The following is a 451,308-nucleotide window of genomic DNA, read 5'->3' on the forward strand; positions in this document are numbered from 1 at the left end:
GATAGCGACTCCATTTACATCATGGAGCAAACCACGCCGATGTATAGTTTTCTGCGGAATCGCTATCCAAATTTGATTGGATCGGAGTATTTGGGTGATGTCGTTCCATTAGGTGCGTTGGACGATCGCGGATTGCGGAATGAGGATGCCACGAGACTGACGTTTAGTGATAATTCACTGAGTACGATATTGAGCTTCGATGTACTAGAACACATCTATGACTACAAAAGTGCGCTCAAAGAGTGTTTGCGAGCTTTGAAACCGGGAGGGAGCTTTTTTTTCACAGCTCCATTTAATCCCTATTCCGTTGAAAATATTGAGCGCGCTGTTTTTGACGAACAAGGTCAATTGAAACATTTACTCGCCCCCGAATATCACGGAAACCCACTTTCAAGTGAGGGTGTATTGTGTTTCCGACACTACGGATGGAGTCTCTTGCGGGAGTTGCGCCAAATCGGATTCGCAGAGGCGAAAGCCTTGGTCTTTTTCTCCTCTGCAATGGGATACTGCACTCGCCAATTGATCTTTCATTGCCGCAAGGCATCATAGCGCCGTAACTTGCCTGGCGTGGATTTCGCATACTTTCCTCTATCTATTTCACTCTTGAACTTGTTCTCGCTGGTGGCAAACTTGGACAGGTTTGTAAAGCCGAAAATGTATGGCAGCCGAAGACAGCGACGCAGAACGAACAGAACCAGCGTCACAAAAGCGACTCGAACAGGCGCGCGAGGAAGGGGACGTTCCCCGCTCGCGTGAGCTGGCCACGTTCACGGTGCTGATGGCGGCCGGGGCGGGCCTGTGGTTCGCCGGCGGCGGGGTGCTGGAAGCGCTCAACACCATGCTGGTCGACGCGCTGTCGCTCACGCGCGAACAGGTGTTTGTGCCGGAGGCGCTGCTGGAACGCGTCGCGCGCGATCTGGTCCAGGTGCTGATCGCTTGCCTGCCGCTCGGCGTGGCGGTCATGTTCGTGGCGCTGATTTCGCCTGTGCTCATCGGCGGCTGGCTGTTCACTCCGAAGGCGTTTCTGCCCAATTTCGGCAAGCTCGATCCGATGCGCGGCTTGGGGAATATGTTCTCGTCCAATGCGCTGGTGGAGCTGCTCAAGGCCATCGCGAAGACGATTCTCGTCGGGACCATCGCCTGGGTGGTCGTCATCAATGAAATGGACGCGGTCATCGGCCTGATTTATGAGCCGGTCGAGAAGGGCAGCGCGCACATGGTGCAGTTGCTGGGGTCTACTTTTCTGTTCATCGTTGGCGGTCTGGGGATTATCGCGGCGATCGATGGACCTTATCAGCTCTGGCACTATGCCAATAAGCTGAAGATGACGCGCCAGGAGGTCATTCAGGAGGCCAAGGAATCGGAGGGTAACCCGCAGATCAAGGCCAAGATCCGCCAGCTGCAGCGTGAAATGGCGCGCAAGCGCATGATGGCGAATGTGCCGACGGCGGATGTGGTCGTGACTAACCCGACGCATTATGCTGTCGCCCTGCAGTACAAGGAGGGCTCGCGTGGCGCACCGCGTGTGGTCGCCATGGGGGTGGATGCGACGGCCTTGCGGATTCGCGAAATCGCGCTGGAGCATAAGGTGGCGATTCTGGAGGCGCCGCCATTGGCGCGCGCGCTCTATACGCACTCGGAATTGGAGCAGGAGATTCCGGAAAAGCTCTATGCGGCGGTGGCGGAGGTGCTGGCTTATGTCTATCAACTGCGCATGTATAAGTCGGGCGCGGGGCGCTATCCGGATCGGCCGACCAGGATTGCTGTGCCGGCGGAACTGGATCCATTGAATCCGCAGGCGCAGAAGGGTGGGGCGGCGCCGCAGTGAGGGGGGCCGGGCGGCACGGATAGCGCGGGCAGCGCGGGTCTGAAGACCCGCCCTACGACCCGCCCTACGACCCGCCCCACGACCCGCCCTACGACCCACCCCACGACCCGCCCGACGACCCGCCCTACGAACCGCCATTCGACGCGCCCGACGACCCGCCCTTCGATTCACCTTACGACCTGAGTTGAGGGTGAAACCGCCGCTTATTTGAGGGATCACTTCTTCATTGCCCGTGAGACACTTCTTGCATCATCAAAGGAGTGTCGCTATGAACAACCTGCCGCCGTGGCTGCGTGACCTGCTCGCTGGCATGAACACCAAGGGCCTGGCCGCCCCGATTCTGATCATCTTGCTGCTGGCAATGATGGTGCTGCCGCTGCCGGCTTTTGTTCTCGACCTCTTCTTTACCTTCAATATCGCGCTGTCCGTGATCGTGCTGCTCACCAGCCTGTACACGGTCAAGCCGCTCGACTTCATGGCCTTCCCCAGCATCCTGCTGGTGTCCACCATGCTGCGTCTGTCGCTTAACGTGGCGTCCACCCGTGTCGTGCTGACCGAGGGCCACACCGGCGCGGATGCGGCCGGCAAGGTGATCGAGGCGTTCGGCCACTTCCTGATCGGCGGTAACTACACGGTCGGTATCGTGGTCTTCATCATCCTGACCATCATTAACTTCACCGTCGTCACCAAGGGCGCGGGCCGTATCGCCGAAGTCGGCGCGCGCTTCGCCCTCGATGCAATGCCGGGTAAGCAGATGGCGATCGACGCCGACCTGAACGCTGGCCTGATCGGCGAGGCCGAAGCCCGCGCGCGCCGCCAGGAAGTGGCGCAGGAAGCGGAATTCTATGGCGCCATGGACGGTGCCTCGAAATATGTGCGCGGCGACGCGGTGGCCGGCATTCTGGTCACGGTCATCAACATCGTCGGCGGCTTCATCGTTGGCATGGTCCAGCACGATATGGCCTTCACCGCCGCCATCCAGAACTACACGCTGCTGGCCATCGGTGACGGTCTGGTCGCGCAGATTCCCTCGCTGGTGATCTCGACCGCCGCCGGTATCATCGTCTCGCGCGTGGCCAGCGAACATGACATCGGTTCGCAGCTGGTCAATCAGCTGTTCATGCGCCCGCAGGTGCTGTACATCACCGGCGGCATCCTCGGTGGCATGGGCATCATTCCGGGCATGCCGCACATCGTCTTCCTGCTGCTGTCTAGCATGCTGATCGCGGCTGCCTACCTGCTGTCGCAAAAGGCCAAGCAGCCGCAGGCCGCCGAGGAGACCAAGCAGCAGGCGGCTCCGGCCGAAAACGAGGAAGCGACCTGGCAGGACATCATGCCGGTCGATACCCTGGGCCTGGAAGTCGGCTACCGCCTGATTCCGCTGGTCGACAAGCAGCAAAGCGGCGAGCTGCTCAAGCGTATCAAGGGCATCCGCAAGAAATTCGCCCAGGAAGTCGGCTTCCTGTGCCCGCCCGTGCACATCCGCGACAATCTGGAACTCAAGCCCTCGGCCTACCGCATCACGCTCAAAGGCGTGGAAGTGGGGCAGGGCGAGGCGCTCAACGGCCAGTACCTGGCCATCAATCCGGGCATGGCCAGCGGCTCGCTGCCGGGCCTGGTGACGACCGATCCGGCCTTCGGTCTGCCGGCCGTCTGGATCGACGCCGGCCTGCGCGACGAGGCGCAGTCGATGGGCTATACCGTGGTCGACGCGGGCACGGTCGTGGCCACGCATCTGAACCACCTGATCACCACGCACGCCGCCGAACTGCTCGGCCGCACCGAAGTGCAGGCCCTGCTCGACCATCTGGCCAAGGAAGCGCCCAAACTGGTGGAAGACTTTGTGCCGAAGGTCGTGTCTCTGACCACGCTGCAGAAAGTGCTGCAGAACCTGCTCAGCGAAGGCGTGCACATCCGCGACATGCGCTCGATCATCGAGGCCCTGTCCGAGCATGCCACCGCCACCCAGGACCCGAACGAGCTGACCGCGCTGGTGCGCGTGGCCCTGGGCCGCGCCATCGTCCAGCAGATTTTCCCGGGCACCAATGAGCTGACCGTGATGACCCTGGACAACCGCCTCGAGCGTCTGCTGATGCAGGCCCTGGCCGCCGGCGGCGGCGATGGCTCGGGCATCGAACCGGGCGTGGCCGACACCCTGGCCCAGCAGGCCGGCGCTGCCGCCGCCCAGCAGGAGCAGATGGGCCTGACGCCGGTGCTGCTGGTGCCGGGACCGCTGCGCCCGCTGATCTCGCGCTTCCTGCGCCGCGCGCTGCCGAATCTGAAAGTGCTCTCGCACTCGGAGATTCCGGATACTAAGACGATTCGCGTCACCAGCCTGGTTGGCGCACCCACCTGATCCGGCCTTTCCCGTATCATGGCGCATCGATACGGGAGAGGACGATCATGCACACGGTGGACATCGCGGCGCTCGAACCAGCGCTGCTGGAGCTGGTTGACGCGGCAGGCCAGGCCATCATGGCCGTCTATACGCGCGCCGACGGGGCGGTGCAGGTCAGCCACAAGGCCGATGCCAGTCCGCTCACCGAGGCCGACCTGGCGGCCCATCAGATCCTGGCCACGGGCCTGGCAAGGCTGACGCCTGCTATCCCTGTCGTGTCCGAGGAAGGCGCAGACGACGAAGCGCTGCGCACCGGCAGCCCGGTCTTCTGGCTGATCGATCCGCTCGACGGCACCAAGGAATTCCTGGCCAGGAATGGCGAAATGACGGTCAATCTGGCCCTGGTCGTGCAGGGCCGCCCGGTCTGGGGCATCGTACAGGCGCCGGCGCTGGGCCTGAGCTATGGCGGCGGCCGCGGCCTGGGCGCCTGGCGGCTGGCCGGCGGGCAGCGCAGCGCGATTGCGGTGCAGCCGCTGGCGGCGGGCCCGCTGCGCGTGGTGGCGAGCAAAAGCCACCTGAACGACGCGACGCGCGCGTTTATCGCCGCGCTGGGCGAAGTCAGCCTGGTGCAGGCCGGCAGCTCACTGAAACTGTGCCGCGTGGCCGAGGGCAGCGCCGACGTGTATCCGCGCCTGGGCCCCACTTGCGAATGGGATACTGCGGCCGCCCAGGCGGTGCTGGAAGGAGCGGGCGGGGTGGTGGTCGACCTGCAGGACCAGCCGCTTTCCTATGGCAAGCCCGACGTACTGAATCCGCATTTCGTCGCCTCTGCCGTGCCGCTGCGCCAGTTGCTGCGCGGCTGAAGCCTGGCACAGGCAGGCCTGCAGGCAGCGCTGCTGGGCGCGCAGCTGACCGTTTTCGCGCACCAGGGCCAGCGCACCGATCAGGTAGGCAATATACAGTGCAGGCGGCCCCAGCAGGAGGAGCACGGCCCAGCTGGCGCCGCCGAGCGCGCCGATTGCGACGAGATGTTTGAACGCGCTGCCTATGGCCGGCCTCCTTGTCCGGCTTGGACGCGCGCAGCCGGCGGCGAGTTCCGCCGGCTCAGGGCAGCAGATGCAGACGGCGCCAGGCGGGCAGCGACTGGTTGAGCACGTCGGCAACGGCGCTCTGCACCAGCGCCTGGTGCTCGCCGGCCACACCTGCACCGGGGATCTGCGCGCGCAGCTCGCCCAGGCGCTGGCCGACCCAGGGGGCGATGGCGGCGGCGCTCGGCGCCATGCCTTGCAGCAGCGCATGCAGGACCAGGCGCTCAATCAGATGGCTGTGCACACCGCTGCCGTAAGGCGAGGCCAGGTATTGCCATTCGTCGCTGGTCTGGGCGCGTGCGGCGACCGCGCGGTTCAGACGCCAGGCCGCACTGCCATCGGCCACCCAGCCCGGCAGCACCGGCAGCACATGCCCGCCCTCGATCATCAGATTCATGACCTGCAGCGGCACCACATGGGCGCTGTGGGCGAAGGCGGGCAGGCTGCACAGGGCCGCCAGGGTTTGCGGTCCCGTCGCCAGGGCCTGGTAGACGGCGTCGAAGTGCTCGCGCTTGCCCTGCATCTCGCGGCCCAGCACCCGCGTCGTGTAGCGCTGCTCGGGTTTGACCTCGCGCGCCACCACAGCAAAGGACTTCAGCCAGGCCAGGTGGGCGGCCGGCGCCATGCGCACGGCGCCGCGCATGTACACGTCGCCGCGAAAGCCGATATTGAGCACATAGTCGCGCACGGTCTCGCGCAGGATCGGGTCGGCAATGCCCGCCAGCATGGCCAGCTGGGGCGGCGTGAACAGCAGATTTTCATAGATCGTGGCGGCCGAGGCGCGCGTCACGAATTGCAGCTTGGCCGATCCGAGCGCGGCCGCCACTTGGTCGAAATAGAAGGCGCGCCAGTGCGGATGCAGGTATTCGTGCACCAGATAATTGACCGAGGTCTGGTTGAAGCTGGCGAGACGCCGGGCCGCGCCGGGCTGGTCTTTGAAATAGGCGCTGTCGTGCTCGGCCAGCGCTTCCAGCAGCTGGCGCGCGCCGGCCACCTGGCGTTCGGCCGGGCCGGGGTTGGCTTCGGCATAGCGCGCAAACAAGTGCTGCAGCGGGGCCATGCCGCTCCAGCCGGGCAAGGCGTTGTAGCTGATGTAGACGATGCCGCCCGGCTTCAGAAAGCGCTGGATGAAACGCTGCAAATGCTGGCGGTTCTCCGCATTCACCCAGCTGTAGATGCCGTGCAGGGTGATGAAATCGAATTGCGGCAGGCCGAGCTCGGCCTGGGCCATGGTCGCGAAGTCGTGCTCGAACAGGTGCACATTGTCGAGCTGGGCGGCGCGCGCGAGCTGCTGCGCCTCGGCGACGTGGCCGGGGTTGAAATCATTGCCGTAGAACTGGGCATGCGGGTGGGCCGCGGCTTGCACCAGCAGGGTCAGGCCGCGCCCAAAGCCCAGTTCGCAATAGCTAAACGGCGCGCTGGCGTCGGGCGGCGTGTAGCCGTGCAGTGCGCACAGATAGGCCAGAAAGCTCGGCGATTGTTCGCGGTAGTGGCCGCTGGTGTACGGTGTGCCGCTGGCATAGCCCTGGGTCCAGTCCATGGTGGCCTCGTCAGAGAGATTGAAGCAGTTTGATCTGTGCGTTCAGGCAGTGTTTCAGTTCCAGACGCTTGATTTTCGGCGGCGGGCGGCGCATCGGCTGGGGCGCGGCCAGGTGGGCGATCATGGTGTCGGCAAAGGCATCGGCATCGTAGAACGGCAGCGTCGGCACGCCGAGCTCGGGCGCGAATTCCTCCACCGGCGCGGTGGCCGAGCCGACCAGTGGCGCGCCGCTCATGCCGGCCTCGAGGAAGGACCAGGACAGCACGAACGGCGTGGTCCAGTAGCTGTGCAGGCGCGTCACGCTGAGCATGTCGGCAAACACCGGATAGGGCACCTTGCCGAGGAAGTGCACGCGGCGCAGGTCGAGATCGGCGCCGACTTCTGCCAGCATGTGCTCGCGCCAGGTCTTGCCGCCCGGGGCCGGCCGGCCATAGCCGGCGCCATCGCCGCCGACCACCAGCACCTGGGCCTTGGGGCGGCGCGCCAGCACGCGCGGCAGCGCGCGCATGAAGACCTGGAAGCCGCGCACCGGGTCGAGTTCGCGCGCCATGAAGCTCAGCACTTCGTCGCCCGGCTGGAAGCGGTGGGTCACGCGGCCATTGCGCTCGCCGAGTTCGACCTTGGCGTCCGGGCGGTAGGCCACGGCGGCGCTGTCGATGCCCTCGTGAATGACATGCAGCTTGCGCTGCCATTCGGCCGGATAGGTCGACTGCTGCCAGCGCGTGGGCGTCAGGCCGAGGTCGGCCGCCTCCAGGCTCACCAGCTCGCTGGCATTGCGCAGGCGCAGGCGGCACTGCTGGCGGAAATTCAGCGGCGGGTCTTCCGGGTCGAAGCCGACGTCCTGGCCGTGCTCGCGGTAGAAGTATTCGCAGTAGACGGCGATTTTCGCCTGCGGGAACACGTCGCGCAGAAACAGGGCTTCGCCCCAGCCGGAGTGGGCCACGATCACGTCCGGCACGAAGCCTTCGTGCTTCAGGCGCAGGGCGGCGGCGGCGCAGCCTTCGCCGCGCAGGATCTTGCTTTCCTGTTCGGTCATCAGCAGGTCGAGGCCCGGCACCGGCTGGCGCAGAATCTTGTAGTCGCGCTTCTCCACGCCGGGCGGGGCCGGCACGCCTTCGATGGCCAGGGCCACCACCCGGTTGCGTGGCGACTTCGCCAGTTCCGCCGACAGGCGCAGGAACTGGCCCGGGAAGTTCTGGTGGACGAACAGGATGTTCACGCGATCACGCTGGCCATCTCGTTGAGGATGGAGGCCGGCGTGTCCGGCATCGTCGCCAGGGCCCACAGGTCGTAGCGGCTGCCTTCATGCACCATCACTTCCTCGAACCCGGCCTCGACCAGTGCGGCGCCGAGCGAACTGGCCGTGAAGCCGGTGCGGTGGGCCATGTAGGGCTGGCCGCGCTGAATCGAGTCCTGGTGCCCGAACAGGATGTCGAGCGGGCGGATCGGTCCGGCCGAGGATTCGTACAGGGTGTCGGTCAGGCGGTCCTCGACCACCAGGCGCGCAATCGCGCGCAGGTCGGGCAGGGTGATCAGGGCAAAGCCGTCGGGCCGCAGAATGCGGCGAAACTCAGCCAGTGCGCGCGGCACGTCAAAGCTGTCCAGATGCTCCAGGTTGTGCGAGGACCAGATCGCGTCGATGCAGGCATCGCGGATCTGGTCGATCTGCGTGATCGAACCGATCAGATCGGGCTGATAGGCCGGTTCGATGTCGTAGCGAACCTCGCGCCAGCCGGGCGTGCGGAACACTGGCGGCAGGCGGTCGTTCATCGGGTCGCCGCAGCCGACGTTGAGGACAATCCGGGCGGCGGTGGAGGTGGGGTCGTTCATGCTTCGCTCGTCGATGAGGGCAGGCCGGGACGGCGCGGGTGGCGCGCGCGCGGCGGCAGGGCCAGGCCGCCAAAGGCCTGGCTGTGGGAATCAAGATTCAGGCTCGGATGGTAGGCCGGGTCCTGCAGCAGCACATGGCCCCAGCGCGTGCGCAGTTGCTGCAGCTCGCGCGTGGCGCGCGCGCGCTTGGCCGGATCGTCCTCGCGCCCGCGGCTGGCCGACTCGGCGTGGCGCAGGCGCGCGAACGGGGTCCAGACGATGGTCTGGCCGCGCGCGCGCAGCTTCAGGCACAGGTCGACGTCGTTGAAGGCGACCGGGAAGGCCTGTTCGTCCAGCCCGCCGACGGCCAGGTAATCGCGCTTGCGCATCAGCAGGCAGGCGGCGGTGACGGCGCTGAGCTGCTGCACCACCTGATTGCGCCCGTGGTCGCCTTCGTCGGCATCGCTCAGGCAATTGCCGAAGTGGGCGGCGGCATTGCCCATGCCGAGCACCACGCCGCCATGCTGGACCATGTCGTTCGGCCACAGCAGCTTGGCGCCGACGGCGCCGGTATCCGGGCCCAGCTGGCTCAGCATTTCCTCGAGCCAGCCCGGGTGCAGGGCCTCGATGTCATTGTTCATCAGGACGATGAAGTCGCCGCTGGCCGCGTCGACGGCCAGGTTATTGAGGCGCGAGAAATTGAAGGGGCCGGGCGCGGACAGGATGCGGGTGCCGCGCTTGGCCTCCTGGCGGAACAGGGCCTTGGTGGCGGCTTCGCTCGAGCCATTGTCGACCACGATGATTTCCAGCGCCGGCCAGGCTGTGTGGGCGCGCACCGAATCCAGGCAGGTGCGCAGCAGGTCGGCGCGGTCGCGTGTCGGGATGATAATGCTGACTGTCTTGCCCTGGGTGGCGCGGGCCGGCTTGCGCTGCAGCCGGCGCGAGGCATACGCGGCCGGCGCATCGGCGCGCGGCAGCAGGTGCGCCTGCTTGTCGATCTGCTTTAACGCGGCCTGGGCGGCGGCCAGGCGCGCGGCCTGTTCGTCGGCCGCCAGCGCCTGCAGGCGCTGATAGAGCACGCGCGGCACATGCGCGACCGCCGTGCCGGCGGCCAGCAGGGCCTGCCAGGCGAGGCTGGCGGCATCGGCCGGTAGGGCCTTGGGGTCGAGCAGGCTGGCGCGCAGGCACAGGCCGTCGAGCGGGTAATCGCTGGCCAGCGCGTAGTCGCGGTCCCAGGCCGGCTTGAACCAGGGGCCGGCGCTGTCTTCGCTGTCGCAGTAGGCGACCTGGACCTCGGGGTCGGCAAACGCGGCGTCGAAACTGGCAGCGCTGTGCGGGCGCAGGCAGTCGCCGGCGCGCAGGCACAGAATCAGCTCGGCCTTGCTGGCGCGGGCGGCGCGCAGGCGTGCGCTGAAGTCCTGGCGCGCATTGGCGAACAGGGTCGCGCCGGGCAGGGCGGCGACACTGGCAGCGCTGGCGGCGCGGGCGTCGGCGTCGGCGCCGGTCTCGGCCAGGACAACGGCCAGCCTGTGCTTGCCGGCGGCCGGCGCATCGGCTTCGAAGCTGGCGCACCAGGCACGGTAATGCTGCCAGCCGAGGCTGCGCGGCAGGAAACGTTCATAGCTGCTGGCCAGGGCCCGCAGGGCCGGCGTGGCGGCCTCGCTGAGCAGGGCGCGTGCGCCGGCAGCGTGCGCACAGACGGTCAGCGGGCTGCCGTTCACGGCGCGGCCTTCGCCGTCGACGACATGGATCACATGCTCCTGGCCGTCGGCCAGGCTGAGCGGCAGATCGAGCACGAAGCTATGCGGGCCGCTGTGGTGTTCGCGCGTGGTCGGATGGTCGAGATTGGCCACGGTCTCGGCCAGGACGGTCTGCTTGTCGAGCGCGCGGATGCGCAGCTGCAGCTGCGGGCGCAGGCTGTCCACGGCCCAGCCGTGCAGGCGCAGGCCGCCGTCGTGAAACACCATGCTGGTTGCGGCCAGCGGCGGTTTGACGTCGGCATGCAGTTCGACTGCGCCCTCGAGCGTGCTGTCGGTGTTGGCCACGCGCGCCGTCAGCACGGCCCGCTGGCCGGGGCGCAGCAGGCCGATGTCGGCCACAAAGCCGTGGCAGTGGTCGGGCAGCTCCGGCCAGTGCGGCGCCAGATCGCTGCGCAGCACGTCGGCAGTGGCCGTGCACAGGGCGGTGCCATCGAGGCAGATTTCGACGACGACGCGGGCGTCCGGCTGGCTGGCGTCGATGGCCCAGCCGTACACCAGGCCGCGGTGCTCGCCCTCGATCCGGCCTTGCCAGCGCTGGCGCTGGGTCTTGCTGCTCTTACGTGAATTCATGCGTTCTGCAGGTCCGGTGCGGTTTGGGTTCGGCGTTTGCTTGCCTTGGGCACCGGTCCCAGCAAGGACTGCAGCAAACGTTGGGGATCGAAATCGGCATCCAGGCGCAGGCAGCGGACGCCGGCCGGCACCGGGACATCCGGTTCGGCCAGGATCAGCTCGCAGCCGGCCAGACCGACCAGGGTGGTGTCGCTGATCAGCGGCTGGCTTTCGGGGGCGGCTGCGGGCAGGGCGTCGAGCACGCCGGTGTGCACCAGCGCCTCGTTGGCCTCGCCGATCAGCAGCAGGCGCCAGCGGCCATCGGCGGCGCTGGCCAGGCCGCGCGCCAGCTGCAATATGGCCGGCGTATGCGCGCCCAGGCGGTGCTGCCAGATGGCGATGCGGCGCGTGCGCGTGGCCAGCGGCGGCGGCAGTGTGCGCGCCACCTCGTGGCTGCGGGCGAAGGTCGCCAGGCAGTCGGCGGTCCAGTCGCAGCCTTGCGCCTGCAGGGCCGCCAGCAGGGCCGCGCGCGGCGCGCGCGCGCCATCGTCGACCAGGAAGCCCTGGTATTCGACCGCATGCTGCGGGTAGCGGCCATACAGCACGCTGAGGTTCTCGTGGACGCGCACAGTCTTTTCAAAACGGAAGGAGACCGTGCCCGCATGGGCGACGAACACGCCGCTGGCGAGCCGGTGCCGATACCCGGCCGCGCGCGCGCGCAGGCACCAGTCGACTTCCTCGTTATAGCCGCGGTTAAGGGTGGCGCCATCGAAGCCGCCGATCGCGTCGATCGCTTCACGCCTGAGCAGGACGGCAAAGCCGCAGCAGGTCGGCAGATCGATGTCGGCGATGCTGCCGGCCGCGTGCAGGGCGGCGGCGGTGCTGTCGATGCGCGCCAGCTGGGCTGCAGTCGGCATGCGCGCCGGCGCGACGATGCGCGGGAAGCTGCAGATCTCGCCATTATTCGACCACGGGGCGGCGCTGGCGATGTCGGGCGCCGCATGCAGGGCGGCGCGCAGACGGTCGATCCAGTCGCCATGCACGAGGGTGTCGGCATTGAGCAGCAGGACGTCGAAATCGGGCAGGGCGCGCATGGCGCGGTTGCAGGTCTCGATGAAGCCGAGGTTGTAGGGATTGCGCAGCAGATTGATGCGGCCGGCCGCGGCCTGGGCATCGAGCCAGGCGCGCAGTTCGCTCTCCGGGCTGGCATCATCGACCACCAGCACGGCCGTCGGCGTGCGGTTGTGGGCCAGGCTGGCCAATACGCTGTCGATGCAGGCGCGCGTCATCGCGGCCGAGCGGTAGACCGGAATCACCACGCCGACCGGACGGCCTTCGGGCGGCGCCGGCCGCGGGTCGGCTGCCGGCGCCGGTGTGGCGAACACCAGCGGCGAGCCGGCGAACAGGGCGCCGCCATCGGCCTCGCTGAAGGCCAGCGACCAGACCTGGCCGGGCGTGGGGCAGGGAATCTGGAAAACGCGGCCGTCGGCCGGTACGCGCAGCGGATAGCGCCGGGTCTCGCAGGCCAGCACGATGTCGACCTGGGCGGCCCCGGCCTGGGGCGCGCGCAGCACGCGCGCGGCGATGCCATCGGCCGTCTTCCAGCAGGCGCCAAGGGCAGCGCTGCCTCCGGCGATGGCCAGCAGGCTGTCGGCCGTGCCGGCCCGGGCGCGCGCCGGCAGCAGGGCAGGCAGCAGCTCGCGCACGCTGCGCGTGGCGCCGGCCTGCTGCCAGGCCTTGAGCAGCAGATCCTGCAATTGCGGGTCGTGCGGGCGACGTATCCAGGGCTGGAACCAGGCCTTGGCGTTCAGGGCCGGGCGCACCTGCTCGAGGATCTTGGCGCGCAGCAGATGCGGCGGAATCTGGCGCGGATAAGAACGGCACAGGGTTTCAACGCCGATCAGGGCCTCGGCCAGCTGGCCGGCCTGGAACGCGCCAAGGGCGGCCTGCAGCTGGGCTTCGGCGCGCGTGCGCGGGGCCTGCAGAGCCAGTTCTTCCAGGAAGCGGGGTGGGGTCGTCATGCGTGAAGGCGCGCCTGCCGGCACGGGCCGGCAGGCTGGGCAGGCTTACTTGGCCTTGCTGCCCGGTTTGCTCTTGAACACCTTGGTGCGGCTGTCCGACTTCCAGGGATTGGCCGCCTTGGGCAGGGCAATGCGCGTCCCGAGCTCGAGCGCGACCAGATGCTCCAGGCCGCTGGGACCGCTCAGGGGCATGCCGGACATGACCGGCACGGTGAAGCCGCCCGAGAAATAGGCGTTGCCCGTCAGTTCGAACTTGGCCGCATCCTTGCCGATCAGGCTGAAGCTGACTTCGGTCAGGCGGCGCGCTTCGCCGCGGGTGCCGCAGAAATCGCCGCACTTCATCAGCGCGGTCGGGCCGTGGTCTTCGATCACGGCGCTGTAGGTCAGGTCGATCGACTTCGGCTTGTCCGGCCATTCGAGCTGGAAGCCTTCGAGGCGGGCCGCGCTGGCCGGGTCGCCCAGGGTGGCGCCCGGCGCCGCCACGCAGTCGCCGCGCCGTTCAATATGCCCAACCAGGGACAGGCCTTGGGGCGGAATTTCCAGCACATCGGCCTCAGCGGCAGGCAGGGCGGCGGCCGCACCGTCGTCGAGCCCGATCTCGTCGATGCGCAGGGCCGGGGCCGGCTGGCCGGCTTCGACAAACGCACTGACCAGCAGATGGACCTCGGCATCCTTGATATGCATGACGATGCAGTCGGCGCCATTGCGCAGGATGGCGCCCTGGGTGCCATCGGTCCACAAGGCCTGAATATTGCCGCGGCCGCCAGGGGCGCGCGAGATGCTGATCGGCACTGCGGAATCGGCCGGGTGGCGCAGGATGAAGATGCCGGGTTTCAGAGCGACGACGGAGTTCTTGATTTCCATAGGCTGTCTGTCAGATGGGGTTTGGGGCCTGATGATTATAGGGGCAATCAGCGAGCGGAAGTAAGGCTTTTGAGGTCAAAAAAAACCCGGCGCGGGGCCGGGTTTTGCCAAGGCGGCAGACTGCCCGCCAAATGTACGATCAGATGATGCCGCTGACGATGGTGACGTTGCCGATCACCTGAGCTTCGGTGTGGACATTGCCAGCGATATTCGCGGCGCCAACCTGGGCGAACTGATAGATCAGGTCGGCACGGGTGGCGCCGTGGCTCAGTGCATCGGTCCAGAAAGCGACACCGGACGCTTCGCCAGCGCGGCCGAAGGTGTGCTGGTACAGGCCCTGCACGAAGTCGGCGTCGGACAGCGCAGCCTGAGCAGCGAACTCGGACACGTGGGTGAAGGCGTTGGCGATCTGCTTGAGGCTGACGCCGGCGCGGCCCAGGTCGAACCAGTAGTCCAGGCCGCCGGCATCGGCGGTGCGGCCAAATGCGGTCTGGTACAGCGTGGTGATGGCCGCTTCGACCGAGTCCTTGGCGAAGACCAGGGCCTTGCCCTGATCCAGCTGCACGTACTGGATCTTGCTGATGTCGGTGACTTTGTGCGTGGTGTTGTCGGTGATGACGGCATGGCCGTTGCTCGCAGACACCAGGTAGTTGGTGGCCGTACCGCTCAGCTTGACGACGGAGTAGTTGCCAGAGCCGCCGACGATGGTCGAATTGCCCAGGCCAGCTTGGACAGTGTCCACACCGAGGCCGGTCGTCACGGTGCTGTCGCCGCTGCCCAGAACGACCTGGGTATTGCGCGCGTCGGCCACAATGATCTTGTCGCCGCCAGCGGAGCCGACCACCACGCGGTCCACGGTGCCAGGCGCCGAGGACGGTACGGTGACGCCGTCGTTCAGGGTGGCGACCACGCCGCCCTTGCCCTGGAAGATCACCACCGGCACGTTTTTCGGCGGGGCGATGACGGTCGGGACATTGGTATTGCCCGGATCGATCATCACAACCTCGGAGCCGCTCGGCACCGTCACGTTGCCGCTGGTGTCAGGTGCAGCCGTCTGAATCGTGACCACGGTATCGCTACCCTTGGTGGTCAGGTTCAGGATTTTATTGATCGTGTCATCCGTGAAGACGACGGGACTCGCTGTTTTCAGCGCGTCTTTGACTGTCGAAGTATTTGATTCGTACATATTAGCCCCCGCTTATACGGCATTGGAGTTATTAATTGCCGCCACCCCAGGCGTGTTTTGGACCTGAGGTGGATCACTTGTTGGGTGTGATGAAGATCAGGCATATCACACAATGCATCAGGGCGGATTATAACCTGCTGCAACGCAAGAATTCTCTCCGAAACACACATTCTTGTATCGGAATGTTGCAACTTCGCGTATGTACATAATGGGAATTATTTGCGAACGGAAACGATCGAAAGCCGCATGTTTCCATATGGAATTGAAAAACCGGTTTGGGCGTCAATACATCGAATTGTTGCCGCAAGAATGCAAAAAATTGAACGTCGCCGGTTCAAAATCTCTGATCAAAGTGATGATTGAAGTTATGCCGATGTAAATACATTCCCCTGCAGATGCTGCGTCGCAGCATTTACGCCTGAAACCATGTTTGAGGGAAATAACCGGCTTTTCCCGCACTATTCGGCCGATGGTCGGGCAGGGCGTTTCGGAATAATGGCAGCTATCAGAAGAGCACTGCTCCCCGAGGTTGACCATGAATGTCCAGAAATTTACCGCCCCCACTTCCCGCGACGCCCTGCGCAAGGTGCGCGACGCGCTCGGCCCCGACGCCGTGATCCTGTCGAACCGTCCGGTGGACGGCGTGATCGAGATCCTGGCCCTGGCCAATGAGGATGTGGCCGCTGTGGCCGCACCGCCGGCGCATTCCGAGATGGCCCAGCCGAAACCGGCGCTGCAGATGCCGGCCGAACCGCCGCGCGCTGGCGCCGCCGGTCCCGACTTGCAAGCCGTGGTCCAGGCCGCTGTGGCCCAGGCCAAGGCCACGGCCGCCGCCGAAATGCAGGGCATGATGGGCGAACTGCGCGCCATGCGCGGGCTGATGGAAACCCAGCTGGCCGAATTGTCCTGGGGTAACACGCAGCAGCGCGAGCCGCACAAGGCCGCCGTCCTGCGCGAGATGCTGGCGGCCGGTTTCTCGGCCAGCCTGGCGCGCTATCTGATTGAACGCCTGCCGGCCGGCAAGGACGCGGCCGAGAGCCAGCGCTGGATCCGTAACGTGCTGGCCCGGAATCTTTCCGTGATGAGTAATGAGGACGCCATCCTCGACCGCGGCGGCGTGTTCGCCCTGGTTGGCCCGACCGGCGTCGGCAAGACCACCAGCACGGCCAAGCTGGCCGCGCGCTGCGTGATGCGCAATGGCGCCGACAAGCTGGCCCTGATCACCACCGACGCCTACCGGATCGGCGCCCACGAACAGCTGCGCATCTACGGCAAGATCCTCGGCGTGATGGTCCACTCCGTCAAGGATGAGGCCGATCTGCGCATCGCCCTCAAGGAACTGCGCAACAAGCACACGGTGCTGATCGATACGGTCGGCGTGTCGCAGCGCGACCAGATGGTCAGCGAACAGGTGGCCATGCTCAGCGGCGCCGGCGCCCATGTGCAGCGCCTGCTCTGCCTGAATGCGACCTCGACCAACGAGACCCTGAACGAAGTCGTGCGCGCCTACCAGGGCCACGGCCTGGCCGGCTGCATCATGACCAAGCTCGACGAAGCGGCCTCGATCGGCAATGTGCTCGACGTCGTGATCCGCCAGAAGCTGATGCTGTACTACATCTCGAACGGCCAGCGCGTGCCCGAAGACCTGCACCTGGCCGACCGCAATCTGCTGGTCGAGCGCGCTTTCGCCCTGCAGGCCGACAGTGCCGCCGCCCTGTTCAATGATGCCGAGCTGCCGGCCGTGATGGCCGCCGCCCAGTCCGACCGCAGCCTGGGCGAGGTGTATCTTGGCTAATTTCGATTTCGATCAGGCAGAAGGCCTGCGCCGCATGCTGGCGGGGCCCAAGCCCCGCATCATCAGCTTCCTGTCGGCCACGCCCGAAGACGACAAGGGCGCCATGCTGGTCAATCTGGCCGCCTCGCTGGCGCGCACCGGCCATGAAGTGGTGGCCGTGGACGCCTGCGAAGACGACTATGGCATCGCCGCCCGCCTCGGCGCCGACTACGGCAGCAGCCTGCTCGATGTGGCGCGCCAGGAATGCGGGCTGAACCAGGTGATCCACGCGGTGCCGCAGGGCTTCGGTGTGGCCCAGCTGTCGGGCGGCCGCCTGGGGTTCGCCAACAAGGACGATACGCGCCGCCTGGCCAAGACCTTCGATGTGCTGGCCCAGCAGACCGGGATCGTGCTGGTCGACGCCAGCTTCGGGGTGCGCGACCAGTTCCCGCTGCCCGTGCTGGCCACGGCCGACATCGTCGTCCAGGTGTCGAGCAAGGCCAATTCGATCACCAATGCCTACGGTCTCATCAAACGGATGAGCCAGCATCTGGGCAAGCGGCCTTTTGGCATTTTGGTCACGGGTGCTTCCGAAGTGGAAGCAAAAGTGGTGTACGATAATATGGCTGCCGCGTGCAGCAAGTATTTGGCCGTGCAACTGACGTCCCTGGGCTCGGTGCCGGCCGACGAATATCTGCAGCGCGCCGCGCGCCTCGGGCGGGCGGTGGTCGACGCGTTTCCGCTGGCCGGCGCCTCGGTCGCCTTCCGCCGCTTGGCGGGACGCTTCGCCCTGAATACAATACCGGACTTCGGCCGCACGGGAGGGGCCACCCATCTTGGCTCTTAAACAAGACAAATAATGTACACGGTCAAAGGCAAAGCGGACAAAGACTACTTGCTGACGGAGCATATGCCCCTAGTCAAGCGTCTGGCCCACCATATGAAAGCCAAGCTTCCGCCCAGCGTGGAAGTGGACGATCTGGTCCAGGCTGGCATGATGGGCCTGCTCGATGCCATCAACCGTTACGAAGAGCACCACGGCGCCCAGTTCGAAACTTATGCCGTGCTGCGCATCCGTGGCGCCATGCTCGACGAGCTGCGCAATTCCGACTGGTTGCCGCGCTCGATGCGTCAGAACATGCGCAAGATCGAGACGGCCATGCAGGCCCTGCAGCAAAAGCTCGGCCATCCGCCGTCCGAATCCGAAGTCGCCAAGATGCTCAAGCTGTCGCTGGCCGAATACCAGGACATGCTGTCCGACGGCGGCGGCCACCAGCTCGTCTACTACGAAGATTTTCACGATCCCGATGGCAATGACAGCTTCCTCGACCGCTATGCCGTCGACGATGCCGATCCTCTGCGCAGCCTGCTCGAAGGCGACTTCCGCCAGGCCGTGATCGAAGCCATCGATTCCCTGCCGCCGCGCGAAAAGATCTTGATGGGCCTCTACTATGAGGAAGAGCTGAACCTGAAGGAGATCGGCGCCGTCATGGGCGTGTCCGAATCGCGCGTGTCGCAATTGCATACCCAGGCCGTGGCCCGACTGCGTGCCGCCTTACGGGAGAGGGCGTGGACTGGACCAGCGTAGCCGGACTCTTGCTCGCGCTGGCCGGCCTGCTGACCGGCCAGTACCTCGAAGGCGGTAAATTCCAGTCTCTGGTACAGCCCGCCGCGTTTGCCATTGTGGTGGTCGGCACGCTCGGCGCCGTCCTGCTCCAGACCGAACTGAAGACCCTGCGCCGCAGCCTGCGCATGCTGCGCTGGGTGTTTCGTCCGCCCGCCAACCGGCGCCAGGAGCTGGCGCGCGACATCGCCGCCTGGAGCCTGTCGGCGCGCCGCGACGGCCTGCTGAGCCTGGAACGCGCGATGAAGGACGCGCGCGACCCCTTCATCCAGAAGGGCCTGCGCCTGGTGGTCGACGGCATCCATCCCGACAAGCTGCGCGCGATTCTCGAAGTCGACGTCGCCGCCCACGAATTCGCCGAACGCCAGGCTGTGCGCACCTGGGAGGCCGCGGCCGGCTATTCGCCCACGGTTGGCATCATCGGCGCCGTGCTCGGCCTGATCCACGTGATGGAAAACCTGGGCGAACCGGCCAAGCTGGGCGGCGGCATCGCGGTCGCCTTCGTCTCGACCGTGTACGGGGTCGGCCTCGCCAATCTGTTCTACTACCCGGTGGCCAACAAGCTCAAGGCCATCGTCAACGAGCAGGTGACCCAGTACGACATCCTGACCGAAGTGTTCTACGACATTGCCAGTGGCGACCATTCGCGCGTGATTGAAGAGCGTGTCGGCAGTCTGCTCAACCGGCCTTGAGACCATGCCACGCCGCCGCTACGACGAAGAGCACGAGAACCACGAGCGCTGGCTGATTTCCTACGCCGATTTCATCACCCTGCTGTTCGCCTTCTTCGTCGTGATGTACGCGATCTCGAGCATCAACACCGGCAAATACCGCGTGCTGACCGATGCCCTCGGTTCGGCCTTTGGCAGCGTGCAGGTGACCAAGCCGCTCAATGTGGTCGAGCAGTCGCCGCTGATCGAGACCCTGGCCCAGCGCAAGAAGATCGAGGCGATCAAGCGCGAGCGCGAGCGCATGACGCGCATCGCGGGCGAGCTGACCAGCAAGTTGTCGGCCCTGATCAAGCAGGGCAAGGTGCGCGTCAGCCAGACCGGGCGCGGCGTGACGGTCGAGATCAATGCCAGCATCCTGTTCGATCCCGGCCAGGCCGTGCTGATTGGCGATTCGCCCGAGACCCTGCGCACCGTGGCCGAGCTGCTGAAGGACGACAGCCACAAGATCGAGGTCGAAGGGCATACCGACACGACCCCGATCCGCAATGCCCAGTTCCCCTCGAACTGGGAGTTATCGGCGACCCGGGCCGGCACCGTGGTGCGCCTGTTCGTCGATGCCGGCGTCGACGAAGCGCGCCTGACGGCGGTCGGCCAGGCGGCCAACAAGCCGGTGGCCGACAACGCCAGTCCCGAAGGCCGCGCGCGCAACCGCCGCGTCGCCGTGACCCTGCTCTCGACCCTGCCCGACGTCGACCTCCCGCGCTAACCCAATCCTGAACGGTGTCAATCCTGAACGGTGTCAGGTCCGGCAATCGGACATTTCAGAACTTTTGCCTTCGGCGGATGTCGGAGCGGCAGTGCGACCAAAACCACGCGCGAAAGTTCTGCAATGTCCGATTGCCGGACCTGACACCGTTTGGTATTTCAGGCGGTGGCGTGGGCTTTCATGGCGTCGCTCAGGTAGTCGCTCAGGCCGGGGGCTAGCTGCTCGTAGCGGGCGACGAAGTCGGGCGTGGCCTGGTACAGGTCGGCCAGGCCGGCATAGGCTTCGGGCGGACAGGGGCGGCGCCACATGCTGGCCACCCAGGCGCGGTGGCGGGCAATCCAGGGCGCGAGACTGGCGTCGTCGGCCGCGACGCCGGCCCGCAGGCTGTCGGCAATCGCGCCTTCGATGTGCGCCAGCTCGGCCATCGCGCTGGCTTGGCCGGCGGCGCCCAGCTCGGCCTGGCGCGCGCGGCTGGCGTCGATGCTGGCCTGGCCGTAGCGGCCGGCAATCTCGGTTTCGTAGGTGGCTTGCTGCTCTGCGCTGAAGCCTTGGTATAGCTGTTGGCTGGCCATGTCGGGTTCTCCTGTGTCGGTCAGGGCGGCGATCGTGCGGTCGAGCGTCGCCATCAGTTGCTGGTAGCGGACGGCTTGTGCGGCCAGGCGTGCGCGCTGCGCACGTAGCTGGCCCACGCGGTCGCGCTCGGCCTGGGCCAGCAGCGCGCCGATCTCTTTGAGGGGGATGCCGAACTCGCGGTGCAGCAGGATTTGTTGCAATTGCAACAATTCGCGCTCGCCGTAGTAGCGGTAGCCGTTCGCGCCGACGGTGGCGGGCACCAGCAGGCCCAGCGTGTCGTAGTGGTGCAGGGTGCGCACCGACACGCCGGACAGGGCGGCCAGCTGGCTGACCGTGTAGCGTTTGACTGGTTTCATCTTGCCTCCGTTGACCCGCAGTATCGGGCCTCACGTGGCGTCAGAGTCAAGCGCGCGGAGGAATTTTTTTTCAGCCGACCACGAAACGGCGCGAGGCGCCGAAGCCGCTCGACTGGCCGCCGGGACCGTACAGGCCGGGATCGGGCACCGGGCTGTTGGTCGGGCGCATGGCCGCCAGGATCTGCTGGGTCTGGGACAGTTGCTTGCCGATCAGCATGCCGTTCACGCGGTTGAGCTCCTTGGCTTCGCGCGTCAGCGCGAGCAGGGCGGCCCACTGGGCTTCGGCATCGGGATCGGGGGTCTGGCTGAACAGCGTGGCCATGGCGGCATCGCTGGCGGGTAGACCGGCCCCGGCCAGCGCGCGGTGGCGCTGCTTGGCGAGGTCGGACATCTGGAGCACGTACTGGGTCTTTTGCGGGGTGATCGCTTCCAGGCCGTCGGCGTCTGCGTGGATCAGGCATTGCTGTTCCTGTTTTAACAGGTCCAGCAGGGTATGCATGCTTGTGAGTTCTTCGCTGAGTGTCGTCGTCGGGCTGGGCATGATGTTTATCGTTTGCGCGAATGCAGCAGGTCGCGCACTGTTTCCAGTAGCCCGTCTGCCACTTTTTCCGAATTGACCTGGAATTGGCCATCGGCAATCGCACTCTTGATCCGTTCGACTTTCTTCGAATCAAACACTGCGTTGTTGCTTCCGACGGCGCTCGCCAGGGCCTGGCCTTGGGCAGACAGGCGCACGCTGTCGGAGGACGACGGCACGTTGGCTGCTTTTTCGGCGCTCTTGGCTGTCGATGTCGTCGTATTCGACACCGGCAGGCCAGGGGTACTCTTGAGTGTATCGTTAATTTTCACAGCATTTTCCTCGATCGGCTGGAGCTAACTTCTCCGGGTTACACGCCTTTTACGGTCAAGAACTTGGAAACTTTAGCCCGTCCTTCAAGGAATTCCATCTCGCGTCAGATCGCCACTTCGACCCGGCCGCCGGCGCGCGCGATGCCGCTCACGACAGCGCCGTTGGCCGTGCGCACCTGCACCACCTGGCCGTCGCCGGCCGTGCCGATGGCGCGCGCCTCGGCCGAGACATGGAAGCCGCGGCCGCCGGCCACCACCTGCACCAGCTGTCCCTGCTGGACGACGGGCGCGCTTTTGAGCACGTCGGCGCGCAGCGGCAGGCCGGAGGCGAGGGCGTTGGCGGGCATCTTGCCGACGGCCTGGGCCGGATCGGTGAGGATGCCCGGAGGCAGTTGGGTGAGATCTCCCTTGACCGTGACCAGCTGTTCGGCGCGAATCGGCTGGCCGGCGGCGAGCGGCATGGCGGCCGCCACGTAGTCGGCCTGCACGCTCACCTGGGCCTGAATATACAGGGTCCAGCTGGGCGCGGCGCAGCGTACGCCGACCACGGTCTTGCCCCAGGCCTTCTGGCCGGGGCCGAGGAAGGCTTGCGGGGCCGGACAGGCGCCCAGGTTCAGGCGCGCATCCGGCTCGCGCACGCTGATGCTGACCGTGCCGGGCAGGGCGGCCGTCTGGCTTTCGAGGAAAGCCTGGACCAGGCTGCTCAGGGCGGCCGCTTCCTGGCGCGCCGGGGCGGCCACCTGGGCGGCGGCCGGCAGGGCGCTGGCGAACATCAGGGCGATCAGGGTCGATTTCATGGCAGTTATCCTTGCGAATGGCTCCATCTTAGGCCGCGGCCGGGGCCGGCAAAGGCGCGATAAACGGGGGCTTCCTGGCCTTTATTGTCCGATTGGATTGGACCGCGCCGCACTAACATGGCTCCTGTCACCGAAAGGTTTTCACACGGAGCCCGACATGATTGGGAAACTCGACAACTACCTGCGCTTCCAGGAAGCCGCCCTGAGCCTGCGTTCGCAGCGCCAGGAGGTATTGGCGTCGAATATCGCGAACGCGGACACCCCGAACTTCAAGGCCCGTGATATCGACTTCGCCAGTGCCCTGCAGGGCGTGCTGGCGCGCAACCCGGCGCCGCCGGCCGCGCTCAGCACGACCGATCCGGCCCACCAGCCGGGCGGCGCGGGCAATCCTGAGGTCTTAAGTAATGGCACGCCGCTGCTCTACCGCCAGCCGACCCAGCCGAGCGCCGACGGCAATACGGTCGACATGGACGTGGAGCGCTCGGCCTTTGCCGACAATGCGCTGCGCTATGAGGCCAGCATCACGCTGATCAATGCCCAGATCAAGAGCATGATGGCGGCCATCCAAGGAGGTCAGTAATCATGTCCCTGTTTAAAGTCTTCGATGTGGCCGGTTCGGCCATGAGTGCCCAGGCCCAGCGCCTGAACGTGGTGGCCTCGAATCTGGCCAATGCCGACTCGGCCACGAGCGCGACGGGCCAGGCCTACCGCGCCAAGCAGGTGGTGTTCGAATCGGTTCAGGCCGGCGATGGCGCGACCGGGGTCAAGGTTCAGCAGGTGGTGGAAGACGCCGCGCCGATGAAGCAGGTGTATGACCCGAAGAACCCGCTGGCCGACGACAAGGGCTATGTGACCATGCCGAATGTGAATGTGGTCGATGAGATGGTGAATATGCTGGCCGCCTCGCGCGCCTACCAGACCAATGTCGAAACCATGAATGCGGCCAAGACGATGCTGCTCAAAACCCTGACCCTCGGTCAATAAAGGACTTCCCGATGGCTACCATTACCTCCAGTTCCTCCACCGGCGCCGTCGATCCGGCGCTGCTGGCGACGATGAATCCGCAGAAGCAGGCGGCCACCGACAGCGTCCAGGCCGACACCGACAAGTTCATGACCCTGCTGGTCACGCAGCTGAAAAACCAGGACCCGCTGAACCCGCTCGACAACGCCCAGGTGACCAGCCAGCTGGCCCAGCTGTCGACGGTGACCGGCATCAACAAGCTGAACGAGACGCTGAACACCCTCAAGTCGAGCTACCAGTCGAGCGAGGCGCTGCAGGCCACCAGCATGATCGGGCACGGTGTGCTGACCCCGGGCGATGGCGTCAAACTCAAGGACAGCCAGGCGATCTTCGGGGTCGATCTGGCCACGGCCGCCGACGACGTCAAGGTGACGGTGTTCAGCCCGGCCGGCCAGGCTCTGTACAGCATGGACCTGGGCGCCAAGCCGGCCGGCACCATGGCCCTGACCTGGGACGGCACCACCGATGGCGTCGATGGCGCCAAGGGGCCGCTGGCCAAGGATGGCAATTATTACTTCAAGGTGGAAGCCGTGCGCGGCCAGACCACCCTGAAAGATGCGACCGCGCTCAGCTTCGGGCAGGTCCAGAGCGTCACCACCAATGCGACCGATGGGGTGAAGCTGACGGTGCCCGGCGTGGGCGTGATCAAGATGAGCGACGTGAAACAGATTCTGTAACCCGGACCGCTTCGAACATTTCTTCAGGAGAGCAACATGTCATTTCAACAGGGTCTTTCTGGCTTGAATGGCGCCGCGAAATCGCTGGACGTTATCGGCAATAACATCGCCAACGCGAGCACGGTCGGCTTCAAGGGCTCCCAGGCCCAGTTCGCGGACGTCTATGCGAACTCGCTCAATGGCGCCGGCGGCAACCAGGCCGGTATCGGTTCCAAGGTGTCCAATATCGCCCAGCAGTTCACGCAGGGGAATATCGAATCCTCGAACAATCCGCTCGACATCGCCATCAACGGCGCCGGTTTCTTCCGTACCGTGCTGTCGGGCGCGGTCCAGTATTCGCGCAATGGCCAGTTCTCGCTCGACAAGGACGGCTATATGGTCAATGCCCAGGGCGCCAAGCTGACGGGCTTCCTGGCCAATAATGATGGGGTGATCCTGGCCGGTTCGCCGGTCGCGATCCGGATCGACACCTCGGACCTGAAGCCGGTCGCCACCACCCGCGTCGACACCCAGATCAATCTGGACTCGCGCTCGGAAGTGCCGACCACGATTCCGTTCTCGGCGATCGATCCGACTTCGTACAACAAGCAGACCACGCTCGACGTCTATGACTCGCTCGGTAACCCGCACGTGATGTCGACCTTCTATGTGAAGACGGGTCCGGCCCACTGGGATGTGTATGTGGCCAATGACGGCACCGAGATCACGAATATGAAGGTGGCTGCGGCCGCTCAGTTCGACGAGGCGGCGACTGCCGCGCGCGCCGACTACGAGGCCTCGGCCGCCGTGGTGCCGCGTACGCCGGATGCGATTGCCGATACGGCGATCAAGGCCCAGGCCTATTCGCAGGCGGCCGGTGCGGCCGTGTATCAGGCGGCGCTCGACGCCGGCGCCTCGGAGACCCAGCTGGCGACGATCGCCGCGACCTTTGACGTGGCTGCGGGGACTGACGTCGGTTCGGTCGTGGGCGCCACGCCGGCCTCGATCGATGCGGCCATCGCGGCCGCCGTGCACGTGCCGCCGAAGAAGGTCGGTACTTTGGTGTTCGATAATAATGGTGCGCTGAGTATCCCGGAAATGAACAAGATCGGGGTCTCGCTGCCGTTGACGGTCAATCTGCCGATCTTCCCCCTGACCGGCTCGCAGCCGGTGCTGACCGTGCAGGCTGGCTTCTCGGGCTCGACCCAGTATGGCGCTGCCACCAGTGAGAAGAGCTCGACCCAGGACGGCTTTACGGCCGGTCACTTGTCGCGCTTCTCGGCGGGCTCGGACGGGGTGGTGCTGGGCCAGTATTCGAATGGCCAGTCGCGCCCGCTGGCGCAGGTGGTGCTGGCCAACTTCGCGAATCCGAATGGTCTGTCGCCGCTGGGGAATAACGCCTGGTCGGAAACCTCGATCTCGGGCGTGCCCTTGATCGGTACGCCGAACTCGGGCTCGCTCGGGGTGCTGCAGTCCTCGGCGGTGGAGAACTCGAACGTCGACTTGACGGCGGAGCTGGTGAATATGATTACGGCCCAGCGCGTGTATCAGGCGAATGCGCAGACGATTAAGACGCAGGACTCGGTGCTGCAGACGCTGGTGAATCTGCGTTGATGGGGGATGTGGGGGAGGCGTGCGTTACGCGGGGCACGCGGGTCTAAAGACCCGCCCTACGACCCGCCCTACGACCCGGCCTACGACCCGGCCTACGACCCGACCCGCAGGACGACCCGTCCTGCGACCCGCCGGGCGACTTGCTCGACGATTGGCCGTTTGGCTTTTTTATTGGACTTCGATTATGGACCGTCTTGTCTACACCGCCGCCAGCGGCGCCAAGCAGATCATGGACCGCCAGGCTACGGTGGCGCACAACCTGGCCAACGTCTCGACCTCGGGCTTCAAGGCCCAGCTCGACACGTTCCGGGCTGTCCCGATCCAGGGCGAGGGGCTGCCTACGCGCACCTTGGTGGTGGCCAATACGGTCGGCGCCGATCTGCGCGAGGGGCCGACCCAGACCACCGGGCGCGACCTGGACGTGGCCGTGCGCGGCCAGGGCTGGATCGCGGTGCAGACGGCCGACGGCAGCGAAGCCTATACGCGCGCCGGCGGTCTCAAGATTTCCGACGCCGGCATCCTGCAGACGGCCAATGGCCTGAATGTGGTCGGCGACGGCGGCCCGATCGCGATTCCGCCCGAAGTGACGGTGCAGATCGGCGGCGATGGCACGGTGGCCTCGATCGCCACCACGACCAAGCCGGGCGCCTCGACCGTGCTGGGCCGCATCAAGCTGGTCAACCCGCCCGGCCAGGACATGGTGCGCGGCGACGATGGCCTGTTCCGCGTGAAGGACGGCCAGCCGGCCGCCCTCGACCCCAATGTCCAGCTGGCCAGCGGGGTGCTGGAGGGCAGTAATGTCAACCCGGTCGACGCCATGGTCGACATGATCGGCCTGGCCCGGGCCTTCGACATGCAAATGAGCATGCTCAAAAACGCCGAGAACAACGAGGCAAAAGCCACGCAGCTCCTCGCTTTGACTTGAAGCCCTCCGACGCATAATGGATGCGTCGAATAGCGGCTGTCTGGCCGCTGAAGGAGGAAATCATGATCCGATCGCTGTACATCGCCAAGACCGGTCTGGAAGCCCAGCAGACCAGTATGGACGTGGTCACCAACAACCTGGCCAACGTCAGCACCAATGGCTACAAGCGGGCCCGCGCCGTATTTGAGGACCTGCTGTACCAGAACGTGCGCCAGCCGGGCGCCCAGTCTTCGCAGCAGACCAATCTGCCGTCCGGCATGCAGATCGGTACCGGTGTGCGCACGGTCGCGACCGAGAAAATCCATACCCAGGGCAATCCCCAGCACACGGGCAATGACAAGGACCTGATGATCAATGGCTCGGGTTTCTTCTCCGTGCTGCTGCCTGACGGCACCACCGCCTACACGCGCGACGGCTCTTTTCAGCGCGATAACAATGGCCAGCTGGTGACCTCGAGCGGCTATGTGGTGCAGCCGGCCATCACGATTCCGGCGAATGCCACGTCGCTGACGGTCGGGCGCGACGGCACCGTGTCGGTGACGCTGGCCGGGCAGACGGCGGCCTCGCAGATCGGCTCGCTGCAGGTGGCGACCTTCATCAATCCGGCCGGGCTCGAGTCGAAGGGCGAGAACCTGTACGTCGAGACGAGCGCCTCCGGCAATCCGAACACGAATACCCCGGGCACGAATGGGGCCGGGGTGCTGATGCAGGGCTATGTCGAATCCTCGAACGTGAATGTGGTCGAGGAGATGGTGGCCATGATCCAGACCCAGCGCGCCTATGAGATCAATTCCAAGGCCGTGACCACGTCTGACCAGATGCTGCAGAAAATCTCGCAGCTGTAATCGGGAGAGCCTAGCATGAAGCGCATCGTTTTTCCCTGCCTGCTGGCGCTGCTGACGGCCTGTTCGGCGGTGCCGACCACGATCACCAAGGGCCCGCTGACGGCGCGTCCGCAGCTCCAGGAGTCGGCGGCGCCGGCCAATGGGGCGATCTACCAGGTGGCCAATTACCGGCCGATGTTCGAGGACCGGCGTGCGCGCCATGTGGGCGACACCCTGATCATCTCGATCGTCGAAAAGACCTCGGCCGTGACGGCCGGCGCGAATTCGGGCAGCAAGTCCGGTTCGGCCAGCTTCAATGTGGCCGGTCCGCTGCAGGGCCGGCTCGGTGGCACGGTGTCGACCTCGACTTCGAACAAGTTCGCCGACGCCGACAACCAGAGCGCCTCCAACACCTTCACCGGCACGATCGGGGTGACGGTGACGGAAGTGCTGCCCAACGGGAATCTGATCGTGGCCGGCGAAAAGCAGGTGGCCATGAACAAGGGTGTGGAATTCATCCGCTTCTCGGGCATGGTCAGCCCCGACAACATCGGCGCCGGCAACACGGTGCTGTCGACCAATGTGGCCGACGCGCGCGCCGAATACCGCACCAATGCCCAGATCGACCGGGCCGAGATGGCGTCGATGTTCTCGCGCTTTTTCCAAAGCCTGCTGCCGTTCTAAGGAGGAAGCATGCGCCGCTTTTACATTCTGCTGCTCGCCGCCGTGCTGGCCCTGCCGGCCCAGGCCGAGCGCATCAAGGACCTGGCGAGCATCGCCGGGGTACGCCAGAACCAGCTGGTCGGCTACGGCATCGTGGTCGGCCTCGACGGCACCGGCGACCAGACCACCCAGACTCCGTTTACCGTGCAGTCGTTCACGGCCATGTTGCAGCAGATGGGCGTGAACCTGCCGGCCGGCACCAGCCTGCAGCTGAAAAACGTGGCGGCCGTGATGGTCACGGCCTCGCTGCCGCCGTTTGCCCAGCCGGGCCAGACGATCGACATCACCGTGTCCTCGATGGGCAATGCGAAGAGCCTGCGCGGCGGCACCTTGCTGATGGCCCCGCTCAAGGGCGCGGACGGCCAGGTGTACGCCATGGCCCAGGGCAATGTGCTGGTCGGCGGGGTCGGCGCCACGGCGCCCGGCGCCGTGGCCGTGGTCAACCATCTGTCGGTGGGCAAGATTCCGGCCGGGGCCACGGTGGAGCGCGCCGTGGCGACGAATCTGGGCGAGAACAACCAGATCCGCCTCGAGCTCGTGCAGACCGATTTCGGCATGGCGGCCAAGCTGGCCCAGACCATCAATGAGCATTTCGGCCCCGATGTCGCCACCGCCCTCGACGGCCGCGTGGTGCGCGTGCGCACGCCCGCGGGCAGCGACCAGCGCGTGGCCTTCCTCGGCATTCTCGAGAACCTCGACGTCGAGCGCAGCACCGGGCTGGCGGCGAAGATCATCATGAATGCGCGCACCGGCTCGGTGGTGATGAACAAGGAAGTGCGGCTTGACGAGTGCGCGATCTCGCACGGCAATCTGTCGGTGAATATCTCGACCGACCCCGTGGTCAGCCAGCCGGCCCCGTTCTCGACCGGGCAGACAGTGGTGACCAACCAGACCAATATCGAGATCAAGAAGGATCCGGGCAAGATCGTTCAGCTCGGCAAAGGCGCGAACCTGGCCGATGTGGTCAAGGCCCTCAATGCGATCGGCGCCTCGCCCCAGGATCTGCTGTCGATCCTGCAGGCGATGAAGGCGGCCGGCTCGCTGCGCGCCGAACTGGAAATCATCTGAGTCCATCATGGTCGCGCCCGCCTCTACCGATCTGTCAAGCCGCTTTGCCCTGGACACCCAGGGCCTGAGCGATTTGAAGCGCGGCGCGCGCACCCAGTCGCCCGAAGCGCTCAAGCAGGCGGCCACCCAGTTCGAGGCGATGTTCTTGAACATGATGATGAAGTCGATGCGCCAGGCCAGCGCCAGCCAGGACGGCATGTTCGATTCGGAGCAGACCAAGACCTATACCCAGATGCTCGACCAGCAGCTGACGCAGAAGCTGGCCAAGCGCGGCGTCGGTCTGGCCGACATGCTGGTGCGCCAGATGAGCAAGCAGCAGGGCCCGGCCGCGGCCACGGCCGAGCCGATTCCGGGGGCGGCCGCGTTCGAGGCGGCGCGCGCCCAGCGCAGCCGCAGCGCGCTGCAGCCGGCGCTGACGGCGACCCCGCCCGGCAGCCGGGCGGCCGGTGCGGCCGGGGTGGCCAGCGGCGGCGGCAGCGGCGGCGGCGCGCGCAGCGAGCATGTGCAGGCCTTCCAGGACAAGCTGAGCGCGGCGGCCGAGCAGGTGGCGCGCGCGAGCGGGATTCCGGCCAAGTTCATGATCGGCCAGGCGGCCCTGGAGACGGGCTGGGGCCGGCATGAAATCAAGGGCGCCGACGGCAGCAATAGTTTCAATCTGTTTGGCATCAAGGCCGGCCCGAACTGGAAGGGCCGGACCGTGACGGCGGTGACGACCGAGTATGTGAACGGGGTGCCGCAGACGCGCCTGGAGAAGTTCCGCGCGTATGACTCGTATGCGGCCAGTCTGCAGGATTACGCCAATCTGCTGCAGACCAATCCGCGCTACGAGAAGGTGCTGGCCAGCGCCGGCGACGCCAGCGCGTTCGCGCGCGGCCTGCAGCAGGCCGGGTATGCGACCGATCCGCTGTACGCGCAGAAGCTCGAGCGCATCATCAAGCGTTCTTTAGGTTAATGGCATTGAACAGCGGCGCCGCGGCGCCGCGCTAGCCGGGGTAAGGTGGGAGTATGGGAAGCGATATTCTGAGTATTGGCCGCAGTGGCCTGTTTGCCGCGCAGGTGGGCCTGTCCACGACGGGCCACAACATTGCGAATGCGAACGTGCCCGGCTACAGCCGTCAGCGCATTGTGCAGACGGCCTCGCAGGCGCTCGACTTCGGGTATGGCTTCACCGGCACCGGCACCCAGATCGACTCGATCCAGCGCTATTCGAACAGCTTCCTGGCCGGCCAGGTCAATTCGGCCCAGGCCACCAAGTCCTCGCTCGATGCCTTCCTGTCCCAGGTCAGCCAGATCGACAATCTGCTGGCCGATACCACGTCCGGCCTGTCGCCGGCGCTGCAGGACTTCTTCAAGGGCGTGCAGGACGTCAGCTCGAACCCGGCCTCGCCGGCCTCGCGCCAGGCGCTGCTGTCGGCGGCCGACTCGCTGGCCGCGCGCTTCCAGGGCATCAATGGGCGGATCGACGAGATCCGGGCCGGCGTGAATGACCGCATCGAAGCGAACGTCACCCTGATCAACTCGTATGCGAGCCAGATCGCCAGCCTGAACGACCAGATTTCGGCCTTTGCCAACAACCGCAACAACACGCCGAACGACCTGCTCGACCAGCGCGACGCCCTGATCACCGAGCTCAACAAGCACATCAAGGCGACCGTCACCCCGGGCGACAACAACAGCTACACGGTGTCGGTTGGCACCGGCCAGCCGGTGGTGGTGGGCAGCAAGTCCTACGAGCTGGCGACGACGCCCTCGGCCACCGATCCGCTGCGCACCGAGGTGGGTTTCCGCACCGGCAAGGTGGTGACCGTGATGGACGAGCGGGTGCTGGCCGGCGGCGAGCTCGGCGGCCTGTTCGAGTTCCGCACCAGCACCCTCGATCCGGCCCAGAATTCGCTCGGGCGCGTGGCCCTGAGCCTCGCCTACACCTTCAATGCCCAGCACCGGCTGGGGCAGGACCAGAGCGGCGAGATGGGCGGGGATTTCTTCAATGCCTCGAGCGCCCTGGTGGGCAAGAACGCGAATAACAGCCCGATCGCGACGACCCAGGTGACGGCCACGCTGAGCGACCCGAGCCAGCTGACGACGAGCGACTACAAGCTGCAGTTCGATGGCGTGAACTGGAGCGTGACGCGGCTGGACGACAATAAGACGACCCTGATTTCGCCGTTCCCGCAGCCGAAGCCGCAGACGATCGACGGGCTTGATTTCGCCGTCAGCGGCAGCGGCGTCACGGGCGACAATTTCCTGATCCGGCCGACCATCAATGGCGCGGCCGAGTTCAAGGTCGTGCTCAACGACCGCAACAAGATCGCCGCCGCGGCCCCGGTCTCGACCGGCACCGTGCTCGGCAACTCGGGCACGGCCAAGATCAGCGAAGGCACGATCGACAAGACCTATCTGAACGCCGGCAACAAGCTGACCAGTGCCAGCACGATCGGCTATGACAAGGCAACCGACACGCTCAGCGGCTTCCCGGTCGGCAAGCAGGTGACCGTGACCCAGAACGGGGTCAGCACCAATTACCCGGCCAATACCCCGGTCCCGTATGTCGAGGACGCCACCTACAGCGTGGGCGGGATCAGCTTCAGCTTCACCGGCAAGCCCGCCGACGGCGACAGCTTCACGATCGGGCCGAACACGAATGGCGTCGGCGACAACCGCAATATGCGCATCCTCGGCACCCTGCAGACGCGCAATATCCTCGACAGCGGCACCGCCACCTTGCAGGGCGCGTATGCGCAGATGGTCAGCTTCGTGGGTAATAAAACGCGCGAAGTGGACGTTAACTCCCAGGCGGCCGGCAGTCTGCTCGAGCAGTCCACCAAGTCGCAGCAGGACGTGGTCGGCGTCAACCTCGATGAGGAAGCCACCCAATTGCTGAAGTACCAACAGGCTTACCAGGCCGCCGGCAAGGTCATCAAGCTGGCCGCCGATTTGTTCCAGACCCTGCTCTCCGTCGGAGCTTGATCATGCGTATCAGTACCAACACCCTGTATGACACCGGCACCAGCCAGCTGGGCAACTTGCAGACCAGCCTGGCCAAGACCCAGATGCTGCTGTCGACCGGCCGCAAGAACCTCACGGCCGCCGACGATCCGATCTCGGCCGCGCGCACGCTCGAAGTGACGCAGTCGCAGTCGATCAACAGCCAGCTGGTGACCAACCGCCAGAATGCGCGCAGTTCGCTGTCCCAGGTCGAGCTGGCGCTGTCGGGCGTGACCTCGCTGATCCAGGACGTGCAGACCCTGGCCGTGAATGCCGGCAGCGGCGCGATGACCGAATCGGACCGCAAGTCGGTGGCGATCGAACTCGAAGGGCGCCTGAACGACCTGCTGGGCCTGGCCAATACCTCGGACGGGGCGGGCGGCTATCTGTTTTCCGGCTACCGTTCGACGACCCAGCCGTTCACCCAGACCGCGACCGGCGCCCAGTACCACGGCGACCAGGGCCAGCGCACGCTGCAGGTCGGCTCGACACGCCAGATGCCGGTGTCCGACTCGGGCACCTCGGTGTTTGAGAACATCACCACCGGCAACGGCACCTTCACCACCTCGGCCGATCCGGCCAATACGGCGCGCGGCGGCTCGGGCATCATTTCCTCGGGCGCCGTGGCCGATGCGGCCGCGCTGACCGGGCATGACTACAGCATCAATTTCACCGTCGCCAATGGCGTGACCAGCTACACGATCAAAGACGAGACCCTGGGCGCCGTCGTGGTCGGGGCCGAAGACCCGGTGCCGTTCCAGCCGGGCCAGCAGATCGCCGTGGACGGCATGGCCTTCACGATCAAGGGCAATCCGGCCGATGGCGACAGCTTCGCCGTCAAGCCCAGCGCGAAAGAGTCGATCTTCACGACGCTGACGAATATGATCAACACGCTCAAGCAGAGCGCGAACGGGGCGGCCGGCCAGGCGGCCCTGACCAATGGCCTGAACACGGCGCAGGACAACCTGTCCTCGGCGCTCGACAATGTGCTGTCGGTGCGGGCCTCGATCGGGGCGCGCCTGAAGGAGCTCGACTACCTCGACAGCGCCGGCGAAGATCTGAACCTCCAGTATTCGCAGACCCTGTCCGATCTGAACGATCTGGACAATGTGAAGGCGATCTCGCAGTTCTCCCAGCAGCAGTTCACGCTGGAAGCGGCGCAGAAATCCTTCAAGACCCTGACCGGGCTGTCGCTGTTTAACTTCATCTCCTGAACGGGCGCACCGGCAGCGAGGCCCAGCCGAGGCCGGCTTGGCGGCGGTCGGGCGGACCGGCGTCGCGGACGCTGGCGCGCCGCTCCGGCGGCCCCGGGCGGCCCGGCACGTGGCGGCGCGGGTGCGCGGGCACGACGCTCAGGTCGGGCTGGTCCTCCCGTAGCAGATCATTGCGCTTTAAGTAGGGATGGCGGTTGATGCCCTCGCGCGCTTCGCGCACGGCCGCGATCTGGCGCAGCGCGCGCCGCAGCGGCGCCAGGTAGGAGCGGCCCGAGGGCTTGCCCGCGTAGCGCGGCGGCGCCTCCAGCTTGCCGGGCGAGGCGTCGTCCGGATCGGGCGTGGCACCCGGCAGCGTCAGGCGCGGATAGCGGCGCAGCAGACGGCGGCGCGCATCGGCCAAATGCCAGCGCCCATCGCCCGGACAGCGTAACCACACCTCGTGCCAGGCATTGCGCACACTGTGCATGACGGCGATGACGAACTGGCGCGGCGAGACTTTGCGGCCGTTGTAGACGATGGCATCCCCCTCCACCTGGGCCACATAAAACTGGCTGGCGTAGCAGACGCGCAGCTGGGTACCTTCCGGCAGAAACAGGCTTTTCCACTGGTAGCCGCGCAGGGTGTCGCCCTGAAAATCCAGCCAGAAGCGGATGGCTTGCTCGACCACGCGCTCGAGCGGCTGCGGGTTGCCGGTACGCTGCAGAAACGCGGCGAGGGCGGCCACGGCGGGGGAAGTTAAAGTCACGCCTGCTGTTTCAAACATGCTCGCTGCTCCCGAGGTTAAGGCAGATACAAGATTAGATCGCGGTGGGCCGTGCAGGTTCCCGTGCGGGCCAGCCGAAAACGAGCATGTTTGAAGTAGGAAGCCAGCGCGAGGTATCGCCCCCGGCGCTGTTCAAGAACGTGGGTCGGCGTGGCGGTGGGGCACGCTGGCGTTGCCTCTGCGTAGTGCGCAAGGTGTCAGAGCGCGGGATGACGTCGCGCGGCAAAACGAGCATGTTTGAAGTAGGAAGCGGCAGCGGCATATCGGCCGCGGCGCTGTTCAAAAACGTGGGCGGGTTGACCCGACAAAAAACGAGCATGTTTGAAGTAGGGCGCCGGCGCGGCGTAATGCTCGCGGCGCTGTTCAAAAACTGGACCGGGGTGGCGGCGTGGCGCGTCGGACTTTTGCCCGCGGAGTCGACGGCGCGCGGTCTACGTGATCCGCGCAAAACGAGCACGTTTGAAGTACGGAGCCGGCGCGGCGTAACGCCCCTGGCGCTGTTCAAAAACTGTGCCGGGGTGGCGGCGTGGCGCGTCGGACTTTTGCCCGCGGAGTCGACGGCGCGCGGTCTACGTGATCCGCGCAAAACGAGCGCGTTTGAAGTAAGGAGCCAGCGCGGCGTATCGCTCCCAGCGCTGTTCAAGAACGTGTGCCAGGATGGCGGCGCGACTCGCTGAATTGCCTGCTTCGCGGTGATCAAATTTTCTGGGAGCAGGGTGACGTTGCGCGTCGATTGGCCCGACCAAAACGAGCATGTTTGAAGTAAGGGGCCGGCGCGGGGTATCACGCCCGGCGCTGTTCAATAGCGTGGGCGCGGCTCGCCGCACCGGCCCGCGCGCTGTTCCGAAACAGCCGGGGCAGGCGCGTGTGCGCGAGAACCGCCGGATCAGCGCGGCTTGGCGATGGCCAGGGTGGCCTGCTGCAGCCGGTCGTCGAGGCGGGGTTCGAGCGGGCTGGCGGCCGCCTCGCTCAGCGGTTTGAGCTGGCCGGCCTCGTAGTCGCGCAGGGCCTGGGCCAGTTGACCGGCCTGACCGCTCAGGCCCGGCAGCGGTGCATTCGCGCTGGTGCCGGTGGGGGCGGCCGGCGTGCTGCTCTGGGCCGCGTACTCGGCCAGAGCGGCGGCCATGGCCTGCACCTGCTCAGCCACCGGGCTGCGCTGGGCCACGAACCAGACGTCGGCCACCTGGGCCGTGCTGCCGTCGGTGCGCGTGAAGTTGGCCTGCAGGCCGATCCAGTTCGACTCGTCGAGCGCATTGGTGCGCGTGGCCTGGACGTTGATACTGGCCACGCCGGCCTCGGCCAGGGTGAGCAGTTCGCCGGCCTCGCTGCGGCCGTCGCTGTTGGCATCGACCCAGACCCGCAGCTGGCTGTAGGCGGCGTCGTGCTGGTCGATGCGGCCGTCGCCATTGCTGTCGAGGGCGGCCAGGGCGGCAAAGCCGTCCGGGGCGCGGCTGCCGTCGGGCAGCACGCTGGCGGTGCCGAACAGTTCGGAGCCGTCGTCGATCTGGCCATTGCCGTTGCGGTCGAGGGCCAGCAGGCCGTCATGCCGGTCGACCCAGCCGGTCGGCACGGCGGCGCCGTCGGCGAACAGGTCGAAGTTGACGCCGGCCGTGATCGACAGCGTGTGCACGCCGTCGCCATTCAGATCGAGCACCAGCGGGCTGCCGACTGGCAGCGCGGCCAGCTGGGCGTCGCTGAGGGCGGCGCGCTGGGTGGTGGTGATCACGCACACCTGGTTGGTGGTGAAGGCCTTGAGGTCGGCGATCGGCAGCGCGGCCAGCTGGTCGCTGGTGATGGCGGCCACCAGGGTGGTCTTCAGGCTGCGCACCTGCAGCGAGCTCAGGTCGGCGATCTGGTCGGTGGTCAGATTGCCGATCTGGCTGCCGTTCAAGGCGTTCAGCTGGAGCGTGCTCAGGGCCGACATGTCGGCCGCCCGCAGCGCGCGCAGCTGGTCGGTGTTGAGCACGCTGATGGCGCGCGTATCGATCGCGGCCATCTGGTTGGCGGCGAACTGGCTGATCTGGTCGGTGCTGAGTGCGCCGATCAGCTGGTAGCTCAGGCCCGGCACCTGGCGCGTGCTCAGGCTGGCGACGATCTGGGTCGTCAGGCTGGCGATCTGGGCGGTGGTGAGGCTGCTGATCTGGCCACTGGTCAGCACGAAGCCATTGAGCGCATTCAGCTGGTCGGCGCTGAGCGCGCGCAGCTGGCCCGTCACCAGGCTGGTCACGGCGCTCGAATGCAGGGCCGCCACCTGGTCGGTGGACAGCAGGCCGATCTGGCTGGCCTTGAGCACCTTGGCCTGGGACGCGTTGAACACGCTGATGGCCTCGGGCGTGAGCGCGGCCAGCTGGTCGCTGCCCAGACCCGGCAGCGCCTGGGTCGAGATCGCGCGCACCTGGCCGAGCGACAGGCTGGCCACCTGGTAGGTGCTCAGGTAGTTCAGCATGCGGCTCGACAGATTGGCGAACTGGGTCGAGCGGATGCTGGCGATATGGTCGGTGTCGAGCGCGCCGATCTGGTCGGAATTGAGCGCCTCCAGCTGGTTGCTGTCGAACGCGGACAGGCTGGTCAGGGCGGCCAGCTGGTCGGTCGTCAGCACCCGCATCTGCTGGGTGGTCAGGGCGCGCAGGCCGGCCGTCGACAGGCCCTGGATCTGCTCGGTCGTCAGCAGCGTCAGCTGGCCGGTCTTCAGGGCCGCCAGCTGCACGCTGCTCAGGGCCGCCATCTCGCTCTGGGTCAGGGCATTGAGCTGCTCCTGGGCCAGGATGTTGAGGTCGGCGGCGGTCAGGGCGCGCACCTGGCTGGTGCTCAGATTGGCCAGCTGCTCGGTGGTCAGGGCCAGCACCTGGCGCGTGCTCAGCACGGCGATCTGTTCGCTCTTCAGGCTGGCAATGTGGCTGAGGTCGATCAGCGGCAGCTGGTCGGTCGACAGGGCCATCACCTGGGTCGTCAGCAACACGCCGAGCGAGGGCAGGGCGCTGATCTGTTCACTCGTGAGCGCGCGGATCTGCACGCTGGTCAGCGCGCGCACGGCCAGCGAATGCAGATTGGCCACCTGGTCGCTCGTCAGCAGCGGCACCTGGTCGCTGCGCAGCGCCGCCGCCTGGTCCGAGCGCAGCGCATAGATGGCGCCCAGGTTGATGGCGCCGAGCTGCTCGCCGCTCAGGGCCGGAATCAGATTGCTGCCGATGCCGCGCAGCTGGGACGAGGTCAGGGCCGCGATCTGCTCGGTCGTCAGGCTGGCCACCTGCACCGTCGTGAAGGCCACCAGCTGGCTCGAACGCAGGGTCGAGAACTGGTTCAGGTCGATCAGCGGAATCTGCTCGCTGCTGAAGGCCGGCACCTGCACACTGGTGAAGGCGCCCAGCGTGGCCAGGGCGGCGATTTGTTCGGGCCCGAGCGCGCGCAGCTGGGCCGTCGTGAGCGCCTTCAGGGTGCTGGTCGAGAGGGCATTGAGCTGGCTGGTCGAGAAGCTGTTGAGCTGGTCGGTGGTGAGCGCCGCGATCTGGCCGGTGCGCAGGGCCGAGGCGCTGTCGGCGCCAAAACCGAGCAGCTGCTCGGCGCTCAGGGCGCGCAGGGCGTCGCTGGCCAGGGCGCGCACCTGGTCATAGGTGAGGCCGGCGATCTGGAAGGTCGAGAAGGCCGCCATCTGGGCCGTGGCCAGGGCGCCCACCTGGGCGGTGCCGAGGCTGTTCAGGTGGCTGAGGTCGAGCGAGGCCAGCTGGTCGGTCGTGAAGGCCCGCACCTGGGCCGTGCTGAAGCTGGCCAGGCTGCTCATGCCGGCCAGCTGCTCGGGCGTGAGCACGCCCACCTGGCGCGTCGTCAAGGCGCGCAGGGCCTGGCTGTTGAAGGCGCCCACCTGGTCGGTCGTCAGGGCCAGCAGCTGGTCGCTCGACAGGGCCGGCGTCTGCGCCGACGACAGGGCGGCGATGTCGACCAGCTCGATCGCGGCGATCTGGTCGGCGCGCAGCGCGCGCAGCGCGGCCGTGTTGAGGGCGCGCACCTGGGCCGTGCTCAGCGCCACCACCTGGTCGGTGCTCAGGGCCAGCACCTGGTCGGTCGTCAGGCTGTACACCTGGTTGGTGCGCAGCATGGCCAGATGCTCTTCGTCGAGCGCGGCCAGCTGGTCGCTCGTCAGCGCGGCGATCTGGGCCGAATTCAGGAAGCGCAGCTGGCTCATGTGCATCAGCTGGTCGCCGGTCAGCACCTGGATCTGGCGCGTGCTGAGCGCGCGCAGGGCGGCGCTGTTCAGATAGCCGATCTGGTCGGTCGTGAGCGCCAGCAGCTGGTCCGAATTGAGCAGCGGCGTCTGCTGCGAACTGAGGGCGCTGACCCCGTCCACACTGAGCAGCGGGAGCTGGTTGCTGTTCAGGCCCAGCACGGCATTCGTGCCCAGCGAACGCACCTGCAGCGTCGTCAAGGCCGCGATCTGGTCGGTCGTGAAGGCCCCGCTCTGGTCCGAGCGCAGCGCCAGCATCTGCGACGAGCGCAGGGTCTGGATGTGGGCCGTGTCGAGCACCATGATCTGGTCGCTCGACAGGGCCTGCACCTGCAGCGAGGACAGGGTGGCCAGGGTCGAGAAGGCGGCCAGCTGGTCGACCGTCAGGGCGCGGATGTGCTGGGTCGTCAGGGCCCCCAGCGCCAGGCTGTTCAGGGCCGCGATCTGCACCGTTGCCAGCGCCGCCACCTGGTCCGAGCCGAGCGCGGCGACCTGCTCGGCGCGCAGGGCGCCGAAGTCCTCGAGCTCGATCAGGGGCAGCTGGCCGGCCGTCAGCCCGCGCAGCGCGGCCGTCGACAGGGCCGCCATCTGGCGCGTGGTGAAGGCGGCCAGCTGGATGTCGAGCAGACTGCCCAGCTGGGCGCTGGTGAGCGCCGCCACCTGGGCCGTCGCCAGCGTCTGCACATGGGCCGAATCGAGCCCCTGCAGCTGGTCGCTGGTCAGGTAGGCGATGTCGCCCACATTCAGCGCCACCAGCGAGGCCAGGGCCAGCAGCTGGGCCGGGCTCAGGAAGCCGATCTGGTCGCTGGTGAGCGCGTTCAGGGCGCTGCTGCTGAGCACCGTCATCTGCAGCGTCGTCAGGCTGCTCAGCTGCAGGCTCTGCAGGGCCTGGGCCTGGGCCGTGCGCAGCTGGCTCAGGTCGTCCGTTTCGATGGCCGCCACCTGCTCGGCCGTCAGGCCGCGCAGGGCGAGCGGATTGAGGGCGCGGAACTGGGCGCTCGACAGGGCCGCCACCTGGTCGCTGGTCAGAATCTGGATCTGCTGCGAGTTCAGGCTGGCCATCTGGGCGGTCGAGAACAGGCTGACCCGGGTCGGGTCGATCTGCGCGAACTGGTCGGTCGACATGGCGCCGATCTGGGCGCTGCTGAGCACGGCGTAGTTCGGGATCACCGCCACCTGGTAGGGCAGCAGGGCCGCCATCTGGCCCGTGCTCAGGGCCTGCAGCTGGCGCGAGCCGAGGTTGGCGATCTGGAAGGTGGTCAGGGCCTGCAGCTGGTCGCTGTGCAGGGCCTTGATCTGCAGCGTGCTCAGGGCCGCCAGGTCGTCGGTGTCGATCAGCGGAATCTGGGCCAGGCTGAAGCCGGGCAGGGTGGCCGTGGTGAAGGCCTGCCACTGGGCCGTGCTCATCGCCGACAGCTGGGTCGGATCGAACACCGCCACCTGCAGGCTGGTCAGGGCGGCGATCTGGCGCGTCGTCAGCGTCAACAGGCTGCTGGTGGTCAGGGCCGCCAGCCGGTCGGTGCCGAGCGTGGCGATCTGGCGCGTGCCCATCGCCCCGAGCGAACCGAATACCATGAACTGGTCGGGCGAGAGCGCGGCCAGCTGGGCGCTGTTGAGTACGGCCAGGCTGGCGCTCGTGAACGCGGCGATCTGGTCGGTGCTGAGCGTGGCCAGCTGGTCCGAATTGAGCACCGCCACCTGGTTCGTGCGCAGGGCCGCGAAAATCTCCGTCGGCAGCAGGCCGATCTGGTCGCTGCGGATCGCCGCCACCGCCGTCGTCGTGAGCGCGCGGAAATTGGCCGTGCCGAGCGCGGCCAGCTGCGGCCCGCTCAGATTGCTGATCGCCAGGGTCGGCAGGGCCGCCGCCATCGCCGCATTCATGGCCGCGATCTTGTCCGTGCCCAGCACCGCGTACTGGTCCGAGCGCAGCGCCGCCACCTGCAGCGCGCGCAGGGCGGCAAAATCCTGGCTCTCCATGGCGATGATCTGCTGCCCGCTCAGCAGCTGGATGCCATTCGTGCCCAGCGCCACCACCTGGGCCGTGTTCAGGGCCGCGATCTGCGGGTCGCCCAGGGCCGCCAGCTGGGCCGAACTCAGGGCCATGATCTGCAGCGAGCGCAGATCCTGCAGCTGCAGCGTGTTGATGCTGGCCACCTGGTCGGTCGTCAGCGCCCGCACCTGGGCCGTGTTGAAGGGCTTGAGCGTCGTCAGCGCGGCCAGCTGGGCGGCCGACAGCGCCGCCACCTGGGCCGTGCGCAGATTTGCGATCTGGTTGGTGTTGAAGGCCGCCAGCTGGCTCGGGTCGAGCGCCGCCAGCTGGCTGGTGTTCAGGGCCATGATCTGCAGCGAGCGCAGGGCCGCCACATCATTCGTTTCGATCGACACCAGCTGGGCCGTGTCGAGCGCGGCCACGGCCTGGGTGCTGAGCGCGGCCAGCTGGTTGCTGGTCATCGCCTGCAGCTGGCTGCCGAGCAGGGCGGCCGCCTGCACACTGGTCAGGGCCGCCACCTGCAGGGCCGAGAACAGCACCAGGTCGTCGGTCGGAATGGCCACGATGCGGCTGGTCGGCAGGGCCGCGATCTGGGCCACGCTATAGCTCGAGATCGAGCCCAGTTCGAGCTGCTGGGCCGGCGACAGGGCGCCCACCTGGGTCCCGCTCAGAGCGGCGATTTCGGCCGTCGTGAAGGCGCGCAGCTGGGTGTTCGACAGGGCCGTCAGCTGGTCGGTCGTGAGCGCCCGGATCTGGGCCGTGGTCAGGCCCGCGATGCCATACGTGGTCAGGGCCTGCACCTGGTCGATCGCCAGCGCGCTGATCGCCGCCGGGCTCAAGGCGCGCAGCTGCAGGGTGTTGAGCACGGCCAGCGCGTCCGCATACAGGCCGCCGATCTGGTCGCTGCCGAGCGCGGCCAGGTGATTCGTCTTCAGCGTGGCCAGCTCGGTCGTCGTCAGATACGCGAGCTGGTCGCTGCGCACGGCCGTGAACTGGCGCGAGCTCATCTGCAGCATGAAGCTCAGGGCGTCGAACTGGGCCGGGCTCAGGGCCGCCACCTGCTGGGTCGCCAGGCCCGGCACCTGGACCGAGGTCAGGGCCGCGATCTGCAGCGTGCTCATGGCCGCGATCTGGTCGCTCGTCAGGCCGAGCAGCTGGTTCGAGCGCATCAGCTGCAGGTCCTGGGTCTCGAGCGCGCCGGCGCCGGCGGCCGACAGGGCCGCCACCTGCTGGCTCGAGAGGAAACGCACCTGCAGCGTGGTCAGCGCTGCCACTTCGTCGGTGCGCAGGGCGGCCAGCTGCTCGGTGCCGAGCGCCGCCACCTGGGTCGAGCGCAGGGCCGGAATATTGTCCGAGCCGAGCTGGTTGATCTGGTCGGTCGACAGGGCCGCCACCTGGCGCGTGGTGAAGTAGCCGAGGCTGCCGATGGCGTCGAGCTGGGCCACGGTCAGGGCGCGCACCTGCTGGGTCTCCATGGCCGCGATCACATTCGAGGCCAGGCCGGCCAGCTGGAGCGTCGTCAGGGCCTGGATCTGGTCGCTGTTGAAGGCCTGCACCTGCAGCGCGCGCAGGGCGCTGAGCTGGCTGGTGGCCATGCCGGCCAGCTGATAGGCCTGCAGCCCGGCCAGGGCGCTGCTGGTCAGCGCCTGGATCTGGGTGGTCAGCATGGCGTTCAGCTGCAGCGTCGTCAGGGCGCTGGCCTGGACGCTGGTCAGGCCGGCGATCTGGCTGGTCTTCAGGCTGGCCAGCGACAGGGTCGACAAGGTCGCCACCTGGTCCGAGCCGAGCGCCGCGATCTGGTCGGTCGTAAATGGCGCGAGCGAGGCCAGCACCGAAATCTGGGCCGAGGACAGGGCCGCCTTCTGGCTCGCCGACAGGGCCGCGATCTCGCTCGTGTTCAGGGCCGCCACCTGCAGCGTCGACAGCGCCGCGATCTGGTCGGTCGTGAAGGCCATCACCTGGGTCGAGCGCAGATTGGCGATGTCGTCGGTCTCGAACACGGCCAGCTGGACCAGCGACAGATTGGCCACGGCGGCCGTGCTCAGGGCCGCCAGCAGGTTCGTCCCCATGGCCTGGATCTGGGCCGTGTTGAGGCCGGCCACCTGCAGGCTGCCGAGCGCCCCGACCTGGGTGCTGCCCAGGGTATTGAAGTCGAGCGTCGTGATCAGGGCGATCTGGTCGCTGCTGAGCGCGCGCACCTGGGGCAGACTCAGCGCGCTGAGGCTGGCCAGGGCATCGATCTGGGCCGAGTCGAGCTGGGCCAGTGTGGCCGTGGCCAGGTCCTTGATCCGGGTCGAGCCGATCGCGGCCAGCTGGTCGGTCGTCAGGGCCGCCGCCTGGCTGCTGCCGATCGCCGTCAGCTGGCCGCCCTGCAGCTTGCTGAAGTCGAGCGTCTCGATCGCCGCCAGCAGCGCCCCGCTCAGCTGGGCCAGCTGGGCGGTCGTGAAGGCCGCCACCTGGGCCGTGCTGAAGGCGGCCATCTGGTCGCTCGTCAGGCTGTTGAGCTGGCTCGAACGCAGGGCCGCCACCTGCGGCGTCGTCAGGCTGCTCAGGGCCGTGCTGCCCAGCAGCGGCAGGGCGTCCGAACTGAGGAAGGAAATCTGGCGCGTGTTCAGGTACTGGAGGCCGGCCAGGTGCAGAATTTCGGCCGTGCCCAGCGCCTGCATCTGGGCCGTCGTCAGGGCGCGCAGGCCGGCCGTGCTGATGGCCGCGATCTGGTCGCTCGTCAGGGCCGTGATCAGCACGCTGCCCAGGGCCGCCACCTGGGGCGAGCGCAGGGCCGCGATGTCGACCGTCTCGATGCTGGCCGCCACCGTCGGATCGAGCGCCGACAGGGCCGCCGTCGACAGCGCCTGGAACTGGCTGGTCGACAGGGCGATCACCTGGTCGCTGGTCAGGGCATTGACCTGGGCGCTGGTCATCGCCGCCACCAGGCTGGTGCGCAGGCCGCTGATATTCGCCGTCGACAGCGAGGCGATCTGGGTGGCCGTCATCACCGCCATCTGGGCCGTCGTCAGCCCCGCCAGCGAGCGCAGGGCCGTCAGGTCGGCCACCGTCAGCACCCGGATCTGGTGGGTGCGCAGGGCGCTCACGCCCTGGCTCGACAGGGCCGCATACTGGTCGGTGCCAAGCGCCAGCAGCTGGGCCGTCGTCAGCGCCGCGATCTGTTCGGTGCGCAGATTGGCCACCACCAGGGTGCTCAGGGCCGGCACCACGTCCGAGGCCAGGGCCGCGATCGCCTCGGTGGCCAGGACGCGCAGCTGGCTCGAGCCGAGCACGGCCACCTGGTCGCTGGTGAAGGCGTTGAGCTGGGCCGTCGTCAGGGCCTGCAGGTGGTGGCTGCGCAGGGTCGCCACGTGCTGGGTCGCCAGGGTCGCGATCTGCAGCGTCGAGAAGGCCGCTACCTGGCCCGTCGACAGCCCGGCCAGGGTGCGGAAGGCGGCGATCTGGTCGCTCGTCAGGGCCGGAATCTGGTCGGTCGACAGGGCCCCGAGGGCGTCGCTGGTCAGGGCATTGAGCTGGTCGGTGCGCAGCGCCGCCACCTGATTGGTGTTGAGCACCGCCACCTGGTCGGTATTGAGCACCGCCACATCGGCCGTGGTCAGGGCCGCCACCTGGTCCGAGCTGAGGATCGCCACATTGCTGGTGGCCAGGCCGCGCACCTGCTGGGTCGTCAGCGCAGCGAACTGGTCGCTGGTGAGGGCGCGGATCTGGTCCGAGCTGAACGCGCCCAGCTGGATCACGGTCAGGGCCGCCACATCGGCCGTCACCAGCCCGGCCACCTGGTCGGTCGTCAGCGCCGCCACCTGGCTGGCCGCCCACGGCAGCAGCGAGCGCAGCGCCTCGATCTGGTCGGTCGACAGGGCCACGATCTGGTGCGTGCGCAGGGCCGCGATCTGGTTGCTGCTCAGGGCCGCCAGCGCGCGCGTGTCGAGCTGGGTCAGCTGGAGCGTCGTCAGGGCGCGCACCTGCAGCGTGTTCAGGGCCGCATAGTCCTGGGTCTCGAAGGCGGCCAGCTGGCTGCTGCTCATCACGGCCACCAGGCGCGCGCCCAGGGCCGTCACCTGGTTGGTGCCGATGGCGATGATCTGGTCGCTGTTCCAGACGGCGAACTGCTCGCTGCCGAGGTTGCCGATCTGGGCCGTGCCGAGCGCGGCCACCTTGTCGGTGGTCAGGCTGGCCACCTGGTCGGTCGTCAGCGCGCGCAGCTGCACGGTGTTCATCCCGGCCAGGCTGGCAAACGCGCCCAGCTGGTCGGTCGTCAGCACCCGCACCTGGTCGGTGCGCAGGGCCGGCAGGCCGACCGAGGTCAGGGCCGTGATCTGGTCGGTGGTCAGGAAGGGCAGCTGGTCGGTCGTCAGCGCGCGCATCTGGCGCGAGCTGAAGGCGCGCAGGTCGCGCGTCTCGATCGCCTGCAGCTGGTCGCTGTTGAGCAGACTCAGGGCCGTCGAGCCGAGCGCGCCGACCTGGCTGCTGCCCAGGGCGACGATCTGGTCGGTCGACAGGTTCATCACCTGGTCCGAGGTCAGCACGGCGATCGCGTCCGAACTGAGCGAGGCGATGTCGAAGCTGTTCAGGGTCACCAGCTGGTCGGTCAGCAGGGCCAGCATCTGCACTGTCGTCAGGCCCGACAGGTCGCGCAGGGCGGCCAGCTGTTCCGAGCGCAGATTGACGATGCGGTCGGTGCGCAGGGCCGCCAGGTCTTCGCTGCCGAGCGCGCGCAGCTGGTCGGTGCGGAAATTGGCCAGCTGGTCGCTCGTCAGGGCCCCGACCTGGGTGCTGCTGAAGGCGGCCACATCGGCCGTTTCCATCACGGCGATGCTGTTCGGGTCGATCGCCGCCACCGCCGCGCTGTTGAGGAAATAGGCCTGCTGGGTGGTCAGGGCGATCAGCTGGTCGGTGTTCAGGCCGGCCGTCTGGCGCGCCAGCAGCGAGGCCACCTGGGCCGCGCTCAGCTGGCTGATGGTGCTGGTGGTCAGGCTGCCCAGGGTCACGCTATTGAGCGCGCGCAGGGCCGCCGTGGTCAGGTCGCGCAGCTGGGTGCTGCTCAGCACATCGAGCTGGTCCGAGTGCACCAGGCTCAGCTGGCTGCTCTGCAGATTGAGCAGCTGGCGCGTCGACAGGGCGCGGAAGGCGTCCGTGCTGAGCGCGCCCAGCTGCTGGGAATTGAGCACGGCCGCGCCGACCGAACCGAGCACGGGGATATCGGCCGATTCGAAGCCGGCCACGGCGGCCGAGGGCAGGGCCGCCCACTGGTCCGAGCTGAGCTTGGCGATCTGGTAGGTCGACATCGCCTGCAGCTGATCGCTGCTCAGGCCGGCCAGGGCGGCCGTGGTGATCGCGCGCAGCTGGGCCGTATTGAGCAGGGCAATCTGTTCCGTCGTCGCCGGCGCCAGATCACTGCTGGACATGCTGGCGAACCCGACAGTAGTCAGGAACGGCAGTTGGTCCGTGGTGAAAGAGGCCAGAGAGAAGGACATGGGGTTTCCAGATTGCAGTCTTACAGGTTTATCTTACGCTAAAAAGTTTCCGCACAGAAATCACTATTTTGTATCGCCGGGCCGCGCCGGGACTTTCCCGACCTGGCCCGGCAGCCACTGCCCGGCCTTGACCGGCAGCAGGCGGCTTTCTTCGATGCCGCGCGCGAACAGGTTCTGGAAGGGCTGGCTCAGGTAGGGCAGCAGCAGATGCATGACCACCAGCCCGACCCCGAGCGTGACCGGAAAACCGATCCCGAAAATATTCAGCTGCGGCGCCGCGCGCGTCAGGATCCCGAGCGCGACGTTGGTAATCAACAGGGCCGCCACCAGCGGCAGCGACAGCTGGACCCCGGTGCGGAACAATTCCCCGCCCCAGCGCGCCAACTCGAAGCCGAAGCCGGCCGCGAACGGCTGGCCCGACACGGGCAGGCGGTAAAAACTCTCGGCCAGCACCTCGAGCACGGCCAGATGGGCATTCACGGCCAGAAACGCCATGGTCGCGAGCAGGGCCAGAAACTGGCTGATCGCGCCCGAGCGCCCCTGCGTCTGCGGATCGAAAAAGGTGGCGAAGCCGAAACCCATGGTCAAACTGCTCACTTCCCCCGCCATTTCCACGGCGGCAAATACGATCCGCATCGCAAAACCCATGCCAAGGCCGATCAACATTTCCTTGGCGACAATCAACAGCCCCTGCCACGAGAACGGATCACTCGCAGGCAAGGCCGGCACGGCCGGCGCGATCACCAGGGTCAGGGCCAGGCCGAGGCTGACCTTGACAGAAACTGGCACACTCGCATTGCCAAAAAGTGGCGCTGCCGCAACCAGGCCGAGCATGCGCGACAGCGGCCACAGGATCGCGGCGATCCAGGCATACAGGTCGGCACTCGTCAAACTGATCATGATTACGGCAGCCTTGCGTGATTACTTAGTACCTACAGGAAATCTTTTTCAGCCGATCAGACGCGGAATGCTGGTCAGCACATTGCGCATATAGTCGGTCATGATGGCCAGCATCCACGGCCCGGCCACGACCAGGGCGACGAAAATCCCGACCAGCTTGGGAATGAAGGACAGGGTCGCCTCGTTGATCTGGGTGGCCGCCTGGAAGATCGACACCACCAGGCCGATCACCAGCGCCACCAGCAGCAGCGGGGCGGCCACCAGCAAGGTCACCTCCATCGCCTGGCGGCCCATCGTCATCACCATTTCCGGGGTCATCGCCTACTCCTAATAAAAACTCTGGGCCAGGCTGCCGATCATCAGCTGCCAGCCGTCGACCAGCACGAACAGCATCAGCTTGAACGGCAGCGAAATCACGGCCGGGGACATCATCATCATGCCCATCGACATCAGCACCGAGGCCACCACCATGTCGATGATCAAAAACGGAATGAAGATCGCGAAGCCGATCTGGAAGGCCGTCTTCAGCTCGCTCGTGACGAAGGCCGGGATCAGGATCTTCAGCGGCACATCCTCGGGCCCCTGCAGGGCCGGGCTGCGCGAAATCTTGACGAACAGGGCCAGGTCCGACTGGCGCGTCTGGCGCAGCATGAAGGTCTTGAGCGGCGCCGCCGCCTTGTCCATCGCCTCGCCCATGGTGATGCGGTTGTCCTGCAGCGGCACATAGGCCTCGTTGTAGATCTTGTCGAACACCGGGCTCATCACGAACAGGGTGAGGAACAGCGACAGCCCGACCAGCACCTGGTTGGGCGGGGCCGACTGCGTGCCCAGAGCCTGGCGCAGCAGCGACAGCACGATGATGATGCGGGTGAAGCTGGTCATCATCAGCAGCGCGGCCGGCAGGAAGGACAGGGCCGTCAGCAGCAGGAAGGTCTGGATCGGCAGCGTATAGGTGGTGCCGCCGCCCGGGCCCGGGCTGGTGGTCAGGGCGGGAATGCCGGGCGCGGCCTGGGCCAGCAGCGGCAGGCAGAGCAGGGCGAAGGCCGCCAGGCGCGGCAGGAAACGGTCAGGACGCATCGCGTTTTTTCAAAGTCTGTTGCAGCCAGTCGGAAAAGCTCGGGGCGGGCGCGCTCGGCTCGCCCGTGTCGGCCTGGGGCGGACGCGCCAGCGTGGCCAGGGTGTTCACGCGCCCGGGCGCGCTGCCGACCACGATCCAGGTCTCGCCGACCTCGAGCACGGCGACGCGTTCGCGTCCGCCGAGCGAGACGGCGCCGACCAGCTTGATGTTTTTGGGCGCATGCAGGGCCTGCGGCCCGAAGCGCTTGAGGGCCCAGGCCAGGCCGAGCAGCACACCGAGCACCAGCAGCAGGCCGAACACGGACTGGAACAGGCTCGAGGCCGGCACGGCCGAGCCGGTCACGGGCGGCGGCACATAGTAGGGCGGCGCGCTGGCGCCCGGCGCGGCAGGGGCCGCAGCGGGCGGCGCGGCGCTGACACTGGCGGCGCTGACGCTGGCAGCGGCGCTGGCGGCCGGTGCGTCCACGGGGGCGGCCCCGGCCACTCCCGCGGCCAGCGACCAGGCCAGGAGTCCGGGGGCAAGCAGGCGGCGCATCATTTGTTCAGTTTGCGGATGCGCTCGGACGGCGTGATGATGTCGGTGAGGCGGATACCGAACTTGTCGTTCACCACCACCACCTCGCCCTGGGCGATCAGACAGCCATTGACCAGCACGTCCATCGGCTCGCCGGCCAGGCCGTCGAGTTCCACCACCGAGCCCTGCGCCAGTTGCAGCAGGTTCTTGATGGCGATCTTGGTGCGCCCCAGTTCCACCGTCAGCTGGACCGGGATGTCGAGAATGAAATCGATGTCGTTCGGGGTGTCCGACTTCACGCCCTGGTTCGAGAAGTCCTTGAACACGGCGGCGCTGGCCGCCTGGTTCTGCAAGGCTTCCGCTTCGGCGCGCGCCTGTTCGGCGATGGCGGCACCCCAATCGTCTTCGAGGCTTTGATCGTCTTGGGTATCAGACATGGTGTGCTCCTTTTACTTCTTGCCCATGGTGTCGGCGTTGGCCAGCAGTTTTTCCACCTTGAGGGCGTAGTTGCCATTCATGGTGCCGTAGGTGCATTCCATCACCGGGACCCCGTCCACGGTGGCTTCAATCATCTCCGGCACCTGGATCGGGATCACGTCCCCGACCTTGAAATTCAAGAGTTCGTCGAAGGTCGCGCGCGCCGTGCCCAGCGCCGCCACCAGTTCCACTTCGGCGATCTGGATCTGCTGGGTCATCAGGCGGATCCAGCGCTTGTCCACTTCGAGCGCCTCGCCCTGCAGACTCGAGGTCAGGGCGTCGCGGATCGGTTCGATCATCGAGTAGGGCATGCAGAAGTGGATCTGGCCCGACACGGAACCGAGTTCGACCGTGAAGGTCGAGGACACCACGACCTCGTTCGGCGTCGCGATGTTGGCGAACTGGGTGTTCATCTCGGAACGGATGTATTCGAACTCGACCGGGAAGACCGGCTCCCAGCTCTTCGTATAGGCCTCGAACACGATGTCGAGAATGCGCAGGATGATGCGCTGCTCGGTCTGGGTGAAGTCGCGCCCCTCGACGCGCGTATGGAAACGCCCGTCGCCGCCGAACAGATTGTCCACCAGCAGGAACACCAGGCCCGGGTCGAACACCATCAGCGAGGTGCCGCGCAGCGGCTTCATGTGCACCAGATTGAGGTTGGTCGGCACCACCAGGTTACGGATGAATTCGCTGTACTTGGACACCCGCACCGAGCCGACCGAAACCTCGGCCGAACGCCGCAGGAAGTTGAACAGGCCCACGCGCAACAGGCGCGCGAAACGCTCGTTGATGATCTCGAGCGTGGGCATGCGGCCGCGGACGATCCGCTCCTGGGTCGCCAGGTTATAAGTTCTTACCCCCGAAGTTTCCTCAGGCGCGACGGTGTCGTCCTGATCGCCGTTGACGCCCTTGAGCAGGGCATCAACTTCTTCTTGGGAAAGGAAATTATCGGCCATGATCCTGCGTCAAACTTCGTTTATTGGATGATGAAAGAGGTGTACAGCACGTCCGACACCTGCTGTTTCGGGCCGCCCTCGGTGAACGGGCGGTTGACGGCCTCGATGATCTCGGACGACAGCTCGCGCTTGCCGTCCACCGTGTTCAGCTCGGACGCCTTCTTGTTCGACAACAGCAGCAGCAGGCGGCTGCGCACCTTCGGCATATTGTTCTTGATCAGATCGGCCTGGGCCTGGGTCGCCACCTGCAGCGAGAACTGCACCTGCAGATACTGGTCGCCGCTCTCGGGCACCAGGTTGACGGTGAAGGGCTCGAGATTCATGAACACCGGCGGCTCCGCATGGGCGGCCACTTCCTCGTGTTTTTCGGCCGCCGGTTTCTTCATCAGAAACATGTAGGCGCCGCCGCCGCCCAGACCGAGGGCGAGCACGGCCGCGATGATCATAATCAACTTTTTCTTACCACCGCCTGCTGGTGCTTCCGCTTTCGGATCAGCTTTCATTTTGTTGTTCGCTTTCAAGTTTCCTCTTTACTGCGATAAACGTGGACCAGCCATCATTATGTCATTATCGGGGGAAACATAGCAGCGCCATCGGGGGAAAAGCGCGGTGTTTACCCTTCAGGCAAAGGTATCGAGCAGACCCTGACGCGCCCCGCCGCGCAGGGGGCGCGCCGCTTCCGCCGCGGCCGCCGTATTCGTCAGTACCGGGCCCGTCTCGCGCGCCAGTGCGGCGCCGCCGCCCTGGCCGCGCCCGCCGCCCGACTGCTGCTGGGCGCTGGCCTGGGCCTGCTGCTGTTGCTGCTGCTGGTCGGGGCTGCCGGCATTGACGCTGGCGCTGTTCAGCGTGACCCCGGCCTCGCTCATCATTTCTTTCAATTTCGGCATCGCCTGTTCGAGCGCGGCGCGCACTTCGGGCTGGGCCGCCGTGAAGCTCACACCGGCCTGGTCATTGTTGACGTTCAGCACCACCTGCAGGGGGCCGAGGTCGGGCGGATTCAGGGTCAGGGTCGCGCTCTGTTCTTCGCCGGCGACCATCCAGACCATCTTCGTGCCCAGCTGTTCATTCCACTGCTCGCTGCCGACCCGGCCCGGCAGGCGGTTCTCGGCCGCGCTGGCCTGGGCGGCGGCGGCCGTCGGCGCGGCGGCTTGCAGGCTCTGGCCGCTGGCCGGGGCCAGCGGAGCCAGCGGGGCCATGGCCTCGCGTGCCTGGGGCAGGGCGGGGGCGGCCTCGCGCGCCCCGGCCTGGGGCTGGGCCGCGGCGAATTGGACGCCCGCGGCCTCGCTGCGCGCGCCGGCCGGCACGGCGGCGCTGCTCTGGGGCGCCTCGGCGCCGCGCAGTTCCTGGGCAAAGCTGCCCGGGGCGGCGGCGGCCGGCTTGTCGCTGGCGGCGCCGCTCACGCCCGTCTGGCTGGCGCGCACGGCGCTGGCGTCCGCACTGGCTGCGCCGGCCTCGGCCGCAAGGGGGGCGGCAGCGGGGCGCGCCGCATCGGGGCGCTCGGCGCCGCTGGCGCTGGCCGCAGTCGCGGCGGCGGCCGGGGCGGCGGCGCTGGCGGCTGCCTCGGCGCTCTGGCCGGCCTGCAGACTGGCCAGCTGGGCGGCGTTCTGCTGCTGGGCCGCGCTCTGGCTGGCAGTGCTCTGGCGTTCGGCGCGCTGGCTGCCCGCGCGGGCGGCCTCGGCCACGGTGTTCTGCAGTTTCAGGTCCTTGGCCGGGGCGCCATTGGCGGCCTTGGCCAGGGTGGCGGCAAAGCCCGCCTGGCCGTCCTGCGCGGCGGCGGCCTGCACGGCGCTGGCGGCGCTCTGGGCGGCCGCATCGGCGGCCAGCGTCTCGCCGGCGTCGGCCGCGGCGGCGGCCGTGCTGCTCAGGGCCGCGCTGGCGCTGGCGGCGCTGCTGTCGGCGCTGCCCTGGCGGGCGCTGCTCTGACGGCCGCTGGCGCTGCCGGGCAGGGCGCTGTTGCTGGCGGCCGCGGCCAGACTGGCCGCCGTCAGCGGGTCGGCGCTGGCCTGCAGCGCCGGCGTGGCGCTGTCGGCGCCGCGCGCGCTGGCGCTGTCCTTGGCGCTGGCGTCGGCGGCCGGCACCGCCGCACCGGGCTGATTGAAATTGATGATCATGGCCAGCATGTCGGCCAGCGGCGAGGCGGCGGCCGGATCGCTGGCCGCGGCGGCGTCGCTCTGGCTGTCGCTGGCGGCCGGCGTGCCGCTGGCCTCGCTCTCGGTCTCGGCCTTGGCGGGTGTGCCGGGCGCCGCGGGCGCACTGGCGCTGGCGGTGGCCGGATCGGCGCTGGCGCTGCTGTCGGCGCTGGCGTCGGCCTGGCTGTCGGTACCCTCGGCCGGACGGGCCGGCGCCGCCGCCGGCGCGCTGCTGGCCTCCGGCCTGGCCGGGGCGCTGGCGGCCTGGCTGGTCTGGGGAGCGGCCGGGCTGTCGGCCGGGCGCGCGGGCGCACTGGCCGGACGCGCGGCCTCGGCCGGCGGCGCGGCCTCGGGCTGGCGCGCCTGCATTTCGCGCTGCAGGGTCTGCTGGAAAGCTTCGGGTGCGGCGCCGAAGCTGACCTGGCTGGTCACGCCGCCGCGCGCGGGCACGGTCGGCGCGCCGCTGTTCACCTGGATCGGTAAGTTCTGAGTCTGCATGATTGCGCCGTCTTCCCCACGTTATCGTCTATCGAAAGCCCGCCGTGCGGCGAACTCGTCCATCATCTTCTGGTCGCGCTTGTTTTCCAGGCGCAGTGCTTCTTCGGCCGCCCGCTGCGACAGCGTGGCGTAGGACAGGCGCTTGCGTTCGCACACCTGCCAGTTTTGCTTCTCCTGCTCGCTGCGCCGGCGCGCGTGGCCGACCACTTCCTGCTGGCCCTTGACGGCGTTATCGAGCTTGCCGAGGAAGGCCAGGAAGTTCTGAAAGGCCATCGGCGCCATGCCTTGCACCTGGGCCGCCTCGAAGCGGATCGCGTAGTCATTCCGGTAGCCCTGCAGCAGCTGCAGCTTTTTTTCCGCATCATCGAGGGCCTTGAGGGCCTGGCCGAGGCGCTTGGCGGCGTTGTCGACGTCGCGCTGGGCCAGTTCAGTCAGGGTCTCGAGAGCGGTTTTGGTGGCCATATGACAGCATTATAGGAAGGCGGCCGGCCCGGCAATCAGGAGAACAGCGAGGATAATTGCCCTAAGCTCTGGCCCATGTTGACCTTTTCGTGGATTTCCTGGCGCAGGAATTCCTCGATCGGCTCGCGCAGCGAGATGGCCTGGTCGAGCACCGGATCGCTGCCGGCCGCATACGCGCCCACGCTGATCAGGTCGCGTGCGCGCTCATAGCGCGAGAACAGCTGCTTGAGGCGGCGCGCGCGCTGCTGGTGCTCGGCGCTGGTGATATTGTGCATGGCGCGGCTGATCGACTGTTCAATATCGATCGCCGGGTAGTGGCCGGCTTCGGCCAGGCGGCGGTTGAGCACGATATGCCCGTCCAGAATCGCGCGCGCCGAGTCGGCGATCGGGTCCTGCTGGTCGTCGCCCTCGGTCAGCACGGTGTAGAAGGCGGTGATCGAGCCGCCGCCCTCGGGCCCGTTGCCGGCCCGTTCGACCAGCACCGGCAGCTTGGCGAACACCGAGGGCGGATAGCCCTTGGTGGCCGGCGGCTCGCCGATCGCCAGCGCGATCTCGCGCTGCGCCATTGCATAGCGCGTCAGCGAGTCCATAATCAGGAGCACATTCTTGCCTTCGTCGCGGAAGTACTCGGCGATCGCCGTCGCATAGGCGGCGCCCTGCAGACGCATCAGGGGCGGGGTGTCGGCCGGGGCCGCCACGACGACCGAGCGGCGCAGGCCTTCCTCGCCCAGAATCTGTTCGATGAATTCCTTGACCTCGCGCCCCCGTTCGCCGATCAGGCCGACCACGATCACATCGGCTTCGGTATAGCGCGCCATCATCCCCAGCAGCACCGACTTGCCGACGCCGGAGCCGGCGAACAGGCCCAGACGCTGGCCGCGACCGACCGTCAGCATGGCATTGATGGCGCGTACGCCGACGTCGAGCGTGTCGACGATCGGCGCGCGTTCGAGCGGGTTGGCGGGGCGCACATTGATCGGCGCCGCGTCGACCGTGTTCAACGGCCCCTTCTCGTCGAGCGGGCGGCCGGCGCCGTCGAGCACGCGTCCGAGCAGCTGCCAGCCGACCGGCAGGTGGCGCGCGCGGTCCTGCGGGCGGCGGCGCGGGTGATTGACCGTGCCCGGCTTCGGGATCGGCATCTCGACCGGATACACGCGGGTGCCGGGCAGCACGCCCTCGACATCGCTCTGCGGCATCAGGAACAGGCGTTCGCCCTCGAAGCCGACCACTTCGGCGTCGATCTTGCCGCCGCTCGGCAGCGGCACATAGCAGGCGCTGCCCACGGCCAGCTTCAGGCCGACGCACTCCATGACCAGCCCGGCCACGCGCGTGATCCGGCCCGACATCTGCATCGGCTCGACGAAGCTGGCGACCGCCGTGCAGTCACGGATGAAGGCCTTCCAGCGCGCCGTGTGGGGATCGAGGGCGGACAGTTTTTCCATCGCTTAGGCCAGCCACTCGAGGTCCTGGCCGAGCGCCTGCATCAGGCGTGCCCAGCGGTGCGAGGCCTGCGCGTCCATCTGGTTGGTGGCGGTGTCGACGCGGCAGCCGCCGCGCTGGATGATCGGGTCCTCGACCACGCGCCAGCCGCCTTGCTCGAGTTCCTCGCCGATCCCGGCGCGCACGATCTCGGCGTCGTCCGGGTGCAGGGTGATGGTGGCCGGCTGGTGCACGATCGGCAGATAGCTGATCGCTTCCTTGACGATCGGGATCACCAGTTCGGGTTTGACCTGCAGGGCCTGGCGCAGCATGCCGCGCGCCAGCTGCAGGGCCAGTTCGAGCACATCGTGGGCCACGGTTTCATCGCTGGCCTTCAAGGCCTGGCTGAAGCCGAGCGCGATCTGCTGCAGGTGGGCCAGTTCCTGGTCGGCTTCGAGCTTGCCGCGCGCCAGACCATCGGCATAGCCGGCCGCATGCCCGGCCTCGTAGCCGGCCACGCGCGCCTCTTCCTTGATCTGGGCGACATCGTCCTCGGTCGGCAGGATCACCGGCGGCGGCTCGTCCTTCTTGGCCGACGGCCGGTTATCGCCGAAGGAGGTCATCTCCCAGCGTTGATAAGCCGTCTGCAATTCTTTCGGCAGATTAGACAAACGAATCCTCGCCCTTTCCGCCTAGCACGATCTGACCCTCGTCCGCCAGGCGGCGCACGATCTGGAGAATCTGTTTCTGCTGGGCTTCCACTTCCGACAGGCGCACCGGGCCTTTCGACTCGAGGTCCTCGCGCATCATCTCGGCCGCACGCTGCGACATATTCTTGAAGATCTTCTCGCGCAGATCGGGACCGGCGCCCTTGAGGGCGATGATCAGCATCTCGGACTGGACCTCGCGCAGCAGCAGCTGGATGCCGCGGTCGTCGATGTCGATGATGTTCTCGAACACGAACATCTCGTCCATGATGCGCTGGGCCATGTCGTTGTCGTAGTTCTTGATATTGTCCATGACCGAGCCTTCCTGCTCGCTCGACATGAAGTTGAGAATCTCGGCCGCCGCGCGCACGCCGCCGAGCGTCGATTTCTTGATGTTCTCGTTACCCGACAGCAGCTTGGTCAGCACGTCGTTGAGTTCGCGCAGGGCGGCCGGCTGCACGCCGTCGAGCGTGGCGATACGCAGCACCACGTCATTGCGCAGGCGGTCCGAGAAGTGGCCGAGGATCTCGCAAGCCTGGTCGCGTTCCAGGTGGACCAGGATGGTGGCGATGATCTGCGGGTGTTCGTTGCGGATCAGTTCGGCGACGGAGGAGGAGTCCATCCACTTCAGGCTTTCGATGCCCGAGGCGTCCTTGCCGCCCAAAATACGCGACAGCAGCACCGAGGCCTTGTCGTCGCCGAGCGCCTTGGTCAGCACCTGGCGGATGTAGGCGTCCGAGTCGAGGCCGACGGTCGAATTGAGTTCCGTCTGGCTGCGGAAATCCTCGAGCACGCCGACCACCTGTTCGTGGGCGATGCCCTTCATCTGGGCCATGGCCGCGCCCAGCTTGAGCACCTCGCGCGGGCCGAGGAACTTCATCACTTCGGCCGCCTCGTGCTCGCCGATGGCCAGCATCAGGATCGCGGCTTTTTCAATCCCGTTGTCATTCATTTGCGCCTACCCATGCTTTCACCACATTGGCCACGACGCGCGGATCTTCCTTCGACAGGTTCTTCGCCATCTGCAGGTTCTCACGATAGCCCTGGGCCTTGTTTGCTTCCATATGTTCGAGTTCCGAGGCCTTGATCAGCTCGGCTTCTTCCTCCTCATCGACGACCGGCGGCGGCGGCGGTTCCGGCACCGTGGTCAGCTCGTCGAGCTTGCGGAAGATCGGCCGCAGCATCGGGCGCAGGATGCGGAAGAACAGATAGCTCATGGCGATCGCGGCGGCCAGGAATTTGGCGCCTTCCTTGGCCAGGGCCAGGTTCTCCGGGTCCTTCCACCAGGGCACGGGCGGCGGGATCTCGACCGGCTTGTCGACGCCGTCGAAGGGCACGTTCGACACGTTCAGGGTGTCGCCGCGCTTGTCATCATAGCCCATGGCCTGCTTGACCAGCTCGGTGATCTGGGCCTTCTCGGCATCCGTCAGCGCCTTGATCGTGACCTTGCCGGTGGCCTTGTCGACCAGGCGCTTGTAGTTGACCACGACCCCGACGCTCATGCGCTTGATCACGCCCTGGCCGCGCTGCTCGTAGCGGATGGTCTTGTCGACTTCAAAATTGGTGGTTGCGTCCTTGCGCGTGGTCACGCCCGGGGCGGCGCCGCTGGCCGTCACCGTGCCCGGCGCGGCCGCCTGGCCATTGGCGCCCGGCGCCTGGACCGGGGCCGCATTGGCGCCCGGCGGCTGGTTCGACAGGGCGCCCGGCACGCCGACCGCCGGCACCGTGTTCGGATTGCCGACGTCGCTCGTCTGCTGGCTGCGGATGGCCTGCGGCTCGGGCGGCGAGTTCGGCTTGAAGCTCTCGGCCGCCGTGTCGACGGTGGCGAAGTCGACGTCGGCGGTGGCCTCGGCGCGCACATTGCCCTGGCCGACGATCGGGATGATCAGGGATTCGACCTGCTTGACGATGTTCTGCTGCAGGGCCTGCACATACTTGAGCTGGTTCGGGTCGAGCTTGTTGGCGCCGGCCTGCTTGCTGGTGTCCGACAGCAGATTGCCGTTCTGGTCGACCAGGGTCACATTGCCGGGCGTGAGGTCGGGCACGCTCGAGGCCACCAGGTGGATGATGGCATTGATCTGGTGCAGTTCGAGCGTGCGGTTGTTCTGCAGGGTCAGCACGACCGAGGCGGTCGGCTTTTGCTGTTCGCGCACGAACACCGATTTGTCGGGCAGGGCCAGGTGCACGCGCGCGGCCGACACCGTCGACACGGTCTGGATCGAGCGCGCCAGCTCGCCTTCGAGCGCGCGCTTGACGTTCAGCTGTTCAAGGTTCTGCGAGATGCCGAGCTTCTGGTTGTCCATCAGCTCGAAGCCGACATTGCCGCCCTTGGGCAGGCCCTGGCTGGCCAGCTTGAAGCGCACATCGTGCACCTGCTCGGACGGCACCAGAATGGTCGAGCCTTCGATGCGGTGCTTGACCTGGAGCTGGTCGAGCGCGGCCGTGATGGCGCCACCGTCGCGGTCGGACAGGCCGGAGAACAAGACCTTGTATTCGGGCGCCGTGTACCACAGCCAGATGGCCGTCATCAGCGCAATGACCACGGAAATGCCAACGCCGAGGGCGATATTCTTGCCCATCGGGGTCTGGAGGAAGGTCGGCGGGGCCGCCGGCGGCCCCGCTTCATCGACCAATTCTGCCACTTCAGCCGCTTCTGCCATGGTGGATTTCCTGCTGCATCTATCTCGTTGCGAACATTCCCGCCGCGGACACGGAGGGAGACTTATCCCGCATTATGCGCCGCCGGCCGGGCATTCAATCGGGAAAATAGAGCGCGCTTTGCCTGCTTCCTCACGGCAAAAACCTGGCGCCGCCCTTGCTATTCTGCGAGCCTGAGTTCGCTTGTAAGCGTATTGTACCCGGAGGAATGATGGGAATTGGAGCGATTGATAATGGCCGCATCGAGGCCATGCTGAACCAGCTGCGCGCGGCCGCCAAGGGCCACGGCGTGGAGCTGCCGTCCGGCGTCGGTCCGGCAGCCGAGGGCGGCGCGCCCAAGGCCAACTTCGCGGACGCCCTCAAGGCTTCGCTCGACCAGGTCAACAGCGCCCAGGTCGCTTCCGAACAGCTCGGTCAGCGCTTCACCCTGGGCGACGACAAGGTCAGCCTGTCGGACGTGATGATCTCGATGCAGAAGGCCAGCATCGGCTTCCAGGCCACGGTTCAGGTGCGCAATAAGCTGGTCTCGGCTTACCACGACATCATGAACATGCAGGTCTGAGGCGTTTAGGACAGGCCGGCGAGGCGCGCATTGCGCTCGCGTTCGAGCTTGGTGATATAGCGTTGGACCAGGGCCAGCATGCCGCGCTGCAGATTGACGAACTCGCAGCCGAGGCGGCGGTTCGGCTTGTTATTCAGCAGCGTCATGTCGATCGAGTTGCGGATCTGCAGGGTGGTGACCACCGTGCCGATTTCGGGCAAGTCGATGCGGCAGTTGGCGTAATTCTTCCCCACCGTATTGTCCAGCAACATTTTATTGTCGAGGATGGCGATGCCGCCGCAGCTGATGTCGGCCAGCGGGAAGGAGTGCGCCTCGGGCCCGTTTTCCGTCTCCACCTGAATCAGGGCGCGCACCGGATTGGTGACCGGGGTCGGCATCCGGTAGTACTCGCGCCGCTGCAGGCGGATCATCGACTCCGGCAGCGGCATGGCGAAGGCCGGCATGCCGCGGTAGGTGGTCTCGCGCAGCGAGCTGGTGTTGAACAGAATGCGGATCTTGTCGAGCGAAGTCTCGAAGTTGATCTTGCGGGCGGCCAGCATGCGGCGATTCTGGTCGGCGTTGATCGAGCAGTCGAGGATCACCTCTTCTGCGTCGGCATCGACGTCCAGCACCGAAGTCACGGCGGCATCCGCGTCGCCTGAAATGACCGCGCGGATCAGCTGATTTTTCTCGCCGATGCTGCGCAGCAGGGAAATGATTTCCCGGCGCGATCCTACCTGGTAGTCGTGCCAGTTTTCATTACCCGAATCATTGAAGGATGCCATTAGGGTCCAGCCGTTGTTTGGGTTGCAAGAGTTTGTGCCAGGTTCGGCGGGGTAGGCACGGGCCTGCCTTCGCGTTGAGCGGCTTCGATATGATATAGCCAGGCCAGGAGTTCCGCAATTGCCCTATACAGACCCGGTGGAATCTGTTTATCGAGGTCGACTTGCATGAGCATCGCCACCAATTCCTTGGACTCGTGCACGAACACGCCGGCGTCCTTGGCGCGCTCGATGATCTGCTCGGCGATCAGGCCCTTGCCCTTGGCCACCACCGTCGGCGCGGACATGCCGGACTTGTAGGCCAGGGCCACGGCGCTCTGGCGTGCGCGGCGCAGCTGTTCCTCATCCATCGGTCTGCCCCTTGACGCTGAAGGCCGTCAGCTGCAGGCCGGCGGCGGCCAGAGCCTGCTGCAGGGCGGGGGCCGCCTGCTGCAAGGTCTGGGCGCTGGCGCCCTCGGCCGCGATCAGGTGCAGATCGAGGCGTTCGCCATGCAGAACCAGGCGCGCTTCGACCTGGCCCAGGGCCGGCAGGCGCAGGCGCAGGCCGCTGCGCCAGGTGTCGGCCGTGTCGGCCGTCTGGCCGCTCTGGGGGCGGCCGCGCGCCTCGCGCTGGATGTCCCATTGCATCGGCGTGCCGGGCCAGATCGGCCCCTGCCAGAGCACCCGCGCCTGTTCCTGGGTATTCAATTGCTGGTTGACGAATTGGGCGCTGTCGCTTGGTCGAACGTCGCCTTTTTGCATCTGTGGCTCTTCGGCCAGCACGGCCAGCGGCCGTTCGCCCTCGGCCCATTCGGCCAGATGGGACTCATAAAACAAACCGCTTTGGCTGATTGTCTGCTCGAGCCGCGTGGCCAGCTGGGGCGGCGGCGGCGGGGCCGTGTCGAGCACGGGCTGGGTCTGGGTGACGGGCTGGTTGGGCGCGGCCGGATTGGCGGCCAGCACCTGGGCCAGCGCGCGCCCGCTGGCGCTGATCGCGGCCGGCGTGCTGGCCGGATCGATGGCGGGCAGGCGGTCGGCCGGAATCAGTGGCGCTTTGCTGAGCAGGGCGGCGGCCTGCAGAATGGCGGCCGCGCGCGCCGTTTGCGGCACACCGTTGCCGGCGGCCAGCTGCAAATTGCTGATGGCGGCGGCCAGACCGGGCGGCAGGGTGGCCGCGGGCGCCGGCGCAGGCGCTGCCGCGGCGGGCAGGGCAGCGCCCGGACTGGCGGCGGCGTTCGTGCTGGGTGCGGTGCCGGTGGGCAGGCTCGCGGGGGCGGCCGTGGCGGGCCGCGCGCCCGCGCTGGCCGGCGCATTCGGTTCAGCCGCGGCCGGCGCCTGCTCGGCCGGGGCCGCGTCGGCGCCACTGGCGGGCGTTGCCGGCGGGCGCGGGCTGGCGGGCGGCGCTGCTGCCGCGGGCGGATTCGGGCTGGCCTCGGCGGGCGCCGGCGCGGCGGCCGGAGTGTCGATCGTCAGGGCGGCGGCCAGCTCCTCGAGCGGCAGCGCGTTTGCACCGGCCTCGTGCTGGATCAGGGCCGGAGCAGGGTGGCCCGGCGTGGCGCGCGCGCCGCTGCCGCTTTGCTGGCCAAATGCGGCCACCGCTTGGGCCGCGACAGAAGCCTTTGCCGCGGTGGCGCCGCTGGGGCCAGCGCTGGCATGGCCGGTCGGACTGGCGTCGCGTGCCGGACTGTTCGCGGGCGCTGCGTTGCTCGGGCCCGGGCGCGGCGCCAGCCGTGCCGGATTGCCGGGCAGCGCGGCCGCGGCCTGGGCATAGGCGGCCGCCACCTGGGCCGCGCTGGCCAGCGGGGCGGCGCTCGGCGCCGCAGCTGCGGCCGGGGCCGGCGCTGTCGGGGCGGCCGGATGCGGGCTTTCGTGATAGACGAGGGCGCCATCGTCGGCCGCGTGGCCGGCCTGGGACAGAATGACCTGATCGGTCTGCTGGAGCTGGAAAGTCGGGTGCGGATCGAGGGCGACCAGGGTCAGCGGCAGCCGGGCCCCGGTTTCGGTCCCGGCCGGCAGCTGCATGCGCGTGGCGGCGTCCTGGATCTTGACGAGGAAGGAGCCATCGGCCAGCTGGGCCGTGACCTCGCCCTCGAGGGTCTGGCCGAGCATGGCGGCCAGTGAGCGGTGAAACTGTTCCTGGCGCGTGTCGCCGACGTTCTCGACGGGCGGCAAACGGTCGCTCTGGGCGACCGGATGCACGCTGACATCGGTACGCGGCAACATGGCCGGCTAGGCCCGGTAGGCCTGGGCGAGGCGGCGCTGGGTGCCGCTGTGGCCGATCAGGGCCGACAGGCGCGCCATCCAGGGCATGGTCAAATCGCGGATCTTGCGGTCATCCTCGAGCATCTGGCGGATCGCCTCCAGCTTGCGCTCGCGCTCGTCCCCGGCCAGGGCCTGCGCCGGTTCATGCGCGCGCAGCTGATCGACATGGGCGGCGCAGCGCTGCTCGAGCTGCACCAGCTGGTCCCAGTCGTTGTCGCTGGCGGCAGCCACCATCTGGCGCGTCAACACGGCCATCGCCTCGTAGGTGGCCAGGACTTCTTGACTCGTCATCATCATGCTTCAGGCGCTCGCATAGGTGGTCGGACGGGCCGGCGCCAGGTCGGCCGCCGGTTTGCTCTGGGTACGCTGCTCGGCCTGACGTGCGGCCGGACTGTCGCCGATCGCATTCCAGGCGTCGCGCAGCTCGGAAAGCAGACGCTGCACTTCCTCGAGGGCCGCCAGATCGTTTTTCAGATTGGCGTGCAGCAGGCGTGCGCCCATGTATTCATAGAGCGCATCGAGGCCCTGGGCGATATCGCCGCCGACTTTTTTATCGAGGCTGGCGCGCAGGCCGCTGTCGATGATCATGATGGCCTTCGAAATCGCGGCCCCTTTTTCCGGAATACTCCCGGCCTGCATGTGACGGATCGCCGATCCGACCGAGACCAGGGCGCCGTCGTAGAGCATGACGATCAGCTTGTGCGGGCTGGCGGCCGTGACCCCGGTCTCGATGCCGACCTTGGCGTAGGCTTGCACACCACTGTGCTTGGATCCAAACATTATGGGTTCTCCTGTTTAACCACTGGATTTGGACAGTGCGGCGAACTGTTGCGTCAAGAAGCTCGCTGTCTTGTTCAGACTGGCAATCGAGGTGTCGAGAGCCGTGTACTGGGCACGATAGCGCTTTTCGATGTCCGCCAACTTATCGTTGAAACTGTCCTTTTGTTTATTGATGTCCTTGATGCTCTTGTTCAGGCCATCGGTCTTGCTATTAATGAAACCATCGGTGCTCAGGAAGCCATCCAGCAGACTGCCGATCTGGTGCGCATACCCTTGCGAAAAATTGATGAAGCCGCGGTCGCCCGTGCTGCCGCCGGTGATCTCGATCTTCAGGCCCTCGGCCCCGCTGCCGGCCGCGCCGGTCAGGAACTGGCCCGAGCCGGTGACGGCGGCGCCGTCGATCGTGCCGGCCACGTCGGTGCCGGCCACCGGGGTGGCGCTTCCGAACAGATCGGACACGGCACTGCCGCTGACGCCCGACAGGGCCAGATTGGTCACCGAGCCGAACTTGCTGGTGGCCAGCACCAGCTTGCCGCTGCTGTCGATCGTGGCCGTGACCGTGGTGCCGCTGCCCGAGAAATTGCTGGCGCCATTGATGGCCGACTGCAGCAGGGTGGCCAGCTGGCTGGCCGTGTAGGTGCCTTGCGGGATCGTCACCTGGGCCGTATTGCTGGCCACCGAGGGCGTGCTGTCATTCAGCGTGACGTTCCAGACCGTGTCGGCCGCAATCGTGGTGCTGGCCGCCAGCGGGTTCTCGCTGGTGATCGAGGCCGCCGTGGCCAGGTGGCTGACATTGATCGCATAGCTGCCGGGCTTGGTCGCCGCGCTCGAGCTCGTGTAATTGACGAGGCTGTCCGTGGCGCTGCCGATGGCCGCGAACAGGCTGGCAATGTCCTTGAAATTCTTGCTGATGGCGGTGTTGAGCTTGCCCGTATCGAGGGTCAGCGAACCGTCCTTCTGGAAACTGACGCCGACCTGGGACAGATTGCTCAGATTGCCGGCGCCGCCCGTGATCGCCGTCGTCAGCGCGCGCCGCACCGAGGACTGCACGCTCTGTACGGTCGAATCGCCGAGCAGCACGCCACCTTTCTTGGTGTCGGCGTCATACCCGGTCAGGTTCTTGATCTGGGCATTGAGGTCGTTATAGGCCTTGACGAAGTTGCCGACGTTCGAGGTGATGCTCTTGGTGTCGACCGCCACGTTCAGGTTGGCGCTGCCGGTCTTGCTGACGTTCAGGGTCACGCCCTGGATGGCGCCGTTGACACTGGTGCTGCTGCTGGTGACCGGAATCCCGTTGACGGTCAGGGCCGTGCTTTGCGCGGCCGTGTTCTGGGTCAGATTCTGGGCGCCGCCCGGATCGTAGGCGAGCAGGCTCTCGATGGCGGGGTCGGCCGGATTGCCGCCCGACCCGCTGACGCTGATCCGGATGGCGGCGTTCGCGCCGGTCTTGTTCGAGGTCAGCACCAGGTGGTTGGGGGTGGCGCTGCCATCCGAAATAATCGTGGCCGTGATGCCGATATTGGCCTTGTTGATGGCGTCGCGGATGCCGGCCAGGTTGTTATTACTGGAGTCGATCGTGATCGAGCCCGAAATCTGGCTGCCGTCCTGGGCATAGCTGGCGCCGATATAGCTGCCCGCCGTGCCGGCCGTAAAGCCGGCCAGGGCCGGGTTACCGCCGCCGATCGTGATCGGGGTGGCGGTGGCCGAGGCCAGGGTGACGGCGCCCATGAACAGGCGGCTGCTGCCCGTGTTGGCGCTGGCCGAGTCGGTGCCGATACCGCCATTGACGCTGCCGCTGACGCTTTCGCTGAGTGTGATATTGCTGCCGTCGGCCGCCGTGAACTGCAGGGTGCCGGCGGCGGCGCTGCCGCTGAAGCTGATGCCGGCGTCGGTCAGGGCCTGGGTGGTGGCATTGCTGCCGGCCAAAATGGCGTCGAGCGAGGCCGCCGTGATGCCGGCCCCGGCCGCCACGCCGCCGGCCTGGCTGGCCAGCTGCACGCCGCCCACGCTCAGGCTGTAGCTGCCGCCGCCGCTGGTGTCGATGTCGCCGAAGCCGCTGAACAGGGTGGCCCCGCTGGTGGCCGCCTGGACCTTGGCCGTGACGCCGCTGCTGACGCTCTTGGCATTGATGGCGTCGGCCAGCAGGCGTGCGCTCTTGGTCGCGGCCGAGGTGTCGATCGTGGTGCCATTGATGCTCAGGGCGCCGGTGGCGATGCCGCTGCTGGCCACGCTATTGGCCAGGGTGGTGCCGGCCTGGCCGAACACGCCGCCGCTGATGCTGCCGAGCTGGAAGGAGACCACCGTGCTGGTGCCGACCCCGATCGCGGCCGAGGTCGAGACGACCCCGCGCGAGGCCAGGGTCTGGGCCTGGGCCAGCTGGGTGACATTGATCGCGTAATTGCCGGCCACGGCCTGGGTGGTGGCCGTGCCGCTCAGGGTGTCGGTATTGCTCGAGGTCGCTGCCACGCTCTGGAAAGCCGCCGGGCTGGCCAGGTTCTGCATGGCAGATTGGAAACTTGAGAGGGCGCCCTTCAGGGTGCCGTAGGCGGACAGCTTGGCCTGGATGTCGGTCGCCTTCTTGTCCAGCTGAGTCAGGGGCTGCGATTCCACCTGCATCAGCTTGGCCACGATGCTATTGACGTCCAGTCCGGAACCAATCCCCGGCGTTGAAATGCCCACTTTTTTCTCCCTGCGAAAATTCCATCATATGGCATTAACGGAAATTTCAAAGGGGACTTGAGAAGGGGATTTCCGGCCCAGTTTTACGGCTGGGCTGGCTGTGGCGCACAAACGACAAAAGCCGCCGAAGCCGGGTGCTTCGTCGGTCAGGACAACAGCCCGCGCGCAGCGCGGGGTTCAGGCGGTTTGTTTGATCAAGAGACCTTGCACAGAATCCAGGGCTTTGGCGATCTCCAGCGCTTCCTGGGAAGGAATCTGGCGGATCACTTCCTTGGTTTTCTGGTCGACCACTTTCACAATCGTGCGGTTGCTGTCGGCATCGACCGAAAACTCGAGGTCCTGGGACAGGGTCTGCAGCGATTTGTTGATGTTCGACACGGCTTGCTTGACCTGCTCCACCGACGGGGCAGCGGCCGACTTTTCGACGGCCGTGGCGGTATCGGTCGCGGCGGCCGGGGCGCGCGCAGGTGCCTGAACCGGCACATCGCCACCACCGAAGCTGCGATCGGCCACCCGGGCGGGTGCGGCGCTGATCGATTGGATGCTCATGATACTTCCTTTGTGAAAAATCCCCGGCTGATCTTGTCAGCCGGGGAACCGGTTTTTCAACCGCCGGTTTCCCCGGCGCCTTGCCCGCGATTAGCCGCGCAGCAGGGTCAGCACGTTGTTCGGCAGCGAGTTCGCCTGCGCCAGGATGGCGGTACCAGCTTGCTGCAGGATCTGGCCGCGGGTCAGGTTGGCCGTTTCCGAAGCGAAGTCGGTGTCCTGGATGCGGCTACGTGCGGCAGACAGGTTTTCCGAGGTCGATTGCAGGTTGCTGATGGTCGAAGCGAAGCGGTTCTGGATTGCACCCAGAGCTGCGCGGTTGTTGCTGATCGAGGTCAGGGCGGCATCGACCGTGGCGATGGCGGCATTGGCGCCGTCCACCGTCGAGATGTCGATGGCCGACACGGCCTGCAGGCTGGAACCGGTCGAAGCGGCCACGATCGAGGTGTTGGCAGCCGAATCCGACACGGTGAAGCCGCTCGAGGACGAGAAGCTCAGCTTGCCGCCGACTGCGACACCGCCGTTGGCGGCGATGGTCACGGCAGCGGTGGTGGTGTCGTAACCCTGGGCGGTGAAGCCGACCAGCGAGTTATTCGCACCAGCGCCGGTGTCGAGCAGTTTGATGTCGTCGCCCGAAGCCGAGCTCAGCACCAGGTTACCGGCTTTGTCCGAGGTCGCGGTCACGCCGGTGGTACCGGATTGGCCGTTGATCGCCTGGGCCACGGCCGACAGGTCGGTGGCGGTCGACACGGTGGCCGAGATCGTCACCGGCGAGGAAGCCGAGTTGGCGCCCACCAGTTTGAAGGTGAAGGTGCCGGTGTTGCTGGTGGCATTGTTCAGGGTCAGCTTGGTGGTCGCGGTGGCGGTCACGCCGGTGGTCGCGGTCACACCGTTGACGGCGGTGGCGATCGCCTTGGCCGAGGAGCCAGCCGTGTAGCTGACGGTGCTGGTGGCGCCGTTACCGGCGATGGTCAGACCGGTCGAGGTGTTGCCGTTGTTGTCGGTCAGGGCAGTGGCGGCCACGGCGGTCGAGATACCGGAGGCGGTGATCTGCGAGTTGACCGTGTTGTTACCGATGTCGCTGGCCTTGGCCGAGGCAATACCGACCGAGATGGTTTGGTTCGAGTTGGCGCCGACCTGGAACTGGGCATTGTTCAGGGTGCCGTCGAGCACGTTTTGGCCGTTGAACTGGGTGGTATTGGCCACGCGGTTCAGTTCCTGGGTCAGTTGCAGAGTTTCACCCTGGAGCGATTGACGGTCGGAAGCGGAGTTCGAACCGTTTGCCGACTGCACAGCCAGTTCACGAACGCGCTGCAGCAGGTCGCCAGCCGTAGCCAGGCCGCCTTCAGCGGTTTGCGCCAGCGAGATACCGTCATTGGCGTTGCGCACAGCTTGGTTCAAACCGCGGATCTGCGAGGTGAAGCGTTCAGAAATTGCCAGACCTGCCGCGTCGTCTTTCGCGCTGTTGATGCGCAGGCCGGACGACAGACGTTGCAGCGAAGTCGCGAGCGAGTTCTGAGACACGTTCAGATTACGTTGCGAATTCAGCGAGGCAATGTTGGTGTTGATATTTGCAGCCATTTTTTTCTCCAGACTTGGTATTCCGAGTTGGACAGCGCGTCCAGTTCACTTTGGTCCGCCCCGTTGCTCTGGGACGATCAAACCGCCGTTGTTGCAGGTTACGGAGGCCGGTGAGAAAAATTTAGGAAGAATTTGGCTTAAATATTTGATTTTTCGGCCTAAAGTCGCTGTGGCGGGCTCCGCTAATCGGCGCTTCCTTGGCAAACTTTAGGCCCAAAAACAAAATTTTTTTCACGTTTTCCGGGCCTGCAGGGGCTCAGGAAATTAACGGATTGGCAGGGAAAAACTGAAGGGCGGGCCGGGCGGCCCGCCGCGTGGGACGCTCAGTCGGCCACGACGACCCGGTTCTTGCCCGTGGTCTTGGCCTTGTACATGGCCTGGTCGGCGCGCTGGACCAGCGAGGCCTGGTCCTCGTTCGGGCGGCGCAGGGCCACCCCGCAGGAGAAGGTGATGACCAGCTTCTCATTGTCGTGCATGAAGAAGTGGCGCGTCAGCTCGCGCTGCACGCGCGTCATCGTCGCCGCGGCCGCCTCGGCCGTCGTCTCCGGCAGCAGGATCAGGAACTCCTCGCCGCCGAAGCGGGCGATCGCGTCCATCGAGCGCACCGTGTCCTTGACGATCTTGACCAGGTGGCGCAGGGCATTGTCGCCGGCCATGTGGCCATAGGTGTCATTGAGCTTCTTGAAATTGTCGAGGTCGAGCATGGCGATGCACAGGGGCGTGCCGCGCCGGTCGGCGCGCGCGATCTCGCGTTCGAACACATCGTCCAGGCCGCGCCGGTTCAGCGAGCCGGTCAGCTGGTCCTCGCGCACCAGCTCGGACAGGTGCTGGAGCTTGGCCTCGAGCTGCTGGACGCGCGCCTCGGCCTCCTCGACCTCGTGGCGCGCCTCGACCATCTTTTCCTTCGACTTCAGGGCTTCGGCCTGGACCACGCGGGTCTCGCGCAGCACATCGTCGAGGATCTGGTTGAGTTCGGTGATGTCGCGCGCCTGGCTGATCTTGCTCGAATAGCCGCCGATCTTCTCGTGGTAGTCGCCGGTCGTGGTGGCCATCTGGCCGAGCCGGTCGATGAAGGTCATCATCATGTTCTTGACGGTGAGCTTCACGTCGCTCAGGCTGTGCTTGAGCTGCGACTGCTTGTAGATCACTTCCTTGAGGCTGCGCGTGGCGTCTTCCAGCATGCGGTGGTCGAGCGGCAGGGTGATGGCGTTCTGGACCACCTCGATCTGGCCGCGCAGCCAGCTGTCGTCGTCGAGCAGATTGCTGACGTTTTCGAGCAGCAGCTTGAACAGGCGCATCAGCAGTTCCTGCTGTTCGGCCAGGTCGCCGCTCTTCAGTTCGATCTGGTAGCACAGCTGCTTGAGGCGCCCGCCGATGCCCTCGAGGGCGGCCTCGCCCTCGGCCGTTTTGACGGCGGCGCCCAGTTCCTCGGCCTCGCGCGCCAGCTCGGGCGCGCCCGACAGCAGGGCCGCGACCGCCATCGTCAGCGTGCGCGAGAGCAGTTCGCGCAGCTGGCGCGCCTCGCTCTGCTCGGCCGGGGCGGCCACTTCGATCGGCGTCAGCGCCGTCTTGCTGGCGACCACGTGTTTTTCGATCAGCTGGGACAGGCTGGTCGAATAGGTGTTCCAGTCGCGCGCCTTGAGCGCGCGGTTGAAGCGGCGGCCGAACTCGGCCAGGTCGCCGGTTTTCAGGCTCAGCTGGCTGGCCATGCTGGCCAGCACGTTTTCGGGACCGGGATCGGCCGCCGCCTCGGCCAGCGGCGCGGCGCCGACGATGCCGGCGATCTCATTGTAGATGTCGCGGTAGGCTTCGGGGGTCGGCGCGATGCGGCGCGTGGCCAGACGGCGGAAGGCCTCGCGCGCGATGTCGGCAGGATTTTTATCGATGGGGCCGGGCGGGTGATTCGCCATGATCCTTGGGTCCTTCTAACCTGTTCAATATTAATCCGCAGACTATACCGCGTGCTTGCCGTTTATTCCACCAGTTGATTCTTGATCGCGTAGTGGGTCAGCTCGGCGCTGTTCTTTAGTTTCATCTTGGAAAGAAGACGGGCGCGGTATTCGCTGATGGTCTTCACCGACAGCGACAGCTCGCGCGCGATGTCGGACACCGTCTTGCCCGAGGCAATCATCGTCAAGGTCTGGAACTCGCGGTCCGACAGCTGCTCGTGCGGGGCCTGGACATGGTCTTCGCCGACCGTGCTGGCCAGTTCCTGGGCCAGGGCCGCGCTCACATACTTTTGCCCGGAGGCAACTTGGCGGATCGCATTCACGAGTTCGCGCGGCGCGCTCTGCTTGTTCAGATAGCCGGCCGCGCCGGCTTTCAGCGCGCGGATCGCATACTGGTCCTCGCGGTACATCGACAGCATCAGCACGGCCGCGTCGGGATGGTCTTTGCGGATATGTTTGAGCACATCGATGCCGCTGCGGTCGGGCAGGGCGATGTCGAGCAGCAGCACCGTGCATTTCGACTTGCGGAACAGCTTCATCGCATCCGATCCCGTCTCGGCCTCGCCGCCGACGACGATGTCGGGCGATTCCGCCAGGATCTGTTTCAGGCCTTCGCGCACGATGGCATGGTCATCCGCAATGAAGACCCGGATGGTGGATTTCTCAGTCATGTTGGCGTTGGCTCAGTTTCAGCTTGATCCCCACTATCGTACCGCCAGCGGCCCCCGTCGCCAAGGACATCTTGCCGCCCAGGGCCTTGGCGCGTTCGGCCATGCCGCGCAGGCCGAAGCTGTGCGGCTTGAGGCGGTCGGCCGGCGCGATGCCGCGCCCGTCGTCGGCGATATCGAGCGACAGCTGCTGGCGCTGGCGCAGCAGGCGCACCTCGACCCGGCTGGCGCGCGCATGCTTGGCGATATTCGTCAGCGCCTCCTGGAAGATGCGGAATAGCGCCGTCGCCTGCTCGGGCGGCAGATCGAGCTCCTTGTCGCTGGTGCTCAGCGTGCACGGGATGCCGACCTGCTTCTCGAATTCGCGGCACTGCCATTCGAGCGCCGCCACCAGGCCCAGGTCGAGCACCGAGGGGCGCAGGTCATGGGTGATGCGGTGGATGGCGTCGATCGTGCGGTCGACCAGGGACTCGACATAGTCGGCCTTGTCGCGCAGGGCGGGCAGCTCGGGCGGCAGGCGGTCGGCCAGCATCGCCAGCGCCATCTTGATGGCTGTCAGGTTGCCGCCGAGGTCGTCGTGGATCTCGCGCGCGATGCGCGTGCGTTCCTCTTCCTTGGCCTGCTCGATGTGGGCGGTCAGCTCGGCCAGGCGGGCGCGCGACTGGCGCGCCTGCTCGGCGGCGATCTTGCTGGCCGTGATATTGGTCATGATCCCTTCCCACTGGATCGTCCAGTGCGGCTGGATCAGCGCATGCGGGGTGGCGCGCAGATTGATCCACTTGACGTCCTGCCAGGATTCGATCCAGATCCGCCCTTCCCAGTTCCAGGTGGTCTTGTTGGCGGCCGAGATTTCCATCGACTGCAGGTAGGAGGCGCGGTCCTCGGGCAGGATCAGTTCGAGGAACAGGGCCGGCTGGCGCTGCATCTCATACTGGGTCAGGCCGAGCAGGGCCTCGCAGGCGTCCGAGACATAAGGAAAAGCGATACTACCGTCGCGATATAAGCGGAACTGATACACGAGGCCCGGCGTATTGCGCACGATCGCATCCAGGCGCGCCTGCGCCTGCTGTAGGGCGGCGGCCAGTTCGGCGTTGCGCAGGCGGCTCATGCGGAATGCTGGGCGCGCCGGCGGGCGCGCCATTGGCTGACGAAGCGGCGCAGGCCGCGCCCCAGGCGCGAGCGGCGCCGCCCCACACGGCGCAGCAGGCGGTCGACGGCGGCGCGCACGGCCTGGCGCAGCTGCAGGCGCAGCGCATGCAGCTCGCGCATCGCGCGGGTGGCGCGCAGGCGCCCGATCCAGCGTTCCTTCAGGGCCATGAAGGCATCGTGCCAGCGGCGGAACCAGGCCAGCGAGAGCAGGGCCGGCTTGGTCAGCAGATACAGGCGCGCGACGGCGGCCGCGCCGACCACCTTGGCCACGATGATCACGCTCAGGCCGAGCAGGGCATGGCCCTGGGTCATCGCCCACAGGGCCAGCAATTTGATGGGGAACAGCGCCAGGCCCGGCGCCAGAAAACAGACCAGGGCGGCCCACGGCGGCAGGCCGGCCAGAAAGCGCTCGAAGGCGCGCAGCGGCGGCCAGCCGGCCAGCCAGCCGAGGAAGGCCGCGCCAAGGTCCCACAGCCAGTCCTCCAGCATGAGCAGGAGGGCAGCCAGATAGACCAGCGGCGCCAGCAGGCGCACGCGCAGGGGACGCTCGCGTTTCATACGGCGGTTACAATACCATACATGAACAAGGCATTCGTAAAAGAGAGCGACGGCGACGAGGACGAGGAGGGCGCGGCCCTGGCCGCGGCGATCCCGGCCGGCGCCAAGAACTACATCACGCCGCAGGGCTACCAGCGCATCAAGGACGAGCTGCTGCAGCTGATCGACGTCGAGCGGCCCGAAGTCGTCAAGGTCGTGCACTGGGCCGCCTCGAATGGCGACCGCTCGGAGAACGGCGACTACATCTATGGCAAGCGGCGCCTGCGCGAGATCGACCGCCGCATCCGCTTCCTGACCAAGCGGCTCGACTCGGCCTTCGTGGTCGACCCCTCGGCCCACCACGGCAACGACCAGATCTTCTTCGGCGCCACCGTTACCTACTGCAATCAGGCGGGCGAAGAACACACGGTGACCATCGTCGGCATCGACGAGCTCGATCCGCTGAAAGGCAAGATCAGCTGGGTCTCGCCGGTGGCGCGCGCGCTGACCAAGGCGCGCGAAGGCGAGCAGATCACCCTGCACACCCCGCTCGGGGTCGATACGCTGGAGATTCTCGCGGTGTCCTACCCGGCCCCGCAGGACTGAGCCGGCTTAGTCGGCCTGGGCGGCGCGCAGGTGCAGCACCAGGCTGATCACGAGCAGCAGGGCGCCGGTGGCCGCGCTGACGATGTAGAACTCGGTCGGCGCGGGCGGCATGTCGACGCTGAAGTTGGGCGTGTGCATGGCCTCGACCATGTGGCTGACGGCGTGCACCACGTACAGGTGGTGCAGCAGGGGCAGGGCGATCAGAAACACGCCCGACAGGAACACAGTCTGGATAAATCCGGAATGGTTGGGCATGCGGTCCTCCTCAGGTGCGTTCACGTTCGACACGGTTGACGCCGGCCACGCGGCGCAGGGCGCGGATCAGCTGGGCCAGATGGACCCGGTCCTTGACCTGGATCGTGAAGCGCAGCGACTTCATCGTGTGCTCCTTGTCCTCGTCCATGCCCACATACGAGATATTCGCATCGTTCTCGCCGATTTCGGCCGCCACGCGCGCCAGCGTGCCCTTTTCGTTCTGGGTCAGCAGGCGGATGCGGCAGTCGAAGCGGCGGTTGATGTCCTCGGCCCAGACCACCGGAATCCAGCGTTCGGGCGGCTCCTTGGCACGCTGGCGCTTGGCCACGGCGCAATCGACCGTGTGCACCAGCAGGCCCTGGTCGCGCCGCAGCTGGCCACGCACATGGTCGCCCGGGATCGGCATGCAGCACGGCGCCAGCTGCACCGACACCCCTTCGCGCCCGTAGATGGTGACGGCCTTCGGTTCGCTCGGGCCCTCGGCCGGGCTCAGGGCCGGCGGCGCGTCCATTAGGCCGACGATGTGGCGCGCCACGATCGGCGCCATGCGCTTGCCGACGCCGATGTCGGCGTAAATCTCTTCCATCGACTTGGCGCTCGACTCCTTGAGCAGCTTCTCGATGGTCACTTCGGACAGGTCCGGATTGACGTTCAGGGCCGTCAGCGCCTGCTGCAGCAGGTCGTGGCCGAGCTCCATCGACTCGGTCAGGTTGACCGTGCGCAGGTGGTGGCGGATGGCCGAGCGCGCCTTACCGGTGCGTACAAAGCTCAGCCAGGTCGGGTCCGGGCGCGAGCCCACATCGGTCTGGATCTCGACGATGTCGCCGTTGCGCAGTTCAGTGCGCAGCTCGGCCGGTTCATGGTTGATGCGGATGCCGACCGTGTGGTCGCCGATGCCGGTGTGGATCGCGTAGGCGAAGTCCAGGGCCGTGGCCCCGCGCGGCAGCGGAATGATCTTCGACTTGGGCGTGAACACATACACCGAGTCGGGGAACAGGTCGACCTTCACATGCTCGAGGAACTCGGCCGAGTCGCCGGTCTGCTGCTGGATGTCGAGCAGGGACTGCAGCCAGAGATGGGTGCGCTGCTGCAGGTCCGACAGGTTCTGGTCGCCCGTCTTATAGAGCCAGTGGGCGGCCACGCCCGACTCGGCCGTGCGATGCATTTCCTGGGTGCGGATCTGGAATTCGACCGGCGTGCCATACGGGCCCGCCAGCGCCGTGTGCAGCGACTGGTAGCCATTGACCTTGCGGATCGCGATGTAGTCCTTGAACTTGCCCGGCACCGGCTTGTACAGCTGGTGCAGATAGCCGAGCGCCAGATAACAGTCGGCGAACGAATCGACAACCACGCGCACCCCGAACACATCCAGCACCTGGGAAAACGACAGCTGCTTGAGGCGCATCTTCTTGTAGATGCCAAACAGCGTCTTTTCGCGCCCATACACCTCGGCCCGGATATTCGCCGCCGCCAGCTGGGCCTTGACCGCTTCCAGAATCTTGTTGACCACTTCACGCCGGTTGCCGCGCGCCGCCTTGACCGCCTTCTGCAGCGTACGGTAGCGCATCGGGTGCAGGTGCGAGAAGCACAGGTCCTGCAGTTCGCGGTAGATGCTGTTCAGGCCGAGGCGGTGGGCGATCGGCACATACACTTCCATCGTCTCGGTAGCGATGCGCGCCTTCTTGGCCGCGCTCATGTGCTCGAGCGTGCGCATATTGTGCAGGCGGTCGGCCAGCTTGATCAGGATGACGCGCACATCGCTGGCCATGGCCAGCAGCATCTTGCGGAAGTTCTCGGCCTGGGCCTCGATCTGGCTCTGGAATTCGATCTTCTCGAGTTTGGACAGGCCATCGACCAGGGCCGCCACCTGCGGGCCGAAGCGCTCGATCAGCTCATCCTTCTTGACGCCCTGGTCCTCCATCACATCGTGCAGCAGGGCAGCCTGGATGGCCTGGACGTCGAGCTTCCAGTCGGCGCAGATTTCGGCCACGGCGATCGGGTGCGAGATATACGGCTCGCCCGACTTGCGCATCTGGCCCAGGTGCATCTCGTCCGAGAAGCGGTAGGCGTCCTTCACCTTTTTCAGCTCGGCCGCATTCATATAGGCCTGCAGCTTTTCCGTCAGCGCCGTGACCGAGGCCACCCCGAGCGCAGCGGCGGGCGGCGCCTCGGGCGCACCCCGCACGGCACGCGGCGGCGCCGATTGTGAAGTTTCGCTACTGGTCAGATTCATAGTTGAAGGATACCAGAAGCATGCGGGCGCCGTGGCAATTCCTGCGGCCGGCGCCGCCGGTTCAGGCCAGACCGGCCAGCTGGCCGCGCAACACCTCGCGCTGCCGCGGATTGCGCGCGTCGCGCAGGGCCACGGCCGCGCTGGCGCGGGCCGCCTCCAGCCAGCCCAGGGCCTGCTGGGCACGCGCCAGAATGGCACGCAGCAGACAGTCTTCCGGCACACAGGCCAGGGCCGGCTGCACCAGGCCCAGGGCCACGGCCGGCTTGTCGAGCTTGAGCATCTGTTCGGCCAGGCAGTAGCGCGCCGTGCGCACGCCCTCGGTTTCGGCCCCCTCGGCGCGTTCGAGTTCGACCGCCAGCGCCTCCTCCAGACACACGCGCGCCTGGTCATGCTGCCCCAGCTGATTGAGCAGCACCGCGCACTCGCCCAGTTTATGGGCGCGCGCCCAGTGATCGGGACCGGCGCAGGCCAGTTCCGCAGCATAGGCAGCGCGGGCCGCATCAAGCTGGCCCGCCTGCCACAGATCCCAGGCAGTCGACATCAGGCGTAGACCATAAAAGGAAATAGTTGCCACGAAGTATGCATGGCAAAAGTAAAAATTTCAAATAAATAAAGGCTGAGGCAACAAATCGGCCTTTTTATAGAGAGGATGGCCGGGCCGGCCCGAGCGCAGGCGTTCGAGGCAATGGGGCGCTTGGAGCCAGGGCAAGACCTCGGCATCGCGGCCGCGCAAGGCGCCGAGATCGCTCCAGGCGCAGACGGTCAGGGCCGCTTCGCGCTGGAGGCGGCGGATCCAGTAATTATTACGCGGCCCGACAGGATCGGCGGCGCTGCGCAGGCCGGCCGGGTCGGTCGAGCGGAAGGCAAACAGGTTCGCGATGAGCAAGCCGCCGAAGCCCCAGCGCTTGGCGTAATTGATGCAGACGCGCGAAGTCTGGTCCTCGTTGCAGGCATCGGCGGTGGACGGATTCAGGCAGACGAACAGCACCAGCGGCCGAGCGGGATCCCAGACCCGGCGCAGCGCATAGCGGTAAGTGCCGCAGCGCGACAGGACAGCCGAGGTTTTCATATCTGGCCAACAAAATCGGGGTCAGACCCCATTTATCTCCGCGGAAAAATCGGGGTCAGACCCCATTTATCCGGGACGAAAAAAAACCGGGGCGGGCCCCGGTTTTTGCTGCGAAATTGCCGAAATTACATCGGCACTTTCTTGAGCATTTCGAGGCCGACTTTGCCGGCGGCGATTTCGCGCAGGGCGACAACGGTCGGCTTGTCCTTGGCTTCGACTTTCGGGGTGTGGCCCTGCAGCAGCTGGCGCGCACGGTAGGTGGCGGCCAGGGTCAGCTGGAAGCGGTTGGGGACGTTCTTCAGGCAATCTTCAATGGTGATGCGGGCCATACGGACTCCAGTTAAAACAGTTAGGACGCATGAATGCCCAGCTGGGCAAAAAGCTCGGCATTGCGAGCGGCCTGCTGGGCAAAGCGGTTGCGTGTCGCACGGACGATCGCACTCAGTTCAGCGAGGGCGATATCGAATTTTTCGTTGATAATAACATACTCGAACTCGGTGGCGTGCGCGATTTCGCCGCCCGCGGCCAGCAGCCGGCGCGTGATCACGTGCGGCTCGTCCTGGCCGCGCTTCTTCAGGCGCTCTTCCAGCGCGGCGATCGAGGGCGGCAGAATGAAGATGCCGGCCGCGCTCGGGAACAGCTTTTTCACCTGGCGCGCACCCTGCCAGTCGATCTCGAGCAGGATGTCGGTGCCCTTGGCCATTTCCGATTCCACCGTCAGGCGCGAGGTGCCGTAGTAATTTCCATGCACTTCGGCCCATTCGAGAAACTCGCCGGCCTCGGCGCGTTTGACGAAGTCCTCGGCCGTCGTGAAGAAGTATTCGCGCCCGTGCTGCTCGCCCGGACGCGGCGGGCGCGTGGTCGTCGAGATCGACAGTTTGATGGCCGGCTCCTGGGCCAGCAGGGCATTGACCAGGGTCGATTTACCGGCCCCCGAGGGCGCGGCAACAATGAACAGGCTGCCCGAAAAGGCGTGGGAATGACTCATGCTTGACTCGCTTATTCCAGGTTTTGCACTTGCTCGCGCATCTGCTCGATCAGCAGCTTCAGCTCCATCGAGGCGTCGGCCAGTTCCTTGACCGAGGCTTTGGCGCCGAGCGTATTGGCTTCGCGGTTGAGCTCCTGCATCATGAAGTCGAGGCGTTTGCCGACCTGGCCGCCTTTCTTCAGGATGTGGCGCGTCTCCGTCAGATGCGCGGACAGGCGGCTCAGTTCCTCGGCGACGTCGATGCGGATGCCGTACAAGGTCACTTCCTGGCGGATGCGCTCGAGCACTTCCTGGCGCGTCAGACTGGCGCCATTACCGTGTCCGGCCAGGCCGAGCGCGTCCTGCATGCGCTCCACGGCCTTTTGCTGGAACTGGGCGATCACCTGCGGAATGACGGGCGTGATGCGCTTGACGATGGCTTCCATCGTGTCGATGCGCGCCAGCAGCATGGCTTCGAGGGCCGCGCCTTCGCGCTTGCGGCTGTCGACGAAGGCGGCGATGGTCTTGGCCGTCAGGGCCGCCACCTCGGCCTGCAGCGATTCCTGGCCGATCTGGGCTTCTTCGATGACGCCGGGCCAGCGCAGCAGTTCGGCCACGCTCATCGCGCTGGCGCCGGGGAAGTGCTGCAGCACTTCGTTTTGCATGCGGGTCAGGTCGGCCAGCAGGCTGGTGTTGAGCTGCTGCGAAGCGCTGGCCGCCTTGCGGCCGAAGGACAGGCGCACTTCCACCTTGCCGCGCGTGATCGCGCCCATGATGGCGGTGCGTAAGTCGGGTTCGAGGGACCTCAGGTCGTCATTGATCCTGAATTGCAGATCCAGAAAGCGCGAATTGACGCTCTTGATTTCGATGGTGAGGGTACCGGCCTCGCTTTCGCTGCTGGCGACAGCATAGCCGGTCATGCTGGAAATGCTCAAAGGTGGCCCCGTTTTTCTCTTTTCTTTACAAAGGTCTGATTTATCCACACAATCGCCGTGTTCAGCAAGGAGTTCTATGGCAGCGCAAAACAACGCTCCTTTGCCCGATGGGCTGGAGATTGCCGGATACCGCATTGTAAAGAAAATTGCGTCCGGTGGGTTCAGTATTGTTTACCTGGCCTACGACGCGGATGGCAATGCAGTGGCGATCAAGGAGTACCTGCCGTCGGCGCTGGCGCTGCGCCAGCCGGGCGAGCTGGCGCCGGCCATTTCCAAGGCCAATCTGCCGATTTTCCGCCTCGGTCTCAAATGCTTTTTCGAGGAAGGGCGCGCGCTGGCCCTGATCGTGCACCCGAACGTGGTGCGCGTGCTGAACTTCTTTCGCGCCAACGAGACCGTCTATATGGTCATGGGCTACGAGTCCGGCCACTCGCTGCAGGAGCATATCGCGCGCCTGGCGGCCAAGGGCAGCCGGCCGAGCGAGAGCTTCATCCGCCAGATCTTCATGCAGGTCTGCGCCGGCATGCGTGAGGTGCACGCGAACAAGCTGCTGCACCTCGACCTGAAGCCGGCCAATATTTACCTGCGCTCGGACGGCACGCCGATCCTGCTCGACTTCGGCGCCGCGCGCCAGACCTTCAATAGCGAGCTGCCCAAGCTGGCGCCGATGTACACGCCCGGCTTCGCGCCGCCCGAGCTGTACAACAAGGCGGCCCAGCTCGGTCCGTGGTGCGATATCTACAGCATCGGCGCCGCGATGTATTGCTGCATGACGGGCAAGCCGCCGCAGCCGGCCGACCAGCGCCGCCAGCAGGACCAGATGCCGGCCCTGTTCGATAAACTCAACGGCCAGTATTCGCCGCAGCTGATTCAGCTGGTGCGCTGGACGCTCGAACTCGATCCGCTGGCGCGTCCGCACAGCCTGTTCCAGTTTCAGAAGGAGCTGGCCGCCGCGCCGCCCGAAGCGCCGCCCCAGGGCGTCGTGCAAAAGCTGTTCGGTCTGTTCAAGGGGAAGTAGATGCAGTTCTCCGTCTATCAGGAGTCCGCGCTCGGCGCGCGCAAGCTCAATCAGGACCGCATGGGCTACAGCTACTCGCGCGAGGCCCTGCTGCTGGTGCTGGCCGACGGCATGGGCGGGCATGCGCGCGGCGAGGTGGCCGCCATGCTGGCCATGCAGACCCTGTCGACCCTGTTTCAGAAGGCGGCCAAGCCCTATGTGAAGCTGCCCGAGCGCTTTCTGGAAGAGGCCCTGCTCGCGACCCATCTCGAGATCCACCGCTACCGCGCCGCCCACCAGCTGCCGGACACGCCGCGCACCACCATCGTGGCCTGCCTGATCCAGCATAACACCGCCATCTGGGCCCACTGCGGCGACTCGCGCCTGTACTGGGTGCGCCAGGGGCAGCTGCTGGCGCGCACGCGCGACCACTCGCATATCGAATTGCTGATCGCGCGCGGCGAGGCCGCACCGGCCGAGCGCCACACCCACCCGGACCGCAATAAACTGTACAACTGCCTGGGCGCTTCGACCCCGCCGCAGATCGAGATCAGCCGCCCCGCGAGCCTGCAGCCGGGCGACGTGCTGATGGTCTGCTCGGACGGCCTGTGGTCGCAGCTCGATGACCGCGACATCGCCGCGCGCCTGGCAAACGACACGATCGCGCGCGCCGTGCCGGATATGATCCGCGTGGCCACCGCCAAGGCCGGGACGAGCGCCGACAACACCACCGCGCTGGCCATCGTCTGGCAGGGCGGCGGCGCCGAGGCGCACAGCGAGATCACGGCCACGGCCCACATGGAGACCCTGGTCTCGACCCGCATGATGGCCGAGGACAGCGTCAGCGACCAGATGGACACCGCGCCGGCCGCCGACGCCGACGCCTTCGACGAAGACGAAATTGAAAGGGCGATCGCGGAGATCCGCGGCGCCATCGACAAATCCAACCAGGTTTTGAAAGGAAAGACATGACTTCCATCCCGCGCCCGAGCGGCCGCCGCGTCGACCAGCTGCGCACGGTGCGCATCACGCGCCAGTACACCAAGCACGCCGAGGGTTCGGTGCTGATCGAATGCGGCGACACCAAAGTGATCTGCACCGCCAGCATCGAAGAAAAAGTACCAAGCTTTCTCAAGGGCCGCGGCGAAGGCTGGCTGACGGCCGAATACGGCATGCTGCCGCGCTCGACCCATTCGCGCATGGACCGCGAGGCCGCCAAGGGCAAGCAGAGCGGCCGCACCCAGGAGATCCAGCGCCTGATCGGCCGTTCGCTGCGCGCCGCCTTCGACCTGAAGGCCTTCGGCGAGCGCACCCTGCACCTGGACTGCGACGTCATCCAGGCCGACGGCGGCACCCGCACCGCCTCGATCACCGGCGCCATGGTGGCGGCCCATGACGCGTTCTCGGTGCTGGTGTCCAAGGGCCTGATTGCGGCCGTGCCGCTCAAGCACTTCGTGGCTGCGATCTCGGTGGGCGTGTATCAGGGCGAGCCGGTGCTGGATCTCGACTACATCGAGGACTCCGGCTGCGACACCGACATGAACGTGGTGATGACCGACAGCGGCCACTTCATCGAGCTGCAGGGCACTGCCGAGGGCGAGGCCTTCGACCGCGCGCGCCTGAACCGCCTGATCGATCTGGCCGAAACCGGCATCCGCGAACTGCACGCGCTGCAGAAGCAGGCGCTCGGCATGTAAGCCACGCGGGCGGCTACAATACGGGTTTCGCTTTCACGGACCGCCCATGACTCAGAAACTCGTGCTCGCATCGAACAACGCCGGCAAGCTGCGTGAATTCGGCCAGATCCTGGCGCCGCTCGGTTTCGAGCTGCACGCCCAGGGCGAATTCAACGTGCCCGAGGCCGAAGAGCCGTTTGCCACCTTTGTCGAAAACGCCCTGGCCAAGGCGCGCCACGCCGCGCGCCTGACCGGCCTGCCGGCGCTGGCCGATGATTCCGGCGTCTGCGTCAATGCCCTGGGCGGCGCGCCCGGAGTGTACTCGGCGCGCTACGCGGGCGAGCCGAAGTCGGACGCGCGCAACAACGCCAAGCTGCTGGCCGATCTGGCCGCGCACGCCGACAAGTCGGCCTACTACTACTGCGTGCTGGTGTTCGTGCGCCATGCCGACGACCCGCAGCCGATCATCGCCGACGGCCGCTGGCAGGGCGAGATCACGAGCGAGGCGCGCGGGGAGGGCGGGTTCGGCTACGATCCGCATTTCTGGATCGCCGCGCTCGGCAAAACCGTGGCCGAACTCGAAGCGGCCCAGAAGAACGCACTGTCGCACCGCGGCCAGGCCCTGCGCGCCCTGGTCGATAAACTCAAATGATCCCGATTACTCCGGTCGGCAGCAGCGCCGGCGTGGCCCTGCGCTACCTCGATCCCGGCGCCCTCAACCTGACGGCGCTGCCGCCGCTGTCGCTGTACGTGCACTTCCCCTGGTGCGTGCGCAAATGCCCCTACTGCGACTTCAATTCGCACGAGGTGCGCGGCAGCTTCCCCGAGCAGGAGTACCTGCAGGCCCTGCGCCTGGACCTCGAACAGTCGCTGCCTCTGATCTGGGGGCGCAAGGTGTACAGCGTGTTCATTGGCGGCGGCACCCCGAGCCTGTTGTCGGCCGATGGCCTGGACCAGCTGATGTCCGACATCCGCACGCTGCTGCCGCTCGATCTGAACGCCGAGGTCACGATGGAGGCCAATCCCGGCACCTTCGAGGCCGAGAAGTTCAAGCGCTTTCGCGCCAGCGGCATCAACCGCCTGTCGATCGGCATCCAGAGCTTCAACACCGATCACCTGAAGGCGCTCGGCCGCATCCATGACGGCGACGAGGCGCGCCGCGCCATCGAGATCGCCCAGGCCAATTTCGACAACTTCAATCTCGATCTGATGTACGCGCTGCCGCAGCAGACCCTGGGCGAGTGCCGGCGCGATCTGGAGACGGCGATGTCCTTCGCGCCGCCGCATCTGTCGCTGTACCACCTGACGATGGAGCCGAACACCGTCTTCGCCAAGTATCCGCCGCAGCTGCCGGACGAAGACGCCAGCGCCGACATGCAGGACCTGATCGCCAGCGAGACGGCGGCCGCCGGCTACCAGCATTACGAGGTGTCGGCCTATGCGCGGCCCGGCCACCAGGCGCGCCACAATCTCAATTACTGGCAGTTCGGCGATTATCTCGGCATCGGCGCGGGCGCACACTCGAAGCTGTCCTTCCCGCACCGGATCGTGCGCCAGACGCGCGCGAAACAGCCGGCTTCCTTCATGCAGGCGGCCCAGGCCGGACGTGCCGTGCACGAGGAAGCCGAGATCGCGCGCGACGAACTGCCTTTCGAGTTCATGCTCAACGCCCTGCGTCTGCAGGAGGGCTTCGATCCGAACCTGTTCGGCGAACGCACCGGCCTGGCCATCACCGCCATCGAAAAGACCCTCGACGCCGCCGAAGCCAAGGGCCTGCTGTACCGCGACCACAAGCTGATTCGCCCGACCGTGCTCGGTCAGCGCTTCCTCAACGACCTGCAGCAGATGTTCCTGTAAGCGGCGCGCCGCCTCACGCGGCCTTCTCCTGCGGCCTTTGCTGGCGGTGGTAGAGGAATTCCAGCACGTGGGTGCGGTACTCGATGTAGAGCGGGTCGTGGGCCAGGGCCACGCGCTCGCGCGGCTTGGGCAGGCGCACGGTCAGCACTTCGCCGATGCTGGCGGCGGGGCCGTTGGACATCATCACGATGCGGTCCGACAGCAGCACCGCTTCGTCCACGTCGTGGGTCACCATCACCACGGTCGAGCCGGTGCGCGCGACGATGCGCATCAGTTCATCCTGCAGGTGGGCGCGGGTCAGCGCGTCGAGCGCGCCGAAGGGTTCGTCCATCAGCAGCACCTTGGGTTCCATCGACAGCGCGCGGGCGATGCCGACGCGCTGCTTCATCCCGCCCGAGATTTCGTGCGGCCGCTTGGTGCTGGCATGGGCCAGGCCGACCATGGCCAGCGCGGCCTCGGTGCGCTCGCGCAGGCGCCGGCTGTTCTCCTTCGGCCCGAACACCTTTTCCACGGCCAGGTAGACGTTTTCGAAGCAGGTCAGCCAGGGCAGCAGCGAGTGGTTTTGAAACACCACGGCGCGTTCCGGCGAAGGGCCGGCGATCTCGCGCCCGGCGCAGATCAGGGCGCCGCTCGTGGCCGTGCTCAGCCCCGCGATCAGATTGAGCAGCGTCGACTTGCCGCAGCCTGAATGGCCGATCAGGGTGATGAACTCGCCCTGGGCCACGGTGAGGTTGATGTCGGCCAGCGCGTGAAAGCGGCCGGCGCGCGTGTGGAAGACCATGTCCGCATGCTGGATCTCGATGAACTTCTGCATCTCAGTCCTCCTGATAGGTAAAGGCGCGCGCCAGCGTGACCAGGACCTGCTCGAGCACCAGGCCGACCAGGCCAATCACGCCGATGGCGATCAGAATGTGGGCCACGTTCAGGTTGTTCCACTCGTCCCAGACCCAGAAGCCGATGCCCACGCCGCCGGTCAGCATCTCGGCCGCGACGATCACCAGCCAGGCGGTCCCGATCGACAGGCGTACGCCGGTCAGCACATACGGCAGCACGGCCGGGAACAGAATCTTGGTCAGCACCTTCCACTCCGACAGCTGGAGCACGCGCGCCACATTCAGATAGTCCTGCGGCACGCGCTCGACGCCGACGGCGGTGTTGATGATCATCGGCCAGATCGAGCAGATGAAGATCGACCAGATCGCGGCCGGATCGGCGGCCTTGAACACCAGCAGGCCAATCGGCAGCCAGGCCAGCGGCGACACTGGTTTCAGCAGGCTGACGATGGGGCGCAGCATGGCGCCGACAAAGGGCACGCGCCCGACCAGAAAGCCGAGCGGGATGCCCACCACGGCGGCCAGGCCGAAGCCGATGCCGACCCGCTTGAGCGAAGCCAGCACGTTCCAGCCGATGCCCTGGTCGTTCGGGCCTTTGCGGTAGAACGGATCGGCGAGCAGGCGCAGCGCTTCGTTCCAGGTGGCGGCCGGCGTGGGGAAGCTCGGGTTCTTCTCTGCGATGATCTGCCAGACCAGCACCAGCAGGGCCAGGCCAAGCAGGGGCGGGACGAGGCGCAGCAGCGCGCGTCCCAGGCTGGCCGCGCGCAGGCGCCAGGCGAACGGCGCGCGCGCCGCGGGCAGGGTGTCGAGAACAGCGCTCATGCTCGCTCCTCAGGCCTTGAGTTTGAAGCTGGCGGCGTAGGCCTTGGGGTCCTTGGCGTCCCACACGGTCCCGTCGATCATCTTCACGCTGCGCAGCGGCGACTTGGGCACGCTGACCTTGGCCAGCGCCGCCGCTTCCTTGTACAGGGCGATCTGGTTGACCGCGCTGGCGGTGGCCAGATAATCGGGCTCGCTCTTGAGCAGGCCCCAGCGCTTATGCTGGGTCATGAACCACATGCCGTCCGACAGATAGGGGAAGTTGACGGCGCCGTCGTTGAAGAACTTCATGTGGTTGGGATCGTCCCAGGTTTTGCCCAGACCGTTCTGGTAGCGTCCGAGGATGCGCTGGTTGATCACGTCGACCGAGGTATTCACATAGGCCTTGTCGGCGATGGTCTCGGCCATCTTGGCCTTGTTCGACAGGCCGGCGTCGATCCAGCGTCCGGCTTCGAGGATGGCCGCAACCAGAGCGCGCGCCGTATTCGGATACTTCTTCACCCATTCGAGGCTGGTGCCTAGGGTCTTCTCGGGATGGTCCTTCCAGATGTCCTGGGTGGTGGCGGCCGTGATGCCGATGCCGTCGACGATGGCGCGGTGGTTCCAGGGTTCGCCCACGCAGAAGCCGTCCATATTCCCGACCCGCATATTGGCCACCATCTGCGGCGGCGGCACGGTGATCGCCTTGGCGTCCTGCAGCGGATGGATGCCATACGTGGCCAGCCAGTAGTAGAGCCACATCGCGTGGGTCCCGGTCGGGAAGGTCTGGGCGAAGGTGTACTCGCGCTTCTCGGTCTTCATCAGCTTCGCCAGCGAGGCGCCATCGACGGCGCCCTTGTCGGCCAGCTTCTTCGACAGGGTGATGGCCTGGCCGTTGTGGTTCAGGTTCATCAGCACGGCCATGTCTTTCTTCGGACCGCCGATGCCCATCTGGACGCCGTAGATCAGGCCATACAGCACATGGGCCGCATCGAGTTCGCCGTTGACCAGTTTGTCGCGCACGGCCGCCCACGACGCCTCTTTCGAGGGAACGATCTTGATGCCGTATTTTTTATCGAAGCCCAGCACCGAGGCCATGACCACGGAGGCGCAGTCGGTCAGCGGAATGAAGCCGACCTTGACTTCTTCTTTCTCGGGCTTGTCGGAGCCGCCGGCATACGCGGCGCCGGACAGCAGTCCGGTGACGGAGGCGGCGCCGGCCTTCAGGATGCGGCGGCGGGAAGGGTGGAATGCACTGTCACTGCTCATGGGGTCCTCGTCTCGGGTGGCTGGGCCGGCTGGCCCTCGGACGAAGACTTTGCAAGTGCCGTGCCAGCTGTCTGGACGGGGAAAAGCGGCGCGCCACCCCCGTTTTCAGCACCGCGCTGGTGCACTGCACAAGCGCGGAGCGTGGGAGCGGCCCGCCGGCGGGCTATTTCAGACCGCCGCCCAGGGCCTTGTACAGGTCGATGGCGCTGCCGCTGCGCTGCAGACGCGCCTGCACCACGGCCTGCTCGGCGCTGAACAGCTCGCGCTCGGCATCGAGGATGTCGAGCGAGCTGGCCACGCCATTGGTCTGGCGCAGCTGGAGCAGCTTGAGGCGCTCGGCCGAGGCGGCGCGCGCCGCTTCCTGGGAGCTGAGCTGGGCGCCGGCCGTGTCGCGCGCGGCCAGGGCGTCGGCCACTTCGCGGAAGGCGACCTGGATCGTCTTCTCGTAGTCGGCCACGGCGATCTGCTTGCGCACCGTGGCCAGATCGGCATTGGCGCTCAGGCGGCCGGCGTCGAAGATCGGCTGGGTCAGCTGGGGCACGAAGCTCCAGCTGCGCGTGCCGGCATCGAACAGGCCGTCCAGGCTGGGGCTGGACGAGCCGAGCGCCGCGGTCAGGCTGATGCGCGGGAAGAAGGCGGCGCGGGCCGCGCCGATATTCGCATTGGCGGCCTTGAGGCGCTGTTCGGCGGCCAGGATGTCGGGGCGCTGGGCCAGCAGGTCGGAGGGCAGGCCGGCGGCCAGGGCCGGCAGCACGTCCTGTACCGGGGCGCTGCCGGCGGCCGGCAGCGGCTGGCCGACCAGCACGGCCAGGGCGTTTTCGGCCTGGGCACGCTGGCGCGTCAGGGTCAGCATGGCGCTGCGCGCCGCTTCCAGCAGCGTCTCCTGCTGGCGCAGCTCGAGGCGCGAGGAGGCGCCGACTTCGAGCCGGCGCTGAACCAGCGCATAGGTCTTGCTGCGCGCTTCGAAGCTGCGCGTGGCCAGGGCCAGCTGCTCGGCGTAGGCGCGTTCCGTGTACCAGGCGCGCGCCACTTCGGCCACCAGACTGATCTGGGCGGCCTTGCGCGCCTCCTCGCTGGCCAGATAGGTGGCCAGGGCGGCCTCGCTCAGACTGCGCACGCGGCCGAAGAAGTCGAGTTCAAACGCGGGTACGGCCAGGCCGGCGTCGTAGCGCTTGCCGACCGTGCTGGCGCCGCTGGCGCTGAGCATCTGCGGCGTGCGGCCGCGCTGCATATCGGCGCTGGCGCTCAGATTCGGGATCTGGTCGGCGCGCTGGATGCGGTACAGGGCGCGCGCCTCCTCGATGCGCAGGGCGGCCGTGCGCAGGTCGCGGTTCTGTTCGAGGGCGGTCGCGATCAGGGTCTGCAGGCGGGCGTCGGTGAAGAAGTCGCGCCAGGCCAGGGCCGCGGCGGCGGCGCCGGCCGCGCTGGCGCCAGCCGGATAGCTGGCCGCCACCGGGGCCGCCGGCCGTTCATAAGTCGGGGCCAGCGAGCAGGCGGCCAGGCCGAGGGCCAGGACGAGCGGAGAGAGTCGGAATGCGGTCATGGTCAATCCAGTTCGTGGGCGGCCAGTTTGCGCTGGCGCTCGCTGCCTTTGAAGATACGGCGGATCACAACGAAGAACACCGGCACCAGGAACACGGCCAGCACGGTGGCCGTGATCATGCCGCCCATGACGCCGGTGCCGATGGCGCGTTGGCTGGCAGACCCGGCCCCGCTGGCGATCACCAGCGGCAGCACGCCGAGGATGAAGGCGAAGGAGGTCATCAGAATCGGGCGGAAGCGCAGGTGCACGGCTTCCAGCGTGGCCTCGATCAGTCCCTTGCCCTGGGCCTGCAGGTCCTTGGCGAATTCGATGATCAGGATCGCGTTCTTGGCCGACAGGCCGATGATGGCGATCAGGCCGACCTTGAAGTAGACGTCATTGGGCAGGCCGCGCAGCGAAGCGCCGAGCAGGGCGCCGAGCACGCCGAGCGGCACCACCAGCAGTACCGCCACCGGAATCGAGGTCGATTCGTACAGGGCCGCCAGCACCAGGAACACGGCCAGCAGCGACAGCGCGAACAGGGCCGGGGCCTGCGAACCCGAGGTGCGTTCCTCGAACGAGGTGCCGGTCCATTCGATGCCGAAGCCCGGCGGCAGCTGGGCCGCCAGCTTCTCCAGTTCCAGCATCGCCTCACCGGTCGAATAGCCAGGGGCGGCGTCGCCCGACAGGCGCACGGCCGGATAGCCGTTGTAGCGCACCAGCTGCACCGGACCCTGGATCCAGCGCACGCTGGCGAAGGAGGCCATCGGCACCATCGCGCCATTGGCGGCGCGCACATGCAGCTGCAGGATGTCGTCCGGCTGCAGGCGGCGGTTCGGCTCGGCCTGGACCATCACGCGCTGCTGGCGTCCGCTGCTGGCGAAGTCGTTGATATACGCCGAACCGAGGGTCGAGCCGAGCGTCGTGCCGATGTCGCTGAAGGCCACGCCGAGGGCGGCGGCTTTGTCGCGGTCGATGTCGAGCTGGATCTGGGGCGTGTCTTCCAGGCCTTCCGGGCGCATGCCCTTCAGGATCGGGCTCTTGCCGGCCATGCCGAGCAGCTGGTTGCGCGCGGCGATCAGGGCGTCGTGACCGAGGCCGGCGCGGTCCTGCAGACGCAGCGACACGCCGGTGGCGTTACCGAGTTCGCGGATCGGCGGCGGCGAGACCGGGAAGATGATCGCATCGGTGATCTTCGACAGCGCGCCGAAGGCCTTGCCGGCCACGGCTTCGGCCGATTCGCCCGGGCCGCGCTCGCTCCAGTCCTTGAGCGGCACGAACACCAGACCGGCGTTCTGGCCGCTGCCGGAGAAGGAGAAGCCGGCCACGGCGATCGTGCGCGCGACCGCCGGCTGGCTGCGGAAATAGTCTTCGACCTGGGCCAGCACGGCGTCGGTGCGGGCCTTGGAGGCGCCCGGCGGCAGCTGCACATTGGTCACGATATAGCCCTGGTCTTCGTTGGGCAGGAAGGACGAGGGCAGGCGCGCGTACAGCCAGCCGACGGCCACCAGCACCACGCCGAAGGCCAGCATGTAGCGGCCGGTGCGTGTGAGGATGCGCGCCACCGTGCTCTGGTAGCGGGTGGCGCCGCGCGCGAAGCCGCGGTTGAACCAGCCGAAGAAGCCGCGCTTTTCCACATGGTGGCCTTTTTCGACGGGCTTGAGGATGGTCGCGCACAGGGCCGGGGTCAGGGTCAGGGCCATCAGGGCCGACAGCAGCATGGCCGAGACCATCGACAGCGAGAACTGGCGGTAGATGGCGCCGACGGCGCCGCCGAAGAAGGCCATCGGAATGAACACGGCCACCAGCACCAGGGTGATGCCGACGATGGCGCCGGTGATCTGGCCCATGGCCTTGCGCGTGGCTTCGCGCGGGGGCAGGCCTTCCTCGCTCATGATGCGCTCGACGTTTTCGACCACCACGATGGCGTCGTCGACCAGGATGCCGATGGCCAGCACCATGCCGAACATGGTCAGCACATTGATCGAGAAGCCGAAGGCCTGCATGGCGGCGAAGGTGCCCATCAGGGCGACCGGCACGACGATGGTCGGGATCAAGGTGTAGCGCATGTTCTGCAGGAACACGTACATCACCAGGAAGACCAGGGCCACGGCCTCGAACAGGGTCTTGACCACTTCCTCGATCGAGATCTTGACGAACAGCGAGGTGTCGTAGGGGATCGTGTAGGTGACGCCGGGCGGGAAGTATTTCTGCAGCTCGTCCATCTTGGCGCGCACGGCGGTGGCCGTGGCCAGGGCATTCCCGGTCAGCGACTGCTGGACCGCCACGGCCGTGAACGGCTGGCCGTTGAGGCGGGCGAAGGTCGCATAGCGCTGGCCGCCGAGGTCGATGCGGGCGACGTCGCCCAGGCGCACGGCCGCGCCGTTCGGATTGGCGCGCAGTACGATGCGGGCGAATTCCTCGGGCGTCGACAGCTGGCCCGTGACCACCACCGGGGCCGTGGTCTGCTGGGTGCCGGGGGCGGGCAGGTCGCCCAGGGTGCCGGAGGCGATATTCAGGTTCTGGGCCCGGATCGCATTGTTCACGTCCGCCATCGACAGCTTGTAGCCGACCAGTTTGGCCGGGTCGACCCAGACGCGCATGGCGCGCTCGGTGCCGAACAGTTCGGCCTGGCCGACGCCGGGGATGCGCTTGAGTTCATTGACGACGTTACGCGACAGGTAGTCGCCGAGGGCGATCGGATCGAGCCGGCCGTCCTTCGAGGTCAGGCCGACGAACATCAGGATGTTCGAGCGCGCCTTGTTGACCTGCACCCCCTGCTGCATGACGGCCTGGGGCAGGCGCGCCTCGACCCGCTTGATGCGGTTCTGCACGTCCACAGCCGCCAGTTCTGGATTGGTGCCCGGCTGGAAGGTGACGGTGATGCTGACATTGCCGGCCGCATCGCTCTGCGACTCGACATACAGCAGGCCTTCGGCCCCGTTCATTTCCTGTTCGATGATACTGGTGACGGCGTCGTCGACCACCTGGGCGGTCGCGCCCGGGTAGGCGGCCGTGACCACGATCGAGGGCGGGGCGATGGTCGGATACTGGGCCACCGGCAGCAGGGTGACGGCGATCGCCCCGCCGAGCAGGATGAACAGCGCGATCACCCAGGCGAAGACGGGGCGGTCGATAAAGAATTTGGCCATGCGTCCTCCCGCTTAGCGTGCGCTGGCGGCCGCAGCGGCGGGAGCGCCGACCGGACCTTTCCAGGGCACCGGCTGCACCGGGGCGCCGGGGCGCAGCTTCTGGAAGCCTTCCACCACGATCCGCTCGCCGGCCTTGAGGCCGCTGGCGATCACCCAGTTATTGCCCTGGGCCTGATCGACCACGACCGGGCGCTGGCCGACCTTGTTGTCGGCGCCGACCACGAACACGCTGGCGCCTTCCGGCCCGCGCTGCACGGCCTGCTGCGGCACCACGATGGCGGCGTCCTTGACGGCCGTGTCGAGGCGGGCGCGCACATACATGCCTGGCAGCAGGGCCATATTCTTGTTGGGGAATTCGGCGCGCACGGTCACGGCGCCCGAGCTCTCGTCGACGCTGATGTCGGAGAACAGCAGCTTGCCCGGCTGGCCATACACCTCGCCATTGTCGAGCACGAGGCTGACCTTGGCCTGGTCCTTGCCCGCGCTCTTGAGCTGGCCGGCGGCCAGGGCGCGCTTGAGCTTGAGCAGGTCGGTGGCCGGCTGGGTGATCGTCACATACACGGGGTCGAGCTGCTGGACCAGGGCCATCGGCGTGGCTTCGTTCTGGCCGACCAGGGCGCCCTCGGTGACCAGGGCGCGGCCGATGCGGCCGGCGATCGGCGCCGTCACCGTCGTGTAGCCGAGGTTGATGCTGGCGCTCTGGCGCGCCGCGCGCGCCGTGGCCAGATCGGCCGCGGCCTGCTTCTGGGCCGTGACGGCGTCGTCGTATTCCTGCTGGCTGACGGCGCTGGCCTCGAGCAGGGGCTTGTAGCGCTTGGCCTTGAGCTCGGCCTGGGCCAGGTTGGCCTCGGCCTTGGCGACGGCCGCGCTGGCGCTGTCGAAGCTGGCCTGGAAGGCGGCCGGGTCGATCTTAAACAGCACCTGGCCGGCCTTCACGTCGCTGCCTTCGGTGAACACGCGCTGCAGCACGATGCCCGGCGCACGCGCGCGCACCTGGGCCACGCGCAGGGCCTCGATCCGTCCCGGCAGTTCCGTGCTCAGCGCCAGCGGCCCTTCGGCGATCGTGATCACCGGAACGGCGGGCGGCGGCGGGGTGCCGCCCGCGCCCTGGGCAGCGGCGTTTTTATCGCCGCAAGCGCTCAGGCTGACCAGCAGGGGCAAAAGCAGGGAAAAGAGACGAAGGCTAGCTCGCATGGTGCTCTTTCAAAAGATTCAGTCGGAACGGCCGCGGACGGCGTCAGGCTGGAGTAAATATGGGATCAGGCTCGACCGCAAGGGGAGCCGCCGCATTGTAGCGTGATCGGCAAGATTGTGTTTGGCTCGCGTTGGTTTCCGCGCGCCCAAAAAGCAAAGGGGCGGTTAGTCCAACCGCCCCTTGTCCGCGTGCTCAGGACTCAGCGCATGGCCGAGATAATCTGGCGCAGTTTGGCCGAATCGGCGCAGAAGGCGCGAATGCCCTCGGCCAGTTTTTCGGTCGCCATCGGGTCTTCGTTGAGCATGAAGCGGAAGCTCTTTTCGTCGACCGAGTTCTTTTCGAGGGCAGTGGCGGGCGCCGTCTCGCCGCCGAGCTTGCGCTCGACCGGGCCGGTGCTGTCCTGCAGCTTCTGCAGCAGATCGGGGCTGATGGTCAGCAGGTCGCAGCCGGCCAGCTCGAGAATCTGGCCGGTGTTGCGGAAGCTCGCGCCCATGACCTCGGTGCCATAGCCGTACTTGCGGTAGTGGTTGTAGATGCGCCGCACCGACTGCACGCCGGGATCGGTGGCGCCTTCGAAGTCGGTGCCGGTCTGCTTCTTGTACCAGTCGTAGATGCGGCCGACGAAGGGCGAAATCAGCTGCACGCCCGCTTCGGCGGCGGCAATCGCCTGGGCCAGCGAGAACAGCAGGGTCAGATTGGTCTTGATGCCTTCGCGCTCGAGCACCTCGGCGGCCTTGATGCCTTCCCAGGTCGAGGCGATCTTGATCAGCACGCGCTCGCGCCCCGCGCCTTCGGCTTCATAGAAGGTGATCAGCTCGCGCGCCTTGTCGACCGTGGCCTGGGTGTCAAACGACAGGCGGGCGTCGACTTCGGTCGAGACGCGGCCCGGGATCACCTTCAGGATCTCCATGCCGAAGGCCACCAGCAGGCGGTCGATGACTTCGCCGGTCGAGATGCCCGGGTGGTCCTTGACGATTTTTTCCAGCAGCGGCTGGTATTCGGGTTTCTGGACTGCCTTCAGGATCAGGGAAGGATTGGTGGTGGCATCGCGCGGCTTGTACTGCTTGATGGACTGGAAGTCCCCCGTGTCGGCGACCACGATCGTATGCTGTTTCAGCTGTTCGAGTTGGTTCATGGTGGTTTATCGTTATGAGTGGTCTGAACCGCCCCGTTGTTTTGGGGGCGAGGAGCTATTATCCGATAAACGAGTCGAACTGCATGTCGAATTCTTGCAACGCCTTTTGTGCATTTTGCATCTTTTTGCGGAACTCGGGCCCGCGCTGCAGGGCCAGGCCCACGGCCAGCACGTCGATCACGACCAGATAGGCCAGGCGCGCCGAAATCGGCGTATAGGGGTCGATGTTGAACACCAGGTCGATCGGAATCAGCACGCTGGCCATGTCGGCCAGCGGCGTGCCCGAGGGCGCCAGCACGATCACGTCGGCGCCGCCCTGGCGCGCCAGCTTGACCGAGCGCACCAGCGCGCTGTTATTGCCGCGCTGCGAGATGGCCACGCAGGCGTCGCCCTTGCGCAGCAGGGAGGCGGCGATCGAGTGGATGTGCGGGTCGGCATAGGCGACCGTCGGCACGCCCGAGCGGAAGAACTTGTGCTGGGCGTCGGCCGCCACGATGCCGCTCGTGCCCTGGCCGTAGAACTCGATCTTGTTGGCACGCGACAGGATGTCGAGCGCCTTCTGCACGGGCTCGGCCTGCAGATTATTGCGCAGGTCGAGCAGGGTATTGATCGAGCGGCTGCAGATCTTGCTGATCAGGTCGACGGCGAGGTCGTCCTGGCTCGGCTGGTCGGAGGCGCCCGGCAGGGCCAGGGCCAGGCCCTGGGCCAGCTTGAGCTTGAACTCGTGCCAGCCGTCGTAGCCGAGGGTGCGGCAAAAACGCACGACGGTCGGCTCCGAGACCTGGGCGGCCTTGGCCAGGGCCGTGATGTTCTGGTTCACGGTCGCGCCCGGATTGGCGAGCACGGCCAGCGCCACCTTCTTCTCGGACTTGGACAGGGTGTCGAGCTGGGTGCGGATGGAATCGAGCAGCATGGCGCCGGCTTAGTCCTCAGGCAGGGCTTCTTCGCGCCACTGCAGGCCGTCGCGGCCGATCAGCGCGCTCGAGGCGGCCGGGCCCCAGGTGCCCGAGGTGTAGGGGATGGGCGCGCTCTCGTCCTGCTCCCAGTGGTGCAGGATCGGCTCGACCCAGTCCCAGGCCGCTTCCAGTTCGTCGCCGCGCATGAACAGGGTCAGCTGGCCGCGCAGCACGTCGAACAGCAGGCGCTCGTAGGCTTCCATGCGCGGGGCCTTGAAGGTCTCGCGGAAGTCGAGTTCGAGTTCGGCCGGCTTCAGGCGCATCGAATCGCCCGGGGTCTTGGCCATCAGGTTCAGCTTCAGGCCCTCGTCCGGCTGCAGGCGGATCACCAGGCAGTTGTTCTGGAAGGTATTGGTCGGCTGCGGGAAGATCGAATGCGGAATCTGCTTGAAGCGCACCACGATCTCGGCCAGCGAGGCCGCCATGCGCTTGCCGGTGCGCAGATAGAAGGGCACGCCGGCCCAGCGCCAGGTGTCGATCTCGGCCTTCATTGCGACGAAGGTCTCGGTGCGCGAATGGGCGGGGGCGTCGGGTTCCTCGCGGTAGCCAGGCACGGCCTGGCCGTCCACATGGCCGGCGCGGTACTGGCCGCGCACGATGTTCTGGGCCAGGGTGGTCGGGGTGAAGCGGCGCAGCGAGCGCAGCACCTGCAGCTTTTCGTCGCGCACGGCGTCCGGCGCGATCGAGGCGGGCGGCTCCATCGCCACGATGCACAGCAGCTGCAGCAGGTGGTTCTGCAGCATGTCGCGCAGGGCGCCCGAGGTGTCGTAGTAGCCGAGGCGGTTGCCGACGCCGAGCTTTTCGGCGATCGTGATCTGCACATCGCTGATGTACTCGCGCCGCCACAGGGGCTCGAACAGGATATTCCCGAAGCGCAGGGCCAGCAGGTTCTGCACGGTTTCCTTGCCCAGGTAGTGGTCGATCCGGTAGATCTGCGATTCGCTGAAGACCTTGCCCACTTCGGCATTGATCTGGCGCGCCGAGGCCAGGTCGCGCCCCAGCGGTTTTTCCAGCACCACGCGCGAATTGGCCGTCGCCAGGCCATTGGCGGCCAGGTTGTCGCAGATCTTGGCGAACAGGTGGGGCGGCGTGGCCAGGTAGTAGACGCGCGTGATGTGCGGGTCGTGGCGCAGGGCCGCCACCAGCGCCTGGTAGCTGGCCGATTCGGTTGCGTTCAGCGGCACGTACACGATGCGCTGGACGAAACGCTGCCAGACCTCGGTCTGGAAATTCTTGACGTGGGGGCGCGCGGTCGCATCGACCGTGGCCAGAAATTCCTCGGTGCTCCATTCGTGCCGGCCGACGCAGACGATGCGCGCCGTGGCGGGCAGGGCGCTGGCCAGCTCGCGCGCGTACATGGCGGGCAGCAGTTTGCGCATGGCGAGGTCGCCGCTACCGCCGAAAAGGACGAGGTCAAAGTCGTTGAGTGCCATAGGGGAAAAGGGCTCCTTGCTAGTCAATGTAAATTTACTACACGAAAATTGATCGCGCAAGAAAATTTACTACGAAATTCTGGCAGACCGGCCCGCGGGCCGTCGATTATGCGCCGCCGCCCGCGCGGCCGGCGCGCGTTCAGGCCTGGTACACGGGCTCCGGGCGGCCGGCGACCTCGACCCGGATGCTCAGCAGGCGGCCATTGAGCGGGTAGCTGGCCGTCTCGGTGGCCGGGCGGCCATGGCTGGCGCTGGTGATATACAGGGTGCGCAGATCGTCGCCGCCGAAGGCCAGCATGGTCGGGCAGCGCACCGGCAGCAGGATCTCGCGCAGCAGCTTGCCGTCGGGGGCGAAGCGCAGCACGCGCGCGCCTTCGAACATGGCGACCCAGTAGCAGCCTTCGCTGTCGATGGTGGCGCCGTCGGGGCGGCCGCCATAGGCCGGGTCGTGCTTGTCGGCCGAGAACAGCTGGAAGGCGCGCGCCTTGCCGACGCGCCCGCTGGCGACGTCGAAGTCATAGCAGTCGATGCGGTGGCTGGCGGTGTCGGCGTGGTACATGGTGCGGCCGTCGGGCGCGAAGGCCAGGCCGTTCGAATTGGTCATGCCGCCGCTCCAGACCTTGCGCAGTTCGCCCTTGTCGAGGCAGAACATCTCGGCGGCCGGGCTGGTGCGCGGCTCATAGATGGTGCCGATCCAGTAGCGCCCGGCCGGATCGACCTTGCCATCGTTAAAGCGCGTGGTGGCCGTGTCGTACAGGGCCGGATACAGCAGGCGGCGGGCGTCGCTGGCCGGGTCGAGGTGGACGATGCCCTGGCGCGTGGCCACCAGCAGGCCGCCGCCGCCGTCGATGGCCAGCGAGGACGGCTCGCTGTCCATGCGCCAGCTGGCGTGCTGGCCGCTGGCCGGGTGCAGGCGGTGCACCAGGCACTGGTTGATGTCGACCCAGTACAGGCTGGATTCGCCGTGGTGCCAGAGGGGGCTTTCGCCGACGCTCATCGCTTCATGCCATGCGACCTGAATACCGCTCATCGTGTTCTCCTTATGGCAGGCCGCGCTTGGCGAGCTGCACCAGACCATTGGTCGAGCTGTCGTGCAGGGCCGGATGGGCGTCGCCGCTCAGTTCGGCCTCGATGGCCTTGGCCAGCACCTTGCCCAGTTCCACGCCCCACTGGTCGAAACTGTTCACATCCCACAGCACGCCCTGGACGAAGGTCTTGTGCTCGTACAGGGCGATCAGGGCGCCCAGGGCCGGCGGGGTCAGGTAGTCCATCAGAATGGTATTGCTTGGACGGTTGCCCGGGAAGACCTTGTGCGGCAGCAGGCGCGCGACCTCGGCCGCGTCGAGCCCGGCCGCTTCGAGTTCGGCGCGCGCCTCGTCGGCCGTTTTGCCCTTCATGAAGGCTTCCGACTGGGCGAAGCAGTTGGCCAGCAGGGCCGTGTGATGGCGCTGGCGCTCATGGGCCGGCTGCAGGCTGGCGATGAAGTCGATCGGAATCAGATCGCTGCCCTGGTGCAGCAGCTGGAAATAAGCATGCTGGCCATTGGTGCCGCACTCGCCCCAGATGACCGGGCAGGTCGGCGTGTCGACCGGGCTGCCGTCGCGCGTGACGCGCTTGCCATTGCTTTCCATGTCGAGCTGCTGCAGGTAGGCGGGGAAGCGGTTCAGGTCCTGGTGGTAGGGCGCGATCGAGAGCGAGCTGCAGCCGAGGAACTGGCGGTTCCAGAAGCCGATCAGGCCGAGCAGCACCGGCATGTTCTGCGCCAGCGGCGCGGTGGCGAAGTGGTGGTCCATCGCATGCGCGCCGGCCAGCAGGTCGCTGAAGTAGGCGAAGCCAACGCTCAGGGCGATCGGCAGGCCGATGGCCGACCACAGCGAATAGCGGCCGCCGACCCAGTCCCAGAACGGGAACATATTGGCCGGATCGATGCCAAAGGCTTTGACGGCCGCGGTATTGGTGGAGACGGCCACGAAATGGCGGCTCAGGTCCGCAAAGGCGCCGCACTGCTGGATGAACCAGGAGCGCGCGGTCTGCGCGTTCATCATCGTCTCGGCCGTGGTGAAGGTTTTCGAGGCGACGATGAACAGCGTCGTTTCCGGGTTCAGCTGCTGCAGCACGGCCTCGATGTCGTGCCCGTCCACATTCGAGACGAAATGCATGCGCAGGCGCGGGTGGGCGTAGTGGCGCAGGGCCAGGCAGGCCATCTTGGGGCCGAGGTCGGAGCCGCCGATGCCGATGTTGACGACGTCCGTGATCTCCTGGTCGGTGTGGCCGCGCCAGGCGCCGTTGCGCACTTCGTCACTGAAGCGCTTCATATGCTCGAGCACGCCATGCACCTGGGCCACCACGTCCTCGCCGTCGACTTCCAGGCGGGTGCCGCGCGGCAGGCGCAGGGCCGTGTGCAGCACGGCGCGCTGCTCGGTATGGTTGATGCGTGCGCCGGTCAGCATGGCATTGCGCCACGATGCCAGATCGCGCGCTTCGGCCAGAGCCAGCAGCAGGCGCAGGGTCTCGGCGTCGAGCCGGTTTTTCGAATAATCGAGGAACAGGCCGGCGGCCTGCAGATGCATATGCTCAAAGCGTTGCGGGTCCTGGGCGAACAAGTCGCGCAGCTGCCAGTGGCGGGCCGTCTCGGCGTGCGCCGCCAGGGCCTGGTAGGCGGGCAGGGAAGTGAGGGCAGGCATGTGGGTCTTTCGCAGATGGGGCGCCCTGCGGGGCGCGGAACATGACAACTATACTCCAAAATTACGTAAATTCACTACAAAAATTTGGCTGCACTGGGCCAAAGCGGGGTGGTTGGGTGCAGAAAAAGTGGGGGATTGACGCCATTTCGGCAAAATACTGTAGTAAAATTTCAGAAATTCACCGTTCATAGGATTCTTTCATGGCACTGCATCCCGAACTCGCGCGCGTCACGCAGCGGATCCTCCAGCGCAGCGCCGCCACCCGCGCGGCCTATCTGCATCACCTCGACGCGGCGCGCCGCCAGGGCGTGCAGCGCGGCGCCCTGTCGTGTACCAACCTGGCGCACGGCTTTGCGGCCTTTCCCGCCAACGACAAGCTGAGCCTGCGCGAGCAGAAGAAGCCCTCGGTGGCGATCGTCTCGGCCTACAACGACATGCTGTCGGCCCACCAGCCCTTCCAGCACTTTCCGGCGATCCTCAAGGAGGCCGTGCGCGCGGCAGGCGGTGTGGCCCAGTTCGCGGGCGGCACGCCGGCCATGTGCGATGGCGTGACCCAGGGCCAGCCCGGCATGGAGCTGTCGCTGTTCTCGCGCGACACGATCGCCCAGGCCACGGCCATCGCGCTGTCACACAATATGTTCGACGCCGCCGTCTACCTCGGCGTGTGCGACAAGATCGTGCCGGGCCTGCTGATCGGCGCCCTGCATTTCGGCCACCTGCCGGCCGTGTTCGTGCCGGCCGGCCCGATGACGAGCGGCCTGTCGAACAAGGAAAAGGCGCGCGTGCGCCAGCTCTACGCGCAGGGCAAGGCCACGCGCGAAGAATTGCTCGAGTGCGAGTCCGCCTCCTACCACAGCGCCGGCACCTGCACCTTCTACGGCACCGCCAACTCGAATCAGCTGCTGATGGAAATCATGGGCCTGCACCTGCCGGGCGCAGCGTTTGTGAATCCCTACACGCCGCTGCGCGACGCCCTGACGGCGGCCGCCGGCGCGCGCGCCGTGGCCCTGACCGAACAGGCCGGCAGCTACACGCCGGTCGGCCACATCGTCGACGAGAAGGCGATCGTCAATGCCGTGGTCGGCTTGCTGGCCACCGGCGGCTCGACCAACCATACGCTGCACCTGATCGCCATCGCCAAGGCGGCCGGCATCGTGATCGACTGGGACGACTTCAATGACCTGTCGGCCGTGGTGCCGATGCTGGCGCGCATCTACCCGAATGGCGAAGCCGATATCAACCACTTCCATGCGGCCGGCGGCACCGGCTTTGTGATCCGCGAGCTGCTCGACGCCGGCCTGCTGCACGAGGACGTGCGCACGATTCTCGGCCACGGCCTGCGCGCCCACTGCGCCGAGGCCTTCCTCGAGGGCGAGCAGCTGGTGTTCCGTCCCGCGCCCGCGGCCGCGGCCGACGAAAACGTCGTGCGTCCGGCCAGCCGGCCGTTCCAGGCCGATGGCGGCATCGTGCTGGTCAAGGGCAATCTGGGGCGCGCCGTGATGAAGGTCTCGGCCGTCAAGCCTGAGCACCGCAGCGTGGAAGCGCCGGCCCTCACTTTCGATTCGCAGGAAGCTTTCATGGCCGCCTACAAGGCCGGCCAGCTCGAGCGCGATTTCGTCGCCGTGATCCGCTTCCAGGGCCCGCGCGCGAACGGCATGCCCGAACTGCACGCGCTGACGCCGGCCCTGGCCAATCTGCAGGATGCCGGCTTCAAGGTGGCCTTGGTGACCGACGGCCGCATGTCGGGCGCGTCGGGCAAGGTGCCGGCCGCGATCCACGTGTCGCCCGAGATTCTGGCCGGCGGTCCGCTCGGCCGCGTGCGCGATGGCGATCTGCTGCGCGTGTGCGCCCAAACCGGCACGCTGGCGGCGCTGGTCCCGGCCGCCGAATGGGAGGCGCGCGCCCAGGCCACGGCCGATCTGTCGGCCAACGGCGTCGGCATGGGGCGCGAGCTGTTCGCCTTCTACCGCGCCGCCATCAGCGCGGCCGAGGAGGGCGCCACCACCTTTGCCCTGCCCACACCGCTGCCCGCCAGCCAACCGATGCATGTGCCCGACGCGACGGTTGGCAACACCATGCCCGGCTCCGATGAAGACGTTCTCAAATAAAGGAAAACCATGAACCTGCTCGAGATCATGCGCCTTGCGCGCGTCATGCCGGTGATTGCCATCGACGATCCGGCCACGGCCGTACCGCTGGCCGAGGCCCTGGTCGCCGGCGGCATCCGTGTGCTGGAAGTGACCCTGCGCACCCAGCACGGCCTGGCCGCGATCCGCGCCATGTCGGCCGTGCCGGGCGCGATTATCGGCGTCGGCACCCTGACCCGGCCCGAGGAGTTTGCGGCCGCGCGCGATGCGGGCGCCGTGTTCGGCGTGTCGCCCGGCCTGACCCCGTCCCTGGTGGCGGCCGCCAAGAGCAGTGGTCTGCCGCTGCTGCCCGGCGTGATGACCCCGTCCGAAGTGATGGCCGCGCGCGAGGCCGGCTTCCAGCAGCTGAAGCTGTTCCCGGCCATGCAGGCAGGCGGTGTCGGCATGCTCAATGCCATTGGCGGCCCCTTGCCGGATGTGAGCTTCTGTCCGACTGGCGGTATTTCGCTCGAGACGGCGCCGGCCTTCCTGGCGCTGAAGAACGTGGCCTGCGTGGGCGGCTCCTGGCTGACCCCGCGCGACGCGATCCAAGCGGGCGACTGGGCGCGCATCACCGAGCTGGCCAAAGCCGCAGCCGCGCTCTGAGCGCAGCGCGCAGCACAGCAGCAGGCGGGGGCGACCCCGCCTTTTTTTTCGTCGCACGAAACCGCACCCTTGCCCGCCAAACAAATCGGGGTCAGACCCCATTTTTCTGGGTGGATAAATGGGGTCTGACCCCATTTTTATTGGCGCGACTGTTCCTGCTGGCGGTAGGCGCTCGGCGTCATGCCCATCTTCAGGCGGAAGGCGGTCGAGAAATTGCCGGCGCTGCTGAAGTTGAGCGAGAGCGCGATGTCGACAATGTCGAGATCGGAACTCCCCAGCAGCCGGCACGCATGCTGAATGCGCTCGTCGCGGATGAAGGCGAATACCGTCATCCCGGTCTGCTCGCGAAATACCTTGGACAGCTTTTCGCGGTAGGTACCGATCGCACGCGCAATGTCGGCCAGCGGCGGCAGGTCGCCGATGTGGTCGCGAATATAGGTCTTCGCGGCCAGCACCAGCGGATGCTCGTCCGGCGCCGCCGTGGCAGCCGCCGGCTTCGGCATCAGGCCGAGGTGGATGCGCACACGCGCCGAGACTTCGGCCGGCGTGAATGGCTTGGTGATGTAATCCACCGCGCCAATCTGGAGCCCCGTGACCCGGTCATCGGGTCCGTCTGCGGCACTCAGGAAAATGATAGGGATCGCTCGCGTCTGGGCGTTGGCCTTGAGACGACGGCACAGGGCATGGCCATGCATGCCTGGGAGGCCCACATCGAGGATGATCAGGTCGGGCAGTTTAGCGAGGGCCAGACGGTAGCCCTCGCTGCCATCTTCAGCGACGCTGATGCGGTGCCCGTCCGCAGTCAGCATCTCCGACAGCATCGCGCGGTCGACAGCTGCGTCTTCGATGATGAGCAGGTGATATTGGCTGCTGTTCTTGTTCATCATTACGCAATCTTATACCGCACAAAACTGCTCGTTGGTTATTTCTCCTCAGTAAAAGGAATTCTCCCGCGCCACAGAAAGATAATGAACGTCTGCATGCGGCAGGGGGAAACACACGGAAGCCAGGCTTGTGACGACAGCTGCGCGCCACCCTCGTGAGGTGGGCGGTCCGCCGCGCGGCCCGTGGTCGGGGCCAGACTTGAAGGGGGGTCAAGTGGCGGCGTGACAAACGTGTGTCCGTAGGAAAAAGAATAAGGCGGACTGCACAGAATAGGCTTTCTATTTCTTCCTGTTGCTGGCTTATATATGGAATAATCTTCTTTCGTAAAAAATAAATGCAGAAGGAGTTTCTGATGAGCGTGCATTTGGACGAAATGGACCGGAAAATTCTGCGCGTGCTGCGTGAAAACGGGCGCATCAGCAACGCCCATCTGGCCGAGCGCGTGGGCCTGTCGGCCTCGCCATGCTGGAACCGCGTGCGCCAGCTCGAAGAGAGCGGGGTGATCGAGGGCTATACGGTGCTGCTCAATCAAAAGGCCCTGGGCCTGCCCGAGATCGTGATGATCGAGGTGACGCTCGATCGTCACGACGACGAGACCTTCGCCCGCTTCGGCGAAGCGCTGGCCCAGATGCCCGAGGTGATGGAAGCCTATCTGCTGACCGGCGAATACGATTACCTGATCAAGGTGGCCGTGCAGGGGACGGAAGGCTATGAAGAATTCCTGCGCCGCAAACTGTACAAGCTGCCGCACTTGCGGCATAGTCGCTCGACGTTCGTATTGCGCTGCCTCAAACGCAGCGCATCCGTTGAACCTTGACTTGGAGAAAAAATGAAGCGTGTGTCGCTGTGCCTGGCCCTGGTGTTGAGCGCCGGCAGTGTTTTGGCCGATGATCTGGAACTTGCCGGTTTTCGCGCGGGTGTGCATTCGATGAAGGACGTCCAGGCGCGCCTGGGCGCCAGTACTGTGTTCGAAAGCAATGACGCCTCCGAAGGCGGCGTGCGCCTGTGCTACCGCGACCCGGGCAAGCGCGGTCAGAGCAGCATCCTGCTGTTCGTGGCCGACAAGGAGGATGCGCCGCTGCGCCAGATCCGCGTGCTGAACTGGGAGAACCGTTTCGCCGACGAGGCCCAGTGCGCGAGCTTTCGCGGCGAGACGAGCGAACTCAAACTGAGCAATGGCGTGAAGCTCGGTACCCCGTATGACGAGGCGGAAAAGCTGCTCGGCGCGCCGACCGCGACCGACGGCGCCAGCGCCAGCTATGCCGGCTGCGTGCAGGTGAAGTACAAGAAGGCCAAGACGATCGCCATCACGGCCGGCAATCCGAAAGCCTGTTCCTGATCAGTTGACGACGCGGTTGCGGCCGTCGCGCTTGGCCTGGTAGAGGGCCTTGTCCGCGCGGCCGAGCAGGGTGGCTTCATCGAGGGGATTGGTGAAGCTCTGCGTGGCCAGGCCGATCGAGACGGTGACGCGGTCGGCCACGCCGCTCTGGGCGTGCGGCAGATTCAATTCTTCGATGCGCTTGCGCATGGCCTCGGCCAGACGCGCGGCTTGCGGCGCATCCATCTCCGGCAAAATCACGACAAACTCCTCGCCGCCGTAGCGCGCGATGAGGTCGGTCGAACGCTGCAGCATGGCGGCCAGGGTCGAGGCCACGGCGACCAGACAGGCATCGCCCTGCTGGTGGCCGTAATGGTCGTTGTAGGCCTTGAAGTAGTCGATGTCGATCATCATCAGCGACATCGGCGCATTCACGCGTTTGGCGCGGCGCACTTCTTTTTCCATCGCGACATCGAAATGGCGGCGATTGGCAATGCCGGTCAGCCCATCGCTGAACGTCTGCGAGCGCAGTTCCAAAGCTTGGACGCGCAAGAGCTTCTCGCGGTTCACGGCCACGGTCACATCGTTGATCTGGATCAGACAGTGGCGCTGGCCGTTCGGCATTTTCAGGGGCGACACCGAAACCGCCTGCTGCATGCGCTCCTCGGCCAGGCAGGCGGCCATGTCGGCGAACAGGGGGAAGGGCGCCTTGTGCAGGGTCTGCGACAGCACCGAGGGAAAGCCATCGTCGAGGGCCTGGGTGATGGCCTGGTCGATGCGCTTGCCGAGCAGATCGGGGAACACGGCGAACAGGCTGCGCCCGCACACGTCCTCCTCGGGCCGGCCGGCATGGCGCGCCATCCAGGCATTCCAGAGCACGATGCGGCGTTGCTGGTCGAGCACGATGGCGCCCAGATGCATGGCGCGCAGCACACTTTCGAGCAGATCGAGCCGTTCAGCCTTCTCCAGCATTAGCCACCCATGACCTTGGCGAGGTAGCGGTCGACCTGCTCGCGCAGGTCCTGCAGCGCCGTCACATCGAGGATGAAGGCGACATAGCCGTGGATTGCATGCTTTTCGAGGATGAAGTCGATGTGCAGCATCAGCACGACGGTGTCGGCCAGGCTCCCCGAGGCGGTCAGAATCTCTTCGCTGGTGCCGATGTGGTACATCGGCAGCGAGCCTTCGAGTTCCTGCGAAAACAGATTGGCCAGGGTGCCGACGCAGGAGTTGAGAATGATGTTGCCGATCTCACTCATGGCCTCCTGTTCCATTTCGGTCAGTTCGTCGAGCGCGACCGACTCGCCGACCATCAGGCGCACGATCTCCAGGCTCTTATCCTCGGGGAACATCAGGATGGCCTCGGTCTTGAACGCGCCTTCGAAATGCTGACTGACCCCGCAGATACGCTGGTTGCCGCCCCGGCCCAGCAGCTCGGCGGCCTGGGCGCGGTTCTGGAAGCTGATGGTCGGCACCGTCATCTTCACTTCTTCGTTGACGATGCCGCTCATCGCGGCGGCCGCATGCCCGACCCCGATGTTGAAGATTTCGAGCAGGGCGTCGTGCTGCAGTTCGGTCAGATTGAACATGCTAGGCTTCCATGGTGTCGAGCAATTCGTGGATGCGCTGCTCGTTGATGGGCTTTTCGACAAAGCTCAGGCCGAGCTCGGTGGCACGCTGGCGCGTGGCGTTCTGCACATTGGCCGTGATCATGGCGATCGGCAGCTGCGGGTAGCTGGCGCGCAATTGCTCGGCCGCGGCCAGGCCGCCCATGCCGGGCATGTTGACGTCCATGAAAACCAGATCGGGCAGGCGCACGCCGACCTTCTGAATGGCCTCTTCGCCATTGGCGGCTTCTTCAACCGTGATGCTGGGGGACTTGCTCAGAATACATTGACGAATCAACAGGCGCGACACGCGGCTGTCATCGACCACGAGGATGCTCTTTGTGGCAGGCATGATTTTTCTTCCCGACTTACTTTTTGGACCGCATTTTCTCATAGATTAGGACGCTGATCCGCTAAAATATTGTGTGCACATTCACCCACTATTGCTATGACTCAAGATGAATTGAAACAGGCGGTCGCCCGTGAGGCGATCCGTTACGTGGTCGACGGTGAAATTATTGGCGTGGGTACGGGTTCCACCGCCAACTTCTTCATCGATGAACTGGCCAAGATCAAGGACCGTATCCAGGGCGCGGTCGCGTCCTCGGAAGCGACGGCCGCGCGCCTGGCCAGCCACGGCATTCGCGTGTTCGATCTGAACGCGGTCGACAGCCTGGCCGTCTACATCGACGGCGCCGACGAGATCGACGCCAGCGGCGCGATGATCAAGGGCGGCGGCGCGGCCCTGACGCGCGAAAAAATCGTCGCCTCGGTGGCGCGCCAGTTCGTCTGCATCGCCGACGGCTCCAAGCTGGTTGAGGTGCTTGGCAGCTTTGCGCTGCCGGTCGAAGTCATTCCGATGGCGCGCGCCTCGGTCATGCGCGCCCTCAGCGCGCTCGGCGGCCAGCCGCGTCTGCGCCTGCAGAAGGGCAGCGATCAGCCCTTGATCACCGATAATGGCGGCGAGATCCTCGATGTCGCCGGTCTGCGCATCAGCGATCCGGTGGGCCTGGAAACCCAGATCGACCATATCGTCGGCGTGGTGGCCTCGGGCCTGTTCGCGCGCCGCGGCGCCAATGTCTGTCTGCTCGGCACGCCCGAAGGCGTGAAAACCCTGCGCTTCGCTTAAGCCCAAGGAGGGGCCATGCAACGCCTTGCCGTCCTGATCCTGCCACTGGCGCTGAGCGCCTGCCATCTGATGGCGCCCACGGCGCCGGCGCCCGCGCCGGTCCAGGCCAAGCCGGTCCAGCTCGACAGTGACGGCCAGCCGCGCGTCAGCATCGATGGGGTCGACATCGAGCGCCTGCCGTTCCAGCCGGGCGTGTCCTCGGTCACGGTGGAGAAGATGGGCAAGGCCGCCGGCTGCACGGGCGGCGTCGGCGCCGGTCTGGTCACACCGGCCGGCCCGGTCGAGGTCTACCGCATGCGCTGTGACAACGGCAAGACCTTCATGGCGCGCTGCGAACTGCGCCAGTGCACGGCCATGCCATGAGCCTGGCGGCACTCGGCGAACGCGTCCGTGCCGCCCGGTCCCAGCGCGATCAGGCGGCTTATGTCGCCATCGCCCACGATCTGGCCCGTTTCGCCGCCGCCCAGCGCGCCGCGCCTGCGCCCGATCTGGCACACGAGATCCAGCAGCTGATCCAGGACTGCCACCGCTGGGAGGCGGCCTGGGGCCTGCTGCTGGGCGAAGTGCTGTGGCAGCACGGCAGCCAGAGCGCACACGAGTTCAACAACCACTGGAATCTGGCCCTGTTCTCCGGCTGTACCGGGCCCCACAGCCTGGTCGACAGCGCCTCGCATCTGGCCATTGCGCGTGAGCTGCTCGGCAGCCTGAAGCTGCCCGCCCTGTATATCCTGCTCGGCAATGCGCTGCGCGCGCTCGGCCAGTTCAGCGCGGCCGAGGACGCCTATCTGCAGGGCCAGCTGCATTTTCCCGACTATCCGTTCTTCCGCTTCCGCCAGGCTGATCTGTATCTGGCCACGGGGCGCCTGCGGCTGGCCCAGGACCTGCTGCGCCCGCTGCAATGGCGCTGGCCGCAGGCGCGCGAGATGATGTTCCTCAGCCCGCTCGAGGGCCTGGCCCCGGTGCCGGCGCCGCCCATGCCCGACTTGCCGGCCACGGCGCGCGAAGCGGTGCTGCTGGTGGCGGCCGACCCGGCCTATCTGGAGCGCTATGGCGAGCGCCTGCTGCGCTCGATTCCGGTGACCTCGCTGATGCGTCTGCATGTGCACATCCACGTGCTGGCCGACAGCGAGGCCGAACTGCCGCGCGCGCTGCTGGGCCGGCTGGCCGGGCATTGCAGTTCTTCGTTTTTCAGTTTCCGGCGCGGACCGATTGCCGCGCTCGACAACGAGCGGCGGCGCGCCCTGCTGGCCTGCGAGCGTTTCCTTGTGCTGCCCGAAATTCTGAGTGGCTATGGCAAGCCGGTGCTCGTGCTCGACATCGACCTCGAGTGCGTGGGCGATCCGCTGCGGCTGCTTGAGCGCCTTGGTGAGGCCGAGCTCGGCTGCACCGACCACCAGGGCGCGCGCGAGGCCTGGGAGCATGTGGCGGCCACGGCCACGCTGGCGCGGCCGACGCTGGGCGCGATCGGCTTTTTCGAGCGCCTGCGCCCGTGGCTACTGCAGGAATTGAATCGTCATCCGGCGCCCTGGTTCGTCGACCAGATCGGCTTGTTCCGGATGATAGAGGAGGGGGAGGGGCCGCGCTGTGCGCTGAAACGGCTGCGCGGCGTATTCTGCGCGCCGGGCGCGGACCCGGCCGGGGCCGAGTTCCGCGTCCTGCACGCGTCCTGGCATCAGGCCGAGGTGGGCGGCACGTAGCCGGCGGCCTGGTCGGCGCCCTCGCCGAAGAAGTGGCGCTCCATCTGGGTGGCCAGATACTGGCGCGCGCGCTGGTCGGCCAGGTTCAGACGGTTTTCGTTGATCAGCATGGTCTGGTGCTTGAGCCAGGCCTGCCAGGCTTCTTTCGAGACCGATTGCCAGATGCGCTTGCCCAGCTCGCCCGGGGCCGGCGGAAAATCCAGACCTTCGGCTTCGCGGTTGAGTTTGATGCAATGAACCATGCGTGCCATGTTGCTGACTCCAAAAATGCGAAAAGACCGATTATAAGGTTTTAATCAGAACCTGGGATTTGCGCTGCCAGTTGTACATCTTCAGCCGGTCCTTGGGCAGGGCGTCGACGGTCGCGTGCTGGAAGCCGCGCTTGAGGAACCAATGGGCCGTGCGCGTGGTCAGAACGAATAGCTTGGTGAAGCCGCGCGCACGGGCGCGGTTTTCCAGATGCTTGAGGATACGTTCGCCATCGCCCTGGCCCTGGACCTCGGGGTTCACGGTCAGGCAGGCCATTTCCGCCATTTTCTCGGCGGGGAAAGGGTAGAGCGCCGCACAGCCAAAAATCACCCCATCGTGCTCGATGACCGAGAAGTATTCAATCTCGCGTTCGATGAGTTCGCGGCCACGGTAGACCAGGGTGCCGTCGGCCTCGAGCGGCTCGATCAGCTTGATGATGCCGCCCACGTCTTCAATCGTGGCCTCGCGCAGGCTCTCGAGGTTGACGTGCGAGATCATCGTGCCCACGCCATCGTGCGTGAACAATTCGAGCAGGGCCGAGCCGTCCATCGCAAACGGCACGATGTGCGAACGGGCCACACCGGCATTGCAGGCCTTGACGCAGGTGTCGAGGTAGTAGGCGGCGTCGGCCGGCAGGAAGTTCGCCAGCAGCACGGCCTCGGCCTGGTGCGAGGACAGCTCGCGGATGTCTTCGCCGCCCTGGTCGAGCATCATCGGCGTTTCGGTGATGAAGATCAGCTTGTCCGCATGCAGGGCCGTGGCGGCCTTCAGGGCCACGTCTTCCATCGGCAGATTGAAGGCCTCGCCGGTCGGCGAGAAACCCAGCGGCGACAGCAGCACCAGGCTGCCCGTGGCCAGGATCGAATGGATGGTCTCGGCGTCGATCTTGCGCACGATGCCCGTCAGCTCGTGGTCGATGCCGTCGATCACGCCCATCGGGCGCGCCGTAACAAAATTGCCCGAAATAATACGGATCGCCGCATGGGCCATCGGCGTATTCGGCAGACCCTGGCTGAAGGCGGCCTCGATATCGAGGCGCAGCTCGCCGGCGGCCTCTTTCGCGCATTCGAGGGCGGCGCCGTCGGTGATGCGCAGGCCCTTGTGGAAGCGGCCCTCGACATTGCGCAGGGCCAGCTGCTCGGCCACCTGGGGGCGCGAGCCGTGCACGATCACGACCTTGATGCCCAGGGCATGCAGCAGGGACAAATCGTGGGCCAGCACGGGCAGGGCGCCGGCCGCGACGAGCTCGCCCGGAAAGGCCACCACGAAGGTCTTGCCCCGGAAGGCGTGGATGTAGGGCGCGACGGAGCGCAGCCAGTGGACGAATTCAGTCGGGTTTTCCATGTCGCGCATTATAATTCGCAGTTCGACCTGCGCGTCCAAAACCCTGCAAAAACGATGTCCGAAGCCCGCAAGAAGCCTGCCGCCCCCCCTGTTGTCCGCAATCCGCTGCCGCCGATCCGCTTTCCCGAGGAGCTGCCGGTCTCGGGCCGGCGCGAGGAAATCGCCGCGGCCCTGGAACGCCACCAGGTCGTGATCGTCTCGGGCGAGACCGGCTCGGGCAAGACCACCCAGCTGCCCAAAATCTGCCTGACGCTGGGGCGCGGCAGCAAGGGCCTGATCGGCCACACCCAGCCGCGCCGGATCGCGGCCTCGTCGACGGCCAAGCGCATCGCGGCCGAACTCGGCTCGCCGCTTGGCGAGCACGTCGGCTACAAGGTGCGCTTCAACGACAGCCTGAGCAAGGGCGCCTCGGTCAAGCTGATGACCGACGGCATTCTGCTGGCCGAAACCCAGACCGATCCCCTGCTGCGCGCCTACGACACGATCATCATCGACGAGGCCCATGAGCGCAGCCTGAACATCGACTTCCTGCTCGGCTATCTCAAGCAGATTCTGCCGCGCCGGCCCGACCTCAAGCTGATCATCACCTCGGCCACGATCGACGCCGAGCGCTTCGCCCGCCATTTCCAGCGCGGCGAGACGCCGGTGCCGGTGATCGAAGTCTCAGGCCGCCTGTATGCGGTCGAGGTGCGCTACCGTCCGCTCGAGCGCGAGCCGGTTCAGCTGGAAGGGGCGCGGCCGCAGGCGGCGCGCGCGCGGGAGAAGCGCGAGCTGGTCGATGGCGTGGTCGATGCCGTCGATGAGCTGTGCCGCATCGGCAGCGGCGACGTGCTGGTCTTCCTACCCGGCGAGCGCGAAATCCGCGAATGCGCCGAGGCCCTGCGCAAGCACCATCCGCCCCATGTCGACATCCTGCCGCTGTTCGCGCGCCTGTCGGCCGAGGAGCAGGACCGCGTGTTCAAGGCGACCAATGCGCGCCGCATCGTGCTGGCGACCAATGTGGCCGAGACCTCGCTGACCGTGCCTGGCATTCGCTATGTGGTCGACACCGGTCTCGCGCGTGTCAAGCGCTACAGCTATCGCAACAAGGTCGAGCAGCTGCAGGTCGAGCCGATCGCCCAGTCGGCCGCCAACCAGCGCGCCGGCCGCTGCGGCCGCGTGGCCGATGGCGTCTGCATCCGTCTGTATGAGGAGCAGGATTTCCTGCAGCGCCCGAAGTTCACCGATCCCGAGATCCTGCGTTCCTCGCTGGCGGCGGTGATTCTGCGCATGAAGTCCCTGCATCTGACCGATGTCGAGAGCTTCCCCTTCATCGAGCCGCCGCTGGCGCGCGCGATTGCCGACGGCTACCAGCTGCTGCAGGAACTCGGCGCCGTCGACGAGGCCAAGCTGCTGACACCGCTGGGCAAGAAGCTGGCCAAGCTGCCGCTCGACCCGCGCGTGGGCCGCATGATCCTGGCCGCCCAGGACAATGCCTGTCTGAGCGAGATGCTGATCGTGGCTTCGGCCTTGTCGGTGCAGGACCCGCGCGAGCGCCCGCTCGACGCGCAGCAGGCGGCCGACGAGGCGCACAAGAAATTCTCGGACGAGAAGTCGGAATTCCTCGGTTATCTGAAGCTGTGGAAGTGGTTCGAGAATGCCATCGAACACAAGAAGTCGAACCGCCAGCTGGCCGAGACCTGCCGCGGCCAGTTCCTGTCGCAGTTGCGCCTGCGCGAGTGGCGCGATGTGCATTCGCAATTGCTGACCATTGTGCGCGAACAGGGCTGGCATCTGAACACGGCCCCGGCCACCTATGAGAATTTGCACATGGCCCTGCTGGCCGGCTTGCTCGGCAACATAGGCTTCAAGGGCGAGGACGAGCCGGGCGCCGGCTATCTGGGCGCACGCGGCATCAAATTCCATGTCTGGCCCGGCGCCTTTCTCAGCAAGAAGCCGGGCAAGTGGATCATGGCGGCCGAGCTGGTCGAAACGACGCGCCTGTATGCGCGCTGCGTGGCCCAGATTCAGCCCGAGTGGATCGAAAAGATTGCCGGCCACTTGTTGAAAAAATCCTGGGGCGAGCCGCGCTGGGAGAAACGGCCGGCCCAGGTCTCGGCCATGGAGCGCGCGACCCTGTACGGCATCGTTGTCTACAGCCAGCGCCGCATCCATTACGGCCAGTTCAAGCCCGACGAGGCGCGTGAAATTTTCATCCGCGACGCCCTGGTCGGCGGCGACTACGAGACACGCGCGCCTTTCTTCGCGCACAACCACAAGCTGGTGCGCGAGATCGAAAACCTCGAACACAAGTCGCGCCGCCAGGACGTGCTGGTTGACGAGCATCTGATCGAGGCCTTCTACGACAAGCTGCTGCCCAGCCACATCATCAATGGCGCCAGCTTCGAGAAATGGCATAAGGACGCCACGGCCGAGAACCCCAAGCTGCTCTTCCTCTCGCGCGATGAGCTGATGCGCCACGAGGCGGCCGGGGTGACGACCGAACTCTTCCCCAAGACCATGATGGCGGCCGGGCAGGAACTGGCGCTCAGCTACCACTTCGAGCCGGGCAGCGCGCGCGATGGCGTGACCGCCAGCGTGCCGCTGTACGCGCTCAATCAGCTCTCGCACGAACGCTGCGCGTGGCTGGTGCCCGGCATGCTGAAGGAGAAAGTGCATCTGCTGCTCAAGTCCTTGCCGCAAAAGCTGCGCCGCCATTGCGTGCCGCTGCCCGAGTATGCGGCCGGCTTCTGCGAGCGCATCGAGGCGCGCCACGACTTCGGCCGCGGCAACCTGATCGATGCCATCATCGCCGACATCCGCGCCCAGACTTCGGTGGCCGTGCTGACGACGGACTTCAAGCTCGAGACCCTGCCGGCCCACCACTTCATGAACTTCAAGATCGTGGACGAGCACGGCCGCCAGCTCGATATGGGCCGCAATCTGCCGGCCCTGCAGGCCGAATTCGGCATGCAGGCGCGCCTGAGCTTCCAGCGCATGGCCGAAGGCAGTTCGCCGATTGAACAGGCGGCCGCCGCGGGCAAGGGGCCGGCCCTGGCCGGCGCCGGATCGGCCAAGGCCACGGCCGCTGGCAGCGCCCAGCCTGCTGCGCCAGCCGCGACGCCGGCCAAGGCGGGCAAGGCGGGCAAGGGCGGGGCGCCGGCCCCGGCCGCAGCGCCGGGCGCCGATGCCTACACGGGCCTCACGAACTGGAGCTTTGGCGAACTGCCCGAGCTGCTAGAAATCAGCAAGGGCAAGCTCAGCCTCATCGGTTTTCCGGCCCTGGTCGACAAGCAGACCCACTGCGATATCGAAGTCTTCGATGATCCGGCCGTGGCCGCCCGCACCCACCGCATCGGTCTGCGCCGCTTGTTTGCCCTGCAGTTCAAGGATCAGCTGAAATTTATTGAAAAGAATATCCCCGGCCTGCAGCAGATGGGCATGCAGTTCATGAGCCTGGGGTCGCAGGAGGAATTGCGCGATCAGATCATCGCCAAGGCGATCGACCTGGCCTGCCTGCAGGACCCCTTGCCGAATGACGCCGACAGCTTCAATCAGCGCAAGGACGCAGGCAAGTCACGTCTGGGCCTGCTGGTGAATGAGCTGGCGCGGCTCTTGTCCCAGGTGCTGGCGGAGTTTCATGGCCTCCCGAAAAAATTGCAGGGTGTGGCGCCGGCCGTGGCCAGCGATATGCAGGCCCAGCTGCAGGCCCTGGTCCACAAACGCTTTGTGGCCGAGACCGACTACAGCCAGCTCGCCCATTATCCGCGCTATCTGAAGGCCATGAACGTGCGCCTGGAGAAGCTGCGCGCCGACCCGGCCCGCGATGCGCGCCTGATGGCCGAATGGCAGCAGGCGGCCACGCCCTGGCAGCGCGCCAGCCGCGGCCAGAACAGCGACCCGCGCATGCAGGAATTCCGCTGGCTGCTCGAGGAATTGCGCGTGTCGCTGTTTGCACAGGAGCTGCGTACGCCGATGCCGGTGTCCGCCAAGCGCCTGCAAAAAGTGTGGGAGTCCATGCAGCGCTAAGGCCGCATGGACGGGCCGCTCAGTGCTTGGGCCGCACCTGGTCCATGCCGCTGGTGCTGGCGCCGCTCATGGCGCCGGGCACGGACAGATCGTGCTCGGTGTAAGGGGCAATGCCGTAGAAGCTGTGCACCTCATTGATCCAGGAAACGTCGGTCATGTCGGGCCAGGCATCGGGGTCGAAGCCCGGGGCCGTTTTCAGGCGGTCCTTGTCGACATTCAGGACGAAGCGCTTGTTCACCGTGTCCAGCTGCAGGGCCTGCCAGGGCACGGCGAACAGCTTCTCGCCGATGCCGAGGAAGCCACCGAAAGACAGCACGGCATAGGCCACCTGGCCGCTGCGCATGTCGAGCATGATTTCCTTGATGTCCCCGAGATCTTCTTCCTCGTGATTGACGACGTCGTTGCCGATCAGGGTGTCGGCCCCCATCAGGGACGGGCCGGGGCCTTGCTGGGTGCTGGATTTGTAAATGCCATAGGTGTCGCGATCCGCATAGCTCATGGTGTTCTCCTTGTCTCGTATCAAGCCGTCCGTTGACTGGCTCGATTGACCAGCGTAGGCACTTGAGCTATGGCGCGTTTGATCTGCCTCAAACGCGCCACGCAACTTTCAACGCTTGGAGAAGTCGAACGCGTTCGTCAGATCGCCCATCTGCTGGCGGATGCCGGGCAGGGGCGTGAGTCCGAAGCGCTTGCTCAGGAACTGCAGGATCGAGGTGGTGTCATAGCTGGTGTGGTCGACGAAGCCGCGCTTGGCAAACGGCGAGACGATAATCGCCGGAATCCGGCTGCCCGGTCCCCAGCGGTCGCCCTGGGGCGGGGCCACGTGGTCCCACAGGCCGCCGTTCTCGTCGTAGGTGATGATGATCGCCATGTGCGGCCACTGGGGCGAGGCCTGCAGCGCGCGCACCAGGTCGGCCAGGTGGCGGTCACCGTCGAGCACGCTTGCATAGCCGGGGTGCTCATTGAGGGGGCCGTGCGGCTTGTAAAAACTGACCTGGGGCAGGCTGCCGCTCTGGATGGCCGCGAGGAAGTCGCTGCCATCCTTCAGGTGGGCGGCGCGTTCGGCGCTGCCCGGGGCGTAGCGGCGGAAGTAGTTGTAGGGCTGGTGGTGGGGCTGGAAATTCACCTCGCCGCCATAGATATTGCGCCGGTCCTGCAGGGCCGCCTGGTAGCCGCCCGCGTACCAGGCCCAGCTCACCTGCTTCTCGCTCAGGGCGTCGCCGATGGTCTTGTCCTCGAGCGGGGGCAGGGGCGTCTCGGCCGGGTTGGCGCGCAGCGGGTCGCCGCCCGCGGCCGGGGCAATCCCGCTCGGCTGGTAGCTCGACTGGGCGGTATTGATCGCATAGCCGTCCGGCGAATAGCTGCCGTCGTAGAACTGGGGAGGGCCTTCGCTGGCGCGCGCGGGCGAACCGGGGCGCAGCATCAGCTGGCCGCGTTCGTCGAGGCGCGCCTTGAGCTTCTCGGGCACGCCCGGATAGTGGGGCGTGCAGGCGCAGGCCAGCCACATGTGGTTGAGGAAGGAACCGCCGAAGGCCGCCATGAAGAAATTGTCGGCCAGCGTGTATTCGCGCGCGATCTGCCACAGTGGCAGCACGGCGCCGTCGTAATGGCCCATGGTCAGGGCGCCGGCATCGGTCCAGGCCACGAACATGTCGTTGCGCCCGCCATTGATCTGCATCTGGTTCTGGTAGAAGCGGTGGGTCAGGTCGCGCGTCTTGACGGCCAGGCCCTGCTGGATCGGGGCGGCGTCGATGCGGAACGGCGCATTCGGCAGCGCGCTCGGGTAGCGCGGGTCGGCCCCTTTCAGCGGCTTGCCCTGGGCGTCCTTCTCGCTGCTGTCGCGCCAGACCGGGGGCAGGCTGGCCAGCACGCTGCCGTCGCGGTCGCGCTGCGGCTGGTAGTGCTGGAGCGCCTGGGCGATGCCATTCGCGCCCGGGAACAGGCCGTACAGATTATTGAAGCTGCGGTTTTCGCCATACAGCACGACCACGGTCTGGATCTGATCGAGGCCGGCGGGAACGGCGGCCTGGGCCGCGGGGCCGGCTACGGCGGCCAGCACGGCCAGGGCAAGACGGGAAGGGAACATCGGGGCCTCGGAAGGGGTTGTCAACAGCTTCGCATACTACCGCGCACGCACGATTGGAACCAGTGCTTGCCAAGCCGCCCGACTGCGTTATACTGTATAAAAATACAGTACTTTTCGTTCTCTATCATGTCCATTTCATCCAGCCTGGCCACGCCGGAGGCCGTGCATCCGGCATTGTGGCTGGCCTCGCAACTGGCGCGCAGCCAGGCCCACTGCGTCGACACCGGCTATCCGGTGCTGTCGGCCCAGCTGCCGGGCGGGGGCTGGCCCACCGGCTGCCTGCTCGATCTGCTGCTGCAGCAGCATGGCATCGGCGAAATGCGCCTGCTGCGCCCGGCTCTGCGTGCCGTGGCCGGGCGCCGCGTGGTGCTGCTGCAGCCGCCCCATGCGCCCCAGGCCCTGGGCCTGGCCGCGCTCGGCCTCGGGCCCGAGCAGCTGGCCTGGGTGCGCCCGGCGCGCAGCGGCGACGCCTTGTGGGCGGCCGAACAAATCCTGCGCAGCGGCAGCTGTGGCGCCCTGCTGTTCTGGCAAACCACGGTGCGCGCCGATGCCCTGCGCCGCCTGCATCTGGCGGCCCAGTCGGGCGAGACCCTGTTCTTCCTGCTGCGCCCGCTGGCGCATGCGCCCGATGCCTCGCCCGCGCCGCTGCGCCTGGGCCTGCATCCGGCCGCCGGCGGCCTGACGATCGATTTCATCAAACGGCGCGGGCCGCGGCGCGAGGCGCCGCTGTTCCTGCCCCTCGAACTGCCGGCGCTGCAACGCCGCCTGCCCCATCATGCGCCTCTGGATCGGCCTCTACCTGTCGCAGCTCCCGCTCGACGTCTTCAGCCCGCTCTGGTCGGATGACACCGGCTGCGTGGTGCTCGAGCAGGGGCGCGTGCTGGCCTGCTCGCCCATGGCGGCCGCGGCCGGCATCCGGCCCGGCATGCGCCAGGGCGGGGCCCTGATGCTGCTGCCGCAGGCGCGCGTGGTCGAGCGCGATCCGGGGCGCGAGGCGGCGGCCCTGGAGGCCGTGGCCCTGGCCCTGCTGCAGTACACGCCCCTGGTCACGGCGGCCGAGGACGCCAGTCTGCTGCTCGATGTCGGCGCCAGTCTGCGCCTGTTCGGCGGTGTGCGCGCGCTGTGCCGGCGCGTGCGCGCCAGCCTGGCCGCGCTCGGCCTGCGCGCGGCCCTGGCCTGCGCCCCGACGGCGCGCGGGGCCTGGCTGCTGGCGCGCTGCGGCGGCGCGCGCGTGCTGCGCCTGCCCAGCCTGGCGCGCCGGCTCGACGCTCTGCCAAGCGGGGCGCTGCCGCCCGCGCGTCCCCAGCTGCTTTGGCTCGAGGGGATCGGCTGCCACAGCCTGGGCCAGCTGCGCCGCCTGCCGCGCGCCGGCCTGCAGCGGCGCGCCGGCCCGGCCCTGCTCGACATGCTCGACTGCGCCTATGGCCTGGCGCCCGAGCTGTTCACCTGGATCGTGCCGCCGGCCAGTTTCCGCGCCCGCCTCGAGCTGTTCGACCGCATCGAGCAGGCCGAGCTGCTGCTGGCCGGCGCCGCCCACCTGCTGCAGCAGCTGTGCGGCTGGCTGTGCGCGCGCCAGCTGGCCGTGCTCGGCGTGCGCCTGGCGCTCGAGCACGAGCGCGGGCGCACGGCCTGCCCGCCCACGCTGCTCGAGGTGGCCCTGGCCGAGCCGACCTGGCACGAGGAGCATCTGCTGCGTCTGCTGAAAGAAAAGCTCGGGCGCCAGCGCCTGGATGCGCCCGTCATCGCCCTGTGTCTGGAGGCGCCGCGCGTGCAGGCGGCCGTGCTGCCGAGCGGGCTGCTGTTTCCCGAGCCGGGCGGCAGTCCCGAGGATCAGCGCCAGCTGTTCGAGCTGCTGGCCGCGCGCCTGGGCGAGGACCAGGTGCTGCAGCCGCTGCCCCAGGCCGATTACCGGCCCGAGCTGGCCAATGCCTGGGTGCCGCTGGGTAGCGGCGCCAGCGCGCGCACGGCCGCGGCCGGGCTGCCGCCGCCGGCGCGCGCCTTGCCGCGCCCGGTCTGGCTGCTGGCCCAGCCCGTGGCCCTGCTGCTGCGCGGGCACCGGCCGTTTTATGGATCACCGCTGCAATTGGTGTCGGCGCCGGAACGCATCGAGGCCGGCTGGTGGAATGGCACCCAGACGCGCGACTATTTCGTCGCGCGCGGAGACGATCATGCCTTGTACTGGATTTACCGCGAACGCATCGCCGCGGCCGATGGCCTGGCGGCGCCGCGCTGGTTTCTGCACGGCCTGTTTGCCTGAGCGGCGGCGCGGGCCGCCGCCCAGCATGGGCTTAACGCGGGCTGAGCAGGGCGCTCAGGCGGTCGGGGCTGCCTTCGATGCGCTCCAGGCGCGGATAGCGCAGGCCGCCGTGGTAGTCGAGCGTGATCGTGCGGTACACATTGCCCTTCTTCACCAGCAGGCTGATCGGGGTCTTGCCGTCCTTGGCCGCCGTGATCGCCGCCTTCAGCAGCTCGGGCTTGTAGGCGCGGTTGTTCACGGCCACCAGGCTGGTATTGGCGGCCAGGCCGGCGCGGTAGCCGACCCCGTCCCAGACCAGGCCTTCGATATTGCCGCTGGCGCTGACGGAAAAGCCGAGCGAATAGGTAAAGCTGGCCGATTTGGCGCGCTCTTCGCTCTGCTTGAGGAAGGGCGTCGGCGTCTCGCTGTACACGAGCTTCCAGCCGAGCCGCGCCAGGCCGTCGAGCGGGGCGCCGGGGCCGTGCCCGTCGAGGCGGGCGCGCAGGAAGGGCGCCCAGTCGTAGGCGGCAATCTGGTTCAGCGTGGCCACCACATCCTCGAAGCGGTAGTAGGCCGGCAGCATGTCGCCGTCGCGGATGCCGAAGAAGGCGCGCGCGAAATCATCGATCGAACGCTGGTCCTGCGACAGTTCGCGCAGCTTGCTGTCGACGTCCAGCCAGATCAGCATGCCTTCCTGGTAGTAGTCCTCGGCGCGCTGCCAGTTGTTCCAGGGCTGGGCCCGGCGCGCATTGATGATCGGGTCGTTCACCGTGTCCTGCAGCGCGCGCCACTGGCGCCCCTGCACGCTGTCGAGCCGGGCGGCGGTGGCGGCAATCGTGTCGCGCACGGCGCTGGCCGACATCAGGCCCGAGCGGGCGGCCAGCACATTGCCCCAGAACTGGGTCTGGCCCTCGTACACCCACAGCAGTTCATTGTCGAGCGGGGTGTTGAAGTTCGGGACCTTCTGCCCGGCCGGACGGCGGAACTTGCCATTCCACGAGTGCGTGTACTCGTGCGGCAGCAGGGCGCGCCCGGCTTCGGTCTTGGCCCAGTCGCTGAAGTAGTCGGGCTTGACCCCGTTCTCGCTCGACTCGTGGTGTTCGCGCCCGATGCCGCCGAATTCATCGGACAGGGCGAGCAGGAAATCGTAGTGGCGGTAATGGACCGACTGGAACAGCTTGGCCGCCTGCGTCACCAGGGCCTGGTGCAGGGCGATCTGCTCGGGCTTGGCGTCCAGGGCCTCGGCCGTGTCGGCCACCAGGTTCAGGTGCACGGGGGCCTTGGCGTCGGCCGGGCTCAGCGCGATGCGCTTGAAGTAGCGGCCGGCAAACATCGGCGAGTCGATCAGGGTTTCCAGATCGGTCGGCTTGAAGCGCACCAGATCGCCTTCGCTGGCCTCGGTTTCCAGGGCCGTGCCGAACTGCCAGCCGGCCGGCAGGCGCACGCTGGCCTGGACCGGCACGCGCCGCGCCACATAGCCAGCCGGATACAGGGTCACGGCCGGCCACTGGATGCCGAGCATCTCGGGCGTCATCGTGATGCGGCCCTGGCCCGGCTCGAGCGGGGACAGGAACTGGTAGACGGCCTCGATCTGGCTGACCCCGGCCGGCACGTTCAGGTGGAAGGCGTGCACGTGCACAGGGTCGCGCTTCCACTCGAGCGGCTTGCCATTGGCGCGGATCACCAGGCCGGCCAGCAGATTGAGCGCATTATTCGGCCCGTGGTTGGCCGGCAGCCACTGCGGGTACAGCAGGGTCAGCGGGCCGGGCTTGACCGGCAGCGTCATCCGCATCTGGAAGATCTGCTGCCCCACATTGGTGGCATCGACCTCGAGACGCAGGGTGCCCGGATAGGCCTGGTCTTTGGGAACGGGCACCTCGGCCTGGGCCGGGGCGAGGAAGGCGGCCGCAAGGGCCAGGGCGAGCAGTCGGGTTTTCATGGGCGGGCAGTGTAGCACGGGCAAAAAATTTTTTTGCAGCCACCCTTGAAGCCGGCGTGGGCGGGCCCTAGATAGGGAGCACCGGATGCTCGCTGTTGAGGTCCGGAGACGACAATCGCTTAATTTGACAAGGATGACGACCATGCGTACTTTCGATTTCTCCCCGCTCTACCGCACCGCCATTGGCTTTGACCGTCTGGCCCAGCTGCTGGAAACCCAGCGCGCCGACGCGGCCCCGAGCTACCCGCCGTACAACATCGAACTGGTGGGCGAAGACAAATACCGCATCGTCATGGCCCTGGCCGGTTTCAGCCGCGATGAACTCGACATCACCAGCGAGCGCGACTCGCTCGTCATCGTCGGCCGTAAGCAGAAGGACACGAGCGAAAAGACCTTCCTGCACCGTGGCATCGCCGCGCGCGATTTCGAGCAGCGCTTCCAGCTCGCCAACCATGTGAAAGTGGTCTCGGCCAGCTTCGACAACGGTATGCTCACGATCGAACTCGTGCGTGAGATTCCGGAAGCCCTGAAAGCGCGTAAGATCCTGATCGACGGCCAGTCCCCGGCCCTCGAAGTGCTCGACAAAGCCGCCTGATTTTTCCACTGTCTGCGCAGGCCGGGTTCGCCCGGCCTTTCTGCATTTTAGGCAGGCTCGGCAGCATTAAGCCCAGTCTAAGCTTGCTCAGGCATGATGCTGCCATCGACAACCCCTTCCACGTCAGGAGTACCTTATGCACAACCAAGGTGTGATCACTGGAAAACGTTTGACGATGGCCTTGATTGCCGCCGGTGTCATCGGCGGGGCCGTCGGCGCCATCACGGTCAACCACCATGATGCCGTCGCCCAGTCGGCCAGCCCGCTGCCGGCCCTGGCCGCCGCCGTCGCCGCCCCGGTCGGCGCCAACACCGTCGTGACCTTGCCCGACTTCACCCAGATCGCCGCCAAGATGGGCCCGGCCGTGGTGAATATCCGCGTGTTCGGCAGCACCCGCGTCGACGAACGTGCCCAGCGCGATCCCTTCGGCGACGATCCTTTCTTCGAATTTTTCCGCCGTTTCCAGAACCCGCGCGGCCAGCGCGATGTGCCCGTGCGCGGCGCCGGTTCCGGTTTCATCATCCAGTCCGACGGCCTGATCCTGACCAATGCCCACGTCGTGCGCGACGCCAAGGAAGTCACGGTCAAGCTGACCGACCGGCGCGAATTCCGCGCCAAGGTGCTCGGCTCCGATTCGCGTACCGATGTGGCCGTGCTCAAAATCGATGCCAAGAATCTGCCGACCGTGCCGCTCGGCCGCTCGAGCGAGCTGAAAGTCGGCGAATGGGTGCTGGCCATCGGTTCGCCGTTCGGCCTGGAAAGCACGGTCACGGCCGGCGTGGTCTCGGCCAAGGGCCGCTCGCTCGGCGACGACACCACCGGCGTGCCCTACATCCAGACCGACGTGGCGGTGAACCCCGGCAACTCGGGCGGCCCGCTGTTCAATACGCGCGGCGAAGTGGTCGGCATCAACTCGCAGATCTACAGCCAGACCGGCGGCTATCAGGGCCTGTCGTTTGCCGTGCCGATCGATGTGGCCACCAAGATCAAGGAACAGATCGTCGCCACCGGCAAGGCCCAGCATGCCAAGCTCGGCGTGAACATCCAGGAAGTCAATCAGGGCTTCGCCGATTCCTTCAAGCTCGACACGCCCGAAGGCGCGCTGATCACCAGCGTCGAGAAGGGCGGCCCGGCCGACAAGGCCGGCATCAAGTCGGGCGATGTGATCCGCAAGGTCAATGGCCAGGCCATCGTCGCCTCGGGCGACCTGCCGGCCATGATCAGCCTGATGCGCCCGGGCGAGAAGGTCACGCTCGAGGTCTGGCGTGAAGGCAAGACCGTGCAGCTCACGGCCAAGCTCGGCGACATGAACGACAAGCTGGCCGTCAATGAGCGCGGTGAGCGCAATGGCGGCGACGAGGGCGGGCGCATTGGCCTGTCCCTGCGTCCGCTCGAACCGATCGAGAAGCGCCAGTCGGGCATCCAGAGCGGCCTGGTGATCGAAGATGTGGGCGGTTCCGCGGCCGAGGCCGGCGTGCAGCCGGGCGATGTGCTGCTGGCCGTCAACGGCAAGCCGGTCACCTCGGTCGAGCAGGTGCGTGAGATCGTGGCCAAGTCGGCCAAGTCGGTGGCGCTGCTGATCCAGCGCGGCAACGACCGCATCTTCATCCCGGTCCGCGTCGGCTAAGCATGCGCCTGCTGCTCGTCGAAGATGACACCATGATCGGGGAGGTCGTGCTCGACCTCCTGCGCGCCGAGCACTACGCGGTCGACTGGGTCAAGGACGGGGCCATGGCCGACACGGCCCTGCAGACCCAGACCTATGACCTGGTCCTGCTCGATCTGGGCCTGCCGCGCAAGGACGGGCTCGACGTGCTGCGCGCCCTGCGTGCGCGCAAGGACCGCACCCCGGTGCTGGTGGCCACCGCGCGCGACGCCGTGGCCCAGCGCGTGGCCGGGCTCGATGCCGGCGCCGACGATTATGTGGTCAAACCCTACGAGCTCGAGGAGCTGCTGGCACGCATCCGCGCGCTGCTGCGGCGCGCCGCCGGGCGCGCCGAACCGGTGTTTGAACATGGCAAGGTGGCGATCAATCCGGCCACGCGCGAAGTCCTGGTCGAGGGCAAGCCGGTGGCCCTGTCGGCGCGCGAATGGGCCGTGCTCGAAGCCCTGATCGCCCGTCCCGGCGCCGTGCTCTCGCGCGCCCAGCTCGAGGAAAAGCTCTACAGCTGGCGCGACGAAGTCAGCAGTAACGCCGTCGAAGTGTATATCCACGGCCTGCGCAAGAAGCTCGGCAGCGAGCTGATCCACAACGTGCGCGGGGTCGGCTATATGGTTCCCAAGTGATGGTCACGCATTCCCTGCGCACCCGCCTGCTGTGGTTCCTGCTGGCGGCCATTTCCCTGTCGGCGATCGTGCAGACGGCGATCGCCTACCGCGCCGCCCTGCGCGACGCCGACCGCATTTTCGATTACCACATGCAGCAGATGGCCCTGGCCCTGCGTTCCGGCGCGCCGCTGACGAATGTCGACGGCAATGAGGCGCCCGAGCAGGCCGAGGCCAGCGATCTGGTGTTCCAGGTCTGGACCCCGGACGGCGTCCAGATCTACCGCACCACGGCCGCCATCGGCCTGCCCCAGCGCGCCGTGCTCGGCTTTTCGAACGTGATGGCGAACGGCACCACCTACCGCATCTTTTCGGCCCAGAACAATGCCCAGACCATCCAGGTGGCCCAGGACATGGCGGTGCGCCGCAATATGGCCTCCAGTCTGGCGCTGCGCACGGTCTGGCCGACCGCCCTGATGGCGCCGCTGCTGATGCTGGCCGTGTGGCTGGTCGTCAGCGGTTCCCTGCGCCCGGTCGCGCGCGTGCGCGCCCAGCTGGCCGCGCGCCGCGCCGACGACCTGTCGCCGGTGTCGGAAGCCGGCCTGCCGGACGAGGTCAAGCCGCTCGTGCAGGAACTCAATCTGCTGTTCACGCGTGTGCAGACGGCCTTCGCCGCGCAGCAGCATTTCGTCGCCGACGCCGCCCACGAGCTGCGCACGCCGCTGGCCGCGCTCAAGCTGCAGGTGCAGAGCCTGGAGCGGGCCGATCAGCCCGGTGCGCGCGGCCTGGCCGTGGAAAGGCTGAGCGCCGGCATCGAACGCGCCACCCGCCTCGTCGAACAGCTGCTCGTGCTGGCACGTCAGGAAGCCGCCCCTGGCGTGGGCACGCGCAGCGAACCCGTCAATCTGGCCGAACTGGCGCGCCGCGTCGTGGCCGAGCTGGTACCGGCCGCCCAGGCGCGCGCCATCGACCTTGGCCTGGCCCGCGCCGACGCCACCTGCGTCGAAGGCCAGGCCGACGCCCTGCACATCCTGCTGCGCAATCTGCTCGACAATGCGATCAAGTACACGCCCAGCGGCGGCACAGTCGACGTCAGCATCTGCGGGCGCCAGCTGCTGGTCGAGGACAGCGGCCCCGGCATCGCCGACGAGGAACGCGAGCGCGTGTTCGACCGCTTCTACCGAATTGCCGGCAGCGAGGCCAATGGCAGCGGCCTGGGCCTGGCGATCATCAAATCGATCGCCGAGCGCCACGGCGCCAGCATCCAGCTCGAACGCTCGGAGCGTCTGGGCGGGCTGCGCGTGCGGCTCGACTTCCAGGCCTAGGCCGGCTCGGCGCGCCCGCCGACCCAGATCTGGCCGTGCGCAGCGTGCGCGCGCAGGCGGCACTGGCCGCCGCCCTGATACAGCAGCACCGCCTGTCCCAGATGCACGGCCAGGGCGCCGGCCGCGACCCCGGTGGCAAGGTCTTCGCGGGCCGGGTCGCGGTGGTTGAAATTGCGCCCGGCCAGGCTGCCGTCGGCCTGGCGGCACCAGGCATAGATGCCATTCACGGCGGCCGACCGGCCCCAGTCGAGAATCGCGGCCAAATCGGGCCGTAGCGCCTGCAGGGCCGCCGGCGAGGCCAGCTCGACCAGCAGCTTGGGGCTGCCGACCGAGGCCACGGCCGCGGGGCTGACTGGCGCCAAGCCGGGGGCGCCCAGCAGGGCGGCCAGGTCGGGCAGGGGCGGCTGGGTCACCGGCTGGGGCGCCAGGCCGAGCAGCACATCGTCGCCCGCGCGCTGCGCCTCCAGCCACTGCCCGTGCATGGCCGTGCGCAGGCGCAGGCGCGGCTGGCGCGCCAGCAGCAGGTGCGCCACGGCCAGGCTCGCATGCAGGCACAGCGGGCTGCGCGCATGCGGATACACGTAATCGACCTCGACCGCATCATCGGCCAGCGGGCGCACGAAGGCGCAGGCGCTGGCCGGCTGGGCGGCGGCAAAGGCCTGGCGCGCGGCGGCCGTGTCCGGACCGTCTTCGATCACGTAGGCGAGGTTGCCGCGGCCCGGTCCCGCGCCAAAACAATTCAGGGCGTGAATTTGCATTATACTGTATATCCGTACAGTAGTTTTTCTCGCCTTCCATTCTATCCCGATGTCCGACACCGTGTTGCCGCAGAGCCTGCCCGACTATGCCGAGCTGTTCTGCATGTCCAATTTTTCCTTCCTGCGCGGGGCCTCCCACGCCGAGGAGCTGGCGGCGCGCGCGGCCCAGCTGGGCTACAAGGCCCTGGCCATCACCGACGAATGTTCGCTGGCCGGTGTGGTGCGCGCCCATGCCGAGGCCAAGCGCGCCGGCCTGCCTTTCATCGTCGGCGCTCACTTCCACCTGCAGCGGCGCGACGCCAGCCCCGGGCCCAGCTTCATCGCCCTGGCCCAGAACCGCGAGGGCTATGGCAATCTGTCCGAATGCATCACGCTGGGCCGGCGCCGCGTCGAAAAGGGCCGCTATCTGCTGTATCCGGAGGACCTGGAGACGGGCGCCCTGGCCGGTCTGCCCGGCTGTCTGCTGATCGGCCTGCCACCGTATCCGGGCGTGACGGAGGCGGAGAGCGCGCGCATGGAGGCCGACGCGGCCTGGCTGGCGCGCCATTTCCCGGGCCGCGCCTGGCTCGGCCTGAACCTGCTGCTGCGCGCCTGGGACGACGCCCACCGCGACGCCGTCGAAGACACGGCGCGCCGCCACGGCCTGCCCGTGGTCGCCATCGGCGGCGTGCTCATGCACGTACGCTCGCGCAAGCCGCTGCAGGACGTGCTGACGGCGATCCGCCTGAACACCCCGGTGGCCGAATGCGGCTATGCGCTGTCGCCGAATGCCGAGGAGCACCTGCGCGCGCGCCTGCGCCTGGCCAATATCTACCCGCCGGCCAGCCTGGCCGAGACCTTGCGCATCGCCGCCGAATGCCGTTTCTCGCTCGACGAACTGCGCTACGAATACCCGGATGAACTGGTGCCGGCGGGCGAGACGGCCACCAGCTATCTGCGCAAGGAAACCTATATCGGCGCCCACCGCCGTTTTCGCGACGGCATTCCGGCCCAGGTCCAGGCCCAGATCGAGCACGAGCTCAGCCTCATCGCCGACATGCGCTACGAGCCTTATTTTCTGACCGTCTACGACATCGTGCGCTTTGCGCGTTCGCGCGGCATTCTGTGCCAGGGGCGCGGCTCGGCCGCCAACTCGGCCGTCTGCTATTGCCTGGGCGTGACCGAGGTCGATCCGGCGCGCGCCAATCTGCTGTTCGAGCGCTTCATTTCCAAGGAGCGCGCCGAGCCGCCCGACATCGACGTCGACTTCGAGCACCAGCGGCGCGAGGAAGTGATCCAGTACATCTACCAGAAGTACGGGCGCCAGCGCGCGGCCCTGGCCGCCACCGTGATCAGCTACCGGCCCAAGAGCGCGCTGCGCGACAGCGGCAAGGCGCTCGGCATCGACCCCGCCATCATCGACAAGGTGGCCAAGGCCCAGCACTGGTTCGACAGCAAGCACGAGCTGCTGCAGCGTTTCGCCGAGGTCGGCCTCGATCCCGATGCCGAGCTGAGCCAGCAATGGGCCGGCATGGCGCGCACCCTGCTCGGTTTCCCGCGCCACCTGTCGCAGCACGTCGGCGGTTTCGTGATCGCGCGCGACAAGCTGTCGCGCCTGGTGCCGATCGAAAACGCCGCGATGGCCGAGCGCAGCGTCATCCAGTGGGACAAGGACGATCTCGAGGAACTCGGCCTGCTCAAGGTCGACATCCTGGCGCTCGGCATGCTGTCGGCGATCCGGCGCGCGCTCGAGCTGGTCAGCGCCTGGCGCGGCCTGGAATTCTGCCTGCAGGACATTCCGCCCGAGGACCCGGCCACCTATGACATGATCTGCCGGGCCGACACGGTCGGCGTGTTCCAGATCGAATCGCGTGCCCAGATGAGCATGCTGCCGCGGATGAAGCCGCGCACCTTCTACGATCTGGTGATCGAGGTCGCCATCGTGCGGCCCGGGCCGATTCAGGGCGGCATGGTCCATCCCTATCTGCGCCGGCGCGAGGGCCGCGACCCCGAGCACTACCCGACGCCCGAGATGCAGCAGGCGCTCGGGCGCACGCTCGGCGTGCCCATCTTTCAGGAGCAGGTGATGCAGGTGGTGATGCTGGCGGCTGGCTTCACGCCGGGCGAGGCCGACCAGCTGCGGCGCGCGATGGCCGCCTGGAACCGCAAGGGCGGGCTCGACAAATACGGCCCGCGCATCATCGCCGGCATGCTCGAGCGCGGCTATGCGCGCGAGTTTGCCGAAGCCATCGTGCGCCAGATCCAGGGCTTCGGCGAGTACGGCTTTCCCGAGTCGCATGCGGCCAGTTTCGCGCTGCTGGCCTATGCGAGCGCCTGGCTCAAGTGCCACGAGCCGGCCGCCTTCGTCTGCGCGCTGCTCAACAGCTTGCCGATGGGCTTCTACAGCGCCGGCCAGCTGGTGCGCGACGCCCAGGCCCACGCGATCAGCGTGCTGCCGGTCGATGTGCGCATCAGCGACTGGGAATGCAAGCTGGAAGCGGCGGACGGGCCGCAGCCGGCCGTGCGCCTGGGCATGAACGTCCTGCGCGGCATGCGCGCCGAGGCCGCCCAGCGCATCGAGGAAGTGCGCGCGATCCGCCCGTTCAGCGACACCACCGACCTCGCGCGCCGCGCCGGCCTCGAGCGCCACGATCTGCAGGTGCTGGCGGCCGCCAATGCGCTCAGCGGCCTGGCCGGGCACCGCCGCCAGGCCCTGTGGGAAGCCGTCGCCGCCGTGCCCGACAAGGACCTGCTGCGCCCGGCCGGCGTGCAGGACGACACCCCCGCGCTGGCGGCCCCGAGCGAGGGCGACGAGATCGTCAGCGACTACCGCGCCCAGGGCATGAGCCTGGGGCGCCACCCGCTCGCGCTGTTGCGCCCGGCGCTGCAGGCCAAGCGTTTCCTGCGCGCGGCCGACCTCATGGATTTCCAGGATGGCCAGCTGGCGCGCGCGGCCGGCATCGTCACGGTGCGCCAGCGGCCCGGCACGGCCAAGGGCGTGCTGTTCATGACGCTCGAAGACGAGAGTGGCAATGTGAACGTGATCATCTGGCCCAAGCTGGTCGAGAAGCAGCGGCGCGAAGTCCTGTCGGCTTCACTGCTGGGCATCTATGGCATCTGGCAGCGCGTGGGCGAAGTGCGCCATCTGGTGGCCAAGCGCCTGGTCGACCTCAGTCCCATGCTCGGCCGCCTGTCGCCCGCCAGCCGCAATTTCCACTAAAACAAATCGGGGTCAGACCCCATTTATCCACACAGAAAAATGGGGTCAGACCCCATTTTTCCGGCCAGATAAATGGGGTCTGACCCCGATTTTTCTGAGGGGAAGCGGGCCTAGCGGCGCAGGGCGGCGGCGCGCTCGGGCAGCGGCGGGTGTGAGGAGAGGTAGGGCATGTTGCCGAACAGGCGGTTCAGCAGCGGGGCCTTCTGGCTGCTGTCACGCTGCAGGGCATCGAAGGCCTCGGCCAGGGCCGCCGGCGCCAGGCCGTGCGCACGCAGCAGCGCGGCGGCGTCGCGGTCGGCTTCGCGTTCCATGTCGCGCGAATAGGCCATGCGCGTGACGAAGGTCGGGGCCCCGGCCGCCACCGTGCTGAAGTCGCCGAACAGGGCCGCCGCTCCGGCCGCCGTCAGCGAGGAACGCAGCAGCGCGCGCAGATTGTGGCGCCGCGCCACGTGGGCCAGCTCGTGCGCAAGCACGCCGGCCAGGCGCGCGCGGCCCTCGGGCGTCCATTGGTTTTTCGGCAGCAGCAGCAAGACCATCTGGTCGGTCAGCACGATGGTCCCGTTCGGCAGCGCGAAGGCGTTCGGGCCCACGCGCGGCACACTGCGGATCAGCAGGCGGCCCGGCCGCTGCGGCGCGGCCGGCAGCAGACTCGCGTACAGCTGGTTGATCTGCTGCAGACGCTCGTCCGACAGGCGCGACGGCGCCAGCAGTTTCTGCGCGATCACGTCTTCGATCTCGTCGCCCAGGCGGGCATCGATGTCGGTGCTGACCTGGGACGCGAGCGCATCGGCCGCGGCCGGCACGCCCCACTCGACGATGGCGCCGAGCAGCGCCAGCAGCAACACCAGGCTCAGCAGCGCAATCCACCAGCGCTGCTGCATGCGCTCGACGCGGCTGTAGCGGTAGCCGAGCAGGGCGGGCAGGTCCGCGCTGGCGGCCTCGCGCGCCACCTCGAGATGGCCGCCATCGGGCAGGTCGAGCAGCCAGGGCGCGCGCGCGCTCGGCTCCTGCAGGCGCAGTGTCGCGGTGCGGTATTGGCGTTCCTCGTGCGTGAGTTCGAGTACGCAGGCCTCGCCCGCCAGACGCAGGCGGGCAGGATGGGCAGCGGCCGTGCGGCCGTCGAAATACAGGGCATGCATGGTCGCGCTCACCAGGAAAAATCGACGCCGAACAGATCGGCCGTGGCGTCGCCCGCAGCCTGCGGCGCCGCATGGGCGCGCGCCGCCAGAATGCTGGCCAGGTCGCCCTCGCACAGCACCTGCGCATGGCGCAGCCGGTAGACATGGGCCTGCACCACGGCAAACGGCCGGTACAGGCCCAGGCTCAGCAGGGTCAGCACGGCATTGCGCAGTTGCAGCCAGATATAGCCGCGCGCCGGAATCTGCACGGCAAAGCGCACGCCCGGCAGCTGGGTTTCGCTCCACATCAGATTGCTGATGCGCGCGGCCAGATAGGGCAGGGCGACCAGATAGGCGAAATAGGCGCTCAGCATGCCGACCCCGACGCTGAGCATCATCTGCAGATCGGTCGACAGCTTCAGGCTGGTGTGCAGGCCGATCAGGATCAGATTGGTCAGCACGCCAAAGCCGAGCGCGGCCAGCAGCGACCAGCCGGCGGCGACCAGGTAGTAGCGGTAGAAACGGCGCGCCGGCACATCGATCTCGGTCGTCAGATTGCCGTAACGCAGATTGCGCTGCTGGTAGAGGCGCGCCGCCCCGTGCAGCAGCGGCCACAGCAGATAAACGCAGGACACGGCCAGCACCAGCGTGATCGGCGCCCCGAGCGCGGCCAGGGTCGAGGGCAGCAGGAACAGCAGGATCGGCTCGCCATACGCGGCATACGCGTCGATCAGGCTGCCATCGAAACCGAAGGCCAGGCCGCGCCAGCGCGAGTGGCGCGTGCGAAATTGCAGGGCGCTGCGAAACAGCAGCGGCAGCAGCAGCACCAGGGCCGTGATGACGACCACCCCGAACACCTTGGAAAAACCGAACGCGTAGTGGTAGCCGGTCAGCAGCAGCACGGCGAGCAGGCGCCCGCGCAGAATCGCCAGCGGCGGTCCGCGAAAATCGAATACGGCGCCGGCCAGGGCCGTGTTGCGGTCAAAGTATTGGAGGCGCCGCACCTTGGCCCAGGCCGAATAGATGCCGAGCGTCGCCACGGTCAGCAGCAGATTGACGATCCAGATGCGGAAATATTCGCGCCCGCTGCCGCTGAAGCTGAACGCATGGCGCGTCCAGCCGGCCAGCGGATCGGGTGCCTGCGTCGGCGCGCCGCTGGCGGCCAAGGCCAGGTCGCTGAAATCCTCAGCCGCGGCCGGCGGCCCGCCGCTGTTCTCCGTCCTCATGCGATCATCCATGCTGTCCGTGCCGATGCAAAAAAGTCATTAGTATAAGGCTAATCTTGCACAAATAATTCTCTTTTTTCGGCGCGCCGTTTGGCCGCAGTTGGGCGCCGCTCCCGTCCCTTTGGAAGATTTTTTGTGAGGAATAGGGTATAATTTCAATTTCCCGCGCGTGCCGCTCGGCACCTATAGCAATGACCAAATTTGTCTTCGTTACTGGCGGTGTGGTGTCTTCCTTGGGTAAGGGGATTGCCGCCGCCTCCCTCGCTGCGATTCTGGAATCGCGCGGCCTCAAAGTCACCATGCTGAAGCTGGACCCGTACATCAACGTGGACCCCGGCACCATGAGCCCCTTCCAGCACGGGGAAGTCTTCGTCACCGACGACGGCGCTGAAACCGACCTCGACCTGGGCCACTACGAGCGCTTCATCAGCACGCGCATGCGCAAGGTGAACAACTTCACCACCGGCCAGATCTATGAATCCGTGATCCGCAAGGAACGCCGCGGCGAATACCTGGGCAAGACGGTCCAGGTGATCCCCCACATCACCAATGAAATCCAGGACTTCATCCACCGCGGCGCCGAGGGCGTCGACGTGGCCCTGGTGGAAATCGGCGGCACCGTCGGCGACATCGAATCGCTGCCTTTCCTCGAAGCGGCCCGCCAGCTGAGCCTGCGCGCGGGGCGCGGCAATGCCGCCTTCGTCCACCTGACCCTGGTGCCCTATATCGCCTCGGCCGGTGAACTGAAAACCAAGCCGACCCAGCACAGCGTGCAGAAGCTGCGCGAAATCGGTATCTCGCCCAATGCCCTGCTGTGCCGCGCCGACCGCCCGATTCCGGACGACGAGCGCGCCAAGATCTCGCTGTTCTCGAACATCGAGGAACGCGCCGTGATCTCGGTGTGGGACGTCGACACCATCTACAAAGTGCCGCAGATGCTGCACGACCAGGGCCTGGACGCGATCATCTGCGAGGCCCTGCACCTGAACCCGGCCCCGGCCGATCTGTCGATGTGGACCAAGCTGATCCACGCGCTCGAGCATCCGAAGGCCGAAGTCACGATCGGCATGGTCGGCAAGTACGTCGACCTGACCGAGTCCTACAAATCGCTGACCGAGGCCCTGCGCCACGCCGGCATCCACACCGAATCCCGGGTCAATATCGAGTACCTGGATTCGGAGGAAATCGAAACCAAGGGCTGCGCCGGTCTGGCCAAGTACGACGCCATCCTGGTGCCGGGCGGCTTCGGCAAGCGCGGCGTGGAAGGCAAGATTCTGGCTGCCCAGTATGCGCGCGAGCACGGTATTCCCTACCTGGGCATCTGCCTGGGCATGCAGGTGGCCCTGATCGAATACGCACGCCACAAGGCCGGCCTCGGCAAAGCCAACTCGACCGAATTCGAGCCCGATACCGAACAACCGGTCGTGGCCCTGATCAACGAGTGGCAGAACCACGATGGCAAGGTCGAGCGGCGCGATGCCAATTCCGACCTGGGCGGCACCATGCGTCTGGGCGCCCAGACCTGCGCCGTCAAGCCGGGCACCCTGGCCGCCGAGATCTACGGCTCGGTCGTGACCGAGCGCCACCGCCACCGCTACGAAGCGAACAACCACTATCTGGGCCGGGTCGAAGAAGCGGGCCTGATCGTGTCGGCGCGCACGCCGAGCGAAGACCTGTGCGAAATCATGGAGCTGCCGCGTTCGGTGCACCCCTGGTATATGGGCGTGCAGTACCACCCCGAATTCAAGTCCACCCCGCGCGACGGCCACCCGCTGTTCATCAGCTATATCAAAGCCGCGCTGGCCCACCAGGGCGCGCGCCAAGGGGACAAGCAATGAAACTCTGCGGTTTCGAGGTCGGCCTCGACCAGCCGATTTTCCTGATCGCCGGCACCTGCGTGATCGAGTCGCTGCAAATGAGCCTCGACACGGCCGGCACCCTGAAGGACATCACGAGCGAACTCGGGATTCCCTTCATCTACAAGGGTTCGTTCGACAAGGCCAACCGTTCCTCGGGCAAGTCGCACCGCGGCCCCGGCATGGAAAAGGGCCTCGAGATCCTGGCCGAAGTGCGCAAGCAGATCGGTGTGCCGGTGCTGACCGACGTCCACACGGAAGACGAAGTGCCGGTCGTGGCCAGCGTCGTCGACGTGCTGCAGACGCCGGCCTTCCTGTGCCGCCAGACCGACTTCATCAATGCCTGCGCGCGCAGCGGCAAGCCCGTCAACATCAAGAAGGGCCAGTTCCTGGCCCCGGGCGACATGAAGAATGTGATCGACAAGGCGCGCAGCGCCGCCCGCGACGCCGGCCTGCCGGATGACCAGTTCATGGCCTGCGAACGGGGTGTCTCGTTCGGCTACAACAATCTGGTGTCCGACATGCGCGCGCTGGCGATCATGCGCGAATCGCACTGCCCGGTCGTGTTCGATGCGACCCATTCCGTGCAATTGCCGGGCGGTCAGGGCACCTCATCCGGTGGTCAGCGCGAGCACATCCCTGTGCTGGCGCGCGCAGCCGTGGCGGCCGGCATCAGCGGCCTGTTCATGGAAACGCACCCGAATCCCGCGCAAGCCCTGTCCGACGGGCCGAATGCGATGCCGCTGCAACACATGAAAGCGCTGCTGAGCACGCTGGTCGAGCTCGATCGTGTGGTCAAGCGCGCCGGCTTCCTCGAGACGGCTTTCGCCTGAATTTGCGCATGCGGCCGCTGCCGGACAGCGGCGGCCGTCCCAGCTTACTAACTTTTGGAGCAAACATGAGTGCTATCGTTGATATCATCGGCCGCGAAGTGATCGATTCGCGCGGCAATCCGACCGTGGAATGCGACGTCCTGCTGGAGTCGGGCGTGATGGGCCGCGCCGCCGTGCCCTCGGGCGCCTCGACCGGTTCGCGCGAAGCGATCGAACTGCGCGACGGCGACAAGAGCCGTTATTTCGGCAAGGGCGTGCTCAAGGCCTGCGAGAATATCAATACCGAGATTTCGGAAGCCATCATGGGCCTGGACGCCAATGAGCAGGCCTTCCTCGACAAGACCCTGATCGAACTCGACGGCACCGAGAACAAGAGCCGCCTGGGCGCCAACGCCATGCTGGCCGTGTCGATGGCCGTGGCCAAGGCCGCCGCGGAAGAAGCCGGTCTGCCCCTGTACCGCTATTTCGGCGGCTCGGGCGCGATGCAGATGCCGGTGCCGATGATGAACGTCATCAACGGCGGCGCCCACGCCGACAACAACCTGGACATCCAGGAATTCATGATCATCCCGGTCGGCGCGCCCTCGTTCAAGGAAGCCATCCGCTACGGCGCTGAAGTCTTCCACACGCTCAAGAAAATCCTGCACGACAAGGGCCTGACCACGGCCGTCGGCGACGAAGGCGGCTTTGCGCCTTCCGTGGCCAACCACGAAGAAGCGATCAAGCTGATCATCCAGGCCATCGAACAGGCCGGCTACGAGCCGGGCACCCAGATCGCGCTCGGTCTGGACTGCGCCGCCTCCGAGTTCTACAAGGACGGCAAATACCACCTCGACGGCGAAGGTCTGGTGCTGTCGGCCCAGGACTTCACCAATCTGCTGGCCACCTGGTGCGACAAGTACCCGATCATCTCGATCGAAGACGCGATGGGCGAGGGCGACTGGGAAGGCTGGGCCCACCTGACCGAGGTGCTGGGCAAGAAAGTCCAGCTGGTCGGCGACGACCTGTTCGTGACCAACACCAAGATCCTGAAAGAGGGCATCCAGAAGGGCATCGCCAACTCGATCCTCATCAAGATCAACCAGATCGGCACCCTGACCGAGACCTTCGCCGCCATCGAAATGGCCAAGCGCGCCGGCTACACGGCCGTGATTTCGCACCGTTCGGGCGAGACCGAAGACTCGACGATCGCCGACATCGCCGTCGGCACCAATGCCCTGCAGATCAAGACCGGCTCGATGTCGCGTTCGGACCGCATGGCCAAGTACAACCAGCTGCTGCGCATCGAGGAAGACCTGGGCGACATCGCCAGCTACCCGGGCCGGGCTGCGTTCTACAATCTGAAGTAAAGGCAAGGCGCCGGCTGTGCGCCGGCGCTGACCGATGCGTCTCATCACCCTCGTTCTCGCCCTGCTGCTCGTGCTGATCCAGATTCCGCTCTGGTTCGGCAAGGGCGGCTGGTTGCGCGTGCACGAACTGGAAGGCCAGGTCGCGGCCGTGCACAAGAAAAACGACGAGCTCAAGGCGCGCAATGCCAAGCTCGAGTCCGAAGTGCGCGACCTGCGCGAGGGCACTGGCGCCGTCGAAGAGCGCGCGCGTTACGAGATGGGCATGATCAAGCAGAACGAGATCTTCGTCCAGATCGTTGGCGAGCACAGCGACACCCGTCCCGCCTCCGCCGCCGCCAGCACCCCCGCCAAGAAATAAGCTTTCCGCCCAAACAAATCGGGGTCAGACCCCATTTGTTTGGCGGGCAAGCTTACGCCGCAGATAAATTGGGGTCTGACCCCGATTTGTTTGGGCGGCAAGGCTGCGCTGTCATCGGGCCGTCATCTGCGGCCGCTAGCATGGCAGGATGGACCAATTCCGTTTCACGTATGGCTCCGACCTGTCCGGTTTGGTGTGGGGCTATCTGTTCGAGGGCGGCGCCGTGCGCGCCGTCGATGGGCTGACCTCGCTGGACCTGTTGGCCGAGGCCGGGAGCGGCCGCTTCGCCTGGCTCCATTTCAATCTCTCCAACGCGGCCAGCGAGAAGTGGCTGCGCGCCCACCTGGCCCTGCCCGCGGAATTCTTCGAGACCCTGCATCAGGGATCGCGCTCGACCCGCATCGAGCGCGCCGGCGAACACTTGATCGGCGTGATCAATGATGTCGCCCACGACTTCCATTTCGATCCAGCCGATGTGTCGACGCTGTGGATCGCCGTCACGCCGCATCTGATCGTGAGCGCGCGCCGCACGCCGCTGCTCTCGATCGAGCGCGTGCGCCAGGCCGTCGATCATGGCGAGCCGATCCGCTCTCCGGTGGAACTGCTGACCCACTTGCTGCGCGACCAGGCCGATGTGCTGGTCGGCATCGTGCGTGAATCGGTCGAGCGTGTCGACCTGATCGAAGACAATCTGCTGGCCGGGCGCCTGGCCCACAAGCGCGAAGACCTGGGGGCGATGCGGCGCGTGCTCGTGCGCCTGCAGCGCGTGCTGGCGCCCGAGCCGGGCGCGCTGTTTCGTCTGCTGCAAAGACCGCCGGCCTGGGTCGCCGAGCCCGACGTGCAGGAGCTGCGCGAGGCGACCGAGGAATTCTCGGCCGTGCTCAGCGATATGGCCTCGCTCAAGGAGCGCATCAAGTTGCTGCAGGAAGAAATCAGCGCGCGCGTGGACGAGGGCAGCAGCCGCACCCTGTTCGTGCTGACCATGGTGACCGTGCTGGCGCTGCCGATCAATCTGGTGGCCGGCCTGATGGGCATGAATGTCGGCGGCGTGCCCCTGGCCCAGGACCCGCAAGGCTTCTGGATCGTGGTCGGCCTGCTGCTGCTGGTGACAGCGATCGGCGCCACCATCCTGCGCCGCCTGGCCTGAGCCCCGCCAAAGCTTTCCGCCCAAACAAATGGGGTCTGACCCCGATTTATCTGTGCGGAAAAATCGGGGTCAGACCCCATTTGTTTGGGCGGAAAATTTTCAGTCGATCAGGGCCTTGATCAGCAGCTTGCCGTCGGCCGTCGGGCTCTCCTGGCGCACCAGCAGCTGGGTCGCCTTGGCAATCCAGAAGGTCGAGGTGTAGTTGGGCCGGTTGTAGTCCGTCGTCACCACCCAGCACGCGACCGGACCCTGCGGCCCGGCAATCGTCTGCTCGCCTTGTACCTTGAACACGTAGCGCGCCGGGGGCTGGCCGCCCGGATGGTAGAAGGGAATGCTGACCTCGTAGTCCTTGGCCAGCGGCAGGGTCTGCAGAAATTCGATATCGGTCTCGAAGTTGTAGGGCGCTTCGGCGCCGCTGACGGTCTTGCCGGCCGCATCGGTCACGCCTTCGGGGCCGAAGCGGAAGCGCTCTTCATTGCGCTTGCCGTCCTTTTCGCTGATGCGCTCGTGACTGTAGGGGCGGAAGCTGCCGCGCTCGAATTGCGAATCGAGCGTGCGCAGCGTGCCATTGCCGTCCCAGCGCTGCACGATGCGCAGGCTGTCGCCCTCGATGCGCACCTCGCGCTGCCAGATGTCGATCATCTGATTGGCCGCGCCGTTTTTCATGTAGCGCAGGTAGTGGTGGGTGCCGTTCTTGAGCAGGTCGAAGCGCGCCAGCGGCTGGCCGACCTGGAGCGCGACCGGGGCCGCGGAGGCGCTGGCGCTCAGGGCCAGCAGCAGGATGGCGCGCAGTAGGGGCATGCCGGTCTCCATGTGCAAAGATGGGCATGGTAGCGGGCAGGGCGCGCCGCTTCAATCAGAATCGGATGCATACGGCACCGCCGCCAGGCTGTCGTACACGGTCAGGCCGCGCGCGCGGGCGCGGTCCACCATCAGGTCGGCGCCCTCGGACGGGCCGCCGATGCGCAGCACGGCGTCGCAATGCGCGAGCAGGCGCAGCGCGTGGCGGTGGAAGTGGGCCGCATACACGGCGTCGCCATGCTGGCGCGAGCCGGCCGCATGCACGACGGGCAGGGCCAGCCATTCGCCGAGCACGGGCACATGGCCGCGTTCGTACAGTGGCAGCACCCAGGCTTCCATGGCGGCCAGATTGGCGGCGATGCGCGCCGGGTCGCCCCCGGTGCCGCTCAGGTAGGGGCCGGCGATCAGGATCATCTGGCTGCGCGCCCGCGCCTGCTCGCGCGCCAGCCACTGCAGCAGCACGATGGTCTTGGCGTCGGCGATCTCGCCGCTGTCGATCATGGCCAGGGCTGTGGCCAGCGGCAGTTCGAGGGTCTCGATGTCTTCGCCCTCGGCCGCGATGCCACCGCCCGCATGCAGGCGCTGGGTGGGCGTGTAGTGGCCGTAGAAAAAGTGCAGGCGCTCGGTCACGGAACCGGGGCTCATGAAGACTTCCATCAATTTGCGCACCTGGTCGATGCGATAGCCGGTCTCTTCCTCGACCTCGGCGCGGATGCGCGCGGCCGGGTCGGCGCCGTCGAGCAGGCCGGCCGGGGCCTCGATCAGCCAGCCGTCGTGGCTGGCGCTGACACAGGGATAGCGGAACTGGCGCGTCAGCAGCACGGTCTGGCGTTCAGGATCGTGCAGCAGGATCACGGCCCCATGCCCGCGGTCATAGGTTTCGCGCGTCAGGGTCTGCCAGCGCCCGTCGCGCCGGCGGTAGTCAAACGTGGTCTTTTGCAGCAGGAACCAGTCGTTGGACAGGGTCTGGACCTGGTGGATGCGCAGATGGGGATGCATGTTTGTGCCCGGTTGTTTGCTTAAATTCAAAATAACGTGCAAAATCATGCAAGGTCAAGAACTTTCGTGTACAGCCATGCTCACCACCCAGCGCAAACAATTTCTGCTCGATACGCTCCACCGTGAGGGCCGCCTGCTGGCCTCGCCGATTGCCGCCCAGCTTGGCGTGTCGGAAGACACGATCCGGCGCGACCTGCGCGAACTGGCGCGCGAGGGCAAGCTGCAGCGCGTGCATGGCGGCGCCTTGCCGGCCTCGCCGGCGATGGGCGACTTTGCCGCGCGCAGCCAGATCGCACCCGATGACAAGGCTGCCATCGGCCGTCTCGCGGCCCAGCTCGTGCAGCCGGGCCAGGTGGTGTTTGTCGATGGCGGCACCACGGCGGTCCAGCTGGCGCGCCAGCTGGCGCCGGACCTGCATGCCACCATCGTCACCCACAGCCCGTCGGTGGCCCTGGCATTGGTTGAGCACCCGAGCGTCGAGGTGCTGATGCTGGGCGGGCGTCTGTTCAAGCATTCGGTGGTCGGCGTCGGCGCGGCCACGCTGGCGGCCATCGCCCAGGTGCGCGCCGACCTCTACTTCATGGGCGTGTGCAGTGTCCATCCGGAGGCCGGCCTGTCGACCGGCGACCACGAGGAGGCGGCCGTCAAGCGCGCACTCTGCCATCAGGCGGCCGAGACGATCGTGCTGGCCTCGCCCGAAAAACTGGCCACGGCCTCGCCCTACCAGGTCGTCGGTCTGGACGAGGTCGACGCCATCGTCACCGTCGCCAGCGCCGATGCGGCCGTGCTGGCCCCTTTGCGCGCGCGCGGCCTGTCCATACACCTGGCATAGTTAAGAAACTTTTCAGTTGCCCTTCCGCAAATATGACGGACAATGTCATCTGGGAACCCATGATCGGGCACAAATTGTCAGTCTGAACGCAAGCGCCAGAGGGAAGTGCCACTCGGCATCAATCTTGCAGCGACATCTGTGACCCGTGTCCAGACTCCACCGGCCTCGAGAACGCCGGGGAGCCAAGCCGCTTGAGCGAGAAGAACCATGACTGTCCGTTCGCACCCGGAATCCGTGCGCGCGCCGCGTTGGCCGCGCCTTGTGCTGTCCACCCTGTTACTGAGCAGCTTTGTCGCGGCCGTGGCCGCGCCCTCCCAGCCGACCGTGGTCGCCGGGCAGGCCAGCTTCAATCAGCAGGGCAATGTGTTCACGATCACGAACACGCCGAACACCATCATCAACTGGCAGAGCTTCTCGGTGCGACCGGGCGAAGTCACGCGTTTCCTGCAGGAGAGCGCCAGTTCCGCCGTGCTGAACCGCATCCTCGGCCAGGACCCCTCGCAGATCCTCGGCGCGCTCGAATCCAATGGCAAGGTCGTGCTGATCAACCCGAACGGCATCCTGTTCGGCCAGGGCGCGCGCGTCGATGTGAATGGCCTGGTGGCCTCGAGTCTGCAACTGAGCAATCAGGACTTCCTCGCGGGGAAGCTTAACTTCAGCGCCGGCACCGTGGCCGGCAAGGTGCGCAATGAGGGCGCCATCATCACGCCGACCGGCGGCAGCGTCTTCCTGATCGCCCCCACGGTCGAGAACAATGGCCTGATCCAGTCGCCCAAGGGCGAGGTGGTGCTGGCCGCCGGGCATAGCGTCAAGCTCGTCGATTCCTCCCAGCCCGATATGCAGGTCGTGGTGTCGGCCCCGGCCGACAAGGCCCTGAACCTGGGCCAGGTGGTGGCCGCGGCCGGGCGCGTCGGCATTTTCGGTGCCCTGGTTGAACAGCGTGGCGCCATCAATGCCGACAGCGCCGTGGTCGGCGAGAACGGCCGCATTCTGCTCAAGGCCTCGCGCAGCACGCTCGTCGCCGATGACGCGCGCCTGAGCGCGACCGGGGCCGGGCAGGGCGGCAGTATTCAGGTTCTGGGCGAGCAGGTCAGCCTGCGCGATCAGGCCACGGTCGACGTTTCGGGCGCGGCCGGTGGCGGCAGCATCCTCGTCGGTGGCGACTTCCAGGGCGCCAACAGCGCCGTGGCCAATGCCAGCCAGACCGAGCTCGCCAGCGGCGTGCGTCTGCTGGCCAATGGCGGCAGCAGCGGCGATGGCGGCAAGGTCATCGTCTGGGCCAATGACAGCACGCGCGCGGCGGGTCGCATCGAAGCGCGCGCGGGCAGCGCCGGCGGCAATGGCGGCCTGATCGAAACCTCGGGCAAGAATCTGCTCGACATCAGCGGCCTGCGCATCGACGCCTCGGCGGCACGCGGCGCGGCCGGCACCTGGCTGCTCGACCCGACCGACATCACCATCGTGCATGGCACGGGCGGCGGCAGCCTCAGCAGCGGCAGCTTCGCGCCGACCAGCAATAACTCGATCAGCGACACGACCATCAATAGCGCCCTGGCCGGCGGCAGCAATGTCACGATCTCGACCTCGGGCGGAAGCGGCGGCAGCGGCATCATCAAGCTCAATGGCACGAGCGATGCCGGCGGCGCCGTTGCCATCAGCAATAGCAATGGCGCCCACACGCTGAACCTGAACAGCACCACGATCGACATGCGCAGCGGGTCCAGCATCACCGGCAGCGGCCTGACCCTGAACCTGAATGCCAGCAGCAATATCACGGCCGACAATGTGACCCTCGGCGGCGCGATCAGCACCGGCAGCAATATGACGGTTAACAATGGCCTCACGCTCGACAACGGCGCCACGCTGGCCATCGGCAACCGCAACCTCTACTTCTCTGGCAATAACACCCAGACCGTGGGCAGCAATGGCAGCGCCACGGTGAGCCTGACCGGCGGCACCGTTTATCTGAACGGCAGCACGGGCCAGATCGTCAACTTCGGCAGCGGCCTGACCCTCAGCGGCTACGGCAGCCTGAACGTCTACCAGACGCTCAACAACGCCGGCAATATCGTCGCCAACACGGCCGGCCAGACCCTGAATATCTATCCGGGCAACCTGAGCAATACGGGCCGGCTGGAAGCAACGGCCGGTACGCTGACGATCAACAGCGGCACGCTCGCCAATGCCAACGGCACCCTGGCCGTAGCCAGCGGCGCCACGCTGAACGTCTATCCGAACCTGAGTCTGGCGAGTCTGGGCACGGTGGCGCATACGGCCGGCAGCTTCAATCTGTACGGCACCTTCGACGCCAGCGGCAGTACCTCGTCGAACGCGCTCGACATCGGCAGCGGCGGCCCGTTCGGCAGCGCCGGTCTGACGAACCTGTACGGCACCATCTCGGGCGGCTATCTGAGCAGCAGCGATGGCCGCGCCCTGAGTGGCTCGCCCAAGCTCAATGGCGTGACCATCAGCGGCACCCTGAACCAGGGCGCGAACCTGAGTATCTACGGCGGCCTGGGCCTGGCTGCCGGCGCCAATCTGAACGTCGGCGGTTATTCGCTGTACATGAACGACAGCGGCAATGTCGGCCTTGGCGGCACGCCGGCCTCGACGATCACCCTGGCCGGTGGCTCGCTGTACGCGGGCGCGAGCGCCAATAATCAGACGCTCAACATCGGCGCAGGTGTTACGGTGACGGGCTATGGCAGCATGTACACGAGCTATAACACGGGCAGCGTGGTCAACAATGCCGGCGTGTTCCGCAGTAATGGCGGCTCGCTCAATATCTACACGAACACCTTCAATAACAGCGGTACGCTGCACGCGCAGAATGGCACCCTGTATCTGGACCCGACCACGCTGAACAACACCGGCAATCTGCAGGTCAGCAGCGGCGCGACTCTGAATCTGGCCAGCGACATGACGGTGGCCCAGCTGGGCAATATCGTCCATGCCAACGGCAGCCTCAACTACTCGGGCAAGCTCGACAACCGCAGCAGCAATAGCGCCAATGCCGCGCTGAACCTTGGCCCCGGCGGCGTGTTCGGCAGCGCCGGCCTGACCAGCCTGACCGGCACGATCTGGGGCGGCTATGTCAGCAGCAGCAATGGCCAGACCTTCAGCGGCAGCGCCAGCTTCGATGGCGTGACCCTGACCGGCACCCTGAACGCAGGCGGCAACTGGAGCATCTACAATGGCCTGGGCCTGGACAGCAATGCGGTCCTCAACCTCAATGGCTACGGGCTCTACATCAACGGCGCGGGCACCCAGAATGTCACGGCCGGCAGCGGCGCCACCATCAATCTCGGCGGCGGCTCACTGTATGCCGGTAGCGGCGCCACCCAGACCCTGAACCTGCCCGCCAACCTGACGATTCAGGGCAATGGCAGCATTTTCCAGAGCTATACGAGCACCGTGAACAGTGCCGCCACGATCAAGTCGAACAATGGCGGCAGCCTGTCGATCTACCCGAGCACTTTCAACAACAGCGGTCTGCTGTGGGCCAGCAATGGCTCGCTCAACATCAACACGAGCAGCTTCAGCAACACCGGCGAGCTGCGCGCCGACAGCGCCAACAGCACGATCAATCTGTATCCGGACATGCTGGCCAGCGCGCTCGGGACGATCACGCACACGGCCGGCAGCTTCAATCTGCGTGGCGTGCTGAGCAATGATGTCGGCACCCTGGCCGGCCCGCTCGACCTGGGCGCCAGCGGCCCCTTCGGCACGGCCGGACTCACCAATCTGTACGGCAGCATCCAGGGCGGCTATATCAGCGCCAGCGGCGGCCAGGTGGTCGGCGGCAGCGGCACGCTGAAGAATCTGAGCATCGTCGGCGACATGGGCGTCGGCGGCAATATGAGCGTGATCGGCAACCTGAACCTGATCGGCAATAGCAAGCTCAGCCTCAATGGCAATGGTCTGTATTTCAGCGACAGCATCAGCCAGAGTCTGCTGACGACGGGCAGCGGCACGGTCGATCTGGGCGGCGGTAACCTGTATGCCTACCAGAGCATTGGCAGCCAGAGCCTGACGATCGGCCCGAACGTGACGGTGCAGGGCTATGGCGGCGTGTACACGGGCTACAACGGCAACACCATCATCAACCAGGGCACGATCCTGGCGAACGCCGCCAGCCGCACGCTCAACATCAATCCGACCACCCTGGTCAACAACGGCGTGCTGCGCGTCTCGGCCGGCACCATGTACGTCAACCCGAGCAACTGGAGCAGCAGCGGCGGCAGCCTGAGCGTGCAGGGCAGTGGGGTGCTGTACTTCTATCCGAATGCGACGGTGGCTGGCCTGGGCGCCATCGACCACGCCTCGGGTGCGCTGCACATCATGGGCACGCTGACGAATAATGCGAGCAGCGCCGGCAGCCCGCTTGACCTCGGCGCAGGCGGCCCCTTCGGTACGGCCGGTCTGACCCAGTTGCACGGCAAGATAGTCGGCGGCTATGTGACCAGCACCGGCGGCATCGCCATCAATGGCGGCACCTTTGAGGGCGTCGGCATGAGCGGCAATCTGAGCGCCAGCGGCAACCTCTACATCAATGGCGACCTGAACCTCGCGAATGGCACGCTGCTCGACCTCGCGGGCAACAGCCTCTACCTGAATCAGGGCGCGACCCAGACCATCAGCACCGGCGGCAGCGCCACCATCCGCCTTGGCGGCGCCAGCCTGTATGCGTATGTGAGCGGCCAGACCGTCAACCTCGGCAGCGGCCTGACGGTCGAGGGCAATGGCACGATCGGCTATTACTCCGGCAATACCACGCTGAACAATGCAGCGACGATTCGCAACAACGTCGCCAATGGCTACCTGACCGTGTATGCCAACACGCTCAACAACACCGGCACGATCGACGCCAGCGCCGGTACGCTGACCCTGAATCCGAGCACGCTCAACAACACCGGCAGCGGCGTGCTGCGCGTCGGCAGCGGCGCCACCCTGACCCTGCAGACCAATGCCACCGTGGCCCAGCTCGGCACGATCCAGCACGCGGCCGGTACCCTGAACTTCACCGGCACGCTCGACAATGCAGCCAGCACCAGCGCCCAGCCGCTCGACATCGGCAGCGGCGGCGTGTTTGGCACGGCTGGTCTCGACAATCTGAATGGCACCCTGCTGGGCGGCTACCTGACCAGCACCGGCGGCAAGGCCCTGTCGGCCACGCGCCTGGACGGCGTCGGCATCGTCGGCAATGTCAGCAGCAGCAACTACCTGATCGCCAAAAACGGCCTGAACCTCGTGGGCGGCGCCACCCTGAACATGGCTGGCAACACGCTCTACATCGACGGCAGCGGCACCCAGTCGATCAGCGGCAGCGGTACGATCAATCTTGGCACCGGCTCGCTGCTGGCCGGCTACAACGGCAGCCAGACGCTGAGCATCGGCAGCGGCATCACGGTGCAGGGCTCGGGCACGATCGGCAATTATTCCACCTCGACGATTAACAATGCCGGCACCATCATCGCCAACAACACCAGCGGCTACACGCTGACGATCAATCCGGGCAGCTTCAATAACAGCGGCACGGTGCGCGCGGCCGCCGGCAGTCTGAACCTGAACCCGGGCAGCTGGACCAATACCGGCCAGCTCGTCGTCGATAGCGGCGCCAATCTGTACGACTACGTGTCGGGCACGCCGGCCAGCATCGGCCCGCTGAGCAACAACGGCAATTTCTACTACTACGGCACGCTCGACAATAGCGGCTCGAGCCTGGCCAGCCCGCTCAATCTGGGTCCGGGCGGCCCGTTTGGCGCGAATGGCCTGGCCGGCATGAGCCTGTCTTACGGCCGCATCAATGGCGGCTATGTCACGGGCGGGCAGGGCTATACGCTGAACACCGGCGTGTTCAATGGCGTGACCGTGGTCGGCAGCCTGAACACGACCGGCTCCTACTACATCTACGGCGGCCTCAACCTCGCAGACGGGGCCGTGCTGAATCTGAACAACGGCTACATGTACTTCATGGACACCGGCACCCAGACCATCAGCACGCCGGGCAGCGCCACCTTCAACCTCAGCAGCGGCTATCTGAACGCCAACGGCAATGGCTATAGCAATGTGGCCCTGAATATCGGCAGCGGCATGACGATCCAGGGCTCGGGCGGCATCTCGAATTACTACTCGGCCACGATCAATAATGCCGGCACCATCGCCACCAATGGCAGCGGCAGCCTGTCGGTCAGCGCCAGTACTCTGACCAACACGGGCACCCTGCGCGCCAATGGCGGTTACCTGAGCGTGGGCGGCCTGTCCACCAATGCCGGCCTGATCGACGTCGCCAGCGGCAGCCAGTTCTACAGCTCGAGCGCACTGAACAATACCGGCACGATCAGCGGCAGCGGCACCTTGTCGATGAACGGCGGCTACGCCACCTTGACCAATAACGGCAACATCAACCCGGGCGGCGTCGGCGGCACCGGCACGCTGGCGCTGACGGGCGCCTTCGTCAACACCAGCAGCGGCGTGCTCAACATGGACGTCGGCCTGGCCGCGGCGGCCGACAAGCTGCAGATCTCGGGCGCGGCCACCCTGGGCGGCACGCTCAATCTGCAGACGGCCGGCGGCTATGTGCCGACCAATAACGACAGCTATACCCTGCTCAGCTATGCGGGGACGCCGAGCGGCAGTTTTGCCACCGTCAGCGCCAGCGCCTTTAGTGGCGGGGCGATCGACACCAGCAGCAGCGGCCTGTTCAAGTTCAAAATGCCGAGCGGCAGTGTGACCAATACCTGGGCCAGCGGCGTCAGTGGCGCCTGGGACGATCCGAGCAAGTGGAGTCTCGGCCACGTGCCGACCAATGCCGAAGACGTGCAGGTGCCTGACTATGCGAGCCAGTTCACGATCACGATTTCGACCCCGGGCCAGGCTGCGCGCAGTCTGGTCTTCCTCGGCAATGACCACCTGGCTCTGACAGGCGGCTCGCTGACCCTGAGCCACGGTTCGAGCCTGAACGCGGGCTACCTCGACCTGTCCGGCAGCGGCCTGTTCAATGCCAATGGCAGCCTCAGCCTGCTGGCCCTGTCGCTGGCCGGCACCAGCAGCCTCCATATCGGCAGCGGCCAGACCCTGAGCGTGGCCGACCTGAACCTGGCCGGCGGCAGCATCGGCGGCGCCGGCAGCGTGGTCGTCAGCAACAGCTTCAGCCGTACGGCCGGCAGCATCGGCAACCAGATCGCCGCGCTCTCGATCACCCAGGCCAGCGGCACCCTGGCCCCGGGCGCGCTCAGCTTCACCGGCCCGCTGACCCTGGTGGCGAACAGCGGCAATATCGACATCGGCGCCAATATCAGCGTCTCCAACGCCGTGCTGAACGCGGCGGCCGGGGCGATCCGCAACACCGGCGGCAGCGTCAGCGCCAATACCCTGCGCGCCGATGCCAGCGCCGGCATCAGCATGAACACCAGCGTGGCGGCGCTGCAGGCCCAGAACACCGGCGCCGGCAATATCAGCATCAGCAACACCGCCAGCAGCCTGACCGTGCAGGACCTGGCCTCGGGCGGCTATGGCGTGCGCGTGGTCGGCGGCGCCGGCACCGTCAATCTGAGCAATAGCGGTAGCCTGTCCCTGGCTGCGCCGATCAGCACGAGCAATGGCGACATCAGCCTGAGCGCCAATGGCATCAGCCTCGGCAGCGCCGTGGCCGCGCCCGCGCATGCGGTCAATCTGCAGTCGGGCGCGGCCATCGGCGGCAGCGGCCTGATCGCCGGCGCCAGCCTGAGCGCCAGTGCCGCGGCCGGCATCAGCCTGAGCACGGCCGTCGGCCTGCTCGACGCCAGCAATACGGGCACCAGCAGCAGCACCAGCATCACCAATAGCGGCACGCTGACGGTCCACAATGTCAGCCAGCCCGGCAATGGCGCGATCACGATCGACAACACCGGCGCCACCACGATCAGCGGCAGCGTCAGCAGTGTCAACGGTCCGATCACGGTCACCGCGCACAGCCCCTTGACGGTGAACGGCAGCGTCACCTCGACCAGCGGCAATATCACGCTCGAGGCCGGCAGCAGCGGCCAGAATACGGATGTGCTCAGCGTCGGCAGCACGGCCACCATCGACAGCGGCGGCAGCGTCACCCTCAAGGCGGGGGCCGCCATCAATGTGGCCAGTGGCGCGCAGGTGAAGGCCGGCGCGACCCTGCTGGCCAATCAGAATGGCGGCAGCCTGCCGAGCCTGGCGACGTGCATCAGCGCGCCCAGCACCAGCGGCTGCGACCAGGTGCTGCCGAGCCTGGCAACCTGTATCAGCAGCCCGACCACGGCCGGCTGCACCGTCGTGCTGCCCACGCTGGCCACCTGCATCAGCGCGCCCAGCACCAATGGCTGTCAGGTGGTGCTGCCCTCGCTGGCCACCTGTACCGCCAGCCCGAGCACGGCCGGTTGCTCGGCCGTGCTGCCTTCGCTGGCGACCTGTACCGCCCATCCGGACACGGCCGGCTGCTCGGCGGTACTGCCCTCGATGAGCACCTGTATCGCCAATCCGAATCTGGAAGGCTGCAGCAGCATCCTGCCTTCGCTCAGCAGCTGCATCAGCAGCCCGGGTCAGACCGGCTGTAGCGCCGTGCTGCCCTCGCTGGCCAGCTGCGCCCAAGCGCCCAACCAGACCGGCTGCAGCGTGGTGCTGCCCAGTCTGGAGCAGTGCCTCGAGGCCCCGGCGCGCACCGGCTGCGGTGCAGTCCTGCCCGCCTTGTCGACCTGCGTCAGCGCGCCGGCCACGGCCGGCTGCAGCGTGGTCCTGCCCAGCCTGTCGACCTGTATCGCCAATCCGGGCGAGGCGGGCTGCAGTGTAGTGCTGCCGAGCCTGAACACCTGTATCGCCAATCCGAGCGCCGCCGGTTGCAGCGTGGTGCTGCCTTCGCTTAACACCTGCCTGCAGAGCCCGTCGACGGCCGGCTGTAGCGTGGTGCTGCCGAGCATCGCCACCTGCGTCGCCAATCCGGCCACGGTCGGCTGCAATCTCGTCCTGCCGAGCCTGGCAACCTGCCTGAAGACGCCGGCCACGCCCGGCTGCAGCGTGGTGCTGCCGAGCCTGAGCACCTGTATCGCCCAGCCCAGCACCACCGGCTGCCAGCACGTGCTGCCCTCGATGACGGCGTGTATCGCCAATCCGTCCACCAATGGCTGCCAGGTGGTGCTGCCTTCGCTGGCCAGCTGTATCGCCAATCCGGCCGCCATCGGCTGCTCGGCCGTGCTGCCCTCGCTGACGACCTGTACCGCCAGCCCGGCCACGGCCGGCTGCCAGGTGGTGCTGCCCTCGCTGGCTAGTTGCACGAGCAACCCGGCCATCGCCGGCTGCTCGGCCGTGCTGCCGACGCTCGACGCCTGTATCAAGACGCCGGCCACGCCCGGTTGCAGCGCCGTGCTGCCGAGCATGACCGTGTGTATCGCCGTGCCTGGCACCAAGGGCTGTAGCGCCGTGCTGCCCAGCATGGACGCCTGTATCGCCGCGCCCAGCACCAATGGCTGCGCGGTTGTGCTGCCCAGCCTGGCCACCTGTATCGCCCAGCCGACGGCGCCGGGCTGTGCGGTGGTCCTGCCGAGCCTGGCCACCTGCCAGGCGACGCCGACCACGGCGGGCTGCAGCGCCGTCCTGCCCTCGCTGCCGGCCTGTACCGCCAAGCCCGCCACTCCGGGTTGCGACGCTGTGCTGCCCAAGCTGAGCACCTGTCTGGCCGTGCCGAGCACGCCGGGCTGCAGCGCCGTGCTGCCGAGCGTGGACGCTTGCGTGGCCGACCCAAGCCGCGCCGGCTGCAATCTGGTGCTGCCGCCGCTGGCCGTCTGTATCAGCGCCCCGGCCACGGCCGGTTGCTCGGTCGTGCTGCCGCCGATGCAGACCTGTATCAGCGCGCCGAGTACGCCGGGCTGCACGGTCGTCCTGCCGAGCCTGGATGCCTGTATCGCCGCGCCGACCCAGGCGGGCTGTTCGGTTGTGCTGCCGAGCCTGCCGGTGTGTATCGCCAATCCGGCCACCAAGGGCTGCGGCCCGGTGCTGCCAAGCATGGAAACCTGCCTGGCCAATCCGAGCCTGCCCGGCTGTAAAGTCGTGCTGCCGACCGTCGAGACCTGCGTCGCCAATCCGGCCGCCGTCGGCTGCCCGCTGGTGCTGCCGAGCATCGAGGCGTGCGTCATGAATCCGGGCCTGCTCGGCTGCAGCGTGGTGCTGCCCAAGTTCAGCACCTGCCTGACGGCGCCGACCACGCCGGGCTGCGTCGTGGTGCTACCGTCGATCAATGTCTGCGTGGCCAATCCGAGCCTCGAAGGCTGCAAGCAAGTGCTGCCCTCGCTGCCGGCCTGCATCAGCCAGCCCGATCTGCTCGGCTGCACGGTGGTGCTGCCCAGCTTGCAGGCCTGTCTGGCTGCACCGAGCACGGCCGGCTGCAGCGCCGTCTGGCCGAGCATCGGCGTGTGTACGGCGACGCCGACCCAGCCGGGTTGCCAGTACGTGCTGCCCAAGCTCGAGACCTGCCTGGCCGCACCGAACACGGCCGGCTGCAAGGCCGTGTTCCCCTCGGTCGATGCCTGCGTGCTCGACAAGACCCGCGCCGGCTGCCAGTTCGTGCTGCCCTCCTTGACGACCTGTATCGCCGCCCCGGCGACGGCCGGCTGCACGGTGGTGCTGCCGAGCATGGCCGCCTGTATCGCCGCACCGACGGCGCCCGGCTGCGCCCAGGTGCTGCCGAGTATCGGCGCCTGTATCGCCAACCCGGCCGCGCCCGGCTGCGTGGCAGTGCTGCCGAGCCTGGCCAGCTGCACGCTCAATCCGACCCAGGCGGGCTGCAATGTGGTGCTGCCGCCCTTGTCGGCCTGTATCAGCGCGCCGACGACGCCGGGCTGCACGGCCGTGTTGCCGAGCATGACGGTCTGTATCGCCGTGCCGAGCACGCCGGGCTGTTCGGCCGTGCTGCCGAGCGTGAGCGCCTGTGTCAGCAATCCGGCTGCGCCCGGCTGCCCGGTCGTGCTGCCGCCGCTGGCCGCCTGCCTGGTCAGCCCGAGCACACCGGGCTGCACGGTCGTGTTGCCGAGCCTGGCAAGCTGTATCGCTAATCCGAGCGCGACCGGCTGCGAAGTGGTGCTGCCGCCGATCAGCACCTGTATCGCCAACCCGACCGCACCCGGCTGCGAAGTCGTGGTCAAGCCGGCCCCGAGCAGCAACAGCAATGCCCCGACCCTGGGCAGCGCGCTCGACACTGTGGTCACCGTCGTCAATCAGGTGACGCCGCCGGCCGGCGCCAGCAGCACCCCGGCTCCCGCGCCGGCCGCGCCCGCCGCGAGCGGCAGTGGCGGCGGCGGTGGCGGTGGCGGCAGCAGCAGCCCGGCCGCGGCCGCCCCGGCCTCGAGCAGCAGCGCCAGCAGCAGCGGCGACAGCAGCCCGGGCCCGGCCCCGGCCGCCGACGAGCCGAAGAAGGACGAGAAAAAAGACGAGAAGAAGGACGCGACCGAGGCCAAGCCGGACAGCAGCAAGAAGCCGGAAGCGCCGAAGAAGAACTATTGCAACTGAGCGCGCAGGAATGCGGCAGGGAAGGGCGTTTGTTCGCCCTTTTCGCCGCGCCGCCGATGGCTTAGCATGTGGGCCGCTGATCCGCTTCCCGTTTTGAACAATGGACCTTCCCGAGCTTAAACAGATCGAAGTGGCCACCCGCATGCCGGTTTTCTGGTGTGGCCTGAACCAGCATGTCGACGCGCTGATCCAGGCGCGCCTGGCCATTGACGAGGTGCGCGTCCTGCATCCGGACAGCACGCCCTCGAATGTCCAGGCGGTCTACATGAGCCCCTGGCACAGCCATTTGCTGACGCCGCGCTTTCAGCCTCTGATCAGCCTGGTCGAGGAGGCCGCCCGCACGGCCTCGCGCCAGGGCATGCTGGCCGATCTCGAACGCCTGAATCTCGATGTGCGCGTGTCCGACTGCTGGGGCGCGATCTACGAGGGCGGCGACTACACCCATCCGCACCACCATTTCCCTTCGGCCTGGTCGGTCGTCGTTTATCTCGAAGCGGAACCCGGCTGCGCGCCCATCGTGTTTGGCGATGGCATCGCCGTCAAGCCCGTGCCGGGCCTGATGGTAATGTTCCCTGGGAATCTGCTGCACGCCGTGCCGGCCACGGCCGGGCGGCGCGTGTGCGCGGTGATGAATCTGCTGGCCGTGCCCTGCTTCCGCGAGGGCGGCGCCGCCTAGGCCAGGGTTTGCAGCAGGGCGCGCGTGGCCGGCGGAATCGGCACCGGGCGCTGGCTGGCCCGGTCCACATACACGTGCACGAAATGGCCGACAGCGGCCGGCACGGTCTCGTCATTGCGGTACAGGCCGATCTCGTAGCGCACGCTCGAGCTGCCGAGCTTGCTCACGCGCAGGCCCGCGTGCACGAGGTCGGGAAAAGCGATCGGCCGGAAATAGGCGCAGCCGCTGTCGACCACGTAGGCGATCACCGCGCCGCCATGGATGTCGAGCACGCCATGGCTGATCAGGTACTGGTTCACGGCCGTGTCGAACAAGGCATAGTAGACCACGTTGTTGACGTGGCCGTAGATGTCATTGTCGTGCCAGCGCGTGGGCAGACTGAGGAAGGCGGCAAAGGCCGCGCGCGGCGTGTCGCGCATCAGTGCTGGGTGCGCGAGGGCGCGTGCACGCCGTCGGTCGCAAACAGCTGGGCCACGTCGACCGCGTCGAAGCCGTAGTGCTTGCCGCAGAAATCGCAATTGATCGACAGGTCGCCCAGTTCGGCCAGCGCGCTGTCGACTTCGGCGCGGCCGAGGGTCTTCAGCATATTGCCGACGCGCTCGCGCGAGCAGCTGCAGAAGAACTGCGGATGGGCCGGGTCGAACACGCGGATCGTCTCTTCCCAGAACAGGCGCTTCATCAGGGTCTGGATGTCGGCCTCGAGCAGTTCGGCCTCGCTCAGCGTGGCGGCCAGATGGACGGCGCGGTTCCAGGTTTCCTGATCTTCTTCTTCGCTTGCCTGTTCGGGCTGCTCGCTGGCGCCCGAATGGCGCGGCAGCTTCTGCAGCAGCAGGCCGCGCGCCACCTGGCCGTCGGCGGCCAGCCACAGGCGCGTGTCGAGCTGTTCCGAGCGCAGCATATAGTTTTCGATGATCGTGCCCATGTCCTCGCCGTCGAGCGGCACCATGCCCTGGTAGGGCTGCTGGCCCGGCAGCTTGTCGTCCGGGTCGAGCGTGATCACGAAACGGCCATTGCCGTGCAGATTGATCAGCGCGGACAGCGGCGCATCGGCCTCGATCTCGGCGTCCGGGGCCAGCTTGGCGGTGGCGCGCAGGCGCAGCTGGGCGTCGCACTCGGCCACCAGCAGGCGCACCGGGCCGTCGCCGTGGATCTGCATGATCAGGGCGCCCTGGAATTTCAGATTCGCCGAGAGCAGGGCGGCCGCCGCCACCATCTGGCCCAGGATGTCCTTGATGCGGGCCGGATAGCTGTGGCGTGCCTGGATCTCGTGCCAGGTGTCCGCAATTTCGACGAATTCGCCGCGCACGGCGGCGTTATCGAAGATGAAGCGCTGGAGACTGTCTTTGTTGCTCATGAATTATCCGATGCGGGTGAGTTCCGTCTTGAACAGGCCGGCCTTGGCCACGTAGCTGGCGGCCGACAGGCGCAGGCGCGCCACTTCTTCCTCGCTCAGCGTGCGCACCACCTTGGCCGGGCTGCCCAGAATCAGGCTGTGGTCGGGGAATTCCTTGCCCTCGGTGACCAGGGCGCCGGCCCCGACCAGGCAGCCGCGCCCGATGCGCGCGCCGTTCAGGATCACCGCCTGGATACCGACCAGGCTGCCGTCGCCGACCGTGCAGCCATGCAGCATGGCCTGGTGGCCGACCGTGACCTCGGCGCCCAGGGTCAGCGGGTAGCCGATGTCGGTGTGCAGCGTGCACGACTCCTGCACATTGCTGCGCGGGCCGACCGTGATGCGCTCGTTGTCGCCACGGATGGTCGTGCCGAACCAGACCGAGGCATCCTCGGCGACGGTGACTTTACCGATCAGATTGGCGTTGTCGGCGATGAAGGCCGACGCGGCCACCTCGGGGGCGTGTTCGCCCAGCTGGTACAGAGCCATGATGGGAAGCGGAAGTGGTTGGGAATGGGCGTATTTTACGCGTTCGCCGGGTCCGGCACGAAGTGGCCGTTGCCGGTATAATGCGAACGATCGTTCTATTTTATCAGCGAAAGCCATGCTTGCCTCCCGTTCCGACTATGTGCCCGTGCGCGGGCTGCACTACCACGTGCGCCACTGGGGCCGCGTGGGCGCGCCCAAGATCTTCATGCTGCACGGCTGGATGGACGTGGCCGCTTCCTTCCAGTTCGTGGTCGACTGCCTGCGCGGCGACTGGCATGTGATCGCGCCCGACTGGCGCGGCTTCGGCCTGAGCGACTGGCCGGCCACCGACACCTACTGGTTCATGGACTATATCGCCGACCTCGAGGTGCTGATCCAGCACTATGCGGGCGCGGAAGCGATCAATCTGGTCGGCCACAGCATGGGCGGCAATATCGCCGGCATCTATGCGGGCGTGCGCCCGGCGCGCGTGCGCCGCCTCGTCAATCTCGAGGGTTTCGGCCTGGCCGCCACCCGGCCCGAGCAGTCGCCCGAGCGCATCGCGCGCTGGCTCGACGAGCTGCAGGACCCGCCGCGTATGCGCAGCTACGCCAGCCTGGCCGAGGTGGCCGCGCGCCTGCAGAAGACCAATCCGCGCCTGAGCGACGCGCGCGCCGCCTTCCTGGCCGAGCACTGGTCGGCCCAGAACGAGGCCGGCGAGTGGGCCATTCTCGGCGACCCCGTGCACAAGCAGCATGGCCCCCATCTGTACCAGGTGGAGGAGGTGCTGGCCTGCTGGCGCGCCACCACCGCCCCGGTGCTGGCGGTCGAGGCCGAAGAGACGAATATGTGGCTGTGGATGGGCCCGAAAGAGGAGGCGCGCCACGAAATCGACCGCCGCCTCAGCCACCTGCGCGACGTGCGCATCGTGCGCCTGCCGGCGGCCGGCCACATGCTGCACCACGACCAGCCCGAGGCCCTGGCCACGCTGATCGAGGACTTCCTCCAGAGCTGAGGGCGGCGCGGCGGCGCCAGCCGACGTACAATGTTGGCATGCTCAAAGCCGATCTCCACTGCCATTCGACGATTTCCGACGGCCTGCTGGCGCCCGCCCAGGTGGCCGCGCTGGCCCATGCGGCCGGGGTCGAGCTGTGGGCCCTGACCGACCATGACGAGGTCGACGGCGTGGCCGCCGCGCGCGCCGCCGCGCGCCGCCTCGGCATGGGCTTTGTGGCCGGGGTCGAAATCTCGGTCACCTGGGCCAATCACACGGTGCACATCGTCGGCCTGCAGATCGACGAAACCGATACCGCCCTGTGCAATGGCCTGATCAAGACGCGCAGCGGGCGCGACCAGCGCGGGCGCGAGATCGGCGCCCAGCTGGCGGCGGCCGGCATTCCGGGCGCCTACGAAGGCGCGCTCAAGTATGTGGCCAATCCGGCGCTGCTCAGCCGCACCCACTTCGCCCGCTTCCTGATCGAGGCCGGCGTGGCCACCTCGGTGGCCGAGGTGTTCAAGCGCTATCTGGCCGAAGGCAAACCCGGCTATGTGCCGCACCGCTGGGCCACGCTGGCCGAGGCGCTCGGCTGGATCCGCGCGGCCGGCGGCGTCGCCGTGCTCGCCCATCCGGGCCGCTACCCGCTCGATCCGGTGGCCGAGGCGGCCCTGTTCGATGAATTTATCAGCCTCGGCGGGCGCGCGGTCGAGGTCGTGACGGGCAGCCATACGCCCGACCAGTACGCCACCTATGCCGCGCTGGCGCGCCGCTACGGCCTGCTGGCCTCGCGCGGGGCCGATTTCCACGGGCCCGGCGAATCGCGCGTCGACTTCGCCGGCCTGCCGCCGCTGCCGGCCGACCTGGTGCCGGTCTGGCATGACTGGTAACGGTGAAACGCGGCGCGTTTTACCGTGCGCGCCGCCTTGTCTTTTCAGCCAGTGGACTATATCTTAACGCCCGACCAAACAATGTAGCTTGGAGGCAAGCCATGAAACGTATTCTGCTGTTTATTCTCACCAACCTGGCCGTCATGCTCGTGCTCGGCATCGTGCTGAGCCTGCTCGGGATCGGCCGCCCCGTCGATGGCCGCGGCCTGCATCTGTCGACCCTGCTCGCCTTCTCGCTGGTGGTCGGTTTCACGGGCGCCATCATTTCCCTGCTGATGTCCAAGCCGATGGCCAAATGGTCGACCGGCGCGCGCGTGATCGAGGCGCCCCAGAACTCGACCGAGCTGTGGCTCGTGCAGACCGTGCAGTCGCTGGCCCAGCGCGCCAATATCGGCATGCCCGAAGTGGCCATCTACGAAGGCGAGGCGAATGCCTTCGCCACCGGCGCCTTCAAGAACTCGGCCCTGGTGGCCGTCTCCACCGGCCTGCTCGAATCGATGAACCGCGAGGAAGTCGAAGCCGTGCTGGCGCACGAAGTGGCGCACGTGGCCAATGGCGACATGGTGACCCTGACCCTGATCCAGGGTGTTGTCAATACCTTCGTGATCTTCCTCTCGCGCGTGGTCGGCTGGGTGGTCGATTCGGCCCTCAACAAGAATGAAGAACGCAGCGGTCCCGGGATTGGCTATACCATCACGGTGATTGTGTGCGACATCGTGTTTGGTATCCTGGCGTCCATCATCGTGGCCTGGTTTTCGCGCCAGCGCGAATTCCGCGCCGACGCCGGGGCGGCCCGCCTGATGGGCACGCCGCTGCCGATGGAGCACGCCCTGATGCGTCTGGGGGGCATCCACGCCGGCGACCTGCCGAAGTCGATGGCCGCCTCGGGTATTTCGAGCAGCGGCGGTGGCTGGGGTGAGTTGTTCGCCTCGCACCCGCCGCTGGAACAGCGGATCGCCGCCCTGCGCGGCGCACGTGCATGAGTCAATTTTTTCAAGTCCATCCTGATAATCCCCAGCCGCGGCTCATCAAACAGGCCGCGGCCATCATCCACGGCGGCGGCATCGTCGCCGTGCCCACCGATTCCTGCTACGCCCTGGTCTGCCATCTGGACGACAAGGCGGCCGTGGAAAAGCTGCGCCGCATCCGCGGCATCGACGAGCGCCACCACCTGACCCTGCTGTGCCGCGACCTGTCCGAGATCGCCGAGTATGCGCGCGTCGACAACCGCCAGTTCCGCATGCTGAAGGCGGCCACCCCGGGGCCGTTCACGGTCATCCTCGAGGCCACCAAGCAGGTGCCGCGCCGCCTGTCCCACCCTTCGCGCAAGACGATCGGCCTGCGCGTGCCGGAAAACCGCATCGCCCACGCCCTGCTGGAGGAGCTCAACCAGCCGCTGCTGGGCACCACCCTGATCCTGCCCGACGACGAGCGCACCCTGAACGACGCCGATGAAATCCGCGACAAGCTCGAAAAGCAGCTCGACCTGATCATCGACGGCGGCGCCTGCTCGCTCGAGCCGACCACCGTGGTCGACCTGACCGGGCCCGAGGCCGAGCTGGTGCGCCAGGGACGCGGCGATCCGGCCGCGTTCGGCCTGTAAGCCGGGCGTGCCCGGCCCGCTTCGCCCGTCCGGGCTCTGTTAGAATCGACGTTTATGAGTGAATTCAGCCATTCCGTGCAGGCCATTGCGGCGTTCGCCATTCCGGTCCTGTTTGCCATCGCCCTGCATGAGGCCGCGCACGGCTACACGGCCCGCTATTTCGGCGACCCGACGGCCGAGCAGGCCGGGCGCCTGTCGCTGAACCCGGTGCGCCACATCGACCTGTTCGGCACCATCCTGCTGCCGCTGCTGCTCTACCTGTCGCCGATCGGCGTGCCCTTCGGCTATGCCAAGCCGGTGCCGGTCGACTTCGGCCGCCTGCGCAATCCGAAGAAGCAGATGGGCTTCGTGGCCGCCGCCGGCCCGGCCGCCAATTTCGCCATGTGCCTGGGCTGGATGATCGTGCTGGTGCTGCTGCGCGGCATGGGCGTGGGCGAAGCCTTCTTCCTCGAGATGGCGCGCGCCGGCGTGCTGGCCAATGCCGCCATGTGCGTGTTCAATCTGATTCCCGTGCCGCCGCTCGACGGCGGGCGCATCGTGACGGCGCTGTTGCCGATGGACCTGGCGCGCAGCTTCGCCAGCATCGAGCGCTACACGACCTTCATTTTCATCGGCCTGATCGCGCTGTCCTACTTCAATGTGCTGGGCAATCTGCTGGCCCCGGCCATGGGCGTGCTGCTCGACATCGTGAAATTCCTGGTCCAACCGCTTACCTACCTGTTCCGATAAAACTATGTACCCCGAACGCGTTGTCTCCGGCATGCGCCCGACCGGCACCATGCACCTTGGCCACTACCACGGCGCCCTGAAAAACTGGATCAAGATGCAGTCCGAGCTGCCCTGCCTGTTCTTCGTGGCCGACTGGCATGCGCTGACGACCCATTACGACGATCCCTCGATCATCGAAAAGAGCACCTGGGACATGGTGATCGACTGGCTGGCGGCCGGCATCGACCCCTCGCAGGCCACGATTTTCATCCAGTCCAAGGTGCCGGAACACGCCGAGCTGCACCTGCTGCTGTCGATGGCCACGCCGCTCGGCTGGCTGGAACGGGTGCCGACCTACAAGGACCAGATCGAGAACCTGTCCAACCGCGACCTGGCCACCTACGGCTTTCTCGGCTACCCGCTGCTGCAGGCGGCCGACGTGCTGATCTACCGCGCCAGCCAGGTGCCGGTGGGCGAGGACCAGATTCCGCACATCGAAATGATGCGCGAGATCGCGCGCCGCTTTAACCACCTGTACGGCAAAGAGCCGGGCTTCGAAGAGAAGGCCCTGGAAGCCGTCAAGAAGCTGGGCGGCAAGCGCGCCAAGCTCTACCAGGAACTGCGCACCGCCTACCAGCAGGACGGCAAGGAAGAGGCGCTCGAGCAGGCCCGCGCCATGCTCGACGACGCCCAGTCGCTGTCGATGATCGACCGCGAGCGCCTGTTCGGCTACCTCGAGGGCAGCCGCAAGCTGATCCTGGTCGAGCCCCAGGTGCGCCTGACCGAGGCCTCGCGCCTGCCGGGTCTGGACGGCCGCAAGATGTCCAAGAGCTATGGCAATGCGATCGGCCTGCGCGAGGACAAGGACACGGTCACCAAGAAAATCCGCACGATGCCGACCGATCCCTCGCGCGTGCGCCGTACCGACGTGGGCGACCCCAACAAATGCCCGGTGTTCCAGTTGCACCAGGTGTATTCCGACCAGGCCTGCAAGGACTGGGTGGTCAAGGGCTGCACCACGGCCGGCATCGGCTGCCTCGAGTGCAAGCAGCCGGTCATCGACGCCGTGCTGAAAGAGCAGGAGCCGATGCACGAGCGCGCCCAGCGCTACCTCGACGATCCCTCGCTGGTGCGCGCCATCGTGGCCGACGGCTGCGACACCGCGCGCAAGCTGGCCCAGGAAACCATGCGCGACGTGCGCGAAGCCATGGGCCTGTCCTACAGCTGATGCGCCAGCCGGTCTCGCCCTGGGTACGCCGTTTCGCCGCGCTGGTGCCGGGCGGCGAAGTGCTCGACCTGGCCTGCGGGGCAGGGCGCCATGCGCGCCATTTCGCCGGCCTCGGCTATCCAGTGCTGGCCGTCGACCGCGACAGCGCGGCCCTGGCCAGCCTGGTCGGCGTGCCCGGCATCAGCTGCATGGAATACGATCTCGAGGACGGGCGCGCCTTTCCGTTCGGCCCCGGGCGCTTTGCCGGCATCGTCGTCACCCATTACCTGCACCGGCCGCTGCTGGACGCCCTGGTGGCCAGCCTGGCCCCCGACGGCGTGCTCATCTACGAGACCTTCGCGCAGGGCAATGAAGCCTTCGGCAAGCCGAGCAATCCGGCCTTCCTGCTGGCCCCGGGCGAGCTGCTGGCGCTGGCCGCGCGCCACCGCCTGCAGGTGCTGGCCTACGAGGACGGTCTGACGGCCCAGCCGGCCGCGCTGCAGCGCCTGTGCGCCCTCGGTCCGGCCTTCCCGCGCGAGCATGGTAAGTTGGAAACGTTTTGAAATACCTTTCTTTTCAAGAATGAACCACCGAGGCGGGTGATCCGCTACAATCGAAGTTTTCCCATCCCAGTACAGAATTTCTCACATGATCAAAGGCAGCATAGTCGCGATTGTCACGCCGATGCACGAGGACGGTAGCCTGGACTACCCGAGCCTGCAGCAGCTCATCGAGTGGCATATCGCAGAAGGCACGAATGGCATCGTCATCGTAGGCACCACGGGCGAGTCGGCCACCGTATCGGTCGAAGAACACTGCGCCCTGATCAAGTTTGCGGTCGAGACGGCCGCCGGCCGCATCCCCATCATCGCTGGCACGGGTGGCAACTCGACCACCGAAGCGATCGAACTGACCCAGTACGCCAAAGACGCCGGCGCCGACGCCTGCCTGCTGGTGGTGCCTTACTACAACCGTCCGACCCAGGAAGGCATGTACCGCCACTTCAAGGCGATTGCCGAAGCGGTCGACATCCCCGTGATTCTGTACAACGTGCCGGGCCGTACCGTGGCCGATATGTCGAACGAGACCATCGCCCGCCTGGCCAGCATCAAGAACATCATCGGCGTGAAAGACGCCACCGGCAATATCGCGCGCGGCATCGAGCTCTTGCGCATGGTGCCGGCCGATTTCGCCGTGTATTCGGGCGACGACGCCACCGCCATCGCCCTGATGCTGCTGGGCGGCGCCGGCAATATCTCGGTGACGGCGAATGTCGCCCCGCGTGCCATGGCCGAGCTGTGCGCGGCCGCCCTCGCGGGCGAGCGCGAGCGCGCGATCGCCATCAACAACAAAGTCTTCCCGCTGCACACCAAGCTGTTCGTGGAGCCCAATCCGGTGCCCGTGAAGTGGGCCCTGGCCGCCATGGGCAAGATGCCGGGCGGGATCCGCCTGCCCCTGGCCCCCCTGTCCGACGCCTGCCATGCCACCGTGCGCGGCGCGCTGAGCGAAGCCGGCATCCTGTAAAGCCTCCAACTGTAGGACACTATGACTAACGTGAAGCATTCCCACGCCAAGGCCGCCGGCCGCGGCCTCGTCCTGAGCACCCTGGTTCTGAGCCTGGGCGCCTGCAATGCGATCGGCAACCTGGTGGAAGGCGACAAGCTCGACTACCGCGCCGCCAAGAAGGCCAGCCCGCTCGACGTGCCGCCCGACCTGACCCAGCTGCAGAACGACGGCCGCTACGCCATCCCCGACAACACCAAGGGCATCGCCACCGCCTCCGGCTACCAGACCCAGCGCGGCAACGTGGCCACGCCGGCCGCCGCCAGCGGCAGCATCGGCCCGGTCAACAGCGAGGCCATGCGCATCGAGCGCGCCGGCGACAAGCGCTGGCTGGTGGTCAAGCAGAGCCCCGAGGCCCTGTGGCCGCAGCTCAAGCAATTCTGGAACGACGCCGGCTTCACCCTGATCCAGGAAAACGCCACCACCGGCACCATGGAAACCGACTGGGCCGAGAACCGCGCCAAGATTCCCCAGGACTTCATCCGTTCGACGCTGGGCAAGGTGTTCGACGGCCTGTATTCCTCGGGCGAGCGCGACAAGTTCCGCACCCGTCTCGAGCGCAATCCGGACGGCAGCACCGAGATCTATATTTCGCACCGTGGCGCCCAGGAAGTCGTGGTCGGCAGCCAGCATGACCAGACCCAATGGACGCTGCGTCCCAACGATCCCGGCCTCGAGGCCGCCTTCCTGGCGCGGCTGATGGCGCGCCTGTCGGGCGCCGACAAGAAGACGGCCGAAGCGGCCGTGGCCGCGGCCCAGCCGGCGCCGGAAGCGGCCAAGCTGGTCGGCAGCACGGTGGAACTGGCCGAGAGTTTCGACCGCGCCTGGCGCCGCGTCGGCCTGGCGCTCGACCGCGCCGGTTTCACGGTGGAAGACCGCGACCGCAACGAAGGCGTGTACTTCGTGCGTTATGTCGATCCGGACGCCAAGGAGCCGGGCTTCTTCGCCAAGCTGTTCAGCTCCGAGAAAGACAAGGAAGCGCAGAAATACCGCATCCTGGTCAAGGCCAATGCCGCCGGCAGCGCCAGCGTGGTGAGTGTGCAGACCAAGGATGGCAAGGCGGAAGAGGGCGTGATCGGCAAGAAGATCATCAGCACCCTGAACGAGCAGCTGAAGTAAGCGCCGCCCGTCCCCCGAAGCCCGGCCATGCCGGGCTTTTTTTACGCCCAGAAAAATCGGGGTCAGACCCCATTTATCCCAAAAGAAAAATCGGGGTCAGACCCCGATTTTTCTGGGCGAAAAAAAACCGGCCCGCAGGCCGGTTTTTTTCGAATCGCGCTGATTACTTCGAAGCAGCCGAGGCAGCCGAAGCAGCCGGGGCAGCCGAAGCGGCCGGGGCGGCAGCAGCAGCGTCCGAAGCGGCCGGAGCAGCAGCAGCCGAAGCGGCCGGAGCAGCAGCAGCGTCAGCGGCCGGAGCCGAAGCAGCGGGAGCCGGAGCCGGTGCCGGAGCAGCAGCTTCTTCTTTCTTGCCGCAAGCAGCCAGAGCAACAGCCAACAGGGAGACGATCAGCAGAGATTTTTTCATTGGTTTTCCTTAATTGTTTCAAAAATAAACAACAAACTGTTGCGATGAATAATTACCGGTAATTATCGCTCTTTTAGGGCGTCTTCGTGCGAAACGGAAACTTCCTAACCCGGCATTATAGCGAATTTTGCAGCGCCACAATAGCACAAAACCGGCTTAATGGAACAATTTTGTGTTCACACAACAATTGTCGCCGCTTTCATAGGGGATTTGTCATTACAAACCGAGCGTCGTGGCGTGTAAAGCCGGGGTGGATTCGGCCCAAATTTCGGCAAAGCGTTCGGCCGGCGTTTCGGTTGCCTGGATGTCCGCAAAGCTGGCTTCGCCGCGCATCTGCGCGCAATGGTAGCGCCGCAGCACATGCTGACCGTCGCCGATGAGGAAGGAATCGGTCAGGTGGTGCAGGGTAGCGGGCGTCTGGCGGCAGTCGACCCGGTGCGCATAATCCTTGATCAGGCGCAGAAAACGCGGCTGATGGGCGAGAATCTGGGCCGGATCGTGCATGGCCAGGGACAGCCGCCCGCCGCCGGCCAGAAACGTGCGCAGGGCGGCGTCGACATCGCTGCGGCCCAGCTGGAAGACGGCAAAATCGGGGTCGAATGCCTGCAGTTCGTGCTGGCTGCGCCCGATCAGGGCCAGCAGCTGGGCCTCGAACTCGGCATGGGTGGCGATGTGTTCGACTTGCGGTGCTTGCGCTTCCATACGACCTCCGCTTCAGGCCAGCTCGAGCCAGCCGTCGGTGTACCAGGTGAACAGGGCTTCGATCACGTCGTCCGAGGCGGCGGCCAGCTCGGCCCCGCTCAGGCCGCGCGCATCGGCCAGGATGGCCAGGACCGCCTTGTCGGCCTTGTCAACAGCGAAAGATTCACCATTGATAAACACGTGTTTGCCGCGATACAGCATTTGCGTCTTGCGCGAGAGCTTTAGCCCGCGCTTGCCGGCCGTTTGCAGGAAGCGGCCCAGGGTCAGGGGCTTATCCGGTCCCTGGAACACGACATTGAATTTCGGTTCGGACAGGTATTCGCCGAGGAAGATCGTGATGTCGTCGCGCGTGAAGGTGATCTTGCGCAGCTGCGCCTCGACCGTATCGAGCATGGCGCGCGGCAGCTCGGCCGGGTGCTTGCTCGGGCTCAGGTCCGGATCGTCGTAGCGGCCCGGCAGGTCGACCGAGTCGGCCATGAACTGCAGGAAGCCTTCGGCCAGTTCCTGGTAAGACGGGGAACGAAATCCGACCGAGTAGGTCATACATTCACCCTCGGCCACGCCATCGTGGGCGTAGTGCGGGGGCAGATACAGCATGTCGCCCGGCTCCAGCACAAACTCCTGGTCCGGCGTGAAATGCTTGAGGATTTTCAGCGGCAGGCCGTCGATCAGGTCCAGGTTCTTTTGCGCGCCGATGCGCCAGCGCCGCTTGCCGTGGGCCTGCAGTAGGAACACATCGTAGGAATCGAAATGGGGGCCGACACCGCCGCCGTTGGTGGCATACGAAATCATCAGATCATCGAGGCGGGCGTCGGGCGCAAAGCGGAAGGCGCGCATCAGGGCCTCGGCGCCCGCATGGTGCAGGTTGACGCCCTGCACGAGCATGGTCCACTGGTCCTTGTCGCGCGCCGGCAGGGTGTCGAGCGGCCCGTGTTCCATCGACCATTGCTGGTCAAAGTGGCAGATCAGGCGCGATTCGACGTGGTTGTCGCGCGCCAGCGCGGCCAGTTCCTCGAGCGACAGCAGGGGCTTGAAGCCGGGGATGGCCTGGCGGATCAGAAGCGGCTTTTTGTGCCAGTAGTCACGCAGAAACTGTGCGGGCGTGAGGCCGCCGAGCAGGGTCATTTTTGTCATGCGCCATTATAACCATGGGCAGGGCGTATAATCGCGCTGATTACTGAACGAAAGGAAGTCCCATGAAAATCGCCAAGAATACGGTCGTGACGGTGAAGTACAAGCTGTCGGACGCACAGAATAATCTGATCGAAGACGGTCGCGACCCGATGGTCTATCTGCATGGCGGCTACGAGAACACCTTCCCGAAAATCGAGGAAGCGCTCGACGGCAAGGAAGTCGGTTTTGCCACCACCATCCAGATCGAACCCGACGATGCCTTCGGCGATTACGATCCCGAGCTGGTCAAGATCGAAGAGCGCAAGCGCCTGCCGGAGCCGCTCGAAATCGGCATGCAGTTCGAAGGCACGCCGGACGGCAGCGACCCGGACGAAGTGGCCATGATCTTCACCGTCACCGACATCGCCGACGACAAGGTTGTCCTCGACGGCAACCACCCGCTGGCCGGCATGGCCCTGCGCTTCGAACTCGAAGTCAAGGATGTGCGTGAAGCCACCGAGGAAGAAATCGCCCACGAGCACGTGCATGGCCCGCATGGCCATCACCACCACCAGGAAGCCGAGGGCGAGGACGGCGACGAGTTCCGCACCTACCCGCTGCACTGAGCCCTAGGGCTCCAGGCTGAAGAGCTGGGGCGTACCGGGCGTGACCTTGACCGTCACGGCCGTCGCGCCCAGGCTCAGATGGCCGATCTTGTCCTGCCAGACGATGGCGCTGTCCGCAGGCGGCGCCGCATCCACCAGCAGCAGCTTGCCCGGATAGGTCTTCACCAGACTGCGCAGCTGCTTCTTCACCTCGGCAAATCCCTCCTGCTTGTTCGCGTCCGACAGATCGGCCTCGGCGAACAGCACGATCGCCTCCAGCTTCTTGCTCTTGGCCACGCGGAACAGGCGCAGCAGCCAGTTGCGGTTGGCCACCAGCCGGTCTTCGAATTCGCTATTGCGCCCGGCCTCGCGGCGGAAGTGGTTGTTGTCCGACGGCAGGTTCAAGGTGGCATACAGCACGCCGCCCATTTCCCATTCGGCATACTCGGCATAGCTGCGAAACTTGCTGTTGAGCGAAAGGCGGCCCAGCTTCAGCTTCTGGCTGCCCAGGCTCTGCATATCCGGATAGAACAGCTCGCGCAGGCGGTTCAGGCGTTCGACCGCATTCGAGCGGCCGGCCGAATTGCGGCAATCGCTCCAGTCGCTGGCGGCCGGCACCACGATGGTCGGGCGCAGGGCCTCGTCGAACATGGCGCGCCGCTGCTGGTAGATGCTGTCGGCGCAGGGCTCAGACTGGCCCTTGATGCCGGTGGCGACGATGAAGGCGTTGGGCGCCTCGCCGGCCTGGGCCAGGCTGTGGCGCAGGCGCGTCTCCGAGCCCTGCAGATGGCCGATGGCGGCGAACTGATAGGCACGCGGCGCCGCCAGCACCGCCGTGCAGGCGCTCAGCAGCAGGGCGAAGGCGGCGCGGCGCAGCATCACAGCAGGCGCTTGAGCGCGTACAGCTGTTCGAGGGCTTCGCGCGGGCTCAGCGCGTCCGGGTCGATCTCGGCCAGGGCGTTGCGCAGGGCCTCGTCGGCGTCCGCCGCGGGCGCGCTGTCGGCCTGCGGCGCGCCGGCGTTGAACAGGTCGAGCTGCGGCGTGGCGTCCAGCGCCTGGGATTCCAGCCGCGCCAGATGCTTGCGCGCCGACTTGATCACGCTTTGCGGCACGCCCGCCAGCTGGGCCACCTGCAGGCCATAGCTCTGCGAGGCCGGCCCCTCCTGCACCGCATGCAGGAACACGATGCTGTCCTTGTGTTCGACCGCCGACAGGTGCACATTGGCCGCACTCGCATGCATTTCGGGCAGCTGAGTCAGTTCGAAGTAGTGGGTTGCGAACAGGGTGAAGCTGCGGCTGGTCTCGATCAGGTGGCGCGCGATCGCCCAGGCCAGGGCCAGGCCATCGAAGGTGGAGGTGCCGCGCCCGACTTCGTCCATCAGCACCAGCGAATGTTCGGTCGCGCCATTCAGGATGGCGGCCGACTCGGTCATCTCCACCATGAAGGTCGAGCGCCCGCCGGCCAGGTCGTCGCTGGCGCCGATGCGGGTGAAGATGCGGTCGATCGGACCGATACTGGCGCTGGCCGCCGGCACGTAGGAGCCGATATAGGCCAGCAGCGTAATCAGGGCCACCTGGCGCATGAAGGTCGATTTACCGCCCATATTCGGACCGGTAATCAGCAGCATGCGGTGCTCTTCGCCCAGCTGGCAGTCGTTGGCGATGAAGCGTTCGATCTGGTTTTCCACCACCGGATGGCGGCCTTCGCGGATATCGAGGCAGGGCTCGTTCACCAGCTGCGGCGCGCACCAGTTGGCGCGCACGGCGTGGTGGGTGAGGGCGGCCAGGGTGTCGATCTGGGCCAGCGCGCGCGCGATCGCCTGCAGCGCGCCGATCGACGGGGCGAGGTCGGCCAGCAGCTGCTCGTACAGCAGCTTCTCGCGCGCCAGCGCGCGGTCCTGGGCCGACAGGGCCTTGTCCTCGAAGGCCTTGAGTTCCGGCGTGATGTAGCGCTCGCAGTTCTTCAGGGTCTGGCGGCGGCGGTAGTCTTCCGGCACCTTGTCGGCCTGGCCGTTGGTGACCTCGATATAAAAGCCGTGCACCTTGTTGTACTCGACGCGCAGATTCGGGATGCCCGTGCGTTCGCGCTCGCGCGCTTCCAGCTCCACCAGGAACTGGCCGGCGTTTTCCGACAGGCCGCGCAGTTCATCGAGTTCGGCGTCGAAGCCGCGCGCGATCACACCGCCATCGCGCACCATATTGGCCGGCTCCGGCGCCACGGCCCGCTGCAGCAGGTCGAGGCAGGCCTCGGGTGTGGCCAGGGCCGTGTGGATCTGGTCGAGCAGCAGAGCGCCCGCCTGCAGGCAGGGCGCCAGCACATGCTGGAGCTGCGGCAGCTGCTGCAGGCCGTCGCGCAGGCTGGCCAGGTCGCGCGGGCGCGCCGTCAGCAGGGCCACGCGGGTGGTGATGCGTTCGATATCGGGCACCTGCTTGAGCACCTGCTGCAGCATGCCGGCGGCATCCTGGCGCGCCAGCACGCCGATCGCCGCATGCCGGCTGCGCGCCACGTTCTGGTCGCGGCGCGCATGGTGCAGCCAGTGGCGCAGCAGGCGCGAGCCCATCGCCGTCTTGCAGTGGTCGAGCAGCGAGAACAGGGTCGGCGACTCGAGCCCGCGGATGGTCTCGGTCAGCTCCAGATTGCGGCGCGTGGCCGCATCCAGGCCAATGAACTCGCTCTCCGACTCAGTATTCAGGGTGCGCACATGCTGCAGGCCGCGCCCCTGGGTCGCCTGCGCGTATTTGAGCAGGGCGCCGGCCGCGCCAAACGCCGGGCCATAGCCCTCGGCCTCGAAGGCGTCGAGGTTGGACACGCCCAGCTGCTGGAGCAGGCTCTGATAGCCATGCTCCTGGTCGAAATGCCAGTCCGGCACGCGGTTGGTGTGGGCGTTATCGGCTTCGGTGAACAGGTCGGCGCTGTCTCCGCGCAGGATTTCGGCCGGGGCGATGCGTTCCAGCTCCTGGCGCAGGCGCGTGGCGGCGCTCTGGGCGTCGCCGGCGAATTCCATCAGGCGCAGCGCGCCGCTGGCCAGCGACAGCCAGGCCAGGCCGGTGGTGACGACTTTGCGCTGCACCACGATGTGCAGGGCCAGCAGCGGACGCTCCGATTTCTCGGGCAGCAGGTCGGAGTCGGTCAGGGTGCCTGGCGTGACGACGCGCACCACCTTGCGTTCGACCGGCCCCTTGCTGGTGGCCGGGTCGCCGATCTGCTCGCAGATGGCGCAGGATTCGCCCTGCTTGACCAGCTTGGCCAGGTAGCCGTCCAGCGCGTGGAAGGGCACGCCGGCCATCGGAATCGGCTGGCCGCCCGACTGGCCGCGTGCCGTCAGCGTGATGCCGAGCAGGCGCGCGGCCTTTTCGGCGTCCTCGTAAAACAGCTCGTAAAAGTCGCCCATGCGGTAGAACACGAGCATCGACGGATACTCGTGTTTGATGCGCAGGTATTGCTGCATGCCGGGCGAGGCTTTGCTGATGTCTTGGTGCGAAAAGCTGTTGGTGGCGGGCGTGGCAGAGGTCATCGTTATGCTGGCAGGGCGCGTGGCCGGGAATCGATGCCGTATTTTACTGTGTCGCGCGCCCGATCACGAGCTTTGCCGGCCCCCTAAGCGGCGCAGATGGCGGCGGCGATCTGCCCCAGGGCCAGGGTGCGCGCCACCGCGCCCTTTTTCACGGCCTCCTTGGGCATGCCGTACACGACGCACGAGGCCTCGTCCTGGGCGATGGTGTCGGCCCCGGCCTCGCGCATGGCCAGCAGCCCGGCGGCGCCGTCGTCGCCCATGCCGGTCAGGATGATGCCGCGCGCGCGCGCCCCGGCCGCCTGGGCTACGGAGCGGAACAGCACATCGACCGAGGGCTTGTGGCGGCTGACCAGCGGGCCATCGAGCGTCTCGGCCCAGAAGTTATTGCCGATACGTTTGATCTGCAGATGGCGGCCGCCGGGCGCGATCAGCACCTCGCCGCGCCGCACCAGCTGGCGCGCGCCGGCTTCGCGCACGTGCACGGCGCAGATGCTGTCCAGGCGTTCGGCAAAGGCGGCCGTGAATTTCTCCGGCATGTGCTGGACGATCACGGTGCCGGGGGCGTTCGCCGGAAGCGCCGCAAGCACCGACTCCAGTGCCTGGGTACCGCCAGTCGAGGCCCCGATCGCCACCAGACGCTGGCCTGGGGCGGCTGTCTCCAGCGGATGCCGGGCGACAGGCGCCACACGCGGGCGGCTTGCGGCCGCCAGGCGTATGGCGTGCAGTAGTTCAGTCTTGGTGTCATGGAGAAGCTCCCGCAGATTCGATTTCGGTTTCGCGATCGCGGCCACCGCGCCGGCCGCCAGCGCCGCCAGGGTGGGGCGGGCGCCGGCCTCGGTCAGGGTCGAACAGATGATCACCGGCGTGGGCCGCTCCGCCATGATCTTTTTGAGGAAGGACAGGCCGTCCATCACCGGCATTTCGATATCGAGCACGATGACGTCGGGCCAGCAGGTTTTCATCGGCTCCAGGGCCAGCAGCGGATTGGCCACCGCCGCCAGCACGCGCACCTGGGGATCTTCGGCCAGGGCAGCGCCGAGGACCTGGCGCACCACGGCCGAATCATCGACCAGCAGGACTTTGATCGGGTTCATGCGAGGCTCTTCTCCGTGGTCGAGGGCGTGGCCGGCAGCTGGCGCGCCCACACATCGCCGCTGGCGATGTCAAAAACGATCTGGCGATGGCCGGCGCCGTACAGATGCTCGGAGGTGATCGGAATGCCGAGGCCATCGAGCATATTGCGGGCGCTGTCGCCGTTGCGGGTGCCGACCTGGCTGGTGCCGGGCGCCACGGCGAACATGGCGGCGCCGCCAAACACCTTGGCTTCGCACTGGTCGCCACGCACCCCCAGGCGCGCCAGCTCGCCCAGCATCAGGGCCAGCGCGTGGCTGCCATAGCGTGCATCGAGGGTATTGCCGTGCTGCGCAGGCGGCGCCGGCAGCACGAAATGCGACATCGCGCCCACCCGCAGCTTACGGTGCCACAGCGTGATCGACACGCAGGAACCAAGCACCGTGCGCACGCGGTGGCGCTGATCGCCGACGAAGAACTCGCCGGGATGCAGAAAAATCTCGTGGCTGACCGCCGTCACTGCACTCTCCGGTAGGTGGAGGTGGCCACGCATTCGAGCTGGGCGCACGGTGCGCTCAAGGATTCGGCGTGACCGATCAGGAGCAGGCCGCCCGGCTGCAGCTTGTGGCTGATCCGTTCGATCAGGGCCTGCTTGGTGGCGCCGTCGAAGTAGATCATCACATTGCGCAGGAAGATCACATCGAATTTGCCGACTTCGGGCAGATCCTGATTCAGATTGACCTGGGCGAAGCGCACCTTGTCGCGCAGCTCGCGCTCGACCAGCAGCGTGCCTTCCTGTGGGCCCTGGCCCTTGCGGCAGAAGCGGCGCAGAAAGTCGGGCGGCACGTGGCGCGCGCGTTCGAGCGGGTAGTGGCCGCGGCAGGCCGCGTCCAGCACGCGCTGGCTGATGTCGGAGCCGAACACTTCCCAGCTGCCGTCGCGCCCGAGGCTATCGGCCAGCACCATGGCGATGCTGTAGGCTTCCTCGCCGCTCGAACTGGCCGCGCTCCAGACCCGGAACGGACGGCCGCTGGCGCGGCTGGCGGCGGCGCGCACGCGCAGGGTTTCGAAGTGGCGCGGCTCGCGGAAGAAGTAGGTTTCGTTGGTGGTCAGCAGGTCGATCGCCATCTGGCGCTCGGCGTCCTGTCCTTCGTGCTCCAGCAGGCGCAGATAGTCGCTGAAGCTGGCCAGGCCATGGTGGTCCAGGCGGCGCGCCAGGCGCCCGCTGACCAGGGCCTGCTTGGCCCCGGACAGGGTGATGCCAGCGGCGTCGAAAATGAAGCGCTGGAAGCGGCTGAACTCCTCAAAGGACAGGGGGCGCAGCATCGCTTACTCCACCAGTTCCGCGTCGCCGACAGCGGCGGTCTCGATCCCGGCCACCACCTTGTCCATCGCCAGCAGGATCACGAATTTGCCGTTGATCTTGCCCATGCCCGCGATCAGATCCTTCTGGATGCGGGCGCCAAAGGCCGGCGGCGGCTCGATGTCTTCGGCTGCGATGTCGAGCACGGCGTTGACCGCGTCGACCACCACGCCGATCACCTGGCGCTCGCCATCGGCGTCTTCCACTTCAACGATGACGATGCAGGTGCGTTTGCCCACCGGGGCGGGCGTGCGGCCGAAGCGCACGGCCAGGTCCATCACGGTGACGACCGCGCCGCGCAGATTGATCACGCCGCGGATACAGTCCGACATCATGGGGACGTCGGTCAGCTGGGTATAGCCGATGATTTCCTTGACCGCCAGGATACCGATGGCGAAAGTCTCGCCACCGAGCGTGAAGGTCAGGTACTGGGAAGGGGCGTCCATCGCTGCCTCGCTCAGAACTTGGTGAAATTGGCTTCGTCGATGGCGCTGGCCATGGCCAGGTTCGGCGTCATGCGCGGCACGCTGCTGCGCGTGCTCTGGCTGGCCTTGCGCGGCGCGTTCGGACGCACGGCCACGGCGGCGCTGCTGGCGGACAGGCGGAAGAAGGCCATGGTCTGCTGCAGCTGTTCGGCCTGGCCGGACAGTTCTTCGGCCGTCGCCGCCAGTTCCTCTGAGCTGGAGGCATTCTGCTGGGTGGTGCTGGAGAGCTGGCCGACGGCCGCATTGATCTGGCCGACGCCGGACGACTGTTCTTCCGAGGCGGCCGTGATTTCCTGCACCAGGTCCGAGGTCTTCTTGATGTTCGGGACCATCTCGTCGAGCAGGCTGCCGGCGCGTTCGGCCAGCTGCACGCTGTTGGCGGCCACTTCGCTGATCTCCTGCGCGGCCACCTGGCTGCGTTCGGCCAGCTTGCGCACTTCGGCCGCCACCACGGCGAAGCCCTTGCCATGTTCGCCGGCGCGCGCTGCTTCGATGGCGGCGTTCAGGGCCAGCAGATTGGTCTGGTAGGCGATATCGTCGATGATGCCGATCTTGCGGGCGATCTGGTTCATCGCTTCGACCGTGGCCTTGACGGCGGCGCCGCCTTCTTCGGCGCCCGAGGCAGACTTCGAGGCCATGCCGTCGGTGACTTTGGCGTTTTCCGTGTTCTGGGCGATCGAGGCGGTCATCTGCTCGATCGAGGCGCTGGTCTGCTCGACGCCGGCGGCCTGCTCGCTGGCCGACTGCGACAGCGACTGGGCGGTGGCGCTGACTTCTTCCGAGGCGCTGGCCACGGCTTCGGCGGCGCTATTGGCTTCGCCGACGATGCGCACCAGCGAGGTGTTCATCTCGGACAGGGCCTGCAGCAGCTGGCCGGTTTCGTCGCGCGTCTCGGCGCTGATGGTGCGCGTCAGATCGCCGCCGGCGACGGCTTCGGCGATGCTGACAGCGGCGATAATCGGACGCACGATCGAACGCGTGATCAGCCAGGCGAACAGCACGCCGAGGATCACGGCGGCGATGCTCAGGCCGACCAGCTGATTGCGTGCGGCGTCATAGGCGGTGCGGGCGTCGGTCATGGCGCGCGCGGCCTGCTGCTCCTGCAGCTCCACCAGCGTGTTCAGGGCGGTGGTCCATTTGAACTGCACCGGACGCACTTCCTTCAGCAGCACGCGCGTGGCTTCCTCGTTTTTGTTGGACAGGCCCAGGTTCATGGCCTTGGTCAGCAGCGGCTGAATCACCGTGTCCGAATCCTTGATGGTGGCCAGCAGCGCTTTTTCATCGGAGCTGACATTGCTGCGCACGGCGAACATCTTGAGCAGCTTGTCCTCTTCCTCGGCATAGCGCGTCTGGTTGCGCTTCATGCGCTCGACTTCGGGCTCCATTTCGCTGGTTTCGGTCAGCAGGGCGATGTTACGCACGGCGATCATGCGGTCGTTGATGGTGCCGCGCATATTCATCGCGTGCGCCTGGGCGACGTTGTTGACGTTGACGATTTCTTCCAGGTTGGCCTGGATATGCCCCATGCGCAGCAGCGCCAGGGCCATGCCTGCGGCGAGCAGGACGATCAGGGAGCCGAAGCCGATGGCCAGGCGCATGCCGATCTTGAGGTTACCGAATTTCATGGTGTTCTCCTTGTTGGAATGATGTTCAAGCGGCTTGCGCCAGGCGGCCATGTGCCTGACGGATCAGGGCCGGGATATCGAGAATGAGGGCGACGTCGCCGTTACCCAGAATGCTGGAGCCGGTGATGCACTCCAGGTGTTGAAACAGTTTGCCGAGCGGTTTGATCACGGTCTGGGCCTCGCCCAGCAGGCCGTCGACCACCAGCCCGGCGCGCTGGCCGGCGTAGCGCACCACCACGATGCTCTGGCGCGCGCCGCGCGGGCCCTGCACGCCAAAGGCCGTGCGCAGGTCGATCAGCGGCAGCACCTGGCCGCGCAGATTGGCGAAGTCGTGGCCGTTTTCGGCCGTGTACTGCACGCACTCCTCCACCATGTCGAGCGGGGTGACGAACACGGTGCGGCCGACACTGACCTGGAAGCCGTCGATGATGGCCAGCGTCAGCGGCAGGCGCACGGTGACCACGGTGCCCTGGCCCGGATGGCTGGCCAGATGCACGCTGCCACGCAGGTCGGTGATATTGCGCTTGACGACGTCCATGCCGACCCCGCGGCCGGACAGATTGGTGATGGCGTCGGCGGTCGAGAAGCCGGGCTCGAAAATCAGCTGGTCGATCTCGTCTTCGCGCAGCGTACGCGCCGGATCGACGATGCCGCGTTCAATGGCCTTGGCCAGGATGCGCTCGCGGCGCAGGCCGCCGCCATCGTCCGAGACTTCGACCACGATGGTGCCGGCATCGTGGTAGGCGTGCAGGCCGATGCGCCCGCGCGCCGGCTTGCCGCTGGCGGCGCGTTCGGCCGCCGTTTCGATGCCGTGGTCGATCGCATTGCGCACCAGGTGGGTGAGCGGATCGGTCACGCGTTCGACCAGGGTCTTGTCCAGCTCCGTGTCTTCGCCGCTGATGGCCAGATCGATCTCCTTGCCCAGTTCCGCGGCCACGTCATGCACGACGCGCTGGAAGCGGTTGAAGGTGGCGCCGATGCGCACCATGCGCAGAGCCAGGGCGCTGTTGCGCACGTCCTCGACCAGGCTGGCGACAGCGGCGCTGCACTCCAAAAAGCCGGTGTGCTGGGCGCGCCGCGCCACCTGGTTGCTGGCCGCGCTGGCGATAATCAGCTCGCCCACCAGATCGATCAGACGATCGAGCTTGTCGGCGTCGACCCGGATCGACTGGGTTTCCACGCCCGGCGTGCGGCGCGTTTCGGCCACCACTTCGGGCTCGATGGCCTCCAGCGTCAGCGTGCAGTCCTGGCGCACGAATTCGAACACCGACTCGATCTCGGCGGCGCTGGCGCTGCTCTCGAAAGCGAGTGTGCAGGCGCAGTAGCAGGCCTCGGGGTCGAGCTGGTCGAGCGTGGGCAGGCGCGAGAAGTCGGCCTCCACCTTGCTGATGCTGGCCAGCGTGCCCAGGTAGCGCAGGAAGGACAGCGGGTCCATCCCCAGGCGCAGCACCTCGCTGCCAAACACCAGTTGCAGGCGCCAGCTGCGCCGGCCGGCGCTTGCGGGCAGGGCGGCCGGCGCCGGCGCCGGGCTGCTGCCGTCGGTCTGCAGATAGCTGCCCAGGCGCGCCAGCAGCTCGGCGCTGGCGGCGCGGTCGGCGCTGCAGCTGCCGTCCGGGCCGATCATGTCGAGCATGGCGCCGATGTGGTCGCGGCAGCCGAGCAGCAGCGTGCACAGATGGTCTTCGATGCCGATCTGGCCGGCGCGCACGCGGTCCAGCACACTTTCGGCCACGTGGGTGAATTCGACGATGGCGTCGATGCCAAACAGACCGGCCGAGCCCTTGATCGTATGGGCGGCGCGGAACACGGCGTCGATGCGCTCCTTGTCCGGGCCCTGGGCCGAGATGGCCAGCAACGCGCTCTCCATCTCCTCCAGCAGTTCGCGGCTCTCGGCCAGGAAGGTCGGCAATACCTCGTCGGTCAGCATGGCACGGCTCCTTCCAGTTGGCGGGTCAGGCCGAGCAGGGCGACGCTGTCGCGCAGCGCCTGCTGCAGGCCGATGATGCGCAGGCCGGCGCCGCGCGCGCTGGCGCTGCGCTGGCTCGACAGCAGCAGCTGGATGCCGGCGCAGTCGATGTCGGCCACGCCGCCCAGATCGAGCGTCAGTTCGGTGCCGGCCACGATGGCGGCGTCGAGCAGCGGCAGCAGGTCGGCCGCGTGGTAAATGGTCAGGTCCTGTTCGACCTTGAGCACACTGGTCTTCATGGCAGCACCAGCTTCTGCACGGCCGACAGCAGCACTTCCGGCTTGAACGGCTTGGTCAGCCAGGCGCGCGCGCCGGCCGCCTGGCCTTCGCGCTTCTTTTCCTCGGCCGACTCGGTGGTCAGCATCAGCACCGGCGTGAAGCGCGCCTGCGGATGGGTCTTGACCCGCTTCAGGAAGGCGATGCCGTCCATGCGCGGCATGTTGACGTCGCTGATGATCATGTGGATCTTCGGTCCGTCGAGGTGGCGCAGGGCGTCCTCGCCATCGCAGCCCTCGAGCACCTGGTAGCCGGCACCGCGCAGAGTGATTCCGACGACCTGGCGTACCGAAGCCGAGTCGTCCACGATCAGGATGGTTTTGCTCATGATGTTCCCTTCAGAAGAAAGTCAGTTCCTCGCCCGCGGTGTGCTCGTCCTGTTCATGGGTCGCGCGCTCCTCGTGCATGGTGTAATGGCCCGCCAGTCCGGCCAGCCAGTCCGCAGGATCGGGAAGCGGCGTGCGCGCCTCCAGGGTCTGCGTCAATCGTTCGATGTCCCCGGTGACCACCTCCAGAATCTGGCGGATGCGGTCCTGGAACTGCAGCGCCACCAGCAGGTTCGAGACCTCGCCCTTGATGGCGGCGCCACGCGCGCGCAGTTCTTCGCTGTGCTCGGCCAGTTCGCTCACGTGGCCCAGCACGTCCTCCATCACGCTGCGCGAGGCGCCGATGGCCTCGCGGTCGGCGACATCGGCGTCGGCCGCCGCGGCCAGGGTCGCGCCCATGGTCTGCGAGACCTGGGCCATGCGGCTGGTGATGCGCTGGCCGATGTCGTTCGAGGCCTGCGACAGGCGCCGCACCTCATTCGCGATGACGGCGAAGCCACGCCCGGCATCGCCGGCGCGGGCCGCCTCGATCGAGGCATTGATGGCCAGGATGTTGGTCTGCGCCGCGATCAGGCTCACTTCCGCCGCCAGCTCGCGCAGCTCGGTCACGTCGCCCGACAGGCTGCGGATATGCCCGAGCAGGCCGGCCTTGGAATCGACCACGCCTTCCAGGCAGTGGATCACCGGGCCCAGTTCGCGCTGACACAGGGTGAGCAGGCTCATGGTGGTCTGCTGCTTGTTGTCGGGCGCGTGGCTGACGGTGTCGAAACCGGCCGCGTCGAACTGCTGGAGCAGGGTGGAGAAGCTGCCAATCAGCGCGTTGACGGCGTCCTCCGACTGGCCGCGCACGGTCAGCAGGTGGCGCAGCCAGACCGGCAGCACTTCGGCCAGCAGCGGTCGCACGGCGGCGCCGCGCGGCGCCTGCGCGGTGGTCAGCGGGGTCACGACCGCTGCGCTGGCGGGCCTGGTGTTCGCGCTGGCGAGCAGCACGGCCAGGCAGGCGCCCACGCCCACCAGGGCGAGCACGCTGAGCCAGCCGGGCGCCGCCAGCATCGGCAGCGCCGCGCACAGCAGCACGCCGGCGGCAGCGGCCACGCGCAGGGGGAAGGGGCGCGCGCTGATCACGATGCGACCTTGATTTCGATGGCCTGGGCCAGGGCTGCGCCCAGGGCCACGCGCTGGACCGGCTTTTGCAGCACGCCGATCAGGTTCAGGTGGTGGAAGCGGCCCATCAGCGCGGCCGAATTGAGCACCCGGCTGGACTGGCCCGACATCAGAATCAGCCCGCCGCGGTAGCCGCGTGCGCTGATCTCCTCCATCACTTCAAAGCCGTCCTTCTCCGGCATCGATAGGTCGCACACGACCACGTCCGGGTGGGTGAGGCCGGGATCGAACTCGGTCAGCGCAGCCAGGCCATCGCCGGCCACGCGCACGTGGCTGATGCCGAGTTTGCGCAGCATGGTTTCGATCAGTTCGGTCATGAAGACGTCGTCGTCCACGACCAGCACGCGCAGGGCGGAGATGGTGGGCGGAATGTGAATGCTGCTCATGCGGTTTCTCCTGCGTTGACGGCGTCGGTAAGGCGATGGTGGCTGGCGACCTGGGTCTGCATCAGCTGCAGCAGCGGGCCCAGGTCGTCGATCAGGGTGCGCGCCTCGGCCAGCGAGTCGGCGCCTAGTTCCAGGCGCGCGCACAGGCCGGCCAGGCGCATGGCGCCGACGGCGCGCGCCGAGGACTTCAGGCGGTGGCCGAGGGCGCGGATGCTGGCGTGGTCGTTCTGGGCGGCGGCTTCCTGCATGGCCGTGATGGTCACGGCGGCGTTGTCGAGGAAGATGGCGAGCAGGCGGTGCATGGTCTCCTCGTCGTTGTCGACCAACTGGGCCAGCAGGGCCAGGCTGATCAGCTCAGGCGTCTGGTCGGCGCAGTCATGTTCGGTCGCGGGCAGGGCCACGGCCGCGTCCTCGCCATCGGGATCGATCCAGCGCGCCAGGGTTTGATAGAAGCGCGCCGGCTCGATCGGCTTGGCCAGAAAGTCGTTCATGCCGGCCTCGGTGCAGCGTTCGCGGTCGCTCTGGAAGGCATTGGCCGTCATCGCGATCACCGGCAGCTGGGCGGTGCGCGGACGGCTACGCAGGTGGCGCGTGGCGTCCAGCCCGTCCATGCGCGGCATGTGCACGTCCATCAGCACGCAGGCGAAGTCCTGCCGGGCGCAGGCGTCGAGGGCGGCCTGGCCGTCGGCCACGATGCTGACCTGCATGCCGGCCCGTTCGAGGAACTGGCGCGCCAGCTCCTGGTTGAGCGGGTTGTCCTCGGCCAGCAGCACATGGGCGCCGCGCAGGCGCTGGTGGGCATTGTCGATCAGCTTGTCGATGCTGCCGGCGGCCGGCGCTTCGTTGCGCGTGTCGCGGATGCGCAGCAGCGGCAGCTCCAGCCAGAAGGTGGAGCCGACGCCCGGCGCCGATTCGACGCCGACGCTGCCACTCATCATGTCGGCCAGCTGGCGCGAAATCGCCAGGCCCAGGCCGGTGCCGCCGTAGCGGCGCGTGGTCGACGCATCGACCTGGTGGAAGGCGTGGAACAGCTTGGCCTGTTCATCCGCGTGCATGCCGATGCCGGTGTCCTGCACTTCGACCCGCAGACGCGCGCACTCGCTCGGCGTGTCGCTCAGGCTGGCGCGCAGACTGATGCTGCCGGCCGCGGTGAACTTGACGGCGTTGGACAGAAAATTCGAAATGATCTGGCCGATGCGCAGCGCATCGCCCTGCACATTGGCGCGCAGGCTGGGGTCGCAATCGATGTGCAGGCGCAGGCCTTTCTCCGCCGCCAGCGGGGCGAAATTGGCGCCCTGCGAGTGGAGCAGGCCGACCAGGTCGAGCGGCAGGGCCTCGAGCTGGAGCTTGCCTGCTTCCATTTTCGAAAAGTCGAGCACGTCGTTCAGCATGGCCAGCATCTGCCGGCCGGCCTGTTCGATCGCTTCGAGCGAGCGGCGTTGTTCGCCGTCGAGGGCGCCATCGAGGGTCAGATGGGCCATGCCGAGGATGCAGTTGAGCGGCGTGCGGATCTCGTGGCTCATATTGGCCAGGAATTCGCTCTTGCTGCGCGCGGCGGCCTGGGCGCGGTCGAGCGCATCGGCCAGGTCGGCGGTGCGCTCCTGCACGCGCTGCTCGAGCGTGGCGGTCAGACGCTCGGCCTGGCGCTTGGCCTGCAGCAGTTCGCGCTCGTAGCGGCGGCGCTCGCTTGCATTGAACACGGACAGGCGGAACACATCGGGCGTGCTGCCGCTGGCCGCTTTGCGCACGGCATTGACCAGCACGGGCAGGCTGCGCCCGTCGGCGCAACGCAGGTCGAAGGCGAATTCGCCGAGCCGGCCCAGCAGCATCAGCTGGGGCGCAAAATGGGTGTCGTAGAAGATGCGCGCGCCCTGGCCGACCAGATCCTGAAAATACACTTTTCCAAGCAGGGCCTCACGCGTGAAGCCCAGCCAGTTCAGCAGGGTCAGATTGATGCGCACGATCCGCCCGTCGCGCGCCAGGCTCAGGTAGCCACAGGGCGCGCCATCGAACAATTCTTCGGCGGTTTCTTCGAACATGATGGCCTCGGCTTAGAGGAAGGCGCGGATGGCGGCAGCGGTTTCGTCGGGCGCGCTGACGTGCGGGCAGTGGCCGGCCGCGCGCAGTTGCACGAAGCTGCTGCCGGCCAGTTGGCTGTGCATGTAGCGGCCGACGGCGACCGGGGCGATTGGGTCCTGCGAGCATTGCAGGATCAGGGCCGGCACCTGCAGCTTGCCCAGATCGGCGCGGTTGTCCGACATGAACGTCAGGCGCGCGAACTGTTTGGCGATGGTCGGATCGGTGCGGCAGAAGCTGTCGGCCAGTTCCTCGGCCAGGTCCGGACGGTCGCCATTGCCCATGATGGTCGGCGCCATCGCGCGCGACCAGGCCACATAGTTTTCGTCCATGAAGTCGAGCAGGGCGTCGATGTCGCTGCGGTTGAAGCCGCCGAAGTAGTCGCCGTCGTTGATGTAGCAGGGCGAGGGGCCGACCAGGATCAGTTTGCTGAAAGCCGCGGGGCGTTTGATCGCGGCGAGGATGCCGATCATGGCCGACACCGAATGCCCGACAAACACCGTCTGCTGCAGGCCCATCGCGTCGATGATCTCGAGCACGTCCTCGGCATAGCGCTCGAGCGTGGCGTATTGGGCCGCGTCGTAGGCATCGGTGTCGGAGGCGCCGGCGCCGACATGGTCGAACAGCACGATGCGGTGATCGTCTTCGAAGGCCGGCGTCACCAGGCGCCACATGTGCTGGTCACAGCCGAGGCCGTGGGCGAACATGATCGGCTGCGTGCCCTGGCCCAGGCTCTGCACATTGTTGCGGAAGATGGCTCCCATGATTGATTCCTTCTGCTGTCTGATCGGATGAGATCAGTATTGCAGTCGGGAATCTTTCTGGGGATCGTTGCGAGCGCCTAAATTCTGTCGGAGGGTTTTCTGGTCGGTCTGTAGTGGAATCAACGACCCCCTAGTCACAAAGGACTAGGTGCGTGCCCGCCAAGCCTGGGCGGCGGCCAGGGTGTCGGCGAGCACGGCGCGCAGATCGGCGAAGCCGGCAGCAAGCGCGGCGGGCGCGCTGTCCGGTGTGCTCAGCAGAATTTGCAGCGCATGCGCCACGGCCGCGAAACGCTGAGCGCCGATGGCGGCCACGGCGCCGCGCGCGCCGTGCAGCAGGCCTGCGGCCTCGGCCAGACTGCCCGTTTGCCAGGCTTGTTCGGCCGCGGCGACGTCCAGCGGCAGTTGCGCGATCATGCGCGCGACGAGTTCATCGAGCATGCGGCGTTGCTCGGGATGCTGGCCGCAGAAGGCTTCGAGTTTGCTGATGGCGAACAGCGGCAGGTCGGTGTGCGGCATGCTTTGTGACTATCGGTTATAGTGATTTTTCACACTGCAAAAACATGGGGAAATCGCTTAGGATGCGAGTGCCTGCCCAGAATACTGCAAGCTCTTATCGAATGTCCAAGCCGATCCGCATTCTGCTCATCGATGATCACCAGGTGGCCCGCTACGGGCTGCGTCTGATGCTCTCCGCTGCGCCCGACCTTGAAGTCATCGCCGAAGCGCCGAATGCCGCGCGCGGCCTGCACATGCTCGACACCGAGCGCTACGACGTGGTGCTGCTCGACCTCGGCCTGCCGGACCGCAATGGCCTCGATGTGCTGCGCCTGATCCGCGAGCGCCACCCGGGCGTGGCGACCCTGATCGTCAGCGCCCAGCCCGAGGATTCGTATGCCGTGCGCGCGCTGCGCAGCGGCGCCGCCGGCTTTCTGACCAAGGACGCGACGCCCGACGTGCTGCAGGCGGCCGTGCGCAAGGCCGCCAGTGGCGGTAAGTACGTGACGCCGAGCCTGCTGCAAAAGCTGGCCGACATGCTCGGCGGCGACCAGGCCAATGCCGCCCACGAACGCCTGACCGACCGCGAGTTCGAGGTCTTCAAACTGATTGCCAGCGGCCTGAGCCTGGTGGACATCGCCGCCACCCTGCACCTGTCGCCGAGCACCATCACCACCTACCGCGCGCGCATCCTGGAAAAAATGGGCCTCAAGGGCAATGCCGACCTGACGCGCTATGCGGTCGACCACGACCTGCTGAATTAAACGGGCAGGGCGGTCTGGTATTTCACTTCGCGCAGGGCCACGCTGGTGTTGACCTGCGCCACGCCCTGCAGCTTGAACAGCACATTGTGCATGAAGGCCTGGTAGGCCTCCATGTCGGGCACGATGACCTTGATCGTGTAGTCCGAATTGCCGGTGGTTTCGTAGCATTCGACGACCTCGGGCCGCACGAGCATGGCGTTTTCAAAACTCTCGACCACGCCGGCCGCATGGCGGTTGAGCGTGACGTGCGCCAGGCAACACACCATGAGCCCCAGCTTGCGCCGGTTGACGATGGCCGCATAACGTTGGATCACCCCGCTGTCCTCAAGTTCCTTTTGGCGGCGCCAGCAGGGCGTGGCCGATAGGCCGACCTTCTCGGCCAGTTCCGCATTCGACAGGCGGCAGTTTTGCTGGAGTTCGGCAAGGATTTTCCGGGAGGCGGCGTCGAAGGAAAAATCTTCCATAAAATGCCTATGAATGAGTGAAATTGACTCAATCCTAGCAAAACGTGAGGAAGATAAGGAAAATTTTTCGCCGCGTCGCAATTATCATTCCTGCACTGTTTACTCGGGAATGTGCCATGAACGCCCTCGTCGATCCCCACTACCGCCTGCAGGACAATCTGGAACGCCAGAGTGGCCGTGTTTTCCTCACCGGCACCCAGGCCCTGGTGCGCCTGATGCTCATGCAAAAGCGGGCCGACCTGGCCCAGGGCATCAATACGGCCGGTTTCGTGTCCGGTTACCGCGGCTCGCCGCTGGGCGCCGTTGACCAGGAAATGTGGCGTGCCAAGGAGCTGCTGCAGGAACATGATGTCGAATTCCTGCCCGCCATTAACGAGGACCTGGGCGCTACCGCCGTGCTCGGCACGCAGCAGGTCGAAAGCGATCCGAGCCGCAAGGTCGATGGCGTGTTCTCGATGTGGTACGGCAAAGGGCCGGGCGTGGACCGCTCCGGCGATGCGCTCAAGCACGGCAATGCCTACGGCTCCTCGCCCCATGGCGGCGTGCTGGTGGTGGTCGGCGATGACCATGGCTGCGTGTCGTCCTCGATGCCGCACCAGAGCGAACAGGCGCTGATGGCCTGGAGCATGCCGGTGCTGAATCCCGCCAATATTCAGGAATACCTGGAGTTCGGCCTGTACGGCTGGGCGCTGTCGCGCTTCTCGGGCGCCTGGGTCGGCTTCAAGGCCATTTCCGAAACGGTCGAAGGCGGCGCCGTGGTCGAGCTGCCACCGCTGCCGCAGTTCCATGTGCCGAGCGACTACGCGCCGCCGCCCGAGGGTCTGCACTACCGCTGGCCCGACTTCCCGAGCCTGAAGATCGAAGAACGCGTGGCCGAAAAACTGCGCGCCGTGCATGCCTTCGCGCGCGTGAATTCGATCGACAAACTGCTGGTGCCGGCGCCCGGCGCGCGCCTTGGCATTGTGGCGGCCGGCAAGGCCTACCTCGATCTGGTTGAAGCCCTGCAGCGCCTCGGCCTGCCGCTGAGCGAGCTGGGCGCGCTCGGCATCCGCCTGTACAAGCCGGGCCTGACTTTCCCGCTCGAAGCGACGCGCCTGCACGATTTCGCCGCCGGCCTCGACGAGATTCTGGTGGTGGAGGAAAAGGACGCCGTCATCGAGCAGCAGATCAAGTCGCTGTTCTACAACTTGCCGGCCGAACGCCGCCCGCGCGTGCTGGGCAAGCAGGATGCGGCTGGCGCGCCGCTGCTGGCGGCCATCGGCGAACTGCGGCCCTCGCGCATTGCGCCGGCCCTGGTGCGCTGGCTGGGGCCGCATCTGCCGCAGCGCGATCTGAGCGCGGCCCTGCCGGGCTTTTGCGCGCCGGATGTCACGCGCGATCCGGATGGGGCCGTGCGCACGCCGTATTTCTGCTCGGGCTGCCCGCACAATACTTCGACCCGCGTGCCCGAAGGCAGCACGGCAATTGCCGGCATCGGCTGCCACTTCATGGCCACCTGGATGGACCGCGGCACCGTGCAGCTGACCCAGATGGGCGGCGAGGGCGTGACCTGGGTGGCGGCCTCGCGCTTTCTGAACAAGAAGCACGTGTTCCAGAATCTGGGCGACGGCACCTATTACCACTCGGGTCTGCTGGCCCTGCGCCAGGCCGTGGCCGCGCGCGCGAATATCACCTACAAAATTCTGTACAACGACGCGGTCGCCATGACGGGCGGCCAGCCAGTCGACGGCAAGCTGTCGGTGCCGCAGATTCTGGCCCAGGTCCTGTCCGAGGGCGTGGTCAAGGCCGTGGTGGTCACCGATCAGCCCGAGAACTACCAGGGCGTGTCCCTGCCGCCGGGCGTGCGCGTCCACCATCGCAGCGAGCTCGACGTGGTGCAGCGCGCGCTGCGCGACACGGCCGGCGTGAGCGTGCTCGTGTACGACCAGACCTGTGCGGCCGAGAAGCGCCGGCGCCGCAAGCAGAAGACTTTCCCCGACCCGGCCCGCCGCATGCTGATCAATCCCGAGGTCTGCGAAGGCTGCGGCGATTGCGGCGTGCAGTCGAACTGCCTGTCGATTCTGCCGCTCGAGACGGAACTCGGGCGCAAACGCCAGATCGAACAGGCATCGTGTAACAAGGATTATGCGTGTGCCGAGGGCTTCTGCCCGAGCTTTGTCTCGGTGCTCGGTGGCCGTCTGCGCAAGGCGCCGGGCGCCAGCTTCAGCATGGACGATCTGGAACGCGCGCTGGCCGCGCACGGCGAACCCGCGCCCTACGCTTACGACAAACCGTTTGAAATGCTGGTGGCCGGCGTCGGCGGTACCGGCGTGGTGACCATCGGCGCGCTGATCAGCATGGCCGCCCACCTGGAAGGCAAGGGCGCGTCCACGCTCGACTTCATGGGTTTTGCCCAGAAGGGTGGGGCGGTGATGTCGCACGTGCGCCTGGCCGCCTCGCCGGCCCAGCTGAACCAGGTGCGCATCGACTTGCAGCAGGCCGATGCGGTGCTGGCCTGCGACATGGTGGTGGCCACGATGCCCGAAGCCCTGGGCGTGATGCGCGCCGGGCATACGCGCGTGCTGGCCAATGAACACGAGATTCCGACCGGCCAGTTCACGCGCAATGCCGACGCCAGCAACCAGATGCCGCGCCTGTTCGAGCGCCTGCGTGCGCTGGTCGGCAAGGAGCAGCTGAGCAGTCTGCACGCGCAGAACCTGGCGCAGCGCCTGCTCGGCGACACCATCACGGCGAACATGCTGATGCTCGGCGTCGCCTGGCAGAAGGGCATGGTGCCGGTCAGCCTGGCGGCCCTGCTGCGTGCGGTCGAGCTCAATGGCGTGGCGGTCGACATGAACAAGAAGGCCCTGGCCCTGGGCCGCCTGGCCGCCGCCGATATGGGCGCACTCGAGCGCCTGGTCGGCGGCCAGGCGAATGTGATCCAGTTCACGCCGCCGGCCACGCTCGAGGACCTGCTGCGCGACCGCATGGCGCGCCTGACGGCCTATCAGAACGCGGCCTACGCGGCCCGCTACGAACAGGCAGTGCGCGCCGTCGAAGCGCGCGAAGTGGCCATCGAAGGCATGCAGTCCAAGCGGGCGCTGGCGCGCGCGGTGGCGCGTCAGCTGTACAAGGTCATGGCCTACAAGGATGAGTACGAGGTGGCGCGCCTGCACAGCGACGGCGCGCTGCGCGCCCTGGTCGACAGCCAGTTCGAAGGCGAGCTGAAGCTGGCCTTCCATCTGGCGCCGCCGCTGCTGGCGCGCAAGAAGCCGGGCAGTGCGGTGCCGGCCAAGATGCAGTTCGGGGCCTGGGTGCTGCCGCTGTTCCGTCTGCTCGCCAAGGCCAAGGTCCTGCGCGGCACGGCCCTCGATGTGTTCGGCTACACGGCCGAGCGGCGCCGCGAGCGCGCCTGGCGCGACGAGTATCTGGCGCTGCTCGATGAGATGACGGCCAGCCTCGACGCCGCCAGCAAGCCGCACTGGCTGAAGCTGGCGAATCTGCCGGAACAGGTGCGCGGCTATGGCCACGTGAAGCTGGCCAGCCTGGACAAAGCGGTGGCCGAGCGTGCGCGTCTGCGTGCCGCGCTGCAGGCTGCGGCCGAGGCCGCCAGCCAGCAGCGCCAGGCCGTTTAAGCGCCGCGCACGAGGAACATCACGTCGCGCTGGGCCGGCTGCATGTGCTGGCCGCCGTCGACGGTCAGGATCTGGCCCGTGACGGCCTCGGCCTTGAGCAGATAGGCGAGGGCGGCCGCGATGTCGCCCGGCGTGCTGCTGCGGCCGAGCGGCGTGATCTTGTGCGCCTGTTCGAATTCTTCCTGGGTCTGGTCGCCGCTGGGCAGGGAAATGCCGGGCGCGACCCCGCACACGCGCACGCCCTTGGGCGCCAGCGCGCGCGCCAGCAGGCGGGTGGCGCCTTCGAGCGCCATCTTGCTGACCGTGTAGGAAAAATAATCGGGGTTCAGGTTCGACAGCTTCTGGTCGAGGATGTTCAACACACAGCCGGGACGGCCGTCGAGGGCTTCGCTCAGGCGGCGCGCCAGCAGCACCGGCGCAAACGCATTGATGTCCATCGCCGCATGCCAGGTCGCGCTGTCGAGCGTGTCGATGGTGTCGTAATCGAAGACCGAGGCATTGTTGATCAGGCCGAAAGGCGCGGCCCCCAGTTGCTGCACACAGCGCCCGATCAGGCCGTCGACATCGGCTGCATTGCCGAGGTCGGCCTGGATGGTGCCGGCCTGGATGCCATGCGCCGTGGCCAGTTCGTCGGCCAGGGCCTCGGCCTCGTCGCGTGAATGCTTGTAGTGCAGCAGCAGGTTCCAGCCCTCGCGCGCGAGGTGGGCGGCGATGGCGGCGCCGAGGCGTTTGCCGGCGCCCGTGATCAGAACGGTATTGGCAGCGGGGTGTGCGCGCATGGGGAAACTTTCTTCAGCTGGCGTTCATCTTCTGCCAGGTGGCGCGGCGCACGTTCATGACCACTCCGGCTTCTTCGGTTTCGGGGAAGATATCGGGCTTGCGCACCGAGGCGCTCACATGCTCGACCTTCGGATCGGCGAAGCAGACGCCGACCAGCTCCCACAGCAGATCTTCGAGCAGCTCCGCATGCGGCTGGCTGGCCCAGTTGACGATGTGGGCGCGGATCGGATCGTAATCGACGGTGTCGTGGATCGAGCGGGCGCGCCCGATGGTCTCGAGCGGCACCGTCAGCTCGACCGTGGCGAGCAGCTTCTGCGGGCCCTGGCGTTCGTGGTCGTGGATGCCGATGCCGGTGTTGACCGCAACATTCTTGAGCAAAATTTTGTAGTGATCGGAAAGCATGCGCTATCTCAATAAATCGAAGGACAGCCGAAGGATAGCAGGCTTGGCCGCTTTGCGCCGCGCTACAATAGCGGGTTTCTGTTCGCCCGTGCTGGGCTGCTTGGAGTCAACACATGGTCCATTTTTATCAGCCCAAAACGGGCGGCGCGCCGATTCCCCTGGCCTTTGTGGCGCTCGAGGGCATGTCGGTCGACATGGAGATCGGCGTGTTGCCGCAAGAGCATGGGCGCATCCAGCGTCTGATGGTCGACGTGGAAATCGGCTTCGATGACGCGCTGACGCGCATCCCCGATTCGCGCGAGGGCCTGCAGCAGGGTTTTGATTATTCGCGGGTGCACAGCATCGTGCACGAGGCCGCCAAGGTGCGCACTTATCTGCTCGAGACCCTGGCCAACCGCATTTGCGACACGGTGTTCACCCTGCGCGGCGCGCTGACCTGTTCGGTGAAGGTCAGCAAAAGCCGCTGCTGGGGCGATGTGGAAGCGACCAGCGTGCGCGTGGCGCGCGTGGCCGACTGAGGACGCGCCTCAGGCCGGAGCCAGGGCGGGAGCGGGCGGGACGGCATTGGCGGCGGCCGCTTCGGCCTCGGCCTTGCGGGCGTTCTGCTTGACGCGGTTGCGCGAGGGCGGCAGGCGGCGCAGCGACTTGAGCGCGTCCGGGTCCTTGATGCCGATCGTGCGCTGGTCGACCGTGATCAGGCCGATTTCATTGAAGGCCGACAAGGTGCGGCTGACCGTTTCCAGCGTCAGGCCCAGGTAGCTGCCGATTTCATGGCGCGTCATGCGCAGATTGAACAGCTTGCTCGAATAGCCCATCGCGCCGAAACGCTCGGCCAGATTGACCAGGAAGCGGGCCACGCGCGCCTCGGCCGACAGGGCGCCGAGCATGCCGATCATCGCTTGCTCACGCACGAGCTCGCGGCTCATCACGCCGTACAGCATGTTTTCCAGTTCCGCATGGGTGCGGCCGAGCTGGGCCAGCTTTTTGAAGGGCAGCAGGATCAGGTCGCAGTCGGACAGGGCCACGGCCTCGGACGCGTAGTGGCGCGTGTGGATGCCATCGACGCCGAGCATGTCGCCCTTCATCGGGAAGCTCAGCACCTGCTCGTTGCCGAATTCGTCGATCAGCACGGTTTTCAGGAAGCCCGAGTTGACGATGTACAGGGTGTCGAAGACCTGGCCGATGGTGTGCACGCGTTGACCGGTTTTGAACTGCACATGCTGGAACAGCAGGTCTTCCGACAGCACCGACACGGCGGCCGGAATATGCAGCAGGTCGCACACTTCTTTCAGATTGGACCACAGGCGGCCCTGACGCTGGCGGCCGGCTTCCATCGTGGTGTGGATGCCCGACGAAGTCGTCTGGCGTGGCTCGAGGCTTTGCGTTGTTAGCATGGTCATCTCCAGGTTATGGCCGGCGGCGAGGGGAGGAAGTGAGCCGCGGCAATGCATGACGCTGAATTCAGTATGCCAACCCGAGCTTGCCTTTAATATCAGCGAACCCTGAATGTGTATGTCGGAATTTGAGAAGGCGTGTAGGAATTTTCCTAACGCGAAATCAGCTAGCCGAGGGAGAGAAAACGCAGAGCGGGAAGTGGTGCGGGGGCGTAATTTGAGCTGTCGCAAAGGGGGGCTGCACCTTTTGCGACAGCGGCTGTCTAAGCGCCCTCAGGTCTTGAAAGGCGAGAGCATGCGATGCGCCACCGCATATTGCACCATTTCAGACAGGGAATTCATTCCCATCTTCTGCATGATGCGGGTTTTATGTGTGCTGACGGTTTTTACCGACAAATGCAGGCTGTTGGCAATCTCGGTGATGGACTTGCCACCGACAAGCATGCTAAAGACTTCGAATTCGCGGTCGGACAACTGCTTGTGCAGCAATTGCTCGCTCGGCGTCATGATGTTCAGGGCCAGCTGTTCGGCCACCTCGGTGCTGATATACGGCCGCCCCGAGGCCACCTTGCGGATCGCCCCGACCAGCTGGGTGCCGGCACTCTCCTTGGTCAGATAGCCCTGGGCGCCGGCGCGGATGGCGCGCACCGCATACTGTTCTTCCTCGTGCATCGTGAGGATCAGGATGGCCAGCTTGGGGGCCTCGGCGCGGATCTGGCGGATCAGGTCGACCCCGCTGCGGCCCGGCATCGACAGATCGAGCAGCAGCAGATCGAAACCGCCCTGGCGCACCTGGGCCAGCACTTCGAAGCCATTGGTGGCCTCACCGGCAATGGCAATGTCGAGGGCGCCGTCGAGAATCCGCTTGAGCCCTTCGCGCATGATGGTGTGGTCGTCAGCAATGACTATGCGAATCATAATTCCCAATCAGACAATGTTAATAAAACATTAAAACTTCAGGCGCACCAAAGCTGTTGTCCCGCGCCTGCGCCTCAGACGGCGGGATCTTTGATCAGGCGGTGCACGAGCACCGGTTTGCTGGTATGCGACAGCACCTTGTTGGTGACGCTGCCGAGTATCAGCTGGCCCCAGCCGCTGCGTCCATGCGAGCCCATGAAAATCAGGTCGCAGTGTTCGCTTTCGGCCACCTCGACGATCTTCAGGGCCGCGCTGTCGGCAAAGGCGACCAGGGGCTGCGCCGCCACCGCGCAGCGCGCGGCTTCCTCGAGCACCGGCTGCAGATGGCCGGCGCCGGTGCGCGCCATGGCGCTGCGGTATTCATCCTCGGACGGGTAGGCCGGCGGGACGATTTCGACGTAGACCGGGTATTGATAGTCCGGCGCGACGAACAGCAGCACCGCCTCGGCCCCCATCTGCTGGGCAAAATGGACGCCGGCCCGCGCGGTATTGCAGGATACGGCAGAACCATCCGTGGTAATCAGAATCTTACGATACATGGTCGACTCCTTGCCGCCTCGGATGCGCCTATTGTAGCCCTTTGCATAGCGCCCGTCTTAGACACAAGGTTTGATCTGGCTCAAACATGCGCGCAACATGAATCAATCTGAGCGATTCACAATCAGGGACCGTGAAAGTGTATCTATGTGCCAATAAAGATGTCTGAATGGAATGTGCGGTGGTAAGATTACAAAATACAACAGTAGAAGGCCGTCAGCCTTTGAAAGCCGTCTAGTATTGTCCTAGCCCCGCACGCGCTGCTACACTCAGGTAAACGCATCGGTGTTGATGCCAAACATCATGCTTCGCCATGAAGGCTGGCCCGGTGTGTGCCGCGGCATGGCGAAATTTCACAATCTATGGAGAAGCAGGAATTATGACCGACGCCGCTGATGATTTCGATGCATTATTCGAAGAGGTGTCTGCGCAGCGCGCAGCCACGGTAGCAGCTCCTGCTCCGGCCCCCGCGCCGGCCCCCGCCGCCGAGGATGATATGGAGGCCCTGTTCGAGCAGACCGCCGCCGCGGCGGCCGCGGCTGCTGCGCCGGCCCCGGCCGCGGTCGCCGCCGCCAGCGCGGAAGAGGGCGCCCCGGCCGGTGAGGGCGAGGAAGACCGCACCATGTTTGAACGCCTGGGCGGCATCGTGCGCCTGCTGCACGACTCGCTGCGCGAGCTCGGCTTCGACAAGGCCCTGCAGGAAGCCTCGGCCTCGATCGTCGACGCCCAGGACCGCCTCGAATACGTGGCCACCCTGACCGAACAGGCCGCCAACAAGGTGCTCAACACCCTGGACGACGGCATGCCGGCCCAGGACCTGCTGTCGAAAAAGGCCAAGGAAATGGACGCGCGCTGGGAGGCCCTGTTCGCCGGCAAGCTGTCGATCGAAGAATTCAAAACCCTGGCCGGCGACTCCAAGCAGTTCGCCCACGCCGTGGCCGAAGCCACCGAAGCCGAAAAGGCGCGCCTGCTCGAAATCATGATGGCCCAGGACTTCCAGGACATCACCGGCCAGCTGATCAAAAAGGTGGTCGTCATCACCAAGACCGTCGAGAACGAACTGGCGCAGTTGCTGCGTGACAACGCCCCGCAGAATGTGAAAGACAAGCTGGCCGCCAAGCCGGCCCCGCCGCTGATGCAGGGCCCGTCCGTACCCTCGGTGGCCCTCGATCAAGACAACGTTGACGCACTTCTGGCCGACCTGGGGTTCTAATGGACGATATGCTCAAGGATTTCGTCGTCGAGGCGATGGATCTGGCAGTCAATGTTGAAGAACACCTGCTCCGCCTCGAACGCGATCCTGAAAACAAGGAAACGCTGAACGCCATCTTCCGCTCCTTCCACACGATCAAGGGTGGGGCGGGCTTCATGAATCTGACGGCCCTGGTGGGCGCCTGCCACCTGACCGAAAACCTGTTCGACGCGCTGCGCAATGGCGCGGCGCCGGTGACGCCCGACTCGATCGAGGCGGCGCTGCAGGCCTCGGGTTTCGTGGCCGACCAATTGACGGCGCTGAACAACGGCGTCGAGCCCGATCAGCTGTCGCCGCTGCCGGCCTCGCTCGAGCAGATGCTGCGCGACGCCATCGACGGCAAGAGCGGCCGCGCCCCGGTGGCCGCCGCACCGGCCCCGGCGCCTGCCCCGGCCGCCGCCGCGCCCGCGCCGGCCCCGGCCGCCGCTGCACCGGCCGCGAATGCCGCCACGATGGTGAACAACAACCTCGACTGGGAATCGATGTACCTGGCCGTGGTGCCGGAAGGGACCTACACGCCGGCCCCGGCGGCTGCCGCCGCGGCCGCGGCACCCGCAGCCGCAGCAGCGCCCGCCGCTGCGCAGGCACCGGCGCCCGCTGCTGCGCCCGCTGCCAAGCCGCAGAACCCGGAAGAGGTACACAAGCGCGAAGAACTGCGCGTGGCCGAAATCAAGTCCCAGGCCCCGGCCAAGGAAGACTCGATCCGTATCGACGCCGTCAAGCTCGACGCCCTGCTCGAAGTGGCGGGCGAGTCGGTGCAGGCCGCCAACCAGGCCGCCGTGCTGCTCGAGCGTCTGCAGCAGTTCAAGTTCGAAGGCGCGGCCGCCACCCTGATGGCCACCCTGACCGAAACCCTGGAGCGCGCCTCGCGCTACTCGGCCGAACTGCAGCGCGCCACCCTGGCCACCCGCATGCAGCCGGTCGGCCGTCTGTTCCAGAAATTCCCGCGCCTCGTGCGTGAACTGGCGCGCGACCTCGGCAAGGACGTCGAACTGACGATCGAAGGCGCCGAGACCGAAGTCGACCGCGTGGTCGTCGACAGCCTCTACGATCCGCTCGTGCACATGCTGCGCAATGCGCTCGACCACGGGGTCGAGTCGCCCGAAGACCGGGTCGCCATCGGCAAGCCGGCCAAGGCCTATATCGGCCTGAAAGCCTGGCAGGAAGCCAATAGCGTGATGATCGTGCTGCAGGACGATGGCAAGGGCATGGACCCGGTGCGCCTGAAGAAGAAGGCGATCGAAAAGGGCCTGATCCCCGAGAACAACACCCTGTCCGACGACGAGGCCTATCAGCTGGTGTTCCTGCCCGGCTTCTCGACCAAGGAAGTGGCCTCGAGCGTGTCCGGCCGCGGGGTCGGCATGGACGTGGTCAAGACGGCCGTGGAAAAGAACCGCGGCGCGATCCACATCGAGTCCAAGCTCGGCTCCGGCACCAAGTTCGCGATCCGTCTGCCGATCGAACTGTCGATCGTGCCGACCATGCTGGTGACGACCTCCAAGGCCCTGCTGGCCCTGCCGATGGCGGTGGTGCAGCGCGTGGTCGAACTGCCGGCCGAATACGAGCGCGTCGGTGGCGCGCCGGTGCTGCGCGACCAGGGCCGCCCGCTGCCCGTGCGTTCGCTCGCCGCCGCCCTCGGCTACGAGGAGCGCGAGCAGCGCGTCGGCATCGTCATCAATGCCCCGCACCCGTACATCCTGTCGGTCGACAGCGTGGACGGCACCGCCGACCTGGTGATCAAGCCGATGACGGCCCTGACCGTGGACGGCATCACCGGCACGGCGCGCTCGGCCGAAGGCGACCTGGTGCTGGTGGTCGGCCTGTCCTTCCTGATGGAGGGCTGCCGCAGCGTGGTCAAGATGGCGGCCTGATCAGGCCAAACGAGAAAGCGGGCCGCGGCCCGCTTTTTTATTTCGTGCGATTCCAAAAATAAAACGACGGAGACAACGCATGAGTGAACAGCAGCAACCGACCGAGACCCCACCGGCGCGCATTGCATCGGTGGTCGATGAAGGACAGCCATTTCCGCCGATCCGGCGCGTCCCGCTGTTGCAGCCGATGCAGTGGTGGCTGCGCGGCTGGCTCGATTTCCGCGCCGCGCCGCGCGCCAGCCTGTTCTATGGCCTGAGCTTTGCCGGCATGGGCTGGCTGTTGCGCCTGGCCCTCAAGGACGCGCCCCAGTTCCTGTCGGTGCTGACCTGCGGCTTTCTGCTGCTCGGCCCCTTGCTCTGCCTGGGCCTGTACGACATCAGCCGCCGCCTCGAGCGCGGCGAGCGCGATCTGCGCGACACGGTGTTCGCGATCCGCGGGCGCTGGAGCAATGTCGGCGTGCTGGCGCTGGTGCTCGGCGTCATCATGCTGCTGTGGGCGCGCGCCTCGCTGGTGGTGATTGCGATCTCCTTCACCCAGGGCATGCCGACCAGTTTTCTGGCCACCGCCGCCTCGCTCGACAACCTCGAATTCCTGATCATCTACAGCTTCGTCGGCTTTCTGTTCGCCAGCCTGGTGTTCGCCATCAGCTGGGTGTCGATCCCCCTGATGCTGGACCGCGACACCGACGCCATCTCGGCCGTGATCATCAGCGTGGTGTCCTTGTTCAAGAATTTCCGGCCGGCCCTGCTGTGGGCGATCGCCATCGTCGCCCTGACCGTGATCGGCTTCTACACCTACAATATCGCCCATCTGCTGTTCATTCCGGTGATCGGCCATGGCACCTGGCATGCCTACCGCGACGTGGTCGGCGAAGCATGATACAGCGCATATACATATAACAAAAATAACGTATCAGAATCTCATTTTGACTCGTATCCTGCACTGCACTGCCGCAGTGCACAATCCATGGCATAATCGATGACGACCTGCCGTGCTCGAACTCAAAATGATCAAAACGCTCTATGACAAACTGTGGGATTCGCACGTCGTCCGCACCGAAGCGGATGGCACCACGATCCTCTACATCGACCGCCATCTCGTCCACGAAGTGACCAGCCCGCAGGCTTTCGACGGCCTGCGCACGGCCGGGCGCCAGCCCTGGCGCCTGTCGGCCAACCTGGCCGTGGCCGACCACAATGTGCCGACCACCAGCCGCGCCGAAGGCATTGCCGACCCGGTCTCGCGCCTGCAGGTCGAAACCCTGGACAAGAATGCGCGCCAGTATGGCCTGACCTATTTCAACATGAACGACAAGCGCCAAGGCATCGTCCATGTGATCGGGCCGGAGCAGGGCGCCACGCTGCCCGGCATGACCGTCGTCTGCGGCGACTCGCACACCTCGACCCATGGCGCGTTTGGCTGCCTGGCGCATGGCATCGGCACCTCGGAAGTCGAGCACGTGCTGGCGACCCAGACCCTGGTGGCCAAGAAATCCAAGGCCATGCTGGTGCAGGTCGACGGCGAATTGCCGGCCGGCGTCACCGCCAAGGACATCGTGCTGGCCGTGATCGGCCGCATCGGCACCGCCGGCGGCACCGGCTACGCGATCGAATTCGCTGGCTCGACCATCCGCGCCCTGTCGATGGAAGGCCGCATGACCATCTGCAATATGGCGATCGAAGCCGGTGCGCGCGCCGGCATGGTGGCCGTCGACGACACCACCATCAACTACGTCAAGGGCCGCCCGTTCGCGCCCGTCGGTCCGCACTGGGAGCGCGCGGTCGACTACTGGCGCACCCTGCATTCCGATGCGGGCGCCCAGTTCGACCTCGTGGTCAGCCTGAACGCGGCCGAGATCAAACCGCAAGTCACCTGGGGCACCTCGCCCGAGATGGTGGTGGCGGTCGACGCGCGCGTGCCCGATCCCGATCAGGAACGCGACCCGGTGCGGCGCGACGCGATGGAAAAGGCCCTGGTCTACATGGGCCTGAAGCCGAATATGGCGATCGCCGACATCCGCATCGACAAGGTCTTCATCGGCTCCTGCACCAATTCGCGCATCGAGGATCTGCGCGCGGCCGCCGCCGTGGTGCGCGGCAAGCAGCGCGCCTCGAACGTCAAGCTGGCCATGGTCGTGCCCGGGTCGGGCCTGGTCAAGGAGCAGGCCGAGCGCGAAGGTCTGGACCGTATCTTCAAGGAGGCCGGTTTCGAATGGCGCGAGCCGGGCTGCTCGATGTGCCTGGCCATGAACGCCGACCGGCTCGAGCCGGGCGAGCGCTGCGCCTCGACCTCCAACCGCAACTTCGAAGGCCGGCAGGGCCAGGGCGGGCGCACCCATCTGGTGTCGCCGGCCATGGCCGCGGCGGCCGGTATCGCCGGCCATTTCGTCGATGTCCGCGCCCTGCGCGGCTGAACCCAAGGAGACAAGACCATGAAGAAAATCACCGCGATCCTGATTGCCCTGTTCGTCCTGGCTGGCTGCAATACGGTGCAAGGCATCGGCAAAGATGTGAAGAAAGCAGGGGAGGCGGTCGAAAAAGCCGCGAAGTGAGCGAATGGAAAAATTTACCCGTCTTGAAGGCCTCGTCGCACCGCTCGACCGTCCGAACGTCGACACCGACGCCATCATCCCCAAGCAGTTCCTGAAGTCGATCCACCGGACCGGCTTCGGCCCCAATCTGTTCGACGAGTGGCGCTACCTCGACCACGGCGAGCCCGGCATGGACAACAGCCGGCGGCCGCTGAACCCGGACTTCGTGCTCAACCAGCCGCGCTACCAGGGCGCCCAGATTCTGCTGACGCGCAAGAACTTCGGCTGCGGCTCCTCGCGCGAGCACGCGCCCTGGGCGCTCGAGCAGTATGGCTTTCGCGCCATCATCGCGCCCAGCTTCGCCGACATCTTTTTCAATAACTGCTACAAGAACGGCCTGCTGCCCATCGTGCTGAGCGAACAGCAGGTCGACCATCTGTTCAACGAAGTGAAGGCCTTCCCCGGCTACAAGCTGGTGGTGGACCTGGAAGCGCAGACCGTGGCGACCGCCAACGGCAGCGTGGCCTACGGCTTCGAGATCGACGCGTTCCGCAAGTACTGCCTGCTGAACGGGCTGGACGACATTGGCCTGACCCTGCGCCATGCCGACGAGATCCGCGCCTTTGAAGAACGCCACCTTGCCAGCCAGCCCTGGCTGGCCAATGTCATCTGAGCCAGGTCCCTATGAAGATTGCCATCCTGCCCGGCGACGGTATCGGTCCCGAGATCGTCGCCCAGGCCGTCAAGGTGCTCAACGCCCTTGACCTGAAATTTGAAATGGAAACGGCCGCCGTCGGCGGCGCCGGTTACGAAGCCCATGGCCACCCGCTGCCCGAAGCCACGCTCAAGCTGGCCAAGGAAGCCGATGCCGTGCTGTTCGGCGCGGTCGGCGACTGGAAGTACGACACGCTCGAGCGCGCGCTGCGCCCCGAGCAGGCGATTCTCGGCCTGCGCAAGGAGCTCGGCCTGTTCGCCAATCTGCGTCCGGCCATCCTGTATCCGGAACTGGCGGGCGCCTCGACCCTGAAGCCCGAAGTCGTGTCCGGCCTCGACATTCTGATCGTGCGCGAACTGACCGGCGACATCTATTTCGGCAAGCCGCGCGGCGTGCGCGTCTGCCCGGACGGCCCCTTCGCCGGCGAGCGCGAAGGCTTCGACACCATGCGCTATGCCGAAAGCGAAATCCGGCGCATCGCCCATGTCGCCTTCCAGGCCGCGCAAAAGCGCAGCAAGCGCCTGACCAGTGTGGACAAGGCGAACGTGCTCGAAACCTTCCAGTTCTGGAAGGACATCGTCAGCGAAGTGGCCAAGGATTATCCGGACGTCGCGCTCGACCACATGTATGTCGACAACGCCGCCATGCAGCTGGTGCGCGCGCCCAAGAAATTCGACGTGGTCGTGACCGGCAATATGTTCGGCGACATCCTGTCCGATGCGGCCGCCATGCTGACCGGCTCGATCGGCATGCTGCCGTCGGCCTCGCTCGACGCCAATAACAAGGGCCTGTACGAACCCTCGCACGGCTCCGCGCCCGATATCGCGGGCAAAGGCATCGCCAATCCGCTGGCCACGATCCTGTCGGCGGCGATGATGCTCCGTTACTCGCTCGGCCAGGCAGAACAGGCTGACCGCGTCGAGAACGCCGTGAAAGCCGTTCTGGCCCAGGGCCTGCGCACGGCCGATATCTATGAAGAAGGCATGACCAAGGTCGGCACCGCAGAGATGGGCGCGGCCGTGGTCCAGGCCCTCCGTTAAATACAGCAAAGGAAAGAGAATGAAACTCGTAGGCTTGGTAGGTTGGCGCGGTATGGTCGGTTCGGTCCTCATGCAGCGCATGCAGGACGAAGGCGACTTCGCGCATATTGAACCGGTGTTTTTCACCACGTCGAATCCGGGCGGCAAAGCCCCGGCCATGGCCAAAAACGAAACGACGCTGAAATCGGCCACCGACATTACAGAGCTGTCGAAATGCGAGATCATTATTTCCTGCCAGGGCGGTGACTACACGACCGAGGTGTTCCCCAAGCTGCGCGCGGCCGGCTGGAACGGCTACTGGATCGACGCCGCCTCGACCCTGCGCATGCAGGACGACGCCATCATCATCCTCGATCCGGTCAATCTGAACGTGATCCAGGATGGTCTGGCGCGCGGCGTCAAGAACTACGTCGGCGGCAATTGCACGGTCTCGTGCATGCTGATGGGTCTGGGCGGCCTGTTCAAGGCCGATCTGGTCGAGTGGATGACCTCGATGACCTACCAGGCGGCCTCGGGCGGCGGCGCCCAGCACATGCGCGAGCTGCTGACCCAGTTCGGCACGATCAATGCGGCGGTCAAGCCCCTGCTCGACGATCCCGCCTCGGCCATTCTGGCGATCGACAAGGGCGTGCTGGCCACCCAGCACGGCCTGAGCGCCGAAGAAACCAAGCAGTTCGGCGTGCCCCTGGCCGGCAATCTGATTCCCTGGATCGACAAGGACCTGGGCAATGGCCAGTCGCGCGAAGAGTGGAAGGGCGGCGCCGAGACCAACAAGATTCTCGGCCGCAGCGCCAACCCGACCCCGGTCGACGGTCTGTGCGTGCGCATCGGCGCCATGCGCTGCCACTCGCAGGCCCTGACCATCAAGCTCAAGCGGGACGTGCCGCTGGACGAGATCAATGCCATGATCGCCGAGGACAACCAGTGGGTGAAATTCGTGCCGAACACGCGCGAAGCCTCGATGCATGAGCTGACCCCGGCCGCCGTCACCGGCAGCCTGACGATCCCGGTCGGCCGTGTGCGCAAGCTGTCGATGGGTCCCGAGTACATCTCGGCCTTCACGGTCGGCGACCAGCTGCTGTGGGGCGCGGCCGAGCCGCTGCGCCGCATGCTGCGCATCCTGCTCGACGCCTGACCCACGCCGCAGCCATCCCGCCAAAGCCCGCGCCCGCGGGCTTTGTTGCTTTTAAAACAAATCGGGGTCAGACCCCATTTTTCTTTTGAGATAAATGGGGTCTGACCCCGATTTGTCCTGTTGTTAAAGTTGCTCGCGTTTTCTGCGTAAATCAGTAAAAGCCCGCGTTGCAACAGCGCAATGCTTGCACGCCCCAGCACCAGATGTTAAGGTGAGACTTCCGGGAATGTAACTGTTCCTAAGCCAATCAAAGAGTTAAGCGCCAATATGCAAGTAAAACATCCCATGTCGTTTGCGTTGAAGAACCTGGTCGGTGCCCTTGCGGGCGCGTTCCTGGTCTCCTCCGCGGCTTACGCCGCTGGCCTGGGGAAGTTGACGGTGCAGTCGGCGCTGGGCCAGCCCCTGCGCGCGGAGATTGAACTGACGGCCGTCGCCGCCGATGAGGCCGCTGGCATCACGGCCAAACTGGCCTCGCCCGAAGCCTTCCGTCTGGCCAATATCGAATTCAACCCGGCTTTGCTGGCCCTGCGCTTCCAGGTCGATGCGCGCAATGGCAAGCAGATCATCCGGATCAGCTCTTCGCAGCCGATCAATGAGCCCTTCGTCGACATGCTGCTCGAACTGAGCTGGAACGGCGGGCGCATCGTGCGCGAATACACTTTCCTGCTCGACCCGGCCGAGCTGCGCCAGGCCCAGTCGGCCCAGGCCGCGGCCCCGGTGGCCGTGCAGAGCATTGGCGACAAGCTCGCGCCCAAGGCGGCGCCGGCCGAGGCGCGCAAGCCCGAGGCCGCCAAGCCGGCCGGCGCCAGCGAATACAAGGTCAAGGCCGGCGATACGCTGTACAAGATCGCGGCCCAGCTCAAGCCGCGCGAAGTCTCGCTCGACACCATGCTGGTGGCTCTGTACCGCGCCAATCCGGATGCCTTCCTCGGCAATAACATGAACCGCCTGAAGTCGGGCCAGGTGCTGGCTGTGCCCGGCAGCGACAGCCTGGCGCAGAGCAATGAAGGCGAGGCCCACGCGATGGTGCTGGCCCATGCGGCCGACTTCCGCGCCTACAGCGGCCGGCTGGCCGGCCAGGTGGCCGCCGCCACCCCCGCCAAGGCGCCCGAGGAAGCCCAGAGCGGCAGCGGCAAGGTCAGCACCAAGGTCGAGGAAAAGCCGACTGCGGCCAACACCGCCAAGGACCAGCTCAAGCTGTCCAAGGCGAGCGCCACCGGCGCCACGGCCGGCAAGGGCGGCAGCGCGGAAGATACGCTGGCGCGCGAACAGGAACTGAAGGACGCCAAGGCGCGCATCAAGGAACTCGAAAAGAACGTCGGCGATCTGGAGAAGATGCTGACCGTGAAAGGCCAGCCGCTGCCCGAGCCGAAGCCGGAAGCCAAGCCCGAGGTCAAACCGGAGGTCAAGCCGGAGCCGCCCAAGCCGGTCGCCAAGCCCAAGCCGCCGGTCAAGAAATTGCCGCCGCCGCCCCCGCCGCCGACCCTGCTCGACACGCTGATGGACAATATCCAGCTGCTCGGCGGTGCCCTCGGCGCGCTGCTGCTCGGCGCCCTGTACATCGTGATGAAACGCCGCAAGGCGGCCGCGCCGGAACCGGCGCCGGTCGAACCGAGCGTGCTCAAGGACCCGGGCACGCAAGCGCCCGAGATGTTCGCGGAGCAGGGCGGGCAGAGCGTGGACACCAATAACAGCGTGTTCAATTCCAGCTTCGCGCCGTCCGCCAGCCAGCTTGACACGAACGAAGTCGACCCGGTGGCCGAGGCCGATGTCTACATCGCCTATGGCCGCGACGCCCAGGCCGAGGAAATTCTGAAGGAAGCTCTGCGCACCCATCCGGAGCGCCTGCCGGTGCGCCTGAAGCTGCTGGAAATCTATGCCAACCGCAAGGACACGCGCGCCTTCGAAGGCCAGGCCAAGGAACTGCACAGCTACACCAATGGCGAGGGCGACGAGTGGCAGCAGGCTGCCGCCCTGGGCCTGAGCATCGACCCGCTCAATCCGCTCTACCAGACGGCCGCCGCTGCGCCGGCCCCGGCCCCGGCCGCCAATCCGGAAGCCGATATGCTGGCCGCCGCGCTCGAACAGGCGATGGCCGCGCCGATGGATCTGGAACTGCCGAGCGAAGCGCCGACCCCGGCCCCGACCCCGGCTCCGACCGAAGCGCCGGGCATCGATCCGAATGCGCTCGACTTCGACCTCGGCGATATCGACTTCAAGAATCACGGCAAGCCGAATTCGGGCGCGCCGGTGCCGGCCCCGGCCCCGAGCGCCCCGGTCGACGATATGCTGGCCGACCTGTCCTTCGACGAGGCGCCGACCGCGGTCGCCACCGAAGCCCCGACCCCGGCCCCGCTGCCCGATCTGGGCATGGACCTGGACATGGGCCTCGACCTCGATCTGGGCAGCAGCCCGGCCCCGGCGCCCGCGCCGGCCGCCGCCAGCAGCGCCGCGGCCGACCTCGAAGCGCTCGACCTCGACAGCCTGGGTCTGGACGACCTCGACCTCGGCGGCAGCGCCCCGAGCCCGGCCCCGTCCGCCGCGCCCAGCAGCGACCTCGACCTGGCCGCCCTGGCCGCCGAATTCGATCTGCCGGCCACGCCCGCGCCCACGCCGGCCCCGGCCGCCGCCGTACCCGATGCCCTGGCCGCGCTCGACGCGATGGACTTCGACCTGCCGGCCAGCCCGGCCCCGGCGCCCGCGCCGGCCGCTGAAGAAGACCCGCTGGCCGACCTGTCGCTCGACGACCTCGACCTGGTCAGCCCGGCCCCGAGCGCGGCCCCGACGGCTGCGCCTTCGCTGGCCGATTTCGACCTGTCGAGCATCGACCTCGACCTGCCGGCCCCGGCGGCGGAAGCCCCGGCCCCGGCCGCGCCCGCCGCTGACGAGGACGATGCGCTGCTGTCGCCCGAACATCAGGAAATGGAAACCAAGCTCGACCTGGCCGTGGCCTATCAGGAGATTGGCGACAAGGAAGGCGCACGCGAACTGATCGACGAAGTCATCAAAGGCGGCAGCCCGCGCCAGATTCAGCGCGCCCAGGAAATGCTTGCCCTTCTCGGTTAATGTTGTGAAACGTATCGCACTCGGCGTCCAGTATGACGGCGCCGCCTGGGGCGGGTATCAGACCCAGCCCTCGGGCAACACGGTCCAGGACCAGCTGGAGGCGGCCCTGGCCCGCTTTGCCACCGTCCCCATCGCCACCACCTGCGCCGGCCGCACCGATGCCGGCGTGCACGCCATCGAGCAGGTCGTCCATTTCGACACCGACATCGAGCGCGAAATGCACGCCTGGGTGCGCGCCGCCAATTCCTTCCTGCCGCCCTCGATCAGCGTGCGCTGGGCGCATACGCTGCCGAGCCTGGCGGGCGAGGAATTCCATGCGCGCTTTTCGGCGCGTTCGCGCACCTACCACTATGTGCTGCACCGCCACCCGCACCGCTCGGCCCTGCTGGCCGGCCGCGCCGGCTGGACCTTCCGTCCGCTCGACGTGGCGGCCATGCGCGCCGCGGCCGCCCACCTGATCGGCGAGCACGATTTTTCGGCCTTCCGCTCCTCGCAATGCCAGGCCAAGTCGCCGGTCAAGCAGATGTACACGATCGAGCTGGCCGAGCATGGCGAGCTGCTGGTGTTCACGCTGCGCGCCAGCGCATTTCTGCACCACATGGTGCGCAATATCGTCGGCAGCCTGCTCGAAGTCGGGGTCGGCAAGCGCGCGCCCGAGTGGATGGCCAGCCTGCTGGCCGGGCGCAACCGCAGCGACGCCGCGCCCACCTTCATGCCCGACGGCCTCTATCTTGCCCGTATCGAATACGAGGCCAAATGGGGTCTGCCCCAGGAAGATTTTGCATGCATCGTACCCGGATTAAAATCTGCGGTCTGACCCGCACCGAGGATGTGGCCGCTGCCGTCGCGGCCGGCGCCGACGCGCTCGGTTTCGTGTTCTACCCGAACAGCCCGCGCTATGTGAGTGTCGAGCGCGCGGCCGAACTGATCCAGGCCGTGCCGCCCTTTGTCAGCACGGTCGGCCTGTTCGTCAATGCCAGCGAGGCCGAGGTGCGCCAGGCCGCCGTCGGCCTGCTGCAATTCCATGGCGACGAGACGCCGGCCGAGTGCGCGGCCCTGGCGGCGGCCGTGTCCAAACCCTTCATCCGTGCCTACCGCGTGCGCCCCGACACACGCCCGGCTGATCTGCTAGAATCTGAAGCAGCATATCGCGCCGCCAGTCCCTGGTTCGCCGGCCTCCTGCTGGATACCTGGGTCGACGCTTACGGTGGCGCCGGAAAGGTTTTTGATTGGTCTCTTATCCCAAGCGAACTCGCGCCTCGGGCCGTTTTAAGTGGTGGCTTGAGCGTACCCAACGTGACTGGCGCGGTGGCCAGTGTTCGCCCCTACGCGGTTGACGTCAGCAGTGGCGTCGAAGCGAGCAAAGGGATCAAGGATGCCCGCCTGATGGCCGATTTCATCGCGGCGGTGCGGGCAGCATAAGGCGGGTCGTCTGGCCCGCCCCCAGCGGATCAAAGGACCTGTAGCATGACACAACGCGCACCGGGCGCTGCGGCGCCCCTGTTTCACACCCCGAATTACGAGCTGCCCGACGCCAGCGGCCACTTCGGCCCCTACGGCGGCAGTTTCGTCGCCGAGACCCTGACCTTCGCGCTCGACGAGCTCAAGGCCGCCTACGAACAATACAGCCAGGACCCGGCCTTCCTCGAGGAGTTCCGGTACGAGCTCAAGCACTTCGTCGGCCGTCCCTCGCCGATCTACCACGCCAAGCGCTGGAGCCAGCAGGCCGGCGGCGCGCAGATCTTCTTCAAACGCGAAGACCTCAACCACACGGGCGCGCACAAGATCAACAACGTGATCGGCCAGGCCCTGCTGGCCAAGCGCATGGGCAAGCCGCGCATCATCGCCGAGACCGGCGCCGGCCAGCACGGCGTGGCCACGGCCACCATCTGCGCGCGCTTCGGGCTCGAATGCGTGGTCTACATGGGCAGCGAGGACGTCAAGCGCCAGGCCCAGAACGTCTACCGCATGAAGCTGCTGGGCGCCACCGTGGTGCCGGTCGAGTCCGGTTCCAAGACGCTCAAGGACGCGCTCAATGAAGCCATGCGCGACTGGGTCACGAATATCGAGAACACCTTCTACATCATCGGCACCGTGGCCGGCCCGCATCCGTATCCGATGCTGGTGCGCGACTTCCAGTCTGTGATCGGTGAGGAATGCCGCGTGCAGATGCCCGAAATGACCGGGCGCCAGCCCGACTACGTGGTCGCCTGCATCGGCGGCGGCTCGAACGCGATGGGCATTTTCTATCCCTACATCGGCGAGCCCGGCGTGCAGCTGGTCGGCGTCGAGGCGGCCGGGGAGGGCATCGCCTCGGGCAAGCATGCGGCCTCGCTGACGGCCGGCGTGCCCGGCGTGCTGCACGGGAACCGCACCTATCTGCTCCAGGACGCGAATGGCCAGATCATCGAGACCCATTCCGTTTCGGCCGGTCTCGACTATCCGGGCGTCGGCCCCGAGCATGCCTGGCTGAAGGACAGCGCGCGCGCCCAGTACGTGAGCGTGACCGATGACGAAGCCCTGGCCGCCTTCCACGACTGCTGCCATATCGAAGGCATCATCCCCGCGCTCGAGTCCTCGCATGCGCTCGCCTACGCGGGCAAGCTGGCCGCCACCCTGCCCAAGGACAAGGTCATCCTTGTCAATCTGTCGGGGCGCGGCGACAAGGACATGCACACCGTGGCCGCCCGCATGGGCATGAACTTCAACTAAGGAGGCAGACATGTCCCGTATCGCTGCCACCTTTTCGGCACTCAAACACGCCGGCAAGACCGGCCTGGTCACCTTCATCACGGCCGGCGATCCCGCGCCCGAGCTGACCGTCCCCCTGATGCACGCCCTGGTGGCGGGCGGGGCTGACGTGCTCGAGCTTGGCGTGCCGTTTTCCGACCCGATGGCTGAAGGGCCCGTGATCCAGCGCGCCTGCGAGCGCGCGCTGGCCAAGGGCGTCGGCATCCACCACGTGTTCGGCTTCGTCAAGGAGTTCCGCAAGACCAACCAGCACACGCCCGTGGTGCTGATGGGCTACGCCAATCCGATCGAGCGCATCGGTCCCGAGACCTTCATCGCCGCCAGCGTGGACGCCGGGGCCGACGGCGCCATCGTGGTCGACTATCCGCCCGAGGAGTGCGAGCGCTTTGCCGGCGCCATGCGCGAGGCCGGGCTCGACCTGATCTTCCTGCTGGCGCCGACCTCGACGCCGCGGCGCATCGCCCAGGTGGCGCGCGTCGGTGGCGGCTTCAGCTACTACGTCTCGCTCAAGGGCGTGACCGGTGCCGGCCACATCGACACGGCCGACGTGGCGCGCCGCCTGAGTGCGATCCGCGAGCACGTCAAGCTGCCGATCGGCGTCGGCTTCGGCATCCGCGACGCCGCCACGGCGCGAGCGGTGGCCGAGGTGGCGGACGCCGTCGTGATCGGATCGCGCATCATCCAGGAGCTGGAAGCGACGCCGCCCGAGCAAGCCTGCGCCGCCGTGCAGGCCTTCGTCAGCGGCATCCGCCACGCGCTCGACGCCCCGCGCTAAGCAGCAAAGCGCTCCGGGTTTCCCCGCAAACAAATCGGGGTCAGACCCCAATTTCTCCGTCGGGCAAGTTTTCAGGTGGTGGAGTTGCCGCGCAAACAAATGGGGTCTGACCCCGATTTGTTTGCGGGGAAATTTAAAAAATGGGGTCAGACCCCAATTTCTCCGTCGGGCAAGTTTTTGGCTTGGCGCATTGCCGCGCAAACAAATGGGGTCTGACCCCGATTTGTTTGCGGGGAAAGTTTAGAGGGGGCAGGCGCCGTCGAGCCAGCGTGCGATCTGTGCGCTCAGGCGCTGGCGTAGCTCGGCCGGGCCGGCGTCGCTCATGTCGTTGTGGCGCGCATCGGGTAACTTGACGATGCAGGCACTGGGGGCCTCGTCTTTTGCCGGCAGCACGCCGGGGTCGGCTTCGGTGTCGCTCGCGCGCAGACTCAGCAGGGGGACGCTGCGCGGCAGCACCGCGCGCCGGTTGTCCAGCGTGATCAGCCCGGCCACGGGCGCCTGGCGCGCATACTCGGCTGACTGGTCGCCGCCCAGCGAATGGCCGACCAGCAGCAGCTTGTCCCAGTCCCAACCGGACTGGCTCTTCTCGAACTGGCTGCGCACGAGCCTGAAATGGCGCAGGCCGCTCTCCCATTTCTTCTGCATCTGCGGGCGCAGCGGCGCGTTGAAGTCGAAGGCGCTGCTGTCCTCGGCCGCGTGGTCGATCGCCAGCACCACGTAACCACGTGCATTCAGGATCGCGGCCAGAAAACGGTAGCTGCGGTAGTCGATGCCGTAACCGGGACTGAGCATGGCCACCGGGCAGGGCCGCGCCGCGCTGCACGGCGGCAGCGGGTGGTAGATCTGCACGGGCAGCGGACGCAGGGTCTGCGGATCGGTCAGCACCTGCGTACTCTCGCCGGCCTGTACGGTGGCGGCCATCAGGACGCCGCTGAGACTCATCAAGCACTTCATGCGGCGATGGCGATCACTGACCATTGCAGATCCTTTTGTGGGGTGCGCGTGGCTTGGTCGCGCCGGTAACTGTGGAAGGAGGGCGCGTCGACCGCTGGGCCGTGCCCGGCATGGCACATGGTACAGGCCGGCGCGGGCGTGCTGGCGATGCCGATCCACTCGAGCTGGGCGGCGACGATGCCGGGCAGGTTCAGCGCGCGCCCACCGGGCGACACCTCGGCGGCCAGCCACGGATATCGGGTGCGGAACTCGCTGATTAATTCGGGGTCTACGGTGTAGCAGCAGGCGCTGGCTGTGGGGCCGATGGCGGCCACCCAGTCCTGCACGGCGTCGCCGCGCGCGGCCAGCAGCTCGCCAAAGCGCAGCACGATGCCCTCGAGCGCGCCGCGCCAGCCGGCATGCAGGGCGGCCACCGCGCGGCCGTCGCGCCGCGCCAGCAGGATCGGCGCGCAGTCGGCCGTGGCAATCGCCAGCAGGCGGCCCGGGGCGGTGGTGAACATGCCGTCGGCCTCGCCGACATCGCCATCCGCGGGGCCGACCTGCACGATGCGGGTGCCGTGTCGTTCGTGCTGGATGGGGCGGCGCGGCCACAGGTCGGGATAGGCCTGGTCCATCGCGTCCCAGCGGGTGCCGAAGCCGTGGACGACGCCGGGCAGGGTCTGGAGCAGGGGAGAATGCAGCATGGTGTCCAATATCTTAGGCGGGAATTGACAATCTTGTAAATGCTTTAAGGTTCGACAAGGTCCTTCCAAACGGCTACACTTACGGCGTTTTTATTGCCGTACAAGGAGATCGTATGAGTTGGCTGGAAAAACTGCTGCCCCCGCGCATCCAGCGCACGGACGCTACCGCGCGCAAAACGATGCCGGAAGGCCTGTGGGTCAAGTGCCCCTCGTGCGAAGCTGTCCTCTATCGTACCGACCTCGAATCGAATCTGCACGTCTGCCCCAAGTGTGATCACCATATGCGCATCCGCGCCCGTGAGCGCCTCGATGCCCTGCTCGACGATGGTGGGCGTTACGAAATCGGCCAGGAAACCCTGCCGGTCGACAGCCTGAAATTCAAGGATTCCAAAAAATATCCGGACCGTCTGAAAGCGGCCATGGAAGGCACGGGCGAAACCGATGCCCTGGTCGTCATGGGCGGCGCCATCATGAGCATGCCGGTCGTCGTGGCCTGCTTCGAATTCGAATTCATGGGGGGCTCGATGGGCTCGGTCGTGGGTGAGCGCTTCGTGCGCGGCGCCCAGACGGCGCTCGAACAGAAAGTGCCTTTCATCTGCGTCACCGCCACCGGCGGCGCGCGCATGCAGGAAGGTCTGCTGTCGCTGATGCAGATGGCCAAGACCACGGCCATGCTGACCAAACTGTCCGAGAAAAAGCTGCCCTTCATCTCGGTCCTGACCGACCCGACCATGGGCGGCGTTTCGGCCTCCTTCGCCTTCATGGGCGATGTGGTGATGGCCGAACCCAAGGCCCTGATCGGCTTTGCCGGCCCGCGCGTGATCGAAAACACGGTGCGCGAAAAGCTGCCCGAAGGTTTCCAGCGTGCCGAGTTCCTGCTGCAAAAGGGCGCGATCGACATGGTGGTCGACCGCCGCAAGATGCGCGAAGAAATCGCCCGTCTGCTGGCCCTGCTGCAGAATCAGCCTGCTGAAGTCGTCGCTTAATCTTTCCTGCCCACGGGCGCGCGTTCTGCGCGCCCGTTTTCATTTCCATGTTGACCAAGCCCGCTACTCTGCCTGACTGGCTCGCTCTGCTCGAGTCGCGCCACGCCATCACGCATATCGATATGGGGCTGGACCGCGTGCGCGCCGTCAAGGAGCGCATGGGTCTGGCCTTTTCCTGTCCCGTCATCATGGTCGCCGGCACCAATGGCAAGGGCTCGACCTGCGCCATGCTCGAGTCGATCCTGCTGACGGCCGGCTACCGTGTCGGCCTCTACATCAAGCCGCACTTCCTGCACTTTAACGAGCGCGCGCGCCTCAATGGCGAGATGGCCGATGATGCCGCCCTCGTGGCCGCCTTTGACTTTGTCGAGGCCCAGCGCGGCGACACCGACCTGACCTATTTCGAATTCACCACCCTGGCCATCATGTATCTGCTGAGCCAGGCGCCGCTCGATGTGGTGATCCTCGAAGTGGGCCTCGGCGGCCGCCTCGACGCCGTCAATGTGGTCGATGCCGATGTGGCGATCGTGACCAGCATCGACCTCGACCACATGGATTATCTGGGCGATACGCGCGACAAGATCGGCTATGAAAAGGCCGGTATCTACCGTCCCGGCAAGGCCGCGATCTGCAGCGACCCGCTGCCGCCTCAGGGCCTGATCGACCACGCCACGGCCATCGGCGCCGATCTGTGGCTGCTCGGGCGCGACTTCAACTACATGGGCGACAAGCAGCAGTGGAGCTATGGCGGCCGCGGCAAGCGCTTCAATTCGCTCGCCTATCCGGCCCTGCGCGGCGCCAATCAGCTGCTCAATGCCGCAGCCGCGCTGGCTGCGCTCGAGGTGCTCAAGCTGGATTTGCCGGTCGGCGCTCAGGACGTGCGCACCGGCCTCGTCACGGTGGAGCTGCCGGGCCGCTTCCAGGTGCTGCCGGGCCGTCCGGTCGTCATCTACGACGTGGCCCACAATCCGCACGCGGCCGCGGCGCTCGGCCAGAACCTCGGCAATATGGGCTTCTACCGCTACACCTATGCGGTGTTCGGCGTCATGCAGGACAAGGACATCGACGGCGTCATCAAGCCGCTGGCCGATCAGGTCGACCACTGGAATGTGTGCACGCTCGATTCGCCGCGCGCGGCCAATGCCGAGGACTTGGTTGCCCGCATCAGCAGCCTGCCGCCGCGTCCGGAACGCACGGTCCAGGCCTTCGCCGACCCCGGCGCCGCCTTCGCTGATGCGCTCAGTCGTGCTGGAGAGAATGATAGAATTGTGGTCTTTGGTTCCTTCTACACCGTTGCCGGTGTGATGGCCGCCAGAAAATCCTCTTCACACTGAAAAGATTTCGCATGGGCTTGCTCTCCTTCCTGAAGAAAAACAAGCAAGAAGAGGCCGCATACGGCGGCCGCAGCGATGATGATCTCGCGGCCGTGGCCCGCTCCAAACGCCCGAGCAATGCGGGCGGGCGCGGCAAGGGCGCTGGCGCCGATCCGCTGCTGCCAGAGAAGAAACGCGCGCGCCGCCGTCTGGTCGGCGCCTTCGCCCTGGCCCTGGCCGCAGCCGTCGGCCTGCCCATGATTCTCGATTCCGAGCCCAAGCCGCTCGCGAGCGATATCGACATCCGGATTCCGTCCAAGGACAAGGCCGCGCCGCTGCCGGCCCCGGCCGCAGCGCCCGCGCCGGCCACGGCCGCCGCCAGTGCCGCTCTCGATCCGAAGGAAGAAATCGTCGACCCGGCCAAGGTCGCCGCCAAGCCGGCCGATCCACCCGCCGTGGCCCTGCGCGAGGCCAAGCCCGAGCCGGCCAAGGCCGAACCGGCGAAAGCCGAGGCGCCCAAGCCCGAGCCCGCGAAGCTGGAGCCGCCCAAGCCCGACGTGAAAAAGCCGGAACCGAAAACGGCCGAGGCGCCCAAGCCCGAGGCGAAGAAGCCCGAGCCGAAGGCCGCCGAGGCCAAACACGACAGCAAGGACAGCAAGCCGGCCGCCAAGCCCGAGCCGAAAGCGGCCGAGGCCAAGTCGACCAAGGCGGCCGATGACGCGCGCGCACTGGCCATCCTGGAAGGCAAGCCGGCCGAGAAGCCGGCCGCCGATGGCCAGAAATTCGTGGTCCAGGTGGGCGCCTTCAGCGCCGAGAAAGTCGCCGAAGTGCAGGACAAGCTGAAAGCCGCCGGCATCGCCTCGTTCACCCAGAAAATTCCGGGCAATGGCCTGACCCGTGTGCGCGTCGGCCCCTTCGGCAGCCGCGAGGAAGCCGACAAGGCCAGCGCCCGCATCAAGGCCCTGGGGCTCGCCGGTTCGGTGATGGGCGCCTAAGCGGCCGTGACGCTGTTCGATTACATCGTCCTGTTCGTGCTCGGCTGCTCGGTGGTGATCGGGCTGCTGCGCGGATTGGTGAAGGAAATGTTGTCGCTGGCGGGCTGGGTGCTGGCCTTTGTGGTGGCCAATGCCTACAGCGCCCAGCTGGCCGTGCTGCTGCCGGCCGCCGTGCCCGGTGAGACGGTGCGGCTGATGTTGGCGTTTATTGCTTTGTTTGTCGGCGTGCGCCTGCTGGTGGGCCTGTTTGGCATGGCGCTCGACGCGCTGCTCAAGGCCACCGGACTGACGCTCGCCGATCGCGGCCTGGGCGCCCTGTTTGGCCTGGCGAGGGGCATGGTGTTTGTATTAGCTGGTGTAATGCTGTGCGGGATGACCGACCTGCCCAAGCAAGCTTTCTGGAAATCGGCGCTGTTGAGTCCCTGGGCGGAATCCGGCGTTCGTTGGGTCAAGCCCCATTTGCCGGAAGCCCTGGCCCAGCACGTGCATTATTGAATTCTCATCTTAGGAGCACATCATGTGTGGCATCGTCGGACTCGTTTCGCACGCCCCCGTCAACCAAATGCTGTACGACGCCTTGCTGCTGCTGCAGCACCGCGGCCAGGACGCCGCCGGCATCGCGACCAGCAATAGCGGCACCTTCTCGATGTACAAGGCCAATGGCCTCGTGCGCGACGTGTTCCGCACCCGCAATATGCGCTCGCTGCTCGGCAACTCCGGGATCGGCCATGTGCGCTACCCGACCGCCGGTTCCTCGAGCGAGGAAGAGGCTCAGCCCTTCTACGTCAACGCGCCTTTCGGCATCACCCTGGCCCACAACGGCAACCTGACCAATTGGGAACATCTGAAGCAGGACATGTTCACCAATGACCGCCGCCACATCAACACCAATTCCGACTCGGAAGTGCTGCTCAATGTGCTGGCCCACGAAATCCAGGAAGCCAGCTCGGGCACCACGCTCGACCCGGCGGCCCTGTTCAAGGCCGTGCGCGTGCTGCACAAGCGCGTGCGCGGCGCCTACGCGGCGGTGGCGCAGATCTCGGGCCACGGCCTGCTGGCCTTCCGCGATCCGTTTGGCATCCGTCCCCTGTGCTACGGCATCATGGAAACCGAGAGCGGCAAGAGCGAATACATGGTCGCCTCGGAATCGGTGGCGCTGGAAGGCATGGGCTACCGCTTCGTGCGCGACATCGCCCCGGGCGAGGCCATCTTCATCGACCTCGACGGCGGCGTGCATACCGAGCAGTGCCATGACAACCCGACGCTCAACATCTGCGCCTTCGAATACGTCTACCTGGCCCGTCCGGACTCGGTGATCGATGGCGCCTCGGTGTATGCGACCCGTCTGCGCATGGGCGAATACCTGGCCGACAAGATCAAGCAGCAGTTCTCGGCCGGCGACATCGACGTGGTGATGCCGATCCCCGATTCCTCGCGCCCGGCCGCGATTCAGCTGGCGCTCAAGCTCGGCATCGAATACCGCGAAGGCTTCATCAAGAACCGCTACATCGGCCGCACCTTCATCATGCCGGGTCAGGCCATGCGCAAGAAGTCCGTGCGCCAGAAGCTCAATGCCATCGGCGCCGAATTCAAGGGCAAGACCGTGCTGCTGGTTGACGATTCGATCGTGCGCGGCACCACCTCGCGCGAAATCGTGCAGATGGCGCGCGAATCGGGCGCCAAGAAAGTGATCTTCGCCTCGGCCGCGCCGCCGGTGCTGTACCCGAATGTGTACGGCATCGACATGCCGACCCGCGACGAGCTGATCGCCTTCGGCCGTTCGCACGAGGAAATCTGCCGCGAAATCACGGCCGACGCGCTCGTCTATCAGGACGTGGACGCGCTCAAGCGCTCGATCTATGACGTCAATCCGGAGCTGCAGTCCTTCGAGGCCTCGTGCTTCGATGGCATCTACGTGACCGGCGACGTGACCCCGCAATACCTGGACCGCCTCGAGTTCGCGCGCCACCACCCGACCAAGTCGGTGATCGAAGACGCCACGCGCACCCAGCTGAACCTGAACAAGGCCACGACGGAACAATGAGCAAGACCTACGGCTTCACGACCACGATCCTGCACAACGACCGCCAGAAAGCGGTCGAGTTCGGTTCCTTGCACCGCCCGGTGCATACTTCGGTGGCGTTTGGCTATCAGGATGCGCGCCAGCTCGCGTCTGTGTTCCAGGGCAAGGAGCCGGGCTTCCGCTATGGCCGCCAGGGCAATCCGACCGTGGCCGCGCTCGAAGACAAAGTCAGCAAGATGGAGGACGGCATTGCCACCCTCTGTTTCGCCACTGGCATGGGCGCGATTGGCGCCTTGTTCCAGGGCCTGCTGCGCGCGGGCGACCACATCGTGTCCTCGTCCTTCCTGTTTGGGAATACCAATAGCCTGTGGCAGACCGTGGCCGCCCAGGGCTGCAGCGTGTCCTTCGTCGATGCGACCAATGCCGACAATGTGGCCGCGGCCCTGCAGCCGAATACGCGTCTGGTGTTTGTCGAAACGATTGCCAATCCGCGCACCCAGGTGGCCGACCTCGAGCGCATCGGCGCACTATGCCGCGAGCGCGGCGTGCTGTATGTGGTCGACAATACGATGACCTCGCCCTACCTGTTCCGCCCGAAAGCGGTGGGTGCCGGGCTCGTCATCAACTCGCTGACCAAGTCGATCGGCGGCCACGGCATCGCGCTCGGCGGCAGCCTGACCGATACCGGCCTGTACGACTGGAGCGCCTTCCCGAATATCGCCGAGGCCTACAAGAAGAATGCGCCCAAGCAGTGGGGCATGGCCCAGCTGCGCGCGAAAGGCCTGCGCGACTTCGGCGCCTCGCTCGGTCCCGAGGCCGCGCACCACATCGCCGTCGGCGCCGAGACCCTAGCCCTGCGCATGGAACGCACGAGCGCGAATGCGCTGGCGCTGGCGCGCATGCTCGAGGCCGATCCGCGCGTGGCCGCGGTGCACTATCCGGGCCTGGCCTCGCATCCCCAGCATGGCATCGCCAGCAGCCTGTTCAAGGCCTACGGTTCGCTGATGAGCTTTGAGCTCAAGGACGGCATCGACTGCTTCGATTATCTGAACCGGCTGAAGCTGGCGATTCCCGCCTCCAATCTGGGCGATACGCGCACCCTGGTGATTCCGGTCGCGCACACCATTTTCTACGAGATGGGGCCCGAGCGGCGCGCCAGCATGGGCATTGCCGAGTCGCTGATCCGGGTGTCGGTCGGTATCGAAGACACGGCCGATCTGCTCGACGACTTCCAGAGCGCACTGGACGCCTGATGCGGCGCCGCCTGCTGGGCGCCATGCTGGCGCTGGTCTGCCTGCCCGGCTTCGGGCAGGTGGCCCATCCGCAGGTGGCGGGCGAGGAGGGCGATGGCACGCCCGGCATGTACAACTTCCGCGTCGAACTCAGTAGCGATGTGCGCCGCTTCATCGGGCGCGGCCAGGAGTCGGCCATCAGCCATGCGCTGGTGCGCGTGGTGACGCCGCCGCGTTTTGATCAGAGCAAATCCTATCCCTTGCTGGTGGTCAGCGCCACGGCCGTGCGCGGGCATTCGTCCAGCCGCAAGCTGCTCGACGCCTATGCCGATGCGGCGGCGGCCCAGGGTTGGGTGCTGGTGGCGGCCGATCCCGATGGCGCGCCCGAAGGCACGGACGAGCACACGACCGAGCGCTTTGCCCTGAACACCGTGGCGCTGGGGATTCTCGAGCAGCACTGGGCCTGGGCGGCGCAGGCGCCGATCGCCTTTGCGGGTTTCTCTGGCGGCGCTAAGTATTCGGCCATGCTGGCGGCGGCCTTTGCGGCCCAGGGGCGGATGCCGGTGGGTGTGTATCTGAGCGGTCTGAACGAACCGACCTTGAACGAGGCGGCGCATGCGTTCAAGGTGCGTACTGAGCAGTTCAAGCAGTTGAAGGTGTTCTTCGCCTCGGGCGATGAGGATGAAATCGCCACGCCGGGCAATCATCGCGATGTGCTGGAGGCGACGCGCAATGGGGGCTTTCACCGCACGCGCCTGGAGACCTATCACGGCCGCCATGTGCCCGACGCCAGCCTGTTGCCGGCTGCATTGCGGTGGTTTCTTGCGAGGGATTAGGTGGCGCGCGACGCGGGTCTGAAGACCCGCCCTACGCCGGGGCTGGGCGTTTTCGGTGATTTAAACAATGCGACGCGGGTCTGAAGACCCGCCCTACGCCGGGGCTGGACGTTTTCGATGATTTGATCAATGTGTCGCGGGTCTAAAGACCCGCCCTACGTCGGGGCTGGGCGTTTTCGGTGATTCAAACAATGTGACGCGGGTCTGAAGACCCGCCCTACGCCGGGGCTGGGAGCTTTCAGTGATTTAAACAATGCGACGCGGGTCTGAAGACCCGCCCTACGCCGGGGCTGGACGTTTTCGGTGATTTGTTCAATGTGACGCGGGTCTGAAGACCCGCCCTACGCCGCATTGGATGCTTTCGATGATTTATACATCGGCTCATCGAGTAGGGCGGTCTTCAGACCCGCGTTGAGCACATCAATGCCAAATGCGCATCAGGCCGAGTGCCAAGGAGTAGGGCGGGTCTTCAGACCCGCGTTTTGCGCGCCAATGCCAAATGCGCATCAGGCCGAGTGCCAAGGAGTAGGGCGGGTCTTCAGACCCGCGTTGAGTACATCAATGCCAAATGCGCATCAGGCCGAGTGCCAAGGAATAGGGCGGGTCTTCAGACCCGCGTTTTGCGCATCAATGCCAAATGCGCATCAAGCCGAGTGCCAGGGAGTAGGGCGGGTCTTCAGACCCGCGTTCAATGCATCAACGCCAGGTGCGCATAAATCCGACCGCACGGGTAGGGCGGGTCTTCAGACCCGCGTTGAGCACATCAATGCCAAATGCGCACCAAGCCGAGTGCCATGGAGTAGGGCGAGTCTTCAGACCCGCGCCCAGCGCATCAATGCCAAGTGCGCATCAAGCCGACCGCCAGACCCTCGAGCGCGAAATCGTCGCCGTCTTCGACCCGAATCACTTTGAAATCCGGATTCTCGGGCAGCAGCTCGATCACACCGCCACTACGCTGATAGCGTTTAACCGTGACCTCGTCATTAAGCCGCGCCACGACGATCTGCCCGTTCTTGGCGCTGTCGGTCTTTTTGACGGCCAACAGGTCGCCATCATTGATGCCGGCATCGCGCATCGACCAGCCGCGCACCTTGAGCAGGTAGTCGGGCTTGGCCGAGAACAGGGCCGGGTCGACCGCATACGTGGTCTCGACATGCTCCTGCGCCAGGATCGGCGAACCGGCCGCGACGCGGCCCACCAGCGGCAGGCTCATCAGATTGGGCGGGGGCAGCGGCACACTGCTGGCCAGCGACTCGGCCGCTGCGCCCAGCAGACGGATGCCGCGCGAGGTGCCGGCCGAAATTTCGATCGCGCCCTTGCGCGCCAGCGCCTGCAGGTGCTCCTCGGCCGCATTGGCCGAACGGAAGCCCAGCTCGGCCGCGATCTCGGCCCGGGTCGGCGGGAAGCCGGTGTTTTCAATGGCTTCTTTGATCAGATTGAGGATTTGCTCTTGCCGAGGAGTCAGCTTGATCATGCGCGCTTTCCGATGATGTCAGGATGTCCTGTATTTTTATACAGTATTCGCCACTTTGCAAGGGAAATATGCAGGGGATTGAGTTGCAGCCGAAAGCGGGGTACAATAGCGGGCTTTCCCTTCCCACACCTGAGTTGACGCCGGGGTGGGCGATTAGTTAAACGTCCTTAAGGAGTGTTATATGCGTCATTATGAAATCGTCTTTATCGTCCATCCGGACCAAAGCGAGCAAGTGCCTGCCATGATCGAGCGTTACAAGAACACCGTGACCTCGCGCGGCGGCAACGTGCACCGCGTCGAAGATTGGGGCCGCCGCCAAATGGCTTACCCGATCCAGAAGCTGCCGAAAGCTCACTACATCTGCCTGAACATCGAGTGCGACAACGAGACCCTGGTCGAGCTGGAAACCGCATTCAAGTTCAACGATGCCGTGCTGCGTCACCTGACCGTGAAAATGAAGAAGGCCGAAACCGCTCCGTCGCCGATGATGAAATCGGTGCAGCGCGAAGACGCCGCCAAGAGCCACCGTGCTGAAGCGGCCGCTGCCGCTGCTGCTCCTGCGGCCTGATTGGTGACCAAGGACGCGTGAACCAGTTAGCCGTTCGCGCCCAGATTCTGGAGCGCGACATTCTGCGCTACACCCCGGCTGGTATCCCGATTGTGTCTGCGATCCTGCAGCATCAATCGCAGCAGACGGAAGCCGGTGTGGCCCGGACCACCGAATTCGAGATCACCGCTGTCGCAGCGGGCGAAATCGCCGGACGGTTCGGCCAAGCAGAACTGGGCGTGGCTTACGACTTCACGGGTTTCTTAGCCAAGAAGAATCGCAATAGCAAGAGCCTGGTGTTTCACATCATTGATTTTCGCGCCGTCGCCTGACGCGCGCCCCCTGAGATTAGGAGCCAAAAATGGCATTTGGTAAAAAGATGGACAAGAACAAGCTGAAACTGAAAGAAAAGCGCAAACAGCAAAACCCGCTGTTCAAGCGTAAGAAATTCTGCCGTTTCACCGCCGCTGGCGTGGAACAGGTCGACTACAAAGACGTCGACACGCTGAAAGACTTCATCCAGGAAAACGGCAAGATCATGCCGGCACGCCTGACCGGTACCAAGGCGCACTACCAGCGCCAAGTGGACACCGCCATCAAGCGCGCCCGCTACCTCGCCCTGCTGCCGTACACCGATCTGCACCACGCTTAATTCGCGGTACAGAGAACCTGGAGAAAAATTATGCAAATCATTCTGTTGGAAAAAGTTGTGAACCTGGGTAACCTGGGTGACGTGGTGAAAGTGAAAGACGGCTACGCCCGTAACTTCCTGATCCCGCAACGCAAAGCCCGTCGCGCCACCCAGGCCGCCGTGGCCGAGTTCGAAGCCAAGCGCGCCGAACTGGAAAAAGTCGCCGCTGAGAAGCTGGCTGCTGCCCAGGCCCAAGGCGAAAAGCTGGCCGGCATGACCGTGACCATCGCTCAGAAAGCCGGCGTCGACGGCCGTCTGTTCGGTTCCGTGACCAACTACGACATCGCCCAGGCCCTCGGCCAGCAAGGCTTTGCCGTCGAAAAAGGCGCGATCCGCATGCCGAACGGCCCGCTGAAGACCGTGGGCGAGCACCCGGTCGCTGTGTCGCTGCACACCGACGTGGTGGTCGACATCACCATCGCCGTCGTGGGCGAAGCTGCCTAAGCCAGCGCCACATTGGCATCAAGAAAGCCGGGTTCGTCCCGGCTTTTTTTTCGTCCCGCGTTTGCATAGAATGCAAGTCCGATCCACCGTTCCCCGAGGAGGGCGCAGCATGGCAGGCCAGACGATCCGACTGCAGCGCGTGTTCAAAACCACGCCCGATAAACTCTACCGCGCCTTCATCACCCCGGCCGCCATGCTCAAGTGGCTGCCGCCGTTCGGCTTCAGCGGCACCGTGCACAGTATGGATGCGCGCGTGGGCGGCGGCTATCAGATGTCCTTCACCAATTTCGGTACCGGCAGCAGCCACAGCTTCAGCGGCGAATACCTGGAGCTGACGCCCGGTGTCTGCATCCGCTACATCAACCGCTTCGACGACCCTGGCCTGCCGGGCGAGATGCTGGTCACCGTGCGCCTCCAGCCAGTGATCTGCGGCACGGAAATCCAGATCGAGCAGGCCGGCGTGCCCGAGGCGATTCCGGCCGCCGCCTGCTACCTGGGCTGGCAGGAGTCGCTGATCCAGCTCGGCCAGCTGGTCGAACCCGACATTCCCGGCTGATCAGCGCGGCAAAGGGGCGCGTATTCGGGCTTTGGTGCAGCGCCGCCGTGGTCTAGACTACCAGCATGAACAAGTCCATCACGCTGCTCGCCCTGACGGCGGCCCTGCTGGCAGGCTCGGCCCAGGCCTGCGGCATTGAACAGATGCGCGCCGCCAGCGCCGGCCAGCCCGAGGCCCTGGCCGACATGATCGTGCCCGAACAATTGGGGGCGAATGCCGACCGCACGCCGATGCGGCGTCAGGTGGCGGCCGCCTTCCATGCGTTGGGCCGCCTCAAGGACTTGCGCATCACGAGTCTGCAGCAATTCCCCAAGCAGCATGTGCAGCTGGCCATCGAGGCCGAGCGCGGCGAGGGCACGCGCCAGATGCAGGTGATGAGCTTCTCGGCCCAGTCCTCGGTGCTCGGCCAGGTCTTCTTCAGCCTGCTTGGCTACCCCGATAATTCCTGCCGCCTGTATGGCCTGCATGTGATCTCGGCCGCGCCCAAGGCCAATACCCTGTTTGCCGAATTGAGCCGCCCGGCTGTCCAGGCCTCGGCCGCGCGCTGATATGTGAACGGCTGTTCAAATATCGCGCGTGAAAGATTTTCAAGTCCAAGGCGCACATACATAGCTTTGGCTGTGGTGACTTGATCTGGAGCAGGTATAATGTGCGCGCCATGAATCTCCCCACCGATACGCAAGTCGACAACCTGCGCATCCCACCGCATTCCATTGAAGCTGAGCAGTCCGTCATCGGCGGCCTGCTACGCGACAACGCTGCCTGGGACCGCATCGCCGACTTCACCGTTGCCTCTGCCTTCTACCGGCACGATCACCGCATCATCCTTGAACAGATGATTCGGCTTATCAACTCAGGCAAACCGGCGGACGTGATCACGGTCTACGAGGCCCTGGTTCAGCTCGGCAAGGCCGAGGAATGCGGCGGCCTCCAGTATCTGAACGCGATGGCGCAGAACACGCCCTCGGCTGCGAACATCCGCCGCTATGCCGAGATCGTGCGCGACCGCAGCATCCTGCGCCGCCTGATCACGGCGGCCGACGAGATCGCCGCCGACGCCTTCAACCCGCAGGGCAAGGACGTCAAGCAGATGCTCGACGCGGCCGAGGCCAAGATCTTCGCGATTGCGGAAGAGGGCGCGCGCGGCGCCCAGGGCTGGCTGGCCGTGCAGCCCCTGCTGACCCAGGTGGTCGAGCGCATCGATGAACTGTATTCGCGCGACAACCAGGGCGAGATCACGGGCGTGCCCACGGGCTGGGTCGACCTCGACCGCATGACCTCGGGCCTGCAGCCGGGCGACATGGTGGTCGTGGCCGGCCGTCCGTCGATGGGCAAGACCGCGTTCTCGATGAACATCGCCGAGAACGTCGCCGTCGAAGCCGGCCTGCCGGTGGCCGTGTTCTCGATGGAGATGGGCGGCGTCCAGCTGGCCATGCGTATGCTCGGTTCGGTCGGCCTGCTTGACCAGCACCGCCTGCGTACCGGCAAGCTGATCGACGAGGACTGGCCGCGCCTGACGAATGCCATCCAGAAGATGAACGACGCCCAGATCTTCATCGACGAAACCCCGGCCCTGAACCCGATCGAGATGCGCGCGCGCGCGCGCCGTCTGGCCCGCCAGTGCGGCAAGCTCGGCCTGATCGTGGTCGACTACCTGCAGCTGATGCAGGGCAGCCAGCCGGGCGACAACCGCGCCGCCGAGATCTCCGAGATCTCGCGCTCGCTCAAGGGTCTGGCCAAGGAATTGCACTGCCCCGTGATCGCCCTGTCCCAGCTGAACCGCTCGCTGGAACAAAGGCCGAACAAACGCCCCGTGATGTCCGACCTGCGCGAATCGGGCGCAATCGAACAGGATGCGGACGTGATCATCTTCCTCTACCGTGACGAAGTCTATAACCCGGATTCCCCGGACAAAGGCACGGCGGAGATCATTATCGGTAAGCAGCGTAATGGCCCGATCGGCGCAGTTCGCTTGACCTGGATCGGTGCGTACACGAAGTTCGGTAACTACAGCGGTAATCTGTCGATTTACCAGGGCGACTAAAGCGCCCGCTACGATTTCACAACGGAGAAAACCATGTTTGGACGCTTGATGCCCACCGAGGGCAAGTTCTTTGAATTGTTCAACCAGCACGCCGATCTGTGCGTGAAGGGCGCGAAGGAAATGGTCGCCCTGATGACCAATTTCGATGACCTGGAAAGCCGTACCCACGCCATCGAAGGCATCGAGAAACAAGCCGACAAGATCACCTACCAGACCGTCGATCTGCTGCACAAGACCTTCATCACGCCGCTCGACCGCGACGACATCCACAAGCTGATCACCGGCATGGACGACATCCTCGACCTGTACGAGGACGCCGCCCAGACCATCTCCCTGTACGACCTGCAGTCGGTGACGCCGGAAACGCGCCGCCTGGCCGAGCTCTCGCTGCAATGCGTGGAGAAGGTCCAGCAGGCCGTGGCCCTGCTGCACAATATGGACAATGCGCGCCAGATCGTCGGCATCTGCGAAGAGATCGACCGCCTCGAGTCGGACGCCGACCACGTGATGCGCGCCGCCATGTCGAAACTGTTCCGCGATGAGCCGGACGTGCGCACCCTGATCAAGCTGAAAGCGATCTACGAGATCCTGGAGACCGTGTCCGACCGTTGCGAGGACGTGGCCAATATCATCGAAGGCATCATCGTCGAAAACGCCTGAGCGGGCGCCCACAAGAAGAACATATGCAAACCCTACAAATCAGCATTTACGTGCTGGGCCTGCTGGTCTTCCTGGCCCTGCTGTTCGATTTCATGAACGGCTTCCACGATGCGGCCAACTCGATCGCGACCGTGGTCTCGACCGGCGTGCTCAAGCCGCAGACGGCCGTGGCCATGGCCGCCGCCTTCAACTTCATCGCCATCTGGCTCATGGGCCTGCACGTGGCCACCACGATCAGCAAGGGCGTCGTGCACCTCGAGGTGGTCGACCAGTACGTGATCTTCGGCGCCCTGGTCGGGGCCATCTTCTGGAACGTGATCACCTGGTACTACGGGATTCCGTCCTCGTCCTCGCACGCCCTGATCGGCGGCACCGTCGGCGCGGCCGTGGCCAAGGCCGGCACCGGCGCCCTGATCTCGGCCGGCCTGGTCAAGACCGTGGTGTTCATCGTCGTCGCCCCGCTGCTCGGCTGGCTGCTCGGCTCGATCATGATGCTGCTGGTGTCGTGGATCTTCGTGCGCACCCCGCCGCGCCAGGTCGATGGCTGGTTCCGCCGCCTGCAGCTGCTGTCGGCCGCCAGCTATTCGCTCGGCCACGGCGGCAACGACGCGCAGAAGACCATGGGCATCATCTGGCTGCTGCTGATCGCCGCCGGCGTGACCCCGGCCAGCGACAAGATGCCGCCCGACTGGGTCATCGTCGGCTGCTATGTGGCGATCTCGCTCGGCACCCTGTTCGGCGGCTGGCGCATCGTCAAGACCATGGGCCAGAAGATCACCAAGCTCAAACCGGTCGGCGGCTTCTGCGCCGAAACGGGCGGCGCCATCACCCTGCTGATCGCCTCGACCTTCGGCATCCCGGTCTCGACCACCCACACGATCACCGGCGCCATCGTCGGGGTCGGCTCGGTCCAGCGCGCCTCGGCCGTGCGCTGGGGCATCGCCGGCAATATCGTCTGGGCCTGGATCCTGACCATTCCGGCCTCGGCCTTCATGGCCGCCGTGGCCTGGTGGATCGGCACCCATATCCTGTGAGCGGCAGCGTCGCCATCACCTGCAAGAGGCCCCCTGTGGGCCTCTTTTGTTTTTTGAATCCCTGATACATATCGGAGCGCGCATGAAACGGAGCATCCTCAGCCTTGCACTGGCCTTTGCCCTGGCCCCGGCCTGGGCCGCCGACAAACACCCGATCACCCACGAGGACGTGTGGCTGATGCAGCGCCTGGGCGCGCCCGTGGCCAGCCCGGACGGGCAGTGGGCCGCCTTCTCGGTCACGGCTCCGGCCTACGACAGCAAGGAGCAATGGTCGGATGTCTGGCTCAAGTCCCTGAACGACGACAGCCCGGCGCGCCGCCTGACCTTCAGCAAGGGCGGCGAGAGCGGTCTGGCCTGGTCGCCCGATGGCAAGCGTCTGGCCTTCGTCGCCAAGCGCGAGGGCGATGAGGAAGCCCAGCTGTATGTGATCGACGTGGCCCAGGGCGGCGAAGCCCAGCGCCTGACCACGCTGACCCTGGGCGCGCGCAAGCCCAAGTGGAGCCCGGACGGCCGCCAGATCCTGTTCCAGAGCGATGTCTATCCCGAGGCCGCGACCGAGGCCGCGATCAAGGCGGCGGCCAAGGAGCGCAAGGAGCGCAAGTACAATGCGCGCGCCTACGAGTCTTTCCCGCCGCGCTTCTGGGATCACTGGCTCGACGACAAGCGCGTGCACCTGTTCGTGATGGACGCCACGCCGGGCGCGGCCGCGCGCGATCTGCTGGCCGGCAGCAAGCTGGCGGCCCTGGCGGGCTTCGGCGGCGCCGGCGACGATGGCAAGGAACTTGAAGCGAGCTGGACGCCGGACGGCAAGAGCGTGCTGTTCACGGCCGCCACCACGCGCGACGAGGCCGCGCGCGCCGAAGTGCCGGCCCAGCTGTATCTGGTCGGCGCCAGCGGCGGCGAGCCGCAGCGCCTGACCGCGGACGGCGCCTCCTATTTCGGCCTGCGCTTCACGGCCGACGGCAAGAGCCTGTTCGCCCTGCGCAATGCCAACGAAGCCGGCAAGGTGTACGACCTGAGCCGCCTGGTGCGCTTCAGCTGGCCGATCAATGGCAAGCCGGCCCAGCTGGTCGCGCCGACGCTTGACCGTTCGATCTCGAACTACGTGCTGCCGGCCGGCAGCCAGCGCATCGTGTTCAGCTACGAGCACGCGGGCCTGGAGAAGCTGTATTCGATGAACTACGATGGCAGCGGCCTGCGCGAGGAACCCTCGGCCGCGACCGGCGTGCTGGGCGGGATCGACGCCGGTGGCAAGGCCGTGGTCGGCATCTGGGAATCGGCCGTCAATCCGCCCGAGATCTTCCGCCTCGACGGCGGCCCCAAGCAGCTGACCCGTTTCAATACCGAGCGCGCCGCCAGCATCGACTGGCAGGGCCCCGAGCACTTCTGGTTCACGGCCGCCGACGGGCGCCAGGTGCACAATATGCTAGTCAAGCCGGCCGGCTTCGATCCGAACAAGAAGTACCCGCTGCTGCACATCATCCACGGCGGCGCCGCGAATATGTGGCGCGACAGTTTTGTCATCCGCTGGAACTACCATCTGCTGGCCCAGCCCGGCTATGTCGTGCTGCTGACCGACTACAAGGGCTCGACCGGCTATGGCGAAGCGTATGCGCGCGCCATCCAGTTCGACCCGCTGAAGGGCCCCGGAGACGACCTCAACCAGGCGGCAGACGAAGCCATCAAGCGCTATCCGTTTATCGACGGCAGCCGCCAGGCCGCGGCCGGCGCCAGCTACGGCGGCCACCTGGCCAACTGGCTGCAGGCGACCACCACGCGCTACAAGGCGATCGTCTCGCATGCGGGCGAGATGGATCTGGTGATGCAGTGGGGCACCAGCGACAGCGTGTGGAACCGGGAGGTCAACAGCGGCGGTCCGGTCTGGGCCAAGGCGCCCGTCTGGACCGAACAGAGCCCGGTGATGCTGGCCGGGAACCACGCGAAAGGCACGGGCTTCAAGACCCCGATCCTGATCACGTTTGGCGAGCTCGATTTCCGCGTGCCGCTCAACAATGGCCTGATGAATTTTGCGACCCAGCAGCGCCTGGGCGTGCCGAGCAAGCTGATCGTCTTCCCCGAGGAAAACCACTGGATTCTGAAGGGCGAGAACAGCCGCTATTTCTACAAGGAGCTGCAAGCCTGGCTGGCCAAATACCTCTGATGCCAAACCTCAGAGTCGAATGAAGCCGGCCGCACGATGGGGGGAGGGCAGATGCTGAAACGCTGGGGGTTGCTGCTGGGTCTGGTGCTGCCGATGGTGGCGGCGGCGGCTGAGCAGAATGTGGAGCTGGTCACGCCGACCGGCAAGCTGGCGGGCACCCTGCAGGTGCCGGCGCGCGCGCATCCGCCCGTGGTGCTGATCGTGGCCGGCTCGGGGCCGACCGACCGCGATGGCAATTCGCTCGTGGCCGGGCGCAATGACAGCCTGAAGATGCTCGGCCAGGCGCTGGAAGCGGCCGGCTATGCGGTGCTGCGCTATGACAAGCGCGGTGTCGGCGCCAGCCGCGGCGCCGCCATGCCCGAGAGTCTGATGCGTTTCGATCACAGCGTGCAGGATGCGCTCGGCTGGCTGCGCTGGCTGCAGCAGGACGGGCGCTTCGGGCCGGTGGTGCTGCTCGGCCACAGCGAAGGCGCGCTGATCGTGACGCTGGCGGCCCAGCAGGCCAAGGTGGCGGCGCTGATCAGCGTCTCCGGTTCCGGCCAGCGCGCCGGCGACCTGCTGCGCGCCCAGCTGGCCCGCCAGTTGAGCGCGGACGACGCGGCGCGCCACGATGCCTTCGTGCGCGCGCTCGAAGCCGGGCAGGAAGGCCCGGCGCCGCTGCCGCAGCTGGCCAATCTCTACCGTCCCTCGGTGCAGCCCTATCTGATTTCCTGGTTCCGCTACGACCCCGCCGCCGAGCTGAAGAAGCTGCAGCTGCCGGTGCTGATCGTGCAGGGCACGGCCGATCTGCAGGTGCAGCCGGCCGATGCCGAGCGCCTCGCCGCCGCCCAGCCGCGCGCCCGGCTGGTGCTGGTGCCGCAGATGAATCATGTGCTCAAGCACATCAGCGACCCGGCGCAGAACCTGCCGGCCTACCGCGATCCCAGCCTGCCGCTCGATCCGGCCCTGATGCCCGCTGTCGTGAATTTCCTGAATAGCGAATTGGGCCCAGCGTCGAATTGATGCGGGCGCGGCCGGCGCTTTATTTGATGCAGACGGCGCGCACGCACTTCATATCGGTGATGCCGGAGAGGATTTTCTCGATGCCATCCATCTTCAGCGTCAGCATGCCGTCCTCGAGCGCGGCGGCCAGCAGCACGGCCACGCGCGAGTGCTCCTGGATCAGCTTCTTGACCTTGTCGCTGCCGAGCATCAGCTCGTGCAGGCCGACGCGGCCGCGATAGCCTTTGTTGCACTGGTCGCAACCGACCGCGCGGTAGAGCGTGAACTGGCCGTCCTTGTCCGCATAGCGCTGCTTCCAGCCGTCGAGTACGCGTTCGCGCTCGCCTTGTTTGTCGGCCAGGAAGTGCGAGGTGTTGAGCAGCTCCTCGCAGTATTCGTCGAGCAGATGCTGAATCTCCTGCTCGTCCGGATGGTAGGCTTCCTTGCAGCTTCCGCACAGGCGCTTACCGAGGCGCTGGGCCAGAATCCCAAGCAGGGCATCGGCAAAGTTGAACGGGTCCATGCCCATGTCGAGCAGACGCACGATGGATTCGGGCGCGCTGTTGGTGTGCAGCGTGGCAAACACCAGGTGGCCCGTCAGCGAGGCTTCGATACCGGTCGCCACGGTTTCCTTGTCGCGCATCTCGCCGACCATGATGATGTCGGGGTCGGCCCGCAGGAAGGCCCGCATCACGGTCGCAAAATCGAGCCCGGCCTTGCGGTTGACCTGCACCTGGCGCAGACCTTTCTGGGTGATCTCGACCGGGTCTTCGGCTGTCCAGATCTTGGTCTCGGGCGTGTTCAGGTAATTGAGCACGGAGTGCAGCGTCGTCGTCTTACCGGAACCGGTCGGGCCGCAGACGAAGAACAGGCCGTAGGGCTTTTCGATCGCGCTCTTCAGGCGGCCCAGATTGAAGGGCAGCACACCGAGCTTGTCGAGCGGGATCGGCTCGCCGGCCGCCAGAATCCGCATCACGATGTCCTCGACCCCGCCCGCGGACGGAATCGTGGCCACGCGCAGCTCGATGTCGAGCGGGCCGAATTTCTTGAACTTGATCTTGCCGTCCTGCGGCTTGCGCTTCTCGGAGATATCGAGATCGCACATGATCTTGATGCGCGCGGCCAGGGCGCTGCGGTAGCTGCCCGGAATCTCGATGTAGGGCACGAGCGAGCCGTCCTTGCGGAAGCGGATGCCGATCTTGCCCTTGCCCGGCTGCGGCTCGATATGGATGTCGGAAACGTTCTGGCGGTAGGCGTCGATGATGATCTTGTTGATCAGCTTGACGAGTTCGTTCTCGACGGCCTCGGACACCTGCTCGGACGCCTCGCTGTCCTCGCCGCTGTCTTCCAGGCCGAGCAGCAGTTCATTGACCGAGCCGCCGCTGTCGACGGCCACGCCGTAGAACAGGTCGGCCGTCTGCTTGAATTCGCGCCGGGTGCTGACGCAATAGCTGATCTTCTTGGCGCGCGGGAAAATCTGGCTGACGATGCGGCTCGAGGCCACGCGCTCGGGGTCGGTGGCCAGCACCAGCAGGCCCTCGGCCGTCTCTTCCAGCGGCAGCCACTGGTTTTCTTCGACGTACTGGTGCTTGAGGTTCTTCAGCAATTCGAGCGGCTTCACGCGCTCCGACTTGAAGGGCTCGTAGGGCACGCCGAAATATTTGGACAGGCACTGGCCGAGCATCTCGAGCTTGATGTTGTAGTCGGCCATCAGCACGTCTTCGATGTCGACGTCCTGCTTGCGCGCCGTGCGCCCGGCCAGGTCGAGCTCGGCCGGCGAGAGCAGGGCGTCCTGCACCAGGCCGTCGTACTTGGTGCGCACGACCTGGGGCGGTTTCATGCGCTGCCCGAAGGCGACCGACAAGGTCTCGCACAATTCCTTGACGATGTCGATGTGCAGGGTGCCGAACGGCCCGCCGGCGCGGTTGTTGATGAACTGGACCACGCCCAGCACTTCGTTCGACTGCACCGAGATCAGCGGCGCCACCAGCATCTCGCGCGTGCGGTAGCCGGTACGCTGGTCGACCCCGCGCTGGAAATTCAGCTCGGGCGACAGGCGCTTGAGTTCGGCCTCGTCATAGACATCGCTGATGTTGACCGTGCGCCGCGTCAGCGCCACGAAGCCGGCAATCGAGGACGGCGAGATCGACAGCTTGAGGTCGCGGAAGGAGGTCAGGCCGGTCTTCACCTTGGAGATGATGTAGTCCTTCTCGGGCGAGATGGCATACAGGGTGAAGCGGTCGCAATTGATCAGATCACAGAACTCCATGCCGAGATCGAGCATGATCTCGTCCAGATTATTGGTCGCATGGATTTTGTTGGTAACGGCCTGCAGCTTCTTGAAGTACTGGAGCCGCAGGTCATTGTCCTCATTCATGGGTGGTCCTATCCGAGATCGACTTCCAGGCCTTCGTGGGCCAGGAAGACTTGCAAGCCATTGAGCTGGCCCTGGTGGCGGGCCATGACGTCGGCGAACACGGCTTCGAGCTCGTCGTCGCTGCGCGTGGGTTCGTGGTGGGTGCAGTACAGGCGCTTGGCGCCGACCCGCAGGGCGGTGGCGAAGGCGGCATCGAAGGTGCCGTGGCCCCAGCCCTGCTTGGACGGGTATTCTTCGCGCGTGTACGAGCAGTCGACGATCAGCGCGTCCACCCCCTGCATGCGGGCGTCGATGGCGGCCGTGCGCTCGGCCATGTGGGCGGCGTAGGCGGCGTGGCGCTCGTCGCCCTCGGGATACAGGTTGTAATAGGGCTCGTGGTCGCCGGTGAAGAACACCGACTTGCCATTGCAGCTGATGCGGTAGCCGAGATTGGTGACCGGGTGGTTCATCACCACGTTATTGACTTCGCAGTCGCCGACCTGGATCGGGGTGTCGAACTGCAGCGTCTGGTATTCGATGGTCGCGTCCATCTGGGCTTCGCTGACCGGGAAATAGCTGTTCTGCAGCTGCACGCCCATCACATGCTCGATGCCATTGCCGGTGATCGGGTCGACCGCGCCATGCAGGCGCACCCGGCTGCCGACCAGGAACAGGGGCGTGAAAAAGGGCAGGCCGTGGATATGGTCCCAGTGGCTGTGGGTGATAAAGATATTGGCGTGCACAGGCCGCCGGCTCATCAGATTCTGCGCCAGCTGGAACAGGCCGGTACCACCGTCGAGGATCATCAGGGTGCCGTTGTCGGACACCACCTCGATGCAGGTCGTATTACCGCCATAACGAACCGTCCTTGGTCCCGGTGAGGGAATCGACCCGCGCACCCCCCAGAACTTGAATTTCATTCCCGTCCCCCACAAACAGTGTGTTTTTTTGGCTAGATGATAGCCCGTTTTGCATCATTGTGGATTGGGAATTTCACATTGGTGGTGGTAGACTCGTTACACTTAGGTAATTATCAGATCGCCATCATCCCATGCAACAAGAACTGAATCCGAGCCAGATCGCCACGCGCCTGGACCATCTGACAGAATTGAGCGTGGCCCTGGGAACCAGCCGCGATACCACCACCTTGCTGGAACGTATTTTGATGGTGGCGCGCGCCCTGACCCATGCCGATGGCGGCACCTTGTACCAGCCGAGCGCGGACAAGAAAAGCCTGTGCTTCCATATCTCGATCAACGAAACGCTCAAGATCCACCAGGGCGGTACCTCGGGCAATCCGATCAATATTCCGCCCGTGCCCCTGTTCGACGAGAACGGCCACAAGAATCTGCAGTCGGTGGCGGCCTATGCGGCCAACTTCAACCAGTCGGTCAATATCGAAGACGTCTACCAGGCCGACGTCTTCAACTTCAATGGCATGCGCCAGTTCGACCAGAACTTCGGCTACCACTCGCAGTCCTTCCTGACGGTGCCGATGACGGACCACGAGGAAAACCTGGTCGGCGTGCTGCAGCTGATTAATGCCAAGGACCCGGAAACGAACGAGATCGTGCCGTTCTCGGCCGTGGACCAGCGCTTCATCGAGGCCCTGGCCGCCCAGGCGGCCGTGGCGATCACCAACAAGAACCTGATCGCCCAGCTCGAGGAACTGCTGCTGGCCCTGGTCAACCTGATCAATATCGGCATCGACGAGAAGTCGCCCTACACGGGGCGGCACTGCCAGTTCGTGCCGGAACTGACGATGATGATCGCCGAGGCCGCCAGTGCCGTCGAGGAAGGCCCGCTCAAGGACTTCCGCATGACCGAGGCCGACCGTAAGGAATTGTGGCTGGCCGGTCTGCTGCATGACTGCGGCAAGATCACCACCCCGGTGCACGTGGTCGACAAGGCGACCAAGCTGGAAACCATCTACGACCGCATCCACACGGTCGACACCCGCTTTGAAGTGCTGATCCGTGAGGCCGAGGTCCGGGCTCTGAAAGCCATGCTGGCCCCGGGGGCGGACCGCGCCGCGCTCGAGCGCGCGCTGGCCGAGGAGCAGGCGGCGCTGCGCGAGGAACGCGAATTTCTGCGCAAGTGCAATGTGGGCGGGGAGGGCATGTCGCCGGCCGACCAGGAGCGCGTGCGCGCCATCGGCCGCCGCCGCTGGAGCGGTTTCGACGGCGTCGAGCAGGACTTCCTCAGCGAGGACGAGCTCAACAACCTGACCATCAAGTACGGCACCCTGACCGATGCCGAGCGCAAGATCATCAACAACCACATCTCGGTCACGATCCGCATGCTCGAATCGCTGCCCTGGCCCAAGCACATGAAGAATGTGCCCGAATATGCGGGCGGCCACCACGAGCGCATGGACGGCAAGGGCTATCCGCGCGGGCTGACCAAGGAGCAGATGTCGGTGCAGGCGCGCTGCATGGCGGTGGCCGACATCTTCGAGGCCCTGACCGCGCGCGACCGTCCCTACAAGAAGGGCAAGACCCTGTCCGAGTCGCTCAAGATCCTCGGCAATTTCAGCCTGAACGGCCACATCGATCCGGACCTGTTCGACATCTTCATCCGCAAGAAGGTGTACCTGCAGTTCGCCGAAAAGAATATGGACCCGCGCCAGATCGATGCGGTCGACGAATCCCAGATCCCCGGCTATCAACCCTGACATGGAGTGAATGAACGTGCGCCTGATCCCAGCGTCCTGGCAGAAAACCCTTGGTAAGTATGGCTGGCGTTGGGCCATCGGCCTCGCTCTCACACTGGCGGCGGCCCTGCATCCGGGCGGCTGGCTGCCGCTCGATGTGGTCGACCGCATGGACAGCGGCATCGCCGGTCTGCGCATGCGCCTCGAACCGGCCCACCTGGAACCGCGCATCGTCATCGTCGACATCGACAGCAAGAGCCTGACCGAGATCGGGCGCTTCCCCTGGAGCCGGAATATCCACGCCCAGCTGGTGACGACCCTGTTCGAGAAATACCAGATCGCCACGCTCGGCTACGACGTCTCCTTCCCCGAACCCGACACCAGCTCGGGCTTCAATGTGCTGGACCGCCTGTCGCGCACCGAGCTGCAGGACGACCGCCTGCTGCGCGACAAGCTCGACAGCCTGCGCCCGGCCCTCGACTACGACGGCCTGTTCGGCAATGCCATGCAGGGCCTGCCGGTGATCCTCGGCTTCTCGCTCTCGCCCGACCAGAAGAAGGGCGTGCTGCCCAAGCCCCTGTTCACGAGCGAGGATCTGAACGGGCGCGAAGTGCTGGCCTATAACGCCGAAGGCTATGAGGCCAATATCGCGCGCCTGCAGCGCTTTGCGGGCGGGGCCGGCAGCTTTTCGGTGGTCACCGATAACGACGGCCTGGTGCGTACGGCCGGCCTGATCCAGCAGGTCGGCGAGGCCTACTATCCTTCGCTGTCGCTGGCGGTGGCGGCCTCGTATCTGAAGGCCACGGCCATCAAGCCGGTGCTGGCCGAGGCGGCCGACACCATGTCGCAGAGCGCGCTGGCGGCCGGCGGCTACGACTATGTGCAGATCTACCTGCCGCGCCAGCCGAACGGGCCGATCCGCTCGCTGCCGATTCCGGTCGGCGAGGGCATGACGATCAATATCCAGTACCGCGGCAATGGCTGGCCCGGCGGCGGCGCCTTCCGCTATGTGTCGGCCACCGATGTGCTGCACGGACGCGTGCCGGCCGCCCAGCTCAAGGGCGCCATCGTCCTGGTCGGCACCACGGCGGCCGGCCTGGTCGATCTGCGGGCGACCCCGGTCAACAAGGAATTCCCCGGTGTCGAGATCCACGCGAATATCATCAAGTCCATCCTCGACCAGCAGTTCAAGGTGCGCCACTACCTGGCCTGGCCGATCGAGACGCTCGAGATTCTGCTGGTCGGCCTGCTGATGGCGATCCTGCTGGCCACCCTGGCGCCGCTGCGCGCCGTGGCCGCGACTGGCATTGCGCTGCTGGCCATCATCGGCCTGAACAGCTACGAATACCTGAAGCTCGACCTGCTGTTCAACATGAGCATGCCGCTGCTGCTGGTGTTCAGCCTGTTCCTGCTGAATCAGGCCTGGGGCTATTTCTTCGAGGTGCGCAAGGGCAAGGCCCTGGTCAACCGCTTCGGCGAATACGTGGCGCCCGAGCTGGTCGAGGTGATGGCCGAGGACCCCGACAAATACAATATGGACGGCGAATCGCGCGAGCTGACCGTGATGTTCGTCGACGTGCGCGGCTTCACCACGATTTCCGAAGGCCTGTCGCCGAAGGAGCTGCGCGAGTACATCAACATCTACCTGACGGCGATGTCGGAGGACATCCGCAGCGCCTACCGCGGCACGCTCGACAAGTACATCGGCGACGCCGTCATGGCCTTCTGGGGCGCGCCGGTGCCGTTTGCCGACCATGCGGCGCGCGGCGTCGCCACGGCCCTGCTGATGCAGGCTTCGGCGCACCGCCTCAATGCCGAGTTCATCGCGCGCGGCTGGCCGGAGCTGAAGATCGGCATCGGCGTCAACAGCGGCATGATGCACGTGGGCGACATGGGCTCGGCCATCCGCAAGGCCTACACGGTCATGGGCGACGCCGTCAATCTGGCCTCGCGCCTGGAGGGCATCACCAAGGTCTATGGCGTGGGCATCTGCTGTGGTGAAAATACCGCACATGCGGCCACCGACTTTGTCTACCGCGAGCTCGATCTGGTGCGGGTCAAGGGCAAGCATGAGCCGGTCGCGATCTTCGAGCCGGTCGGCAAGGCCAGCGAGCTCGGCCCCGAGGTCATCGCCGAGATCGGCCGCTGGCATGCGGCCCTGGCCCTGGTGCGCCAGCAGCGCTGGGACGAGGCCGAGCGTAGTCTGCACGCGCTGCAGGCCGAACGGCCCTGCGGCCTGTACCAGTTGTTCCTCGAACGCATTGCTGTCTACCGCGAGGATCCGCCGGGCGCGGACTGGGATGGCGTGACCAAATTTGAAACGAAGTAACAATGGTTTCTGGGCGGCACTATTTAAGAAAAAATTAGTGCTGCTCCGAGTCAATTTATTCCGCAAAGGGGATTACACTTCGGATAATTATGGCCAAGCTTGCCAGTTCACCATCCACGCGCAATCCTATGAAACGATGCATTGCCCGCCTCGCGGCGGTATCCGTCTTGTCGGCCGCGGTGTCCGCGGCCTGGGCCCAGTCGCCGCCTGCCGAGGCCGACGATGTGGTGCGCTTTGACCTCAGCGGTTTCACCGTCACCGGCAATACGCTGCTGCCCCAGGCCAAGATCGATGCGGTGCTGACGCCTTTCACGGGGCCGCGCCGCGACTTCGGCGATGTCCAGCGCGCGCTCGAGGCGCTGGAAAAGGTCTACCACGATCTCGGCTACCGCATGGTGCAGATCGAACTGCCCGAGCAGGAGCTGACAAGTGGTAAGGTGCAGTTCAAGGTGGTCGAGACCAAGATCGGACGCGTCAAGGTGCGTGGCAATGATGTGTTCGACGAAGCCAATATCCGGCGCAGCCTGCCGCCGCTGAAGGAAGGCCAGACGCCGAATCTGCCGGCCGTGTCGGCCGCCATCAAGCTGGCCAATGAAAACCCGGCCAAGAAGATCGTGATGAAGATGCAGTCGGCCGAGGCCGACGACGAGGTCGATGCCGTGCTCGACGTCACCGACGAGCGCGCCTGGAAGGTCTCGGGCAATTTCGACAACACGGGGACCGAGGGCACGGGCAAGACCCACGCCTCGGTCGTGCTGCAGCACGCCAATCTGTTCGGGCGCGACCATGTGGCCAGCCTGCAGTACACGACCACGCTCGAAAAGCCGAGCCAGGTCAGCGTCTGGGGCGCCGGCTACCACCTGCCGCTGTACGAACTCGGGGACTCGATCGACCTGTTCGGCAGCTATTCGAATGTGGACTCGGGCACGATCACGGCCGGCCTGATCAATCTGGCCGTCAGCGGCAAGGGCTCGGTGTATGGCGCGCGCTACAACCAGACCCTGATCAAGCGCGGCAATCTCGAGCAGAAACTGTCCTACGGGATCGACTACAAGGCCTTCAAGAATTTCGTGATTTTCAGCGGCCAGAACTTTGGCAATGACATCACCGTGCATCCGCTCTCGGTCGCCTACAACGCCGCCTACATGCATGAGAACGGCGAGAGCAATCTGTCGCTGACCCTGGCCCACAACATCCCCGGCGGCAAGAAGGGCGCGGCCGAGGACTTCAATCTGACCCGCCTCGGCGCCAAGGCCGCCTTCAATGTGCTGCGCTTCTCGGCCGCCACCACGCGCGCCCTCGACGGCGACTGGCAGGTGCGCGCGCTGCTGACCGGCCAGTACTCGCCCGATGCGCTGATTCCGGGCGAGCAGTTCGGCGCCGGCGGCGCCGCCTCGGTGCGCGGCTTCGGCGAACGCGAGATGGCCAATGACTCGGGCGTGCAGGCCAATCTGGAAGCCTACTCGCCCAATTATTGCGCCGCGCGCAATGGCTGGCAGTGCCGCATCGTGGCCTTCATGGACGGCGCCTATGCGCGCCGCAGCCACGCGCTGGCCGGTGAACTGAGGAATTCGACGATCAGCTCGGCTGGTCTGGGCGTCCGTTTTGCTGTTGCTGACAATATCAATCTGCAGCTCGACTTTGGCCATATCCTGCACCGGGGGGCGATCCTGGGCACGGACAAAAATAAATTGCATATCAGGCTGGGTCTCTCCTACTGACGGGGATGGGGAAGAGAAAAATGAACACAGATAAGCGCGCGCGTGCCATCGCCTGGGGGCAGCGCCGATTCCTGCCGGCGCTGCTGGCGCTGGCCTTTGGCGCGGCGCTGGCCAGTCCGACGGCGCCGACCGTGGTGGCGGGGCAGGCGAGCTTTGCCCAGCAGGGCAATGTCTTCACGATCACCAATACGCCGAACACCATCATCAATTGGCAGAGCTTCTCGGTCAATCCGGGTGAAGTGACGCGCTTCGTTCAGCAGAACGGCGACAGCGCCGTGCTCAACCGCATTCTCGGCCAGGACCCGAGCCGCATCCTCGGCGCCCTCCAATCGAACGGCAAGGTTTTCCTGATCAATCCGAACGGCATCGTGTTCGGCGCCGGCGCCCAGGTCGATGTCAACGGCCTGGTGGCCTCGACCCTGCATCTGAGCGACGCCGACTTTCTGGCCGGACGCAAGCAGTTCACGGCCGGCGCCACGGCCGGCAATGTGCAGAACCAGGGCGCGATCAGCACGCCCAGCGGCGGCAAGGTTTTCCTGATCGCCCCGAACGTCGACAACAGCGGCATCATTACCAGTCCCCAGGGCGAGGTGGTGCTGGCGGCCGGCCATCAGGTGCGCCTGGTGGACTCGTCCGATCCCGAGCTGCAGGTGGTGGTCTCGGCGCCGACCCATCAGGCTGTCAACCTGGGCCAGGTGATCGCCGCCGGCGGCAAGGTCGGCATCTTCGGCGCGCTGGTCAGCCAGCGCGGCGTGGTCAATGCCAATAGCGCCGTGGTCGGCGAAAACGGCAAGATTCTGCTCAAGGCCAGCCGCAGCAGCGAGCTGGCGGCCGGCTCCAGCACCAGCGCCACCGGCGCCGGGCAGGGCGGCGCCATCAGCGTGCTGGGCGACAGTGTGCGCGTCGATGGCAAGGTCGACGCCAGCGGCGTGCGCGGCGGCGGCAGCATCCTGATCGGCGGCGATTATCAAGGCGCGAATGCGGCCGTGCAGAACGCGGCCAGCACCACGGTCGGCGCCAGCGCCGAACTGCGCGCCGATGCGACCGGCCAGGGTGACGGCGGCAAGCTGATCGTCTGGTCGGACGGGGCCACGCGCGTGGCCGGCCAGCTGTCGGCGCGCGGCGGTGCGCGCGGCGGCAATGGCGGTCTGATCGAAACCTCGGGCCACTGGCTCGACCTGGCAGGCATCAGCGTCGACGGCAATGCGCCGGCCGGCCAGCGCGCCAGCTGGCTGATCGACCCGTATGACCTGGTGATCGACAGCACCGGCAGCAATAATCTGGCCGACGGCCAGAGCTACACGGGCGGCACGCCGACCGGCACCACGACCATCAATCCGAGTCTGATCAACAGCGCGTCGAGCTATCTGACCCTGTATGCGCAGCACGACCTGACCCTGAATAGCGGCGTCAACATGACGGCGGCCAACGCCGGCCTGGTGCTGCGCGCGGGGAATAATCTGACCGTGTCGGCTGGCATTACGACGAACGGCGGCAACGTCACCCTGTCGGCCAATGATGCGAGCGCGCCCAGCCGCAGCGGCAGCGGCGTGCTGACCCTGAACGGCTCGGTGTCGACGGGCAGCGGTTCGGTCTTCCTCAGCGGCGCCAGCCTGAGCCTGAACAATGTCGTCAACGCCAATTACATCGATGCGCGTGCGAACGCCGCCAACGGTCAGCTGAATCTGGTGAGCGGCGGCCTGACGGGCAGCGTCGGCGTCGACCTGATGGCCGATAACCTGAGCCTGGGCGCGAATGTGACGGCCTCGACCGGCGTGGTCTCGATCGTGCCCTTCACCAATTCGCGCGGGATCGACATCGGCACCGGGACGGGGTCCAACCTGGCGCTGAGCAGCAGCAGCCTGGGCCGGATCTATGCGCCCGAACTGAATATCGGCAGCAGCGCCGTCACCGGCAATATCACCACCAGCCAGAATTTTGACACGGCGAATATCCCGAACATCGTGCTCGAGACGAGCGGCGGGATTGCGCTGAGCAATATGCTGCGTTCGACGGCCGCGAACTCGAACATCCTGCTCGGCCTCTACGGCAGCGGCATGGTCACCGTGTATGGCGCCGCCCAGGTCAGCGCGACCAATAGCGTGGTGGTGCGCGCCGATGCGATGCGTCTCGGCGGCAGCGTGCAGGCGACCAATGCCGTGCAGCTGATGCCGGCCAATAGCAGCACCCAGATCCTGCTCGGCGGCAGCGCGCTGGACGCGACCGGCGTGCTCGGCCTCAGCCAGGCCGAGCTGTCGACCATCAGCACGGCCAAGCTGAGCATCGGCGGCAATGCCGGCCAGGCTGGCGCGGTTAGCATGGGCGGCGCGCTCAGCCTGACCAGTTCGAATGTGTCCCAGGCCCTGGCCATCACTAGCGGCACCGGCACGCTGACGCTCGACCAGAGCCTGAGCCTGCCCGGCCGTCTGGAACTGACGAGCGACCGCAATGCGATCAATGGCAGCGGGGCGATTACCGCCGGCAGCCTGGTCGCCAAGGGCAGCGCCGTCAACCTGAGCGGCAGCAATAGCGTGCCGGCGCTGGCCGGCGTGAGCTCGAGCGGGGCCTTCAGCTTCAATAACACCGGCAATCTGGCCGTGCAGGCGGTCGGCACCCAGTCGGGCATTTCGAGCCCGACCCAGGTCAATCTGACCACCACCGGCAACCTCACGTCGACTTCGGCCGTCATCGCCCCGAATCTGGTGGCCACGGCCGGCGGCAGCATGAATATGAACGCCGGCAACCAGGTGAGCAACCTGGCCGGCAGCGCCGTCGGCGGCCTGTTCTTCTATAACAGTAACGACCTGAATATCGGTGTCGGCAGCCAGGGGCTGAGCATGACCGGCGGCACCACGAGCAGCACGATGCAGGTCGTGTCGGGCAATCTGCTGAGTGTGACGCAGCCGGTCTCGGTCGCGAATGGCACGCTCAACCTGAACGCCAAGATGATCCAGATCGGCAATCCGGTGACGGGCACCGAGAGCACGCCGATCAACACGGCCACCGTGACCTCGACCGGTGATGTCGGCCTGTACAGCAGCCAGGCCGGCACCGGCTATGTGACCGTGTCGAACGGCGCGCGCGTGAACGGCAACCGCATCTTCGTGCGCAGCGACCAGATCCGCTTCGAGACCTCGGCCGCGCTGACGGCCACCACGCGTACCTTTGGCACCAATACGATCACCGGCGACATCGACCTGTATCCGCTGACCTCGAGCTTGCCGATCCTGCTGGGCAGCACGGTCAACACCGCCAGCACCAGTTCGCTGGGCCTGAACACGACCACGCTGAAGACCCTGAGCACGCCGCAGCTGAGCATCGGCGCGACCTCGATAACGGCCCCGGTGACGGTGGCCAGTGCGCTCGACCTGGGTAGCACGAGCGGCATCGGCCAGCTGCGCCTGTTCAGCCAGGGCGATATCGCGGTGAACGCACCGCTGAGTACGCCGAATGAACTGATTCTGTACACGACCAATACCGGCACCCTGATCAACACCTCGACGATCTCGGCCAGCGACATCCAGCTGACGGCCGGGGCCATGAACCTCGGTTCGGCCCTGGGCGGCCAGTCGATCACCGCGACCGGCAGCGAGGGTGGCGTGGGGATTGTGACCTTCAGCCGCGACATCGTGCTCGGCGCCGCCACGCCGGTGGCCAATGCCGTCAATCTCAGCCTGGACAATCTGACCTCGATTCATAGCGGCCTGTTCATCGGCAGCTATGGCAGCGGCAAGACCTATGTGAATGGGGCGATGTCGGCCCCGAGCGCCACCGGGGACCTGATGCTGTACTCGAGTAACGAGATCAACATCAACGCGCCGGTCAGCTTCGGCGGCTATGCCTTGCTGCAGACGCCGAACAACCAGGGCGTGGTCAATGTGAACGCGGCCATTGCCGCGGCCAGTATCGACATCAGCGCCGGCACCGCCGTCAATCTGAATGGCGCCATCACCAATACGGCGGGCGGCTCGAATATCAATGCCCATGCGGGGGCGATCAGCGGCAGCGGCCTGATCACGGGTACCTATGCCAATCTGAGCGCCACCGCCGGGATCGGTTCGCTGGCTGCCCCGGTGCAGACGCGCGTGGCCAGCCTGAGCGCGGCCAACAACGCACCCAACAGCACCAGCGCGATCGCGATCACGAATAATGGGACCGGCACGCCGGCCGCCCTGAGCGTGGGCAATGTGGCCCAGCTCGGCACGGCCAATGACGGTCCGATCAAGATCGACAACTACGGCACCACCACCATCAATGGCACGGTCTCGGGCCAGGCCGGGGCGGTCAGCGTCAAGGCGCACAGCCCGCTGGCCGTCAGCGCCACCGGCCGCGTCACCACCACCACGGGCAGCATCACGCTCGAAGCTTCAAGCACGGGGCAGGGCGCGACGACCGACACCCTGACCATCGCCAGCGGCGCCCAGGTCAGCTCGACGAGCGGCCCGATCAATCTGGTGGCCGGTTCGGGCATCACGGCCGCGCCCGGAACGGTGACGACCAGCGGCACGATCAACCAGAGCGGGAACCTGAATCTGCCGACGCTCAATCAATGTATCGCCAACCCCAGCCTGAGCGGCTGCTCGCAGGTGCTGCCGACGCTTAACGCCTGTATCGCCGCGCCGAGCACGGCCGGCTGCTCGGTGGTGCTGCCGACGCTGAACGCCTGTATCGCCGCGCCGAGCACGGCCGGTTGCTCGGTGGTGCTGCCGACGCTGAACGCCTGTATCGCCGCGCCGAGCACGGCCGGTTGCTCGGTGGTGCTGCCGACGCTGAACGCCTGTATCGCCGCGCCGAGCACGGCTGGCTGCTCGGTGGTGCTGCCGACGCTGAACGCCTGTATCGCCGCGCCGAGCACGGCTGGCTGCTCGGTGGTGCTGCCGACGCTGAACGCTTGTATCGCCGCGCCGAGCACGACTGGCTGCTCGGTGGTGCTGCCGACGCTGACTGCCTGTACGACCGATCCGAGCACCCCTGGCTGTTCGGCCGTGCTGCCCTCGCTCAATAGCTGTATCGCCGCGCCGAACACGGCCGGTTGCTCGGCCGTGCTGCCGAGCGTGGCCACCTGTACCACGGCGCCGAGTACGCCTGGTTGTACGGTTGTGCTGCCGAGCGTGGCCACGTGTACCACCGCACCGACCACGCCGGGCTGTTCGGCCGTGCTGCCGTCCATCGCCACCTGTACCGCCGCGCCGGCCACTGCTGGCTGTTCGGCTGTGCTGCCCTCGATCGCCGCCTGTACGGCCGCACCGACCACCGCCGGCTGCTCGGCCGTGCTGCCCTCGGTCGGCACTTGTACCGCTGCACCGGCCACGCCTGGCTGCTCGGCCGTGCTGCCCTCGGTCGCCACCTGTACCAGCGCGCCGACCACGCCGGGCTGTTCCGTGGTGCTGCCCTCGCTGAATGCCTGTATTGCCGCGCCCACGACGCCGGGCTGTGCGGCCGTGTTGCCTTCGATCGCCGCCTGTACCAGCGCACCGACCACGCCGGGTTGTTCGGTAGTGCTGCCGAGCGTGGCCGCGTGTACGGCCACGCCGAGTACGCCGGGCTGTTCGGCCGTGCTGCCCTCGATCGCCACCTGTACCTCCGCGCCGAGCACGCCGGGTTGCTCGGCCGTGCTGCCCTCGGTCGCCACCTGTACCTCTGCCCCGACCACGCCGGGCTGCTCGGCTGTGCTGCCTTCGGTCGCCACCTGTACCGCTGCCCCGACCACGCCGGGCTGCTCGGCTGTGCTGCCGTCGGTCGCCACCTGTACCAGCGCGCCGACGACGCCGGGCTGCTCGGCCGTGCTGCCGACCCTGTCCGCCTGTATCGCCGCGCCGACCACGCCGGGTTGCTCGGTCGTGCTGCCGAGCCTGGCCGCCTGTACCGCCGCGCCGACCACCCCGGGTTGCGCGGTCGTGCTGCCGACCCTGGCCGCCTGTATCGCCAATTCGGCCACGCCGGGTTGCTCGGCCGTGCTGCCGACCCTGGCGGCCTGTCAGGCCAGCCCGACCACGCCGGGTTGCTCGGTCGTGCTGCCGACCCTGGCCAATTGCACGACCAATCCGAAGTTGGCCGGCTGCGAAGCCGTGCTGCCGAGCCTGGCCTTGTGTACGACCACGCCGAGCACGCCGGGTTGTTCGGCCGTGCTGCCGACCCTGGACGCCTGTACCGCCGCGCCGAGCACGGCCGGTTGCAGCGCCGTGCTGCCGAGCCTGACCACTTGTATCGGCACGCCCTCGGCCCCGGGCTGCTCGGCCGTGCTGCCGAGCATCAGCATCTGCGTCGCCAATCCGAACACGAACGGCTGTACGGCTGTGCTGCCGACGCTGCAGGCCTGTATCAGCAACCCGTCGGCGCCGGGCTGTACGGTTGTGCTGCCGAGTGTGGCCAGCTGCGTGGCCGCACCGAGCACCCCGGGCTGCTCGGCCGTGCTGCCCAGCCTGAGCGCCTGTACCACCGCGCCGAGTACGCCGGGCTGTAGCGTTGTGCTGCCGAGCCTGACGACCTGTATCGCCAATCCGGGTCAGCCTGGCTGCAGCGCCGTGCTGCCGAGCGTGGCAAGCTGCGTCGCCAATCCGGGCCAGCAGGGCTGCTCGGTGGTCCTGCCCAGCTTCAGCAGCTGCGTCAACAATCCGAGCCTGCCTGGCTGCGAGGCCGTGCTGCCGAGCATCAGCCAGTGCGTGAGCAATCCGAATCTGAACGGCTGCGCCTCGGTCCTGCCCAGCCTGTCGACCTGTATCGCCGAACCGACGGCGCCGGGTTGCGTGGCTGTACTGCCGAGCCTGAGCCAGTGCGTATCGAATCCGAGCGCGCCCGGCTGTACCGCAGTGCTGCCGAGCCTGAGCACCTGCGTGGCCGCGCCGAGCACGACCGGCTGTAATGTGATTCTGCCGAGCCTGGCTGCCTGTATCAGCAGCCCGTCGACGCCGGGCTGCGTGGCTGTGCTGCCGAGCATTGCGGCCTGTACCAGCAGCCCCGCCACCCCGGGCTGCTCGGCCGTGCTGCCCAGCCTGAACGCCTGTATCGCCAGCCCGAGCACCCCGGGCTGCTCGGCGGTGCTGCCGAGCCTGACCGCTTGTACGTCCGCGCCGGCCACGGCAGGCTGCTCGGCCGTGCTGCCGACCCTGGCGACCTGTACGAGCCGTCCGAGCACGGCCGGCTGTACGGCCGTCCTGCCGACGATCAGCGCCTGTACCAGCGCGCCGAGCACGCCGGGTTGCAGCGTCGTGCTGCCCTCGCTGGCCGCCTGTATCCTGGCGCCGAGCACGCCCGGCTGCTCGGCGGTTCTGCCCAGCCTGTCCTCGTGCGTGGCCAATTCGAGCCAGCTCGGCTGCTCGGTGGTGCTGCCGACCGTGGCCCAATGTACGCTCACGCCGAGCTTGCCGGCCTGCGACTTCGTGCTGCCGCCGACCAGCAATCCGACCACGCCGGTGGCTGAGGCTGTCTCGAACACGGTCAACATCATCACCAATTCGACGAGCTCGAGCAGCAATGCCGCCAAGGTCACCAGCCCGACCTCGACGCCGAGCCTGAGCTCGACGCCGGTGGTCAAGTCGACCAGTAGCAGCAGTGGCAGCAGTAGCAGCAGCGGCAGCAGCAGTAGTAGCACGAGCAGCACGAGCAGCAGCGGCGGTAGCGGCGGCGGCGGTGGCACCAGTGGCAGCAGCACGGGCGGCACCGGCAGCACCAGCAGTTCGAGCAGCAGTTCCAGTTCCAGCAGCAGCTCGTCCAGTTCGGACAGCACGAGCAGCGGCCCGGCGGCGCAGTCGACTACGCCGAGCGATAGCAAGTCGAGCGACAGTTCCAGCAGCAGCTCGTCCTCGTCTGACAACAAGTCCAGCGACAGCAAACCCGAGGAGAAGAAATCCGAGGAGAAGAAGGACGAGAAGAAAGACGAGAAGAAGGACGAGAAGAAAGACGGCGACAAGAAGGATGAAGGAAAGAAAAATGAACCTCCGAAAAAGAACTACTGCAACTAAAGCCCTGATCTTCCTGGCAGCGGCCCTGCTGACGCAGCTCGCGCTGGCGGCCCAGGTGGCCGGAACGATCACGCGCCTGTCCGGCCCCTTGCTGGCGAAGAAGGCCGACGGCACCGCCAAGATCCTGACGGTGAAGTCCGAGGTCGAGGAAGGCGACACCCTGGTGACCGAGAAGAACACCTACGCCCAGGTGAAATTTGTCGACAACAGCGAGATCACGCTCAAGCCGGCCACCACCTTCAAGGTCGAGAACTTCGCCTACGACGCCGGCAAGCCCGACGCCGACAGCGCGGCCTTCAACCTGATCAAGGGAGGCTTGCGGTCGGTGACGGGCGCGCTCGGCAAGCGCAACAAGGAGAAGTTCGCGATGAAGACGCCGGCGGCGACGATCGGTATCCGCGGCACCACCTTCACGGCCGACTTCATCCCGGGCGAAGCGACCGCCACGGCGGCGCTGCAGAACTGGCTGCGGGCCAGCGTCGCGATGAACGGCGACCAGCTGCCAGCCGGCGTGGTGCCGCTCCAGCTGGCCCAGGCCAATCCGCCGCCCTCGGGAGGGCTGCCGCCGGGCCTGCATGTGGGCGTGTTTGATGGGGCGATCAGCCTGACCAACCGCGGCGGCACGCAGAACTTCAATGCCGGCCAGTTCGGTTACACGCCGAGCATCAACCAACCGCCGGTGATCGTGCCCTCGAATCCGGGCCTGCAGTTCAATCCGCCGCCCTCGTTCAATTCCAGCCCCGGCCAGAACAGCAGCAACAAGTCGGGCGGCAAGCAAGGCGTCGACTGCGAAGTGCGCTAAGGCCAGCACACAAACCCTTGCCCCACAAACAAATCGGGGTCAGACCCCATTTTTCTCTCAAGAAAAATGGGGTCTGACCCCGATTTGTTTGTGGGGAAAAAAACCGGCCCGGGGGCCGGTTTTGCTTTGCGCGGGGGCTGGGCTTACAGCACTTCGCTCGCATGGTCGGCCAGGCGCGATCGCTCGCCGCGCGCCAGCGTCACATGGCCCGAATGCGACCAGCCCTTGAAGCGGTCGACCACGTAGGTCAGGCCGCTCGAGCCTTCGGTCAGATAGGGCGTGTCGATCTGGGCGATATTGCCCAGGCAGAGGATCTTGGTGCCGGGGCCGGCGCGCGTGACCAGGGTCTTGATCTGCTTCGGCGTCAGGTTCTGGGCCTCGTCGATGATCAGGAACTTGTTGACGAAGGTGCGGCCGCGCATGAAGTTGAGCGACTTGATCTTGATGCGCGAGCGGATCAGGTCCTGAGTCGCCGCGCGCCCCCATTCGCCGCCTTCGCCATCCGACTTGTTGAGCACCTCGAGGTTGTCGTCGAAGGCGCCCATCCACGGCGACATCTTCTCTTCCTCGGTGCCGGGCAGGAAGCCGATGTCTTCGCCCACGGGCACGGTCACGCGGGTGACGATGATCTCGTTGTAGAGCTTGGTTTCGAGCACCTGCGACAGACCGGCCGCCAGGGCCAGCAGGGTCTTGCCGGTACCGGCCTGGCCGAGCAGGGTGACGAAATCGCACTCGGGATTCATCAGCAGATTGAGGGCGAAGTTCTGCTCGCGGTTGCGCGCGGTCACGCCCCAGACGGCGTTCTTGCCGTGGCTGTAGTCGCGCAGGGTCTGGAATACGGCCGTCTTGCCATTGATCTGCTTGACCTGGCCGTAGAACGAGGCCTCGCCATTCTTCGGTTCGAGGTAGACGAATTCGTTCACGAGCAGGCTTGGGATGAAGGGCCCGGTCACGCGGTAGAAGGTCGAGGTCATGCCATTGCGGCTTTCCTGCCAGGATTCCAGGTCCTTGCCGTGCTTGGTCCAGAAATCATCGGGCAGCTGGACGATGCCCGAATACAGCAGGTCCGTGTCTTCCAGCACATGGTCATTGAAATAGTCTTCGGCCGGCAGGCCCAGGGCGCGCGCCTTGATGCGCATATTGATGTCCTTCGACACCAGCACGATCGGGCGATTCGGATACTCGTCCTCGAGCGCGCGCACGACGCCCAGAATCTGGTTGTCGGCCTTGCCCTGGGGCAGACCCTCGGGCAGGCGGATATGCTGCAGGCGCGTCTGGAAATACAGGCGGCCCTTGGCGTCCTTGTTGCCCAGCTTGTTCAGCGGGATACCCTGGTCGATCGCACCGTCGTCGGTGCCAGCGACAAGGGCATCCAGCGTGCGCGACACCTGACGCGCATTGCGGGCCACTTCGGACATGCCTTTCTTGTGGTTGTCGAGCTCTTCCAGCGTCATCATGGGCAGGAAGACATCGTGCTCCTCAAAGCGGAACAGCGAGGACGGATCGTGCATCAGCACATTCGTGTCGAGCACGAACATCTTGCTGACGCCGGCCTTGTCGGCCGCGCGGCTGGTCGAGGATTTGACGCCCGTGTCGTGCCCCTTGGCCGAGGCGGCGCGCTGGGGCGCGGACTTGGCGGCCACGGGTGCCGGTACCGGAGTCGGCGCGGGCTCGGCCTTGGCACGTTTGGCGGCCGGCTTCTTCGGCGCTTCCAGCAGGGCGGCGGCGCCGCTCTTGGCCAGGGCCGTTACTTCGGCCGCGGCGGCGGCCACCTTGTTCGCGCCCTTGAGCGCTTTCGCAGCCGGCGCCTTGGCGGACGGCTTCACAGCGGGGGTGGCGGTCGCCACCGGATAGTCTTCTTCGAGTAACAGGGTTCCAGGTTTGGTGGGCAATTTCGGAAGTGGCATCTCGATCTCGATCTCAAAAAGCGGGGGAAGGGGGGAACTGCGGGGACACTTCGAGGCTGCCAGCAGGCGCTGGTCGTGACGGGGATGCTCGCCGTGACGGCAGGCCGCCTGGAGGAGGGACAACGAAAAAGCAGCGGTGACTCAATGGCACAAATCCAAAGTGGGTTGATCTGTGTATCGAGCCAGGCGTTTGCTCAGGGCTGGCTCGCTACAAATTCCAGCACTTCGTTGACGTGATTCGGAACCTTCACGCCACGCCATTCTTTCACCAATTTGCCGCCAGCGTCAATCACAAACGTGCTGCGCTCGATCCCACGGACTTGTTTACCATACATGTTCTTCATCTTCATGACAGCGAACTGGGTGCACAGCGCTTCGTCCGGGTCCGAGATCAGCTCGAAGGGCAGGCCGAGTTTGGCTTTGAAGTTTTCATGCGACTTCAGCGAGTCGCGGCTGATGCCATAGATCTCGGCGCCGGCCGCCTGAAACTCGGCGTAGGCGTCGCGAAAGGCCATCGATTCGGTCGTGCAGCCGGGCGTGTTGTCCTTCGGGTAGAAGTACAGCACGGTCAGGCGCGCCGGGCGGCCCTGCAGTTCAAAAGTCTGGCCACCGGTCATCGGGGCGCTGAAGTTGGCGATCTTGGTCATCTCGGCTCCGTCGGTTCAGGACACGATCAGTTCGCCCGAACGCCCGGGCAGTTCGCCCCAGCTGATCGGCAGTTCCGGCAGGTCCTGGTCTTTCAGTTTGTCGTAGTAGTCGGCCATCGAGGCCAGGCGGTAGCCCTGCGCCTGCCAGCCCTGCAGCAGGGCCGTGAACACGGGTGCCAGTTTCTGGCCTTCGAGTTCGGCGTGCAGGGTGTAGACATGGTCGCGCGTGGCGCCCGCCGTCAGTTTCAGCAGATGCTGGGCGACATTCGCCGGCGTGATCGTCACGCCGTCGATGCTGCGCCCCAGCAGTTCATCGAGCGTCGGCAGGGTGGTCGGCATCTGGATATGGCGCAGGCCGCTCAGGCGGTGCGGACCGGCGGCCGGATCGGCCAGCGCCCCGTTCGCCAGCAGGCGCGCCCGTCCGTCCGAGGCATAGGCATAGCCGGCCGCGTCGTGCTCGGCAAACGCATGCGGATTCATCTGCCAGCCGGCCGCGCCATGGGTGCGCGCGGGCGTGCCGAACACCTCGGCGAAACGCTGGGCCGCGCGGCGCATCTGGCGCTGGGTCCAGGCCGCATCATGGGTGCGCACATGGTCCTGCCAGACCACGTGGTCCCAGGTGTGGATTCCGCATTCGAAGCCGGCCGTCTGCACGGCGCGCATCGCGGCGGCCGCATCCTTGCCGATGTCGGGCGCCGGCAGCAGGGTGCCGTAGAGCAGGGTCTTGATGCCGTAGTGCTCGACCACCGAGGTGCGCGAGACCTTGGAGAAAAAGCCGGGACGGAACACGCGCTTCATCGCCCAGCCCGTGTGATCGGGGCCGAGCGAAAACAGGAAGCTCGCCTGCGCGCCCTGGGCCTGCAGCAGGCGCACCAGTTGGGCGACCCCTTCGCGCGTGCCGCGGAAGGTGTCGACGTCGATTTTCAGGACGAGGAGTGGGCCCAAGCTCAGTCCATCAGGGCTTTGGCGTCGACCACGTGGCTGCGGTAGGCGTCGAAGATGTGGCGCAGCGCGTCCTGCATGGTGGTGCTCGGCGCCCAGCCGAGTTCTTCCATGGTATTGGTGATCTTCGGCACGCGGTTCTTCACGTCCTGGTAGCCGGCGCCGTAGTAGGCGCCCGAGGTGGTCTCGACGATCTTGACCTGCTTGGCGCCCTCGGCGTATTCCGGGTACTCGGCGGCCAGGCTCAGCATCATCTGGGCCAGATCGCGGATCGAGTAGTTATTGGCCGGGTTGCCGATGTTGTAGATCTTGCCGCTGGCCTTGCCGTCCTGGTTGGCGATGATGCGCACCAGGGCGTCGATGCCGTCGTCGATGTAGGTGAAGGCGCGCTTCTGGTGGCCGCCGTCGACCAGCGAGATGGTTTCGCCGCGCACGATGTGGCCGAAGAACTGGGTCACCACGCGCGAGGAACCTTCCTTCGGCGTGTGGATCGAGTCGAGGCCGGCGCCGATCCAGTTAAACGGACGGAACAGCGTGAAGTTCAGGCCTTCCATGCCATAGCCCCAGATCACGCGGTCCATCAGCTGCTTGGCGCACGAGTAGATCCAGCGCGGCTTGTTGATCGGGCCGCAGATCAGCTCGGATTCTTCCGGATCGAATTCCTCGTCATGGCACATGCCATACACTTCCGAGGTCGAGGGGAAGACCAGGTGCTTGCCGTATTTGTGGGCCGAGCGCACGATCGGCAGATTCGCTTCGAAGTCCAGTTCGAACACGCGCAGCGGCTGCTTGACATAGGTCGACGGGGTGGCGATCGCGACCAGGGGCAGGATCACGTCGCACTTCTTGACGTGGTATTCGACCCATTCCTTGTTGATCGTGATGTCGCCCTCGAAGTAGTGCATGCGCGACTTGTAGGCCTCGTTCTCGAGCAGCTCGCCGATGCGGTCGGACTGCATGTCCATGCCATACACATGCCAGTCGGTGGTTTCGAGGATGCGCTTGGACAGGTGGTGGCCGATAAAACCGTTCACGCCGAGGATGAGGACTTTTTTCATGGGGATGTTCTCTGCTTAATTGTTCAGGCGCAGGGCCAGGTCTTGCGGGCTGATGGGATCGCCATCGGCGAGCAGGCTGTGAATTGCCAGCATGCGGCCATCGCCGCACACACCAAAGATGCAATTATCCACCACAGCCAAGCCAAGTGGCAAACCGGCGGCCGGCTGGCGCGAAAGTCTTGCTCTTTCAATAACATAACGGACGCCGCCCAGTTCGCAGAAGGCGCCCGGGTAGGGCGGGGCGACGGCGCGGTGCAGGTTGTACACCTGCTGGGCCGGCTGGGTCCAGTCGATGCGGCCGTCCTCGGGCTTGCGTCCGCCGAAATAGCCGCCCTGGCGCAGGTCATTGTTGAGGCGCGGGGCGGTGCCGGCCAGCAGGGACGGCAGGATGCGCCACAGGGTCTGCTCGGCCGCCACCTGGACCTTGCCGAACACTTCGTGGGCGGTGTCGTCGGGCAGGATCGGCACGGCCGTCTGGGCCACGATGGCGCCGGCGTCGGGCTTGGCCGTCATCTCGTGCAGGGTGGCGCCGGTTTCCGTGGCCCCATGCAGCACCGCCCAGTTGACCGGGGCGCGCCCGCGGAATTGCGGCAGCAGCGAGCCGTGCATATTGAAGGCCGGGGCCAGGTCGAGCACGGCCTGGGGCAGCATATGCCGGTAGTAGAAGCTGAACATCAGGTCCGGGCGCAGCGCCGCCAGCTGGGCCAGCAGTTCGGGCGACTTGGCGTCGGCCGGGGTGATGTAGGGGATGCCTTCGGTCTGGCACAGGCTGATCACGGACTCGAACCAGATGTTCTCGGCCGCATTGTCCTCATGGGTGACGACCAGGGCCACGTCGACCCCGCCGGCCAGCAGCACCTTCAGGCAGCGCACCCCCACATTGTGGTAGGCGAAGACGATCGCGCGCGCCATCAGCGCACCGCCTCGAAGGGCTCGTCCTCGGGGCCGCCCTGCTGCAGCACGGTCTGCACCACATAGCGCGGCCGCGCGCGTACCTGCTGGTAGATGCGGCCGACGTATTCGCCGAGCAGGCCGATGCCGAACAGGATGATGCCCATGAACAGGAAGGTGATCGCAAACAGCGTGAACAGGCCCTCGGCCTCGGCCCCGAGCACGAAGCGGCGCACCAGCAGTAGCACCACCAGGGCCGCCGAGGCGCCCGACATGGCCATGCCGAGCATCGACATCAGCTGCAGCGGCACCAGCGAGAAGCCGGTCACCAGGTCGAAGTTCAGGCGGATCAGGCTGTACAGCGAATACTTCGATTCGCCGGCCGCGCGCTCCTCGTGCTCGACCACGATTTCGGTCGGCTTGCGCGCGAAGGTGTAGGCCAGCGCCGGCACATAGGTGTTGACCTCGGTGCAGCGGTTGATCAGGTCGATCACATTGCGGCCATAGGCGCGCAGCATATTGCCCTGGTCGGTGATCTTGATGCGCGTGATCTTCTCGCGTACGCGGTTCATGGCCTTGGACGCATAGGTGCGCCAGGCCGAATCCTGGCGCTTGCGGCGGATCGAGCCGACGTAGTCATAGCCCTCGCGCATCTTCTTAACGAGGTTGAAGATTTCCTCGGGCGGGTTCTGGAGGTCGGCGTCGAGCGTGATCACGATCTGGCCGCGGGTCTGCTCGAAGCCGGCCAGAATCGCCATGTGCTGGCCGTAGTTGCCATTGAACAGAACCACGCGCGTGACGTCGGGGCGGGCGCGGAACTGGTCGGCCAGGATCTGGGCCGAGCGGTCACGGCTGCCGTCGTTGACGAACAGGATTTCGTAGGAGGTGTCCATCGCGTCGAGGGCCGGATAGAGGCGCTCGAACAGGCGCGCCAGGCCGGCCTCTTCGTTGTAGACCGGGATGACGACGGAGACTTCGGGTGTGGTCTGCATGGGCATCAGCTGGCGAGAACGGCCTTGACGGCGGCGACGCTGCGCTCGACGTCGGCCAGGGTCATGGCATAGAACATCGGCAGGGTCACGGTCAGGCGGCCGATTTTCTCGGACACCGGGAACATGCCTTCCTTGAAGCCGCGCTCGCGGTACATGGTGAACAGGTGGATCGGCGCATAGTGGTAGCCGAGGCCGATATTGTGCTCGGCCTTCATGCGCTCCATGAAGCGGGCGCGCGTGCCCGGACCCTGGTCCGGCAGAATAATCTGGAACAGGTGCCAGTTCGAGGTCTCGAAGGCCGGCTGCGGCAGCTGGGCGCCGGTCTGGGCTTCGAAGTCCGGACCGAAGCAGCGGAAATAGTGTTCGGCCAGGGCCTTGCGGTGGGCATTGACCTGGTCGATCACCTTCATCTGGCCGAGGCCGATGGCGGCGGTCACGTCGGTCATATTGTATTTGCCGCCGAGGACGTCGACATCGATGCCGTCCAGGCCCGAGCGCGTCACGCCCTGCAGCCGGTATTTCTCGGCCAGGCGGGCTTCGTCTTCATTGTTCAGCACGAGGCAGCCGCCTTCGGCCGTCGTCAGGTTCTTGTTGGCCTGGAAGGAGAAGGACACGAAGTCGCCGAAGCTGCCGATGCGCTGGCCTTTCCACAGCGAGCCGAACGCCTGGGCCGCATCTTCGACCACGCGCAGCTTGTGCTTGGCGGCGATCGCATACAGGCGGTCCATGTCGACCGGCAGACCGGACAGATAGACCGGAATGATGGCCTTGGTGCGCGGGGTGATCGCCGCTTCCACCTGGTCGAGGTCGATATTGCGCGTGACCGGGTCGATGTCGGCAAACACCGGGGTGGCGCCGACTTCGATGATGACATTCGCCGTGGCGACCCAGGAAATCGGGGTGGTGATCACCTCGTCGCCGGGACCGATGCCGGCGATGCGCAGGGCGATCTCCATCGTGCAGGTGCCGGAATTGAAGGTGCGCACCGGACGGCCGCCGAAATAGGCCGACAGCGCGGCCTCGAAGGCCTGGACTTTGGGACCGCTGGTGATCCAGCCGGAACGCAGGACCTCGCCGACGGCCGCGATCGTCTCTTCATCGATCGTGGGGCGCGAGAACGGAAGGAAGGGCAGGGACATGGAGCCTCACTGGGTGTTTTTTGCTCGGTATTCTAACAAACGGGGCGGCCGCCTCAGGAGCGGGTCAGGATGACCACGCCGACGATGATCACGCCGATGCCGAGCAGACGCTGGGCCGAGATCATCTCGCCGAGGAACCACCAGGCGCCCAGGGCCGACACCACATAGCCGAGCGAGAGCATGGGGTAGGCGATCGTCACGTCGACGCGCGAGAGGCCGATGATCCAGACCACGACCGAGATCACATAGCAGCTCAGGCCGCCGATGATGGGCAGCTGGGTCGCCACCTGCAGGCCGACGCGCCACCAGTTCTCGGCCGTCAGATGGATGGCGCCGATGGCATTCGTGCCGGCCTTCAGCAGCAGCTGGGCCAGGGCATTGAGCAGGACGCCCGACAGGATGAAAGCGAAAGTGGTCAGATTCATGGGTCACAGATTGGCGATGACGAGGCGGCGCGTGTCGCGCGCCAGCAGGCGCATGGGCAGGTCCTGGGCCTGCATCTTGGCATAGGCTTCGGGCGAGATGATGGCCAGGGCCTTCTGGCCGGCGGCGGCCTGGGCGCGCCACTGGCTGGCCCAGTCCTCGATGCGGGCGATGGCGCGGCCCGGCTCCTGCTCGAGGCCGAAGCGGAACTCGTCGACGTAATTGACCAGGGTGACCGTGCGGCGCAGGTAGAACGTCAGCGATTGCTCGTAAATGGCGACGCTGTAGATCGGCGTGGCGGGCGTGGCCTCGGCCTGGATCACGGGCACCATGTCGATCCCCGAGCGCAGGCGGCCGTAGCCGTCCGAGCCGGCCAGCACCAGCTGGGTCGCGCCGAAACCGGCGATGGCCAGGGCGACGACCCCGAGGTCGCGCTGCAGCTGGCGCGCGGCCAGGGTGGCGAAGGCACCGCCGGCCAGGGCGATGAAGCCGGCCGCCAGCACCCAGGGCTGCCAGGCCTGCAGCAGATGCAGGTCGGCCGGGTAGTAGGCGAAGCGGCCCATATTCGGCACCAGGGCCAGCAGCACCACGCCGGCCAGGGCGGTCAAGACCCCGGTCAGCATGCGCGAGCGGCGCGAGCCCTGTTCCAGATAGCCGGCCGTCAGCAGGGCCAGGGCCGGGAACACCGGCAGGATATAGCCGGGCAGCTTGGAGCTCGATTTGGTGAAGAACAGCACGATGAACACCAGCCAGATGAACAGCATCAGGCGCGGGCGAAAGCGCGTGTGCTCGCGCTGCAGGCCGTGGCGCAGGCTCTGCAGCAGCACGCCGAGCCAGGGCACGGCGCCGATCGCCAGCAGCACGAAGAAGGTGTACCACGGCCCTTCGCGGTGGTGCTCCTTGAGCAGGAAGCGCTCGAAGTGCTCGTGCACGAAGAAGAAGTGCGGCTGTTCGGGATTGATGCGCGCCACCAGCACGAACCAGGGTGCAGCGATGGCGAAGAACAGCAGCAGACCCTTGCCCAGATGCAGGCGGGTCCACAGGCCCCAGTCGCGCGTGGCCAGCGTGTACAGCACCAGCACGGCGCCCGGAATCACGATGCCGATCAGGCCCTTGGCCAGCACGGCCAGCGCCATCCCGGCCCAGCAGACCAGCATCCAGTGGCACCGCTGGCGCGCGTCGGCGTTGTCGCGCTGGGCCAGCAGCAGGGCGCACAGGGCGATCGTCATCATTGCCGACAGGCTCATGTCGAGCGAGTCGATCTGGCCGCAGGCCACCCAGTAGAAGCAGGAGCCGAGCACCAGCGCCGCATAGAAGCCGACGCGCTGGTTGAACACGCGGCGCCCGGTGTAGCCGGTCAGCAGCACGCCGAGGATGGCGCAGACCCCGGTCCACAGGCGTGCCTGCCATTCGCCGAGGCCGAAGGCGGCAAAGCTCAGCGCGTTCATCCAGGTCTGCAGCGGCGGCTTCTCGAAATACTTGATGCCGTTCAGGCGCGTGGTGATCCAGTCGCCGTTGGCGAACATTTCGCGCGCCATTTCGGCATAGCGGCCCTCGTCCGGCGGGACCAGGGCGCGGATGCCGAGCGCATACAGCGTGAACAGGATGAAGGCGGCCAGCAGGCTCCAGGCCAGGGTCTTGGAGGTGTGCAGTTCGTTCATGCGGCGCGGTCGAGGATCAGGGCCAGGACCACTTTGCGGCCTTCCTGCATCAGAAGATTGTAGGTACGGCAGGCGGCCTGGGCGTCCATGCTCTCGACGCCGACGCCGCGCGCGGCCAGCCCGGCCACCAGGCGCGGATGAACGAAGCGCTGGCGCGCGCCGGTGCCCAAAATCACCACGTCGGGCGAAAGTGCGGCAATTGCGTCAAAATGGGAGGACTGCAAGGCTTCAAAATTTTCCACCGGCCAGGCCACGGGCGCGCTCTCGGGCATCACCAGCAGGCTGTGGGTGAAGCGCACGGCATTGATGCTGACGCTGTCGGCGTCGTAGGCGGTAACAGTTTGATAATGTCGGGTATTGGCAGGATGCAGTTTCATGGTGGTTCTTGGCCCCGGAGAGGGGCGTTAGCATGCCATAAACTCCTGTTGCACGCCAATGGCGGTTGCTTTAGCCGCTTTTGTTCGGCAGAATGGGTTTTTCGCAATGCAGCAAATGACGGGACGTAGAAGTGCGACAGATATTCAAATCGAACAAACTGGATGAGGTGTGCTACGAGATCCGCGGCCCGGTACCGGCCAAGGCACGCCAGATGGAGGACGAGGGCCACAAGATCATCAAGCTGAATATCGGCAACCTGGCCGTGTTCGGTTTCGATCCGCCCGACGAGATCGTGCGCGACATGATCATGAACCTGCCCAACGCGGCCGGCTACACCGACTCCAAGGGTTTGTTCGCGCCGCGCAAGGCGGTGATGCACTACACCCAGTCCAAGCAGATCAAGGGCGTGGCCATCGACGATATCTACCTGGGCAATGGCGCCTCGGAGCTGATCGTCATGAGCATGAATGCGCTGCTCAATAATGGCGACGAGATTCTGGTGCCGGCGCCCGACTATCCGCTGTGGACGGCCGCCGTCAGCCTGTCCGGCGGCAATCCGGTCCACTATGTGTGCGACGAGCAGTCGGACTGGTTCCCCGATATCGAGGACATGCGCCGCAAGATCACGCCGAACACGCGCGGCATCGTCGTCATCAACCCGAACAATCCGACCGGCGCCCTGTACCCGGTGGCCCTGCTCGAACAGATCATCGAACTGGCGCGCCAGCACCAGCTGATCATCTTCGCCGACGAGATCTACGACAAGGTCCTGTACGACGGTAACAAGCACGTCTCGATCGCCTCGCTGGCCGACGACGTCATGTTCGTCACCTTCAATGGCCTGTCGAAGAACTACCGCTCCTGCGGCTACCGCTCGGGCTGGATGGTGCTGTCCGGCGAGAAGCGCCACGCCAAGGACTATATCGAGGGCCTCGACATGCTGGCCTCGATGCGCCTGTGCGCGAATGCGCCCGGCCAGTTCGCGATTCAGACCGCACTCGGCGGCTACCAGTCGATCGACGACCTGGTGGCGCCCACGGGCCGCCTGACCAAGCAGCGCGACCTCGCCTACAAAATGCTCACCGATATCCCCGGTGTCACCTGCGTCAAGCCAAAAGCGGCGCTGTATATGTTCCCCCGCCTCGATCCGGCGGTCTACCCGATCACGGACGATCAGCAATTTGCCTATGAACTCCTGGCCGAAGAAAAGGTCTTGATCGTGCAGGGCACGGGCTTTAACTGGATCGCCCCGGACCACTTCCGGCTGGTGTTCCTGCCCAATCAGGATGACCTGGCCGACGCCTGCGGCCGTATCGCGCGCTTCCTCGATGGCTATCGACGTCGCCGCGCGTAAGACAACGACTATTACACAGCATATGAAACCCATTAAAGTAGGCCTTCTCGGCATCGGCACCGTCGGTTCCGGCACCTTCAACGTCCTTCAACGCAACCAGGAAGAGATCCGCCGCCGCGCCGGCCGCGGCATCGAGATTGCCATGGTGGCGGACCTGAACGTCGAGCGTGCGCGCGAGCTGACCGGCGGCGCCTGCGAGGTGGTCAATGACGCCAATCTGGTCGTCAGCCATCCGGAGATCGACATCGTTGTCGAGCTGATCGGCGGCTACGGCATCGCCAAGGACCTGGTGCTCAAGGCCATCGCCAATGGCAAGCACGTGGTGACCGCCAACAAGGCCCTGCTGGCCACGCATGGCACCGAAATTTTCGCCGCCGCCCAGGCCAAGGGCGTGACCGTGGCCTTCGAAGCGGCCGTCGCCGGCGGCATCCCGATCATCAAGGCCCTGCGCGAAGGCCTGAGCGCCAACCGCATCGAATGGATCGCCGGCATCATCAACGGCACCACCAACTTCATCCTGTCCGAGATGCGCGACAAGGGCCTGGACTTCGCCACCGTGCTGAAGGAAGCCCAGCGCCTCGGCTATGCGGAAGCCGACCCGACCTTCGACATCGAGGGCGTCGATGCTGCCCACAAGGCGACGATCCTGTCGGCCATCGCCTTCGGCATTCCGGTCCAGTTCAGCAAGGCCCATGTGGAAGGCATCACCAAGCTGCAGGCGAACGACATCAAGTACGCCGAACAGCTCGGCTACCGGATCAAGCTGCTCGGCATCGCCAAGCGCACCAGCGCCGGCGTCGAGCTGCGCGTGCACCCGACCCTGATTCCGGCCAAGCGCCTGATCGCGAATGTGGAAGGGGCGATGAATGCGGTGCTCGTGCACGGCGACGCCGTTGGCGCCACCCTGTATTACGGCAAGGGCGCCGGTTCCGAGCCGACTGCCTCGGCCGTGATCGCCGACCTGGTCGATGTCACCCGCACCATCACGGCCGACCCGTCCTCGCGCGTGCCGCACCTGGCCTTCCAGCCGGACGAGATGGTGGACCTGCCAATCCTGCCGATGTCGGAAGTGACGACCAGCTACTACCTGCGCGTGTGCGTGGTCGATCAGCCGGGCGTGATGGCCGACCTGACCCGCATCCTGGCCGACGCAACCATCTCGATCGACGCCGTGCTGCAGAAGGAGCCGAACGAGGGCGAGAACCAGACCGACATCATCATCCTCACCCACGAGACCCAGGAAAAGAACGCGGACGCGGCGATCGCCAAGATCGAACAGATGCCGACCGTGCTCGGCAAGGTGACTCGCATCCGCCTGGAAAACCTCTCCTGATCGGGCCGCTTATTCGGCCGGCACACCGCGGAAGGCAATACGCGCCGCGAGAAAGTGGGCCGGCGCGATCAGCATATACACCGGGCCGCTGATGCGGCCCGGGTCGTTCAGGCCCAGGGTCAAGCCCATCGACAGCAGCGCAATCGCGCACACGAACAGATTGGCCAGGGTGGCGCGGCGCAGATCGGCCGCCTGGCGCATGCTGAGCTTGAGCTCGGCCTGCTTGCTGGCCGCGTGCCGGTGCATCAGATAGAACACCGCGTTGACGGCGAAGATGCCGAGGCTGAAGATCAGCATGATCTGGAAGGCTTCGGCCTCGCTGTGGAAAGCCTCGGTCGGCAGGCGGAACACATAGAAATCGATCAGCCACGAGAACAGGAACTTCATCGGGTAGATGTAGCTGAGCACGGTGAACAGCAGGGCCATGTTCAGTACCACGGTGCGCGTGTCCGACAGCGGGTAGTAGCGGAAGAAGCGGCTGTGCTCGGCCCAGACGCTGGCCAGCAGCGCAAAGCACAGGCCAAACGCGAGGCTGCCGCGCATCATGTGGATCAGCTCGTGCGCGGCCTTGGGCACCTCGAGCGAGACCACCAGCAGGGTGACGGCGAAGGCATACACGGCATCGCTGAAATTCTCCAGCCGATGCAATGGAATAGGGGACTTGGCGTTTCCCGACATGGTGGCTCCCGTTGTTATAAATAAAATAATGACGGGATTCTAAAGCAGCTGCGCCGGCTTGGGAACCGCCGCTCAGCCGGCCGGCAGGCGCAGTACGATCTGGCGCGCCTGGGCATCGCGTTGGCGCACGAAGCGCACCAGGGATTCGACGCTGACGGTGTCGATGTGGCCGGCCATGCGCTGGCCGAAGGGTTGGTCGTCGAAGCTGATGTTGGCGCGGGTCAGGCGCGCGCCGAGCCGGCTCAGGGCCGGTATCTCGACCGTGATCGGGCGAAAGCCGGCCGCGCGCAGCCAGCCCTGGGCGGCCGCGCGCGTGTCCAGCGGCGCCGGCGACACGGCGCTGGCATAGGTTTCCAGCACCCATTGGTTGGAGTTCTGGTAGTCGCGTGCGAACGGAAAGGCCAGCATGTTGTAGCGCGCCTCATGCAGCTGGCGCGCGCGCGCCTGGGCCAGGTAGGCGGCCAGACGGGCCTGGTCGGCCGGGGCCGGAATCAGGATCAGGGTCTCCCAGGCGAACATATCATCGAGGAAGAAATTGCCGAGGCCCTCGTTGTACAGGTCGGAACGGGCCGTGCCGCAGGCATTGAGCGCATGCACGACGGTCCAGCGTCCGTCCGGATGGTCGCGCCAGACGATCCCCATGTGCGAATAGCGCAGGCCATAGGCCGACAGGTCCTGGCCGACGCGGGCGATCAGGGCCAGCTCGGCGCCGCTGTCCTCGAGCGCCTGCCAGCTGCGCTCGGCAAGCTGCAGGGCCTGGCGCAGCTCGCGCAGCTGGAGCGGCTTGTCGCTGCAGACCGTCCCGGCCTGGGCGGCGCCGGCCAGCAGCAGCCACAGGCACAGCAGCAGGCGCTTCACGAGGCCACCCGCGACTGGTGCAGCAGTGCCTGGCCGCGCGCATTCGGAATCAGGCAGAGGATTTTGCCGGCCGCGCTCAGCACCGTGCCGGCCGCCAGCACGCTGACCTCGACCGTGCTGCCGACGGCCAGCGACAGGCCCTCGGCCGCCTTGCCCGACAGGCGCACGGCCACGCTGGCGCCGGCGGCCAGATTCTCGAGCACGAGCACGGTGCCCTCGGCCGTCACGGCGATGCTGGCCACGGCCAGGGCGGCGCCGCCCGACAGGACGGTGGCCGAACCGGCCACCACCATGGCCGAACCATCGGCGGCCAGCTCGGATGCGCGTGACAGCGGCGAGCCCTGGCTCTGGTGGGCCGACACAGGAGCGGCCAGCAGGGCGGCCGTCAGGAACAGGATTTTCATGGGAACCTCAGGCTGTGGATGTGGGCTGCATCCTCGGCCTGTGGCTGCGCCAGCGCAAGCGGCGCGCTACCAGTATCGCCAAACCTGCATTTCGGTATTAAGATGCGCTACCGTTTTCCAAAAGAAAGGCCGGCATGCCGCACGCTACTACACTCGTCGACACCCTCAAGCGCCTGCTCAAGGCGCGCGGGCTGACCTACGGCGAATTGGCGAGCCGTATCCAACTGTCGGAAGCGAGCGTAAAGCGCATGTTCTCACAAGGTAATTTCACCCTGCAGCGGCTCGACCAGATCCTGCTGGCGGCCGGCATCGAATTCAGCGAGCTGGCTGCGGCCGCGCAGGCCCCGGCGCCCCAGATCGCGCGCCTGACCCTGGCCCAGGAGCGCGAAATCATCGGCGACCCCAAGCTGCTGGTGGTGGCGGTGTCGGCCATGAACCACATCCCCTTCGAGGACATCGTGCGCATCTACACGCTGAGCGAGGCCGACGTGGTGCGCTGCCTGACCCGGCTCGACCGCATCGGCTTTCTCGAACTGCTGCCGAACAACCGCGTCAAGCTGCTGATCGCGCGCACCTTCGGCTGGATTCCGAACGGGCCGATCCAGACCTATTTCCGCGACGAGGCCTATGCCGACTACCTCGACGCCCATTTCGACGGCGAACATGAATTGTTCCGCCTGGTGAACCTGATGTTGTCGCGCGCTTCCTGCGCGGCACTGGTCGAACGGCTGAAGCAGGTGGCCGCCGAATTCGCCCAGCAGCATCAACACGAAACCCGCCTGCCTTACGAGCAGCGGCATGCGATGAGCCTGATGCTGGCGGTGCGGCCCTGGATGCCGCGCGCCTTCAAGGCCATGGTGCGCCGCTCCCCGCCATCTTCCACCTGAGGCAGCATGAGTACATCCAACCAATTCCAGCTGCTCGGGCAGCGCCGTTTCGCCCCGTTTTTCTGGACCCAGTTTCTGGGTGCCTTCAACGACAATCTGTTCAAGACGGCGCTGCTGGTCGTGCTGACCTATGACGCGGCGCACTGGACCACGGTCGACCCCAAGCTGCTGAACAATCTGATCCCCGGCCTGTTCATCCTGCCTTTCGTGCTGTTCTCGGCCACCGCCGGGCAGATCGCCGACAAGTTCGCCAAGGAGAAGCTGGCGCGCGCCGTCAAGCTGCTCGAAATCGCCATCATGGCCGTGGCCGGGATCGGCTGGATGCAGAAGAATCTGTGGCTGCTGGTGGCGGCCGTGGCCGGCATGGGCCTGCATTCGACGCTGTTCGGCCCGGTCAAATATGCCTATCTGCCCCAGCACCTGCACAAGGACGAACTGGTGGGCGGCAATGGCCTGGTGGAGATGGGCACCTTTGTCGGCATCCTGGCCGGCGAGATTCTGGGCGCCGTCCTCGTCGTCCATCCGGGCTGGGGCATCGAGCTGGTGGCCGGCGGCACGCTTGCCATGGCCGTGCTCGGTCTGCTGGCGAGTCTGCGCATTCCGTCCTCGCCGGCGCCGGCGCCGCAGCTGCGCATCAGCGCGAATGTGCTGGCCGAGTCTGTGCGCAATATCAATTTCTCGCGCCACAATCGCACGGTGTTCCTCTCGATGCTGGGCAACTCCTGGTTCTGGTTCTATGGGGCCATGGTGCTCAGCCAGTTCCCCGTGTTCGCCAAGGATTATCTGCATGGCGACCATTCGGTCTTCGTGCTGCTGCTGACCGTGTTCTCGCTCGGCATTGGCACCGGCTCGCTGCTGTGCGAAAAGCTCTCGGGCCACAAGGTCGAGATCGGCCTGGTGCCGTTTGGCGCGATCGGCATGTCGGTGTTCGGCGGCGACCTGTATCTGGCGGCCCAGGCCTATGGCGGCAGCGGCGCCGTCGATCTGCTGGGCGCGCTGCACACGCCGGGCATGCTGCGCGTGCTGGCCGATATCGCGCTGCTCGGCGTGTTCGGCGGCTTCTACATCGTGCCCCTGTTCGCGCTGATCCAGACGCGCTGCGATCCGCAGCATATGTCGCGCACGATCGCCGGCATGAATATCCTGAACGCGCTGTTCATGGTGCTCTCGGCCGGGGTCGCGATCGTGCTGCTGCAGCGCGGCTTCACGATCCCCGAGATGTTCCTCGTCAGCGCCGTGCTCAATGGTCTGGTGGCCGCCTACATCTTCTCGCTGGTGCCGGAATTCCTGATGCGCTTCCTGGCCTGGCTGCTGATCCACACCTTGCACCGCGTGCGCGTCGTCGGTGGCGACCGCATTCCGGAGGAGGGCGCAGCTGTCCTCGTGTGCAACCACGTCAGCTATGTCGACGCCATCGTGATCGGCGCGGCCAGCCCGCGCCCGATCCGCTTCGTGATGGACCACCGGATTTTCAACACGCCCTTCCTCGGCTGGATCTTCCGCACGGCCAAGGCGATCCCGATCGCCCCGGCCAAGGAAGACCCGTGGCTGCTGGAGAAGGCCTATGTCGATATCGCCAAGGCCCTGCATGATGGCGAGCTGGTCTGCATTTTCCCGGAAGGGAAGCTCACGCGCGATGGCGAGATCAGCCCTTTCCGCGCCGGCATCAGCAAGATTCTCGAGCGCTCCCAGGTGCCGGTGATACCGATGGCCCTGCGCGGCCTGTGGGGCAGCCTGCTGACGCGCGATCCGGCTGGCCTGTTTGAGCGCAGTTTCCGGCGCGGTCTGCGCTCGCGCCTGGAGCTGGTGGTCGGCGACAGTGTCGCGCCGGCCGCGGCCCAGCCGCAGGCGCTGCAGGAGCAGGTCGCCACGCTGCGCGGCGACTGGAAGTAGGGGCGCGCCCGTCCCGAATCTCTGGTGATCTGGCGCAGATGCTGCGCGGGGACCGCCGCTACGCTGAATGCTCATCCACAGCGCAGCGGAGCCATCATGCATGCAGCCGACGCCGAGGCACCCACCGTCTTCATGCTCGATGGCATGTGGCCGGAATTCGATCACTGGATCAGCACCCACCACGGCCCGCACGACCGCCTGTTTCTGCCGCTCGATGGCCAGCGCCGCGCCAAACCCCAGTACGCATGGAGCACGGCCGGCTTCGCCGAGGTGCGCACCCATCCGCTGCTGACCTTGTGGCGCGCCTGGGCCGCGCGCCGCATTGCCGGTCAGGGGGCGGCGCGCCAGCGCCTGGCGATCCGTTTTCGCCAGCGCCTGGCGGCGGCCTATGTGCGCCATCTGCGCCCGCACGAGCGCACACTCGTCATCACCCAGGAGCTGCTGCCCTATGTGTGGGAGAGCGGGGCCCTGCGCGGGCGGCGCTACTCGGTCCTGATGACCTCGCTGCCGATGCAGGCCGTGCAGGAGCAGCTCGACCGCGCCCACCAGCGCCATCCGTATAGCCGCACCCTGGGCGACTTTCGCGCCGCCCCGGCCCTGCTGGCCAGCGAGCAGCAGGCGCTGGCCGGGGCCGCCTGCATCCTGACCCCGCACACGGCGGTGGCGGCCCTGTTCGCCCAGTCGGTGCTGCTGCCCTGGCGCATGCCGGCGGGGCGCGCCGTGGTCGGCGGCCAGCGCATCGTCTTCCCGGCCGTCACCGTCGGACGCAAGGGCGCGTATGAGCTGCGCGCGGCCCTGCGCGAGCTCGGCCTGCCGCTGACGGTGCGTGGCGCGGTAGTCGAAGCGCCCGATTTCTGGGATGGCCTCGACGTGCGCGTGCTGCCCGAGTCGAGCCCCGCTTGGCTGGACGAGGCCGCCGCCGTGGTGCTGCCCTCGTGGCTGGAAAACCGCCCCGGCGCGCTGCTGCAGGCGCTGGCGGCGGGCATCCCCGTGGTGGCCACGCCGGCCTGCGGCCTGCCGCCCCAGCCCGGTCTGCGCCTGGTGCCGCCGGGCGAGGTGGCGGCCCTGCGCGCGGCCCTGAGCGCGCTGCGCGAGGCGGCCTGAGTGTGGTTTGCAAGGGATAAATTTTGTTTGTAAATACTTGCCTTTTGGAAATACCTGTCTATAATTTATACATATCTTGACCAATTGTCGGTACACACCGGTCTGCCCTAAGCCTGCGCCGGTGCCGCCCTTGGTCTTCCAGGCTCACCTGAGCGTCGTAGCCGCCTCCCTCTCCCGGCCCCCATCCCGCCGACCTGAACCAGTGATGGCCGTGTCCAACACGGCTGAGACGGGATTTACCATGCACGACAATATGCAATACCTGATCTTCCATCTGGGCGATGAAGCCTATGGGATCGACATCCACCAGGTGCGCGAACTGCGCAACTATGCGGCCCCGACCGCGCTGGCCAATGCCCCCGCCTATCTGAAGGGCGTGACCAATCTGCGCGGCGAGATCGTGCCGATTCTCGACATGCGCATCCGCCTGGGCCTGGCCAGCGCCGCCATCCATGATCTGACGGTCGTCATCGTCGCCCAGATCGGTTCGGCCGTGGCCGGCCTGGTGGTCGACAGCGTCGCCGATGTGCGCATCTTCACCCCCGATCAAATTCGTCCGGCGCCGGCCCTGGACGCCGCCCTGCAGGCCCACGTGATTGGCGTCGCCACCACGGATGAGGGCCTGATCACGCTCGTCGATCTGGCCAACTGGCTCGATTGGCAGGCTCAACCGCTGCCGCTGGCAGCCTGAAGGAGGTCCGCATGTCGTTCAAAGATCTGAAGATCGGCCACAAGCTGGCCCTGGGTTTCGGCGCAGTGATTCTGGCGGCGGTGGGGCTGGGCCTGGTGGCCCTGTATGAAGTCGGCGATCTGGCCAAGGCCTTCGAGAAGGTGACGGCCGACCGCTATCCGAAAACCGTGCAGGCGCAGCGCATCAAGGACAAGCTTAACGAGACCGCGCGTAACACCCGCAATATGCTGATCATGGACGACGAGGCCGCGATCGCGAGCGAAATGCAGAACATCGCCGAGGCCGGCAAGGTGATCACGGCCACGCTCGAGGAGCTCGACCGCACCGTGAAGTCTGAGCAGGGACGGGCCAAGCTGGCCGCCATCGGTACGGCGCGCGCCGACTTCCTGAAGACGCGCACCCAGTTCCTCGACGCCGTCAAGGACAAGCGCTTCGACCAGGCGCGCACGATTTTGCTGAAAGACATGCGGCCTCTGCAGCTGCGCTATATGGAAGCGATCGACCAGTTCCTCGAATTCCAGACCATCCAGATGAAGGACGCGACAGTATCGGCCGAGGCCACCGTGCAGACCACGCGCGTGCTCGTGATTGGCCTGCTGGTCGTGGCCGTGGCCGTTGGCGTCGCCGTGGTCATCCTGATGATGCGCAGCATTGTCACGCCCCTGACCGAAGCCGTCAGCGTGGCGCGCCGTGTGGCCGAGGGCGACCTGACCGCGCATATCGAGGTGGACCGCAAGGATGAAACGGGCGAGATGCTGGGCGCGCTCGAAGCGATGAACAGTTCGCTGCAGCGCATCGTGCGCGAAGTGCGTACCGGCACCGACTCGATCGCCACCGCCGCCGAGCAGATCGCCAGCGGCAATATGGACCTGTCGGGCCGCACCGAGCAGCAAGCCAGCTCGCTCGAAGAGACGGCTTCGTCGATGGAAGAAATGACCTCGACCGTGCGCCAGAACGCCGACAACTCGCGCCAGGCGCGCCAGCTGGCCAATTCGGCCTCGCAGATCGCCGAGCAGGGCGGCTCGGTCGTGCAGCAGGTGGTCGAGACCATGGGCGGCATCAACAATGCCTCGCGCAAGATCGTCGACATCATCGCCGTGATCGACGGCATCGCCTTCCAGACCAATATTCTGGCGCTCAACGCGGCGGTCGAAGCGGCGCGCGCGGGCGAGCAGGGGCGTGGGTTTGCCGTGGTCGCCTCCGAAGTGCGCAATCTGGCCCAGCGCTCGGCCGCCGCCGCCAAGGAGATCAAGGTCTTGATCAGCGACTCCGTCGGTCAGGTCGACCGCGGCGCGGCCCTGGTCAACGAGGCTGGCGCCACCATGCAGAATGTGCTGGAAAGCGTGCGCCGCGTGACCGATGTGATGAGCGAGATCGCCGCCGCCAGCGTCGAGCAGGAGGCCGGCATCGAGCAGATCAACCAGGCCGTGACCGAGATGGACACCGTGACCCAGCAGAACGCCGCTCTGGTGGAAGAGGCTGCCGCCGCCGCGGCCGCCCTGCGCGACCAGGCCGAACGCCTGAGCGCCACGGTGGCCGTGTTCAAACTCGACCACCAGCCGGCCGCGCCCGCCCCGGCGCCGGCGCCGCAGCGCCCGCAGCTGGCGGTGGTCAAGGCGGCCCCGGCCCCGGTCAAACGCAGCCCGGCGCCGGCCGCCACGGCCGACGCCGACTGGGCCGAGTTCTGATCCGGCTGGCGGCCCGCTCAGGCCGCTGAGTTTTTCCAGCGCGCGCCGTTGCCGGCGGCGCCGCTGGCCTAGAATCGGCGCCAGTCTGGAGAGGAGGGCGCCGATGTTCCGTCTGCTATGCACGATCGTCCTGGGTCTGGCCCTGCCGGCCCAGGCCGCCGTTTATGTCGTCGCGCCGCAGGGCCGCGATGGCGCCGCCGGTACGCTGACCGATCCCTGGGCCAGCATCGCCTATGCCCAAAGCCAGGCCGAGCCGGGCGACACCATCTATTTCCGCGGCGGCCGCTACGTCTACACGGTGGCCACCAGCGCCTGCGCCAGCCGGCGCGCCATCGTCAGCGGTGTCGACCTGAACAAGAGCGGGCGCGAAGGCCAGCCGATCCGCTACTGGGCCTATCCGGGCGAGACGCCGGTGTTCGATTTTTCGGGCATGCGCGACGACTGCCGCGTCAAGGGCTTCAATGTCGTGGCCGACTGGCTGCACCTGAAGGGCCTGGAGATCACCGGCGCGCCGCAGCAGCCCGAGAACCGCCTGAACCACGAATCCTGGGGCGTGTGGGTCAAGGGCAGCCACAATGTCTTCGAGCTGCTGAACCTGCACCACAATATGGGGCCCGGCCTGTTCCTGAAGGACGGCGCCTACAACCTCGTGCTCAACAGCGATTCCCACCACAACTACGATCCCTACACCTCGAACGGCGCAGGCCAGAGCGCCGATGGCTTCGGCGCCCATGTCGGCGTGAATCAGCCGGGCAATGTGTTTCGCGGCTGCCGCGCCTGGGCCAATACGGACGACGGCTTCGACCTGATCAACGCCTACTCGACCGTGATCATCGAGGACTCCTGGGCCTGGCAGCATGGCTATCTGCCGGGCACCCATACGCCTCTGCCCGACGGCAATGGCAATGGCTTCAAGGCCGGCGGCTATGGCGGCAAGTACGTGCCCAATGGCGTGCCGCACATCGTGCGCCGCGTGATCGCCTTCGACAACAAGGTCAATGGCCTGTATGCGAACCACCATCCGGTCGATGTGGAGTTCAGCGACAACATCGCCTTCGACAACGGACGCGACCTGAATATGCTCGGCATCGCGCCCGATGGCAGCGCGCGCGAGGTCGGCGTGGTGCGCAATCAATGCAGCGGCGCGCGCTACCGCCTCAGCGCCGCCTGGGAAGGGCCGCGCCAGCCCGACGGCAGCCTGCCGCGCCTGGCCGTCTGCGGGGCTTCGCAATAAGCGCCCAGGCTGCTAGGATGGGCGTATCCACACGAGGTCACCATGCAGCCTGAATACATCGATATCGCACCGAAAACCTGGGTCCACAACGCCGAGCAGGCATGGATGGCGGTCAAGCGCCATTTCAAGGGCATCGGCGACGGCATGGCCGGCGAACTGCGCGCCCACGCCGAGCCGATCGCCTGGAACCGCGAGGAAACGGAAGCCACGGCCAAGCTGCTTGGCAAGACGCTGGTGTTCCGCCTCAAGCTGGTGCTCAGCCGTACCAGCCGCGCCTACGTCGGCGAATGTGAAGTGTTTGAGCTGCGCAAGGTGCGCGAGGTCGACGAGGTGCAGGCCCTGGGCGCCTTTCAGATCACGGTGGACGGCCAGACCAATCTGAGCGACGCCGAACACCAGACCCTGTACAGCTTCCCCGAGGTCGGCGCCCACATCATCCCGCACTACCTGCGCAAGACCATCGAGCCGGTGCTGTAAGGGGCGCCGCCTCCGCAGCGGAGGCGGCCCGTCCTAGCGCAAGGCGCGCAGCGCCTGGTCGACCGTGCGCACCAGCAGGTCGATTTCGGCGCGCGTGTTGTAGAAGGCGATCGAGGGCCGCACCGTTTCCTTCAGCCCGAAGTGGGCCAGGGCCGGCTGGGCGCAGTGGTGGCCGGTGCGCACGGCGATGCCCTCGGCATCGAGGATCTGGCCGAGCTGGCCCGGCGTCAGCTTGTCCGTCACGAAGGACAGCACGCCGGCCTTGTGGCGCGCCGTGCCGATCATGCGCACGCCCGGGATCTGGCTGATCGCATCCTGGGCATAGTGCAGCAGGTCTTCCTCGTAGCGGGCGGCGTTGGCAAAGCCGATGCGCTCCAGATAATCGATGGCCGCACCGAGCCCGACCGCGCCGGCCAGAATCCCGGTACCGGCTTCCAGCTTGTTGGGCAGGCCCGCGTAGACGGTCTGCTCAAAACTCACCGTCACGATCATATTGCCGCCGCCTTGCCACGGCGGCATCTGCTCGAGCAGGCGCTTTTTCCCGTACAGCACGCCCACGCCCGTGGGCGCGAACAGCTTGTGGCCCGAAATGGCGAGGAAGTCGGCATCGAGGTCCTGCACATTGATCGGAAAGTGCGGGCTCGACTGGGCGGCATCGACGCAGGCCACGCAGCCATGGCGATGCGCGGTGGCGATCATGTCCTTCAGCGGGGCGACCGTGCCGAGCGCGTTCGAGACATGCCCGAGCGAGACCATCTTGGTGCGCGCATTGAACAGGCGCTCGTAGGCGTTGAGGTCGATCTCGCCATTGTCGAAAATCGGCACAACGCGGATGCGCGCGCCTTTTTCGCGCGTGATGTGCTGCCAGGGCACGATGTTCGAGTGGTGTTCGTACTCGATGAGGATGATCTCGTCGCCGGCGCCCAGGTGCTGCCTGGCCCAGGTCTGGGCCACCAGATTGATCGACTCGGTGGTGCCGCGCGTGAAGATGATTTCCTCAGTCGAGGAGGCGCCAAGGAAGCGCCGCACCTTCTCGCGCGCGGCCTCGTAGGCATCGGTCGCGCGGCCGGCCATCGCATGGGCCGTGCGGTGCACGTTCGAGTTTTCTTCCTGGTAGAACTTGACCAGACGGTCGATCACAGTCTGCGGCTTTTGCGTTGTGGCCGCATTGTCGAGCCAGACCAGGGGCTTGCCATGCACGGTCTGGCGCAGGATGGGAAAGTCCTTGCGCACGCTCTCGACATCGAAACCCTGGGTCGGCATGGCCAGCGGCACGGTGGCCGGCTGCGGCACGGCCGGCTCGGCCGGCAGCGCAGCCTGCGGCAGCCAGTAGGGCAGGTCGGCGCGCGCGGGCGCGGCGGCCGGGGCTGGGGCCGGGGCGGCGTCCTGCCAGTGCTGGCCGCTCATGGCCTTGATCTTGTTGATGAAGAAGTCCTTGGCCGGCGGCGTCTCGGGCAGCTTTTCGGGCGGCTTGTCGGGCACGTTGGCAAAGATGCGCGTGGGTTCCAGCTCGAAACCGGGCGCCGCGAACTGGCTCAGGTCGAGCGTGCGCTCGAGCGCGGCCGCATGCTGTTTGCCTTCGAGCCAGTAGGGCTGCATGGTGGACGTCGGCACCGGCGGCGTGCGCGGAAAGTCGGGCGGATTCATCGCCTTGAACAGTTCGGCCGGTTCGGGCAGCAGCGCCACTTCCTGCGGCACCTGGAACACGGGCGGCTGGCCGGGCAGGGCCGGCTGGCTCAGGTCCAGACTGACTGGCGCGCTGGACGGCAGCTGGCTGGCGCTGGTGGGCAGATGCGGGTCGGGCAGGGCCATGCCGGGCGGCTCCGCATGCAGCGGATGGGCCTGGGACAGCGCGCCCGGCGCCAGAGCCGGCGCGGCCAGATCGCCACCGCGGAACAGCTCGGTGGCCATGCGTGCCAGCATGGCCTCGTCCGGCAAGCCCGCAGCGGAGGGCTTAGCGATAGTCATAGTAGTTGCCGACCTCGACGTTCTCGAGGCAGCCGACCGCGTCCTCGGTCATCACGGCCAGCGAGAAATACAGCGTGACCAGGTACTCGGCGATGGCCTTGTCGTTAATGCCCATCAGGCGCACCGACAGGCCCGGCATCTGCTCGCCGGCCAGGCCGGTCTTGTGCAGGCCGACCACACCCTGCTTGTCGGCGCCGACGCGCACCAGCAGGATATTGGTCTTGCCCGAGGAGCGGAAAGGCTTGCTCTTGCCGTCGACCAGCAGCTTGTCGCAGGGCAGCAGCGGATAGCCGCGCCAGGTCAGGAAGTTGGAGCCGAACATCGTCACCGTCGGCGGCGGCACGCCGCGCCGCGTGCACTCGCGGCCAAAGGCGGCAATCGCCTTCGGGTGGGCCAGGAAGAAGGCCGGCTCCTTCCATACCAGGGCCAGCAGTTCGTCCAGATCGTCCGGCGTCGGCGGGCCGTAGCGCGTGGGGATGCGCATCGACGGCGCGACATTGGCCAGCAGGCCAAAGTCCGGGTTGTTGATCATCTCCCATTCCTGCCGTTCCTTCATGTCGGCCACGGTCAGGCGCAGCTGCTGCTGGACCTGGTTGTAGGGCGTGTTGTACAGGTCGGCAATGCGGGTATGGATGCGCACGATCGACTGCATCGAGGACAGCGGGTACTCGCGCGGCACTTCTTCGTAATCGATGTGCACGCCCTGAATGGCTTCTTCGCCATCGGCGCTGGTGGTCACGCGCACGGCCATTTCGCCATGCTCGTTGGTGGCGCGGTTCATTTCCTCGCGCCGCGCGACCCCGGCCTCGATGCGCTCGCGCAGGCCGGGCGTGGTCTCCATCGCGTCGAGGAAGTCGGCGCGGCTCAGGGCCAGGAAGACGCAGGGCGTCATCGCCTCGACATGGGCGGTGCGGTCGATGCCGCGCAGCAGGCCGATTTCACCGATGTAGTCGCCGTCGGACAGCATGGCCAGACGCACCTTGGCGCCTTGCTCGCCCGTATCCCAGACGGTGACCTTGCCCTCGGCCAGGATGTAGAACTTGTCCGCCGGGTCGCCCTTGTTCAGCACCGGCTGGCCCATGGCCACGTTCTCGCTCTTGAACTTGGCGGCCAGCACCTCGAGCTGGGCGTCCTCGCAGTCCGAGAACAGGGTGATGCCCTTGAGCTGGGGGCCGCTCAGGCTGGCCACGCCGTTCTGGACGATGATCGGAATCTTGTTCCCGGAGCGCACCACCGTTTTACGGCGGTTGACCCGGAAGGTGCCGCCTTCCAGATTCATCCAGGGCAGCATTTGCATGAACCAGCGCGGCGTGACGCTGGCGGTCTGCGGCACGCTCTTGGTCGTATTCGCCAGATTGCGTGCTTGTTTTACGGACAAACTCTGCTGCGACTCCAGATCTTCGGCCATGCCATCTCTCCTTGTGAACGCTTGAGTGCCCTTTGCTGTTTTGGTTTCCTCAGTCAGGAAACAAATAAGCAAATGCGAAACCTAATTGTCGAGAAAGCATCGCCTATTTTTGCCTACATGACAAGACCCTCGTTTTATTTCAGCCAGCCCGTCATGAAACGGTCATGCAGCCACATGCCGAGCAGCATGGCGAGGAAGAACAGCACGATCAGCGCGACCCCATTGCTGGTGCCGACCAGGGCCGGCCCCGGGCACAGGCCGGCCAGACCCCAGCCGACGCCGAACAGCAGGCCGCCGGCGACCAGGCGCCGGTCGACTGTTTTGTTGTTGGGGAGCTCGATCGGATCGCCGAGCCAGCTGCGGCTGCGCCGGCGCGCCAGCGCGAAGGCCAGGGTGGCGACCGTGATCGCGCCGCCCATCACCATGGCCAGGCTCGGGTCCCAGCGCCCGCCGAGGTCGAGAAAGGCCAGCACCTTGGCCGGATTCGACATCCCGCTGATCAAGAGGCCCAGGCAGAACAGCAGGCCGCAGAAGAAAGAGAACACGAGTGGCATGCGGCCTCCCTCAGACAAAGTGGCGCAGCCAGGCCGTGACGAAGCCGGCGCCCATGAAGCAGGCCACATACGCGGCCGAACGGCGCGACAGGCGCGACAGCCCGCACACCCCATGCCCGCTGGTGCAGCCATTGCCCATGCGGGTGCCGATGCCGACCAGCAGGCCGGCCGCCAGCACGGACCCGGGACCGACCGGCACCTCCACCGGCGGCAGCGGCGCGACGGCCGCCCACAGCCAGGGCATGGCCAGCATGCCCGCGATGAACGCCAGGCGCAGACCCTGGCCCTGCAGCGAGCCGCGCGTCGCCCCGTCGAGCACGCCGCCGACCGTGCCCGAGATGCCGACAATGCGGCCCAGGCCCAGAATGTAGAGCCCGGCCGCGGTCCCGATCAGCAGGCCGCCGAGCAGGGAGGCGCCCGGCGTGAAGTGTTGGAAATCGATGAGCATGATGAACCCCTCAGATCAGGAAGCGACCGGCGTGCGCATGGTGACAAATTCCTCCGCCGCCGTCGGATGGATGCCGATGGTGCTGTCGAACACCGCCTTGGTGGCGCCGGCTTTCATGGCGACCGCAAAGCCCTGCACGATTTCGCCCGCGTCCGGACCGACCATGTGCAGGCCGACAACGCGGTCGCTGGCCCGGTCGACGATCAGCTTCATCAGCGTGCGTTCGGACGAGCCTGACAGCGTGTGCTTGAGCGCGCGGAACTCGCTGCAGAAGACGGTGATGTCGCCACAGCGCTCGCGCGCCTGCGCCTCCGACAAGCCGACCGTGCCGACATTGGGATCGGTGAACACGGCGGTCGGAATGTAGTCGTAGCTGATGCCGCGCTGGCCGTCGCCGAACAGCAGATCGACCACGACCATCGCCTCGGCCAGCGCCACCGGCGTTAGCTGCACGCGGCCGATCACATCGCCGACGGCGAACACGCTCGGCGCCGACGTGCGGTAATGGGCGTCGGTGATGATGGCGCCGTCGGGCTGCTGGGCAATGCCGGCTGCGGCCAGATGCAGGCCATCCACATTCGGCTTGCGCCCGGTGGCGTAGAGCACGGCATCGACCTCGAGCGCGCTGCCATCGATCAGCTGGACCTGCAGGCCGCCCGGCGTGGGCGCGATGCTGGCCACGTCCGCGTGCAGGCGCAGGTCGACCCCTTTCTTGCGCGTTTCGTCGGTGAGAAAGCGCGCGATATCGTGATCAAACCCACGCAGAATCTGCGGCCCGCGGTAGAGCTGGGTGACGCGCGCCCCCAGACCATTGAAGATCGATGCAAACTCGCAGGCGATGTAGCCGCCGCCGACCACCAGCAGGCGGGCAGGGAAGGGCGAGAGGTCGAAGATCGCGTCCGAGGTCAGCACGTGTTCGCTGCCCGGAAAATCCGGCACATGCGGCCGCCCGCCGGTAGCGATCAGAATGTGGCGCGCGCGGAAGCGGCGGCCATCGTCGAGCACCACCGTATGCGGATCGGCCAGACCGGCGCGCGCCGCCAGCATCTGCACGCCGCTGCCAGCCAGCAGACCGGCGTAGACACCGTTCAGACGGGCGATTTCCTTGCGCCGGTTTTCCTGCAGCACGCTCCAGTCGAAGCGCGGCGAAGGCGCCTGCCAGCCAAAGCCTGCCGCCTCATGGAAGGCATGGCCATAGTGGGCCGCGTAGCTGTAGAGCTTTTTGGGAATGCAGCCGAGATTGACGCAGGTGCCGCCCAGGCCGTGCTGACCGAGCGCCTCGGCCAGCATCACGCGCGCGCCGCGCTGGGCCGCCATGCGCGCGGCGCGCACCCCGCCGCTGCCACCGCCAATGACAAACAAATCGGTATCGAATGCGTCATGCGTTGCGCTCATGGGCAGGCTCTCCTGACTGAAAGGAAGCGTGGCCTGCCGCGCACTGCGGCGCCACGAAATCCTGTCATCCTAGCAAGAGCCAGCGGGGCTTGCAATGTGGCGGCCAGACCGGAGCGGACGGCCCGGATCTTCAGCCAGGGTAGGGCAGGTAGCTGAAGCTGTTGCCGATCACGCTGGCGAGGTCACGGACGTTCTCGGTGCTTTCCGCAAACGCGGCCAGGACCTCTGCTGTCGGAGATATCGCCTTTGCACTTGATTGCTATCAATTTTGACTTGTTCCGGCAGTCAATAATTTGCTTCCTTGCATCTTGCGTGAGGAGGATATGTGAAGCGACACACAATAACGCTCGGGGCGTCGACAACGGCGGGCGGCAAAGTTGTTTCGGCGAGCAGTGCCGGCCGCATTGGTGGTGCCAAGATCGCGTTGGAAGGCGATTCTATTTTCTGTCCGGCTTGCAGGTCCGAGGGAATAATTGGGTGCGTCGAACCCCGAAACCCCGAAACATGGAATGGGAAGAAAGTGGCGCTCGAAAACGACCTCTGCTGCTGCGCTTGCCCTATTCCGCCGCGCTTAATGCCAAGCCAGTCGGTGAGATTTCAAGTCGTTGCGGAGGATAGCTGCGGCGCAAGCCCCTCTTCAGATAATGACGCTTTGATGTTTGACGACAGGTTCATTCTTCTGCATGCGGTCACGAACGAACCACTTCGAAATGTCGAGTACGCATTGAGACGCGCGAGTGGTCAAATTGAATTCGGCAGCACAGATGGCGCGGGAAGGACGCACTTGCTCTCGGCTAAAAACTTTATGGAGAACGTGGATATCTTCGTGTGAGGAAATAGATGACATCAACAGTGACTTCCCCTTCCGGTCGCGTCCTGCAGATGCGTGCAACTGTGCAGACAACGCCACAAGAGGATAGCGCGGCTAAGATCGTTCGGATTCAACCGGATTTGGACGAAGAAAGGAAGAAGCGCTTGGCCGAGAATCGTGAGAACCTGAAAAACGCGAATGTGCAGGCCTTCTTGAAGGCGATCGCATTCGCCGAAGGTGGCGCTTACGACTTCAAATTCGGCGCCATCAAAGGCAAGAAAAACGACCCCTGGCGTTTCACGGATTTCTCTACACATCCTGGGGCTGGTTTAAATGGAAAGACTGCTGCAGGGATGTACCAGATTACGCAGGAGACCTGGCGCGACCATGGCGGCGCAGCGATGGGCTTGACCGATTTTACGCCCGAAACACAGGACCTTATTGCAGCAAACATGCTTCGTAGAGCTGGAGTAATCGAGAAGATTAAGGCGGGTGAGATTGCCACCAGCATGCTTCCTGCAGCGAAAAAATGGGCGGCATTACCTGAGGGGCCCGGAAAGGGAAATCACTATCCACCGCAGCCTTATATTAGCTACGAAAGCTTCATCGGGAAATACAAAGAATTGGGAGGTACGGTGAAATGATTTTTATAGCAACGCTCGCATTTGCCGTGTCGACAGCGGCGGATGCATTTTCCGATGTCGAAGCTAAGTTGACCGTCAATATGCGCTTCACCTCAGCGCGCGCACTGATCCTTAAGAACGGGTGGAAACCCCTTCAGATGCATGTTGGCGAAAACTACGAGTACGATGGAGTGGAAAAGGAATATGTGCGCAGCAAGTTCCTGGAAGTTGATTCCTGTTCCAACGACAGCGCTCGATGCATTTTGTATTACAAAAAAGGTGATGAATGTCTGCGACTGGACACTATTGGCGAGCATCTCAAGAACACGAAGGTTGTTCGATGGGCCAGAGAGTGCCCAAGCCACTGATCAGATCTTGTTAAGCTGGCCGATCGCCCCCAGTCCAGCCGTGCATGCCTAATGCTACTTGTCAATATCATTCCCAAGTCACGGGATGCCTCGTAAAGATGCCGACATTGTAGGTCGCTCGCTGCCAGGCAATGGTGGGTGGAATTACTGATTGGGCGAGCGTTCTGCACCTCGATAATGACTCAGGATCGTCGGGCCAATCCAAAATGAGATGGGCCCAAGAAACCCAATCGAAAAGACTGCCGAACTGAGCAAAGACTCTGTGAGTAATGTGAAGAGCAGTAATGTCACCAGCTCCGCAAGAGTGCACCAGGCGATGGTTTTTCCGATAGAGCCAAGAGATTGCCACGATTTTTTCATGAGCCGTCCTAACGATTGTTTTCACCGGCGCCGCAGGCATCCGCAACGTTGGACGTGACCGGACGATGCGGCGCGAACCGACGCAGCGGTCCGGTTGACTGAATGGTTGGGCACGTGGCTACGCATGCGAAGCTCGCATTACGAATTCTGACTCACACGTCGGATAAAGAACCAGCGCCCAGAGGTTGCAAGATTTATTGAACGAACGCAATTGGCGAACGCATCATCAAGATCCAGATTCTCGTAATCCGATTCAAGAACTACCGCGGCAAATTCCGTGTTGTGATCGGAGTTAAGCGTGACGGTCGACCGAACACCTTTAGGATCCAGACATTTCGTTAGATTGCTTTCGAGGGAGGAAAAATGATGCTGAATCTTCTGGGCAGATAGAGCAAACTCACCCAGCGGCAGCCCATCTGCCGAGTAGTAGATTTCGTATTTCCCCATTTTCAGTCACCCCTCCAAAGGAAGCCGATTCGCGATTGTTAGGTCGCAAACTAGAACAACTAGCCACCGTCTGTGCTCGTATGTTCCGTGGTTGGCCAAACTGACTCGAGAACGCTGGGGAACGAACCGGCAGCCGGCGTGGGGAACATGAACCATATCTCGGAGAATCCGTGATTTTGGTTACATAGCCAGGCGTGGGCCATCCGCTTGGCCAAAACGTGCTCGAACCCGACCGCGCAAGTCAAATCGTATGCGAGCAGCCAAACATCCATGTCGTTGGGACGCGCGTAGTTCTTACGAACCTTCTCTCTAATCGTTTGCAGCAGGAGCCGGTGAGGAATGTCTTCGTCGACCCATTGGGGTTTGCCGTATCCGCCGTTCTTAACATGCGCCGGATTTACGATTTCAACTAGCTCAATACCCACTCTACGCTCGCCCTCCGAGGTGACGACGTCAGGCCATTCGCTTGGGGTCAGCTTGCCGAGCTCGCGGCCGAACCGGACCTTTAGCGCCGATGCGAAGTTTGCCGCGATACGAAGCTCGGCCTCGACTTTTGACTTGGGAAGTTGTTCGCTCGTCGTCTCGAAGCCGCCTGCTTTCGGGAAGACGCCGATGCTCAATGGTAGAGATGGCTTATCGGGCACGACGTTTTCTCCCATGCGGCCTAACGCTTGACGTGAGGGGCCGCCGTACTGGCGAAGCCACTAAGGGAACCCACAAGCGCAGCTTGTGGGCGGTCCCACTCGACGGAAATGTTAGACCAAACCATTAGGGCTTGACGAAACGCATTGACGAAAGTACTACAAAGCCAAAGTACGTGGAATAAACAAACAGCGCGGCAAATAGTAGCCATAAGGCGCTTAGTAGCAATTTTCCGACAGAAGAACCAGACTGAAACCGTCTTTCAAGCCAATTCGCTGAACTTAAGAACAATGCAACGACGACTAGAGCTCCCGCAAAAGAAAGCAGGCCTAGGATAACGGCTCCCAGAATGTTCTCCACATCAAGCTTTGCATTTAGCGCAAATGCACCACCAAGAATTGTGACCGCCGAAACACCAAGAATGGAAACAATATCGGATACAACTGCAAGCCGGTCCTTTCCGGTTCCACTTCTTAACGCATTAATGATTGATTGCATACTAGACCAGGATTGCTAACGTGTGCGATAACCGGCGGCTGGAGCGCGCAGCGCATAAGCCGTCCGGTTGATTAGATGGTTAGGCGAAAAATCAGCCGAACTGAATGGCGAAGACATCTCCGCTCCCAGTCTTGATGCGCTTGAAGTAGCGTTCTACGTCCGCGTAGTGGTCGGTAAGAACTGCGCCTTCGGAATACCATATCTCTAAAATGTCCTGTTCCAATCTGCCATCGTGAGATCGCCAAAGCTCGACTCAATGCAACGGCACGTAGTTAAGCCGCAGCAATTCAACAAAGGCCAAAGCGTTCGCCAGATCCAAGCCCCGCTCAGCGGAGCCATATTCAGTTAGCGAACAGCCGCGCTTTTCGAGAAATTCGAGCAACTCGGTGTAGAGCTTGACATGTGTGCGGTCACCCATTGCGGCCTAACGAGAAGTAGGCGCCCTAAATGGCGCAGTTTTTTTCGACAAAGCCATGTGTTATCTCAGTTTGGATGGCTAAGAACGCAATAATATCAATAAGTTACTTCAATGTAGCACACCCTAATTCGAATTTGCAAACACACCTTGGAGTCAGCCATGACTGATGCCCGGCCGAAATTGTTGACGCAAGTGCGAGAGAAGCTTCGCTTTAAGCACTACAGCATTCGCACGGAAAGTTGTTATGTCGATTGGATTCGTCGCTTCATCATTTTTCATAACCGGCGCCATCCGTCGGACATGGGGGCAGCCGAAGTCGAAAAGTTTCTCTCTCACCTCGCAACTGTTGGGAAGGTATCGGCATCCACCCAGAATCAAGCCAAGAGTGCCTTGCTGTTCCTCTATAAGGAGGTCATTGCGGAAGAGTTGCCCTAGCTGCAGGGAATTCAAAGTGCGAAGGCATCCAAGCGACTGCCAGTGGTTTTGACGGAAGAAGAGGTCAGGTCGGTCCTTGCTCGGACGCAGGGCACTGCCGGACTTATGTTGCGCCTGATTTACGGCACTGGGATGCGCGTCATGGAATGCACGCGCTTGCGCGTTAAGGACATTGAGTTCACGCGCCGCGAGATTGTGGTGCGGGAAGGGAAGGGCGCCAAGGACAGGATCACGATGCTACCCGCCTCGCTTTGTGATCCGCTCTGCACGCATCTGGTACGAGTGCGGCAGCTTCATACCGATGACCTCGCTCGAGGTGGTGGCGACGTTTATCTGCCGTTCGCACTCGAACGCAAGTATCCGCAGGCACATCGTGAATGGGCTTGGCAATATGTGTTTCCGGCGCGCCGTCTTTCGGTAGACCCGCGCTCGGGACAGATGCGCCGCCATCACGCCGATGAGAAGGCGGTCCAGCGTGCCATGCGTCAGGCAGTGCGAGACGCCGGTATCAGCAAGCCCGCAACACCGCACACGCTGCGGCACTCGTTCGCAACGCACCTGTTACAGGCGGGGTATGACATTCGCACCGTGCAGGAACTGCTGGGGCATCAGGATGTCAGCACCACGATGATCTACACGCATGTGCTGAATCGGGGCGGGCGCGGCGTCCTCAGTCCGCTCGATCGCTGAGCCGCCGCGCATGGGCCTGACCCGGTCGCGCTGCGCTGGCCGAGCTGAGAGGCGGGAAAATGAAAAAGGCCAATCCGAAGATTGGCCTATCTCATTGAATCAATTGGTCGGGGCGAGAGGATTCGAACCTCCGACCCCTTGCACCCCATGCAAGTACGCTACCAGGCTGCGCTACGCCCCGACGAAGCTAAGATTATAGCAGACTGTTTGCCAAAGTGATAGCCCTTGTCTATCCGCTCTGTCCATCGTGGTAGAGTCTGCGCATGCATGCCCTCTCCACTCTGCTCAAGCGCGCCAGCCTGGCCGCCGTCATTCTGCTCAGCGCCTGTGCCAGTGCGCCGCTGCAGCCTGTTGCCCACACCGCCGCGCATCCCGCGCTCGAATACCGCCGCTATGCGCCCTGGCCCGACAGTCTGGTCCACGTGCTGCGCGTCGATCTGCGTCACCCTGGCCTGCGCATCGCCCTCACACCGGAGGCGCAGCGCGGCCGCATCGTCTCGGATTTTGCCGGCCATGCAGAGGCGCTGGCCGTGGTCAATGCCTCGTTCTTCAACGCGCAGTTCGCACCGCGCGGCTGGACCCGCTCGGAAGGGGGGGACTGGCCCGATGCCAGCGGTGTGCATGACTGGGCCGTTTTCGCCTGTTCGGGCCCGGTCAGCTGCGAGGTGGCGCTGCCGCCGGTGCAGGCGGCGCCCGCCTGGCGGACCGTGGTGGCCGGTATTCCGGCCCTGCTGCATCAGGGGCAGGATGTGAGTGAACAGGGCTGTGCGTCGCGGCGCAAATTCTGCAGCGATACGCACCCGCGCACGGCCATCGGTCTGGCCGATGGCGGCAAGACTTTATTGCTGGTCGTCGCGGAAGGGCGACAGCCGCCGGTGCTCGGCATGACGATTCCGCAGCTGGTGCAGCTCATGCGCACGCTCGGCGCCACCGAGGCGCTCAACCTCGACGGCGGCGGCAGCAGCACGCTCAGCGTACAGGGCCAGCAGCGCATGGGCCGGCCGAATAACGAGCCGCAATTGCGCAAGGTCGCCAATGCCCTGATGGTGCTGGGCGGCGCGGCCCCTTAAGCGGGCTTAGGCCCGCTGGCGCGTACATTCGTCATCTTCGACAGGGCGTCGAACCAGAACGGTGCGCCCAGGCTGATGGCCAGCGCGGACAGGACCAGTCCCAGCAACTTGCTCAGCCATGCCAGGCGGTCGGCCGGCATCGGCGTCTGATCCCAACCCAGCGGGAAGACCGCCCCCGCTTGGGCGGAAGCCTGATCGGCCGCCTTCAGCACGGTCTGGCCATTCGCGCCGGCCGTGGCCCCGGCCTGGATCACGCCATTTTGCAATTGTCCGGACAGCTGGACGGCCGCGGTGCGCAGGCTGGCATTGCCGTACAGGGCATGGCTGATGGCGAGCGTGTCCACATTGCCGATGCTGACGATGACTGCCGCAATCACCAGCGACATCATGGCCAGGTTGCGCTTGTACCAGCCGCTGGCGCGCGCCATCACTTCCTCGTACCAGTGCTCGATGTGGGCGCGGAAGGCGTCGATATCGCCCTTGGCGGCGTCCAGAAAACTCAGCAGCAGCGCGCGCGTGCTGTCGGCCAGCGGCTTGTCGCGCAGGCGGGCGGCCAGCTCGTCACCGCTGAGGCTGCGATAGTCGGGCGCAATCGCCATCAGCAAGATCTGGCTGAACATCGATTTGTCGAGATAGGAGGGCAGGCGGGCACGGTTGTCGCTCATCGTGCGCAGCAGCGGCTGGCCGAAGAACCAGTGGCCGGGATCGGCCTTGGCCGCCGTCGCGCTGGCGCCGTCGACCAGCTGGCTCACGGCGCGCTTCCAGTGGGTCGGGCGCATCTCCAGCCACTGGCTGCACAGTTCATTGGCGGCCGTCACGGCCAGGCTCATGGTGAGGTAGATGGTGACCAGGCCGAGCAGCACGTCGAGTACGGTGGAGCCAAACATAGTTCCTCCTGATGTAATCATTGGCAAGATTGCTCGATAATAAAACTTGGCGCTGGATTCGACCAGCCAAGCTGGCGCGCCGCGCATGGCGGGCGTGGCAGACTGTCTGCCCCCGGATACAGGTGGCAATAGGTATTTCCTATTGCTTAGATCGGAACAATCCATTTGAGTAATTTCGACGGCTCCCGTACTATCCGTTCTGTCGAATGACACGTAACAAACCAACCTAAGGAGAAACCGAATGAATGCATCGCTGATCAACACCGAAATCCTGCCCTTCAAGGCCACGGCTTACCACAACGGCAAGTTCGTTGATGTGAGCGACGCCTCGCTGAAAGGCAAGTGGTCGGTGGTGTTCTTCTACCCGGCCGACTTCACCTTCGTCTGCCCGACCGAACTGGGCGACCTGGCCGACAACTATGCCGAGTTCCAGAAACTGGGCGTGGAAATCTACGGTGTCTCGACCGACACCCACTTCACCCACAAAGCCTGGCACGACACCTCGGACACGATCCGCAAGATCCAGTTCCCGCTGGTGGGCGACCCGACCGGCACCATCACCCGCAATTTCGGCGTGATGATCGAAGAAGCTGGCCTGGCCGAGCGCGGCACCTTTGTGATCGATCCGGCTGGCAAGATCCAGATCATCGAAATCAACGCCGGCGGCATCGGCCGTAACGCCACCGAACTGCTGCGCAAAGTGAAGGCTGCCCAGTACGTGGCCTCGCACCCGGGCGAAGTCTGCCCGGCCAAGTGGGAAGAAGGCGCCAAGACCCTGGCTCCGTCGCTGGACCTGGTCGGCAAGATCTAAACCCTCTCCCCCGCATCGCCCGCCCCGGCCATGCGCCGGGGAGGCGATTGCAGCGCCGAGCCGCAACACGCCCGTGGGCGGCTCGCCAGTGCAATCTCCCCGTTCTACACCCGTAATATCCTTAGCAGGAGGACTCATCATGCTCGACGCAGCAATCAAGGCCCAGCTCCAGGCTTACATGGAGAAACTGCAGCAACCGATCGAACTGGTCGCTTCGCTCGACGGCAGCGCCGCCTCGAACGAGATGCGCGGCCTGCTCGAAGACATCGCGGGTCTGTCCGACAAGATCGCCGTTCACTTCGACGGCACCGACACGCGCCGCCCGTCCTTCAGCGTGGCGCCGGCCGGCCAGGCGGCGCGCATCCGCTTCGCCGGTCTGCCGATGGGTCATGAATTCACCTCGCTCGTGCTGGCCCTGCTGCAGTCGGGCGGCCATCCGCCCAAGGTCGATGCGGCCGTGCTCGAGCAGGCCAAGGCCCTGCAGGGCAGCTTCAAGTTCGAGACCTTCATCTCGCTGTCCTGCCACAACTGCCCGGACGTGGTGCAGGCCCTGAACCTGATGGCCGTGCTCAACCCGGGCGTGGAATCGGTGATGATCGACGGCGCCCTGTTCAAGGACGAAGTCGAGGCGCGCAAGATCATGGCCGTGCCGACCGTGTTCGTCAATGGCGAGCATTTCGGCCAGGGCCGCATGACGATCGAAGAGATCCTGGCCAAGGTCGACAGCGGCGCCAGCGCCCGCGAAGCCGAGCGTCTGCAGGCGGCCGAGCCCTTCGATGTGCTGGTCGTCGGCGGCGGTCCGGCCGGTTCGGCGGCGGCCGTGTATGCGGCGCGCAAGGGTATCCGCACGGGCATCGTGGCCGAGCGTTTCGGCGGCCAGGTGATGGACACCCTGGGCATCGAGAACTTCATCTCGGTCAAGTACACGGAAGGTCCGAAGCTCGTGGCCCAGCTCGAACAGCACGTCAAGGAATATGGCGTCGACATCATGAACCTGCAGCGTGCCGCCGGACTCGAGGGCGTGGGCGCGGACGGCTATGCCCAGGTCAAGCTCGACTCGGGCGCCACGCTCAAGGCCAAGACGGTGATTCTGGCCACCGGCGCACGCTGGCGCGAAATGAACGTGCCGGGCGAGAAGGAGTACAAGGCCAAGGGCGTGTGCTTCTGCCCGCACTGCGACGGCCCGCTGTTCAAGGGCAAGCGCGTGGCCGTGATCGGTGGCGGTAACTCGGGCGTGGAAGCGGCCATCGACCTGGCCGGCATCGTGTCCCATGTCACGCTGCTCGAGTTCGATACCAAGCTGCGTGCCGACGCTGTGCTGCAGAACAAGCTGCGCAGCCTGCCGAACGTGGAGATCATCATGAACGCGCTGACGACCGAAGTGCTGGGCGACGGCCAGAAGGTCACCGGCATCACCTACCAGGACCGCGCCAGCGGCGCCAGCCAGCGCGTCGATCTGGAAGGCATCTTCGTGCAGATCGGTCTGCTGCCGAACACCGACTGGCTCAAGGGCAGTGTGGCCCTGAGCCCGCGCGGCGAAATCGAAGTCGATGCGCGCGGCGCCACCAGCCTGCCGGGCGTGTTTGCCGCCGGCGACGCCACCACCACGCCGTACAAGCAGATCATCATCGCCATGGGCGAGGGCGCCAAGGCCAGTCTGTCGGCCTTCGACCATCTGATCCGCAGTTCGGTGCCGGCCGCGGACAGCGCCAAGCTGGCGGCCTGATCTGCCGCGGCGGCGGACGCGGGGGCTTGCTGACCCGCGCCGCCGCCAATTTTTCCCTTCCCGACGCACCAAGGTTTGCGCTGGCGCAAACCGGACGCGGCTTTCCCTTGGCCGGTGTGGAATGGCGTGAAATCCTTGCGCCATCTCATTACCGACCGCGAAAGGGAAGCCGATGTCCGCCAGCCGCCTGAAGTCGATTCTCACCTATGTGCTGATTCTGGCCCTGGGCCTGAGCCTGGGCTATGCGGCGCCGCGCGCCCTCAAATGGCTGACGCCGAGCACGCGCACGGGCGACTTCAGCGCCTACTTCCCCGATGCCAGCACCCAGGTGGTGCTGTACGGCACCCCGACTTGTCCGTTCTGCGAGCAGACCCGCGCCTACCTGCGCGAGCGCCAGGTGCACTTCGCCGATCTGGACGTGAGCCAGCCGGGCCAGGCGCGCGCGCATTTCGATGCGCTTGGCGGGCGCACGGTGCCCATCATCCTGGTCGGCAAGCAGCAGATCCGCGGCTTTAACAAGGCCGCGCTCGACAAGGCCCTGGCCGACCTCGGCCACACGCTGCCCTGAATTCACAGGCCGACCGCGCGGCCCGGGCGGGGCCGGCCGGCCTCTGTTCGTCCGCCCGGAGAATCGGAGACATCACAATGAATAAGAAACTCGCCTTGCTGCTGTTCGCCCTGGGTCTGGGCGCCTCCTCGGCCTATGCCCGCCTGCCGGACTGCGAATGGAACTGCTACCTCGAGTGGAAGTCCTGCAAGGCCTTTGGCGGCACCGACTGTGACGCCACCCGCGCCGAGTGCGACGCCGCCTGCTCCGCCTGAGTCGGCTGATGGAGCCGGCCACCAGCCTGCTGCTGCGCCGGCTCCAGCTCGCGCCCCGCGGGGCGTTTGAGCATGCTCAATGTATTGCCAGCCAACATCTTCATGCTAGCGCGGTGATCCACCCCGGGAGCGATGATGCGTGTGCACGGCAAACTGCATTGGAGCGAGGGCCTGAGCCTGGGCCCGCAGCATTTTCAGTACCAGGATGTCTACCATGAGCAGCGCCTGCAGACGGCGCTGCAGCTGATCACGCCGCATGCCTGGGGCCTGCGCGAGCTGCTCTGGCAGCGCGCCGCGCTGGCCGACAATCTCCTGATCTGCGAGGCCGTGGCCGCCGTCTTCCCCGATGGCGAACAGGTCGAGGCGCCGGGGCGCGATCTGCTGCCCGAGCCGCTCAATCTGGCGGGCCTGGCGCCCGGCGCCGCGCATCTGCTCATCTATCTGTGCCTGCCCCAGCTCAAGCCGCAGGGCGCCAATGTCGACGCGGCCGAGGCCCGCTACGCCAGCGTGCTGCACGAGGTCGAGGACCTGCACGGTGTGGCCATGGCGGCGCCGGTCAGCTTTTTGTGCCAGCGCCTGCAGCTGCTGCCCGACACGCGCGCGCGCAGCGGCATGAGCGGTTTTCCGGTCGCACGCCTGCGCCGCCTGGCGGCGGGCGGCTTTGAGTTCGACCCCGAATTCGTGGCTCCCAGCCTGCATGTGCGCGCCACGCCCACACTCGGCGCCATGCTCGACAGCCTGCTGGCCAAGCTGTGCGCTCGCATCGACCAGCTGCACGCGCGCCAGCGCCAGGGCGCCAGCGGCGTGCTGGAGCCGCACCACAACGAGGCCGCCGCCTTCTGGCTGCTGCAGACCCTGAGCCGCGCCTGCGCGCCTCTGCTGCACATGGCGCGCCAGCGCCAGGTCCATCCGGCGCGATTGTTCGACACGCTGCTGGAACTGGCCGGTGCGCTGATGGCCCTGTCGCGCCAGTACGCGCTGCACGAGCTGCCGCATTACGACCATGCCGATCCCGGGCCGGCGTTCACGGCGCTCGACCGCATCGTGCGCGAGCTGACCGACACCATCATCTCGAGCAAATGCTTCCCGCTGGCGCTGGTGCGCGACGCGCACAAGTCCACCCACTACCGCGCCCAGCTCGACGCCGCCCGCATCGACGAGCGCACGGCCCTGTTCATCGCCGTGAATGCGGACATGCCCGCGCTGGAACTGGTGGCGGCCGTGCCGCTGCGCTTCAAGCTCGGCGCGCCGGACGACGTCGAGCGCATCATCGTGTCGGCCCTGGGCGGGGTCGAGCTGCTGTACACGCCGCAGCTGCCGGGCGCCGTGCCGGTGCGGCCCAACACCTACTACTTCGCGCTCGTGAACAAAGGGCCGATGTATGCGGCCATGCTGCGCGCCCAGGCCCTGAGCCTGTACGTGCCCGAGGGCTTTGCGGGCCTGCGCCTGGAACTGCTGGCCGTGACCGACTAGGCGCGCTGCAGCAGCGGCTGGCCAAACGCGAACGAGGCCTTGCGGATCAGGCCATCGCGCACTTCGTACACGCACAGCATCTCGATGCTGCCCAGGCCCTGCGGGAAGTTGCGCGTCACCCGTTCCAGGTCCACCACGATCGGACCGAGCACGCTGCGCGTCAGCAGCTGGGCGTGCAGATCGGGTTCGGTGAAGCGCTCGCGCATGCGTTCGCGCATCGCGGCGTGGCCCTGGGCCAGACGTTCACCGTGCAGCATGAACTGCTCGGCGTCGGGCGCATAGGTGGCGAGCCAGGCTTCCAGGTCGCGGGCATTGTAGGCGTCGAGCTGGCGCTGGACGACGGCGATCGGATCGGGATTGTGCATGATGGCGGGGCAGGGTAAAGGCGCCATCATAAACTGGGCAGGGCCTGCATTTGTCGCTAAAATGTCGGCATGCTGTCCCGTGCCTTCCCTGTCCGATTCGCTGCCTGGCTTGCCTGCGTGGCGGTGCTGCTCGCCGCGCTGATGCCGTCGGTGTCGCATCTGCTGGCCGCCAATCCGGCCACGGCGCCGCTGGTCGAGCTGTGCTCGGCCGACAGCGTTAAGAAGGACATGGCCGGCGCCGGCCACCTCGAGCACTGCGCCTACTGCGCCACCCACGACGGGTCGCTGGGCCTGGCTCCGACGCTGCTGGGCGCGCTGCCGCTGCCGCTGGCGCGTCACGAAGTGCCGCAGCTGTTCCTCCACTCCCCGCAGCCCCTGTTTGCCTGGGCCACGCCGCAGTCGCGCGCGCCGCCCGTCCTCGCCTGATTCCTGCCCGTTTCGCGCGCGCCGGCCTGCCGCCTGCGCGCGTGCCCCTGCACGATTCAAGCGATTACCATGAAACCGACACTGATTGCGGCTGCCTTGTGCGCAGCCTGCGGCCCCTTTGCCTGGGCCGCTGAACCTTTTTCCGCCACCCCGGTGGTGCTGATCTCGGGCGGCCGCCCGACTTCGCTTCCGAGTGAAATCCCGACCACGCTCGAAGGCGTGAGCGCGCGCCAGATCGAGGAGGGCATCAACGCCAGCGACAGCGAAGACGCCCTCAAATATCTGCCCAGCCTATTGGTGCGCAAGCGCTATGCGGGCGATTACAACCACGCCGTGCTGTCGACGCGCGCCTCCGGCACCGGCAATAGCGCGCGCTCGATGGTCTACGCCGACGGCATTTTGCTGTCCAATTTTCTTGGCAACGGCGCCAGCTTCGCGCCGCGCTGGGCCATGGTCACGCCGGAAGAAATCGAGCGCGCCGATGTGCTGTACGGACCATTCTCGGCGGCCTATCCGGGCAATGCGGTGGGCGCCGTGGTCGACTTCCAGACCCGCATGCCGCAGCGCTTCGAAACCCATGTGGCCCTGGCCGGCACGGTGCAGCCCTTCCGCCTGTACCGGAGCGACAGCACGCTGCACGGCCGCCAGGCCAGCATCGCGGTCGGGGACCGCGTCGGCGCCTGGTCCTGGTATCTGGACCTGAACCGCCAGGACAGCGAAGGCCAGCCACTGAGCTTTGCCACGCGCCTGATCGCCGCGGGCGTTCCTGGCAGCGCCGGCACGCCCGTCAGCGGCGCCGTGGCCGACCGCGACCGCAGCGAACGTCCGTGGCTGCTGCTGGGCGCCAGCACCCAGTACCACAGTGTGCAGGACCACGCCAAACTGAAGCTGGCCTGGCAGCTCGCCCCGGGTGTGCGTCTGTACTACCTGTTCGGCCTGTGGCAAAACCAGTCCGACGGCCAGGCCCAGAGCTATCTGCGCGATGCGGCCGGGCGCACGGTGAGCACGGGCGTGGTCAATATCGGCGGGCGCAGCTACACGCTGTCCGCGAGCGACTTTGCGCCCACGCGCGAGGCCCTGCGCCACAGCATGCACGGCCTGTCGCTGAAGTCGAACACGCGCGCCGCCTTCGACTACGAACTGGCCGCCAGCAGCTTCGGCTACGACCGCGACGAGCTGCGCGCGCCGACCAGCGGCAGCGGGGCAGGGCGCCTGGTGGATCTGCACGGCACCGGCTGGCGCAGTCTGTCCGCCAAGGGCATCTGGCGGGTGCTGACCGGCCATGTGATCGAGGCCGGTGTGGCCCAGGACCTGTACCACCTGGCTTCGACCGAGCGTGCCACCAGCAGCTGGACGACGGGCGCGGGCGGCGCGCGCAATCAGGCCTTCGCCGGCCACACCGCCCTGAGCGGCCTGTTCGCCCAGGATGCCTGGCAGTTTGCGCCCGACTGGCGCGCCGTGCTGGGCCTGCGCCTGGAACACTGGCGCGCCTGGGACGGCGTGACCGCGAATGCCAGCACCAGCGTGGCCCACCCCGAACGCAGCGCCCACTACGCATCGCCCAAGGCGGCCATTGGCTGGCGCGCCAGCGAGGACTGGCAGCTCAAAGCCTCGACCGGGCGTGCGGTCCGCGTGCCCACGGTGTCCGAGCTGTATCAGGGCGGCGTCAACGCGGCCGGCACCCTGATCAACAACGACCCCGCGCTGCAGCCCGAACGTTCGTGGACCACGGAGCTGAGTGCCGAACGCGGCACCGCCAACGGCGGCCTGTGGCGCCTGACCGCCTTTTTCGAACGCACCAGCGACGCCCTGTACGCGCAGACGAATGTGCTGGTCACGCCGAACGTGACGAATGTGCAGAACGTCGACCGCATCGCGACGCACGGGCTGGAGACGGCGCTGAACCTGCGCCACTGGCTGATGGCCGGGCTGGATCTGGACGCCAGCGCCACCTGGACCGATTCGCGCATCCGCGCCAATCGGCGCTTTCCGGCCAGCGTGGGCAAATGGCAGCCGCGTATTCCCGAGTGGCGCGCCACGGCTTTGCTGACCTGGCATCCGTCCACGCGCTGGTCGCTCGCCTACGGCATGCGCTACAGCGGCCGTCAGTATTCGACCCTCGATAACAGCGATCCGAACGGCTATGCCTACCAGGGCGCGAGCGCCTATTTCACGACCGACCTGCGCGCGCGTCTGCGTCTGCAGGACGGCTGGAGCATCGCGGCCGGCGTCGATAATCTGAACAACTACCAGTACTGGAACTTCCATCCCTACCCGCAGCGCAGCGCCAGGTTCGAGCTGCGCTACGACCGCTGACGCTTGTCCGTCCTGTGGGGAATCGGTATCCTGATGGTCCATGCTGAAATGAGAACTATGGCTGCGATTCCCCACGAATGGATCCTCTGGATCGACGAAAATATTGAACGCGGCGTGGCGCCGACGACGCTGATCGAAACCATGCTGGCGCACCGCTTCGATCAGGCCGCGTCGAGCCAGGCTGTGTATGCACGTCTGGTGGAATTCGGCGCGCGCAAGCAGGGCCAGGGCCAGGTCACACCGGTCGAGCGCGACTATATGCACGCGGGCGCCGGCCTGCAGGGTATCGGCAACAGCGTCGACATCGACGGCCACCGCATCCAGGTCGTGATGAAGCTCGAGAAGCCGCAGGTGCTGGTGTTCGACAATGTGCTCACGCCCGAGGAATGCGATCAGCTGATCGCCGCCTCGCGCAGTAAACTCAGCCGCTCCACCACGGTGGACGAGCAGACCGGCGTGGCCCAGCCGCACAAGGACCGCACCAGCCAGGGCTGCTTCTTTTACGTGAACGAGAACCCCTTCGTGGCCATGCTCGACAAGCGCATCGCCACGCTGATGCAGGTCCCGGTCGAAAACGGCGAGGGCCTGCAGATTCTGAATTACCCGCCGGGCGCCGAGTACAAGCCGCACTACGACTACTTCGCGCCCGAGCTGCCCGGCAGCCAGACCCACCTGGCCCATGGCGGCCAGCGCACGGCGACCCTGGTCATCTACCTCAACGAGGTCGAGGCCGGCGGCGAAACCATCTTCCCGCGTGCGAACCTGGCGGTGGTGCCCAAGCGCGGCAGCGCCGTCTACTTCCACTACTTCAACCAAGGCATGGTCGATTCGCTCACCTACCACGGCGGTAATCCCGTCCTCGCCGGTGAAAAATGGATCGCCACCAAATGGGTGCGCGAACGCGCTTACCGCTGATGGACAATGAATTCGACCGCATCCGCGACGCGATGCGCCAGTTTGTCGCCGAGCGCGATTGGGACCAGTTCCACACGCCGAAGAATCTGGCCAGCGCGCTGGCCGTGGAAGCGGCCGAGCTGCTCGAGATCTTCCAGTGGCTGCGCCAGGGCGAGCCTGACGAACTCGGGCCCGACAAGCTGCAGGCCGTGCGCCACGAAATGGCCGATGTGTTGCTGTATCTGGTGCGCCTGGCGGACCGCCTGGGCGTCGACCTGCCCAGCGCCGTGGACGAGAAGATGGTGCTCAACCGCGCCAAATACCCGGCCGATCTGGTGCGCGGCGACGCGCGCAAGTACGACCAGTACAAGCGCTAGCGATTATGCAGATTTCGTCATCCGGTTTTGGCGCCGGATGCAAGACGCCCGCGCCCTGCGGGCGTAAGCTTCAGGCTTCTGTTCATCTCTGAGGAACCGCATATGTGGAAAGGTGTGCTGCCTGCCGTCTCGACCAAATTCACCGAGGACGGCGCGCTCGATTTCGCTGAAATGGAGCGCTGCTTCAAACTGCTGATGGATGCCGGCTGTGATGGCCTGATCGCCTGCGGCTCGCTGGGCGAAGGCCCGATGCTGTCGCATGCCGAACGCCTCGATGTGCTGCGCGCCACCAAGGCCGTCAGCGGCGGCAAGCCGGCCCTGCTGACGATCGCCGAATCGGGCCAGCGCGAGGCCTGCCAGCTGGCCGAACAGGCTGCGCGCGCCGGCGCCGATGGCCTGATGGTCGTGCCCAGCCTGATCTACCACACCAACGAGCAGGAGACAGTGGCCAATCTGCGCGCCATCGCCGCCGCGGCCGATCTGCCGGTGATGATCTATTCGAACCGCGTGGCCTACCGCGTCGACGTCACGCCCGAGCTGCTGCTCGAACTGGCCGACGACAAGCGCTTCGTGGCGATCAAGGAGTCGTCCGACGATATCCGCCGCACCACAGAAACCATCAACCTGCTGGGCGACCGCTACCAGGTGCTGACCGGCGTCGACAACCTCGCCTACGAGGCCCTGTGCATGGGCGCGGTCGGCTGGGTCGCCGGCCTGGTGCTGGCCTTCCCGCGCGAGACCGTGGCCATCTACCAGCTGATCCAGCAGGGCCGCCATGCCGAAGCCCTGGCCATCTACCGCTGGTTCCGCCCGCTGCTCGACCTCGACGTGTCGCGCTATCTGGTCCAGAACATCAAGTTGGTCGAAGCGATGGTGATCGGCTCGAACGAGCGCGTGCGCGCCCCACGCCTGCCGCTGAGCGGCGCGCAGCGCGCCCACGTCGAATCGGTCGTGCGCAAGGCCCTCGCCAGCCGCCCCGAGCTGCCGGCCTTCTAAGGCGGTATGGGCTGCGATGTCCTGGTGGTCGGTGCCGGCATGGTCGGCACCGCCTGCGCGCTGGCCCTGCGCCGCGCCGGCCTGTCGGTGTGCGTGGTCGATGCCATGGCCCCCGGCAGCGGCACCACGGCGGCCGGCATGGGCCATCTGGTGGCCCTGGACGATCACGCCCCCGAACTGGATCTGTGCCTGCACTCGCTGGCACTGTGGCGCGACTTCTTCGCCGAGCATCCGGGCGTCGGCGAGCCCTGGCATTGCGGCACCTTGTGGGTGGCCGAATCCGAGGCGCAGATGGAAGAAGCGCGCCTGCGCGCGGCCCGGCTGGGCGCGCGCGGCTATCCCGCCGAATTACTGAGCGGGGCCCAGGTGGCTGCGCTCGAACCGCAGCTGCGGCCCGGCCTGGCCGGCGGCCTGCGCGTGCCCGGCGATAGCGTCGTCTACCCGCCCGCCGTGGCGCACCACATCGCCTACCGCCTGCTCGGCGCCGACGCGCTGGTGCTCGGTGCGCGCGTGGTGCGCATCGGCCCCGGCGAGGTGGAGCTCGAAAGCGGGCGCCGGTTGCGCGCCGAGCATATCGTGGTGGCCGCCGGCGCCACCGTCGGCGCGCTGCTGCCGGAGGTGCCGGTGTTTGCGCGCAAGGGCCACCTGGCCATCACCGACCGCTACCCGGGCAGCTTGTCGCACCAGATCGTCAGCATGAATTACGGCCAGACCGAACCCGGCTCGGACGCGCTGGCCGTGGCCGCGAATGTGCAGCCGCGGCCGACCGGCCAATGGCTGGTCGGCTCCTGCCGCCAGGACGGGCAGACCGATACCCGGCTCGATCCGGCCGTGCTGGGCAAGGTGCTGGCCACGGCCATCGGCCTGCTGCCCTGCCTGGCCGGGATGCGCGTGCTGCGCGCCTGGGCCGGCATGCGTCCGGCCGCGCCCGACGGGCTGCCGCTGATCGGCGCGCACCCGCGCCGCTCCGGCGTCTGGCTGGCCGTCGGCCACGAAGGCCTGGGCGTGACCACGGCCCTGGGTACGGCCAGCCTGCTGGCCGACCTGATCCTCGGCCGCCGCCCGGCCATCGCCAGCGCGCCGTTTGATCCGGCCCGTCTGCTGCAAGGAGAAGCGCATGGATGAGACCCTGACGATCGTCGTCGACGGCCGGCCGCTGCCGGCGCGGCGCGGCATCAGCGTCGCCGCCGCCCTGATGGCCGCCGATCACCTGCGCACGCGCACCAGCGTGCGCGGCCAGCCGCGCTTTGCCGTCTGCGGCATGGGCGTGTGCCAGGAGTGCCGCGTGAGCATCGACGGGGTGGCCCAGCGTCTGGCCTGCCAGACCCTGGTGGCGCCCGGCATGCGCATCGACACCGGCGGCCCGCTGGCCGGGGAGGGCGGGGCATGACGCTGCTGATCATCGGCGCCGGCCCGGCCGGGCTGGCCGCGGCCGAAGCGGCTTCGCGCGATGGCGCGCCCGTGACCATCGTCGATGAAAACCTGGAGGCTGGCGGCCAGATCTGGCGCGGCGGCCCGGCCAGCTGGCAGGACCGGCGCGCACGCGCCCTGTGGCGCGCGCTGTCGACGCGTGCGCAGGTGCGCTGGCTGCATGGCACGCGCGTGGCTGCCATGGCCGGTGCGCGCAGCCTGCTGCTGGAAGGGCCGCTTGGCCCGCTGCGCCAGGACTGGGATCAGCTGATACTGTGCAGTGGCGCGCGTGAGCTGCTATTGCCTTTCCCCGGCTGGACCCTGCCCGGCGTGACCGGGGCGGGCGGCCTGCAGGCCCTGATCAAGAGCGGCGCGCCGCTGGCCGGCAAACGCGTGGTGGTGGCCGGCACTGGCCCGCTGCTGCTGGCGGCGGCCCACACGATTCAGCAGGCCGGCGCCAGCGTGGCGGCCCTCGTCGAACACCAGCCGCGCCGCGCGTTGCTGGGTTTTCTCGGCCAGCTTGCGCGCCGCCATCCGGCCAAGCTGTGGCAGGCCGCTGGCCTGCTGCGCGCGCTGGCCGCCGTGCCGATGCAGCACGGCGCCGTGGTCACCGGCGCGGTGGGGCAGGAGCGCCTGCTCGGCGTCACCCTCAGTAATGGCCGCGTGATCGACTGCGATTATCTGGCCTGCGGCTTCGGCCTCGTGCCCAACCTCGAACTGGCCGGCCTGTTTGGCCTGGAGACGGCGGCGGGCCGGGTGCAGGTCGATGCGGCCCAGCGCAGCAGCGAGCCGGCGATCTGGGTGGCCGGCGAAGCCACTGGCATCGGCGGTGTCGACAAGGCCCTGGCCGAAGGCGCCATCGCCGGTCTGGCCGCGCGCGGGCAGGCGCTGCCGGCGGCGCTGCTGCGCGCTCGCACCCGGGCGCTGGCATTTGCTACACTGCTGGCGCGCAGCTTTCCGCCGCCGCCGCTGATGCGCGAGGTCTGCCGTCCGTCCACCATCGTCTGCCGCTGCGAGGATGTGACGGCCGCCGAACTCGCCCCCCATCGCGACTGGCGCAGCGCCAAGCTGCAGACGCGGGCCGGCATGGGTCCGTGCCAGGGCCGCATCTGCGGCGCCGCGTGCCAACACCTTTTCGGCTGGGAGGCTCCAGGACTGCGCCAGCCGGTTTTCCCAACCCAAGCCGCCACGCTCGCGCTGGCGGCCAGCGAGGATCGCGATTCATGAAACAGCTTTTCATTAACGGCGCCTGGATCGATGGCGCCGCCAGCACCAGCACCCGCAACCCGTCCGACCTGTCGGACACCGTCGACACCTACGCCAGTGCCGGTCCGGAGCAGGTCGAGCTGGCCATCGTCGCCGCCGATGCGGCCGCGCGCAGCTATGGCCTGTCGAACGTGCAGCAGCGCGCCGACGCGCTCGACATGATCGGCAGCGAGATCCTGGCCCGCAAGCAGGAGCTGGGCACGCTGCTGTCGCGTGAAGAGGGCAAGACCCTGGCCGAAGGTATCGGCGAAGCGGCGCGCGCCGGCGCCATCTTCAAATTCTTCGCCCAGGAAGCGCTGCGCATCCGCGGCGACAAGCTGGCCTCGGTCCGTCCCGGCATCGAGGTCGATGTCACGCGCGAGCCGGTCGGCGTGGTCGGCATCATCGCGCCGTGGAACTTCCCGATCGCCATCCCGGCCTGGAAGGTCGCGCCGGCTCTGGCCTATGGCAATAGCGTGATCCTCAAACCGGCCGAACTGGTGCCCGGCTGCGCCTGGGCCCTGGCCGAGATCATCGCGCGCTCCGGCCTGCCGGCCGGCGTCTTCAACCTGGCCATGGGCCCGGGCCGCGTGGTCGGCGAAGCCCTGGTCAAGGACCCGCGCGTGAACGCGATTTCCTTCACCGGCTCGACCGCCACCGGCGCGCGCGTGCTGGCCGGTGCCGCCATGCGGCGCGCCAAGGTGCAGCTTGAAATGGGTGGCAAGAACCCGCTCGTGGTGCTCAAGGACGCCGACCTCGAGGTGGCCGTGAACGCCGCCGTCCAGGGCGCCTTCTACAGCACCGGCCAGCGCTGCACGGCGTCCTCGCGCCTGATCGTCGAAGAAGCCATCTACGGCCGCTTCGTCGAGGCCGTGGCGGCGCGCCTGGCCGCGCTCAAGGTCGGCCACGCCCTTCAGAGCGGCACCGACATCGGCCCGGTGGTCGACAGCAGCCAGCTCGAACAGGACCTGTCCTACATCGAGATCGCGCGTGCCGAAGGGGCACGCCTGGTCTGCGGCGGCGAGCGCCTGCAGCGCGACACCGAAGGCTATTTCCTCAGCCCGGCGCTGTTCGCCGACTGCGAGCCCGGCATGCGCCACGCACGCGAAGAGATCTTCGGCCCGGTCGCCTCGGTGATCGCGGCGCGCGACTACGAGCACGCGCTGGCCCTGGCCAACGACACCGAGTTCGGCCTCACCGCCGGCATCTGCACGACCTCGCTGAAATACGCGACCCACTTCAAGCGCCATGCGCGCGCCGGCATGGTGATGGTCAATCTGCCGACCGCCGGCGTCGATTACCACGTGCCCTTCGGCGGCACCAAGGGCTCCAGCTATGGCGCGCGCGAGCAGGGCAGTTACGCCGCCGAGTTCTTCACCACGGTGAAGACGGCCTATACGGCGGCCTGATCGCCCACGGGCAGTTGAGCAGGCGTCCTACACGCTCAACTGCCCTAGTCCTATTCAGAGCACACGGCTCGGCTCCTACCATGGATTTGCCCGCGACACGTCGGACATTCCCAAGGAGTCAATCATGAATGCAAGCACCAGCAAAGGCGGCCGCAGCAGCCAGGACAGCAAGCAGGAAGACAAATCCGCCCGCAGCAAACAGAGCGGCACCAGCAACCGCGGTTTCGCCTCGATGGACCCGGAGCGTCAGCGCGAAATCGCCAGCGAGGGCGGCAAGGCGGCTCATCAGGCCGGCACTGCCCACGAGTTCACCTCCGAAGAAGCGCGCCGCGCCGGCAGCATGAGCCATGGCGGCAACCGCCAGAGCGGCGAAACGTCAGCGCGCTCGGGCGGTTCCGGCCGTCAAAGCAAGCAGGGCGGCAAGGAGTAAGCCTCAGCGCAGGCGCTGGTTGGCCACCACCGCCAGCACAATCAGGCCCAGCCCGGCCAACTGCAGGCCGGCCAGCTGGGTGCCCAGCACCAGGCGGTCGACCAGTACGGCGACCGCCGGGTAGATAAAGGCCAGGGTCGCAATCGCCTCCGGGCGCAGGCTCTGGTAGGAACTGTACATCAGGTGGTACATCAGGCCCGTGTGCACCAGGCCCAGCAGCATCAGGCTGGTCCAGGACGTGAACGGGTCGGCCACCACCACCAGATGCGAAAACGGGCTCAGGGCCAGGGCGCCGATCAGCATCTGCATCCCGGCGATCTGCGCCGGGGCGTAAGCGGACAGTTTGCGCGTGGCCTGGGTGCTCAGGGCATACAGCAGGGCGGCTGCCAGGGCCAGCAGTACGCCTTGCGCACTGGCCCCTTCGCCATCGCGCAGGCTGACCATCACCACACCGGCAAAGGCCAGGCCCAGCCAGGCCAGCTTACGCTTGTCGGGCAGGGCGCGCGTCTGCACGGCCACGAGCAGCAGCAGGATGAAGGGCTGGGTGTGGTAGACGATGGTCGCCACCGAAATGCTGCTGTACTTAAACGCCAGGAACAGGCAGACCCAGTTGCCGACCAGGCTCAGGGCGCCGAGCACGAGCCACAGCAAAGCACCTTCCTTCATCGGCTGCCAGTTGCCATCCCACAGCAGCCAGGTCCACAGAGCCGCCGCGCCAAACAGGCAGCGGTAGAACACCACGGTCGGGGCCGGCTGGCCGCTGGCCAGCACAAAGATGCCGATCGTGCCGGCAATCGCCATCGCCAGGCTCAGGCGCGTTGATCCATTCCACATGATTCCTCCCATCGGTTGAACAATGGGGGCAGTATTCGTTGTTTACCCCTGCGCCACAATCCACTATCCTGTCAAAGGATTGTGAACCTAGGAGCAACAATGAAGCTCGAACTGCTGCGGGAAATGGCCGTCTTCGTGCAGGTGGTCGACAGTGGCGGCTTTTCGCCGGCCGCGCGCGCGCTCGGCATGACGACCTCGGCCGTCAGCCGCCATGTGCGCCGGCTCGAGCAGCAGGTCGGGGCGCGCCTCCTGACGCGCACCACGCGCGCCATGGCCGTCACCGAGATCGGCGCCCAGGTGCACGCGAGCTGCCAGCGCATGGTGGCCGCCGCGCGCGAGGTCAACGAGATGGCCGGCGCCTACGCGGCGCGGCCGAGCGGCACGCTGCGCGTGTCGGCCCCGGTGGTGCTGGGCCAGCAGTGGCTGGCGCCGCGCGTGCCGGGCTTTCTGGCCGCCTGTCCCGAGGTCGAGCTGCGCCTGAGCCTGAGCGACCGCCATGTCGACCTGATCGAAGACGGCATCGACCTGGCCATCCGCATCGCCAAGCAGCTGCCGCCCGGTCTGGCGGCGCGCCCGCTGTTCCCGGTCGAATACATTCTGGTGGCCTCGCCCGCCTATCTGGCCGCGCATGGCACGCCGCGCCACCCGTCCGAGCTGGCCGCGCACGCTGTCGCCCATCTTGGCTACGGCGCCTTCGGTACCGACTGGCAGTTCGAGCGCGGCGCCGAGACGGTGCGCGTGCAGGTGCGCTCGCGCCTGGCCATCAACCAGAGCGCGGCCCTGAGCGCGGCCGCCCAGGCCGGCGCCGGCATCGCCCTGGTGCCGCGCTTTGCCGCCAGCGCCGCGCTCAAGGCGCGCGCCCTGCGCCAGCTGCTATCGGACTGGTCGCTCGGCGAGCCTTATACGGGCCATGTGTATGCCGTCTACATGCCGGGGCCGCATCTGCCGCTCAAGGTGCGGGCGCTGATCGACCACCTCGTCGCCCATCCCTGAGCGGGGCTCGGGTATCATGCGGGTTTCGCACCCCATTGCCGAGGATTACCATGCCCATCAAAATCAGCACGATGTTCGATTCCGGTGCCATCGAGGTACTGCAAGCCGATGATCCCAGCCAGATCGCGCTGAATCTGCGCAATGACTCGCACGCCGACATCCGCCAGTGGTTCCATTTCCGCCTGCAGGGCGCGCGCGGCCAGGCCTGCAATCTGCGCTTCATGAACTGCGGCCAGGCCACCTATGCCGACGGCTTCAAGGACTACCAGGCCTGCGCCAGCTACGATGGCGAGCACTGGTTCCGCGTGCCGACCAGCTTCGACGGCCAGGTCATGACCATCAGCCACACGCCCGAATTCGACAGCGTCTACTACGCCTATTTCGAGCCCTATTCGTGGGAGCGCCACCTGCGCATGCTGGGCGAAGTGGCGCACAGCCCGCTGGTGGAAGTGCGCGACATCGGCAGCACGGTCGACGGCCGCGACATGAACGTGGTGATCGTCGGCGACCCCGCCGCTGAGAAGAAAATCTGGGTCATCGCACGCCAGCACCCGGGCGAATCGATGGCCGAATGGTTCGTCGAAGGCATGCTGTACGCGCTGCTCGACGACGCCAACCCGGTCGCGCGCAAGCTGCTGCAGCGCTGCGTGTTCTACGTGGTGCCGAATATGAACCCGGATGGCTCGGTGCGCGGCAATCTGCGCACCAATGCGGCGGGCGCCAATCTGAACCGCGAATGGATGAACCCGAGCGCAACGCGCAGCCCCGAAGTGCTGTGCGTGAAAGAGATGATCCACGCCACCGGCGTCGACATGTTCTTCGACATCCACGGCGACGAGAACCTGCCCTACAACTTTGTGGCGGGGAACGAGATGCTGGCCGACTTCACGCCCGAGCGCATGGCGCGCCAGAACCAGTTCGTCCAATACTACATGGAGGCCAGCCCCGACTTCCAGAACGTCTACGGCTACGCGCCCAGCAAGTACAACGAAGAGCTGTTGACCCTGGCATCGAAGTACATCGGCCACACCTTCAAGTGCCTGTCGCTGACCCTGGAAATGCCGTTCAAGGACAATGCCAACCTGCCCGACGCGCACGTGGGCTGGAACGGCGCCCGCAGCGCCGCGCTCGGCGCCGCCATGCTGCAGCCGATTCTGCTCTCGCTCGACTGAGCATGGGCGTCGAGATCGAACGCAAATTCCTCGTGCGCGGCGCGGCCTGGCGCCAGCTCGGCCAGCCGGTGCGCATGGTGCAGGGCTATCTGAGTTCGCACAAGGGCCGGGTGGTGCGCGTGCGCATCGAAGGCGACCAGGCGCGCCTGACCATCAAGGGCGCCAGCCATGGCGCCACGCGCGGCGAATGGGAGTATCCGATTCCCGTGGCCGAGGCCGAGGAACTGCTGGCGATCTGCGAGCAGCCGCTGATCGACAAGACCCGCACGCGCATCGCGCAAGGGCGGCACGTGTGGGAGGTCGACGAATTTTTTGGCGCCAACGCGGGTCTGGTGGTGGCCGAAATCGAGCTGGCTTCTGAAGACGAAGCCTTTGACAAACCCGATTGGGTCGGCACGGAAGTCACGGGCGAGGCCCGCTACGCCAATGCCAGCCTGATCCATCATCCGTATAGCACATGGCACAGCTGACCCGGCGCCATCTCCTTGGCGCATTGCTCGCACTGGCCCTGCCGGCCGCGGCCCAGACCTATTACCCGCCCGCCGGCCAATGGGCGCGCAAGAACCCGGCCGAACTCGGCATGGACGCGCGCCGGCTGGACGAGGCCGTGCGCTTCGCCCAGAGCCATCCGAGCACGCGCGCCAAGGACTTCTCCGACCAGGAGCAGACCTTCGGCAGCATGCTCGGCTCGCTGCCGACGCGCCGTGCCGACACCAATGGCCTGATCATCTACAAGGGCTATGTGGTGGCCGAGTTTGGCGATACCGAGGCGGTCGACCCGACTTATTCAGTGGCCAAGAGCATGCTCTCGACCGTGGCCGGGGTGGCCGTGGCCGAGGGCCGCATCGTGCTCGACGAGCCAGTGGCCAAGCGCGTCAGCGACGGCGGCTATGCCAGCGCCCAGAATGCGCGCGTGACCTGGCGCCAGCATCTGCAGCAGGAGTCCGAATGGGAAGGCAGCCTGTGGGGCAAGAACGCCGACTTCATCGGACACGAAGCCTTCGGCGCCGGCGAGCGCAAGCCGCGCGCGCAGCAGGCCCCGGGCAGCTACTACGAATACAACGACGTGCGCATCAACCGCTTCGCGCTGTCGCTGCTGCGCGTATTCCACCAGCCCGTGCCCGAGGTATTCCGCACCCGCGTGATGGAGCCGATCGGCGCCTCGGACCGCTGGAAGTGGGTGCCTTACCACAACAGCTATGTGATCGAAGACGGCCAGCGCATGGCCTCCGTCAGCGGCGGCACGCGCTGGGGCGGCGGGATGTGGATCCACAGCTGGGACATGGCGCGCTTCGGCTACCTGTGGCTGCGCGGCGGGCGCTGGGGCGAGCGCCAGATCCTGCCGCCCGACTACGTGCAGCAGGCGCTGCGTCCGAGCGCACACGGCCCCGACTACGGCTTCCTGTGGTGGCTGAACACACGCGGCCAGAATCTCGGCGGCGCGCCGGCCACGGCCTACGCCGCCCTCGGCGCCGGCAACAACAGCATCCTCATCTCGCCCGAGCACGATCTGGTGATCGTCTGGCGCTGGCATGCCGACAAGGCCCAGGCCGAATTCCTACAGCGCGTCATCGCCGCCATTCCCGACTAGAAAAATGGGGTCTGACCCCATTTTTCCCCGCAGATAAATCGGGGTCAGACCCCATTTTTCTGGCTAGTTACATTTGCCGCGCAGGGCGGCGATCGGGAGGAAGGGCAGGGCCAGCAGGCCGCCGAAAATGAAGGTCGGTTGGCGCTTCAGGCCGTCCGGGTGCAGACAGCTCGGCACCTTGGCCTCGTCGAAGCGGCGCGCGAAGCGGGCGTAGGCGTCGCTGCGCAGCGTCGCGCCCTCGGCGGCCTCGGGGCTGGCGATTTTCTGCTCGGCCGCCGCTGCGCGCACGGCGGCGCGGATGTTTTGCTCGTCCAGCAAGCTCGGCGGTGGCGCGGGCGCCGTCAGCGGATCGGCCGGTGTCGCTTGCCATGCCTGGGCTTGCTGCAGCGGTAGCAGGCAGGCGAGGCAGATCAGGCTGTAGACGGGCAGGCGCATGCTGTCACTCTAGTCAATCGCGGCACACTTGCCGCCTGCCGTTGCAAATTTTTACACGGATCAGAGCGCGGGCAGGCCGTGGTGGCGGCGCGCCCGCTGGCACTGGTCGCTGCCGGGACTGACGGCGCGGCAGGGCGTGGGCCGGTGCGCGTACACGCTGCAGGCGACCTGCTGGCCGACCTCGCCCTGCAAGGCGCGGCAGCGCGGTTGGCGTGCATTGGTGCCGGCCATGCAAGTCAGGTGGGGATTCAGTTGTTCGGTCAGCGTGGCGGGCAGGCCGGCCGCTTCGGGCTCGGCCCAGTAGAACGACACGCGATAGGTGGCGCAGCAGGCGCCACAACGCAGGCAGGGATTGTCTGTCGTACTCATGGCGTAACACGGGCAGGCGGGCAGGGCGCCCGCCGCCTACAACTTAGTGGAAATGTTCGGTGCCGGTCGGGGTGTCCTCGGGCATTTCAGCGTGCACGAGCTCGCCGGCGGGATCGGCAAACAGGGGCGCGCCGCAATCGTCGCAGTACTCGGCGATGAAGTGCTCGCTGTGGCGCTTGATGTGGTGCACGCCGCATTCGTTCAGGTGGCTGACGATCTGGGTCACCGGGCTGCGCCGATCTTCTTCGTTCGGCTGCGGCGGGCTGCCGTCGGCCGGCGTGCCTTCTTCGTCCTCCTGGCCGTACAGGGGCCAGACGATGCCATACACCACCTCGTTTTCCTGGCGCAGCGTGAAGCCGATCCGGTATTCGTCGACCAGGTTGTCGTTGTTCTCTTCGCCAAAGCCGGCGATCACGGCGCGCAGTTCGCCCGCTTCGATGCCGAGCGTATTGGTCAGATAGTGCACGGCGGCGCGCACCGACACCGGACGGATCTGCTTGTCGGCCTCGCGGCAGGCCACGTAATAGGCCTCGGGCAGCAGCAGCTCGATGCCGCAGCCGGGCAGCAGGCGCGCCAGATTCGGCGTGGCCTGGGCGCGCCATTGCTCGAGCGCGGCCGCGCGCGTGACGCCGATCGCATTCACGTGCTCGGGCTCCTGCCAGCGGAACAGCGGGGCGTTCACCGGCGCCACCACGGCCGCCAGCAGATAGCGCGTATCGGCCAGGAAGGGCGCGGTGTCGGCCGCCTTGGCCGCCGGCTTGTAGGCGCTGCCCTTGAGGGCGGCGGCAGCCAGTTTCTGGGTGATGCCGAAGGTCTCGGCATGGGTGCGCGGCAGCTGGTCGATGGCGTACAGCACCGGCGCAATCGCCAGGCGGGTGCCGCCGGCCAGCAGATGGGCGGCGAAATGGGCGTGCAGGGTGGCCAGCATGTCGGCCGGAATCGCGCCCTGGGCGATGCTGAAACGGGTCCAGGCCAGGATCGGCGCGGCCACCAGCAGCGCGTGGTAGCGCGTCTCGCTGCCCTGGTCCTCGACCGTGATGGTGGTCGATTCGCTGACGGCTTCGACGCCTTCCATCAGCACGTCGTAGGCATTCAGGTCCTCGCGGAACAGGGCATTGAGGGTGCTGTCGATGGTGTCCTGGTGGTTGGCCTTGAGCAGCTTGTGCAGCTGGGTGTCGAGGCTATGCTCCCAGGCCCGCTCCTCAATGCGGCTGGACGCGCTGACCACGGCCTGGGCGATGCTGATCAGGCGCTGGCTCTCGGCCGGCAGTTTCGGGGACGACTCTTTCGAAGGACGACGCATGGATTCTTCTTGCTTTCTTTATCAATACGGGCGCACAGCCCCATGGCCCGTATTGTAGATGATTCGGCATCGTCCCGAGAGCCGTCCTGGGTGTTTTCGCGACAGCCGGCCCAGAATGAAAAACGCCGGCGCGTGGCCGGCGTTTGCAGGGACTGCGTGGCGCGGATCAGGCAGCCAGCAGCTGACGCAGCACGAAGGGCAGGATGCCGCCGTGCTTGTAGTAGTCGACTTCGATCGGGGTGTCGATACGCAGCAGCAGCTGGACTTCCTTCTTCGAGCCGTCGGCGCGGTGGATGACCAGGGTGGCCTTCTGTTGCGGCTTGATGTCGCCTTCCAGGCCCTTCAGGTCATAGGTTTCGTTGCCGGTGATGCCCAGCGACTCGACCGAGTCATCGCCCAGGAACTGCAGCGGCAGCACGCCCATGCCGACCAGGTTGGAACGGTGGATACGCTCGAACGAACGGCAGATCACGGCCTTCACGCCGAGCAGCTGGGTGCCCTTGGCGGCCCAGTCGCGCGAGGAGCCGGTGCCGTACTCTTCGCCGCCGAAGATCACGGTCGGGGTGCCTTCCGCGATGTACTTCATGGCGGCGTCGTAGATCGACAGCTGTTCGCCGCTCGGCTGGTGGATGGTGATGCCGCCTTCCACGGCGGAACCGTCGGCCTTGGGCGGGATCATCTTGTTCTTGATCCGCACATTGGCGAAGGTGCCGCGCATCATGATCTCGTGGTTACCGCGGCGCGAGCCGTAGGAGTTGAAGTCGGCCTTGAGCACGCCGTGGTCCTTCAGCCACTTGCCGGCCGGACCGTCTTCCTTGATCGAACCGGCCGGGGAGATGTGGTCGGTGGTGATCGAGTCGCCAAACACGCCCAGGGCGCGCGCGCCGCTGATGCCGGTGGCGGCGGCCTTCGGTTCCATCGCGAAGTCCTGGAAGAAGGGCGGCTCGGCGATGTAGGTCGAGTCCGGCCAGTTGTAGACCTGGCCCGCGGTCGAGGACACGGCTTCCCACAGTTTGCCCGGGGCGCCCTTGACGTCGGCGTAGTTGTTCTTGAACAGCTTCGAGTTCATGGCGTGCTTCATCAGCTTGCCGATTTCCTTCGAGGTCGGCCAGATGTCGCCCAGGTAGACGTCCTTGCCGCCCTTGCCCTTGCCGACCGGCTCGCTCATCAGGTCCTTGGTCACGTTGCCGGCGATCGCATAGGCGACGACCAGCGGCGGCGAGGCCAGGAAGTTCGAGCGGATGTTCGGGTGGATCCGGGCTTCGAAGTTGCGGTTACCCGACAGCACGGCGGCAGCCACGATGTCGTTCTGGGTGATGGCCGCGTTCAGTTCCGGGGTCAGGTCGCCGGCGTTACCGATACAGGTCGTGCAGCCATAGGCGGTCACGCCGAAGCCGAGCTTCTCGAGGTAGTCGAGCAGGCCGGCGGCCTTCAGGTATTCGGTGACGACGCGCGAGCCCGGAGCCAGCGAAGTCTTGATGTGCGGGGCCACCTGCAGACCGGCTTCGACGGCCTTCTTGGCCAGCAGGCCGGCGGCCAGCAGCACCGAGGGGTTCGAGGTGTTGGTGCAGGAGGTGATGGCGGCGATCAGCACGTCGCCGTTCTTCACCTTCACGCCATTGGTGGTCGTGTATTCCTTGGCGAGGTCGGCGGCGTCCTTGTTGAAGCCGTTTTCCTTGGTCGGCTTGGAGAACAGCTCGGTGAAGGTCGACTTGACCTTGCCGATTTCGATACGGTCCTGCGGGCGCTTGGGACCGGCCAGCGACGGGGTCACGGTGGCCAGGTCGAGGCTGACGACGCGCGTGTAGTCGATGTCGCCGGCTTTCGGGATGCCGAACAGCTTCTGGGCCTTGAAGTAGTTTTCAAAGGCGGCGATTTCTTCCTTGGTGCGGCCGGTGCCCTTGAAGTAGTCGATGGTGGCGTCGTCGACCGGGAAGAAGCCCATGGTGGCGCCGTATTCCGGGGCCATGTTGGCAATGGTGGCGCGGTCGGTCAGCGACAGCGACTCGGTGCCTTCGCCGAAGAACTCGACGAACTTGCCGACCACTTTTTCTTTACGCAGCATTTCGGTGATGGTCAGCACCAGGTCGGTTGCCGTGCAGCCTTCGCGCAGGGCGCCGGTCAGGTTCACGCCGATCACGTCCGGGGTCAGGAAGTAGACCGGCTGGCCCAGCATGCCGGCTTCGGCTTCGATGCCGCCCACGCCCCAGCCGACCACGCCGATGCCGTTGATCATCGTGGTGTGCGAGTCGGTGCCGACCAGGGTGTCCGGGTAGTAGACCTTGCTGTCGCCCTTGTGCACGCCGCGTGCCAGGTATTCGAGGTTGACCTGGTGCACGATGCCGAAGCCCGGGGGCACCACGCCGAAGGTGTCAAATGCCTGCATGCCCCACTTCATGAACTGGTAGCGCTCGTTGTTGCGCGAGAATTCCAGCTTCATGTTCAGGTCCAGGGCCTTGGGCTCACGGAAGTGGTCGATCGTCACCGAGTGGTCGACCACCAGGTCGACCGGCACCAGCGGCTCGATCTTCTTCGGGTTCTTGCCCATCTTGTCGGCCACGTTGCGCATCGCGGCCAGGTCGGCCAGCAGAGGCACGCCGGTGAAGTCCTGCAGCACCACGCGCGCCACGACGAAGGGGATCTCCTCGGTGCGGGCAGCGGTCGGGCCCCAATTGGCCAGCTGCTTGACGTGCTCCTCGGTCACCTTCTTGCCGTCGACATTGCGCAGCACCGATTCGAGCACGATGCGGATCGAGACCGGCAGGCGCGAGATGTTCACGCCCAGGCTTTTCTCCAGGGCGGGCAGCGAGTAGAACTTGCCCTTCTTGGAGTCCGTGACTTTGAATTCCTTCAGGGTGTTAAATGCGTTGTGGGGCATGACCTCTCCTTCAAGTGAGTGTTTTGTTGTTCCTGTGCGGCTTAGCCGTTGTTGTTTTCGAGCTGGGCCGTGGTCGTGGCGCGCTTTTGCTGCTCGGGCGACTTGCATTCATTGGCCAGCTGGCGGCCGGCCTTGGAGTCGAGCAGGATGCCCTTGGCCGGGATGCCGATCCAGACCAGGCCCTGCTCGGGATTCTCGAAACGGATGGCGCCGGTGGTGGTGGCCACGCGCTGCATCGCATGCAGGCGCTTCTGCCAGCGCAGGGCGATCTGCTGCTCTTCGCCTTCCTTGTGGAAGATCGTCACGAAGTTGCCGAGCTCGCAGGTGTATTCGGTCTTGTGCTGGCCGGCCACTTCGGGCTCATCGGCCGGCTTCTCGATTTTTTTCTCGGCGGCCTTGGGTTTGACTTTGCCGGCGGCAAAGGCGGGGCTGATGGCCAGCAGCAGGGCCGCGGCGGCGGCCAGGAGTTGAATCGGTTTCATGCGGAATCCCAGGCGTGGTGAATAAGGGTGTTGGCCGCTTCCGGCAGCGGTAGGCCGGAGAGCTTGGCACGCTGCAACACCGTCCAATAGTAACGATAGCTGGCGCGGTCGTGCAAGCGTCCGTGCTGGGCGATCGGGCCCCAGGCGGCGGCCTGGGCTTCGCTGAGGATGGCCGTCGCCTCGTTGACTTCGGACAGGCGCGGCGTGAAGGCCTTGACGATCGGCTTGATCTGGTCGGGGTGGATGCTCCACATGCGCGTATAGCCGAACTCGGCGGCGGCGCGGTGGGCGTCATTCGCGACGATGGCCGAGTCCTTGATCTCGGTCGTCACATTGTGCGAGGCCACCTTGCCATAGGCGTGGCAGGCGGCGGCGATCTCGAGCTTGGCGCGCACCACCAGCGGGTGGCTGAACTGGCCGGGCGAGCGCATCGCATTGGCCGGCACGGCGCCGTAATGGCTGGAGACGAAGTCCATGATGCCAAACGACAGGCATTCGACCTGGGGCAGGGCGGCGATTGCGAACACGTCGCGCAGGGCGCCGTGGGTCTCGATCAGCACATGCAGGGGCAGGGCGGCGTGGCGGCCGAGCAGCTCGAGCGCGCGTTGTACATCGGCCACACTGCCGGCCTTGGGCAGCACGATATATGCGGGGCGGGCCGGGGCGATCAGGGCCAGGTCGCGTTCGAAATGGGGATGGCCCAGATGATGGACGCGCGCGCCGATGCGGCCGTGGCGGTTGCCGGGGTCGCGCAGCAGGCTGGCCACGAGCTCGGCGTGGGCCGTCTCCTGGCCGGCGGCGGCGCCGTCCTCGCAATCGAAGGTGATATCAAAAACGGGGCCAAGTTCTTGTTGCAGGGCCATCGACTTGCGCATCAGCTTTTCCGAACCTGCATAGTGGTCGCAGGCCGGCAGCAAGAGCGGCTGGCGTTGATCCTGGAATAAGACCTCGGAAGGGTGCATGGTCACAGTGGTTGACACACCGCCCCGCGTGGGGCGGTGTGGATCAGGCTGGAATTAGCCCAGCAGGTGCTTGACGCCGTCCTTCTCTTCGTTCAGCTCGGCGAGAGTCTTGTTGATGCACTCTTGCGAGAAGGCGTCGATCTCCAGACCCTGGATGATCGTGTATTCGCCGTTTTCGCAGGTCACCGGGAACCCGAACATCGTGCCTTCCGGGATGCCATACGAACCGTCCGAGGGGATGCCCATCGTGGTCCATTTGCCATTCGTGCCCAGCACCCAGTCACGGATGTGGTCGATGGCGGCATTCGCGGCCGAGGCGGCCGAGGACACGCCGCGTGCGGCGATGATGGCGGCGCCGCGCTTGCCGACGGTCGGCAGGAAGGTGTCGCGGTTCCAGGCTTCGTCGTTGATCATGTCCTTGACCGAGGCGCCATCGATGGTGGCGAAGCGGTAGTCGGCGTACATGGTCGGCGAGTGGTTGCCCCAGACGCACAGTTTCTCGATCGAGGAGACGGCCTTGCCGGTCTTGGCGGCGATCTGCGACAGCGCGCGATTGTGGTCCAGGCGCAGCATGGCGGTGAAGTTCTTGGCCGGCAGGCTCGGGGCCGATTTCATGGCGATGTAGGCATTGGTATTGGCCGGGTTGCCGACCACCAGCACTTTCACATTGCGCGAGGCGACGGCGTCCAGGGCCTTGCCCTGCACGGTGAAGATCTGGGCGTTGGCTTCGAGCAGGTCTTTGCGCTCCATGCCCGGGCCGCGCGGACGGGCGCCGACCAGCAGGGCCACGTCGGCGTCTTTGAAGGCGGTCATCGGGTCGCTGTGGGCGCTCATGCCGGCCAGCAGCGGGAAGGCGCAGTCTTCGAGTTCCATCATCACGCCTTTCAGGGCGTTCTGGGCTTTTTCGTCAGGGATTTCCAGCAGTTGCAGGATGACCGGCTGGTCCTTGCCCAGCATTTCGCCGCTGGCGATGCGGAACAGCAGGGAATAGCCGATTTGGCCGGCTGCGCCGGTCACCGCGACGCGCATAGGGGATTTAGCCATGATGAATCTCCAAAATAGAGGTGGGAAACTGGGGTCGCTGAGCGAGCGATCATTCGAAAACGACAATCATACCAAAACCGCGCGCAGACAAATTCGCCAACGAGTGTAGTCTTCGGGAAAGAGTCTGTCAATTCATATCATATGTCTTATATAAGACAGATGATTATTGATGGTAGATCACTGGACGCTGGCAGGCATTTGTGGTGAAATCGCGGTCTATGAGCCAGTCTTCCCACAACCCGAACGCTGCTGCTGGGCCGTCGCCGACTTTCAGTCCGCTGTACCAGCAGATCAAGGCGTTGATCACGCAAAGCCTGCAGTCGGGCGAGTGGAAGCCGGGCGAACTGATTCCGTCCGAAGTCGAGCTGGCGGCGCGCTTCAAGGTCAGCCAGGGCACGGTGCGCAAGGCCATCGACGAACTGGCGGCCGAGAACCTGGTCAGCCGCCGCCAGGGCAAGGGCACCTTCGTGTCCACCCACAATGAGGCGCGCGCCCATTTCCGCTTCCTGCGCCTGGTGCCGGACGAGGGCGTGCCGCACCATCCTGACAGCAAGATCGTCGAAGTCAAGCGCATGCGCGCGCCGGCCGAGGTGGCCCGCTCGCTCGAATTGAAGTCGGGCGACGCGGTGGTGTTCATCAAGCGTGTGCTGTCCTTCGACGGCGCGCCTATCATCGTGGAAGAACTGTGGCTGCCGGGCCTGTTGTTCAAGGGGCTGACGGCCGAGCGGCTCGACGAGTACAAAGGCCCGATGTACGGCCTGTTCGAGTCCGAATTCGGCACGCGCATGATCCGCGCGACCGAAAAGCTGCGCGCCGTCTGCGCCGACGCGGCCGCCGCCGCCTTTCTGGGCATCGCGGCCGGTACGCCGCTGCTGTGCGCCGAGCGGGTCAGCTACACCTATGGCGACAAGGCGGTGGAGCTGCGCCGCGGTCTGTATTTGACGGAGCACCACCATTATTTGAACGAGTTGTCCTAGGCGTGGCGCGGCCGCGAGGCCGCCCTGCAAAGTGTGAGTGTTGCGCGTAAAATACGTTGGTTTTGAGAAAACCTGAAGTTGTTATTAGGCAACAATGTCGGGTCGAAAATTTACTTAGTAACAGGGAGAGCCTTATGTCCGAAGCCGTGAGTGAGAAAAAGCAGCGGCCACAATTCCGGAACATCCATGTTTCGGAAATCGTTAAGTACCGCTTGCCGCCGTCTGGCATTGTGTCAATTCTTCACCGCATCAGCGGCGCCGGCCTGTTCCTCGGCCTGCCTTTCCTGCTCTTTTTGTTCGAAAAGAGCATCACCTCCGAAATCTCCTTCTATCACTTCAAGGGCATCGCCGAGCAGCCCCTGGTCAAACTGCTGATCCTGTTCTTCAGCTGGGCCTATCTGCACCACTTCTGTGCCGGCGTGCGCCACCTGTTCATGGACATGCACGTGGCGATCGAAAAGCAGTCCGCGCGCAAGACCGCGGTGTCGGTCCTGGCCGTGAGCCTGCTGCTGACCGCGGGCGTCGCCTACAAACTGTTTGGAGCTAACTGATGGCAAAAGATACCAATATCGGTCCGAAGCGCCTCGTCGTCGGCGCCCACTACGGCCTGAAAGACTGGCTGGCCCAGCGCGTGACGGCCGTGGTCATGGCCCTGTACACCCTGGTCCTGCTGGGCACCGTGTTCACCTCCAGCAGCTACACCTATGAAGCCTGGGCCGGCCTGTTCGCGCGCCAGTGGTTCAAGCTGTTCTCGGTGGTGACCTTCTTCGCCCTGTTCTATCACGCCTGGGTCGGTGTCCGTGACATCTGGATGGACTATGTGAAGTCCGTCGGCCTGCGTCTGTTCCTGCAAATTGCGACCATCCTGTGGCTGGTTGGCTGCGCCGCCTGGGTGGTGCAGATTCTGTGGAGTGTCTAATCGTGGCAGCTATTAAAACTGCAGTTCCTTCGCGCCGCTTCGATGCGGTGATCATCGGCGCCGGCGGCTCCGGCATGCGCGCCTCCCTGCAACTGGCCGAAGCCGGCCTGAATGTGGCGGTGCTGTCGAAAGTCTTCCCGACCCGTTCGCACACGGTCGCGGCCCAGGGCGGCATTGGCGCCTCGCTCGGCAATATGAGCGAGGACGACTGGTACTGGCATATGTTCGACACCGTCAAGGGCTCGGACTATCTGGGCGACCAGGACGCCATCGAATTCATGTGCCGTGAAGCGCCGAAAGTCGTGTACGAGCTCGAACACTTCGGCATGCCCTTCGACCGCAACCCGGACGGCACCATCTACCAGCGTCCGTTCGGCGGCCACACGGCCAACTTCGGCGAGAAGCCGGTGCAGCGTGCCTGCGCCGCCGCCGACCGTACCGGCCACGCGCTGCTGCACACGCTCTACCAGCGCAATGTGCGCGCGCGCACCCACTTCTTCGTCGAGTGGATGGCGCTCGACCTGATCCGCGACGCCGAGGGCGACGTGGTCGGCGTGCTGGCCCTGGAAATGGAAACCGGCGACACCATGATTCTGGAAGCGAAGACCACGATCTTCGCCACCGGCGGTGCCGGCCGTATCTTCGCCGCCTCGACCAATGCCTTCATCAACACCGGCGACGGCATGGGCATGGCGGCGCGCGCCGGCCTGCCGCTGCAGGACATGGAGTTCTGGCAGTTCCACCCGACCGGCGTGGCCGGCGCCGGCGTGCTGATCACCGAAGGCGTGCGCGGCGAGGGCGGTATCCTGATCAACGCCAATGGCGAGCGCTTCATGGAGCGCTATGCGCCGACCCTGAAGGATCTGGCCCCGCGTGACTTCGTGTCGCGCTCGATGGACCAGGAGATCAAGGAAGGCCGCGGCTGCGGTCCGAACAAGGACCACGTGCTGCTCGACCTGCGCCACATCGGCGCCGACACGATCAAGAAGCGTCTGCCCTCGATCCTCGAAATCGGCCACAAGTTCGCCAACGTCGACGCCACCAAGGAACCGATCCCCGTGGTGCCGACCATCCACTACCAGATGGGCGGTATTCCGACCAATATCCACGGCCAGGTCGTGGTGCCGGCCGGCGACGGCAGCCAGAAGGTCGTCAACGGCCTGTACGCGATCGGCGAATGCGCCTGCGTCTCGGTGCACGGCGCCAACCGCCTGGGCACCAACTCGCTGCTCGACCTGGTGGTGTTCGGCCGCGCGGCCGGTAACCACGTGGTCGCCTCGAACCTGAAGATGAAGTCGAACAAGCCGCTGCCGGCCGATGCCGCCGACCGTGCGCTCGACCGCCTGAACCGCCTCGAAACCTCGACCGGCGGCGAAAAAGTGCAGGGCGTGGCCAACGACATCCGCAAGACCATGCAGACCTACTGCGGCGTGTTCCGTACCGACGAGCTGCTCAGCAAGGGCGTGGAAGAAATCATGAAGCTCGACGAGCGCCGCAAGCACGTCTCGTTCAAGGACAAATCGAAGGTCTTCAATACCGCGCGCATCGAAGCGCTCGAACTGGATAACCTGATCGAAACGGCGAAAGCGACCATCTGCTCGGCCGTGGCACGTAAGGAATCGCGTGGCGCCCATGCCCACCGCGACTTCCCCAACCGCGACGACGAAACCTGGATGAAGCACACGCTGTGGTTCTCGGAAGGCAATCGCCTCGAGTACAAGCCGGTCGTCACCAAACCGCTGACGGTCGAGACCTTCAAGCCCAAAGCCCGTACCTTCTAAGGCGAACATCATGCCCCGTACTGTTAAATTCGAAATCTACCGCTACGATCCGGACAAGGACGCCAAGCCCTATATGCAGTCCCTGACGGTGGAACTGCAGGACACCGACAAGATGCTGCTCGACGCCCTGCAGCGCATCAAGTCCGACGTTGACGATTCGCTGGCCCTGCGCCGCTCCTGCCGTGAAGGCGTGTGCGGTTCGGACGCCATGAATATCAATGGCAAGAACGGCCTGGCCTGCACCACCAACCTGAACGAACTGACCCAGCCGATCGTGCTGCGCCCGCTGCCGGGCCTGCCCGTGATCCGCGACCTGATCGTGGACATGAGCCAGTTCTTCAAGCAGTACCACTCGATCAAGCCCTTCCTGATCAACGACTCGATTCCGCCCGAGAAGGAACGCCTGCAGTCGCCGGCCCAGCGCGAAGAGCTCGACGGTCTGTACGAGTGCATCCTGTGCGCCTGCTGCTCGACCTCCTGCCCCTCGTTCTGGTGGAACCCGGACAAGTTCGTCGGCCCGGCCGGCCTGCTGCAGGCCTACCGCTTCATCGCCGACTCGCGCGACGAAGCCACGGCCGAGCGTCTGGACAATCTGGAAGACCCGTACCGCCTGTTCCGCTGCCACTCGATCATGAATTGCGTGGACGTCTGCCCGAAAGGCCTGAATCCGAACAAGGCCATCGGTAAGATCAAGGAACTGATGGTGCGGCGCGCGGTGTAAGGCATGCACACGCACCAGTCCGACCCCGTCAAGCGTGCGCGCCTGCGTTGGCGCGCGCGCCGCGGTCTGCTCGAAAACGACCTGATCCTCACGCGCTTCCTCGATGCGCATGAGGACGGTCTGAGCGACGCGGAAGTCGACGCCCTGACGCGCCTGCTCAACCTGTCGGACAATGATTTGATGGATTTGATGCTGGGCCGCAAAGAGCCCGACGGAGACATCGACCTGCCCCATGTGCACGCCTTGCTGGCGCGCCTGCGCCAGGCCTGACCGACCGTTTTTTTATTGTAGACTCGCCTCCCAAAGAAGGAAGTGCCATGAACATCTCTGATACCAAAGCCACGCTCTCGTTCTCGGACGGCAGCCCCTCGATCGACTTCCCGATTTACAAGGGCTCGATCGGTCCGGACGTCATCGACATCCGCAAGCTGTACGGCCAGACCGGCAAGTTCACCTATGACCCGGGCTTCATGTCGACGGCGGCCTGTAATTCCTCGATCACCTATATCGATGGCGACAAGGGCGAGCTGCTGTACCGCGGCTACCCGATCGAGCAGCTGGCCGTGCACTGCGACTTCCTCGAGACCTGCTATCTGCTGCTCAACGGCGAACTGCCGAACGCCGCCCAGAAGCAGGACTTCGTCAGCACCGTGACCCGTCACACGATGGTGCACGAGCAGATGCAATTCTTCTTCCGCGGGTTCCGTCGCGACGCCCACCCGATGTCGGTGCTGGTCGGTACCGTCGGCGCCCTGGCTTCCTTCTACCACGACTCGCTCGACATCAACGATCCGGAGCAGCGCCAGATCTCGGCCATCCGTCTGATCGCCAAGATGCCGACCCTGGTGGCGATGTCCTACAAATACTCGATCGGCCAGCCCTTCGTGTATCCGCGCAATGACCTGTCCTACTCGGCCAACTTCATGCGCATGATGTTCGGCAATCCGTGCGAAGAGTACAAGGTCAATGACGTGCTGGTGCGCGCCCTCGACCGTATCCTGATCCTGCACGCCGACCACGAGCAGAACGCTTCGACCTCGACCGTGCGTCTGTCGGGCTCCTCGGGCGCCAACCCGTTTGCCTGTATCGCGGCCGGTATCGCCTGCCTGTGGGGTCCGGCCCACGGCGGCGCCAACGAAGCGGCTCTGAACATGCTGAAAGAAATCGGCACGGTCGACAAGATCCCCGAATTCATCGCCAAGGTGAAGGACAAGAACTCGGGCGTGAAGCTGATGGGCTTCGGTCACCGCGTGTACAAGAACTTCGACCCGCGCGCCAAGCTGATGCGCGAAACCTGCCACGAAGTGCTCAACGAGCTCGGCCTGCAGGACGACCCGCTGTTCAAGCTCGCCATGGAACTCGAGAAAATCGCCCTGAACGACGAATACTTCGTGTCGCGCAAGCTGTACCCGAACGTTGACTTCTACTCGGGCATCGTGCAGTCGGCCCTGGGCATCCCGGTGTCTCTGTTCACCGGCATCTTCGCGATGGCCCGCACGATCGGCTGGATCGCCCAGTGGAACGAGATGATCTCGGATCCGGAGCAGAAGATCGGCCGTCCGCGTCAGCTGTTCACCGGCTCGCCGGTGCGTGACGTCCCGACCATCGACAAGCGCTAAGCACCTCCACCCTCGGGGTCAGACGCCCGTTTATCCGCAAGGATAAATGGGGTCTGACCCCGTTTTCTATTTTTGGCGATGAGCAAACTTACTCTGGACCGCATCCTGCAATCGCAGGGCTTTGGCTCGCGCAAGTATTGCCGCGAACTGATCGAAGATGGTGAAGTGCGGATCGGTGGCGTGGTCCACGACAATTACAAGGCTGCGCTGGAGACCGACGGGCTGGTGCTCGAGATTTTCGACGAGCTCTGGCCCTACCGCGAGCACGTCTACATCTGCCTGAACAAGCCGGCCAATGTCGAATGCTCGCGCAAGCCGAGTCACCATCCGCCGGTGCTGAGCCTGCTGCCAGAACAGTGCAGCTGGCGCGATGTGCAGCCGGTCGGGCGGCTCGACCATGACACCACCGGCATGCTGCTGCTGTCCGACGACGGCGCCTTCATCCACGCCCAGAGTTCGCCCAAGCGCCATGTGCCCAAGGTCTACCAGGCCACGACGGCCGAGCCGGTCACGCCCGAGCTGGTGGCGGCTCTGCTGGCCGGCGTGCAGCTGCACGACGAGCCGGCGCCGCTGGCGGCCGTGCACTGCGCCCAGACGGGCAGCCACACGCTCGAGATCATCCTCGAGCAGGGCAAATACCATCAGGTCAAGCGCATGCTGGCCGCGGCCGGCAACCACTGCGCGGCCCTGCACCGTTCCCAGATCGGCCAGCTGCCGCTGGCCAGCCTCGGTCTGGCCGAGGGTGAATGGTGCTATCTGACCCCCGAACAGCTGGCCTTACTGGTCTGAACCGAAATGGGCCTGCGCGAAGGCGCGCACGGCCTCGGAATCGGCGTGGCGGCCGGCGGCCGTCAGCAGGCGGCTGATCAGGGCCGCCCGTTCGTGCGCGCGCGAGCGGCTGCGTTCGAGCAGACCGGCAAAGGCCGGATCGCGCTCCTGCGCCAGCTGGCCGAGGCGTTCGGCTTCGAGTCCCAATTCCTCCAGCGGCGCCTGCAGCGCGCGGCTGGCCAGGGCGATTTCGCCTTGCCGCTCGAGCGCGTCGAGCGCCAGCAGGGCGGCGCGCGCGGCGCTGGCCGGATCGTGCTGTTCGAGCTGGTGGAGCAGGGCGATGGTGTCGGCGTCCCAGCCGCCCAGGCTGTCGAGGGTCAGCAGATCGGTCAGGAGAAAGGCGCTGTCCTGGCGCGGATCGAAGGCGGCGGCCAGGCGCTCGCGCAGGCGGCGCAGGGCCTGGTGGTCCTCGCTCAGGCGGCTCAGCAGACGTTGTTTGCGGTAGATCCAGGCGCCGATGGCGCCGTAGTCGCCCGTGTCGAGGGCGGGGGGATTGAGGGCCATGCGGGTCAGCAGGGCTTCGATGGCGGCCGGGTCGCCGCTGGCGAGGACCTGGTGGACCTCGTCGACCATCGGGTTCGGGGATGGGCGTTCCATGGAGTGTTCCAAAATAGTGCTGCCATGGTGCCTGCATCGGCCGCCGCTGTCCATAGCGGGCGCCGATATAATGCCGGGCATGAACTACGTCGGCCGTTTCGCTCCTTCCCCCACCGGCCCGCTGCACGCGGGTTCGCTGGTGGCCGCCCTGGCCAGTTATCTGGACGCGCGCGTGCACCGCGGCCAGTGGCTGGTGCGCATCGAGGACGTGGACGAGGGCAGGGCGGTGCCCGGCGTGGCCGCGGGCATGCTCGATCTGCTGCAGCGCCTGGGCATGCAGTGGGACGGCGAGGTGCTGTGGCAGAGCCGGCGTACGGCCCGGTACGCGGCCGCCGCCGAACGCCTGGGCACGCACGCCTATGCCTGCGGCTGCAACCGGCGCGAGATCGCGGATTCGCGGCTCGGGATCGCGGCCGATGGCGCGGCCATCTATCCGGGCACCTGCCGTCATGGCCTGCCGGCCGGGAAGAGCCTGCGCGCGCTGCGCCTGCGTGTGCCCGATCCCGATCAACCGGACGGCGTGATCACTTTCGAGGACCGCTGCGCCGGCCCGGTGCGCCAGGTGCTGGCGCGCGAAGTCGGTGACTTCGTGCTCAAGCGCGCCGACGGCTACTGGGCCTATCAGCTGGCGGTGGTGGTCGACGACGCCGAACAGGGCGTGACCGATGTGGTGCGCGGCGCCGACCTGCTCGACTCGACGGCGCGCCAGATCTATCTGCAGCACCTGCTCGGCTATCCGGTGCCGCGCTATCTGCATCTGCCCGTGGTCCGCAACGCCAACGGCGAAAAGCTGTCGAAGCAGACCGGCGCGGCCGCCATCAGCGCCGATAGCGCGGACGAGGCGCTGGCCGTGCTGTGCGCGGCGGCGCGCTTCATCGGCCTCGATGTCGCCGGGGCCGGGACGCTGGCAGGGTTCTGGGAACGGGCGCTGGCGGGCTGGGACGCGCGCTTCGGTCCCGCTGCGCGCTAGCCGGGCGCGCTGTCTTCGCCGATGGCGTCCGGGTGGCGTACGCGCCAGGCGGCCAGGGCGGCCTGGTAGCGCGCCAGCGCGTCCTGGTAGACGTCGAACACGCAGAAGGTGCAGCCGCTCGTGCAGCAGTCCTCGAGCGCCGGTTCGCGCGGCGGCTGCGGGCGCGGGTCAGCCTCCATGGCGCGGCCTCAGGATTTGCTCTGGTCGAGGAAGGCCTGGATTTCGGCGCGCTCCTTGGCGCTGACGTGGCCTTTGAGCGCGGCCAGCACCAGCGCCTTGCCGGAGCCGGAGAAGGCCTTTTGAATCAGGTCGCCGAGCAGGCTGGTTTGCATCGAGTTCTGCTCCTCGGCGGGCGCGTAGATGTGGGCGCGGCCGCTTTCGTCGCGCGTCAGCAGGCCTTTGGCATGCATGACCTGCAGCTGGCGCAGCACGCTGGCGTAGCTGGCCTCGGGCCGCGCGGCCTGCAGCGCCTCGTGCGCCTGCTTGGCCGTGGCCGGCCCGAGCTGCCACAGCACGCGCAGCATCTCAAGCTCGGCCTTGGTAGGTTTGGGGGAAGTGCTCATACCCCCAAGCCTAATCGATCTAGATAAAATTGTCTAGGTCAGCGGTTGACAGTGTAGTGATGGAGCTGAAAGCGCATCTGGCCGTCGACCTTCTTGCACACGCCCTGCATCATCTCATTCGCGGCCGGCGCGTAGCTGGCGCGCGTGCCTTCGGCCTTGCCTGCGCATTGGGCGTGGGCGGCCTCCGGCACCTTCGGCACCGGCGGGGGCGGCGGCGGCACCGGTACCGGCGGCACCATCGGCATGGCCGGCAGCGCGGGCAGGGCCGGCAGGCTGCCGTCTTCCTCGTCGCTGGCCGGCGCGGCCGGCGGCTGGGGCGGTTGGGGCGGCTGCGGCGGGCGGGGCGGGCGCGGCGGCTTCGGGCAGTCGCCGTCGTTGCAGTGCCAGACGCTGGTGCTGCTGTGGCCCGCTTTGGTCTGGGTGGTGGTCGTCGTCGTGGTCTGGGCCAGGGCGGCGCTGGCCACAGCGGCCAGCACGCCGATGCTGATCAAGGTCTTCATTGCTTTCTCCTGTTGGCGCGACATCGTCACCATGCGATGCCTCAGTGCCTACTGTCGCCGCCAATTGTGGAGAAATCGTGGGGAGATTCAGAGATCGAAGCGGTAGCCCAGCCCGTAGATCGCGTGGATCGCCTGCACCCCGGGCAGGGCGGCATCGAGCTTCTTGCGCAGGTTCTTGATGTGGCTGTCGACGGCGCGGTCGGTCACATCGAGGTTGTCGGCGCTGGCGATTTCCAGCAGCCGCGCGCGCGAGAACACCTGGCCGCGGTGGGCCGCCATCGCCGCCAGGATCGCGAACTCGCTCGGGGTCAGCTCCAGTTCCTGGCGATTGCACCAGACGCGCCGCGCGCCGTGGTCGATGCGGATTTTGCTGGCGCCTTCGCTGCCCTGGCTGCGGCGCAGGATGGCCTTCACACGGGCCACCAGTTCGCGCGGGCTGAAGGGCTTGCACAGGTAGTCGTCGGCGCCGGCCTCGAGGCCGAGCAGGCGGTCGACCTCTTCGACGCGCGCGGTGACCATGATGATCGGGACGTCCGAGAACGCGCGCACGGCGCGGCACAGGGCCAGGCCGTCCATCCCGGGCAGCATCAGGTCGAGCACGATCAGGTCCGGCAGGCGTGTGCGCAGGGCGGTCCAGGCCTCGGCGCCATCGCCGATCACCTGTGGCAGATAGCCGGCCAGGCCGAGGTAATCGGCCACCACGCCGGCCAGTTCGGGTTCGTCTTCGACAATCAGGATGCGGTTCATGCGGCGGGCAGGCTGAGGGTGGCGCGCAGGCCGCCCAGCGGCGAGTGCGCGAAATGCAGGGTGCCGCCCATGGCCTGGATCAGGCGCACCGACAGCGTCAGACCAAGGCCCGCGCCGCCATGCTGGCGGCTGCGCGAGGCCTCGACCCGGTAGAAGCGTTCGCCCAGGCGGCTCAGGGCGGCGTCGGGCACGCCGGGCGCAGTGTCATCGAACTGCAGCTCGATGCGGGTGCCGGCGCTGCGGCCACTGAGCACGATGCGCCCGCCCGCATCGGTATAGCGCACGGCGTTTTCAAACAGATTGGCCAGCACCTGGCGCAGGCGCTCGTCGTCGGCCAGGGCGGGCAGGGCGCCTTTGCTGTCGATGTCGAAGGCCAGGCCCGCCTGGGCCATGCGCGCGTGGAAGGACTCGGCCACGTCGAGCGCGCAATGCCAGGCGTCGAGCGGAGCAAGCTGCAGGGCCAGTTCGCCCAGGTCGCTGCGCGCCAGCTGATTGAGTTCCTCGATCAGGCGATTGAGCTGCTGCACCTGGCGGCCCAGGATGGCCAGATTGTCCGGGCTGGCCGGACGCACGCCGTCCTGCAGGGCCTCGATCTGGGCGCGTAGCACCGCCACCGGCGTGCGCAGTTCGTGCGAGGTGTCGGCCACCCATTGGCGGCGCGTGCTCTCCAACATGTCGAGTTGGGCGGCCAGCTGATTGAAGCTGGCCGCCAGCGCGCCCAGTTCGTCGCTGCGCGTGATTTGCAGGCGCGTATGCAGTTCGCCGCGCGTGAGGGCGGCGGCGGCATCGGCCAGCTGGCCGATCGGGCGGCGGAAGTGGGCCGCCAGCAGCACCGCGGCCAGGGCGCTGAGGCTGATGCTGGCGCCCAGGATGATCCACAGGCTCGACGATTGGCGCGCGAGGAAGGCGGCCGACAAGGCATCGGTCGGCACTGGCGGACGGGCGATCACGAGGGCGCCGATCGGGCGGCCATCGGCCAGCAGGGTGCGGCGCACCGTGGGGCCGGGGTCGAGCGGGCGTCCGGCCAGATAGGCGCCGTTGGCGTCGATCAGGGTGATGCGCTCGGGCAGAGCGGCGCTGGCGATTGGCGCCTGCACGGCATGCGGCGCGGGCGGGGCCGGCGGAGTCGGTGGCAGCGGCGGCAGCGGCGGCAAGGCCGGGGTGGCGGCGGCCGTCGCGGTGGCGGTATGCGTAGTCGTGGTTGTCGTGGTGGTGGTCGTGGCCCTGACCGGCGGCGCCGGCGGGACCGGGGCGGCCGGGGCGCGCGGCGGGGCCGGTGCGCGCGTGGCCAGTTCGCCCTGGCCGCTTTCGCGCGCCCGGCGCAGGCGGGCCAGCTCGCCTTCGATCCAGCCGGCGCGCCCGCGTGCGGGCACAAAGTCCCAGCTGCCGCGCGCCTGGTACTGGCGGCCGAGTGCATCGGCCAGTTCGCTCAGGCGGTCCAGCTCGATCTGGGCCGCGTAGTCGCCAAAGCTGGCCGCCACGTTCTGGCGCATCAGCAGGATGGCCGTGGCGGCCACAGCCAGCATGGCAAGCAGCACGGAAATGAACAGACGGTGGCCGATGGAAAAGCGCACAATGGCTCCTGTGACGTGGAGCAGCCATGTTACGCGAGGCTGGAACTTCTGTTCAATGTCCTCGTCTGAGCGGTATGAACGATATGAGCCGTCCCGAAATCGAGGCCCGTCTGGACGCCAACCATGCGCGGGTGGTGACAGAGCTGGCTGCCATGCGCGCGGGCATCGCCGAACGCGATACCCACCTGCAGGCGCAGCTGACCCGTTTGCGCGAGGATATTGCCCAGCGCGATGTGATGGTCGAGCGGGCCATCTCCGAAATTCGCGCCGACCAGGCACGCCTGAGCACCAAGTTCGACCTGGTTCTCGACGGTCTGCAAAGCTTGCACCGCCGTTTCGACCAGACCGATGCGCGGCTCGATCGCATCGACGCGCGCCTCGACAGCATGGACGCGCGCTTCGATCGCATGGATGCGCGCCTCGACGGTATGGAGGCCCGTTTCGACGCTCGCTTCGACAGCATGGACGCCCGTTTCGACGCTCGCTTCGATCGCGTCGACGCTCGCCTCGATCGCATGGATGCTCGCTTTGACAGCATGGAGGCCCGTTTCGACGCTCGCCTCGACAGCATCGAGGCCCGTTTCGACGCACGCCTCGACAGCATGGAGGCCCGTTTCGACGCCCGCTTCGACAGCATGGACGCCCGCTTCGGCGCCCGCTTGGATCATATGGATGGCCGCCTCGACAGCATGGACGCCCGCTTCGACGCCATCCTGGTCGAAGTGCGCAGCGCCGGGCGTGGGGTAAAGATCACCGTCATCAGCACCTGCGTGGCCAGCGCCCTGGCCGTCATCGCTCTGCAGTTCACTATTTGGCAATCTTTCGGCGCGTCGCTGGACCTGGGGCGCCGCATCGGCCAGCTCGAAGTCCGCCTTGAACGCGCCGAACTCCCTGCGCCAGCCAAGCCGCAGCCCTGACGGTGCAGTGCACAAAAGCAATTTTTATTAGCAAGGCGGTTTCATAGCGTGGGATTGCGCTACAATTACAGGCTAGTATCTGTGGAGTCACGCCCGCAGCAGGTCCTTCCCCACAACTTGATGTGCAATCCGCTAACCGGTCAGGCCGTGTCGCGGAAGGTTAGATTAACCCGCTAATCTCGCGAAGCGCGAAGAAAGGTGAGCAAGATGATGCAACAACTTAAAGGCAATTCCTACCTGTTCGGCGGAAATGCCCCCTATGTCGAGGAATTGTACGAGGCCTATCTCAACAATCCCGGCTCCGTCCCCGAGAACTGGCGCGCGTACTTCGACGCCATGCAGAACGTCCCGGCCGTGGACGGTTCCAACAAACCCGACGTCCCCCATGCGCCCGTGGTCGCCTCGTTCGCCGAGCGCGCCAAGCAGGGCCCGATCCGCGTGGTGTCCGCCGCTGCCGATGCCGAAATGGCCCGCAAGCGCGTCGCCGTGACCCAGCTGATCGCTGCCTACCGCTTCCTCGGTTCGCGCTGGGCCAATCTGGACCCGCTGCAGCGCCAGGAGCGCCCGGCCATCCCGGAACTGGAACCGAGCTTCTACGGCTTCACCGACGCCGACATGGACACCGTGTTCAACATTTCGAACACCTACTTCGGGCCGGAAACTGCTTCGCTGCGTGACATCACCAACTTCCTGCGTGACACCTACTGCCGTTCGATCGGCGCTGAATTCATGTACATCAGCGATCCGACCGAAAAGCGCTGGCTGCAAGAAAAGCTGGAGTCGATCCGTTCGACCCCGCATTTCAGCGCCGACAAAAAAGCCCACATCCTGGACCGCCTGACCGCGGCCGAAGGTCTGGAACGCTACCTGCATACCAAGTATGTGGGCCAGAAGCGCTTCTCGCTCGAAGGCTCGGAATCCTTCATTCCCTGTATCGATGAATGCATCCAGCGCGCCGGCGAAAAAGGCGTGCAGGAAATCGTGATCGGCATGGCCCACCGCGGCCGCCTGAACGTGCTGGTCAATGTGCTGGGCAAGAGCCCGGCCGACCTGTTCGAAGAATTCGAAGGCAAGCACAGCGACGATCTGCCGGCCGGTGACGTGAAATACCACCAAGGCTTCTCGTCGGACATCTCGACGGCCGGTGGCCCGGTCCACCTGTCGCTGGCCTTCAACCCCTCGCACCTGGAGATCGTCAACCCGGTGGTCGAAGGTTCGGTCAAGGCCCGCCTCGACCGCCGCGGCGACAAGGAAGGCGCGCAAGTGCTGCCGATCCTGGTGCACGGCGACGCCGCCTTCGCCGGCCAGGGCGTGGTGATGGAAACCCTGAACCTGGCCCAGACGCGCGGCTACGGCACCGGCGGTACCGTCCACATCGTCATCAACAACCAGATCGGTTTCACCACCTCGGATCCGCGCGACGCCCGTTCGACCACCTACTGCTCGGACGTGGTGAAGATGATCGAAGCGCCGGTGTTCCACATCAACGGCGACGATCCCGAAGCCGTCGTGCTGGCCACCCAGATCGCGCTCGACTACCGCATGCAGTTCAAGAAGGACGTCGTGCTCGACGTGATCTGCTACCGTAAGCTCGGCCACAATGAGCAGGACACCCCGGCCCTGACCCAGCCGCTGATGTACAAGAAGATCGCCCAGCACCCGGGCACGCGCAAGCTGTACGCCGAGCGTCTGCAGACCCTTGGCACCCTGCCGCAGGGCACGGGCGACAAGATGGTGGCCGCCTACCGCGAAGCCATGGACGCCGGCAAGCACACGGTCGATCCGGTCATCACCAACTTCAAGAACAAGTACGCGGTCGACTGGCTGCCCTTCCTGAACCGCAAGTGGACCGACGCCGCCGACACGGCCGTGCCGATGACGGAACTGAAGCGCCTGGCCACGCGCATCACCACGCTGCCGGAAGGCTTCAAGGTCCACTCGCTGGTCGAAAAAGTGCTGGCCGACCGCGCCGCCATGGGCCGCGGCGAGCTCAACCTCGACTGGGGCATGGGTGAACACCTGGCCTTCGCCTCGCTGGTCTCGTCCGGTTACGCCGTGCGCCTGACCGGTCAGGACGCCGGCCGCGGCACCTTCGTGCACCGCCACGCCGTGCTGCACGACCAGAACCGCGAACGTTGGGATGCCGGCACCTATGTGCCGCTGGCCCATGTGTCCGAAACCCAGGCCCCGTTCACCGTGATCGACTCGGTGCTGTCCGAAGAAGCCGTGCTCGGCTTCGAATACGGCTACTCGACCGCCGAACCGAACACCCTGACCATCTGGGAAGCCCAGTTCGGCGACTTCGCCAACGGCGCCCAGGTCGTGATCGACCAGTTCATCTCCTCGGGTGAAGCCAAGTGGGGCCGCGCCAGCGGTCTGGTGATGATGCTGCCGCACGGCTACGAAGGCCAGGGCCCGGAACACTCGTCGGCCCGTCCGGAGCGCTTCCTGCAGCTGTGCGCCGACAATAATATGCAAGTCGTGCAGCCGACCACGGCCGCACAAATCTTCCACCTGCTGCGCCGCCAGATGGTGCGTCAGTTCCGCAAGCCGCTGGTCATCATGACCCCGAAATCGCTGCTGCGTAACAAGGACGCCGGCTCGCCCCTGTCGGAACTGGCCAAGGGCGTGTTCCAGACCGTGATCGGCGAAGTGGACGACAAGATCGATCCGAAGAAGGTCAAGCGCGTGGTCGCCTGCTCGGGCAAGGTCTACTACGATCTGGTCAACACCCGCAAGCAGCGCAATGCGACCGATGTGGCCATCATCCGTATCGAACAGCTGTATCCGTTCCCGCACAAGGCCTTCGCCGCCGAGCTGAAGAAATTCAGCAACGCCACCGAAGTCGTCTGGTGCCAGGACGAACCGCAGAACCAGGGCGCCTGGTTCCAGATCCAGCACAACGTGTTCGAAGGCATGGAATCGGGCCAGCGCCTGGCGTATGCCGGCCGTCCCGCTTCGTCCTCGCCGGCTGTCGGCTATTACGACAAGCACTACGCCCAGCAGAAAGAACTGCTGGAGACGGCGTTCTCGAAGCTCAAAGGCTTCGTGCTGACCAAATAACCCAAGATACGAACAAGATACGGAGTTTCATAACATGGCAAAAATCGAAGTCAAAGTTCCGCAGCTGTCGGAATCGGTCGCAGAAGCCACGCTGCTGCAGTGGCACAAGAAAGTCGGCGAGGCCGTCGCCCGTGACGAGAACCTGATCGACGTCGAAACCGACAAGGTGGTGCTGGAACTGCCGGCCCCCGAAGCCGGCGTGCTGGTCGAATTCATCAAGCAGAGCGGCGACACCGTCGTCTCCGGCGAAGTGATCGCCATCATCGACACCGAAGCCGCCGCTGGCGTGGCCGCGCCGGCCGCTGCCGCCGCCCCGGCCGCCGCTGCCCCGGCACCGGCCCCGGTCGCCGCCGCCTCGAAGGGCGATGTGGCCATGCCGGCCGCCGCCAAGATCCTGGCTGAAAACAATCTGTCGGCCAGCGCTGTGGCCGGCACCGGCAAGGATGGCCGCGTGACCAAGGGCGACGCACTGGCCGCCGTGGCCGCCAAGCCGGCCGCCGCTCCGGCCCCGGCCGCTGCCCCCAAGGCCGCCAAGCCGGCCCTGGCAGCCGTGCCGAGCGTGAACGTGAATCTGGGCGACCGTCCGGAAGAGCGCGTGCCGATGAGCCGCCTGCGCGCCCGTATCGCCGAGCGTCTGGTGGAATCGCAGTCGACCAATGCCATCCTGACCACCTTCAACGAGGTGAACATGGCCCCGGTGATCGACCTGCGCAACAAGTACAAGGACAAGTTCGAAAAAGAGCACGGCGTCAAGCTGGGCTTCATGTCCTTCTTCGTCAAGGCCGCCGTGGCCGCGCTCAAGAAATACCCGATCCTCAATGCTTCGGTCGACGGCAATGACATCGTCTACCACGGCTATTTCGACATCGGTATCGCCGTCGGTTCGCCGCGCGGCCTGGTGGTGCCCATCCTGCGCAATGCCGACCAGATGTCGATCGCTGACATCGAACGCAAGATCGGCGAATTCGGCGCCAAGGCCAAGGAAGGCAAGCTGACGCTGGAAGACCTGACCGGCGGCACCTTCTCGATCTCGAACGGCGGCACCTTCGGCTCGATGCTGTCGACCCCGATCATCAATCCGCCGCAGTCGGCCATTCTGGGCGTGCACGCGACCAAGGACCGTCCGGTGGTCGAGAACGGCCAGATCGTGATCCGTCCGATCAACTTCCTGGCCATGTCCTATGACCACCGCATCATCGACGGCCGCGAAGCCGTGCTCGGTCTGGTGGCCATGAAGGAAGCGCTGGAAGATCCGGCCCGCCTGCTGCTCGACCTGTAAGCGCTGATCCGCCCGCACGCCGCGGTGGGGAGCGTGCACGACGTTATGCAATTGAGGAAACCGAATGAGTGTCTCTGAAGAACTGAAACGTTTGCACGAACTCCACCAGGCCGGCGCCCTGACCGATGCCGAATTCGAACAGGCCAAGGCCAAGCTGCTGTCCGGCGGCGCGGCCCCGGTCCGCGACGAAGACCTCAAGAGTGACCTGGGCCGCCTGCGCCGCTCGACCACCGACCGCTGGCTCGGTGGTGTGTGCGGCGGTCTGGCCAAGGCCACCGGTCTCGAGTCCTGGGTCTGGCGCCTGATCTTCGTGCTGGCCGTGGTCTGCCTTGGCACGGGCGTGCTGGTGTATCTGCTGATGTGGATCTTTATCCCCGAAGAATAAGTTAGGAATCCCAAGAATGAGCAACGCACAACAATTCGACGTCGTCGTGATCGGCGCCGGCCCGGGCGGCTATATCGCCGCCATTCGCGCCGCCCAGCTCGGCTTCAAAGTCGCCTGTATCGACGAGTGGGTCAATGCCAAGGGCGGTCCGGCCCCGGGCGGTACCTGCACCAATGTCGGCTGCATCCCGTCCAAGGCCCTGCTGCAATCGTCCGAGCACTATGAGCACGCCGGCCACGCCTTCGCCGAACACGGCATCACGGTCAGCGACCTGAAGATGGACGTCGGCCAGATGATCAAGCGCAAGGACACCGTCGTGAAGCAGAACAACGACGGCATCCTGTTCCTGTTCAAGAAGAACAAGGTCAGCTTCTTCCACGGCCGCGGCAGCTTCACGGGCAGCGGCGCCAATGGCTACACGATCGCCGTCACCGGCGCCAAGGAAGAGACGCTCGAAGCCAAGCAGGTGATCATCGCCACCGGCTCGAACGCGCGTCAGCTGCCGGGCGCGGAATTCGATGAAAAGCTGATCCTGTCGAACACCGGCGCGCTCGCCATCGACGCCGTGCCGGCCAAGCTGGGCGTGATCGGCGCCGGCGTGATCGGTCTGGAAATGGGTTCGGTCTGGCGCCGTCTGGGCGCCCAGGTGACCGTGCTCGAAGGCCTGCCGGTCTTCCTCGGCGCGGTCGACGAGCAGATCGCCAAGGAAGCCCAGAAGCTGTTCACCAAGCAGGGCCTGGCGATCCACCTCGGCTGCAAGATCGGCGCCATCAGCAAGGGCAAGAACGATGTGACGGTCGAGTACACGGACGCCAAGGGCGAGGCCCAGAAGGCCGTGTTCGACAAGCTGATCGTCTCGATCGGCCGTACCCCGAACACCAATGGCCTGGGCGTGGACAAGGTCGGCCTCAAGCTCGACGAGCGCGGCTTCATCGTCGTCGACGACGACTGCAAGACCAATCTGCCGGGCGTGTGGGCGGTGGGCGACGTGGTGCGCGGCCCGATGCTGGCGCACAAGGCCGAGGAAGAGGGCGTGGCCGTGGCCGAGCGTATCGCCGGCCAGCATGGTCACACCAATTTCAACACCATCCCCTGGGTCATCTACACCTCGCCGGAAATCGCCTGGGTCGGCCAGACCGAGCAGCAGCTCAAGGCCAGCGGCCGCGCCTACAAGGCCGGCACCTTCCCCTTCCTGGCCAATGGCCGCGCGCGTGCCCTGGGTGACACCAATGGCATGGTGAAGTTCCTGGCCGACGCCACGACCGACGAGATCCTGGGCGTGCACATCATCGGCCCGATGGCCTCCGAGCTGATTTCGGAAGCCGTGGTGGCGATGGAGTTCAAGGCATCGAGCGAAGACATCGCCCGCATCTGCCACGCCCACCCCTCGCTGTCGGAAGCGACCAAGGAAGCGGCCCTGGCCGTGGACAAGCGTACGCTGAACTTCTAATCCCGCCTTTTGCCGGACCTGCCCGTGTGGGCCGGTCCGGTGTCACTGCTCATGAATGTCCAACAGGCTTACGAACACGCGCTGGCCCAGCGCGGCTATCAGGCCGACGCCGCCCAGCTGAAGGCCATCGCCCGTCTGCAGCAAGCGTATGACGACTGGGTCGCCTTCAAATCCAAGCGCGCCTCCACGTTTAAACGTCTGCTGAGCCGGCCCGAAGTGCCGCGCGGCGTGTATCTGTGGGGCGGGGTGGGGCGCGGCAAGTCCTTCCTGATGGACAGCTTCTATTCGACCGTGCCGGTGGTGCGCAAGACCCGCCTGCACTTTCACGAATTCATGCGCGGCGTGCACCGCCAGCTCGACGAGCTCAAGGGCGTGGCCGATCCGCTCGACGAAGTGGCCAAGCGCGTGGCGCGCAAGTACCGGCTGATCTGCTTCGACGAATTCCACGTGTCCGACATCGCCGACGCGATGATTCTGTACAACCTGCTGTCGGCCCTGTTCGCGCATGGGGTGTCGTTCATCATGACCTCGAACTACGAGCCCAGCACCCTGTATCCGGACGGCCTGCACCGCGACCGCATGCTGCCGACCATCGCGCTGCTGAAGGACAAGCTCGACGTGATGAATGTCGACGCCGGCGTCGACTACCGCAAGCGCACGCTCGAGCAATTGAGCGTCTACCACATGCCGCTCGATGCGCGCGCCGATGCCGAGCTGCGCGAGGTGTTTGCGCGCCTGGCCGACACGGCCGACGAAGATCCGCGCATCCGCATCGAAGCGCGCGAGATCCGCGCCCTGCGCCGCGCCGGCGGCGTGATCTGGTTCGATTTTGCGACCCTGTGCGGCGGGCCGCGCTCGCAGAACGATTATCTCGAGATCGCCAGCCAGTTCCACACCGTGATCCTGTCGGGGATTCCGGCCATGTCGGCTGCCCAGAGTTCCGAAGCGCGCCGCTTCACCTGGCTGATCGACGTGTTCTACGACCACAAGGTCAAGCTGTTCATGTCAGCCGAAGTCGCGCCCGAGCTGTTGTACACGCAAGGGATGCTGGCCAATGAATTCCACCGCACCGTCTCGCGTATCATAGAGATGCAATCGCGTGAATACATGGAGTCGGACCGCCGCGACGTGGCCGGCGCCATCGCCTGACAAGGATCCCATGCCGAAACATCTGATTGTGGTCGCCGCCCTGGCCGGGCTCGCCGGCTGCAGCGTTTCCGTGCTGCGCCCCACGAGCCATGCGGCCACGCCCGTGATCCGCAGCGCCGAGGAGGCCGATGCCGTGCTGGCCAAGGCCACGCGCGAGCGTGCCGCCATCGAGGCCGCCTACAGCCGGCGCGAGGCCGAGTGCTACACCCACTTCTTCGTCAACAGCTGCCTGGACGAAGCGCGCGAGGCCCAGCGTAGCGGTCTGGACGGCGTGCGGGCGGCCGAAGTCGAAGCCGGGCGCGTCAAGCGTGCGCTCGAGATCGCCGCGCGCGACCGCGAGCTGGCCGCCGCCCAGCAGCGTTTCGAGGCCGAACAGGCGCGCATGGCGGCCGAGCCGCCGCCGCCGGCGCGCGAGGTGCAGCCCGATGTTCCGGCGCCGCCGCGCCATCCGGTGGAAGACCGCGCCGCCACCGCGGCCGCGCGCGAGCAGGCCCGTGCCGTGCAGGAAGCGGCCGAAGCGCCGCAGCGCGCGCGCAATGCCGCCGATCTCGAAAAGCGCCGCGCCGAGGCCGCGCAGCACGCGCAGGACGTGGCGCGCCGCAAGGCCGAAAAAGCCGCCAAGCTGGCCGCGCAAGAAAAAGCCAAAGCCGACGAAGCCGCCAAGGCCAAAAAATAATTCCGCCCAAACAAATCGGGGTCAGACCCCATTTATCCGGCGCGCAAATGCTTGCGCGCGAGATAAATGGGGTCTGACCCCGATTTGTTTGGGTGGCAAAAAGACGCCGGAAAAATGTCGGGTGGGGAAATCGGGGTCTGACCCCATTTTTTCTGTCAGACAGCTTTGCCGAGCTTTTGAACGGTGTAGCTGGGCGCTTCTTTCGGCGGCTCGATCAGCTTGATGATGGCCATCGTGCAGTTGTCGCCCTGGCCCTTGGCACGCTCCTGTGCCTTGGGGATCAGCAGGTCGGCCGCCTGGCGCGGCGTGCTCTTGGACGTGACCGCGGCCAGTTCGGCATCGGTGAAATAGCGCCACAGGCCGTCCGAGGCCAGCAGGAAGCAGTCGCCCGCCGCCAGCGGCTGGTGCGCGCCGCAGATGACGAAGGGCTCCTTGTCCTGGCGCCCGATCGCATTCGTCAGCAGCTTGGACGCGCGGTATTGTTTGGCCGCTTCGGGCGGGATGTTCTCGGCCGCGATCAGATGCGCGACGTAGGCGCTGTCCTGGCTGCGCTCGGCCGGCTGGCCCTGCTGGAAGCGGTAGAGCCGCGATTCGCCCACATGCGCCCACACGGCTTCGCCATGCGGGGTCAGCACCAGCAGCACGACGGTGCTGTGCTGCTCGGTCTGGGAACTGACGCCGTTGAGCTTGATGATCAGATGCGCCTCGTGCACGATTTCACGCAGCAGCTCTTCCAGCCGGGCGATGCTCGGATGGTCGCCGGGCTTGAATTGGTCGAACACTTGTTTGGCCGTTTGCAGCACCTGCTCGGCGGCGCTGGCGTGGCCGGTGAAGCCGTCGGCCAGCACGGCCAGCACGAAGCCGGGCGCGCGCGCGCCGAGAAAGAGGGCGGCGCGGTCGTTCTGCTGCGCGCGGCTGCCCAGGTGCTGGGCGGTGCCGGCTTCGATTTTGTAGGCGTTCAAGGCGTTGCTCGTAGTGATTGTGTATTGGCGGCAACCTTCCGGTAGATTAAACTACGAGATGGCGCCAAGGCGCAAGCCGCGCACGCCATCCCAAGGTGAAACAAACTGTAAAGATCGACGTCATGAAGAACGTGGAAGACATCCAACGCCGGATTATCGAACTGGACGTGGAACATCGCGACCTGGACGCGGTCATAAACATGTTGACCCTGGATGGTCATTACGATCAGTTGCAGCTGCGCCGCCTGAAGAAACGCAAACTGCAGCTGAAAGACCATATCATGCTGCTCAAGATGCAGCTGGTGCCGGACGTGCCGGCCTGATCGTCCCGTCCTTGAATCCGAGTCCACCTTGAGCAACACCGCTGCGCCGCAAGGCGAATTGCCGGGCGCCACAGTCGCGCAGCCGGAAGCCCCGCCGGGCAAATACGACGCCGACGTCGACAAGCTGTTCAGTCCCATGGGTCCGCTCGCCGCGGCCGTGCGCGGCTTCAGTCCGCGCCAGTCGCAGACCGAGATGGCCAAGGCCATCGCCCAGGCCATCGCCAGCCAGCAGACCCTGATCGCCGAAGCCGGCACGGGCACGGGCAAGACCTTTGCCTATCTGGTACCGGCCCTGCTGTGGGGCGGCAAGACCATCATCTCGACCGGGACCAAGAATCTGCAGGACCAATTGTTCCTGCGCGATATCCCGACCGTGCGCGCGGCCCTGAAGGCGCCGGTCGCCGTGGCCCTGCTCAAGGGCCGCTCGAATTATCTGTGCCACTACCATCTCGAACGCACGCAGAACAATGGGCGCATGACCTCGCGCGAGGATGTCGGCCATCTGCGCGAGATCGCGCGCTTCAAGGCCATGACCAAGACCGGCGATAAGGCCGAGCTGGCGCGCGTGCCCGAGAACGCGACCATCTGGAACCTGGTCACCTCGACGCGCGAAAACTGCGTCGGCGCCGAATGCCAGTATTACCAGGACTGCTTTGTGATGAAGGCGCGCCGCGAAGCCCAGCAGGCCGACGTGGTCGTCGTCAATCACCATCTGTTCTTTGCCGACGTGGCGCTGAAGGACACCGGCGTGGCCGAGCTGCTGCCCTCGGCCAATACCATCATCTTCGACGAGGCCCATCAGCTGCCCGACACGGCCACGCTGTTCTTCGGCCAGACGGTGTCGACCTCGCAGATTCTGGAACTGTGCCGCGATGTGCTGGCCGAGGGCCTGGCCCACGCGCGCGGCGGCGCCGACTGGGCCAAGACGGTGACGGTGGTGGAAAAGGCGGCGCGCGATCTGCGCCTGGCCTTCCCGCAGGATTCGGTCAAGCTCTCGCTGGCCCAGATTGCACCTTCGTCCGATTTCTTCCCGGCGCTCAAGCATCTGCGCGATGAACTCGATGGCATGATCGGCACGCTCGAACAGCAGGCCGAGCGCGCCGAGACGATCGAACAGTGCCGTGTGCGCGCGGTCGAACTGGCCGCCGCGTTGGCCAACTGGAAGGAGGGCGCGGACGAGGCTGTGCTGTGGGTCGAGGCCTTCACCTCCTCGGTGCAGCTGCACAAGACGCCGCTGTCGATTGCGCCGATCTTCAACAGCCAGCGCGAAGGCGTGCCGCGCAGCTGGATCTTCACCTCGGCCACGCTGGCCGTGAAGAACGATTTCAAGCATTTCACCGAGCAGCTGGGCCTGACCGGCGAGCGCGCCCAGACCTGGCCGAGTCCCTTTGACTACGGCAATCAGGGCATCCTGTACGTGCCGACCGGTCTGCCGGAACCGAATGCCTTCGGCTACACGGATGCCGTGGTCGATTGCGCGCTGCCCGTGATCGAGGCGGCCGGCGGCCGCACCTTCTTCCTGTGCACGACGATCCGCGCCGTCAAGCAGGTGGCCGAGCGCCTGCGCGCCGAATTCCACGCGCGCGACCTGGCCTTCCCGCTGTTCGTGCAGGGCGAGCGCGGCCGCACCGAGCTGCTTGACAGTTTCCGTGCGGCCGGCAATGGCGTGCTGATCGGCAGCCAGAGCTTCTGGGAGGGCGTGGACGTGCGCGGCGAGGCCCTGTCGCTGGTGATCATCGACAAGCTGCCGTTCGCGCCGCCCGACGATCCGGTGCTGGCCGCGCGCATCGAGGTCATGGAGAAGCAGGGCATGAATGGTTTCATGCACCACCAGCTGCCGGAAGCGATCATCAATCTGAAGCAGGGCGCGGGCCGCCTGATCCGTGACGAGGGCGACCGTGGGGTGTTGATGATCTGCGATCCGCGTATCATCTCCAAGCCCTATGGCCGCCGCATCTGGCAGAGTCTGCCGCCATTCAAGCGCACGCGTGAGCAGCAGGACGTGATCGCCTTTTTCAAGCCTTCGGAGGAATGACATGAAACGCCTTGCCGCCCTCAGTCTGAGCAGCACGCTGCTGCTGGCCGCCTGGCCCGCCCTGGCCCAGGACATGCAGCGCGCTGTGGTGCCGCCGCCGCCGCGCCTGGCCGTGCAGGCCCCGGCCCAGCGCCTGGCCGATCTGGCCGAGAGCTACTACCAGACGGTCTCGCGCTTCGAGCCGCTGGGGCCGACCTTCGCGGGCGACAATAGTTTCGATGAGCTGATTTCGCCGGGCCTGCAGCCGGCCCAGCGCGCACGCTACTTCGGCCTGCTGCAGAGCCTGCAGCAGGACCTGGCCGCGATCGACCGCAGCCAGCTGTGCGCGGCTGACCGCCTCAGCTACGACGATCTGAGCTTCGAGCTGCGCCAGCTGCGCGCCTTCGAGGCTTTCCCCGAGCATCTGCTGCCGATGAATCAGATGGATGCGCTGCCCGTGACCCTGGCCAATTTCGCCAGCGGCGACGGCGCTCAGCCGCTGAACACGCCGGCCCAGTACGAGGCCTACCGCAAGCGCCTGGCCGCGCTGCCGGGCTGGATCGAAATGGCGATTGCGAATATGCGCAGCGGCATCAAGACCGGCGTGGTGCTGCCGCGCAGCCTGGTCGAGTCCCTGCTGCCGCAGCTGCGCAGCCTGGCCGCGGGCACGCCGGCCAGCAGTGTGTATCTGCAGCCGCTGCAGCGCATGCCGGCCAGCTTCTCAGCCCTCGAACGCAGCAAGTTCAATCTGGAGTACAAGGAGGCCGTCGGCCAGATTCTGCCGGCCCTCAAGCGCCTCGTCGATTTCGTCGAGACCGAGTATCTGCCGGCTGCGCGTACGACGGCCGGCTACGGCGCCTTGCCGAACGGCGCCGCCTGGTACCGCGCGGCCGTGGCCCTGAACACCACCACCGAACTGACGCCGGACGAGATTCACGCGATCGGCCTGGCCGAGATGGACCGCATCGATGCCGAGCTGGCCAAGGTCGGCGCGCGCCTGGGCTACACGGGCAAGCCAGCCGGGCTGGCGGCCTGGCTCGCGGCCCAGCCGCAGTTCACGCCGTTCAAGACGGAGGACGCGGTACTGGACGGCTACCGCGCCATCTATGCCAAGGTGCAGGCGCGCCTGCCGGCGCTGTTCGGCACGCTGCCCAAGTCGGCCCTCGAGATCCGGCCCGAGCCGCCGCTCACGCGCGATGCGGCTTCCGACCACTACACGGCCGGCGCGGCCGATCTGTCGCGCCCCGGCGTGTTCTGGGCCGTGATCACCGATCCAGCGCGTTATGCGAGCACGCGCATGACGGCCCTGTTCCTGCACGAGGGCGCGCCGGGCCACCACTTCCAGATTTCGCGTCAGGCCGAGCTGGCCCTGCCGAAGTTCCGCCGCTTCAATGGCAATGGCGCCTTCATCGAGGGCTGGGCCCTGTATGCCGAAACCCTGGGCAAGGAAATGGGCCTGTACGAGAACGATCCGAATGCCTATGCGGGCTGGCTGATGGCCGATATGGTGCGCGCCGCGCGTCTGGTGGTCGACACCGGCCTGCACGCCAAGGGCTGGACGCGCGAGCAGACGATTGCCTTCCTGATGGAGCGGGTCGGCAATACCGAAGCGCAGGCGCGCAATGCGACCGAGCGCTACATGGCCTGGCCGGGCCAGGCGCTGGCCTACAAGATCGGGGCGCTGAAGATCCAGGCTCTGCGCCAGCGCGCCGAGCAGGCGCTCGGACCGCGCTTCAAACTGGCCGACTTCCACGACGCGGTGCTGGCCAATGGCGCGCTGCCGCTGTCGATGCTGGAAGCCGAAATCACGGCCTGGATCGCCCGTCAGAAGGGCTGATCAGGGCTGAATCACGATCTTGCCGGTGACCTTGCGGGCGGCCATGTCCTGCAGGGCGCGGCCGGTGTCGGCCAGCGCATAGCGGGCCGAGATGCGCGGCCGGATCTTGCCCTCGGCCAGCCAGCCGAGCAACTGCTGCATGGCGGCCAAGTTGGCCTTCGGTTCGCGCTTGACGAACTCGCCCCAGAACACCCCGACCAGGGACGCGCCCTTGAGCAGCAGCAGATTGATCGGCAGGCGCGGAATCTCGCCATTCGCAAAGCCGACCACCAGATGGCGCCCGCGCCAGGCAATCGAGCGCAGCGCCGCTTCGCTGAACGGGCCGCCGACCGGGTCGTAGATGACGTCCGGACCGGCGCCGCCGGTCGCGGCCTTGATGGCCTCGCGCAGGTCTTCCTGTTCGTAATTGATCAACACATCGGCGCCATGGGCGCGGCAGACTTCCAGTTTTTCGGCGCTGGAGGCGCAGGCGATCACGCGCGCGCCCAGGGCTTTGCCGATCTCGACGGCGGCGAGGCCGACGCCGCCGGCTGCGCCCAGCACCAGCAGGGTTTCGCCGGCGCGCAGGGCGGCGCGGTCGGCCAGCGCATGGTGCGAGGTGCCGTAGGTGAGGGTGATGGCGGCGGCCGTGTCAAAGTCCATCGCGGTCGGCATCGGCATCACGGCGGCGGCCGGGGCCAGCGCCTGCTGGGCAAAGGCGCCGGTGGCGGTGAAGGCGATCACGCGATCGCCCGGCTTGCAGTGGCGCACGTCCGGGCCGACGGCGATGACTTCGCCGGCCAGCTCGCTGCCGGGCGTGAAGGGCAGGGCGGGCTTGAATTGGTACTTGCCCTGAATGATCAGCACATCGGGAAAGTTCACGCCGGCGGCGCGCACCGCGATGCTGACCTGGCCCGGGCCGGGCACCAGATCGGGACCGTCTTCGATGACCAGGGTTTCCGGGCCGCCCCACTGCTTGCACACCACTGCTTGCATGTTTTTGTCTCCTAAAAAATAGAACGATCGTTCGCATCATTATGCCCGAATTCGCCCTTGCGGTCGCACAAAGCGGGGGCTGGCGCGCTTGTTACAGTCGATCGGGTGCGCCGGGAGAACGCCATGGGAATTCGATACGGATGCTTTTTCAGCTATGCGCAGGGGCGGCACGACTTGATGCGCAAGTTTCGCCTCGATTTGGGCGACGCCATCCGCGCCTATCTGGAGCCCCAGCTCGATGCCGAGCAGGAGCTGTTCATCGATGTCGAGCAGCTCGGCGGCGGTGACGATATCGAGCAGCGCCTCGCGCGCGCCCTGTGCGAAAGCGTGTGCATGCTGCTGATCTATACCCCGAAGTACGAGGCGCACGACTTCACGCGGCGCGAGTTCGCGGCCATGCAGCTGATCGAGCAGGAGCGCGGGCGCTGGTATCCGCTGCCGAGCCACCTGGTGATTCCGGTGATCCTGGCCCCGCACCCGCTGCGCCTGCCGCCCGAAATCGCGCGCTACAGCTTCTATGTCGACTTCACCGACTACAACCTGGCCACGCGCAATATCGCGGCCAACCGCCGCTTCATTCCGCGCGTGCTCAGCATCGTCGAGCGCATCGCCCAGCACTACCAGCATCTGAAAAAGCATACGCCCGCCCAGCACGACTGCAACCAATTCCGCTTGCCGACTGTCATACCCCAGTGGCGGGCCACGCCGCCGCTGATCCAACCCTAAAAGGATGGCCCATGGAAGCACACCGCCTCGCCCTGTCCGCGCTGCCGCATGCGGGCGACATCACCAGTTTCTACGCCTACGAGGGCGGGGCCGCGCGCAGCATGGTGCTGCTGCAGTGTGCGCAGCTGCTGGCCGCGCGCGCCAATGGCACGCTGCCGGTGCTGCTGGTCGACGCCGACACGCGCGCGCCCGGCCTGCATCAGCTGCTCGGCTGCCGCGACGAGCGGCCCGGCCTGCTCGAATGGCTGACGCATTGCCACGAACTGATCCGCGCGCGCCGGCGCCACGGCCACCAGGACGATGCGGCCCTCGCGCGCCAGGTGCTCGATGTGTCCGACTGGCGCCAGTATGTCGACCGCGTCGACGAGGGCAGCAGCCTGTACCTGCTGCGTGCCGGCCGGCTGGACGACAGCTTTCACGCGCGCGCCGCCGCGCTCGACTGGGCCGGCCTGTTCCAGGCCTGTCCGCCGTTGCTGCAGCTGTGGGCCGAGGAGCTGTGCAGCGTGTTCGGCCATGTGCTGCTCGACCTGCCGCTCGGCCGTGCCGACGGTCTGGCCGTGCTGCAGGCCGTGCTGCCGCGCAAATGCGTGGCCCTGTTCACGCCCAACCGGCGTTCGCTACAGGGGCTGGCGGCGATGGTCGAGCGCACCAAGAGCTTTCGCATCTTCAATGAAGACTTCGCCCAGCCGTTCGTGCTGTATCCGCTGCCGCTGGCGGCCGCGCCGCAGGACCGCGCGCGCTTTCAGCCCGAGCTCGAACAGCTGATGGAGCGCATCTACGGCTGGAGCGGCATCAGCCTCGACAGCTGGTTCGATGAAGTCAGCCTGCCGCCCTCGGCCCTGCTGGCCAGCGACGATCCGCGCCAGCCGGGCGACCCGCTGCTGCGCCGGGCGCTGCAGCAGCTGCTGGCCTGGCACGCGGGCGACCACATGGCCTGGGACGCGTTTGCCGAGGTGCAGCTGGTGCGTGCCGTGCGCCAGGCGCGCGCCGTGCCGGGCACGGGACCGGAGGCGGGCCTGCCGCTGGCCGCCGCGCTCGAGGCCCTGGGCGCCTACTACTGGCGTCGGGCCGACGAGCTGCAGGCCTTGCCCTGTCTGAGCGAGGCGACCGCCCTGCGCGCGCGCCATCTGGGCGAGACCCATGCCCAGACCCTGGCCGTACGCCTGCAGCTGGCGGCGGCCCAGCGCGCGCATGGCCGCCTGGCCGAGGCGCGGCGCGCGTTCGAGCAGGTGCTGGGCGCCTACACCGGCAGCCTCGGGGTCGACCATGCCGAGACCCTGGCCGCGCGCGCCGGCCTGGCCCAGACCCTGGCCGATCTGGGCGACTGGACGGCGGCCCTGGCCCTGCATGAGCAGGTGCTCGGCGCGCACGAGCGCCTCGACGGTCCCGAGCATGTGCGCACGCTGGCCGTGCTGGCCGAGCACGCGGGCCTGCGCGCCCGCCACGGCGAGCTGGGGCGCGCGCGCATGCTCTACGAACGTCTGCTCGAAGGGCGCCAGCGCGTGCTCGGCAGCGAACACCGCGACACCCTCGATTCGACGCTCGCGCTGGCGGCCGTGCTGGCCCGCTGCGACGAGCCGGTCATGGCGCGCCAGCTGCGCGAGCAGGTGCTCGACATCTGCCTGCGCCGCGACGGCCCGCAGGCCCCGAGCACGCGCATCGCGCGGGCCGCCCTGGCCGCCAGCGCGCGGCCCGCGCCCGGCGCCGACGAGGCCGTGATCTGCGTGGCCGAGCAGCTGGTGCCGGCCTCGAACGGCATCCTCGAGCTCGAAGCGGGGCAGGGCGTGGCCGCGCCGGCCGGCCTCGATCCGCTGCCGCGCGAGCGCTTGGCCAGCACGGCCCCGCTGACCGACTCCTGAGCAAGCGCAGCCGGCGGTGCTTCAGGTAGAATCGCGGGATGCGAATCCTAATCAGTAATGACGACGGCTACCTGGCTCCGGGCATCAATGCCCTGGCCGATGCCCTGGCCGCCGTGGCCGACATCGTCGTGGTGGCGCCGGAAGCGAACCGCTCGGGCGCCTCGAACTCCCTCTCGCTGGACCGCCCGCTCAGCGTGCACCAGGCCGCCAACGGCTTCTACTTCGTCAACGGCACCCCGACCGACTGCGTGCACGTGGCCCTGACCGGTCTGCTCGATTTCAAGCCCGACATGGTCGTCTCGGGCATCAACCATGGCCAGAACATGGGCGACGACACCCTGTACTCGGGCACCGTGGCGGCAGCCACCGAGGGCTATCTGTTTGGGATTCCGGCGATCGCCTTCTCCCAGGTCGACTTCGGCTGGGCCCACATCGATTCGGCCGCGCGCCTGGCGCGCGACCTGGTGCTGCGCCAGTTCGAGGAGCTCGAGCGCCCCTATCTGCTGAACGTGAATATCCCGAACCGGCCGTATGCCGAGCTGACCCGCATCCGCGCCACCCGCCTGGGCCGCCGCCACGAGGCCGAGCCGGTGATCCGCGCCCACGATCCGCGCGGCAAGGAAATCTTCTGGATCGGCCCGCCGGGCGCGACCAAGGACGCCGGCGCCGGCACCGATTTCCATGCCACCGCCCAGGGCGAGGTCTCGGTCACGCCGCTGCAGGTCGACCTGACCCACCGTGAGCAGCTGGCCCGCCTGGCGCGGAGCTTCGCATGAGCGACAAGCGCAGCCAGTTTCCCTTGCCGCTGTCCTCGGTGACGGGCAAGGGCGACACGCGCGCGCCCGCACCCCAGCCGAAAGTGGCGACGCCGCAGACGGCCACCCAGAACGCAGCCCAGCACGCCAACCGCCAGCCCCTGCCCAAGGCTGTGTTCCAGGCCCCGCCCGTGCACAACACCGGCTACAACGACAACACGCCGCGGCGCGCGCCGCCGGCCCCGAGCGGGGTGCCGCCGCGCGCCCATGCGCTGGTGTCGGACGCCGTGCGCCAGGCCATGGTCCAGCGCGTCGCCCAGCAGGGCGTCAAGGATGCGCTGGTGCTGCAGGCCATGGGCACGGTGCCGCGCCATCTGTTCGTCGAGCCGGGCCTGTCGGCCCAGGCCTACGTCGACGCCTCGCTGCCCATCGGCCACCACCAGACGATTTCGCAGCCCTACATCGTGGCGCGCATGATCGAAGTGATGCGCAATGGCGCCCAGCTGCAGCGTGTGCTCGAGATCGGCACGGGCTGCGGCTACCAGGCCGCCGTGCTGGCCTGTGTGGCCCAGGAGGTCTACTCGATCGAGCGCATCAAGCCACTGCATGAGCTGGCCAAGGCGAATCTGCGCCCGCTGCGGATTCCGAATCTGCGTTTGCACTACGGCGACGGTATGTTAGGCTTGCCGCAAGCTGCGCCGTTCGATGGCATCATCCTCGCCGCAGCCGGCCTCGAGGTTCCCCCCGCTTTGCTAGAACAGCTCAGTATCGGGGGCCGCCTGGTGGCCCCGGTGGGCGCCAAGACCCAACACCTGCAACTGGTCGTTCGTACCGGCAAAGCCGAGTGGACCAGCGAGGTGATGGAAGCCGTACACTTCGTGCCCCTGCGCCCCGGCACGGTCTGAACCAACTGGATGAGAATGAAGCACACCCGTCAACTTGCCCTGCTGACCCTTTCCGCTGGCCTGCTCAGCGCCTGTTCCACGCCGATGCGCAATGCCCCCGTGATCGACCGGGTGACGCCGCCGCCGGCCGCCGCCAAGCCGCTCGCGCCGAGCAGCAGCCCGGCCCCGGCGCAGGAGGCGCCCAAGCCCGACGCGCCCGGCATGTACACGGTGAAAAAGGGTGACACCCTGCTGCGCATCGCGCTCGACCACGGCCAGAACTACAAGGATCTGGCGGCTTGGAATAATCTGGCCAATCCGGACGACATCAAGGTCGACCAGGTGCTGCGCGTGAGCCCGCCGGAAGGCGGCCTGCAGTCGCTGCCAGTGGCGCCGCCGCCGATCGTCGACAGCCGTCCGGCCGTGCCGCGCAAGACGGCGCCCAAGGCCGACAAGAAGCCGTATTCCGACGCCGCACTGGCCGAGGCCCAGAAAGGCGAGGGCGGCGCCGCCCGCGCCCAGGAGACGACGCCGGCCCCGAGCGTTGCGCCGACCCCGGCACCAACGCCGAGCCTGCCGCCGCTGGCCCCGGACGAAGCCAATCTGAGCTGGAGCTGGCCGGCCGACGGCCGGATCGTCGCCACCTTTGACGAAGGCAAGAACAAGGGCATCGATATCGCCGGCAAGCCGGGCCAGCAGGTGCTGGCGGCGGGCGCGGGCAAGGTCATGTACGCCGGTTCGGGCATCCGCGGTTATGGTAATCTGGTGATCGTAAAGCACAGCAATAATCTGCTGTCGGCCTATGCCCACAACCGCGCCATCCTGGTCAAGGAAGGCCAGAGCGTGGCCAAGGGGCAGCTGATCGCCGAGATGGGCGATTCCGACACCGACGCAGTGAAGCTGCATTTCGAAATCCGGCAGCAAGGCAAACCTGTGGACCCGTCCAAGTTCCTGCCACCTCGCTAGGCTAGACCATGACCCAAGCGCCGCGCCCTTTGGATGACGAACTGAGTTCGGATGCGTTTCCGGAGGAGGCGCTTGATGCCCCGGCGCTGGACGAAGAAGAGGGCGATGCTCCGGCCGAGGCCGTGGTTGTCCTCGACAGCGTCGACGAGCTGAAAAAGGTGCTGGCGGCCGAGCTGTCGACCGACACCACCCAGCACTACCTGAACCAGATCGGCACCCGGCCGCTGCTGTCGGCGGCCGAGGAAGTGCACTTCGCGACCCTGGCCAAGGCCGGCGATTTCGGCGCGCGCCAGAAGATGATCGAGCACAATCTGCGCCTGGTCGTCTCGATCGCCAAGCATTACATCAACCGCGGTGTGGTCCTGCTCGACATGATCGAGGAGGGCAATATCGGTCTGATGCGCGCGATCGACAAGTTCGAGCCCGAGCGCGGCTTTCGATTTTCTACCTACGCCACCTGGTGGATCCGCCAGAGCATCGAACGGGCGATCATGAACCAGGCGCGCACGGTGCGCCTGCCGGTGCACATGGTGCGCGAGCTGAACCAGATTCTGCGCGCCAAATACCACCTCGAAGCCCAGCACCACAATGGCAAGGACGCGACCGCCGAGGACATCGCCAGCCTGGTCGGCCGCCCGGTCGAGGAGGTGCAGGATATTCTGGCCCTGTCCGAACACGCGACCTCGCTCGACGCCCCGCTCGACAATGACCCGCAGTCGAGCCTGATGGACATGCTGCCCGGCGAGCACGAGGACAGCCCCGATGCGCGCGCCGAACAGCATGAGATGACCCTGCTCGTGCGCGACTGGCTCAGCAAATTGCCGGAGAAGCAAAGACTGGTCATCCAGCGCCGTTTCGGCCTCGACAATGACGATCCGGCCACGCTCGAAACCCTGGCCGAGGAGATGGGCGTGACGCGCGAACGCGTGCGCCAGATCCAGCAGGAAGCCCTGCTCAAGCTGAAGCGGGCCATGGCCGCCCGTGGCGTGGTGCGGGATTCCTTGCTATGATGCTGGCCCCCGGCCGGTGGCCGTGTCAGCCCATTTCCCATCATGCAAGACCCAATCCTCACCATTGAATCCCTCGACATGGACGCCCGCGGCGTCGGCCACCTCGACAACGAGGACGGCAGCCCCGGCAAGGTGATTTTCGTGGAAGGGGCCCTGCCGGGTGAGCGCGTGCGCTTCGAGACCCTGCGCAAGAAAAAGAACTGGGAGCAGGGCCGCATGACCGAACTGGTCAAGGCCTCGAGCCTGCGCGTCGAGCCGCTGTGCCCGCACTTCGACCATTGCGGCGGCTGCTCGATGCAGCATCTGGAGCCTTCGGCCCAGGTGGCCATGAAGCAGCGCGTGCTCGAAGACAATCTGTGGCATTTGTCCAAGGTGAAGCCCGATCAGGTCATGCGTCCGCTGTATGGCCCGACCTGGGGCTACCGCTTCCGCGCCCGTCTGTCGGTGCGCTATGTGGCGAAGAAGGGCAAGGTGCTGGTCGGCTTCCACGAGAAGAAATCCTCGTATGTGGCCGACATGGAGGACTGCAAGATTCTGCCGCCCCATGTGGCGCGCATGCTGATGCCGCTGCGCGATCTGGTGCGCAGCCTGTCGATTTTCGAGCAGATGCCGCAGATCGAAGTGGCCGTCGGCGAGAACGTGACGGCGCTGGTGCTGCGCATCATGGCGCCGCTGACGCCAGACGACGAGGTGCTGCTCAAGGCTTTTGCCGACCAGTGGCAGATCCAGTGGTGGCTGCAGCCCAAGGGCCCGGACACGGCCGCGCCTTACTACCCGCTCGACCAGGAGTTGTCCTACAGCCTGCCCGAATTCGGCATCCGCATGCCGTTCAAGCCGGTCGACTTCACCCAGGTCAACCACCACATCAACCGCGTGCTCGTGCACAAGGCCCTGCGCCTGCTCGAGGTCCAGCCGAGTGATCGCGTGGCCGACCTGTTCTGCGGCCTCGGCAATTTCACCTTGCCGCTCGCGACCCAGGCGCGCGAAGTGGTCGGTATCGAAGGCAGCACGGCCCTGACCGAGCGCGCGCTGGCGAATGCGCGTGTGAACGGCGTCGCGCACAAGACCAGTTTCTCGACGCGCAATCTGTTCGAGGTCACGGTCGACGATCTGATCGCCCTCGGCAAGTTCGACCGCATGCTGATCGACCCGCCGCGCGATGGGGCCATGGCCCTGTCGCTGGCCCTGGGCGAGCTCAAGGAAAAGCGCCCCGATCTGCTGCCCAAGCGCATCGTCTACGTCTCCTGCAGCCCGTCGACGCTGGCGCGCGACGCCGGCGTGCTGACCCATGTGGCCGGCTACACCCTGTCCAAGGCGGGCGTCGTCAATATGTTCCCGCACACCTCCCACGTCGAATCGATGGCCGTGTTCGATCTGCCTTGAGCAAAAGAAAAATGGGGTCAGACCCCATTTTTCTTGCGAGATAATTGGGGTCTGACCCCGATTTGTTTGTGGGGCAAGGTGGGGCGGCAAAAAAAAGAGCCGGCTCCAGGCCGGCTCAAGGGAGAGAGCGGTGCGGTGTCAGTCGCGTTCGCCGAAACCGATCCCGAGCAGGGACAGCAGGTTGACGAACACGTTGTACACGTCGAGATAGATGGCAAGCGTGGCGGCGATGTAATTGGTTTCGCCACCGTTGATGATGCGCTGGACGTCGAACAGGATCAGGGCCGAAAACAGCATGACGGCGGCGCTCGACACGGCCAGGGTCAGGGCCGGCAGCTGCAGGAAGATGTTGGCCAGCGAGGCCAGAATCAGCACCACCAGACCGGCCAGCAGCCACTTGCCAAGGAAAGAGAAGTCGCGCTTGGTGACGCTGGCGACGCTGGCCAGCGTGGCAAAGATGGCTGCGGTGCCGCCAAAGGCCAGCATGATCAGCTCGGGCCCGTTGCGAAACGCCAGGGTATAGCTGAGGATCGGCGTGAGCATCACGCCCATGAAGAAGGTGAAGCCGAGCAGCACCAGCACGCCCCAGCCCGACTCCTGGGTGGCGCGGATGGCGAAAATGAAACCGAACATGCCGACCAGGGCCAACAGCAGACCGACGCCACTGAGGAACAGCGGGGCCGCGAACTGCATGCCGACCACGGCGCCCAGCACGGTGGGCAGCATCGACAGGGCCAGCAGCCAGTAGGTATTGCGCAGCACGCGGTGGCGCACGCCCTGCATGCTGGCGCTCAGATTGTATGGACGTTGAATGCTGGGAATCATAAGACCTCCTCTGACAACACCCCCAAGGTGAGGGCTGGCACGCGGGTTTCAAGAGTGCGCGGCGAAATCGCGCTATGCTCGTGTTATGAATCTGACCGAACGACTGCGCACGAAGTTCCCGCTCCTGCAGGCGCCCATGGCCGGCGTCCAGGATGCGGCCCTGTGTATTGCCGTCAGCCGCGCTGGCGGCCTTGGCGCGCTGCCGGCCGCCATGCTCACGCCCGAGGCCCTGGGCCAGCAGCTGGCCGCCATCGCGGCGGCCGCACCGGGGCCCTACAACGTCAATTTCTTCTGCCACCAGACGCCCACGCCCGATCCGGCGCGCGAGCAGGCCTGGCGCGCCGGCCTCGGGCCGTATTACGCGGCGGCCGGCATCGATCCGGCTGGCATTGCGGCAGGGCCCGGGCGGGCGCCGTTCAGCGCGGCCCAGCTCGAAGTCATCGCGGCCTTCCGGCCACCGGTCGTCAGTTTCCATTTCGGTCTGCCGGAGGCGGCCCTGCTGGCGCGCGTCAAGGCCTGGGGCGCCCTGGTGCTGGCCTCGGCCACCACGCTCGATGAAGGCCAGTGGCTGGTCGAGCACGGGGCCGATGTCGTCATTGCCCAGGGGCTGGAGGCGGGCGGTCATCGCGGCCATTTCCTTAGCCACGACCTGAGCCGCCAGATGGGGACCTTCGCGCTGCTGCCGCAGCTGGCCCAGCGCCTGCCGGTGCCGGTGGTGGCGGCCGGCGGCATCGCCGACGCGGCCGGGGTGCGCGCGGCCATGGTGCTCGGCGCGGCCGGCGTGCAGGTCGGTACCGCCTATCTGCTGGCCGACGAGGCGCGCACCAGCGCCGTCCATCGCCAGGCTCTGCAGTCGCCGCGCGCAGCCCACACGGCCCTGACCAATCTGTTCACCGGGCGCCCGGCGCGCGGCATCGTCAACCGCCTGATGCGCGAGCTGGGGCCGCTGTCCGAGCTGGCGCCGGCCTTTCCATTGGCCACGGCCGCACTCGCCCCCTTGCGGGCGCAGGCGGAAGCGGAAGGTTCGGGGGAGATGTCGCCGCTGTGGGCGGGGCAGAATGCGGCTGGATGCCGCGCTGCGCCGGCGGCCGTCATCACGGCCACGCTGGCGCAGGGTTTTGCAGCGGCTTAGTCGTCGCCGCCGACGATGCCCAGCAGACGCAGCAGGGCGGTGAAGATGTTGTAGATGTCGAGGTAGATCTGCAGCGTGGCCGTCACGTAATTGGTCTCGCCGCCATTGACCACCTGCTGCACGTCGTACAGGATGTAGGCCGAGAAGATCAGGATGGTCACGGCCGACATCACGATGGTCAGCGCCGGCAGCTGCAGGAAGATGTTGGCGATCCCCGCCAGCAGCAGCACGATCACGCCGGCGAACAGCCATTTCCCCATCGACGAGAAGTCGCGCTTGCTGACGGTGGCGATCGAGGCCATCGTCGCGAACACGGCCGCGGTGCCGCCAAAGGCCAGCATGATCAGCTGGGCGCCATTGCGGAAATGCAGGGTGTAGGTCAGCAGCGGGGCCAGCAGCATGCCCATCACGAAGGTAAAGCCGAGCAGCAGCAGCACGCCGGTGCCCGAATTTTTGTATTTCTCGATCGCGAAGATCAGGCCGAACATGGCCAGGAACAGCACCAGGAAGCCGATCCCCGAGGCGATCAGGGGCAGCGCCAGGGTCATGCCGACGACGGCGCCGAGGATGGTCGGCAGCATCGACAGGGCCAGCAGGCCATAGGTGTTGCGCAGCACGCGGTTGCGCGCGAACTGGGCGCTGGCGCCGATGTCATACTGTTGTTGAATATTAGGAATCATTTGCTTCTCCTAAGATGGAAACCGGGTGCACTCTAGCATGAAACGTCTGGTAACCGGAATTTCTGGGGGTGGGTGAGGGAATATGTTAGAATTAAAGGTTGATTGAGTTCTCAATTCATTGATTTAAACCTTTCTTTTTACTGGAGTTTTTACAAATGGCAATCGAACGCACCCTGTCGATCATCAAACCGGACGCAGTCGCCAAGAACGTGATCGGCCAAATCTACAGCCGTTTCGAAGGCGCTGGCCTGAAAGTGGTCGCCGCTCGCATGGTGCACCTGTCGCGCGCTGATGCAGAAGGTTTCTACGCTGTCCACAAAGAGCGTCCCTTCTTCAAAGATCTGGTCGACTTCATGATCTCGGGCCCCGTGATGGTGCAAGTGCTGGAAGGTGAAGGCGCGATCGCCAAGAACCGTGAACTGATGGGCGCCACCGACCCGAAGAAAGCTGAAAAAGGCACGATCCGCGCCGATTTCGCCGATTCGATCGACGCCAACGCCGTGCACGGCTCGGACGCCGCTGAAACGGCTGCCGTGGAAATCGCCTACTTCTTCCCGGCCCTGAACGTCTACTCGCGTTAATTAGTTGTGCCCCGCCCGTTCCCCTCGGGGCGGGCGGAAAGGAAAGAAACATGAGCACGTCCCTCACCAATCTGCTGGACCTCGATCCCGCACAGCTCGTCGCTTACTGCGCCGAGCTGGGTGAGAAACCATTTCGCGCCAAGCAGCTGCAGCGCTGGATCCACCAGTTCGGGGTCGCCAATTTCGACGACATGAGCGACCTGGCCAAGTCCCTGCGCGAGAAGCTCAAGACCTGCGCCGAAGTGCGTGCGCCGGCCGTCATCTCCGACCACACGTCGAGCGATGGCACGCGCAAGTGGCTGGTCGATGTCGGCAATGGCAATGCCGTCGAGACCGTGTTCATTCCCGAGGACGACCGCGGCACCCTGTGTATCTCGACCCAGGCCGGCTGCGCGGTCAACTGCCGTTTCTGCTCGACCGGCAAACAAGGTTTCAACCGCAATCTGAGCGTGGCCGAAATCATCGGCCAGCTGTGGATGGCCGAATTCGAGCTGCGCCGCACCAAGGGCATCCCTGCCGGTCCCAAGGGCGAGCGCCAGATCACCAATGTGGTGATGATGGGCATGGGCGAACCCCTGCTCAATTTTGAACCGACCACGACCGCCCTGAAGCTGATGCTCGACGACAATGCCTATGGCCTGTCGCGCCGCCGCGTCACGCTCTCGACCTCGGGCGTGGTCCCGATGATGGACAAGCTCGCGCAGGAAGTGCCGGTGGCGCTGGCGGTGTCGCTGCACGCCTCGAATGACGCCCTGCGCGATGGCCTGGTCCCGCTCAACAAGAAATACCCGCTGCGCGAGCTGCTGGCCGCTTGCCGCCGCTATGTGGAGTTCGCCCCGCGCGACTTCATCACTTTCGAATACTGCATGCTCGACGGCGTCAATGACAGCGACCAGCATGCGCGCGAACTGGTGGCCCTGGTGCAGGACCGCGAGGTCGGCGTCCACTGCAAATTCAACCTGATTCCCTTCAACCCCTTCCCCGAGTCGGGTCTGGTGCGCTCGAAGAATCCGCGCATCAAGGCCTTTGCCCAGATCCTCATGGATGCGGGCATCGTGACCACGATCCGCAAGACGCGCGGCGACGATATCGACGCCGCCTGCGGCCAGCTGGCCGGGGAAGTCCAAGACCGTACCCGCGTACAGGAGCGTATGGAAAAGATGGCGGAATATCAGAAGAAGTTCGGCGCCAACTTCGGGCGCATCGTGGAGATTCCCTCTTGAGCGGCCGGCTGGCCCTGGGCCTGGCGACGGCCCTCCTGCTCAGCGCGTGCGGCAGTCCGCCCGCGCTCGAAGGCAAGACCCACGAGCTGCAGACCCTGTCCGACCAGACCAGCGCCCAGAAGCGCGCCCAGCTGCGCCTGCAGCTGGCCGTCGGCTACTACGAGAACAAGCAGTACGAAATCGCGCTCGACGAGATCAAGCAGGCCATCCTGATCGACCCGGCCAGCGCCGATGCGTACGGCATGCGCGCCCTGATCTACATGGCGATGGGCGAGAACGTGCTGGCCGACGAGAACTTTCAGCGCGCCCTGAAGCTCGCGCCGGACAATCCGAACCTGAGCAATAACTACGGCTCCTTCCTGTGCCAGGCCGGCCGCCCGGCCCAGGCGATTCCCTACTTCGAGGCGGCCCTGCGCAACCGCAACTACCAGGCCCCGCTGGGCGCCCTGGTCAATGCCGGCAGCTGCAGCCTGAAGCTGAAGAATTTCGACGCGGCCGAGCGCTATCTGCTCGACGCCCTGCGTCTCGACGCCGACCAGCCCGCGACCAATGCGGCCCTGGCCCGGCTGTATCTGGACAAGCGCGACCCGGCGCGCGCCGCCTTCTTCGTCAACCGCATGCTGGCCGTGGCCAAGCTCGACACGCTCGGCGCCGATGCGCTGTGGGCGGCGATCCGCGTCAAGCGGCGCGAGGGTGACAAGCAGACCGAGGCGAGCCTGGTGGCCCAACTGAGCCGGCGCTTCCCGACGTCGGCCGAATTTGCCGCATTCCAGCGCGGCGCGTTTAACGAGTGAGTGAGCAATGAGTGCAGAGTGGGCAGAACGCGGGCCGGATGGGGCCGGTCCCGGTGCATTGCTGGCAGCACAGCGTGAGTCTCTGGGCTGGAGCGTGGAGCAGGTGGCCGAGCAGCTGAAGCTGCAGCCGCGCCAGGTGCTGGCGATCGAGGCGGGCGATATGGCCGCCTTGCCGCCGCTGGCCGTGGTGCGCGGCTTCGTGCGCGCCTACGCCAAGGTCGTGCGCCTCGATCCGGCGCCGCTGGTGGCGATGCTGGCCGCGGACACCGGCCCGACCGAGGCCGGCGCCGCCGTGCGGCGTGAAACCCTGGCCTCGTATTCGGACGCCAAACCGACGCACGGCAAGCGTACCGGCATGCCGGTCAGCGCGATCGTCGCCGCCGTGGTGGCGATCGGCGCCGTGGTGGCCGCCTACCAGTTCGATCTGCTGCCCAGCAATAGCCACAAGGACGCGGCCAGCGCGCCCGCGCCGGCTCCGGTGGTGCTGACGCCGCCCGCCCCGGCCCCGGCCCCGGCGCCCGTGCCCGATCCGAATGCGGCCGCGCCCGCGCCGGCCGAGGCCGGTGCCGCCGCCGCCAGTGTGCCGGCCGCGCCCGACCCGGCCGCCGCCGCGCCAAATGGCATCGGCCTGAAACCGACCCAGGCCAGCGTGGCCGCGGCGAATGCCGCCCCGGCCGCCCTCAAGCCGCCGAGCCTGGCCGCCTCCGTGGCCGCCCCTGCGGCGCCGGCAGCGACGCCGGTCCAGGCCCAGGCGACCCCGCCCGCGGCCCAGCCGGCCGCCCCCAAGGCCGGCGCCAACACCCTGGTGATCAAGGTGCGCGAGGAGTCCTGGGTCCAGATTAATCCGGCCAGCGGCGGCGCCGCCTGGATCAAGCGCCTGGTCAAGCCGGGCGCGACCGAAACTTTCGAGATCACCGAGCCCGTGGCCCTGGTGGTCGGCAATCCGGATGGCGTCGACGCCAGCCTGCGCGGCGCCGCCCTGGCCCTGCCCAAGGTCCCGAACAAGTCGTTTGCGCGCGTGAGCATCAAGTAATGTCTGAACTGAATCCGATTCCCAGCGGGCCGGCGGCCCCGCGCCTGACGCGCCAGGTGCGCGTCGTGCACGGTGCGCGCGTGGTCACCATCGGCGGCGACGCGCCCGTGCGCGTGCAGTCGATGACCAATACCGATACGGCCGATGCGCTCGGCACCGCCATCCAGGTCAAGGAGCTGGCGCGCGCCGGCTCCGAGCTGGTGCGCATCACCGTGAACAATCCGGAAGCGGCCAAGGCCGTGCCGTATATCCGCGAGCAGCTCGACCGCATGGAGATCGACGTGCCGCTGGTGGGCGACTTCCACTACAACGGCCACACCCTGCTGCGCGAGTATCCGGACTGCGCCAAGGCCCTGTCGAAATACCGTATCAATCCGGGCAATGTGGGGCAGGGCGCCAAGCGCGACACCCAGTTCGCCCAGATGATCGAGGTGGCGGCCCAGTACGACAAGCCGGTGCGCATCGGTGTCAACTGGGGCAGCCTCGACCAGTCGCTGCTGGCGCGCATCATGGACGAGAACGCCCAGCGCGCCCAGCCCTGGTCGGCCCAGTCGGTCATGTACGAAGCCCTGATCACCTCGGCCCTGGAAAGCGCGGCCAAGGCCGAAGAGCTGGGCCTGGCCGGCGACAAGATCATCCTCTCGTGCAAAGTTTCGGGCGTGCAGGACCTGATCGCCGTCTACCGCGAACTGGCACGCCGCTGCGACTATCCGCTGCACCTGGGCCTGACCGAGGCCGGCATGGGCAGCAAGGGCATCGTCGCCTCGACGGCCGCGATCGGCATCCTGCTGCAGGAGGGCATCGGCTCAACCATCCGCGTGTCGCTCACGCCCGAGCCGGGCGGCGACCGCACCAAGGAAGTCGTGGTGGCCCAGGAAATCCTGCAGACCATGGGCCTGCGCAAATTCACCCCGATGGTGATTGCCTGCCCGGGCTGCGGCCGCACCACCTCGACCGTGTTCCAGGAACTGGCCGACGATATCCAGAGCTTCCTGCGCGAGCAGATGCCCGAGTGGAAAAAACGCTATCCGGGCGTGGAGGCGATGAATGTGGCCGTGATGGGCTGCATCGTCAATGGCCCGGGTGAATCGAAACATGCGCACATCGGCATCAGTCTGCCGGGCACGGGCGAGTCCCCGGCGGCCCCGGTGTTCGTCGATGGCGTGAAGAAGGCCACCTTGCGCGGCGACAGCATCGTCGCCGACTTCAAAGCCATCGTGCTTGATTACGTAGAAACCAATTATGGCAAGCGATAAGAAAGAAAAACTCTCTGGCATCAAGGGCATGAACGATGTGCTGCCCCAGGATGCCGCGCTGTGGGAACTGTTTGAAAACACGGCCCAGTCGGTCGTGCAAAGCTACGGCTTCCAGCAGATCCGCACCCCGATCGTGGAAAACACGGCCCTGTTCGCGCGCGCCATCGGCGCCGTCACCGACATCGTCGAGAAGGAGATGTATTCGTTCACCGATTCGATGAACGGCGACGCGCTGACCCTGCGTCCGGAAGGCACAGCCGGCGTCGTGCGTTCGGTCATCGAACACAATCTGGCCTACGAGGGCCCGAAGCGCCTGTGGTACAAGGGCCCGATGTTCCGCCACGAACGGCCGCAGCGCGGGCGCTACCGCCAATTCCACCAGTTCGGCTGCGAGGCGATCGGCTTCACCGGCCCCGATATCGACGCTGAAATCATCCTCATGTGCCGCCGCCTGTGGGACGACCTGGGCCTGGACAATATCCGCCTGGAGATCAACTCGATCGGCGACGCCAGCGAACGGGCCGCCCACCGCGCCGAGCTGATCAAGTATTTCGAAGCCCACGCCGAGCAGCTCGACGAGGACGCCAAGCGCCGCCTGCACAGCAATCCGCTGCGCATCCTCGACACCAAGAATCCGGCCATGCAGGAGCTGGTCAATGGCGCGCCCAAGCTGCTCGACTTCCTCGGCGCGGAATCGCTGGCCCACTTCCAGGGCGTGCAGGACATCCTGAACCGCAGCAATGTGCAGTTCACGATCAACCCGCGCCTGGTGCGCGGCCTCGACTACTACAACCGCACCGTGTTCGAATGGATCACCGAGGAACTCGGCGCCCAGGGCACGGTCTGCGCCGGCGGCCGCTATGACCCGCTGATCGAGTCCTTCGGCGGCAAGCCGACCCCGGGCGTCGGTTTCGCCATGGGCATCGAGCGCCTGATCGAACTGATGAAGGTGGCCGGCGAGCCGGCCCTGCCGAGCCAGTGCGACGTCTACATGGTGCACCAGGGCAGCGAGGCCCAGACCCAGGCCTTCATCCTGGCCGAACGCATCCGTGATGCCGGCCTCGACGTTGTGCTACATTGCGCCACGCCGGGCGGCGCCGGTTCCTTCAAGTCGCAGATGAAGAAGGCCGATGCCAGCGGCGCCGCCTTCGCCGTCATCCTCGGCGAGGACGAAATCAAGAACGGTACGGCCGTCGTCAAGCCGCTGCGCGACCGCGAGGCGCAGCAGGTGGCGGTGGCCTTCGATGATGTGGTTGAGCATGTGGTCGACGACATCGTCGGCAACGACCACGATCACGACCACGTCCACTACCACCATTAATTCCCCACGGAGACAGCTTCAATGGCTTACGATCTCGAAGAACAAGAGCAACTAGCGCAATTCAAGGCCTTCTGGGGCCAGTACGGCAACCTGATCACCTGGATCGCCATCATCGGCATGGCCTCGTATGCCGGCTACAACTTCTGGAACTACCACCAGCGCAGCCAGGCGGCCCAGGCTTCCGACCTCTACTACCAGGCCACCCAGGCCGTGGAGAAGAAGGACAATGCCCAGCTTCAGCGCATCGCCGGCGACGTCGAAAACAAATACGCGCGCACCATCTACGCCGGCATGACGGCCATGGCCGCCGCCAAGGCCGCCTTCGAAGCGAATGATCTGAAGACCGCCAAGGCCCAGCTGCAATGGGTGATCGACAACGGCAACGACGAGTACAAGGCGATCGCCAAGCTGCGTCTGTCGGGCGTGCTGCTCGACGAGAAAGCCTATGACGCCGGCCTGCAACTGCTGGCCGGCGAATTCCCGGCCGCGTTCAAGGCCCAGGTGGCCGAGCGCAAGGGCGACATCCTGGCCGCCCAGGACAAGGCCGCCGACGCCAAGGGCGCCTACAAGGCCGCGCTCGACGCGATGGACAAGACGGCGCCCGGCCGCCAGCTCGTGCAGATCAAGCTCGACGCCCTCGGCGGCGCGTAATGCCTGGCCCCGCGCCCCTGGCGGCGCGGGAAACCGCAACAGATAAAGGTTGTCCGACACATGCGATTCACCCCCCATCTTCTCGCCGCCGCCGCGCTGGCCCTGCTGTCCGGCTGCTCGACCCTGAGCTCGCTGAACCCGTTCTCGTCCGCACCCAAGGGCCCGCAGCCGGCCGCCCTGGTCGAGATCAAGCCCAGCCTGTCGGTGCGCACGGCCTGGACCTATGCGATCGGCAAGTCCGAGCTGTATGACTTCACGCCGACCGTCTACAACGGCAGTGTGCTGGTCGGCGCCGCCGACGGTGCGCTGGCGCGCCTGAATCTGGCCGACGGCAAGCCGCTGTGGAAGACCCGCATCGAGGGCGGCCTGAGCTCGGCCGCGGCGACCGACGGCAGCGTGATCGCGGTCGGCCTGCCCAAGGGCCAGCTGCAGGTGCTCGACATGGAAGGCAAGCCGCTGTGGAAAGCCCAGCTCTCTTCCGAGGTGCTGAGCGCGCCCGTGGTCGAACAGGGCATGGTGATCGTGCGCAGCCTCGATAACCGCATCGCCGGCTTCGACGTCAAAACCGGCGAGCGCAAATGGCTGGTGCAGCGGCCGATTCCGCCGCTGACCCTGCGCAATGCGCCGGGCATGGTGGTCAATGGCAAGGAAGTGATCGTCGCCCAGCCGGGCGGCAAGATGAGTGCGCTCTTGATCGCCACCGGCGGTCCGCGCTGGGAAGCCAATGTCGGTGAGGCCAAGGGCGCCACCGAACTCGACCGCGTGACCGATGTCGGCGGCCGTCCGGTCGTGGTCGAGCGCGATGTCTGCGCCGCCACCTACCAGGGCCGCGTGGCCTGCTTCGACACCGGCACCGGTGTCTCGCGCTGGAGCAAGGAGCTGTCGTCCGAAGTGGGCGTGGCGGCCGACCAGCGCTTCGTCTTCGCGGCCGACGACAAGGGCGCCGTGGTCGCCTATTTCCGCGACTCGGGCGCCAGCGCCTGGAAGACCGATAAACTGGCTTATCGCCGCCTGTCGGCCCCGGCCTCGATCGGCCGTGCCGTCGCCGTCGGCGATTACCAGGGCTATGTGCATTTCCTCGCGCGTGAAGAGGGCAACCTGCTGGCGCGCGAAAAAACCGACGGCAGCCCGGTGGTCGGCACCCCGGTCGTGGCCGGCTCGACCCTGATCGTCCAAACCCAGAATGGAACCGTGAGCGCCATCACGGTCGAATAAGAAGAATATGAAACCCGTTATTGCACTCGTAGGCCGCCCGAATGTCGGCAAGTCGACCCTGTTCAACCGCCTGACCCGCTCGCGTGACGCGCTGGTGGCGGACCTGCCGGGCCTGACGCGCGACCGCCACTACGGCGAGGGCCGGGTCGGCGAGCGCCCCTTCCTCGTGATCGACACCGGCGGTTTCGAGCCGGTCGCCAAGGATGGCATCCTGCACGAGATGGCCAAGCAGACCAAGCAGGCCGTGGCCGAAGCCGACGTCGTCGTCTTCATCGTCGACGGCCGCCAGGGCCTGACCCCGCACGACAAGACGATCACCGACTTCCTGCGCAAGTCGGGCCGTAAGGTGATGCTGGTGGTGAACAAGGCCGAAGGCATGAAGTACACCAGCGTGACGGCCGACTTCTACGAGCTCGGCCTCGGCGACCCGTATGTGATCTCGGCCGCCCACGGCGACGGCGTGCACGACCTGGTCAACGAGGCGCTCGACCTGGCCGAAGCCAGCCGCCCGGCCGACGAAGAGGAACTGCTGCCCGAATCGGCCGGCGTCAAGATTGCCATCGTCGGCCGTCCGAATGTCGGCAAGTCGACGCTCGTCAATACCCTGATCGGCGAAGAGCGCGTGATCGCCTTCGACATGCCGGGCACGACGCGCGACGCCATCGAGATTCCGTTCGAGCGCGAAGGCAAGCCTTACACCCTGATCGACACGGCCGGTATCCGCCGGCGCGGCAAGGTGTTCGAGGCGATCGAGAAGTTCTCAGTCGTCAAGACGCTGAAATCGATCTCGGACGCCAATGTCGTGCTGCTGCTGCTCGACGCCCGTCAGGACGTGTCCGAGCAGGACGCCCACATCGCCGGCTTCATCCTCGAATCGGGGCGCGCCCTGGTGGTGGCCGTCAACAAGTGGGACGGTCTGCAGTCGCACCAGCGCGACCAGGTCAAGATGGACCTCGACCGCAAGCTCGACTTCCTCGGCTTTGCCAAGACCCATTTCATTTCGGCCCTGAAGGGCACCGGCATCGGCCCCCTGATGAAGTCGATCGACAGCGCCTATGCGGCCGCCACCGCCAAGCTGTCGACCCCGCGCCTGACGCGCGCGCTCGAGCTGGCGATCGAGAAGCAGGAGCCGAAGCGCAAGGGCTCGGTGCGGCCGAAGCTGCGCTATGCCCACCAGGGCGGCATGAACCCGCCCGTCATCGTTATCCACGGCAATGCGGTCGAGGCCATTACCGAGCCCTACAAGCGCTACCTCGAGAAGCATTTCCGCGACACGTTCAAACTGGTGGGGACACCGCTGCGCATTGAATTGCGTTCCGGCAAGAACCCCTTCGATAAGTCGCGCGCCTGATCAGGACATCCCCTGCAAGGGATCGCAAAACAGGTTACAGTAGCTTCGGAACGCCATCGCGATCTTTTGCAGTGAATTGGCGCGGAGGGGACTTGAATTCCGTCAGGTCGTCTCCAATTTCTAAAATACAACAACACACGGAGCTGTTATGAGCAATAAAGGGCAACTGTTACAAGACCCATTCCTCAACGCCTTGCGCAAAGAGCATGTGCCGGTCTCGATCTATCTGGTCAACGGCATCAAGCTGCAAGGTCATATCGAATCTTTCGATCAATACGTTGTGCTGCTGCGCAATACCGTCACCCAGATGGTGTACAAGCACGCGATCTCGACCGTCGTGCCGGCCCGCGCCGTCAACCTCAATCTTGATTCCGACGCCGAGTAAGGGCGCCGGATCGTCCCTGCGCCAATCACCGGAATTGTTGTCGTCATGCGTGCAGCACTAGTCGGCGTCGATTTCGGTGACGGCGATTTCGCGGCCAGCCTCGAGGAACTCGCGCTGCTGGCCCGATCCGCCGGGGCGGAACCGATCACCACCATCACCGGCCGCCGCGGCAGTCCCGATGCGGCCCTGTTCGTTGGTTCCGGCAAGGCCGAGGAAATCGGCCACGCCGTGAGCGACCACCAGCTCGAGCTGGTCATCTTCAACCACGCCCTCTCGCCCGCCCAGCAGCGCAATCTTGAGAAAGTGCTCAAGGTGCGCGTGCTCGACCGTACCAGTCTGATCCTCGACATCTTCGCCCAGCGCGCCCAGAGCCACGAGGGCAAGCTGCAGGTCGAACTGGCCCAGCTCCAGCACCTGGCCACGCGCCTGGTGCGCGGCTGGACCCACCTGGAACGGCAGAAGGGCGGTATCGGCCTGCGCGGTCCGGGCGAAACCCAGCTCGAAACCGACCGCCGCCTGATCGGCGAGCGCGTCAAGATGCTGCGCGCCCGTCTCGACAAGCTGCGCAAGCAGCACGCGACCCAGCGCCGCGCGCGCGGGCGCAGCCACACGTTTTCCGTTTCCCTGGTCGGCTACACGAATGCCGGCAAGTCGACCCTGTTCAACAGCATGACCAAGGCCGGCGTGTACGCGGCCAACCAGCTGTTCGCCACGCTCGACACGACCTCGCGCCGCATCTATCTGGGCGAGGAGGTCGGCAATGTGGTCATTTCCGACACGGTCGGCTTCGTGCGCGAGCTGCCGCACCAGCTGGTGGCCGCCTTCCGCGCCACGCTCGAGGAAACCATCCACGCCGACCTGCTGCTGCATGTGGTCGACGCGGCCAGCCCGGTGCGCATGGAGCAGATCGCCGCCGTCAACGGCGTGCTGGCCGACATCGGCGCCGACCATATTCCCCAGATCCTGGTCTGGAACAAGATCGACATGGCCGAGCTTGCGCCCGCGCTCGAACGCGGCGAAGACGGCGGCGTTGCGCGCGTCTTCATCAGCGCCCAGAAAGGGCAGGGCCTGGACCTGCTGCGCGCTGCCATCGTCGAGGCCGCCCAGGCGCACCGAAAAGCTGCCAGGGGCGGCGACGATCGCTTAGAATTGCCCGACACTGAAACCGACCTCTCCCATCACGGAGCCCACTGAAGCCATGCTTGCCAACCTCCTCAAGCGCCTGCGCCGGCCCGGCCATGTCGCCGCCCAGGACAATGGTCCGCCCGACCTGGAACAATTGTGGCGCGACTTTAATGCGCGCCTGAACCGCCTGTTCGGCGGCCGCCCGCAGCCGCCGGGCCAGCCCACGCCCGGCTTCCAGCCCGGGCGCGGCGCCGGCACCGCGATTGTCAGCGTGGTCGGCGGCGCCATCGTGCTGATCTGGCTGGCCTCGGGCGCCTTCATCGTGCAGGAAGGCCAGGTCGGCGTGATCACCACCTTCGGCAAGTTCAGCCACACCGCCAGCCCCGGCTTCAACTGGCGCTGGCCGTATCCGTTCCAGCATGACGAAACGGTCAATGTGTCGCAGGTGCGCACGGTGGAAATCGGCTACCGCGGCCCGAGCAAGGCGCGCATGGCGCGCGAATCGCTGATGCTGACCGACGACGAAAACATCGTCGACCTGCAGTTCGCCGTGCAGTACAAGGTGAAGGACGCCAAGGACTGGTTGTTCAATAACCGTGACGTGGCCGAGGAGACCATGCGCCAGGTGGCCGAGACGGCCGCGCGCGAAGTGGTAGGCCGCAACAAGATGGACGTGATCCTGTATGAAAACCGCGAGCGCGTGTCCTTCGACGTGCAGCAGCTGATGCAGCACATCCTCGACCGTTACAAGGCCGGCGTGCTGGTCACCAATGTGACGATGCAAAACGTGCAGCCGCCCGAGCAGGTGCAGGGCGCTTTTGACGACGCCGTCAAGGCCTACCAGGACCGCGAGCGGCGCAAGAACGAAGGCCAGGCTTACGAGCAGACCGTGGTGCCGGCCGCCAAGGGCGACGCCATCCGCCTGATCAAGGAAGCCGAAGCCTACCGCGCCACCATCGTCGGCAATGCCGCGGGCGACGTGGCCCGGTTCAACCAGGTGCTGGCCGAGTACCAGAAAGCGCCGGGCGTCACGCGCGACCGCATGTATCTGGAAACCATGCAGAAAATCTTCAGCAGCACCAGCAAGGTGCTGATCGACTCCAAGGCCAATAGCAGCATGCTGTATCTGCCGCTCGACAAGATCATCGCCCAGAGCGGCGAGAAAGCCAGCGGCGCGGCCGCCGCCACGCCGGCCCCGGCGACTGCCGAGCCGCTGCCGACCATCGACTCGGTGCGCGTGCGCGAGCCGGGCCGCAGCCGCGACAATCTGCGTGAACGGGAGGCCCGCTGATGAACCGTATTGCCAGCCTCGTGGTCAGTATTTTCCTGGCCCTGCTGCTGCTGTCTTCGACCATGTTCGTGGTCGACCAGCGCCAGTACGCGATCGTGTTCGCGCTCGGCGAAGTCAAGGAAGTGATCAGCACGCCTGGTCTGCACTTCAAGCTGCCGCCGCCGTTTCAGAACGTGCTGACCCTGGACAAGCGCGTGCTCACCATCGACACCCAGGACGCCGACCGTTTCATCACGGCCGAGAAGAAGAACCTGCAGATCGACTCCTACGTGAAATGGCGCATCGTCGAGCCGCGCACCTATTTCGTCAGCTTCGGCGGTGACGAGAGCCGCGCGCGCGACCGCATGCTGCAGATCGTCAAGGCCGCGCTGAACGACGAGATCAACAAGCGCACCGTGCACGACGTGATTTCGGGCGAGCGCGGCAAGGTGATGGAAGCGATCCGCACCAAGATGGTGGGCGAGGCCAAGCAGATCGGCGTCGAGATTGTCGATGTGCGCCTCAAGCGCGTCGACTACGTCGAGCAGATCAACAACTCCGTGTACGAGCGCATGAAGGCCGAGCGTACGCGCGTGGCCAACGAGACGCGCTCGACCGGCAATGCCGAGTTTGAGCAGATCCGCGCCGATGCCGACAAACAGCGTGCCGAAATCCTGGCCGAGGCCTACAAGGAAGCCGGCCGCATCCAGGGTGAGGGCGATGCCAAGGCGGCGCAGATCTATTCCCAGGCGTTCGGCAAGAACCCCGAGTTCTACAAGTTCTACCGCTCGCTGGAAGCGTACAAGGCCAGCTTCAAGAACCACAGCGACGTGATGGTGGTTGACCCCAACAGCGAGTTCTTCAAGTACTTCCGCAGCCCCAGCAGCGGCAAATAAGTTTTACTGAACGGTGTCAGGTCCGGCAATCGGACATCGGGGAACTTTCCGCGTCGCGGAAAGTTCCCCGATGTCCGATTGCCGGACCTGACACCGTTTGGCAACTTTTGTTGTTCGGGAGCTTTTCGGGTAAAATTGTCGATTCCGCGTTCCTTTTATTTCCGCTCCCATGCCGAACTGGCTGCTGCCTGAACATATCGCCGATGTGCTGCCCTCTGAAGCCCGCAAGATCGAGGATCTGCGTCGGCTGATGCTGGACAATTTCCGGCGCTACGGCTATGAGCTGGTGATGCCGCCGCTGCTCGAATATGTCGACTCGCTGTTGACCGGGGCGGGGCAGGATACGGACCTGCGCACCTTCAAGCTGGTCGACCAGATTTCGGGCCGCATGCTGGGCCTGCGCGCCGATATGACGACCCAGGTGGCGCGCATCGACGCTCACTTGCTGAACCGCGCTTCGGTCACGCGCCTGTGCTACGCCGGCAGCGTGCTGCATACGCGCCCGTCGGGCCTGCATGCGACGCGCGAGCCGATTCAGATCGGCTGCGAGATCTACGGCCACGCGGGCCTGGAAGCGGATGCCGAAATTCAGGAACTGGCCTTGGCCTCGCTGGCCCTGGCCGGTTTTGATCAGGCCCGCCTGGACCTGTGCCACGTGGGCGTGCTGCGCGCCATCCTGGCCGAGGACGCCGTCGCCCGCAAGGACGAGGCCGCCATCATCGGCCACCTGCGCGCCAAGGATATTCCGAGCCTGCGCGAACTGACGGCCGCCTATGCGCCGGCCACGCGCGCGGCCCTGCTGGCCCTGCCGAATCTGTATGGCGACGTCGACGTGCTGCAGCGCGCCCGCAGCGAGCTGCCGGCCCTGCCGGGCGTGACCAAGGCCCTGGCCGAACTGGCCGCCCTGGCGGCCCACGCGATCGGGCGCGCCGAGGTGGCGATCGATCTTGCCGACCTGCGCGGCTACCAGTATGAAAGCGGCGCCATGTTCGCGCTGTATGTGACCGGCCTGCCGAATGCGGTGGCGCGCGGCGGCCGCTATGACCATGTGGGCGAAGCCTTTGGCCGCGCCCGCCCGGCAACGGGCTTCTCGATGGACCTGCGTGAACTGGCGCGCCTGCTGCCCACGGCCGAGCGCAAGCATGCGATCCGCGCGCCCTGGGGCAATGCGCCCGAACTCAAGGACAAAATCGGCGCGCTGCGTGCGGCCGGTGAAGTCGTGATCCAGTCCTTGCCGGGCCACGACAACGAACAGGACGAATTCGAATGCGACCGCGTGCTCGTGCTCGAAAACGGAAATTGGCTTCTCAAAAACTTAGCGTAAGTAAGAACATCATGGCAAAGAACGTCGTCGTCATTGGCACCCAGTGGGGTGATGAAGGTAAGGGCAAGGTCGTGGACTGGCTGACCGATCACGCGCAAGGCGTGGTCCGTTTCCAGGGCGGCCACAACGCCGGCCACACGCTGGTCATCGGCGGCGTGAAAACCGCGCTCCAGCTGATCCCCTCGGGCATCATGCGCGCTGGCGTGGCCTGCTATATCGGCAATGGCGTGGTCGTCTCGGTCGGCCACCTGATGCAAGAAATCGACAAGCTGACCAAGAACGGCATCGAAGTCGAATCGCGTCTGAAGATCTCGGAAGCGGCGCCGGCCATCATGCCTTACCACGTGGCGATCGACGTTGCGCGCGAAGCGGCGCGCGGCGCCAACAAGATCGGCACCACCGGCAAGGGCATCGGCCCGACCTATGAAGACAAAGTCGCGCGCCGCGCCATCCGCGTGTCCGACCTGCTCAACGAACAGCGCTTCGCCGAGAAGCTGAAGGAAAACCTGGACCTGCACAATTTCGTGCTGACCCAGTATCTGAAATCCGAGGCAGTCGACTTCCAGAAAACCTTTGACGAGGCCATGGCCCTGGTGCCGCGCCTGCGTCCGATGGTGGCTGACGTGTCGAGCGCGCTGTACAAGGCCAACCAGGCCGGCGCCAATCTGCTGTTCGAAGGCGCCCAGGGCTCGCTGCTCGACGTCGACCACGGCACCTATCCGTTCGTGACTTCGTCCAACTGCGTGGCCGGGAATGCCGCCGCCGGTGCCGGCGTCGGCCCGAACATGCTGCACTATATCCTGGGCATCACCAAGGCCTACACCACGCGCGTCGGTTCCGGTCCCTTCCCGTCGGAACTGCCGACCGATGCCGGCGTTGGCCACCACCTGTCGTCCAAAGGCCATGAGTTCGGCACCGTGACGGGCCGCGCCCGCCGCTGCGGCTGGTTCGATGCGGCCCTGCTGCGCCGCTCGGTCCAGATCAATGGCGTGACCGGCATGTGCCTGACCAAGCTGGACGTGCTGGACGGCCTGGAGACCCTGAAGATCTGCACCGGCTACAAGCTCGACGGCCGCGACGTCGATGTGTTCCCGGTCGGCGCCGAAGAAGCCGCCGCCTGCGTGCCGGTGTACGAAGAAATGCCGGGCTGGACCGAATCGACCGTGGGCGCCAAGTCGCTCGACGCGCTGCCGGCCGCTGCCCGCGCCTACATCAAGCGTATCGAAGAAGTGGTGGGCATCCCGGTCGACATGGTCAGCACTGGCCCGGACCGCGAAGAGACGATCGTCCTGCGCCACCCCTTCGCCTGATCCACACGAGAGGAGAAAAACACATGAGCACGCCCCCGAGCACCGACAAGGACCTGTGGGTTTCCTGGGATGAGTACAACCGCCTGGTCGAACGCCTGGCCCTGAACGTCTACGAATCGAACTGGAAGTTCGACATGGTGCTGTGCCTGGCGCGCGGCGGCGTGCGCGTGGGCGACGTGCTGTCGCGCATTTTCGACGTGCCGCTGGCGATCCTGTCGACCAGCTCCTACCGCGAAGAAGCCGGCCGCAAGCAGGGCGATCTGGACATCGCCAAATACATCACGATGACCAAGGGCCCGCTGCAGGGCAAGATTCTGCTGGTCGACGACCTGGCCGACTCCGGCGTGACCCTGAAGAAAGTGCGCGAGCACCTGCAGGAACACTTCCCGGCCGTCGACGAAGTCAAATCGGCGGTGCTGTGGGTCAAGGGCTGCTCGGAAATCCGTCCCGACTACTACCTCGAGTATCTGCCGCACAATCCGTGGATTCACCAGCCCTTCGAGGACTACGACGGCCTGCGTCCGCATCAGCTGACGGCCTGGATGAAGAAGTTCGAGAACTGATTCTCAACGCGGCGATCCCAGGATCGCCGTTTTTCTTTCCATGACCCAGACTTTCATTCAAACCTTTGTGCTGCTCCTGCTCGTGACCGATCCTTTCGGTAACGTGCCGCTGTTCGCCTCGGCCTTGGCCAATGTGGCGCCGCCGCGGCGCTGGAAAATCGTGGTGCGCGAGTGCGCGATCGCGTATGGCCTGCTGCTGCTGTTCATGTTCTTCGGCCGGCACTTCCTGGCGGCCATGCAGCTGTCCGAGGTGTCGCTGCGGATCGGCGGGGCCGTGATCCTGTTCCTGATCGCGATGCGCATGGTGTTCCCGCAGCCGGGCGGGGTGATGGGCGAATCCAAGCACGGCGGCGAGCCTTTCATCGTGCCGCTGGCCATTCCGGCCATTGCCGGCCCCTCGGCCCTGGCCACGGTGCTGCTGTTCTCGTCCAAGACCACGGCCGATGTGCTCGTGCACGTGGGCGCGCTGACGGCCGTCGGCGCCATCTGGCTGGGCGTGTTCCTGGCCGCCGAACGCCTGCAGAACGCGCTCGGTCCGAAAGTGATGACGGCCTTTGAGCGCCTGATGGGCCTGATTCTTACCGCCATGTCGGTCGAGATGTTCCTCGGCGGCGTGCGCCACTTTATCCAGTCGCTGTGAACCTCCCGGCCGTGGCCGGTGTCGACATCGGCGGCGAGAAGAAGGGCTGCAATCTCGTGATCCTGGCCGGGACCACGCTGCGCCTCGTGGCGGGGCGTCTGGCCCCGGCCGAGGTCGGCCCCCTGTGCGTGGCGCACGGGGCCGTGCTGGTCGGCGTGGACGCACCTTCGCAATGGTCGGACGGGGCGCCCCGTTTGGCCGAGCGCGAGCTGGCGCGCGCCGGCATTTCCTGCTTTTCCACGCCCACACGCGCACGCGCCGAGACGGTCGCCTTCTTCCGCTGGATGCTGAGCGGGGAGGGCGTCTATCAGTCGCTGGCGCCCAGCCATCCGCTGCTGGGGGCGGAGGCCTGGGTGGACGGCCCGGCCTGCTTTGAGACTTTTCCGCACGCGATCGCCTGCGCCTTGCTCGGGCGCGCGCAGACCTCCGCCAAACTCAAGCGCCCGCAGCGCAGCGCCGTGCTGGCGGCGCATGGCATCGACACGGCCGCCCTGCGCAATATGGACGATCTCGATGCCGCCATGTGCGCGCTGGCGGCCCAGTATCTGCTGCGCGGCCAGGCGCGCAGCTTTGGCGACGCCGCTGGCGGGCGCATCTTCGTGCCGGCTGCCTGAGCGATCAGGCGCGGCGGCGCACGATCAGGGCCAGCAGGCTCACGCTCATCGCCAGCAGACAGACCGCGAGCCAGCCGAAGGCGCCCAGCAGCAGGCTGCCCAGCATGGCGCCGCTGGCCATGCCCGTGAACATGCCGACGAACAGCACCGCATTCAGACGGCTGCGCGCCCCCGGATCGATGCCGTAGACAATGGTCTGGTGGGCGATCAGCGTGGCCTGCACACCGAGGTCGAAGCCGACCGTCGCCAGCGCCAGCACCAGCAGTTGGGGCTGCGGCGCCAGCGTGGTGGCGGCTGCCATGGCGGCAAAGCTCAGGGCGCTGAGGGCGGCGCCCAGCTGGGTCACGCGGCCCGGGCCGTGCTTGTCGGCCAGATGCCCGGCGACCGGGGCGGCCAGGGCGCCGGCCGCGCCGGCCAGACCAAAGGCCCCGGCCACGGCGCTGCCCAGATGGAAGGGCGCGCCATGCAGCATCACGGCCAGGGTCGACCAGAAGGCCGAGAAGCCGAGCGACATCAGCCCCTGGGCCACGGCCGCCTGGCGCAGGCGCGGATGGCGCTGCCACAGTTCGCGCAGCGAGGCCAGCAGCGAGGCATAGGGCAGGGTGGTGGTCGGGGCGAAGGCGGGCAGGCTGAAACGCGCAGCCACGACCAGGATCGCCACCGCGCCCGCCGCCAGCACGAACATGGCGCGCCAGCCGAACTGCTGGGCCACCACGCCGCTGACCACGCGCGACAGCAGAATCCCCATCAGCAGGCCGGTCATCACCGTGCCGACCACTTTGCCGCGGCGCGCCTCGTGCGCCAGGCTGGCCGCGGCCGGCACCGCATCCTGGGCGACCGTGGCGGTCAGGCCGATGGCCAGGCTGGCCGCCAGCATGGCCGGCAGGCTCGGCGCGGCTGCGGCCGCCAGCAGGGCCAGCACCAGCAGGCTGCCTTTGAGCACGATGATATTGCGGCGGTCGTGGCGGTCGCCGAGTGGAATCAGCAGCAAAATGCCGAGCGCGTAGCCGAGCTGGGTCAGGGTCGGAATCAGGCCGATACGCTGCTCGCTGGCGCCAAAACTGCTGGCCAGGGTGCCGAGCATGGGCTGGGCGTAGTAGAGCGAGGCGGCGCCCAGGCCGGCCGTGCCGGCCAGCAGCATAGTCAGGGCAGGGCCGGGTTGGTTATGCGTATCTTGGATGGTGTTCATGTGTGGCTCACGTCGAGTGGATAGCCGGCAGTCTAGAACGCCCGTCAAATCAAGGGTAGTGGCCTTGCACGTAGATTTGTTATACGCTGCGCGTATGAAAGAGCTTCTTGGCCCCCTGGCGGCAGCGGGCGACCGCATCGACCTGCTGCAGACCTTTGTGCGCATTGTGGACGCCGGCAGCCTGTCGGCCGCGGCCGCCCAGCTGGGCACCACCCAGCCGACCATGAGCCGCCGCCTGCAGGCGCTGGAAAAGCTGCTGGGCGTGCGCCTGCTGCAGCGTTCGACCCATGGCATGCGCCTGACCGAGGACGGCAATCGCTGCTACGAGGGCGGCAAGGCCCTGCTGGCCTCGTGGGCCGCGTTCGAATCGGACCTGCGCGGCGCGCGCGAGGAGCCGGACGGCGTGCTGCGCGTGGTGGCGCCGCATGCGTTTGGGCAGGAGCGCCTGATCGGCCCGCTGGCCGAGTATCTGCAGCAGTACCCGCGCATGCGCGTCGAGTGGCTGCTGCACGATGATGTGCTGCTCGACGACTACATTGCCGCCGGCATCGACTGCGCGATCCAGGTCGGCAGCATCCGCGACACCAGCCTGGTGGCCTTGCCGCTGGCGACGGTGCCGCGCATCGTGGCGGCCGCACCGGCCCTGCTGCACGGACGCGCTGTGAGCGACCTGGCGGCCCTGGCCGCGCTGCCCTGGCTGGCCTTGCGCACCTTCTACAAAACCGAGGTCAGCCTGCAGCACAGCCTCAGCGGCGCCAGCCAGCGCTTCGCCATCCAGCCGCGCCTGAGCACGGACAGCCTGTATGCCTTGCGCAGCGCCATGCTGCAGGGCCTGGGAGTGGGGATCGCGTCGAGCTGGGTGGTGGCGGAAGACATTGCCGCCGGGCGTCTCGTGCAGCTGGTGCCCGACTGGCAGGCCGCGCCGCTGCCGATCCACCTCGTGTATCCGTATGCGCGCTTTTATCCGGCCCGGCTGCGCCGTTTCATCGACATCATGCGCACAGCCTTGCCGAAGGTGATCATGGCCTAGCCGGCCTCAGGGATGAACGGCGACGCGCGCGCGGTTGCCGGCCAGCGCGGCGCGGACCCAGTCTTCGAGGCCGAATTTGCCATCGCGGAAGCCGACGCCACCGGCAGCCAGCACGCTCAGATCCGGCCCGACCAGCACAAAGCTGGGAAAGCCGCGCACGCCCAGGGTTTTGAACAGCTCGCGCGCATTGACGAGCTGCGGCACTTTGAGCCCGCTGGCCTGGATGAATTGATCGGAACCGAGGGCGTCGTCGCTGGTGAGCGAGAAAATCTGCAGCTTCGGATGGCGCGCTGCAAAGGCATTGAGCAGCGGCGCCTCGCGCCGGCAGGGCGCGCAGATGGCCGAGGCAAAGCTCAGCAGCGTGGTGCGTCCGCGCAGCTGAGCGCGGTCGACGCGCTGGCCGCTGGCCGTGTAGAGCGAGAAATCGGGCAGGGTGGCGCCGGCCTGGATGTTCCTGACCAGATCGTTGCCGCCAGGTGGGTTCTCGTGCGACACCAGCGTCACCAGAATGCCCATGACGGCGTCGCCGCGCCGGTCGACGTGGATGCGTTGCACGCCGCCATAGGCCATGGCGGCCATGAACTCCTCGCGCGTCAGGCTTTCCTTTTTGATGTTCTGGTAGCGCGTCAGCGGCGCGTAGACGGGGTCCGCCATCAGGCGCACGCCGTCCTCGCTGGTGTTGAGGGCGCCAGCGGACAGCGGGGCGAGCAGCAGCAGGGCGGCGAACAGGCGGCGCATGGTTTCAGTTCTTCAGCTTGCTATTGACCCACTCTTCGAGCAGGAAGCGGCCGTCGCGCGTGGCGATATTGGTGCCATCGGCCAGCAGCTTGCCGTCCGGACCGATCAGCAGGAAGGCCGGGTAGTTGCGCACGCCGAGCTGGTTCAGATAAGCCATGGCGTCCACCAGCTGCGGCCAGCGCAGGCCGGTTTTGTCGAGGAAGGCGGCGGACTCGGCGGCCTTGTCGAAGGTGATCGAGGCGACCTTGATCTCGGGATGGGCGGCGGCGAAGGCGTTCAGATGGGGCACTTCGCCTATGCAGGGGGCGCAGGCCGCGAAGGAAAAATTCAGCAGGGTGACGCTGCCTGCAAAGCTGGCTTTGCTGAAGCGCTCGCCCTTGGCCGTTTGCAGCGCGAAGTCGGGCAGGGCGTCGCCAGCCTTCACATTGCGCACGGGCGAGCCGGCCGGCGGCAGATTGGCGCGGTCGATCAGGGTGAATTTCATCGCCGTCACGACGCCGTTCTTCATTTCCTTCTCGATCTTGAACGAGGTCCCTGCCTTGACTGCTGCCAGAAAGTCGGCCTCGCTGACGGGTTCGCCTTTCTGATTGAGCAAGGCGCTGATCGGCGCATTGCCGAGGTCTTTGGTCAGGCTGCGCAGGTCCAGGTCGGCGGCCGGGGCCGATTGGAAGGCGAGGGCGGCCAGCAGGGCCAGTAGCAAGCGCGGCATGCGGAACTCCGTCAACAGGGAGCCCGCATCCTAGCATATCCAATCGTCAATGATGCAAATTTAGTATGCTTACGCCGCCAGATTGTCGAGGCCAGGCGCGCCGAAGGCCCGCTGCTTGAGCTGATGCAGCTGGTCGCGCACCTTGGCCGCTTTTTCGAACTCCAGATTCTTGGCGTGCTCGAGCATGAGCTTTTCGAGGCGCTTGATTTCCTTGGCGATCTGCTTCTCGGACATCGACTCGACCTTGGCCGTGGCTTCGTCCTCGAGCTCGCCGCCGACCAGTTCGCGCGCGGCATTTGGACTGTAGACGCCGTCGATCATGTCGCGGATGGCCTTCTGCACGCCCTTGGGGGTGATGCCATTGGCTTCGTTGAAGGCGATCTGCTTGGCGCGGCGGCGCTCGGTTTCGCCGATGGCGCGCCGCATCGAATCGGTGATGGTGTCGGCATACAGGATGGCCACCCCGTTGAGGTTGCGGGCGGCGCGGCCGATGGTCTGGATCAGGCTGCGTTCGGAACGCAGGAAACCTTCCTTGTCGGCGTCGAGCACGGCCACGAGCGAGACTTCGGGCAGGTCCAGGCCCTCGCGCAGCAGGTTGATGCCGACCACCACATCGAAGGTACCCACGCGCAGGTCGCGCAGAATCTCGACGCGCTCGACGGTGTCGACGTCGCTGTGCAGGTAGCGCACCTTGATGCCGTTATCGGACAGGAACTCGGTCAGCTGCTCGGCCATGCGCTTGGTCAGCGTGGTGACCAGGGTGCGCTCGTTGCGGGCGATGCGCGCGTGGATTTCTTCCATCAGATCGTCGACCTGGCTGAGCGCCGGCTTGACGATCACCTGCGGGTCGACCAGGCCGGTCGGGCGCACCACCTGTTCGACCACATTGTCGGCATGCGTTTTTTCGTACTCGGCCGGGGTGGCCGACACGAAGATGGTCTGGCGCATCTTGGCTTCGAATTCCTCGAACTTCAGCGGCCGGTTGTCGAGCGCCGAGGGCAGGCGGAAGCCATAGTCGACCAGATTGGTCTTGCGCGAACGGTCGCCGTTGTACATGGCATTGAGCTGGCCGATCAGCACGTGCGACTCGTCCAGGAACATCAGGGCGTCCTTGGGCAGGTAGTCGACCAGGGTCGGCGGCGGCTCGCCCGGGGCGGCGCCGGACAGATGGCGCGAATAGTTTTCGATGCCCTTGGTGAAGCCGATTTCCTGCAGCATTTCGAGGTCGAAGCGCGTGCGTTGTTCGAGCCGCTGTTCCTCGACCAGCTTGCCCTGTTCGCGGAACCAGTCGAGGCGCTCGCGCAGCTCGGCCTTGATGGTCTCGATAGCGCGCAGCACCGTGCTGCGCGGCGTGACGTAGTGCGAACCCGGGTAGACCGTGTAGCGCGGAATCTTCTGCTTGACGCGGCCGGTCAGCGGGTCGAACAGCTGCAGGCTGTCGACCTCGTCGTCGAAGGTTTCGATGCGCAGGGCCAGCTCGGCGTTCTCGGCCGGGAAGACGTCGATCGTGTCGCCGCGCACGCGGAAGGTGCCGCGTCCGAAGTCCATGTCATTGCGCGTGTACTGCATCTGGATCAGGCGCGCCAGGATGTCGCGCTGGCTGACCTTGTCCTTCTGGCGCAAGGTCAGGATCATCTGGTGGTATTCGTTGGGATTACCGATACCGTAGATGGCCGACACCGTGGCCACGATGACCACGTCGCGCCGCTCCATCAGGCTCTTGGTGCAGGACAGGCGCATCTGCTCGATGTGCTCGTTGACCGACGAGTCCTTCTCGATGAACAGGTCGCGCTGCGGGACGTAGGCCTCGGGCTGGTAGTAGTCGTAGTAGGAGACGAAGTATTCGACCGCGTTTTCGGGGAAGAATTCGCGGAACTCGGCATACAGCTGGGCAGCCAGGGTTTTGTTCGGTGCAAACACGATGGCCGGGCGGCCGACCCGCGCGATGACATTCGCCATCGTGAAGGTCTTGCCCGAGCCGGTTACGCCGAGCAGGGTCTGGAACGAGAGCCCGTCGTCGATGCCTTCGACCAGGCCGGCAATCGCGGTCGGCTGGTCGCCGGCCGGCGCATAGGGCTGGTGCAGCTTGAAAGGGGACCCGGGGAAGCTCACCACCGTGGCCTGGCCCGAAATTGGTGCGGTGTCAGCCATAAGTCTGGACCTTTGCTAGAATGGGGGTTCGCCATGCTGCATTGCACATGGCGCCCTGGAACCCGGCTGCGATCCGTGGGGAATCCCCTGGATATCCAGCCGAAACGAAGATCTTAACACGATGACCTCCCCCGCTCCTGCCAGCCTGTTCGCGGCCATCGACATGGCTCCGCGCGACCCCATCCTCGGTATTACCGAGGCCTTCAATGCTGACACCAACCCCGCCAAAACCAATCTCGGCGTGGGTGTGTATTACGACGATAACGGCAAGCTGCCGCTGCTGTCCTGCGTAGAGCAGGCCGAAGCCCAGCTGGCCAGCCAAAAAGCACCGCGCGGCTACCTGCCGATTGACGGTCTGGCCCAGTACGACAAAGCCGTACAGGAACTCGTGTTCGGCGCCGATAGCGCCGTCGTCAAAGAAGGACGTGCTGTCACCGTGCAAGCCCTCGGTGGCACCGGCGCTCTGAAACTGGGCGCCGATTTCCTCAAACGATTCAATCCCAATGCCGACGTCTATATTTCGGACCCGAGCTGGGAAAACCACCGCGCGCTGTTCGACAGCGCCGGTTTCACCGTGCATAACTACACCTACTACGACCCGGCCACCCGTGCCGCCAACGTGCCCGGCATGCTGGCCGCGCTGCGCGCCATGCCGGCCGGTTCGATCGTGGTGCTGCACGCCTGCTGTCACAACCCGACCGGCGCCGATCTGACGCCGGCCCAGTGGACCGAGGTGATCCAGGTGGTCAGCGAGAAAGGCCTCGTGCCCTTCCTCGACATGGCCTACCAGGGTTTCGCCAATGGCATCGACGAGGATGGCGCCGTGGTGCGCCGCTTTGCCGAGACCGGCGGCCCGCTGCTGGTGTCGAACTCCTTCTCCAAGTCCTTCTCGCTGTATGGCGAGCGGGTGGGGGCGCTGTCGATCGTCGCCAGCTCGAAAGAGGAAGCGGCGCGCGTGCTGTCGCAGCTCAAGCGTGTGGTGCGCACCAACTACTCGAATCCGCCGACCCACGGCGGCAAGGTGGTGGCCACGGTGCTGACCAATCCCGAACTGCGCAAGCTGTGGGAAGACGAGCTGGCCGGCATGCGCGTGCGCATCAAGGCCATGCGCGAAGCCTTCGTGGCCAAGCTGAAGGAAAAGGCGCCCGGCCACAACTTCGACTTCGTGCGTGACCAGGTCGGCATGTTTTCCTACTCGGGTCTGAGCAAGGAGCAGGTGAACCGCCTGTCCAAGGAGTTCTCGGTGTACGCCGTCGATACCGGCCGCATCTGTGTGGCCGCCTTGAACTCGAAGAACATCGACCGCGTCATCGACGCCATCGTGCAGGTGCTGTAAGCGAAAAAAGACGGACGTCGAAGCTTGACGTCCGTCAAAACCTCGCCTATAATTTTGCTTCTTCGTTTTCGAAGATAATTCCCCGATAGCTCAGTCGGTAGAGCGACGGACTGTTAATCCGCAGGTCCCTGGTTCGAGCCCAGGTCGGGGAGCCAGAATTCTCAAGTAGTAAAAGCAAAGGCTTACATGCTTCGGTGTGTAGGCCTTTTGTGTTTTTGTCGCGCTGCGCCGGGCCGCTCGTTCACCCCGTACTCGAGGATGTTCACCGCGTCCGTAGCAATGGGCATTTACCGACTTTCGATAAGCAGGGCGCGTTTTTGTGGGAAACCAACTTGTATTGGTTTTTCATCCACGCCAATCGTGCTATCGTCTCGCCTTGCCGAAAATCGCGCCTTGACTCGCACTGCGCGCCAGCCCCCCCATCGAAGACATGAGCTCAGAAAAACACTATCCCTTTTTTCGTCCTCTCGTCGCTTTTCGCCTCAAATGGCTAGAGCGCCACGCCTTTATCCACCTGAGTATTGCCGTTCTGGCCCTGGGCATTGGCCTGATTTCGCATTTCACCGAACATGGGTCGGCAATTACCCTGGGCGCGATTGCGTTTGCGGTGCTGGCTGAAATCATGGTGCTGGTCGGTGACGTGCGTGCACTGAGCAAACCGCGGCTCGACCACATCGAAGTGCGCGATGCGTTTGGCGACATCTTTGAGCGCATTGAGGAGGGCGCCTCGGCCAGCGAAGATCAGGGGCGTGTGCTGCGTCAGTTGGTGAAGCAAACGCCGGATAACAAGATCCGTGCAGCGGCGATCACCTATCCACAGACGAATGCCCAGATTCGCGAGCGCGCCCTGGGCGAGGGCACGACGCCGCTCGTGAATGAAGGCGATCTCGACCCCCATGTGGTGCGCAATTGCTCGCAATTTTTGCGCGAGGCGCTCGACGGCAAAATCTCGCAATTGGCCTCCAGGCATTCCCCGGTCTTCTTCAATCAGCAAAAGATCTCCCTGCTGTCGGATCTGGATGGCGGCGTGCCGAATGTGGTTTGCGTGGGCCAGGTCAGCTATGTGGCGAGCACGCTGACCAATGATTTCTGCACCAAGCGCCTGGTGCGGCACGATAAACACCGCGGCGTGGAATGGCCGTATTTCGACTTGACCCCGATGTTCCCGGTGCGTACCGGCGATGACGGGATTGAGCGCTTGATGGGCCTGCGTGAATCTGGCCTGGCCAATCATGTGGGGATCTCCACCTTGGCCCTGATTCGCCACGCAGACGGCCAATTCCGCCTGCAATTGCACGTGCAGAGTGCGCGCGCCGATAAGGGGGCCAACCTGATTGTTCCGAGCGGGAGTGGCTCGCTTGATTGGTCCGATCACGTGAAGACCGGTTTGTCCGATTTCTTCGATATCACCAGCTATGGGGCGACGCGCGAATTCCTCGAAGAGAACCGCTATTTGCCCGAGGATGGCGGGCATAAGGCCATCGCGTCGCTGATTGAGAAGATGGGTATTGAAACCCTGCCAATCGGTTATTTCCGCTGGCTGGATCATGGCGGCAAGCCGGAATTTTCGCACGTGACCCTGGTCGAAGATGGCGCCTTCAATCACGTGCGCAATAACCTGAATGTGCCGGAAATTGAAGCGGCCGCGCGCACCTATTCGTTCAAGACGATTGATGAGCTCAAAGCAATCTGCGCCTCGCTCGTGGGTGCCACAACATCAACTCAGGTGGTCTGCGCGACGCGCGCCGACTGCAGCATGCCTTTGCTGATGAATGCGCTGCTGCTGCATGAGGGCCTGTCACAGCCAGACAGCAAACTCGTCAAGAAGATTGCGGCCTTCCTCGCGCCGCGCGCGTAAAGCAAAAGGCCCGGTCGCAACACCGGGCCTTTTTGTTTTCTGCGCCGCGCTCAGCGCAGGATGGTCTGCACGTCCACAATGTCGACGCCCTGGCCGAGGCCAAGAATGCGTTCCAGCCAGGCTTTGTGGCTGGCGCCGACGATCGTCAGCACGCGCGCGCCCGGCTTGAAGCGGTAGCTGGCCTGGATGTTGGCCGCCATGCGCAGATTGCGCACTTCCCAGCCGGCCACATACTGGCGGCCGAAATGCTGGGGCGACTTGTCGCGCAGATTCGAACCGAAATCGACGCTGCTGCTGATTCGCTGCAACTCGGGCTGGTTCTCGAAACGGTAGAGGGCGAGCATGTCCTGCCCGGCTTTCAGCGCCGCCTCCTGCTTGAGCATGGCCTCGGCGAGCGGACGGCCGCTGGCCCAGGCGGCCTGAATCGCATTGCCAAAGGCTTCCTCGTCGGCGATCTCGGTGCCGTCGCCCGTGTGGTCGTCCATGGCGATCACGCGCGCCAGGCCCAGGCGGGCGGCGAGGGCGGCGCCGATCAGGAAGTTCTCGTTCTGGCGCGTTTCCATCTTTTGCAGGGCTTCGACCAGGACCGCCGGCAGCTCGGGCGCGGCCTTGCGTTCGGCGGCCGGCAGCTGCAGCCATTGGGTCAGGGCCGAGGCGCGCTCGTTGGCGGCGATGAAGACGGCGGCCAGGCGGCGGCGCTCAGCCGGCGTCGGCTGGGCTGGCCAGGTCTTGAGCATTTTGTTGGCTTCGGCAATCGCCTGCGGCAGGTCGAGGCCGAGCGCCTGCTGGGCCGGGCCGGGGTCGGTGCAGTAGTCCTTGGCCATGGTCGGATAGACGCTGGCGTGGCGGCTCAGCACGTCGCAGCCTTCGCCGGAAATCGCTTCGATGGCGATGATGTCGGGCTTGAAGGCGGCCAGGCGGTCCAGCACCGGCGCCAGGCTGTCCGGACGGAAGGTCTTCGGCATGCCCGACAGGTGCACGGTGCCCAGCACGGCCACCTGGGTGCGCGGACCGGGCATGTCTTTGGACAGGGCGGCGAAGTCGACTTGGGCCATGGCCAGGTTCGATACCAGGGCGGCAAGGGCAAAGCAGGGAAGGCGCATAAAGTCTCCATTGAAATATTGCCGGTATGTTAGCGGAGCGCGCGAGGGCGCGGTCCGTTTGTGCGACAGACCGTGAAATCCCCGGATGAACTGCACAGCCTGTGGGGTGAGCAACACAGTGCACCCGCCGAGGCCGGCGTATAGCGCAAAATTGACCACTAGTTACAGAGTGCGTATTTTGCCGCGCGCCACCCGTGATAGCGTCGCTTTTGCAATTATCCAATGTTGCTTTGAATTAAAACAATCACGTTTGTCCAATTCACGGGGGGATGTCGTATGAAGCAAGCACGTAGTGTTCTGGCCGGTACGCGCGCGGCCATCGGATTGATTCTTGGCGCAGCCTGCGCCTTGCCGCTGTCGGCGCAGGCGGGCAATGCCAATGCCTGTTCGAGCGAGCTGGGCCAGCCCTTGCTGTCGCTGGCACCGAAGACGGCCACGCCGCCGGACAGCAATGGCGGCTTCATCAACCGCATTGCCTCCTGCAATATGTGGCAGAACTTCTTCTACCTGAACTGGCCGGCGCTGACGGGCCAGGCCGGTGTGCCGAATCCCAAGCTGGCCTTTGGTACGCCGGGGGCGGCCGTGTGGCAGACCTTCGCCTCGCCCGACCAGGTGTTCCTGCCGAATGGACAGAAGCCTGCGCCCTGGGGCAAGTGGGCGGTCGCGAATGACCTGCCGAAAGACATCGCGGACCAGGTGCGCGCCGGCAAGCTGCGCGTGCTGCGCCAGGTGGGCAAGCTGGGCGGCGCCAGTACCAAGCTGCACAGCACCCTGCAGGTCGATGACCTGGCCCTGTACGACCAGCAGAACAACCCGGTCTATTACGAGGTGATGCTGAACAAGAAGCTGTACGACTACATCGTCAGCAACAACCTGTACGAGCTCAACGCCCAGGCAGCCTATGCGGCGAAGAAAGCGATCGCACCGCCGGTCGGCTCCTTCGAAATCAAAGCGGCCTGGAAGATACTGACTGCGGCCGAGGTCGCCAGCAACCGCTTCTTCACCGCCAGCGCCTATGTGGTGCCGCCGAGCGGCAGCGGCAGCGTGCAGACGGTCGGCCTGGTGGGCATGCACGTGTTTGCCGGCGGCGGTTCCGATGCGGGCAATTCGGCCGGTCTGTGGGCCACCTTTGCCCAGATCGACAATGCGCCGCTGGCCAGCCAGGCCAAGCCGACCGGCAAGTACAGCTTCTACAATCCGGCCTCGCAGGCCACGCCGAACACGCCGACCAAGGTCAACGGCAAGCAGGTGGCCACGCCGACCCAGGTGACCCAGGTGTGGGCCGATGACCCGGATGCGGCCAATGTGACGGCCTACGCCCAGTCCCTGATCACGGGCGCCAACAAGAGCGCGCCCTGGCAGTACTACAAGCTGATCAACACCCAGTGGCCGCGCGGCATGTACTCGGCCACGCCGCCGGTGCCGCAGAACGCGCCGCTGCCGCTGAATGCTTCGGCCGGTGCGCCGAACACCCTGCAGCTGCTGAACCCGATGCTGGAAACCTATATGCAGGTGACGCAGGCGAAAGACCCGGCCCAGCGCAGCTGCATGGCCTGCCATTCCTTCGCCTCGGTTGCGGATTCGAAGCAGCAATTCGCCACTGGCTTCAGCTTCCTGTTCGGCCGCGCCCAGGCCGCGCCGACGGGCAAGCCGGGCGCAGCGCACTAAACCCCGGCGCGCCTGCCGGGTAATCCGCAAGGGCCAGCGTGCTTCGGCATGCTGGCCCTTGTGTCTTGTGGTGAAGCCCGGCTTGCCGCCGTAAATATAAAAAAGTAAACTTATTGTTTTTATAATTTCGGGATCGCGTTGTGCATTCTGCTTTTCCTCGCGCCGCCTGCTTCCGGTGGCTGTGCTGCCTGTTCTTGTTTTTCAGCTTGCCCGGCCATGCGGCCGTCGTTCTGGTCGCGCCCGGTGCGGCAAGTCGGTGGGAGTATCTCGATGATGGCAAAGCTGCCACGCCCGATTGGCATCGCCGCTTGAACGAGGCGGGCTGGAAGTCGGGTGCCGCGCCGCTCGGCTATGGCCATCCCGGCAATCTGACGACCCTGGCCTATGGACCGGATGCGCGGGCGAAAGCGATCACCACGTATTTCCGGCGCCAGGTCGACATTGCCGACCCCAAGCAGATCGCGCAGCTGAGTATCGATCTGCGCCGCGATGATGGGGCGGTGCTGTACTGGAACGGCGTGGAGGTCTTGCGTAGCAATATGCCGGCCGGGCCGGTCACGGCGCAGACTCTGGCCGCGTCGGTCGTCCAGTATGGCAATGAGATCGAATACCAGCGCCATTGGCTGCCAGCCCAGACGCTGCCGCTGCGCCAGGGCGCGAATATCCTGGCCGTGGAAATCCATCAGGTCGGACCGACCAGCAGCGACATCGTGTTCGACCTGGCGCTGCGCGCCTATGCGCCCGGCGAAGCGCTGCCGGATGATCCCTACACGCGCGCCTATGCCAGCCTGAGCAAGGGCGACATCGAGCACTGCCTCGACCTGCTGCTCGCGGGCGATACGGACCGCGCCGGCTACGCACTGCTGGCGCTGGCCGCGCTCGAGCGCTATCTGGAGCAGGGCGGTACCACGGCCGACACGCGCTACTGGCGCATCCTCGAGCTGGCCCGGCGCGCTGCGCCCGACGACATGGACGTGGTGTATGCCTGGATCCGCGCCCACGTTCAGGCGCGCAAGGACCTGGCGATCCAGCCCGTGCGCCGCCCACTGCCCAGCCAGATCGATGCGCGCTGGCGCTTTATTGCCGACACGCCCGAGGGCAGCGCGGGCCCGGTACTGCCGCGTGCGGCGCTGCTTGCGGATGTCGATGATCTCGAGCTCTTGCTCGAGAACTGCTACTCCTACCTCGAGCGGCGCCAGGTCGACTACCGCGCGGCGCTCGATGCCCTGCGTGCCAGCATCCCCTCCGAGCTGCCAGTGCATACCTTTCAGCATCGCGTGGCGCGCCTGATGCATGTGTTTGGCGACTCGCACAGCGGCCTGCCCGTGGCCAGTGAGCCGCGCGTGCCCTTGCGCTTTGTGATGGATGGCGAGCGCGTCGCTGTGCTGAAGTACGACCGCAGCGGCTTGCTCGATGCAGCGCATCCCTACCTGGCGGCCATCAATGGCATTGCAGCGGCGCAGTGGCTGGCGGCCGCCGAGGAGATCGTCAGCCAATCCTCGCCGCAGCGCCGGCGCGTGCTGGCGCTGGAGCAATTGCGCCGCCTCGGCGTCGTCGCCCGCCAATTGCAGCGGCCCTCCGCAACGTTTCGGCTGACGCTGAGTGCGGCCGAGGCTGCGGACACGCTGGACGTGCCGGTCGCGCTGGCTGCCAAGAATCCGCCGGCGCCGCCGGTGTGGCCCCAGCACGAGACAGCGATCCTGCCGAACAACATCGCCTATCTGCGGCTCGCGTCGATGAACGAGGGCCCCGAGTTTTTCCAGAAGATCGACAGCTGGATGGCGAGCATCGGCGCGACGCGCGGCCTGATTATCGACGTGCGCGGCAATAGCGGCGGCGTTCAGGACGGCATCCGGACCATTTTGCCCTGGTTGATGGCGCCCGGCAGCCCGATGAAGATCATCAACGTGGCCGCCTACCGTCTGCCGCTGGCGCTGCCGGCGCCGAACCGCGGCGGTTTCCTTGGCCTGTACGAGCGCGGCCTGTACCCGGCCAGCAGCGCCGTCTGGAGTCCGCAGGAAGCCGAGCAGATCCGCACCCATCTCGCGCACTGGCAGCCGGCCTGGCCGCTGGCGCCCGGAAAATTCAGCGACTGGCATGTGATGGCCATCCACCCGAGCACGCGCCACGGCAGCTACACCCAGCCGGTCATCGTGCTGCAGGATGCCGAGGTCTTCAGCGCGACCGACAATTTCCTCGGCGCCTTGAAGGGCCATCCGCACGTCACCCTGATGGGCACGGCCAGCGGCGGCGGCAGCGGGCGCATGGCCGAGTACGTGTTGCCAAATTCAAAACTCAAGCTGACCCTGACCCAGATGGCCTCCTTCACGGCCGATGGCCAGTTGTTCGACGGCCAGGGCATTGCGCCCGACATCGTGCTCAACGCCAAACTCAGCGACCAGCTGCAGGGCGGCGGAGACAGTGTGCTCGATGCCGCCATCGCACGCCTGCTGGGGCCGGCGCCGCAGCGCTGAAGCACTCGCCGTGGCGCTTTTGGCACAGGGCATTTTGCTTTGTCGGCTGAGAATTCTCCGGTATGCTTCGGTATAGACAGGTAAAGCAGTCAAAAAATGGTGCAAAAGGGGATGGCAATGGACGAAGTCGATGACAAGCGCGTGGTGTACGGCACGGAAGACCTGCTGACGAGCTTGTGCAATTCGGTCACGCGGGTGCTCAATTTCGCTACGCAGAGCAAGGTGCATTACTCGGCGATGGTGCAGCGGATCACCAAGATCGGGCTGAAGCCGGACATCGGCTGCTTCGTCCTGTTCGATGGCGGCTTCACCGGCCTGGTCGTGCTCAACTTCGCGGCCGAAACGGCGATGGAGATCTACGAGCGCTACATGCTGCACATGGGCATGCCCAAGTCGGAGCTGGCCGGTTCCTACACCTCGGACGAGGTGGCCAATATCCTGGGCGAGCTGATGAACCAGATCGTCGGTGACTTCACCGGCAAGATCCGGCGCGAGCTGCAGACCAACATCACCCAGAACCAGCCGAAGATGCTGGTGCTGACCAAGCAGGTGATGCTGCAGGTCGACACCCCGCTCGACCGCCCCGAGATGCGCCGCGTGTCCTTCTACACCGAAAAGAACAACATCTTCTATCTGGAACTGGCGATCGACCGTACCGAGTTCATCAAGCTGCACGATTTCGACGCGAGCGAAGTGCAGGACCCGGACGCCCTGCTGGCCGAACAGCAGCAGAAAGGCGCCAGCACGACTGCCCACGTGAACGAAGCGAGCGACGCCGACGAGCTGCTGAAGTCGCTCGGCATGTAAGCCAAATTTCCGCTTAAACAAATCGGGGTCAGACCCCGATTTCTCCGCGCGGCAAGAGGACTTGCTTGATGGGGAAATCGGGGTCTGACCCCGATTTTTCTTTTCAGCTAGGTTCGACCTTGACGACGGTGACCGTGCAGTTGGCTTCGGCTACTACCTGCGAGGAGACGCTGCCCAGATAGCGCCGCAGCGCCGAGCTGCCGCGCGAGCCGACGATGATGTGGTCGACGTTGTTGTCGTTAGCGTAGGTGACGATCGCCGTGGCCGCGTCCGGCGCCTCCAGTACGTGGTAGGTGATGCGGTCGGGCGTGAGGCCGAGCGGGCGCGCCCAGTTCTTCAATTCCACCAGTTGCTTGACGTGGATGTTCTGGCCATCCTGGATCAGGCTGTCATCCATGCCGATGCGGTTGACCTTGCGCACCGTGACGCAGGCCAGGCGCGCGCCCGACTTCGACTGCAGCATGCGGTCGGTGATGTCGAGCACGCCTTTGGCCAGATCGGACGTGCAGTTCAGGTCGAGCGCCACCATGATGATCGGCGCCTTGGTCAGCTGCACCGAGGCGCCTTGCTGCACGATAGTCTCGACCCCGGCCATCGCGAAGCGCCGCTTCATCATCGTCATCAGGCTGTCCTGGCGCGCCTTGTCGGCCCGCGCCGTCAGCGGCAGCTGGTCGGAGTGGGCCAGCATGAAGGCGAGTTGGGCCGCCGTGTCGAAGCGGTTGGCCGGCTTCACTTCGAGGCAGCGCAGGATGATCTCCTGGAACCACTTGGGAATGTCGGGATTGAGCACGCGCGGCGGTATCGGGTCGCGCCAGATGCGTTTCTTCAGCGCCGACACCTTGGTCGGATGGCCATACGGGCGCTGGCCGGTGGCCAGGTGGTACATCAGCACGCCCAGCGCGAACAGGTCCGAGCGCGGCTCGTTGCGCACGCCCAGCACCTGCTCGGGCGAGATGTAGGGGCCAGTGCCGAAGGGCAGGTGGAATTCCTCGTCGAGCAGGTCGGGCAGCTTGTCGTGGCGCGACAGGCCGAAGTCGATCAGCACGGCCGTTCCGTCCGGCTTGATCATGATGTTCGAGGGCTTGATGTCGAGGTGGATCACATGCTGCTTGTGCAGGTCCTGCAGGGCCTGGGCGACGCGGATGCCAAAGTTGACCACTTCCTGCCAGGGCAGCGGCGCTTCGTCGAGGCGGGCGCGCAGCGAGGCGCCGTCGATCTGCTCCATCACGATGTACGGCTGGGCATCGAAGCCGCCGGCGCCGAAATAGCGCGGCACATGTTTGCCCTTGAGCTTGGGCATGATCATCTGCTCGACCTCGAAGGCCACGATGGCGGTCGGGTCGTCGCTCGTGAACAGGCGCGGCACCTTCATGATCAGGCGGGTGTCGCCCAGGTCCGGGTGGCGCCGTTCCAGGTCGGTGATGCGCCACAGCGCGGCCATGCCGCCCGTATGCAGTTTTTCCTCGAGCCGGTAACCGTCAACCTCCATGCCCGGTTCCAGCCTGACGTGTGTGGTGGTGGCCTCGGCCGTTTCGCTCATCAATCCCCCGTCAGCAGACGTTGTGCCAGCGCCGGCGGCAAGCCGGCGGCGCGGATTTTGGACGCGGCCCGTTCCGCTTCGTAGGGCACGCGGTGAAAGCGCAGCTCGTAGGCGCGCGTATCGAACAGGGCATAGGCCGCGGCCGGGTTGCCGTCGCGCGGCTGGCCGACGGCGCCCGGAATCGCCAGCCAGCGGCGCTGGCGCGACAGCGGAATCGACTCGTCCACCTGGGGCGTGAAGATGCCGGTCTTGCCGGTCATCGTCATGTGGTAGAGAGCGGGCGTGTGCACGTGGCCACAGAAGGTCAGCATGTGGCGCGTGGCGTTCATGCTGCGCGTGGCTTCGAGCGCGCCGTCGATGTAGTCCCAGGTGGCGGGCGAGAAGGCATTGGCGTGCACGAACTGAATGTCGCCCATCTCGCGCTGCAGCGGCAGCGTGCGCAGGAAGTCGAGCTGGGCCGGCGACAGCTGATTGCGCGTCCAGCTGACGGCTTCGCGCGCGGCCGGGGTCATGCCGGGCCGGTCGGCCTCGGCCACGGCCTGGTCGTGATTGCCCATCACCACGTAGGCGCCGCGGCGCGCGTAATCCATGACGGTATCGACCACCCAGGCCGGATCGGCGCCATAGCCGACGAGGTCGCCAAGAAAGGCAAACGCATCGGCCTTCTGGGCAAGGGCGTGGTCGAGCACGGCCTCGGTGGCCTCGCGGTTGGAATGCAGGTCGGTCAGGATGGCTAGCAGCATGGCAGGAATTTCGCAAAAGAGTCTTACAGATACACCCTGAATCCTACGCCATCCTTACGCGGCGCGCGACGCTGGCCGCAGGGCAGGGAGCCTGTTACCATGCGGGTTGGATACATATTTAGACGACATCGATTCATGCTGCGGCGCAAAATACTGACGGCGGCGGCGGGGCTGGCGTTTCCTGCGTTGCGGTCCGCGCGCGCGGCCCAGCTGATCCACTATCCGCGTCCCGAGCAGAACGACCATCCGTGGCAGCACAAGGGCCTCGAGCACTATCCGGTGCGCCTGCTGGAAATGGCGCTCGGACGCAGCAGCCGCCACTATCTGGCCCAGCCCGTGCCCTTCATGATGACGCAGGGACGGGCCACGCTCGAACTGCAGGCCGGCCGCCAGGTCGACCTGATGTGGACGATGTCCTCGCGCCAGCGCGAGCAGGACCTGCTGCCGATCCGCATCCCCATCTACAAAGGCCTGATCGGCTGGCGCCTGCTGCTGGTGCGCGCGGCCGACCGCGCCCGCTTTGCCCAGGTGCGCAATATCGATGCGCTGCGCGGGCTGACTTTCCTGCAGGGGCATGACTGGCCCGACGCCGACATCCTGCGCGCGAATGGCCTGCGCGTGCAGCCGAGTTCCGACTACGGCGGCATGTTCAAAATGCTGGCGACAGGGCGCGTCGATGTGTTTCCGCGTTCGGTGATTGAAATCTGGAATGAGGCCGAGGCCAATGCCAGTCTTGGCCTGGTGGTCGAGCCGCATCTGGTGCTGCGCTATCCGAGCGCCTTCTACTATTTTGTGAACAAGGCCAACACGGCCTTGGCCGACGACCTGCGCGCCGGGCTCGAGAGCATGCTGGCCGATGGCAGCTTCGATCGTTTGTTCCGCGAGTACCACGAGCCGCTGCTGCGCCAGGCGCGTCTGCCCGCGCGCCGCGTGATCGATCTGGTCAATCCGCTGCTGCCGAGCGCCACCCCGCTGGAGCGGCGCGAGCTGTGGTTCAGGACCTAGTCGCGGGGACTGGACAAGTCGCTGGCGCGGCCCCATAATACGGCCTCTTTGATCCCCGATAGCTCAGTCGGTAGAGCGACGGACTGTTAATCCGCAGGTCCCTGGTTCGAGCCCAGGTCGGGGAGCCAGAATTCTTTAGTCGTATGAAAACAAAGGCTTACATGCTTCGGTGTGTAGGCCTTTTGTGTTTTTCGTTGCCCCAACTTGAACGGGCCACGTCAACTATCCAACGCAAGTCTCTTGAATTGGCGCGCGGATTGTTTTGATTTGTTGGATAAATACAAGCTATGTGCTTACTTTGGCATGATTCATTTGTGTGAAAGTTTGTTTCAATTGCACAATGCCTGGAGGTTTTCTTGAAATCAATTCATGAGTACAGAAAAGCACAGAAACTTCCTCGGCACGCGGACAATGTTGGCGGTCTCTGGCTTTGCCTTGGCGGCCAGCGTCTCCATCATCTACGGGATTCACGTCCTCGAACCCGTCCAATTCGTCAAGGCCGCCGATGGGACGATGCACCTGGCGCCGAAGAGCCCTTGGGTCGCAATCTTTGAACATTTCGCGACTGCGCTCTTCATTCTGGGCGTATGGCACATCATCGATCAGCTCATCGTCAAACGCGAATTCAAGAATGAGATCGTCGGCATCGTGGAAGACATTAAAGGCGAGCTCAGTGTCGGTGCCAAGGCCCGCCTGACCCATGTCGATCAAAGGCTGGATGCGCTGGATCAGTCGATTAAACTCGCCAAGCACGATACCGCTCTCGGCCTCGTTGAAACCTACCATGATGCGGATGGATTCGGCTATGCGGCCATCATCCGGGATTCGCAATGCCTTGTCGCGGTGCTCGCGGATGGATATAGCTGGGTATCGCGGAACGCGGACGCGCTGCGCGAGCGATTTGAGAATGCCGAAAAGACGACGACGATCATTCTTGTGCACCCGGAATCGGAGTTGATTCCTGTCCTTTCAAGAAAAGTCGGGATGCAAGCCGATCTGTATCGCCAACGAATTTTCAGCACCATTCGTGAGCTCCAAAAACTCAATGGTGGACGCAGCCTGTTGCGCATCCTCGGCCACTCTTTGATCAATTGCCACTCGGTGTATATCGCTGATCGGCGTGCCGTGTTTTCACCTTATTTCCTATCGTCGCATCGCCGATCGCCGCCCATCTTTGTCGTCAAAGATGCGGGCAAGCGCTCCTTCTTCGGCAAGCTTTCAGAGGATGTCGCAATTCTGGAAAAGGAGTGCAGCCTGATTTCGCTCCAATTGCCGAATCAGCTGGAAATTCAGTCCGAGTAGTCTTTCATCGCCGCTCATTTCCAAGAATGGGCCGAATACATCATGGCAAAGAGAATAGCACTGGCATTCACGCTGCTTGCGGGGGCAACTTGCGTCGCGTACGCGGCGCCGCAATCGGATTTAGTTAGTACTGAGAAATCGCTGCGAATCATCAGCGAATTTGCGAATTCAATGTGTGCCAACCCAAGTTACCAGGGGAGCCAGTCCTCGCTGAATGCCAACGCGAGTGCCAAAGCAGACCTGAACCGGCTGCTCAGGAATCTGGTCGACGCAAAAGTTGAACTGGGCGCAGAAACGAAGAGTGAACAGTTTCAGGGGCTGTTGCAGAAGGATCTGCTGGATGCCACCAAGCTCGCATCGGAGTGCCGGCTGAAGATCTTCAGCGATCTCAAGGACCGCCTTCTTCCCCGGCAGGGCGCGAACGACCCCTTGCCAAGCACCAGACCGAAAGTGCGACCGAGTTTTGATTGCGACCGCTCCGGCAAGGGCGCGGAACGTCTTGTGTGCTCATCCCAGGATATTTCGATACTTGATTTGTCGATGGCAAATGCGTTCCGCGACGTCCTGGCTGAACAGAAGTCCAACGAAGCGCGCACGCGCTGGAAGAACGCGCAGAACGCATGGCTGAAGCAGGTCCGTAACCAGTGCGGCGATATTCTTTGCCTCACTGACGTGTACACGAAGCGAATCGACTACTTACGGCAGGCCCGCGGGAAGGGCTGAGGTCATTTGCCGCGGTTTCTACGTGCGCCCCGCCCGTGCTGAGTCCAATCCAGCGGGCGTGAGACGCGCGTTGCCGTGTATCCGTCTGCGCGCATCATGTCTCCCTGATGATCGGGTGGTGCCACGCTATTTGCGGTAGATGGCCACCGCCTGACCAAAACCGACGGAACCGGTGGCGCGTGGATCATCGGCATCGATCCAGTCCTGCAGGGTGAAGCCGAGCATGTCGGTCATCAGGATTTCGATCATGGAGCGGGACACAAAAAAGTCCAGGTGCGGCATCGGCGCGCCAGATTTGAATGCATTGGCGCGCGTTATCAGCAAGTCGCGATGGGCCGCCGCATCGAGGGTGAGCACGCTGAAGGCGAAGATGCCGCCGGGCTTGAGCACGCGATGCGCGTCCTGGGCGTACAGGTAGATCTCTTCCAGCTGCAAATGGGTGAACAGACTCCAGGCGTAGACCATGTCCAGGCTGGCATCGGGCGCGCGCAGCGAGTAATCGCGATGGACGAAGAAGTCAAACGTCGGGCATTGCACGCGAGCGTAGTCGACTAGTTCCTTGACGAGATCCGCGCCGCGATAGTTCCCCGTCCAGCCATGTCGTTGCAGGGCCGCGGCGGTTCTGCCCGATCCGCAGGCCAGGTCATACACGGCTTGGCCGTTCTGCAGGCCCGCAAGTTTGAGGACGGCGATCTGGTGGTCGCCCGCCTCGTGATAGCCGGCCAGGCTCAGGGAACCGACGGCGCGCGCCATCGCCAGCGGATAGTCATGCGGGTACTGCTCGATCAGGTCGCGCACGAGCTTGGTGTAATCGCGCAGTGCATGGCTGGTGGCCTGCTGCAGGCCGGCGATGCGCATGCCACTCTCCCATCCCGCCTTCTGATAATGCTCCCACCCGCTGGCCCATTGTCCCGCAGCGACGGCCGCGCGCACGTCCGGATGCAGCCAGAGGTAAGTGCCTTCGTCGAAGGCCTCGGCGTCGAGCGGCGCGCGCGCGACCAGCGGCCGCCCTTTGCGACCTTCGGCGCGCCCGTAGCGGACATAGTGCTCGCGCCCCGAGGCGAAGATGCCGCGCTGGACGGCAAGCCGCACATCCTGATTGTTGGTGAGATAGGCGGTTTCGTCGAAATCGAGGTCGTCGTTCACGGGTGTGTGTTGTGCATTGCGGATGGTGCCAAAAGTTTAACCCAGTCGCGCGCATGCATGGGCAGTATTCGCGTGCGATTTCGGATGTGCGGCGCCGAACGGTACTTTCGCGGATGGGTGGTGTAGTATCGGCCGGTCGCTATCTGAATGCGGAGGCTCTGATGCGGTTTGAAACCTGGCTGATCTTTCTGATCGCTTCGATCGGCCTGTCCGTGTCGCCCGGGCCGAACGGCCTGCTGGCGCTGACCCACGGCGCGCTGCATGGGCGCCGCAAGACGCTGTTCACGATCATGGGCGGGGCGCTCGGCTTCACGGTGCTGATTGCCTTGTGCATGTTCGGTATCGGTGCGCTGATCAAGTCCTCGCTCGTCTGGCTGACCGTGCTCAAGTGGGTCGGCGGCGCGTATTTGGTTTGGCTCGGCATTCAGGTCTGGCGCGCACCGCCAATCACTGTGGAGCTCGATACCGCCGCATCCCAGGCCAATGGCTGGTCGCTATTTCGTCAAGGGGCCTTATCTGCGGCCACCAATCCGAAAGGTCTGCTGTTTTTCAGCGCCTTTCTGCCGCAGTTTATCGATCCGGCGCGCGGCCTGTTCATGCAGTTTGTCGTCGTCGCACTGACCTTTGCCACGACTGAATTTGCTGTCGAATTCGCGCTGGCCAGTGCCGCTTATCGCGTGCGTCCCTGGCTCAAGCGAGTGGGACGCCGGTTTAATCGCACCTGCGGCGGCATCTTCGTCGCTATTGGTGCGGCCCTGCCATTACGGAGCTGAATGCATGAACGATAAAGTCGATGCCTTTATTGCGCGGGCCAAGCAGTGGGGCGAGGAATTTGCCGCCTTGCGCGCCATCGCGCTGGACGCTGGATTAACGGAAGAGCTGAAATGGGGCACGCCCTGCTACACGCTCGGCGGCGCGAATATCGTCCTGATTCACGGCTTTAAGGAGTATTGCGCCTACCTGCTGTTCAAGGGCGCTTTGCTGAAAGACCCCAAAGGCATTTTGGTACAGCAAACCGCCAAGGTGCAGGCGGCGCGTCAGATTCGTTTCCGGAGTGCGGCCGACATCAAGAAGCTGACGCCGACGCTGAAGGCCTATCTGAAGGAGGCTGTTCAGGTAGAGCAGGCGGGGCTCAAGGTGCCGATGAAGGAGACCGCCGCCTTCGCGGTGCCGGAGGAATTTCAGCAGAAGCTCGTCGATGAGCCGGGCTTGAAGACAGCCTTCGATGCGCTGACGCCCGGGCGCCAGCGTGCCTATCTGCTGCACTTTGGCGATGCCAAGCAGGCCAAGACGCGCAGCGCGCGCATCGAAAAATTCGTCCCGAAGATTCTGGCAGGGAAGGGGATGGACGACTAGCGCAGGCCGTAGGCGCTGCGGATCGTCTGCAGCACACCGCGCTTCTCCAGACGCAGGGTGGCCTCGCTCAGTTGCTTGACGTCGTGCTCGCTGACGCTGGCACGGCTGAACATCATGTGGATCGGCGCGCGCGTGACCGTGAAGGGGATCGCCTCGATCGCCACACGTTCACGTTTGGCGGCGGCGAAGATCGCACCGGTATCGCTCATCATCAAGGCGCCGCGTCCGGCCGCCAGCATGCGGATGCCCTGGTCCAGATAAGTGAATTCCACCACCTGGTCCGCCGCGCGCAGCGAAGGCAGCATGCGATTGTAGTCATCGCCGAAGAAGCCGGCGTTGGGCAGCAGCAGGCGCGCGCCGGTCGCCTTGAGCGAATGGAAATCCTTCACGTCGCGGAAAGCGCCGACCTTGCCCGCGAGGCCGACCAGGGACACCGTTTCATACCGATAGACCGGGCCAAACACATTGGCTCGCCGCCGTTCGGCCGCATCGGAGGCGGCCAGCATGATGTCGGTCTGGCCGCTGCTGACCATCTCCACCATCCGTTTCGGGGCCACCAAGGGGGCAAAGCGGTAGCTGCAATCGGCTTCCTTGAAGATCGCCTGCATCAATTCCACGTCCAGCCCCGCCCATTTACCCGATGCATCCTTGTAGATGTAAGGCGGGTAATCGCTCGACGCGACGCGCAGCGTCTTGTCACATTCGGCACGGGCCGCGCCGATGGCGAAGGGCAGGGCGAGGACCAGTGGAGCGAAACGAAACAGGGCGCGAATTGACATGTGCTCGGTAATTACAACGGAAAACTGCGTGATGCTAGCACTGATCGGTGCGCCGTGCAGAGCGCCCCTAGGCAAGGCCCTGCCGGCTCGCTATAATGCAGCATCTTTTCCCTGATAGCTCAGTCGGTAGAGCGACGGACTGTTAATCCGCAGGTCCCTGGTTCGAGCCCAGGTCGGGGAGCCAAAAGAATTCAAAGGCTTACGCGCAAGCGTAGGCCTTTTTTCATTGGGTTATCACCCAGATACTACCCACTTCTCATTCGCTTGTTCAGCGGCACGTTCCTCAGGGCTCCTGACGCAATAGGGTGGGCTTGCGCGGCGTATGCCATCATCATCCTACTTCCCTGAACTGCGCGCCCGCATATCCGCGTAGGCACTGGCAATCAGGGCTTCGATTGAGGCGGATGCGATTGGTTGTTCCGGCATTAACTTCACATGCCGCATGCGTTTGCCCGTGCCTTGCAGCAGCCCGGCTGGGTCCGCCAGCGTGGCGCCGCGGAAGAAGCCCAGATTCACGTGTTTGCTGAACACGTTGATGTAGGCGAAGGCCGCCGTGCCGACACAGGCTGTCGGATGGCCGTCATGCAGCAGTTCGCGCACATCCGGGCCGCATGCGCGCAGGACGCCAAACCAATGGCGGGCCAGCGCGCCCAGCGCTCCCTCATGCTGGTGCAGCCAGGCCTCGACGGCCGGGTCGCGTGGCTGGGCTTCGGGGAAGAGAAATAAGGCGTCCATCGGGCTCTCCAGGGCGTGTGTCGTATTGTGTCACAAGTGTTTACATTCCCTTACCGTTTTGAATTTGACGCTCCGTTTCAAGGCGGGCACACTGCGCGTGGTCTTGTCAAAAATACCATACATATGAAAGGAATCCACGCCGTGACCCACCCTTTGCGCCAGTGCCTTGTTCTGCTGTCTTTTGCTTGTTCGAGCCTTGCTGTGGCCCATGCCGATGAGTACAGCCCGCTGCTCAAAGTACGAAAGTTTGCCGACGTCGAAAAGATGGCCAATGCCAAACTGGCGGCCGAGCCGGGGAATGCCGGTGCGCTGGTCGCCAAGGTGCGCGTGATCCTGGCCGATGGCAAGGAAGCCCGGTTTGACGAGGGCGTGGCGCTGGCCGAGCAATGTGTGGCGGCCCATCCGAAAGAATCGACCTGCCACGAAATGCTCGGCAACATGTTGGGCGTGAAGGCCCAGCGTGCCAGCTTGTTCACGGCGATGGGCTATGTCGGCAAGATCAAGGATTCGTTCAAGAAGGCCGTGGAGCTGGACCCGGACAACTTTGGCGCGCGCAGCTCGATGCTGCAGTTCTATCTGATGGCGCCGTCGATCGCTGGTGGCGGCAAGGACAAGGCACGTGACTTCATCGCCGAGACGGCCAAGGTGCGTCCTGCCTTTGCGAATCTGATGCAGGCCGCAATGGACCTGAGTGAAAGCAATTTCGACCGTGCCGTGGCGACGGCCCTGGCGGCTGACCTGCGTGGCAACGAAGACATGGCCACGCAGCAGCGCAACATCCTGAATAACGCGGGCCACCTGTACATGGAAGACCGCAAGTACGCCGAAGCCGAGCGCGCGTTCCGCGAACTGATGACGCGCCATGCGGAAAGCTGGCAGGGTTACTACGGCATGGGCAAGCTGCTGCAGGAACAAGGCAAGGCCAAGGACGCCTTGCCGTTGCTGGACAAGGCACTCGGCATCAACCCGGTGGCCGGCGCCCACTATCGCATCGGCAAATGCTGGCAGCAGCTGGGTGATAAACCCAAGGCCATCGCAGCTTATGAGAAGGCGCTGGCCTTCCGTCCGGAGCTGCCCAAGCAGGCCAAGGGCGATGCGGAAGAGCAGCTCAAAGCACTGAAGAAGACGTAAGCTCCGAGGTCTCGAAAGCGCGCGCCACCGCCTTGCGGGCAAACGGCAGGGCGGTGGGGCGCGGCGCGGACGCCATCACCATCAGCGGTGCGCTCGGCTTGGCCTGCGGCTTTGGTGCGACCAGTTCCAGCGTCAGCATGCCGAGCACGCGCGCGCACAATTCCTCGTACATCGCCGCATTTTCGCGCGCGTAGTCGCGCAGCAGACGCGTGCAGGCGCTGTCTTCCCATAGCCAGCCGCTGCGGCCGCGTGCGGCCGGGTGGTTCTGCAGCGCGGGCGGAATCGGCAGGTCGTAATCTTCGCGCCAGCCCCATTGGTAGGTGCGGCCCGGATCACCCTGGAAAGTTTTGCCGAAGGCGCGCGCCGACAGGGCGTCGTGGCGCGCCGTGAAGTCGACAATCTCCTCGCGCGTGCCGCGCGCGCTCTTGATCCAGCAGTGGTATTGAATCAGCTGCGACAGGTGATTGATGCCGCGGCGTGCCTCGCGGCCAGGGAAAATCACGATGTGTTCGTCCGCGCCGCAGTCGATGATCTGGCCGCCGGCCACCGGGCTGTAGGGATGGCCGAGCAGTTGCGTCAGCACCTTGGCGCCGAGGATGGCGTAATCGGCACAGCGGCCAAAGCCATCCACCGCTTCGTTGCGGCGGCTGTCGGCCACCACCTGGTGCAGGCAGCGGTCAATGGCGGCCTGTTCGGCCGGTCCCAGGGGGAAGGGCAGGGTAGGTAGAGTGTCCAAAAGCATCGGCATGATTCGTTGGGCGTGCGGGCAAAAATTCCAAGCATATCGTAAATACGAAGAATGTAAACACATTTGTAATGAGAGTTTCGAATAATCAATTTTTTGATATCAGACAGTCGAGTCTTGATTACAAATTTGCACGAAAGGACAGTGGGCAAACCGGTTTCAATTGGGTAAAGTGATAACTTCACTTTGGAACAAGATCAGCACGAACATGGGGATATTGAGCGGGAAGCGTGTGCTCGTGGTGGATGACCAGGAACATGTACGCTTGGCGGTGACGCAATTGCTGCGTGAGCGCAGCTTCGATACGGGCGAAATCCGTAGCGTCAGCCGTGTGCAGAGCGCGCTCGACGAGCTGACGCGCGGCCGCTACGACCTGATCATTACCGAGGCGCAGATGGAGCCGCTCTCGGGTATGGATCTGCTGCAGAAAGTGCGCAGCGGCGCGACGGTGGCGCGCCACGATCTGCCGGTGGTGCTGCTGGCCTTGCAGGCCGACCCCAATATTGTCAAACGTGCATTGGAATTGCATGCCGATGGCTTCGTCGTGAAACCGGTCCGCCTGGGCCAACTCGAAAGCCGATTAACGGAAGCGATTTTTCGGCCGAAACCTAAGCTGGCGCCGGAAGCTTATGCCGTGCGCCAGGATGACCTCGCCCCGCGCCGGCCGGAAACACTCAAAGCTGAGTGAGAAATATTTCCTTCCGTTAAAAACCGGTCTGGGGATGGGGTTATAATTGTCCCGCGACAATTTTTAATCGCGGTGATGCCCTTTTCGGACCGGCATGACAACTCTTTCGACTGAACCCGCGGTTGGCAGCGTCGCGCTGACAACCGAGCAGATCGCTGCGCTCTCCACCAACCAGGTGGCGGCCTTGTCTTCGGCCGTCCTGCGCGCGCTCAGCTCGGCCCAGACGGCGGCCTTCAGTTCGGCGCAAGTGGGGGCGCTGCTGCCCGTGCAATTGGCCGCTTTGTCGACGGCGGGCGTAGCGGGGCTCGACAGCGAAGACCTGCCGGCCTTGTCCAGTGCCGCGCTGGCGCGCCTGCGCAGCGACCAGGCGGCCGTGCTGGCCAGCGACCAGATCGCCGCGCTCAACGGACCGCAATTCGCCGCCATCGGCAGCCAGGCCTTGGCCGCCTTCAGCACGAGCCAGATTCCCTCCCTGACCACGGCTCAGGCCAGTGCAATTGGCAGCCGCCAGCTGGCCGGCTGGTCAAGCGCGCAGCTGCATGCGCTGGAGACGGAAGACCTGGCGGCCTTGTCGAGCGCGGTGATCGCCGCCCTGGCGACGCTTCAGTTGCTGGGGCTGGACAGCAATCAGGTGGCCGCGCTCGAGACCGACCAAGCCGCTGCCCTCGGCAGCCAGCAGATGGCGGGTTTTGCCACTGCCGCCGTGGCCGCCTTCGAGACCCAGGACCTGGCCGCGCTGAGCACGCGCGCGCTGCCCGGCCTGCTCTCGGCCCAGATCCATGCGCTGCGCAGCGAGCAGCTGCTGGCGCTGGGCGCCGCCCAATTCGCCCAGCTGACGACGCAAGCCCTGCAGGGGCTCGATACCCAGCAGAGCGCCGCGCTCGACACCGCCCAGCTGGCCGGTCTGCGCTCGACCCAGCTTGGCGCACTCAGCAGCGCCATCCTCGGCGCCGTCGCGACCGATGCCCTGCGCGCGCTCGGCAGCGCGGCCCTGGCCGGCCTGCGCGCCGAGCAGGTGGCGGGTCTGCGTAGCGATCAGATGGCGGCGCTCGGCAGCGAGCAGATGGCCGCGCTGCGCACCCAGGTGCTGGCGGCGCTTGGCAGCGAGCAGGCGCGCGCCCTCGCCAGCCAGCAACTCGATGCGCTCAGCAGTGTGCAGGTGCTGGCCCTGTCCAGTTCGGCCCTGGCCGGTCTTGATACCGAGGACATTCCGTTTATCGATGCCGACGGCTTTGGCCGCTTGCGCTCGCAGCAGGTGCTGGCGCTGAACACGGCGCAGTGGCAGGCCGTCAGCAGCAGCCAGATGGCGGCGCTGGGCAGCACCGTGCTGGCTGCCATGAACACGGCGCAGATTGCGGTGCTCAGCAGCTGGCAGGCGGCCGCGCTGGCCTCGCGCCAGCTGCCGGGGTGGGGCAGCAGCCAGGTGGCGGCCCTGCACACGGACGTGCTGGCGGCACTGGCGCCGGGCGCGCTGGCCGGCTGGTCCTCGCTGCAGTTCGCCGCGCTCGCCAGCGACCAGGCCCAGGCTCTAAACACCGCCCAGGCGGCAGCGCTGAACAGCCGCCAGCTGGCCGCCCTCAACACGGCGGCCGTGGCGGCCCTGGTGTCGGACGATCTGGCTGCCCTGAGCACGCAAGCCATGGCGGGCTGGACCTCGCGCCAGCTGGCGCAGATCAGCAGCGCCCAGAGCGCCGCCTGGGACAGCCGCCAGCTCGCCGCGATCAGCAGTGCGGCCTTGGCCGGTCTCGGTTCGGCCAATGCGGCGGCGCTGCGCTCGGAGCAGGTCGCGGGCCTGACCTCGCTGCAGATTGCGGCCCTGAGTTCGGCCGCCTTCGCAGCGCTCGACCCCAACGCCATTGGCCAATTGAGCACGGCCGCCATCGGCCGCGTGCGCGCGGAGGAATGGCAGGCCCTGAGCAGCGCCCAGCTCGCCGCGCTCGATAGCGCCCAGGTGCGCGCGATTGCCGCCGTCGGCGTCGCCGCGCTGTCCACGGCCCTGCTGCAGGCCCTGTCGACGGGCCAGGCCGCGGCCCTGCAATCGCAGCAGCTGGCGGCCCTGCGCAGCGAGCAATGGCGCGTGCTCGAGACGGAAGACGTGGCGGCCCTGAGCAGCCAGTCCCTGCGCGGCCTTGGCACGCTGCAGCTGGCGGCCCTGCGCAGTGACCAGGCTGCCGCGCTGAATACCCTGCAGGCCCCGGCGTTCGACGGGCGCCAGCTGGCCGCCATCGGCACCAGTGCAATTGCGGCGATTGATCCGAACCTGTGGGCGGCCTTCGGCACCCAGGCCATGGCCGCGCTCAGCGCCGACCAATTGGCCGCCATGGGCACCGACCAGATCGTGGCCATCGGCAGCCGCCAGCTGCTGGCGATCAGCACGACGGCGCTGCGCGCCATGACCACGGCCCAGGCCCTGGCACTGACCTCGCTGCAGGTCGCCACCCTGGCCCCGGCCCAGGCGGCCGCTTTGTCGAGCGCCGCGGCGGCCGCCATCGAACGCAATAACATCGGCCTGCTGTCCACAGCGGCCATCGCGCGTCTGCGCACCGAACAGATGGCGGCGCTGAGCACCGACCAGTTCCAGCAGCTGTCCAGCGGCCAGATGCTGGCGATGAGCACGGGCGGCCTGGCGGCCCTGAACAGCGCGCAGCTCGCGGCCTTCCTCACGGCCCAGGTGCAGGGCCTGCGTTCGAATCAGATCGCCGCATTCAGCAGTGCGCAATTGGCCTGGCTGCCGACGGCCGTGCTGGCGGCGCTGCCGGCCGCCACCATTCCGGGCCTGAGTACCTTGCAGCTGGCGACCCTGGGTTCGGACGCGGTGCAGGCGCTCGGCACGGCCCAGGCGGCCCAGCTGACGGCACGCCAGATGGCGGCCCTCGGTACACTGGCGCTGGCAAATATGGAAACGGCCGATCTGGGCGCGCTCGCCACGGCGGCCGTGGCGGCGCTGGGCTCGCGCCAGACGGCGGCGCTGCGCACGGCCCAACTGGTCATGCTGGGCACGCGCCAGCTGGCGGCGCTGTCGACCGCGGCGGTCAGCGGCTTCGATTCGAATCAGCTGGCCGCCTTGGGCAGCGATCAGGTAGCGGCCTTTGGCTCGCAGCAGGTGCTGGCGATTGCGCCGGCCAGCCTGGCGGCGCTGGAGACCGACCGCATCGCCGCGCTGGCGACCACGGTGCTGACGCGCCTGCGCACCGACCAGATGCTGGCGCTGGGCACCGATCAGGTGCTGGCGCTGGGCAGCGCTCAGCTCAATGCCTTGGCCACGGCCGATGTGGCGGTGCTCACCAGCGCCCAGCTGCGCGCCCTGTCCACCTGGCAGGCGGCGAGCCTGAATTCGCGCCAGCTGGCGGCCCTTGGTTCGGCCCAGCTGGCGGCGCTGGAAACCGAGGACCTGGCCGCCCTGAATGCGGCCGCCCTGGTGGGCCTGGCCTCGCAGCAGCTGCGCGGCCTGGGGAGCGATCAGGCGGTGGCGCTGACCACGGCGCAGGCGGCGGCGCTCAATAGCCGCCAGCTGCCTGGCTTGAGCGCGGCGGCCGTCGCCGCGCTGGCCACGGACGATCTGCAGGCCCTGCGCAGCAACGCCCTGAGCGGCCTGCAGTCCTGGCAGGTCGACGCACTGAGTACTTTGCAGATGGCCGCCTTCGATGGCGCCCAGTTTGGCGGCTGGACCACCCAGGCGCTGGCCGCGATCGACAGCGCCCAGACGCAGGCGCTCGGCTCCGACCAGCTGGCCGATTTCGGCTCGCGCGAGCTGGCGGCCCTGCTGCCGCAGGCGGTGGCGGCAATCGATTCGGCTGACATCGCGGCGCTGGCCACGGCGGCGCTGGCGCGCCTGCGCAGCGAGCAGGCGGCGGCCATGCTCAGCACGCAGATCGCGGCGCTCGGCAGTCTGCAGCTGCAGGCGCTGTCGACCAGCAGCATCGCGGCGCTCGGCACGGCGGCGCTGGCCGGCCTGGCCACACAGCAGATTGCGGCCATCACCACCCAGCAGGCCGCCGCGCTGCGCAGCAGCCAACTGGCGGCGTTGGGCAGCGACGATATCGCTGCGCTGGCGCCGCTGGCCCTGGCGGCCATGGCCAGCAGCCAGCTGCGGGCATTGGACAGCAGCCAGATCGGCGCACTTGGCACGGCCCAGGCAGCGGCGATCGGCAGCCGTCAGCTGATGGGCATCGGCACGGATAGCATCGATGCGCTGGCCAGTGCCAGCGTGGCCGCTTTGAGCAGCGCCGCCTTGCGCGGCCTGAGCGACGGCCAGGCCGCGGCGCTCGGCAGCGCCCAGGTGGCGGCGCTGCGCAGCGAACAGTTGGCGGCATTGAGCACCAGCGCTGTCGCCGGTTTCGGCAGCAGCCAGGCCGACGCGCTGACCTCCGCCCAGCTGGCGGGCCTCGGTACCCAGCAGTGGCCGGCCTTGGCCAATGCGGCCCTGGCGGCCCTGCACAGCGAGGCGGTAGCGGGCATTGGCACGGCCGCCATCGCGCGCCTGCGCACCGGGCAGATTGCGGCGCTGAACAGCGCGCAGCTGCATGCGCTGAGTTCCGATCAGGTGGGCGCCTTCAGCAGCGCCGCCATCGCGGCCTTCAGCAGCGCGCAGCTGCAGGCCCTCGATTCGACCCAGTGGCCGGGCCTGCGCAGTCAGCAGGCCGTAGCCCTTGGTTCCGCGCAGCTGGCGGCGCTGGGAACGGAGATCGTCGCCGCGCTGGCCAGTGCGACCGTCGCCGCCTTCAGCAGCGCCCAGCTGCGCGGCTTCAGTGCGGCCCAGGTGGAGGCCCTGACCAGCGTGCAGGCGGCCGCCCTCGGCTCGCGCCAGCTGCTGGGTCTGAGCACGGCCGCCGTGGCCGCACTCGACACCGAAGACCTGCAGGCCCTGAGCAGCGCCGCCATCCCCGGCTTCAGCACGGCGCAGATCCGCGCGCTCACGACCGACCAGATCCGCAATGGTTTCAGCACCGCGCAGATGCGCGCGATGACGCTGGCCGAGCTGCGTGCGCTGGCGTCCGACCAGATCCAGGCCCTGAGCTCGGCCCAGATCGGCGCGCTGACGACGAGCCAGATCGAGGCGATGGACTTCGCCACCCCGCTGGTGCTGGACCTGAATGGCGACGGCATCCACAGCCTGGCCGTGACGGCCGGCGTGCGTTTCGACCTGCGCGCTGAGGGCAGCGCCGTTGCCACCGGCTGGGTCGGCGCGGGCGATGGCCTGCTGGTCCTGGACCGCAATGGCAATGGCCGCATCGACGATGGCAGCGAATTGTTCGGCAGTGCCGGCGGCGCGGCCAATGGCTTCGCGGCGCTGGCCGCGCTCGATAGCAACGGTGATGGCCGGATCGACGCGCAGGACGCCGGCTTCGCCCAGCTGCAGGTATGGCAGGACACGAACGCCGATGGCCAGAGCACGGCTGATGAGCTGCAAAGCCTCGACGCCCTGGGCATCGCCAGCCTGTCGCTGCGGGCCGAGGCCAGCAGCGTGGTCGATGCGGGGAATGTGCTTGGTCTGCTCGGTGATTTCACTCGCAGCGACGGCAGCCAGGGCAGGGTGGCCGATGTCTGGTTCCAGACCGCGCCGCTGGCTGCGCGGGCCGCCGCGCTGGCACAGGAGATCGGCAGCTTCGGCATGGCGCCTGCAGCGGCGCCCGGCGCACTGCTGCTGCGCACCGCCGCCCTGGGTACGGCGCTGGAAGACTACCGTGCCAGCGTGGCCCTGGGCGATGTGCCGCCGCGGCCGCAGGTGCTGGCCAGCAGTGTGGAGCAGTTGTTCGCCCCGCGCGAGGCGGCGCCGCTGGCCGTGCCCGTCAAATCACGCTGACCGGTCCCAGCGCATCAGCGCCACCGGCTGCGGGTAATGCCCCTGGCACCACTGGAATTTGTGCGCCACTTCGGCCGGCACCTGCGCATCCAGCCCGACCGGGCGGAAGCCCAGGCTCGCGTACAGGGCCGTGAGGTGGGCGAAGGGCACGCAGTACAGCTGATCGAAACCCGGCTGCTGCAGCAGCATGCGCACGATCTGCTGGGCCAGACCGCGCCCCTGAAACGCCGGCAGCACATACATGCCGCCCAGTTCCCCAGTGCCGGCGCCGGTCGGCACGATGCGGCCCATGCCGGCCGGCGCGCCATCCACTTCGGCCAGCACCAGCACATGGCTGTCGTCCGAGGGCAGAAAGTCGATCTCCGCATAACGCGCGTTGATCCAGTCCAGATCGGCCGCGGTCGCAAGGCGCAGGGTGTTCATGGTGTGGGGCTCCAGACAACGCTGTGGTCCACCGCATACAGGCGGCAGGCCTGACGGTTCTTCTTCTTGCACAGACTGAGCGCCTGGCGCGCCGGATCTTCGCCATCCTCCACCCAGCTCCAGCCGCCGCTGGGCGCGAGCGCAAACGCGCGCGGCGCGGGCGTGGCCAGAAAGGCACGGTAGGCGGCACGCCCGTCCTCCTTCACGAAGGGCAGGGCCTGCACATCATCGAGGGCGGCATAGCGGCTGTCCGGCGGGGCCGGCGGCGGCAGCACGGTATAGATTTCGCGCGTCGGCAGCGCGCGCTCGGCCAGAAAGCGCAGCGCCGGTTCGCGCCACACTTTTACGCCATCGCGGCTGGCCACCATCTTGTGCGCGTCCTGGCGGAAGGCGCCGTAGGCCACCAGCTCGCCGTCGCCGCCTTCGTCCTGATAGCGGCGGTACAGGCTGCGCACGAAGCCGGGGCTGAAGTAGGAGTCATTGGCGCCGTACAGCCACAGCGAAGGAATCTGGCTATTCCGGCCAAAGTGGGCAAAGGCCTGCTGCAGGCCGCTGCGCCAGTCGCACTGTTCGTCTTTGTAGCGCAGGCCGCCGGCGAAATTGATCACCGCCTTCACGCCCGCTTCATCCATCGCCGCCACCGCCATCGAGGCCAGGCCGCCGTAGGACTGGCCGGCCACCACGATCTGCTCGCTGTCGATCCAGGTCTGCTCGCGCGCGAAGCGGATCGCGGCCAGCACATCCTCGGCCTGGGCATAGGCGTGGGCGATCATGTCGCAGCCGTAGTCGCGATAGCGCCCGCCCGAATGCGCGAAGCCCTGGCGCATCGGCACCATCACCGCGTAGCCGCGCTTGACGAATTCGGTGGCCAGAAAGATGAAGCGTTCGCGCGGCTGCAGGCGCGGATCGCCGGGCTGCTTGCCGTGGTTGATGATCAGGAGCGGGAAGGGCCCCGGCCCGTTCGGCCGGAAGATCGTCGTTTCGAGTTCGGTCTTGCCATTCGGTCCAGCGGGGACCATCAGCACCTGCTCGTTCAGGCGCGCGTCGACCGGCATCGCGGCTTCCTGGGCGTGGGCGGGCAGCAGAAGCAGGGCAGGCAGCAGCAGGCGCGCCAGGCTGGACGAAAACGGAAACATGGTGCGGCCATTTTATGCATGAGCCAAAGCTGGGGCAAGCTCAGCAGTGCGATAATCGCAGCCGTGAATCCCTCCCGTCCTCTTTGTCCGCGCTGTCAGCGGCCGCTGCCCGCCTGCGTGTGCGACTGCGCGCCCGCAGTCGCCAATGATGTCGATGTGCTGATCCTGCAGCATCCGCTCGAAACGGGCGCCGCCAAGGGCAGCGCGCGCCTGCTGCAGCTTAGCCTCGCGCGCTGCACCACGCTGGTGGGCGAACAGTTCGATCCGGCCTTACTGGAACAGCATTTGTATGCCGATGGGCGTCAGCCGCTGCTGCTGTATCCGGGCGCGCCGGACGCGCGGGCGCAGCATGCGCCGGCGGCCCTGCGTCTGGTGCTGCTGGACGCCACCTGGCGCAAGAGCCGCAAGCTGCTGCATCTGAATCCGCCGCTGGCGGCGCTGCCGCGCATGGCGCTGGCCTCGGTGCCGCCGTCACGCTACGCGATCCGCAAGGCGCATGCGCCGCACCAGCTGTCGACACTGGAGGCGGCCTGCCTCGCGCTGGCCGATCTGGAAGCCGCGCCCGCGCGCTACCTGCCGCTGCTCGATGGCTTTGAGCGCTTCGTGGCGCGGGTTCTGGCCCGCATGCGCCCTTGACATTGATACTGTATGCGCATACAGTATTTGGATGTCGCATCCCGCACCGTTCAAAGGCCGTGGCGCCGTCAGCAATCTGCAGGGCCGGTTCGAGGTCCAGCTGCGTGAACGCGCCGACGACGGCTGGTACACCGCCAGCGAGGACGAAGCCCCGCTCCCGTTCCGCACCCACGTGACCGAGGAAGTGGCCAAGTCCATCCTTAGCCACAACCAGTCGCCCGACATTCCGTTCGGCGTCTCCATCAATCCCTACCGCGGTTGCGAGCACGGCTGCATCTACTGTTTTGCGCGGCCCACGCACGCCTATCTGGGCCTGTCGCCGGGGCTCGATTTTGAAAGCCGCCTGGTCGCCAAGGTCAACGCGCCCGAGCTGCTGCGCGCGGCGCTGGCGCGCCCGGGCTATGTGCCGGAGCCGATCTCGGTCGGCATCAACACCGATGCCTATCAGCCGGTGGAGCGCGAGCGCCGCATCACGCGCCGCATTCTCGAGCTGCTGCACGACTGCCAGCATCCGGTCGCGCTGATCACCAAGTCCTCCCTGGTCGAACGCGATATCGACCTGCTGGCGCCGATGGCGGCGCGCCATCAGGCCATCGTCGCCATCACGCTCACCACGCTCGATCCCGAGATCGCCCGCACGCTGGAGCCGCGCGCGACCACGCCGCTGCGCCGTCTGCGCACCATCCGCACGCTGACGGATGCCGGCATTCCGGTCGGCGTCAGCATCGCCCCCGTCATCCCCTTCATCACCGAGCCGGACTTGGAGCGCATCGTCGAAGCCGTGGCCGATGCCGGCGCCGTCAGCGCACACTATGTGGTGCTGCGCCTGCCGCACGAGGTCAACCCCTTGTTCCAGCAGTGGCTGCAGGCGCATTTTCCCGAGCGCGCCCAGCGCGTGATGAACCGCGTGCGCGAGATCCACGGCGGTAAGGACTACGACGCCAGCTTCGGCAAGCGCATGCGCGGCGAGGGCGTCTGGGCCGACCTGATCGCCCAGCGCTTCGCCAAGGCCGTGCAGCGCCACGGGCTGGCCAGCGAACACCGCACGCGCGTCGGCCAGCTCGATACCAGCGCCTTCCGCCCGCCCTCGGCCAATCCGGACCAGCTGGCCCTGTTCTGATCAGCGCACGGTTTTGTATTCGGTGGCCATATTGTCGTCGCTGATGGTCCACAGGCGCGCGTCGGTGCGCACGCTGTCGCCGACTTCATTGAGCTTCATTGCGCTGAGCGTGGCCAGCATCTGGCGCGTGCGCGCGTCGCGGTCCAGCACGGCCTCGCCTTTGCTGTCGACGAACTGCAGCAGATTGGCGCGCCGCTCCTCGGGCGTCATGTCGAAGGGCGCATCGCTGGCGGCGACAAAATTGGAGTAGGTGACCACGTGCTTGAACACGGCCGCCGCCGTGCGGATCACGTCGCGCGAGCCGGTCGTGTTGTAGTACATGACGCCGCCTTCCTTCAGGTGCTGCTTGCACAAGATGAGGAATTCGGCCGACAGCAGATTGGTCATGTTGGCGCGCCAGTGGTAGCTGGTGTTCATCAGGATGAAGTCGAACTTCTCGTCCGGATGCTGGCGCAGCCAGCGCCGCCCGTCGTCCACGTTCAGCTGCAGCTTCTCGTGCGTGAACATGCTGGCGATGTCCGGATAGTTCTCGATCATCTGGCGGTAGCCCGGATTGATCTCGACCACCACCAGCTCTTTCAGCGGCAGGTAGTCGCTGACGATGCGCGCCCACGAGCCGGTCGACAGGCCGATATCGAGCACGCGCTCGGGCTTGCGGTGCAGGGCGGCGATCATGAAGGTGCGGTCGATCTGGTTCACATTCAGCAGCGGATCGATATTGAAGCGCCCGTCGTAGATGCCGTTCCCATACATGATGTCGGCCACCCCGGCTTCCACGGTGATGATGCCGCTCTTGTTCTCGAGGACGTGCTTGAACGGCGGCGGATTGCTGACCGCGTACTGCAGCTTTTCGAGATGGCGGTCGAACAGCAGGCCATGCGCGAGCCAGGCCACGGCCGACAGCAGGGCAAGCTGGAACAGAGCCAGCTTCTTGTAGCGCAGCGTGGTCGGCACTTTGTAGACCAGCAGGACCAGCAGCACCAGCGTGGCCAGCGACAGCAGGGTGATGTTCTGTTCGAGCGTGTAGCGGTCCAGCAGGATAAAGCCGGTTAGCAGCGGGCCGGCGGTGGCGCCGATGATGTTCGCGAAGTACAGCAGCGACATCGCGCGTGTCGAAGCCTGGCCTTTATCGGCGATGCCAAGGTGGATCAGCATCGGCAGGATGCCGCCGCTGAAGTAGGCGACGATGCCGATCAGCGCATAGCCGACCAGGGCGCCAAAATCCTTGTTCAGGTGCGCCGTGACCTGGGCCGTGATCGGCAGCGCAAAGTAGAACACGGCGGCCGCGCAGGCCAGCGCCCGCACCACGTAGGCGTGCAGGTCTTCGTTCGATTCGCACAGGGCCTTGGACTTGAGCGAGCCGCTCGCCACGCCGGCCAGATAGGCCGCCAGCAGCAGGCCGAACACCTGCGGCTTATTCGCCGTCATGAAGCCAAGCACGCGGTACCAGAGGATCTCCTGACTGAGGGCGATGTAGCCGATCGCCAGCAGCACCACGAACATGAAGCCGAACGACAGTTGTCCCGGTGCGGCGGGCACGCTGTCGGTGCTGGCCGGCGGCGCCTGGCGGCCCAGGCGGCCGATGGTGCGGCTGGCGCCGTAGATCAGGGCCGCCGTGGCGAAGTTGCAGCAGGCCGCCACCAGCACCGTGTTGTGCAGACCCGTGAAGACGAACAGCACCTGCACGGTGGCGAAGGCGGCGATGGCCGAACCGATCGTGTTAAACGCGTACAGCAGCCCGACCGAGCGGCCGATGTTGTGCAGATAGCCCTGCAGCCAGGCCACCAGAATCGGCAAGGTCGCACCCATCAGCAGGGTCGGAATCGCGAGAATCAGATAGACCCAGAACACCAGGCTGGCGGTGGAGGTGCTGCCGGCCGCATGGCTGACGGCGGCAATCAGGTCGAGGCTGAACACCCCGTACACGCCGATCGCCACTTCCAGCGCCAGGAACAGTTCGAGCAGGCGTCCGGCCAGGCGCTGCTGCAGCCAGCCGCCGGCCAGCGAGCCCAGACCCAGGCCAAACATGAAGACCGAGACGACCACGGTGACCGATTCGCTGTTGATGCCGAAGGTGGAAAACAGCACGCGCTGCCAGACCACCTGGTAGATCAGGGCCGAGAAGCCGGAGACCAGAAACAGCAGGGCGATGAATTTGTCGGTCGCGACCAGGCGGTCGCGTTCATCGGCGCGCAGCACGGCCAGGAACATCAGGCCCTGGATGGCGCCAGCCAGCACCCACAGGGCGCAGGTCGCGGCCAGGGTTGGCACCATCCAGTAGCCGGCGAAGAAGGCCAGATAGCTGAACGGCGCAAAATTCAGAAAGCGCGCATGGGCCTGGGGCAGGGCCGCGCGCTGCACCATCAGGTGCGCGGTCAGGCGCTGCAGCAGGCGTATCCCGAGCGGCATCAGGAAGATCAGGGCCAGGCCCTCGATCTGGCCGCGCGCCAGCGGCTTGCTGGCATCGGCGGGGCCAGCCTGCAGCGTGTACATCACGGCATACAGCACCCCGAACAGGGAGGACAGAAACTGGGCTTTGCGGTCGTCGAGCATGGGGCTCCTCACGAGGACAGGCGGATCAGATGCTGTTCAATGGCGAAGATATGGGCATCGTCTTCGCCGAGCGCGCGCAGGGCGGCGGCCAGCTCCAGCAGATAGGCGCGGTTGGGGCCACTGGGGCCGGCCGCGCGCGCGATGTGGGCGGCGATATCGGCCTCGCTGGCGGGGCCGAGCCAGGCCGCGTTGTCGGGTGCGGCCACGTAGGTCAGGCCATCGGCAACGCCGCCTTCGGCAAAGTGGATCGGCGTGACCACGCGCAGATAGCCATTCTTCTCGCGGTGGTCGAGATGGGCGAATTCCTCGGGCGTGATCAGATAGGCCATGCCGGCACAGCGCGCACCGGGCGCCTCCACCAGCGTCACCACGCGGCCCGGCGCGGCGGGCGTGCCGCGGTGGTCGTGCGAGCCTTGCCAGAAGCGCCGCTGCCAGTCGAGGATATGGGCCGGGCGCCGCGCCAGATAGGGAAAGTCGGCCTTGAAGATGATCGAGCCATAGCCAAACAGCCAGACGTTGTCGTGGCCGTCGAAATGGTCCATGGCCTGATTCAGGGCGGTGGTGTCATGCATGGTCAACCCGGGTACGAATGCCGATCATGCCAAACCAGCGCATCGGCGCGCCGTCCAGGCGCAAAGCAGCAGGCAGAGGGCGAGCAGGGCGCGCATGCTCAGCGCTGTGCGGGCAGGCGCCCGACAAACTCGAACAGGAAGCTGATGAAGCTTTCCGCCGCCGGCGACAGCGAGCGCCCCTCGCGCGTGGTGACGAAAAAGCGGCGCGTCAGTTCGGGTTCGTGGAGCAGGCGCATACGCAGTTGGTAGAGTTTCACGAGCGGCTCAGCATACGGCAAGCAGACAGTGATGCCAAGCCCCGCACTGACCATGGCCAGCGCGGTCGTCATGAAGGTGACTTCATTGGCCGGATGGAGCGCGACTTCGGGGCTGGCGTGCATGTCCGTGATCAGCCTTTCGGTGAACTGGCCCTGCAGCGAAATGAACGGATACTGCGCCAGATCGGCCCACACGAGGCGGCGCTTGCGATTGAGCGGATGGCCGTGCGGCGCCACCAGCATGAAGGGCATCTCGAACAGCTGGCGCGCGGCGATCTGCGGCATCGGGTCGCGCTCCGGACCGATGCCCAGATCGACCTCGCCGCTGAGCACGCGCGCGGCCACGTTCTCCACCGGCGCGTCGACCAGGCGCACCTGCACCTCGGGATGGCGGACCCGGTAGGCCGCCATCACCTGCGGCAGCAGCGTGCAGGACATCAGCTGCGGCGCCGCCACCCGCACCAGGCCCTGGCGCAGGCTGGTCTTGTTGGCCACGTCCTGCAGGGCCACGTCGAGGTCGTCGAGCATCTTGGCGAACAGCGGATACAGGCCGCGTCCGATCTCGGTCAGCGTCACCTTGCGCGTGCTGCGGTCGACCACGCGCGCGCCCAGCGTCGCCTCGAGCTCCTTGATCAGACCGGACAAGGCCGACTGCGTCACATGCAGGTAGTCGGCCGCCTGGGTGAAGTTGCCGGTCTTGGCCAGGGCGACAAAAGCGCGCATCTGGCGCAGCGTAGGATTCATAAGAAAGTCCGATAAATCGATTGAAAAATATTGTTTGTATGATAGAACGATTTGCAGTCAAATAGGGGCTTCCCCAAGGGAGGTTCCCATGCTCGTGAAGAAAATCCACCACGTTGCCTACCGCTGCAAGGACGCCAAAGAAACCGTCGAGTGGTACTGCCAACACCTGAACATGCGCTTCGTGCTCGCCATCGCCGAAGACAAGGTGCCCTCGACCGGCGCCCACGATCCCTACATGCACGTCTTCCTTGACGCTGGTGCCGGCAACATCCTCGCCTTCTTCGAACTGCCGACCCAGCAGCCGATGGGGCGCGACGAGAACACCCCGCCCTGGGTGCAGCACCTGGCGCTGGAAGTCGGCTCGATGGACGAACTGCTGGCCACCAAGGCGCGCCTGGAGGCGGCCGGCATCGAAGTGATCGGCCCGACCAATCACACGATCTTCAAGTCGATCTACTTCTTCGACCCGAACGGCCACCGCCTCGAACTGGCCTGCAATACCGGCACGCCCGAGATGATGGAAAAGCTCGACGCCGTGAAGTGGGACATGCTCAATGAATGGGCGCAGACCAAACGGGCGCCGCGCCACGCGGCCTGGATGCACGAAAACACGCAAGGCTGATTGAACGATGAAACTCGCTACCCTGAAATCGCAGCAGCGCGACGGCACCCTGGTGGTGGTCGCGCGCGACCTGAGCCAATGCCAGGCCGTCCCCGATATCGCGCCCAATCTGCAGTACGCGCTCGACCACTGGGAGCGCGTGCGTCCGCAGCTGGAGGAGGTCTACACGGCGCTCAACCACGGCGCTGCGCGCCACGCCCAGCCGTTCGATGAGGCGGCCTGCCACTCGCCGCTGCCGCGCGCCTACCAGTGGGCCGACGGCTCGGCCTACATCAACCACGTGGAGCTGGTGCGCAAGGCGCGCGGGGCCGAAGTGCCGCCTTCGTTCTACACCGACCCGCTGATGTACCAGGGCGGCTCGGACAGCTTCGTCGGCCCGCGCGATCCGATCGCCGTGCTGTCCGAAGACTGGGGTGTGGACCTGGAGGCCGAAGTCGCCATCATCACTGGTGACGTGCCGATGGGTGCCAGCCCGGAGCAGGCCGCCCAGGCCATCCGCCTGATCATGCTGGTCAACGACGTCTCGCTGCGCAATCTGATCCCGGCCGAATTGAACAAGGGCTTCGGCTTCTTCCAGTCCAAGCCGGCCAGCGCGTTTTCGCCGGTCTGCATCACGCCCGATGAACTGGGCGCCGCCTGGGCCGACAGCAAGGTCCATCTGCCGCTGCTGGTGGCGCTCAATGGCCAGCCCTTCGGCAAACCGAACGCGGGCGAGGACATGACCTTCAGTTTCGCCCAGCTGGTGGCGCACGCGGCCAAAACGCGCGAACTGGGCGCAGGCAGCATCATCGGCTCCGGCACCGTCTCGAACAAGCAGGGCAGCCTGCACGGCTCCTCGATCGCCAATGGCGGCGTGGGCTACTGCTGCCTGGCCGAAGTGCGCATGTACGAAACCATCGAAGGCGGCAAGCCGCAGACGCCTTTCCTGCATTTCGGCGACCGTGTGCGCATCGAGATGCACGATGCGCACGGCGCCAGCATCTTCGGCGCGATCGATCAGCAGGTCGCTCCCTACCGGGCCTGAAAGCATGAAGCTCTATACCTACTTCCGCAGTTCGGCCGCCTACCGCGTGCGCATCGCCCTGCAGCTCAAGGGCCTGCAGCCGCAGATGCTGCCTGTGCACCTGCTCAAGGGCGGCGGCGAGCAGCTGCAGCCGGCCTACCGCGCCATCAATCCGAGCGGCCTGGTGCCGGCGCTGGACGACGGCGGCCAGCTGATCACCCAGTCGCTGGCCATCATCGAATACCTCGATGAGACCCACCCGGCCACGCCGCTGCTGCCGGCCGATCCGGCTGGCCGCGCGCGCGTGCGCGCCCTGGCCCAGATGATCGCCTGCGACACCCATCCGCTGGCCAATCTGCGCGTGCTGCGCTATCTGACCGGGCCGATGGGCCTGAGCGAGGAAACCAAGAACGCCTGGTATGTGCACTGGGTGAGCGAAGGCCTGCGCGGCCTCGAAGCCCACCTGGCGCGCGACGCCGCCACCGGCAGCTTCTGCCACGGCGAGCAGCCGGGCCTGGCCGACTGCGTGCTGGTGCCCCAGGTGTTCAACGCCCAGCGCTTCCAGATCGACCTGACGCCGTATCCGACGGTGATGCGCATCCACGCCGCCTGCGAGGCCCTGCCGGCCTTTGCCGCGGCCCATCCGTCGCGCCAGCCCGATACAGAATAAATCACGCCGTCAATACCCTAAACGCCGCGCACTTTTACTACAATGAACGGCCTCGGCAATGGTGCCGGGATTCGACAGGTGGAGTGCGACGTGGCAGCTTTGGCAGTGTGGTTGACAGCAGCGATGCTGGCGGGACAGCCCGCGCCCCCGCCCAATAAGCCGGTCGTGCCGCCGCTGGGCAATAGCAGCCCGGAGCAGGCGCGCGTGCTGGTCCAGCATGCGGCCGACTATCTGCAGCGCTTCGGGCGCGAGCTGGCGATCATCGAATTCAATCGCCCGCGCAGCGTGTTCAACAGCGTGAGCGAGTTCAATCCCAATGGCGACCTGTACGTCGTGATGTTCTGGGCCAACCGCGGCGGCGTCCAGCTCGCCCATGGCCGCCACCCGCAGATGGCCGGCAAGGACATGAGCGGCGTGCGCAATATCGAAGGTATCTTCGTCAACAAGGAAATCATCAAGGCCTGCAACACGGCCGAGGGCAATGGCTGGGTCGCCTTCAAGTGGCCGAATCCGGCCAGCCAGCAATTCGCACCGCGCCGCGTGTACGCGCAAAAGGTCGACGAATACTGTATCGCCGCGGGCGTCTTTGTCGATTGAGTGCAGACTGCTATCATGATGTTTTGGCATCATGGGGGCAGGCATGACGATGGATGTGGACGCGGCCGGTAATCTGGCCGAGGCGGCCCTGGTGGCCGGCGTAATCGAAGGCAGCAAGGGGCAGGGCGGGGCCGAGGCGCAGTGCGCCAACTGCCAGGCCGTGCTGACCGGTCCGTATTGCAGCCAGTGCGGCCAGAAGGGCCACCTGCATCGCTCCATCCTCCACCTGGGCGAAGAACTGGCCCACGGCACCATGCATTTCGACGCCAAGGGCTGGCGCACGCTGCCGCTGCTGATCTGGAAGCCGGGCGAACTGACGCGCCGCTACATCGACGGCCAGCGCACGCGTTTCGTGTCGCCGCTGGCCCTGTTCCTGTTCATGGTGTTCCTGATGTTCTTCGTCGTCTCCTGGGCGATCGGCAATGCCGACAAGGCCAAGCTCGACGAGGCCGGGCGCGAGCAGGCGCGTACCGAACTGCGCAACACCATCGCCCAGGAGCAGCGCATCAAGAGCGAGATCGAGACGCGCCTGGCGGCGGCGCAGGCGGCCGGCCAGGACCTGAGCGCACTGCAGGCCGAGGCCGAGCGCAACAAGGTCGCGCTGAAGGCGGCCGGGGTGACCCTGGCCGGACTGAGCGCCAGCACCAAGGACAAGGCCGCCAAAGGCAAAGAGAAGGACGTCGTGATCGAAGAGCTGAGCCAGGGCTTCAAGATCGACACCGGCGTCGACTGGATCGACAAGGCCGGCGCGCACGCGATGGACAATCCCGAGCTGGCCAAGTACAAGCTGAAGAACGCCGCCTACAAATACGCCTTCCTGCTGGTGCCGATTTCGGTGCCCTTCCTGTGGCTGCTGTTCCCGTTCAAGCGCGGCGTGACCATGTACGACCACGCCGTCTTCACCCTGTATTCGCTGTCCTTCATGGCCTTGCTGTTCGTGGTGGTGGCGGTGCTTGGTCATTTCGGCTTCAACGGCACGGCCGGCATGGCCTTCGTCTTCATCCCGCCGATCCACATGTACCGGCAGTTGCGCGGCACCTATGGCGTGGGCCGCTTTGGCGCGCTGTGGCGCACGGTGACGCTGCTGTTTGTCGCCATCCTCGTGATCACGCTCTACGTGCTGGCCGTGCTCGGCCTGAGCGCCGCCTGATCCTTCGCGGCGCGCAAAACAAAACCGGGGCCAGGCCCCGGTTTTTTCTTTCTGGATAAATGGGGTCTGACCCCGATTTATCTTGGCGTCACTTTTTTGGCATCAGGTCGAGCAGGGCGGTGACGGTCGCTTCCACGCCCAGGCGGATCGCGGCTTCGGCGTCGGCCTTGAACAGGGGGCTGTGGTTGTAGCCGATCGTGGCCTTGCCTTCCTTGGCGGCGTCGATCACGGCCTTGGGCGTGCCGCCCACGCGGATGTACACGCTCGGGATGTACGGGTCTTCCGTGAAGTAGGGGAAGTCCTCGGCGCCCATGCCGTCGCGCGTGTAGGTGCTGGCCACCACGCCCGGTCCGAGGCGCTTCTCCCACGCGGCCTTCAGGCGCTTGGCCAGGGCGGTGTCGTTCGCCGTCGGCGGAGTGTGCTCGCCCACGATCACGGTCGGCAGCAGGTCTTCCGGCATGCCGGCCATGCGGCCTGCATTCTTGGCCACGCGCTCGATCGCGTCCAGCAGCTGCTTGCGCGTCTGCGGGTTTTCGGAACGCACGGTCAGCTGCAGGCGCGCTTCGTCGGAGATGATGTTGTGCTTGGTGCCGGCGTGGAAGGAGCCGACCGTGATCACGCCCGGCTCGCGCGGGGCCTTCTCGCGGCTGATGATGGTCTGCAGGCCGTTGTAGATCAGGTTGGCGATCTGGATCGGGTCCTTGCCATTGTGCGGGCTGGCGCCGTGGGTGCCGATGCCTTTCACGACGATGTCGACCGAGTCGGCGCCCGAGTAGGCGGCGTCTTCCGAGGCGACCAGGGTGCCGCTGGCGACGTCGGCGCTGACGTGCCAGGCGAACGCATAGTCGGGCTTGCCGAAGCGCTCGTACAGCTTGTCCTTTTTCATCGCCAGCGCGCCGCCGACGCGCTCTTCGGCCGGCTGGCCGATCAGCATCAGCGTGCCCGACCATTTGCCCTTGTTCTGGGCCATGTAGAGGGCGGTGCCGACCAGGCCGGTGATGTGGGTGTCGTGGCCGCAGGCATGCATGACGGGGAAGGTTTTGCCTTCGTGATCCTTGGCCACCACCTTGGAGGCGTAGGGCAGCTCGTTCTTTTCCTGCAGCGGCAGGGCGTCCATGTCGGCGCGCACCATCACCAGCGGGCCGGGGCCGTTCTTCAGCATGGCCACCACGCCGGTGCCGCCGACCTTCTCCGTCACGCTGAAGCCGGCCTCGCGCAGCTCCTGGGCCAGGCGCTTGCTGGTCTCGACTTCCATGAAGGACAGTTCGGGATGGCTGTGGAAATGCTGGAACAGGCTGCCGAGTTTGTCCTGGTAGGTCTTGGCCACCGAGGCCGTCAGGTCTTTGTCCGCAGCGAAGGCAGGGGTGGCCAGCAGGGCGGCCACGAGGGGAAGCAGGCGCAGTGTGTTCATTTTTTCTTCATCAGGTCGTAGAGGGCGGTGACGGTGGCTTCGACGCCCGTGCGGATGGCGGTCTCGGCCTCGGCTTTGAACAGCGGGCTGTGGTTCGACGGCACCGGGGCGCCGCCTTTCTTCTGGGCGTCCAGCGCGGCCTTGGGCGTGCCGCCCACGGCGAAGTAGACGCTCGGAATATAGGGTTCCTGCGTGAAGTAGGGGAAGTCCTCGGCGCCCATGTGCAGGCGCTTGTAGCCGTCCATGAAGATGCCGTTGCCGAAGTGCTTGGCGAAGGCCGTGCGCACGCGCTGGGCGAGGGCGGCGTCGTTCAGGGTCGGCGGGGTCGAGGGGCCGTATTTCACCTCGGGCAATTTGTCCTCGGGCACGCCGGCGGCGCGCGCGGTGTTGACCGCCACCCGCTTGATCGCGTCGAGCATCAGCTTGCGTGTCTCGGCGCTTTCGGAACGCACCGTCAGCTGCAGCTCGGCGCGGTCGCCGATGATGTTGTTCTTGGTGCCGCCGTGGAAGGAGCCGACCGTGATCACGCCGGCTTCGCGCGGGGCCTTCTCGCGGCTGATGATGGTTTGCAGGGCCAGCACGATTTCAGAGCCGATCACGATCGGGTCCTTGCCCATGTGGGGGAAGGCGCCGTGCGCGCCGATGCCGTGCACGGTGATGTCGACGAAATCGCTGCCCGACCAGGCGGCATCGTCGACGACCACGAGCTTGCCGGCTTCGATATCGGACAGCACGTGCAGGGCCAGCGCATAGTCGGGCTTGCCGAAGCGCTCCCACACGTGGTCTTTCATCATGGCTTCCGCGCCGCCGACGCGCTCTTCGGCCGGCTGGCCGATCAGCATCAAGGTGCCCGACCATTTGCTGCGCGTGGCCGCCATGATCTGGGCCGTGCCGATCAGGCTGGTCATGTGCACGTCGTGGCCGCAGGCATGCATGACGGGGAAGAGATTGCCTTCGCGGTCCTTCATCTTCACGGTCGAGGCGTTCGGCAGGCCGGACTTTTCCTCGACCGGCAGGCCGTCCATGTCGGCGCGCATCATCACGGTCGGGCCGGGGCCATTTTTCAGGATCGCCACCACGCCGGTGCCGCCCACGTGCTCGCTCACCGTGTAGCCGAGCTCGCGCAATTCCTTGGCCAGACGGGCGGCCGTGTTCACTTCCATGAAGGACAGTTCGGGATTGCGGTGGAAATGATCGAACAGTCCGGCCAGCTTGCTCTGGTAGTTCTGTTGAATGGTCTGGGACAGGGCCGGATCGGCGGCCAGGGCGGGTGTGGCAAACAATGCCGCAATCAGCGGCAAGTGGCGTACTGACATGAATCCCCCATCAGGTTGTTATCCTGAAGAATGTATCACATCGGTTTGAGTCTGTGCTCAGGCGGCCCGCAAGGCCTCGACAATCTGCATCCGCGCCGCGCGCAGGGCGGGCAGGAAGCCGCCGAGGAAGCCCATGATCAGCGCGAACAGCAGGGACTTGATGACCACGCCGGCCGTCAGGCGGAAGCCGAAGGCCAGCTCGGAGAAGGACTGGAAATTGGTCGTCGAAAAACTCAGCAGCTGCATCAGCGAGGCGCAGGCCAGCCCGAACGCGCCGCCGACCATGGCCAGCAGCAGCGACTCGGTCAGAAAGGCGGCCAGGATGCTGCGCCGCTGGAAACCGAGCGCGCGCAGCGTGCCGATCTCGCCCACGCGGTTGGCCACCGAGGCATACATGGTGATGGTCGCGCCGATCATGGCGCCGATCGAGAAAATCGCCGACAGCGTGATGCCGAGGATGTTGATGAAGGTGGACAGGGCCTTGGTCTGGTCCGAATAGAAAGTCTGCTCGCGCTTGGCTTCGATGGTCAGGCGCGGGTCGGCCTCGAGGTCTTTCTTGAAGCCGTCGAAGGCGCCGCTGTCGCGCAGCTTGACCACCATCGAGGAGAACACGGGGCGTCGGAAGGCCTGCATCAGCTGGTCGACGTCGCCCCAGATCTCGGAATCGAAACCGCTGTTGCCGGCGTCGAAGGTGCCGACCACGGTCCAGTCGCGCTGGGCGAAGCGCACGCGGTCGCCGATATTGGTGCCCTGGAAGCCGCGCAGAATGCTGTTGCCGATCACGATCTCGGACGCGCCCGGCTTGAACATGCGCCCGGCCGTCAGCTTGATCTGCGGCCGCAGCACGGGCGCCAGCGTGCCGACGCCACGGATGATCACGTTCGAGGGCTTGCCGGTGTCGCGCTTGAGCATCGAGATCAGCACCACCGTTTCCTTGGAGGCGATCGGCTGGCCGTCCGGGCCCAGGGCCACGGCCGGGTGGGTGATGATCACGTCGGCCTGGTTGCGCGCGACGCTGCTTTGAATCTCGGTCTCGGACGAGCGGCGGATGATGACGGCATTGTCGTACTCGCCCGTGGTGACCATGGTCGTGCGCAGGCCTTCGTCCAGCATCAGCACGGTGGCGAACACGAACACCACCAGGGCCAGGCCGGCGGCCGTGAGCACGGTGGTCAGGCGGCGCGCCCACAGATTGCGGGCGATATAGGACAGTGGCAGCTTCATCCGATATGCCTCAGGCCTTCGACGATGTTGACGCGCAGCGCGCGGATGGTCGGGGCGATGGCGGCCACCAGGCCGATCGCCAGGGCCGCGCCGATCTGCATGAGCACGGTGTCGGGCGCGATCGTGAAGGTCGGGAACAGGGTGCCCATCTTGGCCGCGAAGCCGGCCGCGGTCGGATACAGCAGGGCGATGCCGAGCCCGGCGCCGACCAGCGCCAGCAGCAGCGATTCGCCGACGATCATCTGCACCAGAAAGCCGGGGCCGAAGCCGAGCGCCTTGAGGGTCGCGTATTCGCTCAGGCGCTCGCGCGCGCTCATGGCCATGGTGTTGGCCATCACCGCCATGATGATCAGGATCACCACGAAGGACACGAGGCGCACGGCGGCGACGATGGCGTCCGACATTTCGACGAAGGACAGCTGGAAGGCCTTCTCGGTCTCGGTCAGGGTCTCGGCCAGCGAGTTCTTGAACGTGCGGTCGATGTCGGCCGCGATCTGGGCCGTCAGCTCGGGCCGTTTGATCTGGACGACGAACACCCCGGTCTGGTTGGCGCGGCGCGGCGCGCTGCGCAGCAGCACCTCGTTGATGTAGTCCCAGTGCACGAACATCTGGGTGGTGTTGGTGATGTCCTTGCGGCCGTCGTAGATGGCGCGCACGGTGAAGGTCCAGGTGCCGGGGAAGATGGTGCCGCGCAGCGGGATGGTGTCGCCGATCTTGAAGCCGTACTGCTCGGCCAGCTTGCGGCCGACGATGCAGCCCTTGCGGTCGCGCAGGAAGGCGGTGCGCTGCTCGTCGGGCATCAGGTAGTCGGGGTAGAGGTCGAGATAGCTCTGGCCCGAAATCGCGAACTGGGGGAAGAAATTCTTCGGGTCCTGGTAGATGCCGCCGAACCAGTTGGCATAGCCGACGCCGGTCACCCCCTCGATCGCGCGGATCTTGGGGCCATACGAGATCGGCAGCGGGAACACCAGCGAGGTGGCATTGCGCGTCACCAGGGTCGTGGCCGAGGCCGCTTCCGAACCGGCATACCAGGCGCCGATCACCGTCTGCAGCAGGCCGAAGGCCAGCACGGCCACCACCAGGCCGAGCACCGTGAGGCCGGTGCGCAGCTTGTGGCGCAGCGCGTTCTTGACGATGAGCTTGAGGGCGTACATGGGTCAGCCTGCCTTGAGTTCCCCTTTTTCCAGGTGCACGGTGGTGCGCGCCTGGGCCGCCGCATGGGCGTCGTGGGTGACCATGATGATGGTCTTGCCCAGTTCGCTGTTCAGGCGCTGCATCAGGGCCAGCACATCGGCCGCGGCAGTGCGGTCGAGGTCGCCCGTGGGTTCGTCGGCCACGATCAGGGCCGGGTCGGTGACGATGGCGCGCGCGATCGCCACGCGCTGCTGCTGGCCGCCCGAGAGTTCGTTCGGCGTGTGGTCCATGCGGTCCGACAGATTGACCATGGCAAGCGTCATGGCGACGCGCTCGTGGCGCTCCTTGCGGCTGAGGTTGGTCAGCAGCAGGGGCAGTTCGACGTTTTCAAAGGCCGTCAGCACCGGCATCAGGTTGTAGAACTGGAAGATGAAGCCGATGTGGCTGGCGCGCCAGCCGGCCAGTTCGGACTCGCTCAGGCTGGCGATGTCGAGACCGTCCACGCGCAGCACGCCGCTGTCGGGCTTGTCGATGCCGGCGATCAGGTTGAGCAGGGTGCTCTTGCCCGAGCCCGACGGACCCATCAGGGCGGTAAAGTCGCCGCGCCCGATGTTCAGGGTGATGTCGGTCAGCACCGGCACCACCTGGCCGCCGCGCTGATAGGACTTGGCCAGGTGTTCGATTTCGACGAGGGGCGTCATCTTATTTCTTGGCCAGCTGCACGGCCATGCCATCGGCCAGTTTCTCGCCCGGATTGAGCACCAGTTTGTCGCCGGCGCGCACGCCCTTCAGTTCCACCAGTTCGCCGATGCGGCGGCCGGTCGTCACCGGGGTTTCCTTGAGCTTGTCGTCCTTCATCACGAATACCACGTCGCGCCCGCCGCGCTTGGCCAGCACGGCCTGCTGGGCGGCGATCACCGGCTGGCGGTCGGCGGCCGGCACCGGGTGCGCGAGGAAGGCCACCTTGGCCGACATATCGGGCAGCACGCGTGGGTCGCGGTCGCTGAATTTGACTTTCACCAGCAGCGTGGCCTTGCTGCGGTCGACCGTCGGCACCATGCGCGAGACGGTGCCGGCCAGGTGCAGCTCGGGGAAGGCGTCGAGCGTGATCTCGGCCGGCTGGTCGACGGCGATCTTGGCCAGGTTGGATTCGGACACGTCGGCCTCGACTTCGAGCGTGCTCATGTCGGCCATGGTCACCACGGCGCCCTTGGAGTCGGCGGCCGAGGAGAAGGGCGTGATGTTGTCGCCCACATTGGCGCTCTTGGTCAGGATCACGCCTTCGAAGGGCGCGCGGATCTGGGTCTGGTCGAGCGCCACCTGGGCCGCCTGCACCTGGGCCTGGGCCGCGGCGATCTGGGCGCGCGCGCCGCTGACGGCGGCCTTGGCCTTGTTCAGGCGCGCCAGCGCACTGTCGACGCTGGAGGCGGCGATGAATTTCTGGCTCTGCAGTTCGGTCGCGCGGCGGTAGGCCTGCTCGGCATCGCCTTGTTCGGCCTGGGCCTGTTCGAGATTGGCCTGGGCCACCTTCACGGCCGCCTGGGCCTGGCCCAGCTGAGCGCTGACATCGCGGTTCTCAAGGCGGGCGATGACTTCATTGGCCTTCACGTGCGAGCCTTCTAGCACGCCCAGCCATTCGAGACGGCCGGTCGCCTTGGACGAAATCGCCGCCTTGCGCTGGGCCGTGACGTAGCCGGTGGCATTGAGCAGGGTGTAGCTCTGGGACGGGTAGGCGGCCGAGGCGGTTGCCACCTCGACGGCCGGTTTGCTGTTCATGGCCTGGCGCGCGCCCAGGGCGCCGAGCGCGCCAAGGATCACGACGGCGATGATGGCGCGACGCACACGCTGCTTGCGGCGGCGTTGCTGCAAGGCGTCATTGGCCTTGGCGTTGCGGTCGATGGAAAGCTTGTTCAGGTCGGGTGCGCTCACAAGATCCTCATGCATGAAAATGCCCAGGCGGATTGTAAAGGCAATTTTCAAACCGTGTGCGGCGAGCTTGGTTTTTTGATCAGAGTGTTTCTGTTGGGCCAATTCGGACGCGGTGCAGTGCAGCAGAATCCGCTTGACTTTAAAAATTACGGTCATAATATATTAAACATTACGACCATAATGTATGGAGTCGCCCCATGAAAGCCCTGATCGCTGCCTATGCCCGCACCCCTTTCCATTTCGCCCGCAAGGGGGCGCTGGCCACCGAACGGCCGGACGACCTGGCCGCCACGGCCGTGACCGGCCTGCTGCGCCGTACCGGGCTCGACCCGGCCTACCTCGATGACATCCTGCTCGGCTGCGCCTATCCCGAGGCGGCCCAGGGCAATAACTTGGCGCGCATCGTCGGCCTGCTGGCCGGCCTGCCGGAAGCCCTGGGCGGCATGACGATCAACCGCTTTTGCGGCTCGTCGATGTCGGCCATCCACATTGCCGCCGCCCAGATCGAGGCGGGCCTGGGCGAGGCCTATCTGTGCATCGGCGTCGAATCGATGACGATGGTGCCCCAGGGCGGCTTCAATTTTTCGCCGCATCCGGTGCTGTACGAAAAGACCGACGCCTACATCGCCATGGGCGAGACGGCCGAGAACGTGGCGGCGCGCTACCAGATCAGCCGCGCCGATCAGGAGGCGCTGGCCGTGGCCTCGCACCGCAAGGCCGCCGCCGCGCGCGAGGCCGGCAAGCTGAACGCGGAAATCGTGCCGGTCGAACTCGCTGGCGGCGAGCTGGTGCGCGCCGATGGCTGCATCCGGCCCACCACCTCGCTCGAGGCCCTGGCCAGCCTGCGCCCGGCCTTCCGTCCGGACGGTGTGGTGACGGCGGGCACTTCCTCGCCGCTGACCGACGGCGCCGCCGTGGTGCTGGTGACCAGCGAAGCCTTCGCTCTGCGCCACCGCCTGCTGCCGCTGGCGCGCATCCGCGCCGTGGCCACCATCGGGCTGGACCCGGCCTATATGGGCATGGGGCCGGTGCCGGCCACGCGCAAGGCACTCGACCGCGCCGGTCTCAGCGTGGACGAGCTGGACGTGGTGGAGATCAACGAAGCCTTTGCCTCCCAGGCCCTGGCCTGCATGCGCGAGCTGGGTCTCGACCCGGCCAAGGTCAACCTCGATGGCGGCGCCCTGGCTCTCGGCCACCCGCTCGGCGCCAGCGGCGCGCGCATCACGGGCAAGGCGGCGGCCCTGCTGGCGCGCGAGAAAGGCCGCTATGCGCTGGCCACCCAGTGCATCGGCGGCGGCCAGGGCATCGCCACCGTGCTGGCCGCGCTGTGAGGGGAGGTGTCATGCATCAGGATCGGCTCGAGCAGGTATTCCACCAGTTCGTCACGCCGCGCGCCTTGCCCTATGAGGAGGCCGAACGCGCGCTGCTGGCGCGCGCCGAGCGCCTGACGCCGGTGCCGGGCATCGTGGCCTGGCGCTGGCGGCCCGCGCAGCCGAACGGGCGCCGTCTGCTGCTCGTGCATGGCTGGGAAAGCCGGGCTGCGCACTGGGGCGCCTTCATCGCTCCGCTGCTGGACGCCGGTTACGAAGTGCTGGCCCATGACGGCCCGGCCCACGGCGACTCGGCGGGCAGCCAGACCCATATCCTGGCCTGGGGCCAGGCGCTGGCGGCGGTGGCGGCGGCGCTCGGGCCGCTCGATGCGCTGCTCGGCCATTCGCTCGGCTCGGCGGCGGCCCTGTATGCGTTCGCCCACGGCGTGCAGGTGCGCACCAGCGTGCACCTGTGCGGCCCGAGTTCGGTGCGGCGCGTGCTCGAGCGGGTGGCCCAGGCGGCCGCCCTCGGCCCCGAACAGACGGCGCGCTTTGCCCAACGTTTCGAGCGCCACATGGGCGCGCCCATGGCGGTGATGGATCTGGCGCAGCTGCAGCATGGGCTGCGCCATCCGGCCCTGCTGCTGCATGACCCGCTGGACCGCGAAGTGCCGTTCGCGGAATCGGCCATGCTGGCCGCTGCCTGGCCCGGCGCGCGACTGGAGAAAGTGGAAGGGGTGGGGCACCGGCGCATCCTGCGCGATCCGGCGGTGATTGCCGCCAGCCTCGCCTGGCTGTCCTGCTGCTGAGCAGCATTTCAGGGGGTGTCCAGCAAACTCCCCGCGAAACTGGTATACTTGACTAAATCGTTCAACTAATCCGGGTATTCCGGCTGCTCACTGGGCAGTTTGTCGCTGAACGAAAGGCAATATTTTACCAAAGTTGAAGCGGGGATGCGATGCGTCTGACTACCAAGGGCCGGTTTGCCGTCACGGCCATGATCGACCTGGCCATGCGCCAGGGCAAAGGGCCGGTCACGCTGTCTGGCATTAGCCAGCGGCAATCCATTTCGTTGTCTTATCTGGAGCAATTGTTCGGCAAGCTGCGCCGGCACGAGATCGTCGAATCGATCCGCGGCCCGGGCGGCGGCTACAGCCTGGCGCGCCGCGCCGACAAGGTGACGGTGGCCGACATCATCATCGCTGTCGACGAACCGCTCGACGCCACCCAGTGCGGCGGCAAGGAAAGCTGCCACAGCGGCGAGCACGGCAACGGCACCCGTTGCATGACCCACGAGCTGTGGGCCACGCTCAACGAAAAGATGGTCGACTACCTCGACTCCGTCTCGCTGCAGGACTTGGTCGACCAGCAGAAAAAGAAAATGGCCGAACAGAATGTGGTGGTGATGCATCCGCGCACCGCCAGCGCCTGATTGTTAGGAGTAATGATGAACGCCCCCCTGGACAAAGCCGTCGAGCACCAATTGTTTGCCACGGCCCCCCATTTCCCCGTCTACATGGACTACTCGGCCACGACGCCGGTCGATCCGCGTGTGGCCGACAAGATGATTCCCTATCTGCGCGAGCAGTTTGGCAACCCGGCCTCGCGCAGCCACCTGTACGGTTGGACCGCCGAGCAGGCCGTGGAAGAGGCGCGCGCCCAGGTCGCCGCCCTGGTCAATGCCGACCCGCGCGAAATCATCTGGACCTCGGGCGCCACCGAGAGCAATAACCTGGCCCTGAAAGGCGCCGCCCACTTCTACAAGACCAAGGGCAAGCACATCATCACGGTCAAGACCGAGCACAAGAGCGTGCTCGACACCGTGCGCGAACTCGAACGCCAGGGCTTCGAGGCCACCTATCTGGAGCCGCAGGATAACGGCCTGATCAGCATCGAGCAGCTCGCAGCAGCGCTGCGCCCGGACACCATTATCGTCTCCGTCATGCTGGTCAATAATGAGATCGGCGTGATCCAGCCGATCGACGCCATTGGCGAGCTGTGCCGTTCCAAAGGCATCATCTTCCACTGCGACGCTGCCCAGGCGACCGGCAAGGTGCATATCGACCTGGCCAAGACCAAGGCCGACCTGATGACCTTTACCGCCCACAAGACTTACGGCCCGAAAGGCGTGGGCGCCCTGTTTGTGCGGCGCAAGCCGCGCGTGCGCCTGGAAGCCCAGATGCACGGCGGCGGCCACGAGCGCGGCCTGCGCTCGGGCACCTTGCCGACTCACCAGATCGTCGGCATGGGCGAGGCCTTCCGCATCGCCAAGGAAGAGATGGACGCCGAGATCGCCCGCGTCGGCGCGCTGCGCGACCGTCTGGCCAAGGGCCTGATGGAGATCGAAGAGGTGTACGTCAACGGCGACATGGCGCACCGCGTGCCGCACAACCTGAACGTCAGCTTCAACTACGTCGAGGGCGAATCGCTGATCATGGCCGTCAAGGGCATCGCCGTGTCGTCGGGCTCGGCCTGCACCTCGGCCAGCCTGGAGCCCTCGTATGTGCTGCGCGCCCTGGGCCGCAGCGACGAACTGGCGCACAGCTCGATCCGCTTCACGATCGGCCGCTTCACCACCGAGGAAGACATCGACTTCGCGATCGCGCTGATGAAGGAAAAAGTCGGCAAGCTGCGCGAACTGTCGCCGCTGTGGGAAATGTACAAGGACGGGATCGACATCAGCACGATCCAATGGGCCGCACACTAAACGCATTCAAGGAGTTACATCATGGCTTACTCGGACAAAGTTCTCGATCACTACGAAAACCCGCGCAACGTCGGCTCGTTTGAAAAGGGCGACGACTCGGTTGGCACCGGCATGGTCGGCGCCCCGGCCTGCGGCGACGTCATGAAGCTGCAGATCAAGGTCGGCGCGGACGGCAAGATCGAAGACGCCAAATTCAAGACCTATGGCTGCGGTTCGGCCATTGCCTCCAGCTCGCTCGTGACCGAGTGGGTCAAGGGCAAGACCCTGGACCAGGCCCTGGAAATCAAAAACTCGCAGATCGCCGAAGAACTGGCCCTGCCGCCGGTGAAGATCCACTGCTCGATCCTGGCCGAAGACGCGATAAAGGCTGCGGTGCAGGACTACAAAGCCAAACACCCGAGCGCATAAACCATGGCCATCACCCTGACCGAAAAAGCGGCCAAACACGTGACGCGCTATATCGAACGGCGCGGCAAGGGCATCGGCCTGCGCTTCGGCGTGCGCACCACCGGCTGCTCGGGCATGGCCTACAAGCTCGAGTACGTGGACGAGGCGGCCGCCGAAGACCAGGTCTTCGAGTCGCATGGCGTGAAGGTGTTCGTCGATCCGAAGAGCCTGCCCTTCATCGACGGCACCGAGCTCGACTTCGCGCGCGAAGGCCTGAACGAGGGCTTCAAGTTCAATAATCCGAACGTCAAGGATTCCTGCGGCTGCGGCGAAAGCTTCCGAATTTGATGCAGAACCATTTTGAACTGTTTCAGTTGCCGGTAAGATTCGCCGTCGATAGCGCCGCCCTCGAGGCGGCCTACCGCGAGATCCAGGCGCGCGTGCACCCGGATAAATTTGTGAACGCGTCCGACGCCGAGCAGCGCGTGGCCATGCAGTGGGCCACCCGCGCCAACGAGGCCTACCAGACCCTGAAGCAGCCGCACAAGCGCGCCGCCTACCTGTGCGAACTGCATGGCGTGCCGCTCGAGATCGAATCGAACACGTCCATGCCGATCGATTTCCTGATGCAGCAGATGGCGTGGCGCGAGGCGCTCGAGGAGGCGCGCGCGGCCAGGGACGGCGAGACGCTCGACGCCCTCGAGGCCCAGCTGCGCCAGGCGCGCCGGGCCCGTCTGGCCGAGATCGAAACCCAGCTCGACGCCGGTGATTTCCGCGCGGCGGCCACGGGCGTGCGCGCCCTGATGTTTTTGGATAAATTTGGCGAGGAGATCGGCGACGCCTTCGAATCGCTGGACAACTAATTTATGGCACTTCTGCAGATTTCCGAACCGGGCATGTCGACCGCCCCGCACCAGCACCGGCTGGCCGTGGGCATCGACCTGGGCACGACCAATTCCCTCGTCGCCACCGTGCGCAACAGCATCCCCGAGGTGCTGAACGACGAGAACGGGCGGCCGCTGCTGCCCTCGGTGGTGCGCTATCTGCCGAACGGCTATGCGAACATCGGCTACAAGGCCCAGGCCGCCCAGATCAGCGATCCGAAGAACACGATCGTCTCGGTCAAGCGCTTCATGGGGCGCGGCCTGAAGGACATCGCCTACGTCGAAAACCTGCCCTACGATTTCGTCGACGGCCCCGGCATGGTGCGCCTGAAGACGGTCGCCGGCGTGAAGAGCCCGGTCGAAGTCTCGGCCGAAATCCTGGCCACCTTGCGCCAGCGCGCCGAAGATGCGCTCGGTGACGAACTGGTCGGCGCGGTGATCACCGTGCCCGCCTATTTCGACGACGCCCAGCGCCAGGCCACCAAGGACGCGGCCCAGCTGGCCGGCCTGAATGTGCTGCGCCTGCTGTCGGAGCCGACCGCGGCCGCCATCGCCTACGGCCTCGACCACGGCAAGGAAGGCATCTACGCCGTCTACGACCTCGGCGGCGGCACCTTCGACATCTCGATTCTCAAGCTCAGCAAGGGCGTGTTCGAAGTGCTGTCGACCGGCGGCGATTCGGCCCTCGGCGGCGACGACTTCGACCACCGCCTGTTCTGCTGGATCTGCGAGCAGGCCAAGCTGGCGCCCCTGTCCGAAACGGACACGGCGACCCTGATGGTGAAGGCGCGCCAGGCCAAGGAGCTGCTGTCGACCAATGAAGTGACGGTGGTCGACGCCGTGCTCGGCTCGGGCGAACTCGTGCATGTGAGCGTGACGGCCGAGCAGTTCGCCGAGATGACGCGCCACCTGGTCGCCAAGACCATGAACGCCACCCGCAAGGCCCTGCGCGACGCCGGCGTGTCGGTGGAGGAGGTCGACGGCGTGGTGCTGGTCGGCGGCGCCACCCGCATGCCGCATGTGCGGCGCACGGTGGGCGACTACTTCTCGACCATTCCGCACGCGAACATCGACCCGGACAAGGTGGTGGCCCTGGGCGCCGCCATCCAGGCCAATCTGCTGGCCGGCAACCGCGCCGCCGGCGACGACTGGCTGCTGCTCGATGTGACCCCGCTCTCGCTCGGCATCGAAACCATGGGCGGCCTGGTCGAAAAAATCATCCCGCGCAATTCCACGATTCCGTGCGCGCGCGCCCAGGAATTCACCACCTTCAAGGACGGCCAGACGGCCCTGGCCGTGCACGTGCTGCAGGGCGAGCGCGAGCTCGTCAGCGATTGCCGCTCGCTGGCCCGTTTCGAGCTGCGCGGCATTCCGCCGATGGCGGCCGGCGCCGCGCGCATCCGCATCACGTTCCAGGTCGATGCCGATGGCCTGCTGTCGGTGGCCGCGCGCGAAATGCGCTCGGGCGTCGAGGCCGCCATCACGGTCAAGCCCTCGTATGGCCTGGCCGATGAGGACGTGGCGCGCATGCTGCAGGAATCGAACAGCGCGGCCCAGCACGACGCGCTGCAGCGCGCGCTGCGCGAGGAACAGGTCGAGGCCGAACGCATCCTGCTGGCCACCCAGTCGGCCCTGGATGCCGATGGCGAACTGCTGAGCGCGGAAGAGGGCGCCCAGATCCGCGCGCTGATGCGTGCCGTGCTCGATGCCGTGGCCGCCAGCGCGGACGCCGGCGTCGATCCGACCCCGGCCAAGGAAGCCCTGCACGCGGCCTCGGTCGCGCTGTCCAAGGGCACCGAAGCCTTCGCCGCGCGCCGCATGGACAAGAGCGTGCGCTCCGTATTGGCCGGCAAGGCCCTGGACGAGGTCTGAGCCGCGTCTTCCCCAGAACAAGGAACTACTGTGCCCCAAATCGTTATTCTTCCGCATGCCCAGCTCTGCCCCGAAGGCGCCGTGCTCGAGGCCCCGGCCGGCAAAACCATCTGCGATGCGCTGCTGGACAATGACATCGAGATCGAACACGCCTGCGACAAGTCGTGCGCCTGCACCACCTGCCATGTGCTCGTGCGTGAAGGCTTCGACTCGCTCAACGAACCGAGCGAGACCGAAGAAGACATGCTCGACCGCGCCTGGGGTCTGGAGGCCGTGTCGCGCCTGTCCTGCCAGGCCGTGATCGCCGACGAAGACCTGGTGGTCGAGCTGCCGCGCTACACGATCAACCACGCCAAAGAAAACCACTGATGAAGCGCGCCGCCGCCCAGCCGCAGCCGCCCGCCCTGCCGCCCGAAGTGCGGCCCGGCCAGTCGGTCGAGCTGCTGAAGGAACTGCATATCCTCACGCGCGACGGCAAGCTCAACCAGGACAGCCGGCGCAAGCTCAAGCAGGTCTACCACCTGTACCAGTTCATCGAGCCGCTGCTGCAGGCCTGCCTCGATGAGCAGGGCAGCGTCAGCCTGGTCGACCATGGGGCCGGCAAGTCCTACCTCGGCTTCATTCTGTACGACCTGTTCTTCAAGAATCTCGACGCCCGCAGCCAGATCTACGGCATCGAAACGCGCGAGGAACTCGTGGCGCGCTCGACCGAACTGGCGGCCCGCTTCGGCTTTCCGAACATGCATTTCCTGAACCTGTCGGTGTCTGAATCGACGCGCTCGGCCCAGCTGCCCGAGCGCATCGACATCGTCACCGCCCTGCATGCCTGCAATACCGCCACCGACGACGCCATCGACTTCGCCCTGAAAAAGCGCGCCAAGTACATGGTGCTGGTGCCCTGCTGCCAGGCCGAAGTGGCCAGCGTGCTGCGCAAGAATAAGGGTCAGGAACTGGGCAAGAACGTGCTGACCGAGTTGTGGCGCCACCCGATTCACACACGCGAGTTCGGCAGCCAGCTGACCAATGTGCTGCGCTGCCTGCAGCTCGAGGCGCACGGCTACCAGGTCAACGTGACCGAGCTGGTCGGCTGGGAACATTCGATGAAGAATGAGCTGATCATTGCCACCTACAAGAATCTGCCGCGCCGGCGCGCCGGCGAGCGCCTGCAGGAAGTGCTCGCCACCGTCGGCCTGGAAGAAATGCGCGACCGTTTCTATCTTTCCGAGACCCCATGATGACGAGCTCCTGGCTGGACCTGCGCAGCGACACCGTGACCCTGCCGAGCGCCGCGATGCGCAAGGCCATGTATGAAGCCGAAGTCGGCGACGACGTGTATGGCGACGACCCCAGCGTCAACCGCCTGCAGGACTACGCGGCCGAGCTGTTCGGCTACGAGGCGGCCCTGTTCGCCGCCTCCGGCACCCAGAGCAATCTGATCGCCCTGATGGCCCATTGCGGCCGCGGCGACGAATATCTGGTCGGCCAGGAAGCCCATACCTACCGCTACGAAGGCGGCGGCGCGGCCGTGCTCGGCTCTATCCAGCCGCAGCCGCTGAACAATCAGGCCGATGGCAGCATTGCGCTGGCCGACATCACGGCGAATATCAAGCCGCTCGACAACCATTTCGCGCGCACCCGCCTGCTGGCCCTGGAAAACACCATCGGCGGACGCGTGCTGCCGCTCGCCTACACGGCCGAAGCGACCGCGCTGGCCCATGCGTGCGGCCTCGCCACCCACCTCGACGGCGCGCGCATCTGCAATGCCGCCGTCAAGCTCGGCGTGCCGCTGCGCGAAGTGGTGCGCGGCTTCGACAGCGTGTCCGTGTGCCTGTCGAAAGGCCTGGGCGCGCCGGTCGGCTCCGTGCTGCTGGGCAGCCGCGCCCTGATCGAGCAGGCCACACGCTGGCGCAAGGTGCTCGGCGGCGGCATGCGCCAGGCCGGGATTTTGGCCGCAGCCGGCCAGTATGCGCTCGAGCACAATGTCGCGCGCCTGGCCGAGGACCATGCCCACGCGGCCTTGCTGGCGGACGGCCTGGCCGAGCTGCCCGGCCTGAAGCTGAGCCAGCCGCAGACCAATATCCTCTACGTCGACATGGCGCCCGAGGCCTGCGCCGGCCTGGCCGCCGCGCTCGCGCAGGCCCAGGTGCGCGCCTCGGTAGCGCCGCATATGCGCATCGTCACCCATCTGAACGTCAGCCGCGCCGACATCGAGCGCGTGCTGGCCGTGTTCCGCAGCGTGTTCGCCGCATGAGCGAAGGCGAAGGCATCCGCCTGGCCAAGCGCGTGGCCGCCATGCTGCCATGTTCGCGGCGCGAGGCCGAGCTGTACATCGAAGGCGGCTGGGTGCAGGTGGACGGCCAGACCGTCGACGTGCCGGCCGCGCGCGTGCGCCCCGAGCAGGCCGTGCAGCTGCAGCCCGGTGCGCGGCTCGAGGAGATTCCCCCGGTCACGCTGCTCTGGCACAAGCCGGCCGGCGTCGCCAATGCGCTCGACCAGATCGACATTGGCAAGCAGCAGGGCGAAGACCGCTTTCTGAGCAAGCACCTGCAGCAGCAGCGATTGTTGACCCCGCTGGAGACAGAGGCGAGCGGCCTCGTCGTGTATTCCCAGGATTACCGCGTGATCCGCAAGCTGAGTGAAGACGCCAGCCGCATCGAGCACGAGTTCATAATCGACCTGGCTGAGGCCGTGAGCGAGGCCAGCCTCGCCGCCCTGAACAGCGATCCCAAGTTCAAGGCCAGCCGCCAATCCGAGCAGCGCCTGCGCGTCGTGCTCAAGCAGACCGAGGTCGGACAGCTGGGAGCCGCGTGCGCCGCGGCCGGCCTCAAGGTACGCGCGCAGCGCCGCATCCGCATTGGCCGCCTGCCGATGGCGAGCCTCAATCCCGGCGCCTGGCGCTACCTCACCGCCCCCGAAAAGTTCTAACCCCCAGCGGTAACCCCCAGCGGGGTCAGGTCCGGCAATCGGACATGACAGAACTTTTGTGGCGCAAGCTTGTCGTGGCGGCCGAACGACCAAATTTTGAGGCATTGGTTCGCAAATGTCCGATTGCCGGACCTGACACCGTTCCGGATGGGGATTATTTGGTGCGCTTGGGGAGCTGGATCAGGTAGGTGCCGAGCAGGCGGTCGTGCAGGAATTGGCGGTCTTTCGTGAACAGCGGGGCCAGCAGCATCAGGGCCAGGCTGGCCAGCAGCAGGGCGCTCATCACGCGGCCGCTGTGGATGTCGAGCAGGGAATACGCGAGCAGGGCGGGCAGGAAGTAGCTGACGATGAGCACGTAGCGCACGAAGGCGACCTTGAACGGCAGCTTGGCCGCTCCCGGCAGCACCAGCTTGATGCGCCAGGTTTTCATCGCCAGCGTGTGCCCGCTGTCGCGCCATTGGTGCACGAAATAGGCGCCGCCCGCGAGGAAGACCCACAGCGTGCGCACATGGTCGAGCAGGGGGCTGTGGCGGTTGCCGCTGAGGATGAGGAAGGCGGCGACGGCCAGCATCATCACGGCCGTGAGCAGGAAACTCTCGTACACCATGCAGATGAGACGGCGGCCAATGCTGGGAAACTGCAGGGCGGGCGTGGGATTATTTTGCATTGATCTGGGAGGCGGCGGCACTCGCGGCGGCCGGCGGCGCGACACTCGGCGCGGCCGACGCCGCACTGGCGGCTTCGCTGGCTGCTGCACCGCTCGGCGGCTGCACGGCCGGCGTCGGCGCGGGGACGCTCGCCGGTGCGGGGCTCTGCGGCTTGAGCTCGGTCGGCGGCGGCGCCTGCTTGATCGGGGCGACGGTCTTGAGCTTGGCCTCGGACGGCGGGGCGATGTTGGCCACCAGCTTCTTGGAGGCGGCTTCGGCTGCCAGTTTCTTTTTCTGCTCGTCGGACAGCTGCTGGTATTGCTCCCACAGCTCGGCCTTCTTGCCGGGATCGGTCTTGGCGGTCTTGGCCAGATTCTCGCGCACGGCGCGGCGCTGCTCGGGCGTCAGGGTGAACAGCTCGCGCATGCGCTCATGCGCGCGTTGCTGCTCTTCCGGGGTCATGCGGGCGAATCGGTTGGCGATTTCCAGCCATTTGCGTTTGCGCACGCTGCCGATATTGTCCCATTCGCTTTCGAGCGGGGCGAGGGCCTTTTTCTGGGCCGCCGTCAGCTCGCTCCAATAGGGTTTCTCGGGCGGGCGCTGGGCCTTGGCCGTGGCCGACGGGGCAGGGGGGCTGGCCGGGGCTTTCATGCCTGCGGGCATGACGCGCAGGGGCTCGGCCGGTTCGTGCGCGCGCTTCCAGACGCTTAGCGCGGCTGCACCAAGCACCACTACCAGGGCCAAGCCGGCCCAGAGCTTGGAAGCTGCGCGTTTGTCCGTCATCTGTATTTACTGCACGCGCTCTTGCTGCGTGACGTAGGCATTGAAACCCTCGTCCAGGTAGGCATTCAGCGGCAGCTCGTCGGTGAGGGCAGCTGCGTCCAGTTCGGCAATCTCGTTGATCCGTTGTTGTTGTTCGTACTGGTAAATACCGGACAGGCCGGCCACCAGCACCAGCAGCGGCAGGGCCACGCCGAGCCGCGTCATCCAGCCCAGATGGGTCTGCACAAACTGACCGGCGTGACCGGCCAGCGCGCGTCCGGCCAGGGCCAGGGGCGCTTCAGCTTTTTTGCGAGATACTGCGATCTTACGCGCTTTTGCCAGACGATCGCTCGCCGATGCGGGTAGTTGATCGAGCTGCTCGTTCAGGGCGTGCCGCACGCGGTACGCGAAGTTCAGATCGTCGGTGTTCATAATGTAATTCCCTTGGCTTTCAAGGCCTCGGCCAGGGCATGTGTCGCACGAGAACAGTGCGTCTTGACACTTCCCTCGGAACAGCCCATCGCGGCTGCCGTCTCTGCCACATCCAGGTCTTGCCAGTAACGCATGAGGAAGGCTTCCCGTTGACGTGCCGGCAGTTTTTGTATTTCGTCCTCAATCAGCTGGAGCACCTGCGTGCGCTCGAGCTTGTCGGCGCTCGACTCGCTGGCCGTATTGCCGTCCTCGGCCACATAGGATTCGAGCAGGTCGAATTCCTCGTGCTCGTCCTCGCTCGGGCCGACGCCAGAAAACAGGCTGACCCAGGTATTTCGCACTTTTTCCCTGCGGAAAAAGTCGAGGATGGTGTTCTGCAGGATGCGCTGGAACAGCATCGGCAGCTCGGCCGCCGGCTTGTCGCCGTATTTTTCGGCCAGCTTGATCATGGCGTCCTGGACGATGTCCAGCGCCGCTTCATCGCGTCGCACGGCATACACGGCTTGCTTGAAAGCGCGCTTTTCCACGCTTTCGAGAAAGTCCGAGAGTTCTTTATCTGATGCCATGCGAGCGGTCGGGCAGCGTGCCGGGTACCTGGCCCGGCTGTCGTCTAGGAGGAAAATCTGCGCATCCTACCAAATTTGGGGCGCTTTGCCTAATCGGCCTCGTGCGCTGCATTAGCTTCTTTCTAAGCTTATTTTGCGCACGATAGTAGTTTCTACTTGACCATTTTGCTGCAACGCAGTAAGGTAAGTCTGATCGTCGTCATCACGGCGATCTCCAGTCAAGCCATAGCAACCCACAATGCTGCTAGCGGCGGGACGCGCTTTCATTAGTAGGCAGTTTGCTTTTACCCGCGCCACAAGCGCGAGAATCTGGCAGGCACGCCTCAGACACTCACGCTGAACGAATTGCGTTAAGCGGCTTTCCGAACTGGCCCCACGGTGGCAGGGACGATCGACGTGACCGCAAAACAAAGGGAAGCATGAGCCCTGGAGCGTCTCGCAAGATTCGTCAGGAAAGAGCATCCGATCACCTCCCTCTGGGTTTTGAAAGGAATGTTTTATGACTCACGATGCAGCAGTTCCCATCACGGGCGCTGAGATTGTTGTGCGCGCCCTCGCTGAAGAAGGTGTCGAACACGTCTTCGGCTATCCCGGCGGCGCCGTCCTCTACATCTACGACGCCATCTTCAAGCAGGACAAATTCAAGCATATTCTGGTGCGCCACGAGCAAGCTGCCGTGCATGCCGCCGATGCTTATTCCCGCAGTTCACAGAAAGTCGGTGTGGCCATCGTCACCTCCGGCCCCGGCGTGACCAATGCGGTGACCGGTCTGTCGACCGCCTACATGGACTCGATCCCGATGGTGGTGATTTCCGGCCAGGTGCCGAGCCATGCGATCGGCCAGGATGCCTTCCAGGAATGCGATACCGTCGGCATCACGCGCCCTGTCGTCAAACACAACTTCCTCGTGAAGGATGTGCGCGAGCTGGCCTCGACGATCAAGAAAGCCTTCTTCATCGCCCGCACCGGCCGTCCGGGCCCGGTGCTGGTCGATATCCCCAAAGACATCAGCATGACCAAGTGCACCTACGATTATCCGAAAGAGATCGAGATGCGCTCCTACCGTCCGGTGGACAAGGGTCATAGCGGCCAGATCCGCAAAGCCGTGCAGCTGCTGCTGGCGGCCGAACGTCCGATGATCTACACGGGCGGCGGCGTGATTCTGGCCAATGCCTCGCCCGAGCTGAACAAGCTGGTCGACCGCCTTGGCTTCCCGGTCACCAATACCCTGATGGGTCTGGGCGGCTACAAGGCCTCGAGCGATCTGTTCCTCGGCATGCCCGGTATGCATGGCACCTATGAAGCCAATATGGCCATGCAGAACTGCGACGTGCTGATTGCCATCGGCGCCCGTTTCGACGACCGCGTGATCGGCAATCCGAAACACTTCGCCACCAGCCCGCGCAAGATCATCCACATCGACATCGACCCGTCCTCGATCTCGAAGCGCGTCAAGGTCGATATTCCCATCGTCGGCAACGTCAAGGACGTGCTGGTCGAACTGCTGTCCCAGCTCGAAGCGAGCGAGGCGCGCCCGAATGCGCCGGCGCTCAAGGCCTGGTGGAAGCAGATCGCCGAATGGCGCGGCAAGCAATGCCTGAAGTACAGCGACTCCGATCTGGTGATCAAGCCCCAGGCCGTGGTCGAAAAGGTCTGGGACATCACCCAGGGCGATGCCTTCATCACCTCGGACGTCGGCCAGCACCAGATGTGGGCCGCCCAGTACTACCGCTTCGACAAGCCGCGCCGCTGGATCAATTCGGGCGGCCTGGGCACGATGGGCGTGGGCCTGCCGTATGCGATGGGGGTGCAGATGGCCAACCCGGACGCGACCGTGGCCTGCATCACGGGCGAGGGCTCGATCCAGATGTGCATCCAGGAGCTGGCAACCTGCAAGCAATACCACCTGACGCCGAAGATCATCCTCCTCAACAACCGCTTCCTCGGCATGGTGCGCCAGTGGCAGCAGCTCGACTATGGTTCGCGCTATTCCGAGTCCTACATGGATTCGCTGCCGGACTTCGTCAAGCTGGCCGAGTCCTTCGGCCACGTCGGCATGAAGATCGAGAAACCGGGCGACGTCGACGGCGCCCTGCGCGAAGCCTTCGGCATGAAGGACAAGCTCGTGTTCATGAACTTCATTACCGATCAGGCGGAAAACGTGTGGCCGATGGTCAAGGCCGGCAAGGGCCTGACCGAAATGCTGCTCGGCTCGGAGGACCTCTAAATGCGCCATATTATTTCTGTGCTGCTCGAGAACGAAGCCGGCGCCCTGTCGCGCGTGGTGGGCCTGTTCTCGGCCCGCGGCTACAACATCGAAACCCTGACCGTGGCCCCGACCGAAGACGCGACCCTGTCGCGCATGACGATCGTGACCTCGGGCTCGGACGACATCATCGAACAGATCACCAAGCACCTGAACCGCCTGATCGAGGTGGTGAAAGTGGTCGATCTGACCGAAGGCGCCCATATCGAGCGCGAACTCATGCTGATCAAGGTGCGTGCGGTCGGCAAGGAACGGGAAGAAATGAAGCGGACGGCGGACATCTTCCGCGGCCGCATCATCGACGTGACCGAAAAAACCTACACGATCGAACTGACGGGTGCCAAGAGCAAGCTCGATGCCTTCATCGACGCCATCGACCGCGCCGCCATTCTCGAAACCGTCCGCACGGGCGGCTCGGGCATCGGCCGCGGCGAACGCATCCTCAAAGTGTGATCGACCATAACAACTGACAAAGACAAGGACAAACATCATGAACGTGTTTTACGACAAAGACTGCGACCTCTCCCTCATCAAAGGCAAAAACGTGGCCATCATCGGCTATGGCTCGCAAGGCCATGCCCACGCCCAGAACCTGTCGGACTCGGGCGTCAATGTGACGGTCGGCCTGCGCAAGGGCGGCGCCTCGTGGGCCAAGGTGGAAGCGGCCGGCCTGAAAGTGGCCGAAGTCAACGAGGCCGTCAAGGCCGCTGACGTCGTCATGATTCTGCTGCCGGACGAGAACATCGCCCAGGTCTACAACGAGAACGTGGCCCCCAACATCAAGCAGGGCGGCGTGCTGGCCTTTGCCCACGGCTTCAACGTGCATTACGGCCAGGTCGTGCCGCGCGCCGACCTCGACGTGATCATGATCGCGCCCAAGGCCCCGGGCCACACGGTGCGCGGCACCTACCGCCAGGGTGGCGGCGTGCCCCACCTGATCGCCGTGCACCAGGACAAATCGGGCAAGGCGCGCGACATCGCCCTGTCGTATGCCTGCGCCAATGGCGGCGGCAAGGCCGGCATCATCGAAACCAATTTCCGTGAAGAGACCGAGACCGACCTGTTCGGCGAACAGGCCGTGCTGTGCGGCGGTACCGTCGAACTGATCAAGGCTGGTTTCGAGACCCTGGTCGAAGCCGGCTACGCGCCGGAAATGGCCTACTTCGAGTGCCTGCACGAGCTCAAGCTGATCGTCGACCTGATCTATGAAGGCGGCATCGCCAACATGAACTACTCGATCTCGAACAATGCCGAGTATGGCGAGTACGTGACCGGCCCGAAAGTCGTGACGGCCGCCACCAAGGACGCCATGCGCCAGTGCCTGAAGGACATCCAGACTGGCGAATACGCCAAGTCCTTCATCCTGGAAAACAAGGCCGGCGCCCCGACCCTGCTGTCGCGCCGCCGCCTGACGGCCGAGCATCAGATCGAAACGGTCGGCGCCAAGCTGCGCGCGATGATGCCCTGGATCGCCAAGAACAAGCTGGTCGACCAGTCGAAGAACTAAGCCCGGGCGCGGCCCGTCCTGCGCACCAGATGTAACACATCATGTCGGGGTTTGACCCGCTGTGACAGAATGGGGCAGTCTTGCCCCATTTGCATCTTTTGACTCAGGAGCCCAGCATGCTTACCCGTATCCTCTTGCTTGCCAGCCTGGCCCTCGCGCCGCTGGCCCAGGCCCAGAGCCTGCCGTCCACGCGCGGCAGTCTGGTGGTGATCGCCGCCAATGGCGAGGTCACGCGCGCCAACGACCAGGCCGTCGCCGAGTTCTATGTCGAAGAACAGGACAAGGACAAGGCCGCCGCCGCCTCGCGCGTGAACAGCAAGATGAAAGAGGGCATGGCGCTGCTGCGCAAGGCCGATCCGACGGCCGAGCTGAAAAGCCACGGCTACTACACCTATGCGGTCTACGATGAACGCCAGCCGAACGTGCAGGCGGCGCCGCCCAAGCGCAGCCTGATCGGCTGGCGCGTCGGCCAGTATCTGAGCCTGAAGACCAGCAATCTGGCCGAACTGCCGCGCACGGTTGCGGCCGGCCAGCAGCTGCTCGGTCTGAATGGCCTGCAGTTCGGCCTGGCGCCGGCCACCGCCCGCCAGCTCGACGCCGAACGCATCGCCGCCGCCTATGCCGACTTCCAGGCGCGCCTGGCCGCCGTGGCGCGTGCGATGGGGCGCCAGCCGGGCGAGGCCGTCGTCGAACTGATCGATTACGAAGGCAGCGGCCGCTATGGCGGCGAGGCCCCCGAGGCGATGCGCAGCGTCAGCATCATGGGCTCGGCCGTGCGCGCCAAGGGCGGCGCGCCCGAGGTGGCCGAACCGAGCTTCGAGCCGGGCGAAACCACCTTGCCGCTGCGGATGGTGGCCAAGGTCCGCTTTCAATAAGATGTCGGGAAGGTAAAATACAGCGATCCTGATTTCTGTGAACAACCATGGGTAAAATTTTCCGCCGCCGTCCTGCCAATGCCGCCGTCGCCAAGCCGAGCCGCTTCGCGCGCCTGCGCCAGGGCGAACCCGGCAAGCCGCGCGCGCGCGGCGTCTACCTGCTGCCGAACGCCTTCACGACGGCCGCGCTGTTCTGCGGCTTCTACGCCATCGTCATGGCCATGAACCAGAAGTACGAGCACGCAACCTGGGCCATCTTCATCGCCATGATCCTGGACGGCCTCGACGGCCGGGTGGCGCGCCTGACCAATACCCAGTCCGAATTCGGCGCCCAGTACGACAGCCTGTCCGACATGGTGTCCTTCGGCGCCGCCCCGGCCCTGGTTGTGTACGAGTGGTCGCTGCGCGGCCTGGGCAAACTCGGCTGGATCGCCGCCTTCGTCTACTGCGCCGGCGCGGCCCTGCGCCTGGCCCGCTTCAACACGAATATCGGCGTGGTCGACAAGCGCTTCTTCCAGGGCCTGCCAAGCCCGGCCGCGGCCTCGCTGGTGGCCGGCTTCATCCTGATGATGGTCGACCGTGGCGTCTCGGGCGTGCAGTACCCGTGGGTGGCCTGGGGCATTGCCGTGTTCGCCGGCCTGTCGATGGTCAGCAATATTCCCTTCTACAGTTTCAAGGAACTGAACTTTCACAAGTCGGTGCCCTTCATTGCCATTTTCCTGATCGCGCTGGCCTTTGCGCTGCTGGCCATCGATCCCCAAGGTTCGCTGTTTCCCATCATCGCCGTCTACGGTCTGTCCGGCTACGTGACCTATCTGTGGCGCCTGGCCAAGGGCACCCCGGTCAAGCTCGTGCAGAGCAAGCCGGAGGCGGGCGACGCGCCGCACGAGCATTAACCCTACTTATATTTTGGAATTCTTATGAGCCTCTCGAATCGCCTGATCATTTTTGACACCACCCTGCGCGATGGCGAACAGTCGCCCGGCGCGTCGATGACAAAGGACGAGAAGCTCCGGATCGCGCGTCAGCTCGAGCGCATGCGGGTGGACGTGATCGAGGCCGGCTTCGCGGCCGCTTCGCCCGGCGACTTCGAGGCCATCCGCGCGATCGCCTCGCACGTGAAAGAGTCGACCATCTGCTCGCTGTCGCGCGCGAATGACCGCGACATTGCGCGCGCCGCCGAGGCGCTGGCGCCGGCCCCGCGCCGCCGCATCCACACCTTCATCGCCACCAGCCCGCTGCACATGAAGATGAAGCTGCGCATGGAGCCCGAGCAGGTGCTCGAGCAGGCCAAGCTGGCCGTGCGCTTCGCGCGCCAGTTCACCGACGACATCGAGTTCTCGCCCGAAGACGGCTCGCGCTCGGAAGAAGACTTCCTGTGCCGCGTGCTCGAAGGCGTGATCGCCGAGGGCGCCACCACGATCAACTTCCCCGACACGGTCGGCTATGCGGTGCCCGAGATTTTCGGCGAAACCATCAAGCGCCTGCGCACGCGCATTCCGAATTCCGACAAGGCGATCTGGTCGGTGCACTGCCACAACGACCTCGGCCTGGCCGTGGCCAACTCGCTGGCCGGCGTGATGATCGGCGGCGCGCGCCAGATCGAGTGCACGATCAATGGCCTGGGCGAGCGCGCCGGCAATACCGCGCTCGAAGAAGTGGTGATGGCCGTGCGCACGCGCTCGGACTATTTCAAGCTGGACCTGGGCATCGACACGACCCAGATCGTGCCGGCTTCCAAGATGGTGTCGCAGATCACCGGTTTCGCCGTGCAGCCGAACAAGGCCGTGGTCGGCGCGAATGCTTTCGCGCACGCCTCCGGCATCCACCAGGACGGCATCCTGAAGGCGCGCGAGACCTATGAAATCATGCGCGCCGAAGATGTGGGCTGGACCGCCAACAAGATCGTGCTCGGCAAGCTGTCCGGCCGCAATGCCTTCAAACAGCGTCTGCAAGAGCTCGGCATCGAGCTCGACAGCGAGCAGGAGGTCAATGCCGCGTTTGCCCGCTTCAAGGAGCTGGCCGACCGCAAGGCCGAGATCTTCGATGAAGACATCATGGCCCTGGTCGCCGACGAGGAGCAGGCCCAGGACAGCGAGACCTACCGTTTCGTGTCGCTGGCCCAGCGTTCCGAGACCGGCGAGACGCCCAGTGCGCGCGTCGTGTTCGCGATGGACGGCAAGGAAGTCGTGGCCGAAGGGCAGGGCGACGGTCCGGTCGACGCCACGGTGAATGCGATCGAAAGCCAGGCCCAGACCGGTGCCGAGCTGGTGCTGTTCTCGATCAACGCGATCAGCAATGGCACCCAGTCGCAGGGCGAGGTGACGATGCGCCTGTCGAAGAATGGCCGGATCGTCAACGGCGTCGGTTCCGATCCGGACATCATCGTGGCCTCGGCCAAGGCCTATCTGGCGGGGCTGAACAAGCTGCACTCGAAGGTCGAGCGCCTCAATCCGCAGGGCTGAGATGCGGCGCCGTGCCGTACTGCTGGCGGCGCTGGCCCTGAGCGCCTGCGTCCCGGCCCGCAACAAGCTGGCCGAGGAGGCGGTGGCGCGCTTTCACGCGATGCTCAATGACGAGCGTTTCGCCGAGATCTACGAGGCGGCCAGCAAGGAATTGCGCGCCAAGACGGCGCGCCCGGTCTTCATCAGCTACCTGGCCGATGTGCGCCGCCGCTACGGCCTGAGCTTGAAGGCGACGGTCGACAAGGTCGACGCCTTCCGCGCCGACGGCTTCGACTATTTGACGGTCGAATGCACGACCGAGTTCGCCAATGGCAATGTGGCCGAGCATTTCGCGCTCAAGCGCGTGGGCGAGGACGTGCTGCTGGCCGGCTACGCCGTGCGCTTCCAGCGCGAAACCTGAACGCCCGGAAAAATGGGGTCTGACCCCATTTTTCTTTATTGCAAGATTTGGCGGGCGGGATTCGCTTTTTGGGGCGAATTGGGATACAATCTCGCGTCTGGCCCGCTTGGGCTGGCATTTTTATTAACGAAGTTCACGGTACGCAGGGTCGCGACTCTTTGTACCGCATGTGAAAGGCACATCATGACCGTCGAACAAATCAACAAGTCGGCAATTATCGCCGACAACGCCCGTGGCGCTAAGGACACCGGCTCCCCCGAAGTCCAAGTGGCCCTGCTGACCGCCCGTATCAACGAGCTCAACACCCACTTCAAGGCCCACCAGAAAGATCACCACAGCCGCCGCGGCCTGATCATGATGGTGAACCGTCGTAAGAGCCTGCTGGCTTACCTGAAGCGTACGGATGCCAACCGCTACCGCGACCTGATCGCTAAACTCGGCCTGCGTAAGTAATCTTTGCGCAAAGCAGAATAAACAAGATGCCTGCGTCAGCCTGACTGCCGCAGGCATTTTGTTTTTGTGGGGCGGAGTAATCGCCGCCCGTGGTGAGGTGAACGACAGCCCCTGAAAATCTGTCGGCAAATAGAAAGGGATTAACCCATGTTTAACAAAGTAACGAAAACCTTCCAGTATGGCGATCACACCGTCACCCTGGAGACCGGCGAAATCGCCCGCCAGGCTTCCGGCGCCGTGCTGGCCTCGATGGACGACACCGTCGTTCTCGCGACTGTGGTGGCCAAGAAGGATGCCAAGCCGGGCCAGGATTTCTTCCCGCTGACGGTTGACTATGTCGAAAAGACCTATGCCGCCGGTAAGATCCCGGGTGGCTTCTTCAAGCGTGAAGGCCGTCCGTCGGAGAAGGAGACCCTGACCTCGCGCCTGATCGACCGTCCGATCCGCCCGCTGTTCCCGGAAGGCTACCTGAATGAAGTCCAGGTCATCATCCACGTGCTGTCGGTGAACCCGGAAATCGACCCCGACATCGTCTCGATGATCGGCACCTCGGCCGCCCTGTGCGTGGCCGGCATCCCCTTCAATGGCCCGATCGGCGCCGCCCGCGTCGGCTACGCCAATGGCCAGTACATCCTGAACCCGACCACGACCCAGCTGAAGACCTCGCAAATGGATCTGGTCGTCGCCGGTACCGAAACGGCCGTGCTGATGGTCGAATCGGAAGCCAAAGAGCTGCCGGAAGACGTGATGCTCGGCGCCGTGGTGTATGGCCACGAACAGATGAAGGCCGTGATCGACGCCATCCATGAACTGGTGCGCGAAGGCGGCAAGCCGGAAGTCCAGTGGACCGCCCCGGCCAAGAATGAAGCCCTGATCGGCGCCGTGACCCGCCTGGCCGAAGCCAAGCTGCGCGATGCGTACCAGACCAAGGACAAGCAGGCGCGCACCGACAAGCTGCGCACCGTGTCGGCTGAGGTGCTCGCTGGCCTGGCCGCCGAAGCCGCTGCCGCCGGCACCGATGCCCCGGATAGCGCCGAAGTCGGCTCGATCCTGTTCGACCTCGAAGCCAAGATCGTCCGCTCGCAGATCCTCGAAGGCGAGCCGCGTATCGACGGCCGCGACACCAAGACCGTGCGTCCGATCACGATCCGCAACTCGGTGCTGCCGCGTACCCACGGTTCGGCCCTGTTCACCCGTGGTGAAACCCAGGCCCTGGTCGTGGCCACCCTCGGCACCGCCCGCGACAGCCAGAAGATCGACGCCCTGATGGGTGAGTACACCGACGACTTCATGCTGCACTACAACATGCCGCCCTTCGCCACCGGCGAAACCGGCCGCGTGGGTTCGCCCAAGCGCCGCGAGATCGGCCACGGCCGTCTGGCCAAGCGCGCCCTGGTGGCCGTGCTGCCCTCGCAGGAAGAGTTCTCGTACTCGATGCGTCTGGTGTCGGAAATCACCGAGTCGAACGGCTCCTCGTCGATGGCCTCGGTCTGCGGCGGCTGCCTGGCCCTGATGGACGCCGGCGTGCCCCTGAAAGCCCACGTGGCCGGCATCGCCATGGGTCTGATCAAGGAAGGCAACCGTTTCGCCGTGCTGACCGATATTCTGGGTGACGAAGACCACCTGGGCGACATGGACTTCAAAGTGGCCGGTACCACCAAGGGTGTGACCGCGCTGCAGATGGACATCAAGATCCAGGGCATCACCAAGGAAATCATGCAGGTCGCCCTGGCCCAGGCCAAGGAAGGCCGCGCCCACATCCTGGGCGAGATGCAGAAGGCCATGCCGCACTTCAAGACCGAACTGTCGAGCTTCGCCCCGCGCCTGATCACCATCAAGATCAATCCGGAGAAGATCCGCGACGTGATCGGCAAGGGTGGCGCCGTGATCCGTGCTCTGACCGAAGAGACCGGCACCCAGATCGACATCACCGACGACGGCGTGGTCACGATCGCCTCGGTCGATGCTGCCGCTGGCCAGGAAGCCAAGCGCCGCATCGAAGAGCTGACCGCCTCGGTCGAAATCGGCAAAGTCTATGACGGTACCGTGCTCAAGCTGCTGGACTTCGGCGCCATCGTCCAGGTGATCCCGGGCAAAGACGGTCTGCTGCACATCTCGCAGATCGCCAATGAGCGCGTGAACGCCGTGGCCGACTACCTGAAAGAAGGCCAGGCCGTGCGCGTGAAAGTGCTCGAAGCCGACGAACGTGGCCGCCTGAAGCTGTCGATGAAGGCCGTCGCCGCCGAAGAAGGCGCTGCCGCCGCCGAATAAGGCCCGCGCGCTTGGCGCTGCAAAAAACCGCTGCCATCGTAATGATGCAGCGGTTTTTTTTTTTTGACTGCCCAATTTAGGCGTTCACGCTGGTTTAAGCAAAGAGTGTTGAGCGCGGGGATTCGAATCCGAGTCATTGGCAGAGCCATTCCTGATCCGTGTTCAATGGCGCAATCTCCGCTCCGTCGGACACTGCGACCTTGCGCTCACAATTGCCATCCCCTGCAAACGAGATTTCAAAGGGGAGCCCGGCAATAGAGCGTTCTCGAATTGCCAACACGCCATCTTGAGCGAATACGCCATTGACGACGGGTGTCACTGACGAGTCACTGAATTCGGCGTTGTCATTGTTGCCCTCCCAGATGTGAGACCGGGTTGAGGTGTTCGGGAGGACCTTTCCAGGCCGAGGTCTCGCCAAGTTCCAGTCGTCAGATTCAACTCTTTGACGAAGTGTTTGCTGTTGTCCTGAGGATCATTTCCGTCGGCAAATATCGCGATGAGTGATTTCCCATCTGGCGCGACTGCAGTCGAGCGAAGAAACTGGCTGACAACCCAGCTCTGTTCCTGACCGTCTTGGTCTCTGCGGACGATCCGATCTTCACTGACTCGCCGGACTAGAAAGTACATTCCTCCTTTCTGGTCGAGTCGAATGTTGCTTGAGCCCGGTCTGAACCCGCTTGCAGGCGAGGCGGAGAATTTTCCTCCGCGCTTAATCCGATAAATATCTATCTTAGACTCGTCGTATTCTTGAAACGAGCGCGTTTCAGAGTGGTCGCTTAGTGGAGATGTTGCGTTGATAAGTAGCACGTCAGGTGCTTCGAATACGATCGAATACGCCTGCTGAAAATGAAATGGCGCCGAAAAAGGAAATTCCTTTTGTTGCTCGAGATCGTAGATAAAGACGTCGGCATCCCCGTAGTGGATGAATCTAAATCCGAGTGAGACCTCGCTTCTGAAATAGGCCAGTTGTTTGCCGTCTGGAGAAAATACTGGCGAGAATTTATGGCCATGAGAAATCGGCAGTACCGTTTCATCGTGCGTCCGTAGATCCAGCAAAACGAGCGCCGTATTCTGGAGGACATCTTTTGTGGTCCGCCAATCTTGAGCAGCGACGAGTTGACTTCGGACCATCACCAACTTCTTTCCGTCCGGCGAGAAGGTTGGTTCGGTGTAGTTGTAGCCTGCCAATAAGTCGAGCTGCCTCGCCGACGCACTGGCTCGATCGAAAAGAAAAACCTTGCATTGCTTTGGGGATTGCTGGGTGCACTCAGAAAAAGCAAGTTGTTTGCTGTCCGGAGAAATTGCAGCTCGATTGATGGCCCTATGCAATTGATTGACGCTCTCATGGGCAAAGCAGTAGAGGGCGAACAGGCAAATTGCAATGCAAAGAGGTCGTGCGTAGGGTGGCATGATCACCTCCGGTTTATGAGCTCGAAGGTGATGCTAAATGGCGGGTCTGGAAGACGGCTTGAGCACAATAAAAGGGAGGGCACCCAATGAAGCCGCCGTCGATGTGGCGGCGGCACCCTCGCTACGGCTGCAGCGCCGCCAGCGGTATGCGGTAGAGGATTTTCTGCTTCCAGTCGGTCACGTACAGGGCGCCGTGGCCGATCCGGATGGCGGCCTGTTCCTGGCCGTTTTCGATGCGCAGGGTGACGCGGCCGCTGGCGGCGTCGATGCGCGTGATCGGGCGCTGCTTGACGGCCTTCCAGACGGCCCCGCCATAGGTGGTCAGGTCGCCGCCGTCGGACTTGGCCTCGGGCGCGAGGCCGATCGGGATCTGGCGCACCAGCCGGTTGCTGGCGGGATCGACCTGCCAGACGTCGGTGTCGCCGATATTCGTGATCCACAGCATGCCTTCGCCGACGGCCATGTATTTGGGCGTGGGGCCGACCGGGATGCTGGCGACCACGCGCGCCGTGGCCGGGTCGACACGGGTGACCAGACCCAGGCGGGTGCTCGAAATCCACAAGGCGCCGAAACCGGCCACCACCACATTCGATTCGGCCGGCAGGGCCAGGCGGTGCACGATGGCGCCGGTCTCGGGCGCGACGGCCACCAGATGGTTCTCGTCCTGGCCGACCACGGCCCACAGCAGGCCGCCGGCCTCGGCGATGGCGCCTTCGCGCTTCGGATGGAAGGGCAGGGGAATGCGGCGCTCGACCTGGCCGCTGGCCAGGCCGACGCCGACCAGCTCGCCCTGGCTGCAGTTGGCGGCCCAGATCCGGCCCAGGGCCACAGTCAGGCTCTGGCAGGAGGTGCCGCCGGTGCTGGCGCGGCTGCGCACGGCCAGGGTGTCGGGATCGAGGGCGAGGATTTCGCCCGGCTCATAGCCGGCCAGCCAGAGCGTGCCGGGGCTGATGGCCAGCCAGTCGGCTTCGATATCGAAGGCCTTGGCGCGCGTGCCGGGCGGCAGCGGCTGCAGGGGCGGCAGCGGTTCGGCGTGGACGCTGGCGCCGGCCAGCAGGCAGAACAGGGCGAGGCAACGCAGCATGGTGGGGCTCCGAAAGGGTGGGCCGGCCGATCTTAGCATGCCCGTCTGCCCATTTTGTGTGCATCTTGCACAGCGACGGTGCCGGCGCGGCCACTTTTGCCTGGCACGAGAATTGCAAAGTCCTCGGGCATGAATACGCTGACGATGAAAGGGACGACCATGCCGCAGCTGGCCACGCCCGCAACCGAGCTCTCTGGCGATGTGTTCGCCGCCCTGATCAATCTGGCCGGCAAACGCCGTTTCATGTCGCAGCGCCTGGTCCTGTACGCAGTGCTGGCCTCGCTCGGGCATGAGGGCGCGGTCGACACGGCGCGCGAGACCCTGGCCCAGTTCCAGGACGCCCATGCACGCCTGATGGGCGAGAAGGGCAGCCTGCCCGGCGTGTTCTGCGAGGCGCTGCGCCAGGCCTATTTCGGCGATATTCAGGGCGACGCCCACATCCGCGCCTTCATGCGCCTGGCCGACGAGGCCCTGGGCGCGATCGCCGGCAATGGCCTGGCGGCGCCGGCCCTGCTGGCCGAGCTGGTCGAGCAGGGCACGCCCATCCTCAGCCTGCTCGGCACCCTGACCCTGGTCTATGAAGAGCAGGCCAAGCGCGCCGCCCTGGCCGAGCGCAAGACCCTGGTCAGCACGATGGCCGAGATGAAGCAGGTCTCGCGCCGTGTGCGCCTGGCCGCGCTCGACGCCCAGATGGTGGTCGCGCGCGCCGGTCTGCGCGGGGCCGATGTGGCGGCCGCCACCAATGCCCTGACCACGGTCACTGGCGAACTCGACGCCCTGGCCGAGCGCGCGCTGGCCACCGCGCGCTAAGGCGCTGGGACCGCGATTCCGCACATTCAGTCTGCCGTTTTTGCAGTTCATCGCATACCGATGGAGCGGTAGGCGGGCCTTCGTTACAGTGTGCTCATGGTTCACACACACACGAAGGAGAACATCATGAACGTCGCCAAACACATGGAAGCCATCTTCCTCGCCGCCGTCTTCCTGGTCAGCTTCACCGGTTTTGCTGGCGCCAGCGTGCCGGTCCTGCACAAACACAGCGTCGTGCGCGCCGTCGAGACCGACGCCGCGATGCCGGTGGTGGTCGTCAAGGCCAAGCGTCTGAGCGCCGCCGAAAAGGTACAACTCGGCAATTAAGTGCTAAGGTAGCGCCCACAACAAAATCAGCTTCAGGAGTCCAGCATGTGGAAGGCATGGCAAACCGGGGTCGTGGCCATTGCGCTGTGCGCAGCGGCCGGCAGCGTCCAGGCACGCGACGAGCATCTGACCGAAACCCGTCCGATCGATGCGCGCGTCGTGCGCGTCAAGCTCGACGGGCCGGTCGATCTGAAGCTGCGCCAGGGCGACACGCCCTCGCTCGTGATTTCGGGTGAGCGCAAGTACGTCGAAAAAACCACGACCACTCAGCACGGCGATACCCTGAATATCGACATGGAGTCGCACACGAACTTCAAGTTCGGCAAGCTCAACCCGCTGCGCATCGAACTGACCCTGCCGCGCCTGCGCGAGCTGCGCACCGAAAGCCTGGGGGCGACCGAAGTGACGGGCTTCTCAGGCGAGGACATCGAACTCGCGCTCGAGGGCGCCGGCTCGCTCAAGGTCCAGTGCAACTACAAGACCGTCAATGCCAGCCTGGGCGGCCTGGGCAGCCTGAATATCTCGGGCCTCAATAGCGATGCCGTCAATCTCGACCTGCAGGGCGCCGGTTATGTGACGCTGAGCGGCCAGACCAAGCAGCTCAAAGCCAGCCTCGGCGGTCTCGGCGGACTGGACGCCAAGAGCTTTTATGCAGATACTGTGAACCTCGACCTGAGCGGGCTCGGCAATGCAAGCGTCCATGCCCGCCAGAACGCCAACCTGAACCTGAGCGGCCTGGGTTCGGTCACCGTCTATGGCAAGCCGCAGAACAAGCACGTCAGTGTGGATGGGCTGGGCAAAGTTAGCTGGAAATGACGCGTGACATGAAACGACTGCTGCTGGCAGCCAGTCTCCTGATCAGCCTGTGTGCGCCCGCGCACGCCGGCTTCGTCGAGGGGGCGAATGCCTACAACGCCAAAAATTATGCGCTCGCGCTGAAGGAAATCACGCCCCTGGCCAAGGCCGGGATGGCGGACGCCCAGCATTTGCTGGGCCTGATGTATTACATGGGGCGCGGCGTCACGCGCGACTACAAGCAGGCTCTGTTCTGGCACCGCAAGGCGGCCGAGCAGGGCAAGGCAGACGCCCAGTATGTGGTCGGCGCCATGTATTACACGGGCAATGCCGTGCCGCAGGATCACAAGCAGGCCGTGACCTGGTTCCGCAAGGCGGCCGAGCAGGGCCATGCCGAGGCCCAGTATGCGCTTGGCCTGATGTACCGCCACCACGTGGCCGGCATGCCGGAAGACCCGGTGCTGGCCTATATGCTGTGGAATCTGGCGGCCGCCTCGGGCAATGCCAATGCCGTCGAGCAGCGCGCCAGCCTGGCCAAACGCATGCGCCAGGAGCAGATCGAGGAGGCGCAGTCGCTGAGCGCCGGCTGGAAGATCGGCACGCCCCTGCCCACGCATTCGCGCAGCGGCGGCGCCTGAGCGCCGGCTCGCTTACAATCCTCGCATTCAATAGCGAGGACATGATGCGCGCCATCCAGATTACCCAAGCCGGCGCCCCCGAGGTGCTGCAAGTGTGTGAACGTCCGCGCCCGGAAGCCGGGCCCGGCGAAGTGCTGATCCGCGTGCTGGCCGCGGGCGTCAACCGCCCCGACGTGCTGCAGCGTCTCGGCCACTACGCGCCGCCGCCGGGCGCGTCCGATCTGCCCGGCCTGGAAGTGGCCGGTGAAATCGTCGGCGGCGACCTTGCCGCCAGCCCCTTCCGTCAAGGCGAACTCGTGTGCGCTCTGGTGCAGGGCGGCGGCTATGCCGAGTACTGCGTGGCGCCGATCGGCCAGTGCCTGCCGATTCCGGCCGGCCTGACGCCGGTCGAGGCGGCCAGCCTGCCTGAAACCTACTTCACGGTCTGGAGCAATGTGTTCGGGCGCGCCGGCCTGGCCGCGGGCGAGACCCTGCTCGTGCAAGGCGGCTCCTCGGGCATCGGCGTGACGGCGATTCAGCTGGCGCGCGCGCGCGGCCACCGCGTGTTCGCCACCGCCGGCAGCGACGAGAAATGCCGCGCCTGCGAAGCCATGGGCGCCGAGAAGGCGATCAACTACAAGACCGAGGACTTTGCCGCCGTCGTCAAGGCCGCCACCGGCGGCAAGGGCGTCGATGTTGTGCTCGACATGGTGGCCGGCGACTACCTGGCGCGCGAAATCAGCTGCCTGGCCGATGACGGACGCATCGTCGTGATCGCCCTGCTGGGCGGGGCCAAGGCCCAGATCGACGCCGGCCAGATCCTGCGCCGCCGCCTGACCATCACCGGCTCGACCCTGCGCCCGCGCCCGGTCGCCTTCAAGGCCGCGATTGCGGCCGAGCTGCGCCAGCATGCCTGGCCGCTGCTGGCCAGCGGCGCCGTCCAGCCGGTCATCCACGCGACCTTCCCGCTCGAGCAGGCGGCCGCCGCCCACGCGCTGATGGAAAGCAGCACCCACATCGGCAAGATCATCCTTACGGTGGCCTGACGCGGCGCTGGGTGCTGGGGTCGCGCAGGCGCCGGGTGGCGCGCGACAGGGCCAGCACGTACACGAAGCCCGCCAGGCTGAACAGGGCGAACAGGCCGGCCAGCAGGGTGTGGCCGAGGCGCGCCAGCAGCACGGCCTCGACCCCGTACAGCAGGGCGAGCGCGGCCGCGATCCATTGGCCGCGCTGGGCCAGGCGGCGGCGCAGGCGCTCGCGCGCTTCCAGCAGGGCGAAGGCGCGGATCGCCTCGGTCGGATAGCGGCGCGCGAATTCAGCCACCAGAAACCACTCGTCGGGCAGGCTGGCCCAATTGCGCAGGGCCAGCATCTGGGCCAGACCGGCCAGGCGCGCGCGCCCCTCGACCACGGCGTAATGCAGGCGGAGCAGGGGGCGCTGGCAGGCCAGGCGCCAGTGCAGAAGCAGGGCAGGGCGTCGCATGCCAGTTCGACCACGCCGGCGGCCCCAGGTTCCGCCCGAATTTTTGACCCGGCCCGAGATCGGGGGGTACAATAGCGGGTTATTTGATCCTGAGACTCCTATGCGTCGCAAACTCGTCGTCGGTAACTGGAAAATGAATGGCAGCCGCGCCGCCAATGCCAGCCTGCTGGCCGGCATCGTCGCCGGTCTGGGCACGGCCCGGGCCGAGGCCGCCGTGTGCGCGCCGGCACCGTATCTGGCCCAGTGCGAACAGGCCCTGGCCGGGTCCGCCCTGGCCTGGGGCGCCCAGGACGTGTCGGCCCATGCGGCCGGCGCCTACACGGGCGAAGTGGCGGCCGCCATGCTGGCCGATCTGGGTTGCCGTTTCGTCATCGTCGGCCACTCGGAGCGGCGCGCCTACCATGGCGAATCGAATGCCCTGGTGGCCCAGAAAGTGCTGGCCGCCCTCGGCGCCGGCCTGACCCCGATCGTCTGCGTCGGCGAGACCCTGGCCGAGCGCGAGGCCGGCCGCACGGCCGCCGTGGTCGGCGAGCAGCTGGCCGCCGTGCTGGCCGTGCTCGACGCCGCCAGCCTGGCGCGCATCGTCGTCGCCTATGAGCCCGTGTGGGCGATCGGCACCGGCAAGACCGCCACCCCGGCCATGGCCCAGGAAGTGCACGCTCAGCTGCGCGCCCAGTTGCAGGATAAACAAGCCGAGGCCGGCGCTGCCATCCGTATCCTCTACGGCGGCAGCATGAAGCCGGACAATGCCGCCGAACTGATGGCGCAAGCCGACATCGACGGTGGCCTGATTGGCGGGGCTGCGCTGAAAGCCGCCGATTTCCTCGCTATCATTCACGCTGCCTGATTTCACCTTTAGATTGGAAAATTGATGAACACGTTGTTCAACCTGATCGTTCTTCTGCAAGTCGTTTCCGCCGTGGCCATCATCGGCCTCGTGCTGCTCCAGCACGGCAAGGGCGCCGACATGGGCGCGGCCTTCGGCTCGGGCGCTTCCGGCTCCCTGTTCGGCGCCAGCGGCTCGTCCAACTTCATGTCCAAGGCCACCGCCGTCTCGGCCGTGATCTTCTTCAGCGCCACCCTGGCCCTGTCCTGGATCGGCAGCAACCGCATCGCCAAGGAAGACGTGGGCGTGATGGAAAAAGCCGTCAAAACGGCCCCGGCCGCACCGGCCGCGCCGGCGGGTGCGCCGGCTGCTTCGGCCCCGGCCGCCTCGACGACCGAGATTCCGAAGTAAGTTTGCTGAAAGCTTGAGCAGTTCTGTTTCCCGTTCTGCGCTGAGTCACATTTTTGTTGGGATTTTTTACGTTTTTCTTGTTCCGGCGCAATTTCTGCATTGTGCAGATGCGCAGGGCAGGTTAAAATAGCGATCTCTTAGCCGACGTGGTGAAATTGGTAGACACGCTATCTTGAGGGGGTAGTGGCGCAAGCTGTGCGAGTTCGAGTCTCGCCGTCGGCACCAGCAGAAAACTAAAGGCCAGCAAGGGCAGAGCCTGAAGCTGGCTTTTTTACGAGGATCAGCCGTGTGGTCCTGGTTGGTACGCTGAGCCAGGACCGTGCGGTTTTTACACCGACCGTTCTACGAAAGCTATCAACACCGTGAACCTCGAAAACTATTTCCCGGTCTTACTCTTCATCCTCGTCGGCCTTGGCGTCGGCGTCGCACCCCAAGTCATCGGTTTCCTGCTCGGCCCGCACCGTCCTGACGCGCAAAAGAATTCCGCCTACGAGTGCGGTTTCGAGGCCTTTGAAGACGCACGCATGAAGTTCGACGTGCGGTACTACCTGATTGCCATCCTGTTTATTTTGTTCGACCTGGAAACGGCATTTTTCTTTCCGTGGGGCGTATCGTTCCGCGAACTCGGCTGGCCTGCCTACGTGACGATGATGATCTTCATCGCCGAATTCGTGGTCGGCTTTTGGTACATCTGGAAGAAAGGTGCCCTTGATTGGGAATAAGCCATGTCTATTGAAGGCGTTTTTAACGAAGGTTTCATCACCACGACGGCTGACAAGCTGATCAACTGGGCCCGCACCGGATCGATGTATCCGATGACGTTCGGCCTCGCCTGCTGTGCGGTGGAAATGATCCACGCCGGCGCTTCCCGCTACGATCTGGAACGTTTCGGCTTCCTGTTCCGTCCCTCGCCGCGCCAGTCCGACGTGATGGTGGTTGCCGGCACCCTGTGCAACAAGATGGCCCCGGCCCTGCGCAAGGTCTACGACCAGATGCCGGAGCCGCGCTGGGTCATTTCGATGGGTTCCTGCGCCAATGGCGGCGGCTACTACCACTATTCGTACTCGGTGGTGCGCGGCTGCGACCGCATCGTGCCGGTCGATATCTATGTGCCGGGCTGCCCGCCGACCGCTGAAGCTCTGCTGTACGGCATTCTGCAGCTGCACAACAAGATCAAGCGCACCAATACCATCGCCCGCCAATCGGGGGCCAAGCAATGAGCACCAAACTCGACTCTCTGCAAGCCGCGCTCGTCCAGACCTTTGGCGAGCGCGTGTCGCTCGTGCAGGCCCTGGGCGAAGTCACGCTGACCGTCAAGGCGGCCGATTATCTCGAGGTCATGAAGACCCTGCGCGATCATCCGGCCCTGAAATTCGAGCAGCTGATCGACCTGTGCGGCGTCGACTATGCGACCTATGGCGATGGCGCCTGGGACGGCCTGCGTTTCGCCGCCGTCTCGCACCTGCTGTCGGTGGCCAATAACTGGCGTCTGCGCGTGCGCGTGTTCGCCCCCGACGACGAGATGCCGATCGTGGCTTCCGTGGTCGACATCTGGCGTTCGGTCAACTGGTACGAGCGCGAGGCCTTCGACCTGTACGGCATTCTGTTCGAGGGCCACCCGGACCTGCGCCGCATCCTTACCGATTATGGCTTCATCGGCCACCCGTTCCGCAAAGACTTCCCGGTGTCGGGCTATGTCGAGATGCGCTACGACGCCGAGCAGGGCCGTGTGGTCTATCAACCCGTGACGATCGAACCGCGCGAAAACGTGCCGCGCGTGATCCGCGAAGACAACTACGGGGTCAAGTAAATGGCTGACATCAAGAATTACACTCTGAACTTTGGTCCGCAGCACCCGGCCGCGCACGGTGTGCTGCGTCTGGTGCTGGAACTGGACGGTGAAGTGATCCAGCGCGCCGACCCGCATATCGGCCTGCTGCACCGCGCTACCGAAAAGCTGGCCGAAACGCGCACCTTCCTGCAGTCGGTGCCCTACATGGACCGGCTCGACTACGTGTCGATGATGTGCAATGAGCACGCCTATGTGATGGCGATCGAGAAGCTGATGGGCATCGAGATCCCCGAGCGCGCCAAGTACATCCGCACGATGTTCGACGAAGTCACGCGTCTGCTGAACCACCTGCTGTGGCTCGGCTGTCACGCCCTCGACGTCGGCGCCATGGGCCCGATGCTGTACTGCTTCCGCGACCGCGAAGACCTGTTCGACGTGTACGAAGCGGTGTCGGGCGCGCGCATGCACGCGGCCTACTACCGTCCGGGCGGCGTCTACCGCGATCTGCCGGACACCATGCCGCAGTACAAGGCGTCCATCATCAAGAACAAGAAGCAGATCGACGCCCTCAATGAAAACCGCCAGGGCTCGGTGCTCGACTTCCTCGAAGACTTCACCAAGCGCTTCCCGAAATACGTCGACGAGTACGAAACCCTGCTGACCGACAACCGCATCTGGAAGCAGCGGACGGTCGGCGTCGGCGTCGTCACGCCCGAAGACGCCAAGGCCATGGGCTTTACCGGCGCCATGCTGCGCGGCTCGGGCATCGCCTGGGACCTGCGCAAAAACCAGCCGTATGCGGCCTACGACAAGATGGACTTCGACATTCCGCTCGGCGTGAATGGCGACTCGTATGACCGTTACCTGGTGCGCGTGGAAGAAATGCGCCAGTCGAACCGCATCATCCAGCAGTGTATCGCCTGGCTCAAGGCCAATCCGGGCCCGGTCATGACCGACAACCACAAGGTGGCGCCGCCGAAACGTGTCGACATGAAGTCGAACATGGAAGCGCTGATCCACCACTTCAAGCTGTTCACGGAAGGTTTCCGCGTGCCGGCCGGCGAGTGCTACGCCGCCGTGGAGCATCCGAAAGGCGAGTTCGGCATCTACCTGGTGTCTGACGGCGCAAACAAACCGTATCGTCTGAAGATCCGCGCCCCCGGCTTTGCCCACCTGGCAAGCCTGGACGAAATGGCGCGCGGCCACATGATCGCGGACGCCGTCACCATCATCGGTACGCAGGACATCGTGTTCGGCGAAATCGACCGCTAAGCCAGATACCCCAGAGGCACACCATGTTGTTATCCGAAGCATCCTACAAACTGATCGACCGGGAAGTCGCTAAATATCCGCCCGACCAGAAGCAGTCGGCGTGTATGTCGGCCCTGCGCATCGCGCAGGTGGAGAAGGGCTGGCTCTCGCCCGAGCTGATGCAGGACGTCGCCGATTACCTCGGCATGCCCGCCATCGCCGTGCAGGAGGTCGCCACCTTCTACAACATGTACAACCTCAAGCCCTGCGGCAAGCACAAGATCACGGTCTGCACCAATCTGCCCTGCGCCCTGTCGGGCGGGGAGCGCGCGGCCCACCATCTGAAAGAAAAGCTCGGCATCGACTACAAGGAAACCACCGAAGACGGCCAGTTCACCCTGCTCGAGGGCGAATGCATGGGCGCCTGCGGCGATGCCCCGGTGCTGCTGGTGAACAACCACACGATGCACAGCTTCATGACCAATGAAAAACTCGACGCGCTCGTGGAGGAACTGAAGAAATGACTTCGCTGCACGACCGTCATATCAAACCCCTGATCCTGGCCGGCCTCGACGGCAAGAACTGGCATCTGGCCGACTACGTCCAGCGCGGCGGCTATGCGGCCCTGCGCCGCATCCTGACGGAAAAAATTCCGCAGGAGCAGATCATCGCCGAACTGAAGACCTCCTCGCTGCGCGGCCGCGGCGGCGCCGGCTTCCCCACGGGCCTCAAGTGGAGCTTCATGCCGCGCCAGTTCCCGGGCCAGAAATACCTCGTCTGCAATACCGACGAAGGCGAGCCGGGCACCTTCAAGGACCGCGACATCATCCGCTACAACCCGCACGCCCTGATCGAAGGCATGGCCATCGGCGCCTATGCGATGGGCATCACGGTCGGCTACAACTACATCCACGGCGAAATCTTCGCCGACTACCTGCGTTTCGAGGAAGCGCTGGAAGAGGCGCGCGCCGCCGGCTTCCTGGGCAATAACATCCTCGGCAGCGAGTTCAGCTTCCAGCTGCACGCCCACCACGGCTACGGCGCCTACATCTGCGGCGAAGAAACCGCGCTGCTCGAATCGCTCGAAGGCAAGAAGGGCCAGCCGCGCTTCAAGCCGCCGTTCCCGGCCTCGTTCGGCCTGTACGGCAAGCCGACCACGATCAACAACACCGAGACCTTCGCCGCCGTGCCGTTCATCATGAACATGGGCGGCGAGGCCTATGCGGCCCTCGGCAAACCGAACAACGGCGGCACCAAGATCTTCTCGATCTCGGGTGACGTGGCGCGTCCGGGCAACTACGAAGTGCCGCTTGGCACGCCGTTCGCGACCCTGCTCGAACTGGCCGGCGGCATGCGCGACGGTAAGAAGATCAAGGCCGTGATTCCCGGTGGCTCCTCGGCCCCGGTGATCCGCGGCGAAGTCATGATGGACACCGATCTCGACTACGATTCGATCGCCAAGGCCGGCTCCATGCTGGGCTCGGGCGCCGTCATCGTCATGGATGAAACGCGCTGCATGGTCAAGTCGCTCGAGCGCCTGTCCTACTTCTACTACGAAGAGTCGTGCGGCCAGTGCACGCCCTGCCGCGAAGGCACGGGCTGGCTGTACCGCATGGTGCACCGTATCGAACACGGCCAGGGCCGTCCGGAAGACCTCGACATGCTGAACTCGATCGCCGACAACATCCAGGGCCGCACCATTTGCGCCCTCGGCGATGCCGCCGCGATGCCGGTGCGCGCGTTCGTGAAGAACTTCCGCGATGAATTTGCATATCACATCGAGCACAAGCATTGCCTCGTGCCCGCTTATCTCTAAGCCAGAGCGATCTCATGGTTGAAATTGAACTAGACGGTAAAAAAGTCGAGGTCCCGCCGGGCAGCATGGTGATGGATGCTGCCAACAAGCTGGGTACCTATATCCCCCATTTCTGCTACCACAAGAAGCTGTCGATTGCGGCCAACTGCCGCATGTGCCTCGTGGAAGTGGAGAAGGCCCCGAAACCGCTGCCCGCCTGCGCCACCCCGGTCGCAGCCGGCATGGTCGTCAAGACCCATTCGGACAAGGCCGTCCACGCCCAGAAGAGCGTGATGGAGTTCCTGCTGATTAATCACCCGCTCGACTGCCCGATCTGCGATCAGGGCGGCGAATGCCAGCTGCAGGATCTGGCGGTCGGCTACGGCGGCAGCAAGTCGCGCTATCAGGAAGAAAAGCGCGTGGTGGCCCCGAAGGAAGCCGGTCCCCTGATCTCGATGCAGGAAATGAGCCGCTGCATCCAGTGCACGCGTTGCGTGCGTTTCGGCCAGGAAGTGGCCGGCGTCATGGAACTGGGCATGCTGGGCCGCGGCGAGCACTCGGAAATCACAGCCTTCGTCGGCAAGACGGTCGACTCCGAAGTGTCGGGCAATATGATCGACCTGTGCCCGGTCGGCGCCCTCACGAGTAAGCCCTTCCGCTACAGCGCCCGTACCTGGGAACTGTCGCGCCGCAAATCGGTCTCGCCGCACGACGGCCTCGGCGCCAACCTGATCGTTCAGGTCAAGGGCGGCAAGGTCAAGCGCGTGCTGCCGCTCGAGAACGAAGACATCAATGAATGCTGGATTTCGGACAAGGACCGCTTCTCGTATGAAGCGCTGGACTCGGCCGAGCGTCTGAGCGTGCCGATGATCAAGCAGGACAATCAGTGGATCGAGACCGACTGGCAGACCGCCATCGAGTACGTCGCCCACGGCCTGCGCAATATCCGCCACGAGCACGGCGCCGACAAGATCGCCGGCTACGCGACCGGCCACGCCACGGCCGAAGAACTGTATCTGCTGCAGAAGATGGTGCGCGGCCTGGGTTCGTCCCACGTCGACTTCCGTCTGCGCAGCGCCGACGCGCCGGCCGGCATCACGCCCTGGCTCGGCATGCCGATCGCCGAAGTGGGCAAGCTCAAGCGCGCCTTGATCATCGGCTCCAATCTGCGCAAAGATCACCCGCTGCTGGCCGTGCGCCTGCGCGCCGCCGTCAAGGCCGGCGCCAAGCTGTCGCTGCTGGGCGCGGCCGACGATGAGCAGCTGATCCGCATCGACAACAAGCTGATCGCCGCGCCGAGCGACTGGCTGGCCGCCCTGTCCGAAGTGGTGGTGGCCGTGGCCGCCGTCAAGGGCGTGGCCGCACCGGCCGGTTTCGAGGGCATCAGCGCTTCGCCAGCCGCCCAGGCGATTGCCGCCTCGCTCAACACGGAGGAGGGCGCCGCTGTCCTGCTGGGCAATAGCGTGACCCACCATGCCGACTGGAGCCGCCTGCACGCGGCCGCCGAATGGATCGCCGCCCAGACCGGCGCCAAGCTCGGCTACCTGACCGAAGCGGCCAACACCGTGGGCGGCTATCTGGTCGGCGCGACCGACAGCGAAGTGCCGTTCAGCGCACCGAAGAAAGCCTATGTGCTGCTGCACGCCGAGCCCGAGCTCGACGCCCACAACCCGCAGCAGGCCCTGGCCGCGCTGCAGGGCGCCGACATGGTCGTGGCCATGTCCGCCTTCAAGCATGGCATGGACTATGCCGACGTGCTGCTGCCGATCGCCCCGTTCGCGGAAACCGCCGGCACCTTCGTCAACTGCGAAGGCAAGGCCCAGAGCTTCAATGGCACCGTCAAGCCGCTCGGCGAAACCCGTCCGGCCTGGAAAGTGCTGCGCGTGCTCGGCAATCTGCTCGGCCTCAGTGGCTTTGAGTACGAAACGGCCGAGGACATCCGTCAGGAAGCCTTCGGCGGCGCCGGCGATCTGTCGGCCAAGCTGTCGAACACGGCCGGCCAGACCCCGGTCGCCGCCCGTGCCGGCGCTGCCACGCTGCAGCGCCTGGGCGACGTGCCGATCCACTTCGCCGACGCGCTCGCGCGCCGCGCCGAACCGCTGCTGCGCACGGCCGATGGCCAGGCGCCGAAAGCCGTGCTGCCGGCCGCCCTGGCCGCCCAGCTGGGCGTGCAGGCCGGCCAGAAAGTCAAAGTGGTGCAGGGCAGTGGCGCGGTGGTGCTGGAAGCGGCCATCGACGCTGGCCTGGCGGCCAATACCGTGCGTGTGGCTGCCGCCCACGCCTCGACCGCTGCGCTGGGCGCCATGTTTGGCCCGATCAGCGTGGAAAAAGCAGGGGAGGGTGCGTAAATGGCGCTGCCTGAAATGATCCAATCCATCAATGTCTGGGGCAGCGCCAATGTCGGCGCCGTCTGGCCCTTCTTCTGGGCCCTGGCCAAGATCCTGATCGTCATGCTGCCGCTGCTCGGCTGCGTCGCCTATCTGACCCTGTGGGAACGTAAGTTCATCGGCTGGATCCAGATCCGTCTGGGCCCGAACCGCGTCGGCCCGACCGGTCTGCTGCAGCCGATCGCCGACGCCGTCAAGATGATCTTCAAGGAGATCGTGCTGCCCGAGCGTTCCAACAAGGCCCTGTTCATCGTCGGCCCGATGCTGGCCCTGGCGCCGGCCCTGGCCTGCTGGTCGGTCGTGCCCTTCGGCCCGGAAGCGGTGATCGCCAATGTCAACGCCGGCATGCTGCTGCTGCTGGCCATCGCCTCGGTCGAGGTGTATGGCCTGGTGATCGCCGGCTGGTCGTCCAACTCCAAGTACTCGCTGCTCGGCGCCATGCGCGCTTCGGCCCAGATGGTGTCGTATGAGATCGCGATGGGCTTCGTGCTGGTGATCGTGCTGATGGTGTCGGGCTCGCTGAACTTCATCGAGATCGCCCAGTCCCAGCAGCATGGCTTCTTCTATGACAAGGGCATCAATTTCCTGTCGTGGAACTGGCTGCCGCTGCTGCCGGTCTTCATCGTCTACCTGGTGGCCGGCCTGGCCGAATGTAACCGTCACCCGTTCGACGTGGTGGAAGGCGAATCCGAGATCGTCGGCGGCCACATGGTCGAATACGCGGGCATGTCCTACGCGCTGTTCTTCCTGGCCGAATACGCCAACATGATCCTGATCGGCGTGCTCGGTTCGATCATGTTCCTCGGCGGCTGGTCGGCCCCGCTGGCCGTGCTCGAATTCGGCGGCGGCTTTGGCGGCTTCTTCTGGCTGTTCGTCAAGACCTTCCTGCTGGTGTCGCTGTTCATCTGGACCCGCGCCACCTTCCCGCGCTACCGCTATGACCAGATCATGCGCCTGGGCTGGAAAGTGTTTATCCCGCTGACCCTGACCTACCTGGTCTTCGTCGCGACCTGGATGCAAACGCCCTGGAATATTTGGAAGTAAGACATGGACCGAATTAAAGATTTCTTCGGCAGCCTGATGCTGACCGAACTGTTCAAGGGAATGGCCCTGACCGGGCGCTACATCTTCGCGCGCAAGATCACGGTCGAATTCCCCGAAGAGAAAACCCCGCAGTCGCCGCGTTTTCGCGGCCTGCACGCGCTGCGCCGCTACCCGAACGGGGAAGAGCGCTGCATCGCCTGCAAACTGTGCGAAGCCGTGTGCCCGGCGATGGCCATCACCATCGAATCGGAGCAGCGCGCGGACGGCACGCGCCGTACCACGCGCTATGACATCGACCTGACGAAGTGCATCTTCTGCGGCTTCTGCGAAGAATCCTGCCCGGTCGACTCGATTGTCGAAACCCACGTGCTCGAATACCACGGCGAAAAGCGCGGCGATCTCTACTACACGAAAGAGATGCTGCTGGCCGTGGGCGACCGTTACGAAGCCGAGATCGCGGCCAACCGCGCGGCCGACGCCAAGTACCGCTAAGAAGGGCAGACAGACATGGACTTCAAAACCGTATTGTTCTACGTGTTCGCGGCGATCATGATCGCCGCCGCCACGCGCGTGATCACCGCCCGCAACCCGGTGCACGCGGCCCTGTATCTGGTGCTGGCCTTCTTCAACGCGGCCGGCATCTGGATGCTGCTCAAGGCCGAGTTCCTCTCGATCGTGCTGGTGCTCGTCTACGTGGGCGCCGTGATGGTGCTGTTCCTGTTCGTCGTGATGATGCTCGACATCGATCTCGACAAGCTGCGCGCCGGCTTCTGGAATTACCTGCCGCTGGCCACCGCCATCGGCGTGGTGATCGTGCTGGAAATGGCCGCCGTGCTGTGGAAATCCTTCCTCTCGTTCGAACAGCAGCCGGCCGCCGCCAGCGCCAATATCGGCTCGGCCAAGTCGCTCGGCCTGCTGCTCTACCGCGACTATGTGTATGCGTTTGAAGTGGCCGGCTCGGTGCTGCTGGTGGCGATCATCGCCGCCGTCGCCCTGACCCTGCGCCGCCGCAAGGACACCAAACACGTCGACCTCGGCGAGGCCGTGCGCGTCAAGCGCAATGACCGCCTGCGCATCGTCAAGATGAAGGCCTATGTCGAACCCGTCGCCGACACCAAGGAGAACGCACAATGACCCTCTCGCTCGCGCATTACCTGGTCCTGGGGGCGATTCTGTTCGCTATCTCGGTGGTCGGTATTTTCTTGAACCGCAAGAACGTCATCGTGCTGCTGATGGCGATCGAGCTGATGCTGCTGGCCGTGAACATGAACTTCATCGCCTTCTCGCATTACCTCGGTGACGCGGCAGGGCAGATCTTCGTGTTCTTCATCCTGACCGTGGCGGCAGCCGAATCGGCCATTGGCCTGGCAATTCTGGTGGTCCTGTTCCGTAACCTGGACACGATCAATGTGGAAGACCTGGACAGCCTGCAAGGCTAACCGGGATCGGTAAGATAATAACGACAAGGTTTATCATGGCTGGGCTTAACCCTAACCTCCTTTTGGCAGTCCCCCTGGCGCCGCTGGCCGGCTCCGCAGTGGCGGGCCTGCTTGGCACCAAGTTCCTTGGCAACATCGTCGGTCGTAAGACCGCGACCGCTGCCACCATCCTCGGTGTGCTCGTCGCCTTCCTGATCTCGGCATCGACCTTGATGGACGTGATGGCCACGCCGGGCTTCGTGTTCAACCACACGCTGTACGAGTGGATGACCGTGGCCGGCATGAAGCTCGAGGTCGGCTTCAAGATCGACGCCCTGACGGCGATGATGATGTGCGTGGTGACCTTCGTGTCCCTGATGGTGCACATCTATACCATCGGCTACATGGCCGAGGACGAAGGCTATAACCGCTTCTTCTCGTATATCTCGCTGTTCACCTTTTCGATGCTGATGCTGGTGATGTCCAACAACTTCCTGCAGCTGTTCTTCGGCTGGGAAGCGGTGGGCCTGGTATCGTATCTGCTGATCGGCTTCTGGTACACGCGGCCGACGGCGATTTTCGCCAATATGAAGGCCTTCCTGGTCAACCGCGTCGGCGACTTCGGCTTCATCCTGGGTATTGGACTGCTGCTGGCCTTCTCGGGTTCCATGAACTACGACGAAGTGTTCGCCAAGCGCGAGCTGCTGGCCACCCTGGTGGTGCCGGCCACCGGCTGGCCGCTGCTGACGGCCGCCTGCATCTGCCTGTTCATCGGCGCCATGGGTAAATCGGCCCAGTTCCCGCTGCACGTCTGGCTGCCCGACTCGATGGAAGGCCCGACCCCGATCTCGGCCCTGATCCACGCCGCCACCATGGTGACGGCCGGTATCTTCATGGTGGCGCGCATGTCGCCCCTGTTCGAGCTGTCCGACACGGCGCTGTCGTTCGTGATCGTGATCGGCGCCATCACGGCCCTGTTCATGGGCTTCCTCGGCATCATCCAGAACGACATCAAGCGCGTGGTCGCCTACTCGACCCTGTCCCAGCTCGGCTACATGACCGTGGCCCTGGGCTGCTCGGCCTACTCGATCGCCGTGTTCCACCTGATGACCCACGCCTTCTTCAAGGCCCTGCTGTTCCTCGGCGCCGGCTCGGTCATCATCGGCATGCACCACGACCAGGACATCCGCAATATGGGCGGCCTGCGCAAGTACATGCCGATCACCTGGATCACTTCGCTGCTGGGCTCGCTGGCCCTGATCGGCACCCCGTTCCTGTCGGGTTTCTACTCGAAGGATTCGATCATCGAAGCGACCGCCGCCACCCACATCGCCGGCGCTGGCTTCGCCCACTTCGCCGTGCTGGCCGGCGTGTTCGTGACCGCCTTCTACTCGTTCCGCATGTACTTCCTGGTGTTCCACGGGGAAGAGCGCTTCGGCAAGGCCCACGACGACCACGGCCATGGCCATGACGACCACCATGACGACGAGCACCACCACGGCCTGGCCCCGGGCCAGAAGCCGCACGAGTCGCCGTTCGTGGTCTGGTTCCCGCTGGTGATGCTGGCCATCCCCTCGGTGATCATCGGCTTCCTGACGATCGAACCGATGCTGTTCGGCGACTACTTCAAGAACGTGATCTTCGTCGGTGAGAACCACCACGCCATGCACGAGCTGAAAGAAGAATTCCACGGCCCGGTGGCCATGGCCATCCACGCCTTCACCTCGGTGCCGTTCTTCCTGGCGCTGGCCGGTGTGGTGGCAGCCTACTACTGCTACATGGTCAACCCGAAAGTGCCGGAAGCCTTCTACAAGGCGCTCAAGCCGATCCATACTCTGCTGGACAACAAGTATTACATGGATAAGTTCAACGAGACCGTGTTCGCCGGCGGCGCCCGCCTGCTGGGCCGCGGTCTGTGGAACGTCGGCGATCGCGGCCTCATCGATGGTCTGATCGTCAATGGCAGCGCCAAGCTCGTCGGCTGGTTCGCGAGCGTGGTGCGGGTGGTGCAGACCGGCTACATCTATCACTACGCGTTTGTGATGATCCTCGGTGTCCTGGGCTTCCTGATCTATTTCCTGCCGTTTTGGCACGCTTAATCAGACGCAAAGATAACGACAATGATGCAGTCTATGATCTCCCACTTTCCTCCGTATCTGAGCCTTGCGATCTGGGCTCCGATCCTGTTTGGCGTGCTGGTCCTGGCCCTGGGCCGCGACGAAAACCCCGGCTTCACCCGCCTGCTGTCGCTGCTGGGCGCGGTGGTCAGCCTGCTGCCGACTCTGCCGCTGATCCAGAACTTCGACAAGGCCGCGCACGGCATGCAGTTCGTCGAATCCCAGCCCTGGATCGGCCGCTTCAACATCTTCTACGCGCTCGGGATCGACGGTATCTCGCTGTGGTTCATCCCGCTGACGGCCTTCATCACGGTGATCGTGGTGATCTCGGCCTGGCAGGTGATCGAGGAGCGCATCGCCCAGTACATGGGCAGCTTCCTGATCCTGTCCGGCCTGATGATCGGCGTGTTCTCGGCCATGGACGGCCTGCTGTTCTACGTGTTCTTCGAAGCCACCCTGATCCCGATGTACATCATCATCGGCGTGTACGGCGGCCCGAACCGCGTGTATGCGGCCTTCAAGTTCTTCCTGTACACCCTGATGGGTTCGCTGCTGACCCTGATCGCCATCATCTACCTGTACAACAAGGCCAACGGCTCCTTCGACATCCTGGCCTGGCACAAGCTGCCGCTGTCGATGCCCGAGCAGATTGCGATCTTCTTCGCCTTCCTGATGGCCTTTGCCGTCAAGGTGCCGATGTGGCCGGTGCACACCTGGCTGCCGGACGCCCACGTGGAAGCGCCGACCGGCGGTTCGGTGGTGCTGGCCGCCATCATGCTGAAGCTGGGCGCCTACGGTTTCCTGCGTTTCTCGCTGCCCATCGTGCCGGACGCTTCGCATTATCTGTCGGGCTTCATCATCACGATCTCGCTGGTGGCCGTCATCTACATCGGTCTGGTCGCCCTGGTGCAGGCCGACATGAAGAAACTGGTCGCTTATTCGTCGATCGCCCACATGGGCTTCGTGACGCTCGGCTTCTTCGTGTTTAACGACATGGCCGTGCAGGGCGCCATCGTGCAGATGATCTCGCACGGCTTCATCTCGGGCGCGATGTTCCTGTGTATCGGCGTGCTGTACGACCGCATGCACTCGCGTCAGATCGCCGATTACGGCGGCGTGATCAACCGCATGCCCAAGTTCGCCGCCTTCTTCGTGCTGTTCTCGATGGCCAACTGCGGCCTGCCGGCCACCTCCGGCTTTGTCGGCGAATTCATGGTCATCCTGGGCGCCGTCAAGTTCGACTTCTGGATCGGCTTCCTGGCCGCCACCGCCCTGATCTTCGGCGCCGCCTACTCGCTGTGGATGGTCAAGCGCGTGGTGTTCGGCGCCATCGGCAACGAGCACGTGGCCGAACTGAGCGACATTAACAAGCGCGAATTCTTCATGTTCGTGCTGCTGGCCGTGGCCGTGCTGTACATGGGCCTGTATCCGGCCCCGTTCACCGACACGATGCAGACCTCGGTGGCCGACCTGCTCAAGCATGTCTCCGTGAGCAAGCTGCCTGTCCACTAAGAGAGACCACTCGGAATAACGATGAATACGATTAACTTCATTCCGGCCTACGCTGAAATCTTCGTCACGGTCGCGGCCTGCGCGATCCTGCTGGTCGACATGTTCCTGTCGGATGCCAAGCGTTCGCTCACCTATGTGCTCTCGCTGCTGACTCTGGCCGGCGCGGCCGTGTTCAGCTACCAGGCCTATGCGGCCGGCGGCACCGTCTACACGTTCAACAATATGTTCGTGCTCGACGCCATGGCCAACCTGCTCAAGCTGTTCACCTACCTGAGCATGGGCATCACCCTCGTGTATGCGCGCCAGTACGCGACCGACCGCGGCATGCTGTCGGGTAATCTGGGCGGCGAGTTCTATGTGCTGGCCCTGTTCTCGATGCTCGGCCAGATGGTCATGATCTCGGGGAATAACTTCCTCTCGATCTACCTCGGTCTGGAACTGATGTCGCTGTCGCTGTATGCGCTGGTGGCCCTGCGCCGCGATCACGCCGTCTCGACCGAAGCGGCGATGAAATACTTCATCCTCGGCGCCCTGGCCTCGGGCATGCTGCTGTACGGTATCTCGATGCTGTACGGCGCCACCGGTTCGCTCGACCTGCAGAAGGTGGCCCAGGCCGCCTACGCCGGCGCGATCAAGCCGACCATCCTGGTGTTCGGCATTGTGTTCCTGGTCGCCGGTCTGGCCTTCAAACTTGGCGTCGTGCCTTTCCACATGTGGG

410 protein-coding genes, 5 tRNA genes and 4 pseudogenes (2 of these 419 running past the window's edge) are annotated in these 451,308 nt (G+C 65.8%); 246 read left to right on the forward strand and 173 right to left on the reverse strand.

Annotation, left to right across the window (positions count from 1 at the left end; all coding sequences use genetic code 11):
- From LZ005_RS00525 to cysQ, 4 genes are all read left to right on the forward strand, one after another.
- On the forward strand, window positions 1-549 hold the 3' portion of the coding sequence (locus LZ005_RS00525) for a class I SAM-dependent methyltransferase (RefSeq protein WP_237803174.1). The gene continues 360 nt to the left of window position 1, outside the view; the window shows 549 of its 909 coding nt (coding positions 361-909); the start codon falls outside the window, past its left edge; its stop codon occupies window positions 547-549.
- A gap of 109 nt (window positions 550-658) precedes the next feature.
- Window positions 659-1,828 carry a flagellar biosynthesis protein FlhB gene (gene flhB / locus LZ005_RS00530; protein WP_237803176.1) on the forward strand — a complete coding sequence of 390 codons (1,170 nt, stop codon included), beginning with the start codon at window positions 659-661 and terminating at the stop codon, window positions 1,826-1,828.
- Window positions 1,829-2,096: 268 nt separating this feature from the next.
- A complete protein-coding gene (gene flhA / locus LZ005_RS00535; protein WP_237803185.1) occupies window positions 2,097-4,184 on the forward strand; it encodes a flagellar biosynthesis protein FlhA in 2,088 nt (695 codons plus the stop codon).
- Window positions 4,185-4,231: 47 nt separating this feature from the next.
- Window positions 4,232-5,029, forward strand: a complete 798-nt coding sequence (cysQ, locus tag LZ005_RS00540; RefSeq protein ID WP_237803187.1) for a 3'(2'),5'-bisphosphate nucleotidase CysQ — start codon at window positions 4,232-4,234, stop codon at window positions 5,027-5,029.
- Between the two features lie 241 nt (window positions 5,030-5,270).
- On the opposite strand, the gene LZ005_RS00545 is transcribed toward cysQ, so the two are convergent.
- The 7 genes from LZ005_RS00545 to LZ005_RS00575 form a co-directional block, all read right to left on the reverse strand.
- Window positions 5,271-6,794, reverse strand: coding sequence for a class I SAM-dependent methyltransferase (locus LZ005_RS00545; protein WP_237803195.1), 1,524 nt, complete (start codon window positions 6,792-6,794; stop codon window positions 5,271-5,273).
- Between the two features lie 10 nt (window positions 6,795-6,804).
- The gene (locus LZ005_RS00550) at window positions 6,805-8,013 is read right to left on the reverse strand and encodes a glycosyltransferase (protein ID WP_237803197.1); all 1,209 of its coding nucleotides are present in this window, start codon (window positions 8,011-8,013) and stop codon (window positions 6,805-6,807) included.
- Entirely contained in the window at window positions 8,010-8,624 is a 615-nt protein-coding gene (locus tag LZ005_RS00555; protein ID WP_237803199.1) for a methyltransferase domain-containing protein, read from the reverse strand. Before LZ005_RS00555 ends, LZ005_RS00550 begins: the two co-directional genes overlap by 4 nt.
- Window positions 8,621-10,933: a glycosyltransferase gene (locus tag LZ005_RS00560; protein ID WP_237803213.1), complete on the reverse strand. Its 2,313-nt coding sequence runs from the start codon at window positions 10,931-10,933 to the stop codon at window positions 8,621-8,623. The genes LZ005_RS00555 and LZ005_RS00560 overlap by 4 nt, the downstream gene beginning before the upstream one ends.
- On the reverse strand, window positions 10,930-12,933 hold the full coding sequence (locus LZ005_RS00565; protein ID WP_237803215.1) for a glycosyltransferase family 2 protein: 2,004 nt from the start codon (window positions 12,931-12,933) through the stop codon (window positions 10,930-10,932). The genes LZ005_RS00560 and LZ005_RS00565 overlap by 4 nt, the downstream gene beginning before the upstream one ends.
- A gap of 45 nt (window positions 12,934-12,978) precedes the next feature.
- The gene (locus LZ005_RS00570) at window positions 12,979-13,797 is read right to left on the reverse strand and encodes a hypothetical protein (RefSeq protein WP_237803217.1); all 819 of its coding nucleotides are present in this window, start codon (window positions 13,795-13,797) and stop codon (window positions 12,979-12,981) included.
- A gap of 139 nt (window positions 13,798-13,936) precedes the next feature.
- Window positions 13,937-14,983 carry a DUF4214 domain-containing protein gene (locus tag LZ005_RS00575; RefSeq protein ID WP_237803220.1) on the reverse strand — a complete coding sequence of 349 codons (1,047 nt, stop codon included), beginning with the start codon at window positions 14,981-14,983 and terminating at the stop codon, window positions 13,937-13,939.
- A 535-nt stretch (window positions 14,984-15,518) separates the two neighbouring features.
- On the opposite strand from LZ005_RS00575, the gene flhF reads away from it, so the two are divergent.
- Genes flhF through motD form a run of 5 tightly spaced genes read left to right on the forward strand, consistent with a single transcriptional unit; the run spans window position 15,519 to window position 19,818 of the window.
- The gene (gene flhF / locus LZ005_RS00580) at window positions 15,519-16,778 is read left to right on the forward strand and encodes a flagellar biosynthesis protein FlhF (RefSeq protein ID WP_237803222.1); all 1,260 of its coding nucleotides are present in this window, start codon (window positions 15,519-15,521) and stop codon (window positions 16,776-16,778) included.
- On the forward strand, window positions 16,771-17,604 hold the full coding sequence (locus LZ005_RS00585) for an antiactivator of flagellar biosynthesis FleN protein (RefSeq protein ID WP_237803224.1): 834 nt from the start codon (window positions 16,771-16,773) through the stop codon (window positions 17,602-17,604). The genes flhF and LZ005_RS00585 overlap by 8 nt, the downstream gene beginning before the upstream one ends.
- 12 nt (window positions 17,605-17,616) lie before the next feature.
- Window positions 17,617-18,345: an RNA polymerase sigma factor FliA gene (locus tag LZ005_RS00590; RefSeq protein WP_237803233.1), complete on the forward strand. Its 729-nt coding sequence runs from the start codon at window positions 17,617-17,619 to the stop codon at window positions 18,343-18,345.
- Entirely contained in the window at window positions 18,327-19,073 is a 747-nt protein-coding gene (locus LZ005_RS00595) for a flagellar motor protein (RefSeq protein ID WP_237803242.1), read from the forward strand. The genes LZ005_RS00590 and LZ005_RS00595 overlap by 19 nt, the downstream gene beginning before the upstream one ends.
- A 4-nt stretch (window positions 19,074-19,077) precedes the next feature.
- Window positions 19,078-19,818 carry a flagellar motor protein MotD gene (motD, locus tag LZ005_RS00600; RefSeq protein WP_237803244.1) on the forward strand — a complete coding sequence of 247 codons (741 nt, stop codon included), beginning with the start codon at window positions 19,078-19,080 and terminating at the stop codon, window positions 19,816-19,818.
- Between the two features lie 158 nt (window positions 19,819-19,976).
- On the opposite strand, the gene LZ005_RS00605 is transcribed toward motD, so the two are convergent.
- The 4 genes from LZ005_RS00605 to flgA all read right to left on the reverse strand — a co-directional run bounded on the left by LZ005_RS00605 (window position 19,977) and on the right by flgA (window position 22,393).
- Complete coding sequence (locus LZ005_RS00605) at window positions 19,977-20,747, reverse strand: MerR family transcriptional regulator (RefSeq protein WP_237803246.1); 771 nt, start codon at window positions 20,745-20,747, stop codon at window positions 19,977-19,979.
- A gap of 70 nt (window positions 20,748-20,817) precedes the next feature.
- Window positions 20,818-21,288, reverse strand: coding sequence for a flagella synthesis protein FlgN (locus LZ005_RS00610; protein WP_269106454.1), 471 nt, complete (start codon window positions 21,286-21,288; stop codon window positions 20,818-20,820).
- Window positions 21,289-21,293: 5 nt separating this feature from the next.
- Complete coding sequence (flgM, locus tag LZ005_RS00615) at window positions 21,294-21,596, reverse strand: flagellar biosynthesis anti-sigma factor FlgM (RefSeq protein WP_237803271.1); 303 nt, start codon at window positions 21,594-21,596, stop codon at window positions 21,294-21,296.
- Window positions 21,597-21,700: 104 nt separating this feature from the next.
- Window positions 21,701-22,393: a flagellar basal body P-ring formation chaperone FlgA gene (gene flgA / locus LZ005_RS00620; RefSeq protein WP_237803279.1), complete on the reverse strand. Its 693-nt coding sequence runs from the start codon at window positions 22,391-22,393 to the stop codon at window positions 21,701-21,703.
- A 157-nt stretch (window positions 22,394-22,550) separates the two neighbouring features.
- Here flgA and flgB point away from each other — a divergent pair, with 157 nt between their 5' ends.
- The 11 genes from flgB to flgL all read left to right on the forward strand — a co-directional run bounded on the left by flgB (window position 22,551) and on the right by flgL (window position 33,425).
- On the forward strand, window positions 22,551-22,973 hold the full coding sequence (gene flgB, locus LZ005_RS00625) for a flagellar basal body rod protein FlgB (protein ID WP_237803281.1): 423 nt from the start codon (window positions 22,551-22,553) through the stop codon (window positions 22,971-22,973).
- 2 nt (window positions 22,974-22,975) lie between these two features.
- The gene (gene flgC / locus LZ005_RS00630; RefSeq protein ID WP_237803288.1) at window positions 22,976-23,377 is read left to right on the forward strand and encodes a flagellar basal body rod protein FlgC; all 402 of its coding nucleotides are present in this window, start codon (window positions 22,976-22,978) and stop codon (window positions 23,375-23,377) included.
- An 11-nt stretch (window positions 23,378-23,388) separates the two neighbouring features.
- Window positions 23,389-24,093, forward strand: a complete 705-nt coding sequence (locus LZ005_RS00635; RefSeq protein WP_237803291.1) for a flagellar hook assembly protein FlgD — start codon at window positions 23,389-23,391, stop codon at window positions 24,091-24,093.
- A 36-nt stretch (window positions 24,094-24,129) separates the two neighbouring features.
- Complete coding sequence (locus tag LZ005_RS00640) at window positions 24,130-25,686, forward strand: flagellar hook protein FlgE (RefSeq protein ID WP_237803303.1); 1,557 nt, start codon at window positions 24,130-24,132, stop codon at window positions 25,684-25,686.
- Between the two features lie 184 nt (window positions 25,687-25,870).
- Window positions 25,871-26,611 carry a flagellar basal-body rod protein FlgF gene (flgF, locus tag LZ005_RS00645; protein WP_237803305.1) on the forward strand — a complete coding sequence of 247 codons (741 nt, stop codon included), beginning with the start codon at window positions 25,871-25,873 and terminating at the stop codon, window positions 26,609-26,611.
- 62 nt (window positions 26,612-26,673) lie between these two features.
- Window positions 26,674-27,456 (forward strand): flagellar basal-body rod protein FlgG, encoded by a 783-nt coding sequence (gene flgG, locus LZ005_RS00650; protein WP_237803307.1) that lies wholly within the window; start codon window positions 26,674-26,676, stop codon window positions 27,454-27,456.
- A gap of 15 nt (window positions 27,457-27,471) precedes the next feature.
- A complete protein-coding gene (locus LZ005_RS00655) occupies window positions 27,472-28,119 on the forward strand; it encodes a flagellar basal body L-ring protein FlgH (protein ID WP_237803309.1) in 648 nt (215 codons plus the stop codon).
- Between the two features lie 9 nt (window positions 28,120-28,128).
- A complete protein-coding gene (locus tag LZ005_RS00660) occupies window positions 28,129-29,226 on the forward strand; it encodes a flagellar basal body P-ring protein FlgI (protein WP_237803311.1) in 1,098 nt (365 codons plus the stop codon).
- Window positions 29,227-29,233: 7 nt separating this feature from the next.
- The gene (flgJ, locus tag LZ005_RS00665) at window positions 29,234-30,178 is read left to right on the forward strand and encodes a flagellar assembly peptidoglycan hydrolase FlgJ (RefSeq protein ID WP_237803326.1); all 945 of its coding nucleotides are present in this window, start codon (window positions 29,234-29,236) and stop codon (window positions 30,176-30,178) included.
- 53 nt (window positions 30,179-30,231) lie between these two features.
- Window positions 30,232-32,193 carry a flagellar hook-associated protein FlgK gene (gene flgK / locus LZ005_RS00670; RefSeq protein WP_237803335.1) on the forward strand — a complete coding sequence of 654 codons (1,962 nt, stop codon included), beginning with the start codon at window positions 30,232-30,234 and terminating at the stop codon, window positions 32,191-32,193.
- A 2-nt stretch (window positions 32,194-32,195) separates the two neighbouring features.
- Window positions 32,196-33,425 carry a flagellar hook-associated protein FlgL gene (gene flgL, locus LZ005_RS00675; RefSeq protein WP_237803337.1) on the forward strand — a complete coding sequence of 410 codons (1,230 nt, stop codon included), beginning with the start codon at window positions 32,196-32,198 and terminating at the stop codon, window positions 33,423-33,425.
- On the opposite strand, the gene LZ005_RS00680 is transcribed toward flgL, so the two are convergent.
- Window positions 33,415-34,188 (reverse strand): hypothetical protein, encoded by a 774-nt coding sequence (locus tag LZ005_RS00680; RefSeq protein WP_237803339.1) that lies wholly within the window; start codon window positions 34,186-34,188, stop codon window positions 33,415-33,417. The genes flgL and LZ005_RS00680 overlap by 11 nt on opposite strands.
- A gap of 233 nt (window positions 34,189-34,421) precedes the next feature.
- Between LZ005_RS00680 and LZ005_RS00685 the strand changes: the two genes are divergently transcribed.
- On the forward strand, window positions 34,422-34,865 hold the full coding sequence (locus tag LZ005_RS00685) for a hypothetical protein (RefSeq protein WP_237803341.1): 444 nt from the start codon (window positions 34,422-34,424) through the stop codon (window positions 34,863-34,865).
- Window positions 34,866-35,074: 209 nt separating this feature from the next.
- On the opposite strand, the gene LZ005_RS00690 is transcribed toward LZ005_RS00685, so the two are convergent.
- The 14 genes from LZ005_RS00690 to fliF all read right to left on the reverse strand — a co-directional run bounded on the left by LZ005_RS00690 (window position 35,075) and on the right by fliF (window position 57,679).
- Entirely contained in the window at window positions 35,075-45,808 is a 10,734-nt protein-coding gene (locus tag LZ005_RS00690) for a hypothetical protein (RefSeq protein WP_237803343.1), read from the reverse strand.
- A 132-nt stretch (window positions 45,809-45,940) separates the two neighbouring features.
- On the reverse strand, window positions 45,941-46,777 hold the full coding sequence (fliR, locus tag LZ005_RS00695) for a flagellar biosynthetic protein FliR (RefSeq protein WP_237803351.1): 837 nt from the start codon (window positions 46,775-46,777) through the stop codon (window positions 45,941-45,943).
- Between the two features lie 48 nt (window positions 46,778-46,825).
- The gene (gene fliQ, locus LZ005_RS00700) at window positions 46,826-47,095 is read right to left on the reverse strand and encodes a flagellar biosynthesis protein FliQ (protein ID WP_237803358.1); all 270 of its coding nucleotides are present in this window, start codon (window positions 47,093-47,095) and stop codon (window positions 46,826-46,828) included.
- Between the two features lie 9 nt (window positions 47,096-47,104).
- On the reverse strand, window positions 47,105-47,854 hold the full coding sequence (gene fliP, locus LZ005_RS00705; RefSeq protein WP_237803368.1) for a flagellar type III secretion system pore protein FliP: 750 nt from the start codon (window positions 47,852-47,854) through the stop codon (window positions 47,105-47,107).
- Window positions 47,844-48,389 carry a flagellar biosynthetic protein FliO gene (gene fliO / locus LZ005_RS00710; protein ID WP_237803375.1) on the reverse strand — a complete coding sequence of 182 codons (546 nt, stop codon included), beginning with the start codon at window positions 48,387-48,389 and terminating at the stop codon, window positions 47,844-47,846. Before fliO ends, fliP begins: the two co-directional genes overlap by 11 nt.
- A complete protein-coding gene (gene fliN / locus LZ005_RS00715; protein ID WP_237803377.1) occupies window positions 48,389-48,805 on the reverse strand; it encodes a flagellar motor switch protein FliN in 417 nt (138 codons plus the stop codon). The genes fliO and fliN overlap by 1 nt, the downstream gene beginning before the upstream one ends.
- Window positions 48,806-48,817: 12 nt before the next feature.
- Complete coding sequence (fliM, locus tag LZ005_RS00720) at window positions 48,818-49,804, reverse strand: flagellar motor switch protein FliM (RefSeq protein ID WP_237803385.1); 987 nt, start codon at window positions 49,802-49,804, stop codon at window positions 48,818-48,820.
- 20 nt (window positions 49,805-49,824) lie between these two features.
- Entirely contained in the window at window positions 49,825-50,307 is a 483-nt protein-coding gene (gene fliL / locus LZ005_RS00725) for a flagellar basal body-associated protein FliL (protein ID WP_237803398.1), read from the reverse strand.
- A gap of 117 nt (window positions 50,308-50,424) precedes the next feature.
- The gene (locus LZ005_RS00730) at window positions 50,425-52,431 is read right to left on the reverse strand and encodes a flagellar hook-length control protein FliK (protein ID WP_237803400.1); all 2,007 of its coding nucleotides are present in this window, start codon (window positions 52,429-52,431) and stop codon (window positions 50,425-50,427) included.
- Window positions 52,432-52,452: 21 nt separating this feature from the next.
- Window positions 52,453-52,893, reverse strand: coding sequence for a flagellar export protein FliJ (gene fliJ / locus LZ005_RS00735; protein ID WP_237803402.1), 441 nt, complete (start codon window positions 52,891-52,893; stop codon window positions 52,453-52,455).
- A 35-nt stretch (window positions 52,894-52,928) separates the two neighbouring features.
- Entirely contained in the window at window positions 52,929-54,335 is a 1,407-nt protein-coding gene (gene fliI / locus LZ005_RS00740) for a flagellar protein export ATPase FliI (protein ID WP_237803410.1), read from the reverse strand.
- A 3-nt stretch (window positions 54,336-54,338) separates the two neighbouring features.
- Window positions 54,339-54,983: a flagellar assembly protein FliH gene (locus LZ005_RS00745; RefSeq protein WP_237803412.1), complete on the reverse strand. Its 645-nt coding sequence runs from the start codon at window positions 54,981-54,983 to the stop codon at window positions 54,339-54,341.
- Entirely contained in the window at window positions 54,976-55,971 is a 996-nt protein-coding gene (gene fliG, locus LZ005_RS00750; RefSeq protein WP_237803414.1) for a flagellar motor switch protein FliG, read from the reverse strand. Before fliG ends, LZ005_RS00745 begins: the two co-directional genes overlap by 8 nt.
- A complete protein-coding gene (gene fliF / locus LZ005_RS00755; protein ID WP_237803421.1) occupies window positions 55,964-57,679 on the reverse strand; it encodes a flagellar basal-body MS-ring/collar protein FliF in 1,716 nt (571 codons plus the stop codon). Before fliF ends, fliG begins: the two co-directional genes overlap by 8 nt.
- Window positions 57,680-57,888: 209 nt before the next feature.
- Between fliF and fliE the strand changes: the two genes are divergently transcribed.
- A complete protein-coding gene (gene fliE, locus LZ005_RS00760; RefSeq protein ID WP_237803429.1) occupies window positions 57,889-58,239 on the forward strand; it encodes a flagellar hook-basal body complex protein FliE in 351 nt (116 codons plus the stop codon).
- Window positions 58,240-58,244: 5 nt separating this feature from the next.
- Here the strand turns inward: fliE and LZ005_RS00765 are convergent, their stop codons facing one another.
- The 12 genes from LZ005_RS00765 to LZ005_RS00820 form a co-directional block, all read right to left on the reverse strand.
- Entirely contained in the window at window positions 58,245-59,003 is a 759-nt protein-coding gene (locus LZ005_RS00765; RefSeq protein WP_237803436.1) for a flagellar brake protein, read from the reverse strand.
- Window positions 59,003-59,350, reverse strand: coding sequence for an EscU/YscU/HrcU family type III secretion system export apparatus switch protein (locus LZ005_RS00770; RefSeq protein WP_237803454.1), 348 nt, complete (start codon window positions 59,348-59,350; stop codon window positions 59,003-59,005). The genes LZ005_RS00765 and LZ005_RS00770 overlap by 1 nt, the downstream gene beginning before the upstream one ends.
- Window positions 59,343-61,202: a flagellar hook-length control protein FliK gene (locus LZ005_RS00775; protein ID WP_237803473.1), complete on the reverse strand. Its 1,860-nt coding sequence runs from the start codon at window positions 61,200-61,202 to the stop codon at window positions 59,343-59,345. The genes LZ005_RS00770 and LZ005_RS00775 overlap by 8 nt, the downstream gene beginning before the upstream one ends.
- Before the next feature lie 6 nt (window positions 61,203-61,208).
- On the reverse strand, window positions 61,209-61,535 hold the full coding sequence (locus LZ005_RS00780; protein ID WP_237803475.1) for a flagellar protein FliT: 327 nt from the start codon (window positions 61,533-61,535) through the stop codon (window positions 61,209-61,211).
- A gap of 6 nt (window positions 61,536-61,541) precedes the next feature.
- Window positions 61,542-62,021, reverse strand: coding sequence for a flagellar export chaperone FliS (fliS, locus tag LZ005_RS00785; protein WP_237803477.1), 480 nt, complete (start codon window positions 62,019-62,021; stop codon window positions 61,542-61,544).
- A 15-nt stretch (window positions 62,022-62,036) separates the two neighbouring features.
- Window positions 62,037-64,700 (reverse strand): flagellar filament capping protein FliD, encoded by a 2,664-nt coding sequence (gene fliD, locus LZ005_RS00790; RefSeq protein ID WP_237803479.1) that lies wholly within the window; start codon window positions 64,698-64,700, stop codon window positions 62,037-62,039.
- Between the two features lie 177 nt (window positions 64,701-64,877).
- Window positions 64,878-65,249 carry a flagellar protein FlaG gene (locus tag LZ005_RS00795; RefSeq protein WP_237803481.1) on the reverse strand — a complete coding sequence of 124 codons (372 nt, stop codon included), beginning with the start codon at window positions 65,247-65,249 and terminating at the stop codon, window positions 64,878-64,880.
- Window positions 65,250-65,339: 90 nt separating this feature from the next.
- Window positions 65,340-66,827 (reverse strand): flagellin, encoded by a 1,488-nt coding sequence (locus LZ005_RS00800; protein ID WP_237803483.1) that lies wholly within the window; start codon window positions 66,825-66,827, stop codon window positions 65,340-65,342.
- Between the two features lie 323 nt (window positions 66,828-67,150).
- On the reverse strand, window positions 67,151-68,737 hold the full coding sequence (locus LZ005_RS00805) for a GGDEF domain-containing protein (RefSeq protein ID WP_237803568.1): 1,587 nt from the start codon (window positions 68,735-68,737) through the stop codon (window positions 67,151-67,153).
- A 62-nt stretch (window positions 68,738-68,799) separates the two neighbouring features.
- Complete coding sequence (locus LZ005_RS00810) at window positions 68,800-69,447, reverse strand: response regulator transcription factor (RefSeq protein ID WP_237803577.1); 648 nt, start codon at window positions 69,445-69,447, stop codon at window positions 68,800-68,802.
- The gene (locus LZ005_RS00815; RefSeq protein ID WP_237803585.1) at window positions 69,440-70,552 is read right to left on the reverse strand and encodes a sensor histidine kinase; all 1,113 of its coding nucleotides are present in this window, start codon (window positions 70,550-70,552) and stop codon (window positions 69,440-69,442) included. Before LZ005_RS00815 ends, LZ005_RS00810 begins: the two co-directional genes overlap by 8 nt.
- A complete protein-coding gene (locus LZ005_RS00820; RefSeq protein WP_237803587.1) occupies window positions 70,549-71,151 on the reverse strand; it encodes a hypothetical protein in 603 nt (200 codons plus the stop codon). Before LZ005_RS00820 ends, LZ005_RS00815 begins: the two co-directional genes overlap by 4 nt.
- 21 nt (window positions 71,152-71,172) lie before the next feature.
- Between LZ005_RS00820 and greB the strand changes: the two genes are divergently transcribed.
- Complete coding sequence (gene greB, locus LZ005_RS00825) at window positions 71,173-71,736, forward strand: transcription elongation factor GreB (RefSeq protein ID WP_237803589.1); 564 nt, start codon at window positions 71,173-71,175, stop codon at window positions 71,734-71,736.
- A gap of 6 nt (window positions 71,737-71,742) precedes the next feature.
- On the opposite strand, the gene LZ005_RS00830 is transcribed toward greB, so the two are convergent.
- The 7 genes from LZ005_RS00830 to LZ005_RS00860 all read right to left on the reverse strand — a co-directional run bounded on the left by LZ005_RS00830 (window position 71,743) and on the right by LZ005_RS00860 (window position 77,180).
- Complete coding sequence (locus tag LZ005_RS00830; RefSeq protein ID WP_237803590.1) at window positions 71,743-71,991, reverse strand: hypothetical protein; 249 nt, start codon at window positions 71,989-71,991, stop codon at window positions 71,743-71,745.
- Window positions 71,992-72,001: 10 nt separating this feature from the next.
- The gene (locus LZ005_RS00835; protein ID WP_373889286.1) at window positions 72,002-74,224 is read right to left on the reverse strand and encodes a bifunctional (p)ppGpp synthetase/guanosine-3',5'-bis(diphosphate) 3'-pyrophosphohydrolase; all 2,223 of its coding nucleotides are present in this window, start codon (window positions 74,222-74,224) and stop codon (window positions 72,002-72,004) included.
- A 61-nt stretch (window positions 74,225-74,285) separates the two neighbouring features.
- A complete protein-coding gene (locus tag LZ005_RS00840) occupies window positions 74,286-74,765 on the reverse strand; it encodes a hypothetical protein (RefSeq protein ID WP_237803591.1) in 480 nt (159 codons plus the stop codon).
- 60 nt (window positions 74,766-74,825) lie between these two features.
- Complete coding sequence (locus LZ005_RS00845) at window positions 74,826-75,293, reverse strand: DUF1643 domain-containing protein (RefSeq protein ID WP_237803592.1); 468 nt, start codon at window positions 75,291-75,293, stop codon at window positions 74,826-74,828.
- Window positions 75,294-75,418: 125 nt separating this feature from the next.
- Window positions 75,419-75,622 carry a DNA-directed RNA polymerase subunit omega gene (rpoZ, locus tag LZ005_RS00850; RefSeq protein ID WP_005665923.1) on the reverse strand — a complete coding sequence of 68 codons (204 nt, stop codon included), beginning with the start codon at window positions 75,620-75,622 and terminating at the stop codon, window positions 75,419-75,421.
- Between the two features lie 20 nt (window positions 75,623-75,642).
- On the reverse strand, window positions 75,643-76,281 hold the full coding sequence (gene gmk / locus LZ005_RS00855) for a guanylate kinase (RefSeq protein ID WP_237803593.1): 639 nt from the start codon (window positions 76,279-76,281) through the stop codon (window positions 75,643-75,645).
- 11 nt (window positions 76,282-76,292) lie between these two features.
- Window positions 76,293-77,180, reverse strand: a complete 888-nt coding sequence (locus LZ005_RS00860; RefSeq protein WP_237803594.1) for a YicC/YloC family endoribonuclease — start codon at window positions 77,178-77,180, stop codon at window positions 76,293-76,295.
- Window positions 77,181-77,271: 91 nt separating this feature from the next.
- Here LZ005_RS00860 and LZ005_RS00865 point away from each other — a divergent pair, with 91 nt between their 5' ends.
- From LZ005_RS00865 to hemW, 5 genes are read left to right on the forward strand one after another with little or no spacing between them, the layout of a single operon-like run.
- Window positions 77,272-78,213: a serine/threonine-protein kinase gene (locus tag LZ005_RS00865; protein ID WP_237803595.1), complete on the forward strand. Its 942-nt coding sequence runs from the start codon at window positions 77,272-77,274 to the stop codon at window positions 78,211-78,213.
- On the forward strand, window positions 78,214-79,164 hold the full coding sequence (locus LZ005_RS00870) for a PP2C family serine/threonine-protein phosphatase (RefSeq protein ID WP_237803596.1): 951 nt from the start codon (window positions 78,214-78,216) through the stop codon (window positions 79,162-79,164). It begins immediately after the preceding gene.
- Entirely contained in the window at window positions 79,161-79,889 is a 729-nt protein-coding gene (gene rph / locus LZ005_RS00875; RefSeq protein ID WP_237803597.1) for a ribonuclease PH, read from the forward strand. The genes LZ005_RS00870 and rph overlap by 4 nt, the downstream gene beginning before the upstream one ends.
- Before the next feature lie 46 nt (window positions 79,890-79,935).
- Window positions 79,936-80,520 (forward strand): RdgB/HAM1 family non-canonical purine NTP pyrophosphatase, encoded by a 585-nt coding sequence (gene rdgB / locus LZ005_RS00880; RefSeq protein ID WP_237803598.1) that lies wholly within the window; start codon window positions 79,936-79,938, stop codon window positions 80,518-80,520.
- Window positions 80,517-81,725, forward strand: coding sequence for a radical SAM family heme chaperone HemW (hemW, locus tag LZ005_RS00885; RefSeq protein ID WP_237803599.1), 1,209 nt, complete (start codon window positions 80,517-80,519; stop codon window positions 81,723-81,725). The genes rdgB and hemW overlap by 4 nt, the downstream gene beginning before the upstream one ends.
- Window positions 81,726-81,738: 13 nt before the next feature.
- Here the strand turns inward: hemW and LZ005_RS00890 are convergent, their stop codons facing one another.
- The 11 genes from LZ005_RS00890 to pgi all read right to left on the reverse strand — a co-directional run bounded on the left by LZ005_RS00890 (window position 81,739) and on the right by pgi (window position 96,702).
- On the reverse strand, window positions 81,739-82,539 hold the full coding sequence (locus LZ005_RS00890; RefSeq protein WP_237803600.1) for an ABC transporter ATP-binding protein: 801 nt from the start codon (window positions 82,537-82,539) through the stop codon (window positions 81,739-81,741).
- A 1-nt stretch (window position 82,540) separates the two neighbouring features.
- Window positions 82,541-83,380, reverse strand: coding sequence for a nitrate ABC transporter permease (ntrB, locus tag LZ005_RS00895; protein WP_237803601.1), 840 nt, complete (start codon window positions 83,378-83,380; stop codon window positions 82,541-82,543).
- A gap of 9 nt (window positions 83,381-83,389) precedes the next feature.
- Window positions 83,390-84,625, reverse strand: a complete 1,236-nt coding sequence (locus LZ005_RS00900) for a CmpA/NrtA family ABC transporter substrate-binding protein (protein ID WP_237803602.1) — start codon at window positions 84,623-84,625, stop codon at window positions 83,390-83,392.
- A 163-nt stretch (window positions 84,626-84,788) separates the two neighbouring features.
- Entirely contained in the window at window positions 84,789-86,168 is a 1,380-nt protein-coding gene (locus LZ005_RS00905) for an efflux transporter outer membrane subunit (RefSeq protein ID WP_237803603.1), read from the reverse strand.
- Window positions 86,169-86,170: 2 nt separating this feature from the next.
- On the reverse strand, window positions 86,171-89,299 hold the full coding sequence (locus tag LZ005_RS00910; RefSeq protein ID WP_237803604.1) for an efflux RND transporter permease subunit: 3,129 nt from the start codon (window positions 89,297-89,299) through the stop codon (window positions 86,171-86,173).
- A 12-nt stretch (window positions 89,300-89,311) separates the two neighbouring features.
- Entirely contained in the window at window positions 89,312-90,493 is a 1,182-nt protein-coding gene (locus tag LZ005_RS00915) for an efflux RND transporter periplasmic adaptor subunit (protein ID WP_237803605.1), read from the reverse strand.
- A gap of 200 nt (window positions 90,494-90,693) precedes the next feature.
- Window positions 90,694-91,629: a transaldolase gene (gene tal, locus LZ005_RS00920; RefSeq protein ID WP_237803606.1), complete on the reverse strand. Its 936-nt coding sequence runs from the start codon at window positions 91,627-91,629 to the stop codon at window positions 90,694-90,696.
- Window positions 91,630-91,687: 58 nt separating this feature from the next.
- Window positions 91,688-92,542, reverse strand: a complete 855-nt coding sequence (locus tag LZ005_RS00925; protein ID WP_237803607.1) for an SIS domain-containing protein — start codon at window positions 92,540-92,542, stop codon at window positions 91,688-91,690.
- A gap of 9 nt (window positions 92,543-92,551) precedes the next feature.
- Window positions 92,552-94,018, reverse strand: a complete 1,467-nt coding sequence (zwf, locus tag LZ005_RS00930; RefSeq protein ID WP_237803608.1) for a glucose-6-phosphate dehydrogenase — start codon at window positions 94,016-94,018, stop codon at window positions 92,552-92,554.
- Between the two features lie 139 nt (window positions 94,019-94,157).
- Window positions 94,158-95,048, reverse strand: a complete 891-nt coding sequence (locus tag LZ005_RS00935; RefSeq protein ID WP_237803609.1) for an SMP-30/gluconolactonase/LRE family protein — start codon at window positions 95,046-95,048, stop codon at window positions 94,158-94,160.
- 10 nt (window positions 95,049-95,058) lie between these two features.
- Entirely contained in the window at window positions 95,059-96,702 is a 1,644-nt protein-coding gene (gene pgi / locus LZ005_RS00940) for a glucose-6-phosphate isomerase (RefSeq protein WP_237803610.1), read from the reverse strand.
- 200 nt (window positions 96,703-96,902) lie between these two features.
- Here pgi and edd point away from each other — a divergent pair, with 200 nt between their 5' ends.
- Both edd and eda read left to right on the forward strand, forming a co-directional pair.
- A complete protein-coding gene (gene edd / locus LZ005_RS00945; RefSeq protein WP_237803611.1) occupies window positions 96,903-98,810 on the forward strand; it encodes a phosphogluconate dehydratase in 1,908 nt (635 codons plus the stop codon).
- Window positions 98,811-98,819: 9 nt separating this feature from the next.
- Complete coding sequence (eda, locus tag LZ005_RS00950) at window positions 98,820-99,434, forward strand: bifunctional 4-hydroxy-2-oxoglutarate aldolase/2-dehydro-3-deoxy-phosphogluconate aldolase (protein WP_237803612.1); 615 nt, start codon at window positions 98,820-98,822, stop codon at window positions 99,432-99,434.
- A 137-nt stretch (window positions 99,435-99,571) separates the two neighbouring features.
- Here the strand turns inward: eda and LZ005_RS00955 are convergent, their stop codons facing one another.
- Window positions 99,572-100,321, reverse strand: a complete 750-nt coding sequence (locus LZ005_RS00955) for a DNA-binding response regulator (RefSeq protein WP_237803613.1) — start codon at window positions 100,319-100,321, stop codon at window positions 99,572-99,574.
- A gap of 350 nt (window positions 100,322-100,671) precedes the next feature.
- Between LZ005_RS00955 and LZ005_RS00960 the strand changes: the two genes are divergently transcribed.
- Window positions 100,672-101,136: an Lrp/AsnC family transcriptional regulator gene (locus LZ005_RS00960; protein WP_237803614.1), complete on the forward strand. Its 465-nt coding sequence runs from the start codon at window positions 100,672-100,674 to the stop codon at window positions 101,134-101,136.
- Window positions 101,137-101,148: 12 nt separating this feature from the next.
- Complete coding sequence (locus tag LZ005_RS00965) at window positions 101,149-101,658, forward strand: hypothetical protein (protein WP_237803615.1); 510 nt, start codon at window positions 101,149-101,151, stop codon at window positions 101,656-101,658.
- Here the strand turns inward: LZ005_RS00965 and LZ005_RS00970 are convergent, their stop codons facing one another.
- From LZ005_RS00970 to LZ005_RS00980, 3 genes are read right to left on the reverse strand one after another with little or no spacing between them, the layout of a single operon-like run.
- A complete protein-coding gene (locus tag LZ005_RS00970) occupies window positions 101,659-102,609 on the reverse strand; it encodes a GGDEF domain-containing protein (RefSeq protein ID WP_237803616.1) in 951 nt (316 codons plus the stop codon). It abuts the gene before it with no gap.
- Window positions 102,609-103,226, reverse strand: a complete 618-nt coding sequence (locus tag LZ005_RS00975) for a chemotaxis protein CheX (RefSeq protein WP_237803617.1) — start codon at window positions 103,224-103,226, stop codon at window positions 102,609-102,611. Before LZ005_RS00975 ends, LZ005_RS00970 begins: the two co-directional genes overlap by 1 nt.
- Before the next feature lies 1 nt (window position 103,227).
- A complete protein-coding gene (locus LZ005_RS00980; RefSeq protein WP_237803618.1) occupies window positions 103,228-103,596 on the reverse strand; it encodes a response regulator in 369 nt (122 codons plus the stop codon).
- A 96-nt stretch (window positions 103,597-103,692) separates the two neighbouring features.
- Between LZ005_RS00980 and rpiA the strand changes: the two genes are divergently transcribed.
- From rpiA to LZ005_RS00995, 3 genes are read left to right on the forward strand one after another with little or no spacing between them, the layout of a single operon-like run.
- Window positions 103,693-104,373 carry a ribose-5-phosphate isomerase RpiA gene (rpiA, locus tag LZ005_RS00985; protein ID WP_237803619.1) on the forward strand — a complete coding sequence of 227 codons (681 nt, stop codon included), beginning with the start codon at window positions 103,693-103,695 and terminating at the stop codon, window positions 104,371-104,373.
- A gap of 15 nt (window positions 104,374-104,388) precedes the next feature.
- Window positions 104,389-104,736 (forward strand): hypothetical protein, encoded by a 348-nt coding sequence (locus tag LZ005_RS00990; RefSeq protein WP_237803620.1) that lies wholly within the window; start codon window positions 104,389-104,391, stop codon window positions 104,734-104,736.
- On the forward strand, window positions 104,733-106,070 hold the full coding sequence (locus LZ005_RS00995; RefSeq protein WP_237803621.1) for a hypothetical protein: 1,338 nt from the start codon (window positions 104,733-104,735) through the stop codon (window positions 106,068-106,070). Before LZ005_RS00990 ends, LZ005_RS00995 begins: the two co-directional genes overlap by 4 nt.
- Here the strand turns inward: LZ005_RS00995 and LZ005_RS01000 are convergent.
- A complete protein-coding gene (locus tag LZ005_RS01000) occupies window positions 106,046-106,321 on the reverse strand; it encodes an oxidative damage protection protein (RefSeq protein WP_237803622.1) in 276 nt (91 codons plus the stop codon). The two genes, LZ005_RS00995 and LZ005_RS01000, sit on opposite strands and share 25 nt — an antisense overlap.
- Before the next feature lie 31 nt (window positions 106,322-106,352).
- Window positions 106,353-107,663 carry an amino-acid N-acetyltransferase gene (argA, locus tag LZ005_RS01005; RefSeq protein WP_237803623.1) on the reverse strand — a complete coding sequence of 437 codons (1,311 nt, stop codon included), beginning with the start codon at window positions 107,661-107,663 and terminating at the stop codon, window positions 106,353-106,355.
- Between the two features lie 54 nt (window positions 107,664-107,717).
- Between argA and hrpA the strand changes: the two genes are divergently transcribed.
- The gene (gene hrpA, locus LZ005_RS01010) at window positions 107,718-111,671 is read left to right on the forward strand and encodes an ATP-dependent RNA helicase HrpA (RefSeq protein ID WP_237803624.1); all 3,954 of its coding nucleotides are present in this window, start codon (window positions 107,718-107,720) and stop codon (window positions 111,669-111,671) included.
- 19 nt (window positions 111,672-111,690) lie between these two features.
- Here the strand turns inward: hrpA and LZ005_RS01015 are convergent, their stop codons facing one another.
- Both LZ005_RS01015 and acpA read right to left on the reverse strand, forming a co-directional pair.
- Entirely contained in the window at window positions 111,691-112,170 is a 480-nt protein-coding gene (locus LZ005_RS01015) for a PRC-barrel domain-containing protein (protein WP_237803625.1), read from the reverse strand.
- Between the two features lie 108 nt (window positions 112,171-112,278).
- Window positions 112,279-113,757 carry an acid phosphatase gene (acpA, locus tag LZ005_RS01020; protein WP_237803626.1) on the reverse strand — a complete coding sequence of 493 codons (1,479 nt, stop codon included), beginning with the start codon at window positions 113,755-113,757 and terminating at the stop codon, window positions 112,279-112,281.
- Between the two features lie 126 nt (window positions 113,758-113,883).
- On the opposite strand from acpA, the gene imuA reads away from it, so the two are divergent.
- Window positions 113,884-114,603, forward strand: coding sequence for a translesion DNA synthesis-associated protein ImuA (imuA, locus tag LZ005_RS01025; RefSeq protein ID WP_237803627.1), 720 nt, complete (start codon window positions 113,884-113,886; stop codon window positions 114,601-114,603).
- On the forward strand, window positions 114,533-116,014 hold the full coding sequence (locus LZ005_RS01030) for a DNA polymerase Y family protein (RefSeq protein WP_237803628.1): 1,482 nt from the start codon (window positions 114,533-114,535) through the stop codon (window positions 116,012-116,014). Before imuA ends, LZ005_RS01030 begins: the two co-directional genes overlap by 71 nt.
- 31 nt (window positions 116,015-116,045) lie before the next feature.
- Here LZ005_RS01030 and LZ005_RS01035 read toward each other — a convergent pair whose 3' ends face one another.
- A complete protein-coding gene (locus LZ005_RS01035; RefSeq protein WP_237803629.1) occupies window positions 116,046-117,932 on the reverse strand; it encodes a M61 family metallopeptidase in 1,887 nt (628 codons plus the stop codon).
- 142 nt (window positions 117,933-118,074) lie between these two features.
- Here LZ005_RS01035 and LZ005_RS01040 point away from each other — a divergent pair, with 142 nt between their 5' ends.
- From LZ005_RS01040 to LZ005_RS01055, 4 genes are all read left to right on the forward strand, one after another.
- Window positions 118,075-118,527, forward strand: coding sequence for an Hsp20 family protein (locus LZ005_RS01040; RefSeq protein ID WP_237803630.1), 453 nt, complete (start codon window positions 118,075-118,077; stop codon window positions 118,525-118,527).
- Window positions 118,528-118,663: 136 nt separating this feature from the next.
- Window positions 118,664-120,154, forward strand: coding sequence for a DegQ family serine endoprotease (locus tag LZ005_RS01045; protein ID WP_237803631.1), 1,491 nt, complete (start codon window positions 118,664-118,666; stop codon window positions 120,152-120,154).
- A 2-nt stretch (window positions 120,155-120,156) separates the two neighbouring features.
- Window positions 120,157-120,813, forward strand: a complete 657-nt coding sequence (locus LZ005_RS01050) for a response regulator (protein WP_237803632.1) — start codon at window positions 120,157-120,159, stop codon at window positions 120,811-120,813.
- Window positions 120,813-122,117, forward strand: a complete 1,305-nt coding sequence (locus LZ005_RS01055) for an ATP-binding protein (RefSeq protein ID WP_237803633.1) — start codon at window positions 120,813-120,815, stop codon at window positions 122,115-122,117. The genes LZ005_RS01050 and LZ005_RS01055 overlap by 1 nt, the downstream gene beginning before the upstream one ends.
- Here the strand turns inward: LZ005_RS01055 and LZ005_RS01060 are convergent.
- The gene (locus LZ005_RS01060) at window positions 122,114-122,875 is read right to left on the reverse strand and encodes a PhzF family phenazine biosynthesis protein (protein ID WP_237803634.1); all 762 of its coding nucleotides are present in this window, start codon (window positions 122,873-122,875) and stop codon (window positions 122,114-122,116) included. The two genes, LZ005_RS01055 and LZ005_RS01060, sit on opposite strands and share 4 nt — an antisense overlap.
- A 49-nt stretch (window positions 122,876-122,924) precedes the next feature.
- On the opposite strand from LZ005_RS01060, the gene LZ005_RS01065 reads away from it, so the two are divergent.
- Window positions 122,925-126,074, forward strand: a complete 3,150-nt coding sequence (locus LZ005_RS01065) for an error-prone DNA polymerase (protein ID WP_237803635.1) — start codon at window positions 122,925-122,927, stop codon at window positions 126,072-126,074.
- Window positions 126,075-126,184: 110 nt separating this feature from the next.
- On the opposite strand, the gene LZ005_RS01070 is transcribed toward LZ005_RS01065, so the two are convergent.
- On the reverse strand, window positions 126,185-127,213 hold the full coding sequence (locus LZ005_RS01070; protein ID WP_237803636.1) for a M48 family metallopeptidase: 1,029 nt from the start codon (window positions 127,211-127,213) through the stop codon (window positions 126,185-126,187).
- Between the two features lie 8 nt (window positions 127,214-127,221).
- Complete coding sequence (locus LZ005_RS01075) at window positions 127,222-128,418, reverse strand: YjgN family protein (protein ID WP_237803637.1); 1,197 nt, start codon at window positions 128,416-128,418, stop codon at window positions 127,222-127,224.
- 191 nt (window positions 128,419-128,609) lie between these two features.
- On the opposite strand from LZ005_RS01075, the gene LZ005_RS01080 reads away from it, so the two are divergent.
- The 5 genes and pseudogenes from LZ005_RS01080 (at window position 128,610) to LZ005_RS01100 (ending at window position 133,961) form a co-directional block, all read left to right on the forward strand.
- On the forward strand, window positions 128,610-130,256 hold the full coding sequence (locus LZ005_RS01080) for a CTP synthase (RefSeq protein ID WP_237803638.1): 1,647 nt from the start codon (window positions 128,610-128,612) through the stop codon (window positions 130,254-130,256).
- The gene (gene kdsA / locus LZ005_RS01085; protein WP_237803639.1) at window positions 130,253-131,107 is read left to right on the forward strand and encodes a 3-deoxy-8-phosphooctulonate synthase; all 855 of its coding nucleotides are present in this window, start codon (window positions 130,253-130,255) and stop codon (window positions 131,105-131,107) included. Before LZ005_RS01080 ends, kdsA begins: the two co-directional genes overlap by 4 nt.
- Before the next feature lie 65 nt (window positions 131,108-131,172).
- Window positions 131,173-132,456, forward strand: a complete 1,284-nt coding sequence (gene eno / locus LZ005_RS01090; RefSeq protein ID WP_237803640.1) for a phosphopyruvate hydratase — start codon at window positions 131,173-131,175, stop codon at window positions 132,454-132,456.
- 34 nt (window positions 132,457-132,490) lie between these two features.
- Window positions 132,491-132,815, forward strand: a pseudogene (ftsB, locus tag LZ005_RS01095) (cell division protein FtsB); the annotation flags it as partial.
- 147 nt (window positions 132,816-132,962) lie between these two features.
- The gene (locus tag LZ005_RS01100; RefSeq protein WP_237803642.1) at window positions 132,963-133,961 is read left to right on the forward strand and encodes a transporter; all 999 of its coding nucleotides are present in this window, start codon (window positions 132,963-132,965) and stop codon (window positions 133,959-133,961) included.
- A gap of 99 nt (window positions 133,962-134,060) precedes the next feature.
- On the opposite strand, the gene LZ005_RS01105 is transcribed toward LZ005_RS01100, so the two are convergent.
- Together LZ005_RS01105 and LZ005_RS01110 are read right to left on the reverse strand one after the other, a co-directional pair.
- Window positions 134,061-134,762: a DUF3108 domain-containing protein gene (locus tag LZ005_RS01105; protein WP_237803643.1), complete on the reverse strand. Its 702-nt coding sequence runs from the start codon at window positions 134,760-134,762 to the stop codon at window positions 134,061-134,063.
- A gap of 441 nt (window positions 134,763-135,203) precedes the next feature.
- Window positions 135,204-135,761: pseudogene (locus tag LZ005_RS01110) on the reverse strand (NUDIX domain-containing protein); the annotation flags it as partial.
- Window positions 135,762-135,837: 76 nt separating this feature from the next.
- Here LZ005_RS01110 and LZ005_RS01115 point away from each other — a divergent pair.
- The 3 genes from LZ005_RS01115 (at window position 135,838) to LZ005_RS01125 (ending at window position 148,777) form a co-directional block, all read left to right on the forward strand.
- On the forward strand, window positions 135,838-136,593 hold the full coding sequence (locus LZ005_RS01115) for a DeoR/GlpR family DNA-binding transcription regulator (RefSeq protein ID WP_237803644.1): 756 nt from the start codon (window positions 135,838-135,840) through the stop codon (window positions 136,591-136,593).
- Between the two features lie 207 nt (window positions 136,594-136,800).
- Complete coding sequence (locus tag LZ005_RS01120; protein WP_237803645.1) at window positions 136,801-148,101, forward strand: filamentous hemagglutinin N-terminal domain-containing protein; 11,301 nt, start codon at window positions 136,801-136,803, stop codon at window positions 148,099-148,101.
- 100 nt (window positions 148,102-148,201) lie between these two features.
- Window positions 148,202-148,777: a 2OG-Fe(II) oxygenase family protein gene (locus LZ005_RS01125; protein WP_237803646.1), complete on the forward strand. Its 576-nt coding sequence runs from the start codon at window positions 148,202-148,204 to the stop codon at window positions 148,775-148,777.
- On the opposite strand, the gene LZ005_RS01130 is transcribed toward LZ005_RS01125, so the two are convergent.
- Genes LZ005_RS01130 through LZ005_RS01140 form a run of 3 tightly spaced genes read right to left on the reverse strand, consistent with a single transcriptional unit; the run spans window position 148,774 to window position 150,659 of the window.
- Window positions 148,774-149,196, reverse strand: coding sequence for a thioesterase family protein (locus LZ005_RS01130; RefSeq protein ID WP_237803647.1), 423 nt, complete (start codon window positions 149,194-149,196; stop codon window positions 148,774-148,776). The two genes, LZ005_RS01125 and LZ005_RS01130, sit on opposite strands and share 4 nt — an antisense overlap.
- The gene (gene hslO, locus LZ005_RS01135; RefSeq protein ID WP_237803648.1) at window positions 149,196-150,131 is read right to left on the reverse strand and encodes an Hsp33 family molecular chaperone HslO; all 936 of its coding nucleotides are present in this window, start codon (window positions 150,129-150,131) and stop codon (window positions 149,196-149,198) included. The genes LZ005_RS01130 and hslO overlap by 1 nt, the downstream gene beginning before the upstream one ends.
- A gap of 3 nt (window positions 150,132-150,134) precedes the next feature.
- Window positions 150,135-150,659 carry a gamma carbonic anhydrase family protein gene (locus tag LZ005_RS01140; protein ID WP_237803649.1) on the reverse strand — a complete coding sequence of 175 codons (525 nt, stop codon included), beginning with the start codon at window positions 150,657-150,659 and terminating at the stop codon, window positions 150,135-150,137.
- A 115-nt stretch (window positions 150,660-150,774) separates the two neighbouring features.
- Between LZ005_RS01140 and LZ005_RS01145 the strand changes: the two genes are divergently transcribed.
- The 9 genes from LZ005_RS01145 to bamC all read left to right on the forward strand — a co-directional run bounded on the left by LZ005_RS01145 (window position 150,775) and on the right by bamC (window position 158,722).
- Window positions 150,775-151,653: an alpha/beta fold hydrolase gene (locus LZ005_RS01145; protein ID WP_237803650.1), complete on the forward strand. Its 879-nt coding sequence runs from the start codon at window positions 150,775-150,777 to the stop codon at window positions 151,651-151,653.
- A gap of 38 nt (window positions 151,654-151,691) precedes the next feature.
- Window positions 151,692-152,522 (forward strand): 3',5'-nucleoside bisphosphate phosphatase, encoded by an 831-nt coding sequence (locus LZ005_RS01150; protein WP_237803651.1) that lies wholly within the window; start codon window positions 151,692-151,694, stop codon window positions 152,520-152,522.
- A gap of 101 nt (window positions 152,523-152,623) precedes the next feature.
- The gene (gene htpX / locus LZ005_RS01155) at window positions 152,624-153,505 is read left to right on the forward strand and encodes a protease HtpX (RefSeq protein WP_237803652.1); all 882 of its coding nucleotides are present in this window, start codon (window positions 152,624-152,626) and stop codon (window positions 153,503-153,505) included.
- Entirely contained in the window at window positions 153,502-154,125 is a 624-nt protein-coding gene (locus LZ005_RS01160) for an L-threonylcarbamoyladenylate synthase (protein WP_237803653.1), read from the forward strand. The genes htpX and LZ005_RS01160 overlap by 4 nt, the downstream gene beginning before the upstream one ends.
- 54 nt (window positions 154,126-154,179) lie before the next feature.
- Window positions 154,180-154,854 (forward strand): site-2 protease family protein, encoded by a 675-nt coding sequence (locus LZ005_RS01165; protein ID WP_237803654.1) that lies wholly within the window; start codon window positions 154,180-154,182, stop codon window positions 154,852-154,854.
- 4 nt (window positions 154,855-154,858) lie between these two features.
- Window positions 154,859-156,061 (forward strand): tryptophan--tRNA ligase, encoded by a 1,203-nt coding sequence (locus tag LZ005_RS01170; RefSeq protein WP_237803655.1) that lies wholly within the window; start codon window positions 154,859-154,861, stop codon window positions 156,059-156,061.
- Entirely contained in the window at window positions 156,061-156,603 is a 543-nt protein-coding gene (locus tag LZ005_RS01175; RefSeq protein WP_237803656.1) for a bifunctional 2-polyprenyl-6-hydroxyphenol methylase/3-demethylubiquinol 3-O-methyltransferase UbiG, read from the forward strand. Before LZ005_RS01170 ends, LZ005_RS01175 begins: the two co-directional genes overlap by 1 nt.
- A gap of 85 nt (window positions 156,604-156,688) precedes the next feature.
- Window positions 156,689-157,564: a 4-hydroxy-tetrahydrodipicolinate synthase gene (gene dapA, locus LZ005_RS01180; RefSeq protein WP_237803657.1), complete on the forward strand. Its 876-nt coding sequence runs from the start codon at window positions 156,689-156,691 to the stop codon at window positions 157,562-157,564.
- Between the two features lie 21 nt (window positions 157,565-157,585).
- On the forward strand, window positions 157,586-158,722 hold the full coding sequence (gene bamC / locus LZ005_RS01185; RefSeq protein ID WP_237803658.1) for an outer membrane protein assembly factor BamC: 1,137 nt from the start codon (window positions 157,586-157,588) through the stop codon (window positions 158,720-158,722).
- 163 nt (window positions 158,723-158,885) lie between these two features.
- Here bamC and LZ005_RS01190 read toward each other — a convergent pair whose 3' ends face one another.
- From LZ005_RS01190 to LZ005_RS01200, 3 genes are all read right to left on the reverse strand, one after another.
- Window positions 158,886-159,128 carry a hypothetical protein gene (locus LZ005_RS01190; protein WP_237803659.1) on the reverse strand — a complete coding sequence of 81 codons (243 nt, stop codon included), beginning with the start codon at window positions 159,126-159,128 and terminating at the stop codon, window positions 158,886-158,888.
- A 216-nt stretch (window positions 159,129-159,344) separates the two neighbouring features.
- The gene (locus tag LZ005_RS01195) at window positions 159,345-159,830 is read right to left on the reverse strand and encodes a hypothetical protein (RefSeq protein WP_237803660.1); all 486 of its coding nucleotides are present in this window, start codon (window positions 159,828-159,830) and stop codon (window positions 159,345-159,347) included.
- A 12-nt stretch (window positions 159,831-159,842) separates the two neighbouring features.
- On the reverse strand, window positions 159,843-160,964 hold the full coding sequence (locus LZ005_RS01200) for a cupin domain-containing protein (RefSeq protein WP_237803661.1): 1,122 nt from the start codon (window positions 160,962-160,964) through the stop codon (window positions 159,843-159,845).
- Between the two features lie 62 nt (window positions 160,965-161,026).
- Between LZ005_RS01200 and LZ005_RS01205 the strand changes: the two genes are divergently transcribed.
- Window positions 161,027-161,569, forward strand: coding sequence for a peptidylprolyl isomerase (locus LZ005_RS01205; RefSeq protein WP_237803662.1), 543 nt, complete (start codon window positions 161,027-161,029; stop codon window positions 161,567-161,569).
- 3 nt (window positions 161,570-161,572) lie between these two features.
- Here the strand turns inward: LZ005_RS01205 and LZ005_RS01210 are convergent, their stop codons facing one another.
- The 15 genes from LZ005_RS01210 to LZ005_RS01280 form a co-directional block, all read right to left on the reverse strand.
- Entirely contained in the window at window positions 161,573-162,427 is an 855-nt protein-coding gene (locus LZ005_RS01210) for a hypothetical protein (RefSeq protein WP_237803663.1), read from the reverse strand.
- Window positions 162,427-165,063 (reverse strand): DNA mismatch repair protein MutS, encoded by a 2,637-nt coding sequence (gene mutS / locus LZ005_RS01215; protein ID WP_237803664.1) that lies wholly within the window; start codon window positions 165,061-165,063, stop codon window positions 162,427-162,429. The genes LZ005_RS01210 and mutS overlap by 1 nt, the downstream gene beginning before the upstream one ends.
- An 83-nt stretch (window positions 165,064-165,146) precedes the next feature.
- The gene (locus LZ005_RS01220; protein ID WP_237803665.1) at window positions 165,147-166,157 is read right to left on the reverse strand and encodes a chemotaxis response regulator protein-glutamate methylesterase; all 1,011 of its coding nucleotides are present in this window, start codon (window positions 166,155-166,157) and stop codon (window positions 165,147-165,149) included.
- The gene (locus LZ005_RS01225; protein ID WP_237803666.1) at window positions 166,154-166,654 is read right to left on the reverse strand and encodes a chemotaxis protein CheD; all 501 of its coding nucleotides are present in this window, start codon (window positions 166,652-166,654) and stop codon (window positions 166,154-166,156) included. Before LZ005_RS01225 ends, LZ005_RS01220 begins: the two co-directional genes overlap by 4 nt.
- A complete protein-coding gene (locus LZ005_RS01230; protein ID WP_237803667.1) occupies window positions 166,651-167,460 on the reverse strand; it encodes a protein-glutamate O-methyltransferase CheR in 810 nt (269 codons plus the stop codon). The genes LZ005_RS01225 and LZ005_RS01230 overlap by 4 nt, the downstream gene beginning before the upstream one ends.
- A 3-nt stretch (window positions 167,461-167,463) precedes the next feature.
- Window positions 167,464-167,943, reverse strand: coding sequence for a chemotaxis protein CheW (locus LZ005_RS01235; RefSeq protein WP_237803668.1), 480 nt, complete (start codon window positions 167,941-167,943; stop codon window positions 167,464-167,466).
- An 11-nt stretch (window positions 167,944-167,954) separates the two neighbouring features.
- Window positions 167,955-169,607 (reverse strand): methyl-accepting chemotaxis protein, encoded by a 1,653-nt coding sequence (locus LZ005_RS01240; RefSeq protein ID WP_237803669.1) that lies wholly within the window; start codon window positions 169,605-169,607, stop codon window positions 167,955-167,957.
- 25 nt (window positions 169,608-169,632) lie between these two features.
- Window positions 169,633-171,534 carry a chemotaxis protein CheA gene (locus LZ005_RS01245; protein ID WP_237803671.1) on the reverse strand — a complete coding sequence of 634 codons (1,902 nt, stop codon included), beginning with the start codon at window positions 171,532-171,534 and terminating at the stop codon, window positions 169,633-169,635.
- Window positions 171,528-171,812 (reverse strand): lipid asymmetry maintenance protein MlaB, encoded by a 285-nt coding sequence (locus LZ005_RS01250; protein ID WP_237803678.1) that lies wholly within the window; start codon window positions 171,810-171,812, stop codon window positions 171,528-171,530. The genes LZ005_RS01245 and LZ005_RS01250 overlap by 7 nt, the downstream gene beginning before the upstream one ends.
- Window positions 171,809-172,177: a response regulator gene (locus tag LZ005_RS01255; RefSeq protein WP_237803686.1), complete on the reverse strand. Its 369-nt coding sequence runs from the start codon at window positions 172,175-172,177 to the stop codon at window positions 171,809-171,811. The genes LZ005_RS01250 and LZ005_RS01255 overlap by 4 nt, the downstream gene beginning before the upstream one ends.
- Window positions 172,178-172,187: 10 nt before the next feature.
- Complete coding sequence (locus LZ005_RS21570) at window positions 172,188-173,300, reverse strand: methyl-accepting chemotaxis protein (RefSeq protein ID WP_237803699.1); 1,113 nt, start codon at window positions 173,298-173,300, stop codon at window positions 172,188-172,190.
- Window positions 173,297-173,725: a response regulator gene (locus LZ005_RS01265; protein ID WP_237803707.1), complete on the reverse strand. Its 429-nt coding sequence runs from the start codon at window positions 173,723-173,725 to the stop codon at window positions 173,297-173,299. The genes LZ005_RS21570 and LZ005_RS01265 overlap by 4 nt, the downstream gene beginning before the upstream one ends.
- Window positions 173,722-175,764, reverse strand: a complete 2,043-nt coding sequence (locus LZ005_RS01270; protein ID WP_237803715.1) for a PAS domain-containing hybrid sensor histidine kinase/response regulator — start codon at window positions 175,762-175,764, stop codon at window positions 173,722-173,724. The genes LZ005_RS01265 and LZ005_RS01270 overlap by 4 nt, the downstream gene beginning before the upstream one ends.
- Before the next feature lie 12 nt (window positions 175,765-175,776).
- A complete protein-coding gene (locus tag LZ005_RS01275) occupies window positions 175,777-176,565 on the reverse strand; it encodes an alpha/beta fold hydrolase (protein ID WP_237803723.1) in 789 nt (262 codons plus the stop codon).
- 144 nt (window positions 176,566-176,709) lie between these two features.
- Entirely contained in the window at window positions 176,710-177,081 is a 372-nt protein-coding gene (locus LZ005_RS01280) for an Hpt domain-containing protein (protein WP_237803725.1), read from the reverse strand.
- Between the two features lie 101 nt (window positions 177,082-177,182).
- Here LZ005_RS01280 and LZ005_RS01285 point away from each other — a divergent pair, with 101 nt between their 5' ends.
- Window positions 177,183-177,824, forward strand: coding sequence for a response regulator transcription factor (locus tag LZ005_RS01285; RefSeq protein ID WP_237803732.1), 642 nt, complete (start codon window positions 177,183-177,185; stop codon window positions 177,822-177,824).
- On the opposite strand, the gene LZ005_RS01290 is transcribed toward LZ005_RS01285, so the two are convergent.
- Window positions 177,821-178,288 carry an Lrp/AsnC family transcriptional regulator gene (locus tag LZ005_RS01290; RefSeq protein ID WP_237803746.1) on the reverse strand — a complete coding sequence of 156 codons (468 nt, stop codon included), beginning with the start codon at window positions 178,286-178,288 and terminating at the stop codon, window positions 177,821-177,823. The genes LZ005_RS01285 and LZ005_RS01290 overlap by 4 nt on opposite strands.
- Window positions 178,289-178,404: 116 nt before the next feature.
- Between LZ005_RS01290 and LZ005_RS01295 the strand changes: the two genes are divergently transcribed.
- Window positions 178,405-181,902 (forward strand): indolepyruvate ferredoxin oxidoreductase family protein, encoded by a 3,498-nt coding sequence (locus LZ005_RS01295; protein WP_237803754.1) that lies wholly within the window; start codon window positions 178,405-178,407, stop codon window positions 181,900-181,902.
- Here LZ005_RS01295 and LZ005_RS01300 read toward each other — a convergent pair.
- Window positions 181,899-182,681 (reverse strand): SDR family oxidoreductase, encoded by a 783-nt coding sequence (locus LZ005_RS01300; protein ID WP_237803767.1) that lies wholly within the window; start codon window positions 182,679-182,681, stop codon window positions 181,899-181,901. The two genes, LZ005_RS01295 and LZ005_RS01300, sit on opposite strands and share 4 nt — an antisense overlap.
- 13 nt (window positions 182,682-182,694) lie before the next feature.
- Window positions 182,695-183,084 carry a dihydroneopterin aldolase gene (locus LZ005_RS01305; protein ID WP_237803775.1) on the reverse strand — a complete coding sequence of 130 codons (390 nt, stop codon included), beginning with the start codon at window positions 183,082-183,084 and terminating at the stop codon, window positions 182,695-182,697.
- Window positions 183,085-183,197: 113 nt separating this feature from the next.
- Here LZ005_RS01305 and LZ005_RS01310 point away from each other — a divergent pair, with 113 nt between their 5' ends.
- Window positions 183,198-183,602 carry a dihydroneopterin aldolase gene (locus LZ005_RS01310; RefSeq protein ID WP_237803787.1) on the forward strand — a complete coding sequence of 135 codons (405 nt, stop codon included), beginning with the start codon at window positions 183,198-183,200 and terminating at the stop codon, window positions 183,600-183,602.
- 9 nt (window positions 183,603-183,611) lie between these two features.
- Here the strand turns inward: LZ005_RS01310 and LZ005_RS01315 are convergent, their stop codons facing one another.
- The 3 genes from LZ005_RS01315 to LZ005_RS01325 all read right to left on the reverse strand — a co-directional run bounded on the left by LZ005_RS01315 (window position 183,612) and on the right by LZ005_RS01325 (window position 185,935).
- The gene (locus LZ005_RS01315) at window positions 183,612-184,418 is read right to left on the reverse strand and encodes a Crp/Fnr family transcriptional regulator (RefSeq protein ID WP_237804702.1); all 807 of its coding nucleotides are present in this window, start codon (window positions 184,416-184,418) and stop codon (window positions 183,612-183,614) included.
- A 333-nt stretch (window positions 184,419-184,751) separates the two neighbouring features.
- On the reverse strand, window positions 184,752-185,396 hold the full coding sequence (locus LZ005_RS01320) for a response regulator transcription factor (protein ID WP_237803797.1): 645 nt from the start codon (window positions 185,394-185,396) through the stop codon (window positions 184,752-184,754).
- Window positions 185,397-185,470: 74 nt separating this feature from the next.
- Window positions 185,471-185,935 (reverse strand): universal stress protein, encoded by a 465-nt coding sequence (locus LZ005_RS01325; RefSeq protein ID WP_237803805.1) that lies wholly within the window; start codon window positions 185,933-185,935, stop codon window positions 185,471-185,473.
- Between the two features lie 377 nt (window positions 185,936-186,312).
- Between LZ005_RS01325 and LZ005_RS01330 the strand changes: the two genes are divergently transcribed.
- The 13 genes from LZ005_RS01330 to trpA all read left to right on the forward strand — a co-directional run bounded on the left by LZ005_RS01330 (window position 186,313) and on the right by trpA (window position 201,069).
- On the forward strand, window positions 186,313-187,146 hold the full coding sequence (locus tag LZ005_RS01330) for a protein phosphatase CheZ (RefSeq protein ID WP_237803813.1): 834 nt from the start codon (window positions 186,313-186,315) through the stop codon (window positions 187,144-187,146).
- Complete coding sequence (locus tag LZ005_RS01335) at window positions 187,146-189,056, forward strand: chemotaxis protein CheA (protein WP_237803819.1); 1,911 nt, start codon at window positions 187,146-187,148, stop codon at window positions 189,054-189,056. The genes LZ005_RS01330 and LZ005_RS01335 overlap by 1 nt, the downstream gene beginning before the upstream one ends.
- Window positions 189,057-189,135: 79 nt before the next feature.
- Window positions 189,136-189,936 (forward strand): DUF2189 domain-containing protein, encoded by an 801-nt coding sequence (locus LZ005_RS01340; protein WP_237803827.1) that lies wholly within the window; start codon window positions 189,136-189,138, stop codon window positions 189,934-189,936.
- Window positions 189,937-190,063: 127 nt separating this feature from the next.
- Window positions 190,064-191,470 carry a 3-isopropylmalate dehydratase large subunit gene (leuC, locus tag LZ005_RS01345; protein ID WP_237803841.1) on the forward strand — a complete coding sequence of 469 codons (1,407 nt, stop codon included), beginning with the start codon at window positions 190,064-190,066 and terminating at the stop codon, window positions 191,468-191,470.
- A gap of 18 nt (window positions 191,471-191,488) precedes the next feature.
- A complete protein-coding gene (locus tag LZ005_RS01350; RefSeq protein WP_237803848.1) occupies window positions 191,489-191,608 on the forward strand; it encodes an entericidin A/B family lipoprotein in 120 nt (39 codons plus the stop codon).
- A 4-nt stretch (window positions 191,609-191,612) separates the two neighbouring features.
- Window positions 191,613-192,260 (forward strand): 3-isopropylmalate dehydratase small subunit, encoded by a 648-nt coding sequence (gene leuD / locus LZ005_RS01355; protein ID WP_237803857.1) that lies wholly within the window; start codon window positions 191,613-191,615, stop codon window positions 192,258-192,260.
- Between the two features lie 11 nt (window positions 192,261-192,271).
- Window positions 192,272-193,342, forward strand: a complete 1,071-nt coding sequence (gene leuB, locus LZ005_RS01360; protein WP_237803863.1) for a 3-isopropylmalate dehydrogenase — start codon at window positions 192,272-192,274, stop codon at window positions 193,340-193,342.
- A 19-nt stretch (window positions 193,343-193,361) separates the two neighbouring features.
- A complete protein-coding gene (gene asd / locus LZ005_RS01365; RefSeq protein ID WP_237803872.1) occupies window positions 193,362-194,477 on the forward strand; it encodes an aspartate-semialdehyde dehydrogenase in 1,116 nt (371 codons plus the stop codon).
- 285 nt (window positions 194,478-194,762) lie between these two features.
- A complete protein-coding gene (locus LZ005_RS21575) occupies window positions 194,763-197,543 on the forward strand; it encodes a FimV/HubP family polar landmark protein (protein WP_269106455.1) in 2,781 nt (926 codons plus the stop codon).
- A gap of 4 nt (window positions 197,544-197,547) precedes the next feature.
- Window positions 197,548-198,360, forward strand: a complete 813-nt coding sequence (gene truA / locus LZ005_RS01385) for a tRNA pseudouridine(38-40) synthase TruA (RefSeq protein ID WP_237803885.1) — start codon at window positions 197,548-197,550, stop codon at window positions 198,358-198,360.
- The gene (locus tag LZ005_RS01390) at window positions 198,327-198,965 is read left to right on the forward strand and encodes a phosphoribosylanthranilate isomerase (RefSeq protein WP_237803901.1); all 639 of its coding nucleotides are present in this window, start codon (window positions 198,327-198,329) and stop codon (window positions 198,963-198,965) included. Before truA ends, LZ005_RS01390 begins: the two co-directional genes overlap by 34 nt.
- Before the next feature lie 45 nt (window positions 198,966-199,010).
- Window positions 199,011-200,255 carry a tryptophan synthase subunit beta gene (gene trpB / locus LZ005_RS01395; RefSeq protein ID WP_237803905.1) on the forward strand — a complete coding sequence of 415 codons (1,245 nt, stop codon included), beginning with the start codon at window positions 199,011-199,013 and terminating at the stop codon, window positions 200,253-200,255.
- A gap of 10 nt (window positions 200,256-200,265) precedes the next feature.
- The gene (gene trpA, locus LZ005_RS01400) at window positions 200,266-201,069 is read left to right on the forward strand and encodes a tryptophan synthase subunit alpha (protein WP_237803907.1); all 804 of its coding nucleotides are present in this window, start codon (window positions 200,266-200,268) and stop codon (window positions 201,067-201,069) included.
- 240 nt (window positions 201,070-201,309) lie between these two features.
- Here trpA and LZ005_RS01405 read toward each other — a convergent pair whose 3' ends face one another.
- Complete coding sequence (locus LZ005_RS01405) at window positions 201,310-202,011, reverse strand: hypothetical protein (RefSeq protein WP_237803910.1); 702 nt, start codon at window positions 202,009-202,011, stop codon at window positions 201,310-201,312.
- A gap of 8 nt (window positions 202,012-202,019) precedes the next feature.
- Window positions 202,020-202,706 (reverse strand): polyphenol oxidase family protein, encoded by a 687-nt coding sequence (locus LZ005_RS01410; RefSeq protein WP_237803912.1) that lies wholly within the window; start codon window positions 202,704-202,706, stop codon window positions 202,020-202,022.
- Window positions 202,707-202,819: 113 nt separating this feature from the next.
- Here LZ005_RS01410 and accD point away from each other — a divergent pair, with 113 nt between their 5' ends.
- The 7 genes from accD to LZ005_RS01445 are packed head-to-tail and all read left to right on the forward strand — an operon-like array spanning window position 202,820 to window position 210,091.
- Entirely contained in the window at window positions 202,820-203,692 is an 873-nt protein-coding gene (gene accD / locus LZ005_RS01415; RefSeq protein WP_237803915.1) for an acetyl-CoA carboxylase, carboxyltransferase subunit beta, read from the forward strand.
- A gap of 47 nt (window positions 203,693-203,739) precedes the next feature.
- Window positions 203,740-205,026, forward strand: a complete 1,287-nt coding sequence (folC, locus tag LZ005_RS01420; protein ID WP_237803917.1) for a bifunctional tetrahydrofolate synthase/dihydrofolate synthase — start codon at window positions 203,740-203,742, stop codon at window positions 205,024-205,026.
- Between the two features lie 11 nt (window positions 205,027-205,037).
- On the forward strand, window positions 205,038-206,000 hold the full coding sequence (locus tag LZ005_RS01425) for an SPOR domain-containing protein (RefSeq protein ID WP_237803919.1): 963 nt from the start codon (window positions 205,038-205,040) through the stop codon (window positions 205,998-206,000).
- A gap of 6 nt (window positions 206,001-206,006) precedes the next feature.
- Window positions 206,007-206,495 (forward strand): CvpA family protein, encoded by a 489-nt coding sequence (locus LZ005_RS01430; protein ID WP_237803922.1) that lies wholly within the window; start codon window positions 206,007-206,009, stop codon window positions 206,493-206,495.
- A gap of 22 nt (window positions 206,496-206,517) precedes the next feature.
- On the forward strand, window positions 206,518-208,044 hold the full coding sequence (gene purF, locus LZ005_RS01435; protein WP_237803924.1) for an amidophosphoribosyltransferase: 1,527 nt from the start codon (window positions 206,518-206,520) through the stop codon (window positions 208,042-208,044).
- Window positions 208,041-209,276, forward strand: coding sequence for a cystathionine gamma-synthase family protein (locus LZ005_RS01440; protein WP_237803927.1), 1,236 nt, complete (start codon window positions 208,041-208,043; stop codon window positions 209,274-209,276). The genes purF and LZ005_RS01440 overlap by 4 nt, the downstream gene beginning before the upstream one ends.
- Window positions 209,276-210,091 carry a hypothetical protein gene (locus LZ005_RS01445; RefSeq protein ID WP_237803929.1) on the forward strand — a complete coding sequence of 272 codons (816 nt, stop codon included), beginning with the start codon at window positions 209,276-209,278 and terminating at the stop codon, window positions 210,089-210,091. Before LZ005_RS01440 ends, LZ005_RS01445 begins: the two co-directional genes overlap by 1 nt.
- An 832-nt stretch (window positions 210,092-210,923) precedes the next feature.
- Here the strand turns inward: LZ005_RS01445 and lexA are convergent.
- The gene (gene lexA / locus LZ005_RS01450) at window positions 210,924-211,565 is read right to left on the reverse strand and encodes a transcriptional repressor LexA (RefSeq protein WP_237803931.1); all 642 of its coding nucleotides are present in this window, start codon (window positions 211,563-211,565) and stop codon (window positions 210,924-210,926) included.
- A 181-nt stretch (window positions 211,566-211,746) separates the two neighbouring features.
- Between lexA and rpsF the strand changes: the two genes are divergently transcribed.
- The 11 genes from rpsF to LZ005_RS01505 all read left to right on the forward strand — a co-directional run bounded on the left by rpsF (window position 211,747) and on the right by LZ005_RS01505 (window position 220,704).
- Window positions 211,747-212,133: a 30S ribosomal protein S6 gene (gene rpsF, locus LZ005_RS01455; RefSeq protein ID WP_237803933.1), complete on the forward strand. Its 387-nt coding sequence runs from the start codon at window positions 211,747-211,749 to the stop codon at window positions 212,131-212,133.
- A 17-nt stretch (window positions 212,134-212,150) separates the two neighbouring features.
- Window positions 212,151-212,444 carry a primosomal replication protein N gene (gene priB / locus LZ005_RS01460; RefSeq protein ID WP_237803935.1) on the forward strand — a complete coding sequence of 98 codons (294 nt, stop codon included), beginning with the start codon at window positions 212,151-212,153 and terminating at the stop codon, window positions 212,442-212,444.
- 29 nt (window positions 212,445-212,473) lie between these two features.
- A complete protein-coding gene (rpsR, locus tag LZ005_RS01465) occupies window positions 212,474-212,764 on the forward strand; it encodes a 30S ribosomal protein S18 (RefSeq protein ID WP_237803937.1) in 291 nt (96 codons plus the stop codon).
- Between the two features lie 30 nt (window positions 212,765-212,794).
- Window positions 212,795-213,247, forward strand: coding sequence for a 50S ribosomal protein L9 (gene rplI / locus LZ005_RS01470; protein WP_237803939.1), 453 nt, complete (start codon window positions 212,795-212,797; stop codon window positions 213,245-213,247).
- 109 nt (window positions 213,248-213,356) lie between these two features.
- Entirely contained in the window at window positions 213,357-213,803 is a 447-nt protein-coding gene (locus tag LZ005_RS01475) for an SRPBCC family protein (protein ID WP_237803941.1), read from the forward strand.
- A gap of 65 nt (window positions 213,804-213,868) precedes the next feature.
- On the forward strand, window positions 213,869-214,351 hold the full coding sequence (locus LZ005_RS01480) for a hypothetical protein (RefSeq protein ID WP_237803943.1): 483 nt from the start codon (window positions 213,869-213,871) through the stop codon (window positions 214,349-214,351).
- 110 nt (window positions 214,352-214,461) lie between these two features.
- Window positions 214,462-215,847: a replicative DNA helicase gene (locus LZ005_RS01485; RefSeq protein ID WP_237803945.1), complete on the forward strand. Its 1,386-nt coding sequence runs from the start codon at window positions 214,462-214,464 to the stop codon at window positions 215,845-215,847.
- Window positions 215,848-215,880: 33 nt separating this feature from the next.
- Window positions 215,881-216,507 (forward strand): DUF47 domain-containing protein, encoded by a 627-nt coding sequence (locus tag LZ005_RS01490; protein WP_237803948.1) that lies wholly within the window; start codon window positions 215,881-215,883, stop codon window positions 216,505-216,507.
- A gap of 23 nt (window positions 216,508-216,530) precedes the next feature.
- Window positions 216,531-217,541, forward strand: a complete 1,011-nt coding sequence (locus LZ005_RS01495; protein ID WP_237803950.1) for an inorganic phosphate transporter — start codon at window positions 216,531-216,533, stop codon at window positions 217,539-217,541.
- 82 nt (window positions 217,542-217,623) lie between these two features.
- Entirely contained in the window at window positions 217,624-219,702 is a 2,079-nt protein-coding gene (locus tag LZ005_RS01500) for a S9 family peptidase (protein WP_237803952.1), read from the forward strand.
- 51 nt (window positions 219,703-219,753) lie between these two features.
- The gene (locus tag LZ005_RS01505) at window positions 219,754-220,704 is read left to right on the forward strand and encodes an alpha/beta hydrolase (protein ID WP_237803954.1); all 951 of its coding nucleotides are present in this window, start codon (window positions 219,754-219,756) and stop codon (window positions 220,702-220,704) included.
- A gap of 19 nt (window positions 220,705-220,723) precedes the next feature.
- Here the strand turns inward: LZ005_RS01505 and LZ005_RS01510 are convergent, their stop codons facing one another.
- Together LZ005_RS01510 and LZ005_RS01515 are read right to left on the reverse strand one after the other, a co-directional pair.
- Window positions 220,724-223,060 carry an ATPase, T2SS/T4P/T4SS family gene (locus LZ005_RS01510; protein WP_237803956.1) on the reverse strand — a complete coding sequence of 779 codons (2,337 nt, stop codon included), beginning with the start codon at window positions 223,058-223,060 and terminating at the stop codon, window positions 220,724-220,726.
- An 8-nt stretch (window positions 223,061-223,068) separates the two neighbouring features.
- Window positions 223,069-223,959, reverse strand: a complete 891-nt coding sequence (locus LZ005_RS01515) for an MBL fold metallo-hydrolase (RefSeq protein WP_237803959.1) — start codon at window positions 223,957-223,959, stop codon at window positions 223,069-223,071.
- Window positions 223,960-224,090: 131 nt separating this feature from the next.
- On the opposite strand from LZ005_RS01515, the gene LZ005_RS01520 reads away from it, so the two are divergent.
- From LZ005_RS01520 to LZ005_RS01540, 5 genes are all read left to right on the forward strand, one after another.
- Complete coding sequence (locus LZ005_RS01520) at window positions 224,091-225,713, forward strand: HD family phosphohydrolase (RefSeq protein ID WP_237803962.1); 1,623 nt, start codon at window positions 224,091-224,093, stop codon at window positions 225,711-225,713.
- A gap of 10 nt (window positions 225,714-225,723) precedes the next feature.
- Window positions 225,724-228,021 carry a CHASE2 domain-containing protein gene (locus tag LZ005_RS01525; protein ID WP_237803965.1) on the forward strand — a complete coding sequence of 766 codons (2,298 nt, stop codon included), beginning with the start codon at window positions 225,724-225,726 and terminating at the stop codon, window positions 228,019-228,021.
- A gap of 128 nt (window positions 228,022-228,149) precedes the next feature.
- Window positions 228,150-229,742: a ShlB/FhaC/HecB family hemolysin secretion/activation protein gene (locus LZ005_RS01530; protein ID WP_237803968.1), complete on the forward strand. Its 1,593-nt coding sequence runs from the start codon at window positions 228,150-228,152 to the stop codon at window positions 229,740-229,742.
- A gap of 20 nt (window positions 229,743-229,762) precedes the next feature.
- Window positions 229,763-237,703: an S-layer family protein gene (locus LZ005_RS01535; protein ID WP_237803971.1), complete on the forward strand. Its 7,941-nt coding sequence runs from the start codon at window positions 229,763-229,765 to the stop codon at window positions 237,701-237,703.
- Window positions 237,672-238,505, forward strand: a complete 834-nt coding sequence (locus tag LZ005_RS01540) for a FecR domain-containing protein (protein WP_237803972.1) — start codon at window positions 237,672-237,674, stop codon at window positions 238,503-238,505. Before LZ005_RS01535 ends, LZ005_RS01540 begins: the two co-directional genes overlap by 32 nt.
- A gap of 143 nt (window positions 238,506-238,648) precedes the next feature.
- Here the strand turns inward: LZ005_RS01540 and LZ005_RS01545 are convergent, their stop codons facing one another.
- From LZ005_RS01545 to LZ005_RS01590, 10 genes are all read right to left on the reverse strand, one after another.
- The gene (locus tag LZ005_RS01545; RefSeq protein WP_237803974.1) at window positions 238,649-240,412 is read right to left on the reverse strand and encodes a PhoH family protein; all 1,764 of its coding nucleotides are present in this window, start codon (window positions 240,410-240,412) and stop codon (window positions 238,649-238,651) included.
- A 194-nt stretch (window positions 240,413-240,606) separates the two neighbouring features.
- Window positions 240,607-241,059, reverse strand: coding sequence for a peroxiredoxin (locus LZ005_RS01550; RefSeq protein WP_237803976.1), 453 nt, complete (start codon window positions 241,057-241,059; stop codon window positions 240,607-240,609).
- Window positions 241,060-241,074: 15 nt separating this feature from the next.
- Window positions 241,075-242,004: a xylanase gene (locus tag LZ005_RS01555; RefSeq protein WP_373889287.1), complete on the reverse strand. Its 930-nt coding sequence runs from the start codon at window positions 242,002-242,004 to the stop codon at window positions 241,075-241,077.
- Between the two features lie 2 nt (window positions 242,005-242,006).
- Window positions 242,007-243,059 (reverse strand): bifunctional UDP-4-keto-pentose/UDP-xylose synthase, encoded by a 1,053-nt coding sequence (locus LZ005_RS01560; protein ID WP_237803978.1) that lies wholly within the window; start codon window positions 243,057-243,059, stop codon window positions 242,007-242,009.
- A 15-nt stretch (window positions 243,060-243,074) separates the two neighbouring features.
- A complete protein-coding gene (locus LZ005_RS01565; protein ID WP_237803980.1) occupies window positions 243,075-243,971 on the reverse strand; it encodes a formyltransferase in 897 nt (298 codons plus the stop codon).
- Entirely contained in the window at window positions 243,971-244,942 is a 972-nt protein-coding gene (locus LZ005_RS01570; protein WP_237803982.1) for a glycosyltransferase, read from the reverse strand. Before LZ005_RS01570 ends, LZ005_RS01565 begins: the two co-directional genes overlap by 1 nt.
- Before the next feature lie 5 nt (window positions 244,943-244,947).
- A complete protein-coding gene (locus LZ005_RS01575; protein WP_237803984.1) occupies window positions 244,948-246,081 on the reverse strand; it encodes a DegT/DnrJ/EryC1/StrS aminotransferase family protein in 1,134 nt (377 codons plus the stop codon).
- Between the two features lie 53 nt (window positions 246,082-246,134).
- Window positions 246,135-246,506 carry an EamA family transporter gene (locus LZ005_RS01580; protein WP_237803986.1) on the reverse strand — a complete coding sequence of 124 codons (372 nt, stop codon included), beginning with the start codon at window positions 246,504-246,506 and terminating at the stop codon, window positions 246,135-246,137.
- 3 nt (window positions 246,507-246,509) lie between these two features.
- Complete coding sequence (locus LZ005_RS01585; RefSeq protein WP_237803989.1) at window positions 246,510-248,165, reverse strand: glycosyltransferase family 39 protein; 1,656 nt, start codon at window positions 248,163-248,165, stop codon at window positions 246,510-246,512.
- Window positions 248,162-248,542, reverse strand: a complete 381-nt coding sequence (locus LZ005_RS01590; protein WP_237803992.1) for an Mth938-like domain-containing protein — start codon at window positions 248,540-248,542, stop codon at window positions 248,162-248,164. The genes LZ005_RS01585 and LZ005_RS01590 overlap by 4 nt, the downstream gene beginning before the upstream one ends.
- A 131-nt stretch (window positions 248,543-248,673) precedes the next feature.
- On the opposite strand from LZ005_RS01590, the gene LZ005_RS01595 reads away from it, so the two are divergent.
- Together LZ005_RS01595 and LZ005_RS01600 are read left to right on the forward strand one after the other, a co-directional pair.
- Window positions 248,674-249,897, forward strand: coding sequence for a pyridoxal phosphate-dependent aminotransferase (locus LZ005_RS01595; protein WP_237803995.1), 1,224 nt, complete (start codon window positions 248,674-248,676; stop codon window positions 249,895-249,897).
- 22 nt (window positions 249,898-249,919) lie between these two features.
- Window positions 249,920-251,230: a homoserine dehydrogenase gene (locus LZ005_RS01600; RefSeq protein ID WP_237803997.1), complete on the forward strand. Its 1,311-nt coding sequence runs from the start codon at window positions 249,920-249,922 to the stop codon at window positions 251,228-251,230.
- 9 nt (window positions 251,231-251,239) lie between these two features.
- Here LZ005_RS01600 and LZ005_RS01605 read toward each other — a convergent pair whose 3' ends face one another.
- From LZ005_RS01605 to LZ005_RS01615, 3 genes are all read right to left on the reverse strand, one after another.
- A complete protein-coding gene (locus tag LZ005_RS01605; RefSeq protein ID WP_237803999.1) occupies window positions 251,240-251,908 on the reverse strand; it encodes a TMEM175 family protein in 669 nt (222 codons plus the stop codon).
- 72 nt (window positions 251,909-251,980) lie between these two features.
- Window positions 251,981-252,766 (reverse strand): DUF2145 domain-containing protein, encoded by a 786-nt coding sequence (locus LZ005_RS01610; protein WP_237804001.1) that lies wholly within the window; start codon window positions 252,764-252,766, stop codon window positions 251,981-251,983.
- The gene (locus LZ005_RS01615) at window positions 252,763-253,170 is read right to left on the reverse strand and encodes a hypothetical protein (RefSeq protein ID WP_237804003.1); all 408 of its coding nucleotides are present in this window, start codon (window positions 253,168-253,170) and stop codon (window positions 252,763-252,765) included. The genes LZ005_RS01610 and LZ005_RS01615 overlap by 4 nt, the downstream gene beginning before the upstream one ends.
- Before the next feature lie 134 nt (window positions 253,171-253,304).
- Between LZ005_RS01615 and LZ005_RS01620 the strand changes: the two genes are divergently transcribed.
- From LZ005_RS01620 to LZ005_RS01655, 7 genes are all read left to right on the forward strand, one after another.
- Window positions 253,305-254,057 (forward strand): helix-turn-helix domain-containing protein, encoded by a 753-nt coding sequence (locus LZ005_RS01620; protein WP_237804006.1) that lies wholly within the window; start codon window positions 253,305-253,307, stop codon window positions 254,055-254,057.
- Window positions 254,058-254,063: 6 nt separating this feature from the next.
- Window positions 254,064-255,950 carry an MFS transporter gene (locus tag LZ005_RS01625; RefSeq protein ID WP_237804009.1) on the forward strand — a complete coding sequence of 629 codons (1,887 nt, stop codon included), beginning with the start codon at window positions 254,064-254,066 and terminating at the stop codon, window positions 255,948-255,950.
- Window positions 255,951-256,046: 96 nt separating this feature from the next.
- On the forward strand, window positions 256,047-257,054 hold the full coding sequence (locus LZ005_RS01630; RefSeq protein WP_237804012.1) for a glycosyltransferase family 4 protein: 1,008 nt from the start codon (window positions 256,047-256,049) through the stop codon (window positions 257,052-257,054).
- Window positions 257,055-257,295: 241 nt separating this feature from the next.
- Window positions 257,296-257,745, forward strand: a complete 450-nt coding sequence (locus LZ005_RS01635; protein WP_237804015.1) for a chemotaxis protein CheW — start codon at window positions 257,296-257,298, stop codon at window positions 257,743-257,745.
- Between the two features lie 11 nt (window positions 257,746-257,756).
- On the forward strand, window positions 257,757-259,433 hold the full coding sequence (locus LZ005_RS21580) for a methyl-accepting chemotaxis protein (protein WP_269106457.1): 1,677 nt from the start codon (window positions 257,757-257,759) through the stop codon (window positions 259,431-259,433).
- 103 nt (window positions 259,434-259,536) lie between these two features.
- A complete protein-coding gene (locus LZ005_RS01650) occupies window positions 259,537-260,667 on the forward strand; it encodes a right-handed parallel beta-helix repeat-containing protein (RefSeq protein ID WP_237804018.1) in 1,131 nt (376 codons plus the stop codon).
- Between the two features lie 42 nt (window positions 260,668-260,709).
- Complete coding sequence (locus LZ005_RS01655; protein ID WP_237804020.1) at window positions 260,710-261,144, forward strand: hypothetical protein; 435 nt, start codon at window positions 260,710-260,712, stop codon at window positions 261,142-261,144.
- 33 nt (window positions 261,145-261,177) lie between these two features.
- On the opposite strand, the gene LZ005_RS01660 is transcribed toward LZ005_RS01655, so the two are convergent.
- The 5 genes from LZ005_RS01660 to gorA all read right to left on the reverse strand — a co-directional run bounded on the left by LZ005_RS01660 (window position 261,178) and on the right by gorA (window position 266,917).
- Window positions 261,178-263,112: a cysteine desulfurase gene (locus tag LZ005_RS01660; protein WP_237804023.1), complete on the reverse strand. Its 1,935-nt coding sequence runs from the start codon at window positions 263,110-263,112 to the stop codon at window positions 261,178-261,180.
- Window positions 263,099-264,520, reverse strand: coding sequence for a family 2B encapsulin nanocompartment shell protein (locus tag LZ005_RS21585; protein ID WP_269106458.1), 1,422 nt, complete (start codon window positions 264,518-264,520; stop codon window positions 263,099-263,101). Before LZ005_RS21585 ends, LZ005_RS01660 begins: the two co-directional genes overlap by 14 nt.
- A 134-nt stretch (window positions 264,521-264,654) precedes the next feature.
- The gene (locus LZ005_RS01675) at window positions 264,655-265,074 is read right to left on the reverse strand and encodes a DUF6691 family protein (protein WP_237804025.1); all 420 of its coding nucleotides are present in this window, start codon (window positions 265,072-265,074) and stop codon (window positions 264,655-264,657) included.
- Window positions 265,075-265,084: 10 nt separating this feature from the next.
- Window positions 265,085-265,522 (reverse strand): YeeE/YedE family protein, encoded by a 438-nt coding sequence (locus LZ005_RS01680; RefSeq protein ID WP_237804027.1) that lies wholly within the window; start codon window positions 265,520-265,522, stop codon window positions 265,085-265,087.
- A gap of 15 nt (window positions 265,523-265,537) precedes the next feature.
- Complete coding sequence (gorA, locus tag LZ005_RS01685) at window positions 265,538-266,917, reverse strand: glutathione-disulfide reductase (protein ID WP_237804029.1); 1,380 nt, start codon at window positions 266,915-266,917, stop codon at window positions 265,538-265,540.
- A gap of 325 nt (window positions 266,918-267,242) precedes the next feature.
- Here gorA and LZ005_RS01690 point away from each other — a divergent pair, with 325 nt between their 5' ends.
- From LZ005_RS01690 to LZ005_RS01700, 3 genes are read left to right on the forward strand one after another with little or no spacing between them, the layout of a single operon-like run.
- On the forward strand, window positions 267,243-267,749 hold the full coding sequence (locus LZ005_RS01690) for a PAAR domain-containing protein (protein WP_237804031.1): 507 nt from the start codon (window positions 267,243-267,245) through the stop codon (window positions 267,747-267,749).
- Window positions 267,750-267,757: 8 nt separating this feature from the next.
- Window positions 267,758-268,372 (forward strand): paar repeat-containing protein, encoded by a 615-nt coding sequence (locus tag LZ005_RS01695; protein ID WP_237804033.1) that lies wholly within the window; start codon window positions 267,758-267,760, stop codon window positions 268,370-268,372.
- Window positions 268,369-268,719 (forward strand): hypothetical protein, encoded by a 351-nt coding sequence (locus tag LZ005_RS01700; protein ID WP_237804035.1) that lies wholly within the window; start codon window positions 268,369-268,371, stop codon window positions 268,717-268,719. The genes LZ005_RS01695 and LZ005_RS01700 overlap by 4 nt, the downstream gene beginning before the upstream one ends.
- Before the next feature lie 866 nt (window positions 268,720-269,585).
- Here LZ005_RS01700 and LZ005_RS01705 read toward each other — a convergent pair.
- Both LZ005_RS01705 and LZ005_RS01710 read right to left on the reverse strand, forming a co-directional pair.
- Window positions 269,586-270,185 (reverse strand): hypothetical protein, encoded by a 600-nt coding sequence (locus tag LZ005_RS01705; RefSeq protein ID WP_237804037.1) that lies wholly within the window; start codon window positions 270,183-270,185, stop codon window positions 269,586-269,588.
- 109 nt (window positions 270,186-270,294) lie between these two features.
- Window positions 270,295-270,666, reverse strand: a complete 372-nt coding sequence (locus LZ005_RS01710) for a hypothetical protein (protein WP_237804039.1) — start codon at window positions 270,664-270,666, stop codon at window positions 270,295-270,297.
- 577 nt (window positions 270,667-271,243) lie between these two features.
- Between LZ005_RS01710 and LZ005_RS01715 the strand changes: the two are divergent.
- Window positions 271,244-272,209: pseudogene (locus tag LZ005_RS01715) on the forward strand (integron integrase).
- Between the two features lie 104 nt (window positions 272,210-272,313).
- Here the strand turns inward: LZ005_RS01715 and LZ005_RS01720 are convergent.
- Window positions 272,314-272,390 (reverse strand) — tRNA-Pro (locus tag LZ005_RS01720).
- Between the two features lie 82 nt (window positions 272,391-272,472).
- Between LZ005_RS01720 and LZ005_RS01725 the strand changes: the two genes are divergently transcribed.
- Window positions 272,473-273,279: a phosphodiester glycosidase family protein gene (locus LZ005_RS01725; protein ID WP_237804041.1), complete on the forward strand. Its 807-nt coding sequence runs from the start codon at window positions 272,473-272,475 to the stop codon at window positions 273,277-273,279.
- Here the strand turns inward: LZ005_RS01725 and LZ005_RS01730 are convergent.
- Window positions 273,276-274,166: a hypothetical protein gene (locus tag LZ005_RS01730; protein WP_237804044.1), complete on the reverse strand. Its 891-nt coding sequence runs from the start codon at window positions 274,164-274,166 to the stop codon at window positions 273,276-273,278. The two genes, LZ005_RS01725 and LZ005_RS01730, sit on opposite strands and share 4 nt — an antisense overlap.
- A 241-nt stretch (window positions 274,167-274,407) precedes the next feature.
- Here LZ005_RS01730 and ahpC point away from each other — a divergent pair, with 241 nt between their 5' ends.
- The 5 genes from ahpC to tssK all read left to right on the forward strand — a co-directional run bounded on the left by ahpC (window position 274,408) and on the right by tssK (window position 278,998).
- Entirely contained in the window at window positions 274,408-274,977 is a 570-nt protein-coding gene (gene ahpC / locus LZ005_RS01735; RefSeq protein WP_237804046.1) for an alkyl hydroperoxide reductase subunit C, read from the forward strand.
- A 139-nt stretch (window positions 274,978-275,116) separates the two neighbouring features.
- Entirely contained in the window at window positions 275,117-276,703 is a 1,587-nt protein-coding gene (gene ahpF, locus LZ005_RS01740; protein WP_237804048.1) for an alkyl hydroperoxide reductase subunit F, read from the forward strand.
- 172 nt (window positions 276,704-276,875) lie between these two features.
- Window positions 276,876-277,271, forward strand: a complete 396-nt coding sequence (locus LZ005_RS01745; RefSeq protein WP_237804050.1) for a glutaredoxin family protein — start codon at window positions 276,876-276,878, stop codon at window positions 277,269-277,271.
- Between the two features lie 77 nt (window positions 277,272-277,348).
- The gene (locus LZ005_RS01750) at window positions 277,349-277,525 is read left to right on the forward strand and encodes a hypothetical protein (protein ID WP_237804051.1); all 177 of its coding nucleotides are present in this window, start codon (window positions 277,349-277,351) and stop codon (window positions 277,523-277,525) included.
- 132 nt (window positions 277,526-277,657) lie between these two features.
- Window positions 277,658-278,998 (forward strand): type VI secretion system baseplate subunit TssK, encoded by a 1,341-nt coding sequence (gene tssK, locus LZ005_RS01755; protein WP_237804053.1) that lies wholly within the window; start codon window positions 277,658-277,660, stop codon window positions 278,996-278,998.
- Here tssK and LZ005_RS01760 read toward each other — a convergent pair.
- On the reverse strand, window positions 278,995-279,363 hold the full coding sequence (locus tag LZ005_RS01760; RefSeq protein WP_237804055.1) for a nuclear transport factor 2 family protein: 369 nt from the start codon (window positions 279,361-279,363) through the stop codon (window positions 278,995-278,997). The genes tssK and LZ005_RS01760 overlap by 4 nt on opposite strands.
- A gap of 69 nt (window positions 279,364-279,432) precedes the next feature.
- Between LZ005_RS01760 and LZ005_RS01765 the strand changes: the two genes are divergently transcribed.
- From LZ005_RS01765 to LZ005_RS01810, 10 genes are all read left to right on the forward strand, one after another.
- Window positions 279,433-279,789, forward strand: a complete 357-nt coding sequence (locus LZ005_RS01765) for a DUF2946 domain-containing protein (protein ID WP_237804057.1) — start codon at window positions 279,433-279,435, stop codon at window positions 279,787-279,789.
- Between the two features lie 69 nt (window positions 279,790-279,858).
- A complete protein-coding gene (locus tag LZ005_RS01770) occupies window positions 279,859-282,105 on the forward strand; it encodes a TonB-dependent receptor (protein WP_237804059.1) in 2,247 nt (748 codons plus the stop codon).
- Between the two features lie 57 nt (window positions 282,106-282,162).
- Entirely contained in the window at window positions 282,163-283,020 is an 858-nt protein-coding gene (locus tag LZ005_RS01775; protein ID WP_237804061.1) for a 2OG-Fe(II) oxygenase, read from the forward strand.
- Window positions 283,020-283,376 carry a nucleotide pyrophosphohydrolase gene (locus LZ005_RS01780; RefSeq protein WP_237804063.1) on the forward strand — a complete coding sequence of 119 codons (357 nt, stop codon included), beginning with the start codon at window positions 283,020-283,022 and terminating at the stop codon, window positions 283,374-283,376. Before LZ005_RS01775 ends, LZ005_RS01780 begins: the two co-directional genes overlap by 1 nt.
- 102 nt (window positions 283,377-283,478) lie before the next feature.
- Window positions 283,479-284,372 carry a dihydrodipicolinate synthase family protein gene (locus tag LZ005_RS01785; RefSeq protein ID WP_237804065.1) on the forward strand — a complete coding sequence of 298 codons (894 nt, stop codon included), beginning with the start codon at window positions 283,479-283,481 and terminating at the stop codon, window positions 284,370-284,372.
- Between the two features lie 6 nt (window positions 284,373-284,378).
- Window positions 284,379-285,497, forward strand: a complete 1,119-nt coding sequence (locus LZ005_RS01790; protein WP_237804067.1) for an FAD-binding oxidoreductase — start codon at window positions 284,379-284,381, stop codon at window positions 285,495-285,497.
- A complete protein-coding gene (locus LZ005_RS01795) occupies window positions 285,490-285,762 on the forward strand; it encodes a (2Fe-2S)-binding protein (protein ID WP_237804070.1) in 273 nt (90 codons plus the stop codon). Before LZ005_RS01790 ends, LZ005_RS01795 begins: the two co-directional genes overlap by 8 nt.
- Window positions 285,759-287,009 (forward strand): FAD/NAD(P)-binding oxidoreductase, encoded by a 1,251-nt coding sequence (locus LZ005_RS01800; RefSeq protein WP_237804072.1) that lies wholly within the window; start codon window positions 285,759-285,761, stop codon window positions 287,007-287,009. The genes LZ005_RS01795 and LZ005_RS01800 overlap by 4 nt, the downstream gene beginning before the upstream one ends.
- Complete coding sequence (locus tag LZ005_RS01805; RefSeq protein ID WP_237804074.1) at window positions 287,006-288,436, forward strand: aldehyde dehydrogenase family protein; 1,431 nt, start codon at window positions 287,006-287,008, stop codon at window positions 288,434-288,436. Before LZ005_RS01800 ends, LZ005_RS01805 begins: the two co-directional genes overlap by 4 nt.
- Window positions 288,437-288,560: 124 nt before the next feature.
- Window positions 288,561-288,866, forward strand: a complete 306-nt coding sequence (locus LZ005_RS01810) for a KGG domain-containing protein (protein ID WP_237804076.1) — start codon at window positions 288,561-288,563, stop codon at window positions 288,864-288,866.
- Between the two features lie 3 nt (window positions 288,867-288,869).
- Here the strand turns inward: LZ005_RS01810 and LZ005_RS01815 are convergent, their stop codons facing one another.
- A complete protein-coding gene (locus LZ005_RS01815; RefSeq protein ID WP_237804078.1) occupies window positions 288,870-289,700 on the reverse strand; it encodes a DMT family transporter in 831 nt (276 codons plus the stop codon).
- Between the two features lie 99 nt (window positions 289,701-289,799).
- On the opposite strand from LZ005_RS01815, the gene LZ005_RS01820 reads away from it, so the two are divergent.
- The 4 genes from LZ005_RS01820 to LZ005_RS01835 are packed head-to-tail and all read left to right on the forward strand — an operon-like array spanning window position 289,800 to window position 293,456.
- Window positions 289,800-290,693, forward strand: a complete 894-nt coding sequence (locus LZ005_RS01820; RefSeq protein WP_237804080.1) for a LysR family transcriptional regulator — start codon at window positions 289,800-289,802, stop codon at window positions 290,691-290,693.
- 50 nt (window positions 290,694-290,743) lie between these two features.
- The gene (locus tag LZ005_RS01825) at window positions 290,744-291,865 is read left to right on the forward strand and encodes a M14-type cytosolic carboxypeptidase (RefSeq protein WP_237804082.1); all 1,122 of its coding nucleotides are present in this window, start codon (window positions 290,744-290,746) and stop codon (window positions 291,863-291,865) included.
- Window positions 291,866-291,867: 2 nt separating this feature from the next.
- Window positions 291,868-292,335, forward strand: a complete 468-nt coding sequence (locus tag LZ005_RS01830; protein WP_237804084.1) for a CYTH domain-containing protein — start codon at window positions 291,868-291,870, stop codon at window positions 292,333-292,335.
- A complete protein-coding gene (locus LZ005_RS01835) occupies window positions 292,323-293,456 on the forward strand; it encodes a serine hydrolase (RefSeq protein ID WP_237804086.1) in 1,134 nt (377 codons plus the stop codon). Before LZ005_RS01830 ends, LZ005_RS01835 begins: the two co-directional genes overlap by 13 nt.
- A 63-nt stretch (window positions 293,457-293,519) precedes the next feature.
- On the opposite strand, the gene LZ005_RS01840 is transcribed toward LZ005_RS01835, so the two are convergent.
- From LZ005_RS01840 to LZ005_RS01870, 7 genes are all read right to left on the reverse strand, one after another.
- Window positions 293,520-293,891, reverse strand: coding sequence for a hypothetical protein (locus LZ005_RS01840; protein ID WP_237804088.1), 372 nt, complete (start codon window positions 293,889-293,891; stop codon window positions 293,520-293,522).
- A 60-nt stretch (window positions 293,892-293,951) separates the two neighbouring features.
- Window positions 293,952-294,260, reverse strand: coding sequence for a YkgJ family cysteine cluster protein (locus LZ005_RS01845; RefSeq protein WP_237804090.1), 309 nt, complete (start codon window positions 294,258-294,260; stop codon window positions 293,952-293,954).
- Between the two features lie 43 nt (window positions 294,261-294,303).
- Window positions 294,304-295,563 carry a DUF2863 family protein gene (locus LZ005_RS01850; protein WP_237804092.1) on the reverse strand — a complete coding sequence of 420 codons (1,260 nt, stop codon included), beginning with the start codon at window positions 295,561-295,563 and terminating at the stop codon, window positions 294,304-294,306.
- A 166-nt stretch (window positions 295,564-295,729) separates the two neighbouring features.
- Window positions 295,730-298,441 (reverse strand): aconitate hydratase AcnA, encoded by a 2,712-nt coding sequence (gene acnA / locus LZ005_RS01855; RefSeq protein ID WP_237804094.1) that lies wholly within the window; start codon window positions 298,439-298,441, stop codon window positions 295,730-295,732.
- A gap of 41 nt (window positions 298,442-298,482) precedes the next feature.
- A complete protein-coding gene (locus tag LZ005_RS01860) occupies window positions 298,483-298,923 on the reverse strand; it encodes a hypothetical protein (protein WP_237804096.1) in 441 nt (146 codons plus the stop codon).
- Window positions 298,920-299,885, reverse strand: coding sequence for a CoA ester lyase (locus LZ005_RS01865; RefSeq protein ID WP_237804098.1), 966 nt, complete (start codon window positions 299,883-299,885; stop codon window positions 298,920-298,922). The genes LZ005_RS01860 and LZ005_RS01865 overlap by 4 nt, the downstream gene beginning before the upstream one ends.
- Window positions 299,886-299,939: 54 nt before the next feature.
- Window positions 299,940-300,929, reverse strand: a complete 990-nt coding sequence (locus LZ005_RS01870) for a malate dehydrogenase (RefSeq protein WP_237804100.1) — start codon at window positions 300,927-300,929, stop codon at window positions 299,940-299,942.
- A 218-nt stretch (window positions 300,930-301,147) separates the two neighbouring features.
- Between LZ005_RS01870 and LZ005_RS01875 the strand changes: the two genes are divergently transcribed.
- The 8 genes from LZ005_RS01875 (at window position 301,148) to LZ005_RS01910 (ending at window position 307,735) form a co-directional block, all read left to right on the forward strand.
- Window positions 301,148-301,906, forward strand: coding sequence for a GntR family transcriptional regulator (locus tag LZ005_RS01875; RefSeq protein WP_237804102.1), 759 nt, complete (start codon window positions 301,148-301,150; stop codon window positions 301,904-301,906).
- A 134-nt stretch (window positions 301,907-302,040) separates the two neighbouring features.
- Window positions 302,041-302,457 (forward strand): succinate dehydrogenase, cytochrome b556 subunit, encoded by a 417-nt coding sequence (sdhC, locus tag LZ005_RS01880; RefSeq protein WP_237804104.1) that lies wholly within the window; start codon window positions 302,041-302,043, stop codon window positions 302,455-302,457.
- Complete coding sequence (gene sdhD / locus LZ005_RS01885; protein ID WP_237804106.1) at window positions 302,457-302,825, forward strand: succinate dehydrogenase, hydrophobic membrane anchor protein; 369 nt, start codon at window positions 302,457-302,459, stop codon at window positions 302,823-302,825. The genes sdhC and sdhD overlap by 1 nt, the downstream gene beginning before the upstream one ends.
- Window positions 302,826-302,827: 2 nt before the next feature.
- Window positions 302,828-304,606 carry a succinate dehydrogenase flavoprotein subunit gene (gene sdhA, locus LZ005_RS01890; protein WP_237804108.1) on the forward strand — a complete coding sequence of 593 codons (1,779 nt, stop codon included), beginning with the start codon at window positions 302,828-302,830 and terminating at the stop codon, window positions 304,604-304,606.
- Window positions 304,607-304,616: 10 nt separating this feature from the next.
- Window positions 304,617-305,327 carry a succinate dehydrogenase iron-sulfur subunit gene (locus LZ005_RS01895; protein ID WP_237804110.1) on the forward strand — a complete coding sequence of 237 codons (711 nt, stop codon included), beginning with the start codon at window positions 304,617-304,619 and terminating at the stop codon, window positions 305,325-305,327.
- 3 nt (window positions 305,328-305,330) lie between these two features.
- Window positions 305,331-305,597 carry a succinate dehydrogenase assembly factor 2 gene (locus LZ005_RS01900; RefSeq protein WP_237804112.1) on the forward strand — a complete coding sequence of 89 codons (267 nt, stop codon included), beginning with the start codon at window positions 305,331-305,333 and terminating at the stop codon, window positions 305,595-305,597.
- A 47-nt stretch (window positions 305,598-305,644) separates the two neighbouring features.
- Complete coding sequence (gene gltA / locus LZ005_RS01905; protein ID WP_237804114.1) at window positions 305,645-306,946, forward strand: citrate synthase; 1,302 nt, start codon at window positions 305,645-305,647, stop codon at window positions 306,944-306,946.
- A 78-nt stretch (window positions 306,947-307,024) separates the two neighbouring features.
- Complete coding sequence (locus LZ005_RS01910; RefSeq protein WP_237804116.1) at window positions 307,025-307,735, forward strand: pseudouridine synthase; 711 nt, start codon at window positions 307,025-307,027, stop codon at window positions 307,733-307,735.
- On the opposite strand, the gene LZ005_RS01915 is transcribed toward LZ005_RS01910, so the two are convergent.
- Window positions 307,724-308,371 carry a hypothetical protein gene (locus LZ005_RS01915; protein WP_237804118.1) on the reverse strand — a complete coding sequence of 216 codons (648 nt, stop codon included), beginning with the start codon at window positions 308,369-308,371 and terminating at the stop codon, window positions 307,724-307,726. The two genes, LZ005_RS01910 and LZ005_RS01915, sit on opposite strands and share 12 nt — an antisense overlap.
- Before the next feature lie 70 nt (window positions 308,372-308,441).
- Here LZ005_RS01915 and gluQRS point away from each other — a divergent pair, with 70 nt between their 5' ends.
- The gene (gluQRS, locus tag LZ005_RS01920) at window positions 308,442-309,341 is read left to right on the forward strand and encodes a tRNA glutamyl-Q(34) synthetase GluQRS (protein ID WP_237804120.1); all 900 of its coding nucleotides are present in this window, start codon (window positions 308,442-308,444) and stop codon (window positions 309,339-309,341) included.
- Here gluQRS and LZ005_RS01925 read toward each other — a convergent pair.
- The 5 genes from LZ005_RS01925 to LZ005_RS01945 all read right to left on the reverse strand — a co-directional run bounded on the left by LZ005_RS01925 (window position 309,338) and on the right by LZ005_RS01945 (window position 312,725).
- On the reverse strand, window positions 309,338-309,520 hold the full coding sequence (locus LZ005_RS01925) for an oxidoreductase-like domain-containing protein (RefSeq protein ID WP_237804122.1): 183 nt from the start codon (window positions 309,518-309,520) through the stop codon (window positions 309,338-309,340). The two genes, gluQRS and LZ005_RS01925, sit on opposite strands and share 4 nt — an antisense overlap.
- A 9-nt stretch (window positions 309,521-309,529) precedes the next feature.
- Entirely contained in the window at window positions 309,530-309,904 is a 375-nt protein-coding gene (locus LZ005_RS01930) for a BlaI/MecI/CopY family transcriptional regulator (protein ID WP_237804124.1), read from the reverse strand.
- 38 nt (window positions 309,905-309,942) lie between these two features.
- Window positions 309,943-310,404, reverse strand: coding sequence for a hypothetical protein (locus LZ005_RS01935; protein ID WP_237804126.1), 462 nt, complete (start codon window positions 310,402-310,404; stop codon window positions 309,943-309,945).
- Window positions 310,405-310,491: 87 nt separating this feature from the next.
- Window positions 310,492-311,151 (reverse strand): response regulator, encoded by a 660-nt coding sequence (locus LZ005_RS01940; protein WP_237804128.1) that lies wholly within the window; start codon window positions 311,149-311,151, stop codon window positions 310,492-310,494.
- Complete coding sequence (locus LZ005_RS01945) at window positions 311,148-312,725, reverse strand: ATP-binding protein (protein ID WP_237804130.1); 1,578 nt, start codon at window positions 312,723-312,725, stop codon at window positions 311,148-311,150. The genes LZ005_RS01940 and LZ005_RS01945 overlap by 4 nt, the downstream gene beginning before the upstream one ends.
- A gap of 74 nt (window positions 312,726-312,799) precedes the next feature.
- Here LZ005_RS01945 and LZ005_RS01950 point away from each other — a divergent pair, with 74 nt between their 5' ends.
- The 7 genes from LZ005_RS01950 (at window position 312,800) to LZ005_RS01980 (ending at window position 321,644) form a co-directional block, all read left to right on the forward strand.
- Window positions 312,800-313,642 carry a hypothetical protein gene (locus LZ005_RS01950; protein ID WP_237804132.1) on the forward strand — a complete coding sequence of 281 codons (843 nt, stop codon included), beginning with the start codon at window positions 312,800-312,802 and terminating at the stop codon, window positions 313,640-313,642.
- A gap of 207 nt (window positions 313,643-313,849) precedes the next feature.
- Window positions 313,850-316,705, forward strand: a complete 2,856-nt coding sequence (locus LZ005_RS01955; protein WP_237804134.1) for a 2-oxoglutarate dehydrogenase E1 component — start codon at window positions 313,850-313,852, stop codon at window positions 316,703-316,705.
- 34 nt (window positions 316,706-316,739) lie between these two features.
- A complete protein-coding gene (gene odhB / locus LZ005_RS01960) occupies window positions 316,740-317,984 on the forward strand; it encodes a 2-oxoglutarate dehydrogenase complex dihydrolipoyllysine-residue succinyltransferase (protein ID WP_237804136.1) in 1,245 nt (414 codons plus the stop codon).
- A 64-nt stretch (window positions 317,985-318,048) separates the two neighbouring features.
- Window positions 318,049-318,369 (forward strand): PspC domain-containing protein, encoded by a 321-nt coding sequence (locus LZ005_RS01965; protein ID WP_237804138.1) that lies wholly within the window; start codon window positions 318,049-318,051, stop codon window positions 318,367-318,369.
- A 16-nt stretch (window positions 318,370-318,385) separates the two neighbouring features.
- Window positions 318,386-319,819 (forward strand): dihydrolipoyl dehydrogenase, encoded by a 1,434-nt coding sequence (gene lpdA, locus LZ005_RS01970; protein ID WP_237804140.1) that lies wholly within the window; start codon window positions 318,386-318,388, stop codon window positions 319,817-319,819.
- A 51-nt stretch (window positions 319,820-319,870) separates the two neighbouring features.
- Window positions 319,871-320,968 carry a cell division protein ZapE gene (gene zapE / locus LZ005_RS01975; protein WP_237804142.1) on the forward strand — a complete coding sequence of 366 codons (1,098 nt, stop codon included), beginning with the start codon at window positions 319,871-319,873 and terminating at the stop codon, window positions 320,966-320,968.
- Window positions 320,969-320,978: 10 nt separating this feature from the next.
- Window positions 320,979-321,644: a hypothetical protein gene (locus tag LZ005_RS01980; protein WP_237804144.1), complete on the forward strand. Its 666-nt coding sequence runs from the start codon at window positions 320,979-320,981 to the stop codon at window positions 321,642-321,644.
- A gap of 155 nt (window positions 321,645-321,799) precedes the next feature.
- On the opposite strand, the gene LZ005_RS01985 is transcribed toward LZ005_RS01980, so the two are convergent.
- A complete protein-coding gene (locus LZ005_RS01985; RefSeq protein ID WP_237804146.1) occupies window positions 321,800-322,606 on the reverse strand; it encodes a PP2C family serine/threonine-protein phosphatase in 807 nt (268 codons plus the stop codon).
- 122 nt (window positions 322,607-322,728) lie between these two features.
- Between LZ005_RS01985 and LZ005_RS01990 the strand changes: the two genes are divergently transcribed.
- Genes LZ005_RS01990 through LZ005_RS02000 form a run of 3 tightly spaced genes read left to right on the forward strand, consistent with a single transcriptional unit; the run spans window position 322,729 to window position 326,780 of the window.
- Window positions 322,729-322,929, forward strand: a complete 201-nt coding sequence (locus LZ005_RS01990) for a YdcH family protein (RefSeq protein WP_237804709.1) — start codon at window positions 322,729-322,731, stop codon at window positions 322,927-322,929.
- A gap of 28 nt (window positions 322,930-322,957) precedes the next feature.
- Entirely contained in the window at window positions 322,958-324,964 is a 2,007-nt protein-coding gene (locus tag LZ005_RS01995) for an ATP-dependent DNA helicase (protein ID WP_373889288.1), read from the forward strand.
- Between the two features lies 1 nt (window position 324,965).
- The gene (locus tag LZ005_RS02000) at window positions 324,966-326,780 is read left to right on the forward strand and encodes a DUF885 family protein (protein ID WP_237804148.1); all 1,815 of its coding nucleotides are present in this window, start codon (window positions 324,966-324,968) and stop codon (window positions 326,778-326,780) included.
- On the opposite strand, the gene LZ005_RS02005 is transcribed toward LZ005_RS02000, so the two are convergent.
- Window positions 326,781-327,755 (reverse strand): NADPH:quinone oxidoreductase family protein, encoded by a 975-nt coding sequence (locus tag LZ005_RS02005; protein ID WP_237804150.1) that lies wholly within the window; start codon window positions 327,753-327,755, stop codon window positions 326,781-326,783.
- A gap of 177 nt (window positions 327,756-327,932) precedes the next feature.
- Between LZ005_RS02005 and LZ005_RS02010 the strand changes: the two genes are divergently transcribed.
- The 7 genes from LZ005_RS02010 to rlmD are packed head-to-tail and all read left to right on the forward strand — an operon-like array spanning window position 327,933 to window position 335,338.
- The gene (locus tag LZ005_RS02010) at window positions 327,933-328,481 is read left to right on the forward strand and encodes a toll/interleukin-1 receptor domain-containing protein (protein WP_307727762.1); all 549 of its coding nucleotides are present in this window, start codon (window positions 327,933-327,935) and stop codon (window positions 328,479-328,481) included.
- An 11-nt stretch (window positions 328,482-328,492) separates the two neighbouring features.
- Window positions 328,493-330,340, forward strand: a complete 1,848-nt coding sequence (locus LZ005_RS02015) for a tetratricopeptide repeat protein (protein WP_237804154.1) — start codon at window positions 328,493-328,495, stop codon at window positions 330,338-330,340.
- 38 nt (window positions 330,341-330,378) lie between these two features.
- Window positions 330,379-331,116, forward strand: a complete 738-nt coding sequence (gene surE / locus LZ005_RS02020; RefSeq protein ID WP_237804156.1) for a 5'/3'-nucleotidase SurE — start codon at window positions 330,379-330,381, stop codon at window positions 331,114-331,116.
- Window positions 331,113-332,000: a protein-L-isoaspartate(D-aspartate) O-methyltransferase gene (locus LZ005_RS02025; RefSeq protein ID WP_237804158.1), complete on the forward strand. Its 888-nt coding sequence runs from the start codon at window positions 331,113-331,115 to the stop codon at window positions 331,998-332,000. The genes surE and LZ005_RS02025 overlap by 4 nt, the downstream gene beginning before the upstream one ends.
- 15 nt (window positions 332,001-332,015) lie before the next feature.
- Window positions 332,016-332,945 carry a peptidoglycan DD-metalloendopeptidase family protein gene (locus LZ005_RS02030; RefSeq protein ID WP_237804160.1) on the forward strand — a complete coding sequence of 310 codons (930 nt, stop codon included), beginning with the start codon at window positions 332,016-332,018 and terminating at the stop codon, window positions 332,943-332,945.
- An 8-nt stretch (window positions 332,946-332,953) separates the two neighbouring features.
- Entirely contained in the window at window positions 332,954-333,955 is a 1,002-nt protein-coding gene (gene rpoS, locus LZ005_RS02035; protein ID WP_237804162.1) for an RNA polymerase sigma factor RpoS, read from the forward strand.
- A gap of 42 nt (window positions 333,956-333,997) precedes the next feature.
- Entirely contained in the window at window positions 333,998-335,338 is a 1,341-nt protein-coding gene (gene rlmD / locus LZ005_RS02040; RefSeq protein ID WP_237804164.1) for a 23S rRNA (uracil(1939)-C(5))-methyltransferase RlmD, read from the forward strand.
- A gap of 138 nt (window positions 335,339-335,476) precedes the next feature.
- Here rlmD and LZ005_RS02045 read toward each other — a convergent pair whose 3' ends face one another.
- Window positions 335,477-336,163, reverse strand: coding sequence for a Bax inhibitor-1/YccA family protein (locus LZ005_RS02045; RefSeq protein ID WP_237804166.1), 687 nt, complete (start codon window positions 336,161-336,163; stop codon window positions 335,477-335,479).
- Between the two features lie 85 nt (window positions 336,164-336,248).
- On the opposite strand from LZ005_RS02045, the gene LZ005_RS02050 reads away from it, so the two are divergent.
- Complete coding sequence (locus LZ005_RS02050; RefSeq protein ID WP_237804168.1) at window positions 336,249-337,295, forward strand: nitronate monooxygenase family protein; 1,047 nt, start codon at window positions 336,249-336,251, stop codon at window positions 337,293-337,295.
- Here LZ005_RS02050 and LZ005_RS02055 read toward each other — a convergent pair.
- Window positions 337,292-337,972 (reverse strand): Bax inhibitor-1/YccA family protein, encoded by a 681-nt coding sequence (locus LZ005_RS02055; RefSeq protein WP_373889292.1) that lies wholly within the window; start codon window positions 337,970-337,972, stop codon window positions 337,292-337,294. The genes LZ005_RS02050 and LZ005_RS02055 overlap by 4 nt on opposite strands.
- A gap of 158 nt (window positions 337,973-338,130) precedes the next feature.
- Between LZ005_RS02055 and ndk the strand changes: the two genes are divergently transcribed.
- The 18 genes from ndk (at window position 338,131) to LZ005_RS02145 (ending at window position 355,527) form a co-directional block, all read left to right on the forward strand.
- Window positions 338,131-338,556: a nucleoside-diphosphate kinase gene (gene ndk, locus LZ005_RS02060; protein ID WP_237804172.1), complete on the forward strand. Its 426-nt coding sequence runs from the start codon at window positions 338,131-338,133 to the stop codon at window positions 338,554-338,556.
- A 50-nt stretch (window positions 338,557-338,606) separates the two neighbouring features.
- On the forward strand, window positions 338,607-339,779 hold the full coding sequence (gene rlmN / locus LZ005_RS02065) for a 23S rRNA (adenine(2503)-C(2))-methyltransferase RlmN (protein ID WP_237804174.1): 1,173 nt from the start codon (window positions 338,607-338,609) through the stop codon (window positions 339,777-339,779).
- The gene (gene pilW, locus LZ005_RS02070) at window positions 339,776-340,573 is read left to right on the forward strand and encodes a type IV pilus biogenesis/stability protein PilW (RefSeq protein ID WP_237804176.1); all 798 of its coding nucleotides are present in this window, start codon (window positions 339,776-339,778) and stop codon (window positions 340,571-340,573) included. Before rlmN ends, pilW begins: the two co-directional genes overlap by 4 nt.
- Window positions 340,574-340,580: 7 nt before the next feature.
- Window positions 340,581-341,606: a helix-turn-helix domain-containing protein gene (locus LZ005_RS02075; protein ID WP_237804178.1), complete on the forward strand. Its 1,026-nt coding sequence runs from the start codon at window positions 340,581-340,583 to the stop codon at window positions 341,604-341,606.
- Window positions 341,606-342,862: a flavodoxin-dependent (E)-4-hydroxy-3-methylbut-2-enyl-diphosphate synthase gene (ispG, locus tag LZ005_RS02080; protein ID WP_237804180.1), complete on the forward strand. Its 1,257-nt coding sequence runs from the start codon at window positions 341,606-341,608 to the stop codon at window positions 342,860-342,862. Before LZ005_RS02075 ends, ispG begins: the two co-directional genes overlap by 1 nt.
- Window positions 342,849-344,183, forward strand: coding sequence for a histidine--tRNA ligase (hisS, locus tag LZ005_RS02085; RefSeq protein WP_237804182.1), 1,335 nt, complete (start codon window positions 342,849-342,851; stop codon window positions 344,181-344,183). Before ispG ends, hisS begins: the two co-directional genes overlap by 14 nt.
- 21 nt (window positions 344,184-344,204) lie before the next feature.
- On the forward strand, window positions 344,205-344,834 hold the full coding sequence (locus tag LZ005_RS02090; RefSeq protein ID WP_237804184.1) for a tetratricopeptide repeat protein: 630 nt from the start codon (window positions 344,205-344,207) through the stop codon (window positions 344,832-344,834).
- A gap of 60 nt (window positions 344,835-344,894) precedes the next feature.
- Window positions 344,895-346,049, forward strand: a complete 1,155-nt coding sequence (bamB, locus tag LZ005_RS02095; RefSeq protein WP_237804187.1) for an outer membrane protein assembly factor BamB — start codon at window positions 344,895-344,897, stop codon at window positions 346,047-346,049.
- A 7-nt stretch (window positions 346,050-346,056) separates the two neighbouring features.
- Entirely contained in the window at window positions 346,057-347,400 is a 1,344-nt protein-coding gene (gene der / locus LZ005_RS02100; protein ID WP_237804189.1) for a ribosome biogenesis GTPase Der, read from the forward strand.
- A gap of 148 nt (window positions 347,401-347,548) precedes the next feature.
- Window positions 347,549-347,785 (forward strand): RNA chaperone Hfq, encoded by a 237-nt coding sequence (gene hfq / locus LZ005_RS02105; protein WP_237804191.1) that lies wholly within the window; start codon window positions 347,549-347,551, stop codon window positions 347,783-347,785.
- Between the two features lie 45 nt (window positions 347,786-347,830).
- Window positions 347,831-348,979 (forward strand): GTPase HflX, encoded by a 1,149-nt coding sequence (gene hflX, locus LZ005_RS02110; protein ID WP_237804193.1) that lies wholly within the window; start codon window positions 347,831-347,833, stop codon window positions 348,977-348,979.
- Window positions 348,980-348,983: 4 nt separating this feature from the next.
- Window positions 348,984-350,201, forward strand: a complete 1,218-nt coding sequence (hflK, locus tag LZ005_RS02115; protein WP_237804195.1) for an FtsH protease activity modulator HflK — start codon at window positions 348,984-348,986, stop codon at window positions 350,199-350,201.
- Window positions 350,201-351,076 carry a protease modulator HflC gene (hflC, locus tag LZ005_RS02120; RefSeq protein WP_237804197.1) on the forward strand — a complete coding sequence of 292 codons (876 nt, stop codon included), beginning with the start codon at window positions 350,201-350,203 and terminating at the stop codon, window positions 351,074-351,076. Before hflK ends, hflC begins: the two co-directional genes overlap by 1 nt.
- A gap of 169 nt (window positions 351,077-351,245) precedes the next feature.
- The gene (locus LZ005_RS02125) at window positions 351,246-352,400 is read left to right on the forward strand and encodes an ATP phosphoribosyltransferase regulatory subunit (protein ID WP_237804199.1); all 1,155 of its coding nucleotides are present in this window, start codon (window positions 351,246-351,248) and stop codon (window positions 352,398-352,400) included.
- Between the two features lie 11 nt (window positions 352,401-352,411).
- On the forward strand, window positions 352,412-353,710 hold the full coding sequence (locus LZ005_RS02130; RefSeq protein WP_237804201.1) for an adenylosuccinate synthase: 1,299 nt from the start codon (window positions 352,412-352,414) through the stop codon (window positions 353,708-353,710).
- Window positions 353,711-353,733: 23 nt separating this feature from the next.
- On the forward strand, window positions 353,734-354,273 hold the full coding sequence (locus LZ005_RS02135; RefSeq protein ID WP_237804202.1) for a phosphoribosyltransferase: 540 nt from the start codon (window positions 353,734-353,736) through the stop codon (window positions 354,271-354,273).
- 40 nt (window positions 354,274-354,313) lie between these two features.
- Window positions 354,314-354,913 (forward strand): MarC family protein, encoded by a 600-nt coding sequence (locus tag LZ005_RS02140; protein WP_237804204.1) that lies wholly within the window; start codon window positions 354,314-354,316, stop codon window positions 354,911-354,913.
- Entirely contained in the window at window positions 354,910-355,527 is a 618-nt protein-coding gene (locus tag LZ005_RS02145; protein WP_237804206.1) for a DUF429 domain-containing protein, read from the forward strand. The genes LZ005_RS02140 and LZ005_RS02145 overlap by 4 nt, the downstream gene beginning before the upstream one ends.
- 4 nt (window positions 355,528-355,531) lie before the next feature.
- On the opposite strand, the gene LZ005_RS02150 is transcribed toward LZ005_RS02145, so the two are convergent.
- Entirely contained in the window at window positions 355,532-356,716 is a 1,185-nt protein-coding gene (locus tag LZ005_RS02150) for an MFS transporter (RefSeq protein WP_237804208.1), read from the reverse strand.
- Window positions 356,717-356,810: 94 nt separating this feature from the next.
- Between LZ005_RS02150 and LZ005_RS02155 the strand changes: the two genes are divergently transcribed.
- Window positions 356,811-357,746, forward strand: coding sequence for a LysR family transcriptional regulator (locus LZ005_RS02155; RefSeq protein ID WP_237804210.1), 936 nt, complete (start codon window positions 356,811-356,813; stop codon window positions 357,744-357,746).
- Window positions 357,747-357,752: 6 nt separating this feature from the next.
- Here LZ005_RS02155 and LZ005_RS02160 read toward each other — a convergent pair whose 3' ends face one another.
- The 3 genes from LZ005_RS02160 to uvrB all read right to left on the reverse strand — a co-directional run bounded on the left by LZ005_RS02160 (window position 357,753) and on the right by uvrB (window position 361,344).
- Window positions 357,753-358,484: a TlpA disulfide reductase family protein gene (locus tag LZ005_RS02160; protein ID WP_237804212.1), complete on the reverse strand. Its 732-nt coding sequence runs from the start codon at window positions 358,482-358,484 to the stop codon at window positions 357,753-357,755.
- A 4-nt stretch (window positions 358,485-358,488) separates the two neighbouring features.
- Window positions 358,489-359,193, reverse strand: a complete 705-nt coding sequence (locus LZ005_RS02165; RefSeq protein WP_237804214.1) for a TlpA disulfide reductase family protein — start codon at window positions 359,191-359,193, stop codon at window positions 358,489-358,491.
- Window positions 359,194-359,262: 69 nt separating this feature from the next.
- Window positions 359,263-361,344, reverse strand: coding sequence for an excinuclease ABC subunit UvrB (uvrB, locus tag LZ005_RS02170; RefSeq protein WP_237804216.1), 2,082 nt, complete (start codon window positions 361,342-361,344; stop codon window positions 359,263-359,265).
- Window positions 361,345-361,465: 121 nt separating this feature from the next.
- Here uvrB and LZ005_RS02175 point away from each other — a divergent pair, with 121 nt between their 5' ends.
- The 3 genes from LZ005_RS02175 to LZ005_RS02185 all read left to right on the forward strand — a co-directional run bounded on the left by LZ005_RS02175 (window position 361,466) and on the right by LZ005_RS02185 (window position 364,538).
- Window positions 361,466-362,680, forward strand: coding sequence for an amino acid aminotransferase (locus tag LZ005_RS02175; protein ID WP_237804218.1), 1,215 nt, complete (start codon window positions 361,466-361,468; stop codon window positions 362,678-362,680).
- Window positions 362,681-362,759: 79 nt separating this feature from the next.
- A tRNA-Asn gene (locus tag LZ005_RS02180) sits at window positions 362,760-362,835 on the forward strand.
- A 275-nt stretch (window positions 362,836-363,110) separates the two neighbouring features.
- Window positions 363,111-364,538, forward strand: coding sequence for a hypothetical protein (locus LZ005_RS02185; RefSeq protein WP_237804220.1), 1,428 nt, complete (start codon window positions 363,111-363,113; stop codon window positions 364,536-364,538).
- Window positions 364,539-364,588: 50 nt separating this feature from the next.
- Here LZ005_RS02185 and LZ005_RS02190 read toward each other — a convergent pair whose 3' ends face one another.
- Window positions 364,589-365,641 carry a DUF5694 domain-containing protein gene (locus LZ005_RS02190; protein WP_237804222.1) on the reverse strand — a complete coding sequence of 351 codons (1,053 nt, stop codon included), beginning with the start codon at window positions 365,639-365,641 and terminating at the stop codon, window positions 364,589-364,591.
- Window positions 365,642-365,917: 276 nt separating this feature from the next.
- Between LZ005_RS02190 and LZ005_RS02195 the strand changes: the two genes are divergently transcribed.
- The 3 genes from LZ005_RS02195 (at window position 365,918) to LZ005_RS02205 (ending at window position 370,590) form a co-directional block, all read left to right on the forward strand.
- Window positions 365,918-367,309 carry a hypothetical protein gene (locus tag LZ005_RS02195; protein ID WP_237804224.1) on the forward strand — a complete coding sequence of 464 codons (1,392 nt, stop codon included), beginning with the start codon at window positions 365,918-365,920 and terminating at the stop codon, window positions 367,307-367,309.
- A gap of 194 nt (window positions 367,310-367,503) precedes the next feature.
- Window positions 367,504-369,783: a S41 family peptidase gene (locus tag LZ005_RS02200; protein WP_237804226.1), complete on the forward strand. Its 2,280-nt coding sequence runs from the start codon at window positions 367,504-367,506 to the stop codon at window positions 369,781-369,783.
- Window positions 369,784-369,900: 117 nt separating this feature from the next.
- Window positions 369,901-370,590, forward strand: coding sequence for a DUF3334 family protein (locus tag LZ005_RS02205; RefSeq protein ID WP_237804228.1), 690 nt, complete (start codon window positions 369,901-369,903; stop codon window positions 370,588-370,590).
- A gap of 103 nt (window positions 370,591-370,693) precedes the next feature.
- On the opposite strand, the gene LZ005_RS02210 is transcribed toward LZ005_RS02205, so the two are convergent.
- Window positions 370,694-372,079, reverse strand: a complete 1,386-nt coding sequence (locus LZ005_RS02210; RefSeq protein ID WP_237804230.1) for a bifunctional serine/threonine-protein kinase/universal stress protein — start codon at window positions 372,077-372,079, stop codon at window positions 370,694-370,696.
- A 50-nt stretch (window positions 372,080-372,129) separates the two neighbouring features.
- Window positions 372,130-372,873: a metallophosphoesterase gene (locus LZ005_RS02215; RefSeq protein ID WP_237804231.1), complete on the reverse strand. Its 744-nt coding sequence runs from the start codon at window positions 372,871-372,873 to the stop codon at window positions 372,130-372,132.
- Between the two features lie 135 nt (window positions 372,874-373,008).
- On the opposite strand from LZ005_RS02215, the gene LZ005_RS02220 reads away from it, so the two are divergent.
- The 4 genes from LZ005_RS02220 to LZ005_RS02235 all read left to right on the forward strand — a co-directional run bounded on the left by LZ005_RS02220 (window position 373,009) and on the right by LZ005_RS02235 (window position 375,903).
- On the forward strand, window positions 373,009-373,878 hold the full coding sequence (locus LZ005_RS02220) for an ABC transporter substrate-binding protein (RefSeq protein WP_237804233.1): 870 nt from the start codon (window positions 373,009-373,011) through the stop codon (window positions 373,876-373,878).
- A gap of 52 nt (window positions 373,879-373,930) precedes the next feature.
- Window positions 373,931-374,006 (forward strand) — tRNA-Asn (locus LZ005_RS02225).
- Window positions 374,007-374,247: 241 nt separating this feature from the next.
- Window positions 374,248-375,180 carry a hypothetical protein gene (locus LZ005_RS02230; protein ID WP_237804235.1) on the forward strand — a complete coding sequence of 311 codons (933 nt, stop codon included), beginning with the start codon at window positions 374,248-374,250 and terminating at the stop codon, window positions 375,178-375,180.
- Window positions 375,181-375,222: 42 nt separating this feature from the next.
- On the forward strand, window positions 375,223-375,903 hold the full coding sequence (locus LZ005_RS02235; protein WP_237804237.1) for a lysozyme inhibitor LprI family protein: 681 nt from the start codon (window positions 375,223-375,225) through the stop codon (window positions 375,901-375,903).
- A gap of 126 nt (window positions 375,904-376,029) precedes the next feature.
- Here the strand turns inward: LZ005_RS02235 and LZ005_RS21590 are convergent, their stop codons facing one another.
- Window positions 376,030-377,049: a class I SAM-dependent methyltransferase gene (locus tag LZ005_RS21590; RefSeq protein ID WP_237804239.1), complete on the reverse strand. Its 1,020-nt coding sequence runs from the start codon at window positions 377,047-377,049 to the stop codon at window positions 376,030-376,032.
- A 161-nt stretch (window positions 377,050-377,210) separates the two neighbouring features.
- Between LZ005_RS21590 and LZ005_RS02245 the strand changes: the two genes are divergently transcribed.
- On the forward strand, window positions 377,211-377,822 hold the full coding sequence (locus LZ005_RS02245) for a LysE family translocator (protein ID WP_237804241.1): 612 nt from the start codon (window positions 377,211-377,213) through the stop codon (window positions 377,820-377,822).
- A gap of 4 nt (window positions 377,823-377,826) precedes the next feature.
- Window positions 377,827-378,405 carry a YdeI family protein gene (locus LZ005_RS02250; protein WP_237804243.1) on the forward strand — a complete coding sequence of 193 codons (579 nt, stop codon included), beginning with the start codon at window positions 377,827-377,829 and terminating at the stop codon, window positions 378,403-378,405.
- Here LZ005_RS02250 and LZ005_RS02255 read toward each other — a convergent pair.
- Window positions 378,402-379,184, reverse strand: a complete 783-nt coding sequence (locus tag LZ005_RS02255; protein WP_237804245.1) for an ABC transporter substrate-binding protein — start codon at window positions 379,182-379,184, stop codon at window positions 378,402-378,404. The genes LZ005_RS02250 and LZ005_RS02255 overlap by 4 nt on opposite strands.
- A gap of 108 nt (window positions 379,185-379,292) precedes the next feature.
- On the opposite strand from LZ005_RS02255, the gene LZ005_RS02260 reads away from it, so the two are divergent.
- Window positions 379,293-379,368: transfer RNA gene (locus LZ005_RS02260), tRNA-Asn, on the forward strand.
- A 152-nt stretch (window positions 379,369-379,520) separates the two neighbouring features.
- Here LZ005_RS02260 and LZ005_RS02265 read toward each other — a convergent pair.
- On the reverse strand, window positions 379,521-379,919 hold the full coding sequence (locus LZ005_RS02265) for a DUF1801 domain-containing protein (protein ID WP_237804247.1): 399 nt from the start codon (window positions 379,917-379,919) through the stop codon (window positions 379,521-379,523).
- 201 nt (window positions 379,920-380,120) lie between these two features.
- On the opposite strand from LZ005_RS02265, the gene LZ005_RS21840 reads away from it, so the two are divergent.
- Window positions 380,121-381,050: a tetratricopeptide repeat protein gene (locus LZ005_RS21840; protein ID WP_237804249.1), complete on the forward strand. Its 930-nt coding sequence runs from the start codon at window positions 380,121-380,123 to the stop codon at window positions 381,048-381,050.
- Here LZ005_RS21840 and LZ005_RS02275 read toward each other — a convergent pair.
- A complete protein-coding gene (locus LZ005_RS02275; protein ID WP_237804251.1) occupies window positions 381,028-381,798 on the reverse strand; it encodes a hypothetical protein in 771 nt (256 codons plus the stop codon). The two genes, LZ005_RS21840 and LZ005_RS02275, sit on opposite strands and share 23 nt — an antisense overlap.
- Window positions 381,799-382,003: 205 nt before the next feature.
- Here LZ005_RS02275 and LZ005_RS02280 point away from each other — a divergent pair, with 205 nt between their 5' ends.
- Both LZ005_RS02280 and LZ005_RS21845 read left to right on the forward strand, forming a co-directional pair.
- Window positions 382,004-382,483: a response regulator gene (locus LZ005_RS02280; RefSeq protein WP_237804253.1), complete on the forward strand. Its 480-nt coding sequence runs from the start codon at window positions 382,004-382,006 to the stop codon at window positions 382,481-382,483.
- 94 nt (window positions 382,484-382,577) lie between these two features.
- A pseudogene (locus LZ005_RS21845) lies at window positions 382,578-382,874 on the forward strand (hypothetical protein); the annotation flags it as partial.
- A 92-nt stretch (window positions 382,875-382,966) separates the two neighbouring features.
- On the opposite strand, the gene LZ005_RS21850 reads toward LZ005_RS21845, so the two are convergent.
- Window positions 382,967-383,068 (reverse strand): AgrD family cyclic lactone autoinducer peptide, encoded by a 102-nt coding sequence (locus tag LZ005_RS21850; RefSeq protein WP_373889293.1) that lies wholly within the window; start codon window positions 383,066-383,068, stop codon window positions 382,967-382,969.
- Between LZ005_RS21850 and LZ005_RS02285 the strand changes: the two genes are divergently transcribed.
- Entirely contained in the window at window positions 383,028-388,286 is a 5,259-nt protein-coding gene (locus LZ005_RS02285; RefSeq protein WP_373889294.1) for a heme utilization protein, read from the forward strand. The genes LZ005_RS21850 and LZ005_RS02285 overlap by 41 nt on opposite strands.
- Here LZ005_RS02285 and LZ005_RS02290 read toward each other — a convergent pair.
- On the reverse strand, window positions 388,278-388,709 hold the full coding sequence (locus LZ005_RS02290) for a GNAT family N-acetyltransferase (protein WP_237804257.1): 432 nt from the start codon (window positions 388,707-388,709) through the stop codon (window positions 388,278-388,280). The genes LZ005_RS02285 and LZ005_RS02290 overlap by 9 nt on opposite strands.
- A complete protein-coding gene (locus LZ005_RS02295; protein ID WP_237804259.1) occupies window positions 388,706-389,845 on the reverse strand; it encodes a dienelactone hydrolase family protein in 1,140 nt (379 codons plus the stop codon). The genes LZ005_RS02290 and LZ005_RS02295 overlap by 4 nt, the downstream gene beginning before the upstream one ends.
- An 18-nt stretch (window positions 389,846-389,863) precedes the next feature.
- On the opposite strand from LZ005_RS02295, the gene LZ005_RS02300 reads away from it, so the two are divergent.
- Window positions 389,864-390,481, forward strand: a complete 618-nt coding sequence (locus LZ005_RS02300) for a tRNA-uridine aminocarboxypropyltransferase (RefSeq protein ID WP_237804262.1) — start codon at window positions 389,864-389,866, stop codon at window positions 390,479-390,481.
- Window positions 390,482-390,512: 31 nt separating this feature from the next.
- Window positions 390,513-391,601 (forward strand): PA0069 family radical SAM protein, encoded by a 1,089-nt coding sequence (locus LZ005_RS02305; protein WP_237804264.1) that lies wholly within the window; start codon window positions 390,513-390,515, stop codon window positions 391,599-391,601.
- Here LZ005_RS02305 and LZ005_RS02310 read toward each other — a convergent pair whose 3' ends face one another.
- From LZ005_RS02310 to LZ005_RS02320, 3 genes are all read right to left on the reverse strand, one after another.
- Window positions 391,602-394,154, reverse strand: coding sequence for a methyltransferase domain-containing protein (locus tag LZ005_RS02310; RefSeq protein ID WP_237804266.1), 2,553 nt, complete (start codon window positions 394,152-394,154; stop codon window positions 391,602-391,604).
- A gap of 8 nt (window positions 394,155-394,162) precedes the next feature.
- Window positions 394,163-394,726, reverse strand: a complete 564-nt coding sequence (locus LZ005_RS02315) for a gamma-glutamylcyclotransferase (protein WP_237804268.1) — start codon at window positions 394,724-394,726, stop codon at window positions 394,163-394,165.
- A 98-nt stretch (window positions 394,727-394,824) separates the two neighbouring features.
- A complete protein-coding gene (locus LZ005_RS02320) occupies window positions 394,825-395,727 on the reverse strand; it encodes a LysR family transcriptional regulator (protein ID WP_237804270.1) in 903 nt (300 codons plus the stop codon).
- 88 nt (window positions 395,728-395,815) lie between these two features.
- Between LZ005_RS02320 and LZ005_RS02325 the strand changes: the two genes are divergently transcribed.
- The 5 genes from LZ005_RS02325 (at window position 395,816) to LZ005_RS02345 (ending at window position 399,769) form a co-directional block, all read left to right on the forward strand.
- The gene (locus tag LZ005_RS02325) at window positions 395,816-396,349 is read left to right on the forward strand and encodes a VOC family protein (RefSeq protein ID WP_237804272.1); all 534 of its coding nucleotides are present in this window, start codon (window positions 395,816-395,818) and stop codon (window positions 396,347-396,349) included.
- 7 nt (window positions 396,350-396,356) lie between these two features.
- Window positions 396,357-397,373 (forward strand): fumarylacetoacetate hydrolase family protein, encoded by a 1,017-nt coding sequence (locus tag LZ005_RS02330; RefSeq protein WP_237804274.1) that lies wholly within the window; start codon window positions 396,357-396,359, stop codon window positions 397,371-397,373.
- Window positions 397,374-397,377: 4 nt separating this feature from the next.
- Window positions 397,378-398,022, forward strand: a complete 645-nt coding sequence (gene maiA / locus LZ005_RS02335; RefSeq protein WP_237804276.1) for a maleylacetoacetate isomerase — start codon at window positions 397,378-397,380, stop codon at window positions 398,020-398,022.
- A 90-nt stretch (window positions 398,023-398,112) separates the two neighbouring features.
- Window positions 398,113-398,619 (forward strand): cache domain-containing protein, encoded by a 507-nt coding sequence (locus LZ005_RS02340; protein ID WP_237804278.1) that lies wholly within the window; start codon window positions 398,113-398,115, stop codon window positions 398,617-398,619.
- A 43-nt stretch (window positions 398,620-398,662) separates the two neighbouring features.
- The gene (locus LZ005_RS02345; protein ID WP_237804280.1) at window positions 398,663-399,769 is read left to right on the forward strand and encodes a DUF3667 domain-containing protein; all 1,107 of its coding nucleotides are present in this window, start codon (window positions 398,663-398,665) and stop codon (window positions 399,767-399,769) included.
- 88 nt (window positions 399,770-399,857) lie between these two features.
- On the opposite strand, the gene LZ005_RS02350 is transcribed toward LZ005_RS02345, so the two are convergent.
- Genes LZ005_RS02350 through LZ005_RS02375 form a run of 6 tightly spaced genes read right to left on the reverse strand, consistent with a single transcriptional unit; the run spans window position 399,858 to window position 406,783 of the window.
- Window positions 399,858-401,180, reverse strand: coding sequence for a M20 family metallopeptidase (locus LZ005_RS02350; protein WP_237804282.1), 1,323 nt, complete (start codon window positions 401,178-401,180; stop codon window positions 399,858-399,860).
- Window positions 401,177-402,496: an amidohydrolase gene (locus tag LZ005_RS02355; protein ID WP_237804284.1), complete on the reverse strand. Its 1,320-nt coding sequence runs from the start codon at window positions 402,494-402,496 to the stop codon at window positions 401,177-401,179. Before LZ005_RS02355 ends, LZ005_RS02350 begins: the two co-directional genes overlap by 4 nt.
- A 57-nt stretch (window positions 402,497-402,553) precedes the next feature.
- Window positions 402,554-403,720: an ABC transporter permease gene (locus tag LZ005_RS02360; RefSeq protein WP_237804286.1), complete on the reverse strand. Its 1,167-nt coding sequence runs from the start codon at window positions 403,718-403,720 to the stop codon at window positions 402,554-402,556.
- The gene (locus tag LZ005_RS02365) at window positions 403,717-404,874 is read right to left on the reverse strand and encodes an FtsX-like permease family protein (protein ID WP_237804288.1); all 1,158 of its coding nucleotides are present in this window, start codon (window positions 404,872-404,874) and stop codon (window positions 403,717-403,719) included. The genes LZ005_RS02360 and LZ005_RS02365 overlap by 4 nt, the downstream gene beginning before the upstream one ends.
- A gap of 3 nt (window positions 404,875-404,877) precedes the next feature.
- On the reverse strand, window positions 404,878-405,555 hold the full coding sequence (locus LZ005_RS02370) for an ABC transporter ATP-binding protein (protein WP_237804290.1): 678 nt from the start codon (window positions 405,553-405,555) through the stop codon (window positions 404,878-404,880).
- A gap of 1 nt (window position 405,556) precedes the next feature.
- Window positions 405,557-406,783 carry an efflux RND transporter periplasmic adaptor subunit gene (locus LZ005_RS02375; protein WP_237804292.1) on the reverse strand — a complete coding sequence of 409 codons (1,227 nt, stop codon included), beginning with the start codon at window positions 406,781-406,783 and terminating at the stop codon, window positions 405,557-405,559.
- Window positions 406,784-406,980: 197 nt separating this feature from the next.
- Between LZ005_RS02375 and LZ005_RS02380 the strand changes: the two genes are divergently transcribed.
- The 12 genes from LZ005_RS02380 to LZ005_RS02435 all read left to right on the forward strand — a co-directional run bounded on the left by LZ005_RS02380 (window position 406,981) and on the right by LZ005_RS02435 (window position 416,868).
- Complete coding sequence (locus LZ005_RS02380) at window positions 406,981-408,114, forward strand: thiolase family protein (RefSeq protein ID WP_237804294.1); 1,134 nt, start codon at window positions 406,981-406,983, stop codon at window positions 408,112-408,114.
- Between the two features lie 11 nt (window positions 408,115-408,125).
- Window positions 408,126-408,902, forward strand: a complete 777-nt coding sequence (locus tag LZ005_RS02385; protein ID WP_237804296.1) for an alpha/beta hydrolase — start codon at window positions 408,126-408,128, stop codon at window positions 408,900-408,902.
- A gap of 149 nt (window positions 408,903-409,051) precedes the next feature.
- Window positions 409,052-409,525: a Fe-S cluster assembly transcriptional regulator IscR gene (gene iscR / locus LZ005_RS02390; protein ID WP_237804298.1), complete on the forward strand. Its 474-nt coding sequence runs from the start codon at window positions 409,052-409,054 to the stop codon at window positions 409,523-409,525.
- Between the two features lie 15 nt (window positions 409,526-409,540).
- Complete coding sequence (locus LZ005_RS02395; protein ID WP_237804300.1) at window positions 409,541-410,800, forward strand: IscS subfamily cysteine desulfurase; 1,260 nt, start codon at window positions 409,541-409,543, stop codon at window positions 410,798-410,800.
- Window positions 410,801-410,821: 21 nt separating this feature from the next.
- The gene (gene iscU / locus LZ005_RS02400) at window positions 410,822-411,208 is read left to right on the forward strand and encodes a Fe-S cluster assembly scaffold IscU (protein WP_237804302.1); all 387 of its coding nucleotides are present in this window, start codon (window positions 410,822-410,824) and stop codon (window positions 411,206-411,208) included.
- A gap of 3 nt (window positions 411,209-411,211) precedes the next feature.
- The gene (iscA, locus tag LZ005_RS02405) at window positions 411,212-411,535 is read left to right on the forward strand and encodes an iron-sulfur cluster assembly protein IscA (protein ID WP_237804303.1); all 324 of its coding nucleotides are present in this window, start codon (window positions 411,212-411,214) and stop codon (window positions 411,533-411,535) included.
- On the forward strand, window positions 411,535-412,050 hold the full coding sequence (gene hscB / locus LZ005_RS02410; protein ID WP_237804306.1) for a Fe-S protein assembly co-chaperone HscB: 516 nt from the start codon (window positions 411,535-411,537) through the stop codon (window positions 412,048-412,050). Before iscA ends, hscB begins: the two co-directional genes overlap by 1 nt.
- A gap of 3 nt (window positions 412,051-412,053) precedes the next feature.
- Window positions 412,054-413,943, forward strand: a complete 1,890-nt coding sequence (hscA, locus tag LZ005_RS02415) for a Fe-S protein assembly chaperone HscA (protein WP_237804308.1) — start codon at window positions 412,054-412,056, stop codon at window positions 413,941-413,943.
- 30 nt (window positions 413,944-413,973) lie between these two features.
- The gene (gene fdx / locus LZ005_RS02420) at window positions 413,974-414,312 is read left to right on the forward strand and encodes an ISC system 2Fe-2S type ferredoxin (protein WP_237804310.1); all 339 of its coding nucleotides are present in this window, start codon (window positions 413,974-413,976) and stop codon (window positions 414,310-414,312) included.
- Window positions 414,312-415,178, forward strand: a complete 867-nt coding sequence (locus LZ005_RS02425) for an SAM-dependent methyltransferase (protein ID WP_237804312.1) — start codon at window positions 414,312-414,314, stop codon at window positions 415,176-415,178. Before fdx ends, LZ005_RS02425 begins: the two co-directional genes overlap by 1 nt.
- Complete coding sequence (gene ltaE / locus LZ005_RS02430) at window positions 415,178-416,194, forward strand: low-specificity L-threonine aldolase (RefSeq protein WP_373889295.1); 1,017 nt, start codon at window positions 415,178-415,180, stop codon at window positions 416,192-416,194. The genes LZ005_RS02425 and ltaE overlap by 1 nt, the downstream gene beginning before the upstream one ends.
- Window positions 416,191-416,868, forward strand: coding sequence for an RNA pseudouridine synthase (locus LZ005_RS02435; RefSeq protein ID WP_237804317.1), 678 nt, complete (start codon window positions 416,191-416,193; stop codon window positions 416,866-416,868). Before ltaE ends, LZ005_RS02435 begins: the two co-directional genes overlap by 4 nt.
- 154 nt (window positions 416,869-417,022) lie before the next feature.
- Here the strand turns inward: LZ005_RS02435 and LZ005_RS02440 are convergent, their stop codons facing one another.
- From LZ005_RS02440 to LZ005_RS02455, 4 genes are read right to left on the reverse strand one after another with little or no spacing between them, the layout of a single operon-like run.
- Window positions 417,023-417,535, reverse strand: a complete 513-nt coding sequence (locus LZ005_RS02440; protein WP_237804319.1) for an RDD family protein — start codon at window positions 417,533-417,535, stop codon at window positions 417,023-417,025.
- Window positions 417,525-418,298 carry a DUF3106 domain-containing protein gene (locus LZ005_RS02445; RefSeq protein ID WP_237804321.1) on the reverse strand — a complete coding sequence of 258 codons (774 nt, stop codon included), beginning with the start codon at window positions 418,296-418,298 and terminating at the stop codon, window positions 417,525-417,527. The genes LZ005_RS02440 and LZ005_RS02445 overlap by 11 nt, the downstream gene beginning before the upstream one ends.
- Before the next feature lie 6 nt (window positions 418,299-418,304).
- On the reverse strand, window positions 418,305-418,709 hold the full coding sequence (locus tag LZ005_RS02450) for a DUF3619 family protein (RefSeq protein ID WP_237804323.1): 405 nt from the start codon (window positions 418,707-418,709) through the stop codon (window positions 418,305-418,307).
- Entirely contained in the window at window positions 418,706-419,275 is a 570-nt protein-coding gene (locus LZ005_RS02455) for an RNA polymerase sigma factor (protein WP_237804325.1), read from the reverse strand. Before LZ005_RS02455 ends, LZ005_RS02450 begins: the two co-directional genes overlap by 4 nt.
- 499 nt (window positions 419,276-419,774) lie before the next feature.
- Between LZ005_RS02455 and LZ005_RS02460 the strand changes: the two genes are divergently transcribed.
- The 9 genes from LZ005_RS02460 (at window position 419,775) to pnp (ending at window position 429,512) form a co-directional block, all read left to right on the forward strand.
- Window positions 419,775-421,502: an acetolactate synthase 3 catalytic subunit gene (locus LZ005_RS02460; protein WP_237804327.1), complete on the forward strand. Its 1,728-nt coding sequence runs from the start codon at window positions 419,775-419,777 to the stop codon at window positions 421,500-421,502.
- The gene (gene ilvN, locus LZ005_RS02465) at window positions 421,503-421,994 is read left to right on the forward strand and encodes an acetolactate synthase small subunit (protein ID WP_237804329.1); all 492 of its coding nucleotides are present in this window, start codon (window positions 421,503-421,505) and stop codon (window positions 421,992-421,994) included. It begins immediately after the preceding gene.
- A gap of 37 nt (window positions 421,995-422,031) precedes the next feature.
- Window positions 422,032-423,048 (forward strand): ketol-acid reductoisomerase, encoded by a 1,017-nt coding sequence (gene ilvC / locus LZ005_RS02470; protein WP_237804331.1) that lies wholly within the window; start codon window positions 422,032-422,034, stop codon window positions 423,046-423,048.
- 116 nt (window positions 423,049-423,164) lie between these two features.
- On the forward strand, window positions 423,165-423,923 hold the full coding sequence (locus LZ005_RS02475; protein WP_237804333.1) for an SIMPL domain-containing protein: 759 nt from the start codon (window positions 423,165-423,167) through the stop codon (window positions 423,921-423,923).
- 47 nt (window positions 423,924-423,970) lie between these two features.
- Window positions 423,971-424,819 (forward strand): CDP-diacylglycerol--serine O-phosphatidyltransferase, encoded by an 849-nt coding sequence (pssA, locus tag LZ005_RS02480; protein ID WP_237804336.1) that lies wholly within the window; start codon window positions 423,971-423,973, stop codon window positions 424,817-424,819.
- A gap of 24 nt (window positions 424,820-424,843) precedes the next feature.
- Complete coding sequence (locus tag LZ005_RS02485) at window positions 424,844-426,388, forward strand: 2-isopropylmalate synthase (RefSeq protein ID WP_237804338.1); 1,545 nt, start codon at window positions 424,844-424,846, stop codon at window positions 426,386-426,388.
- A gap of 1 nt (window position 426,389) precedes the next feature.
- Window positions 426,390-426,788, forward strand: a complete 399-nt coding sequence (locus LZ005_RS02490; RefSeq protein WP_237804340.1) for a hypothetical protein — start codon at window positions 426,390-426,392, stop codon at window positions 426,786-426,788.
- Window positions 426,789-426,971: 183 nt separating this feature from the next.
- Window positions 426,972-427,241 (forward strand): 30S ribosomal protein S15, encoded by a 270-nt coding sequence (gene rpsO, locus LZ005_RS02495; protein WP_237804342.1) that lies wholly within the window; start codon window positions 426,972-426,974, stop codon window positions 427,239-427,241.
- A gap of 147 nt (window positions 427,242-427,388) precedes the next feature.
- Window positions 427,389-429,512, forward strand: a complete 2,124-nt coding sequence (gene pnp / locus LZ005_RS02500; RefSeq protein ID WP_237804344.1) for a polyribonucleotide nucleotidyltransferase — start codon at window positions 427,389-427,391, stop codon at window positions 429,510-429,512.
- Between the two features lie 315 nt (window positions 429,513-429,827).
- Here the strand turns inward: pnp and LZ005_RS02505 are convergent, their stop codons facing one another.
- Together LZ005_RS02505 and LZ005_RS02510 are read right to left on the reverse strand one after the other, a co-directional pair.
- On the reverse strand, window positions 429,828-430,922 hold the full coding sequence (locus LZ005_RS02505) for a hypothetical protein (protein WP_237804346.1): 1,095 nt from the start codon (window positions 430,920-430,922) through the stop codon (window positions 429,828-429,830).
- Window positions 430,923-431,043: 121 nt separating this feature from the next.
- On the reverse strand, window positions 431,044-432,006 hold the full coding sequence (locus LZ005_RS02510) for a hypothetical protein (protein ID WP_237804347.1): 963 nt from the start codon (window positions 432,004-432,006) through the stop codon (window positions 431,044-431,046).
- Window positions 432,007-432,135: 129 nt separating this feature from the next.
- Here LZ005_RS02510 and LZ005_RS02515 point away from each other — a divergent pair, with 129 nt between their 5' ends.
- The 5 genes from LZ005_RS02515 to LZ005_RS02535 all read left to right on the forward strand — a co-directional run bounded on the left by LZ005_RS02515 (window position 432,136) and on the right by LZ005_RS02535 (window position 435,601).
- Window positions 432,136-432,816, forward strand: a complete 681-nt coding sequence (locus LZ005_RS02515) for a type IV pili methyl-accepting chemotaxis transducer N-terminal domain-containing protein (RefSeq protein ID WP_237804349.1) — start codon at window positions 432,136-432,138, stop codon at window positions 432,814-432,816.
- 126 nt (window positions 432,817-432,942) lie between these two features.
- Window positions 432,943-433,143, forward strand: a complete 201-nt coding sequence (locus tag LZ005_RS02520; RefSeq protein WP_237804351.1) for a hypothetical protein — start codon at window positions 432,943-432,945, stop codon at window positions 433,141-433,143.
- A 45-nt stretch (window positions 433,144-433,188) separates the two neighbouring features.
- Window positions 433,189-433,959 (forward strand): head GIN domain-containing protein, encoded by a 771-nt coding sequence (locus tag LZ005_RS02525; protein ID WP_237804353.1) that lies wholly within the window; start codon window positions 433,189-433,191, stop codon window positions 433,957-433,959.
- Window positions 433,960-433,967: 8 nt separating this feature from the next.
- A complete protein-coding gene (locus LZ005_RS02530) occupies window positions 433,968-434,576 on the forward strand; it encodes a tetratricopeptide repeat protein (RefSeq protein ID WP_237804355.1) in 609 nt (202 codons plus the stop codon).
- 44 nt (window positions 434,577-434,620) lie between these two features.
- Window positions 434,621-435,601 carry an NAD(P)H-quinone oxidoreductase gene (locus LZ005_RS02535; protein ID WP_237804712.1) on the forward strand — a complete coding sequence of 327 codons (981 nt, stop codon included), beginning with the start codon at window positions 434,621-434,623 and terminating at the stop codon, window positions 435,599-435,601.
- Here the strand turns inward: LZ005_RS02535 and LZ005_RS02540 are convergent.
- Entirely contained in the window at window positions 435,588-436,037 is a 450-nt protein-coding gene (locus LZ005_RS02540; protein WP_237804357.1) for a hypothetical protein, read from the reverse strand. The genes LZ005_RS02535 and LZ005_RS02540 overlap by 14 nt on opposite strands.
- A gap of 100 nt (window positions 436,038-436,137) precedes the next feature.
- On the opposite strand from LZ005_RS02540, the gene tpiA reads away from it, so the two are divergent.
- The 17 genes from tpiA to nuoN all read left to right on the forward strand — a co-directional run.
- A complete protein-coding gene (gene tpiA, locus LZ005_RS02545; protein WP_237804359.1) occupies window positions 436,138-436,884 on the forward strand; it encodes a triose-phosphate isomerase in 747 nt (248 codons plus the stop codon).
- 24 nt (window positions 436,885-436,908) lie between these two features.
- Window positions 436,909-437,274, forward strand: a complete 366-nt coding sequence (gene secG, locus LZ005_RS02550) for a preprotein translocase subunit SecG (RefSeq protein ID WP_237804361.1) — start codon at window positions 436,909-436,911, stop codon at window positions 437,272-437,274.
- Window positions 437,275-437,414: 140 nt separating this feature from the next.
- Window positions 437,415-437,499, forward strand: a tRNA-Leu gene (locus LZ005_RS02555).
- Window positions 437,500-437,636: 137 nt separating this feature from the next.
- On the forward strand, window positions 437,637-437,996 hold the full coding sequence (locus LZ005_RS02560) for an NADH-quinone oxidoreductase subunit A (protein ID WP_237804363.1): 360 nt from the start codon (window positions 437,637-437,639) through the stop codon (window positions 437,994-437,996).
- 3 nt (window positions 437,997-437,999) lie between these two features.
- Window positions 438,000-438,494, forward strand: a complete 495-nt coding sequence (locus LZ005_RS02565; protein WP_237804365.1) for an NADH-quinone oxidoreductase subunit B family protein — start codon at window positions 438,000-438,002, stop codon at window positions 438,492-438,494.
- On the forward strand, window positions 438,491-439,084 hold the full coding sequence (locus LZ005_RS02570) for an NADH-quinone oxidoreductase subunit C (RefSeq protein ID WP_237804367.1): 594 nt from the start codon (window positions 438,491-438,493) through the stop codon (window positions 439,082-439,084). The genes LZ005_RS02565 and LZ005_RS02570 overlap by 4 nt, the downstream gene beginning before the upstream one ends.
- On the forward strand, window positions 439,085-440,338 hold the full coding sequence (locus LZ005_RS02575; protein ID WP_237804369.1) for an NADH-quinone oxidoreductase subunit D: 1,254 nt from the start codon (window positions 439,085-439,087) through the stop codon (window positions 440,336-440,338). It begins immediately after the preceding gene.
- Between the two features lie 23 nt (window positions 440,339-440,361).
- A complete protein-coding gene (gene nuoE, locus LZ005_RS02580; protein ID WP_237804371.1) occupies window positions 440,362-440,841 on the forward strand; it encodes an NADH-quinone oxidoreductase subunit NuoE in 480 nt (159 codons plus the stop codon).
- Window positions 440,838-442,133 (forward strand): NADH-quinone oxidoreductase subunit NuoF, encoded by a 1,296-nt coding sequence (nuoF, locus tag LZ005_RS02585; protein ID WP_237804373.1) that lies wholly within the window; start codon window positions 440,838-440,840, stop codon window positions 442,131-442,133. The genes nuoE and nuoF overlap by 4 nt, the downstream gene beginning before the upstream one ends.
- Window positions 442,134-442,147: 14 nt before the next feature.
- Window positions 442,148-444,460, forward strand: a complete 2,313-nt coding sequence (gene nuoG, locus LZ005_RS02590; RefSeq protein ID WP_237804375.1) for an NADH-quinone oxidoreductase subunit NuoG — start codon at window positions 442,148-442,150, stop codon at window positions 444,458-444,460.
- Complete coding sequence (nuoH, locus tag LZ005_RS02595) at window positions 444,461-445,543, forward strand: NADH-quinone oxidoreductase subunit NuoH (RefSeq protein WP_237804377.1); 1,083 nt, start codon at window positions 444,461-444,463, stop codon at window positions 445,541-445,543.
- Window positions 445,544-445,546: 3 nt separating this feature from the next.
- Window positions 445,547-446,035 carry an NADH-quinone oxidoreductase subunit NuoI gene (gene nuoI, locus LZ005_RS02600; protein WP_237804379.1) on the forward strand — a complete coding sequence of 163 codons (489 nt, stop codon included), beginning with the start codon at window positions 445,547-445,549 and terminating at the stop codon, window positions 446,033-446,035.
- Between the two features lie 15 nt (window positions 446,036-446,050).
- On the forward strand, window positions 446,051-446,677 hold the full coding sequence (locus tag LZ005_RS02605; RefSeq protein WP_237804381.1) for an NADH-quinone oxidoreductase subunit J: 627 nt from the start codon (window positions 446,051-446,053) through the stop codon (window positions 446,675-446,677).
- A complete protein-coding gene (gene nuoK / locus LZ005_RS02610) occupies window positions 446,674-446,982 on the forward strand; it encodes an NADH-quinone oxidoreductase subunit NuoK (RefSeq protein WP_237804383.1) in 309 nt (102 codons plus the stop codon). Before LZ005_RS02605 ends, nuoK begins: the two co-directional genes overlap by 4 nt.
- Window positions 446,983-447,017: 35 nt before the next feature.
- Window positions 447,018-449,060: an NADH-quinone oxidoreductase subunit L gene (gene nuoL / locus LZ005_RS02615; RefSeq protein WP_237804385.1), complete on the forward strand. Its 2,043-nt coding sequence runs from the start codon at window positions 447,018-447,020 to the stop codon at window positions 449,058-449,060.
- 21 nt (window positions 449,061-449,081) lie between these two features.
- Window positions 449,082-450,590, forward strand: coding sequence for an NADH-quinone oxidoreductase subunit M (locus LZ005_RS02620; RefSeq protein WP_237804387.1), 1,509 nt, complete (start codon window positions 449,082-449,084; stop codon window positions 450,588-450,590).
- A gap of 21 nt (window positions 450,591-450,611) precedes the next feature.
- Window positions 450,612-451,308, forward strand: partial view of an NADH-quinone oxidoreductase subunit NuoN gene (gene nuoN, locus LZ005_RS02625; RefSeq protein ID WP_237804389.1) — the beginning only. The gene runs 788 nt beyond the window's last position; only the first 697 of its 1,485 coding nucleotides appear in the window; its start codon is at window positions 450,612-450,614; its stop codon lies off the right edge, out of view.

The organism is Massilia sp. TS11, assembly GCF_022012445.1.
In the GTDB taxonomy this organism is placed as follows: domain Bacteria; phylum Pseudomonadota; class Gammaproteobacteria; order Burkholderiales; family Burkholderiaceae_D; genus Telluria.

What these genes read in the sequence shown, in the direction of transcription:
- LZ005_RS00545 (WP_237803195.1), bottom strand. Translation starts at nt 6,794, where the DNA reads ATGGACTGGACCCAGGGCTATGCCAGCGGCACACCGTACACCAGCGGC.
- LZ005_RS01160 (WP_237803653.1), top strand. Translation starts at nt 153,502, where the DNA reads ATGAGTCAATTTTTTCAAGTCCATCCTGATAATCCCCAGCCGCGGCTC.
- LZ005_RS01210 (WP_237803663.1), bottom strand. Translation starts at nt 162,427, where the DNA reads ATGCTGCGCCGCGCCGCCTTCGCCCTGCTGCTGAGCGCCTGCACGGCG.
- LZ005_RS00960 (WP_237803614.1), top strand. Translation starts at nt 100,672, where the DNA reads ATGAGCGTGCATTTGGACGAAATGGACCGGAAAATTCTGCGCGTGCTG.
- tpiA (WP_237804359.1), top strand. Translation starts at nt 436,138, where the DNA reads ATGCGTCGCAAACTCGTCGTCGGTAACTGGAAAATGAATGGCAGCCGC.
- LZ005_RS00835 (WP_373889286.1), bottom strand. Translation starts at nt 74,224, where the DNA reads ATGAATCTGACCAGTAGCGAAACTTCACAATCGGCGCCGCCGCGTGCC.
- LZ005_RS01705 (WP_237804037.1), bottom strand. Translation starts at nt 270,185, where the DNA reads ATGGGAGAAAACGTCGTGCCCGATAAGCCATCTCTACCATTGAGCATC.
- LZ005_RS01630 (WP_237804012.1), top strand. Translation starts at nt 256,047, where the DNA reads ATGCATGCAGCCGACGCCGAGGCACCCACCGTCTTCATGCTCGATGGC.
- LZ005_RS02295 (WP_237804259.1), bottom strand. Translation starts at nt 389,845, where the DNA reads ATGTTTCCGTTTTCGTCCAGCCTGGCGCGCCTGCTGCTGCCTGCCCTG.
- LZ005_RS01220 (WP_237803665.1), bottom strand. Translation starts at nt 166,157, where the DNA reads ATGAACCCGATCAAAGTCCTGCTGGTCGATGATTCGGCCGTGGTGCGC.
- LZ005_RS02360 (WP_237804286.1), bottom strand. Translation starts at nt 403,720, where the DNA reads ATGAAGCTGCCACTGTCCTATATCGCCCGCAATCTGTGGGCGCGCCGC.
- LZ005_RS01290 (WP_237803746.1), bottom strand. Translation starts at nt 178,288, where the DNA reads ATGGAAGATTTTTCCTTCGACGCCGCCTCCCGGAAAATCCTTGCCGAA.
- LZ005_RS02175 (WP_237804218.1), top strand. Translation starts at nt 361,466, where the DNA reads ATGACCTCCCCCGCTCCTGCCAGCCTGTTCGCGGCCATCGACATGGCT.
- LZ005_RS01525 (WP_237803965.1), top strand. Translation starts at nt 225,724, where the DNA reads ATGAACGTGCGCCTGATCCCAGCGTCCTGGCAGAAAACCCTTGGTAAG.
- LZ005_RS01240 (WP_237803669.1), bottom strand. Translation starts at nt 169,607, where the DNA reads ATGAAATTCGGTAACCTCAAGATCGGCATGCGCCTGGCCATCGGCTTC.
- rpsR (WP_237803937.1), top strand. Translation starts at nt 212,474, where the DNA reads ATGGCATTTGGTAAAAAGATGGACAAGAACAAGCTGAAACTGAAAGAA.
- LZ005_RS01765 (WP_237804057.1), top strand. Translation starts at nt 279,433, where the DNA reads ATGCTGTCCCGTGCCTTCCCTGTCCGATTCGCTGCCTGGCTTGCCTGC.
- LZ005_RS01285 (WP_237803732.1), top strand. Translation starts at nt 177,183, where the DNA reads ATGTCCAAGCCGATCCGCATTCTGCTCATCGATGATCACCAGGTGGCC.
- LZ005_RS01655 (WP_237804020.1), top strand. Translation starts at nt 260,710, where the DNA reads ATGCAGCCTGAATACATCGATATCGCACCGAAAACCTGGGTCCACAAC.
- LZ005_RS02165 (WP_237804214.1), bottom strand. Translation starts at nt 359,193, where the DNA reads ATGCCGCGCTTGCTACTGGCCCTGCTGGCCGCCCTCGCCTTCCAATCG.
- LZ005_RS02010 (WP_307727762.1), top strand. Translation starts at nt 327,933, where the DNA reads ATGCGCAAGTTTCGCCTCGATTTGGGCGACGCCATCCGCGCCTATCTG.
- LZ005_RS00640 (WP_237803303.1), top strand. Translation starts at nt 24,130, where the DNA reads ATGTCATTTCAACAGGGTCTTTCTGGCTTGAATGGCGCCGCGAAATCG.
- LZ005_RS02155 (WP_237804210.1), top strand. Translation starts at nt 356,811, where the DNA reads ATGAAAGAGCTTCTTGGCCCCCTGGCGGCAGCGGGCGACCGCATCGAC.
- LZ005_RS02365 (WP_237804288.1), bottom strand. Translation starts at nt 404,874, where the DNA reads ATGTACGCCCTCAAGCTCATCGTCAAGAACGCGCTGCGCCACAAGCTG.
- LZ005_RS01965 (WP_237804138.1), top strand. Translation starts at nt 318,049, where the DNA reads ATGAGTGTCTCTGAAGAACTGAAACGTTTGCACGAACTCCACCAGGCC.
- nuoE (WP_237804371.1), top strand. Translation starts at nt 440,362, where the DNA reads ATGTTGTTATCCGAAGCATCCTACAAACTGATCGACCGGGAAGTCGCT.
- LZ005_RS00830 (WP_237803590.1), bottom strand. Translation starts at nt 71,991, where the DNA reads ATGCCCAACCATTCCGGATTTATCCAGACTGTGTTCCTGTCGGGCGTG.
- ilvC (WP_237804331.1), top strand. Translation starts at nt 422,032, where the DNA reads ATGAACGTGTTTTACGACAAAGACTGCGACCTCTCCCTCATCAAAGGC.
- fliO (WP_237803375.1), bottom strand. Translation starts at nt 48,389, where the DNA reads ATGCGCCGCCTGCTTGCCCCCGGACTCCTGGCCTGGTCGCTGGCCGCG.
- LZ005_RS01520 (WP_237803962.1), top strand. Translation starts at nt 224,091, where the DNA reads ATGCAACAAGAACTGAATCCGAGCCAGATCGCCACGCGCCTGGACCAT.
- LZ005_RS00590 (WP_237803233.1), top strand. Translation starts at nt 17,617, where the DNA reads ATGTACACGGTCAAAGGCAAAGCGGACAAAGACTACTTGCTGACGGAG.
- trpB (WP_237803905.1), top strand. Translation starts at nt 199,011, where the DNA reads ATGACACAACGCGCACCGGGCGCTGCGGCGCCCCTGTTTCACACCCCG.
- LZ005_RS01070 (WP_237803636.1), bottom strand. Translation starts at nt 127,213, where the DNA reads ATGCATGCCCTGTATTTCGACGGCCGCACGGCCGCTGCCCATCCTGCC.
- LZ005_RS02265 (WP_237804247.1), bottom strand. Translation starts at nt 379,919, where the DNA reads ATGGACGCCTTATTTCTCTTCCCCGAAGCCCAGCCACGCGACCCGGCC.
- imuA (WP_237803627.1), top strand. Translation starts at nt 113,884, where the DNA reads ATGTCCATTTCATCCAGCCTGGCCACGCCGGAGGCCGTGCATCCGGCA.
- LZ005_RS02210 (WP_237804230.1), bottom strand. Translation starts at nt 372,079, where the DNA reads ATGGAGGTTGACGGTTACCGGCTCGAGGAAAAACTGCATACGGGCGGC.
- ndk (WP_237804172.1), top strand. Translation starts at nt 338,131, where the DNA reads ATGGCAATCGAACGCACCCTGTCGATCATCAAACCGGACGCAGTCGCC.
- motD (WP_237803244.1), top strand. Translation starts at nt 19,078, where the DNA reads ATGCCACGCCGCCGCTACGACGAAGAGCACGAGAACCACGAGCGCTGG.
- LZ005_RS02190 (WP_237804222.1), bottom strand. Translation starts at nt 365,641, where the DNA reads ATGCGCCTTCCCTGCTTTGCCCTTGCCGCCCTGGTATCGAACCTGGCC.
- LZ005_RS01045 (WP_237803631.1), top strand. Translation starts at nt 118,664, where the DNA reads ATGCACAACCAAGGTGTGATCACTGGAAAACGTTTGACGATGGCCTTG.
- dapA (WP_237803657.1), top strand. Translation starts at nt 156,689, where the DNA reads ATGATCAAAGGCAGCATAGTCGCGATTGTCACGCCGATGCACGAGGAC.
- LZ005_RS01390 (WP_237803901.1), top strand. Translation starts at nt 198,327, where the DNA reads ATGCATCGTACCCGGATTAAAATCTGCGGTCTGACCCGCACCGAGGAT.
- LZ005_RS01870 (WP_237804100.1), bottom strand. Translation starts at nt 300,929, where the DNA reads ATGGCTAAATCCCCTATGCGCGTCGCGGTGACCGGCGCAGCCGGCCAA.
- LZ005_RS01055 (WP_237803633.1), top strand. Translation starts at nt 120,813, where the DNA reads ATGGTCACGCATTCCCTGCGCACCCGCCTGCTGTGGTTCCTGCTGGCG.
- LZ005_RS00660 (WP_237803311.1), top strand. Translation starts at nt 28,129, where the DNA reads ATGCGCCGCTTTTACATTCTGCTGCTCGCCGCCGTGCTGGCCCTGCCG.
- LZ005_RS01875 (WP_237804102.1), top strand. Translation starts at nt 301,148, where the DNA reads ATGAGCCAGTCTTCCCACAACCCGAACGCTGCTGCTGGGCCGTCGCCG.
- purF (WP_237803924.1), top strand. Translation starts at nt 206,518, where the DNA reads ATGTGTGGCATCGTCGGACTCGTTTCGCACGCCCCCGTCAACCAAATG.
- LZ005_RS02505 (WP_237804346.1), bottom strand. Translation starts at nt 430,922, where the DNA reads ATGCCACCCTACGCACGACCTCTTTGCATTGCAATTTGCCTGTTCGCC.
- fliN (WP_237803377.1), bottom strand. Translation starts at nt 48,805, where the DNA reads ATGTCTGATACCCAAGACGATCAAAGCCTCGAAGACGATTGGGGTGCC.
- nuoI (WP_237804379.1), top strand. Translation starts at nt 445,547, where the DNA reads ATGGACCGAATTAAAGATTTCTTCGGCAGCCTGATGCTGACCGAACTG.
- LZ005_RS02000 (WP_237804148.1), top strand. Translation starts at nt 324,966, where the DNA reads ATGAAACGCCTTGCCGCCCTCAGTCTGAGCAGCACGCTGCTGCTGGCC.
- LZ005_RS21585 (WP_269106458.1), bottom strand. Translation starts at nt 264,520, where the DNA reads ATGGCCGAAGATCTGGAGTCGCAGCAGAGTTTGTCCGTAAAACAAGCA.
- LZ005_RS01410 (WP_237803912.1), bottom strand. Translation starts at nt 202,706, where the DNA reads ATGCTGCATTCTCCCCTGCTCCAGACCCTGCCCGGCGTCGTCCACGGC.
- leuC (WP_237803841.1), top strand. Translation starts at nt 190,064, where the DNA reads ATGATCAAAACGCTCTATGACAAACTGTGGGATTCGCACGTCGTCCGC.
- LZ005_RS01860 (WP_237804096.1), bottom strand. Translation starts at nt 298,923, where the DNA reads ATGAAACCGATTCAACTCCTGGCCGCCGCCGCGGCCCTGCTGCTGGCC.
- fliS (WP_237803477.1), bottom strand. Translation starts at nt 62,021, where the DNA reads ATGTTTGGATCCAAGCACAGTGGTGTGCAAGCCTACGCCAAGGTCGGC.
- LZ005_RS01605 (WP_237803999.1), bottom strand. Translation starts at nt 251,908, where the DNA reads ATGTCGGGAAACGCCAAGTCCCCTATTCCATTGCATCGGCTGGAGAAT.
- rpsF (WP_237803933.1), top strand. Translation starts at nt 211,747, where the DNA reads ATGCGTCATTATGAAATCGTCTTTATCGTCCATCCGGACCAAAGCGAG.
- LZ005_RS02325 (WP_237804272.1), top strand. Translation starts at nt 395,816, where the DNA reads ATGCTCGTGAAGAAAATCCACCACGTTGCCTACCGCTGCAAGGACGCC.
- flhB (WP_237803176.1), top strand. Translation starts at nt 659, where the DNA reads ATGGCAGCCGAAGACAGCGACGCAGAACGAACAGAACCAGCGTCACAA.
- LZ005_RS01825 (WP_237804082.1), top strand. Translation starts at nt 290,744, where the DNA reads ATGCCCATCAAAATCAGCACGATGTTCGATTCCGGTGCCATCGAGGTA.
- sdhC (WP_237804104.1), top strand. Translation starts at nt 302,041, where the DNA reads ATGTCCGAAGCCGTGAGTGAGAAAAAGCAGCGGCCACAATTCCGGAAC.
- LZ005_RS00965 (WP_237803615.1), top strand. Translation starts at nt 101,149, where the DNA reads ATGAAGCGTGTGTCGCTGTGCCTGGCCCTGGTGTTGAGCGCCGGCAGT.
- LZ005_RS01105 (WP_237803643.1), bottom strand. Translation starts at nt 134,762, where the DNA reads ATGCCCCTACTGCGCGCCATCCTGCTGCTGGCCCTGAGCGCCAGCGCC.
- LZ005_RS02395 (WP_237804300.1), top strand. Translation starts at nt 409,541, where the DNA reads ATGAACGCCCCCCTGGACAAAGCCGTCGAGCACCAATTGTTTGCCACG.
- leuD (WP_237803857.1), top strand. Translation starts at nt 191,613, where the DNA reads ATGGAAAAATTTACCCGTCTTGAAGGCCTCGTCGCACCGCTCGACCGT.
- LZ005_RS01575 (WP_237803984.1), bottom strand. Translation starts at nt 246,081, where the DNA reads ATGTCCCTGCCCTTCCTTCCGTTCTCGCGCCCCACGATCGATGAAGAG.
- LZ005_RS01490 (WP_237803948.1), top strand. Translation starts at nt 215,881, where the DNA reads ATGTTTGGACGCTTGATGCCCACCGAGGGCAAGTTCTTTGAATTGTTC.
- LZ005_RS01545 (WP_237803974.1), bottom strand. Translation starts at nt 240,412, where the DNA reads ATGCCACTTCCGAAATTGCCCACCAAACCTGGAACCCTGTTACTCGAA.
- LZ005_RS01895 (WP_237804110.1), top strand. Translation starts at nt 304,617, where the DNA reads ATGCCCCGTACTGTTAAATTCGAAATCTACCGCTACGATCCGGACAAG.
- LZ005_RS00810 (WP_237803577.1), bottom strand. Translation starts at nt 69,447, where the DNA reads ATGACTGAGAAATCCACCATCCGGGTCTTCATTGCGGATGACCATGCC.
- LZ005_RS00555 (WP_237803199.1), bottom strand. Translation starts at nt 8,624, where the DNA reads ATGAACGACCCCACCTCCACCGCCGCCCGGATTGTCCTCAACGTCGGC.
- LZ005_RS02075 (WP_237804178.1), top strand. Translation starts at nt 340,581, where the DNA reads ATGAGTGCAGAGTGGGCAGAACGCGGGCCGGATGGGGCCGGTCCCGGT.
- flgB (WP_237803281.1), top strand. Translation starts at nt 22,551, where the DNA reads ATGATTGGGAAACTCGACAACTACCTGCGCTTCCAGGAAGCCGCCCTG.
- LZ005_RS21580 (WP_269106457.1), top strand. Translation starts at nt 257,757, where the DNA reads ATGTCGTTCAAAGATCTGAAGATCGGCCACAAGCTGGCCCTGGGTTTC.
- LZ005_RS01255 (WP_237803686.1), bottom strand. Translation starts at nt 172,177, where the DNA reads ATGAGCAAAACCATCCTGATCGTGGACGACTCGGCTTCGGTACGCCAG.
- LZ005_RS01600 (WP_237803997.1), top strand. Translation starts at nt 249,920, where the DNA reads ATGAAACCCATTAAAGTAGGCCTTCTCGGCATCGGCACCGTCGGTTCC.
- LZ005_RS02005 (WP_237804150.1), bottom strand. Translation starts at nt 327,755, where the DNA reads ATGCAAGCAGTGGTGTGCAAGCAGTGGGGCGGCCCGGAAACCCTGGTC.
- LZ005_RS00970 (WP_237803616.1), bottom strand. Translation starts at nt 102,609, where the DNA reads ATGCTGGAGAAGGCTGAACGGCTCGATCTGCTCGAAAGTGTGCTGCGC.
- LZ005_RS00655 (WP_237803309.1), top strand. Translation starts at nt 27,472, where the DNA reads ATGAAGCGCATCGTTTTTCCCTGCCTGCTGGCGCTGCTGACGGCCTGT.
- LZ005_RS01805 (WP_237804074.1), top strand. Translation starts at nt 287,006, where the DNA reads ATGAAACAGCTTTTCATTAACGGCGCCTGGATCGATGGCGCCGCCAGC.
- surE (WP_237804156.1), top strand. Translation starts at nt 330,379, where the DNA reads ATGCGAATCCTAATCAGTAATGACGACGGCTACCTGGCTCCGGGCATC.
- LZ005_RS01265 (WP_237803707.1), bottom strand. Translation starts at nt 173,725, where the DNA reads ATGAGCAGCATTCACATTCCGCCCACCATCTCCGCCCTGCGCGTGCTG.
- LZ005_RS01550 (WP_237803976.1), bottom strand. Translation starts at nt 241,059, where the DNA reads ATGACCAAGATCGCCAACTTCAGCGCCCCGATGACCGGTGGCCAGACT.
- LZ005_RS01195 (WP_237803660.1), bottom strand. Translation starts at nt 159,830, where the DNA reads ATGGAAGCGCAAGCACCGCAAGTCGAACACATCGCCACCCATGCCGAG.
- LZ005_RS01900 (WP_237804112.1), top strand. Translation starts at nt 305,331, where the DNA reads ATGCACACGCACCAGTCCGACCCCGTCAAGCGTGCGCGCCTGCGTTGG.
- LZ005_RS01695 (WP_237804033.1), top strand. Translation starts at nt 267,758, where the DNA reads ATGACATCAACAGTGACTTCCCCTTCCGGTCGCGTCCTGCAGATGCGT.
- gluQRS (WP_237804120.1), top strand. Translation starts at nt 308,442, where the DNA reads ATGCCGGGCATGAACTACGTCGGCCGTTTCGCTCCTTCCCCCACCGGC.
- LZ005_RS00570 (WP_237803217.1), bottom strand. Translation starts at nt 13,797, where the DNA reads ATGGAAATCAAGAACTCCGTCGTCGCTCTGAAACCCGGCATCTTCATC.
- flgG (WP_237803307.1), top strand. Translation starts at nt 26,674, where the DNA reads ATGATCCGATCGCTGTACATCGCCAAGACCGGTCTGGAAGCCCAGCAG.
- odhB (WP_237804136.1), top strand. Translation starts at nt 316,740, where the DNA reads ATGGCAAAAATCGAAGTCAAAGTTCCGCAGCTGTCGGAATCGGTCGCA.
- rlmN (WP_237804174.1), top strand. Translation starts at nt 338,607, where the DNA reads ATGAGCACGTCCCTCACCAATCTGCTGGACCTCGATCCCGCACAGCTC.
- LZ005_RS01200 (WP_237803661.1), bottom strand. Translation starts at nt 160,964, where the DNA reads ATGACAAAAATGACCCTGCTCGGCGGCCTCACGCCCGCACAGTTTCTG.
- LZ005_RS02425 (WP_237804312.1), top strand. Translation starts at nt 414,312, where the DNA reads ATGAAGCGCGCCGCCGCCCAGCCGCAGCCGCCCGCCCTGCCGCCCGAA.
- LZ005_RS00680 (WP_237803339.1), bottom strand. Translation starts at nt 34,188, where the DNA reads ATGTTTGAAACAGCAGGCGTGACTTTAACTTCCCCCGCCGTGGCCGCC.
- LZ005_RS00780 (WP_237803475.1), bottom strand. Translation starts at nt 61,535, where the DNA reads ATGATGACGAGTCAAGAAGTCCTGGCCACCTACGAGGCGATGGCCGTG.
- LZ005_RS01315 (WP_237804702.1), bottom strand. Translation starts at nt 184,418, where the DNA reads ATGGAAGCCGGCCGCCAGCGTCAGGGCCGCCTGTGGTCCAATCTGAAA.
- ilvN (WP_237804329.1), top strand. Translation starts at nt 421,503, where the DNA reads ATGCGCCATATTATTTCTGTGCTGCTCGAGAACGAAGCCGGCGCCCTG.
- LZ005_RS01125 (WP_237803646.1), top strand. Translation starts at nt 148,202, where the DNA reads ATGGACCTTCCCGAGCTTAAACAGATCGAAGTGGCCACCCGCATGCCG.
- tal (WP_237803606.1), bottom strand. Translation starts at nt 91,629, where the DNA reads ATGAACCAACTCGAACAGCTGAAACAGCATACGATCGTGGTCGCCGAC.
- LZ005_RS02460 (WP_237804327.1), top strand. Translation starts at nt 419,775, where the DNA reads ATGACTCACGATGCAGCAGTTCCCATCACGGGCGCTGAGATTGTTGTG.
- iscR (WP_237804298.1), top strand. Translation starts at nt 409,052, where the DNA reads ATGCGTCTGACTACCAAGGGCCGGTTTGCCGTCACGGCCATGATCGAC.
- LZ005_RS00905 (WP_237803603.1), bottom strand. Translation starts at nt 86,168, where the DNA reads ATGACCGCATTCCGACTCTCTCCGCTCGTCCTGGCCCTCGGCCTGGCC.
- fliG (WP_237803414.1), bottom strand. Translation starts at nt 55,971, where the DNA reads ATGAATGACAACGGGATTGAAAAAGCCGCGATCCTGATGCTGGCCATC.
- fliM (WP_237803385.1), bottom strand. Translation starts at nt 49,804, where the DNA reads ATGGCCGATAATTTCCTTTCCCAAGAAGAAGTTGATGCCCTGCTCAAG.
- LZ005_RS02490 (WP_237804340.1), top strand. Translation starts at nt 426,390, where the DNA reads ATGCGGCGCCGTGCCGTACTGCTGGCGGCGCTGGCCCTGAGCGCCTGC.
- LZ005_RS00575 (WP_237803220.1), bottom strand. Translation starts at nt 14,983, where the DNA reads ATGTACGAATCAAATACTTCGACAGTCAAAGACGCGCTGAAAACAGCG.
- LZ005_RS01115 (WP_237803644.1), top strand. Translation starts at nt 135,838, where the DNA reads ATGCTCACCACCCAGCGCAAACAATTTCTGCTCGATACGCTCCACCGT.
- ltaE (WP_373889295.1), top strand. Translation starts at nt 415,178, where the DNA reads ATGACGAGCTCCTGGCTGGACCTGCGCAGCGACACCGTGACCCTGCCG.
- LZ005_RS00805 (WP_237803568.1), bottom strand. Translation starts at nt 68,737, where the DNA reads ATGGCGAATCACCCGCCCGGCCCCATCGATAAAAATCCTGCCGACATC.
- LZ005_RS00890 (WP_237803600.1), bottom strand. Translation starts at nt 82,539, where the DNA reads ATGCAGAAGTTCATCGAGATCCAGCATGCGGACATGGTCTTCCACACG.
- LZ005_RS01275 (WP_237803723.1), bottom strand. Translation starts at nt 176,565, where the DNA reads ATGGGAGCCATCTTCCGCAACAATGTGCAGAGCCTGGGCCAGGGCACG.
- LZ005_RS01780 (WP_237804063.1), top strand. Translation starts at nt 283,020, where the DNA reads ATGGACAATGAATTCGACCGCATCCGCGACGCGATGCGCCAGTTTGTC.
- pgi (WP_237803610.1), bottom strand. Translation starts at nt 96,702, where the DNA reads ATGCCTGCCCTCACTTCCCTGCCCGCCTACCAGGCCCTGGCGGCGCAC.
- LZ005_RS00990 (WP_237803620.1), top strand. Translation starts at nt 104,389, where the DNA reads ATGCAACGCCTTGCCGTCCTGATCCTGCCACTGGCGCTGAGCGCCTGC.
- LZ005_RS01795 (WP_237804070.1), top strand. Translation starts at nt 285,490, where the DNA reads ATGGATGAGACCCTGACGATCGTCGTCGACGGCCGGCCGCTGCCGGCG.
- LZ005_RS02565 (WP_237804365.1), top strand. Translation starts at nt 438,000, where the DNA reads ATGTCTATTGAAGGCGTTTTTAACGAAGGTTTCATCACCACGACGGCT.
- fliE (WP_237803429.1), top strand. Translation starts at nt 57,889, where the DNA reads ATGGGAATTGGAGCGATTGATAATGGCCGCATCGAGGCCATGCTGAAC.
- LZ005_RS01425 (WP_237803919.1), top strand. Translation starts at nt 205,038, where the DNA reads ATGGGCTTGCTCTCCTTCCTGAAGAAAAACAAGCAAGAAGAGGCCGCA.
- LZ005_RS01565 (WP_237803980.1), bottom strand. Translation starts at nt 243,971, where the DNA reads ATGGCGCGCGCGATCGTCTTCGCCTACCACAATGTGGGGGTGCGCTGC.
- fliL (WP_237803398.1), bottom strand. Translation starts at nt 50,307, where the DNA reads ATGAAAGCTGATCCGAAAGCGGAAGCACCAGCAGGCGGTGGTAAGAAA.
- LZ005_RS01060 (WP_237803634.1), bottom strand. Translation starts at nt 122,875, where the DNA reads ATGCAAATTCACGCCCTGAATTGTTTTGGCGCGGGACCGGGCCGCGGC.
- rlmD (WP_237804164.1), top strand. Translation starts at nt 333,998, where the DNA reads ATGCAAGACCCAATCCTCACCATTGAATCCCTCGACATGGACGCCCGC.
- LZ005_RS01800 (WP_237804072.1), top strand. Translation starts at nt 285,759, where the DNA reads ATGACGCTGCTGATCATCGGCGCCGGCCCGGCCGGGCTGGCCGCGGCC.
- LZ005_RS21575 (WP_269106455.1), top strand. Translation starts at nt 194,763, where the DNA reads ATGTCGTTTGCGTTGAAGAACCTGGTCGGTGCCCTTGCGGGCGCGTTC.
- hflK (WP_237804195.1), top strand. Translation starts at nt 348,984, where the DNA reads ATGCTTGCCAACCTCCTCAAGCGCCTGCGCCGGCCCGGCCATGTCGCC.
- LZ005_RS01250 (WP_237803678.1), bottom strand. Translation starts at nt 171,812, where the DNA reads ATGAAGACCAGTGTGCTCAAGGTCGAACAGGACCTGACCATTTACCAC.
- LZ005_RS00815 (WP_237803585.1), bottom strand. Translation starts at nt 70,552, where the DNA reads ATGAGCCGCCTGCGCAACGCCGAACTGGCCGCCGCCCTACAGCAGGCG.
- LZ005_RS01750 (WP_237804051.1), top strand. Translation starts at nt 277,349, where the DNA reads ATGAATAAGAAACTCGCCTTGCTGCTGTTCGCCCTGGGTCTGGGCGCC.
- LZ005_RS02220 (WP_237804233.1), top strand. Translation starts at nt 373,009, where the DNA reads ATGCTGCGGCGCAAAATACTGACGGCGGCGGCGGGGCTGGCGTTTCCT.
- fliP (WP_237803368.1), bottom strand. Translation starts at nt 47,854, where the DNA reads ATGCGTCCTGACCGTTTCCTGCCGCGCCTGGCGGCCTTCGCCCTGCTC.
- fliI (WP_237803410.1), bottom strand. Translation starts at nt 54,335, where the DNA reads ATGGAAAAACTGTCCGCCCTCGATCCCCACACGGCGCGCTGGAAGGCC.
- LZ005_RS02025 (WP_237804158.1), top strand. Translation starts at nt 331,113, where the DNA reads ATGAGCGACAAGCGCAGCCAGTTTCCCTTGCCGCTGTCCTCGGTGACG.
- LZ005_RS00915 (WP_237803605.1), bottom strand. Translation starts at nt 90,493, where the DNA reads ATGCGAGCTAGCCTTCGTCTCTTTTCCCTGCTTTTGCCCCTGCTGGTC.
- leuB (WP_237803863.1), top strand. Translation starts at nt 192,272, where the DNA reads ATGAAGATTGCCATCCTGCCCGGCGACGGTATCGGTCCCGAGATCGTC.
- LZ005_RS02045 (WP_237804166.1), bottom strand. Translation starts at nt 336,163, where the DNA reads ATGATTCCCAGCATTCAACGTCCATACAATCTGAGCGCCAGCATGCAG.
- LZ005_RS02050 (WP_237804168.1), top strand. Translation starts at nt 336,249, where the DNA reads ATGAATCTGACCGAACGACTGCGCACGAAGTTCCCGCTCCTGCAGGCG.
- LZ005_RS01930 (WP_237804124.1), bottom strand. Translation starts at nt 309,904, where the DNA reads ATGAGCACTTCCCCCAAACCTACCAAGGCCGAGCTTGAGATGCTGCGC.
- LZ005_RS02530 (WP_237804355.1), top strand. Translation starts at nt 433,968, where the DNA reads ATGAAACGACTGCTGCTGGCAGCCAGTCTCCTGATCAGCCTGTGTGCG.
- asd (WP_237803872.1), top strand. Translation starts at nt 193,362, where the DNA reads ATGAAACTCGTAGGCTTGGTAGGTTGGCGCGGTATGGTCGGTTCGGTC.
- LZ005_RS01820 (WP_237804080.1), top strand. Translation starts at nt 289,800, where the DNA reads ATGAAGCTCGAACTGCTGCGGGAAATGGCCGTCTTCGTGCAGGTGGTC.
- LZ005_RS02345 (WP_237804280.1), top strand. Translation starts at nt 398,663, where the DNA reads ATGACGATGGATGTGGACGCGGCCGGTAATCTGGCCGAGGCGGCCCTG.
- LZ005_RS02280 (WP_237804253.1), top strand. Translation starts at nt 382,004, where the DNA reads ATGGGGATATTGAGCGGGAAGCGTGTGCTCGTGGTGGATGACCAGGAA.
- LZ005_RS01150 (WP_237803651.1), top strand. Translation starts at nt 151,692, where the DNA reads ATGCTCAAAGCCGATCTCCACTGCCATTCGACGATTTCCGACGGCCTG.
- LZ005_RS02435 (WP_237804317.1), top strand. Translation starts at nt 416,191, where the DNA reads ATGAGCGAAGGCGAAGGCATCCGCCTGGCCAAGCGCGTGGCCGCCATG.
- LZ005_RS01015 (WP_237803625.1), bottom strand. Translation starts at nt 112,170, where the DNA reads ATGAGCTATGCGGATCGCGACACCTATGGCATTTACAAATCCAGCACC.
- LZ005_RS00610 (WP_269106454.1), bottom strand. Translation starts at nt 21,288, where the DNA reads ATGCCCAGCCCGACGACGACACTCAGCGAAGAACTCACAAGCATGCAT.
- argA (WP_237803623.1), bottom strand. Translation starts at nt 107,663, where the DNA reads ATGGAAAACCCGACTGAATTCGTCCACTGGCTGCGCTCCGTCGCGCCC.
- LZ005_RS01515 (WP_237803959.1), bottom strand. Translation starts at nt 223,959, where the DNA reads ATGAAATTCAAGTTCTGGGGGGTGCGCGGGTCGATTCCCTCACCGGGA.
- LZ005_RS02315 (WP_237804268.1), bottom strand. Translation starts at nt 394,726, where the DNA reads ATGCATGACACCACCGCCCTGAATCAGGCCATGGACCATTTCGACGGC.
- LZ005_RS02160 (WP_237804212.1), bottom strand. Translation starts at nt 358,484, where the DNA reads ATGCGCCGCCTGTTCGCCGCCCTGCTGCTGCTCGCCCCGCTGTCCGCT.
- LZ005_RS00690 (WP_237803343.1), bottom strand. Translation starts at nt 45,808, where the DNA reads ATGTCCAGCAGTGATCTGGCGCCGGCGACGACGGAACAGATTGCCCTG.
- LZ005_RS01040 (WP_237803630.1), top strand. Translation starts at nt 118,075, where the DNA reads ATGCGTACTTTCGATTTCTCCCCGCTCTACCGCACCGCCATTGGCTTT.
- LZ005_RS01445 (WP_237803929.1), top strand. Translation starts at nt 209,276, where the DNA reads ATGCGGCGCCGCCTGCTGGGCGCCATGCTGGCGCTGGTCTGCCTGCCC.
- LZ005_RS02290 (WP_237804257.1), bottom strand. Translation starts at nt 388,709, where the DNA reads ATGAACACCCTGCGCCTTGCGACCGCGGCCGATCTGGACTGGATCAAC.
- LZ005_RS02605 (WP_237804381.1), top strand. Translation starts at nt 446,051, where the DNA reads ATGGACTTCAAAACCGTATTGTTCTACGTGTTCGCGGCGATCATGATC.
- LZ005_RS01770 (WP_237804059.1), top strand. Translation starts at nt 279,859, where the DNA reads ATGAAACCGACACTGATTGCGGCTGCCTTGTGCGCAGCCTGCGGCCCC.
- LZ005_RS01295 (WP_237803754.1), top strand. Translation starts at nt 178,405, where the DNA reads ATGAACGCCCTCGTCGATCCCCACTACCGCCTGCAGGACAATCTGGAA.
- LZ005_RS01810 (WP_237804076.1), top strand. Translation starts at nt 288,561, where the DNA reads ATGAATGCAAGCACCAGCAAAGGCGGCCGCAGCAGCCAGGACAGCAAG.
- ispG (WP_237804180.1), top strand. Translation starts at nt 341,606, where the DNA reads ATGTCTGAACTGAATCCGATTCCCAGCGGGCCGGCGGCCCCGCGCCTG.
- lpdA (WP_237804140.1), top strand. Translation starts at nt 318,386, where the DNA reads ATGAGCAACGCACAACAATTCGACGTCGTCGTGATCGGCGCCGGCCCG.
- LZ005_RS02135 (WP_237804202.1), top strand. Translation starts at nt 353,734, where the DNA reads ATGAGCACGCCCCCGAGCACCGACAAGGACCTGTGGGTTTCCTGGGAT.
- iscA (WP_237804303.1), top strand. Translation starts at nt 411,212, where the DNA reads ATGGCCATCACCCTGACCGAAAAAGCGGCCAAACACGTGACGCGCTAT.
- hscA (WP_237804308.1), top strand. Translation starts at nt 412,054, where the DNA reads ATGGCACTTCTGCAGATTTCCGAACCGGGCATGTCGACCGCCCCGCAC.
- LZ005_RS01915 (WP_237804118.1), bottom strand. Translation starts at nt 308,371, where the DNA reads ATGGAACGCCCATCCCCGAACCCGATGGTCGACGAGGTCCACCAGGTC.
- hslO (WP_237803648.1), bottom strand. Translation starts at nt 150,131, where the DNA reads ATGAGCAACAAAGACAGTCTCCAGCGCTTCATCTTCGATAACGCCGCC.
- LZ005_RS02125 (WP_237804199.1), top strand. Translation starts at nt 351,246, where the DNA reads ATGCCGAACTGGCTGCTGCCTGAACATATCGCCGATGTGCTGCCCTCT.
- LZ005_RS01075 (WP_237803637.1), bottom strand. Translation starts at nt 128,418, where the DNA reads ATGAGGACGGAGAACAGCGGCGGGCCGCCGGCCGCGGCTGAGGATTTC.
- LZ005_RS01815 (WP_237804078.1), bottom strand. Translation starts at nt 289,700, where the DNA reads ATGTGGAATGGATCAACGCGCCTGAGCCTGGCGATGGCGATTGCCGGC.
- LZ005_RS02450 (WP_237804323.1), bottom strand. Translation starts at nt 418,709, where the DNA reads ATGAACACCGACGATCTGAACTTCGCGTACCGCGTGCGGCACGCCCTG.
- LZ005_RS02330 (WP_237804274.1), top strand. Translation starts at nt 396,357, where the DNA reads ATGAAACTCGCTACCCTGAAATCGCAGCAGCGCGACGGCACCCTGGTG.
- LZ005_RS02275 (WP_237804251.1), bottom strand. Translation starts at nt 381,798, where the DNA reads ATGCCGATGCTTTTGGACACTCTACCTACCCTGCCCTTCCCCCTGGGA.
- LZ005_RS01625 (WP_237804009.1), top strand. Translation starts at nt 254,064, where the DNA reads ATGAGTACATCCAACCAATTCCAGCTGCTCGGGCAGCGCCGTTTCGCC.
- LZ005_RS00860 (WP_237803594.1), bottom strand. Translation starts at nt 77,180, where the DNA reads ATGACCGGCTATGCTGTCGCCAGCAGCGAAAGCGAGGCCGGTACCCTC.
- LZ005_RS01530 (WP_237803968.1), top strand. Translation starts at nt 228,150, where the DNA reads ATGAAACGATGCATTGCCCGCCTCGCGGCGGTATCCGTCTTGTCGGCC.
- LZ005_RS02380 (WP_237804294.1), top strand. Translation starts at nt 406,981, where the DNA reads ATGAAAGCCCTGATCGCTGCCTATGCCCGCACCCCTTTCCATTTCGCC.
- LZ005_RS01615 (WP_237804003.1), bottom strand. Translation starts at nt 253,170, where the DNA reads ATGAAAATCCTGTTCCTGACGGCCGCCCTGCTGGCCGCTCCTGTGTCG.
- flhA (WP_237803185.1), top strand. Translation starts at nt 2,097, where the DNA reads ATGAACAACCTGCCGCCGTGGCTGCGTGACCTGCTCGCTGGCATGAAC.
- LZ005_RS00995 (WP_237803621.1), top strand. Translation starts at nt 104,733, where the DNA reads ATGAGCCTGGCGGCACTCGGCGAACGCGTCCGTGCCGCCCGGTCCCAG.
- greB (WP_237803589.1), top strand. Translation starts at nt 71,173, where the DNA reads ATGAACAAGGCATTCGTAAAAGAGAGCGACGGCGACGAGGACGAGGAG.
- hflC (WP_237804197.1), top strand. Translation starts at nt 350,201, where the DNA reads ATGAACCGTATTGCCAGCCTCGTGGTCAGTATTTTCCTGGCCCTGCTG.
- rdgB (WP_237803598.1), top strand. Translation starts at nt 79,936, where the DNA reads ATGACTCAGAAACTCGTGCTCGCATCGAACAACGCCGGCAAGCTGCGT.
- LZ005_RS01535 (WP_237803971.1), top strand. Translation starts at nt 229,763, where the DNA reads ATGAACACAGATAAGCGCGCGCGTGCCATCGCCTGGGGGCAGCGCCGA.
- LZ005_RS02320 (WP_237804270.1), bottom strand. Translation starts at nt 395,727, where the DNA reads ATGAATCCTACGCTGCGCCAGATGCGCGCTTTTGTCGCCCTGGCCAAG.
- LZ005_RS01245 (WP_237803671.1), bottom strand. Translation starts at nt 171,534, where the DNA reads ATGCTGACCGACGAGGTATTGCCGACCTTCCTGGCCGAGAGCCGCGAA.
- hisS (WP_237804182.1), top strand. Translation starts at nt 342,849, where the DNA reads ATGGCAAGCGATAAGAAAGAAAAACTCTCTGGCATCAAGGGCATGAAC.
- LZ005_RS01950 (WP_237804132.1), top strand. Translation starts at nt 312,800, where the DNA reads ATGAACGATATGAGCCGTCCCGAAATCGAGGCCCGTCTGGACGCCAAC.
- LZ005_RS02245 (WP_237804241.1), top strand. Translation starts at nt 377,211, where the DNA reads ATGCGGTTTGAAACCTGGCTGATCTTTCTGATCGCTTCGATCGGCCTG.
- gorA (WP_237804029.1), bottom strand. Translation starts at nt 266,917, where the DNA reads ATGAGCGCAACGCATGACGCATTCGATACCGATTTGTTTGTCATTGGC.
- LZ005_RS00925 (WP_237803607.1), bottom strand. Translation starts at nt 92,542, where the DNA reads ATGCTGCTCGATTCCATCCGCACCCAGCTCGACACCCTGTCCAAGTCC.
- LZ005_RS01480 (WP_237803943.1), top strand. Translation starts at nt 213,869, where the DNA reads ATGAACAAGTCCATCACGCTGCTCGCCCTGACGGCGGCCCTGCTGGCA.
- LZ005_RS01980 (WP_237804144.1), top strand. Translation starts at nt 320,979, where the DNA reads ATGCCGAAACATCTGATTGTGGTCGCCGCCCTGGCCGGGCTCGCCGGC.
- nuoF (WP_237804373.1), top strand. Translation starts at nt 440,838, where the DNA reads ATGACTTCGCTGCACGACCGTCATATCAAACCCCTGATCCTGGCCGGC.
- LZ005_RS01835 (WP_237804086.1), top strand. Translation starts at nt 292,323, where the DNA reads ATGGCACAGCTGACCCGGCGCCATCTCCTTGGCGCATTGCTCGCACTG.
- flgL (WP_237803337.1), top strand. Translation starts at nt 32,196, where the DNA reads ATGCGTATCAGTACCAACACCCTGTATGACACCGGCACCAGCCAGCTG.
- nuoH (WP_237804377.1), top strand. Translation starts at nt 444,461, where the DNA reads ATGGCGCTGCCTGAAATGATCCAATCCATCAATGTCTGGGGCAGCGCC.
- LZ005_RS01305 (WP_237803775.1), bottom strand. Translation starts at nt 183,084, where the DNA reads ATGCTTTCCGATCACTACAAAATTTTGCTCAAGAATGTTGCGGTCAAC.
- LZ005_RS02300 (WP_237804262.1), top strand. Translation starts at nt 389,864, where the DNA reads ATGAGCCAAAGCTGGGGCAAGCTCAGCAGTGCGATAATCGCAGCCGTG.
- LZ005_RS01235 (WP_237803668.1), bottom strand. Translation starts at nt 167,943, where the DNA reads ATGGACGCCCCTTCCCAGTACCTGACCTTCACGCTCGGTGGCGAGACT.
- LZ005_RS01205 (WP_237803662.1), top strand. Translation starts at nt 161,027, where the DNA reads ATGAAAATCGCCAAGAATACGGTCGTGACGGTGAAGTACAAGCTGTCG.
- zwf (WP_237803608.1), bottom strand. Translation starts at nt 94,018, where the DNA reads ATGGCACTCAACGACTTTGACCTCGTCCTTTTCGGCGGTAGCGGCGAC.
- LZ005_RS02015 (WP_237804154.1), top strand. Translation starts at nt 328,493, where the DNA reads ATGGAAGCACACCGCCTCGCCCTGTCCGCGCTGCCGCATGCGGGCGAC.
- LZ005_RS01350 (WP_237803848.1), top strand. Translation starts at nt 191,489, where the DNA reads ATGAAGAAAATCACCGCGATCCTGATTGCCCTGTTCGTCCTGGCTGGC.
- LZ005_RS01700 (WP_237804035.1), top strand. Translation starts at nt 268,369, where the DNA reads ATGATTTTTATAGCAACGCTCGCATTTGCCGTGTCGACAGCGGCGGAT.
- LZ005_RS01850 (WP_237804092.1), bottom strand. Translation starts at nt 295,563, where the DNA reads ATGCGTCGTCCTTCGAAAGAGTCGTCCCCGAAACTGCCGGCCGAGAGC.
- LZ005_RS02150 (WP_237804208.1), bottom strand. Translation starts at nt 356,716, where the DNA reads ATGAACACCATCCAAGATACGCATAACCAACCCGGCCCTGCCCTGACT.
- LZ005_RS02305 (WP_237804264.1), top strand. Translation starts at nt 390,513, where the DNA reads ATGTCGCATCCCGCACCGTTCAAAGGCCGTGGCGCCGTCAGCAATCTG.
- flgF (WP_237803305.1), top strand. Translation starts at nt 25,871, where the DNA reads ATGGACCGTCTTGTCTACACCGCCGCCAGCGGCGCCAAGCAGATCATG.
- LZ005_RS01335 (WP_237803819.1), top strand. Translation starts at nt 187,146, where the DNA reads ATGGACGATATGCTCAAGGATTTCGTCGTCGAGGCGATGGATCTGGCA.
- tssK (WP_237804053.1), top strand. Translation starts at nt 277,658, where the DNA reads ATGATGCGTGTGCACGGCAAACTGCATTGGAGCGAGGGCCTGAGCCTG.
- LZ005_RS02525 (WP_237804353.1), top strand. Translation starts at nt 433,189, where the DNA reads ATGTGGAAGGCATGGCAAACCGGGGTCGTGGCCATTGCGCTGTGCGCA.
- LZ005_RS01660 (WP_237804023.1), bottom strand. Translation starts at nt 263,112, where the DNA reads ATGACTATCGCTAAGCCCTCCGCTGCGGGCTTGCCGGACGAGGCCATG.
- LZ005_RS02620 (WP_237804387.1), top strand. Translation starts at nt 449,082, where the DNA reads ATGATGCAGTCTATGATCTCCCACTTTCCTCCGTATCTGAGCCTTGCG.
- hrpA (WP_237803624.1), top strand. Translation starts at nt 107,718, where the DNA reads ATGTCCGAAGCCCGCAAGAAGCCTGCCGCCCCCCCTGTTGTCCGCAAT.
- hfq (WP_237804191.1), top strand. Translation starts at nt 347,549, where the DNA reads ATGAGCAATAAAGGGCAACTGTTACAAGACCCATTCCTCAACGCCTTG.
- fliF (WP_237803421.1), bottom strand. Translation starts at nt 57,679, where the DNA reads ATGGCAGAAGCGGCTGAAGTGGCAGAATTGGTCGATGAAGCGGGGCCG.
- LZ005_RS01405 (WP_237803910.1), bottom strand. Translation starts at nt 202,011, where the DNA reads ATGAGTCTCAGCGGCGTCCTGATGGCCGCCACCGTACAGGCCGGCGAG.
- rpsO (WP_237804342.1), top strand. Translation starts at nt 426,972, where the DNA reads ATGACCGTCGAACAAATCAACAAGTCGGCAATTATCGCCGACAACGCC.
- rpoZ (WP_005665923.1), bottom strand. Translation starts at nt 75,622, where the DNA reads ATGGCCCGCATCACCATTGAAGATTGCCTGAAGAACGTCCCCAACCGC.
- LZ005_RS02255 (WP_237804245.1), bottom strand. Translation starts at nt 379,184, where the DNA reads ATGTCAATTCGCGCCCTGTTTCGTTTCGCTCCACTGGTCCTCGCCCTG.
- LZ005_RS02185 (WP_237804220.1), top strand. Translation starts at nt 363,111, where the DNA reads ATGAGCTCAGAAAAACACTATCCCTTTTTTCGTCCTCTCGTCGCTTTT.
- LZ005_RS02130 (WP_237804201.1), top strand. Translation starts at nt 352,412, where the DNA reads ATGGCAAAGAACGTCGTCGTCATTGGCACCCAGTGGGGTGATGAAGGT.
- LZ005_RS01190 (WP_237803659.1), bottom strand. Translation starts at nt 159,128, where the DNA reads ATGAAAAAATCTCTGCTGATCGTCTCCCTGTTGGCTGTTGCTCTGGCT.
- LZ005_RS02440 (WP_237804319.1), bottom strand. Translation starts at nt 417,535, where the DNA reads ATGCAAAATAATCCCACGCCCGCCCTGCAGTTTCCCAGCATTGGCCGC.
- LZ005_RS01725 (WP_237804041.1), top strand. Translation starts at nt 272,473, where the DNA reads ATGCATGCCCTCTCCACTCTGCTCAAGCGCGCCAGCCTGGCCGCCGTC.
- LZ005_RS02445 (WP_237804321.1), bottom strand. Translation starts at nt 418,298, where the DNA reads ATGACGGACAAACGCGCAGCTTCCAAGCTCTGGGCCGGCTTGGCCCTG.
- hemW (WP_237803599.1), top strand. Translation starts at nt 80,517, where the DNA reads ATGATCCCGATTACTCCGGTCGGCAGCAGCGCCGGCGTGGCCCTGCGC.
- flhF (WP_237803222.1), top strand. Translation starts at nt 15,519, where the DNA reads ATGAATGTCCAGAAATTTACCGCCCCCACTTCCCGCGACGCCCTGCGC.
- LZ005_RS00685 (WP_237803341.1), top strand. Translation starts at nt 34,422, where the DNA reads ATGTTTGAAGTAGGAAGCGGCAGCGGCATATCGGCCGCGGCGCTGTTC.
- LZ005_RS00730 (WP_237803400.1), bottom strand. Translation starts at nt 52,431, where the DNA reads ATGCAGACTCAGAACTTACCGATCCAGGTGAACAGCGGCGCGCCGACC.
- cysQ (WP_237803187.1), top strand. Translation starts at nt 4,232, where the DNA reads ATGCACACGGTGGACATCGCGGCGCTCGAACCAGCGCTGCTGGAGCTG.
- LZ005_RS02030 (WP_237804160.1), top strand. Translation starts at nt 332,016, where the DNA reads ATGAAGCACACCCGTCAACTTGCCCTGCTGACCCTTTCCGCTGGCCTG.
- zapE (WP_237804142.1), top strand. Translation starts at nt 319,871, where the DNA reads ATGAATGTCCAACAGGCTTACGAACACGCGCTGGCCCAGCGCGGCTAT.
- hflX (WP_237804193.1), top strand. Translation starts at nt 347,831, where the DNA reads ATGCGTGCAGCACTAGTCGGCGTCGATTTCGGTGACGGCGATTTCGCG.
- LZ005_RS00870 (WP_237803596.1), top strand. Translation starts at nt 78,214, where the DNA reads ATGCAGTTCTCCGTCTATCAGGAGTCCGCGCTCGGCGCGCGCAAGCTC.
- LZ005_RS00635 (WP_237803291.1), top strand. Translation starts at nt 23,389, where the DNA reads ATGGCTACCATTACCTCCAGTTCCTCCACCGGCGCCGTCGATCCGGCG.
- LZ005_RS01760 (WP_237804055.1), bottom strand. Translation starts at nt 279,363, where the DNA reads ATGCACAATCCCGATCCGATCGCCGTCGTCCAGCGCCAGCTCGACGCC.
- flgC (WP_237803288.1), top strand. Translation starts at nt 22,976, where the DNA reads ATGTCCCTGTTTAAAGTCTTCGATGTGGCCGGTTCGGCCATGAGTGCC.
- LZ005_RS00565 (WP_237803215.1), bottom strand. Translation starts at nt 12,933, where the DNA reads ATGACGACCCCACCCCGCTTCCTGGAAGAACTGGCTCTGCAGGCCCCG.
- LZ005_RS01830 (WP_237804084.1), top strand. Translation starts at nt 291,868, where the DNA reads ATGGGCGTCGAGATCGAACGCAAATTCCTCGTGCGCGGCGCGGCCTGG.
- rpoS (WP_237804162.1), top strand. Translation starts at nt 332,954, where the DNA reads ATGACCCAAGCGCCGCGCCCTTTGGATGACGAACTGAGTTCGGATGCG.
- LZ005_RS01680 (WP_237804027.1), bottom strand. Translation starts at nt 265,522, where the DNA reads ATGCTCATCGATTTCCAACACTTCACGCCGGGCGCCTCCCTGCTCGGC.
- LZ005_RS01120 (WP_237803645.1), top strand. Translation starts at nt 136,801, where the DNA reads ATGACTGTCCGTTCGCACCCGGAATCCGTGCGCGCGCCGCGTTGGCCG.
- fliJ (WP_237803402.1), bottom strand. Translation starts at nt 52,893, where the DNA reads ATGGCCACCAAAACCGCTCTCGAGACCCTGACTGAACTGGCCCAGCGC.
- LZ005_RS02485 (WP_237804338.1), top strand. Translation starts at nt 424,844, where the DNA reads ATGAGCCTCTCGAATCGCCTGATCATTTTTGACACCACCCTGCGCGAT.
- LZ005_RS01170 (WP_237803655.1), top strand. Translation starts at nt 154,859, where the DNA reads ATGTACCCCGAACGCGTTGTCTCCGGCATGCGCCCGACCGGCACCATG.
- bamB (WP_237804187.1), top strand. Translation starts at nt 344,895, where the DNA reads ATGCGATTCACCCCCCATCTTCTCGCCGCCGCCGCGCTGGCCCTGCTG.
- eda (WP_237803612.1), top strand. Translation starts at nt 98,820, where the DNA reads ATGAACCTGCTCGAGATCATGCGCCTTGCGCGCGTCATGCCGGTGATT.
- flgK (WP_237803335.1), top strand. Translation starts at nt 30,232, where the DNA reads ATGGGAAGCGATATTCTGAGTATTGGCCGCAGTGGCCTGTTTGCCGCG.
- LZ005_RS01340 (WP_237803827.1), top strand. Translation starts at nt 189,136, where the DNA reads ATGAGTGAACAGCAGCAACCGACCGAGACCCCACCGGCGCGCATTGCA.
- LZ005_RS00955 (WP_237803613.1), bottom strand. Translation starts at nt 100,321, where the DNA reads ATGATGAACAAGAACAGCAGCCAATATCACCTGCTCATCATCGAAGAC.
- LZ005_RS02355 (WP_237804284.1), bottom strand. Translation starts at nt 402,496, where the DNA reads ATGTCAGTACGCCACTTGCCGCTGATTGCGGCATTGTTTGCCACACCC.
- LZ005_RS01635 (WP_237804015.1), top strand. Translation starts at nt 257,296, where the DNA reads ATGCACGACAATATGCAATACCTGATCTTCCATCTGGGCGATGAAGCC.
- LZ005_RS02575 (WP_237804369.1), top strand. Translation starts at nt 439,085, where the DNA reads ATGGCTGACATCAAGAATTACACTCTGAACTTTGGTCCGCAGCACCCG.
- LZ005_RS01560 (WP_237803978.1), bottom strand. Translation starts at nt 243,059, where the DNA reads ATGAAAAAAGTCCTCATCCTCGGCGTGAACGGTTTTATCGGCCACCAC.
- LZ005_RS01790 (WP_237804067.1), top strand. Translation starts at nt 284,379, where the DNA reads ATGGGCTGCGATGTCCTGGTGGTCGGTGCCGGCATGGTCGGCACCGCC.
- rplI (WP_237803939.1), top strand. Translation starts at nt 212,795, where the DNA reads ATGCAAATCATTCTGTTGGAAAAAGTTGTGAACCTGGGTAACCTGGGT.
- LZ005_RS01310 (WP_237803787.1), top strand. Translation starts at nt 183,198, where the DNA reads ATGGTCCATTTTTATCAGCCCAAAACGGGCGGCGCGCCGATTCCCCTG.
- LZ005_RS00765 (WP_237803436.1), bottom strand. Translation starts at nt 59,003, where the DNA reads ATGGCATCCTTCAATGATTCGGGTAATGAAAACTGGCACGACTACCAG.
- LZ005_RS02235 (WP_237804237.1), top strand. Translation starts at nt 375,223, where the DNA reads ATGGCAAAGAGAATAGCACTGGCATTCACGCTGCTTGCGGGGGCAACT.
- LZ005_RS01775 (WP_237804061.1), top strand. Translation starts at nt 282,163, where the DNA reads ATGGCTGCGATTCCCCACGAATGGATCCTCTGGATCGACGAAAATATT.
- LZ005_RS01510 (WP_237803956.1), bottom strand. Translation starts at nt 223,060, where the DNA reads ATGAATGAGGACAATGACCTGCGGCTCCAGTACTTCAAGAAGCTGCAG.
- LZ005_RS01570 (WP_237803982.1), bottom strand. Translation starts at nt 244,942, where the DNA reads ATGCAGACCACACCCGAAGTCTCCGTCGTCATCCCGGTCTACAACGAA.
- trpA (WP_237803907.1), top strand. Translation starts at nt 200,266, where the DNA reads ATGTCCCGTATCGCTGCCACCTTTTCGGCACTCAAACACGCCGGCAAG.
- eno (WP_237803640.1), top strand. Translation starts at nt 131,173, where the DNA reads ATGAGTGCTATCGTTGATATCATCGGCCGCGAAGTGATCGATTCGCGC.
- LZ005_RS00820 (WP_237803587.1), bottom strand. Translation starts at nt 71,151, where the DNA reads ATGAAACGCGAGCGTCCCCTGCGCGTGCGCCTGCTGGCGCCGCTGGTC.
- LZ005_RS01710 (WP_237804039.1), bottom strand. Translation starts at nt 270,666, where the DNA reads ATGCAATCAATCATTAATGCGTTAAGAAGTGGAACCGGAAAGGACCGG.
- LZ005_RS00795 (WP_237803481.1), bottom strand. Translation starts at nt 65,249, where the DNA reads ATGAGCATCCAATCGATCAGCGCCGCACCCGCCCGGGTGGCCGATCGC.
- LZ005_RS00975 (WP_237803617.1), bottom strand. Translation starts at nt 103,226, where the DNA reads ATGTTCAATCTGACCGAACTGCAGCACGACGCCCTGCTCGAAATCTTC.
- LZ005_RS01675 (WP_237804025.1), bottom strand. Translation starts at nt 265,074, where the DNA reads ATGCCACTCGTGTTCTCTTTCTTCTGCGGCCTGCTGTTCTGCCTGGGC.
- acpA (WP_237803626.1), bottom strand. Translation starts at nt 113,757, where the DNA reads ATGTTCCCTTCCCGTCTTGCCCTGGCCGTGCTGGCCGCCGTAGCCGGC.
- LZ005_RS02140 (WP_237804204.1), top strand. Translation starts at nt 354,314, where the DNA reads ATGACCCAGACTTTCATTCAAACCTTTGTGCTGCTCCTGCTCGTGACC.
- LZ005_RS02215 (WP_237804231.1), bottom strand. Translation starts at nt 372,873, where the DNA reads ATGCTGCTAGCCATCCTGACCGACCTGCATTCCAACCGCGAGGCCACC.
- LZ005_RS02515 (WP_237804349.1), top strand. Translation starts at nt 432,136, where the DNA reads ATGAATACGCTGACGATGAAAGGGACGACCATGCCGCAGCTGGCCACG.
- folC (WP_237803917.1), top strand. Translation starts at nt 203,740, where the DNA reads ATGTTGACCAAGCCCGCTACTCTGCCTGACTGGCTCGCTCTGCTCGAG.
- LZ005_RS01845 (WP_237804090.1), bottom strand. Translation starts at nt 294,260, where the DNA reads ATGAGTACGACAGACAATCCCTGCCTGCGTTGTGGCGCCTGCTGCGCC.
- nuoL (WP_237804385.1), top strand. Translation starts at nt 447,018, where the DNA reads ATGGCTGGGCTTAACCCTAACCTCCTTTTGGCAGTCCCCCTGGCGCCG.
- accD (WP_237803915.1), top strand. Translation starts at nt 202,820, where the DNA reads ATGAGTTGGCTGGAAAAACTGCTGCCCCCGCGCATCCAGCGCACGGAC.
- acnA (WP_237804094.1), bottom strand. Translation starts at nt 298,441, where the DNA reads ATGCCCCACAACGCATTTAACACCCTGAAGGAATTCAAAGTCACGGAC.
- LZ005_RS00840 (WP_237803591.1), bottom strand. Translation starts at nt 74,765, where the DNA reads ATGTCGACTGCCTGGGATCTGTGGCAGGCGGGCCAGCTTGATGCGGCC.
- LZ005_RS01840 (WP_237804088.1), bottom strand. Translation starts at nt 293,891, where the DNA reads ATGCGCCTGCCCGTCTACAGCCTGATCTGCCTCGCCTGCCTGCTACCG.
- LZ005_RS01280 (WP_237803725.1), bottom strand. Translation starts at nt 177,081, where the DNA reads ATGCCGCACACCGACCTGCCGCTGTTCGCCATCAGCAAACTCGAAGCC.
- LZ005_RS00560 (WP_237803213.1), bottom strand. Translation starts at nt 10,933, where the DNA reads ATGAATTCACGTAAGAGCAGCAAGACCCAGCGCCAGCGCTGGCAAGGC.
- LZ005_RS02520 (WP_237804351.1), top strand. Translation starts at nt 432,943, where the DNA reads ATGAACGTCGCCAAACACATGGAAGCCATCTTCCTCGCCGCCGTCTTC.
- LZ005_RS02310 (WP_237804266.1), bottom strand. Translation starts at nt 394,154, where the DNA reads ATGCTCGACGACCGCAAAGCCCAGTTTCTGTCCTCCCTGTTCGGGGTG.
- LZ005_RS01500 (WP_237803952.1), top strand. Translation starts at nt 217,624, where the DNA reads ATGAAACGGAGCATCCTCAGCCTTGCACTGGCCTTTGCCCTGGCCCCG.
- LZ005_RS02195 (WP_237804224.1), top strand. Translation starts at nt 365,918, where the DNA reads ATGAAGCAAGCACGTAGTGTTCTGGCCGGTACGCGCGCGGCCATCGGA.
- flgA (WP_237803279.1), bottom strand. Translation starts at nt 22,393, where the DNA reads ATGAAATCGACCCTGATCGCCCTGATGTTCGCCAGCGCCCTGCCGGCC.
- LZ005_RS02475 (WP_237804333.1), top strand. Translation starts at nt 423,165, where the DNA reads ATGCTTACCCGTATCCTCTTGCTTGCCAGCCTGGCCCTCGCGCCGCTG.
- iscU (WP_237804302.1), top strand. Translation starts at nt 410,822, where the DNA reads ATGGCTTACTCGGACAAAGTTCTCGATCACTACGAAAACCCGCGCAAC.
- LZ005_RS00845 (WP_237803592.1), bottom strand. Translation starts at nt 75,293, where the DNA reads ATGAAAACCTCGGCTGTCCTGTCGCGCTGCGGCACTTACCGCTATGCG.
- LZ005_RS02385 (WP_237804296.1), top strand. Translation starts at nt 408,126, where the DNA reads ATGCATCAGGATCGGCTCGAGCAGGTATTCCACCAGTTCGTCACGCCG.
- LZ005_RS02230 (WP_237804235.1), top strand. Translation starts at nt 374,248, where the DNA reads ATGAGTACAGAAAAGCACAGAAACTTCCTCGGCACGCGGACAATGTTG.
- LZ005_RS01540 (WP_237803972.1), top strand. Translation starts at nt 237,672, where the DNA reads ATGAACCTCCGAAAAAGAACTACTGCAACTAAAGCCCTGATCTTCCTG.
- LZ005_RS02370 (WP_237804290.1), bottom strand. Translation starts at nt 405,555, where the DNA reads ATGACGCCCCTCGTCGAAATCGAACACCTGGCCAAGTCCTATCAGCGC.
- LZ005_RS01230 (WP_237803667.1), bottom strand. Translation starts at nt 167,460, where the DNA reads ATGCTGCGCCCCCTGTCCTTTGAGGAGTTCAGCCGCTTCCAGCGCTTC.
- LZ005_RS01000 (WP_237803622.1), bottom strand. Translation starts at nt 106,321, where the DNA reads ATGGCACGCATGGTTCATTGCATCAAACTCAACCGCGAAGCCGAAGGT.
- LZ005_RS02455 (WP_237804325.1), bottom strand. Translation starts at nt 419,275, where the DNA reads ATGGCATCAGATAAAGAACTCTCGGACTTTCTCGAAAGCGTGGAAAAG.
- LZ005_RS01145 (WP_237803650.1), top strand. Translation starts at nt 150,775, where the DNA reads ATGCTTGCCTCCCGTTCCGACTATGTGCCCGTGCGCGGGCTGCACTAC.
- rph (WP_237803597.1), top strand. Translation starts at nt 79,161, where the DNA reads ATGACTTCCATCCCGCGCCCGAGCGGCCGCCGCGTCGACCAGCTGCGC.
- LZ005_RS01440 (WP_237803927.1), top strand. Translation starts at nt 208,041, where the DNA reads ATGAGCAAGACCTACGGCTTCACGACCACGATCCTGCACAACGACCGC.
- LZ005_RS00775 (WP_237803473.1), bottom strand. Translation starts at nt 61,202, where the DNA reads ATGTTGCCGCGTACCGATGTCAGCGTGCATCCGGTCGCCCAGAGCGAC.
- mutS (WP_237803664.1), bottom strand. Translation starts at nt 165,063, where the DNA reads ATGACCTCTGCCACGCCCGCCACCAACAGCTTTTCGCACCAAGACATC.
- sdhD (WP_237804106.1), top strand. Translation starts at nt 302,457, where the DNA reads ATGGCAAAAGATACCAATATCGGTCCGAAGCGCCTCGTCGTCGGCGCC.
- flgJ (WP_237803326.1), top strand. Translation starts at nt 29,234, where the DNA reads ATGGTCGCGCCCGCCTCTACCGATCTGTCAAGCCGCTTTGCCCTGGAC.
- ntrB (WP_237803601.1), bottom strand. Translation starts at nt 83,380, where the DNA reads ATGAGCGCTGTTCTCGACACCCTGCCCGCGGCGCGCGCGCCGTTCGCC.
- LZ005_RS01940 (WP_237804128.1), bottom strand. Translation starts at nt 311,151, where the DNA reads ATGAACCGCATCCTGATTGTCGAAGACGAACCCGAACTGGCCGGCGTG.
- LZ005_RS02090 (WP_237804184.1), top strand. Translation starts at nt 344,205, where the DNA reads ATGGCTTACGATCTCGAAGAACAAGAGCAACTAGCGCAATTCAAGGCC.
- LZ005_RS01935 (WP_237804126.1), bottom strand. Translation starts at nt 310,404, where the DNA reads ATGAAGACCTTGATCAGCATCGGCGTGCTGGCCGCTGTGGCCAGCGCC.
- LZ005_RS01620 (WP_237804006.1), top strand. Translation starts at nt 253,305, where the DNA reads ATGCCGCACGCTACTACACTCGTCGACACCCTCAAGCGCCTGCTCAAG.
- LZ005_RS00770 (WP_237803454.1), bottom strand. Translation starts at nt 59,350, where the DNA reads ATGGATGAGGAACAGCTGCGCCGCGCACGCCAGAGCGCCGTGGCCCTG.
- LZ005_RS01320 (WP_237803797.1), bottom strand. Translation starts at nt 185,396, where the DNA reads ATGATTCGCATAGTCATTGCTGACGACCACACCATCATGCGCGAAGGG.
- LZ005_RS01650 (WP_237804018.1), top strand. Translation starts at nt 259,537, where the DNA reads ATGTTCCGTCTGCTATGCACGATCGTCCTGGGTCTGGCCCTGCCGGCC.
- LZ005_RS00900 (WP_237803602.1), bottom strand. Translation starts at nt 84,625, where the DNA reads ATGAGCAGTGACAGTGCATTCCACCCTTCCCGCCGCCGCATCCTGAAG.
- LZ005_RS01745 (WP_237804050.1), top strand. Translation starts at nt 276,876, where the DNA reads ATGTCCGCCAGCCGCCTGAAGTCGATTCTCACCTATGTGCTGATTCTG.
- kdsA (WP_237803639.1), top strand. Translation starts at nt 130,253, where the DNA reads ATGAAACTCTGCGGTTTCGAGGTCGGCCTCGACCAGCCGATTTTCCTG.
- LZ005_RS01495 (WP_237803950.1), top strand. Translation starts at nt 216,531, where the DNA reads ATGCAAACCCTACAAATCAGCATTTACGTGCTGGGCCTGCTGGTCTTC.
- maiA (WP_237804276.1), top strand. Translation starts at nt 397,378, where the DNA reads ATGAAGCTCTATACCTACTTCCGCAGTTCGGCCGCCTACCGCGTGCGC.
- LZ005_RS01910 (WP_237804116.1), top strand. Translation starts at nt 307,025, where the DNA reads ATGAGCAAACTTACTCTGGACCGCATCCTGCAATCGCAGGGCTTTGGC.
- secG (WP_237804361.1), top strand. Translation starts at nt 436,909, where the DNA reads ATGAACACGTTGTTCAACCTGATCGTTCTTCTGCAAGTCGTTTCCGCC.
- LZ005_RS02540 (WP_237804357.1), bottom strand. Translation starts at nt 436,037, where the DNA reads ATGCGACGCCCTGCCCTGCTTCTGCACTGGCGCCTGGCCTGCCAGCGC.
- LZ005_RS01585 (WP_237803989.1), bottom strand. Translation starts at nt 248,165, where the DNA reads ATGAACGAACTGCACACCTCCAAGACCCTGGCCTGGAGCCTGCTGGCC.
- LZ005_RS02570 (WP_237804367.1), top strand. Translation starts at nt 438,491, where the DNA reads ATGAGCACCAAACTCGACTCTCTGCAAGCCGCGCTCGTCCAGACCTTT.
- der (WP_237804189.1), top strand. Translation starts at nt 346,057, where the DNA reads ATGAAACCCGTTATTGCACTCGTAGGCCGCCCGAATGTCGGCAAGTCG.
- LZ005_RS01035 (WP_237803629.1), bottom strand. Translation starts at nt 117,932, where the DNA reads ATGAAAACCCGACTGCTCGCCCTGGCCCTTGCGGCCGCCTTCCTCGCC.
- LZ005_RS02510 (WP_237804347.1), bottom strand. Translation starts at nt 432,006, where the DNA reads ATGCTGCGTTGCCTCGCCCTGTTCTGCCTGCTGGCCGGCGCCAGCGTC.
- htpX (WP_237803652.1), top strand. Translation starts at nt 152,624, where the DNA reads ATGAAACGTATTCTGCTGTTTATTCTCACCAACCTGGCCGTCATGCTC.
- LZ005_RS01925 (WP_237804122.1), bottom strand. Translation starts at nt 309,520, where the DNA reads ATGGAGGCTGACCCGCGCCCGCAGCCGCCGCGCGAACCGGCGCTCGAG.
- LZ005_RS01140 (WP_237803649.1), bottom strand. Translation starts at nt 150,659, where the DNA reads ATGGCTCTGTACCAGCTGGGCGAACACGCCCCCGAGGTGGCCGCGTCG.
- LZ005_RS01580 (WP_237803986.1), bottom strand. Translation starts at nt 246,506, where the DNA reads ATGAATCTGACCACTTTCGCTTTCATCCTGTCGGGCGTCCTGCTCAAT.
- gltA (WP_237804114.1), top strand. Translation starts at nt 305,645, where the DNA reads ATGAACATCTCTGATACCAAAGCCACGCTCTCGTTCTCGGACGGCAGC.
- LZ005_RS01955 (WP_237804134.1), top strand. Translation starts at nt 313,850, where the DNA reads ATGATGCAACAACTTAAAGGCAATTCCTACCTGTTCGGCGGAAATGCC.
- LZ005_RS00910 (WP_237803604.1), bottom strand. Translation starts at nt 89,299, where the DNA reads ATGGCCAAATTCTTTATCGACCGCCCCGTCTTCGCCTGGGTGATCGCG.
- LZ005_RS02350 (WP_237804282.1), bottom strand. Translation starts at nt 401,180, where the DNA reads ATGAACACACTGCGCCTGCTTCCCCTCGTGGCCGCCCTGCTGGCCACC.
- bamC (WP_237803658.1), top strand. Translation starts at nt 157,586, where the DNA reads ATGACTAACGTGAAGCATTCCCACGCCAAGGCCGCCGGCCGCGGCCTC.
- hscB (WP_237804306.1), top strand. Translation starts at nt 411,535, where the DNA reads ATGCAGAACCATTTTGAACTGTTTCAGTTGCCGGTAAGATTCGCCGTC.
- fliR (WP_237803351.1), bottom strand. Translation starts at nt 46,777, where the DNA reads ATGATCAGTTTGACGAGTGCCGACCTGTATGCCTGGATCGCCGCGATC.
- LZ005_RS01100 (WP_237803642.1), top strand. Translation starts at nt 132,963, where the DNA reads ATGGACCAATTCCGTTTCACGTATGGCTCCGACCTGTCCGGTTTGGTG.
- LZ005_RS01325 (WP_237803805.1), bottom strand. Translation starts at nt 185,935, where the DNA reads ATGTATCGTAAGATTCTGATTACCACGGATGGTTCTGCCGTATCCTGC.
- ahpF (WP_237804048.1), top strand. Translation starts at nt 275,117, where the DNA reads ATGCTCGACGCAGCAATCAAGGCCCAGCTCCAGGCTTACATGGAGAAA.
- LZ005_RS01990 (WP_237804709.1), top strand. Translation starts at nt 322,729, where the DNA reads ATGAAGAACGTGGAAGACATCCAACGCCGGATTATCGAACTGGACGTG.
- LZ005_RS01590 (WP_237803992.1), bottom strand. Translation starts at nt 248,542, where the DNA reads ATGAAACTGCATCCTGCCAATACCCGACATTATCAAACTGTTACCGCC.
- LZ005_RS01865 (WP_237804098.1), bottom strand. Translation starts at nt 299,885, where the DNA reads ATGCACCCTTCCGAGGTCTTATTCCAGGATCAACGCCAGCCGCTCTTG.
- LZ005_RS02205 (WP_237804228.1), top strand. Translation starts at nt 369,901, where the DNA reads ATGGACGAAGTCGATGACAAGCGCGTGGTGTACGGCACGGAAGACCTG.
- LZ005_RS01270 (WP_237803715.1), bottom strand. Translation starts at nt 175,764, where the DNA reads ATGTTCGAAGAAACCGCCGAAGAATTGTTCGATGGCGCGCCCTGTGGC.
- LZ005_RS01050 (WP_237803632.1), top strand. Translation starts at nt 120,157, where the DNA reads ATGCGCCTGCTGCTCGTCGAAGATGACACCATGATCGGGGAGGTCGTG.
- gmk (WP_237803593.1), bottom strand. Translation starts at nt 76,281, where the DNA reads ATGAGTCATTCCCACGCCTTTTCGGGCAGCCTGTTCATTGTTGCCGCG.
- LZ005_RS00935 (WP_237803609.1), bottom strand. Translation starts at nt 95,048, where the DNA reads ATGAGCGGTATTCAGGTCGCATGGCATGAAGCGATGAGCGTCGGCGAA.
- LZ005_RS01130 (WP_237803647.1), bottom strand. Translation starts at nt 149,196, where the DNA reads ATGCGCGACACGCCGCGCGCGGCCTTTGCCGCCTTCCTCAGTCTGCCC.
- LZ005_RS02535 (WP_237804712.1), top strand. Translation starts at nt 434,621, where the DNA reads ATGCGCGCCATCCAGATTACCCAAGCCGGCGCCCCCGAGGTGCTGCAA.
- LZ005_RS01475 (WP_237803941.1), top strand. Translation starts at nt 213,357, where the DNA reads ATGGCAGGCCAGACGATCCGACTGCAGCGCGTGTTCAAAACCACGCCC.
- nuoG (WP_237804375.1), top strand. Translation starts at nt 442,148, where the DNA reads ATGGTTGAAATTGAACTAGACGGTAAAAAAGTCGAGGTCCCGCCGGGC.
- LZ005_RS01080 (WP_237803638.1), top strand. Translation starts at nt 128,610, where the DNA reads ATGACCAAATTTGTCTTCGTTACTGGCGGTGTGGTGTCTTCCTTGGGT.
- LZ005_RS01165 (WP_237803654.1), top strand. Translation starts at nt 154,180, where the DNA reads ATGAGTGAATTCAGCCATTCCGTGCAGGCCATTGCGGCGTTCGCCATT.
- LZ005_RS01730 (WP_237804044.1), bottom strand. Translation starts at nt 274,166, where the DNA reads ATGTTTGGCTCCACCGTACTCGACGTGCTGCTCGGCCTGGTCACCATC.
- lexA (WP_237803931.1), bottom strand. Translation starts at nt 211,565, where the DNA reads ATGATCAAGCTGACTCCTCGGCAAGAGCAAATCCTCAATCTGATCAAA.
- LZ005_RS00605 (WP_237803246.1), bottom strand. Translation starts at nt 20,747, where the DNA reads ATGAAACCAGTCAAACGCTACACGGTCAGCCAGCTGGCCGCCCTGTCC.
- LZ005_RS01485 (WP_237803945.1), top strand. Translation starts at nt 214,462, where the DNA reads ATGAATCTCCCCACCGATACGCAAGTCGACAACCTGCGCATCCCACCG.
- LZ005_RS01030 (WP_237803628.1), top strand. Translation starts at nt 114,533, where the DNA reads ATGCGCCTCTGGATCGGCCTCTACCTGTCGCAGCTCCCGCTCGACGTC.
- nuoK (WP_237804383.1), top strand. Translation starts at nt 446,674, where the DNA reads ATGACCCTCTCGCTCGCGCATTACCTGGTCCTGGGGGCGATTCTGTTC.
- rpiA (WP_237803619.1), top strand. Translation starts at nt 103,693, where the DNA reads ATGACTCAAGATGAATTGAAACAGGCGGTCGCCCGTGAGGCGATCCGT.
- pssA (WP_237804336.1), top strand. Translation starts at nt 423,971, where the DNA reads ATGGGTAAAATTTTCCGCCGCCGTCCTGCCAATGCCGCCGTCGCCAAG.
- LZ005_RS00980 (WP_237803618.1), bottom strand. Translation starts at nt 103,596, where the DNA reads ATGCCTGCCACAAAGAGCATCCTCGTGGTCGATGACAGCCGCGTGTCG.
- LZ005_RS02250 (WP_237804243.1), top strand. Translation starts at nt 377,827, where the DNA reads ATGAACGATAAAGTCGATGCCTTTATTGCGCGGGCCAAGCAGTGGGGC.
- pnp (WP_237804344.1), top strand. Translation starts at nt 427,389, where the DNA reads ATGTTTAACAAAGTAACGAAAACCTTCCAGTATGGCGATCACACCGTC.
- LZ005_RS01330 (WP_237803813.1), top strand. Translation starts at nt 186,313, where the DNA reads ATGACCGACGCCGCTGATGATTTCGATGCATTATTCGAAGAGGTGTCT.
- fliQ (WP_237803358.1), bottom strand. Translation starts at nt 47,095, where the DNA reads ATGACCCCGGAAATGGTGATGACGATGGGCCGCCAGGCGATGGAGGTG.
- LZ005_RS01175 (WP_237803656.1), top strand. Translation starts at nt 156,061, where the DNA reads ATGCGCCAGCCGGTCTCGCCCTGGGTACGCCGTTTCGCCGCGCTGGTG.
- uvrB (WP_237804216.1), bottom strand. Translation starts at nt 361,344, where the DNA reads ATGGCTGACACCGCACCAATTTCGGGCCAGGCCACGGTGGTGAGCTTC.
- edd (WP_237803611.1), top strand. Translation starts at nt 96,903, where the DNA reads ATGGCACTGCATCCCGAACTCGCGCGCGTCACGCAGCGGATCCTCCAG.
- ahpC (WP_237804046.1), top strand. Translation starts at nt 274,408, where the DNA reads ATGAATGCATCGCTGATCAACACCGAAATCCTGCCCTTCAAGGCCACG.
- LZ005_RS00865 (WP_237803595.1), top strand. Translation starts at nt 77,272, where the DNA reads ATGGCAGCGCAAAACAACGCTCCTTTGCCCGATGGGCTGGAGATTGCC.
- LZ005_RS01065 (WP_237803635.1), top strand. Translation starts at nt 122,925, where the DNA reads ATGTCCGACACCGTGTTGCCGCAGAGCCTGCCCGACTATGCCGAGCTG.
- LZ005_RS01785 (WP_237804065.1), top strand. Translation starts at nt 283,479, where the DNA reads ATGTGGAAAGGTGTGCTGCCTGCCGTCTCGACCAAATTCACCGAGGAC.
- LZ005_RS01505 (WP_237803954.1), top strand. Translation starts at nt 219,754, where the DNA reads ATGCTGAAACGCTGGGGGTTGCTGCTGGGTCTGGTGCTGCCGATGGTG.
- LZ005_RS00800 (WP_237803483.1), bottom strand. Translation starts at nt 66,827, where the DNA reads ATGGCTGCAAATATCAACACCAACATTGCCTCGCTGAATTCGCAACGT.
- LZ005_RS01300 (WP_237803767.1), bottom strand. Translation starts at nt 182,681, where the DNA reads ATGCGCGCACACCCCGCTGCCAATACCGTTCTGATCACGGGCGCCGGC.